Here is a 379,555-nt window from a genome sequence, read left to right as displayed (position 1 = left end):
TGGAGGGTGGTCCCCCCGTGTTCAGACAGGATTACACGTGTCCCGCCTTACTCGTGGATACATCATCGCATTACTCGTACGGGGCTATCACCCTCTGAGGCCCAGCTTTCCTGACTGGTTCCGATTGTCTTTGATGTATCACTGGCCTGGTCCGCGTTCGCTCGCCACTACTAACGGAGTCTCGATTGATGTCCTTTCCTCCAGGTACTTAGATGTTTCAGTTCCCTGGGTTTGCTTAAAACCTCCTATTTTATTCGGAAGTCTCATACCTTCTCTTGATAACCGGAAATCCAAAACCTCGCGGTCTGATTTCTTCCATTTCTGGTCGAACCCCAAAACACAAGGTCTTGGAGTTCCGGCTATCGAAGGTGGGTTTCCCCATTCGGAAATCCGTGGATCAAAGCTTCTTCGCAGCTCCCCACGGCTTATCGCAGCGTAGCACGTCCTTCATCGCCTCTCAGCGCCAAGGCATCCACCGAACACCCTTAAGGCACTTGATTGCTCTCATTATCAATGTCCACACACTCGGCAGAATGTTGTCTGCACAACTGCCATTGAAGGCGCGCATCCTCGACGAATGCGATTGCGCAGCCGGACATTGACTAGAAAGACCAGCTTGCTTCGTAAGATCGGCCCGATAGCGAGGCGGTCAAGCTTCGCTACAAAGATCGTTTTACAACTCGCTCATCTCACTCATCTTGCGATGAGCTGCGATGCGCGAGCGCCGAAAACGATCTGGAGATTAGGAATGGTACCCGCGAATTGCTTCGCAGATCCAAACTCGGATCGATCTCCTCTTTACGATGTCAGAAAACACGCACGTCACCGTCCATCCGGACCAATGAGTGCGAAGTGATGTTTCGCGGACGATTTGAACAGAGCTTCCTGCACAAGGTGCATTGTCGAGATTCAATTCCATCTGGTGGAGCCAGACGGGATCGAACCGACGACCTCATGCTTGCAAAGCACGCGCTCTCCCAGCTGAGCTATGGCCCCGTACCAGAAGACGAATGCTCCGCACTCGATCAAAATGGTGGGCCTGGGAAGACTTGAACTTCCGACCTCACGCTTATCAAGCGCGCGCTCTAACCAACTGAGCTACAAGCCCCTAACACGAGGGACATGCCGGCGCGCACCCGACTTATCGTCGGTGCATCGCACAGCGCTCAGTCCTGGCGCGTGTTCGTCCGCGAAGAAAGAGAAACGAAGACGGCGAAATCCCGCCAATGGAGCTCAACAATCCTGAAACTGTTGGCCCCTGAATGTTTCTAAAACGGTTCGATAGTGAGCGTGAGCTCGCTGAAGAACCATCCTTAGAAAGGAGGTGATCCAGCCGCAGGTTCCCCTACGGCTACCTTGTTACGACTTCACCCCAGTCGCTGACCCTACCGTGGCCGGCTGCCTCCCTTGCGGGTTAGCGCACCGTCTTCAGGTAAAACCAACTCCCATGGTGTGACGGGCGGTGTGTACAAGGCCCGGGAACGTATTCACCGTGGCGTGCTGATCCACGATTACTAGCGATTCCAACTTCATGGGCTCGAGTTGCAGAGCCCAATCCGAACTGAGACGGCTTTTTGAGATTTGCGAAGGGTCGCCCCTTAGCATCCCATTGTCACCGCCATTGTAGCACGTGTGTAGCCCAGCCCGTAAGGGCCATGAGGACTTGACGTCATCCCCACCTTCCTCGCGGCTTATCACCGGCAGTCTCCTTAGAGTGCTCAACTAAATGGTAGCAACTAAGGACGGGGGTTGCGCTCGTTGCGGGACTTAACCCAACATCTCACGACACGAGCTGACGACAGCCATGCAGCACCTGTCTCCGGTCCAGCCGAACTGAAGAACTCCGTCTCTGGAGTCCGCGACCGGGATGTCAAGGGCTGGTAAGGTTCTGCGCGTTGCGTCGAATTAAACCACATGCTCCACCGCTTGTGCGGGCCCCCGTCAATTCCTTTGAGTTTTAATCTTGCGACCGTACTCCCCAGGCGGAATGCTTAAAGCGTTAGCTGCGCCACTAGTGAGTAAACCCACTAACGGCTGGCATTCATCGTTTACGGCGTGGACTACCAGGGTATCTAATCCTGTTTGCTCCCCACGCTTTCGTGCCTCAGCGTCAGTATCGGGCCAGTGAGCCGCCTTCGCCACTGGTGTTCTTGCGAATATCTACGAATTTCACCTCTACACTCGCAGTTCCACTCACCTCTCCCGAACTCAAGATCTTCAGTATCAAAGGCAGTTCTGGAGTTGAGCTCCAGGATTTCACCCCTGACTTAAAGACCCGCCTACGCACCCTTTACGCCCAGTGATTCCGAGCAACGCTAGCCCCCTTCGTATTACCGCGGCTGCTGGCACGAAGTTAGCCGGGGCTTATTCTTGCGGTACCGTCATTATCTTCCCGCACAAAAGAGCTTTACAACCCTAGGGCCTTCATCACTCACGCGGCATGGCTGGATCAGGCTTGCGCCCATTGTCCAATATTCCCCACTGCTGCCTCCCGTAGGAGTTTGGGCCGTGTCTCAGTCCCAATGTGGCTGATCATCCTCTCAGACCAGCTACTGATCGTCGCCTTGGTGAGCCATTACCTCACCAACTAGCTAATCAGACGCGGGCCGATCTTTCGGCGATAAATCTTTCCCCGTAAGGGCTTATCCGGTATTAGCACAAGTTTCCCTGTGTTGTTCCGAACCAAAAGGTACGTTCCCACGCGTTACTCACCCGTCTGCCGCTGACATATTGCTATGCCCGCTCGACTTGCATGTGTTAAGCCTGCCGCCAGCGTTCGCTCTGAGCCAGGATCAAACTCTCAAGTTGGACTTGAACTTTGAACCGGCTGATCACAACGTTTTGACGAGGTCCCACCATTCTTCGCCGACCGAAGTCTGCGAGCTGCCTACGATTCACATCGCTGGCAACGATGGTGTAACCTTTAAAACGTGTACCGCCGAAGTCTTTCGTCCACTCTCAGAAAGTCAAAAGCCGAAGCTTTCAAGTATTCCGAGAGACGCAAGGACTCCGCCGTCCACGTTTCTCTTTCTTCATCTTCACTTGTCAAACAGCCCGGGATCCGATGACCCCACACCCTTAGAGGGTGGTTCTACCCTTCAGCGACGAACAGTGAACCTCAACCGATTTATGTCGGCTGCTGTGTCACTCATCGAAGTGAGGAGCATCAGTGGCGCGTTCGCTCGCCTTGGTCAGTGACCCGGCGGCGCCGCGCTCAGTGGTTGGTTTATAGTCCCCACCCCTCGGGATTGTCAACGACCATTGTCAACAAATCGTCGCACGCCCAAATCGTGTGTGCGGTGCAGAAAAGTTCTCGTATTTTCTGTAGCTTAGGTCGGAGGTAAAAATTCGCGACCCAACCCGCGTTGCAAAAAACTTCAAAAAAAGTTTGTCGCCGACGAGCTCGAGAGGCCCTCCGGAACGGGTTCCCCAGCCCCCCCCGGAACGGGGTCCCCGGCGCTCCAGACCGGGCAGCGGCATCGACCTGCTTCAGGAAGCTTTTCCACCTCAAACGCCGCACTTGAGCCACAATCCTGCGACGTTCTGGCTATAAGACATGCATTGAACCGCTCGTAACCTGTGGGGGCACGGGTGGTTTTTCAGGGGGACCAGGCGATTTTCTCCAAGAACCCGTCGCCTCTTCCCTACGCGGCCGAGCAACATCGAGAGATCTGCACACCATTGACGTTCGAGATCGCGGCTAGCTAATGGCCATCGGCTTCTCGATTTCGATGCGTGTGGCTCGCCACACTGCCGAGATTCCTCTTCGGAGGATTGAGGTGGGGACGAGAACGAGCAGAGGTCGATCGCAGTTGCCGGAATTTGGGGGGATATCGGGTTGAGCCAACGGGCGTCACGCGGAAGCGGTAATGGGCGCGAGACCGGGATGATCGATCTCGGTCACGAACCGCCGCTTTCAGTCGACGGCACCGAGGCTGCGGTGATCGATCGCCGCCGTGTCTCCGTACAATGGTTCAGCGGCACCATTCTGACTGGATTATGTGGCGCGGCCCTGATCGGCGGCGCCGTTTTTGCGTCGCTCGATGGCGAGATGACCTTCGCCAAGGTGCCGGAGCGCGTCGAAGGCGCGCTGCGCGGCGCCTTCACCGGCAATGATCGCGTCGTCAGCCTGCACAAAGGCGACCGCTTGCCGCCGCCGAGCGAATCCTCCGCCTCCCGCAGCCTGGTGCGCGTGTCGACCGTGACCCGCGTCGGCAATCGCGACGTGATGCGGGTGCGGCCCTTCATCCGGATTTCCGGCAATCTCTCGATGACCACGAGCGATCTGTCGTCCAAGATTCCGGCATTCAACGCGCAGCGTCTGTTGACCGATGTCGGCTCCGACACGCCGGCTGCGGCCGAGGATCCGAATGCGGCCGACGCCGCCGAGCCCGACGCCGAGGTCTCGTTCGTCACCAAGGATCTCGGATCCGTGCTGCCGAAAGCCAAGCTCGCCGCGGTTGTCGCGCTCGACGACGTGTTGATGCGGGTGCGCGACGCCGCCAACTGGCGCGGCTCCGGCGGCTCGGTGCGCTACGCTTCACTTGCCAATGCCGCAGCCGATGCCACCGGCGCCGGCCCCGACATGCGGATGGCCTACGCCACCGAGGGCAACACCTCCGATCCCTATGCAGGCTTCGAGACCCGCGTGGTGCCGGAGAACGTCACCCTGCTGCCGAAGACCAAAGAGCAGGTCACCGGCGGCAATCCGGTCGGTGAACGGGTTCACCTCGTCAAGAAGGGCGACAGCATCACCTCGATCCTGCGCGATCAGGGCGCAACGCCCGACGAGGCGAAGGCGATTGCCGCAACGCTCGGCCCGCGCGGCCGCGACGGCGGGCTGAAGGAAGGCCAGAAGGTGCGAATCCTGATGGCGCCGGCAGCGCCAGGCGCCCGGCTGCAGCCCTATCGCGTCATCGTCGCCAACGAATCCATCGTGGAAGCTGTCGCCGCCCTGTCCGATCTCGGCAAATACGTCGCCGTCGACGTGCAGAGCATGAACACCACGACCGACACCGCCGACAATTCCAGCGACGATGACGAGGATGATGGCAGCGGCGTGCGGCTCTATCAGAGCATTTATGAGACCGCGCTGCGCAACAAGGTGCCGCCGACCGTCATCGAAGACATGGTCAAGATCTACTCCTACGACGTCGATTTCCAGCGCAAGGTCCAGCCCGGCGACTCGTTCGACGTGTTCTTTGCCGGCGAGGACGAGGGCGTCACCAGCACCGAGAAGACCGAAGTGCTCTACGCCGCGCTGACCGTGGGCGGCGAAACCAAGAAATACTACCGATTCCAGAGCTCGGACGATGGCCTCGTCGACTACTATGACGAGACCGGCAAGAGCGCGAAGAAGTTCCTGGTGCGCAAGCCGGTCAACAACGCGATCATGCGTTCGGGCTTCGGCGGCCGTCGCCACCCGATCCTCGGCTATGTGAAGATGCACACCGGCGTCGACTGGGCCACCGCCTACGGCACGCCGATCTTCGCTTCCGGCAATGGCGTGCTCGAGAAGGTCGGATACGAGGGCGGATACGGCAAATATATCCGCATGAAGCATTCGAACGGCTATGAGACGGCCTACGGCCACATGTCGGCCTTCGCCAAGGGCATGGAGATCGGCAAGAAGGTGCGGCAAGGCCAGGTGATCGGCTTCGTCGGTTCGACCGGCCAGTCGACCGGCCCGCACGTCCACTACGAAATCCTGGTCAACGGCCGATTCGTCGACCCGATGCGCGTGAAACTGCCGCGCGGCCGCTCACTCGAAGGCCCGATGCTGGCCAATTTCGAGAAGGCGCGCGACGGGATCGAAGCCCAGATGTCCAGCCGCGGCAGCTCGCGCATCGTCTCGGATGCAACGAGCTCCACGTCGCAGACGCGCTCCACCACCAACCGCTAGAGCGTTTTCGAGCGAAGTGGATACCGGTTCGCGTGAAGAAAACGCATCAAAACTAGAATCCAGAGCGCCGTTCCGATTCATTCGGAACGGCGCTCTAGTTCAAAAACGGAACGATTCGCGCCGATCAGGCTTTGTCCCGTCGGGCAAACCTTGCACAGGAGGCGCGCATGACCAGCCTCACCCGCGAAGACGTGCTGAAGGCTGTCGGCCATGCCGACGACGTCACGATCGCCAGGATCATCGCATCCGGCGCCACGATCACCGAACTTGCCGAAGCCCAGGCCTGGCTTGCCAATGACGAGCCGCTGATGAACGCCGGCAGGCCGCTGGCCACAGGCCGCGCCCGCGAGCTGGTCGATATCCTGTCCGAGCTCGAACCCGCCGACGACGACGAGCCCGGTCAGCTCAGTCCACCGATCGTCCCGCAGGAATAGCCTGGACGACAAGGCCCTCCCCGCGACCGCGGGGAGGGCTTTTGCACGCGTATCAGTTCAGCTTGCGCTTCGAGACCGGTGCATCGAATTGCACGATCTCGGCGGTGTTGGGCACCTGACCGTTGAAGGTCAGCACGTTGCCCTTCTCCGAAATCAGCACGCGATCGCCGTCCTTGACCTCGCCGGCGAGGATCATCTCGGCCAGCGGGTCCTGCACGCTGCGCTGGATCACCCGCTTCAGCGGACGAGCGCCGTAAGCCGGATCCCAGCCCTTCTCCGCGAGCCAATTCCGGGCCTTCGCATCGAGCGTGAGCTCGATCTTGCGATCCTCGAGCAGCTTGGTCAGCCGCGCGAACTGGATCTCGACGATGCGGCCCATCTCGTTCCGCTGCAGCCGGTGGAACAGGATGATCTCGTCGATGCGGTTCAGGAATTCCGGCCTGAAATGCGCCCGCACGACGCCCATCACCTGATCGCGAACCGCCGCGGTGTCCTCGCCTTCCGGCTGATTCACCAGGAATTCCGAACCCAGGTTCGAGGTCATGATGATCAGCGTGTTGCGGAAGTCGACGGTGCGGCCCTGACCATCGGTCAGGCGGCCGTCATCGAGCACTTGCAACAGCACGTTGAAGACGTCGGGATGCGCCTTCTCGATCTCGTCGAACAGCACGACCTGGTAGGGCCTGCGCCGCACGGCTTCGGTCAGTGCACCGCCCTCGTCGTAGCCGACATAGCCGGGAGGCGCGCCGATCAGCCGCGAGACCGAGTGCTTCTCCATGTATTCGGACATGTCGAGGCGGACCATCGCGGTCTCGTCGTTGAACAGGTCAGCGGCGAGCGCCTTGGTCAGCTCGGTCTTGCCGACGCCGGTGGGCCCCAGGAACATGAACGAGCCGGTCGGCCGGTTCGGGTCCTGCAGACCTGCGCGGGCACGGCGCACGGCGGTTGCCACCGCGCGCACCGCTTCGGCCTGGCCGACGACGCGCTTGGCGAGTGCGTCCTCCATTTTCAGGAGCTTGTCCTTTTCGCCTTCGAGCATCTTGTCAACCGGCACGCCGGTCCAGCGCGAGACGACCTGCGCGATGTGGTTGGCGGTGACCGCCTCCTCCATCATCTCGCCGCCGTTCGGCTTGCTGTTCTCTTGCGCCTCGATGTCGGCGAGCTTCCTTTCCAGCTCGGGGATCCGGCCATAGGCCAGTTCGCCCGCCCTCTGGAATTCGCCGCGACGCTGCGCATTGGCGAGCTCGACGCGGAGCGCATCGAGTTCGCTCTTCAGCTTCTGGGCGTTGGAGAGCTTGTTCTTCTCCGCGCTCCAGCGCGCCGTCAGCGCCGCCGACCTCTCCTCGAGCCCGGCGAGCTCCTTCTCCAGGGTCTGCAAGCGGCTCTTCGAGCCGGCATCGCTCTCCTTCTTCAGCGCCTCCTGCTCGATCTTCAGCCGGATGATGTCGCGATCCAGCGAATCGAGCTCTTCCGGCTTCGAATCGACCTGCATCTTCAGCCGCGCCGCCGCCTCGTCCATCAGATCGATGGCCTTGTCGGGCAGGAAGCGGTCGGTGATGTAGCGGTTCGACAGCGTTGTCGCGGCCACCAACGCGGAGTCGGTGATGCGCACGCCGTGATGCTGCTCGTACTTGTCCTTCAGGCCGCGCAGGATCGAGATGGTGTCCTCGACCGTCGGCTCGCTGACATAGATCGGCTGGAACCGGCGGGCCAGCGCGGCATCCTTCTCGACATGCTTGCGGTACTCGTCGAGCGTGGTCGCACCGATACAGTGCAGTTCACCGCGCGCGAGCGCAGGCTTCAGCAGGTTGGACGCGTCCATCGCGCCGTCGGCCTTGCCGGCGCCGATCAGGGTGTGCATCTCGTCGATGAACAGGATGATGCCGCCCTCGGCGGACGAGACCTCCTGCAGGACAGACTTCAGTCGCTCCTCGAACTCGCCGCGATATTTCGCGCCGGCGATCAAGGCGCCCATGTCGAGCGACAGTAGCTTCTTGTCCTTCAGGCTCTCCGGCACGTCGCCGTTGAGGATGCGCAGCGCCAGGCCCTCGACGATCGCGGTCTTGCCGACGCCGGGTTCGCCGATCAGGACGGGATTGTTCTTGGTTCGCCGCGACAGCACCTGGATGGTGCGGCGGATCTCCTCGTCACGGCCGATCACCGGGTCGAGCTTGCCGTCGCGCGCAGCCTGGGTCAGATCGCGGGCATATTTCTTCAGTGCGTCGTAGGCGTTCTCGGCGGTCGCGCTGTCAGCGGTGCGGCCCTTGCGCAGCGCTTCGATCGCCGCATTCAGGTTCTGCGCCGTGACGCCGCCCTTGCTCAGGATGGCGGCTGCCTCGTTGCCCTTCTCGAGCGTGAGCCCGAGCAGCAGCCGCTCGACGGTGACATAGCTGTCGCCGGTCTTGTCGGCGGCCTTTTCCGCCGCGTCGAAGGCGCGCGCCAGCTCCGGCGACAGGTAAACCTGTCCGGCACCATTGCCCGAAACCTTCGGCAGCTTGTTCAGCGCCTCTTCGGTCGCTTTCAGGATCGCTCTGGAATTGCCGCCCGCACGGTCGATCAGACCGCCGGCGAGCCCCTCATTGTCGTCCAGCAGCACCTTCAACAGATGCAAGGGCGAAAACTGCTGGTGACCGTCGCGCATTGCGAGCGACTGGGCAGACTGGATGAATCCGCGCGAGCGCTCGGTGTACTTCTCAATGTTCATTCGTTTTCCCTCGGCCTGCCATCGTCACCCATTCAGGCATGACAACGGCATCTTCATTGGGTTTTCCGCGGGCCGCGTTGACGTTCCTCAACCAGCCTCTGGTCGTCGCCATCATTTTTCAGGCTTGCCGCAGATGTGGGCACTTGGTTCCGAAACGGAAGAGCCACAGTCTGCGATTTCGCCCGATGGAGCTCAGCGCCGCACGATGGCGACAAGGTAGCGGCAGGGCTGAGCAGTTTCGTTACGGAAGACGATGTCCGACGGTGGCCCGAGCTCGACGCGGTCACCCGCAGCCAGCTCATGGCGCTCCGCCCCCTCCATCAAGGTGAGGCGGCCGCTGATCACCCACACTACCTGGCGGACCAGGTGATACGCGCTGGCGGGGAAACCGGCTTCCTGCCTGGCAGGCAGCTCGACTTCCACCAGCTCCAGCGGATTGGCCGGATGCAGGAACACCTGCCGCCGCAGATAGGCCGCCTTGGGATCGCGCCAGACCGGCTGATCCTTGGCCCGCTGCAGGCGGGAACTGTGTGAAGCAATCTCGAACAGCGCCGCCATGGTCAGGCCATACGCCGTGGCAATCCGCGACAGCGTCGCCGCCGTCGGGCTGGCTTCCGCCCGCTCGATCTTGCTCAGCATGGCCTTGGACACGCCGGCCCGCCCGGCGAGTTCCGCCAGCGACCAGCCGCGGCCCTCCCGCTCGGCGCGAACCCGCCGCCCGAGAGCCTCATCAGCACTGTCTTCTATAATTGACATGATGTCTTATATAGTGGACGGTAGGGAGCATTCAAGAGGCCCGTCGAGGAACGACCATGATTATCCGCCCCGCCACCGAGCAGGACATTCCCGCGATCACCGCGATCTTCAATGAGGCGGTCGTCAACTCGAACGCGATCTGGACCGAGAAGCAGGATTCCGACGCTGAACGGCTGGCCTGGATGAAGGCGCGGCTGGCGCTGGGCTATCCGGTGCTGGTCGCCGCCGAAGGGTCTGTGGTGCTCGGGTACGGCACGTTCGGTGATTTCCGGGCCTTCCCGGGTTACCGCTACAGCGTCGAACACAGCGTCTACATCCACGCCGATCATCGCGGCCGCGGCCTCGGTCGCGTGATCGTCGACGAGCTGATCGCTGCGGCCATCGCGCTCGGCAAGCACGTCATGATCGCCGGCATCGACGGCGGCAATCCGGCTTCGCTCCGGCTGCACGCGCAGGCCGGCTTTGTCGAGGTCGCGCGGATGCCGGAGGTCGGGCGCAAGTTCGGTCGCTGGCTCGAACTCGTGTTCATGCAGCGCGTGTTGGACGCCCCGGGCGCAGCGCGGCCCGACTAGCTGCCTTGGCATTGGCGGCGGTTCTCCTCGCGCGACAAACAGGCTAGAGCGGGCGGATGGACAGCACGTACACCTCCGCCGCCCGGATCACCGACATCTATCGCTATCCCGTCAAGGGTCTGACGCCCGAGCCGCTGCCCCGCGCCGAGCTCAAGATCGGCGAGACGCTGCGCTCGGATCGCCGCTACGCGATCGAGAACGGCCCGAGCGGTTTCGATCCGTCGGCGCCGAAATGGCTGGCGAAGCCGCATTTCCTGATGCTGCAACGGGACGAGTGGCTGGCGCCGCTGCGCGCCCATTTCGACGATGACAGCCATGTGCTGACGTTGCGCCGGGACGGCGCGATGGTGGCCCAGGGCGATCTCGAGACCGAAGCAGGACGCGCGGCGATCGAGCGCTATTTCACTGACCGTCATGCCGGCCAGATCAAGGGGCCGCTCAAGGTGCTGGTCAGCCCCGGGCACAGTTTCTCCGACGTGCCGCGCAAGGTGGTCTCGATCATCAATCTGGCGAGCCTGCGGGCGATCGAGGACATGGTGCACGCGCCGGTGCATCCGTTGCGCTTCCGCGCCAACCTCTATGTCGAGGGTTGGCCGGCCTGGCATGAAGCCAGCCTGCTCGACCAGACCATTGCGATCGGCAGCGCGCGGGCAAAAGTTGTGAAGCGCATCACGCGCTGCGCCGCGGTCAATGTCGATCCCGATACCGGCGCGCGCGACCTCTCGGTCCCGAACACGCTGATGCAGCGCTTCGGCAACAACGAATGCGGCATCTACGCCGAGATCATCAGCGATGGTGGTGCGGCTGTGGGCGACACGATTGCCGCCGAATAGCCTGTGGCGTCGCAGGCTGGGCAAGGCGCGCGTGCGCCCCTGCCCAGCCTTCGACGGCTCAGTTCGACGGCATCACATAGGCGTAGATCCGGCCGCGCGAGACCGGCGTCTCGCGGACGCGGTGGCTGCTGTTGCCCGAGATCATGATCGGATTGCCCTTGGCATCGACGCCGGTGATGATCCCGACATGACCGCCGCCACGGCGGCCCATTACGGCGATGGCGCCGACCTGCGGCCCCGAAACGCGCGTACCGTATTTGGCGAACGAGCTCGCCATGTCGGAGCCGGTGCCGCGATGGCCGGTCTGTTGAAGCACCATGTTCATGAAGCGTGCGCACCACAGGCTGGAGCGGCCGGTCGGATTGCCGCCGAGATAGCGGCGCGCCGTGTCGACGATGCCGGATGAGCCGAAGCCGCCGGTCGCATTCATATCGGTGTTGGACGCGGTCTCAGCGCCGGGCAATACGGCCGCATTGGCCTCGCCGAAGCCGCCCGCCTGCATCCGGGCGTGACGCTTGGCGCGCGACAGCCGCGCTGCATGCCTGTGGTGATGATGGGAATAGTGCCGCGCGTGATGGCCGGCATGGGCCGAATGCGCGTGACGCGAATGGTGCGGACGGGCGGACGCCGGAGCCGCGGAGATCACGGCGAGCGTGAGCGAACACAGAGCCAGCGCCAAAACTCGAAGCGACCGGCGATACGCAAGCAACTGAACCATACTTCACGAGATCCTCTGTAACGCCCCCCGATTCCCAGTCGCGTTCCCAAGGGGAATGCGGCGGTGGTTTTGAAAATCGGGATGTGGCGCGAGGAAGATTTCATGCGGCGCTCAGGAAACGATTTCTGGGTCATTCCGCGCAAATTCCATGACGAAAATAGCCAGAACTGCCGCATTGCAGCCGCGGAAATTAATTGCAAATCTGGGAGCGGCCAACGAGAGGAGAATTTCAATGCCCCATGCCGTCACGAAAGATCATGTCCGCCTCCACTTCGAAGAGGCAGGACACGGGACCCCGATCATCTTCCTGCACGAGTTCGCCGCTGATCATACCAATTGGGAACCGCAGATGCGCTACTTCTCGCGCGGACACCGCTGCATCGCCTATTCCGCGCGCGGCTACACCCCGTCGGATGTGCCTGCGAACGCCGAAGTCTACACCTACACACACTTCTACACCGACGCGCTCGCGGTGCTCGACCACCTCGGCATCGCCAAGGCCCATTTCATCGGGCTCTCGATGGGCTCCTATTCGTCGCTGCAGGTTGCGCTCAACGCGCCGGAGCGCGCGCTGTCGATGACGCTGGCCGCCGTCGGCTCCGGCTCCAGCCTCGAAAATCTCGATGCCTTCCGCGCGCAGTGCCGCGCCAATGCCGAGCAGTACGAGGCGATCGGCTCGATCGAGGTCGCCAAGGTGACACGCGAGGCGCCGAGCCGGATTCCGTTCCTGGTCAAGGACCCGCGCGGCCACGCCGACTTCTACGCCGCGCTCGCCCGCCACGACGCGAAGGGTTCGGCCAACACGATGCGCAGCTTCCAGGGCGGCAGGCCCTCGATCTACACCATGACCGACACCATCCAGCGCGCGGCGACGCCGGCGCTGATTCTGTGCGGCGACGAGGACGACAATTGCATCGCGCCGAGCATGTTCCTGAAGCAGCATCTGCCGGCCGCTGGCCTCGCCTTCTTTCCGAAGTCGGGCCATGTGCTCAACCTCGAGGAGCCGGCGCTGTTCAACGAGATGGTCGAGCGCTTCATCACACTGGTCGAGGCCGGCCGCTGGCCGGTGCGCGATCCGCGGTCGCTGGTGGCGGCGCCGGTCTAACCAGTCATTCCGGGGCTCGCGAAGCGAGAACCCAGAATTCATTGGGCCGCAGATTTCGTGGATGAATGGATTCCGGGTTCGATGCTGCGCATCGCCCCGGAATGACGAGCGTGCGCAGCTACCTACTTCCCCTTCTCGCCCCGACTGAGCAGGAACACGCCCTGCTCGCCGAACATGTTCCACACCCACCAGGGCAGGTTGAGCGGCACCGGACGGCCGTAGAGATCGAGCGCCACCGCGCGCTCCATCTTGACATTGATCTGCTCGCAGAGCTCCACGAAGTCCTTGATGGTGCAGAAATGGATGTTCGAGGTGTCGTACCAGCTCGCCGGCAGATTTTCGGTGCGCGGCATGTGGCCGCCGATCAGCAGCTGCAGGCGCATCTTCCAGAACCCGAAATTCGGGAACGAGACGATGGCGCGCTGGCCGATCCGCAGCAGGTTCTCCAGCACCACCTTGGGCTGCCGCGTCGCCTGCAGGGTCTGCGACAGGATGACATAGTCGAACGCGTCATCGGGATAGTTGACGAGGTCGGTGTCGGCATCGCCCTGCACCACCGCGAGGCCCTTGGCGACGCAGCCATTGACGCCCTCGCGGGACAGCTCGATGCCGCGGCCGTCGATGCCGCGGCTCTCCAAGAGCTGCAACAGCTCGCCATCGCCGCAGCCGACGTCGAGCACGCGCGAGCCCGGCCGTACCATCTCGGCGACCAGGAGATGATCCCTGCGATAGCCGCCAGTCCGCTCCGGCGCAACGCCCGGCAAGGGCAGTGTCTGCTGCATGCTCATGACTGGCCGCCGTCTTTCAGTCCGCGCGCCTTGCCTGCGGCCTGCAGGAAAGCGCGGGAGATCTCCAGGAACTCCGGCACGTCGAGCAGGAACGCGTCATGGCCGCGATCGGTTTCGATCTCGGCGAACGACACCCGCGCGCTCGACGCGTTCAGCGCATGCACCAGCGCGCGCGATTCCGAGGTCGGAAACAGCCAGTCGCTGGTGAACGACACCACGCAGAACCGCGTCTTGATGCCGGCGAACGCATTCGCCAGCGCGCCGTTGTGATCGGCGGCGATGTCGAAATAATCCATCGCGCGCGTGAGATACAGATAGCTGTTGGCGTCGAAGCGCTCGACAAAGGACGAACCCTGGTAGCGCAGATAGCTCTCGACCTGGAAATCCGCATCGAACGAGAAGGTCGGCAGCTCGCGGTCCTGCATCCGCCGTCCGAACTTGCGATGCAGCGCGGCGTCCGAAAGATAAGTGATGTGCGCGGCCATCCGCGCCACCGCCAGTCCGCGATGCGGATGGGTGTCCTCGTCGACATAGCGGCCGCCGCGCCAGTCCGGATCGGCCATCACGGCTTGGCGGCCGAGCTCGTGGAACGCGATGTTCTGCGCCGAGTGGCGCGTCGAGCAGGCGATCGCGAGCGTCGAGAACACGCGCTCGGGATAGGCCGCGGTCCATTGCAGCACCTGCATGCCGCCCATCGAGCCGCCGATCACACAGAACAGCGTCGTGATGCCAAGGCGATCGATCAGCATCGCCTGCGCGCGCACCATGTCGGGGATCGTGATGATCGGGAAATCGAGCCCCCACACCTTGCCGGTCGCGGGGTTCAGCGACGCGGGCCCGGTCGAACCCATGCAGCCGCCGATCACGTTGGAGCAGATGATGAAGTATTGTTCGGGATCGATCGGCTTGCCGGCGCCGACCATGGTGTCCCACCAGCCGGGCTTACCGGTGACGGGATGGGTGTTGTTGACGTGCTGATCGCCGGTCAGCGCGTGGCAGATCAGGATCGCGTTGGATCTGTCGGCATTAAGCTCGCCATAGGTCTGATAGGCGATCTGGAAAGGCGCGAGATCGATGCCGCAATCCAGCTTCAGCGGCTGATCCATGCCGAACTTCGCCACCAATGACGACGGGTGATCGGTCTCATGGGCGCGATCATCGCTCTGGGTTTGCGGTATCGGACGCACGTTGCTCATCTAGGCGACCCTGCCCTCGCGCGGGAGGGCTCGAACAGAAATCAGGCCATAAAAAACCCGGCCTGAACAAGGTTCGGCCGGGAGCTGATCTGTCCCCGGCCTGTTTAGCGAGTTGTTTAACGTGGCTGCAAGCCGGCCGGCTCAAATGACCACGGAGTGCAGCGAACCTAGTCCTCAGGCCCCCCGTCGTCAAGGCGGCCAGCGAACGTCCCCTTGCCGGAGGCCATAGTTAACCGTTTGCGCAAGGCTGGACCGCGAGGTTTCTCTTTGCTTTCGCCGGCCGTCTTTCCTAATCAGGGACCCTGTCCGGCGCGGCATCGGGCCGCCCGGACGACAAGGTTTGAGAGCATGTCCAACCCACCCCCGTCGCCGCCCTCGCTGCAGGAGCTGCGCAAGGAGATCGATGCGATCGACGAGCAGGTTCACCGCCTGCTGATGGCGCGCGGCGACATCATCGACCGCCTGATCCAGGTCAAGAAGACCCAGGAGGTCGGCTCGGCGTTCCGTCCGGCGCGCGAGGCCAGCATGATGCGCGAGCTGGTGCGGCGCCATCGCGGCATCCTGCCGCTCGACACCATCGAGGGCATCTGGCGCGTCATCATCTCGACCTTCACCTACGTGCAGGCGCCGTTCGCCGTGCATGCCGATGTGTCCGTCGGCGAGTCGGCGATGCGCGACTCGGCGCGGTTTCATTTCGGCTTCGTGGTGCCTTACGTCTCGCATTTCAGCGCGCAGGCAGCGGTCGAGGCCGTGACGAAATCGAAGGGCGACCTCGCGCTGGTCTCCGCGATCGCCGGCCGCACACCGTGGTGGAATGCGCTCGAGGCCGACGGCGCGCCGAAGATCATCGCGCGGCTGCCGTTCCTCGAACGCGCCGACCATCCCGCCGCGCTGCCGGTGTTCCTAATCTCGCGGGTCGCCGACGACGCCATGGTGACCGAAGTGCAGATCTGGAGCGTGCGCGTCTCAGGCTGGAACGCCGATGTTGCCCGAGCGCTCGCCCCGCTCGCCGAGATCGTCGCGGTCCCGGACACCGCGTTCGACGGCGCGGCCTTGCTGGTCTCGGTCACCGGCCACGATTTCGAGAAGATCAAGCTCGCCCTGATCGAGGCCGGCGCCTCGGTGCGCTCTTCGGCCCTCGTCGGCAGCCACGCAACGCGCTATACGGTGCCCTCTAACGGGTCGGCCAGAAGCTAGCCGCCTGTATATCCGGAGTTGATGATGTCCCGCCCCGTGCCGAATCCCGGCATCCTCGATATTGCGCCCTACACGCCCGGCAAGAGCCCGGTGCCGGAACCGGGCCGCAAGGTGTTCAAGCTGTCTGCCAACGAGACGCCGTTCGGCCCGTCTCCGAAGGCCATCGCGGCCTACAAGGGCGCGGCTGACCATCTCGAGGACTATCCGGAGGGCACCTCGCGCGTGCTGCGCGAGGCGATCGGCCGCGCTTATGGGCTCGATCCGGACCGCATCATCTGCGGCGCGGGCTCCGACGAGATCCTCAATTTGCTGGCGCACACCTACCTCGCGCCCGGCGACGAAGCGATCTCGACCACCCACGGCTTCCTGGTCTACCCGATCGCCACGATGGCGAACGGCGCGAAGAACGTGATCGCGGCCGAGACCAATTTCACGGCTGACGTCGACGCCATCCTCAAGGTGGTGACGCCGAAGACCAAGTTGGTCTGGCTCGCCAACCCGAACAATCCGACTGGCACCTATATCCCGTTCGACGAGGTCAAGCTGCTGCGCGCCGAACTCCCGTCGCATGTGCTGCTGGTGCTCGACGCCGCCTATGCCGACTACGTCTCGCGCAACGACTACGAGCTCGGCATCGAGCTGGTCGCGACCACCGACAACACCGTGGTGACGCACACCTTCTCGAAGATCCACGGCCTCGCCGCGCTGCGGATCGGCTGGATGTTCGGCCCGGCGCATATCGTCGATGCCTGCAACCGCATCCGCGGCCCGTTCAACGTCACGACGCCGGCGATGCTGGCGGCGGTAGCGGCGATCGAAGACACTGCGCATGTGCAGATGTCGCGGACGCACACCGAACAGTGGCGCAACTGGCTGACCGAGGAGATCGGCAAGCTCGGACTCAAGGTGACGCCGAGCGTCGCCAATTTCGTGCTGATCCACTTCCCGGCCGACACGGGCAAGACCGCGGCGGAAGCCGATGCCTATCTCACGCGGCGTGGCCTCGTGCTGCGCGCGCTCAACAATTACAAGCTGCCGCATGCGCTGCGCATGACCATTGGCACCGAGGAAGCCAACCGCCTCGTGGTCGAGGGCCTGCGCGACTTCCTGGCCGGAAAGTGAACACCGACGTGACCACGGCTCCGATCTTCAATCGCATCGCCCTGATCGGCTTCGGCCTGATCGGCGGCTCGATCGCGCGCGGCGCGCGCGCGCAAGGCCTGGTCGGCGAGATCGTGACCACCGCGCGCTCGGAGAAGACGCGCGCCCGCGTCGCCGAGCTCGGCATCGTCGATCGTGTCGTCGAGACCAATATCGAGGCGGTGAAGGATGCCGATCTCGTCATCCTCTGCATCCCGGTCGGCGCCTGCGGTCCGGTCGCGGCCGAGATTGCCGCCCATCTCAAGCCCGGCGCCATCATCTCCGACGTCGGCTCGGTGAAGGGCGCCGTCGTCAAGGACATGGCGCCGCATCTGCCCGACGGCGTGCACTTCGTCCCGGCGCATCCGGTGGCAGGCACCGAGCATTCGGGCCCGGATTCGGGCTTCGCCGAGCTCTTCATCAACCGCTGGTGCATCCTGACGCCGCCCGAAGGCACCGATCCCGCGGCGACCGACCGGCTGCGCGCGTTCTGGGCCGCGCTCGGCGCCAAGGTCGAGATCATGACGCCGGATCATCATGACCTCGTGCTCGCGATCACCAGCCATCTGCCGCATCTGATCGCCTACACCATCGTCGGCACCGCCGACGAGTTGGCGCAGGTGACGGAATCCGAAGTCATCAAGTTCTCCGCCGGCGGCTTCCGCGACTTCACCCGCATCGCAGCGTCGGACCCGACGATGTGGCGCGACGTGTTCCTCGCCAACAAGGACGCCGTGCTCGAGATGCTCGGCACCTTCACCGAGGATCTGTCGAAGCTCACCCGCGCGATCCGGCGCGGCGACGGCGACGCGCTGTTCGATCACTTCACCCGCACCCGCGCCATCCGCCGCGGCATCGTCGAGATCGGCCAGGATTCGGCCGCGCCCGACTTCGGCCGGCCGCATGCGAATTTGAAGAAGTAGGGTCAGGCCCGCGATTTCTCCACTTGGTCGTCCTGGCGAAAGCCAGGACCCATTGCCACCGCATTGGGTTGTAAACGGGAACGTGGCCTCAGTGTCGTCCGGCAATTTACATTCGGGGTAATGGGTCCTGGCTTTCGCCAGGACGACGGTGAGGATGGTTCTCGCGCGATACGACGCACCGTCATTGCGTACCTGATCTCGGTGTCATCGCCCGGCTCGACCGGGCGATGACAGTGTGGATGGGGTGCAGCTTCGCATTCTCGCGACACGATCTGCCCGAGTCGAAGGGTTGACAGGTTTTGCTGCGCTACCCGTCCGGTTGATTTGTCGCACGCGGCTGGCGCCGAACAGCTTCAGCGCCGCTTCTTCGCTTCTGCTCAAGGCAACGACCGAAGCAGCACTCCATCGATCTTTCCGTCGGATGCCAAAATGATCCGCCATTCCATGTCGACATTGGCGAAGTTGACGTCATAGACATCCCAACCGTCTCGTCCGACGCCCTTGAAGCGAATCGTTTGCATGCCCCCGGCCAGATCCAGCGCGGCGATGATCGCCGGTGCCTGCTCGCGGGCCACCGCCGCCATGATGTCGCTCATGCCGGCGTAGTCGACGGCACCTTGGTGGTGCTGGATGATCAGGTGGCGGATCGCCTCCTCGGTTCCCGGCGACGGCGTCTTGCCATCTATCTTCTTTGCCAGCGCGGTCGCCGCATCTCGGGCCTGCCGGTCGTCGATCCGGGTCGCGTCGTGCGTCAACCCGCCTTGATGAAGCGTCAGGGCGTTCGCGATTCCGTCCGGCTCGACGGCGAAGGCAATTTGCGCCGCCGCGGTCTTGAGAAAAAACGTGTGCTCGCTTTCGGGATATATTTCCGAGGCGAACTGTCCGAGAGGCTTCGCGAACAGATGACCACCATCGCGTGTGATCGTCACCACCTGGCCGCCGGTCCGAAACCGAAAATGACCGATGTAGCGCTCCATCACGCCGGGATCGATTTGAATCGCAGCGCGGGGCCGGGCCTGTTCGTAGCGCCGTTGAGCGACGGCATCGAAGGATGCTTCGGCCATATTGGTCTCTTTGGCCAGCGCAATGAGGTCGGCGATCGAGAGCGATCCGCCGGCGGAAAGCTTCAAGCGCGCCACATTCACCAGTGCAAGGCCCTCGTCGGCGCGGTTGCGCAGTTGAAGGATCGACGATTGTTGCATGGCCAGGATCCGGTCGAGATCGATCGCGCGGCCTTCGAGAAGCTTGGCGATTTGCGCCAGGCTGAGCCCCATTCGCTTTAGCGCGAGGATCTCGTGCAGCCGGCTGATCTCCGCAGCCCCATAGAGCCGCCAACGCTTCGCCGTGCGGCGCGGCGAAATCAGGCCGCGGCTCTCATAGAGCCGAAGTCCGCGTACCGTAAGACCGATGCGAGCGGCGCACTCTGCCGCGGTCAGCAAGACGTCCTTGTCGGCTTTGTCTCTCGGCTCGTTCATCGACGGAGGCCCTTTCGCCAGTACCCTACGGTGTGACCATAGGTCCGGCTCAAGGCCTTTTTCGGCGCGGCAGGCGATAAACCGCTTGAGCCGACCCCAAGGTCATAGGTCAGAAGCGGGCCAGGAAGACCCTTCGATGCACAAGCAGCCACGCGGCACGCGCGCATGGACGACGGTCCTCCCACCTCGCCACTCAACCATAACAACGGGAAACTAATCTCATGAAAAAGCTTTTGCTCGGTGCGGTCGCTGGTATCGCCTGCGCGGCTCCTGCGGTCGCGGCCGATCTTCCGGCGCGAACCTATCCGAAGGCGCCGGCCTATACGGCGCCGGAGGCGGTCTTTAACTGGACCGGCTTCTATATCGGCGGCCACGTGGGCGGAGCCTTCGCGGGCAACAACAGCCTGGGTGGGGACAAGGGCCGCTTCCTGGGCGGCGTGCAGGGTGGCTTCGACTACCAATTCGCATCGAGCTGGGTGATCGGTGCCGAGGTTCAGTTCAGCGGGCTTACCGGCAACGCTGGCAAAGGCTCGGCTCTTCCGGCAGGCACCCAGGTAACAGGCAATCAGCTTGGCTCGATTACCGGCCGGCTCGGCTACGCCTGGGGCCCGGCGCTCCTCTACGCCAAGGGCGGATACGCCGTCCGCGACAACCTCAATATCGGCGCCGGCTCCGGCGGAATTCCGGTGGTCGTTGCGACCAATGGCAGTCAGCGGAGCGGCTTTACCCTCGGCGGCGGTCTCGAATACATGTTCGCGCGGAACTGGTCCGCGAAGGCCGAATATCAGTATTACAACTTCGGCAACACCACCTTCGCCGGCGGCCTCGCCACGATCGTCGGCGTCCGGTTCAGGGACGACGAGCATACCGTCAAGGTGGGCTTCAACTACCGCTTCGGCTGGGGTGGCTAGCACATAGGATGGGTAGAGCGCAGCGAAACCCATCCTGCAATTCCTGATCAGGGCCACATGGAAAGGGCCATCTGGCTCGTCACTTCCCCGACGCGCAAACCGTTCTTTGGATAAGGCTCCCCGACGGCCTCGATTTGCCGCCCGCATAGGCTCGCAGGATGGGCAGATCGACTCTTCCGGGGCGCCAGCCGGTCTACCAGTCGACGGAGCGAACTGGTAGCCTCGAGCGAGAGAGGCCGTTGCCGGCAGTCCACCCGGCGGAGGCCGACTGGCGCGGCTTCGGTGACAGGAGCGACAAGATGATACTCAGTCCGGATCATGTGACGATCGCAGTGGCCGACGCCGGCCCGGCGATCGCATTCTTCGCACTCCTTGGATTCAGAAAGACTCACGTCGCAACCATCGACGGTGGCATTCCTGCCCAGTACATGGGCATGCCGGCCATGAAAGCGCAGCACATCACCCTCGCGCTTGAAGGAGCGGACTTCGAAATCCAACTGCTCGAGTTTGACTCGCCCCCAGGCACCGATCCGGGGGTGCACCCGACCAACCTGCGAAAGCTCGGCTTCAATCACCTCGCGTTCCGCGTCGACGACATTGAGGCGGCCACCACGCACCTGATCGCCAACGGTGTAACCATGCTGAGCGACGAGATGGACTACATCAGCCGAAAGCTCCGGCTGTTCGAGGGGCCCGAGGGCATCACCTTCGAGTTGGTCCAGCGGGACGAATGAAACTCCGCTGACATTCCATCCTCGTCATTCCGGGGCAGCCCGCAGGGCTGAGCCCGGAATCCATTCATCCACAATCGCTGTGGCTCAATGGATTCCGGGCTTCGCACGCCCTCAGGTGCGCGTTTGCGCACCGGGGAATGACGAGGAGAGATGCCTACGCCGGCGGCAGGCCGAGCGACTGGGCGGCTTCCATCCAGACCGGCAATTCGCGCTGATACAGCGCATTGCTCTCCTTGAAGCCGATCGCGGGCTCCAGCACGAAGGTCGCGAGCACCTCCTTCACCTTGGGATCGCTGTTGGCGGCGACGCAGAGCTCGGATAAGCGATCCACGATCGGCTGCGGCGTCGCTTTCGGCAGCGCCCAGCCCGAGAAGCCGCTCACGGTGAAGAATTTCGATGTCGCGCCCTGTTCGGGCAGCGTCTTGATCTCAGGGATCGCATCGACCTTCTTCGCGTGCACCCCAAAGACGACACCGCGGCTGCTTTGCAGGACGGTTTGCGCAGCGGTGTAGCTGCCCATCGCGACATCGAGCGTGCCTTCCGCCAGGCCCGTCCACATCGGCGCTTCGCCGCGATAGTGGATCGGCTCGATATTGAGGCCGTATTGCTTGTTGAGCTCGTTGATCGTCATGTGCGGGGCCGAGCCCGCGCTGTAGGTGCCGAAATTCACCTTGCCGCTGCTCCGCGCATGGGCGACGAATTGCGCCAGCGTCTTGACGCCGAGCTTGGGGCTCGCGACCAGCAACAGCCCGGCGCCCGGAATGACGCTTACCAGCGCCAAATCCTTGTCCATGTCGTAGCCGGGGTTCTTCATCATCGCCCGGTTCATCACGTAAGTGGTCGAGATCGAGCACAGGATGGTGTGTCCGTCGGGCGCGGCGCGCGCCACCTCGGCGGCGCCGATCGAGCCCGAGGCACCCGCCTTGTTCTCGATGACGACGGTTTGTCCCACCTGCCTTGCGATGAATTCGCCGAAGGCGCGCGCCAACAGATCGGTCTGCCCGCCGGCCGGGTAGCTGCAGATCATGCGGATCTGCCGCGACGGCCACGCCGCCTGCGCCGAGGCGCCGCGCGACAGCAAGGGCATCGCGAGCGAAGCAGCTCCGGCAGCGATGACGTGACGGCGGCTGAATTCTGCTGGCATGTGAGTCCCTCCCCGATTTTCAGCGAGGGTACCGCATCGGTCGATCTCAGCTACGGGACAGATTGGCGCAGCGGCTAGTCAGCGACGGCGCTCACCGTCGCATTCGTTGATCCCGGATCGGCCCCGCCGCCGATATCGGCGCAACTTTCTGGGTCAGCCGCTGGCGGCCGACGAAGCCGGCGGTTGCCAGCATGACGTCGCCGCCGAACCACCACGAGCCGATCACGAACTCCCAGGCACGCGGCGGAATCTCATCGAACACGATGCCATAGACCGACACCAGCGCAGCCAGCGCGGCGAGGAAGATCCCGCCCGCGCTCATAAGCTCGACGGCATCGATGCGCCCCGTGGCGCGCAAGGCGGGCCTTGGAATATCGATGCCAAGATAGAAGCCGACGGCGCCGATCACGATCGCTGTCACGATGAAGACAAGTGTACCGAAGAAGGCGACGTGCCCCTTCGCGAGCTGGGCGGCGACGAAGGTACCGGCCATGGCGCCGGCCATCGCCAGACCGGTTCGCTGCAGCACATGCGCGGCGCGGCTGACCATCATCAGTTCGCGGGCGAGCACGGCCCTCTCCTTTCGGCTCACGATCCTCATATGCAGTGTCCTTTACCAGCGGTACGCTCCCTCTCCCCGTTCTTACGGGGAGAGGGCTGGGGTGAGGGGCCGTCTCGGCAATAACGTCGACGAACGGGCTCGCGAAAACTCCCCCTCACCCGGATCGCATCTTCGATGCGACGTAGCCGAAGCTCTGCCTCGGCGTTCTCAAGGACGGCCGCCGGAGGCGGCCTACGCCTCTCCCCGCACGCGGGGCGAGGTAACCGAAGCCCTAGAACGGGTAGTAGCGGATCTGGGTCATGACGATGTGGTCGTCAGTCCTCGGCGCGCCGCCGACACCTTGGAAGGCGAAGCGCTGGTTATAGGAATACTGCACGCCGGCCTTGATCGCCCCGTAATCGCCCTTGAAGATCGTGTCGTAGAAACCGACCGTGTATTGCCTGACCTCCGAAGTGTTGCCGTTGCAGGTCGCCGCCGGCGAGTTCTCGATGTTGCAGCCGAGATTGTTGTAGAGCGGATTGCCGTAGCCGAACGGCACCGTGCCGACATTGGAGAACGTCGCCTTGGTCTTCTCGAGGCCGGCATAGGCATAGAGATCGAGCGACGGCGTCGTGTGCCAGACCGTGCCGAGCAGGAACGCCGTGATCGGCAGCGGCTGGATCGAGCCGTCCTGGCGCACCGTCGCATCCGGGAACGGCGTCGCCGTGAAGCGGCCGAGCGCGCCGTGCGACGCCGAGCCCTGCAGCTCCAAGAGCTGCGGCACGATCTCCGCCGAGAAATGCCCGCCGAAGCTCACCGTGTTGACGTCGTGATTGGCGAAGTTGAAGCGATCGTAGAAGTCGCGATACATCGCCCAGCCCTCGACATGCAGCTTGTAGGGTCCGAGCCGCGGATCCCACGCACCCTTCACGGTGAAATCAGGCACGTGATTGAGGCTGACATTGTTGGCGTTGTTGAAGAAGCTGCCGCCCGGCCCGGTGAGGTTGACCAGGAGGTTCGGGTTGAGCACGCCCTGCGGGCCGGCCGCGGGCGTACCGACCAGCGGCGTGTTGCCGCCGAAGAACGAGGTCTGCGGATTTTCCGCCGAGACCGCGAGCTTGAATTCGGGCCCGATGTCCTGCCAGACGCGAATGCCGGGCTGCCGCGCCGCAAGGAAGCCGGGCACCGATTCGAAATCGATCACGCCGGGCGCATCGACCCCGCGCGGATCGATGCCGGACTTGCTCGGCGCATTCAGCGACCAGCTCTGACCGGCAAGCACATGCAGGCCGAGATCGGTGCGGCTGACCTCGACGCTGGCCTGACGCAGCCGCGGGTTGAACGAGTTGGTGGCGACCGAGTTCGCGGTCTGCGCCGCGCCTTCGAAATCCATTTCGCCGTAGCCAGCGACGCGGGTGTTGGCGAAGATTTCGGCTTCCGCGAGCACCGAGAAGCGGGTCTGCCGCGCCGAGAAGCGCGACTCGCCGGTGTTGAAGTTCTTGCTCTGCGGGAACGGAATGAAGGCGTAGACCGAGCCGGTGTCGGAAGCGAGATTGCGGGTGCGATAGATGCCGGTGAGATCGACCCAGCCGCCGAAGGTGAAGGTGACGCCCTTGTAGCAGAGCTTGCCCGATGCGCAGGGATCAAACGGCACCGGCGCCTTGGCCGCCATCCGCGTGTTCTGCATTGCGCTCTGTCTTGCCGCCAGCGCCTCCTCCTTGCGCGCCTGCACTTCCATTTTCTGTTCGAGCTGCTTGAGCCGCGTCTTCAGCGCCTTCAGCTCGGACGCATCGTCTTCCGCAAACGCAGAACCAGTCGACAGCAGCATGCTGCCGAGCAGAATTCCCCCGAGAATTCGCATCGCTTCTCTCCCACGCGAGGTTGTTTCCTCAGGCCAGAGAGAGCGGTATTCGAGGACTGATATTCGCGGCGGCCCGCAATATTCCGGTCACGTTTTTCTCATAGCGGCCGCGGGAATGTTTTGCCGCGACAGACGATATCGCGCGCGAGGGGTTAAGGTGTCGATGCACTGCGGAGGGTGGATTTTGCGCAGCACAATCCGCCTCTCAGCCTGCGGAGAGCGACGGCGGACATGTAACAACACCGGTCGCGAGATCGAATTGTCGTTCGGCGCCTGCTTCAGGCTGCCATGGACATTCGAAGGACGAAGGACAGCAACATGATCGGTGAAGTCATTGTGGTCGGTGACCTGAAGTTGCGGGATGACGCCTCGCTCGACGAATACAGCCGGCTGGGCGAACGCATGTACGACATCGTCAGCCGCCTTCCGGGATTCCTCTCGGTGAAATCGTTCAAGGCGGCGGATGGCGAGGAGCTCACCCTGTTTCGCTTTGCCTCGGAAGAAGCGCTCGAGACTTGGCGCCAACATCCGGACCATGTCGAAACCATGCAGCGCGGACATGCCGAATTCTACGCCAGCGGCTTCCTGCAGATCTGCAAGGTGATCCGCGAAGTCGGCCCGTTTGAGCATTCCTGACGATGCGCAGGGCGGATCAGCGTAGCGTAATCCGCCGCACAGCGGGGCGGTGAACAACGGCGGGTTACGGGTTCGCCTAACCCGCCCTACGAAACACCGCTCAGAACAGCGCCGGAATCTGCGCGACTTTCAGCGGACCCAAAAACACCGCGCCATCGGCGAAGCGCAGCGGGAAGCTGCGCGCCTTCTTGCCTTCGAGCGTCGCCTCGGTGCCGAGCGAATTGATGCCGGCGGAGATGCCGGCATTGGCGTTCTGCTTGATCACCTTGCCGAGGCCGGGGATCGCGCGGTCCAGCGCGCCGAACAGATTGCTGAGGTCCTGGCTTTTCACGCCAGGTGCGACGCGATCGAGCGTCGCCTGCGGCACGCCGTCCTCGAGCATCTTGTCGATGCCGAGCGCGGGGATGACGCGCTCGAGGCCGGCGACGGTCATCTGCAGTTCGCCCTCGATGCGGCCTTGCGCGTTGAGGCGGAGCGTGCCGGCCGCGACCGACAGCACATCGCCCTGCTCGATCCGCGACTGCTGGATCTCGACGCTGCCGCCGGCCGACTGAATCTCGCGGAAGCGATCCGGCCACGGCTTCGGCGAAAAATCCTTCAGGCCGTTCAGCCGCGCATGGATGTCGGCGTTGAACGGCTGGGTGAGCAGCGGATGCACGTCCTGCAGGGTGCCGCCGGCGATCTGCAGCACGGTCTCGATCGCCGGGTTGCTCGGGGCCGAGCCGTCGACCTGCCGGCCGTGCAGCTCGATATGATTGACGCGCATCAGCGGCGTCGGCGCGGGACCGCCGGTGCGATCGATGGCGAGATTGTCGAACACCAGCGAGGCGCGCTGCGGCACTGCCGGCAGGCCGACCACGCTGGAGCGTCCCAGGCTCCAGTTGACCTGTAGCGTCGGCTGCGCGTTGCGCTCGGCGATCGTGGCCGGGCCCTTGAACTCGGCGATCACGAGCTTGGGATCGTAGACCTGTGCCACGACCAGGATTTCGGCCAGCCGCGCCACGAACGCCATCTGCGGCGAGGCGGTCTGCGACACCAGCATCACGCTCGGATCGGTGCAACGGACCTCGAATCGAAACGGGTAACCCGCCACCGAACGGTTGCCGCAATCATAGACCCGGCCGGCCGTCGCCTCTTGCGCGCGCCAGGCATCGGCCTGCACGCCGACCTGCGAGGCGGCGAAGAACCAGAAGCCGCTCCACGCGACCGCGGCGATCAGGACCACGACAGGGACGGCATAAAGGCCGAAGCGCGAGCGACGGCGGGGGGCTGAGTTCAAATCGGACATGCGGCGTCCTTTGGCGGGCGAATTTGTCAAAATCGAAGCGGCAGCAGGCCGCGGGCAACCTTTACGCCACCGCTTGCGCAACCTTCGCGCAACCTTTGCGTAACCCTTACGTAACCCTTGGAAACATCACGGAATCTGCTTCGCTTCGACGGCGTGTTCTGCTAGCCCATCTGCGCGATGTCAGCAAATCCTCCCCATTCCGAAACCGACGGCGACCTCTGGGTGTTCGGCTACGGCTCGCTGATGTGGAAGCCGGGCTTCGAGTTCCTGGAGCAAGTGCCGGCGCGGCTGATCGGCGAGCATCGCGCGCTCTGCGTCTATTCGTTCGACCACCGCGGCACGCCGGAGAAGCCGGGCCTGGTGCTCGGGCTCGACCGCGGCGGCGCCTGCCGCGGCATCGCGTTCCGCGTCGCCGCCCGGCTGCGCCACGACACTATCGCTTATTTGCGGGCGCGCGAGCAGACCACCAACGTCTACCGCGAGGTGATGCGCTCGGTGTGGCTGGAGAATGCGGCGCGCGATCGCGTCTCCGCTCTAGCCTATGTGGTCGATCGCGGCCATGTGCAATATGCCGGACGGCTGTCGCTCTCCGAGCAGCTGCGCCTGGTGCAACAGGGCCACGGCCGCTCCGGCAACAACCGCGACTATGTGCTCTCGACCGTCGCCGCGATCGAGAAGCAGGGCTTTCGCGATGCGCCGCTGCATCAGCTGGCGGTGATGCTGCATGATTCGGGCACGACGCTGCATCGAGATGCGCGTGCGGCTGATGGGCGCGACCAGGCTTGAGTGCGAACGCGCCGTCGGCGTCGATCGCGTGCGTTGAGGAACCCCGTTCGCGGAATTTTGCCACGGCGCGAACAACATTGTGGTCTCAATTTCCGGTCGTTGGAATGGAATGACCGGAATGCGCCCCTCTTTGCCCAAGCTCGCCGCGCTCGGCCTGCTGTTGCTGCTGAACTCACCATCTCATGCCGGTCTGCGAGAGGATGGCGCGGCGTGCGACGCCAAGGATCCGCATCCGGAACTCGCGATCCCCGCCTGCACCCGCCTGATCGCCGCCAATCCGAGGGGGCGCGACCTTTCGATCACCTATTACAACCGGGCGCTGGCCTGGCATAACAAGGGCGATCTGGCAAAAGCCAAGGCGGACTACGATCAGTCGATCGCGATCAATCCGTCGTTTGCGCCCTCCTATGGCCAGCGGGCCAAGGTCTATCTGCAAAACCAGGACTATGACCGTGCGCAGAGCGACTTCGATCAGGCGATCCGGCTCAAGCCTGCCGGTCCGTTCAGCGCCGGCTGGTTCAACAATCGCGCCGAGCTGTTCGTCGCCACCGGCGACTATGATCGCGCGCTGGCCGATTACGGCAAGTCGATCGAGCTCGATCCCAACTCGTGGTACTCCTACGTCAATCGCGCGCTGGTCTACGATTTCAGCGGCAAGGATCGGCTCGCGGCGCTGCATTGCCAGGATGCGATCAAGCTCGCGCCGCGCGCAGCCGGCCCGTATTATTGCCGGGCCGTGGTCGAAATCAGCGCCGGCGATCTCGACAACGCCACGCGCGATATCGAACGCGCGATCGGCATCCAGGATGGGCAAGCCGAATTCTACTCGCTGCGAGGCCTGACGCTGGCCAGCAAGGGTGAGCTCGACCAGGCCATGCGCGACTACGACCACGCCACGCAACTCAATGCACAGGGCGCGCTGAACTATGCACGGCGGGGCCTCGCCGACGAGAAGAAGGGCGATATCGAAGCTGCGCGCGCCGACTTCCGCCACGCGCTCGACGTCATCGGGCTCGATCAGCTCGACCGCACGCAGGGCCAGCGCGTCGCCAGGGACGGCCTGCAACGGCTGGATCAGGTCGCCACCACGGAGAAGAGCGTCGTCGCCGATCACGGCGCGACCAAACCTGACACGGTCAAGCCCGCCCCCGCGCTCGCTGCGGCCGTTCCGCTCGCGCCGATCGGCGCGGGCCCGAAGGCAACGACGGCCGAACGGCGCGTCGCCCTCGTCGTGGGCAACTCGAAATACCGCTCCGTCCCGGTGCTGCCGAACCCCGGCCAGGACGCCGCGGCGATTGCCTACACGCTGCGCGCGGTGGGCTTTCAGGATGTCCGCCTCGTCACCGACGCCACGCGGGACAGCCTGGTCGAGGCCCTCAAGTCATTCGCCAGCGCGGCTGACGGCGCCGACTGGGCGGTGATCTACTATGCCGGCCACGGCATGGAGATGGCGGGTGAGAACTATCTGGTGCCGGTCGACGCCAAACTCGCCACCGACCGCGACGTGTCGTTCGAGGCAGTCGCGCTGACCCAGGTGATGGGCGCCACCGAAGGGGCGCGCAAGCTGCATCTCGTCATTCTCGATGCCTGCCGCGACAATCCGTTCGCCAACCAGATCAAGCGCACTGTCGCATCACGCTCGATCGGCAGGGGATTGGCCCAGGTCGAACCCGACAGCGGCACGCTGGTCGTCTACGCCGCCAAGCACGGCCAGGTCGCGCTCGACGGCGACGGCGGCCACAGCCCGTTCGTGACGGCCCTGATCAGGCGCATGCAGACCCCGCGGATCGAGATCCGCAAGCTGTTCGACCTCGTGCGCGACGACGTCATGGCGGCGACGGATCGGCGCCAGCAGCCCTTCAGCTATGGTTCGGTCCCGGGAGCTGAGGATTTCTACTTCGTCGGCACCAGCCAGAATGCGGCGAAGTAGTTTGCATCCGCCTGGCCGAGAACGATGCGATCGGGAATATGGTCGCCATCTGGCGCTTTGTTGCGGCCGGACAAATCGCGGCGGCTGTATGGCGGCGGCCTGTGACATTTAGGCTTTTGCATCGCGGCACGGACAGATAGAAGCTCATCCGCGAACATCGACACTGATACAATGAACCTCTCCGCCCCCTTCATCCGACGGCCGGTCGGCACCACGCTGCTGTCTCTTGGACTGGTGGTGGCGGGCATCATTGCGTTCTTCAAGCTGCCGGTGTCGCCGCTGCCCGACGTCGACATCCCGACCATCATGGTGCAGGCGACCTTGCCCGGCGCCAGCCCAGCCGACGTCGCTTCCACCGTGGCGAGCCCGCTGGAGCGCCACCTCGGCCAGATCGCCAGCGTCACCGAAATGACGTCGACGTCTTCGCTCGGCTCCGCCCGCATCACGCTGCAGTTTGACATCGACCGTGACATCAATGGCGCCGCGCGCGACGTGCAGGCGGCGATCAACGCGGCGCGCGCCGACCTGCCGACCAACCTCCGCGCCAACCCCACCTACCGCAAGTTCAACCCGGCCTCGGCGCCGATCCTGATCTACACCCTGACCTCGGACACGCTGACGCCGGCCGAGCTTTATGATGCCGCCTCGACCGTGCTGGCCCAGAAGCTGTCGCAGGTCGAAGGCGTCGGCGAAGTCTCGGTCGGCGGTGGCTCTCTGCCCGCGGTGCGCGTCGAGCTGATCCCGCCGGCGCTGTACAAATACGGCATCGGGCTCGAGGACGTCCGCGCCGCGCTGAGTAGCGCCAACGCGCACAGTCCGAAGGGTGGCATCGACGTCGGCGACCAGCGCTACCAGATCTATGCCAACGACCAGGCCCGGAAGGCCGCCGACTACAAGCCGCTGGTCGTCGCCTACCGCAACGGCGCGGCGGTGCGCCTGACCGACGTCGGCGACGTCATCGATTCCGTGGAGAATGTGCGCACGCTCGGCCTTTCCAACGGCAAGCCGGCCGTCGTGATGATCGTGTACCGGCAGTCGGGCGCCAACATCATCAAGATGGTCGACAGCGTGAAGGGGCTGATGCCGCAGCTCAAGGCCTCGGTCTCGCCCGCGATCGACATCACGCTGGCGATGGACCGCTCGAAGACGATCCGGGCCTCGCTGCACGACGTCGAGATCACGCTGCTGATCGCCGTCGCCCTGGTGATCCTGGTCGTGTTCGCGTTCCTGCGCAACGCCCGGGCGACGCTGGTGCCTGTGGTGGCGGTCGGCGTGTCGCTGATCGCGACCTTCGCCGTGATGTATCTGCTCGGCTACACGCTCGACATCTTCTCGCTGATGGCGCTGACGGTTGCGACCGGCTTCGTGGTCGACGACGCCATCGTGGTGCTGGAAAACATCACCCGCCACATGGATGCCGGGCTATCGCGGCTGGAGGCGACGCTGGTCGGCACCCGCGAGGTCGGCTTCACCGTGCTGTCGATGAGCGTGTCGCTGATCGCGGTGTTCGTGCCGATCCTGCTGATGGGCGGCCTGGTCGGCCGCCTGTTTCGCGAATTCGCCATGACGATCACAATCGCGATCGTGATCTCACTGGTGGTCTCGCTGACGACGACGCCGATGATGTGCGCGGTGGTACTGCGCAAGGAGGAAGGCCAGTCGCACGGCTGGATCTACCGGATCAACGAGCGCGTCTTCGAGCTGATGCTGAGCGGCTACCGTGCCACGCTCGGCCTCGCGCTGCGGCATCCGCTGCTGGTGATGCTGATCCTGGGCTGCACGCTCTATCTGAACGTCCATCTCTACACGGTGGTGCCCAAGGGCTTCGTTCCGCAACAGGATACCGGGCTGTTGATCGGCTCGATCCAGGCCGACCAGAGCACCTCGTTCCAGCTGATGCAGCAGAAGCTGACGCAGTTCATCGACATCGTGAAATCAGATCCGGCGGTCGATACTGCCGTCGGCTTCACCGGCGGCGGCGGCGTGGGTCCGGGCGGCACCAACACCGGCACCGTGTTCGCCTCGCTGAAGCCGATGGACGAACGCAAGCTCCGCGCCGACAAGGTGATCGAGCGGCTGCGCGATCCCTTGGCAAAGGTGGCGGGCGCCACCCTGTTCCTGCAATCGATCGGCGATCTCGGCGCCGGCGGGCGCTCGGGCAATGCGGCCTATCAATACACGCTGAAGGGCTCGACCTTCGAGCAACTGAACGAGTGGACGCCGAAGCTCGTCGCCGCCTTGCAGAAGGAACCGACCCTCGCCGACGTCAACACCGACCAGCAGAACAAGGCGCTGCAAGCCAATCTGGTGATCGATCGCGACGCCGCCTCGCGGCTCGGGATCACGGTCAGCCAGCTCGACAACACGCTCTATGACGCGTTCGGGCAGCGCCAGGTCTCGACCATCTTCGTCGCGCGCAACCAGTATCACGTGATCATGGAGGTCGCGCCGCGCTTCTCGCAGGACCCGCAGACCCTGAAGGAGGTCTACATCTCGACGTCGGGCGGATCGGCGAGCGGCACCCAGAGCACCAATGCGGTGGCCGGAACGGTGGCCTCGTCCTCGCAGAAGAGCTCGATCAGCTCGATCGCCGCCAGTGTGGTGCGCAATCAGGCGACCAACTCGATCGGCGCCACCGGCAAGGGCGTAGCCTCGACCGGGACCGCGGTCTCGACCAGCGCGGAGACGATGATCCCGCTGTCGAGCGTCGCCCGCTTCGAGCATGGCGAGACGCCGCTTGCGGTCAACCACCAGGATTTGCTGGTCGCCAGCACCATCTCGTTCAATTTGCCGCCGGGCGTCTCGCTCAGCACTGCGACCACCACGATCGAGAACGCGATGCACACGCTCGGCATGCCGGCGGGGATTTCCGGCGGGTTCGCGGGCTCCGCGAAGATCTTCCAGCAGGCGCTGGCGAACGAGCTGTTTTTGATTCTCGCAGCACTCGCGACGATCTACATCTCGCTCGGCATGCTCTACGAGAGTTACATCCACCCGCTGACGATCCTCTCCACTTTGCCCTCGGCCGGCGTCGGCGCGGTGGCGGCGCTGATGCTGTCGCATACCGACTTCGACATCATCGGCATGATCGGGGTGATTCTGCTGGTCGGCATCGTGAAGAAGAACGCCATCATGATGATCGACTTCGCGCTCGATGCCGAGCGCCAGCGCGGATTGTCGTCGCGCGATGCGATCTACCAGGCCTGCATCATGCGCTTCCGCCCGATCATGATGACGACGCTCGCCGCGCTATTCGGCGCCGTGCCGCTGATGATCGGCCTCGGCGAAGGCAGCGAGCTGCGCCAGCCGCTCGGCATCGCGATCTTCGGCGGCCTGATCCTGAGCCAGATCCTGACGCTTTACACCACGCCGGTGGTCTATCTCTATCTCGACCGCGCCCGCCTGTGGACCCAGCGCCGTCGCGCCGCACGGCGCGCACGCCGGGCCGCGGCAAGCACGTCCTGACCAGGCCGTGTGCTCGCAATTCCGGAACACGTGTGCGGAGTAGCGAGACCCGCGTTACCCCTACAAGAAAAATTGACACCAAGGGCTATTTCGGTGCGGACAGTCTATCAACTTCCTGTTGGAATTTCTGCATGTCATAGCCCGAGCCTTGCAGCATCGTGCTGTTGAAACGGACGAGCGCGGCGGTTGCAATGGCCTCCTTGATCTGAGCATCGGTCGCACCAGCGGCTTTTGCCAATTTGGTGTGACCGTAAACGCAATAGACACAGGGAATCTGTGCTGCCACGCCGAGGGCAATGAGTTGCTTGGTCTTCGCGTCCAAAGCTCCCTTGGGATTCATCAAGGCCAGCTGTAGGTCCCAATGCTGCTTCAGTGCCTGGTCAGGAAGTGTCTGTTTGAAATAATCAGGGGCCTCCTGAGCGCTGACGCTTGGTCCCGTTGCCAAGGCCAACAACAGCGCTAAACCAGCATTCGCCAGTAAGGTTCTCATGACTGATCTCCCTTAAGGGACGCCGACAAAAAATCGGCGCGCAACCATGGTCTCCTGCAATGAAAGTGGCTGCATCGCCTCGCTGTGGCTCGGCTTGCAGCTACCCTAATTACAGCAGGGAAATGCGACTGGCGAAATATGCTCGATGGTCTATTTTGCGCAGCAGCAATTGGGTGTCGCCAATGTCTCTTGCGGGTCACAAGAGGACATCTCGGCGGCCGCCTGTCCGCTTCACCGCTCAAGGCGGACGTCCCGGATTTATGAGACCAGGTTGAAGCGTCATCGCGCGTTAGCCTCTTGTCCGAGCGTGTTCTCGGCGCAAACGCGTTCCGCGTTTGTCGCGAGGGACGACTGCTTCGCACTTTGCCGGATCATGCTTTGGGTCGTTGACAGACCTTGTCCCGCCTTGCCAATTTGCCGAAAGGCAGCGCAAGGAACTGAGATCGTGACTCCAGCACCCGAAATCGCCGCGTCGCGCTGGTTCAACACCGGCGAGCCCCTGACCCTGGCCGGGCTGCGCGGCCGACCGGTTCTGCTGCACGCATTCCAGATGCTGTGTCCCGGCTGCGTCTCGCACGGCACGCCGCAGACCCAACGCGCGTTCGAGCTGTTCAAGCATTCCGACCTGCAAGTGATCGGGCTGCACACCGTGTTCGAGCACCACGCGGCGATGACGCCCGTGTCGCTGGAAGCCTTCATCCACGAATACCGCCTGACCTTCCCGATCGGCGTCGACGAAGCCGGCGACGGCACGCCGATCCCCGTCACCATGCAGCGCTACGGCATGCAGGGAACCCCGACCAGCATCCTGATCGGCCGCGACGGCAACATCGTGCATCACGGTTTCGGGCAGCAGAGCGACATGGCGCTCGGCGCGATCATCGCAGCCGAGCTTGCCGCGCCGCACGGCTGATACCGGCCCACACTGCCTGCAACCCATTCCCGCGGCTGCGTTATGACGGCGTCGCGCAATGCGTGATACGGTTTCGCCAAGCAGAACCGTCGCCTTGCGGGAGGATGTCATGAAGACCTATCAGCTCTACATCAACGGCCAGTATGTCGACCCCGCCAATGGCGAGTGGTTCGAGACGGTCGATCCCTATCGCGGCGAGGCCTGGGCCAAAATCCCGCGCGGCTCGGCCGCCGATGCCGACAAGGCGGTGAAGGCCGCCAACGAGGCGATGTGGCGCGGCCCGTGGGCGAAGATGACGGCCTCCGCGCGCGGCAAGGTGATGCGCAAGCTCGGCGACCTGGTCGCAGCCAATGCGGAGCGCCTCGCCGAGATCGAGGTGCGCGACAACGGCAAGCTGATGGCCGAGATGCTGGGCCAGCTCCGCTACCATCCGGAGTGGTGGTGGTATTTCGGCGGCCTCGTCGACAAGCTCGAGGGCGGCCTGGTGCCGATCGACAAGGCGGACACGTTCGCCTACACGACGCATGAGCCGGTTGGCGTCGTCGCAGCGCTGACCGCGTGGAATTCGCCCCTGCTGTTCGTCGCCTGGAAATGCGCCGCCGCGATCGCAGCCGGCTGCGCCGTGGTCGTCAAGCCCTCGGAATTCACCTCGGCCAGCACGTTGGAATTCGCGGCACTGACGAAAGAGGCCGGGATTCCGGACGGCATCTTCAACGTGGTGACCGGCTTCGGGCCCGAGGCGGGCGCCGCGCTGATCTCGCATCCCGGCGTTGCCAAGATCACCTTCACCGGATCGGACACGACAGGCGCAAAGGTCTACGAGACCGCGGCCAAGGGCCTCAAACGCGTCTCGCTCGAGCTCGGCGGCAAGTCGCCGAACATCGTGTTCGAGGATGCGGACCTCACGGCGGCCGCGGCCGGCGCGATCTCCGGCATCTTCGCCGCCACCGGCCAGACCTGCATCGCCGGATCGCGCCTTCTGGTGCAGAGCTCGATCAAGGAGAAGTTCGTCGCGCGCGTGCTGGAGCTGGCGAAATCCGCCAAGATCGGCGATCCGATGCAGGCCGACACCAACGTCGGCCCGATCACGACACCGGCGCAGTACAAGAAAGTGCTCGACTACATCGATATCGCCAAGGCCGAAGGCGCGCGCTGCCTGCTCGGCGGCAAGCCGGCCACCGGCGACGGCATCAAGGGCGGCCAGTTCGTCGAGCCGACCATCTTCACCGATGTCGACAACACGATGCGGATCGCGCGCGAGGAGGTGTTCGGCCCGGTGCTGTCGATCATCTCCTTCGACACCGAGGAGGACGCCATCCGGATCGCCAACGACACAATCTACGGCCTTGCCGCCGGCATCTGGACCAAGGATCTCGCCCGCGCCATCCGCGTGCCGAAGCAGCTCCGCGCCGGCACAGTGTGGGTGAACACTTACCGCGCCATCAGCTACATGATGCCATTCGGCGGCATGAAGTTCTCCGGCGTCGGCCGCGAGAGCGGCATCGACGCGGTGCGCGAATATCAGGAGACCAAGAGCGTCTGGATCTCGACCGCAACGGACGTGCCGGCCAATCCGTTCGTGATGCGGTGATAGGCCTCTGATCTTTGGTTCACCTTTCCCTGATGGCGGAAAGGTGAACCGGGCTCACGCGCCGCTGCCGCTAATGCATCGCCATCGGATTGCCGCCGTCCACGACAATCGTCTGCCCCGTCACGCTGTCCATTCGGCAATAGGCCACCACAAGCTGGGCGATGTCATCGGCGCTTCCGGTTCGTCCAAGGACTGACTGGGCGCGCGCCGCTTGCCGCATGGCTTCGGGCACGCGCTCCGCCATGCGCGTTCCTTCAACCAGGCCGGGGGCAACACAATTGACGGTCACTTCGGGCGACAGCGTGACTGCCAGGCAATGGGTGAGGTGGATCAATGCCGCCTTGCCGACCGCGTAGGCGATACTGCTGCCGCCCGGTGCAACCCCGGCGATTGAGGCAATGTTGACGACGCGACCGGCCTTGTACCGCCGAAGCTCGGAGGCAAAGCCGCGTGCCAGCAGAAATGGTCCGCGAAGATTCGTTTCAAGGATCCGATCCCAGATCTCGGGCGTCAAGGCGTCGAGTTCCTTGAACGGGATGCCGACGTTCCAGGCAGCGTTGTTGATCAGGATATCCAACCGACCAAAGTGGCCGGTCACGGCTTTGACACACGCATCGATCGATTGAGGATCGCGCTGATCAAGCTGTACTGCGTGACTGCGCCGGCCAGCTTTCCGAAGCGCGTCGACCAGTTCACCCGCGCGCGCCGTTTCCGCCACGTAGGAAACGGCAACGTCCGCGCCGGCGGCGGCGAGAGCCTTGGCTATCGCCTCTCCGATTCCACCGGAGCCGCCGGTGACCAATGCAACTTTTCCGTTGAGCTCCATGGCTGGCTTCCCCTTCGTCCACACGAACGGCAACGCTCGAGGCGAAGGATACACGTTTCAGCGCATCCGGCAAAAATTGCGGTAAATCCATGCGCGTCCGTGTCCGGGCGAATACGCTGTCTTCATCTCCCGCCTTGATCGGACCAATGACTATCGGCTTTCGACGCTCGATCGGCGATGATCTGGTTCGCTGATGCATGCCCCCGCGATTCTGTGCAACGGGAGGCCGAGCGTGAACGAGATCGGCCCTACCCCTTTGCCTCGCCCGGCACCCCGCCGAACAATTGCGCCTGCTCGGCGCGGCCGGCGTCAACGATGCGGGTGGTGGCGGTTTCGATCGCCTCGCGCAGGCGGGTCATGAACTCGTCGCGCGGCAGGCCCGGCGGCAGCGGATCGAGGAATTCGACCACCAGCGTGCCGGGATAGCGCATGAAGGTGCGGCGCGGCCAGAACAGACCCGAATTGAGCGCGATCGGCAGGCACGGCACGCCACTCTCGGCATAGATCTGGGCGACGCCGGCCTTGTAGTTCGGCGCAGCGCCGGGTGCGGTGCGGGTGCCTTCCGGGAAGATCACGAGCTGGCGGCCGAGCTTCACCTCGGCTGCCGCGCGCTTGAGCGTCTTGATCAGCGAGCGCGGGCCGCCGCCACGCTCGACCGAGATCATGCCGACCTTATTGAGGTACCAGCCGAACACCGGGATCATCATCAGCTCGCGCTTGAGGATGAACAGCGGATGCTCGAAGAAGCGCACCAGCGCGAACGTCTCCCAGAACGACTGGTGCTTGGAAGCGACGATCAGCGGGCCTTGCGGAATCTTCTCGATGCCGCGGAACTCGATCCTGATGTTGCAGATCACGCGCATCAGGAACAGGCTGGTGTTGGCCCACGCGGCCTCGATCGCCATCATCGCGCCACGCGGCAACAGCAGCGCCGGCAGCGCGACGATGCAGAGCAGCACCAGCACCAGATAGAACAGCACGTTGAAGATCAGCGAGCGCAGGAAAATCATTTCAGTCCTTGTTCGCCTGCGCCGTTGCCGGGCGGCGCGGCGTAGCTGCCGGCTGCTCGGCGAGATCGGAGGTCAGGTCGAGGCCGATATCGGCCAGCCGCACCCGCATCTCCGCAGCGACATATTTGGCGTATTCCGATAGCAAGAGACGGAACGTTCCGCCACTCGTCCACCACGGCTCGTCGCGCCATTTGTCGCCGACGACCGCGAACGGGATCAGCGTGATATCCGGCATCGCATGTGACAGTTCCACGATCGCCCGCGGCATGTGGTAGTTCGAGGTCACCACGATCAGCGACTTGAAGCCGCGTTCGTGCGCCCAGCGCCGCGTCTCCGCCGCATTGCTGCGGGTGTTGACCGCCGAGCGGTCGAGATCGACGCAGCACCGCATCAGCCCCTGGCTGTCCGGCACCGAGCGGGAAATGTCGTTGGCGTCGTTGGTCGGATGCACGCCGGAGATCAGCAGGCGCTTGCCGTAGCCTGCGGCCAACAGCTCCATCGCGTCGGACACCCGCGACGAGCCGCCGGTCAGCACCACGATGCCGTCGGCATTGTGCGGCGGATCGGTCTCGACGCCGCGCAATTGCGACAGGAAGCCGATGAAGCCGACCGCGGCGGCAACGAAGGCAAGCGCCAGCGGCACGACGATGACGACGCGCAGCCAGCCGCGCGGCTGCGCGGCATGGCCTTTCGGCGACGTATCGTCGGGCTCCAAACTCATGTGATGCTGTTATCCTTCCCCCCGGGGATTTTAGAGCATGATGCGCAAAAGTGGAAACCGGTTTTACCCGGCCAAGGCCTTGCGGATGCGCGCGAAATCACACTCCGGCGACGCCCCGCGATCACGAAACCGGCCCCATGATTGCGACGCCACGAGCCGTCAGTCGATGTCGTCGAGCGTGGCGAACAGGGTGCGCCGCGACGCCCATGCTGTGATCGCCGCGATCAGCACCGCCTGCAACGCCAGGACGAGGTAGCCCGACGGACGCAGCGAGAACGTGCCGAGCAGGGCCGCGAACTGGTCGCCCACCGGCGTGCCGGAGAACCAGTTGGCGATCGACTCGGAGAAGCCGAACGCAAGCATCGCCGCGCCGCCGCCGATCAGCCCGCCTTCGAGACCGAGCCGGAGGAAATGCCGCAGGAAGCGGTTGGCGATGAAGCTGTCGCCGGCGCCGACGAAATGCAGCACCTCGACGATCGGACGGTTGGACGCCATCGCGCCGCGGGTCGCGAAGGACACCGAGATGATGGTGGCGATGATCACGAGGATCAGGATGCCGACGCCGGCAAACACCGTGGCGCCGGTCATCGAGCGCATGCGCTCGATCCAGGCGCGGTGATCGTCGACGCTGGCGGTCGGCGCCACCTGCGTCACCCGCGCGCGTAAGCCGGCGAGATCGAGCGTGGTGCCGGGCTGCACCCGCGCCACGATCACGCGCGGCACCGGCAGTTCGTCGATCGAGAGGCCGCTGCCGAGCCACGGCTCCAGCAGCTTGGCGGATTCCTCCTTGCTGAACGGACGGACCTCGAGAATGCCGGACTGCGCCCGCATCGCCTCTAGCGCGGCCTGCGCGTCGCGGTCGAGGTCGCGGCCCGGCGAGGGCCGCACCTGGATGGTGATCTCGCTCGACACTTCCGACTGCCATTCGGCCGCCGACGCACTGACCAGCAGCACGGTGCCTGTGGTCAGCGAGGCGAGGAAGGTCATGATCGCGACCACCGCGACCAGCGCGCGGCCGGAGATCGAGGCGCGCGGCACGATCGGCGACATGTTGCGCGCGGTGGCCGGGACCTGCGGGCGCTCGCGCCCGAGATCGACCAACGACACTTTCTCGTCGCCGCTCCTACTCATAGATGTGCAGCCGTCCCTGATGCAGCACCAGCCGCCGCGCCTCGTATTGATCCATCAATGTAATGTCGTGGGTCGCGATGATAACCGCGGTACCGGATTTGTTGAGCTCGATGAACAACCGCAACAGGCGGCGTCCGAGCGTCGGATCGACGCTGCCGGTCGGCTCGTCCGCCAGCAGCAATTGCGGCCGCGAGATCACCGCGCGCGCGATCGCCGCGCGCTGCTTCTCGCCGCCCGACAGGATCGGCGGCAGCGCATCCATGCGCTCGCCGAGGCCGACCCATTTCAGGAGGTCGATCACCTCGCGGCGATAGGTCGATTCCTCGCGGCCCATCACCCGGAACGGCAGCGCGACGTTCTCATAGGTCGTCATGTGGTCGAGCAGGCGGAAATCCTGCAGCACGATGCCGATGCGCTTGCGCAGGTCGGCGACCTGGTCCTTGCTCAGCAGGGAGACGTCCTTGCCGAACAGATTGACCAGCCCGCGGGTCGGCCGCAGCGACAGGAACAGCAGCCGCAGCAGCGAGGTCTTGCCCGCGCCGGACGGCCCGGTGAGGAACTGGAACGAATGCGCCGGGATCATGAAGGAGAGGTCGCGCAAAATCTCCGGGCCGAGCCCGTAGCGCAGACCGACATTTTCGAACCGAACCAATGCGCTAGCTCCGTTCGAGAGGGCCTGTGGCCCAATACCCAATACTGGCGGCCCGCCGAGCGGCCGCGAACCGCACAGAAAGCTTGTGCGTCGGTTATGGTTTCCGATTCGTTAACGGTCGCTCAGTAGCATCCGGGCATACCACACGGTGGAGATTCGGCTCCATATGCATATCGTTTGCCCGCATTGTACAACATCCTACGCCATCAATCCGGCCACCCTGGGCGAGGCCGGACGCACGGTCCGTTGTTCCCGCTGCCGCGAGGTCTGGCTGGCCCGGCCGGAAGACGCGATCGGGGCGACCGCGCCCACTTTGGCCTACGAGGCCGCCGGCTCCAATCTCGCCGCCGAATGGGACGCGATGGGCCGCGAGGAGGCTGACACGACCCCGATGGTCGAGAGCCCCTCGATTTCGGCCGATTTGCCCGCCGACGGGGACGCCGCCACGGAATGGCCGGCGGTGGCTGAGGCGGATGCCGCCGCCCATGCCGGCACCCAGGACGTCGCTGGGAAGCGCCGCTTCCGCCTGCCGCGGCTGCCCCGCCTGTTCCGCCTGCCTTCGCTGCCCCGGATACCCTTCATGCCGGTGATCGGCGCCCTGCCGACCACCTGCGCCGCGATGGGCGCGCTGATCATTGCGCTGTTCGTCTGGCGCAACGACGTGGTGCGGCTGCTGCCGCAGACCGCACTGTTCTACAAGATGGTCGGGCTCGACGTGAATTTGCGCGGGCTTGCCTTCAAGGACCTCAAGATCACCAACGAGACCGTGGACGGCAAGCCGGTGCTGGTGATCGAGGGCATGATCGTCGGCCAGACCAGGAAGCCGGTCGAATTGCCGCGGCTGCGCTTCTCGGTCCGCGACGCCCAGGGCGCCGAAATCTATGCCTGGAATGCGGTGCTGGAGCAGCCGGTGCTCAATCCCGGCGAACGCGCCTTCTTCAAGTCGCGCCTCGCCTCGCCGCCGCCCGAAGGCCGCAATATCGACGTACGCTTCTTCAACAAGCATGATCTCACCGGCGGCCGCGCCTGAGGCTGACGGCCACCACTTTCGGAAACCGACCATCACCATGACGCGTGTTCTGATCGCCGACGACGAAGACTCGATGCGCTCGCTGGTGGCCCGCGCCATCGCCATGGACGGCCACGAGACCGTGACCGCGCAGGACGGCGCCGAGGCGCTGGAGATGCTGACGCGCGACGAGGGCGCGTTCGACCTCCTGCTCACCGACATCCAGATGCCTGTGATGGACGGCATCGCGCTGGCGCTGACCGCGGCGCGCGATTTCCCGGAGCTGAAGATCCTGCTGATGACCGGCTTCGCCCACCAGCGCGAGCGCGCCTCCGGCCTCGAGGCGATCGTGCACGACGTGGTGACCAAGCCGTTCTCGGTGGCGGATATCCGCACTGCCGTGGCGGATGCGCTGGCGGCAAGGAAGGCGAGCTAGCCGTCATTGCGGGGCGGAGCAGCTCGCCTCACATTCCGTGTCATGCCCCGCGAAAGCGGGGCATCCAGCACGCCGCGGCCTCTCGATTCAATCACTGACGTCTCTGGAATACTGGATCGCCCGGTCGAGCCGGGCGATGACAGCGGAGGGGAATGGCGGGCTCAGTAATCCTTCAGCAGCCGCTCGATGTAGTCGAGCTCGAGCTGCGGGCGTGACGGATCGGCGAGGCGGCGGCGCAGCTCTTCGAGGATGCGGCGGACGCGCTGGACGTCGATCTCGCCGGGGATCTTCACCGTGTAGTCGTCGCCGAATTCGCGGCCATGCAGCGGCCGGCCGAGCGGATCGGTCTGGTTGCCGCCGCTCTGCTGGCGGCCGGCGCGGTTGCCCGGGCCGTCGCCAGGCTGATCGCCGTCGCCCTGCTGCATCGCGTCGGCGAGGCTCTGGGCGCCCTTGCGCAGCGCATCCAGCGCGCGGCCTTGCGAATCCACCGCACCGTCGGCATTGCCCTCGCCGAGCCGCCCGGAGGCATCGCCCATCGCGGAATCGGCCTGGTCGAGCCCGTCGCCGTCATCACCCTGATCGCCGCCCTGGTCGCCCTGCTGGGCCTGGTCGCCCTTTTGGCCTTGCCCCTTCTGGCCCTTCTGGCCGCGCTGCTCCGGACCCATGCCGCGCTTGGCGAGTTCTTCCTGCAGCTTCTTCAGACGATCGCGCAGCGCCTGCTGATCCTGCTGCAGGTCGCCCATCGACTGGTCGCCCTGCTTGCCGCGCATCCGGTCGCGGCGGGAATCCTGGCCCTGCTTGAAGGTCTTGTCGCGCAACTGCTGCTGCTTGCGGATCATGTCGCCGAGCTCGTTGAGCGACTGCTGCATGTCGTCGTCGCCCTGATTGGGCTGCGCCATCTGCAGGTTTTCCAGCATCTGCTGCATCTGCTCGAGTAGCTGCCGCGCCGCGTCCTTGTCGCCGGAGCGCGACAGCCGCTCCATGCGATCGAGCATGTTCTTGAGATCCTGCTGGCTCAGCACCTTGGCATTGGGATCGAGCGGGCGGGCGAGCTGCTGCGGATTGTTGCGGAACTGCTCGACCATCTGGCGCAGGAAATTGTCCAGCGCCGCGCGCAGATTGTCGGTGAGCTTCTTGATCTCCTCGTCGCTCGCGCCGCGCTCCAGCGCCTGCTTGAGCGCGTCCTGCGCCGCGCGCAGCGCCTTGTCGACGTCACTGATGTTGCCGTCCTCGATGGTGACGGCGAGCGCCCACAGGCTGGCGACGACCTCGCGCAGCTGGTCGTCGGTGCGCGCCGCCTCGAGCTGGCGGCTCACGGTGTGGAGGCCGAGGTAATAGCCGGTTTCCGGCATGAACATTTCCGGCGCGATCATCAGCGCGTCGAGCGCGACGTAGACCTGGCCGTTCTGGTTGGCATCGAGCGCCAGGATACGGCGCTGCTCGATCAGCGCCCGCGCCAGGGGCTTGGTGAACAGCCGCTCGGGCAGCCGCATGTTGAACGGCTCGCTCTTGCCCTCATTGCCGGCCTCGTCCTTGGCGGTCAGCGTCAGCGTTACGTCGGCGCCGGCGTAAGGATCCTCGCTGAGATCCTTGACGGTCTGGCCGACGCCATTGCGGGTGCGCGCATTCGGCAGCACCAGCGGAAATTGCGGCGGCTCGAACAGCGGACGCGGCTGCGCGGCCTTGCCGTCGGCATCCTTTGACGCTTCCTTGGGCGCATCAGCCGGCCGCGCTGCGAACTGCGCGCGGGCTTCGGTGACGCCGTAATCGTCCTCGAGCTTGTAGGACATCTGCAGGGCGCCGCGCGCCTGCCGCTCCGGATCCTTGGCGAGCGCAATCGACGGCGGGCGGTCCGGCGTCGCGGTGAACTTCCACTGCGGCTGGCCGGCCGGAGCGCGGACATGCGCGGTGCCGTCGCCGGTGATCTTGAAATGCCGCTCATTGGTGCCCTTGGGCGCCTGCCCCTCCGGCGCAACCTCGGCGACGCCGCCGCCGACCACGACGTCGATGGTGCCGCCGCTGGAGCGCACCAGCAGCGTGCTGCCGGCCGGAACCGCAAGCGGGGTGGCGTCGGCCGCGTTGGCATCCTTGTTGGCGTTGGACAGGATGATTGGCGGCTTGCCGGTGTAGTTCGGCGGCGTCACCCAGGCGTCGACCCGGACATTGGCCGGCGCCATGATGCCGTTCCAGTCGAACGCGGAGGCGACCCGCAAACCGCGCTCGTCGCCGGCGGCGACATAGGTCGCGACCAGCATCACGATGACCAGCGCGCGCAGCGCCCAGGGGTCGTGCAGCGAGACCCGCGGCCGCGGCAGGCCGGCGCGGATGCGCTTGATCGAGGCCAGCGTGCGCTCGCGCTGCGCCTGCCATAGCGCCAGCGCGAACGGATCCTTGTTGGTGAGCGTGTCGGAAAGCGTGGTCGCGGGGCGATGGCGGACGCCGGCGCCGCGGTCGAGCCGGCTCAGGCCCTCCTCGCGGCTCGGCCAGCGGAAGCGCAGCAGCGGCGCCAGCACCGCGAGCCCGGCAATGCCGAACAGGGCGGCGCCGGCCACGCGTGCGGCAAACGGCAGCACCAGCCACAGCCCGGCCCAGGACGCGACCAGGAACAGGCCGGCGACCGTCAGGAACCGCGCCAGATGCGGCCACGCCCGTTCCCACGCAATCGCGAATATTGCCCGCTGCAGAGCCTCGGTCAGCTTCAATTGCGTCAGCTTCAGCCGCGCGTCGGCGTCGCTGTCGTTGACGGCGCGTGACGGGTTCTCAGACGGGTCGATGTTGGCTCCGCTCAATAAAATCTCCGGGGCAGCCGGCAGGTCACCCTAGCACAGCGGCGGCTTTGAGGCACCCGTTCCGCGACGTAACCCACACCGGGAAATACGCATAACACGAAGGCGTGACTGCGGCGGTTCGACCCCGTAACGTCCCGGCCGAACCAACGCCTAAACGCATGAGGAAACGACATGGACCAGAAGACGCACGACAAGGGGCTCGAAATCCGCAAGGCGGTGCTCGGCGAGGCCTATGTCAACAATGCGCTGAAGAATTCGGACAGCTTCAACAAGCCGTTCCAGGAACTGGTCACGGAATATTGCTGGGGCGCGGTCTGGGGGCGCGAGGAATTGCCGCGCAAGACGCGCAGCATGCTCAACCTCGCCATGATCTCGATCCTGAACCGGCCGCACGAACTGAAGGCGCACATCAAGGGCGCGCTGACCAACGGCGTGTCGCGCGACGAGATCCGCGAGATCTTCATGCAGGTCTCGATCTACGCCGGCATCCCGGCTGGCGTCGACAGCTTCCGCATCGCGCGCGAGGTGTTCGCCGAACTCGACAACAAGGCGTGAGGCGCGGCTGCTCCGCATCGTCGTCCCGGCGAAAGCCCGGACGACATCGAATGTGGGGCCCGCGGCTCGGCACATAAGGACGCAGAGGAAACGACATATGGAAATCGGATTCATCGGCCTCGGGAAGATGGGCTTCCCGATGGCGCGCCGGCTGATCGAGGCCGGCCACAAGCTCACGGTGTTCGACACGAGCAAGGACGCGCGCGACAGGCTGGTTGCGCTCGGCGCCGCGGCCGCGACGTCGCCGAAGGACATCGCCGACCGCGTCGAGACCGTGATGGCGAGCCTGCCCTCGCTGCAGGCCTCGCTCGAGGTCGCGACCGGCGCCGGCGGCGTGATCGAGGGCACGCGCGTCAAGCGCTTCATCGATCTCTCCACGGTCGGATCGCAGATGGCGGTGAAGATCCACGATCTCCTTGCCAAGAAGAACATCGTGCAGATCGACAGCCCGGTCTCCGGCGGCGTCTCCGGCGCCGAGAAGGGTACGCTGGCGGTGATGGTGTCGGGCCCGCGCGCCGATTTCGAGCTGGTGAAGGCCGCGCTCGACGTCATCGGCAAGGTGTTCTTCATCGGCATCAAGCCGGGCTCCGGCCAGACCATGAAGCTCGCCAACAACTTCCTGTCGGCGACCGCGATGGTCGCAACCTCGGAAGCGGTGGTGATGGGCGTGAAGTCCGGGCTCGATCCGGCCGTGATGATTGACGTGATCAACGCAGGCTCGGGGATGAACACCGCGAGCCGCGACAAGTTTCCGCGTTCGGTGCTGCCGCGCAGCTTCGACTTCGGCTTCGCCACCGGCCTGATGGTGAAGGACGTGCGGCTTGCTGTCGAGGAAATGCGCTCGCTCGGGCTGTCGATGGAAGTCGCCGAAGCGGTCGGCCGGCTCTGGGAAGTCATCATCCGCGACGAGGGACCGGACTCGGATTTCACCGCGGCGATCAAGCCGATCGAGAAGGCCGCGGGCGTGATCGTCGGCGGCAGCAAGGGCGGCAGTCACGCCGCGAAGTAACGCTGTCGAAAATAGCGCTGTCGTCCCGGGCAAGCGAAGCGCGACCTGGGACCCATAACCACAGGGTTTCGTGGCTTGGCCGAGCTGGAGCCTCAGCTCAATACGACAATCAAGAACGGTGGTTATGGGTCCCTGCTTTCGCAGGGACGACACCGTTAGTGAGGCGCGATGCCGGCCATCACAGCCACGGCGCGGGCTTGTCCATCGCGATCAGCGCTTCGACGTCGATGCGCGGGCGGACGACGGCGTACTGGTCGTCCTTGACCAGCACTTCCGGCACCAGTGCCCGCGTATTGTAGGTGCCGGCCTGCACCGCGCCATAGGCGCCGGCGGTCATGATCGCCAGGAGATCGCCGGCCTTCGGCTGCGGCAGCGAACGGTCGAGCGCGAGATAGTCGCCGGTCTCGCAGACCGGGCCGACCACGTCGGCGACCATGGTCGGTGTGCCCTGCGCAGGCTGGCGCACCGGCAGGATGTCGTGATGCGCCTCATACAGCGTCGGCCGGATCAGGTCGTTCATCGCGGCGTCGATGATCACGAAGTTTTTGGCATCGCCCGGCTTCACATGGATCACGCGGGTGACGAGGATTCCGGCATTGCCGACAATCAGCCGGCCCGGCTCGAACATCAGCGTGCAGCCGAGATTATGCGTAACGCGCTTGACCATAGCGGCATAGGCCGCCGGCGCCGGCGGGGCAGCGCGATCCATGTAGTAGGGAATGCCGAGGCCGCCGCCGAAATCGACATGCGAGATGTCGTGGCCGTCGGCGCGCAGCGTCTGCACGAATTCGGCGAGCAGCCGGAACGCCGCTTCCAGCGGGCCGAGATCGGTGATCTGGCTGCCGATATGCACGTCGGTGCCTGTCACCTTGATGCCCGGCAGCTTCGCCGCGCGGGCATAGACTTCGCGGGCGCGCGCGATCGGAATGCCGAACTTGTTCTCCGACTTGCCGGTTGAGATCTTGGCGTGGGTGCCGGCATCGACGTCGGGATTGACCCGCACCGAGATGCGCGCGGTCGTCTTCATCTCGACCGCAAGGCGCGACAGCATCTCGAGCTCGGGCTCGGACTCGATATTGATGCAGAGGATGTCGGCGGCGAGCGCGGCGCGCAGCTCGCCCTCGGTCTTGCCGACGCCGGAGAACAGGATCTTCGACGGCGGAATGCCGGCCGCGAGCGCCCGCTTCAACTCTCCGCCGGACACCACGTCGGCGCCGGCGCCGAGCTTGGCCAGCGTGCGCAGCACCGACTGGTTGGAGTTGGCCTTCATCGCGTAGCAGACCAGCGCCTTCTCACCGGCAAAGGCCTCGGTGAAGACGCGGTAGTGCCGCTCCAGCGTCGCGGTCGAATAGCAATAGAACGGCGTGCCGACGGCCTCCGCCAGTCCAATGAGATTGACCGCCTCGGCATGCAGCACGCCGTTGCGATAGTCGAAATGGTTCATGACACGCTTTTAGATATTAGTTGCCGAGCAAGGGATCGAGAACGAAAGACCGTTTATTGCCTTTCGAGGCGGCCGGCGCTGCATCCGAGCCATAGGTCGGATTGAACACGCTGGGCTGAGCCGCCCGCTCGCTCTCGGTGTCGCCCGGTGCGGCGGTCGGCGCGGCGTTCGCGGTCGGCGGCAGGTCGAGCGGTCCCTTGCGGCCGCAGCCGCCGAGCGCAAGCGTTGCAGCGCTCAGCACAATGATGGCCCATCCCGAGGGGGTCAGGCGGTTCTTGCTAATCACGACGAATTCCCCAATTTGGGCGGCACCATACAAACATTGGCGTGCTCTGGCGAGAGGCGGAGCGCCATGAAATCACGACCAAATTTTCCGGATCAGCCCAATTTTCGCTCTTTTTCCAGCCGCTTGGCCCAGGCTTTGGCCTGGGCCATCACATTCTTCGGCGCCGTGCCGCCGAACGAGGTCCGGCTCTTGACCGAGGATTCGGCGCTGAGCACCTTCAGCGCCTCTGCCGTAATCTTCGGCTCGACCTCCTGCATGGCTTTGAGCGGCAGCTCGTGCAGCGCCACACCCTGTGCCGAGGCCAGGCCGACGATGCGCCCGGTCACGTGGTGGGCGTCGCGGAACGGCATTTTCAGGGTACGCACCAGCCAGTCGGCGAGGTCAGTCGCGGTGGCATAGCCCTCGCCGGCCGCGGCCTTCATCTTCGCCTCGTCCGGCACCAGATCCTCGACCATGCCGGTCATGGCGCGGATCGCGAGCGACAGCGCCTCGAACGCCTCCATGGCCCCCTGCTTGTCCTCCTGCATGTCCTTTTGATAGGCGAGCGGCAGGCCCTTCATCACGATCAGGAGCGCAGTGAGCGCACCGATCACGCGGCCGGTCTTGGCGCGCACGAGTTCGGCGGCGTCCGGGTTGCGCTTCTGCGGCATGATCGAGGAGCCGGTCGTGAACTTGTCGCTGAGCTTGACGAGACCGACCAGCGGCGAGGTCCAGATCACGATCTCCTCGGCGAAGCGCGACATGTGCACCGCGCAGATCGCGGCCGCCGACAGCGTTTCCAGCACGAAATCGCGGTCGGACACCGCGTCGAGCGAATTGGCCATCGGCCGGTCGAAACCGAGCGCCCTGGCGGTCGCAGTGCGGTCGATCGGAAACGAGGTGCCGGCGAGCGCCGCCGCACCGAGCGGCGATTCGTTCAGCCGCTTGCGCGCGTCGGCAAAGCGGCCGCGGTCGCGGCCGGCCATCTCGACATAGGCCAGGAGATGATGACCGAAGGTCACAGGCTGCGCAGTCTGCAGATGGGTGAAGCCCGGCATCACGGTTCCGGCATGCTCCAGCGCGCGGGCGACCAGCGCCTGCTGGAACGCGGCCAGCGCCGCATTTGTCTCGTCGATGGTGTCGCGGACGTAGAGCCGGAAATCGGTCGCGACCTGGTCGTTGCGCGAGCGCGCGGTGTGCAGCCGGCCCGCCGCGGGCCCGATCAATTCGGACAGCCGCGACTCGACATTCATATGGATGTCCTCGAGCGCGCGCTTGAAATCGAAATCGCCCTTGCCGATCTCTGACAAAATCGTGTCTAGACCTTTGCCGATATTTTTCGCATCAGCTGAGGTGATGATGCCCTGCGCAGCGAGCATCGCGGCGTGGGCCTTGGACGCGGCAATGTCCTGGGCGTAAAGGTGACGGTCGACGTCGATGGAGACGTTGATTTCCTCCATGATGGCGTCGGGACGCTCCGAGAACCGGCCGCCCCACATCTTGTTGCTCATGACATCTCGCTCACGAATTTGTATTTCAGGCCGTGCTGTTTCTTTGGCCGTAGTGGCGAAACAGCATGGCGGTTCCGGACGTATTCCCGGCACTGCATAGCCATATCTGACCCAGGATGACAAACGATATGCCCGAGACGACCCCATCCGAACCGACCGCCAAGCCGACGGCCAAATGGCGCATCCCGCTGGTGATCGGCGCCGTGCTGGCCGGGGCCGTGATCGGCTATATCGGGGTCTCCGGCCTCAGGCATCCCGCCGGCGGCGATATCGCCTGCAACAGCGCGGTGGATCTGGCCAAGAAGATCGCCCCGCTCGCCCATGGCGAGGTCGCGGCGCTGACCATGGCGACCACGCCCTTGAGGCTGCCCGACCTGACCTTCGAGGACGCCAACGGCCAGCCCAAGAAACTCTCGGACTGGCGCGGCAAGACCGTGCTGGTCAATCTGTGGGCGACCTGGTGCGTGCCGTGCCGCAAGGAAATGCCGGCGCTCGACAGCCTGCAGACCAAGCTCGGCGGCAAGGATTTCGAGGTGGTCGCGATCAACATCGACACCCGCGACCCGGACAAGCCGAAGAACTTCCTGAAGGAAGCCAATCTGACCAATCTCGGTTATTTCAGCGACCAGAAAGCCAAGGTCTTTCAGGATCTTAAGAACATAGGCAAGGCGCTGGGCATGCCGACCTCGGTGCTGGTCGACGGCAAGGGCTGCGAAATCGCCAATATCGCCGGTCCCGCCGAATGGGCGAGCGACGATGCGATCAAGCTGGTGAAGGCGGCGCTAGCCCCGGCCGCGGCAGGATTCTGATCAGGCGACGGCGTTGAGGTTACCGCCGACGCCGGGACCCAGATTGGCGGTCGACGGCGTGCCGAGCAGGGTCTGAACCGCGAACTTTTCCGCATCGAGGTTCTGCTTGGTCACGCGGGTCGCGATCTGACCCTGCAAATTGCCCTGCTGCATCGACAGGATGCTCGACACCATGCTCATCATGTCCATACGCGGCACTCCCAAACTTGCCTTTGCGTAGCGCGCGAAAGTTAATGCTTGGGTAACGCATGGCCGCGTCAGGCTGACGCATCGTCGCCCTCATGGCGCAACAGATCGCCGGGCTGGCACTTCAGATAGGTGCAGATCCGTTCCAGCGTATCGAACCTGACGCCCTTCACCTTGCCCTGCTTGAGCAGGGACAGATTGGCCTCAGTGATCCCGACAAATTCGGCGAGCTCCTTCGATTTCACGTTGCGCTCGGCGAGCATCACGTTGAGCCGGACCCGGATCGGCATCGCAACGCCTCAGACGAACTGCGCGTGTTCGTCAGCGATCGCATTGGCTTCGGCCATCACCCAGGCCGTCACCGCAACCAGACCCGCGAACAGCAGCGCCAGCAGCGTGTCGGAACCGAGCGCGATGACGACGGACTTGCCCTGCGCGTAGGTTTGCCAGCTCAGCAGGATTGAAAGCAGCGCGCCGATCACCGGCTTCAGCAAGGTCGAGAGCAGCATCGCGATCGCGAGGTCACGCAACCCCGCGACGTTTGCCGCCGTGAAGAAGCGGCCCTGCGCGAACGAGGTGAAAGCGCAGCGCACACGCGACAAGCCCCAGATCAGACAGGCGAGCGGCAACGCCGAGATCAACAGACCCATCAGGCGAACGAGCCAGCCGATCGGGTGGAACGCGATGCCGGTCAGGCCTGCATCACGCAGGATCGCCTCATCCGGGCTCGCCAGCCAGTAGGCCAGCAATCCGACCGCGAGCACGAACGAGATGCCGGTGCAGGCATAAGCGAGCACGCGGCTAAGCGCGCGGATACGTTCGAGGCGGGCCGGCCGCGCGGATGGGGAAAGGTCTGACGAGAGGGACGCGGACATGGCTCAACCTCGGGATTGCTGATCTAATATTATTGTTTTACGATAATTAATATCTGCAAGTCAACCTGCCTCAGGAGATGAGATTATGCTCGTTCGTCCCGCTCACGCGATCTGCGCCGTTCTTCTCCTGACGACAGCGGCGCATGCGCAGCCCTCGACGCCGCGCGGACAGATCTCGGTCGCACAGGTCAGGGCCATGCTGGACCAGGCCGCGACCAATCCGACCGTGCGCCAGACACTGACGGCCTATCTGGCCGGCACCGGCGAAACCGCCGGCTGGCTGCTCGATGCCGCGCGCGGCCAGCCGCCCTGCGCCCGGCGGCTGACACTCGACGCGCAGCAGGCGCGTGACGCGATCGCAAGCGCGGCGGCCACGGCAGCGACCGAGACGCCGGCCACGCCGCTGATCATCCGTGACATGCTCAAGCGCGCGGGATGTCGCCTGACAGATTGAGGAGCGGCGAATGTTTGCGCGGTCAGGCCGCGTTCGCGGCGAAGGCCGCGCCGAGGGTGCGCAGCGCCTGCCGTGTCCGCGCATCCGACAGCTTGGAGTGAAGCATGACGTCGCGGGACGGCAATGGCGGCAGGCCAAGTCGCGGCCCGAGGTCGACGGTGTCCGCCGGCGCCACCCGGCGCGCCAGCGCGGCGACGGCGAGGCCTGCGGATATCGCAGCGCCGATGGTCGAAAGCCCGCCACCGACGAACGCCTCGGTCCAGGCGATGCCGGCAGCGTCGAGCGTTTCAACCGCCATGGCGCGCACGCTGCAAGGCTCGGCTTGCGTCGCCAGGCGCAGCGGCTCGCCGGGCCGATGGTGAAAATCCGGCGCGGCCATCCAGCCGAAGGGTTCTTCGAACAGCACGTCGCCGTCGCGGCGCTTGGCATCGTGGCGCAGCACGATCGCAGCGTCGAGCCTGCCGTCGTCGAATGCGCTGAGCACTGAGCGCGACGTATCGACATGCAGCTGAATCACCAGTCCGGGATCGGTGGTGTTCATCCGCTTCAACAGTGAGGCCAGTTCCGATCCGACTATGTGGTGGCTGATGCCGACGACAAGCCGGCGGTGCTCGACCGCAAACGACCCGAGCGCCGATTGATGCGCGGCTACCAGATTGCGCGCCGCGCCGAGGAAGGCAGTGCCCTCCGCCGACAGCCGAACCAGCCGCGGCGTCCGCTCCAGCAGCCGGCGGCCGAGCCCATCTTCCAGCCGCCTGATCTTCAGGCTGACCGCGGACTGCGTGGTCTCCATGACCTGCGCCGCGCGCGTGAAGCTGCTGAGGTCGGCCACCAGGACAAAGGCCTGCACCGCCTCGACGTCGAGCGCTTTCATGATCATCCATTTAAAAATGAAATCATTGAAATACATTACCTTACCATTTTTCAATGATCAACGAACTCCTAGGATCAGCGCAGTCAACGATTGCCACCAGGAAACAACATCATGCCGCCTGACCCGCGTCTCACTGCGACGGGGCAAGCCCGCCGCCTACCGCAAGGCCATTCTCGAGAGCCTCTATCGCGCGATGCGCGAGACCTTCGATGTGCCGGAAGGCGATCGCTTCATGACGATCTCCGAGCACGATGACGACGATTTCGTCTATGGCGCGGCCTATCTCGGCATCAGGCGCAGCGACGATCTGGTCATCATCCAGATCACGGTCAGCAACACCCGCCCGGTGACGCAGAAACAGAAGCTCTATCGACGGATCGCCGAACGGCTGACGGAGAGTCCCGGCCTGCGCACTGAAGACATCTTCATCAATCTGGTCGAAGTGCTTCCGGAGAACTGGTCGTTCGGCAACGGCGAGGCGCAGTACGTCCGATGACCGCGACACCGATCCTCTCGCCGCGCATGAGCGGCATCAAGGCCTCACCCGCATCAGTGCTGCGGCGCCGCGCCCGTGAACTGCGCGCCGTCGGGCGCGACATCATCGAGCTGTCGTCGGGCAATCTGGACTTCCCGACACCCGACCATGTGATCGCGGCGGCGCATGAAGCGGCCTTGCGCGGCGAAACCCGTTACACCGATGTCGACGGCACGCCTGAGCTGAAGCGGGCGGTGCAGGCCGCGCTGCTGCGCGACCATCATCTCGACTATCGACCGGACGAGATCGTCATCACCAACGGCTCGACGCAAGCGCTATTCAACGCGCTGCTGGCGACGCTGGCGCCTGAAGACGAGGTGATCATCCCCGCGCCGTATTGGGCGCCGTATCTCGATCAGGTGCGGCTGGCGGGCGCAACGCCAGTGGTCGTGCCGTGCGCGCAGAACAACGGCTTCAAGCTGCGCGCCGAGGATCTGCGGGCGGCGATATCGGCGCGGACACGCTGGATCGTGATCAACAATCCAGTCAATCCTTCGGGTGCAGTCTATTCGACGGAGGATCTGGCTGGGATCGCGGCGATCCTCTTGCAGCATCCGGACATCTGGGTACTTGCCGATGGGCTCTACGAGCACATCGTGTTCGATGGTCGACCTGCGCCGACGCTTGCGGAGATCGAACCGCGCCTGAAGCCGCGGACGCTGACCGTCAGCGGCCTCGCGAAGAGCTACGCCATGACGGGCTGGCGCATCGGCTATGCCGCCGGACCATCGGCGCTGATCCGCGCGATGATCGCGATCCAGTCGCAGACCACGTCGGGCGCGTCGTCGATCAGCCAGGCCGCCGCGGTGGCCGCCCTCGAGGGCGCGCAGGATGTGCTGGCCGAGCGCGCCGCCATCCTTCGCACGAGACGTGATCGCTTTGCCGAACTCGTGAACGGATGCGCCGGGCTCTCCTGCACGCCGCCCGAAGGCACGTTCTATCTGCTGGTCAATTGCGCCGGCGTGATCGGCAAGCGCGCGCCCGACGGCAAGCTGATTGCGACCGACCGCGATTTTGCGACTTACCTGCTTGAACACGCCGATCTGGTGGTGTTTCCCGGCGAGGATCTCGGGCTGTCACCCTATATCCGCCTCAGCTTCGCCAACCCGTCATCGATCATCGAGGAGGCCGGCAGGCGGCTGAAGCGCGCCTGCGAGGCGCTGCAATGACGGCGCACAAACAAAGCCAGCGCCTGGCGCTAACCGCGCATCTGCTCGGACTTGGAGTTGGTGTGACGATGATTGCAGGTCTCGTGCCCGCGACGCTTGCGCTGTTGCGGGCGCTGATCTGACGAGAGGGCGCGAATTACCGCGTCGGGACCGGCTTGTCGCCGCGGTAGTCATAGAAGCCGCGCTGGGACTTGCGTCCGAGCCAGCCGGCTTCGACATACTTCACCAGCAGCGGGCACGGCCGATACTTGGAGTCGGCGAGCCCCTCATGCAGCACCTGCATGATCGACAGGCAGGTGTCGAGGCCGATGAAATCGGCGAGCTCGAGCGGCCCCATCGGATGGTGCGCGCCGAGCTTCATCGCGGCATCGATCGCCTCGACGTTGCCGACGCCCTCATACAGCGTGTAGATCGCCTCGTTGATCATCGGCAGCAGAATGCGGTTGACGATGAAGGCCGGGAAATCCTCCGACACCGCGACCTGCTTGCCGAGCTTGGCGACGAACGCCTTGGCAGTGTCGAAGGTCACATCGTCGGTGGCGATGCCGCGGATCAGCTCGACCAGCTCCATCGCCGGCACCGGATTCATGAAATGAATGCCGATGAATTTCTCCGGGCGGTCGGTCGAGGCAGCGAGCCTTGTGATCGAGATCGAGGACGAGTTGGTCGCGACGATCGCTTCCGGCTTCAGCACCGCACAGACGTCGTGGAAGATCTTGCGCTTGGTCTCTTCCTTCTCGACCGCGGTCTCGATCACCAGATCGCAATCGGCGAGCGCATCGATGGTCTCGGCGGAGGCGATGCGGTCGAGCGCCTGCTTGCGCTCGCCTTCGCTGATCCCCTTCTTGGCGACCTGGCGGGTCAGATTGCCGTTGATGGTCGCCAGCGCCGACTTCAGCCGGTCGGCGGAGACGTCATTGAGCACCACGTCGAAACCGGCCAGCGCCGCCACATGGGCAATACCATTGCCCATCTGGCCCGAACCGATCACGCCGACCTTCTTGATTGCCACCGTCATCTTGTCATCCACCGGAACGGCGCGCATGTCGCGCCTGCCCAATTCCAACGATACCCGAAGTGAAGCCTTCCGGGTTGCCCAATCCGCCGGAAAACGTTTCCCGGGACCATGATGTGATTGCAGGCAATCACACCCCGATCCCATTTCCCCTGTCGGGCATGATCCTTCCGGAAAACCGTTTCCGGATCATTGCCTCGAAAATAACAACACCGGCCGGAGCTTAGCCACCCGGCCGGTGTCTTGTCGCTTACTTTCCGAGCTTGCCGAGTGCTTCGGTCAGCTCCGGAACCGCCTGGTAGAGGTCGGCGACCAGGCCGTAATCGGCGACCTGGAAGATCGGTGCGTCCTCATCCTTGTTGATGGCGACGATCACCTTGGAGTCCTTCATGCCGGCCAGATGCTGGATCGCGCCGGAAATGCCGACCGCGACATAGAGTTCCGGGGCCACCACCTTGCCGGTCTGGCCGACCTGCCAGTCGTTCGGCGCATAGCCGGCATCGACCGCGGCGCGCGAGGCGCCGACGCCGGCGCCGAGCTTGTCGGCGAGCGGCTCGATGTATTTGGCGAAGTTCTCGCGGCTCTGCATGGCGCGGCCACCCGAGACGATGATCTTGGCCGAGGTCAGTTCCGGACGGTCGCTCTTGGCGACTTCCTCGCCGACGAACGTCGACAGACCCGGATCGGCGGCGGATGCGGCGTTCTCGATCGCGGCGCCGCCGCCTTCACCGGCTGCGGCGAAGGTCGAGGTGCGGACCGTGATGACCTTCTTGGCGTCCTTCGACTTCACGGTCTGGATCGCGTTGCCGGCATAGATCGGCCGCTCATACGTGTCGGGCGCGACGACCTTGATGATCTCGGAAACCTGCATGACGTCGAGCAGCGCTGCGACGCGCGGCATCACGTTCTTGAAGCGCGAGGTCGCGGGCGCGACGAAGGCGTCATAGCCAGGCGCCAGCGCGACGATCAGCGCAGCCAGCGGCTCGGCAAGGTCGTGCTCATAGGCCGGACCTTCGGCCACCAGCACCTTGCTGACCCCGGCAAGCTTGGCGGCCGCTTCCGCCGCCGCCTTGGTGCCCTGGCCGCCACCGGCAACCAGCACATGGACCTCGCCGCCGAGCTGGCTCGCCGCGGTCAACGCCTTGTTGGTCGAGTCCTTCAGGGTCTCGTGGTCGTGTTCGGCAATCAACAGCGTCGTCATCAGAGAACCCCGGCTTCGGTCTTGAGCTTGTTCACGAGTTCGGCGACGTCCTTGACCTTGACGCCCGCCTTGCGGCCTGCCGGTTCCGCGGTCTTCAGCACTTCGAGACGCGGCGTCACATCGACGCCGTAGTCAGCGACGCTCTTGTCGTCGATGGGCTTCTTCTTCGCCTTCATGATGTTGGGCAGCGACGCGTAGCGCGGCTCGTTGAGGCGCAGGTCGGTGGTGACGATCGCCGGGCCCTTGAGCTTGATGGTCTGCAGGCCACCGTCGACTTCGCGCGTGACCTTGAAGTCAGAACCATCGACCTCGAGCTTCGAGGCAAAGGTCGCCTGCGACCAACCGAGCAGCGCGGCCAGCATCTGGCCGGTCTGATTGCTATCGTCGTCGATCGCCTGCTTGCCGAGGATGACGAGGCCAGGCTGCTCCGCCTCGACCACCGCCTTGAGGATCTTGGCGACCGCGAGCGGTTCGACATTGCCTTCGGCCTTGACGAGGATGCCGCGGTCGGCGCCCATCGCAAGCCCGGTGCGAATGGTCTCGGAAGCCTGCGCCGGTCCGATCGACACCACCACCACCTCGGTCGCCTTGCCGGCTTCCTTCAGCCGCAGCGCTTCCTCGACGGCGATTTCGTCGAACGGGTTCATCGACATCTTGACGTTGGCGAGCTCAACGCCCGATCCATCGCTCTTGACGCGGACCTTGACGTTGTAGTCGACGACCCGCTTTACCGGCACAAGAACCTTCATCGATCCTCTTTCGCTTTGATTTTATGGGTTTCGGTTGGCTGGCGCGGAACCTAAAGGTCCCGTACCCCCCGGTCAACGCGGCAAAGCCAAAAAACCGTCCCCCGGTTTTGAACCAGTTTAGCGGTTCTGGCCCGGCACCCACAACACGTCACCCGCCCCTTTATTGTTCTGGAAGCGGCTGGCGACGAACAGGAAATCCGACAGTCGGTTCATATACTGGATGCCAGCGGAATTGACCGTCTCGTCCGGCCGGGCAGCGAGTTCCACCATGATCCGTTCCGCGCGGCGACATATCGTCCGGGCGAGATGCAGATATGCAGAAGCCGGCGTGCCGCCGGGCAGCACGAACGAGGTCAGGGGCGCAAGCTGGTCGTTCAGGCTGTCGATGTCGCGCTCCAGCCGCTCGACCTGGCTCGCCAGCATCCGCAGACGCTCAGCCTTGCCCTCGCGCTCGGGCACTGCAAGGTCGGCGCCGAGATCGAACAGATCGTTCTGGATCCGGCCGAGCATCGCATCGACCTCGGGACTGTCGGCCAGATGCAGCCGCACCACGCCGATCGCGGCGTTGGCCTCGTCGACAGTGCCATAGGCGGCAACCCGCAGATCGCATTTCGGCCGCCGCTCGCCGGTGCCGAGCGCAGTGGTGCCGTCATCGCCGGTGCGCGTATAGATCCGATTGAGAACGACCATGGCCGTGATCTCCTAAGGTTTGCGCATCGCGCACGTCGCTCGAAACCGCCCTACCGCCCCATCGCCCAGACCGCGAGCATCGCGATGACGATGGCGACGAACTGCAGCAGCACGCGCAGCCGCATCAGCTTCTGCGATGTGTTCGGCGAGCCGCCCTTCATCATGTTGACGAGGCCGAGCAGGAGCACCAGCGCGACGGCGCCGACGGCGATGGGGAGAATGATCGTGCTGAGGACAGATGTCATCTGCGGTACATAACACCGCAGGACGCGGACTTCCACACAGGCGGCGCATGCAACCAACTGGCTTTTCACCGCGTAATATCAGATGCTGGGCCCGTCCTCGGACCGAGCGGTTATCGACAATGCCGGGTGGAATGTGAAGCAGCTTCGTTACGTCTACGACGTCGTGATGGATGCCTTTTACACGTTCCTCGCCGATGACGGCTGGGCGATCGCGAGCCACATCGCGCTGTCGACCCTGATGGCATTGTTTCCGTTCCTGATCGTGCTGACGTCGGTGGCCGGCTTCTTCGGCTCCAAGGAGCTTGCCGACCAGGCCGTCGGTTTACTGCTCCAGGTCTGGCCGCAGCAGGTCGCCGAGGCGCTGTCCGGCCAGATCCACGACGTGCTGACCAACACCCGCGGCGACATCCTGACCATCGGCGCGGTGCTCGCGGTCTACTTCGCCTCCAACGGCGTCGAGGCGCTGCGGGTGGCGCTGAACCGCGCCTATGCCGTGATCGAGCCGCGGCGCTGGTACTGGCTGCGGCTGGAATCGATCGGCTACACGCTGGTCGCGGCGTTCACCTCGCTTGCGATGGCGTTCCTGATCGTGCTCGGCCCGCTGATCATCGAGGCGGCGCGGCGCTATATCCCGTTCTTCGTCGAATCCAACGAGAGCCTGCTCAACACCGCCCGTTACGGCATCACGGTGCTGGCCCTGGTCGTCGCGCTCTTCATCCTGCACGCCTGGCTGCCGGCGGGCCGCCGCGGCTTCACGCAGATCCTGCCCGGCATCATCTTCACCATAGTGGCCTCGCTGATCTCGGGCATCGGCTTCGGCATGTATCTGGCGCGCTTCGCCAACAACTACGTCACGATGTATGCGGGGCTCGCCTCGGTGGTGATCGCGCTGGTGTTCCTGTATTTCATCGCCGCGATCTTCGTGTTCGGCGGCGAGCTGAACGCGGCGATCATCAAGTCCCGTCTGCCGCGCGGCGTGCCGCTTCAAGCAGCGCAGTCGCGAGTGCCCGCGGAGAAACAGGCTTGACCAGGAAGGCGTCGGCGCCGGCGGCGCGCGCCGCGGCCTCGTCCTCGGCGCGACCGGAGATTCCGACGATCACGATGCGGCCGTGCGGCGGCGGCAGCGCGCGGATGCGCTTGATCGCCTCGACACCGCCGATGCCGGGCAGCACCATGTCCATCAGCACCGCGTCGAAGGCACCCTGCGCGACGCGATCGGGCGCGCCCTCGCCCTGACCGATGAATTCGGCATGGTGACCGAGCTCGGTCAGGATCGTGTTGAGCACGACGCGACCGAACGGATTGTCCTCGACGCTGAGCAGCCGCAGCCCCTGCGATGACGGCGTCGCCGCGCCTTCGCTCGAGGATGCGCCGACCGGTCCTGCGGCTGAAGCCAGCACCACGTTGAGCGTGAAGACGGCGCCGCCGCCCTTGCGCTGGGCCACGACGATGTCGCCCCCCATGGCGCGCGCGAGTTGCTCGACCGAGGAAAGGCCGAGCCCGGCGCCGCCGAACCGCGCGGCGATCGAGACATTGGCCTGCGAGAACGGCCGGAACAGGCGCTTGACCTCCGATAGCGTGAGACCGATGCCGCTGTCGGAGATCGCAAAGGCAACGCCGATCCTGCCGTCCGCCTTGCCCTTGACCAATCCCTTGGCCGATCCCTTGACCGCGCGCGCCGGCGCGACGTGCAGCTCGATGCTGCCCTGCTCGGTAAACTTGACGGCGTTGTCGATCAGGTTCTCCAGCGCCGCCCGCAGCCGGACGGGATCGCCGACCGCAAATGCCGGCAACTTGGCGGAGATCTCGACCGAGGCCCGCAATCCCTTGGCTGCGGCGCGGCCGGCCAGCGAATCGCCGGCATGGCGCGCCAGCGTGCGAAGGTCGAAGAAGTCCTGCCGGATCTCGAGCCCCGGCCCCTCGCTCCGGGCAGCATCGACGAACAGGGTCGCAAGGTTAGCCAGATGCTCGGCGCCGGCCTTGATGGTGTCGACCCAGCGCCGCTCGCGCTCGTCGAGATCCGACGTCGCGAGCAGGTTGCTGATTGCGAGGATTCCGGTCAGCGGGGTCCGGACCTCATGGGCAAAGGCGGCAAGCGCAGTCTCGACCATGCCGGGACCGGCCTTCGGCGCAGTTCGCTTACGGCCCGGCTTCGCGACCGTCTTGGTGACCGTCTTGGCGATGCGGGTCTTCGACGGCTCGCCCTTGGCTCGCCGCTTGCTGCGCCCTCCGCGCGATACTTTCGCCATGATCTCCGTGACCCCGCCCCGCGGGCAGCATGGCATGCCAGGAGCGGCAGAGTCACGGCGCCCTTTGGGTGAAGCCAAGGCAAGTCACGATGATGGTAACCAGTCCATCCACCCGCGGTACCTCACCCGCTTGCGGGCAGGGCTGTCGCACATGGCACTTGGCCGACAGCCATACGCGATAGCCTGCCGTCGCAGGGACGCGCCACCAAAATATCGAAAACAACCCCATGCAAAGTAGCCGGCGGCTACCGGCATTCGACTCGGCAACTTGACTCGTCGGGCAAATCAGCGGCATACTTCCATTATTCCGAAATCATGTGCAGCACGCTAGAGCAGGCCGACCATGCGGCGGATATCGCCCGGGCTGGCGCCCTCTGCCCGCAGCTCGCGCAGCCCGGTCGCCCGGGTCGATTTCGACAGCTTTTGGCCGGCAGCGTCCCGGATCAGCGTGTGGTGCCGGTAGGCCGGCACGGGCAGTCCAAGCAGCTCCTGCAACAGCCGATGCACGCTAGTCGACCAGAACAGGTCAACGCCCCTGACCACATCGGTGACGCCTTGCAGGGCGTCGTCGATCACGACCGAGAGATGGTAACTGGTTGGGGTCTCCTTGCGCGCCAGGATCACGTCGCCCCAGGCCTCCGGCCGGGCCGCCACGTTCCCGGTCTCGGCGGCCGGACCCTCGCCGGCCTCCTGCCAGCGCAGGCCACCGGTGCGCGCGCGTGCTGCCGCCATGTCGAGCCGCAGCGCGAACGGCCCGCCCTGCCCGATCAGCCGGTCGCGCTGCTCGGCCGGGAGCGATTTCGCGGTTCCCGGATAGAGCGGCGCGCCATCCGGATCGCGCGGCCACGCGCAGGCGGACTCGCGGTCCGCGACCAGCCGCGCGATCTCGGCGCGGCTTTCGAAGCTCGGATAGACCAGCCGCTCGGCCGACAAGCGCTCGATCGCCGCGCGATAGGCGGCAAAATGCTCCGACTGCCGCCGCACCGGGGTCTCCCAGGCGATGCCGAGCCAGGCCAGATCTTCATAGATCGCCTGCTCGAACTCGACCCGGCAGCGCGTCGCGTCGATGTCCTCGATCCGCAGCAGGAAGCGTCCGCCCGAATCGCGCGCCAGGTCGTAGTTGAGCAGCGCCGAATAGGCATGGCCGAGATGCAGGTAGCCGTTCGGACTCGGGGCAAAACGGAAAACGGGTGGCATGGTGTTCGATCGCACGTCATTGCCGGGCCGGACCCGGCGATCCTTGGTGGGCATGATCTTCGCGCAAACGCCTGGCGTTTGTCGCGAAGCAAAACCGGTTTCCACTTTTCCGGACCATGCGGCTGGACAAGACTCTGTTACGATAGGAGATGGATGCGCGGGTCAAGCCCGCGCATGACAAGCCGAATGCAGATCCCGCAATGCTGATCCATCTCGAAACCCAGGCCGACCTCGATGAGGCCATCCAGAAGCTGGTCGACCAGGATCGACGGCTGCGCCCGATCCTCGAACTGACCGGCATGCCGGCCATCCGGCAGCGCGAGCCGGGGTTTGCGGGACTTGCCGCGATCGTCTGCGGCCAGCAGTTGTCGACCGCGAGTGCTGCTGCGATCTGGGGCCGTGTCAGCCAGGCGTTCGACCCGTTCCACCATGATACGATTCGCAAGGCGCGCGCCGACCGGCTCGGCCGGCTCGGGCTCTCGGCGGCCAAGATCAAGACGCTGAAGCACATCGCGCGCGAGCTCGCCGAGGAGCGGCTGAACCTCGACGTGCTCGCCAACGAAGAGGCCGATGCCGCGCACAACACGCTGACCGCGCTGCCCGGGATCGGCCCGTGGACCGCCGACGTCTATCTCTTGTTCTGCCTCGGCCATGGCGATGCCTGGCCGGCGGGAGACCTCGCCGTGCAGGAAGCGGTCAAGGTCGGACTCGGGCTGAAGGAGCGGCCGACGCCGAAGCAGATGGCACCGCTCGCCGAGCCGTGGCGTCCGTTGCGCGGCGCCGCCGCGCATCTGTGGTGGGCCTATTATCGCGTGCTCAGGAATCGCGAAGGCGTGATCGCCGGCGCGAAGTAGGTCGTGGAGAAAACATTCCAACTGCGTGAACGCGTGATATAGCATCCGTAGACGAATACTTATTCACTTTGCCGGCCTCGCCCATTTTGCCCAGCACATCCTTCCAGCAAGGAGGACAGACCTGGTATCGCTTCGCATCCCACTGACGCTTCTCCTGATAACCCTCGGGGCTATCGCCGCGGCGTGGTGGTGGCTGGGCATCCCGGTCAGCCTGGTGCGCGCTCCGATCGATCCGAGCGATAAAGTCCAGTGCATCTCCTACGCTCCGTTCCGCAACAATCAGACATCACTTGCTCCCGCGACGCAGGTCACGCCGGAACAGATAGCAGAAGACCTCGCGCAACTCGCGAAGATATCCGACTGCATCCGCACCTATGCGACCGATCTCGGTCTCGACCAGATCCCCGGGCTCGCAGCCAAGGCCGGGCTGAAGGTCATTCAGGGCATTTTCATCGATCGAGACCGAAAGAAGAATGCAACGCAGGTCGAAACGGCGATCCGCCTCGCCAAGCAATATCCCGACACGATCATCGCGCTCGTGGTCGGCAACGAAGTTCTGCTGCGCAAGGAAATGGCGGCGTCCGACCTCGCTGCCATGATCCGCTCGATCAAGGCGCAGGTCAGCGTTCCCGTCACCTATGCCGACGTCTGGGAGTTCTGGCTGAGCAATCGCGAACTTGCTGACGTCGTCGACTTCATCACGATTCACATCCTGCCATACTGGGAGAATATCCCAATCCCCGCGGAACGTGCCGCCGCTCACGCTGACGAGATGCGCCGGCAGATCGCGGCGGTTTTTCCGGGCAAGGAAATCTTTATCGGAGAAGTAGGTTGGCCGAGCGAGGGGCGCATGCGCGAGTCCGCGCTGCCGTCGCGCGTCAATCAGGCACGCGTGGTCTCGGAGGTGCTCGACCTTGCCCGGCGCGAGCATTTCCGCGTCAATTTGTTCGAAGCGTACGATGAGGGATGGAAGCGCGAGATCGAAGGTACGGTCGGTGGCTCCTGGGGCCTGTTCGATTCTGAAGAACGCACGCTGAAATATCCGGCTGGAGTGCCGATCAGTAATTTTCCGTTCTGGAAACTGCAAATGTGCAGCGGAATGGCGCTGGCGATCCTGGTGTTCGGCGCGGCATGGCTGACCTTGCGCAAGCCGAGGGAGCCAAAGGAAGCAAGGCTCGTGTCATGGCTTGCGGTCACTCTCTCTGCGACCACAGCCGGAATCCTGTTCGGGGTCGCCGCGCAACGACTGGTCTATGAGAGCTACGGCACCGGAGGCTGGCTTGTGTGGGGCTCGCTTCTTGTGGCGGCAACGGCCTCGCCGGTGTTCGGCGCCAACGCCCTGATGTCGGGTCGCGCGCCGCCCAGCTTTGCCGAATTGCTGGGTCCGAAGGGCTACCACACTGAATCGATACTGGTGACGATGCACGGATTGGCCTTGATGGTCACCGCCGTGATCGGCACAGCGACCGCACTCGGCCTTATCTTCGACCCGCGCTTCATCGATTTTCCGTTCGCCCCCCTCACGATGGCGGCAGTGCCTTTTGCAACCTTGACGCTGCTCAATCCTCCCGGGAAGGGAAACCGCCCTCTCGCGGAATCGATGTTTGCCGGCATTTTCGTTGCAGCGGCAATCTACACTGGGCTCAACGAAGGGCCAGAGAACTGGCAGGCGCTGTGGACTTGCGCTGCCTTCATGTTGCTCGCGGCAACGTTATGGCGGGCCCGCGCCTGAAAATACGTACTAGAGCCATCTTCCGTTCCGATGGAATCGGAGCGGGCTCCAGATTTTCGTCTTGACGCGTTTTCTTGACGCGAACCGGTATCCACTTCGCTCGAGAACGCACTAACCGCGCAGCCTGATGCGGTCCTCGCGCGCGCAATCGGTGACGAAGCCGATGACGGCGCGCACCGAGGGAAGCTCGACCAGGTCGGGATGGGCGAGCAGCCAGAGATCGGAGAGGCTCGACAGCTTCTGCGGCGCGACCCGAACCAGATCGGGATAGTCGGCCCCGACCAGGCAGGACAGCGCGCAAATCCCGAGCCCGGCCCGCGCCGCCGCAAGCATGTCGCCCTGCGAGGAGCAGCGCATCACCAGCGTGCCCTGCCGCGTGATGACGTCGCTCCACCGCGCCAGCCGCGCATTCGAGGCCTGGTCGGCGAACCCGATCACGCTGTGCCCTCGCCACTCGTCCGGCCGCTCCGGCAGCTTGCGCCCGGCCGCATATCCGCGTGACGCATAGAAGCCGGCGCCGAGCCGTCCGATCTTGCGCCCGATCAGGTTCTCGTCTCCGGCATCGACCGGCCGCAGCACCACGTCGGCCTCGCGGCGCCGCACGCTCGCCGGAAACGGGTGGGTGATGATCTCGAGCTGGATGTTGGCGTGATCGCGCAGGAACGGCCCGAGGCGCGGCATCAGCCAATGCGCTGCCAGCGTCGCGCCGATCGACAGCTTCACGACGCCGCGGGCCTGCTCCCCGGTGGCGGACGCGGCCGCCTCCGCGCGCAGCGCCGCAGCCGCCATCACCTCGGTGTGCTCGCGGAACTTGCGGCCATGCGATGTCAGCGACAGGCCGTCATTCGAACGGGCGAACAGGCGAGTTCCGAGTTGCTTCTCCAGTGCCGCGACGTTGCGCCCGACGGTGGGGTGGCTGATGCGCAGCCGCCGCGCCGCGCCGGCGAAGCTGCGCGTCTCGGCCACCGCGACGAACGTCTTGCAAAGCTCCCAGTCCATGTTGCCGCCCGCGCCGTTGTTCATTTCTGGCCAATCAGCTGTTCAATATTGAACGTCATGACGCGGCCGTCCAGCCTTATATTGCCGCGCCAAGGGAGCCGCCGCTCCGGCCATCACAACAAATCGCGATCCGCCCCGGCACCGGCCGGGCGGCGCATGGAGGATCCGAACAATGTCGCTGCCCGCCTCGCTCGCCAACAGGCTCGAACTGCCGGTCGTCGGCTCGCCGCTGTTCATCGTCTCGGGGCCCGAGCTCGTGATCGCGCAGTGCAAGGCCGGCATCGTCGGCTCATTCCCGGCGCTCAACGCCCGCCCGGTCGAGAAGCTCGACGAATGGCTGACGCGGATCGAGAACGAGCTCGGCGAGTATCAGGCGCTGCATCCGGAGAAGAAGGTCGCTCCCTACGCGGTCAACCAGATCTGCCACGCCTCCAACGACCGGCTGATGCACGACATGGAAACCTGCGTGAAGCACAAGGTGCCCATCATCATCACCTCGCTGCGGCCGCCGTCCGAGATCGTCGAGGCCGCGCACTCCTACGGCGGCGTGGTGTTCCACGACGTCATCAACGTGAAGCACGCCCGCAAGGCGGCCGAGCAGGGCGTCGACGGATTGATCCTGGTCTGCGCCGGCGCGGGCGGCCATGCCGGCACGCTGTCGCCGTTCGCGCTGGTGCGCGAGGTCAAGCAATGGTTCAAGGGCACCATCCTGCTGTCGGGCGCGATCTCCGACGGCTGGAGCATCGCGTCCGCACTCGCGCTCGGCGCCGACCTCGCCTACGTCGGCACCCGCTTCATCGCAACCGAGGAAGCCAACGCCGACCTCAGGTACAAGCAGGCGCTGACCGAATATGCCGCGCACGACATCGTCTATTCGAATCTGTTCACCGGCGTGCACGGCAACTACCTCGGACCGTCGATCGCAGCCGCGGGCCTCGATCCCACCAACCTGCCGGTCGCCGACAAGACCAAGATGAATTTCGGCTCCGGCGGCAACACCAAAGCCAAGGCCTGGCGCGACATCTGGGGTTCGGGCCAGGGCATCGGCCAGATCACCGACGCCCCGCCGGTTGCCGAACTGGTGGCGCGGATGAAGGCCGAGCTTGCGCAGGCACGCGACAGCTTCACGACGCGGCTCAGCGCCTGATCGGCAATCCCTGATATCTCGCAGGAGAGCAGGATGAAGCGTCCGCTGTCATTGATCCTTCTCGCCCTGCTCACGACGATGTCCGGCATGGCACGGGCCGGCGACGGCCCGTGGGGCACGTTCGAGAAGAACACGCTCAATCCGGGCGAGGTGTCGCAGGCGACGCCGGCGGATGTCGGCCTGGCCTTCGAGCGCGTCGCAATACCGAGCCACGATCGCCGGCTCGACGGCTTCCTGGTGCATGCGGCCGCATCCTGCCAGGCGGCACCGGCGCTGCTGATCTTTCACGGCCGGGGCGAAACCGTCGCCGATTGGATCGCGGTGCAGAAATTCCTGCACGACAAATGTGTGTCCTCGCTGGTGTTCGACTATTCAGGGCACGGCCGGAGCAGCCCTCCCGGGACGATCGACAACATCAACGATGACAGCGTCGCGGCGCTCGACGCCTTCTTGAAGCTGTTTCCCGCCGACGGACGGCGCTGCCTGCTCAGCCACTCCCTCGGCGGCGGTCCATTGCTTTACGCGGCAACGCATAGTGACGCCAAACCGGACTGCATCATCGTAGCAAGCCCGTTCTCGTCGCTGCGCGATATCGCCATTCGAGGTGGCGCGCCCGAGCAGGCCATGCTCAAGCTGCCGGACGTCTGGAACAATGTCGACGCGGCGAGCCATGTGTCGATCCCCCTGCTTTGGGTTCACAGCCGATCGGACAAAACGATCCCTGTCGATCTCGGACAACGGGTCTATGATGCCAAGTCGGGGACGAAGACCTCCAGCGTGATCGATGGATTTGATCACAACGCGATCTACAAGGAGATGCCTGACGCGATCTGGTCACCGATCATCGCGTTTGCGAAGACCAAATGAGCGGCGCGGGCCGGAAACTAAGACCGAACACCGGCCGGGCGATCGCGAGGAAACGGAACGGAATATGATCATCAGCGGCGACAGACAGATCAGCTATAGCGACATTCACGCCCGCATCGCGCGGGCGGCGACCGGCTTCCGCGCGCTCGGCGTTCAGGGCGGCAAGCCGGTCGGCATGATGCTGCGCAACGATTTCGCGCTGTTCGAGGTGGTCGCAGCGTCAGCCGCACTCGGCAGTCCGGTGGTGCCGATCAACTGGCATCTGAAGGCCGACGAGGTCGCCTACATCCTGTCCGACAGCGGCGCCGACACGCTGGTCTGCCACGCCGACCTGCTGCCGCAGATCCGCGACGGGTTGCCGCCGGGGATCAAGCTATTGGTCGTGACGACGCCGCCGGAGATCGCCGCAGCCTATGGCGTGGCGCCGGAACTCACGCACGCGCCAGATGGCGTCGCCGACTGGGACCAATGGCGCGACACCCATGCGCCGCTGACCGACGCTCCGCTCGGCGCCGCGCCGATGTTCTATACCTCGGGCACGACCGGATTGCCGAAGGGCGTGCGGCGCAAGCCGATGCGTCCCGAGCAGCTGCCGGCGGCGGCCCGTATCGGTGCGCTCACCTACGGCGTCAAGCCTGACGAAGATCAGGTGATCCTGATGAATGGCCCGATGTACCATTCGGCGCCGCACTCCTATGGCATGCTCGCGTTCCGCAACGGCTGCGTGATCGTGCTCGAACCGCGCTTCGATCCCGAGGATCTGCTGCAACTGATCGAGCGTCACCGCGTCACCCATATGCATATGGTGCCGACCATGTTCGTGCGGCTGCTGCGCCTGCCGGAGGAGACGCGGCGCCGCTACGACCTGTCGTCGCTGCGCTTCATCGTGCACGGCGCGGCGCCCTGCCCGGTCGACGTCAAGCGCGCGATGATCGAGTGGTGGGGACCTGTCATCAATGAATATCTCGGCTCGACCGAGACCGGCATCCCGGTCTGGCATTCGTCGGCCGAGGCGCTGGCCAAGCCCGGCACTGTCGGCCGCGCCATCGAGGGCGGCATCGTCAAGATCTTCCGGCCCGACGGGACGCAATGCGACGTCGACGAGCCCGGCGAGATCTTCATGCGTCAGACGTTGATCTCGGACTTCGACTATCATGGTAAGGCCACGGCGCGTGCCGAGGCCGACCGCGAGGGCCTGATCAGCGTCGGCGATGTCGGCTATCTCGACGCCGACGGCTATCTGTTCCTGTGCGACCGCAAGCGCGACATGGTGATCTCGGGCGGCGTCAACATCTACCCCGCCGAGATCGAGAATACCCTGATCGGCATGGCGGGCGTCCGCGACTGCGCGGTGTTCGGCGTGCCCGACGACGAATATGGCGAGCGGCTGTTCGCCTGCGTCGAGCCGGAAGCGGGCAGCACGCTGTCGGTCGCGGCGATCCAGGATTTCCTGCGCGGGAAGCTCGCCAATTTCAAGGTGCCGAGGGACATCCGCTTCATGGACGCGCTGCCGCGCGAGGCCACCGGCAAGATCTTCAAGCGCAAGCTGCGCGACCTCTACCGCGAAGGACAGCTTCGTTGACCACGGCACAGTGAGGCGAACGGCGTTTGAAACTTAGTTGCTGTTGCAAAACGCCGGCGATCGACGCAACGATGCCGGCGCATCTGAAGCCGGGATCATCGCCATGAACGCCACTGATTTCATCGTCATCCGCAACGACCTGCAGCAATGCAAGGTGATCGAGACGCGATTGCCCGATGCCGCGGCGCTGCCGGCCGATGCGCTGCTGGTGAAAGTGACCCGCTTCGCCTTCACCGCCAACAACATCACCTACGCCGTGATCGGCGAGCAGCTGAAGTACTGGCACCTGTTCCCGGCGCCCGAGGGTTACGGCATCATCCCGGTGTGGGGCTTTGGCGAAGTGCTGGCCTCAAAACATCTGATGATCGCAGCCGGCGAAACGCTGTTCGGCTATTTCCCGATGGCGACCCATCTGGTGATCGAGGCGGCCGATGTCAGCAAGCGCGGACTGCGTGACGGCGCCGCGCACCGGCAGGAGGTCTCGCCGGTCTACAATGCCTATGCCCGCGTCTCCAACGATCCGAGCTATGCCGGCCAGCAGGGCGATTTCCGCGCGCTGCTGCTGCCCTTGTTCATGCTGTCGTTCCTGGTCGACGACGCCCTCGCCGAGAATGCGTTCTACGGCGCACGCCGCGTCATCTTGTCGTCGGCCTCGAGCAAGACCGCGTTCGGGCTCGCCCATCTGCTGCACAAACGAGGCATCCGGGTGATCGGGCTGACCTCGAAGGGCAATGTCGATTTCGTCACCTCGCTCGGCTGCTATGACGAGGTCGTCGCCTATGATCAGGTCACCGCGATCCCGGCGGCCGAGCCTGTCGCCTATGTCGACATGGCTGGCAACAGCGCGCTGCGCGAGGCCCTGCACCGGCACTTCGGTGCGCAGATGGTCTATTCCGGCCAGGTCGGGCTCACCCATCGCGCGAGCGAGCCGGATGAGCCGACGCTGCCCGGCGCCAAGCCGGTGTGGTTCTTCGCGCCCGACCAGATCCGCAAGCGCGCCAAGGAATGGGGTCCCGGCCGCATCGACCAACGTTTCGGCGCGGCATGGACTGAGCTCGTGCCGCACCTGCCCAACTGGCTCGATGTCGTCGAGCGGCGCGGCCCGGCCGCGGTGCGCGAGGCCTATCTCGATACCCTGCAGGGCCGCGTTCCGCCGGATCAAGGCCTGATCCTGTCGCTGGCCGAATAGGCGATATCCCGTCGCGCCCTTTCTGCGGCCTCGCCAATGGGTATAGGCTTGCGGGCAAGGGAACGCCGCCAAGAAGAACGTCACCAAGGGCGGCCGATGACGAGAAACGCTCAATGCTCGACAAGACGGACGATATTTCGGTCGCCGCCGACAATTGGCTTGTGCAGTTCGAGGATGCGCTGGCGGGCCCCGACGATGTGCTGCTGAAGCCGCTGTTCCATCCCGAGAGCTATTGGCGTGACGTGCTGGCGCTGAGCTGGAACATCCAGACCGTCAACCGCGCCTTTGCCATCATCGAGGAACTGCCGGCGCATGCCCTCCGCAGCGCGCCGCATGATTTCCGCATCGATGCCGAGCGCGCGCCGCCCCGCCGGGTGATGCGCGCCGGCACCAACGCGATCGAGGCGATCTTCAAGTTCGAGACGGCAGTCGGCCGCGGCCACGGCATCGTGCGGCTGATCCCCGACGCCGCCGATAGCGATCGGCTGAAGGCCTGGACGTTCCTGACGGCGCTGGAGGAGCTCAAGGGATTCGAGGAGCAGCAGGGACACACAAGGCCGCGTGGACAAGCCTATTCCCGCGACTTCCGTGGACCCAACTGGCTCGATCTGCGCAGGGCGTCCGCGGAATATGCCGGCCGCGATCCGGATGTGCTGGTGGTCGGCGGCGGACAGGCCGGGCTCGCGATCGCCGCGCGGCTGCAACAGCTCAAGATCGACGCGCTGATCGTCGACCGCGAGGCGCGCGTCGGCGACAATTGGCGCAAGCGCTACCACGCGCTGACGCTGCACAACCAGGTGCAGGTCAATCATTTGCCCTACATGCCATTTCCGCCGAACTGGCCGACCTACATCCCGAAGGACAAGCTCGCCAACTGGTTCGAATCCTATGTCGATGCCATGGAGCTGAACTTCTGGACCGGCACGGAATTCGTCGGCGGCAGCTACGACGAGACAAGGGGACGCTGGACCGTCGAACTGCGCCGCGCCGATGGCACGACGCGGAAGATACAGCCGCGCCACGTCGTGATGGCGACCGGCGTCAGCGGTATCCCCAGCGTGCCTGATATCCCGTCGCTGAAGAACTTCTCCGGCAAGGTGCTGCATTCCAGCGGTTACGAGGACGGCGAGCATTGGGCCGGCAAGCGCGCGCTTGTCATCGGCACCGGTAACAGCGGCCATGACATCGCGCAGGACCTGCATTCCTCCGGCGCCCAGGTGACGCTGGTGCAGCGCTCCTCGACGCTCGTCACCAATATCGAGCCGTCGGCGCAGCTGGCCTATGCCGCCTACAATGAAGGCTCGCTCGAGGATAACGATCTGATCGCGACCTCGATGCCGCTGGCGCTCGCCAAGCGCAGCCATGTGCTGCTGACCGAGCAGTCGAAAGAGCTCGACAGACCGCTGCTCGACGGTCTCGCACGGAAGGGCTTCAAGCTCGATTTCGGCGACGGCGGCACCGGTTGGCAGTTCAAATACCTGACCCGCGGTGGCGGCTATTACTTCAACGTCGGCTGCTCCGATCTCGTCGCGAGTGGCGCGATCGCCTTGAAGCAATTTGCCGATATCGAGGCTTTCGTGAGCGAAGGCGCGCGGCTGAAGACCGGCGAGACGGTGACCGCCGACCTCATCGTGCTGGCGACCGGCTACCGGCCGCAGGAAGAGCTGGTGAAGAGGCTGTTCGGCGCGGCAATGGCCGCGCGCGTCGGCCCGATCTGGGGCTTCGGCGACGGCCAGGAGCTGCGCAACATGTACACCCGCACGCCGCAGCCCGGCCTGTGGTTCATCGCCGGCAGCCTCGCGCAATGCCGCATCAACTCGCGCTATCTCGCGCTGCAGATCAAGGCGATCGAGGAAGGGCTGTTGCCGCGCGACGTCGGGCCTGTGGCGAGGTTGACATAACCGTCATCGTCATTCCGGGATGCGCGCAGCGCAGGCCCGGAATCCATAACCACGATCGGGAGTATGGATTCCGGGCTCGCGCTACGCGCGCCCCGGAATGACGAAAAGAGAGAGGGGACGAACAATGCCAACCATCCTCGGCACCGGCGAGCATCGCTACCGCGTGGTGGAGAACTTCGCAAAACTCCCCGACGGCTGGAGCCTGACGGATGTCGCCTCCGTCGCGGTCGACAGCAAGGACCGCGTCTATGTCTTCAACCGCGGCGAACACCCGATGGTGGTGCTCGACCGCGAGGGGAATTTCATCCGGAGCTGGGGCGAAGGCGTGTTCGCACGCGCGCACGGCCTGCATATCGACGCCGACGACAATCTCTACTGCACCGACGACGGCGACCACACCGTGCGCAAATGTTCAGCTGACGGCAAGGTGCTGCTGACGATCGGCATCCCGAACAAGCCGGCGCCGTTCATGAGCGGCGAACCGTTCCATCGCTGCACCCATACCGCGCTGTCGCCGAACGGCGAGATCTACGTCTCCGACGGCTACGGCAATGCCTGCGTGCACAAATACACGCCGGACGGCAGGCTGATCAAAACTTGGGGCGAGCCCGGCACCGATCCCGGCCAGTTCAACATCGTGCACAACATCGTGACCGACGCCGACGGCTGGGTCTATGTCGCCGACCGCGAGAACCATCGCGTCCAGGTGTTCGACGGCAACGGTAAATACGAGACGCAGTGGAACAATCTGCACCGGCCCTGCGCGCTGTGCTGCTGCGGCGGCGGCAAGCGGCCGAACTTCGTGATCGGCGAGCTCGGCCCGGGAATGGCCGTCAACCGCAAGGTCCCTAATCTCGGCCCACGGCTGTCGATCGTGGATGGCACCGGCAAGCGCATCGCCCGGCTCGGCGGCGAGCACGGCCCCGGCGTCGAGACCGGCAGATTCCTGGCGCCGCACGGCATCGCGCTGGACTCGCGCGGCGACATCTACGTCGGCGAAGTCGGCGTCACCGACTGGAAGACCAGCTTTCCGGACACCGAGATGCCGGCCGCGGTGCGGATGACGCGCTGCCTGCAGAAACTGGAGCGGGTGACGGTGTAGTTTTGTAAAGGCCGCCCTTTGTCTTACCCCGTCACCCTGAGGAGCGCGCAGCGCGTCTCGAAGGGTCGACGGCCACCAGCCGGGCCGTGCATCATTCGAGACGCGCGTTCCGCGCTCCTCAGCGACTGTGTTCTTCGTCAAGCGGGTTGCCATGGTTTTTGGTCCCTGAGCATGGCGTTGAGGGTGGTGAGAACTTTGCGCGCAACGGCGATGAGGGCGACCATCTTGGGCTTTCCAGCGGTCACCAGGCGCCGATAGAAGACCTTGAGCTGCGGATGGTACCGGCTGGCCGACAGAGCGGCCATGTAGAGCCCGGCGCGCAGCTTGGCTCTTCCGCCGCCGATCATGCTCTTGCCCTTCCAGCGGCCCGACTGGCGGGTGAACGGGGCAAGACCGGCGAGGCTCGCGATCTGGCGCCGATTGAGTGCGCCGAGCTCCGGCACCTCGGCAAGGAAGGTCCGCGCGAGGGTGTTGCTCACGCCAGGAAAGCTGACCAGCAGTTCCTCCTTGGCGCGCCAGACTGGCGAGCCGCGCACCAGCGTGTCGATGTCGTTGTCGATCTCCGGCAGCTCCTTCTCGAGGACCTTGATATGGCGGGCAAGGCTCTTGCGGACACGGACGTTCTCGGCCCGCTTCTCGCGCTGACGCTCGGCAACGATCATCTCGATGATCTGCCGTCGGCGACTGACCAGTTCAGCCAGCAGCCGAGCTTCCTGATCCGGCATGGCACGTGGCTCCGGCTTTACGGCCTCGACAAACCGCGCGATGACTGCCGCATCGATCGGGTCCGTCTTGGCACGCTGACCAACCGCCTGCGCGAAGTGCCGGATCTGGGCCGGATTGACCACCACCAGCGGCAGCTGAGCGCCCGCCAGCGCAGCAGCGACGATGGTCTCGAAGCCGCCGGTTGCCTCCACCGCAATCAGCGCCGGCGAGATCACCTGCAAGCGCGCAACGAGCTCCTCCAAGCCTTTGCCGTCACGTGCCACGGCAAAGGCTTCTCCGCTTGGACGCACATGCACGTCCAGCCGGTCCTTCGACACATCAATGCCAACGTAGATCGCGTCCATCTGCACCCATCCTTGCGCAACCGGGCTCGCCAGGCGGCCCTCGCGACTGTTCGGGTTCAATGGAACAACGGACGGGGCGCCGCGCTGAGGCACGGGCTTCAAAGCCCTTGGATGAAGCGGTCTCCCGTCCGCTACCGCACCGGACACTCTATCCGATCCGGCGATTCGAGACTTACAAGGATGACGGGGCTGATAGCTTGCGACGGGCCCAACAGAGCGCCCGCCGCAATCAAATCTCGCCGATCACCTCGCGACGGCGCTGCTCGGATTCTTCCGCATAGCGCCGCATCGCGTGCGCTTCGGTGAGCAGGCCGATCGGCCGCCGGTCGCCGTCGTCCTCGACCACGGCAAGCGATTCCGCTTCGGCGGCGTCGAACACCGCGATCGCCTCCTGCACGTTCATGCCGGGATGCAGCACCACGTCGGCGTAGCGCAGGATGCCGGCAAGTCCCTTGTCGGCCTCGAGATCGGGCGCGTGCGCTTCGGCAACCAGCGCGAGCCCGGCATAACGTCCCTCGCCGTCGACCGCGACGACCTGCGTCTTCGAGCCGGGCGGGAATTCCTCGCGGAACGCCTCGATCGGCATCGCGGCGTTCACCGTCGTCATGTCCTGCCGCATCATCTTGCCGACCGTGAGATCGCGGATCCAGCCGATATCGGCGGCGCTGCGGATGGTCTCGCCGCGCAGATGCAGCCGCCAGGTCGCGAACGAATAGCCGAACAGCTCGCGCGTGATCGTGGTCGAGATGATGACCGCGACCAGCACTGCGGTGGTGAGCCAGAGATTGCCGGTGGATTCCAGCGCGATGAACGACATCGTCAATGGACCGCCGATCACCGAGGCCGACAGCGCGCTCATCCCGATTACGGCATAGGCGTTGGGATCGAGATTGAGCCCCGGCCACACGATGTCGACGCCGGCGGCAAACAGCCGGCCGCCGAGCGCGCCCATGAACAGCGTGGCGAAGAACAATCCGCCGCGGAAACCCGAGCCGAGCGACACGATCGAGGCAACCGCCTTCAGCGCGAACACGCCGGCGATGAAGGTGAGCGGCATCGCCACGATGCCGGCGAAGCGCAGCGCGCCATGGCCCGACGACATCACCTGCGGCGTCAGCAGCGCCATGGCGCCGACCGCTAGCCCGCCGAGCGCCGGCCGCAGCGGCGGCCAGAGCCGGGTCTTGGCGAGCAGCGTCTCGCACAGCGCCACCCCGCGCATGATCGCAATGCCGGTCAGGGCCGCGACCACGCCGAGCAGCGCGGCGATCGCAAGATCCCGCCCGAGCACGTCGCCGACGGTTCCGACGCCGACGCCGAGCGGCAGCGGCTCGAAGGCATGGGCGACGAAATAGCCGGTCACCGCCGCCACGCCGACCGGGGTCAGACTCGCCGGCGTATAACCGCCGATCACAAGTTCGAAAGCATAGAACGCGCCGGCCAGCGGCGCGCTGAAGGCCCCGGCGATCGCCGCCGCCGCGCCGCAGCCGACCATGATTCGCTGGTCGTTGCGGCGGAGATGAAAGCCGCGGCCGAGCGAGGCGGCCAGACCGCTGGACAACTGGGTATAGCCGGCCTCGAGCCCGACCGAGCCGCCGACGCCACTCGACCAAATCGTCTGCAGCGCCACGATCACGCTGCCGCGGAACGACATCCGGCCGCCATACAGCGCGTTGGCCTCGATCGGGTCGATTTCCCGGGCCGGCCGGACCCGAAGCAGCAGCAGGAACGCTACACCAAGCACCAGTCCGCCGACCGTCGGAACCACGAGCGCCCGCACGGGATCGATGCTGAGCTGGCTCGACAGCCGTTCGCCCAGCGGCAGATTGAACAGCACCGAATGCAATACCGTGACCAGGCTGCTCATGACCGCGACCACGAGGCCGCCGATGGCGCCGATCAGCACCGCCAGCACCACGAGGCTCGTCTCGTGCGCACGCACGAATGCGCGCAACCTGCGCGGCGCCTCGAGATAGCTTGTGGTCGTGGTCATCGGCAGGGTCCGTCACTGGCCGACAGGGCCTTGCGGCTCCCTTTACGGGCCTCGCGGGCGGGAGGCAATCGGGGCAGGAACATGGCAGGGCATGGCGGATAAGCCGCTCATTGCTCTTCACAATCCCGTCACGCTGCCTGTAGTATGTGAGTGCATGCTGCTTCGCAGCTAATGGGAGATCAGGAGCGTTATTTGAACGCACATGTCTCGCAAGGCGGTTGGCCGGTGCTGGTCTTGAATGCGGACTTCCGGCCGCTGAGTTATTACCCGCTGTCGCTGTGGTCCTGGCAGGACGCGATCAAGGCGGTGTTCCTCGATCGTGTCAACATTGTCGAATATTACGACCGGGCGGTACGAAGTCCTTCCTTCGAAATCCAACTGCCGAGCGTCGTCTCCCTCAAATCCTTCGTCAAGCCGACCACCCACCCCGCCTTCACCCGGTTCAACGTTTTCCTTCGCGACCGATTCAGCTGCCAATATTGCCTGTCGGGCGACGACCTCACCTTCGATCACATCATTCCGCGCAGCAAGGGTGGCCAGACCACCTGGGAGAACGTCGTCGCCGCCTGCTCGCCCTGCAATCTGCGCAAGGGCAATCTGACCCCGCAGCAGGCCAAGATGTTTCCGAAGCAGACGCCCTACGCGCCGACGGTGCATCAACTCCACCGCAACGGCCGGCTGTTCCCGCCGAACTATCTGCACGAGAGCTGGCTCGATTATCTCTACTGGGATACTGAGCTCGATCCGTAGGGCGCGCTGGCGGCGCGGAGGATATGTGCCGGGACTCGTCGGAGCGGCACTCGCTCAGGGATGAACGACGATCAGACCAAACGTTGGTTGCGACTGCAGCGCCGCCTCGTGTTCCGGCACCGCGCCTTCGCCATGGCGTTGACGCGCGTCGCCGAAGTGAACGACGCCGTTATGCGCGGTGAATCTATGTCGGCGGCCTCGCCGGCGAGGACTGTTGAGAGCGGGCAGCGCGCTGCGTCGAGCGGTTATCACGCGGTCGCTCGTCTTTGGCCATCGCGGGACCTTATTCGACTGTTGGCGCGCGTCGTCAACGCAGCATCTGCCCGTTGCTTTCCGGCTGGTCCAGCTCCGGCCCTGGCTGTCCCGGCGGGAGCAGTTGCCCGGCCATGACCACGCCGAGCATTGCGATCGCCGCCATCACCAGCGTCCAGCTGACGTAGAGCTGGTGACCGATCAACGCGCCGCTCAGCAGCGGAGCGCAGATGTTGGCGCCCGACATCAGCGACTGGTTGACGCCCATGATCATGCCCTGCCGGTTGATCGCGGTGCTGCGCGACAGTTCGGCGGTCAGCGTGCTGCGGGCGAACATCATGCCGACGATGATCAGCGTCAGGAATACCGCAAGCAGGCTGATCCGGTCGGCGAACGCAAGTCCGACCAGTCCGGCTGCCATGCAGGCGAACGCCGCCACGACAATGATGCGGTCGGAAGCGAAGATATTCGCGCGCGTGATCAGGGCACATTGCACGACCATGTTGATGAAGCCGGCATAGGCGAATACGGCGCCGAGCTCGCGGGCGCCGAAGGCATGCCCGTTCCAGCTGAACCGCGCCGACAGGAACAGGCCGATCTGCGACAGGAACATCGAATTGACGAAGAAGAACACGATGAGCAGACCGAGCACGCGCCACGCATAACGCAACCCGAGGATCGTGTGCGCGGGCGTCGGCTCGGGCACCCGCTGCTGATAGAGCGGCTCTGCGGCCGGATGATCCGGCGACAGCAGAGCGATCGTGGCGACGATGCTGATCAGCGACAACGCTGCGGCAGCCCATACCGGCGCGGTGTCGCCGTAGTGGACGAGGAGGCCCGACAGCGCGGGGCCGACCAATAGGCCGGTCCCGATCGCGCCGCTGGTCATGCCGAGCGCCTGCTTGCGGGCCTGCGGCGCGCTGTGCTCGGCCGCATAGGCGTGTGCCACCGAGATGTTGCCTGACGTCAGCCCGTCGACGATCCGGGCCAGGAACACCAGCGTCAGGTTGCCCGCGACGGCAAGCAGCACGAATCCGATGCAGGTGCCGATCTGGCTGACGAGAAGCACCTTGCGGCGACCGTAGCGGTCGGACAGTGCGCCGACGATCGGGCCGGCGATCAGCTGGCAAAGCGCATAGACCGAGATCAGCGCACCGATCACGAATGGTGTCGCCCCAAGCCGCTGCGAGTAGAACGGCAGCAACGGCAGAATGATCCCCAATCCCGTCGCATCCACGGCCACGACGATGAAGGTCGGCACCAGCTCCAGCGTGCTGTCGCCCCGGAATTCTTCGCCCGCTCCTGCCGTGGAGCTCGTGCCCATTGCCGCTTGCTCGATCGCTTTTGCGTGATCACCAGGAATGTTCCGGACTATATAGTTGCAGCCTAATAGTTTGTATCCTATCTAATTTGCATGCCTCCTTCGCAATCCCATATCCACGCCGAGATCGGCCGCCTGATCACCAGGCTCGCGCGGATCTGGCGTCGCGAGTCGGATCAGGCGCTGTCCGATCACGGCCTGTCCTACGCGACGGCGATTCCGCTGCTGGTGCTGTCGCGGCAGGGGGAGAATGTCCGTCAGGGTGTGCTCGCCGATGAACTTGGGATCGAGGGGCCTTCGCTGGTGCGGCTGATCGATCTGCTGCAGACCGAAGGCCTGGTCGAGCGTCGCGAGGACCCGACCGACCGGCGCGCCAAGACGCTGCATCTCACCGCGGCCGGCGACGCCAAGGTCGAGGAGACCAACCGGGTGCTGCGCCGCGTGCGGGCCAGCGTGCTGAAGGATATCGGCAGCGAGGAACTTGCGGTAACCTTCGAGACGCTGCAGCGCATCGACGAGCGAGCGAGCCGCCTGCACGATGCCAAGAGCGCTGCAGCCAAGACCGCTTCAGATAAGACCGCTCCAGGGGCGAAATAGTCATGCGCGCGGAAGAGCCGTTCCTGGTCCGCCACGCGGATCTCATCTTCGCGTTGAAGACGTTCGCCGCGTCGATGCTGGCGCTTGTCATCGCATTGGCGATCGATCTACCGCGGCCCTATTGGGCGATGGCGACGGTCTACATCACGTCACAGCCGCTGGCCGGCGCGACCAGCTCGAAAGCGTTCTTCCGCGTGATCGGCACTCTGGTCGGCGCGAGCATGACGGTCGCCCTGGTGCCGAACCTGGTCAACGCGCCGGAGCTGCTGTGCCTCGCGATCGCGCTCTGGGTCGGACTGTGCCTTTATCTGTCGCTGCTCGACGGCACGCCGCGCAGCTATGTCTTCATGCTGGGCGGATACACCGTCGCACTGATCGGCTTTCCGTCGGTCGCTGACCCGGGCAGCATCTTCGATGTCGCGCTGGCGCGGGTCGAAGAGATCTCGCTCGGCATCATCTGTGCCAGCCTCGTCTCGACTGTGGTGTTTCCGCGCAGCGTCGCGCCGGCGGTCGGCGGCCGTGTCAGGAGCTGGCTGTCGGATGCGCGCCGCCTCTCCCGCGACGTGCTGCTTGATCACGGGACCAGCGAGACGCGCCGGGCCCAACGCCTTCGCCTCGCGACCGACATCGTCGAGACCGATACGCTAATGACCCATGTCGCCTATGACCGGCTGGCCGACGTCGGCACCGTGCGCGGCCTCGGCGAGGTCCGGCTGCGCATGCTGATGCTGCTGCCGATCATCACGTCGATCGAAGACCGGCTTGCCGGGCTCGGCGAAGCGGCGGTGCAAAGGCAGCCGGAGCTGCGGCACCTGATCGACGATCTCGCCGCATGGATCGTGGACGACGATCGCCAGCGGCAATCCGGCGACGCGATCCGCGCTGCGATCGCCGAGCGGCAATCTGCCCTCGACGGCCTGGTGCCGCGCGAACGCATCATCACGATCAGCCTGCTGCTCCGGCTCCGCGAGCTTGTCGACATCTCGGCCGACTGCCGCGCAATCGGCGATGCGATTGCCGCGGGGAAGGATATTTCCGCCGTCCCGCTGGCGTTCCACCCGGAGTCGGGGGCCGCACCGGTCCGTCACCGCGACCACGGCATGGCGCTGTGGTCGGCCGCAGGGGCGGCGGTCGCCATCCTGATCTGCTGCGGGTTGTGGATTGCGACCGGATGGCCGGATGGCGCCTCGGCGCCGATGATGGCGGCGGTCGCTTGCTCCTTCTTCGCCGCGCAGGACGAGCCGGCGCGCAGCATCCGGGCCTTCGGCCTGTTCTCGCTGGTCGCGATCGTCGTCGTCGCGATCTATCAGTTCGCGCTGGTGCCGGGCATCTCCCATGTCGAGGTTCTGATCGCCGCGCTGGCGCCGACCTTCCTGCTGTACGGATTCCTGATCGCGCGGCCCAAGACCGCGCCGATCGGCATGGCGCTCGCCGCCAACACCGCGACGCTGCTGGCCCTGCAATCGACCTACAGCGCGGATTTTGCCAGTTTTGCCAACACATCGGTCGCCTTCTTCCTCGGTGTCGTCATCGCCGAGATCGTGACGCGGGTCGCGCGCGGCGTCGGCGCCGAATGGATCGCCAAGCGGCTGATGACGTCGGGCTGGCAGACGCTGGCGGTCGCGGCCGAGCGGCGCGGCCACGGCGATCGCGCGCAGTTTGCCGGCCTGATGCTGCATCGGCTCGGCCTCCTGGTGCAGCGCATCGCCTTCATCTCCGAGAGCGACCGCCGCGATGCCGACAGCCTGGTCCAGCTGCGCATCGGGCTCAACATCATCGACCTCAGGCGGGCCCGTTACGGCCTCGCCGCATCGACCGTGCGTGCCATCGACGACATGCTGGACGACCTCGCGGCGTCGTTTCGCGCCCATGCCGACGAGGCAATGCCGGCCGAGCTGCTGTCATGCGTCGATGCGGCGCTCGCCGCGGTCGTCAAGGATCCCAATGAGCGCGCGCGGGACGATGCATTGCTCGGCCTCGTCGGCATCCGCCGCGGCCTGTTTCCGGATGCACCTGCGTATCGATCGCAGCCCGAGGAGAGTTTTGCTGCATGAGATATGAGCTCGACATCTACGGTGTCCTGGTTCCGGCGCTGCTGCTGTGGCTGATCGTGGCCTATGCGCTGAGCGCGGTGGCGACCCGGATCATGCGGCGCTTCGGGCTCTACCGGCTGGTCTGGCATCGCGCGCTGTTCAATTTCGCCCTGTACGTATGCCTGCTGGGTGTCGTCGTCTATCTTTCGGAGTTTCTGCCATGAAAGGGAATTTCGCCTGGCTCGGCCGGGTTGCGCTGACCGCGATCGCGCTCGTCGCTGCGCTCGCCGTCGGCCGCGCGCTCTGGGTCTACTACATGGAGTCGCCATGGACTCGCGACGGCAGGGTCCGCGCCGACGTGGTGCAGGTAGCTCCCGACGTCTCCGGATTCGTCACCGACGTGCTGGTCAAGGACAATCAGCAAGTGCATCGCGGCGATATCCTGTTCCGGATCGATCGCGCCCGCTTTGCCCTGGCATTGCAGCAGGCCGACGCTGCGGTCGCCGGCCATCGCGCGACACTGGATCAAGCCGACGCCGACCTCAAGCGCTACAGTGCGCTGACCACCGATGCGGTTTCGCAGCAGAAGCAGGAGCAGGTCCTGGCTACGCAGCTCCAGGCCAAGGCCGCCTACGACCAGTCGGTCGCCGATCGCGCGGTGGCGCAGCTCAACCTCGATCGCAGCGAAGTGCATGCATCTGTCAACGGCACCATCACCAATATGGACCTGCGGCCCGGCGCCTACGTCACCGCGGGCAAGGGCGTGATGGCGCTGGTCGACACCGACACGCTGCATGTCGAGGGCTATTTCGAGGAAACCAAGCTCGCGCGCATTCGCGTCGGCGACAAGGCGCAGATCCGGCTGATGGGTGAGCCGGTCCGGCTCACCGGACATGTCGAGAGCATTGCCGCCGGCATCGCGGACCGTGACCGTACGGACGGCGCGAACCTGCTCGCTAACGTCAATCCAACCTTCAGCTGGGTCCGGCTCGCACAACGCGTTCCGGTGCGCATCGCGCTCGATCACCTGCCGGATCGCATCGCACTGGTCGCCGGCCGTTCGGCAACGGTCGAGATCATGGACTAGAGCAATTTTCGTCCTGATTGAATCAGGACCGAAGCTCTAGACTCTTGTTTTGACGCGTTTTCTTCACGCGAACCGGCGTCCACTTCGCTCGAAAACGCTCTAGCCGACCATGCTCGCTATTGCACGCCGTAGCGCGTGAAGTCGTCGCCGATGCTGTCCTGGATCACCTTGGCCGCGGAGATGTCGACATTGCCGCCGGCCTTGTCGCCCTGCTTCAGCTTCGCCAGCCCGCGTCCATAGAGTGCGCTTGCGAGCTTCGGATCGATGCGTAGTGCTGCGCTATAGTCGTCGATGGCTGCGCCAAGCTGGCCGGTCTTCAGATAGATCAGGCCGCGCGAGTCGTAGGTGGCGGCATTGGCCGATCCCGATTGCAGCGCCTTGTTGCAGTCTTGCAGCGCCTCCTGCAACGCGCCGAGAATGGCCCGGCTCCAGCAGCGTCCGTTCCACACGCCGTCGAGGTTCGGCTCGAGGCGAATAGCCTGATCGTAATCCTGCACGGCGTGGGCATAATCTTGTTTCTTCAGATAGGCACCGGCGCGATTGGCAAAGGCTTCGCCGTAATTCGGGTTGAGCTTGATGGCCTGATCGAACGCGTCGGTCGCGCGATCGTATTCGCGCTTCCTGAAGTAGGCCACGCCGCGGTTGTTGAACGGCTTGGTGTAGGTTGGATTGAGCTCGGTGGAACGATCAAAATCCCCGATGGCGCGGTCATAGTCTTCCTTGGCGGCGTAGGCGTTGCCGCGGTTGTTGTAGGCGATCGCAAGGCCGGCCGGCGTCATGTCCTGCCCCGCATCGATCAGCGCCGTGCAGGCGCCGATGCGCGCGTCGGCCAGCGCGTGATCGACGCCGCTGCACAGCTCGATGTTGCGCAGATAGTTGCTCTTTTGCTTCGGGTTCTGCGCGCCCGCCGGCGATGCAAGCAACAGCAGGATGAACAGCGCCGTCAGGCCGCCACTCCCGCAGGAACCTGCACGAGGCTTCATGTCGGGCTCCGGTTTTGACGACGCCGCGTCACTGGTTTCCATGAATGGCCGCTCAAACCCGACGCCCTGCTCGCCTAGCACCCTCGACAAATATTCGGATTGAACCTGTGGTAGGTGTTCTGCTCGGGCTGCGGCGCCGCGCGTGTCGCGGGCTTCCTGAGAAGCTTGCTCTTGCCCTCTTCCACGAGCGTCGCGAACCTGACCGTTCCATCGTCGGATATTTCGATGCGCGGCGTGGTGCCTCGAATTCCCATCGTCGCGGCGGGTGTGTCGATCTTCATGTCACCGGTCTTCGCAATATTGCCGGCAACGAAGGTGAACGTTCCATTGGCCAGCTTGAACAAGGTCGAATTCGACTTGCCGTTCGGATCGTAGACGAACTCGGTCAGGGTCATCTTGGCGTTGCTCGACAGATTGAACGAGGTGCCATCGGTGAAGTTGATCCCGACGCGTCCATCGACTCCGGTCTTCACCACGTCGCCCATATAGACGGGATCGCCAACCTTCGCTGGGGGCAATTGATCAGACAGCGCGGCCTGAACGACGACCGCACTGGGATGTTCGATCGTGACTGAACCCGTGACCGTCACGACCTTCCCGATGAACTTCGCTGAGGAATCCTGAACAGCGGGCTGGGCCGGTTCGGTTTGCGCCAGCACCGGAACGGACGTCAGTGCGGCGACGAGCGTGAAAACGGTGCCGGCGAGCAATTGAACAACAATATGAATGCGCACGATCCCCTCCCTCGAGAAGATCTTGTCGTGTCGCGGCTCGATGGTGATGTGGACCGCCGGGCCGAGACCGCAGGACCTTGAGTGCCAAGTTGCAGCGGACAGGCCTAAACGCCTGTACCAGTTCGACTAAAAATTAATAGGTGGACAATAATCTTGGTGAATATACACTAAATCTAGTGGGGCTCCACTCGCTATAAAGGACAGCAGTTCTGTCATTTTTGCGATAGCTCCCCGCCGTACTGGAATCCTATTTCGACGACCGAATTTAATTTCAATCAGGACGTTTCTGCGGGCAAGCCTAAGGCTGCCGGTGCGGGGTCATTTCACCTCGTTGCGGGCGCAAGCCAGACCAAGAAACATACGGCGCCGCGTTCCGCCTGAGCTGTTTAGCAGGCGAAAAGCCAATGTTAGTCGCGTCCGGCGTAGCGTTCGGGGACGCGTGTCTGGCCATGTTCGGCCAGTTGCCCCGAATGGTTGGCGTTGTTCAAACGGCCGCCGGCTGCGGCACGATCACGCGTGCACGCGGCGTTGCCATTCAAATCGTGCCCGGCGATCCCGTTTGCCAGGGTGACGTCATCGAGATCGCAGCCGGCGGCCGGGTCGCAATCCGCATGGTCGATGGCACGGTGCTCGACCTGCCGGCTGACACTCGACTGGAATTGGGCGACTTGGAAGACCGAGGTCGCACCCTCCGCCCGGGGAGGTTCGCCAAGGCCAGAAGCATCTTGCGCATGATCAGCAGCCGGCTGGCAGGTTCAACCGTCCTGGCGGCGGACACGCCTGTTGGCACCATTCGGGCCAGCGGCCTTGGCATGCTGTCGTTCGCGGCGCTGACACTCTCACTCCTGGAGGACGCGCGGGCTGCGGAGCCGAACGTCACGATCCTCGACGACGACAAGATCAACTACAAGGACCTCCACCACGGTGTGTTCGAGCTGGTGACCAAGGAGGCGATCCCCAGACACATCGTCGTCGACGATCCCGGAGTGACGATCATCTTGAGCCCCAAAGGGTCGTCGGTCGGGGTGAACCAGGTCACGAATAGCCCGACCCACATGGAGGAATTGCGCGACGCCCAGCAGGAGGCGCTTGCCAATTTCCAGAAGGGAACGGGATCAAAAGGGTCCGGCATGCCGGCTCCCGAAGGGTCGCCGCTGCTGCAACCCATCAATTTTATTCAGCCTGCCTCGCCGTCGCCGACGCAAGATCCGCTCGGGCCGCTGCCGGTCGTGACCTTGGCGCATATCGAGTTCTTCAAGCCGCCGCCGGCGCCGCCCGTGCCGCCGAGCCTGAACCTTGGCGCAGGACCGACGGAAGTCGATACGTCGGCATTCGATGACTTCAAAACCACGAGTGGGACCTTTTCCGCGAGCAGCCAAAGCGGCGCGCTGACCTTCGGTATCAGCGGTGGAACTGTGGGCAGCGTGGTAGTGGGTCAGTCGACATACAACGTATCGAGCGTTGGTCAGTTCGGCACGCTTTACGTCAACAGCATCTCCGGAAACTATACCTTCGTTCCGAACAATGACGCGATCAACGCGTTGAAGGTCAACGCGATCCAAAACTTCGTCATCACCGTGGGGGACGGCACGCTCTCGACGAGTGAGAGCTTCAACATTACCATCGTTGGTGTCGACGACGCCTCCATCATCTCCGGCGCCAAGGCTGGCGCGGTTGTGGGGGCAGTCGGCGTCAGCGGAGCCTCGCCCGGCCTGCTCATCGCGAGCGGCACGCTCACCGACACCGATGTCGACGACCCCGCCAACACCTTCACCGCGGTGAACGTGCCGACGACAAGCGCGGGCGGCCATGGCACATTCACGCTAACGACGGGCGGCGTGTGGACCTATACGCTCAACAACGCCGACAGCTCCGTGCAAGCCCTCCACGTCGGCGACACGCTGACCGACAGCTTCACGGTGACCACGATTGGCGGAACCCCGCAGGTGGTGACGATCACCATCCACGGCCCGCTGATCGAGGCCAGACCGGCGCCGTCGCTGACGCTGAGCGAGACCCATCTCACGGCGACGGCGCTGGACGACAACATCGCCGGCTCGGCACCGAACGCCGCGTTGACGACGACCTCTGGCGAGTTCTCGGCGGCATTCGTTACCGAAGCGGGTCTGGCGGTCAGCTACGGGCTGACGATCACCGGCGGCAACGGTGCAGCGTCGGGGCTGATCGACTCGCACACCGGCCTCTCCGACGTGCTGGTTCTGAACGGTAACACCATCGAAGGCCATGTCGGCACAGCAAGCGGCACGCTCGCGTTCACCATCACGGTCGATCCGGGCACCGGACGCGTAACCTTCGTCGAACACCGAGCGGTGGAACAACCGCTTGGCACCAGCCCGGACAGCGGCGAAGCGATCGCGCTGGGGACAGGCATTGTAAACCTGATCGCGACAGTGACGAACGGCGACGGCCAGTACCAGGATGTAAGCATCGATCTCGGCAAGCAGCTGACGATCACCGACGATGGCCCGAGCATCAAGGCGAACGCAACCGCCCCGTCACTGACGCTGAGCGAAACGCATCTGACGGCGACGGCGCTGGACGACCACATCGCGGGCTCGGCGCCGTGCGCGGCGCTGACGACGATTTCGGCCGATTTCTCGACGGCATTCACTGCGGTTCAAGGCGCCGATGGCGCGACGACCCACTATGCGCTGGCGATCAACGGCGGTAACGGCACAGCGTCGGGCCTGATCGACTCGCACACGGGCTGCGCCGACGTGCTGGTCCAGCACGGCAACACCATTGAAGGCCATGTCGGCACGGCAAGCGGGGAACTGGCATTCACCATCGCGCTCGATCCGGCCACGGGAAGCGTGACTTTCACCGAGTATCGCGCGGTGACGCATCCGCCTTGCACCAGCGCCGACGAAGCCGCGTCGCTGACCGCCGGCATCGTGAACCTGGTTGCCACCATCACGGACAAGGATGGCGATAGCCAGAGCGCGAGCATCGACCTCGGCAAGCAATTGACGATCACGGACGATCACCCGACCATTTGCGGCTTCCCGGAGACCTTCGTCGCCGCTCAGGACAATCAGACCGCAAACGGCACTTACCATGTCGATTTCGGCGCGGATGGCGACGCCGCGATGCGCGTTGCCGTCCACGATGGCGCAGTCGGCTGCACGGGATACGATCTGGCCACGTCATCCCTGGGTGACGGCATCACCTCGGTGCACGTCACCGGACATGGCGATGACTACAGCTTCTACTATACGACCCATGAGGTGGGCGGCGGTGTCGAACTCGATGCGTATCTCGGCGATTGCGGTGGCACGCTGACCGATCCGTACTTCAAGTTGCTGATCGATCCGGATGGAACCTATTGCTTTGATCTTGAGCACGCCGGACTGTCGAAGAACGTCACCGTTAGCGGATCCGATTTCGACGCCCCGGCCTGCGGCACGCCGTCATTGACCGCTCCGGACGGACAATTGGTGATTACCGGGTCCGACTGCACCGGCCATCCGCTCGACGTCAAAGCGTCGGAGTGCGGTATCGCGGTCGGTGACAGCGGACTGCAGATGGATCCCACTGAGCAGTTGAATCTCGCGTTCTCCGGGAAGCAGTCGCAGGTCAGCTTCGATCTCACGCAATGGCAGGGTTATGGCACCGCCGGCGTGATCCTCAAGGTTCTTGACGGCAGCGCCGACGTTCACGACTTCTGCATCGATGTTCCCAAACCGCTTTGCGGCAGTGCCAGCTTCGTGGTCCACGAGACATCGGACGCTTCGTTGATCGACACCTACACTTTTGATGCCGCGACGACGACGTACACGCTGTACGTTGACAAGGCATTCAATCAAGTCCAGGTCGACTACGATCGGCCGGAGGCCGGGCACCCCACCTTCGCGGTCAACAACATCAACTATATTGAAAAGACGAGTATCAACGCGGATCTCCTGTTCGATGTAACTGCGGTCGACGGAGATGGCGACTCGGCTACGACCAATCTTCAGGTCGATATTCAGTGCCATACGGCGGGAATGGACGCCTTCACATTCGCGCCCAGCCCGGACAGTGCTGCTGCACCACCGGTCGGCGGCAGCACCAGCGCTCCAGCGCCCGTCAGCGCTGCATCAACGAGCGGCCACGAAGACGCAGCATGGTCGCAGGCCATGGTGCCCTTCGTAGGGGACGGAACGTCCGGAACCGAGCAGTCCTTTCATTTCGCGGAGCAGCTTCCGAGCCTTGAACAGCAGGGAGCTTCGGCCCCTCTACAATTCGATCAAGCCGCCGCGTGGTTCGGTCACAGCCAGGATTTCGCCGGCTTTCGCCTGGCACAAGGGGCTGCAGATGGAACGCCACCAACTGGCCCGGCGATCGCGGAGCACCAGCCAGTTTATTCCTCAATCAACATGGACGCCGTCGTGACCCATACGCCTCACGATCTGATCGTCTAGCTATCCCCCGCGCTCAGGGCCAGCATCTGGCCCGCGTCGGATCTTGACGCGGGCCAGGATGATTTCTCGTATCAGTGCCAGCCTTCGCCGGCCTTCAGCGCCGCCGAGAGGCTGCGCACCGGACGCGTCACCAGCGGATCGAGATCGAAGCGCTTCTCGAGCAGGCGGAGGATCGACGTGGTGTCGAAGTCCTCATGCGCGACGCCCGATTTGTTGAAGCGCTTGGCGATCAGCAGCGCCGGAATGCGGGTGCCCGGGCCCCACTGGTCCGCAGCACGGGCCTCGGCACCACGGCGGCTGTGCGGCGGGGGCGGAACGTGGTCCCACTGTCCACCGAACTCGTCATAGGTAATGACGATCAGCGTGTCCCTGCCGTCCGGCCCTTCGACGATCGCCTTGACGAGATCGACGAGATGCTGGCTGCCTTCGGATTCGCTGGTGTAGCCCGGATGCTCGTTCTCCTCGCCGATCGGCTTGATGAAGCTGACCTGCTTCAGCCGGCCGTTCTTGGCCGCCTGGATGAACTCAGCCTCGTCCTTCAGGTGATCCCTGCGGGCCTGCGTTCCCGGCGCGTAGCTGGCGAAGTAGTTGAGCGCCTGATGGTGGAATTGGAAGTCCACATCGGGGCAGTTCGGGAACACCGCCGTGGCGAGATGGTTCGGATCGGTGCAGGTCGTGCCGTTGCCGTTGGTCCAGCCGGACGCGCCGACATCGCCATTGGCGTTCGACCAGCCGCCCGAATACCAGGCCCAGTCGACATGCTTGCCCGACAGCCGATCGCCGATATTCGGCGTGTGCAGCGGCGGCAAGCGCTTGATGTCCGGGGTGCCCGGCGAATAGGGCTGGTAGGTCGGCTGCGTGGTGTTGACCGCGTAGTCGCCGCAGGCGAGGCCAGCCGGCAGGCCGGGCTGGTTGCATTTCGCCGTCAGCTGCGCATCCTTCACGGTCGAGACCGGCGTGTAGAGCGGCGTGCTGGTCGGCATGCCGTTGGCGTCGACGATCGCGTGGAAGTCATTGGCGCTGCCGTCGTTCAAGGCACCGACGAATTGCGGCGCCGCAGCCGCGACCAGGAACTGGTGGTTGAGGAACGAACCGCCGAAGGCGCCCTGGAAGAAGCTGTCGGCGATCACGTAATTCGGCGCACCGTGGCCGTGCAGATAGGTGTAGATGGGCAGCTTCTTGGTATCGTAATAACCCATCACCAGACCCGCGGCGTCGCTGCCGGTCATGTAGCGGTTCTGCCGGCCGCCGTTGAGCTGGTACTGCTCGCTGTAGAAGCGATGCACGATATCCTCGGTGCAGCCGCCGGGCGAGCCGGTGCCGTTGAGGAAGCCGTGCGCCGCGAAGGCGCCGAGCGGCTTCGGACAGGTGGTCGCCGAGGTCGGGATGAAGTCGTTGATCTCGAACGGCTTGTTCTTGAACGCGCTGAGGATCGCGACCGAGCCCGTGTTATCGGTGCAGGTCGTCGGCTGCGGCGACGGTGAGGTCAGGTTGACGTCATTCTGCAACAGGCAGCCATAGACGGTCTGGTTGTCCTGCCGGACCTGCAGCGTATGGGCCTGATCGGCGTCGGAGGTGCCATTGATCCGGTCACGGCCGACATCGCCCCAGTGCCCATAGAGGTTATCGAAGCTGTGGTTCTCCTGGTAGATGACGACGATGTGCTTGTACTGATGCACACCTTCATGGCCGCGGTCGCGCAGGTCACGCAGCTCGTCCCTGACCTCGTGCTTGAACTCATCAATGATCTTTTCGACCAAATTCTCGGCCTTTGCCATCGGTGAGATGGCAACGGCGCCAGCAACAACTGCGAGCGCCGGAATGGCTCCCCAAAGCCGCATAGTGCTCTCCTGATTTCAGAAAGAAATAGAAATGGAGTTACACGCTATGCAAAACACATTTCGCCGGGATGACCGTTTTTCGACGCGCGCACAAACACGTGAAAAGATGCACGGGCCGATGAATTCGTCGCTCTGTCAAATGCAGATCGGCTTGCGTCCCGTTCATCGATCGTCATCAAACCGCAATCAACGATCGTCTATCCAAACAGATGGTCATTGATCCTGCCGACAGGAAACTGTCACCTCTCTGACATCTTCCGACCTACGGCAGCGCAAATGCATTGTGACAGGGGCGTTTTCTCGCAATGGCTTGGGATATTCTGACGTCCGGCTCCGGAAAATGTCGTGTGGCACCGGCCGATCGTGGCATCAGAACGGCACGGGTCACGTTGCTGGCGCTCGTCGTTGCGCTCCTCCCGTTGCGGGCGATGGCATTCCCGCTCGGCGGCGACCAGACCGTGCTGCCGGCCGGCACTGAGTTTTCGGAGGAAGCGCTGGCGCGGCCGCGCGAAATCTTTCATTCCGAAGCGATGGGCGGGCGAAAGTCCTATCTGGTCAATCTCGGCGATCTCGCGTTCAATTCGCCTTCCATCCTCGGCGGCAAGGCCCGCCAGGCCGAGATGAGCTGCGGCACCTGTCACGTCAACGGCGCATCGAACCCGAAATTGTTCGTTCCGGGCGTATCCTCCCGCCCCGGCACCTTCGACACCACCAGCCTCGTCTTCAACGCCAAGACGTTCAACAGCATCCTCGATCCGGTCAGGATTCCGAGCCTGCGGGGCGCCCGCTTCCTCGCGCCCTACGGACATGACGGGCGCATGACCTCGCTGCGCGACTTCGTATATAATGTCATCGTCAATGAGTTTTCCGGCCCGCGGCCGAGCGATGCGGTTCTCGACGGCCTCGTCGCCTATATCAACGATATCGATTTCCTCCCCAATCCGAAGATTGCGCCCGGCGGCCGGCTTGCCGCGCAGGCCAGTGTTGAGGAACGGCGCGGCGAGGCGCTGTTCTTCAAGCCATTCCCGAAGCAGGCCGAGCTGAGCTGTGCCGGCTGTCATCTTCCGGCCGGAACCTTCAACGATCAGCTGCGCCACGACGTCGGGTCCGGCGGACTGGTCAAGACTCCCACGTTGCTCAACGCCAATTTCAACGCGCCGTATTTCCACGACGGCCGCTATGACAGCTACGAACAGGTCGTCGGTCATTTCGATCGCGTGTTCGACCTCGAATTGTCGACCCAGGACACGCAGGACCTCGCGGCCTATCTGAATGCGGTCGGGGACGGCGAACGCCCCTTCGACAAGGACGGCGTCGTGCTCCGGATGAAGGAAGTGCTGGAGCTTTCGAGCGTGCTCGAGGTCGCGATCCCAGCCGCCGACACCGCGGTGGTGTCGCTGGCCGTCACCGGGGTCGGCGCCGAACTGCGCGAATTGACCGAGCACATTCCCGACATCAGGAACACCTCGGTCGGCGGCAAGGACGAACGGCTCGCGGCGCGCGCAATCCTGAAGGACCTCGTTCTGACCTTGCGCCGTATCGACCTCGAAGTCGGGGCCGGCCGGATCGACGAAGCGATGGCGGAATACCGGAAATTTGCCCAGCTGGTGAATTTCGACGTTCCGGTCGCCCTGAAGAAGGCCGAGCCCTGGTCCCTCTTCAACAGCAACGTGCATCAGTCGCACTACACGGCGCTCGGCCGGATACTGCCGGTGACGAGCCGGCAGCCGCAGTAGTGCCCGCACTCACTGCGAAGCCGGCGGCGCGACCCATACATCGCTCTGCTGGATCCGGCGGATCAGCGCTTGCGGGTCGAACTTGCGCAGACCTGCGGGAATTTCGAAGGTTTGCGCCGGCTGCGGTTCGTCGCGGATGTGATCAGCGACGATCACCGTCCCGTCCGCGGTCTTGATCTGCACCGGAAACCCGCGCGCGCGGTCGACCCAGCCGGTAAAGCTCAAACCGGACGGCGCCGCTACGCGATAGACATCGGTGTTGCGCTCCGCGATTGCCTCTTCTCCATCGCGCCGGCATTGCCATGTCGCGACATCGACCGGCGCGGAGAGCTGCGCCATTGCCAGCCATTGCCGGCAGGGATCGCTTGGGTCGACCGGGACGAACAGCTGGGTGAGCGGGCTCGATTGCATGGCCTTCATGAAGACGTGCGCGGCCGGGCGGACGAAATAGGCAGCGGGCTTTGCGGTATCGAGCAGAAAGAAGCCATCGGGCAGCGCGGTTGGATCGATCCTCGCCTTTCGCTCCGAGACCCGCAACGTTCCCATCGCCGTTACCGTATTGTCCTTCCGCGCGACGAGGTCGGCGGAAAACTGCTGCGCCGCGGCCGGCATCGGTGCGTTGGCCAGGATGGCCATTGCGAACAGGCAGGCGGTAGCGCGCCTGCTGTCCTTCCACATCTTCTTGCATGTCTTCTTGCACGTCGTCTCGTCGCGCTTCATCGCATAATCCCCGGTCGGTCAGCGGGCGGGCAGGCAGAACATGACAGCGCCGACCGAACCAATGGTTCGATCGGCGCCGATCTCAGTTCAAATCAAGACCTCGTCCTGGACGAGAGCTCGATCACTCGGTGTAGGACAACGCGACCGGCTTGCTGAAGTCGAACGCGTCGAACAGGTCAGACAGTGCCGGGCTGTTGGTCGGGACGTACTCGTTGTTCCTCGAGTAGGTCGGGTTCGGCAGGTTGTCGCGGCTGCGGTGCGTGAGCGGCTCGAGAGCCCAGTTGCGCTCAATGAACTTCAGCAGCGAAACGTGGTCGGCGTAGTTGTGGTTGACCTTGCCGCCCGTCGAATAGGGCGAGAGGATCAGGGTCGGAATACGCGGTCCGTCGCCGAAGAAGTCGATCGACTGCGTATAACCGGAGTCCCAGTAGCCGCCGGCTTCGTCCCAGGTGATGAAGACCGCGGTATCGGCCTTCAGCTCCGGATTGTTGTCCAGCGCGTTGAGCACGTTCAGGACATAGGCCTCGAACAGATCAACCTTCGAGCTCTGCGGATGACCGTCGAGCAGACCGTCCGGCTTGCCGAACGACACCGCGGGCAGCGTGTTGTGCTGGATCGCCGTGATCAGATCCGCCGTGTCCTTCATGTGAGCCTGACGCACGGCCGCGTTGGCCATGATCGAGGTCGCATACTGGAACGGGTTGCAGATCTGGCAGTAGGCAACACCGAGCGCGTGCGCCGGATCGGCGACTGCAGCGGCGCCGAGGTTGGGGTTCGAGGGGTTGGCGGCAACCGCAGCGTTGGAAAGCGCCACGGCGTCGTTGAACGCACCACCATAGAACGCCCAGGTGATGTTCTTCTCGATCAGAGCGTCACCGATCGTGCGAACCGACGACGGCGGGACGTTGTTGCCGCCCGACAGCGCGCCGTTCGGCAGATAGCCCGGATTGACGTTGTTGAGCATGTAGTAGTGGTTCGGCTTGCAGTTCGGCTCCGCCGCGTACGGCAGATTGTTGAGGTAGGTGACGATCGGCTTCACGCCGGGCTGGAACACGTCGGAGCAGTTGCTCCAATTGCCGTCGACACTATAGCGGTTGACCGAGCCCGCAACCGGATTCGGGTTGGCGATCAGGGTGGCCGGCGGCGTCACCGGATTGCCCTTGCCGTCGCTCCAGAAGGCCGCATCGCCGGTGCCGAGCATGAAGTGGTTCGCGCCGGTGCCACCGTGGAACGACTGGTGGAAGTTGTCGCTCAGCGTGAAGCGATCGGCGAGCATCTTCAGGATCGGAGCCTGACCCTGCTGGGCATTGTAGAAGCCCATCGAGTTGGCCATGCTCTTGTTGGATGCCGAATAGGTCGCCATCACGAACGGGAACAGATCGTTCAGGCAGCCCGAATTGTTCTTCTTGGTGGCGTTGGCGGCGCTACAATCTTCCTGCTGCCAATCCTGATAGAAGCGATGGGTCGAGTCGCCGGTGTAATCGTCGTCGCTGATCTGCTCGCCCTGCAGCTGGAACGGTCCATTCAGACCGCCGGCCCCGGGAATGCGGGTATCCAGCACGCCGGTCGGCAGGCCGCTGAAGCCGGTGGTCAGGATGTCGAGATCGGCCGGGTCCATGTCCTTCTCGACGCTGGCCTCAGTGATCGTCTTGAACGGGGCACCAGTGTCGCTCTGCGCGGTCGGCGTACCGTTGGTGTTCGGCTGCGGCATCAAATTGGTCGCGTTGTAGGGCGACTTCGCAATCGCCGGCGCGCCGATGTAGAAGGACGGCTGGCCCGCAACCGAGTACTGCTGCGCTTGCGCGAAGTTCGGTCCCGGCGTTCCATCCTCGTTGACGATGCCCTTCGACAACAGGTTGGAGATGGTCTGGCCCTTGCCCTTCGGCTTGTAGATACCGAACGTGTGATCGAGGCCGCGGTTCTCACCGATCAGGATGATGACGTGCTTGATCGGCGAAGCGGTCTTGCCCTTGCCGCCGTGATCCTTGTCGTCATGATCGTGATCATGCTTGACGCGATCAGATTCCTGATGCGCCTGGTGATTGTGATGCGGACGCTTGTCCCAATCACTGTGTCCGCCCGGATAGTGAGCGGCATATGCGGCTGTTGCGACGAGCACCGTTGACGCGATGCAGAGCGCGGTGCTGGTTCGCCAGTGCTTTTTGTAGTTCAAACTCATTGTCGACCTCAGGGTGTTTGCGGTTAGCAACACACACTGCTTAGTGCGACAGTATGACGCATGGTTTTCGCTTACGTGAAAGCGCGCGAGAAATTTCGAAACGTTCAAATATTTTCTGTGGAGACATCTGTTGCTTCAGCTGCATCTCCACGATTCTATTCTTCAACTGAAGATCGAAGGCAGATGCAGCGCTCCACGCAACGACGCGGATCGCAACTGCTCTATGATTCAGTTCAATCAATGCGAGATGTGCCGGGAGCGCATCACCTCGCGCAGCGCAGCGTAATGCTGATCATGCACATCCTGATTGAACAACGACCACGGCTCGGCGCTCGCCAGTAATGCAGGCACCGCAGCAGCCATCAGATTGCGATAATTCCTGAACTCGGTTGCAGCATCGGCGTTACGCCCCGCGGCAACGGCCATCTCGATTCGCCGCAGCGTGAGCACGAGCTCCTTCAGCCCGTTGCGGGCAAGCACGCGCTGCTGCTCGCCGCCCGACACGCTGGTGTTCTTGCGATCGGGATATCGCTCGGTCAACTCGCGCAGCTCGCGGCCGATTGTATCGACTGCAAGCGCGACGATGTCCTTGTCGCCGGCAGGAATCGCGGTCGCGAGCACTGTCGAGAAATCGTTGATCTCCTTCAGCGTTGCACCGGCACCGTCGCGTTCATAGGGCTGCACGCCGTCGCCGACGGCCGTGAGATAGGCGACGAGGTCACCCTTGTCCTGCGCCGAGAGATCAAGCTGAAAGGTCCGGTCAAAATAATCAACGACCTGGTTGAAATTGTCGAAGCGGCCATCGTGGAAGTACGGCGCGTTGAAGTCGGCATTGCGCAGGGTCGGCGTCTTGAACAGTCCGCCCGAACCGACGTCATGCTGCTGGTGATCGACAAAACCGGACGACGGAACGTGGCACCCCGCGCAGCTCAGCGCCGGATCGTGCGGGAACGGCTTGGCGAACAACGCTTCGCCGCGGCGCTCCGCGTCGGTGATCTTGCCGGCCAGCCGCCCGGCGGGACCAAGGCTCGGATTGGGCAGGAAATCGATGTCGTGAAGATAGGCCACGATCGCATCGAGCGTGGCCGGTGACGGCTCGGGTCCGGCGAACTCGCTGGTGATGACGTTGTGGACGAAGTCGCGCAGCGAGGCGAACCGGCCATCGGCGCCGTAGGGCCCAAGATAGCGGGCGCCGCGCAGGCTCGGGATCCTCACCGGATCGAACGAAAGGTTATTGGCCTTCGGATTGAACAGCGCCCCGGTGGTGTCGAACGTGCCGGGTCGGCTCGACATCTTCGGCATAAAGAACTTGGCGTTGTTTGCACCATTGATGTGGCAGGTCCCGCAGCTCACGCCGGCCTGCCGCGCCACCTCGCCGAGCAGCCCCGGCGAATTGAAGGCGAGATCGCCGAGATTCACCAGATACGACTTGGCTCCGGTCCGCTCGGACTGAAACACCTCGCGCGGCTTGTCGAGCGCATCCTCGTTCAGCTCGGTCGCAACAGGCAGCACGGTCTTATCGCCATCGACCGGAAACGCCGCCACGCGCCCGAGCAGCGCGAGGGCGATGACCGCGCAGAGCAACGCAGCCGGATGCAGATGAAGCGATCTCATCGCGCCTGCGCCTCCAGCGTCGGGCGCTGCAGCCCGAGCTTTGCCGAGGCGCTCTGCAACGCGACGACCAGCTCCTCGCTGGTCTGGCGCAGATCGGCGATATTGACATGCGGCAGGTCCGGCGTCGCGACGATCGCCTCGAGCTGCTCGATCCGGTTCGTCACCATCTCGTCGAGCTTGCCGTCGACCGTATTGAGCGCGGCAGAGAAGATCGTGTGGTAGGCGAAGTCGATGCCGGCGATATTGTTGCGCATGTCGTCCAGCGAGGTGCCGCTGATGCGCGACTCGCCGCCATCGGCTTTGCTTTCACCGACTTCGTAAGCGAGCCGCACGGTGCCATCCAGGAGACCCTGCGGCGTCAGCTTGATATCCTTGAGCTTGCCGTGAAGATCATTCAGATGCTCGACCAGGCCCGTGGCATCGGTGGCGACCTCGGTGCTACCGGCTCCGAACAGCTTCGCTTCGATGGCGTGAAACCCGCTATCGGCATTGGGCCAGGCGTCGATCTGCGCATCGAGCTCAGGCACGAAGCCTGCGGTGAACACTTCCGAGCGCTCCCAGCCGGCGCGCGCCGACAGCCAGGCCTTCTTGGCGCCGGGCAAATCCGCCGCAGCGGCGCGCTCGCGCAATGCACGCGCGCCCGCCAGCGCACTGGCAACGCCCTCGATCAGATACGGCCGATAGCGCTCGGCGCCGTCCTCGAGCGCGCCCGCATTCGCGGCGCGCACGCCTGCCGACGCTGCCAGCAGAGCAAGGCACGCCGCCACTCGCATCTTGTGCATAGTCAACCCACTCGTCTGCCGCGAAGGGCTCGCGGCACGTAATCGGGCGAACTATTGTCGGTATCCTATGCGGATTTGTGACAGCGCAGACTTTTTGTCGCATCTTTTCTGCTTCGCGATCGTTGTTGACGATCACAATCCCGCAAACTCATTGCTCGATTGAAAATGCACTGTTCAACGCGCGCGAGTTGTTGCAACACAGCGTGTTCACGCATCACACTTGTCCCGCCACCATGCCAATCGATCGCGAAGCTCTCTATTTCATTGCATCTTACGGCGCGCTTTGCGTGCTGTGCTGCACCGTCGCGCTGATCGATCTGCGCCACGGCATCATTCCCGATTGGCTGAATCTCGCGATCGCGGCATTGGGGCTTGCACATGTCGTCATCACCGAGAATATCACAGCCGCGTTCAGTGCGATGGCGATCGCCGCCCTCGTCGGCGCCCTGTTCTTTCTACTGCAGAGACTCTACTTCGTCTTGCGGCATGTGGACGGCTTGGGACTGGGCGACGTCAAGTTCCTAGCCGCCGCGACGATCTGGGTCGGCGCTTTTGGGATTCCGACCCTGCTGCTGATCGCGGCACTCGCGGCACTTGCTGTTGCCGGCACCCTGCAACTCGCGGGGCACGAGATGAAGCGCCAGACGTCGATCCCGTTCGGTCCTTTTCTTGCGCTAGGACTTCTCCTGACGCTGGCCCTGCAGGGCTGGCTGGGATTGAACTAGCGCGGGAGCGAGTGCTCAATCACCGCTGGATCCGCGCCGCCAGCGGCCTCCTGTCGGCACTGACGGGAACAAGGCGGACATCGCCGCTCTCCTCGGTGCCCGGCTGAGGTAATGTGAGCACGGCGTCGTGCTCGTCTTTCTGCATCGTGACTTCGCGTCCGCTGATCGTTCGCAGCTTCCAGCCCTGGAAATCGTCGCCGAGCTTCAGCCGCAATGCGGTCTTGTTCGCTTGGTCGAGAAAGATCCCGAAGCTTTCATCGTCTCCCGCGATCGTGCCGACCAGCGACAGCGGCGGCGGCTCGAGCGCGACCTTGCGCGGCGGCGTCGGCAACGGCTTGCTGACTTCCGGTTCCGCGACGACGGCAGGCGGCGGCCGCCGCGACGGCGAGAACACCGGGCGGTCGCGGGTGTTGGACAGCGTCTTGAGCGGAATGCCCCACAGCGGATTTGCGCTGAGCGGCCGGGGCGTCGGAGCCGGCGAAGGCGTCACCCGGACCGAGGTCACTGGTTCGGACGGCGGCGGTGAACTCAACACCGGCCCGCCCAGGCGGGTATCATCGAGCGTCCCGGCGTCCAGTGCATCGCCGGATGGGTCAGGCACCGCAGCCGGCGCCGAATAGGCCGACACCGCCAACAGCACGATTGTTGCAGCGAAGCGTCGCATCACTTGGCTCCTCGCCATTGTCCGGATACGCCGAGCAGCACGCGCAGTCTGCCGGGATCGGCGCCCTTGGCCGCTTCGTCGGCGACGGGTTGCACGACCAGTTGGTCGATGAACAGGAACGGCATGCCGGCTTCGAGATCGTAGAGCACCTGCTGCAATTGCGCCTGCTCGATCTCGCTGCTCGCGACCATGCTGATGAAGCCGGCCTTGGCCGGCGCGTTGGGAACGTCGAGCTGCGTCGACAGCACATTGCCGCCGGCCTTGATCACGGCGCCCGATACGCGTTGCAGCAGGGTGGCGCCGGCAACCGTGACGGTCGCCCCCTCGAGATAGGCGGAGCCGGTCGGCATCGGGGACTGGCCGGGCGCGGTATTCGCCTTGGATCGTCCCTCGAGTTGCTCCAGCATTCCGGCCGACGCCGCAACATCGCTGCGCAGGCCAATGATGTCCGAGAGCGACGAGATGACGACGAACAGCAGCAGCACGAAGAGGCCGAGATAGCTCGCGGTCGCGACCAGTGGCGAAGTGCTGACGGCCGTCAGCGATCGGGATGCTGCGCTCATGAGCCGGACCCAAAAGAAGCGGATATGTTGGCCTCGACGTGGAACCGCTCCGCCGATTCATTCGCGGCACGGGTCGTCGGCGCGAAGAACGTCGCGCGGGTGAATTGCGGCGACTGCTCCAGCAGGCGGATCAGGGATGGCGCATCCTGGGTCAATCCGACCACCTGCACCTTGTTGCCCTCGATGCGGAGCTCCGTCACATAAGTCGTGTCGGGCAGAACGCGCGAGACCGCCTCCAGAACCATGACGCTCGACGGCGTCGTCTGTTTGCGCTTGGCGAGCAGGCCGACGCCGGACGAGTCGCCATTGGCATCGAGACGCAGCGCGGCGCGGCGCTGCGAGATGCGGTGTTGCAGGTCCGCCTGCTCGGATTGCAGCCATCCGCCGAGATAGATGTTCAGCAGCAGGGAGACCGCCGCCGCGGCTGCCGTCGAAACCAGGCCAATGCGCAACAGGCGCGGTACCGCAGGTCCGGCAAGGCCGCGTAGCGATCTGTCGAGCAGCGTCACCTGCTGCGGGGCGCCGTCGCCGCCAACCGCCGGCGCCGAGACCGCAACGGAGCCGGCGCCGAGCATCCTGGCCATCCGGACCAGCGGATCGACCTTGGTCGCCGCGGTCGCACTGAACGCGACTTCGATCCGGTCATTGGCGATCGGCTGCGGCGAACCCCAGCCAAACACCGCATCGGCGGCGGTCCATGGCGTCAACCGGTCGACCTGCGCGCGGATCATGCCATCGAGGAAGTCGCCCGCCTGGCTCGGGAAATCGAGCACGCGGCTGACGATTTGATCAGACCGCAATCGCACTTCGATGCGGCTGCCGTCGAACGCGGCCTTCCACTCTGCCGACAACGGAGGCTGCGGCGCGTCGTGATCGAGCCGGAACGAGACCGGCCCCGACGGCGAACCATCTCTCGCCACGGCGGCGCGGGCCGTGTACGTGCCGTCGGCATTCTCGTCGAGCTCGATGCTGCGCCGGCGCATGAACCTGCCGGCAACGCCGTCGACGGCCGTCGCGACCGCGCCGATCCATTGCTCGAACCATTGCCGTGCCTCGGCGAGCATAGCCATCAACCTCTCCTCTGCGGCAGAACCGTACTGCGCGGCTCGACATCGTTCTGCCAGGACAACACACGATAGGGCTCGACCTTGTCGCCGAGCGCGATCACCGCTTCAGACGTGGTGCGGTGACCGTTGCGGAACCGGATCGAGATTGCGATCCGGTAGCAAGGGCTCTGCGCCGTCGATGCCGCAGTTTGCGGGTTCGGCACCTGCGATCCAGCGGTGGGGCCGCCGTTCGGCGCGGAAGCCGGCGAGCCGAAGCTGTCCTGCTCTTTCCCCGCTGCTTTATTCACGGCAAGAGCGACTTCCGGCGCAGCGATCGCCGGATCGACATCCGGACTGCCGTTGAACACCGTCACGAACGGCAATACACGATCGACGAAGGCTTCGGGGATGCCGGCGACCAGCGCCAGCTCATTGACATGGGTGAACAGCCCCTGCCGCGGCGAATAGCCGAGCGCGTTGTAGCGCGCGGCCTCCACGTTCTCGCTGCCCGGCTCCGGCCGGGTTCGCCAGCCGACGATCCGGTCTGCGTACTCGCTGGCCGCGTCCTTTCGGGCGCCGAGCACCACGAAGAGGCCGATCAGCATCTCCTTCGATGCGTAGTTCAGGTCAACGCGGCCGGCCTCCGACGCGAAGGTGACAGCGACGCTGGCGTCGTCCAGCCCGAAATGAAACGCCCCGTGCTGCGGCCTCGTCTTCTCATCCGTCAGCGTCAGTTGATAGGCGGTGAGCTCGAGCCCGGCCGACACCAGCGCCTCGGTCTGCAACGACAGGTCGCTGGCCGCCAACGCGCGCGCCGACGCGGCGAGATAGGCCGAGAAGATGATCGCCAGCGACGACAGCGCAAGCAGGATCCAGAGCACCGCAACGATGACGAAGCCGCGGTTGGACGGCGATCGGCCGATATTGCCGGAGGCGCCCATCAGGTCTTCCCCTGATCGGCAGCACCGTCGGCACTTTGCTTGTCGCCGCAATTGCCGTCCGGCTTGGTGCAGTCGCTCGGAAGCTGGACGTGGACCGGCGCGATGGTCGACACCGACAGGACGCGCTGGCTCGCCGCGTCACGTACGGTCAACCGGATCATCGTCGGCAGCTTGTTGGCATCCTTCCACACGCTCTTCCAGGCCCGGTCAGGACCGGCATAGGCGAACGACAGGCGATAGGGTGCGCGCAGCAGCACGACGGGGCTGCCGAGATGCACCTGTTCCGACAGCGACACCCCGTCGGTCAGCGGCGTGAAGCGCGCCTGCGAACGAACCGTGACGAACTCGCCGCGATCCCGGGTTTCGCCAAGGCGCACCAGATCGAGCCCCGGCCCCGCATTCGGCCCCACCGACGTGCGCACGAACATCACGGACAGTTCCGATCCGTCGAACAGCGGCTTGTGGGTATCGCGGTTGGCGGCAACGAATTCCGCCGCGGCAAGATCGGCGCCGATCCGTTCCAGCGCGATGCCGATCAATTCGCTGCGCTGGATCCGGTCGAGCCCCCGGTTCCAGCTCGGCAGCCATTGCGCCGTGATGCTGGCGAGCGCCGACAGCAACAGCCCCATCAGTGCCAGTGCAACGATGGTCTCGATCAGCGTGAAGCCGCGTTCATGCGTTCGCTGTGCTGCGCCTGCCGGGGTCATTCCGATGACCTCGGTATCAGGCGCACGGTGCGAATGTCGGACAACGCGCCGCCCGGAGATTTGACGCGAATTCGCACCAGCTCCGGCGCCCAGGGCATGTTGCCCTCGGGCACCGTCCAGTCGCCACCGAGCGGACTGACCTCGATGGTCCAGCGGTAGCCTTCCGCCTGTCCCGTCGACGTGCCCGACTGCAATTCGGCGCGCGGCGGAATGCCGACCGTCATCAAGGTGCGCACCGCCTGCATCAGCGCAACGTGCTGCTCCATGGCCCGGACGCCGCGCGTCTTGACGCCCATCACCGCGCCGATCGCAACGATCGAGACAGCCACCAGCGCCAGCGCCACCAGCACCTCGATGATGGTGAACCCTGCATCAGGGCGGTTAGTTGGCGGCAACGTCGCGAGCAACGATTTCAACCCTTCCGGTGAGCCAGTTGACGCGGACCTCATATCCCGCATCGAGCCGCGTCAGCGCGATGGAGCCGCCGCAGGAACCGCCATTGGCGAAGAAGCGGATCGTCGACAGTGCGGCGCGGCGCTGACAGCTCTGCGGCAGCACCGCATCGAACCGCACGTCATCGGGGATTCGCACCGTCATGCGCGACGCGCCGGAGTGAATCACCCGGCTCGCCGCGTCGACCAGGGTCGCAACGCTGCTGCTGCGCTCGATGGCGGCATTGCGATCGGCCTTCAGCAGCGTTGCCGTCTGCAATGCATAGGCCTGCAAGCGCGATCGCGAGGTCTGGTGCGGAATGAACGGAAGCAGCACGGCCGCCAGCAGCGCGATGATGGCAAGGACGCACACCATCTCGAGCAGGGTGAAACCGCGCTGCGATGCCTCATTCATGCTCGCCATGCATCCTTATTGTTGGTCGTTGTTGGCGGCTGTGGTCTTTTCAAGCGAGATGTCGGCTGAGGTGCCGCTGCCGCCCTCCTGACCATCGGAGCCATAGGAGACGATGTCGTAGGGCCCGTGTTCGCCGGGCGAGCGATAGAGATAGGCATGGTTCCACGGATCGTTCGGAACGTTGCCGCCCTTCAGATACGGACCATTCCAGGCGGCGACCCCCGGCGTGCGCCGGACCAGCGCGGCAAGTCCCTCCGCCGTGGACGGGAAGCGCCCGGCGTCGAGGTAGAACAGGTCGAGCGCGCTGGAGAAGCTCTGCAACTGAATGCGCGCGGTCTTGACCTTGGATTCGCTGAGATAGTTGAGCACGCGCGGCCCGATCAGCCCCATGATGAGGCCGATGATCGCGATCACCACCAGCATCTCGACGAGGGTAAAGCCCGCCTGCCCTGAACGTCGAGGCGGTTGTGCGCGCGTCGGATCGCGTCCCGCTCGCATGGAGAATGTTTCGATGATCGTGTTGCGCGATATCATGACCGATGACCCCTGCTCTAACCGACTAGCTGCGTGACCGAGAGCAGCGCTGTCATGACCGACACGATCAGTCCGCCGACGACGGTGCTGATCGTGATGATCGCCAGTGGACCGACGATGCCGACGACACGGTCCAGGCTGCGCTGCAATTTTGCTTCGTAGAATTCCGCGACCCGCCCGGCCAGCACCGGAAGCTGCCCGGTCTCTTCACCGAGCCGCAGCATGCGGACCGCCATCGGCGGCAGGCTGTCCGCCACGGCGAGCGCGTCCGACAGTTTTCCGCCATGGCGGACGCGATCGGCGGCGGCGGTCCAGTTCGCCTCGCTGCCGGTCACCGCCATGATGTCGACGAGGATGCGCAACGCAGCCGTGAGGTTGACGCCGCTGCCAAGCAGGACGCCGAGATTGCGGCAGAACAGGCTCGCGCGATAGAACTGGAAGGCGCTGCTGATACCCGGCACCCGCGAGATCCCGCCGACCAGCGCGGCGCGCACGCGCGCCTGCCGCAACAGCCACCATGCGAGGGCAATCGTCGCCGCACTGATCAGGCTTGCCGCCGTGGCATTGGCGCGCAGGAAATCCGACACCGCGATGAAGCTGGCGAGTGCCGTGTCCGACTTGCCGCCGAAATCGCCAAGCACCGTGGAGAATTGCGGCAGCACGAACAGCAGGAAGAACAGCATCACGCCGGACGCGGCGACCAGCACGAAGGCCGGATACTGCATCGCGTCGGTCAGCTTGCGCCGCATCTGCTCGGAACGCGCGCGCTCGGTCCCCAGCATCTCGAGCACCGAATCGAGCGTGCCGGAGATTTCCCCGACCCGGACCAGGGCGATGTACATCGGCTGAAACAGGGTCGGATGATCCGCAACAGAATCGGCAAAGCTCTCGCCGGTGAGCAGGGCCGCGCGGATCTTCGCCACCACCGGACGCATGCGGCCGACATCGGCATCGCCGGACAGCAGCTCCAGGGCATCGTCGAGACGTGCGCCGGCCTTGAGCAGCAGCGCGAGATCGCGCGTGAACGTGGTGACCTCGACAGCACTCGGCCCGCCGAACAGGCTGCGGCCACCGGTGGCGCCGGATGCGCGCTTGTCCTCGGTGGTTTCGATCGGGAGCAGCTTGAGATATTCGATCCGCCGCGCCACCTCGGACGCGGTCGGCGCCGAGATCGTGCCGTTCACGATCTCGCCGGCCTGGGTCAAAGCGCGATAGCGATAATTGGGCACGGCGTCACCGCACCGTCGCAACGCGGAGGATCTCGGCGGGCGAGGTCAATCCGGCGCGGCATTTGGCAACCCCGTCATCGAGCATCGTGGTCATGCCCGCCTTGATTGCCATGGAATCGATCTTCATTCCGTCGGTTCGCTCCCCGATCAGTTCGCGCAGTTCATTGGACAGTTCGAGCAGCTCGAACACGCCGAGACGGCCGCGATAGCCGGTCCCGCCGCAACGTTCGCAGCCGCATGGATCGTGAATGATCTCGCTTTCCCGGAACCCGAGCGCGGCGAGCCGGGGATCCTCGGTGAAATCGGCGGTTGCCAGCGGCCGCGCGGTCTTGCAGCGCTCGCACAATTGCCGGACCAGCCGCTGCGCGATCACGCCGCGCAACACCGATCGCAGCAGATAGCCTTCGACCCCGAGGTCGAGCAGGCGCGGCACCGCGGCAGCCGCCGTCTCGGTATGCAGCGTCGTCAACACCAGATGCCCGGTCAGCGCCGCATGCACCGCGACATGCGCGGTCTCGGAGTCGCGGATTTCACCGACCATGATGACATCAGGGTCCTGGCGAACGAAGGAGCGCAGCGCGGTGGCGAAGGTCAAGCCGATCGCCGGCTTGACCTGGGACTGGTTGACGCCGGGGATCTCGTATTCGACCGGGTCCTCGATGGTCAGAATCTTGCGGCTGGGCTGATTGAGGATCGAGAGGATCGTCGCCAGCGTCGTGGTCTTGCCGCTGCCGGTCGGTCCCGTGATCACGACCATGCCGTATGGCAGCTTCAGCAGCCGCCGCAGCTTGGCTTCGTCGGGCTCCGAGAATCCCAGCTTCTCGACGACCAGCAGGCCGCGATCCTTGGGCAGGATGCGAATGACGGCGGATTCGCCGTGTTGCATCGGCATGATCGCAACGCGGATATCGATGTCGGTGCGCCCGGCCCGCAGCCGCGCCGCACCGTCCTGCGGCAGGCGACGCTCGGCGATGTTCAGATTGGCGATGATCTTGATGCGGGAGACCACCGCCTGCGGCAGCACTCCCGAGAGCGCCGCGACCGGCCGCAGCAGGCCGTCAATGCGCAAGCGCACCATGAGGCCGGAGGAAAACGGCTCGATATGGATATCGCTGGCGCGCAGCTCGACGGCCTTCTCGATCAGATCATTGACCGCGCGCACCACCGGCGCGCCGCTGGCGAGATCGCGCAGGCTCTCGATGTCGTCTTCCCGGGGCAGCGCTGCCGCCATATCGGCGGTCTCGGCCTCCTCGGCGCTGGAAGAGTTGTTCAGGGCGATGGCAACGTCTTCCGACGAAGCCACCTTCACAGTGATGCCGGCGCCGAGCACGATCTGCGCCGCCCGCAGCGTCGCCTGGTCGGTCGGGTCGACGACCGCGAGGACAGTGCTCCCATCGCCAGTTCGGCACGGATAGACCATGGTCTCACGCAGGAAGCGCGGCGAGAACGCCGCGACCAGCGGTTCGGCCGATGTCATGTCCTGGAGTGTCAGGCGGCCGAGCGCGAAGAAGCGCGCGGCCTCATCGGCGAATTCGGTCGGTGAGAGGCTGGTGACCTCCCACAGCTTCAATTGCCTGACGTCGGCGCCCTGCCCGGTCCGCTCAGGCGATCCGTCGTTCGGCGCCAAATGATTGTTCTGACGCAGATAATCCACGAACCGAACGGACAGGTCGTTGGCCATTCTCGATATCCCGCCACACTATCCCGGATCAGTCCGTGCCATCCGCCGCAGCGTTCGGCTCTCGGCAATTCTGCGGTTATCGATCCGAAGTGTGACAGCTGTGCGAAGTCACATCGTTCGCCTCGCTCAAGAAACCTTGACGTGGCATCGCGGACACGGCTGCGCCCAGTTGCACGTTTGGGGCGCGATGCGATGGGCAGGTCGCGAACGACAATCATGTAACCAATTTATTTCTGTCATGTTCGATCGATAAGAGTCCCTCCGGGGTAGGACCGATCGTCGCACGCCGTCGAAATTTCAGTTAGTCAGAGCGAAGGGCCTTCATGCAACGCGTAGGCACAGTGGGCCGCTGCCCGACGATCCGTGGCGGCCTGGCAGCCATTTTTGCCTTGACGTCACTGGGGTTGCTGGCGTCCTGCAATTCCGCGACGGTCGGCGAGAGCGTGGACGCGTCCCAGGTCGACGTCACCGACAAGGTGCGATCGCTCGATCTCTTGCCGCGCCAGCCGCAACCGGTGAGCGGGCTGGCGGCAGCGGGCGGCAGCCAGAGCGGCAGCGTCCGCGCCGCGATGTATGAGGGAAGCGACGTGACTGGGGTCGCCGACGCGCGGCCGCAGCCGGCGTCGAGCGGCAATGGCTTCGATCTGAATTTCGAGAGCACGCCGGTTGCGACCGTCGCCAAGGTCGTGCTCGGCGACATCCTGCATGTCGGATACACCATCGACCCGCGGGTGCAGGGCACGGTGAGCCTGGTGTCGGTCCGCCCGGTGCCGAAATCCGACATGGTCTTCGTGCTCGAAAACGCGCTTCGCCTGAGCGGCGTGGTGCTGTTGAAGGATACCGCGGGCTATCGCCTGACGCCGCTCGGCGACGCCGTCGGCGGCGGCCGCGTCGATGCTGCGGCGGCCAATCCCGAACCCGGATTCGGCATCTCGGTGGTCCCCCTGCAATATGTGTCGGCGCAGACCCTGCTGAAGCTGACCGACAGCTTCGCCACCAGGGCGGGCTCGATCCGCGCCGACACGACGCGCAATCTGCTTCTGATCCAGGGCACCGGTGCCGAGCGCCGCACCGCAGTCGATACCGTGCTCAGCTTCGACGTCGACTGGATGCGCGGCCAATCGGTCGGCATCTTCCCGATCTCGAGCGGCTCGCCCGCGCCCGTCATCGCCGAGCTGGAGAAGATCGTCGATTCCGGCGAGAACGGCCTCAGCCAGAACGTCATCAAGTTCATGCCGATCGCACGCCTCAACGCGGTGCTGGTGGTGACCAAGAAGCCGGACATGCTGCACACGGCAGCGACCTGGATCAAGCGCCTCGACCGCAACGACACCGCGCGCACCTCGGTCCATGTCTACCGCGTTAAATACGGCGACGCGCGCCAGATCGCGCGGGTTCTGACCGACATGTTCCTCGGCGGATCATCCGGCAATCTGCTCGACAGCGCCGACAGCCAGCTCGCGCCCGGCTCCGGCACCTCGTCGACGTCAAGCGTCGCCGACCGTCTGTCGGCGAACGGCAACTCGGGCTCGAACTCGGGCAGCTTTGCCTCGCGCGGCACGTCAGGGACAGGCGCAGCCGGCCAGGGCCTCGGCCAGGGATTTGGCGCCGGCGGGCAAGCGAACAATCAAAATCAGGGCCAGGGCAACAATGCCGCGCTGGATGCCGGACGCGGCGCTGGCTCGGGCTCGGGCAACGGCCAGCCCGTCATGCAGGACGTGCGGATCACCCCCGACGTCGTGAACAACAATCTGCTGATCTATGCCGACCAGGCCAACTACCGCATCATCGAGTCGACGCTGCAGCAGATCGACGAGCCGCAGCTTCAGGTCGCGATCGATGCGACGATCGCCGAGGTCACGCTCAACAACACTTTGTCCTATGGTGTGCAAACCTATCTCACCAGCAGGAACCTCGGCCTGAAGCCGAACGTGGGCTCGTTCACTGGCACCCAGGCCACCACGGCGCCCGCGACCACCACGGACGCGACCACCGGGGTCGCCTCCGTCGCAGGCTCGGTCACCAATGCCTTCATCAACCGCGCCTTCCCGGGTTTCAACTTCCTGATCGGATCCGAGACGCAGCCGAGCTTGATCCTGGATGCGCTGCATGCCGTCACCAGCGTCAAGGTGCTCTCCAATCCGTCGCTGGTCGTGATCAACAACCAGGTCGCGACCCTGCAGGTCGGTGACGTCGTCCCGGTGTCGACCGGCAGCGCGACGGTGCTGACCGGAAGCAACACGGTGGTCAACACCATCGACTATCGCAACACCGGCATCATCCTGCGGGTCTCGCCGCGGGTCAGTGTGAACGGCACCGTGCGGCTCGATGTCGAACAGGAAATCAGCAACGTTCCGCAGACCAGCGCGAACAGCCTGACCCCGACGGTGTCGGAGCGGAGGGTCAAGAGCCAGATCGCGGTCGCCAACGGCCAGACCGTCCTGCTGGCGGGCCTGATCAGCGAACAGCAGAGCGGCAACCGCAATGCCCTTCCGGTGCTTGACCAGATTCCCGGCCTCGGCGACGCCTTCGGGCATCAGAGCAACGCGACCCAACGCACCGAGCTGATCATCTTCATTCGCCCGCAGATCATCCGCAACGGTTCCGACGCCCAGATTGTGGCCGAGGAGCTTCGTTCGAAACTGCGCGGAAGCATCGCCACGACGACGACCAATGCGCCGATCACCACCAGCTTCCATTGAGCAGGGCGACACGATGCTCCTCACGCGCGTGCTTCGGACAAACCTTTGCGCTTCGCTTGCGGTCGTGGCCTGGGCGATGACCGCATCGGTCGCGAGCGCCGACAGCCTTGCGCGCGGAACGGCCGCCTTCCATCGCGGCGACTATGTCAGGGCATTTCACGAGCTCTCGCCGGCCGCCGATCGCGGCAACGCAAGAGCCCTCGGCATGCTCGGCTTCATGTATGAGCACGGCTTCGGCGTACCGCAGGCCTACGCGGCCGCCGCCAACCTCTACTATCGCGGCGCCATGCAGGGCGACCCGTTCGCACAAGCCATGCTGGGCTTGAGCTACGACAAGGGCCACGGCGTTCCGACCGATTTCTTGCTGGCCTACAAATGGCTCAATCTGGCGGCGGCCCGCACCGGCGGGCGACAGCGCGATGCCTATCTCCGCTTCCGCGATGCGGTCGCATCCAAGCTCTCAACCTATGAGATCATCGCCGGCCAGCGGTTTGCATTGGAATGGGTCCCCGACCGGCAGGCACCGGACGTGCATCTGACGGTCAAGTAGCTTCCCGCGCCGGCTTCAAGCTGGGAGGCGCGTGTCCCCTCTGCACCTTCCGCCGCCGGAGCCGGCGCCAGCCGATCACGATACCGCTGATCGAGACGATCGTGCCGACCGCCGACAGCAGCCAGACCACGACGTCGCGCGCCGGCGAGATGCGCAGCAGCAGCGGGAAGTCCAGGCTGTGCAGCGCGTTGAACAGCCAGCGGTAGGACCGGCGGCTGTCGTCGCTGCGGTCGAGTATCTCGGCGCTGACCGGAGAGATGTGCAGCCAGGTGTGGGCGGGATCGTCGAAGACGATGCGCAGCACCGGAAGCTCGCGCGCCTGGTGCAGCGTGTACCAGTAGGCGTCCGGTTCATCGAGCTGCCGCGCCGATATCACCGCGGCTCCCGGCATCGCGCGCCGGGCGGCAGCGATGATCGCATCGCGCGAGAGTGTCACGGGCGCGCCGGTCACGGGATCGGCAAGGCTTCGACGGCCATTGCTGTCGTCGAGCATCACCAGGGGGCGGCCGCCGATCCAGACGTAGCGCGCTTCCACGGCCTGCGCGGATGGCGCTGCCCGGAAGCCGGCAACGATATCGGGTGTGTCGTGACCGCTGTATCCGGCTGCGATCTCGCGCATAACGCCACGGCCGGAGAACGCGCCGCCGGGATTGAGCGACAGCCAGCCGCTGAACATCCAGGTGAAGATGAAGATGCCGCCGATCAGGCCGGCGATGTGATGCCAGGCCATCCAGCCGCGATAGGGCGAGACGGCGCCATCAGCATAGCGGCGCGTCAGGCGCAGGCGGAGAATACCGATCCAGAAGCCGGTGACCGCGACGACCAGACACACACCCGAGATCCACAGCACCACGTCCCGCCAAAGCGGGCCGTCCTTGCGCAACACGGTCGGATAGATCCAGTGCGGGATCGAGCCGAGCCAGTTCCAGATACGTTCCTGCCGCGTGGTGTCGAGCGCGATCTCGCCGCTGCGCGAGGAGACGTAGAGCTCGGTGTCGTCAGCGTCGCCGAGACCGATCAAATAGAGCGGCCGCAACGGATCGAAGCGTGCGGTGACCGACCATTGATCGCGCGTCACCGTATCGAGCAGTTGCGGCTGCACGGCGCGCGGATGGTGCTGGGCAATGGCAAGCGCCTGGTCAGGCGTGACCTGGTCGATCACGCTGCCGTCGATCGCCGAGATGGTGACCGCGCCGCCCTTCCATCCGGTCACGCGATAGACCGGAACGTCGTCCATCATCGAGAGCCGGAGATCGCGCGGATAATGCTCCGCGCCCGCGATCGCCAGCGCGCGATCGGGAGCGACCTGCACCTTGTTCCAGAGAATGACGGGGAGCGCGGACAGGCGCTCGCTGTCAGTGAGGCGCGGAAAGGCCACGTACATCATGACGAGACCGGAGATGAACCACATCGCGAAGAACAGACACGTCGCAATGCCGATCCAGCGATGGACGACATAGAGCCATCGCCGCGCTCGCCGGATCAGAGCTTTGCGCATGGTCAGAACTTCACGTTGACGGACAGTTCGGCGGTGCGCGGCATGCCCAGCAGCCACTGCCCCGTGCCGTTCGAAGTCACCGCGTAGACCTTGTCGAACAAATTGTAGACCCGGAACGCGACCGTGGTGCGGTCATCCGGCTTCCACCTGATGCCGCCATTGACCACATTGTAGCCCGGCCGCAACTGGGTGTTGGCAAGGTCTGAGTACATCGCGCCGACCATTTGCACGCCGCCATAGACCGACCAATTCGGCGCGAAGTCCCAAGTCAGCCAGACGTTGGCGACCTTTTGCGGCACGTTGATTGGGACATTGCCGGCATAGCTGACGAGCTTGCCGCTCACCAACTGGCTGTTGTTGTCGTATTTGGCCTGCAGCAGCGCGACATTGGTGTCAATGCGCCAGCCATCATTCAGCGCCAGCCCGACGGATGCCTCGACCCCGCGGGATGATTGCTGACCGACCTGCAGCGCCGGACCGGTGGGTGCGTTGGGATCGGCAATAAGCAGATTGTTCTTGACGATCTGATAGCCCGCCAGCGTCCACTCGCCCCGCCCGCCCAGGAATGACTGCTTAACGCCGAACTCGGTCTGCTTGCCGGTGGAAAGCTGGAAGGTCTTTTGCGAGGCCGCCAGCGAGATGATGTTGCCGACCGGATCGACGCCGACCGCATACTGGCCATAGAACGCGAGGTTCTTGATCGGCTCATACACGATGCCGGTGCGCCAGCTCGTGCCCGACAGCGTGGTTTCGAAGCTGTTCGTCGGTGTCTTGTAGTCAGTACGGTCGACCTCAGGGCGATCGTATCTGACGCCAGTGACGAGCGACAACTGATCGGTCAGCGATAGCCGATCTTCGGCGAACAGCGCGTATTGATTGACGTTTGCATTGAAGCCCGGCGTGGTCGGAGACTTGGTCACAAAGAACGACCCGGGATCAAACACATAGGGAGCGACCGAGGAGTTCGTGGGAATGGACGGAACGCTTGAGTTGTTGGTATGGAAGAACTCGATGTGATTGACGTCGAAACCGGTCACGAACCGGTTCTCGAGGCCGAAGATGTGGCCGCTGAAGGTCGCATCCATGCGGTTGCCGACCTGCTTCTGATCGTGGAATATCTCAAGATAGCTCGTGCGATCGATCAGCTGAGTCTTGGGGTTGAAAGTGTAGTTTTCGATATCGCGCCAGTGCCGCTCGCTGGTCAGATAATACATCGTGTTGTTGACCTTGATGCCGTCGGCAACGTCCCACTCGGTCTTGAACTGGGTCCAGCTGTCCTGGTAGCGGATCGCACTGTCGGCTGCGTTGTAGTTCTTGAAGCGCAGCGCATCCTGGATCTGGCCGTTGATCAGCGGCGTGCCGAAATAGCGCGACGGGCTGCGGTCGCCATAGTCTTCGGAGAGCGTAAAGGCGAGATTTTCCGATGCCTGCACGCGCACCGCGGCAGAGACCACCGCATTCGAGGTCTTGTCGCGATCGACCCAGCCGTCCGACATGTTGCCGGTGGCGTTGATGCGGTACGACACATTGGGATTGATCGGCCCGGTACTGTCCACCGACAGCCGTCGCGTCATGTTGCTGTCGAGCGAGACCTCGGCCTCGTTGTAGGGCGTGCCCTGCGGTTTTTTCGGAACGACGTTGATGACGCCGCCGATCGCGCCCTCACCGTACAGCACGGAGGCCGGGCCACGCAGCACCTCGATGCGTTGCGTCGACCAGGTGTCGTAGGGGAACGTCAGGGTGCCGGAGCCGATATAGAAGCGCGTCCCGTCGTACAGCGTCATCACTGAGTTGCTGCCGGCAAAGCCACGGGTGCTGAACGACAGGCCGCCATTGCCGGGCGCCGGCGTTGCGATGAACCCGGCCGCATTCTGGGTGACGGCGTCGAGCACATTATGCTGGCCGCGTTCGGCGATGGTCTGCGCCGTGATGATCTCGACGCTGGCCGGCGTCTGCAGGGGCGTCAGATTGAGACGGCTGCCGGCGCCGCCCTGCGTGGTGGCGTTAAGCGTCGGCGACGCCGATCCCGAAGCGCCCGATGCTGCAGCACGCGGCGCGCCAGCGGCTGCCGCCGCCGTCGCAGGTCTGGCACGTGACCGCGATGCAGCGGCGATATTGCTGCTTCGTGCCGCGGGCTTGGGCCTTGAGGATGTCGAGGGTGCGACCTCGATCGGATCGAGCGTCGTGGGTGGAGGCGTTTGTGCCGAACCCTCGGCGGGCAGCAGCAGCGATGACAGGGAGCAAACGAGGCCGAGGCGCCAACGGCGCGCGGCGGGAGAGGACGGAGACATGAAAAGACTCGCGGTAACGTGGCACGTCACCGCGAACGCGGACTGGTGCATTGCCCGAAAGGCAATGCTCCGATCCCACCAGGACGCCCCCGCCCGATGTGCTCGCGTGTGACCACGACTGACGGCAGGTCTCCTGGCTCACGGGTCATCGCCTGTCGACGCCTTCCCGGGCCTGATAGCCCAGTGGCAAATTGACGAAAGGCTCGCCGTTTACAGTTGCGGGGACAGCTGCGGCATTGGGGTTACCCTCGCACCGCATTCCCTTTTGATCCCCGAAGGGAACCGTCGAGAGAAACGATAGGTGGTGCGGGATGGGCTGTCAATTCGACGCGATTGTCGCACGCATGCTTTGCGCGGCGGTGCTGCGGCGATGACACAGCGGCATCTGCGGCTGACGCGGAGCGGTAACCCGTCATCCCCGCGCAAAGGCTTTGCCTTTGTCGCTGGAGGAGCGCGGCACGCGCGTCTCGAAGGATGCACGGCCCGGCTGGTGGCCGTCGATCCTTCGACACGCCGCTTCGCGGCTCCTCAGGATGACGGAGAACCTTCGCATCACCCTGCTTCGACGCATCCCCGCATCACCTCATCGATCTCGGCCCGCGACAGCGCGCCCATTTCGGCGATGAACACGATTCGCGTGCGCGGCACGCCGGGTGCCGGCACGCCGCCGGCAGCCAGTGTCGCGCGTCCACCGGCGAGTTGAAATACCGTCAGCCGTCCGGGCTGCTCCACCGTCTCGAACAATCCCTTCGCCCGCGCCAGCTTCGGCGCCAGTTTGCCGATCGCCTGCTGCAAGCGCGGCAACCGCACCGGCCATTCAGAGGTCCAGCTCAGCGTCTCGAACCGGTCGGATACCGGCCGTCGCGGCGCGGTCTCTCGCGGCGCCGGCACATGATCGAGGTCGGCCGGAAACAGCAACGCGGCCGGCACCTCGCCATGCAGCGCATCGACCACCACGGCCGCCGGACGCACCGCCCGCACCGCATCACGGATCGCCGCGCACGCGGCTGCATCGGCGAGATCGACCTTGCTCAGCGCCACCACATCGGCCGCCCGCAACTGCGAGCGCAGCAGCGCATCGTTCAGCATCGCCGCAGGCTGCGTCGCGTCGACCACGCACAGCACGGTCTCCAGCGGTGCCTCCTTCCAGATCACGGGATCCATCAGGTTGCGCACGATGTCGGCGGGGTCTGCGATCCCGCTGGTCTCGATCACGATGAATTCGGGACGCGGATCACGCCGCAGCAGGGTTGCGAGCGTGCGCAGCAGATCGCCTTCCAGCGTGCAGCAGATGCAGCCATTGCTGAGGCTGACCACGCCATCGCTGGCGCCGGCGATCAACTCCGCGTCGATATTGATCGCGCCGAAATCATTGACCACCGCCGCGATGCGCCGCCCTTGCGCATGCGCCAGCAGATGGTTGACGACCGTGGTCTTGCCCGCCCCGAGAAAACCCGCGACCAGCAGGATCGGGACCGGCATCTCAGCCCCCAGTGACCGGCCGACGCACCGGCCGGCCCGGCCGTGCCGCGACGTCAAGCACGCCATCATTGATCAGCGGCTGGCCACTGACCACGAGATGCCGCACGCCTTCCGCCGGGCGGTTCATCGCGGAGAAGGTCGCGCGATCGCTGAGCGTCTCGAAGTCGAACACCACGACGTCGGCGTCGGCGCCCGCCTGCAGCCTGCCCTTGGCGCGCATCGCCGGCGTGCTCGCGGACAGGATTTCCGCCGGAATCAGCGCGCATTTGCGGATGCCCTCGAGCAGCGACACCTTCCGACGCTCGCGCACCCATTCGCGGATGAAGCGGGTGAAGCAGCCGGCCGAACGCGGATGCGAGGTCGCATCGTCAGGCAGCGGCCAGGCGTCGCCGGTGTAGGGGCGGCCATCCGACAGCGTCCACGGCATCGCGTCGGACGCGATCGCACCGCCCGGATACAACACCGCCATGTCGAGCAGGTCGCGATGGTGCTGATTGTTCTCGATGTCGAGCACGTGCCACAGCACCAGCGTCGAGGGTTCCGCGGCCTGCGCGGCCAGCAGCTCCTCGCGGCTGCCGAAGCGGTGACCGTCGGTCACGCGCTGCACCGAATCATAGCCGAGGCCGTTGCGCTCCTCGAACTTGGGATCGCTGAAGAAGGTCGCCGCCAGCACGGTCGAGCCGGTGCCGTAGGGATAGGCCTCCACCGTGATCGGCAGGCCCTGCGCCTGCGCCTTGGCGATCAGCGCCACACAGCGCTCGATATCCGTCTTGCTCGACGAGTTGAAGTGACAGATGTGCATGTGCGCGCCGGTCGCGCCGGCATAGCCGATCAGGCGGATATAGGCCTCGGCCGCGCTCTCGGGATCGATGCGGGACATGTAGGCGACATGGGTAAAGGTCGGCACCGCATGATCGGCCGCGAGCTGGCACACCGCAGTCAATTCCTGCACGCCGGCGCCAGGCGCGTAGGCGTTGAGAATACCGATGCCGATGCCACCCTCATTCAGGGCGCTGGCAAGGCGCGCGAGGATGCCGCCGACTTCGCTCTCGGTTGCCACGTTCTCGATCCAGCGGCGATCGCGCATCGCTGCGCCGAACGATTCCAGCGAGCTTTCCGAATTCGAGCCGGTCATCGCTCCGATCCGCGCGAACGCCCAGTTGGCCGCGGCGCCGTAGTTCAGCACCCGCCCCTTCTCGGCCTGGCGCTTGTACCAGGATGCCACCGGCAAGACGCCGGCCTCGAGGTCGAGCGATGTCGTCACCCCGTCGAACGCCTGCATGCGATCGGCTGGAATGGTCTGGCCATGCGCGTGCAGGTCGATGAAGCCCGGCGCGACCACGAGTCCGGTGGCATCGATCTGCCGCTCGGCGCCGCCGAGCCCGGTGCCGACCGCGGCGATCTTGCCGTCGACAACCGCGACGTCGCCGATCGCGTCCATCCCGCTGGCCGGATCCACCACCCGGCCGCCGCTGATCACCAAACCACCCATCTCGCCACTCCCCGCATTGTCCGACACTGCGGTCCCGGCCGGCCGCTTTTGCTAAGGCTTACGACCGGACCTCAGCGAGGCCAAGAGACAAAAATGCATCGCATCCATCGCAACGCCCGATCGAGATCGTTACAGCATGGTGTAGTGCAATCGTCCCTCGCGCGATGCGAGAAGGCGGCGTCGATCGGGATGATTGTAGCTAGGTCTCTACCTTGCGGTGGCGCGTCGCGGCGCCAGCCCCCTCCAGAGATCGCGACCCGGCCTGGTTCGGCTGGAGACGATCGTCGGCGGGGTCCGGTCCTTCGCGATGGCCGCCTCGAACGCGCGACGCAGTCGGGGATTTTCAATTTGCGCCTCGAAACGTCGGACAATGGCCTCGGCATCCGCATCGTTGCCGGTGATGGCAACGCACAGGTCCGAGGTCGTCCGGCGGAAGAAGTGGAACGTGCCATCGGCCGCGCCGCCCGACCGATCGAGCTCTCCAGCCATTGCGAGCACTTGCATCCGGTCGGTGTTATCGCGCGTCACCGCGAAGCGCAGCACGGCGAGTTGCCAGGCGCAGAGCAGCCTGCCCTGCGGTTCGGTCGCTCCGTCGCTGCGCATCGATCGAATACCCCGCGCGCCGATCCATGGCGCGGCGCGACTATCGTTGCGCGGGAATAGGTTTTCGAGGGGAGCGCGCGCGCGATCGCATAGGAATCGCATAGGCGGAGCGCACGGAGTCCGAATTCGCTCAAATCCCCTCGAATTGCAGCCGCGCCAGCCGCGCGTAGAGGCCGTTGGCCGCCACCAGCTCGGCGTGGGTGCCCTGCTCGACGATCCGGCCCTGGTCCATCACAAGGATGCGGTCGCAGGACAGCACGGTGGCCAGGCGATGCGCGATCACGAGTGTGGTGCGATGACGCATCAATTCCTCCAGCGCGGTCTGCACCAGCGTCTCGCTCTCGGCATCGAGCGCCGAGGTGGCCTCGTCGAGCAGCAGCAACGGCGCATCGCGCAGGATCGCGCGCGCGATCGCGATGCGCTGGCGCTGACCGCCGGACAGCGTCACGCCGCGCTCGCCGAGCTGGGCGTCGAAGCCTTCAGGCAGCCGGCGCAGGAATTCGGTGGCATGCGCCAGATCGGCGGCGCGCTCGACCTCGGCGTCGGTGGCATCGGGCCGGCCGAACCGGATGTTGTCGCGGGCGCTCGCGGCGAACACCACGGAATCCTGCGGCACCAGCGCGATCCGCGCGCGCACGTCGGCCGGATCGGCCTGCCGGATCGGCACGCCGTCGAGCGAGATGATGCCCGATTTCGGATCGTAGAAGCGCAACAGCAGGTGGAACAGCGTGCTCTTGCCGGCGCCGGACGGACCGACGATCGCGACCTTCTCGCCCGAGCCGACCTTCAGCGACACGCCGTCGACCGCCAGCGCATTGGGCCGGGTCGGATAGGCGAAGCTGACATTGTCGAAACCGACATCGCCGCGCGCCGGCTGCGGCAGTGCGCGCGGCGAAGCCGGAGCTGCAATCTGCGGCCTGACGCGCAAGATCTCGAACAGCCGTTCGGCGGCGCCCGATGCGGCCGAAACCTCGCCCCAGACCTCGCTGAGCTGGCCGAGGCCGCTCGCGGCGAAGGCCGTGTAGAGAATGAACTGGCCGAGCCGGCCCGGGCTGATGGCGCCGATCAGCACGTCGTGCGAGCCGACCCACAAAATTACGACGACGCTGGCGAACACGATGAAGATGACGATCAGCGTCAGCACCGCACGCGCCTTGGTCGAGCTGCGCGCGGCCTCATAGGCCTGCTCGACCTCGCTGGCAAAGCGCGTCCGGGCGAGCCGCTCACCGGTATAGGCCTGCACGGTGCGGATCGCATTGACCAGTTCGCTCGCATAGGCGCTGGCATCGGCCAGCGTGTCCTGGGCGTTGCGCGACAGCCGCCGCACCCAGCGACCGAACGCGACCAGCGGAATCACGATCATCGGAATCGCGAGCAGCACGAAGCCGGACAGCCGCGGGCTCGTGATCACCATCATCGTGGCAGCACCGAAGAACAGCATCAGATTGCGCAGCGCGATCGACACCGAGGCACCGACCGCGGACTTGATCTGCGTGGTGTCGGCGGTGAGCCGCGACACCAGTTCGCCAGACCGTGCGGAATCGAAGAACGAAGGAGACAGCGAAATCAGATGCGCGAACACGTCGCGCCGGAGATCGGCGACGATGCGCTCACCGATCGTCATCACGAGGTAGTAGCGCGAGGCGCTGGCACAGGCGAGCACGGCAACGACCGCGATCATCACGCTGAAATAGCTGTTGATCATCGCGATGCCTTCGGGCGTGAAGCCGAGGTCGATCATCCGCCGCACCGCGACCGGCACGATCAGCGTCGTGATCGCCGCGATCGTCAGCGAGATCAGCGCGAGGATCGCGCGTCCCTTGTAGCGCGCCACATAGGGCGCGAGCGCAAGCAAAGGCCGCAAGCGGGCACGGCTCTTCACCGGCTCCATGATCTGGCTCTCGATGAAGGCCTCCTCATCGAGCAACGCGTCGCGCGGCGGCTCGGGGGTGCCGCGAGGGGTCTCAAGCTGTTCGGCTACACTCATTATCTAGACCGGTTCTATCGCCCCCCACATAGGCCCCCGGACCCCCGGCTGGCAAATCCGGTAAAGTCCCAATCCGGTGATGGGCTTAAGCCCTTTCTTGGCTTGTTTTGGCGGGCACCATGGGTTATAGAGCCGCCCAAATCCCGTATCCAATACATCTTGAGACGGGCGCTGGCGCGCCGAAGGAACTGTCATGAAAGCCGATATTCATCCGAATTATCATACGATTAAGGTCGTCATGACCGACGGCACCGAGTACCTGACCCGCTCGACCTGGGGCAAGGAAGGCGACACGCTGAACCTCGACATCGACCCCAAGTCGCACCCGGCCTGGACCGGCGGCAGCCAGCAGCTGATGGACCGCGGCGGCCGTGTCTCGCGCTTCCAGAAGAAGTTTTCGGGCTTCCTCAAGAAGGACTAAAGTCCGCTTCCGGATTACCCTTGCGTTCACACGCAAAACGCCTCCGTTTCGGGGGCGTTTTTGTTTCGTGGGCTGCTCCGGATTGATTGGCTGCACGAGCGCGCGGCTCTCTCCATGCGTCGTCCTGGCGAAGGCCAGGACCCATAACCGCCGCATTCAGTGATGGAGCGGATCGTGGCCGCAGCGTCGCACAACAATTGAGATTCGGGGTAATGGGTCCTGGCTTTCGCCAGGACGACACCGGGTGTGGCGCACGGCCTGCATCCACAATCGTCGTCCCTGCGAAAGCAGGGACCCATAACCACAGGGTCGTGTTGTTGAAGACCGCTGTGACCCCCGCGGCGCCGCGACCTTAGCGATCCCCAAAGGCAAGCCGCGCGCCGAACGCGACCAGGATGCTGCCGCCGATCCGCTGCATGATCCGCTGCGACCTGCGGGAGCGCTGCAGCTTCGCCATCACGGCGCTGGCGAAGAACACGCAGACGATATCAACCGCCGAGAACATCAAATTGACAGTCGTGCCGAGCAGAAACAGCTGGGCCCAGACCGCCAGGCTCGCCGACGCATCGACGAACTGCGGCAGGAACGCCAGGAAGAAGATCGCGGTCTTCGGATTGAGCACCTCGACGACGATGCTTTGCGCGAACGCGCGCTCCGCGGAGAGCGGCGCCAACACGGGACGCTTGGCGGTGCCGCGATCGCGAAACAGCGACAGCCCGAGCCAGACCAGATAGGCCGCACCGGCAAGCTTCATCGCCATGAATAGCGGTGGCACCGCATGAAACAGCAGCGCAAGGCCGGCGGCCGCAGCGACGACATGGACATAGCCGCCGAGATGCAGGCCGAGCGAGGCCATCAGCCCGGCACGCCGACCGCCCGCCAGGGTGCGGGCTGCGGCGTACAGCATGGCCGGACCTGGGATCAAAGCGAAGGTCGCGGTTGTGATGGCGAAGGCGAGGTACAGTTCCATGTGTGGGCGTCAATCTCTGAAGGGGCTAAGCGAGCGCAACTTCCTCCGCCGTCGTTGCGAGCAAAGCGAAGCAATCCATCTACCCGCACATGCCCATGAATGGATTGCTTCGTCGCTGTCGCTCCTCGCAATGACTGGCTTGGAGCACGTCAGTTCGCCGGAATCATCGCAGCAACTTCGTGATCGACCGGATTGTCGCTGGCGCCAAGGCCCGCGATGACACCGGTGCGATCCTCGAGCTTGCGGTTCTGGCTCATCTTCTTCTTGGCGTCGATCCGGGTGATCGGCATCCGGAAGCCGACGATGCCGCGCAGCTGCGCCTTGATGAAATCGTCAGGCGCATCGCTGACCTGCCAGATTTCCTTGCGCGTACTCTCGTGCAACCGGGTCAGTCGCGTCACGACATCAAGCAGCCGGTCCGCATCCTCGAAGAACTCGGCCGACCCATACGCGTGCACGGCGAGGTAGTTCCAGGTCGGCACCACCTTGCCGTGCTCGGCCTTGGTCACATACCAGGACGGCGTCACATAGGCGTCAGGTCCCATGAAGATCGCCATCGCCTCGCCGACCGCGGGCAGCTTCCACTGCGGATTGGGCCGCGCGACGTGACCGTACAGCGTGCCGTAATCGCCTTCGCTTTCACTGAGGATCAACGGCAGTGGCGTTCCGATCAGCCCGTCCGCGGTTGCGGTGACCAGTGTCGCGAGCTTCGAGGCCCGCATCGCGGCGTGGATCGGGCCGAGTTCATCCATCTTGAAATGCGGCGGCAGGTACATTGCAGACCTCATCAATTGTTGCTCACACAATAGCGCTGAAGTGGCCTATGATAAGAGCCACTTTCGATCACAATGACTGGTCCACTATGCCCCGCCTGCGCGCCACCACCAGCATCCCCTCGCTGCGGACGGTCGATCGCACCGCCGGGCAGGTCGGACGGCAGATCGCGCGGGCCCTGCGCGCGGCCATCGCCAATGGCGAGCTAAAGGCCGGCGAATGTCTGCCGTCGACACGCGCGCTGTCGGCCTCGCTCGGCGTTGCGCGCGGCACGGTGACAGAAGCCTTCGAACAGTTGCAGGCCGAGGGCTATCTGGAATCGCAGGTCGGCGCCGGCACCCGCGTGGCGCCGACGCTTGCGGAGCAAGCACGGCCACCCCACCCGCCAGCCGGCCGCAGCCCGAACAAGCCTGCGCCGATCGCGTTGCCGCCGCGCGCGGTGCGGCTTGCCAAGGTGGTGACGGCCTTCACGCCGATGCCCGAAATCCCGTTCGCGATTGCGGTCCCCGGAGGCGCCGTCGCACCCGATGACAATTGGCGACGCCTCGGCAACCGCGTGCGCGCATCGCGCGCGGCGGCGCCTTCGAGCTACGGCGATCCGCGCGGCCTGACGGAGCTGCGGCAGGCGATCGCCGACTACGTGCGCAAATCCCGCGCGGTGCATTGCGAGCCCGAGCAGGTCGTGATCACGGCCGGCACGCAGCAGGGCCTCTACCTCGCCGGCCGCGTGCTGCTGTCGGCGGGCGATCGGGTGTGGACTGAGGATCCGGCCTATCCCGGCATGACGGCCGTGCTCGACGATCTCGATCTCGTCACCACGCGCGTACCGGTCGATGCACAAGGCATCGACGTCGATGCTGCGGTTGCCGCGTGTCCGGATGCGCGCGCAGCTTTCGTGACGCCCTCGCATCAATATCCGCTCGGCATGCCCTTGAGCATGGCCCGCCGCAACGCGCTGGTGGCGTGGGCGCAGCGAAGCAATGCGTGGATCGTCGAGGACGATTATGACAGCGAGCTGCGCTATGCGGGTCATCCGTTCCCGTCGATGCAAGGCCTCGCGCCGTCGCGCGTGATTTATCTGGGCACGCTGAGCAAGGTGCTGTTTCCCTCGCTGCGGCTCGGCTACGTCGTGGCGCCGCTGCCGCTGATCGACGCCTTCGCCGGTGCGCGGGCGCTGCTCGATCGGCATTCACCGACCGCCGACCAGCATGTGCTGGCGGCCTATATGCGCGAGGGGCTGTTCGAAGCGCACATCAGGCGCATTCGCGGCGTCTACGCCGCGCGCCGCGCGACACTGATCGCGGCGCTTGCGCGACACATGCCTGATGATTTCACGCTGCAGCCAAGCGACCAGGGCATGCATCTGTTGCTGTGGATGCCGCACGGCTTCGATGATGTGCAACTGGCGAAGACCGCGCTCGCCGACGGCATCGTGGTGCGGCCGATTTCACCGATGTACGAAGCAGCGGCGCGGCTCGGCCTCATGCTCGGCTTCGGCGGCTTCGAACCGGAGGAGCTGGAAGCAGCCGCGATACGGCTGCGACGCGTGATCGATCAGCACACGTCACAGCGGCGGGCCAAGCCACGCCGCACTGAGGCTTCACACTGAGCTGACTGTTCGTATCTTACTGCTCGAACGCGGCCTTGAGCCGGTTGAGCTGCGGCACCAGCGGGTTGCCGATCGACGAGCGATCCGGCGCCGGCGCGTGGATCGTGGTATCGAGGCGGCGGACGCGCGCCTGCAGATCCATCGAGCGGGCGATCAGCTGCTGCAATTGCTCCGGCAGCTTGGTCACCATGTCGACCGGGCCGGGATCGGCGGCCGACAGCTTCACCTTGGTCTTCTCGCGATTGGCCTGGGTCAGCGTCATCTCGCCTTCCTTGACCGCGCGATGCAGCAGCAGCCACGACGCAAGCTGCATCAACCGCGTGGTCAGGCGCATGCTCTCGGTGGCATAGGTCAGGCTGACGGAGCGTTCCAGCGCCTTGGCCTCGGCACGGCCCTCGCCGTCGAGATAGGCGGCGGTCTGCTCGACCAGGTCCATGCCTTCCCGGAACAGCACGCCAAATGCCGCAGAATTGGTCAGCCGTTCACTGAACAGCACAAGCCCGGCTTCGTTCTGGGAACGATCCGCCATGGTTAACGCCCTCACACCATCGTAACGCCCACTGGCATCTGACGCGCCAGCTTATGATGAACAAATCATTGCGCGGGCGCGCGGCAGAGTCCAGCCGCAACCGAATTTATGGTTTCCAACGGATAGGACGCACAAAAAAGAGCCGCCGTTTCCGGCGGCTTTTGAAGTTGATAACAGGGAGGCGTCAAACAGAGTGGACAGGAGCCACTCGGTGTCCAAACGAGGACAATGCAGTCATAATCGAGAAAGCTTAACCGATCGTAAATGAACGGATTTCTTCAGGCTTTGTTTGCCATGTCGGCCATTGACCTAGTTTGGGACAGGTCCAAGTTGATTCCCATGAGTCGTCCCGGCCTAGTGCGCAATTGCGCACGGGGGCCGGGACCCATAACCACCAATGCCCGCGTTGCGCGCAGCTGTGGCCCCAGCCGTACGCGACGATGAACAGCGGTGGTTATGGGTCCGGATCGCGCTCGCTTTGCTCGCTTGTCCGGGACGACGTGATGGCTACGACTTGAAGAACGCGTTCGCGGCGTCCTTTGACGCGCGCTTCTTCGTCATCGCCTCTTTCAGACGATCGACTTCGGTCGTGAGCAGCGCGATGCGCTCGGTCAATTCCTCGACCGACAGCAGCGAGAGATCCTGTCCGATCTCGTGGGTGATCTTCTTCCGCGGCCGGTCCTCATCCTCAATCGGCATGTGTCCTCCCCGCGATCATGATCTGGCGCCTGGCGTCCAGAGCTGGTAAATGTCGTTGTGCAGGAGAATTTTGCAGTGACTTTCGTGTGCGCGCAACATCTGACGCGAATGCCCCGGCCCGACCGCAAGGAGTCTGACCGGACGGGATAGTGCGCCTGCGCGCCAGGCATGAGCCGACCCCAAGCCCTTCCGATCACGCGGGAGGGCTTTTGATTTTTCCGATCTGGGGTCGGCATCACCGAACGCGAAAGACCCTAACCCATGACCAAAATTCTCATCACCAGCGCCCTTCCTTACGTGAACGGCGTCAAGCATCTCGGCAATCTGATCGGCTCGCTGCTGCCGGCCGACGTCCATGCCCGCTTCCGGCGGCAGACCGGTGACGACGTGCTCTTCATCTGCGCGACCGACGAGCACGGCACGCCGGCCGAGCTCGGCGCGATCGAGGCCGGGCAGGACGTCCGGGCGTTCTGCGACGCGCAGCACGCCGTCCAGGCCGACATCTACCGGCGCTTTGGCCTGTCGTTCGATCATTTCGGCCGCACCAGCTCGCCGCACAATCATGCGCTGACGCAACACTTCTATCGACGGCTCGACGCAGCCGGGCTGATCGAGGCGTGCACCGCGCGGCAGGTGTGGTCGCCGGCCGACCGGCGCTTCCTGCCCGACCGCTACGTGCTCGGCACCTGCCCGCATTGCGGCGATCCCAGCGCGCGCGGCGATCAATGCGACCATTGCGGCGCGCTGCTTGACCCGCCGGACCTGATTGACCCGCGCTCGGCGCTATCAGGCGACCGCGCGCTTGAGATCCGCGACAGCCGTCATCTGTTCCTGCGCCAGTCGCAACTGGTCGACCGCATCGGCGCATGGATCGACAGCCGCACCGGGTGGCCGCCCTTCGTGGTGTCGACCGCGAAGGGCTGGCTCAATGCCGAGCTGCGCGACCGCTGCATCACGCGCGATCTCGCCTGGGGCATTGCAGTCCCGCGCGAAGGTTTCGACGGCAAGGTGTTCTACGTCTGGTTCGATGCGCCGATCGGCTACATCGCAGCCACCCAGGAATGGGCCGCCGCCGCGCCCGGCCGCGACTGGCAGGATTGGTGGTGGCAGGCCGACGACGTCAGCTACATCCAGTTTCTCGGCAAGGACAACATCCCGTTCCACACCGTGAGCTTTCCGGCGACGCTGCTCGGCTCCGGCGAGCCGTGGAAGACCGCCGATGTGGTCAAGGGATTCCACTGGCTGAATTACGAGGGCGGCAAGTTCTCAACCAGCAGGAAGCGCGGCATCTTCACCGACGCGGCGCTTGAGGAGTTGCCGGCCGATCTTTGGCGCTGGTGGCTGATCGCCAACGCGCCCGAAAGCGCCGACACCGATTTCAGCGTCGCGAGATTCGTTGCCGATGTGAACAAGGATCTCGCCGATATCTTCGGCAATCTCGCCAACCGCATCATCAGCTTTGCGCACCGCGCCTTCGACGGCCGAACCCCGGATGGTGGTGTACCCGGTGAGGCCGAGCGGCAACTCGCGCTCGATCTGGAGCAGCGCATCGCAGCGCTGCACCGCCATCACACCGCGCTGGAGTTTCGCGCCGCTGCGGCAACAACTCGCGCGATCTGGGACACCGCGAACGCCTACCTGCAACACACCGCGCCATGGACGGCGATCAAGTCCGATCCGGCACGCGCCGCGATCATCACCCGCACGGGCCTGAATCTCGTCGCGCTCTGCGCTACGCTGGCGTGGAGCATCGCGCCTGATCTCGCGGCGCGCCTGCTTGGCGCGCTCGGTCGCGACGATGTGATCCCGTCCTGGCCCAATGGCCCACTCATCCCGCTACTGGATCAAGGCGCCGGTACGCCGGTCGCAAGGCTCGGCCCGCTGGTCGAGAAAATCAGCCCCGAAAAAGCCGACCATCTGACCAGGCGGTTCGGGACTTAATGGCGTTTCGCTTCGTTGCAAAAGGCGGTATGCCACAAGCCAATCCTCTTCACTGACCAGGGACGAACCATGCCAAACCTGCCCGCGCAAATGACCGTTGTTGCCATCAGCAAGCCAGGTGGCCCGGAGGTGCTGGTGCCGGAGACCCGCGCGCTGCCGGTGCCTGGTCCCGGCGAAATCCTGGTCAAGGTCGCGGCCGCCGGCGTCAATCGCCCTGATGTCGCGCAGCGCTCCGGCTCCTATCCGCCGCCGCCCGGCGCGAGCGACCTGCCTGGCCTCGAGATCGCAGGCGAAGTGGTCGCACTCGGCGATGGCGCCAAGCACAAGATCGGCGACAAGGTGATGTCGCTCGTCGCCGGCGGCGGCTACGCGCAATATTGCATCGCGCAGGACGCGCAGGCGATGACGGTGCCGCCGCAGCTCACGATGCAGGAAGCCGGCGCTATTCCGGAAACGCTGATGACCGTCTGGCACAACGTGTTCGAGCGCGGCGCGCTCAAAGCCGGCGAGACGCTGCTGATTCACGGCGGCTCGTCGGGCATCGGCACGATGGCGATCCAGCTTGCCAAGGCGTTCGGCGCCAAGGTGATCGTCACCGTCGGCTCGCAGGACAAGGCCGACGCCTGCCTCAAGCTCGGTGCCGATCGCGCGGTCAACTACAAGACCGAGGATTTCGTCGAGGCGGTGAAGCAGGCGACCGGCAGCAACGGCGCCGATGTCATCCTCGACATGGTGGGCGGCGACTATATCGACCGGAACTATGACGCCGCCGCGGTCGAGGGCCGCATCGTCCAGATCGCGTTCCTGTCGGGAACACCGAAGGCCACAGCCAATTTCGCCAAGCTGATGGTCAAGCGGCTGCACCACACCGGCTCGACCCTGCGCCCCCGTAGTAATGCGGACAAGGCGGCGATGGTCGCGGCGATCGAGGCGAAGGTGCTGCCGCTACTGCGCGAAGGTCGCGTCAAACCGCTGATGGACAGCACATTCCCGCTGGAAAAGGCCGCCGATGCGCACCGCCGCATGGAGACCAGCGAACATATTGGCAAAATTGTGTTGGTGGTTTAACTCTCGCAACGGAAGCAGGGGCGGAAACCCTTTGATTCCCTTCGCTTTCGTGTCATTTATCGCGCCACCTCCGGGCCGGTCGCCGGGCCCGGGCAGTTTGTCGATCGCGGAGTACTGACATTGCGTCTGATCAGGTGCCTTGCGCTGCTGGCGCTGGGCCTCATGATGTTTGCCGCTGCGCCTGACGCGTATGCGATCGACGCGGTCAGCGTGCGCAGCGATGCGCCGGCGATCGACCTCACCGCGGTTCTCGACCACCAACGCAGCGAAGCCGACCGCATCCAGGTTTCCACCGCACCTGGAACCGACGGCATCGTGCGCCGCATCGAAGTTCGCGCCCGCGAAGGCGGCCAGAACTGGGTGGTGTTCGCGCTCGCCAACAACACCGACGACCAGCTCGACCGCCTGATCGTCGCGCCGCACTATCGCATCGTGTCATCAGGCCTGTTGTGGCCCGACCTCGGCCTGTCGCGTATCGCGACCATCACGCCGTCGGTCGGCGATCGTCCCGAGCGGCAGGAGAGCCCGACCGCCGACGTGTTCCGCATCACCCTCGATCCCGGCGCCGTCGTCACCTATGTCGCGGAACTGCGCACCGACAAGCTGCCACAGCTCTATCTGTGGGAACCCGACGCCTACAAGGACAAGGTCAACTCGTTCACGCTGTACCAGGGCATCGTGATCGGCATCTCGGGCCTGCTCGCGCTCGTGCTCACGATCTTGTTTGTGGTCAAGGGCAGCATCATGTTCCCCGCCGCCGCGGCACTGGCCTGGGCGGTGCTGGTCTATATCGGCGTCGACTTCGGCTTCTGGGGCAAAGTGCTCGACATGTCGAACAACGCCGAGCGCGTCTGGCGCGCGGCGGGCGAAGCGATCCTCGCGGCGACGCTGCTCGTATTCCTGTTCGCCTACCTCAATCTCAGTCGTTGGCATGTGCGCTACTCGCACATCACGATCGGCTGGCTCGTCTTCCTCGGCTCGCTGGTGGCGCTGGCGTTGTTCGACCCCGCGGTCGCCTCCGGCATCGCGCGGATGTCGCTGGTGATGATCGCCTTCGCCGGCTTCGCACTGATCGTCTATCTCTCGACCCACGGCTTCGACCGCGCGGTGCTGTTGATCCCGACCTGGTTCCTGCTGGTGGTCTGGGTGGTCGCGGCCGGCATGACGGTCGCCGGTTCCGTCACCAACGACATCGTCGGCCCGGCGCTGCTCGGCGGCCTGGTGCTGATCGTGATGCTGATCGGATTTACGGTGATGCAGCACGCTTTCGCCGGCGGCGGCGCCACCACCGGTGTCGTCTCCGACGTCGAGCGCCGCGCGCTGGCGCTGACCGGCTCCGGCGATCTGATCTGGGACTGGGACGTGTCTGCCGACAAGGTGTTCACCAGCCCGGAGACCGAGGCCCTGCTCGGCCTCAAGCGCGGCACGCTGGAGGGTCCGGCGGCGAAATGGCTCGAAGTGCTGCACCCGCTCGACCAGGACCGCTTCCGCGCCGCGCTCGACAGTGTGCTCGACCAACGCCGCGGCCGCCTGGTGCAGGATTTCCGGCTGCGTACGCCCGACGGCCACTTCATGTGGTTCGCGCTGAAGGCGCGGCCCGTGGTCGGCTCCGACGGCGAGGTCTCGCGCGTGGTCGGCACCCTGACCGACGTCACCGAGTTCAAGAACTCCGAAGAGCGGATGCTGCATGACTCGGTGCACGACAATCTGACCGGCCTGCCGAACCGCCGGCTGTTCATGGATCGCCTCGGTGCGGTTGCTAACCTCGCCAAGACCATGCCGAACCTGCGGCCGACCTTGATGGTGATCGATCTCGACCGCTTCAAGCAGGTCAACGATTCCGTCGGCATCGCCGTCGGCGATTCCATCCTGCTGACGCTGGCGCGGCGGCTGACCCGCATCCTCAAGCCGCAGGACACGCTGGCGCGCATGGCCGGCGATCAGTTCGGTCTGATCCTGCTGTCGGAGCAGGACCCGGCGCGGATCACCAATTTCGCCGAGACCATCCGCAAGACCATCCGTGCGCCGATCGCGTTCAACGACCGCGAGATCTTCCTGACCGCCTCGATCGGCCTTGCGCTGTCCGATCCGGCGGCGCCGCTCACCGACGAGATCATCAAGGACGCCGAGCTTGCGATGTATCATTCGAAGCGGATCGGCGGCGACCGCATCGACGTCTACAAGCCGGCGATGCGGGCGCGGAAGACCGACCGCCTGACGCTCGAGAGCGACCTGCGCCGCGCCATCGAGCGCCAGGAGCTCACCATCCTGTACCAGCCGATCGTGCGGCTGGAAGATCGGGCCATCGCGGGCTTCGAGGCGCTGGTGCGCTGGGACCATCCCAAGCTCGGCCGGATGTCGCCGTCGGAATTCATCAACGTCGCCGAGGAAACCGGTCTGATCGTCGATCTCGGCATGTTCGTGATGGACCAGACCGCGCGCCAGCTCGCGGTGTGGCAGCGCGCGATGCGCGCCCGCGAGCCGATCTTCGCGTCGGTCAACGTGTCGTCGCGGCAATTGCTGCGCCACGATTTGATCCACGATATCCGCACCGTGCTGTCGCGCTCCTCGGTGGCGCGCGGCACGCTGAAGCTGGAGCTGACGGAATCGCTGGTCATGGAGAATCCCGAGCACGCCGCCCAGATGCTGGCGCGGATCCGCGAGCTCGGCACCGGGCTGTCGCTCGACGATTTCGGCACCGGACATTCCTCGCTGTCCTATCTGCAGCGCTTCCCGTTCGACACCATCAAGATCGACCAGTCGTTCGTCCGCACCACCAGCCGCGGCACCCGCCCGGTGATCCTGAAATCGATCATCGCGCTGGCGCACGATCTCGGTATGGAAGTGGTGGCGGAAGGCGCCGAGACGGATTCGGACGCCGTCGAACTCTACCAGCTCGGCTGCGAATACGCGCAGGGCTTCGCCTTCGGCGAGCCGATGGATGCGGATGCCGCGACGCGCCTGCTCACCGAGGAACGGCTGGAAGCCGCGAGCTAAAGCGCGACGAGAGCGCTTTAGCCGTTTGTTTTGCGCATGATCTATTCGGAAAACCGCTTCGCACTTTTCCGGACCATGCGCTAGCGCGGCTTCGGCATGCGCTTGAACTTGACGCTCTTGCCGTCGGCCTGGCGCGTGGCGATATAGCCGGCGTCGAGGCAGGCTTCGCGCTGCGGCATCTTCTCCTGCGGGCTGCGCAGGGTTTCCCACCACGACGCCCGGTGCGCGGCGCGCGGCAACGCCGCATCGATGATCGCCTCGATCTCGTCGAAGGTCAGCACGAATTCGGGCAAATGCTGCTTCTTCAGATAGTCCCGCAGCGCGTCGTAGTCGTTCACAACATCCTCGATGACAAAAAATCAGGTCCCGGCAACCACCCGTTAACCCATTCGGCGGCCGCTGTCGCCATTTAAGGCGACAACAAGATTTCCCGTTGCATGACGGCGCTTTGGAGCGGGACATGCCATTTCGACGGGGAAACGACGCAAGGCGGCGCTGGCGGCTATCGGCTAAGCTGCTGATCGCTGCATCCGTTGCGACCGTCGTCGGCTTCTCCGCGGTCTGCGCCGGCGTGATGTTCGACATGCGCCGCGGCGAGGAACAGCTGGCCCGCCGCACCCTGGAGAATCTGGCGTCAGGCATCGAGGCCGACATCAGCCGCAACATCGAGCTCTACGACCTGTCGCTGCGCGCGGTCGCCAGCAATCTGGAAATGCCGGAGATCCGCGGCGTCAGCAAGGAACTGCGCCAGCTGATCCTGTTCGATCACGCCGCGACCGCAAAGCATTTCGGCGCGATCCAGGTGTTCGACACCAAGGGCAATCTGACCATCGACGCGGCGAGCCTCGATCCGCAGCCGGAGAACCGCAGCGACGAGGAGTATTTCGCCATCCAGCGCGATCATCCCGACACCGGGCTGTATGTCAGCCGGCCGATGCTGCATCGCGGCGCCTACGCCATCGTGCTGAGCCGGCGTATCACCGGTGAGGACGGCCGCTTTCTCGGCGTCGTGGTCGGCTCGATCCGCTTCAGCTACTTCCACGATCTGTTCGGGCGGCTGAACCTCACCCCGGGCGACACCATCACGGTGCTGCGCAACGACCGCACCATCATCATGCGGACGCCGTTCGATCTCGACGTGATCGGCAAGAACCTCGCCGAGCAGCTGGACTGGAGATCCGAGAACCTGAAGGTGGGCGGCGCATTCTCCGGCAAGGGCCCGGTCGACGACACGCCGCGGCTCTATGTCAGGCGCAGCAGCAGCGGGCCGCTTTACGTCGTGGTCGGCAAGCCGCTCGAAGCCGTCTTCAATCTATGGCGCACCGAGGCGATCAGGATCGGCGCGATCATGGCCTTTCTGGTGCTGTTCGTGCTCAGCGCGACGCTGGTGCTGGCCCGCGAGATCGTCCGCCGCGCCGACGCCGAGGACAAGCTCGAGGAACTGGCGACCACCGACGCCCTCACCGGCCTGAAGAACCGGCGCAAGTTCGATGCCGAGATCGACCGCGAATGGCGCCGTGCCGGCCGCTACGGCCAGCCGGTCGCGCTGCTGATGATCGATGCCGATCACTTCAAGGCCTACAACGACACCTACGGACACCAGGCCGGCGACCAGGTGCTGGTCGGGATCGCGATCTGCATTTCGGATGCGGTGCGCCGTGCCGGCGATTGTCCGGCGCGCTTCGGCGGCGAGGAGTTCGCCGTGCTGCTGCCCAACATGACTGCACTCGAGGCCTTCAATCTGGCCGAGACGATCCGCGGCAAGGTCCAGCAGTGGTGCGAGGGCGAGCTGATCACGACGGTGAGCGTCGGCGTCGCCAGCATGCGGCCGCTCGCAGGCCAGCAATGGTCCGACCTGATCGAAGCCGCCGACAAGGCGCTCTACGCCGCCAAGGCCAACGGCCGCAACCAGTCGGTGCTCGCCACCGTGCCGAAGATGGCGCTGGTGGCGTGAGTTCGGCTTCGTACGTCAAATAGCATATTCGGTGTCATCACCCGCGCATGCGGGTGATCCAGAATTCCAGAGGCGCCAGTGCTTGAGCCCAGAAGCCGCGGCGTACTGGATCGCCCGGTCGAGCCGGGCGATGACAGGTGTTGGTTGGGACGCAGTTTTGCATTCTCGCGACATGGCTCGTCGCGGAATGCTGACCGAAACGCCGCGCCGCGCTGACGCCAACTCAGCCGCGGTGCTTCTTCTTTGGCTTCTTGCCGAACTTCGGTTTCGCGGGCGATACGTCTGGCCAGTGTCCGGCCTGGCCCGGCTTGTTCCGATTCTTCTTTTTCTTGCCGAACCCTGGCTCGCTGTCGAATTTCGGCTTCGCGCCCTTTCCGTCCCGATTGGATCGGAACGGGGCTCCGGATTCTTGCCTTGGCGCGTAGTCTTCACGCGAACGGCCCGCACCTTCGCTCGCAAACGCTCGCGCCTCGCGGTCCGGCTTGCCGCGTCGCTTGGCAGCCACCTCGTCACGCGGCTCATCGCGGCGCGGTGCGCTGTGGCCGCCGTCATCCTTGTCGCGCCAAGGCTCGTGCCTGGGCTTGCGCGCCGGCTTGTCTGAGGGGGCCTGGCGCTGCGGAGCGTCCGCCAACGGCTCGATGCGGATGGTGTCTTCCTTGTCCGGACGCTTGATCTTGACCGCGAAGGAATCCGCGACCCGCGCGGCGATCTCGAACTCGGTGGTCGTATCCGAGATCTTGATGGCGCCGATGTCGTGCTTGTCGATGCCGCCGCGGCGGCAGATCATCGGCAACAGCCAGCGGGCTTCGGCATTCTTCCTGCGTCCGATCGAGGCGCGGAACCAGACGGTAGCCTCCTCCATGCCGTGACGCGGGGAAGCCTTGCCGGCCTTCGATCGCGGCCCGGCCGGACGATCCTCGCGGCGCGAGGTGCGCTCGCCACGGCGATCGTCGCGTTCGCGGCCGCGTCCCTCGCCGGGATCGAGAATGTCTTCAGGCGCAGGCAGCCGCGCGCGATAGAACCGGGCCAGCGCCGCGGCGATCGCCTCGGGCGACCGTTCGGCAAGCAAGGCTTGCGCGAGCGCCAGGTCGTCGGAGGTCGTCTCCTCGGAGAACACCGCATCCTGCATCAGGCGGTCATGGTCGAGCTTGCGGATCTCGTCCGCCTGCGGCGCAGAACCCCAGACCACATCGATGCCGGCCAGATTCAGCAGCAATTCGGCGCGGCGCCGCCGTGCCGGCGGGACCAGCAGGATGCTGACACCCTTGCGGCCGGCGCGGCCGGTGCGGCCCGAGCGATGCTGCATGACCTCCGGGTCTTTCGGCAGATCGGCATGAATGACGAGATCGAGGCTCGGCAGGTCGATGCCGCGCGCCGCCACGTCGGTCGCGACACAGACCCTGGACCGTCCGTCGCGCAACGCCTGCAGCGCCTGGGTGCGCTCGTTCTGGGTCATTTCGCCTGACAGCGAGGCCACCGAGAACCCGCGCTCGAGCAGCGCCGCCTGCAAATGCCTGACGGCTTCTCGCGTGTTGCAAAACACCAGCGCGCTCGGCGCCTCATGGAAGCGCAGCACGTTGACGACCGCGTGCTCGACATCGTCGGCGGCCACCCGGATGGCGCGGTACTCGATATCGGCGTGGCCGCCCTCGTCGCCCGCGACCTCGATCCGGAACGCCTGCTGCTGATACTGCTTGGCCAGCGCGACGATGCCGCGCGGAAACGTCGCCGAGAACAGCAAGGTGCGGCGGGTGTCCGGCGTGGTCTCGAGAATGAACTCCATGTCCTCGCGGAAGCCGAGATTGAGCATCTCATCGGCCTCGTCGAGAACGACGACCCGCAAGCCCGAAATATCGAGACGGCCGCGCCGCAAATGGTCGCACAACCGGCCGGGCGTGCCGACCACGATGTGGGCGCCTGCGGCAAGCTCGCGCTGCTCGCGGCGCGGGTCCATGCCGCCGACGCAGGAGACGACGCGACCATCGGCATGTTCATAGAGCCATGCGAGCTCGCGCTGAACCTGCAAGGCGAGCTCGCGGGTCGGCGCGACGATCAGCGCCAGCGGCGCGGCCGCCGGCTCGAACCGCTCGGCGCCGTCGAGCAGGTCCTTTGCCATGGCCAATCCGTAGGCAACGGTCTTGCCTGAGCCGGTTTGGGCCGAAACGAGCAGATCACGGTCAACGGCGTCGTCCGCGAGCACGGCAAGCTGGACGGGGGTCGGCTGTTCGTAGTTGCGCTCAGCCAAGGCGCGGGCGAGCGGCGAACTTGTGGTCGGAAAGGGCACGGAATGGGAAACCTTGATTGGTCCGGGTGCAGAACGTCGAGCGGGACGACCTGAGGCTGCGTACCCGGCAGGCGGCACAGCCGCATGACGATTTGGGCTGCTTTACGCCAAGAACAACCAAACCGCCATGCCCCCGCAGCGGAAAAAAGCCGCGGATCAGGCCGGTTGCCCGATCGGGGGCCGGCTGCCGGCGATCCGGTCCATCAATCCGGACAGCCGCGACGGCGGCGGGCTGGCCGCGCCAATCAGGCCGCCCGCCCCGCGCAGCGCCCCCGGCATCAGCTCGCAGGCCAGCAGCCGATCGCGCTGATATGGGCCGGGCATGCGGAGCGCGCCGGTTTTCGCCGCCGAGAAGCCGAAGCGGTCATAATAGGCGGCGTCGCCGACCAGGATGACGGCGCGGTGGCCGAGCCGCTGCGCCCGCTGCAAGGCCTGCCGCATCAGCGCGGCGCCGATGCCGAGGCATCGCGCCTCCTCCGCCACCGCGAGCGGGCCGAGCAGCAGGCATGCGTGACCGGTGCAGGTCACGATCGGCCACAGCCGCAATGTGCCGACCAGGTGGCTGCCACGGCGCGCGACAAACGCGAGGCCGCACGCAGGCTTGCGGCCCCCGCGCAGCCGCTCCGAGGTCTTGGCCAAGCGGCCAGGACCGAATGCAGCGTCGAGCAGACCCTCTCGCGCCGCCACGTCCGAACGGCGTTCCTGACGGATCGCAACCGGCTTGTCGTTCGGAGAACCAAAAGAGGACATCACGCAACCCTCGCCAGATAGATGAAGACCTCGTCGAGGTCCCGGCACTTGAAGCGCTCGGCGAGCTCGCCCGGACGTCCCATCGCGACGACGCGGCCGTGGCTCATGATGACGACGAAGTCGCAGAGCTGCTCGACCTCGGTCATGTTGTGCGAGGACAGCAGGATGGTGGCGCCGCGGCGCTTCTGATAGGCGCGCAGCCGGCCGCGCACCCACTCGGCACGGTCAGGGTCGAGCGATGCCGTCGGCTCGTCGAGCAGCAGCACGTCCGGGTCGTTGATCAGTGCCTTCGCGACGGCGACACGGGTCTTCTGCCCGGCCGAGAGCCGCCCGGTGACGCGGTCGAGCACGTCGCCGAGCTCGAAATCCTCGATCAGTTCCTCGATCCGCGCCTTGAGATTGGCGACACCATAGAGCCGTCCGAACACCATCAGGTTCTGCCGCACGGTGAGTCGCCCCGGCAATGCGACATAGGGGCTTTCGAAATTCATCCGGCTGAGCACCTTGTGACGCTCGGTCGCCATGTCGTGGCCGAGCACCATGGCGCGGCCGAAGCTTGGCACCACCAGGCCCATGATCATGGCGATGGTGGTGGTCTTGCCGGCGCCGTTGCCGCCGAGCAGGCCGACGGTCCAGCCCTTGGGCACGTTGAAGTTTACGTCGTCGACCGCCCAATGGGTGCGGTACTTCTTGCAGAGATCCTCGACCGCGATGGCCGGCGCCTCATCGATACCGAGGCTCACGGGCGCATTGTCCTGCGCGGGCGTGGTGGTTGGCGACACCGGTGTCAGATGTCTGCGGGGCAAAAAGCGTTCGATGCGGCTCATGGATGTTCTCCCTTACTCGCCCATGGTGAGCAGGCCGCCCTTGTGGCGGGCGCTCTGCAACAGGGCAACGAATGTGGCGAAGCCCATGCCGAGATAGACGGCGTTGAGCGCGAGGCATTCCATCATCAGGTCGGTGCGGAAGGTGCCGTCGAGCAGCACGGCGCGCATGCCCTCGAACACATAGGTCGGCGTCAGCGACCAGGCGACCGGGTGCAGCCAGACCGGCAGCGCCTCGACCGGGTAGTAGACGCAGCACAGCGGCAGCAGCACGATCATGATCGAGTAGGCGAGACTTTCGGCACCGAGGCCCTGGCGGATCACGAGGCCTGCGACGACGAGCCCGATCGCCCAGCTGGTCAGCACGAGGTTGAGGAAGAACAAGATCAACCCCGGCCCCATCGCAAAGACATTGAAGCCGAACAGCAGCAGCGTCAGCAATGTCACCGGCAACGTGCCAATCACCAGCCGGATCAGGCTCATCAGCATCAGCGAGGCCGCAAGCTCGGCCGGCTGCAACGGGCTCATCATCAGATTGGCGAGGTTTCGCGACCAGATCTCCTCCAGGAAGGTGAAAGTGAAGCCGAGCTGGCCGCGAAACAGCACGTCCCAGAGCAGGACGGCGCCGAGCAGCAGGCCGGCAGTGGAGGCCATCGCCGACTTGCTTTGATAGAGGTAGGTATAGAGGAAACCCCACACCATCATCTGCATCGCCGGCCAGTAGACGATCTCGAGCAGCCGCAGCCATGACGAGCGCAGGATGTAGTAATAGCGCGCCGTCATGGCGGCGATGCGGTTCAGTGACTGAGTCATGGCACGCACTCCTCTCGCCGAGATCAATCGAACTCGCGGCGGATCGGGCGGCGCTTGCCGACCTTGGGCGGAAACGCGAGCAGCGCGTTGGCCTGCACCCGGACCTGATGCTCGAGGCAGGCCGCGAGCAGATCCTCCAGATGTGCGACCGAGCCGTGCAGCCGCGACATCGGCGTATCCTGGCCGAGCACGACGCGCGCCTCGACGAGGTCGACGCCGCGCTGCACGATCTCGAACTGCGCCAGATGCAGGTTGCAGTCGAACATCCAGCGATAGGTTGCATCGAGAATGCTGCCGGCCGGGACCTTGCGGCCGTCGCGGTTGACGAAGGCATCGTTGAGCCGGCCGTCGATGCTCGCGATCTGCGACCAGTTGATGTCTGATGGCGCCGGATTGGCCGGCCGCGTGATGTAATCGCCCTGCACGTAGCGGATGAACGGCATCGCCTCGTTGAGCAGGTTGGTGATCACCGCGATGCCGGACTGGCCGTCGGCCTGCGGCGCCATCGTGACGGGATCGAGCACGTCGAGATGCACAGTGTCCTCGCAGACGTGGTACTGGCCGTCGGGCATCTCGAGCGCGATCCGCGTCGCCTCCTCGGAGGAATATTCGTCGAGCACGGGCACGCCGAGCTGGCGCGACCATTCCTGACGGGCAGTACGCGAGGAATATTCCGAATGCGTCACCGCAAGATTGAGCGAGGAACGGAACTCGTCGACATGCGGCATCAGCGCATCGAGGCTCGACGGGTAGAGCGAGAGGATCTTCGGTCCGAGATAACGCAGATGCTGGGCTACGCGCGCCGGCGGGATCAGGTTCGAGATGAACGCGGTCGGATAATCGCCGCCGATCGAATCGAACCACCACGGCACGGTGTAGACATGGGCGAGCAGATCCTCAGTGCGGTAATTGCCGGCGCTCTGCATCGCGAACTGGCGGACACCCTGGATGGTGTCGGTGATGACGGCGTCATAGTCGACGCGGATCAGCAACGTCTGGCCGGACGAGCCCGACGAGCGCGTCGGAAACAGGTTTTCCGGCTTGTACTTCTTGTTGACGCACTGGTCCGGGAAGGCCGCGACCAGCTCGGGCTTGGTGATGACAGGGATCTTCTGGATGTCGTCATAGTCGCGCAGATGTTCCGGCTTGAAGCCGGCCGCATCATACTTGGCGCGGTAGACCGGAATGTCGCGGTAGGCGAGCTCGACCAGCTCCTTGATCCGGGCGAACTGCCGCGCGCGGATTTCCGACACCGGCAGATAGGGGTGTCGCATGCATTCGCCGAGATAATTCGCGGTGGCCGCGACCAGCTCGGGCGCGGCCTCGTTGGAGGGCTGGAAGTCCGGCCGGGTGTGCTCGGTCTCCCAGAACTGGCGCTGCGGCGCGCTGGTCGCATCGGCGGGAACGAGGGACGCGGCGGCTTGATCATGCTCCGGCACCAGAGCAACGCCGTCATCGGAAACACTGATAGCAAGGGAGGACGTCATCTTCAGCTCCATGATTGACGGGAGACCGCCCGTTCATGGCGCTATCAATGGCTCGCGGCGCCGGCTCCCGCCGTGACGCGCGTCACACGCGGTCGCACCCCGCGCGCAGGCCGAGACGTATAGGGCGGGTTAGGAGAAGCCGTAACCCGCCATGCTCAATCGCATCGCGTTGCGGCGGGTTATGCTGACGCTAACCCGCCCGACAAGGCTGATTGCTTCAGGTGGCTACTTGCCCCATGTCGCCTTTTTGACCCGCCCCTTGCCGCCGCATTTCTTGCAGGGCTCGGGATAGATCTTCCGTCCCGGCTCGCCCGGCTGCTTCACCTCCGGAAAGCCTGTCCCGTTACACGCGTCACACTTCTCTTCATTGGAAATAAGGTGCTTCACCATCAACCGTCCCGGATTGAAGAATCAGAAGCCCGCGGGCGCGGACTTCTGCCACCTATCGAATACGAACGGCGGCGGGTTGTGGTTTCAGGTGCATGGCTGCCCTGCGCAGCGACGCAGCAGACAGATCGGGGGAACGACAACGGCACCATCGCCGTTGTCGGCTTCTTATTGACGCCACGTCACTTCGCCTTGAGCGCCTTGTCGTGGCTCTCGAGTGCGGATGCCATCAGCTTCGGCAGTTGCGCGGCATAGATCTCGATGAAGGTGGCATCGCCGCAGGCCTCCGGATCGCGCGCGGCCTGCTCGGCGACGCGCGCGGCCTTGGCTTCGCATTTCGCGAACATGTGCCAGAACCAGTCCGGGCTCTTGCCGAGCGCCGGCCTGTGCTTCTTGATGACGGCGGCGCCGACCGCGCTCATCGCGTTGACGACGCCGGCGCCCAGCGTGCTGATGGCCCGCGCGTTCAGGATATCCTCGCGCGATTGCGCGGTAGCGTTGCTTGCAGTCGCTCGTCCTTTGGCCGGCATGCTCAAGCTCCTTGTCGATCCCTGGTCCGTCCTGTGCGTCGGACAAAAGCATCGGCCGGGGAGGTTGAGGAAGGCTCAAGGGGCATGGTTGAAAACCGCTATGGATTTCATTCCGGTTTTAGGCGCTTCCGAGCGATCGGGCCTGGAGGGGATTTTTGACCTCCCCTCCGCCGCGGAATCTGTCAGCGACCGTTACCCTTTGGCACCATAGCGCCGGATCAGCTGGTCGGCGACGTCGTCGAGATTATCTCCGACCACCTGCGGCTGCGGACCGACGCCAAGTACATCGTTGCCCGGCCGCTTGATCAGCGCGGCCTCCCAGCCGGCGGCGACTGCGCCGAGCGTATCCCAGGTGTGGCAGGCGATCAGGCAGAACTCCGACGGCTTGGCGCCGAGCTGCTGCTCGACATAGCCGTAGGCCTGGCGCGACGGCTTGTGATGCTTGACGCCGTCGGCGGAAAAGCGCCGCTCGAACAGATCGACGATGCCGCCATTCGTCAGCTGCCGGGTCTGCACTTCCAGCAGATTGTCGGTCAGCGTGAACAGACGAAAACCCGCCGCGCGCAGCTTGCGCAGCGCCGCCGGTACTTCCGCATGCGGCGGCATGGTGGAGAATTTCTCGGTCAGCTCCCTCTTGTCTGAATCATCGATCCTGATGCCGCGGGTGTCGGCCAGCATCTTCATCACGGCCGCGCCGATGTCGGTGAAGGGCACGTAGCACCCCGCCACCGTGAGCGAGGCCGAGTACATGATGAAGTTCGCGAACCACAGCCGCATCGCGCTCTTGTCGCCAAAGATGCGCGCGAACACCGGCTCCATGGTCTCGAGGTCGAGCAGGGTCTCGTTGACGTCGAATACGATCAGAGGAAACGCCATTCTGGTCTCCATTTGCTTGGGTTTGGTCTCGCCTTTCCTTGGAGCATGATCTCTTCGGAAAACCGCTACGCACTTTTCCGGATCATGCTTCCCTGTCCTTGATCCGGCTGCGATGCGCGGCCTGCTTGGCGCGGTTGCCGCAGACCGCCATGCTGCACCATCGGCGCGCACGCGCCCGCGTGTGATCGGCAAACATCAGCGTGCAGGCCGGGCCCTCGCACGCCTTGATGTCGGAAAAGCTTTCCTCGCAGACGACCTTGGCCATCGCCTCGCCGATCGGCAGCAGCAATGTTTCCGCCGAGCGCCAGCGCCGCGTCCGCTCCAGCGCGAAACCGTCATGATCGTCGTGACGATGCGCCACGATCCTGCTGAACGCCTGATCGCTTTCGAGCAGCCGGTTCAACGGCTCCAACTCCTTAAGCGCCCGCGGCGTCAGCGACCGGCCCATATGCTTGCGGACGAAGCCGCGGAACCATTCGCGCAGATCGCGCGCCTGACCGGCGACGCTGTCGAACTCGCCCGGCGCCGCGCGCGCCTTCAACTCGTCGAGCACATCTGACGGCACGAGGTTCGCCTGTGCGAGCCAGCGCACCAGGCCGTCACCATCGGCGATCCAGTCAACCGGCGTATCGACCGGGGTCGCGATCGAATTGATGAAATCGAGGCCCAGGCTATCGGCGATGAACATCGCGGGCGGGTGGGGTTGCACGGCGGAACTCTCCTGGACGGTTTCTCTGAACTCGGCTCGAAATAACCTGCTTAATGGCCGTTGACAAGTTACGAACACTGAGCCATAAGCGACGTAACCTGTCAATTGATATTTTACTGGTTACTGCTGAAACAAGGGAGCTCAAGATGTCGAACAAGGATGTCAGCGTGGTGCTTTCCCATGGCGCGTGGACGGACGGGTCGAGCTGGGCGCGGGTGATCACGGCGCTCGACGCCGAGGGCATCACCGCCGTGGCGGCACCGCTGCCGCTGACGTCGCTCGCCGACGATGTCGCCGCGCTGAACCGCACGCTGGACCGCGTCGAGGGACCGGTCGTGCTGGCGGGCCATGCTTACGCCGGCGCTGTGATCGCCGAGACCCGCTCGCCGCGCGTCAAGGCGCTGGTCTATGTCGCGGCGCTGGCGCCGGACGAGGGCGAGACGGTGGCTGACGTGTTCTATCGCGCACCGCCGCATCCGTTCGCGCCAAAACTCGCGCCCGATGCCAACGGCCTGATCTGGTTGCCTGAGTCCGCTTTCGCATCGGCCTTCGCGCAGGGCGCGCGGGCCGATGATCTCGCGGTGCTCGCCGCCGTGCAGCGGCCGATCTCGCCCGCTTGCATCACGGTGCCGGTCGGCCGTCCCAGGTGGAAGGACGTCCCGAGCTGGTTCCTGGTCGCGGAGGACGACCGGATGATCGCGCCCGAGACCCAGCGCAGCATGGCCGCGCGGATGAAGGCTGCCGTGCGTTCACATGCCGTCGATCACACCCCGATCGTGACGGCGCCAAAGCTCGTCGCCGACATCATCCGGGAAGCCATCCACGGCGTTACAGAGCACTGACGTCTTTGATCAAAGGACAGGAGCGCTGCCATGCAGGAGAAACATTTATCGGCCGACCGGCTCGGCGCGTTTTCCGATGCGGTGATCGCCGTCATCATCACGGTGATGGTGCTGGAGCTGAGAGCGCCGGACGGCTCGCGGTTCGCCGACTTGCTGCCGCTGTGGCCGACCGCGATCAGCTACGCGGCGAGCTACCTGTTCATCGCCGTGATCTGGGTCAATCATCACCATCTGCTGCATCTGGTGCGGCAACCGACGCCGCGGTTGATCTGGCTGAACTTCGTCCATTTGTTCGCGGTCTCGCTGCTGCCGTTCGCGACCGCCTGGGTCGCACGCTCGCACATGGCCGCGGCACCGGTGGTGGTCTATGCGGTGATCTTCCTCCTCATTGACCTCGCCTATCTCGCCTTCGAACGCGCGGTGCTGGCACAGGCGGATCAGAGCATGATGTCCCAGCAGGTGCGGACATGGACCCAGCGCCGCACGCTGCTCGCGCTGCTGGTGTTCGCGGCCGGCGCCGCCATCGCGCCCTTCGTGCCGCTGCTCGGCTTCGCCACCGTGTGCTGCGCGCTGCTGCTCTACCTCAGACCCGAGGCGATCAGCGGGTTTGCGAAGCAGACCAAATCCTAACCCGCCAACCACACCACCACATCGCGACCACAAGGAGTGACAGATGTCCGAGATCAAATACCGCACGGCCGATGTAGACGGCTTCAAGGTGTTCTATCGCGAGGCCGGTTCGCCGGGCGCGCCAAAACTGCTGCTACTGCACGGTTTCCCGAGCGCGGGACACATGTTCCGCGATCTGATCCCGCAGCTCGCGGACAAGTTCCACATCGTGGCGCCGGATCTGCCCGGCTTCGGCCAGTCCGACATGCCGCCGCGCGAGACGTTCAGCTACACCTTCGACAACATCGCCGGCGTGATCGACCGCTTCACCGAGGTGATCGGCTTCGATCGCTTCGCGGTCTATGTGTTCGACTATGGCGCACCGACCGGCTTCCGCCTCGCGCTCAAGCATCCGGAGCGGATCACCGCGATCATCTCGCAGAACGGCAACGCCTATGAGGAAGGCCTCAGCGACGGCTGGACCCCGATCAAGGCCTATTGGCAGGATCCCTCGCCGGCGAACCGCGACGCGCTGCGCGTCTTCCTGACGCCGGACACCACGCGCTGGCAGTACACGCACGGCACACCGGATCCGCAAGCCGTGTCGCCGGACGGCCAGAACCTCGACAATTACTACATGACGCGGCCTGGCGCGCATGACGTGCAGCTCGATCTGTTCGGCGACTACAAGAGCAACGTCGCGCTCTACCCGGCCTTCCAGACCTACTTCCGTACCCATCAGCCGCCGTTCCTCGCGGTGTGGGGCAAGAACGATCCGTTCTTCCTGCCGCCGGGCGCCGAGGCGTTCAAGCGCGACAATCCGAAGGCGGTGGTCAAATTCCTCGACACCGGCCACTTCGCGCTGGAAACCCATGCCGCCGAGATCGCACAAGCCATCCGCGAGTTCCTGAGCCGCTGACGTCGCGCGCCGATCACTCCAGGGGAATGCACATGACCCAATCCGTCGCCATCGTGACCGGCGCAAGCTCCGGCATCGGACGTGCCACCGCGCTGCGGCTCGCGCGGGATTTTTCTGCCATCGTCCTCGTCGCGCGCAGTGGTGAGAAGCTGCGCGAGGTCGCTCAGGAGATCGAATCCAGCGGCAGCACGCCGCTGGTGCTCGATCTCGACCTCGCCTCACCGGCGGCCGCCGACGACGCCGTCAAGGCCACGCTGGACCGCTTCGGCCGCATCGACGCGCTGGTCAATGTCGCAGGCTCGGTGCCCGGGCTCGATCTGTTCGAGATGACCGATGCGCAATGGGATGCGGGCCTCGCGCTCAAGTTCCATGGCGCCAGGCGGCTGACGATGCACGCCTGGGACGCGCTTAAGGCATCGCAAGGCGCCGTGGTCTTCACGTCAGGCAATGCCGCCGCGTTGCCGCGCGCCGGCGCGGCTGCGGTGGGTGCGATCAACGCTGCGATCGAGGCGCTGGCAAAGGCGTTCGCCGAGGGCGGCATCGACGACGGCGTGCAGGTGAACTGCGTGTCGCCGGGCGCCATCATGACCGGACGCCGCCTTGCGATGCTGGAGAAATCAGCGACAGCCAGGCAGGTCGACATCGACACCGCCAAGGCAGGCTTCCTCAAGCAGGCCGGCATCAAGCGCTTCGGCTCGCCGGAAGAAATCGCCGACCTCGTCGCGTTCGCCGTGTCGCCGCCGGCGCGCTGGATGACCGGTACCGTGCTGCGCATGGATGGCGGCGAGATCAGGACCGTGTGAGACAGCACTCGACGTGTGAGAGCAAATGCGTGATCCTCGCAGCCTCGACTGACATCCAAGCGAGGTCACGCCAATGCCAACCTATACCTGCACCAGTGCGCAAGGCCGCCTCAGCGCGGAACAGAAGGGCCGGATCGCGGGCGAGATCACCCGGATCCACGCCGAGGTAACGGGCGCGCCGAGCTATTTCGCACAGGTGATCTTCAGCGAGGTCACGCCCGGCAACTGGTTCATGGGTGGCGTCCCGGTCGCGCATGACCACATCTTCGTCTACGGCCATATCCGCGCCGGCCGCGCCGCCGTCGACAAGACGCGCATGATCAAACTGATGGCGGACGCGGTCGGAGCCGCCGCCAGCGTCGACAGTAAGCGCGCGGTGTGGGTCTATCTCAACGAGTTGCAGCCGCGGCAGATGATCGAGTTCGGCCATGTGCTGCCCGAGCCCGGCGACGAGCCGGCGTGGACCGAGGCACTGCCGGAAGCGGATCGCGAGTTCATGCAGTCGATCACCGGGCGGCGTTGAACTACGCCCCCGTGACCCGCCAGATCACGTTGCCGACATCGTCGGCCACCAGCAGGGAGCCGTCGGGGCCGAGCGCGACGCCGACCGGGCGGCCATACGACACCTTCTCGTCGGGCGCGAGGAAGCCCGACAGGATGTCGCGCGCCGGCCCCGAGGGACGGCCGTTCGTAAACGGCACGAACACCACCTTGTAGCCCGACAGCGTCGAGCGATTCCACGAGCCGTGCTGGCCGATCGCCATGCCGTCGGGGAAACCCGGCAGCGTGCCCGCAGGCATCCAGCACAGGCCGAGCGAGGCGGTGTGACCGCCGAGCGCATAGTCCGGCCGGATCGCCTTGGCGACCATCGCCGGATCCTGCGGCACGCGATCGTCCACCGTCTTGCCCCAGTAGCAATAGGGCCAGCCATAGAAGCCGCCGTCGCGCACCGAAGTGAGATAGTCCGGCGGCGTCTCGTCGCCGATGCCGTCGCGCTCATTGACGACGGTCCACAGCACATTTGTGGTCGGCTCCCAGGCGAGCCCGACCGGGTTGCGCAGGCCGCCGGCGAAGATGCGGCTGGTGCCGGCTGCGAGATCGAGCTCATAGATCGCGGCCCGGCCCTCCTCGACCTTCATGCCGTTCTCGGCGATGTTGCTGAGCGAGCCGACGCCGGCATAGAGCTTCTTGCCGTCGGCGCTCGGCAGCAGGCTGCGCGTCCAATGCCCGTCGGGCTTGAAGCTGACGAGCTTGCGTCCCTCCGCCGTGATGCGATCTGCACCCGCGGTGTAAGGAAACGCGACCACGCCGTCGGTGTTGCCGACATAGAAGGTGTCGCCGATCAGCGCCATGCCGAACGGCTGACGCAACCCTTCCATGAAGGCACCGCGGCTTTCCGCGACGCCGTCGCCATCGCGGTCGCGCAGCAGCGTGATGCGGTTGGCGCTGACGCCGAGTGCCGCAGCGCGGCGCATCGTCGCCTGCATCGCATAGTGGAAGACGCTGCGCGGCGTGCCTGCGATCTGCGTCGCCTCCGCGATCAGGACATCGCCGTTCGGCAGCACGTTGATCCAGCGCGGATGGTCGAGCTCGGCGGCAAAGGCGTTAACCTTGAGCCCTGCTGCTGCGGTCGGAAGCTGGCCCTTGTCCCAGCCGCGCGCCGTCGGCATCTTCAGCGTCGGGATCGCGCCCTGCGACTTCGCCGCCGGAATCTGCGGCGCGCTGCCCCAGGCCGGTGCGGGCTCGGCGCCCTGCATCCGCCGCCACGCCACGGCGCCGGCCCCGATCGCCGCGACGACGCGGGCAAAAACTCCAGACGTGCTCATGAACTTCCCCTGTACTTGCACCGTGTTGCTAAACATTGCCGGCAGCGGCCCGCACGAGCATTGGCATAATGCCTGCCCCGATGACAGTAATTATACGATCTTCGCAGCCGCCCTCGAATCGGAGAGACTGGCCTTACGCTCCCTTGTCAGAGCGTTTTCCTCCCTGAGACCTTGCCCGCCCCGGTCGGCGGGCTTCCTTTTACGAAGCGCCAAGCTTTTCGAAGCACTGCGGGCGCGGCCGGCTGCGGGGCGTTATAGCCGGAAACGCATAGCGGCCCGGCACCGGATGCATTGGACCGGGCACAGCGACGGCGCAACCGGGCTGGCAACCGGACACATATGACGCCGCAACGATGCGGTTTACTTCACCATCGCCCCATAGACGATGTCCTGCACGTTCTCGCGATAATATTTGCGCAGCTCGCCGGGAGCTGCGGTTCCGACCACCACGACGAGGCGTTCCTTCGGATCGCAGAAGAACTGCGTGCCATAGGCGCCGTTCCAGGTGAACTCGCCGGGATTGCCCGGCACCGACGCCAGCCCTTCGCTGGTCCGCACCGCGACCGCCAGCCCGAAGCCGAAGCCGCCGCGATGCGGCTCGACCGCGGCGACGTTGTTCTTGATCTCGGGCCCGAGATGGTTCGACGTCATGAGGTGCACCGTCTGGGGACTGAGCACGCGCTTGCCGTCGAGCTCGCCGCCATTGAGCAGCATCTGTCCGAAGCGGACATAGTCGCCGACGGTGGCGAACGAGCAGGCGCCGCCGCAGTCGAACTTGGTCGGCACGTCGAGCAGCTTGATGGCTTGCGGCTTGCCGGTGAGCGGATCGTTGGGAAACGGATGCGCGAGCCGCGCGCGCTGGGCATCGGTCGGGTGGAACGTCGCCTCCTTCATGCCGAGCGGCTTCCAGACATTGGCCGAGAGATAGTCGCCGAGCCGCTGGCCGGAAACCTTCTCGACGACGGCGCCGAGCACGTCGATCGAGAAGCCGTATTCGAACTCGGTGCCGGGCTGATGCACCAGAGGCAGCTTGGTGATGCGGTCGATGAAGGCCTGAGTGTCGCCTTCGACCGCCGGCGCCGCGCCGTCCGGATAGAGCCGCGCCAGCGCGCTCGAGCTGTCGGGCCGGCCGCCATACATCAGGCCCGAGGTGTGGCGATAGAGATCGTGGATGAAGATCGGCCGCGCCTGCGGCTCCATCGTCAGCGAGCCGTCGGCCTGCTGCACGCCCACCTTCATGTCGGCAAACGCCGGATAGTACTCGGCGACCTTCGCCTGCAGCGGCAGGCGGCCCTGCTCCATCAGCGTCAACCCCGCGACCGCCGCCATCGGCTTGGTCATCGAGGCTAGCGCGAACACCGCATCGATCGGCATCGGCGTGCCCTTGACCGGGTCGAGCTGGCCGTAGGCCTTGTAGTGCACGAGCTTGCCGTCGCGCGCGATCGCCACCACAGCGCCGGGCACGCGCTTGGCCGCAATCTCACGCGCGAAGAAGTCATCGAGCCGCGCCAGTCCCTGCTCCGAGAAACCGGCCTGATGCGCCGAAGCTTCCGGCAGCGGCGGCGCGGCATGGGCGATGTTGTTGAAGGCAAGACAGGTGGCGGCGGCAGCCGCGGCAACGGCGATTTTTCTCATTGTTTCCTCACCAGGGACCGCGGGCGGTTGTTATGTAGTTCGCGGCCCGCGCGGGCAGGATTAGATCACGCCGGCAAGGGCGACAAGGCGTCGCGGCGCGCGGCGGTGTCGCCGGGGCGCATGTCTGCGCCAGCGAAGAACGGCGCGACCTCGTGCTCGAACGTCTTCAGCGCGGCGCCGATTGCCTGGTGCATGTCGAGATATTTGTAGGAGCCGAGCCGGCCGCCGAAAATGACGTTCGGATGCTGCGCCGTCATGGCGTGATAGGACGCGAGCATGGCGCGGTCGGCGGCCGTATTGATCGGGTAATATGGCTCGTCGGCGCGGCCGGCGAAGCGGGAATATTCGCGGTAGATCGTGGTCCGCGGCCCGGCATGCGCGCGCTCCGGATGCAGGTGCCTGAACTCGTGGATGCGGGTGAACGGCACCTCGGCGTCGGCATAGTTGATGACGGCGGCGCCCTGGAAATCGGCGACGTCATGGACCTCACGCGCGAAGTCGACGGTGCGCCAACCGAGATGGCCGCAGGCATAGCCGAAGAAGCGGTCGATCGGTCCGGTATAGATCACGAGCTGGCGCGGGTTGATGCGGTCGGCGACGTCGAAATAGTCGACACCGAGTTGCACCGCGATCCTGGGATGATCGAGCATCCGGCGGAAGATCGCGGTGTAGCCATCGAGCGGCATGCCCTCGTAGCGGTCAGCGAAGTAGCGGTCATCGAAGGTGAAACGGACCGGCAGGCGGCCGATGATGTCGGCCGAGAGCTCGCGCGGATCGGTCTGCCACTGCTTCTGCGTATAGCCGCGGATCAGGAGATCGTAGAGCGTGCGGCCGACCGAGGCGATCGCCTTGTCCTCGAGATTGCTGATCCCGGAGGCACCATGCCTCCCGGAAGCACCATGCGCTGCTGCCTCAGCCGCGATCACGGCGCGCGCCTGGTCCGGCGACATGATGCGACCGAACGCGGCGCACACCGTCGCAAGGTTGATCGGCATCGAATAGACGCGGCCGTTCGCCACCGTGAAGACGCGGTGGCGGTAGTCAGTGAACTCGGTGAAGCGGTGCAGATAGCGCCAGACGGTCTCGGAATTGGTGTGGAAAATATGCGTGCCGTAGCGGTGCACCTCGACGCCGCTGTCGGAATCGACCTCCGAATAGGCGTTGCCGCCGATATGCGGCCGGCGGTCGAGCACGCAGACGGAGCGGCCGAGCCTGCTCGCCACCTGCTCGGCGATCACGGCCCCGAAAAAGCCGGCGCCCACCACGACGACGTCGAAGCTCTCAAGCTGCATGTGGCCCCCGCTCCCCGCGCGGGCCCGGGCTGTAGCCCGCCGCGACATCCCGACGGAGCTTCAACGGCGCTGCGGCCGACTTCCGGCGAAGATTTTGGTTAAGGCCGCGATAATTTCGTGCCCGGAACAGCGGGCTCGGCCGTTCAACTGACAGCATGCGAGGCGTTGGGTTTATCCGCGCGCGCAGCAACAGCATCATGCGCGGGGGCCCGATGTCCGTAATCTGCGTCCTGTATTCCAGCAATACGACCTATGATTCGCTGCGCGGCATTCTCGCGATGGCCGCCGCCGAGCTCGACCGGCTCGGCCATGAGGTCAAGATGCTCGACCTGCTGGCGCCGGATTTCTCGGCCAGGCTCAATGCGCTGTTGCCACGAAAGACCGAGACGATGGCACTCGGCTTCTCCGGCATCGGGCTCGATATCCACACCAAGGACGGCAAGCTGTTCTGGGACGTCGCCCAGATCCCCGTCTTCACCTGGTTCTGCGATCATCCCTGCTACTTCGCCAAGCGGCACGGGCTCGAGAGCCGCTACACCGCGCATGGCTACGTGTTTCCCGACCACGCCGCGTTCAACCGCGATCATCTGGGCGCCAACGGCGCCGTGTTCGCGACCCATATGGGCATCCCCGATCCCGGCTTCTTCGGCGGCCTGCCGCCCGAGAAGCGCAACGGCCGGCTGATCTTCGCCAAGTCCGGCTGGAATCCGCTGGCGCTTGAGCGCGGCTGGCGCAAGACGATGCCGCCAAAGCTGTTCGCGCTGCTGTTCGATGCGATCGCCGAGGCGCGCGGCAAGACCTGCGGCGCGTTTCCAAAGATCATCGTCGACGTCGCCGAGCGGCATCTCGTCTATCTGAAGCCTGGCGGCGACCTGTTCAACGTGATCCTGACCCGGCTCGACAACTACACAAGAGGCGTGCGCACCCGCGAGGTGGGCGCGGTGCTCGCCGACTATCCGGTCGATTTCATCGGCGGCGGCTGGAGCGATCTCGACGTCAGCGGACGCCCGGCCCGCGTGCTCGGCGCGATGACCTTCGATGCGATGCGCGAAGGCCTCGGCAGCTATCTCGCCGCGGTCTCGCTCAATCCCAATATCGACCTGTCGGTGCATGACCGGGTGTTCTTCGCGCTCGGCGCCGGCACCGTGCCGGTGTTCGACGCCAACCGCTTCTCGACCGCGGAGATGCCGCATCTCGCCCGCTACAGCTTCGGCCAGGACACGACAAGCGTCGCTGCCGCCGTCGAGGCCCTGCTGGCCGATCCCGCCGCTGCCCAGGCGGCGACCGCCACCACGATGAGCGAGCTCTATCCGCGCTTCTCGATGCAGCGGTCGGTGCAGGACATCCACGAGATCACGATGTCGATCGCGGGTGCCGCCGGCGCCAATCTGTTGCCGGCCGAGCCGGTGCCGGCAGGCGTCTGGACACCGAAGCAGGCGGCCTGATCGCACCGCCATTTCCGTGGCCGCCTCGCGCCGGCTGCGCTACCCTGTGCCCGTCACCTTCGATCGGGTCCAGCATGAACCGCCGTGCGTTTGTCTCGGGACTGGCCATCGCCGCGGCGCTCGCGGGCCTTGCCACGGTGCCGGCCGCTGCTGACGGCAAGCGGGTGGCGCTGGTGATCGGCAACGGCGCCTATAGAAGCGTGCCGGCGCTGTCCAATCCGCCGAACGATGCCGGCGATATCGCCGCCGCGCTGAGGCGCCTCGGCTTCGCGGTCACCCTGATCACCAACGGAAGCTTCGACGAGATGCGACGCGGCCTGATCGCGTTCGGGCGCAATGCCGCCGGGGCCGACATGGCCGCGGCGTATTTCGCCGGCCACGGCATGGAGATCAACGGCGACAACTGGCTGATCCCTGTCGATGCCGAGCTGAAGCGCGATACCGATGCCGCCAATGAAGCGATCAGCCTGCAGAGCGTGATGCTGCAGGTGTCCAGCACCGGAAGTCTCGGCCTCGTCATTCTCGATGCCTGCCGCAATAATCCGTTCGCGGCGAAGATGAGCCGCTCGCTCGCGACCCGCGCCGCCGCCACCAATAACGGGCTCGGCCGCATCGAGCCGGTCGGCAACGTGCTGGTCGCCTACGCCGCGCGCGACGGCACCACCGCGCTCGACGGCGACGGCCGCAACAGCCCGTTCGCCGCGGCGCTGTTGCGCAACATCGAGGCGCCGGGCGTCGAGGTCACCTTCATGTTCCGCAACGTCCGCGACGACGTGATGGAGGCGACGCGCAACGAGCAGCAGCCCTTCGTCTACGGCTCGCTGTCGCGCAAGGCGATCTATCTGGCAGCGCCGCCGGCCGACGCAACGGCGCCGAAACAGGCGAACGCGACACCGGCGGCCGCGGCTCCCGCCCTGTCGGGACCACCAGCGACGCCAGCCGGCCGCATCGATCCCGCGCTGGTCGGCACCTGGGAAATCATGGTGGCCGGCAGCCGCGGCCAGTCGCGCTGGATCTGGCAGATCATGGCCGACGGCACCTACAAATTCCACGCCGAGCCCTTCCGCTCGGCGCAATCACATGAAGGCACCGTCACCTTCGCCAACGGCCGCTGGACGCTGCACGCACTGAAGGGACTACGCAATTATAGTGATGCCGGCTCCTACGAAATCCACGACAGCACCGCGGTGATCACCGGCAAGCTCGGCACCGGCTATTGGAAGCGGAGCGTGGAGTGAGGGGCAAAGCGCGATGATGCGCCGCAAGCTTCGCCACTCGTTCATAAATCCAGTTGCCCCGTCGCCGGATAGACCACCGTGCCATCGCTCTGCACGACGGCGCCTTCGGTGAGGCGGGCGGGTTCGAGGCGGCCTTCCCCCATGATGTGGACGACGGTCTCGCCCGACGCCATGAGATAGTCGGCGACGATGCGGCGGTGGCAGCGCCACCACACGGCTTCCGAGCACATGATTGCGCAGCGCAGCCGGTGGCCCTCGTCGCGCAGATGCTGCAGGCTCGCGTGAAATTGCGGCGACAGCGCATAATCCGCGTAGTTGTGGAAGCTCTCGTTGCTCCAGAACCCATTGGCTGAAGGCGGCACGCCTCGCGCCTTGCCGCGCAGCCCGCCGAGATCGGCCAGATGCTCATACGAGATGCCCGCGGCCGCCAGCGGATCGGGGAGCGTGTCCCTGTTGAACTGCGGATTGGTCCGCGACCTCGGCACCGTTCTGATGTCGACGACACGGTCGATCTTGGCCGCGGTGAGGAGGACGATGAAGTCCTCGAGACTGCGGTTGGAATGGCCGACCGTGAAGAACGGAAGCGCCGCGCCTTTGCTAGGCATGATGGAGCGCGCTGCCCTTGTGCGCCGCGACGTGATCGGTCTTGTCGCTCTTGATCTCGTATTGCGGATCGGCTTCCGAGGCGCGGTGCATGTGCCCCTTGTAGTCGAAATCGCTGGTGTGAACCGCGATGACGGTGCCCGAGACGTGGCCTGCCTCGGAATTCCATCTGACGTGATCGCCAACCTTGTATCGTCTCGCCATCTCACAACCTCCGGCTTGGTCGAGCACCGCAGGTTCTGGCGATTTGGCACGGCCAACGCCAGCAACCTGACCGGCACAGCATAACCGGAGGAAGGCGTCCGCGCCTTGCTGACCCCGAGACGCAGCTGCGGGAATTCTGCGACAAGACCTATTCGCCCGAGATCGGCGCGCGCGGCCTGCCGGGCCGCATCAAGCGCATCGAGGCCATGATCGTCGAGAAGACGATGGCGGACGGCGCCTTCGGCGGCACGCTCGACATCGGCTTCGATGCCACGAGCCGCAACTTCACGTCGAGCTGGATCCCCCATGACAGAAAAGCCGCATAACGACGCCGATGCGTTGCTGGACGGCATCGACAAGACGCTGTCCGACTTCAAGACCAAGGCCTATGAGGCCAAGAAGTCCTATGACCAGTCGGATCTCGGACGCGCCCACCGGGAGCTGAGCATGCTCGGCCGGTTCTGGTCGCAGTTCGTGCGTTCGTGCGGGTGGATCTACCTGACATTGATCGCGCCGGTCACCTGGCGGCTCTATCGCTTCGTGCGATGGGCGTTCGCCCGCTACCGCGCGCTTTGGGCGCGCTGCGTCTACACCAAAGACGCCTATGGCGATCCACAGTTCAGCAAGGCCCGCGGCGGAATCATGATCCTCGCGACGATCGTCGCCTGCTACCTCGTCTACGGCGCAGCAACGGTCGCGGCGACCTTGCCGTGGTACCTTGCCACGGTGCGGCACGACGAGCAGCTGTACCTCTCCAACTCGCAGAACCTCTCAAGCTCGCAAACCGACGGCCTGGAGACCCACGAGGTCTACGGCTGCGAGACGCTGCCCTGCACCGATCAGAACACGGTGACGTTCCGGGTGCGTTCGACCTGGTTCAACGAGATCTGGAGCGTGCTCCATCATGGTGCACTGTTCTATCCCGGCTATGTCGCCGCCGCGGTCAGCCCGGTGCTGAATCGCTGTATCATCACCTCCTACGGTATCCGCAGGAAATTCCTGGTGCGAACCTGGGAGCTCTATCCCGACCTCGTGCAGGTCGAATGCATGCCGACCGACGCCGCCGGCGGCAAGGACGGCAAGGACGGCAAGGACGGCAAGGACGGCAAGGTGATCGACAACAAGGACTATCGCTAGGGCCACATCAATGGACAGGCAAGTTTTGGCCCGCCACTGACCTTGAAGAACTCCCGTTCGAAGGTGAGCACTGCCAAATATCGCAAAACAACCCCATGCAAAGTAGCAGGCGGCCGCTGTCGCTCGAACCGCCGCTTGACGCGTCGGGCAACTCAGTGGCATTATTCCATTATTCCGAAATCGTGTAACCGTGCGTCGTTACGACTTGGTCGGACTGCGGGCTTGCGATTGCGGCCGAGAAATATTCACAATTGAAACTGCGCCGGTTCGCCGCGGCGAACGATCGCCCGTGCGTGGCGTGCCTCGCCAGGGAATGTCGACATGAGCACCGCTCCGGATCCCTATTCCGTCATTGCGGTGACAGTGCCGCAATGACCACGGTCACAGCGTGTTCGCCGCCACGGCTACTGTGATTATTTTGTGCACTGTCATCGCAACACCGTTGCTGCCTCGCCGGGGCGTTACCATTGATACCTCGCTACACCCTTGCCGGCGTAGCTGCGCGTTATGCTCGAGAACTCGCCTTCGAACGTCGCGGCAACGGACCAGCCGTTGCGCCACGTCATCTCCGCCGATGCGGTGGTGAGCGCGGCATCGTGCGCCTGCGCAGCGCCGTTGACCACGAAGCTTGCACCGGGCAGCGCCTGGAAGGTCGCCGCAACATTGCGATCGGCGTTGAAGTCGTGCGCCCAGGCGGCGCGGCCGCGCAGCGTGAGGATCGCGTCATTGAGCGCGAACGACCTGTCGGCGCGCAAACCGAGTTCGCTGCGCGTGGCGGTGACGCTTTTCGCGGCGTAGCTCAGCGCGAAAGTATTGGTGCCGACGATCGCCTGCTCCGCATAGGCCGGTAGATCGAAAGTGGTGAATTGGCCGGCTGCGTACGGCGTGAGGCCGACATTGCCTGTCCACGGCGCCACGAAACGATAGCCGCCTTCGAGCCTGCCGGAGTAGGCATTGGCATTGAAGCGGGCCTGAAGATGATCGGCCCCCGCAATGGTGACGGTGCGGTCAGTGGTGACGTCCTGCCAGCCATAGGCCAGCGCGCCGGTCACATAGGCCGGGCCCGAATTGTGCCGGACGAATGCGCCAGCCTGGAACAGATCGGAGCGGCCGGTGCCGCCGTTCGCGACGCTGAAGCTGGTGCCGCCGCCGGCCAGCGCAAAGCCCGCAACGGTGGAGGGTGAGAACCAATAATCGGCGCCGGCCGTTCCACCGGCGATGCGGCTGGTGGCGGCGTTGGAGCCGAGCGCTCCGTTGCCGTCGGTGGTCTGCGAGCCGCCGAAGCCCGCGGCCCACACACTCCAGCGCGGTGCATCGGCTTGCGCGGGCGGCGCCTTGCGATAGACGGCGGCATAGGCATCGCGCTCGGCACCCGAGCGCTGGCGGGCACCGGCGTAAGCGAGCGTATCGCTGTCGTCGGCCGCATAGCCCGTCGCAGCACCGCTTGGCGAAGCGACGGGATCGCCGCGCCCGGCCACGAACGGGTCGGTCAGCACGCCCATGAACAGGTTCATCGCGTCGAACGTGGTCTGCTGCGTGCCGGTCGCGGTCTCGCCCGAGGCCTGCGTCAGCGCATTGAGCAGAGGGGCACCCGACAGCGCGAACAGGGCGTTGAAGCCGGCCGGCATGGTGCCGCCGCCGGTCAGCGCGTTGTCGATTCCTGCCGCGACGTTCCTCTGATTGATATTGGCGTTGCCCGGCAGCGACGGCGACAGCAGACCGGGGTCGAGCGTCAGCAGCACGTCGTTGCCGACATAACTGAGCCGTGCGTTGCGCGCGAAATTGCCGGCGGTGAGAAAGTCCACGCTGGAGAACCGGCCGCTCACGCTGCCCGTCGTCACGATCGTGTAGGTCGTCGTCGCCGCAAGGCGCGCCAGCGGATCCACCACCACCTTGCCGGCGAGTGCCGCCGCGCCGGTGACGACGGTCTTGTCGGCGATGCTGCCCGACACCTGCACCAGATAGGTCGAAGCCGCGGTCAAAGTCAGACTCCCGCTCACGGTGAGCGTGCCGATCGAATTGCCCGGCGAAAGGGTACCGTCATTGATCAGCGTCGAGCCGACCGTTCCGGTGCCGCCGAGCGTGCCGCCGCTGTTCACAGTCAGGCTCGCCGCTGAGGCGAGATTGCCGTTCACCGACAGCGTGCCGCCATTGACCGTCACCGGCCCTGCGTAAGTCGACGTGCCCGTGAGTGTCCAGTTGGACGATCCGGTCTTGTCGAGCAGTGTCCAGCCCGCGCCGATCTGGCTCACGTCGAAGCTGTTGCTGCCCGCGCCGGCGAACTGGAACGTATCCGTGCCGCTGCCGACCGCCTGGCCGGTCAGCGTGGCCGCCGGTCCGCTCATGATGAAGAGATTGTTGGCGCCGCCGAGGGTCACGGCGGTGCCACCGGTGCCGGTGATGCTGCCCGCATTCGTCACCGTGAAGCGGCCAGTTCTCGTCTCGAGACCGGTCGCGCCGCTGATCGCGCCGTTGTTCGTGACCGTGTTGGCGCCGCCGCTACCGCCGGCTAGCAATAGGCCGGCTTCGGTCGTGCCCTGCACGGTGGCACCGGCGCCGACCGAGATATGCGCGTTGCCGGTTCCGAGCGTACCGGCAGAAACGCCATCTATATTGGAAACGATGTTGCCGTTCACCACGACCGTGAGGTCGCTGGCATTTGTCCGGTTGAGGATCGACGCATCGATGCCGACCGTCGCCGCGAAGATCGTGCCACCGGTCTGCGACACGCTCACGCTTCCGATTCCGGCAGCTCCTCCGTTCGCGAAAATACCATAATTGAACGCGGCGCCGGCGGTACCGATATTGGCGTTCGACGTGACGTTGATGCCACTGCCAAAAGCGACGATGGCGAACGCGTTACCGGCGGCGCCGGGGACGCCGCTGGCATTCGCGATTGTCGTGTTACCGGTCAGCGTGGCGGAGACGTTGCCGCTGGAATTCAGCAGCAAGCCGGTCCCGTTGCCGTCTGTCGTCGTGAGGCTGCCGCCATTCAGGAAGACCTCGATCGCGCTGGTACCCGATTGTGTCCGCAGGGCGGTCACGCCGGAAAAGCTTGCCGTGACGGGCGCGCCGCTCGTGCCGACCGCGATGGCGCCGCTACCACCAGCGATTGTTGTGTCAATGGAGAGGCCGAAGCCCGAGGTTGAGCTGGCACTGCCGTTGCCCGAATAAGCGATGTCTCCACCGCTGGAATTGAGAGTGAGCCCGTTTCCGGCCCCCGTCACCGCGCCGTTGTTGGTGAAGGTGATGGGAGCTCCGGACTGGGTCGTGGTGATCCAGAGCCCGTTGCCGCTGATCGTCTGGCCGGCATTGACCGTGCCCACTGCGCCGCGCAAATTGAACAGCTGCGTATAGGCGTTCGACGTCGTCGATGCCCCGTCGACGTTTGTCGTGAGGATCGTCGCCGTGGTATCGCAGGTGACGGAATTTGGTAACGCTGTAACAGTGCAAGCGGCAAGTGCGCCACCTGGATCGCCGGCAATCACGGCGGCGAAGGTCCCCGAGAAGGCCGTCCCGGCGAGCAACGCGCGCCTGAGCGTCGCCCGCGATTGTTGAAACTGTTGCTGCATTGCCCCATCTGCAATTTGGTGCCCACGTTCCCGGGCCGTGATCTTGGATTCGTCAAGCGCGCACCACTGATGGGCGTCGATCGCACCTGTTGGATGGAAAGTATCCGTCAGGCATCCTCATTCAGCGGCGTCAGCGCGGCTGCGGCACGATGCGAATGTAGGGCTTCGGCGCCTTCCAGCCTTCGGGGTAAGTCTTCCTGGCGTCCTCGTCGGACACCGACCCCGCGATGATCACGTCATCGCCCTGCTTCCAGTTCACGGGCGTCGCGACCTTGTGCTTCGCGGTCATTTGCAGGCTGTCGATGACGCGCAGCACCTCGTCGAAGTTGCGGCCGGTGGTCATCGGATAGACCAGGATCAGCTTGACCTTCTTGTCGGGCCCGATCACGAACACGTTGCGCACCGTCTGATTGTCGGCCGGCGTGCGCTTCAAGGGATCACCGGAGACGGCCGCCGGCAGCATGCCGTAGAGCTTCGAAACGCTGTAGTCGGTGTCACCGATCATCGGATAGTTCGGCGCGTGACCTTGCGTCTCCTTGATGTCCGCGGCCCAGCCGGCATGGCGGTCCACCGCATCGACCGAGAGGCCGATGATCTTGACGCCACGCTTGTCGAACTCCGGCTTGATCTTGGCCATGTAGCCGAGCTCGGTGGTGCAAACCGGCGTGAAGTCCTTCGGATGCGAGAACAGCACCGCCCAGGAATCGCCAATCCAGGCGTGGAAGCCGATCTTGCCCTCGGTCGTTTGGGCCTCGAAATCCGGCGCGATATCGTTGAGCGCGAGTGTCATCGCGGTGTCTCCATGCCTCTTGTGGACCGCCACGACCCGCGGGGCCGGGAATTGCTGCCTGACTTCCACGTTCGGGTCGCCGAAGCTTGCGCCCTGGACCGGCCGGAAGTCATTGCGTAACCCTGAAAAAGTTCTTAAGCGTTTTTGAAATGGGGCGTTTATCCGGGTAATGGCTGCGACTTGCATCATTGGTCCCTTCCGTCTTGATACGCAGGCCGGGATCCTGTTTCGCGGGACCGAACCCGTTGCGCTTGGCCAGCGCGCCGTGGCCGTGTTGCGCGTGCTCGTCGAGCAGGCGGGAATCCCGGTCTCCAAGGATGCGCTGATCGAGGCCGCGTGGGTCGGCCTGACGGTCGAGGAAGGCAACCTCCCGGTCCAGATCGCAGCCCTCCGCCGGGTCTTTGCCAACGAGCCGGACGGCGAGCGTTGGATTGAGACCCTGCCCAGGCGCGGCTATCGGTTCGTCGGCCCGGTGAGCCTCACCACGCAGGCTTCCGCCGCTGGGGCGCCACCGGCCGCGGATTCTCCCGCTGCGACCGAAACGCTTTCGCTTCTGGTCCAGCCGGCCGTCGCTGTGCTGCCGTTCCAGAACATGAGCGGCGACCCGCAACAGGAATATTTCGCTGACGGCGTCGTCGAGGAGATCATCACGACGCTGTCGCGCTTTCGCTCCCTGTTGGTCATCGCGCGCAATTCCAGCTTTACCTACAAGGGCCGCTCCGTCGACGTGAAGCAGATCGGCCGCGAGTTAGGGGTTAGCTTCGTCCTCGAGGGCAGCGTGCGCAAATCGGCCGACCGCGTGCGCATCACCGCACAGCTCATCGATGCGTCAACCGGCGCGCATCGATGGGCAGACCGGTTCGATGGCGCGCTCGAGGATGTGTTCGATTTGCAGGACAGGATCGCCCGGCAGGTCGTGGGGCTCCTGGTGCCCAAGCTGGAGCACTCCGCGATCGAGCGGGCCAAGCGCAAGCCGACCGAAAGCCTCGGCGCCTACGAATATTATCTGCGCGGCACCGCCGCCATCTACCGGTTCACCATCCGCGAGGCCAATGTCGAGGCCTTGCAGCTGTTCAAGCGGGCAATCGAGCTCGATCCGGAATTTGCATCCGCCTACGGCATGGCCGCCTATTGCTACGTCAAGGACAGAACGAACCGATGGCCGACGGATGATCTCGCGCGGGACATCGCCGAGACCGATCGGCTGGCCCGTCATGCGATCCGCCTCGGCCGCGATGACGCACTGGCACTGGCGACTGGTGCAGGTGCGCTGGCCTATGTCGTCCGCGATCTCGACACCGGCGCCGCGTGCATCGATCACGCCCTTCAGGTCAATCCGAACCTAATGTGGGCGTCCTATTTCGCCGGTTTCATCAAGAGCTGGATGGGCGAGCCGGATGCCGCCGTCACGCATCTCGCTTACGCGATGCGCCTCAGCCCGGTCGATCCGCTGATGCCGCTGATGCAGGCCGCGATGGCGCACGCTCATTTCTTCGCCGGCCGCTACGAGGAGGCGTCGTCCTGGGCCACCACGGCGCTGCAGGGTACGCCGAACCTGCTGCCGGCTTTGCGCATCGGCGCATCGGCGGATGCCTTTGCCGGACAATTGGAGCCGGCGCAAAGGACCGTGGCCCGGCTGCTGCAGATCAATCCCAACGAGCGCGTGTCCAACCTGGAGGCCATCTACGGACCCTACCGGCGTCCGGACGATGCCTGGCGATACGGCGAAGGACTGCGGCGAGCCGGATTGCCGGAATGAGTGCCGCAAGATTATCCGACTGCGGATGGTTTGTTGGCTATGACAGCGCTTAGCTGCTGGATGGTGCCCAGGGGCGGGATCGAACCACCGACACTGCGATTTTCAGTCGCATGCTCTACCAACTGAGCTACCTGGGCAAACCCGCGGGGCCGAAAAGGCCGAAGCGAGCGGGCGGTTTATAGAGAGGTCGGGGCGCTGTGTCCACCCGGCTTCGCGAAACGCTTCGCCGGACGCCGCCCACTTGGCGTTATTTCCCCAACTTGTTGGAAAATCTTGGCTATTCCGGGTCCTCCGCGTCGTCCTCGCGGCCGGGAACGACATAGCGGCCGCTGAGCCAGCGGTTGAGGTCGACGTCGCGGCAGCGCGACGAGCAGAACGGGAGAAAGGCCTGCTTGGCGGGCTTGCTGCAGATCGGGCAGGTGCGCGCGGTGGCCGGGGGTGTTCGGGCTTGGTCAGTCATGGCTGGGACGGAGTTTACACCAGTTGGCGATTTGAGGAGGCGGCCGCATGTTCCACTCCGCTCCCTCTCCCGCTTGCGGGGGAGGGTTGGGGTGGGGGTATCACAACAAGTCATGTCGCGGAGGGAGCCCCCACCCGCCGCGCGTAGCGCGTCGACCTAAGAGCGAGCTTCGCTCGTCTCGACCCCGCAAGCGGGAGAGGTGCGCTGCCGATGCCGCAAGAGATTTGAATTACCTCACACCGCGACGGCGTTGAGCCAGCCGTGGCGGATCGGAAAGCCTTCGCCGCCGAGCAAGGTCACGGTCTCGTAGAGCGGCAGCCCGACCACGTTGGTGTAGGAGCCGACCATCTTGACCACGAAGGATCCGGCGATGCCCTGCACCGCATAGCCGCCGGCTTTGCCGCGCCATTCGCCGGAGCCGATATAGGCCTGGATGTCGTCGTCGCTGAGCCGCTTGAAGCGCACGCGCGTCTCGACCAGGCGCTGGCGGAACGCCTCGCGCGGCGTCACCACGCAGATCGCGGTGTAGACGCGGTGGTTGCGGCCCGACAGCAGCCGCAGGCACTGCGCGGCCTCGTCGACCAGATTGGCCTTCGGCAAGATGCGGCGGCCGACCGCGACGACGGTATCGGCGGAGATGATGAAGGAGCCCCGCAGATCGTCGTCGAGTTGCACCGACTTCAGCGCCGCGTCCGCTTTCGCACGCGCCAGGCGGTTGGCGCAGGCGCGCGGCAGCTCGCCCCGCCGCGGGGTCTCGTCGACATCGGCCGGACGCAGCGCGTCGGGCTCGATGCCGGCCTGGTTGAGCAGGGCCAGCCGCCGCGGCGAACCGGAAGCAAGAACGAATTTGGGACGGCCTAGCATGCGGGCTTTTGGGCTGAATCGGGGGGACGGACGCGGGCGGAACCTATCGGATGGGGCATGGATGCACAACCTTGGAACCGGCCGCGAATCGCGCTTCCCCGTGGGCGACAAGGCCCCATAAGCACAGCTGTTTGTCAGTCTGGCGACAAGGGGCCGACCCTGCGAATCGGAACATGCAGGTCCCAGCGATGAGCCCTACAGGTTCGCTACACCGGCCTTGGTGAATCGGCGGCGGATGCGCAGCAACAGGCCGTCGCAGACCTCGCGATAGGCGGCGAGTTTCTGCTCGCGATTGCCGCTGGTGCCGGTCGGATCAGGGGTCGGCCAGTATTCGACAGCGGCGGCGAGCGTCCGGGTCAGATCCAGCGCCTTGTGGTGCGCCTCGGGCGACAGCGTGATGATGAGGTCGAAGTTCAGCCCCTCCCAGTCCTCGAGCTCCTCGAAGGTCTGCGGCTTGTGGCCGGAGATGTCCTGGCCGAACTCGGCCATCACGGCGACCGCGAACGGATCGAGCTCGCCCTTCTTCACGCCGGCGGAGCGGACATAGACGCCTTGCGGGAACATCTGCTGCAGCAGGCTTTCGGCCATCGGCGAGCGCACGGCGTTGTGCCCGCATGCGAACAGCACGGCCTGCGGGGAGCGCGCGCGTGGCGCTTCCATGCGATCAGGCTTTTTTCGACCGGGGTACGCCCCCGTCGTCTGGCGAAGTAACCATGGCCGGGATCATGCGCCTTCACCCTTCCAGTGCAGCACAGTGATCAGCGTGAACAGCCGCCGCGCGGTCTCGAAATCGACGCGCACCTTGCCCTTGAGCCGCTCCTGCAGCGTGCGCGAGCCCTCGTCATGGATGCCGCGCCGGCCCATGTCGATGGCCTCGATCTTGTCCGGTGTCGCGGTACGGATCGCCTGATAGTAACTGTCGCAGATCATGAAGTAGTCCTTCACGACACGGCGGAACGGCGTCAGCGACAACAGATGCGCCACCACCGGCGCGCCATCCTCTTTCCTGATATCGAACATCAGCCGGTTGCCGGTGATCGCGATATGCAGGGTATAGGGCCCCGGCCCGGCTGCGCCTTCGGGCGCGAACAGGTTCTGCTCGACCAAATCGTAGATGGCGATCGCCCGCTCATGCTCGATGTCGGGGCCGGAACGGCCGATCGATTCCTCGTCGAGCGTCACCGCGACGATGCGATTGTTGGAATCCTCGTCGTCTGGTGGCTTGTTCATGAGAGGTTGAGGCGCAATCCGACGGAACGTGAATGGGCATCGAGACCCTCGGCCTGGCCGAGCGTCATCGCGGCGGGCCCGAGCGCACGAAGCTGATCCGGCCCGCACCGCAGGATCGAGGTTCGCTTCATGAAGTCAAGCACCCCGAGGCCCGAGGAGAACCGCGCCGAGCGCGCGGTCGGCAGCACGTGGTTGGAGCCGCCGACATAGTCGCCGATCGCCTCGGGCGTATGGGGCCCGAGGAAGATCGCGCCGGCGTTTCGGACCTGTTTCGACAGGCCCTCGGCGTCAGCAGTCATGATCTCCAGATGCTCGGCCGCGATCGCATTGGCGAGTTCGACCGCGTCGTCGAGCTTTGCGACCATGATGATCGCGCCGAAGTCGTCCCACGAGGCGCGCGCAATCGCCGCACGCGGCAGCGTCGCAAGCTGCGCCTCGACCGCACGCTCGACATCGGCGGCGAGCCGTGGGCTGTCGGTGATCAGGATCGACTGCGCGCTGACGTCATGCTCGGCCTGCGCCAGCAGATCGGCCGCGATCCAGTCGGCATTGCCGGTGTCGTCGGCGATGACGAGCACCTCGGACGGGCCGGCGATCATGTCGATGCCGACCTTGCCGAACACCAGCCGCTTGGCGGCGGCGACATAGGCGTTGCCGGGGCCGACGATCTTGGCGACCGGCGCGATCGTCGCGGTGCCGTAGGCCAGCGCCGCCACCGCCTGGGCGCCGCCGACCCGGTAGATTTCCGAGACGCCGCCGAGACCCGCTGCTGCGAGCACCAGCGGGTTGAGCTTGCCGTCCGGCGCCGGCACCACCATGACGACCCGCGGCACGCCGGCAACCCGGGCCGGCACCGCATTCATCAGCACCGAGGACGGATAGGCCGCGGTACCGCCGGGCACGTAAAGCCCGACCGCATCAACCGCGCTCCAGCGCCAGCCGAGCTCGACGCCGGCGGCATCGGTGAAGCGCTCGTCCTTGGGCAGCTGGCGGCGGTGAAAGGTCTCGATCCGGTCGCGCGCGAATGTCAGCGCCTCGACGGTCTTGGGGTCGCAGGCCGCAACCGCAGCGTCGATCTCGGCGGCGGTGATGCGCAGGCCGGCGGCGGCGATGTCGAGCCGATCGAACTTCTTGGTCGCCTCGAGCAGCGCCGCATCGCCGCGGGCCGCCACGTCATCGACAATGGCGCGGGTGGCGCGCTCGACGTCGGCCGATACCTCGCGCTTCGCCGCCAGAAATTCGCGGAAACGCTGGTCGAAATCGGCGCTCTGTCGGTCCAGGCGAACGGGCATGGCGGCTTTCTGAAGAGGAATTCGGGTCCCTGCTCAATGGCGCGGCGGATAATGGCCGTCAACCCTTGGGGCTGCGTCATTCCGGGGCGATGCGAAAGCATCGAACCCGGAATCTCGAGATTCCGGGTTCGGTCCTGCGGACCGCCCCGGAATGACGAGCTCAATTACCCCGCCCCCACCCCGAGGTCGTCTTCCCCGAGATCGGTCAATTCGCACTCCAGGCACTCCACATCGAGCCGCAGTGCTCCGCCCTGGCCGAACATCAGCAGCGCGCTGCCGCCCGGCGGGTCGGAGGCATGGAATTCGATCCCGAGCAGTTCCAGGCTGGCCTCCGGGGCCTCCAGGTCGATATTGCGCGACTTGCATGCCAGCACCCGGTCGAACCTGAGCGCGGCGATCAGCCGGCGCGAGCAGGTGCCACCGGCCAGGGTCTGCTCCCAGTCCAACCGGTTCAGGCCGACCACGAGGCGTTTCTCGTCCTGGCGCCAGACGATGTCGGCGGGCTGGACGCGTGCGTCCTGGACATGGGCGGAGATCACCGCGAGGTCATCGGCATCGAGGGCGATCAGTTTCAGCGGTGCGGGTGGAGACATGACGGTGGTTATAACGCCTTCGGCCGCCGGAGGTACCACCTCGCCGAAGGAAATCCGGCGCAAGGGAACCGGCCCCTGCCACCGCCCCGTCAGAGGCTGTTGATGTCCTCGCTCTCCAGCACCGGCTTCGGGTAGCCGTCGCGGGCGACTTTCAGCATGGCGCAGCCGAGCTGTTCCGAGGTCGTCATGTAGCTCGGGGCAACCCGCACCAGGAACGAGAGCAGCGGCGAGGTCGCGACATAGATCGCCTGCACCCAGGGGGTCTTGGAGCGGACCCCGTGCAGCGGCTGGATACCGGCGGGCCGGAACATGTAGGCGGCCTTGAACGGCAGCTTGAGCAGGTCGTTCTCGGTCTTGCCTTTCACGCGCGCCCACATCAACGGGCCCAGCTCGGTGGAATCGGTGCCGCGCCCGGTGACATAGGTGAACACCATGCCGGGATTGAGCCGCGCCAGCGTTGTCGCCGCTGCCAGGGTGATGTCGTAGGTCAGATGTCGGTAGCGCGCCTCGTCCATGCCGATCGAGGAGACGCCGAGGCAGAAGAAGCACGCGTCATAACCCGTGAGCTGCGGCTCGATCGCGCTGTAGTCTGCGAAATTGTCGCAGGCTAGCTCGACGAGCTTTGGATCGCGCTGCCCGGCCGGGCTACGCCCGACCGCGAGCACGCGCTCGACGCCGGGATCGAGCAGGCACTCGCGCAGCACGCCCTGCCCGACCATGCCGGTCGCGCCGAACAGGATGACTTTCATATCGCGTCCTCTTCCCCGGCCTTACCGGATGCGCTCACGCGCAGCCGCCCGTCACCCCTTGATGAACGCCAGCAGATCCTTGTTGATCGTCTCGGCTTCCGTGGTCGGCATGCCGTGCGGAAAACCTTTGTAGGTCTTCAGCGTGCCGTTCTTCAAAAGCTTGGCCGAAAGCGGGGCGGAATCGGCGTAGGGCACGATCTGGTCGTCGTCGCCATGCATCACCAGCACCGGCACGTTGATCTTCTTCAGATCCTCGGTGAAGTCGGTCTGCGAGAACGCGACGATGCCGTCGTAATGCGCCTTGGCGCCGCCCATCATGCCCTGCCGCCACCAGTTCTGGATCACGGCTTCCGACGGTTTTGCGCCGGGCCGGTTGTAGCCATAGAACGGCCCGGCCGGAATATCGCGATAGAACTGCGAGCGGTTGGCCGCGAGCTGGGCCTGCAGGTCGTCGAACACCGACTTCGGCAGCCCGCCGGGATTGGCCGCGGTCTGCACCATCAAGGGCGGCACCGCGCTCAGGATCGCGGCCTTCGCGACCCGGCTCTCGCCGTGGCGGGCGATGTAATGCACCACCTCGCCGCCACCGGTGGAATGGCCGACATGGACGGCATTCTTCAGGTCGAGATGCGCGGTGACGGAAGCGAGGTCGTCGGCATAGTGGTCCATGTCATGGCCGTCGGCGACCTGGGCGGAACGGCCGTGGCCGCGGCGATCGTGGGCGACCACGCGAAAGCCGTGACCCACGAAGAACAGCATCTGCGCGTCCCAATCGTCCGACGACAGCGGCCAGCCATGACTGAACACGATCGGCTGACCCGAACCCCAATCCTTGTAGAAGATGTCGACGCCGTCTTTGGTGGTGATGGTGGGCATCTGATTGCTCCTCTTGTTGCGTTACGTCATTCCGGGGCGACGCGCAGCGTCGAACCCGGAATGACGTGGCATGAACAGATGTGTCGGATCAGGCGAACGTGACCGGCCTGAACCGGCGCCAGGCACCGATGATCACCACGGCGAAGAACACCAGCACGATGCCCTGCACCACCGCGAACGCCGGACCGGACGGCGGGTTCGGCGGCACCGCCGGCGCCAGCGCCTGTAGCGCAGGCACCTTGAGGAAGCTCTGGATCACGAGCACGAAGACGTTGAGATAGAGCGAGACCATCGCGGTCACGATATAGATCGGACGCCAGGCGCCCTTGAGCTGCATCGCATACAGCGCGATGCAGGCGATCGCGAGCAGCACCAGCGAGAGGCCGCCGATGATGTGCGAGGGCAGCAGCTTGTCGGTCACCAGAGGCGGGATCACGAAGCCGGTGGCGTTGGTCAGAATCGTGAGGATGAGGAAGATCGCGGTCAGCCCGGGCATCGCCCGCGAGCCGAGCAGGCCGAACATCACGATCACACCGGCGACGATAGCGATCAAACTGATAATGACGTGCACAAGCACTAACGTCGTCATGTGGCGCACTCCCCGCTGAGACCCGCGCACGAGGTTACGATGCGTGCCGGAAAATTGCTACATGGTTCGATAGCAGGACGGCTGACATCTCATGAAAATTCGTCGGCGCCGACACTTGCCGAAAATTGTCGCACGCGTGTCGTACGCACGTGCGCCTCGTGAGACATTGAATCAATAATAGCGCGGGATCGGCCCGTTATGCGGGGTCTTGCGCTTCGACAGGTCGAACAGCACCTCGTCGACATAGCACCAGCCCCAGCCTTCGGGCGGATCGTAGCCCTCGATCACGGGATGCCCGGTGGCGTGGAAATGCGCCGTCGCATGCCGGTTCGGCGAGTCGTCGCAGCAGCCGACATGACCGCAGGTCCGGCAGATCCGCAAATGCAGCCAGCGGCTGCCGCTCTTCAGGCATTCCTCACAGCCGAGCGCGCTCGGCGTGACGTCCTGGATGCCGGCGATATGGGTGCAGCCTTTTGTCATTTGCGACCTCTTACTTTGTGCGCCTCTTCAACCCGTCATCCTTGTAAGTCTCGAATCGCCGGATCGGATAGAGTGTCCGGTGCGGTGGCGGACGGGAGACCGCTTCATCCAAGGGCTTTGAAGCCCGTGCCTCAGCGCGGCGCCCCGTCCGTTGTTCCATTGAACCCGAACAGTCGCGAGGGCCGCCTGGCGAGCCCGGTTGCGCAAGGAGGGGTGCAGATGGACGCGATCTACGTTGGCATTGATGTGTCGAAGGACCGGCTGGACGTGCATGTGCGTCCGAGCGGGGAAGCCTTTGCCGTGGCGCGTGACGGCAAAGGCTTGGAAGAGCTCGTTGCGCGCTTGCAGGTGATCTCGCCAGCGCTGATTGCGGTGGAGGCAACCGGCGGCTTCGAGACCATCGTCGCTGCTGCGCTGGCGGGCGCTCAGCTGCCGCTGGTGGTGGTCAATCCGGCCCAGATCCGGCACTTCGCGCAGGCGGTTGGTCAGCGTGCCAAGACGGACCCGATCGATGCGGCAGTCATCGCGCGGTTTGTCGAGGCCGTAAAGCCGGAGCCACGTGCGATGCCGGATCAGGAAGCTCGGCTGCTGGCTGAACTGGTCAGTCGCCGACGGCAGATCATCGAGATGATCGTTGCCGAGCGTCAGCGCGAGAAGCGGGCCGAGAATGTCCGCGTCCGCAAGAGCCTTGCCCGCCATATCAAGGTCCTCGAGAAGGAGCTGCCGGAGATCGACAACGACATCGACACGCTGGTGCGCGGCTCGCCAGTCTGGCGCGCCAAGGAGGAACTGCTGGTCAGCTTTCCTGGCGTGAGCAACACCCTCGCGCGGACCTTCCTTGCCGAGGTGCCGGAACTCGGCGCACTCAATCGGCGCCAGATCGCGAGCCTCGCCGGTCTTGCCCCGTTCACCCGCCAGTCGGGCCGCTGGAAGGGCAAGAGCATGATCGGCGGCGGAAGAGCCAAGCTGCGCGCCGGGCTCTACATGGCCGCTCTGTCGGCCAGCCGATACCATCCGCAGCTCAAGGTCTTCTACCGGCGCCTGGTGACCGCTGGAAAGCCCAAGATGGTCGCCCTCATCGCCGTTGCGCGCAAAGTTCTCACCACCCTCAACGCCATGCTCAGGGACCAAAAACCATGGCAACCCGCTTGACGAAGAACACAGTCGCTGAGGCGCGAGCGGAGCGAGCCTCGAAGGATGAACGGCCCAGCTGGTGGCCGATTCATCCTTCGAGGGCCGCTGAAGAAGCGGCCACCTCAGGATGACGGGGATAGTGCCGTACCGACATTGCTACAACGTCGGGCTCCCGTCATCGGCAAGATACCCGTGCAGCGCGGCAACGACCTGAGCGCCCTCGCCGATCGCGCCGCCGACGCGCTTGACTGATCCGGAGCGGACGTCGCCGACCGCGAACACGCCGGGCACCGAGGTCTCGAGCAGCGGCACCGCGGGCGCGCCCTCGCCGTTCTGCACGCCGGTCATCACGAAGCCGCCGCGGTCGACCTGCACGCCGCAGCCCTCGAGCCAGCCGGTCGCCGGATCGGCGCCGACGAACAGGAAGAGATTGCGGATATCCATGGTGAACTGGTCGGGCGCGAGCCGGCTGCGCCAGCGCACGCGCTCCAGCGTCTCCGTGCCTTCGAGCCCGGTCACCTCGGTGTTGAACATCAACTCGATGTTCGGCGTCGCCTCGATGCGCTCGATCAGATAGCGCGACATGCTGGCGCCGAGGCCGCCGCCGCGGATCATCATGTTGACCCGGCGCGCATGCGCCGAGAGGTACACCGCGGCCTGGCCTGCGGAGTTGCCGCCGCCGACCAGCACGACATCCTGGTTGGCGCAGAGCCGCGCCTCGATCGGCGAGGCCCAGTACCAGACGCCGCGGCCCTCATAATTCTCGAGATGGTCGATCGCCGGCCGGCGATAGCGCGCGCCGCTCGCGACCACCACCGACTTGGCGCGCAGCGTGTGCCCGCATCCGGTGGCGAGCGCGAACGCGCCCGACGCCTTCGAGCAGTCTAGCGATTTGATCGAGACCGGGATCAGCATCTCGGCGCCGAACTTCTGCGCCTGGTTGAAGGCGCGCCCGGCCAGCGCCTGGCCGGTGATGCCGGTCGGGAATCCCAGATAGTTCTCGATCCGCATGCTGGCGCCGGCCTGGCCGCCGAAGGCGCGGGAATCGAACACCGCGACCGACAGCCCCTCGGAGGCCGCGTAGACCGCGGTGGAAAGCCCGGCCGGGCCACTGCCGACCACCGCGACGTCGTAGATCTTGTCCTGCGCACTGTTGCCGATCATGCCGAGCGCCATCGCAAGCGCGGTCTCGGACGGATTGCGCAGCACCGTGCCGTTCGGACAAACCACCAGCGGCAGTTCGGCGCGCGTCGGCGAATAGCGCGCGACGAGGTCGGCGGCATCCTTGTCGGTCTCGGGATCGAGCACGTGATGCGGCTGGCCATTGCGCGCCAGGAAATTCTGCAGCGGCGCCATGTTGCCGACCGACGCCGAGCCGATCAGCACCGGCCCGCCGGCGCCGCCCTGGATCAGGCTGACGCGGCGCAGGATCAGCGCGCGCATGATGCGCTCGCCGAGATCGGCCTCGGCGACCAGCAGCGCGCGCAGCCGCTCGGGCGGCAGCAGCAGCGTCTCGACGGGACCCTCGGCATGGCCGTCGACCAGTGCGGCGCGTCCGGAGAGCTGGCCGATCTCGGCAAGGAATTGCCCCGGCCCCTGGTCGATGATCGGCGTGACACGGCCGAGGCCATCGCGCTGCGAGATCGACACGCAGCCCGACAGCACCACGAACATGCCGGGCCCCGGCTTGCCGGTCTCGAACAGCGCCTCGCCATCCCCATACGACCGCGGCTCGCCGAAGCGGCGCATCCGCTCGATCTCGTGCCCAGTCAGGGTCGGAAAGGTCTGCTCGTGGCGCGGAAAGGCGGTGGCGCGCGCGTTGAGGGGAGTGATCATCGTGTCGTCTACAGCCATCGACCTGCTTCCTCGCAGCCAAGTTGCGAACCGGCTAACGCTCCGGTCCGTTTTCGTCCGCGACATCTAGGTGAGTGGCGGGCAATTCGGAAGACGCGGCCTCGTCGCGACCGCGCGCCTGCGATTTCCGCCGCTTCAGGTTTTCGCGCAGCGCCAGCTTGAGACGATCCTGTCGTGAATCCTTCACGCGGGCTCCGGCCTGCCCGCCGCCTCTGTCCCGCTCGCCTGTCATTGCAAAAACTCTCGAACCGCCGTCGCGCCTTCCGCGAGGCCGACCATAGCCAATGGCGGATGCCTACGCACCCTGCCCGGTCGGCCAGTTGCAAGACGCGGCACGATTCGCGGCAAAAGGGCGATCGGGAACCAAATCAGGCCGCTATCGGCCTGATCCGGAGCGATCAACGCCGCCGAGCGTGAATTCCGCGGATTTCACGGCCACCCTTTTGCTTGCGCCTGAGGGGGCCTTGTGGCAAGAACCGCCCCGCTTGGACGGGCCTTGAGGGGCCGATTCTAATTCCCGGGCATGCTGCCGTAGCTCAGTGGTAGAGCACTCCATTGGTAATGGAGAGGTCGACAGTTCAATCCTGTCTGGCAGCACCATCTCTTTCCGCTGATACATCAGCCACTTACCGACTAATTTGAGCTCGTCTTCGCAGCTCAGGCTGCGAGCTGCCGGGTGATCGCATCGATGGCGACCCGTGTACGCAGCGGCAGGAACTGCGCGTCCGGCCAGATCAGGAAATAGCTCAGGCGCAACGCCGCGTGCTCGGTCAGGACCTGCACCAGCCGGCCTGTCTCTAGCCGATCCTCGACGAGCCACCGCGGCAGCCAGGCGAAACCCATCCCTGCCTCGGTCGCATCGGCGATGCTCTGGAGGTCGTCGAGCAGCAGCCGCTTGCGCGGCATGACATCGAGCTCGGTCCCGCCCGCGCGAGGGAAGCGCCAGGGTCGCGGCCGGCCCGAACGGCTGTAGAAGATGCCATCATGGTCGGCGAGCTGCGCCGGTTCCTGCAACGGCCGTGCGGCGGCGTAAGCAGGCGCGGCGCAGACGACCATCGGATACTCCGCCAGCTTGCGGCTGATCAGACCGCCACCGTCGGCAGGAAGACCGCTTCGCACACTGAGGTCGTAACCCTCGCGAAGCAGATCGCTCGGCCGATCGCTGAACGCCAGCACGAGATCGAGCGCGGGATGTTCGGTCGCGAGCTGGACCAGCAGCGGCGCGATCAGCATTCGCCCGTAGATCACGGGAAGCGTGACGCGCAGCATGCCCCGCACGGCGCCGACATGATCCTTGACCATGGCATCGGCCGCATGCGCTTCCGACAGCACCGCCTTGCAGCGGTCGAAATAGGCGCGCCCGAGATCGCTGAGCGCCATCTTGCGGGTCGTCCGATGCTCGAGGGTCGTGCCGAGATGCGCCTCGAGGGAACGGATGTGCTTGCCGGCCATCGGCGCCGAGATGCCGTAAGCACTGGCGGCGGCCGCGAACGAGCCGAGCTCGACGGCCTTGACGAACACTCCCATGCTGAGAAAGCGGTCCATTGCAAACCCCTGGTTCATTCTGATGTGCCTGGCGGCGCGTTCTCTTCTCGAAGAAGCGGGCTCATGAATGAGGGCAACCGAGTGCGTTGCGCCAGCGGACCAGCTCCGTCGCGGCGTCCGGTGCGGCAGAGCCGCCGTGATCGCCCCTGAACAGGAGACCGCATGTCCCAGCGTCCAACGTCACAGGCCCCGGGCCTCAATCGCCGCCGCGTCGGCGACACCGTCGTCACCGTGTTGAATGACGGCTATCTCGATCTCAGCTTCGAGCTGCTTGCCGACATTACCGTGGCGGAGGTCGAGTCGATGCTGGCCACCGCGCATCGTCCGCCCGACCCGCGCTTCAGTGTCAGCGCCTTCCTCTTGCAGGACGGGACCCGCACCGTTCTGATCGACAGCGGCGGCGGCGGCTTCAACGGCTGGGGCGGCAAGCTGCCGGGCGCACTTGCCGCCGCAGGGGTTGCTGCCGGCGAGATCGACGCGGTGCTTCTGACCCATGCACATCCCGACCACATCGGAGGTCTCGTCGGCGCAGACGGCACGCCCGTATTCGCCAATGCAGAGCTGATCCTGTCGGACGTCGAGCTGACTTTCTGGGCCGATGCCGCTCGCGCTGACGCCGCGCCGGAGGCCATGCAACCGATGTTCGCGCTCGCTCGCGCAGCCTTCGCGACTTACGGCAAGGCCCTGCGACCGGTCAAAAGCGGCGAAGTCGTGCCCGGCATCGAATTCGTTGCGCTTCCCGGCCACACGCCGGGCCATGGCGGCTACAGGGTGTCGTCCGGAAGCGATACGTTGCTGGTCTGGGGCGACGTCACGCACGTGCCCGATGTGCAGATCAAGCGGCCGGACGTCACCATCGCCTTCGACGCGGATCCCGATCAGGCCCGCACGACGCGCCTGAAGACGCTCGATATGGCGGCAGCAGAGCGCACCTTGATCGCGGGGCCACATCTCAACTTCCCCGGCCTGATCCACGTCGTCCGGTCAGGTACCGGTTTCGACTATTATGAAGAGCCATGGTGCCCCGCGCTGATCTAGAGAGCCTTCGTGCGCTCGGTGCGTGACCTCAGACGGTCACTACCGTCAGACGGTCACCACCACCTTGCCGACCTGCGCATTCGCCTCGAGGAAGCGATGCGCTTCGACGATGCGCTCGAACGGGAAGGTCCGCGCGATCCTCGGACTGAAATGCCCGGAGGCGAGACCCTGAAGCACGAACTCCTTCGCCTGCTCGAGCTTGTCATCCTGCGACGTGACTTCGAACAGCTCATAGCCGCGGATGGTCAGGTGACGTCCCAGCACCGCCATCAATGGCAGCGGCGTCGTATCCGGGCTCAGTGCGCCGTAGATGAAGATGATGCCGCCGACGGCGGTTGCTTGCGCCAGCTTCTCGAACGCCGGGCCGCCGACCGGATCGAACACGACGCGCGCGCCCTTACCGTCGGTGATGCGCAACAATTCGGCCGTCACATCCTGTTCGGCGGTGGCGATGACATGCGCGGCGCCGGCGGCCTTCAATTCGTCCGCCTTCGACGACGTTCGAGACAGCGCGACGGGCAATGCACCGACGTAACGAGCCACCTGAACGGCCGCCAGGCCGACGCTGCTCGATGCGGCCGGGATCACGACGACGTCGCCTTTGGTGACCTTCGCGATGTCGATCAGCGCACCCCAGACGGTGACGAACGGCATCCAGATCGCCGCGGCCATCTCCCAGCTCAGCGAGCGCGGATGCTTCACGACCGCTCTCGCCGGCGCGATCACATCCTCGCCGTACATACCGTATTCGGCGAAGCTGAACGCCGGGATCACGTTGACGGCGTCGCCGACCTCGAAGCCGTCGACGCCATCGCCCACGGCGTCGATGATGCCCGCGGCTTCATAGCCGAGTTGCGCGGGAAACACCGGCGCGGACACATAGGCACCCGACCGGTACATCGCCTCTGCCCGGTTCAGCCCAATGGCCCGGGTCTTGATGCGGACCTCGCCCGCGCCCGGTACCGGGATCGGGATGGTTTCGATCTTCAGCACCTCCGGGCCACCGACCTGATGGAACCTCACGCTCTTCGACACGCCGTCGTCTCCTGATGTTCATGGCCGCCCGACGCAGGTCAGCGGCACGATCCATCTGGAGGGCAGTACCCGGGTGCGCTATACTGTAAAAATTGGCCGGTACTATCCTAAAGCGTAGTGTCCCACGATATGCAGAAGCAGAGACGATACGATCTGGTTCCCGGCTGCTCGATGGAAGCAGCGGTCAACTTGATCAACGGCAAGTGGAAGTCGGTGATCCTCTATCACCTTCTCGACGGCACCCAGCGGTTCAACGAACTGCACCGCCATCTGACCGGTTGCACGCCGCGCCTCCTGACCAGGCAGCTGCGCGAGCTGGAGGAGGACGGACTGATCCAGCGGACCGCCTATCCGGTGATTCCTCCGAAGGTGGAATACAGCCTGACCGAGGAGGGACGATCGCTTGGTCCACTGTTGCTGCAGCTCCGCGATTGGGGCCAGGGCTGGCTGAACCGGCGCGGCCGCAAGACGCTCGCCGATCGGGTGCTCGACCAATCCGGGGCGCCTCACTAGCGGACGAACGAATCCAACCGGTCGCCATGCCCATGCTGCATCATCAATGCGCGAGCAGCAGCCCCGCCCCGCCGATCATCAACACGACGTAGAACGCGAACACACTGCCGACCCATTTCCAATCGATCTGTCCGTGTTCGGGGCTGAGGCTTTCGATGATGCCGTGCATGATGGTTTCCTTGAGAAGTCGCATGCGCGGCGTATAGACGGCTCCCCGAGCACATCATGTGACTCACTTCACACTTTACTGTCGCGGAGCGGACCCTAAGCGTGACCGGCCCAGAACTCAGAAAATTACGCAAACATCTCGGCGAGGCGCTCGGCCGGGAGCTGACGGCGGCGGATATGGCGAAGCTGTGCGGGCTGCCGGCGGCCGGCGGCGCCGAAAAGCTCCGCAAATGGGAAGTCACCGGCCCGACCCCGAAGGTCGCAGGCCTGCTGCGCGTGCTGGCGATGGCGAGCGAGCACTATCCGATCCTGGAGAAGTTCGACGTGTTCGATCGCCATGACGTTCCGGTCAGGGATCGCGCCGCACGCCGCCAGGCGTTCCGCGAACAGATGCGCGACGACGTGCGCAAGCGATTGGACTAGCCGACGGCCTGGTTAACGGAACAAGCGCGTCGCGCACGGCGCGTTAAGCCTTCCGTCATTCCGGCTTAAGCGTTCGTTAGGCACAACAAAACGTTTCACCGCGAAGGGTGCGACTTAACGCGCCAAGTCGTCTTCCGGTGACAGCATTTTATTCAAATGCGGTCTAACGCATCGCCATGGATGGCGCCATTCACGCTGCGCCTCATGACTTGTCCGGAGACTGCCCCCATGAAGAAGTTCCTGCTCGCAACCGCAGCCGCAGCTGTTGCCGTCGCTGCCGTTGGCGCGACCGCCCAGGCCGCCGATCTCGGCTCCCGTGGCTATTACCAGAAGGCGCCCGCGCCTGTTTACGCCGCGCCGCTCTACAACTGGACCGGCTTCTATCTCGGCGGCCATCTCGGCGGCGTGTTCTCCCAGAACAACACGTTCAACGGCCTCGCGCTGTCGGACTCCAGCGCCCGCTTCATGGGCGGCGTCCAGGGCGGCTACGACTGGCAGCTGTCGCCGATGTGGGTGATCGGTCTCGAAGGCCAGTATTCCTGGGTCGGCAGCCACCAGCTCAACGCGATCTTCCCGGGCGGTTACGTCTACAACAACAATCAGCGCGGCATCGCCTCGATCACCGGCCGCGTCGGCTACACCTGGGGCCCGGGCCTGATCTATGTGAAGGGCGGTTACGCCTATTCCGACAACAGCGAAACGGTGACGCTCGGCGGCGCACCGATCGGCTTCGCGCTCAGCGACAACCACAGCAACGGCTGGACCATCGGCGGCGGCGCCGAATACATGTTCGCGCCGAACTGGTCGGCCAAGGTCGAGTACCAGTACTACGACTTCGGCGACAGCCGCTTCACCGCACCGGGCGCGCTGGTGCCGGTCGGCAGCTTCCACAATGACGAGCACACCGTGAAGGCCGGCCTCAACTACCGCTTCAACCTCGGCAACCTCGGTGGCCCCGCTTACGGCCGGTACTGAGATTATCGATCACCACAACCAAGAGTGGAAAGGCCGGCTCGCGCCGGCCTTTTTGCATCCGAACGCGCGCATCTGTTCCGCACAGCGAACCAACACCGCGTTGGCGCGCGGCAGCCGCGAAAAATCCCGCAGATCGTCGCAATTTTCCCGATTTTGTTAACCCGCCGCACCGATACTCCCGCGCCGGGGAAACATCCAAGAGTAGTGGCCAGGAGTACGGCCAGGGGGCACGGGGCAATGGCGTTTCGTTTCAAGCTCGGCAAACCAAATCTCAAGCGTATCCGCCTGCCGCAGATGGGCGTCAGGGGCAGCCTGTTCGCGGCGTTCGCCGTGATCGCAGGCATGGCGCTGGTGATCAGCGCAGGCGCCGGCATCGTGCTGCATCAGCTCGGCGGCACCATGAGCGATCTCTCCGGCCGCGACATTCCGCGGCTCGCCGCGAGCCTGCAGCTTTCCGCGCAGAGCGCGTCGCTCGCAGCCCAGGGGCCCGGCCTGCTCGCCGTGCAGAGCGAGGATGCGCTGAACGATCGCACCAAGAAGGTGCAGGAGGTCGCGCAGCAAACCAATGCCAAGCTTGGCGAGATCATCGAACTCGGCGCCGACAAATCGGTCGTCAGCGCGCTGCAGGAGAACGTCAAGAACACCGACGAGGCGACCAAGAGCCTGATCTCGGCGGCGCATGAACGGCTCGACGTCGGCGCGCTTCGCGACAAGCAGTACAACGCGCTGCGCAAGGCGCAGGGCGCCTTCGTCTCCGCCGCCGGTCCGGCGATGCTCGACGCGCAGACCCGGCTCAACGCCATCCTCGGCGCGGCCGATGTCTCCGCCGACGCTGCCACCGAAGCGGCCCGCACCGTCGGCCAGATCGGCAACGTGCTCGCGGCCGGCAATCTGATGGCCGCCGACATGACCGCGGCGCTGTCGGCCAATTCCAGCGAGACGCTCGATGCCATCGAGACGGAATTCAAGAAGGGCCGCGACCGCGTCAAGTCCAACCTCGAGGACCTGCCGAACAATCCGGCGATCGTTGCCGTGCGCGACACCGCGCAGAAGCTGCTCGCGCTCGGCGAAGGCAAGACCGGCGTGTTCAAGATCCGCCAGAAGGAACTCGACGCGATCGATTACGGCCAGACCATCCTGGAAGAGACCCGCAAGCTCAATGTCGGGCTCGGCATCAGCGTCCAGCAGCTGGTCGACGCCGTGCAGAAGGAGACCGACTCCGCGACCTTCCAGGCGCGGCAGCAGATCTCGCTCGCGACCACGGTGATGATCGGGCTCGGCGCGCTGACGCTGGTCGGCTCGTTCCTGTTCGTCTGGCTCTATGTCGGGCGCAACATCCTGCACCGCATCCGCGGCCTGCAGCGCTCGATGCAGCTGTTGTCCGACGGCGACCTCGACACCGAGATCCCGCAGAGCCGCCAGCGCGACGAGATCGCCGTCATGGCCGACTCGTTGCGGGTGTTCCGCGAGAGCATGATCGAGAGCCGCGAGCTCACCGAGAATCAGAACAAGGACCGCTCCGCCAAGGCCGAGCGCGCCTCGCGCATGGAGACGCAGATCGTCGCGTTCGAGTCCAATGTGCGCGGCGCGCTGGGCAGCCTGCAGACCGCGGCGAACTCGATGCAGTCGACCGCGCAGAGCATGTCGGCGACCGCCGACCAGTCGAGCGCATTGGTCAACGCGGTGGCCTCGGCCGCCGAGGAGACCTCGGTCAACGTGCAGACGGTGTCGGCCGGCACCGAGGAGCTGTCGTCGTCGATCTCCGAGATCGGCCGCCAGGTCGTCACCTCGGCCGAGATCGCCCGCAAGGCGGTCGAGGAAGCCAGCGCCACCGACACCACCATGCAGGGCCTTGCCGACAATGCCGCGCGGATCAGCGTCGTGGTCGACCTGATCCAGACCATCGCCTCGCAGACCAATCTTCTGGCGCTCAACGCCACCATCGAGGCGGCGCGCGCCGGCGAGGCCGGCCGCGGCTTTGCCGTGGTCGCCTCCGAGGTGAAGAACCTTGCGAGCCAGACCGCCAAGGCGACCGAGGAGATCCGCCAGCAGATCGTCAGCATGCAGGAGGTGACGACGACGGCCGTCACCGCGATCCGCAACATCTCGAGCACGATCGGCGAGATCAACGACGTCACCACCGCGATCGCCGCCGCGGTCGAGGAGCAGGGCGCGGCGACCCGCGAGATCGCCCGCAACATCCAGCATGCCGCGGGCGGCACCAGCGAGGTGTCGAGCAACATCGTCGGCGTCTCGACCGCCTCGGCCGAGGCCGGCGCCGCCGCCGGCGAGGTGCTCAGCGCCTCCGACGCGCTGCGCCGCGAGGCCGACGTGCTGCGCTCCGAAATCGACGGCTTCCTGTCGAACATCCGCGCGGCGTAACGAGCTACGTCGTTCCGGGGCTATGCGACAGCATCGAACCCGGAATCTCGAGATTCCGGGTTCGCCTCTTCGAGGCGCCCCGGAATGACGGCGCAAACTCACGCACCCCGCTTCGCTTGATCCGGGCTACGGAATTCTTGGATTTCCCACCCCATTCTCCGGACGACTATCTGATTTTTCGGCTGGCGCGGCGGCCCGGGTCCCGCTAAGTCGGTAGCATGCATACGAAGACCGACAGCCTTCCCTCCTCGGCGGAGGCATTGCGATACCCCTGGGAGAACCATCCCGGCCACGACCAGGTCGTGGAGGTGGCCCCCGGCGTGCTGTGGGCGCGGCTGAAGCTGCCGTTCCGCCTCAACCATGTGAACATCTACCTGCTCGCCGACGGCGACGGCTGGACCATGGTGGATGCCGGCTTCGGCAATGAGGAATCGATCGCGGCCTGGACCACGCTGTTCGAGGGACCGCTGAAGCACGTCAAGGTCAAGCGGCTGATCGTGACGCATTCGCACCCCGACCATGTCGGCCTCGCCGGCTGGATCACCGAGCGCTTCGACTGCCCGCTGTACATGTCGCAGGTGGAATATCTGCAATCGGTCTATCACCAGAACCGCGGCACCGAGGAGCGGCGCAACGCGCAGCGGCTGTTCTTCCGCCGTCACGGCATGGACGAGGACCTGACCGAGAAGCTGCTCGGCCGCGGCCAGGATTACCTGAAGCGCGTGTCGGTGCTGCCGCCGTCCTATCACCGCCTCACCCATGGCGACGAGGTCGTGATCGGCACGCGGCGCTTCAAGGTGATCACCGGCGGCGGACACGCGCTCGACCAGGTGATGCTGTATTGCGCGGCCGACAAGCTGTTCCTGTCCGCCGACCAGGTGCTGAGCAAGATCTCGCCCAATGTCAGCGTCTGGGCGGTCGAGCCCGAGCAGAACTCGCTCGGCGAATATCTGGCCTCGCTGGCCAGCCTGACCACCACCCTGCCCTACGACGTGATGGTGCTGCCCGGCCATGGCGTGCCGTTCTATGGGCTGAAGACCCGGATCAAGCAGCTCGCCGATCACCATGAGGAGCGCTGCCGCCTGATCGCCGAGGCCTGCCGCGAGGTGCCGCAGACCTCCAAGGAACTGGTGCCCGTGGTGTTCCACAAGCACGTGCTGGACGAGCATCAGATGGGCTTCGCCGCCGGCGAACTGGTCGCCCACGTCAATTACATGCTGGTCGAGGGCCGTCTGACAGCCGAGATGCACGCCGACGGCATGCTGCGCTTCAAAACGACTTGAGCGCCGGGCCGGGCGGCAAGGCATCGCCCGGCCGATTTGACCGAAGTCAAGCCGAACAGTCCCCAGCTAGGGCAATTTGCCCAACCGCGACGCATGCCCAGATGTGGGCCAGTGCATAGACATTAGAGCTGGAAAAGCTCTAAGAAGAGGCAGCTTTTCCGGTCAGGTTCCGCTTTCTGGGTTCGCCGATGAATTACAGCCAGTTTTTCCAAACCGCCCTCAACCGCCTGCATGACGAGCGGCGCTACCGGGTGTTCGCCGACCTCGAACGGATCGCGGGACGCTTCCCGCACGCGACCTGGCACTCGCCGAAGGGCAGCCGCAACGTCGTGATCTGGTGCTCCAACGACTATCTCGGCATGGGCCAGCACCCGAAGGTGGTCGGCGCCATGGTCGAGACCGCGACCCGGGTCGGCACCGGCGCCGGCGGCACCCGCAACATCGCGGGCACCCATCATCCGCTGGTGCAGCTCGAGGCCGAGCTCGCCGACCTCCACGGCAAGGAAGCCTCGCTGCTGTTCACCTCGGGCTATGTCTCGAACCAGACCGGCATCTCGACGCTCGCCAAGCTCGTTCCGAACTGCCTGATCCTGTCGGACGCGCTGAACCACAATTCGATGATCGAAGGCGTGCGCCAGGCCGGCTGCGAGCGCCAGATATTCCGCCACAACGATGTCGCGCATCTCGAAGAACTGCTGATCGCCGCCGGTCCCGACCGGCCGAAGCTGATCGTCTGCGAGAGCCTTTATTCGATGGACGGCGACGTCGCGCCGCTCGCCAAGATCTGCGATCTTGCCGAGAAATACGGCGCCATGACCTATGTCGACGAGGTTCATGCGGTCGGCATGTACGGCCCGCGCGGCGGCGGCATTGCCGAGCGCGACGGCGTGATGCACCGGATCGACGTGCTCGAGGGCACGCTGGCGAAGGCGTTCGGCTGCCTCGGCGGCTATATCGCTGGTCGGGCCGAGATCATCGACGCGGTGCGCTCCTATGCGCCGGGCTTCATCTTCACCACCGCGCTGCCGCCGGCGATCTGCTCCGCCGCAACCGCTGCGATCCGCCATCTGAAGACCTCGAACTGGGAGCGCGAGCGCCACCAGGACCGCGCCGCCCGCACCAAGGCGATCCTGACCGCCGCCGGCCTGCCTGTGATGTCGAGCGACACCCATATCGTGCCGCTGTTCGTCGGCGACCCCGAGAAGTGCAAGCGCGCCTCCGACCTGCTGCTCGAGGACCACGGCATCTACATCCAGCCGATCAACTATCCGACCGTCGCCAAGGGCACCGAACGGCTGCGCATCACGCCCTCGCCCTACCATGACGACGGCCTGATCGACGCGCTGGCCGAGGCCCTGCTCCAGGTCTGGGACCGGCTCGGCCTGCCGCTGCGCCAGAAGTCGCTGGCCGCCGAGTAACCCTATCCGCGTCCACCCCCGAATTTGGGCCGGCCGTGCATCGCACCGCCGGCCCTTTGCGTTATAATCCTGGCACCCGGCCCTCCCAGCGGCCGGGACAGGAGATGAGCAGCGATGCTGCACGACTGGGGCGTCATCGCCACGGCGTTCGCCTACATTGGACTGTTGTTCTTCATTGCCAGCCGCGGCGACCGGAGGTCGGCGGGGGCGCGCGGCCGTGCCAGCCAGTGGATCTATCCGCTGTCGCTCGCGATCTATTGCACCTCCTGGACCTTCTTCGGCTCGGTCGGCTTCGCCACCCGCACCAGCGTCGACTTCCTGGCGATCTATGTCGGCCCGATCGTGATGATCGGGCTGTGCACCCCGCTGCTCCGCCGCGTCATCGCGCTCGCCAAGTCGCAGAACATCACCTCGATCGCCGACTTCATCGCCGCGCGCTACGGCAAGAGCCAGGCGGTCGCGGCCACCGTGGCGCTGATCGCGATCATCGGCTCGGTGCCCTACATCGCGCTGCAGCTCAAGGCGATGGCCTCATCGCTGGAAACCATCCTGAGCGAGGACCAGGCGTTCTCGAAAATCCCGATCATCGGCGACATCGCGCTGATGGTGACGCTGGCGATGGCGGTGTTCGCGGTGCTGTTCGGCACCCGCCACACCGACGCGACCGAGCACCAGCACGGACTGATCCTGGCGATCGCCGCCGAATCCATCGTCAAGCTGGTTGCCTTCATCGCCGCCGGCGCCTTCGTCACCTTCTGGATGTTCTCACCGGTCGAGCTCTACGAACGCGCCCTGAAGACGCCGGAGGCGGTACGCGCGATCGAATATGTGCCGTCGCTCGGTAACTTCCTGATCATGACACTGCTGTCGTTCTGCGCGGTCATGCTGCTGCCGCGCCAGTTCCACGTCAGCGTGGTCGAGAATTCGGCGCCCGGCGAAGTCACCCGGGCGCGCTGGCTGTTCCCGCTCTACCTCATCGTCATCAATATCTTCGTGATTCCGATCGCGATCGCAGGCCTCGTCATCTTCCCGTTCGGCGCCGTCGATGCCGACATGTTCGTGCTGGCGCTGCCGATCGAGGGCAATGCGCAATTGCTCAGCCTCGCGGTGTTCGTCGGTGGACTCTCGGCGGCGACCGCGATGGTGATCGTCGAATGCGTGGCGCTGTCGATCATGGTCTCCAACGACATCGTGCTGCCGCTGGTTCTGCCGCGCAGCGACGATGCCCGCGCCGGCCAGAAGGACTTTGGCGACTTCCTCCTGAAGGCGCGCCGCTTCTCGATCTTCGCCATCATGGTGCTGGCGTATTTCTACTATCGCGCGCTCGGCAACACCCAGCTGGTTGCGATCGGCTTGCTGTCCTTTGCCGCGATCACCCAGCTCGCGCCGGCGTTCTTCGGCGGGCTGTTCTGGCGCCGCGCCACCGCACGCGGTGCCATGGCCGGCATGCTGGTCGGCTTCGCGATGTGGCTCTACACGCTGTTCATCCCGAGCTTCCTGGAAAACTCGACCACCGGCCTGATGCTGCTGCAGCATGGGCCGTTCGGGATCGAGGCGCTGCGGCCGCAGGCGCTATTCGGCGCCGATTTGCCGCCGCTGCTGCACGGCGTGCTTTGGAGCCTTGCGCTCAACATCGTCACTTACGTCTTGTTCTCCCTGGCGCGCGCGCCGTCCTCGATCGAGCTGTTGCAGGCCGACGTGTTCGTGCCCAACGCACTGGCCCCGATCGCGCCGAGCTTCCGGCGCTGGCGCACCACGGTGACGGTGCAGGACATCGAGAGCACGGTGACGCAATATCTCGGCCCCGACCGCACCCGCGAGGCGTTCGCCGCGTTCGCCGTCGACCGCAACCTCATGCTGCTGGCATCGGCGCCGGCCGATTTCGAGCTGCTGCAGCACGCCGAGCGGCTGATCGCCTCCTCGATCGGAGCGGCGTCCTCGCGCCTCGTGATGTCGCTGCTGCTGCAGCGGCGGACGGTGTCGGCCAAGGCCGCGCTGAAGCTGCTCGACGATTCGCACGCCGCGCTGCATTTCAACCGCGAGATCCTGCAGACCGCGCTCAATCACGTGCGCCAGGGCATCGCCGTGTTCGACGCCGATCTGCAGCTGATCTGCTCCAACCGCCAGTTCTCCGAACTGCTCGCGCTACCGCCGCATCTGGTGCAACTCGGCATCCCCTTGCCCGAGATCCTCGAATTCATGGGCGCGATCAGTCCGCCGCCGGCCGGTGACAGCAACAACCTGCTGCAACTGCGGCTGCGCGCCTACACTACCGAGGGCGAGCCCTATCTGGAACGCTTCACCGACCGCCATCTGGTGATCGAGGTCCGCGCCAACCGCATGCCGGGTGGCGGCCTCGTCATCACCTTCTCCGACGTCACGCCGAGCTTCGAGGCCGCCGAGGCACTGGAGCGCGCCAATGCGACGCTGGAAAAGCGGGTACGCGATCGCACCGAGGAGCTGACGCGGCTGAACTCCGAGCTCGCGCTCGCCAAGGGCATCGCGGAGGACGCCAACGCCTCCAAGACCCGCTTCCTGGCGGCGGCCAGCCACGACATCCTGCAACCGCTCAATGCGGCGCGGCTCTATGTCACGAGCCTCGTCGAGCGCCAGAACGGCGGCGAGGATTCGCGCTTGGTCGAGAACATCGACGACTCGCTCGAGGCGATCGAGGACATCCTGGGCGCGCTACTCGATATCTCGAGGCTCGATGCCGGCGCCATGACGCCGGCGATCACGAGCTTCCGGATGGCCGATTTGATGCGCTCGCTCGAGATCGAGTTCATGCCGATCGCCCGCGACAAGGGCCTCGATCTGCGCTTCATCGCCTGCTCGCTGCCGGTCGAATCCGACCGCTCGCTGCTGCGCCGGCTGTTGCAGAACTTCATCTCCAACGCGATCAAATATACCCCGCGCGGCCGCGTGCTGATCGGCTGCCGCCGCCGCGGCGACACACTCCAGATCAGCATCTTCGATACCGGCGTCGGCATTCCCGTGCAGAAGCGCGGCGAGATCTTCAAGGAATTCCACCGCCTCGAACAGGGCGCCCGGATCGCCCGCGGCCTCGGTCTCGGCTTGTCGATCGTCGAGCGGCTGGCGCGCGTGCTCAACCATCGCATCGCGATCTCGGCCAATGTCAGCGGCGGCTCGGCATTCTCGGTCACCGTGCCGGTCGCCACCGCCGTGAACCATACCGCGGCCGTCACCACCGCCACGCCGCTGTCGAAGACGCCGATGAGCGGCTCGCTGATCGTCTGCATCGAGAACGATCCCGCCATCCTCGACGGCATGAAGACGCTGCTGACGGCGTGGGACGCCGAAGTGATCGCGGTGCTCGATGCCGACGGCGCGATCATCGCGATCGAGGCCGCCGGCGGCCGCGTCACCGGCGTGCTGGTCGACTATCACCTCGACCGCGGCAACGGCGTCGCCGCGATCCGCGAGATCCGCCGCCGCTTCGGCGACGGCATTCCGGCGATCCTGATCACCGCCGACCGCAGCCCCGCGGTGCGTCTGGCCGCGCGCGAGGAAAATATCGCGGTGCTGAACAAGCCCGTGAAGCCGGCCTCGCTGCGCGCGCTGCTCGGACAATGGCGCACCCAGCAGATGGTGGCGGCGGAGTAGCCTTAAGACCGGCCGGCTTACGGCCTGCGCAGCGCCCGCAGGCGGAGCCCGGCGGCGAGGGCGAGCATGGCCGGCACCACGAAGCTCGCCGGCACCCAGAAGGCGGCGCGTGCCATCGTCGCGTCGGCAATCGCACCCGACAGGCCGCTGGCATTCGCGATCAGGCCAGCGATCGCCGCGCCGAACGCAAAGCCCATCTGCTGGATGGTCGGCACCGACGAGGCCGCGACCACCTCGTCGCCTGCCTTGGCACTGTCCATGATGCGATGTGCGACGAGCGGCCAGCACTGGCCGATACCGGCTCCCAGCAGCGCGATCGCCACGACCAGCAGGATGATGGACGCCGCGCCGTTTGGACCGAGCCAGCCGATCGCGACAAGACTAGCTGCCATGATCACAGGACCGGTCAGCATCAAGCGGTCCGCGCGGCGGGCCGAGACGCCGGCCGTCAGCAGCGAGGCGGCGCTCCAGCCCAGCGACGCGCAGGCGACCGTGAAGCCGGCCGAGAGCGGATCGAAGCCGTGCAGCTGCTGCAGGAACATCGGCACGTAGATCTGCAACGGACTGAAAGTAATGCAAAGCAGCAGCGCGAGCCAAAGCCCGACGCCGGTGCCGGTGCGCCAGGAGAACGCGTCACTAGGCAGCAGCCGGGGTGACGCCAGACGATCGAGCCGGATCATCGTGACAAACGAGACGATCGCCGTGACGATCAGGCCGAGCTTCAGCAAGGACGATCCGGCAGCAGAGGTGGCCGACGTCGCGGCGATGGCAAGGCAGATCAGCGCGACACGGCCGAGCGGCAAGCGCGCCGGCGACGCGCGCTGCGCCGCCGTGACCGGCGGCAGCACGAAGAAGGCAGCGATCGCCAGCACGGCGGCCGTTGCGGCGCTGGCGACAAAGGCGCCGCGCCAGCTCGCGAAATGCGCGAACAACCCACCGACCAGCGGGCCGATCAGCACCGACATGCTCCAGCTCGTCGACATCAGCGCGATGGTTCGCGACCACATCTGCTCGGGAAACGTGCCGCGCACCAGCACATAGGCGACGGCAGCCTCGAGGCCGCCGCCGAATCCCTGGATTAGCCGGCCGGCCACGATCCAGCCCATCGCGGGGGCCAGCGAACACAGCACGGCGCCGACGCCGAAGATCGCAACGCCGACGCAGTAGACCTGCCGGGCGCCGAGCGCGGTGGAGAGCACACCAACGCAGCTCGCCGCGACGATGGAGGACGCCAGATAGGCCGTGGTCGGCCAGCTCAGCATGCTGACACCACCGAGTTCGCCAACGATCGACGGCAGCACCGTCGTCAACATCAGCACGTTCATGGATTGCAGCAGCACACCGCCGAGCAGGACGGCCAGTGTCGGGATCCATTCGCGCTTGAGGAGCGATCGCCACCCCGCGCGGACTTGTTGTTGCTCCATGTCGGAGTTCTCCTTCCGGACTGGCGCCAAGGCAGTTGCACGCGGCGGCGATTTCCGGTTATTTTAGATAGTATCTTGTTTCTAAAATAGGCCGATGAGTCAAGACGACATAAACAGCCAGGATCGCATCCAGTTCGAACTGAAGACGCGCGGCCCGCAGACCGCCGCCGGCATCGGCGCGCGCCTCGACATGACGCCTGCCGGTGCGCGCCAGCATCTGCTTAAGCTCGAAGCGGCGGGCCTCGTGGAAAGCGGCGATGAACGCGAAGGACGCGGGCGGCCGCGCAAATATTGGCGTCTGACGGCGGGCGGCCACGCGCGCTTCCCCGACCGCCACTCCGACCTCACGCTGGATCTGCTGCGGTCGATGCACGCGGTGTTTGGCGAGCGCGGCCTGGAGACGCTGATCGCGCATCGCGAACGCGCCGGCATTGCCGACTACCGGAAGGCGGTCGGAACCGAAGGCTCACTCCGACAGCGGCTCACGGCGCTCGCCCGGATCCGCAGCCGCGAAGGCTATATGGCGAGCGTGGTCAAGGACGCCGGCGGATTCCTGCTGATCGAGAACCACTGCCCGATCTGCGCAGCGGCGGCTGCCTGTCAGGGCCTCTGCCGCTCCGAACTTGCTGTGTTTCGCGCGGTGTTGGGCAGCGACGTCGTGATCGAGCGCGTCGATCACATCCTGGCCGGTGCGCGACGCTGCGCGTACCGGGTGATGCCGGCTGCGTAACTCAGCTCGACGGCGTGCCCTGGCGCCACTGGCCACCGGCGATCTTGGCGGCGGCGATTACGGCCTGGGTGCGGCTTTCGACGCCGAGCTTCTGCAGGATGGCCGAGACATGGGCCTTGATGGTCGCTTCGGAGACGCCGAGCTCGTAGGCGATCTGCTTGTTGAGCAGCCCCTCGGACAGCATCATCAGCACCCGCACCTGCTGCGGGGTCAGCGTCACCAGACGGTCGCGCAGCCGCGTCATGTCGGGATCGCCGGCCGCCGACAGATCGGTGTCCGGCGGAACCCAGACGTCGCCCTCCATCACCTTCATGATGGCGTCACGCAGCGTCTCGACGCCGAAGCGCTTGGGGATGAAACCGGAGGCGCCGAAATCGAGCGAGCGCCGAATGGTTCCGACATCGTCGCTGGCGGAAACGATGACCACAGGAATCGCCGGATACTGCGCCCGCAGATAGATCAGGCCGGAGAAGCCGCTGATCCCCGGCATGCTCAAGTCGAGCAGAATCAGGTCGACCTCGGAGTCCCGTTCCAACAGCGCGGTCAGGTCCTCGAACGATCCGGCCTCGCTGATGGTGGCCGAACTCACGACGCTGGACACCGCCTGACGCAACGCATCGCGGAACAGCGGATGGTCGTCGGCGATGACAAGATGAGTATTGGCAGCAGCAGTCATCTCAGTCCCACAAGCGGGCTTTGGGAAGCCCGCGCCGTTCGGTTGTCGCCCGCGTGGCAGTATCACGCAAGCCCTTGATAATACCAGATGCCAACTCAGTTAACCCGCCAAGCTTGTGCGCCGCAACAGACGCACGCGGGGACGTTCCATCCAGCTCACGCCTGCAAAGATAAGTTCAAGCGTGTAAAAGCCAAAAGTCTTATTGGGACGGGTTTCACTGCGATGTTACCCTCGACTTAAGCCTAAGGTCCATTCGGACCTAACCCGCCAGCCGGGGGCGAGCATGGCAGCAATAATTCGGGGGGAGCAATCCAAATGTCCACTATGACTGCAACTTCGGCGCGGCCCGCCGGCATGACGAAGGATGAGCGTTTCGTCATCCTGGCGTCGTCGCTCGGCACCGTGTTCGAATGGTACGACTTCTATCTCTACGGTTCACTGGCCGGCATCATCGGCGCGCAGTTCTTCTCCGACTATCCGCCGGCGACGCGCGACATCTTCGCGTTGCTGGCCTTTGCCGCGGGCTTCCTGGTGCGTCCGTTCGGCGCCATCGTGTTCGGCCGGGTCGGCGACATCGTCGGCCGCAAATACACCTTCCTGGTCACCATCCTGATCATGGGCCTGTCGACCTTCATCGTCGGCCTGTTGCCCAGCGCCAAGACCATCGGCATCGCGGCGCCGATCATCCTGATCTCGCTGCGCCTGTTGCAGGGCCTCGCGCTCGGCGGTGAGTACGGCGGTGCGGCGACCTACGTCGCCGAGCACGCGCCACAGGGCAAGCGCGGCTACTACACCTCGTTCATCCAGACCACGGCAACGCTCGGACTGTTCCTGTCGCTGCTGGTGATCCTGTTCACGCGAACCTTCACCGGCGAGAAGGACTTCGCCGATTGGGGCTGGCGCATTCCGTTCCTTGTGTCCGTGCTGCTGCTCGGCATCTCGGTCTGGATCCGTCTGCGGCTGAACGAATCGCCGGTGTTCCAGCGGATGAAGGACGAAGGCAAGACCTCCAAGGCGCCGCTGACCGAAGCCTTCGGGACCTGGAGCAACGCCAAGATCGTGATCCTCGCCCTGCTCGGCCTGACCATGGGCCAGGCGGTGATCTGGTACACGGGCCAGTTCTACGCGCTGTTCTTCCTGCAATCGATCCTGAAGGTCGACGGTTACACCGCCAACCTCCTGATCGCCTGGTCGCTGTTGCTCGGCACCGGCTTCTTCCTGGTGTTCGGCGCGCTGTCGGACAAGATCGGCCGCAAGCCGATCATCCTGGCCGGCTGCCTGATCGGCGCACTTACCCTGTTCCCGATCTTCAAGATGATCACGACCAACGCCAACCCGGCGCTGGAAAAGGCTTATGAGACGGTCAAGGTGCAGGTGGTTGCGGATCCCGCGGGCTGCGGCGATCTGTTCAACCCGGTCGGCACCCGCGTCTTCACGGCACCCTGCGACACCGCCCGCGCCTTCCTCGCCCAGTCGTCGGTGAAGTACTCCACCGTACCGGGCCCGGCCGGCTCGCCGGTGAAGGTCACCGTCAACGACAAGGAAGTGCCGTACACGGACGCCAAGACGTCGAACCCCGCAATCCTCGCGGCGGTGCAGGCGGCGGGCTATCCGAAGGTGGGTGACGCCGGAATCGTGAAGATGTCGAACCCGTTCGACGTCTTCCGTCCGCAGGTGGCCTCGGTCATCGGGCTGCTGTTCATCCTGGTGCTCTACGTCACCATGGTCTATGGCCCGATCGCCGCCATGCTGGTCGAATTGTTCCCGACCCGCATCCGCTACACCTCGATGTCGCTGCCCTATCATATCGGCAACGGCTGGTTCGGCGGCCTGCTCCCGGCGACTGCGTTCGCGATCACAGCCTCGACCGGCGATATCTACTCCGGTCTCTGGTATCCGGTCATCTTCGCGGCAATCACGGTCGTGGTCGGCGCGCTGTTCATTCCGGAAACCAAGGACGTCGACATCACCAAGACCTGACGGTCGACACCGTAATCAAAATGCATTGGCCGCGGAGCGATCCGCGGCCGATGTCGTTTTGGAAGCCAGAGCCTGAAAGCCAAGCCTTGGAAGCGAGGTACAACCCGTCAGCGCGTGGCGCCGATGAATTGCAGCACGATCTCGCGCCGGTGCGCCCTGGCGCGATGCTCGATCAGATAGATGCCCTGCCAGGTGCCGAGCGCCATCTCGCCGTCGAGCACCGGGACCTGCAGCGAGGTCGCCGTCAGCATGGTCTTGATATGCGCCGGCATGTCATCTGGACCTTCGGTGTTGTGACGCCAGCCGCCGTCTTCGGGCGCCGCGCGATCGAGCGCCGTCATCAGATCGACCAGCACGGTTGGATCGGCATTCTCCTGGATCGTGAGCGAGGCCGAGGTGTGACGGATGAACAGCGTCACCGCACCCTCGCCGGCACGCACCTCGCGCAGGAATTTTGCGACCTCGCGCGTGATGTCGGTGAAGCCGGCGCCGGGCGTTTCGACCGCCAGGCGCGACGACACAATGCTGGTCGCCGCGACCGAGGATGGCGCCGAGCGCGACATTGTTCTCGCTGAATTCATCTGCAGTCTCTCAACTCGTCGTCCCGGCCTAGTGCGCAATTGCGCACTAGGCCGGGACGACAACATGGACGTTGCAAACGCCGTATCAAATCTTGCCGCCGTTGACATCGCGCTGCACGCGGTTGGCCATCTCGATCAGCCGCCGCCAGGCCCGCTCGACGAACGACATCATGCGATCCATGTCGCGGTCGCTCGGCAGCGGAATCTCGATCTTGCGCTCGCCCTCGGCGACCTTCGGCTCGGGCTTCTTCAGTTGATCCGATTTCGGCAACGCCTCGTCGGTCTTGGCCGATGGCGCGCGCGCGGCGAGCTCGCCCTTCAGTCTGTCATTGTCGGCCTGCAGCCGCCCGATCTCGGCATCCAGCGCCGCGCGCTCGTCCGGCACCATGTAACAGGCCCAGCCGGCGCTGGAATTGGTGCAGGTCGACACCGCGCCGGTGCGGGTGTCGAGCCGCAGGAAGCCATCGCCGGCCGGCGACAACGCGTAGCGGCCGTTCTCGGTGTCGGGCGCGGTTTGCGCGAGCGCCGCGCCGTTTGAGATCAGGATGGCAACGATTGCGATGGACAATTTCGAGGACGACATCGCGATGGGCATGGCTTGCTCCGCCTCAACCTGATTCCTGCCCCTAGACCACAGAGCTATAGGGCTTGCGGCCTGACTTCAACGCGTCCTCGAGCAATTCGATCCGGTCCTGCCCCCAGAACACCTCGCCATCGAGCACATAGCCGGGCGAGCCGAACACGCCGGCGTCCAATGCAGTCTGGCGATTCTGCTCATAGGCCGCGCTGATCGCATCCGAGCCCGAGCGCTCCACCAACTGCCGGCCGGGCAAGCCTGCATCGTCGGCGAGCTTCACCAGCGTCGCAGCATTGGCAAGGTTGAGCTCGAGCTCCCACACCGCGGGATAGGCGCGTTGCAAAAACGGCTCGGGATCGAGCCCGGCCTCGAGCATCGCGATCACGACGCCATCGGCAAGCCGCCCATTGAACGGCCAGTTGGCCGGCTGGAGGTGAAAATTCAGCCCGCGCTTGTCGCGCCAGCGCTGCAACTCGATCATCCGGTAGCGCTGGCGCACCGGATGGCGCTGGGCGAGCGGCAACCCGCCGGTCTCCGAGAACAAATCGACCAGCAGCACGGGCCGGTAATTTACCTTGAGATTGTAAGCGCTTACGAGCCGCACGAAGGGCTTGTGACCGATATAGGCCCAGGGGGATTGCAGCGAGAAGTAGTAATCGATCTGGCGTGACATGCGGAACCTTGACTGCGCAAGAGGATGAGGACTTTCAGCGATCCCAGCAGAGCGGGAAATGCCGCGCAACATCGCTTCACAGCATACAAGCTGTTGCACTGCGAACACTGCGTCACTCTGACCTTGAATATCTTCAAATAAATCCAGCAGAATCAAAGCAATAACTGGTTACGACGCAATCTTGACTTGATTAGACGCGGTAAGTATGGTCCGCGCGGCTTTTGACGGGGACGGGCGCAATTTCCATCATCCGCGGCTTCGGTTAGTGTTTGCAGCATGGCTGAGAACACCAACGACGGCGCAGGTGGAAGTCGCGATCATTCGCCTCCTGACGAAGCTGCGCTTTCCGCAAGGCTCGGAAGTCTCGATCATCGGTTGTCAGAAATTCGCGACAGCCGCAGGAGCAAGACTGATCAATCCGGTACTGAAAGCGGGGACAGTGCCGCCAGAGCTTCGGCGATGGCGCTCGGTTTTCGTCTTTCCTCGGAGTTGATCGCGGGCGTTGCCGTCGGAGCGGCGATTGGCTGGGGATTCGACCGTTTGCTGTCGACGTCGCCATTCGGCTTCATCGTGTTAACGCTGCTCGGCTTCGTCGCCGGCGTTGTCAACGTGGTGAGGTCCGCGGGCGTGGCCTCGGGCAAGCGCTGAGCGCTGGCGGGAAGTCACGACATTTGAAATTCGATTACCGGCACGATGGCCGGTGGACCAAGAGCCGCGCGGATGAAAATCGACCCGATCCACCAGTTCAATATCGAGCCCCTCTTCACGCTCGGCCACATCGGCAATCACACGATCGCCTTCACCAATTCGTCGCTCTTCATGCTCATCGCGGTGCTGCTGATCGCGCTCCTGATGCTGGCGAGCGGCCGGGAACTGGTTCCGGGACGGCTGCAGTCGGTCGCCGAAATCTCCTACGAGTTCGTCGCGTCGACGATTCGCAGCACGGCCGGCTCGGAAGGCATGAAGTTCTTCCCGCTGATCTTCTCGCTCTTCATGTTCCTGTGCGTCTCGAACCTGGTCGGCGTGATCCCCTACACCTTCACGATCTCGAGCCACCTGATCGTCACCGCAGCCCTTGCGCTCCTGGTGTTCTTCACCGTCCTGATCTACGGCCTCTACAAGAACGGCCTGAAATTCTTCAAGATCTTCGTCCCCTCCGGCGTTCCGATCTACATCCTGCCGCTGGTCATGTTCATCGAGATCCTGTCGTTCTTCCTGCGGCCGGTCTCGCACAGCGTTCGTCTGTTCGCCAACATGCTGGCCGGCCACATCGCGCTCAAGGTGTTCGCGGGCTTCGTCGCGATGCTCGGCTTCTCGCTCGGCGCGCTCGGCTGGTTCGGCGGCGTGCTGCCGCTGGCGCTCACGGTCGCGCTGTACGCGCTCGAACTGCTGGTCGCATTCCTGCAGGCCTACGTGTTCGCGATCCTGACCTGCATCTACCTCAACGACGCCATTCATCCGGGACACTAAGCGGTCCGGGGAATCTCCACCCACCAGTCTGTCTATCTTTCTCAAGGAGCTACAAATGGAACCGGCAGCAGCAAAACTTATCGGCGCGGGCATCGCGTGCATCGGCATGGGCGGTGCGGGCGTCGGCGTGGGCATCATCTTCGGCAACTACCTCGCCGCTGCGGTGCGTAACCCCTCGGCCGCTCAGGGCCAGTTCGGCAACCTGATCTTCGGCTTCGCCGTGACCGAAGCGCTCGGCATCTTCTCGCTGCTGATCGCGCTGCTTCTGCTGTTCGTTCCGCTCTGAGCGGCACCCCGGTTCCGCTTTAGCGGCAACCCGGTTCCGCTCTCGCGGTAACCCCTTCGCGCCGCCCAAAGGTCGTCCCAAAGGGCGGCGCGCATGACAGCAACAGGAGAACACCGTGGCTGAGAGTCATGGCGAGGCAAAAGGCCAGAATGCCGGCGCCCACACCGAGGCCGATGGCGGACATCACGGCGGAGCCTTTCCGCCGTTCGATTCCTCCAATTACGCTTCGCAGCTGGTGTCGCTGGCGATTGCATTTGTCGCGCTCTATCTGATCGTGTCGCGTTTCGCACTGCCGCGCGTCGGCGGGACGATCGATGCACGCCAAAACAAGATCGAGGGCGATCTGGCCGAGGCGCAGAAGCTGAAGGACGAGTCCGACGCGGCGCTGAAGGCCTATGAAACCGAGCTGGCGAATGCGCGCTCCAACGCGCAGGCGATCGGCAACGAGACCCGCGAGAAGCTGAACGCGGCCTCGGAAGTCGAGCGCAAGGCGCTGGAAGAGAAACTGGCGGTCAAGCTCGCCGACGCCGAGAAGCAGATCGCAACGACCCGGACCAACGCCATGAGCAACGTCCGCGGCATCGCGGCGGATGCGGCCGGCGCCATCGTCCAGCAACTCGCCGGCGTGACGCCGGACGCGAATGCGGTCAACAGCGCCGTCGACGCGTCGCTGAAGGGATAGACGATGTTTTACGAACCGGAAACCTGGGTTGCGATCGCCTTCGTCATTCTGCTGGTCGTGTTCGGCTATCTCGGCGTCCATCGCACCCTGCTGACGGCGCTCGATCATCGTGCCGAGCGCATCAAGGCCGAGCTCGAGGACGCCCGCCGTCTGAAGGACGAGGCCAACAAGCTACTCGGCGAATACAAGGCGCGCCGCGCCAGCGCGGAGCGCGAAGCCGCCGACATCATCGCCAACGCCAAGGCCGAAGCCGAGCGGATCGCGGCTGAAGCCAAGACCAAGATGGAAGATTTTGTCGCCCGGCGGACCAAGACCGCCGAAGGCAAGATCGCCCAGGCCGAGGCACAGGCGGTGGCCGATGTACGCGCCGCCGCGGCCAACGCCGCCGTGACCGCCGCCTCGACCATCCTGTCGCAGTCGGTCAAGGGCTCGGTTGCCGACGACCTCGTCGGCAAGGGCATCGCCGAAGTCCGTTCCAAGCTGAACTGACGCGATCACACTTCCTTCCGAAAAAGGCCGGCGCGAGATCATCGCGCCGGCCTTTTTCTTTGTTCCTGCTGCTTCTTATGCCAGCGGCCGCGTCACGGCCGGCGCTAGTGCTTCTTCTTTGGCGCCCGGGCCTTGGGCTCCGGCTTCAGCGCCTGCGGATCGAAGCCGATATAGAAGATGTAATCGTCGTTCTCCGCGGCCGACGGCGCCGGATAGACGACATCCTCGGCGACCAGGCTGAACGGCACGCTGCCGCTGTCGTCCATCTGCACCGTGGTGGTGTAGGCCTTGGTGGCGATGGTCTTCTCGCCGACGCCGCCCTTCACGACGGCGACGCGCAGCGGCACCTGGATGGTCGGCGGCGCGCCCTGGGGGCCAACGATGATCCGCCCCTGGATACCGATCTTGGCCGTGATCTGGCCGCTGTTGAGATTGCATTCGCGCGCCGTGCGCGTGATCGAGGCCAGGAATTTGACGTCGTTACCGACCGCTTCCTTGCCGTCCACGGCCACCGAATAGGTCGAGGCCCCGGAGCGGATCTGCACCGGCGGGCAGGTCAGCCCGGCGTCGGCATCGTTGAGCGGCTGCGACGCAGCCGGCGTCGCCGGCTTCGAATCGGACGAACCGCCGCCGAACAGGCTCTTGAAGCGGTCGCTCAGCGACTGCGCCGAGCTGGCCTCCGGCAGCAGGGTGGCACTGAGACCGATCGATACCGCCGCCGCGAGCGCGAACCTGATCACCCTGTCACCCATGCGATGTCCCTAAAGCCCCCAAACCAGAGTTCCCCGTTTCGCGGGCGTTATAGCAAGCCAATGGCGGCGAACCCAAGGCATGTCGAGATGGCATGTTGCAAAGGCATGTTGCAAGGGCACGCTGAAAGCATCCTGAAACGGTTCGGATGCGCCCGCCATCAGCCATTGGCCCAAGATTCAACCGCGGAAATCCTCGTGCAGCAGGCCGAACAGCAGGTGGTCCTGCCAGATGCCGTTGATGCAGAGATAGCGCCGCGCCAGGCCCTCGCGGGTGAAGCCGCACTTCTCCAGCACGCGGATCGACGACGCATTGGAGGGAATGCAGGCCGCCTCGATGCGATGCAGGTTGAGCTCGCCGAACAGCGAGGGCAGCAGGACCCGCAGCGCCGTCGTCATGTAGCCGCGATGGGCGTGCGGCAGGCCGACCCAATAGCCGATCGTGCCAGCCTGCACGATGCCGCGGCGGACATTGGCGAGCGTGATACCGCCGATCATCACCCCGTCCGATTCGCGGAAGATGATGAACGGATAGGAGCGGTCGGCGGCGATATCCTCGCTGTAGCGGCGCAACCTGCGGCGGAAGCCGGCGCGGGTCAGGTCGTCGGAGGGCCAGATCGGCTCCCATGGCGTCAGATAGGCGCGGCTGAACTCGCGCAATTGCGCCCATTGCGGGAAATCCGACATCTGCGGCGCACGCAGCAAAAGCCCGTGCCCCCGCGGCATCAGTGCAGCCGGTCCACCGGACGGCAAACGAAACAGGGCCATGGCCCAACACTCCCCGACCTCACCCTCGTCCCGCGTTTGCGGGGTCGAGACGAGCAAAGCTCGCTCTTAGAGGGTCGGGGTGAGGAGCCCTTTCCGCAGCCTCGATCTGCGGCTCGATCCCTCACCCGAAGCCTTCGACTTCGACCCCTCCCCGCAAGCGCGGAGCCAGGTGAACCCAAAACCTAATGCAGCAGCGTCTTTGCCTTCGACTTCGTCAATCCTTCCGCAAAAGACACCGCCGTGTCCAGACCCCTGCCGCTACCGAGTGCAACGACGGCGGGCCGGCTGCGCGACAGCAGCGCGCGGGCGGCGTTGCGGCTCGATTCGACCGAAACCGCGTCGATCCGCGCCACCAGCTCTTCCACCGTCTGCGGCCGGCCATAGGCTAGCACATGGCGTGCCAGTTGCTCGGCCCGGGATGAACAGCTTTCCAGCGCCATCAACAGGCCGGCCTTCATCTGCGCCTTGGCACGTGCGACCTCGGCCTCGGTCAGGGTTTCCACCGCATCATTGATGACGTCGACGATGACTTCCATCATTTCCGGCGCGTCGGCGGGATCGGTCCCGGTATAGAGGCCGAAAAAGCCGGTGTCGGTGTAGGGCGCGTGGAAAGTGTAGATCGAGTAGCACAGCCCGCGCTTCTCGCGCACCTCCTGGAACAGCCGCGACGACATCCCGCCGCCGAGCGTGTTGGTGAAGACCTGCAACGAGAACAGCGACAGGTCGGTCTGCGGCACGCCTTCGAGCGCCAGCGTCAGATGCGCCTGCTCGAGTTCGCGATGCACCACCCGCGAACCGCCCTTGCCGAACATCGCAGGCTGCGGCGCCGGCGCCGGCGTGGCGTCGAAGCTCGCAAATTTCTCGGCGACGTCCTCGACGACGCGCTTGTGATCGACGGCGCCGGCGGCGGCGACCACCATGTCCGGGGCACGGTAGTGCGTCGACAGATAGCCGCGCAGCGTGTCGCGGTTGAAGGCCTTCAGCGTCTTGGCGGTGCCGAGCAGCGAGCGCCCCATCGGCTGGTCCGGATAGCAGAGCTCGTTGAGGTGCTCGAACACGACGTCGTCGGGCGTATCCTGCGCCGCGCCGATCTCCTGCACGATGACGCTCTTCTCGCGCTCCAGCTCGTCCGGCACGAACGACGGATTGGCGAGGATATCGGAGAGCACGTCGAGCGCCAGCGGCACGTCGGCCTTCATCACCCGCGCGTAATAGGCCGTGGTCTCGGTCGAGGTTCCGGCATTGAGGTCACCGCCGACCGCCTCGATCTCCTCGACGATCTCGCGCGAGGAGCGCCGCGCCGTGCCCTTGAACGCCATGTGTTCCAGGAGATGCGAGATGCCGTGCTCGTTCGGCTTCTCGTCGCGCCCGCCGACCCCGGCCCAGACCCCAAGCGCCGCAGTCTCCAGATGCGGCATGGTGTCGGTGACGACGGTTAGGCCACTCGGCAGCTTGGTGATTTCAACACTCATCAGGCAACTCCCTGCTTGGCGGCACGGCTGACCGACAGCACGAAGCGCTCGACCTCGGCGGAATCATTCTTCATGACCGTCATGTGTTCGGATTTCGTCATCAGGCTTCCGAGCCAGGCCGGCAATTGCGGGCGCACCCCGCAGGCCGCCTCGACCGCATCGGGGAATTTGGCCGCATGCGCGGTCGACAGCACGATGTTCGGGATCTTCGAATCCGAGGTATCGCGGTCGGCAACCGCGAGCGCGACCGCGGTGTGCGGATCGACGAGATCACCGGCCTCGCGCCAGGCGGCGCGGATCGCGGCCGCCGTCTCGGTCTCGTCGGCGCGGCCGGCATCGAAATCGCGGCGTACCGCGGCCAGCGTCGCATCCGGCAGCACGAAGCGGCCGGACTGCTTCAGCGAGGCCATCAGGCGGCGCACCTGATCGGCGTCGCGGCCACTGGCCTCGAACAATAGCCGCTCGAAATTCGAGGACACCTGGATGTCCATCGACGGCGACGCCGTCGCGTGCACCTCGCGCACCTCGTAGTTTCCGGTCTTCAGCGTGCGCGGCAGGATATCGTTGACGTTGGCGGCAATCCGCAGCCAGCGGATCGGCAGCCCCATGCGCTTGGCGACATAGCCCGCGAAGATGTCGCCGAAATTGCCGGTCGGCACCGTGAAATCCACAGTCCGCTGCGGCGCGCCGAGCGCAACCGCCGAGGTGAAATAATACACCACCTGCGCCACGATGCGCGCCCAGTTGATCGAGTTGACGCCCGACAGCGCCACCTGGTCGCGGAAGCGATGGTTGTTGAACATCTCCTTCACCAGCGCCTGGCAATCGTCGAACGTGCCTTCGATCGCCAGCGCGTGGACGTTGGAAGCACCGGTCGTCGTCATCATGCGGCGCTGCACCTCGGAGATACGCCCGTTGGGGAACAGCACCACCAGGTCGACATTGTCGAGATTGGCAAAGGCCTCGACCGCGGCGCCGCCGGTATCGCCCGAGGTTGCGACCACGATGGTGGTGCGCTGCGCGCGCTTGGCCAGCACGTGATCCATCAGCCGCGAGATCAGCTGCATCGCGACGTCCTTGAACGCCAGCGTCGGCCCATGGAACAGCTCGAGCAGGAACTGGTTCGGCCCGACCTGGTCGAGCGGCACCACGGCGGGATGGCGAAAGGTGGCATAGGCCTCGTTCGCCATGCGGCCGAGCTCGGCGTCGGAAATCTCGCCGGCGACAAACGGTCGGATGATCTCGACCGCGACCTCCCAATAGGGACGCCCGAAGAAAGCGGCGATGGTCTCGGGCGACAATTGCGGCCAGGTCTCGGGCACGTAAAGCCCGCCGTCACGGGCAAGCCCGGTCAGCATCACATCGCAGAAGCCAAGCACCGGGGCCTCACCCCGGGTCGAAATATACCGCGTCAAACCGCCCTCCAAAGGCTTCGATTAGAGCCTTAAGCCTTTGATATCGTGGATTTATCGAGTTCGCCGCATGCGACCCGATATGGTTCACCATAGAAGATCGGACCAACAATGGGTAGCCCGAAGCGCGCGCCTCGGGGGCGTGCGGAGTGGTGAGTGGCGTCGCCCGCGACCCACCGCCAGCGCCGCATTCACAACCGTCGTCCTGGCGAAAGCCAGGGCCCATAACCACCGCAAGCGGTGATGAACGCGATGGTGGCCCCAACGTCGCGCAGCAACAAGCAGTCGGGGTAATGGGTCCTGGCTTGCGCCAGGACGACGTTGAGTGTGTTGCACGATCCTGAGCAAGCGCGGTGTCATCACCCGCGTGCGCTTTCGCGGGTGATCCAGTATTCGTCCTTAGCCGCTCGGCGGCGCCAGCGGCTGCACGATCTCCTGAAACGGCGGCAGCGCCTCGCAGCGCGCGGCGTGGGCCTGCAGCGCCGGATAGCGCGCATCGAACAGATGCGGATGTGCCTCGCCGGTGAAGCGCAACGCGCAAGCCACCGCGATATCGGCATGACCGATGCGATCGCCCAGCCAGTACGGCGACGGCACCGCCGCGCGCTCCTTTTCCAGCACCGCGAGCACGCCCGCAATCTGCGCCTCGCAGCGCTCGACCCACAGCTTCAACTGCTCCTTGCGCAGCACGCGCTCATAGACAAGGCTCACCGCCTTGTCGGCAAGCCCGGTCGCCAGCGCCGTGATGCCCAGATGCCTGCGCCGCTCGGGCCCCGAGCGTGCAATCATCGCCTGCTCCGGCCCGACCAGCTCGTCGAGATAATCCAGGATCGCACCGCTCTCGATCAGCGCCTCGCCATCATCGAGCACCAGCGTCGGCACCCGCCGCACCGGATTGTAGGCCGCAACCTTCTCCGCATCGCCGAAGGTCGACCACGGCTTGTGCTCGAACGGCAATCCATAGAGCCGCAGCGCGATCGCCGTGCGGCGGACAAAGGGCGAGTCGTACTGGCCGATCAAAAACATCCGTCATCTCGTCGGTCATGCCGCGGCAGGCCATAGCCCGCGAAAGCAGGGCTTTCGAAGGTCGGGCGGCCAAGCCGGGTCAGAGGTTGCGCTTTGCACCATCCTAGATGGCCGGCGCTGCGTTGCAACCGGATCATGATCCGGTCTGACTATCCAATCACCGGCACATGCCGCGCCGCATCGCGCGGCAGTTTGCCGTCGAGCCTGGGATCGTCGGCCACCTCGATCTGCCGCTTGAACGCACGGAAGCCGGAGCGCTGGTAGAACGCGATCGCGGAGGGATGATCGAAGGTGCAGGTGTGCACCCAGACGCGACTGACGTCGCGCGACCAGGCGATCTCGAGCGCGCGGTTCATCAGGAAGCGCGCGGCGCCGGTGCCGATGAACTTTGCGGTGACGCCGAAATAGAGCAGCTCGCATTCGCCTGATACGCCGAAGTCGAGTTCGAGCAGGCCTTCATCTCCGCCGTCGACGACCAGCCCGTAGAGCTCGACGCCGGGCGCATGAATCCGCCCGCCGAGATCGGCGTCATCGAGCCCCGTGCGGGTGAACCACAGCCATTGCTCGCCGACGCGGCGGTAGAGATCGCGGTACCAGTCGAGCGCCGGCGGCTCGACCTTGCGCAGGCGCCACGCGCCCGGCGGATCGTCGCGCCGCGGCGGACGCTCGGTCATTTCCAGATGCGTGACGACAGCGGCGATCTTGCCGTGGGGGATGTCGGAGTAGCCGTCAGGCAGCAGCATCGCGCGACCTTTGTTTCCATTCGATCGGCGGGAAATATCCGCATGTCGCGGCAGATGCAATGCAACGCGGCGTAACAATGTTACCGATTTGTCAGTCGGTGCTTTGGCGAATCAGGCGCTCCATGTCGCAAGGCCACCCGAGCAACGACCGTGTCGCGCCATCACACGCTGCCGCCGATCATCTATACGCCGCCGCCACCGAAGCCGAAGCCCACGCGGCGCCGGCGCGGCATCGGCTACGCTTATGGCGCGAGCGCTGCTGATGAGGCCGCGGACATCGAGGACGGCGCAGCGGTGCGCAGCGCTCCGGTGCTTCCGCAGCATGCGCGTCCGGTCGAGACGGTCGAGCGACGCACGCCGTCACCGAACGGCAAGCTCAGCGACGACACGCTGCGCGCGATGCTGGAAGTGCAGGAGAAGGATGCGAAGTAGAGCGAGGCGACGGCCACATGTTCGCCGGGACGACAGCGGAGTTTGTGGCTCTGCCAGTGAGACGTATTCGCCCCTTCACCTTGGCGTCAGCGTGATCGCCTCTGCGGTTGCGGCTTCCGGCTGCTTCCGATCCCGACAAGAGCAGCACGCACCAAAGAAAGGCAGCTATCAACCAATGATTATACGACTCCGTTAAGCCAGAAGCCGTTAGTCTCAAGAGCGAATGGCAATCTGCGGACGGAGGCGCGCTTGTCGAAAGTTGAATCGGATCGAAGCCTCGCCCGATCCTCCCCACGCCAACACTCTTTCGGCAAGGTAGCCGCGGTATTTCTCGTCCTTGGTCCGCCGATATCGACGCCATTGTTCTTCCTGGCAACGGCTCTCGGCAACCAAGACCCGTGGCATGAAAAGATCGACGCGTCTCTGGGAATGGTTTTCAGCGTCTATGGATTGCTGACTTGCTACGCCATCGGAATTGTCCCGGCGCTTATCGCCGCCCTTGTCTATTTGAAGAGTTACGACGACCGGAGATCCGTCGGCCTCCGATTTCTCGTCGCGACGCTGCTGGGAGCGCTGGTCTATTTCCTTGCATACTTGCTGGTCTTGTTCTTTCTCGACGGTGGTCAAGTCCAGCTTTTTGCGTTGCAGTTCTCCCTCTACGGCGCAGGCGCAGGTGCAGTGTCGACGTTCATTTGCGCCTTGATCGTGGAGACCTGCATCAAGCCGATGCAGATCCGCTGACGACGGCGGAGTTTGGGCGCGGCCTCACGTAGGCGTCAGCATGATCGCCTCGGCGTCGCCACTTTCACGGCGCCGCCAAACATTCGGTGTCGTCCCCGCCTAGTGCGCAATTGCGCACGGGAGCAGGGACCCATAACCACAAGGTTGCGTTGCTGAAGCGCGCTGTGGCCCCAGCACGGCAAAGCAATCTGCGTTCGTGGCTATGGGTCCCGGGTCGCGCTTCGCTTGCCCGGGACGACAGTGGAGTTTGTGGCACGCCTCCCCCTCACCGTGGCGTCAGCGAGATCGCCTCGGCGGTTGCGGCTTCCACGGCCGGGCGGCTGTAGAGCAGCGGGACATATTGGCCGGTGGCCCAGAGCGGGGCGAGGTCGCGGTAGTGGCCGCTGAAGGGATCGCCGGATTGGCCGGGCGTGTTGATGGTGCGGCTCGCATCCCAGTTGCCGACGTCGAGCACCATGCGGAACGAAGCACCCGCGGTGAGATGATAGTCGGAGCGGCGATAGGTGGCGGCGCGCGGCACGTTGGCGGCGCCGCCATAGGCGAGCGGGCCGACCGACATCTGCGCCGCGGTCGCCTTGTCGGCGAGCGGCATCAGCGCGTGATCGAACTTGGCGACATGCAGGCGGCCCCAGCGCCAGGTCGACGCATCGCCCCCGAGCTTGCCGGCGACGTCGGCAACCGCCTCGCCGAGGCTGTCGCGCAGCACGCGGTCACGTCCGCCGGTGGGATTGCTGCCGAGCGCGGCGTCGGGCTTTTCGAGATAATCGACGATGGCGGAGATGCTGGAGGCTTCGGGCGCGATCAGTTCGGCCGCCTTCGGCGCCGTGGTCTTGAGCAGCACCGGGCCGAGATGGTTTGCGATCCAGACCTCGTAGACGGCGGCTGCCGCACTGTCCTCAGTGTCGCGCGCGTCCCACGCCTTCAACAGATCGAGACCCTTCTTCACATTTGCATCGTCTGATGACAGCGGCTTCAGCAGCGCGACGAGGCGCCGCGCGAGCATGCCGGTGTCGTCGTTCTGCAACGCCATCGCATCCGCCAGCGTCACCTTGCTGTTGGCCTGCAGTACCTCGACAATGCGCTGCCAGCGCGCGCTGTCGGACCATTCGAAGCCAACCCGGCGTTCGTTGACCGGATAATCCGCCGGCAGGTTCATCTGGTTGGCGGTGGCGATGAAGCCCTGCTTCGGCTGGTACTGCTTCGGCAGCTCGTCGAGCGACAGAAAACCCTGCCACTCGTAGCGGCCATCGCCGGGCACCGGCATCAGGCCGTCGAAGGTGGTGCGGCGTGGCGTCCTGCCGGCGGCAACCCAGCCGATATTGCCGCTAGTGTCGGCATAGACCTGGTTCTCCGACGGCGCGCCCCAGCGCCGCATCGCGCCGAGGAAGCCGGTCCAGCTCTTCGCGGTCATGTAGTCGGACGAGCCGAAATAGGCCGAGGTGCCCGGCTCGAACCAGATCGAGCGCACGGCGAACGCGTGCTTCTTGTCGGTGTCGACGAAGATCACCGGGCCGTGGCGGGTGAACTTCAGCTCGAGGTCGCGGTCGGCTTCGCCCTTCACCGCCTCCTTCTCGTGCACGATGCGCATATCCTCCCAGCCGGTGCCGTAGCGGTACTGGTTCGGATTGTCAGGGTTGAGCTCGTAGACGTAGAGGTCTTCCTGGTCGACGTTGAAGATGGTGAGGCCAAACGCGATGGTGTCGTTGTGGCCGATCGAGATGCCCGGCAATGCCGGCTCGCCGGCGCCGATCACGGAGATGCCCGGCGCATTGAGGCCGACGATGTAGCGCAGCGACGGCACCGAGTGCTCGCGATGCGGATCGTTGGCGAGGATCGGCCGTCCCGTCGCGGTGCGCGATGCCGCGATCACCCAATTGTTGGAGCCGATGGTGTCGCGCTGCTGGTCGGCCTCGGCCAAGTATGTGTCGGGATCATGCGCCAGCGCGGCCTTTTGGTCCTTCGGCGCGGCGAACTTCACCGGGCGCGTGGCGAGGTCGTAGGCCGCGAGCACGCCCTTCGGCACGCTGCACGGGTCGAGCCCATCGGGGATCTTGGTGGCCCAGGTGGGTTCGAGCTTGACGCGGAAGCGATCGGCATCGAGGCCGGCGGCGCAGGCGACCAGCGCCCGCTTCACTTCGGAGGCGACGTTGCGCGTGAGGCCATGGCTGCGGACCCGCACCACATCCTCCGCCGACCACAGGTCCGGCATCGTGCCCGCGATCCTGAACTCGATCGGCAGCGGCCGCTTGCCCGCTTTGACATCCGCGACATAGGCGTTGACGCCTGCGACGAAAGCCTCCGCATAGGTTTTCGCTTTCGGACCATAGGCGGCCCATTCCGCATTCATGTCGCCGCGATAGAGGAACTGACGCAGCGCCTTGTCCTGCTCGACATAGGCGGGGCCGAAATCCTTCGCCAAGAGACCGAGCCCGCGCTTGCGCCAGAGATCGATCTGCCAGAGCCGGTCGCGCGCGGCGTTGAAGCCCTGCAGGAAGAACAGGTCGTGCTCGTTGCCGGCATAGATGTGCGGGATGCCCCAGACGTCGACCAGGATCTGGCCCGGCGACGTCAGCCCGGCGACGTCGGTCTTGACCTCGCGCGCCGCCACAAGCGGGCTCGCTTTCTCGCGCGCGGTGGCAGGCGCGGCGAGCCAAGCGGTGCAGATCGCGGCGGTGACTAGTTTCGCGACGCGGTTGAAATCCGTGTTCATGTTGTTTCTCCTGATGGTTGTTATTGGTTATGAGACGTCTTCAGCCGCAGCAGCACTGCGCCCCCTCTCCCGCTTGCGGGGGAGGGTTGGGGTGGGGGTGTCGCCGCGATAGGACTAGCCATTGCGTGGAGAGAGGCCCCACCCGCATTGCATCTGCGATGCAATGCGACCTCCCCCGCAAGCGGGAGAGGTGCAGCGAGGCTGCCGCGCGAATTCACTACTCCCCCTCGTCGCTCGCCAGCACGCCCTTCACCGCGCGGGCCCAGCCGGCGAGCTTGCGGTCGCGCGTGGCTTCGCTCATCGCCGGCCTGAAGCGGTGTTCGAGCCGCCAATTGTCAGCGAATTTCGCAGGCTCCGGATAAACGCCGGCCTCGAGGCCGGCGAGATAGGCCGCCCCTAACGCCGTGGTCTCCTGGATCATCGGGCGATCGACCGGCGCGTTGAGCAGATCGGCGAGCCGCTGCATGGTCCAGTCGGATGCGGTCATGCCACCGTCGACGCGCAGCACGGTGTTGGCGGCATTAGCCTCCGGCCAGTCGGTGCGCATCGCGGCCCACAGATCGAAGGTCTGGTAGCAGACGCTCTCCAGGGTCGCATGCGCGATCTCGGCCGGGCCGGTGTTGCGGGTCAGCCCGATCAGCGCGCCGCGGACCCGTGGATTCCAATACGGCGCGCCCATGCCGACAAAGGCCGGCACGAGGTAAACGCTCTGCATCGAGTCGGATTTGTCGGCAAGCGGCCCGGTCTCGGCGGCGTGCTTGATGATGCCGAGCCCGTCGCGCAGCCACTGCACCGCGCTGCCGGCGACGAAGATCGAGCCCTCGAGCGCGTAGGTGCGCTGGCCATTGAGCTGATAGGCGATCGTGGTGAGCAGCTTGTTCTTCGAGGCGACCGGCGTGGTGCCGGTGTTGAGTAGTGCGAAGCAGCCGGTGCCGTAGGTCGACTTCATCATGCCGGGCTCGAAGCAGGCCTGGCCGATGGTCGCGGCTTGCTGGTCGCCGGCGATGCCGGAGATCGCGATCGGGCCGCCGAACAGATCCGCGGTGCTCTCGCCGAACCGGGCGGAGGAATCCTTCACCTCGGGGAGCATCGAGCGCGGCACGCGCAAGAGATCGATGAGGTCGTCGTCCCACGCGCCGGTGTGGATGTTGAACAGCAGCGTGCGCGAGGCGTTGGTGGCGTCGGTGGCGTGCACCCGGCCACCGGTGAGCCGCCACAGCAGATAGCAGTCGACGGTGCCGAACAGCAGCTCGCCGCGCTCGGCGCGTTCGCGCGCGCCCGGCACGTGATCGAGGATCCAGGCGACTTTGGTCCCCGAGAAATAGGGGTCAATGATCAATCCCGTTTTGGCCGAGATCGCCGGCTCATGGCCCTCTGCCTTGAGTTTGGCGCAGATGTCGGCGGTGCGGCGGTCCTGCCAGACGATCGCGCGATGCACGGCCTGGCCGGTGGCACGGTCCCACACCACGGTGGTCTCGCGCTGGTTGGTGATGCCGATCGCAGCGATGTCCTTGGCTTTGAGGCCGGCCTTCTCCAGCGCCTCGCGGCACACCATCACGGTCGAGGTCCAGATGTCTTCCGGCTCGTGCTCGACCCAGCCGGAGGCCGGGAAATGTTGCGGAAACTCCTGCTGCGCGACCGCGGCGATGGAGATGTCGCTGCGAAACACCATGGCGCGCGACGATGTGGTGCCCTGATCGATGGCCAGCACGAAAGACATGAGCGTTTCCCTTTAGGCGTCGTAACAGGCGCCAAGGGAGCGGATTACCGCGGCGAGGTCAAGATTGCTGGTGCGTGTGGCGGGATGGTCGAGGCAAAAGCCCGCGACGGAATCAGACCCGTCATCCCCGCGCAAAGGCTTCGCCTTTGTCGCTGGAGGAGCGCGAAGCGCGTCTCGAAGGATGCACGGCCTCAGTTGGGCCGTCGCCCCTTCGAGACGGCCGCTACGCGGCCTCCTCAGGGTGACGGAGACAGATTAGACCCGATCACATCGGCCGGTAGGTCCTGACGTCGCCGGGGACGTTGACGCCGATCTTGATCGCGCCGACCGAGCGGATGATGTCGTCGCCGAGCAACTGGGCGAAGCAGGCGTAGCCCCAGTCGTTCATGTGCAGGCCGTCGGCGATGACGAAATCGTCGATCGGAATCGCCTGTTTCTCGTGCCAGTCGCGCATCACCTCGAAGCGCGGGAAGATGCCGACATGGCGCAGCGCAGCGATGCGGCCGAGCAGCTTCACCATGCCGCGCGCGCTCTCGGGGCGCTCGGTGACGCGCGGCGAATATTGCGGATCGACCAGCACGACATCCGCGCCGGACGCCTGCAGCCGCGCCACGCCGTCCTCGACCTGCTTGGCGGTCTCGGTCGGATCGAGGTTGCGCAGCACCGCGTTGGTGCCGACCTGCCAGATCACCATGTCGGGACGCACGTCGAGCACTTCGGTCTGCAGCCGCTTCATCATCTCGGGTGCATCCTCGCCGCCCTTGCCGCGATTGAGCACGCTGATGTCGGCGGACGGATACTGCCGGCGCAGCTGCGCGGCGAGCCGGCTCGGATAGGTGAATTCCGGCGCCGACGAACCATAGCCCTGGGTCGACGACGAGCCGAACGCGATGATGACGACCGGCTTGCCGGCGGCGAGCTTGGCCGCGACATGCGGCAGCGAGCCGGTCGAGTTCGGCACGCCGGTGGGCTGGTGACAAGGCACGCGGTGGAAGATGTCGCTGGCGGATTTCGCGACCTGCTTCACCTTGTCGAACGCCTTCGCGGCGACGCCCGGTTGCGGATTGGCCGCATCGGCTTCGATCGCGGCGGGCTTCACAGCATCGCCCCTGGCGGCTTCAGTCTTTGCTCCCGGCGACAGCGCCGCATGCTGGTCAGCCTGGCCGGTCTGCGCGCACAACGGCACGATTGAGAGCGGTGCGAGCAGCACGAGCGCCGCAACGGCGCACAGACTCCGCCCTGAGATAGGGCGAAAAGGGAAGGCAAAACGCATCAACTCGGCTTCCTCTAATTCTGCTGCACCGGGCCCAGATGGGCCGCATCGATCACGAATTTCGCCAGTGCGCGGCCGAGACAGGCATGAACCTTCTTGGCCAGATCGACACCGTGCGAGGTGCTGAACAGGTCAAAATATCCGGCGTCGCTCCACTGCTTCATAATCGCGAACCGGTCGAACAGCGGAACGTCGTGCTGCTGCGCCACCACCTTGATATTGTCGAGATATGGCGGCGCAGAGATCATCGTTTCCGTACGCGGGCTGTATTGCAGATTGACCAGCACCACGTCGGTCCCGGCGCCCCGCAACGCAACAACGCCGTCGTTGATGGCGGTGCGGAAATCGTCAGGATCGACTGCTCGCATAGCATCGACCGTCCCGGTCTGCCAGATAACCAAAGTAGGCTTTTTTGCTTCGACAAGCTTAACAAGGGTTCCCGCGGTCTCCTCGGCGGTGCTCTTTGCCTGTAATTCTACGGATAAATCGATGGTCGCTGCCGGAAATGCCTCCTTCAGCGCCGCCTGCAGCGTGGCCGGATAGGCGCTCGCCTCGTTGCCGGGGATGGTCGAGGAGCGGCTGCCCACCACCAGCACGTTGAGCGGCTTGTTGGCCTTCACCGCGTCGGTGACCTTCGGCAGCGAACTCTCGCTTGCCAGCAGATAGGCCGGCACATCGCACGGCGGAGCCGGCTCGGCGGCGTCGCCGGCGCGCGCGGGCCCGGCCGCCAAACAGGCGGCCAGCAACATCAGGCCCAGCATCGTCCGCGCGGACTTCATGCTCCCCCTCCCGCCAGATCGGCGTTGCCGGCGGCGCCTTTTTTCGAGGCGCCTTTGTCGGCGGAGTGCTTGTACCACGAAATAATCCACGCCATGCCGCACATGATGAGGATGCCGAAGACGCTGATCAAGGCGTGCAGTGCGGCACCACCAGACACTTCGGCAAGCACGAAGTGACCGGCGAAGGCGAGGAAGACCCCGAGGCAGAATATCTCAAGCGAATGCTGGCCACACAGGATCAAAGGTCGCAGCCAGGGCGATTTCAGGCCAGGCCAGTCCCGCGGCAGGAAGCGCACGGTGAGGGCTGCGAGCGCCAGGAAATGCGCGAACCGCAACACGTCCAGGTCGGTCTTGTTGATCGGATACATCCATTGCTCGATCACCTTCGGCATGATGTGGCCGAGCTGCGGCACGTACCAGGTCAGCGTCACGAAGAACGCGGCGACGAGATAGGCGATGCAGATCCACATCGTGATGTTCGACGACAGGATGCGCGACATCCGCCGCGCGCCGCCGAGCGCGCACCAGGCGCCGAACACGAACAGCAATTGCCAGGCGAACGGGTTGAACGCCCAGAAGCCGTTCGGATAGGCCGACAGATAAAGATCGAACTGCCAGGTCAGCGCGTAGAGCAGGACCGACAGGCCGAGCGTGACATCGGGCTTCCACTTCATCAGCCACAGGATCAGCGGCAGGAACAGCATCAGCACGATATAGAGCGGCAGCACGTCCATGTTCACGGGGCGGAAGCGCAGCAGCAGCGCCTGCACGATGGTGACGTCGGGCTGCTTGAGGAAGTCCATGATCCCCATTTCTTCGGTGTAGAGCGGGTTCTCGAACGAGGTGGCGACATAGGAGATCTCGGCGAGGAAGATCGTGAACAGGAAGACATGCGCGACATAGATCTGCCAGACCCGGCGCAGGATGCGCGCGGTCGCGATCACGAAGCCGCCCTCCAGCATCGCGCGGCCATAGACGAAGGCCGCGGTGTAGCCGGAGATGAAGATGAAGATCTCGGTGGCGTCGGAGAAGCCGTAGTTGCGGATCGTGAGCCAGGTCAGAAGATTGGTCGGCAGGTGATCGATGAAGATCAGCCACAGCGCGAGCCCGCGGAACAGATCGAGCCTGAGCTCGCGCTCGCCGGTCACCGGCAGCGTGATCGCGGGGGCCGCAGCTTTCGCCTTCACCTCGGCATCAGCCTTTGCCTCGGCTTTGGCGTCGGCCGCCGGCGAACCGGCTATGGGATCGGCAATCGAGCTCATCAAGCACCGTGTCGGCCGCGGACGCCCCGCATGCCCAGCTGAAAAGATAATATCGGTCCACAACTTGCCGACAAAGCACAGAGTGCGGCGACATGCGGCCGCGCTTTAGAGCGGAACTATGTTGAAACCACGATGAACAGGCGGCCTCCGGGACCGGCTTTTCACGGCCTGCCCGGCGATTGGTTCCGGCTGACCAATTGGCTATGATGGGCGCCTGTTTGCGCGTGATCCGTCCGAAAGCGGATTTTGCGCCGAGATCATCGGATTGAGCCGTATGTACCGTGCCGTTACCCGCCAGATCGAAGTCACCGTCGAGCCGAACTTCATGCCCGAGCGCTCGTCGATCGACCGGCGCGAATATTTCTGGTCGTACAAGATCGTGATCGTCAATTCGGGCCCGGAAACGGTGCAGCTGCGGACGCGGCACTGGATCATCACCGACGCCACCGGCCGCCGCCAGGAGGTGCGTGGCGAGGGCGTGGTCGGCGAGCAGCCGGTGCTCGCGCCCGGCGAGCGCTTCGAATACACCTCCGGCGTGCCGCTGCCGACCGCCTCCGGCTTCATGACCGGCAGCTACCAGATGGTCACCGAAGCCGGCGAGCGCTTCGACATCGACGTGCCGACCTTCTCGCTGGACAGCCCGAGCCCGGACGGGAAGAGGGTGCTGAATTAGCCGTGCCGTCGGTGCCGCCGCGCAGTCGTACCGGCTGAATGCAGGGCACGAAACTTCTGAGAAATGGAAGCAATTCCATGATTTCCGATCGGCCTGACCGGCGAACCCGGCACGATTGTACTCAAATCGAAGCCGCCGATTTCAGAAATTCGCGGCGACCAGATCGTAAGACCCCCTGCTTCCGCGGACATAGACCCTGGCCGCAGCGGCACATATCCGATCGCGGTTGGCATCGAAGGCGTGCAGAAGGCCTGGCTCGTCGAGGTAGGCATCCGATTGAAGTCGCTTCAATGCGCCTTCGGTGACGAAGAACGATGCCTCAATAGCACTGTCATATCCCCAAAACCGAACGGCGCGCCGCGTTTGGTCGTATGAACGACTGTGGTTTGGAAATTCAATCATGGGTAAGGCCTATCAGGTTGTTGCCACAGCTTGTCGTGATCCGTGACGCGCACATTGAAGCGACGTGACGTTCGGTCGATCGGCTACAAGATTTGGCAGCTAAGGCTTCGCGCTTCCGCAAAGGGGATGCTGTAACAATACAGTTGCGCTGCTGATCAGGTGGCTACTCCGCGATCGGATGACAAGCCCACTCGGCACGTATCGGGGCAATCGTTCGCGTTTTTCGCGCTGGATACGACCAGATTCGCCCGATTGCGCGGAAAACATTCGCCGAAGAGCCAGCTTATGATGATACGGTCGATGATGTCCCCAGCCGACCTCCGCACAGACCCGCATGCTGCAAGCAGCTTGGCACCGCAGCAAGACGTCCTGGTGGAAGAGAATGTCAGCCTTCGGCTTCTGCTCGCGCAGGCCGCGATCGATGCGAAGAGCTTGCTGACCGCGGCCGGCATAGACGCCAGGGAGCGCGAAGCGGCCGACAAGCTGCAGAGGGTGATCCTCGAGGAGCTGCACCACCGCATCAAGAACACGATCGCAACCGTCGGTGCCATTGTCTCCCAGAGCCTGAGCAACCTGGAAGGGGTCGAACATGCCCAGCACGCCATCGCGGGCCGGTTGCTGGCGCTCGGGCGGGCGCACGATCTCCTTTTGCAGGCAAGATGGAGCAGCGCGGATCTCGGCACGGTCGTCCGCGGCGCCACCGAAGCCTTCAACAATCCGGATGAGCCGAAATTCTCGATTTCAGGACCGGGAATTCGCATGACGTCGGGCGCCGTCGTCGCCATCGCAATGACGCTCAACGAGCTCTGCACGAACACCACGAAGTTCGGCGCCCTGTCCGTCCCACAGGCGCGGATCGACATCAGTTGGACGCTGGATCAACCAACACAGTGCTTGCATCTGATATGGAGCGAGAAGAACGGTCCGGCAGTCCACCCTCCGGAACGGCGCAGTTTCGGAACACGGTTGATCGAAACGCTCGGCAGGCAGCTGCGCGGCGACGTGCGGCTAAGCTATGAGCCGACCGGTTTCGTGTACATATTCGACGTACCATTGGCTTCTCTTACTTCGTGAAGCGCACAGCCGACGTCCCGAACTCGCGCCAATGTCGGATATCGCCCTCGATTGCGAATTGAGTCGACTACCGGACGTAAGGGGTATCTACTGCGGTTACCACTGCTCCGCCTCTGGCCAACACCAGTGATTGAGAGTGCTGCAAGCTCCCGCCAGCGACCAGGAGAGCTATGTGCCGATTGCTCAACACAGCCAGCCTGAACCGCCGCCGCATGATCTTCCGGCGTTGGAGGCCGTGAGGATAGGGGATGCTGCGAAGCCATTCCCGTCCGGCCTTCAGCGCGACGCGATGCTTCGCAAGGCGCGGCTGGTCGAAACCGCCTCGCACATCAATGATTGGCTGACATCTCCCGGCCTGCGAACGCCGAGCTAACTGCCGATCTTGAGGAGAAGCGGCCCCAGTACGGAGCCGACTGAGGCCGCCATTTTTCCGATGCCACTGAGGCATGGCCTCCGGTCGCCTCTCGCCAAGCGATGGCTTCGACATTGCTTTCAACTGCGCTTCAGGAACAGGCGACCGCGGTGAACGTTGTCGCGGTACAGATATTCGCGCGCCATCCGATTTGCTTGTGCCCGGCGATTTGTGGTCTTGGTGCTCGTTATTCGACCCTTTGCCTCCCATATACAAATCAATCCTCGTCAGCCATCGGGATGGGTCGGAATGCGCGGAGACCTCCAAGGAAAGGGCCCGCCATGTTCAAGTCTCAGCAGTACCGCGCCAAGGCAGCCGCATACGGCGAACTGATCAAGCGTTCGAGCAGTCAGGGCGAAAGCCGCAAGTTTCAAGAGCAGCAAGACCGCCTCGCTTCGCTCGCGGATAACGAGCAAGGACTGGCGGACAATTTCGACAACGCAATAAACGTTGCTGAGCAGGACCGCTCTCGCGGCGCCGCCCTTGCCGCCGAAGAGGAGTACGTTCTGCGGTGTCTCGGCGCGGCCATCATCATGCAATGGAACGTCCTGCCGAAGGCGCTGCAGCGGGAAATCTTCGACACCGCTGGATCAGTCGGAAAACTGTTGGAGACGTCGGCGCTCCGCGGGCAGATCGCGCGCTTCCTGCACAAACACAAGGATGATGCCGGTCGCGACAAGGTTCTGCAGGCGCGTCAGGATGCGAGATCGGGCGCCGCGGCTTTGTCCCGATGGGACAATGAAGGAGGTGCAGTCCCCGATGGACTGCCGATGTGAGCCAACTACGACAACAGGAGATTCGCCATGTCACTCACTCAATTTTGCGTCGATGACGGACACCACAGCATGGACGGGCTGCGGCTTCTCGCCCGTGATGGAAATGAACGGGTCGAAGCATTCATCGGCCGCAAGGTGATGGACGTCTGGGCCGAGTCCGTCGAGCACCGCGGCGGACATCAGAGCCTGTTCCGCGATCAATACAACGCGCTCGGCAGGCTGAACCTAGCGGCGATCGAGCGGATCGTCGGTGCGAAATACCAACGCGGTGCGGCGTTCAACCGTCAGCATCCCTATGTCGAGGTACTGTTCTCGGACATCACCGACAGCGGGGAGGCCTTGAATCTGAGCGGGCTCGTGCGCGAGATCCTGCCGCCCGCGTTTCACCGGCTGAGTTGAGATCGATCCAGGAGGAATTCCCATGACGAAGAAATCCCTGCTCTCCATTGACGAACCCGAGTTGAAGAAGCCGCTGCGCGCCGACCGGCCTCCTACCGAAGGTTTCGTGATCATTGTCGACAAGCAGTTCAAGTCGGAGTTCGACAGCGCCGAGGCTGCTGAAACCTCTGGCCGACAACTGAAGGCGGCTTATCCGATGCTTCAGATCGAAATCTATGACGCCGCCAGCCAGACCCGCACCTTGCTGAGCTGACAGGCCTGGTTGCCGGGCCTCGTGGTCGGCTTTCCGCCTACTCGACGCCGGCTTCCTGCGGCGTGAATTCATACACCGACGAGCAGAACTCGCAGGTGACGACGACCTTGCCGTCCTTGACCATCTCGGCGCGATCGTTCGGCGCAAAGCTCTTCAGCATCGACGACACCGCATCGCGCGAGCAGGAGCACTGCGCGCGCAGCGGTTGCGGGTTGAAGACGCGCACGCCGCGCTCGTGGAACAGGCGGTACAACAGCCGCTCGCCGGAGAGATCGGGATCGATCAGTTCGACGTCTTCGACAGTTGAGATCAACGACTGTCCCTCGACCCACGCATCGTCATCCGGCACGCTGTGCGTGGCCGTGCCCTCCGGCGCATCGCCGGGATGCAGATCGGCCTGCTTGGCGCGTTCGGGTGCCTTGGGCAGGAATTGCAGCAGGATGCCGCCGGCGCGCCAGTGCAGCTTGCCGCCTTCGCCGCCGCGCATCTCCTCGCCGACCGCGAGCCGCACCCGCGTCGGAATCTGCTCGGAGCGCAGGAAATATTCGTGGGCCGCCTCTTCCAGGCCGCCACCGTCGAGCGCGACCAGTCCCTGGTAGCGGCTGGTGTTCGAGCCCTGATCGATGGTCATCGCAAGGTGGCCCTTGCCGAGCAGCTCACCCGAGCTCTGCCCGTCCTTGAGGCGCGCCACATCGTAGCGCGCATAGGCACGCAGCCGATCGGGCGCCTGGAAATCGACGATCAGGAGCGAGACCGGACCCTCGGTCCGGGTCTGCAGAATGAAGCGGCCCTCGAACTTGACCGACGAGCCGAGCAGCGTGGTCAGCACGATGGCCTCACCCAGCAGCTTGCCGACCGCGGGCGGATAATCGTGCTTGTGCAGGATCTCGTCGAGCGCGGGGCCGAGCCGGGTTAGCCGGCCGCGCAGGTCCAGCGCACCGACCTCGAAGGCCAGCACGGCATCGTCGACAGGAACCGCCGAGGGCGCGCGAATGGGCGTCTCGGGCTCGATTTTGATGTCAGGGGATTGTGAAACCATGGCGCTCTATCTGGGGTCTCGGACCATGAAATAAAGGGGTTCACTCAACGAGAGATCGTCGTCCCGGCGAAGGCCGGGACCCATAACCACCGGATTTTGTCGCGACACAAGGCGTCTCCCCTTGTGCCTCTTTCACGGGCCGCGGCGTCTGGGTCCCGGCCTTCGCCGGGACGACAACGCCTTAGCGACCTACGCTTATGCGACTTCGTTAAAACACCAGGCCAGAATGCCCTTCTGCGCATGCAGGCGGTTTTCCGCCTCGTCGAACACCACGGATTGCGGCCCGTCGATCACCTCGTCGGTGACCTCCTCGCCGCGATGCGCGGGCAGGCAGTGCATGAACAACGCGTCCGGCTTGGCCAGCGACATCAGCTTGGCATTGACCTGATAGGGCTTCAGCACGTTGTGGCGGTGCTCGCCCTCCTTGTCGCCCATCGACACCCAGGTGTCGGTGACGACGCAGTCGGCGCCGCGCACGGCGGCTTCCGGATCGGTGCCGAGCATGATCGGCGCGCCGGTGGCCTTGATCCAGTCCCGCATCGGCTTCTTCGGCGAAAGCTCGGGCGGCGTCGCGATGTTGAGGTTGAACTTGAAGCGCTCGGCGGCGTGCACCCAGGAGGCCAGCACGTTGTTGTCGTCGCCGGTCCAGGCCACCGTCTTGCCCTCGATCGAGCCGCGATTTTCCTCATAGGTCATGAGGTCGGCCATCACCTGGCAGGGATGCGAACGCCGGGTCAGGCCGTTGATGACGGGCACGGTGGCGTGAGCGGCGAGCTCGAGCAGCGCGTCATGGTTGAGGATACGGATCATGATCGCATCGACATAGCGCGACAGCACGCGCGCGGTGTCGGCGATGGTCTCGCCGCGGCCGAGCTGCATCTCGGCGCCGGTCAGCATGATGGATTCACCGCCGAGCTGGCGCATGCCGACGTCGAACGACACCCTTGTGCGGGTCGACGGACGCTCGAAGATCATCGCCAGCGTCTTGCCTTCGAGCGGCTTCCTGCCCTTCTCATGCGCCTTCAGCTTCGCCTTCATGGCGGCTCCGGCAGTGAGCATGTTGCGCAGCTCGCCGAGCGGCAGCTCGTTGATATCGAGGAAGTGACGGACCGGCTTGCTCATTATCCGGCCGCCTTCTTCGGCTGTGCTGCCGATAGTGTCGCGCAGGCGCGCTCGAGCGAGGCGATCGACTGGTCGATCTCGGCCTCGGTGACGATCAGGGGCGCGAGGAAGCGCACGACATTGTCGCCGGCGCCGACGGTGAGCAGCTTCTCATTGCGCAGCGCGGCGATCAGATCGCCCGACGGCACCACCGCCTTGACGCCGATCAACAGGCCCTCGCCGCGCACCTCCGACAGCACGCCGGGATAGCGGTCGACCGCGGACGCGAGCTTCTGTTTGAGCAGCAGCGACATCTTCTGCACGTGCTCGAAGAAGCCGGGCTTGAGCATGACGTCAAGCACGGCATTGGCGGCGGCGACCGCGAGCGGATTGCCGCCGAAGGTCGAGCCGTGCGAGCCCGGCGCCATGCCGGCCGCAGCCTGCGCGGTCGCCAGCACCGCGCCGATCGGGAAACCGCCGCCGAGCGCCTTGGCCAGCGACATCACGTCCGGCGTGACACCGGTGCGCTTGTAGGCGAACAGCTCGCCGGTGCGGCCCATGCCGGTCTGCACCTCGTCGAAGGCGAGCAGCAGGCCGTGCTCGTCGCACAGCGCGCGCAGCGCCTTGAAGAACGCCTGCGGCGCCGAGCGCACGCCGCCCTCGCCCTGCACCGGCTCGATCAGGATGCCGGCGGTGTGGGGACCGATCGCCTTCTTCACCGCCTCGATGTCGCCGTGCGGCACCTGGTCGAAGCCGTCCATCGGCGGGCCGAAGCCTTCGAGATATTTCGCCGAGCCGGTCGCAGCCAGCGTGCCCAGCGTGCGGCCGTGGAAGGCGCCTTCGAAGGTGATGATGCGGTAGCGCTCGGGATGGCCCTTGGAGAAGTGATAGTGGCGGACCAGCTTGATCACGCCCTCCATCGCTTCCGCGCCGGAATTGCAGAAGAACACCAAGTCGGCAAAGCTCTGCTCGCACAGCCGCGCGGCCAGCACCTCGCCGTCCGGGCTCTTGAACAGGTTCGACATGTGCCAGAGCTTGGTCGCCTGCTCCTGCAGCGCCTTGACCAGATGCGGATGCGCATGTCCGAGCGCGTTCACCGCGACACCCGAGGTGAAATCGAGATAGCGGTCGCCGTTGGTTGCGATCAGCCAGGCGCCCTCGCCGCGCTCGAAGCCGAGATCGACCCGGGCGAAGACGGGGAGCAGATGCGACGAGGCGTTGGTCATGGCGTTCACTGCCGTTTTAAAGCCGTCAATTGCTGCGCGCCTTGACGCCAACGCAGCAACCGCCAGCTTCGGAAAACAAAACGGCCGCCTTTGCGGGCGGCACGTGTGGGTCATTCTATGCGGCGGCCGGTCAGTGTCAATCGCCAGGAGCCGGCCTTTGCCGGCCTTCCTGCAATGCGAAACCAGCGCAATCCGGAGCATTCCGGTGCGGTGGAAAAGCCTCATAGCAATGCTTAACTTTGTGGGAACATGTGGACGCACGGCCGCGGACTCTTGCGCCAGAGTCACGCCATATTGTAGCGTTTGGCCTGTCGGGTACGACATCTCGTGCGGCAGTACTGGACCCTCTAAGTAGCCTTCGTTCTCGCGTAAACGTTCGGGCGCAACACCGTGCCCGGCGAGGGCTAAGGGATTCTGGCCGCAGGGATATTTGTCCAGATTGGCTCGCAGCGCCGCTCCGATGAGTGGCCGGCGCCATGCGAAAGGAAGAATGTGATGACTGTATTGACATGGTCCGACGATCGCGTCGAGCAGCTGAAGAAGCTCTGGGAATCCGGCCTCTCGGCCAGCCAGATCGCGGCGGAACTTGGCAATGTGACGCGAAACGCCGTGATCGGCAAAGTGCATCGGCTCGGACTCTCCGGCCGCGCCAAGGCTCCCTCCACGGCTGCGCCGCGGCAGCGCAAGGCCCGCCCCGCCCAGCACATGATGCGGGTGGCGCGCCCGGTCTCGCGCGGCAACACCGCCCTTGCGCATGCCTTCGAGGTCGAGATGGAGCCGGATCCGATCTCCTTCGACAACGTGGTGCCGATGAGCCAGCGGCTGTCGCTGCTCGAGCTCAACGAGGCCACATGCCATTGGCCGGTCGGCGATCCCTCGAGCCCGGAATTCTTCTTCTGCGGCGGCAAGGCGCTCGGCGGCCTGCCCTATTGCGCGCACCACTCGCGCGTCGCCTATCAGCCGGCCGGCGATCGCCGCCGGCCGTCGGCGAAGCCACAGATCAAGTAAGCACTCGGGAAACTGCCTGGACTGCAAAAACAAATCCCCGCGAAAGCGGGGATTTTTTTGTGGCTCGTAGCCCGGATACATCCACCGCGTCGTCCCGGCGAAAGCCGGGACCCATACGCCGCGGCCGACGCAATCGGCAAGCGACCAGACGGCTTTCTAACAACACCCATCGTGGTTATGGGTCCCGGCTTTCGCCGGGACGACGCCGTGTTGTGGTTTGCGATCGCCTGCCAGCCTACGGCTGCGGCTCGGCCTTCGCGAAGCGATCGTCGAGCGCGTAGCCGGCGCCGCGCACGGTGCGGATCGGATCCTGCTCGCGGCCCGGATTGAGCAGCTTGCGCAGGCGGCCGATATGCACGTCGACGGTACGCTCATCGATATAGATGTCGCGGCCCCAGACGCTGTCGAGCAGCTGCTCGCGGCTGAACACGCGGCCGGGATGTTCGAGGAAGAATTCGAGCAGCCGATACTCGGTCGGACCGAGATCGATCGGACGTCCCGAGCGCGCCACGCGGCGCTTCTCGCGGTCGAGCTCGATGTCGCCATAGGTCAGCACGGTCGCAAGCCGCTCCGGGCTCGCACGACGCAGCAGGCCCTTCACCCGCGCCAGCAGTTCCGGCACCGAGAACGGCTTGACGATGTAGTCGTCGGCGCCGGTGGCAAGCCCGCGCACGCGCTCGCTCTCCTCGCCGCGCGCGGTCAGCATGATGATCGGAAGCTGCTTGGTCTCGGGCCGCGCCCGCAGGCGGCGGCACAGCTCGATGCCGGACAGGCCCGGCAGCATCCAGTCCAGCACCACGAGGTCGGGAACGCGCTCCTTCAGGCGGGTATCGGCATCGTCGCCGCGCCCCACCGTTTCGACATCGTAGCCTTCCGCATCGAGGTTGTAGCGCAACAATGTCGTCAGCGCTTCCTCGTCTTCGACTACCAGAATGCGTGCGCTCATCGGTTTAAGTTCTCTCTCTGTGATGATCCGTTGCCCAGACGCAAACCGAAACGCTTACTTTCCTGAGCACAACCCCCGCGGAAACGACTTGTCGTGAAGACAATCCGGCTCCGCGCCTGCGGATCATGTCCTAGGTACCCGGCACCGTGGTGGCAAAGTTGGTCATGTCGCCCTTCGGGCGCTTGTCGGTGATCTGCTGGCCCTCGATCATGTAGAACACCGTCTCGGCGATGTTGGTGGCGTGATCGCCGATCCGCTCGATGTTCTTGGCGCAGAACATCAGATGGATACAGAACGAGATGTTGCGCGGATCCTCCATCATGTAGGTCAAGAGCTCGCGGAACAGCGAGGTGCAGATCGCATCGACCTCCTCGTCACCCTTCCAGACGTTCATCGCCGCCGGCAGATCGTGCGCGGCATAGGCGTCGAGCACCGACTTGACCTGCGACAGCACGAGGTCGGTCATGTGCTCCAGGCCGCGGATCAGCTTCAGCGGCTGGAAATCGCTCTCCAGCGCCGCGACGCGCTTGCCCATGTTCTTGGCGAGGTCGCCGATCCGCTCGAGGTCGGTGGCGACGCGCATCGCGCTGACGATTTCGCGCAGGTCGATCGCCATCGGCTGGCGGCGGGCGATCGTCAGCACCGCGCGCTCTTCGATGACGCGCTGCAGATTGTCGATCTCGATGTCGGCGGCGACCACGCGCTTGCCGAGCGCGACGTCGCGACGGATCAGCGCGTCGACCGACTCGGTGATCATCCGCTCGACGAGGCCGCCCATCTCGGCGACCAGGCGAGTCAACTCCTGCAGGTCGCTGTCGAATGCCTTGGCGGTATGTTCAGAAGCCATCTTGTATCTCCTCAGCCGAACCGGCCGGTGATGTAATCCTGAGTCCGTCGATCGCTCGGCGAGGTGAATATCTTGTTGGTGTCGTCGAACTCGATCAGCTCGCCGAGATACATGAAGGCGGTCTTGTCGGAGACGCGCGCCGCCTGCTGCATGTTGTGGGTAACGATCGCGATCGTGTAGTCCTCTGAGAGTTCCTGGATCAGCTCCTCGACCTTGGCGGTCGAGATCGGATCGAGCGCCGAGCACGGCTCGTCGAACAGGATCACCTCGGGCCGCACCGCCACGGTGCGCGCGATGCACAGGCGCTGCTGCTGGCCGCCGGAGAGCGACAGGCCGGAGGCGTTCAGCTTGTCCTTGACCTCGTTCCACAGCGCGCCGCCGCGCAGCGCCTTCTCGACCCGATCGTCCATCTCGGACTTCGAGATCTTCTCGTAGAGGCGGATGCCGAAGGCGATGTTCTCGTAGATCGTCATCGGGAACGGCGTCGGCTTCTGGAACACCATACCGACCCGCGCGCGCAGCAAATTGAGGTCGAGCTTGGGATCGAGAATGTTGGTCTGGTCCAGCATCAGCTGGCCGACCGCGCGCTGGCCCGGATAAAGGTCGTACATCCGGTTGAAGATCCGCAGCAGGGTCGACTTGCCGCAGCCCGACGGGCCGATGAACGCCGTGACGCGGTTGGTGCCGAGCGTCAGGTTGATGTTCTTCAGCGCGTGGTGCTCGCCGTAATAGAAGTTGAGGTTGCGCACCGTGACTTTCGGCGGCGCTTCCGGCAGCGGAACCTGGGGAACGTGGCTCGCGACGGTCGTGGAGACGGAAAGCTCGGTCATTTTGTGGCCCTTTCGGCACCAAGGATACGCGCGCCGATATTCAGCGCGAGCACAGTGAAGGTGATGAGCAGCGCACCGCTCCACGCCAGCTCTTTCCAGTAGGCGTAGGGGCTCTGCACGAAGTTGTTGATGGTCACCGGCAGGTTGGCCATCGTCTTGGTCAAATCCCAGCTGAAGAACTGGTTCGACAGCGCGGTGAACAGCAGCGGCGCGGTTTCACCGGCGACACGGGCGGTCGCCAGCAGCACGCCGGTGATCAAGCCGCTACGCGCAGCACGATAAGCGATCCGCTTGATCACCAGCGAACGCGGCAGGCCGAGCGCGGAGGCTGCCTCGCGCAGCGGATTGGGCACCAGCAGCAGCATGTCTTCGGTGGTGCGCACCACGACCGGGATCACGATCACGGCGAGCGCGAGCGCACCCGCAATCGCCGAGAAGCCGCGCATCGGCACCACCACCGCACCATAGATAAACAAGCCGATGATGATCGAGGGCGCGCTGAGCAGGATGTCGTTGATGAAGCGGATCACCGAGGTGAGCTTGTCGTGCTTCCCGTATTCGGCGAGGTAGGTGCCGGCGAACAGGCCGAGCGGCGCGCCGATGCCAACGCCGATCACGGTCATGATGACCGAGCCGACAATGGCGTTGAGCAGGCCGCCGTCGGTCGAACCGGGCGGCGGCGTGTTCTGGGTGAACAGCTGCACGCTGAGGCCGGCAAGGCCGTTATAGAGCAGCGTGAACAGGATCAGCGCCAGCCAGGTGACGCCGAACAGCGCCGCACCGACACAGAGTGCGCGAATGACGATGTCGCTGCGACGGCGGGATTTGTAGATCGGGTTCATGGCGCTATTTCCCCGCCTTCTTTTCAAGCCGCATCAGCATCAGCCGGGCGCCGGCGAGCACGAAGAAGGTCAGCACGAACAGCAGGAGGCCGAGCAGGATCAGGCCGGACTGGTGCAAGCCGTCGCTCTCGGCGAATTCGCTGGCGATCGCCGCCGAGATCGTGGTGCCCGGCGCGAAGATCGACGACGAGATGCGGAACGAGTTGCCGATGATGAAGGTCACCGCCATGGTCTCGCCGAGTGCGCGGCCGAGCGCCAGCATGATGCCGCCGATCACCCCGACGCGGGTGTACGGGATCACGACGTTGCGGACGACTTCCCAGGTGGTGCAGCCCATGCCGTAGGCGGCTTCCTTCAGGACCGGCGGCACGGTCTTGAACACGTCGACCGAGATCGCGGTGATGAAGGGCAGCACCATGATCGCGAGGATCAGCGCGGCGTTGAACAGGCTGAGATAGGACGGCGGCCCTGCGAACACCGCACCCAGCACCGGGACGCCCTCGAAGATCCTGATCATGAAGGGCTGGAACGTGTTGGCCAGGAACGGGCCCAGCACGAAGAAGCCCCACATGCCGTAGATGATCGAGGGGATGCCGGCGAGCAGCTCGATGGCGATGCCGATCGGACGGCGCAGTATTTGCGGGCAGAGTTCGGTGAGGAACACGGCGATGCCGATGCCGACCGGAATGGCGATCATCATCGCGATGACGGACGTGATCAGCGTGCCGTAGATCGGGCCGAGCGCGCCGAGCACCGGCGGATCGGCCGAGGGCGCCCAGCGCTGCGTCCAGAGGAAGGCGAAGCCGTATTCCTTCATCGCCGGCCAGGCGCCGGCGATCAGCGACAGGATGATGCCGCCGAGGATCAACAGAACCGAAATCGCCGAGATCCGGGTGATCCAATAGAACGTGAGATCACCGAGCTTGAAGGCGCTGAGGGCCTTGGCGCGATCGTAAGGTCCCGCGGCTTCCATCACATCGCTCTGAACAGCCATGTCTGCCACGCCAATCCCCTCATTACTATGTGAAAGCTACGCAAACCGCTACGCCCCGAAGCGATCTTCAATGACGCATTTGACCGGGCGTCGTTCCGGCTTGCGCCACCCGGGGCGCGACCCCCGGCCCCACCCCGCGTTTCTTGCCGCGGTGATGGAGCCCGGGTCTCAATCGGTCGACCTGTGCCGCCCTTGGGAGGCGGCACAGGCCGTTTTCGAAACGTCTGACTTAGCTCTTGATGTCCGAGGACCAGGTCTTCTCGATCAGCTTGACGACCGATTCCGGCATCGGGATGTAGTCGAGCTCTTCGGCCGCCTTGCCACCCTTCTCGAAGGCGTACTTGAAGAACTTGATCGCTTCCTGCGAGGCCGCCTTGTCGGTCGAGTCCTTGTGCATCAGGATGAAGGTCGCCGCGGTGATCGGCCAGGAGGCTTCGCCCGGCTGGTCGGTCAGGATCACGTAGTAGCCGGGAGCCTTGGCCCAGTCGGCATTCGACGCAGCAGCCTGGAAGGCGGCGATGGTCGGCTGCACGGTCTTGCCGGCCTTGTTGACCAGCGCGGTGTAGGTCAGCTTGTTCTGCTTGGCATAGGCGTATTCGACATAGCCGATCGCGTTCTTGGTCTGGCTGATGTTGCCGGCAACGCCTTCGTTACCCTTGGCGCCGACGCCGACCGGCCACTCGACCGCGGTGCCGGAACCGACCTTGGACTTCCAGTCGGCGTTCGACTTGGAGAGGTAGTCGGTGAAGTTGAAGGTGGTGCCCGAACCGTCCGAACGGCGCACGACGGTGATCGCGTCGGCCGGCAGGGTCAGCTTCGGATTGAGCTTGGCGATCGCCGCGTCATTCCACTTGGTGATCTTGCCGAGATAGATGTCGCCGAGCACTTCGCCGGAGAGCACGAGATCGCCCGACTTGATGCCTTCGACGTTCACGACCGGAACGATCGCGCCCATCACCATCGGCCACTGGACGAGGCCGTCCTTCTCGAGCTGCTCGGCCTTGAGCGGCGCGTCGGTGGCGCCGAAGGTCACGGTCTTGGCCTGGATCTGCTTGATGCCGGCGCCGGAACCGATCGACTGATAGTTCAGGCCATTGCCGGTGTCCTTTTTGTAGGCATCAGCCCACTTCGAATAGATCGGGAACGGAAACGTCGCGCCCGCGCCGGTAATATCGGCAGCGAAGGCCGACGTCGAAGCGGCGATCATGCCGGCAGCGACGATTGCTTTGATGAAATTCATGGGGTCGTCTCCATTTGTGAGCGAAGCGCCGCATGCGCCCGATAGCGCTCACGCCGGTCCATCTAGGAGCGGTCGGTGCTGCTTTTACGAAGGTTGGATGACAGTTCGATGACAGCGCCAAGCGGCTGAAAACGCTTAGCTTTGGGTCGGTAACGGGGTCTTCGGCCGGGGAAAACAGGCGGTAAAAGTCGCGCCATTCTTCGGCACGCTCTCGATCACGAGACGCCCGCGATGACGGTTAAGAATATGTTTCACCAGCGATAATCCGAGGCCGGTTCCACCCTGGTTACGGCTGTCGCCGACGTCCACCCGGTAGAACCGCTCGGTCAGCCGCGGCAGGTGCTCCGGGGCGATGCCGGGACCGAAATCCCGTACCATGACACGGATTTCGGGGCTCCCCTCGCCCGATGCGCCCGAAACGGCCTGATTGAGCGACACTATGACGCGGCCGCCCGAGGCGCCGTATTTGAGCGCGTTCTCGATCAGGTTCTCGAACAGGCGGAGCAGTTCCTCGCGGTCGCCGGCGATCGTGACCGGGGTCGGTGGCAGGTCGACGTCGATCTCGACCTGGCGCTCGCTGGCCAGCGCCTCGAGCCCGTCGGCCACCTGGCGGATGATCGGCACGATATCAATCGACGCCTCGGGCCGCACATGGGCCGACAGCTCGACCCGCGACAGCGACAGCAGGTCGTCGATCAGCCGAGCCATGCGGGTCGCCTGGGTGTGCATGATGCCGAGGAAGCGCTCGCGCGCCCGCGCGTCCTCGCGCGCCGGCCCCTGCAAGGTGTCGATGAAGCCGGACAACGCGGCGAGCGGCGTGCGCAGCTCGTGGCTGGCGTTGGCGACGAAGTCGGCGCGCATCTCCTCGACCCGGCGCAGCGGCGTCAGATCGTGGAAGGTCATCAGCATGCATTTCTCGGTGCCGCCGAACTGGGTCGGCACCGGCACCGGCGTGATCACCAGTTCCATCCAGCGATCGACCGGAACGTGGTCGGAGTAGGTGGCGCGGCGCGGCTCGGTGGTCGCGATCGCCTCGCGCAATGCGGTGATAATCTCCGGCGAACGCAGGGCAAATTGCGCCAGCTCGTTCTTGCGCAGCGCCGGCGCCAGCTGGGCCGCGGCGGTGTTGAGATGGATGACGCGACCCGCGCGATCGAGCAGCACGGCCGGGTCCGGCATGCCGGCGACGACCGCGCTGACGGCGGTCGCCTCGACCGGATTGCCGTGGCGGACATCCTCGCGCGAGGTGCCGGCATCATGCAGCCGCCAGGGCACCAGCGCCGCGGCCGCGATGCAGACGAACACCGCGCAGGCGCGCACCAGCGACAACTCGCCGAGCGCGACCACGACGCTCAGCGCCAGCGCTGCGGCAAGCAGGATCAGCGCGGAATGGCGCAAGCGGTCGGGCCAGGGCGAGAAAATCGAATGCGGCGTATCGTCAATGGCCATCGCGGCGGCTTTCTTCCCGTCGGTTCATGTCTCGCCCAGGCGCGGTCATATCGACCTTCCCTCGGGAGGCATCGGGCCGCGTCATCAGACCCCGGAATCACCGCGCTTGCGGACCAGAACCGCCTCGTGGTGCGGCTCAGCGCGGGGACCCGAATCAGTCTGCGGCAGCCGTTTGAGTCGGGCGCCGACAATAACCTCCCGAAACGTCAGCAAGATTACAGATATGACGAACGGCGCAATATAGTAGAGCAGGCGGAACAACAGCATACCGCCGAGCAGGTCCTCGCGGTCCATCTGCCAGAGGCCGACCAGCATGGCGGCGTCGAACACCCCGAGCCCGCCGGGGGAGTGGCTGGCGAAGCCGAGCAGGGTCGCCGACACGAAGATGACCGCGACCACGACGAAGCCGAGATTGGGCTCGTCCGGCACCAGCACGTACATCGCCAGCGCGCAGAAGCCGAGGTCGACGATGCCGATCGCGATCTGCAGCAGCGTCAGCGGGCCGCCCGGCAAGGTCACCGTCCAGGGACCGCGGCCGACCACCCGGGGCTGGGTCCAGACCCAGACCACATAAGCGACCAGCGCGATGATGATGCCGCACGCCAGGGTGCGGTTGAGCCAGGGCGGCAGCTGGTCGATGTTGGCGGCGGCTTCCGGATGATAGGCGATGCCGAGCCCGAGCACCGCGGCATTGCCGAGCCAAAAGGTCAGTCCGGCGAGAAAGCAGATCTTGGCGACGTCGATCGCGTTCAATCCCCAGGCCGAATAGATCCGGTAGCGCACCGCGCCGCCGGTGAAGACGCTGGCGCCGACATTGTGGCCGATCGAATACGAGGTGAATGCCGCGAGCGCATTGATGCGATAGGGCACGTGGGCGTGACCGATCGCGCGCACCGCGAACAGGTCGTAGAAGGTCAGCGTGAAGTAGCCGGCTGCGACGAACAGTCCCGCCAGCGCGATTTGTCGCGGCTCGGTGCTCTTGATGGCCTCGAGCACCTCGTTGGTGTCGATGCCGCGCAGCATGTGATAGAGGACGTAGCAGGCGATGCCGATGACGGCGATGCTGATGACAACACCCAGCCGATGCAGGATTTGCTTCTGGCGCAGAAACGCCATCGCCCTGCGTATTGCTTCCAGCATCTAGACCTCGAATTGCGATCCCGCGACGACGGCTCCCGGGCGAACTCCGCCGGCGCTTCGCTGTGCCCCGACCCCTGTAGCGCGTTTTAAGCCGGAGTGGAATTCGTCAAACGACAATAAAACGCGCATCTTCAAGATATTAGGGATGATTCATGACAGCGGGTGCACAAATATGCGCGTTTCTCGCCACGTTCGACAAGACTTGACATCGACGTGCGGCAGTTAGCCCGCCGAACGCTGCGCAAGGCCATCCGGGAAACTACGGGGGCGAGAGCGACGCACGGCGTCCGCGCAGCGAAAATCGCCGCCGCAATGGTCATGCGACGACGATCAGGCAAGCCTGCGTGGACTTTTATGCCCGTGCCGCAGCCACTGCGGTGACGATTTCGGCGGCATCGGGGAAATGCCCCTTCACGCGCTTGGCGATCACTTTGCCGTCAACCTTGACCTCGAAGACGCCGCCCTTGCCGGGCACCAGCTCTGCATCGAGCGCAAGCCGTTCGCGCAGCAGCGCGGCGGCCTCCCTGGCGCGCTTCTCGTAACCGCACGGACGGCAATAGATGATCGAGAGATCGGTCATGGCGTGCTCTCCCATCCACTCATGCTGCGAGATGTTGCGCGTTGACGGCTTCGATCCCGGCGATCCACCCTGCAACCGAGCGGCCGATCGCCTCCGGATGGTCTTCCTGTAGATAATGCGCGCCAGCGCCGAGCTGGATGACCGCGCAATGCTGCAGCCTCGCCGCAAAATCGGCGGCGAAGGCCGGCGACACCAGTGCCCCGGGAGATCCCGCAAACAGCAGCTTCGGATAGGTCGATGCCGCGAGCGCCGCATGCGCTGTGGCGAGCGCCTGATCGACGTCGGCAGGTTCGCCCGCGATCGGCAGCTCGCGCGGCAGCATCAAGGTCGGCTTGCGGCTCTCGCGCGTCGCAAACGGCGCACGATAAGCGGCCATCTCTTCCTCACTCAGCTTGCGCAGCATCCCGTTCGGAAGAACACGCTCGATGAAGGCATTGCCTTCCAGAATCATCGCCTCGCCCACACCTTCGGTCCTGAACTTGCGAAAGGTTTCTTCGCGCACGCCGTGATCGGGATCGAAATCGCTCCATGTCGACATCGGCCGGATAAATTCCATGAAGGCGAGCCCGCGCACGAGTTGCGGGCGGCGCGCCGCGAGATGGAACGCGAGCGCGGTGCCCCAATCCTGGGCGACGAGATACGCCGAGCTGATGCCGAGCTCGTCGATCAGCGCATCGAGATAATCCGCATGGTCGAAGAAGCGGTAGGCGATGTCGGGCTTGCCGGACTGGCCGTAGCCGATCAGGTCGGGCGCGATGCAGTGCCCGACCGGCGCCACCAGCGGCATGATGTTGCGCCAGATATAGGATGAAGTCGGATTGCCGTGCAGGAACAGCACGTGCGGCGCATCGCTGCGTCCGGTTTCGCGATAGGCCATCGTGGTCCCGAGCACCGGGCGATGATGCAGACTGATATCGGCAGACATGGTCATGGCAACTCCTTGAACACGGTTTGGAAGGCGATCGTCGTGAAACGCTCGAGCGCGGCCGCGCTGCGCTCGACCTTCATGCGCAGCATCGCGCCCTGCCAGGATGCGAGCAGGAAATCGGCGAGCGCATCGGGATCAAAGTCGGACGCGATCTCGCGCCTGGCCTGGGCCTCAGCGATGCAGGCCGCAAACGGCGCACGCCATTCCCGGAAGATCTCGTCGAGCTGCTCGCGCAGCATCTCGCTCGAGCCCGACGCCTCGAGGCTGAAATCGCCGATCAGGCAGCCGCGGGTGAAGCCGTCATGCGCCAGCTTGCCGGTGATGAGATCGAGATAGCGCCGGAGCCGGTCGCGCGGCGGCAGTGCCGTGTCGCCGAGGGCTTCGGCGACGAGGCCGCGCACATAGAGGAAGTAGCGATCGAGCACTTCCGACGCGAACAGCTCCTTGGAGCGGAAATGGTTGGTGAACGAGCCCTGCGGCGCGCCGGCCGCGGCGGTGACGTCGCGCACGCTCGTGCCGTGATAGCCAGTCCGGAACATTTCCTTCAGGCCGGCGTCGAGGATCGCATCGCGGAGAGAGGGTTTTGGCATGGGCGCCATCTAATACGTACGTACGTATTAATGTCAAGCGGTAAAATGCATGCGGCTCGCCCTGCACTCGGCGACGCCGCTCGGACCTGTTGGATCAGGGGTTTTGGATCAGCTCGCGGGCCTGCTGCGCGAGACCACCCAGTCACGCAGCCAGGAGCCGATCGCACAGCCGACGAGATAGAGCGCGAACATGACAAGGAACAGGTCTAGCCAGTAGCCGAAGCGGCCGGGCACGACCCGCGCAAACGATGCCGCGACCAGCGCGACGGCGAGCAGCGCCAGCCAGCGGATCCACACCTTCGAGACGCCCTGCGCCCGATGCACCACCGCGATCCAGCCCATGCCGAAGCCGAGCAGCGCGGCGCCGAGCAGCCAACCCCAGAAGAATGTTGCGAGCACGGTCATCGCTACTTCACCACGAATTCGATGCGGCGGTTTTGCGCCTTGCCGTCTTCACTCTCGTTGCCGGCGAGCGGCTGCGTGCTGCCATAGCCGATCGACGTGAAACGGTTGGCAGGCAGTCCGGTGCGCACGAGGTAATCGACCACGGCCTGCGCGCGGCGCTCCGACAAGGCCTGGTTGGCCGCCTCCTCGCCGTCGCTGTCGGTGTGGCCGGCGACTTCGATCGTCGCGTTGGGACAGCGCATCGCGGTCTCGATCAGGCGGTCAAGCAGACCGGCAGAGTCAGGGACGATGTCGGCCTTGCCGGACTCGAAGCGGATCTTGCCCTTGGAGAGGATCTCGGAAAACAGCTGCTGGCACACCGTCGGATCGACCGGCGCCGCCGCCGGCTTGACCGTGACCTCGGCCTTGTACTGCCAGCCCTGCGGAAAATCCTTGCCGAGCCCGTCGCGGATCTGGCCGGCCGCGGCATCATAGAGCGCATCGCCCGACAGCTTCACCTCGCGGTCCGACACCACGAGCGTCCCGGTCGACAGCCGCGACAGTGCGCCGAGCGCAGGCACCACCGCCGCAGCAAACCCTGAGGGCGCGCCGATGCTGGCCTTGAGATTGTCGACGACCTTCTCGCTGAAGAACTTGCGGCCGGCGGCGGCGACCAGCGCGGCATGCACGTTGTTGTCGGGCACGTAGCCGGTCAGCGTCAGCGTCACCGCGACCGGATCCTTGTAGGCCTGAAACACGTAAGGCGGCGCCTTGATGTCGTTGGCGGCGATCGAATAACCTTCCGGCAGATTCTTCAGCGCCGCCGCCACCGCTTCGCGTCCGCCGAGCTCGCGCGCCATGCCGGCGAGAGCAACCTTGTTGTCGGTCAGCGTGATCTTGCCTTCCTTCAGCTTGCCGATCTGGTCGAGCAACAACAGCGCCGCCGGGTCGAACCGCGACGGTGCGCCGCGCGCGAGCGCCATCTGATCCACCACCTCGACGCCGCCGAGACTGGCCTTCGCGGCCTCGGTCAACTTGCTCTTGCTCGACGGCAGCGGCGCGTTGCCGCCGAGCGTGACCCGCACCACGTCGCGTTCGGCGGACCACACAAAGGGCTTGGCTTCGGCAACGAGGCGGGTCTCGTCGTTGACCAGCCGCACGCCCGGCACCGCCTCGACCGACGCCACCGCGCTGAGACGGCCGTCCTCGGAGAAGGCATTGGCCGCAAAGGTCACGTCGCGGCCGTCGACACTGATGCGGCGCTTGTCGAGCACCGTATCCTTGAGTGCGGCATTAGAGCGCGCAGCCAAGTCCGCTTCGACCGTTCCCGTTGAGGTCCAGGCCGCGATGCCCCACAGGACGACCAGTGGAATCACCCCCGGCCACCACTTGCTACTCCACTTGAAAAGTCCGTGCATTCAGCGTCCTGCGGGTCTGGAACTAGAGAGAAAACAAACCCTTGGCTGACTGTCAAACCCCAAATCAAAGGCCGAATCAAAGACCATGGCGGGGGTGCCATATTGGATCGGGATAACAGTTTCTTCAGTGGTGTTTCGCTAAGTTTCCGACGGAATGCAAATCGGCCAGCCCGTGCCCCTCATGAAACAACTCCGCAACACCGTGATCCGTGCCGGGATGGAGGCGTTGTATTTCTCGGGTGCGCATATCCTGCTGCGGCCGATCTTTGCCGGCGTCGGCGCCATCTTCATGCTGCACCACGTCCGCCCGCGCCGCGCCGACGCGTTCCAACCCAACCATCATCTCGAGGTCACGCCGGACTTCCTGCGCGCGATGCTGACGCATCTGCGCGCGCTCGACGTCGATGTCGTCAGCATGGACGAGGCGCATCGCCGCCTCACCGAACGGAATTTCGCGCGGCGCTTCGCCTGCTTCACCTGCGACGACGGCTACCGCGACAACCGCGATTTCGCGCTGCCTGTCATGCGCGAGTTCGGCGCACCGTTCACGGTGTTTGTCGCGAGCGATTTCGCCGAGGGCTGCGGCAAATTGTGGTGGATCGCGCTCGAGCGGATCATCGCCGCAGCATCGGCGATCGAGGTGCCGATCGCCGGCGTGATGACGCGGATCGACACCGCGACGCCGCAAGCCAAGCGAGTTGCGTTCGGCCGCATGCACGACTGGCTGCGCTCGCTGCCGGGCGAGAAGGAGATGCAGGCCGAGATATCCGCGCTGTGCGTCCGCCTCGGTGTCGACGAGGCCGGCATCGCGCGCGAGCTCTGCATGTCCTGGGACGAATTGCGCGGCTTTGCCGACGATCCGCTGGTCACCATCGGCGCCCACACCATCACCCATTGCAATCTCGCCAAGCAGAGCGAGACCGTCGCATCGTTCGAACTCGCTACCAGCCGGGCACGGATCGAGGATGCGCTGCAGCGGCAGGTCGCGCATCTCGCCTATCCCTATGGCGACCGGATCGCCGCCGGGCAGCGCGAATTCGCGCTCGCCCGGTCGATCGGCTTTCGGACAGCGGTGACGACGCGGCCGGGCATGCTGTTTCCCGAAAGCGCCGAGCATCTGACCGCATTGCAGCGGGTCTCGCTGAACGGCAATTACCAGGACGCGCGGCTCTTGCCGGTGCTGACATCAGGCGCCGCCACCGCGGTGTGGAACGGTTTTCGCCGCATCGACGCGGCGTAATCAAGCAACGTCCTAAACCACCAGCAGCAGTCCCGACACCAGCAACAGGCCGAGGATCACCCGCCTGAAGTTGGCCTCGTCGATGTTGCGAAAGGCAAAGATGCCGAGCCACGAACCGGCAAGCAGCGCCGGAGCGCCAAGCACGACGTCATAGGCGACCTTCATCGAGAGGTCGCGATGCAGCAGCATCATCACGAGCGCCGAAATCTGCATCGCGGCGATGAAGGGTTGCACGAGGCCGCGCTGTTGCTGCTTCGGCACGCCATGCATATCGCACCAGATGGTCGGCAGCGCGCCCGGCATCGCCGTCAGCCCGCCGATCAGGCCGCCGCCAAATCCGACAAGCGCGTTGCGCCCCTCCGGCAACCGGCCGTAGCCGATCGCAGGCCTGAACAGCATGTAGCCGGCATAGAACGCGACCAAGATTCCGAAGCCTTCACGAAAGGTCCGGCTGTCTGTGTTGTGCAACAGCCAAAGCGCGAGCGGCACGCCGAGCAGCCCACCGGCGATCAGGGACAGGCTCTGCTTCCACTGGATGTTGTGCCGAAGCGCCCACAGATTGGCTGCCTGCACACCGACGCTGCATGCCATCATCAGCGGCACCGCCTCGGTCGGCGACATCGCATGCAGCAGGATGGCGCCGGCGATTGCGGAAAAGGCAAAGCCAGCGAGACCGGACACGAAGGCGCCGCAAAACACCGCAGCGCTGAGCACAAGAAATGACGTGACGTCGGCCACAGCGTGGACCTCCGTTGATGACGGCGATGATGGATGGATCGGGAAGGCGCTAGTCGGTGTGAACCGCCCTCGCCTCTTGCGGCGCGGCCGCATCTGCCGTGGCCGCTGGCATCAGCAACGTCGCAGTGAGGAAGTGCAGCACAAGAAATCCGATTGCGATGGCAACAAGCAGCGTGATCTCGCTGACCTCCGGAAGCCGGATGACCGATTTGCGCGTCGACGACCGTTCAGTAACGGACATTGCGGCCGCCCTCCAAATTGGTGCAATGCCGGTCGGCGCGGTCGATCAGATGCTGATATTGCTTGAGAACGCGTCGCGCCTGAATCCGCCGCGAATAGTGAATTGCGCCGACGATCGCTGCGAACAGTCCTTTCCGCCTTCGGCGAAATTGAACGGGGGTGACAGGCATCACACCGGCCACCGGCAATGAAATGTGCTTCATTATTGGAACTCCTTGATCTGGAATTCCACCCCGCGCGCATGATGCGGCAAAACCGGCTGACCAGTTTGTGCACTGCATCACATCTCAAGAAAGCTTGATCGATTCGACGCCCGCCCTTCGCGGGTAAACTGATCAGAACATCGCCAGAGATCGAGCAGGCTGCGCGTTCGCCGGCGGCGGCGGTTCCTTGACTAGCTCCATCAACCCGGCCAGAACGCTAGGCATAGCTAAGGAGGCAACATGTTCAAGGATCTGTTCTCACTGAAGGGCCGCGTCGCACTGGTGACCGGGGGATCGCGCGGCATCGGCAAGATGATCGCGGCCGGCTTCCTCGCGCAGGGTGCCGCGAAGGTCTACATCACCGCGCGCAAGGCCGGTCCCTGCGAGGCCACCGCCCAGGAGCTCACCGCCGCCTATGACGGCGAATGCATCGCGCTGCCGATCGACATCTCGACCGTCGAGGGCTGCGAGAAGCTCGCGGGCGAGATCATCAAGCGCGAGCCGAAGCTCGATATCCTAGTCAACAATGCCGGCGCGGCATGGGGCGCGGACTTCGACGAATTCCCGGAGAGCGGCTGGGACAAGGTGATGAACCTCAACGTCAAGTCGATCTTCTTCCTGACCAAGGCGCTAGCCAAGCCGCTGCGCGCCGCGGCGACGCAGGGCAAACCGGGCAAGGTGATCAACATCGCCTCGATCGACGGCATCTTCGTCAACCCGATGGAGACCTATTCCTATGCCGCCAGCAAGGCCGCGGTGATCCATCTGACGCGACGGATGGCGACGCGCCTGGTCAAGGACAACATCAACGTCACCGCGATTGCGCCCGGCGCGTTCAAGTCGGACATGAACCGGGCCGCGCGCGACCACGCCGACGAGGTTGCACAGCGCGTTCCGTCGCGGCGCGTGGGCAGCGACGAGGACATGGCGGGCACCGCGATCTATCTGGCCTCGCGCGCCGGCGACTATGTCGTGGGCAACACCATCGCGGTCGATGGCGGCGTGGTCTACGCGACCGCGGGGCTGGAGATCGCGGGGTAGCACGGTATCGCGACGATCGGCCGTGGGCGCCATTCTACCGCTGTCATGCCCCGGCTAGACCGGGGCGTCCAGTACGCGGCGGCCTCTCAATCCTGCTCTGCTGCCTCTGGAATACTGGATCACCCGCTTTCGCGGGTGATGACACGTCAGCTCAGAGACTCGACGCGAACGCGTCGACGAGTCGATCGAACGCGTCGGCTCGTTCCCACTGCGTGGCGTGGCCGGCGCCTTCGATCACCTGAACCTGGCCGCGCCATAGCGTCGGCGCGGGCAGCCGTTGCAGATAACCGAGATCGACCATCTGCTCCTCGCTGCCATGCACGATCGCCAGCGGAATCCTGAGGCCGCGCACGATCTCGACCTCGTCGGCGAAGCGGCCGGCCTGCACGCTGGCGCCGAGGAAGCCGCGCGCATTGCCATCGGTGCGGCGGAAATCGGCGTCGACGAACGAGGGCAACGGCGCATAATCCGGCGCGAAGACCGTTTTCAGCCAGGCCGCGATCTCGGCATCGCTGGGCGCCGGCGTGAACGTTGTGGCCGACAGCCCCTTGAACCCGGAGAACCCGTCCGGCGTCTTGGCGATCGGCGGCGTGCCGAAAATCATGAGCCCGGCTGCCATCGGCAAAGACGGGGCTGCGTTGAGCACGGCGTGTCCACCGAGGCTCCAGCCCAACACCACCGCGTCCTTCAGGCCAAGCTCTTTTGCGGCCGCCGCGATGCAGCCGGCATAGCCTGCACCCGAATAACCGTGCTCCGGATCTGGCGCAGGCGACGAGCCGCCGTGACCGGGAAGGTCGATCGAGACCAGGCGGTACTTGGCGCCAAGCGGCCCCTGGAGTTGCTTCTGCCAAATCTGCGACGACGACGAATTGCCGTGGACGAGCAGGATGTCGCGGCCAGTGCCCGCACTCTCGAAGCCCGCGATCGTTTGCTCACCGAACTGGAGCTTGAGCGGACGCAGGGTCGGCCCCGGAAAAATCTCTTCACTCATGATGGCCCCGCTGTAATCCTGATCCGCGACAACCGGCTGAAGCGGTCATTGCAGTTCATGTTGAAGCTGCGTGATTTCCGCGCGAAGGCGTCGCGCTTGTCAAGCCGGGAAGCCCCAAGGCTTCATCGCGCGCGAACGCACGTCTCCAAAAGAAAAGGGGCAAGCCAGGACCTTCTCGGCTTACCCCTTTTCGGCCCCTCCGGGAGGAGAGGAACTACCAGCTGAAACTCAGCTCTCGATTCTCACATATTCGAAGTCGCCAGGCTTGTTGTCGATGCCGACCTTGGGCGCCGAGATCCAGGAGGCGAACTCGCCGGGTTCGGTCACCGGCTTCATCAGCGAGGCGATGAAGTCGCCATCCGCGGTCGACGGCAGCCAGTCGTTCTTGCGCTTGGCCCAGGTGGCGTCGTCGATCAAGAGGCCATCGGGCGTCGCATGGATGTCCTTGAACTCGCCGATCTGGCGGTGGAAGGCGGTGTTCGGCACCGCGAGCTTGTAGTCGATGCCGGCGGTGGAGATCACCTTGTTCCAGCGCAGCATGCCCTTGACGCAATCCTGCGTGTAGTCGTCGCGCAGCCGCATGTTGAGCGCGGTCAGCGCCGGCTCGTCGACCATCTTGATCTGGCCGTCCACCATCTTCATGACCGGATAGGTCGAGCTCTTGAGCTGGTGATCGTCCTCGATCGTGGTTTCCTTGTAGCGGCCCTTGATGCCGGCATTGAAGGCGTTGGCCGCATTGGTCGACACTTCGGAACCGAACAAATCGAGCGACAGCGAATAATGGAGGTTCAGCTTCTTCTGGATGGTCGGAAGATCGATGACGCCGAGCGCGCGGATTTTTGCGATGTCGTTCGGATCGGTGATGCCGGCTTCCATCATCGCATCGCAGGTGCGCTGCACGACGCGGGTGATGCCGGTCTCGCCGACGAACATGTGATGGGCTTCCTCAGTCAGCATGAAGCGGCAGGTGCGCGACAGCGGATCGAAGCCCGACTGCGCCAGCGAGTGCAGCTGCATCTTGCCGTCGCGGTCGGTGAAGTAGGTGAACATGAAGAACGACAGCCAGTCCGGCGTCGCCTCGTTGAAGGCGCCGAGCATGCGTGGGCTATCCGCATCGCCCGAGCGGCGGCGCAGCAAATCGTCGGCCTCCTCGCGGCCGTCGCGGCCGAAATACTTCTGCAAGAGGTAGACCATCGCCCAGAGATGGCGGCCTTCCTCGACATTGACCTGGAACAGATTGCGCATGTCGTAGAGCGAGGGCGCGGTCTTGCCGAGATGGCGCTGCTGCTCGACCGAGGCGGGCTCGGTGTCGCCCTGGATCACGATCAGGCGGCGCAGCATCGCGCGATGCTCGCCGGGGACTTCCTGCCAGGCCGGCTTGCCGTAGTCTTCGCCGAACGGAATGACCCGGTTCTCTTCCTGCGGTGCAAGCAAAATGCCCCAGCGATATTCGGGCATCCGCACGTAGTCGAACTTGGCCCAGCCGCGCGGATCGACCGAGTAGGCGGTGCGCAGATAGACCAGCGACTCCTGGAAGCCGTCTGGCCCCATGTCCTTCCACCAGTCCATGTAGCCGGGGTGCCAGCCTTCCAGCGCCTTGAGCACCTGGCGGTCTTCGGCGAGATTCACGTTGTTCGGAATCTTGGTCGAGTAATCGACGTTCATGATGTTCATGGCCGTGCTCCCTTAAACTCGTGTCATGTCGAATTGCGCCTTCTGGCCGGTGCCGTAGCGGCGCAGCGCGCCGTCCTCACCGACCGCGTTCGGCCGCTGGAAGATCCAGTTCTGCCACGCCGTGAGGCGCGAGAAGATCTTCGATTCCATGGTCTCCGGACCGACGAAACGCAAATTGGCTTCCATGCCGGTGAGACCGTCGGGCGAGAACGAGGTGCGTTCCTCGAAGAACACGCGGACCTCGTCGTCCCAGTCGATGTCGTCGAGCGCGAAGGTGACGAGGCCGAGCTCCTCGGCCTCCTCCGCGTCGAGCGCCTTGCCGATCGAGCCTTGTGCGCGCTCGATATCCATTGGGTCGGCCTGGAAGCGCGATTGCAGCCGGGTCAGGCCATGGCTCATCGGATACGGCCCGAAATTCATCGCCGTCAGTTCGATCGCCGGCGGCGGGCGGTTGTCGCCCTGCTTCTGGCCGATCAGCATGTAGGAGCGGTCGGCGGCGAACACGAGCTCGGCCAAGGTGCCGACGAAGCAGGAGCCGGGCTCGACCAGCGTCACCAGCGTGCGCGAGGTGACGTCGATGCGCTTGAGCACGCGCTTCCAATAATGCCTGACCTCGTTGACCAGCCAGTGCGCCTTGTTGGCCTCCAGGAACGCGTCGTAGGACACGACATTGGCGCGGTCGCCATGGCTCTTGAACACCAACATCGCGGTCTCGAGCTCGTTGATGCGCAGATGCAGGATCGCATCGTCGAGCTCGCGGGCGACCTGCAACGGCCAGAACGAAGCGCCCTGTCCGACCATGCCGTCGATGTCGGCAGGCGCCGCAGCTTCCGGCGCCTTGATCGTAATGGTGGCGATGCGCGCGGCGCGATCGATGTCGACGCTGACAAAGCCATAGCGGATAGCGCTGTCGTCGATGGTCCGCGTCAGCGGCGCCAGCGCGATGCCACGCCCTTCGCCGTTGCGCTTCGACTTCGCGGCGAATTCCTTGACGCGCTCGGCAAGCTTGCCCTCGAGCTTGGAGTTCGGCGCGATCTCGTCGACCAGCCGCCACTGCACCGCGCGCTTGCCCTTGATGCCTTCCTCGATGGTGCAGAAGAAGTCGGCGTGGTCGCGGCGCACCTTGCGCTTGTCGACCACACGCGTGAGGCCGCCGGTGCCCGGCAGCACCGCGAGCAGCGGCACTTCCGGCAGCGCGACGGCGGCGGCGCCGTCATCGGCCATCATGATGTGGTCGGTCGCGAGCGCCAGCTCATAGCCGCCGCCGGCCGCGGTACCGTTGACGACGGTGATGAAGCTCTGGCCGGAATTCTCGCTGGAATCCTCCAGCCCGTTGCGGGTCTCGTTGGTGAATTTGCAGAAGTTGACCTTGTGGGCGTGCGTCGAGCCCGCCAGCATCCGGATGTTGGCGCCGGCGCAGAACACGCGGTTCTTGCCCGAGCGCATCACCACGACCTTCACCTCGGGATGCTCGAAGCGCAGCCGCTGCACGGCGTCCGCGAGTTCGATGTCGACGCCGAGGTCGTACGAATTAAGCTTGAGCTGATAGCCCTCGAACAGGCCGGCGTTCTCGTCGACGTCCATCGTCAGCGTCGCGACGTCGCCTGCAATGTCGAGCTTCCAGTGCCGGTAGCGCGACGGGTTGGTCTGGAAGTCGATGTACTTCGCCCCGCCTGCAAGGACGCGATCGTCACCAGCCATGGGCCACCCTTATCTGTTGTTCGTTGGAAGGTTCGTCGTCGAGGTCTTCATGCACAATAATGCATGTTTTTGGTCTCGTCTAGTTCAAAACTCAAAAACATGCATTTTGTTTCATGTTTGGGAAATTCGCCCGCTAGGCCAATGGCCTGGCACCGGCACCAAAAGTCAGGCCGCCAGTGCCGGGTCGTCGCGCAGCGCCGCTTTGGCGAATTCGGTGACCGCGTCCAGCGTCACCGCGGGTGCCTCGCGGTGCGGCGAGTGGCCGGCGCCGCCGATCGCGGCGACGTCGACCGGGCAGTAGCATTCGTCCTGGGCGATCTCGACCTGGCGCATCGTGCCGTATTGATCATCCGCGCCCTGCACGATCAGCACCGGCACGCGGATATAGGCGAGATATTCGGAGATATCCCAGTCGCGGAATGCCGGATCGAGCCAGGCGTCGTTCCAGCCGCGGAAGGTGTTGTCGACATCCTTGTGCCAGCGCGCCAGCTTCTCTTTCAGATTGGTGGTCTCGTACGCCGTCTTGATCTCGGCGATCGACTTCACCGAAATGTCCTCGACGACGAAGTGCGGCGCGAGCAACGCGAGGCCGTGCAGGCGATGATCCTGATGCGCGCCGGCATAGATCGCCGCGATCGACGCGCCGTCGGAATGGCCGACCAAGAGGCCGCGGCGGAAGCCGATCCGATCGAGCAGCTTCGGCAGCACGTCCAGCGCTTCGCGATGCATATAGTCGACCGGACGCGGCAGCTTCGCCGGCGACGACGCGCCATAGCCCGCGCGCGAATAGGCAAACACGCCGGCGCCGGTGGCCGCCTGCAGCTTGTCGGGGAAGTCGCCCCACAGCCCGACGCTGCCGAGACCTTCGTGGAGCATCACGAGGGTCGGCGCCGTCTCGGGTGACGGACCGATCATCCGGTACTCGAGTTCGGCGCCGTCGATGCTGAGGAAGCCTGCGGGGTTCAAGTTCGTCATGGTGGGCCTTCCTCACTCGTCGTCCCGGCGAAGGCCGGGACCCATAACCACAGGGGTCAGTTGTTGCGCAAAAGCCGTTGAACAGCGTCTTTCAAAAACGAAGGCCGCGGCGTATGGGTCCCGGCGTTCGCCGGGACGACGCAAGTGGAAATGCTAGTGCGCGCCGTCGTCGTGCCGCAACTTGAACCGCTGGATCTTGCCGGTCGCCGTCTTCGGCAGATTGTCGACCACATCGATCCAGCGCGGATATTTCCACGGCCCGATCTTCTGCTTGACGTGTTCCTTCAGCGCCTCATGCAAACCGTCGGCCGAACTCTCGGGCCGCAGCACCACATAGGCCTTCGGCTTCAGCAAGCCTTCCGGATCGGCCTCCGGCACGACGGCCGCTTCCAGCACCGCGGGATGGGTGATCAGCGCGCTCTCGACCTCGAACGGCGAGACCCAGATACCGGACACCTTGAACATATCATCGGCGCGGCCGCAGAAGGTGTAACGACCGTCGGCATCGCGCGTGTACTTGTCGCCGGTGCGGGTCCACGCGCCCTCGAAAGTGGCGCGGCTCTTGGCGCGCTGGTTCCAGTAGCTCTCGCCGGCCGAGGGTGCATCGACCAAGAGCTCGCCGACCTCACCGTCGGCGACGTCGGCCCCGAGCTCGTTGACCAGCCGCACCTTGTAGCCGGGCACCGGACGCCCCGAGGAGCCGTATTTGATGTCGCCGGGCGCATTCGACAGGAAGATGTGCAAGAGCTCGGTCGAGCCGACGCCGTCGAGGATGTCGACGCCGAACCGCGTGCGCCACGCATTGCCGACCGATTCCGGCAACGCCTCGCCGGCCGAGGTGCAGACCCGCAGGCGATTGCCGCCGGACTGCGTCTTTGTCGCCTCGTCGTTCAGCATCGCCGCGAACAGGGTCGGCACGCCGAAGAAGATGCTGGGATGATATTTGTTCATCAGCGCGAACATCACCGCCGGCGTCGGACGCTCCGAATTCAGGATGGTCGTTGCGCCGACCGACATCGGGAAGGTCAGCGCATTGCCGAGCCCATAGGCGAAGAACAGCTTTGCCGCCGACAGGCCGACATCGTCCTCGCGGATGCCAAGCACCTGCCGGGCATAGGTCTCCGCCGTCGACGCGAGATTGGAATGCAGATGGCGCACACCCTTCGGCATGCCGGTCGAGCCCGACGAATAGAGCCAGAACGCCGGCTCGTCGGCATGCGTCGACGCGGTCGCGAACACGTCGCCCTCGCGCGCGATCTCATCCGACAGCTTCTTGTGGCCGTGCGCGTCCTTGCCGGAGACCACGACATGCTCGAGATCGGGCATGCGCGCGATGATGTCCTTCACGACAGGCAGCAGCGCCTCGGACACGAACAGCACGCGCGCGCGGCAATCACTGAGGATGTAGGCGTATTGCTCTGATGTCAGCAGCGTGTTGAGCGGCACCGGCACCACGCCGGCGCGGATCGCGCCGAGGAACACGATCGGGAAATCGACCGTATCGAGCATGATCATGGCGACCCGCTCCTCGCGGCGGACGCCGAGCCGGCGCAGCATGTTGCCGACCCGCCGGGTCTGCTGCTGCAACTCGCCATAGGTGATTTGCGAGACCGTATCGTCGAACACGACCTTGGCGCCGCGGCCCTCATCGACATTGCGGTCGAGCAGCCAGGTGACTGCATTATAGGTCATGGCCCGCTCCTCAGGCACAGGCGCGCCGCGCCTGTCCTCTCCCGTCAAGATTTAAGAATTATAATTCATACAAAGCCACCACATTGGCTTGCTGTCAATCCTCATCGGCATTATGTTTCCTAGACCATTGGACCTGATTCAGTCAGGACCGCGCGTCGCATGGGGATCATGACCGAAGCCAACGATCCGGAAACCGACTTCCTCGAACAGCTCGGGCAGCGGGTGCGCACCATGCGCGCGCTCCGCGGCATGTCGCGCAAGGTGCTCGCCAAGGTCTCCGGCATTTCCGAACGCTACATCGCCCAGCTCGAAAGCGGCAAAGGCAATGTCTCGATCGTGCTGCTGCGCCGTGTCGCAGGCGCGATGGGCGCGCATCTCGAGGACCTGATCCCCTCGAGCGAGCCGATCCCGGACTGGGCCGTGATTCGCGATCTCCTGCGCAAGGCGTCGCCGAACCAGATCGCGCAGGCCAAGGACATGCTCGCCGGCAGCAGCCCGCTGGCGCCGCGCGGCGCCTCGTTCTCAGGCATCGCGCTGATCGGCCTGCGCGGCGCCGGCAAGACCACGCTCGGGCGGATGCTGGCGAAGAAGATCGGCTGGAGCTTCGTCGAGCTCAACAAGGAGATCGAGGCGCAGAACGGCCTTTCGGTTGCCGAGATCATCGCGCTGTACGGCCAGGAAGGCTTTCGCCGCATGGAGCAGGCCGCGCTGACGCAGCTGCTGGCGCGCAAGGAATTGATGGTGCTGGCGACCGGCGGCGGCATCGTCTCCGAGGCGCTGACCTTCGACCTGATCCTGTCGTCGTTCTACACGATCTGGCTGAAGGCCGAGCCGGAAGAGCATATGGCCCGCGTCCGCCGCCAGGGCGATCTGCGGCCGATGGCCGACGACCGCTCCGCGATGGCCGAACTGCGCAACATCCTGGTCAGCCGCGAACCGCTTTATGCTCGCGCATCGGCGGTGGTCGACACTGCCGGGCTCTCGGTCGATGCCGCGGCCGCGCGATTGATCGATTCGGTGCGGCCGGTGCTACAGAACGAGGCGCGGAGCTTCGGCTTGCGCAGCGTGGCGCTTTAACGGCCTTTACAACAACCTGCTCTTCACATCATCAGCGCCGTCGCGCAGCAGCGGCAGGAAGCGCTCGATCAGTTCCTTGGCCGGCACGCGATCGACATGCGCACCCATGTTGATGGCGGCGACGATGGTGCCGTCATAGCGATGCACCGGCACCGAGATCGAACGGAAATGCGGCTCGGCCTCGCGGTCGACCAGCGAGTAGCCCTGCGCGCGATCGGCGATGATGGTGGCGAGCAGTTTCTTCGGATCGGTCGTGGTCTGCGGCGTCACGGGATCGCGGCGCATTGCCTTCAGACGTGCCGCGAGCTCGGCATCGCCGAGTCGGCCGAGCATCGCGCGGCCCACTGACGTGCAGAACGCCGGCAGCCGGTAGCCGATATCGAGACCTGCAGAGAACACCCGCGTCGGGCTCGAGCGCGCGACGAACACGACGTCGTCGCCATCGAGCAGCGCGAGCGAGGCGATCTCCTGCGCTGCGGTCGCGATGCGATCGAGCACCGGTTGCAGCACCGTCACCACCTGGTTGGATTGCAGGAAGGAGCCCGCGAGCGTCAGCACATGCGGCGTCAGCGTGAACAGCTTGCCGTCGGTTGCGACGAAGCCGCCATGCGCGAGCGTGAACAGGATGCGGCGCGCGGTGGCGCGCGGCAGGTCGGCGGCGCGGGCGAGGTCACTCAGCGTGGCCGGACCACTGACAGTGCCGAACACCTGCAAAAGGCGCAGGCCGCGATCGAGCGCCTCGACGAAGTCGGTGGCGCGCTCGTCCTGATCGGTCCGCTTCAGCTTGGGCATGGGGGCTCGCGGATTTGAACGGTTCAAAAATTGCGCTTGCGGTTGGAATGAGACATGGCATAATTCGCACATTCGTTCAATAGGCGAACAAATCCAAATTCGGGAGACGCCGCCATGATGAGCCAGGAAGCGAACGATCTGATCACCCACACGGGAGCTAAGGACCCTTGCGGAAAGCTGATGCGGATGTACTGGCAGCCGGCGGCGCTGGTCGACGAGTTGGAAGGGCCGCGTCCGGTTCGGCCGGTGCGGCTGCTCGGCGAAAACCTGGTGCTTTTCCGCGGTGAGGACGGCAGCTACGGGCTGATCGATCGCCACTGCGCGCATCGCGGCGCCGACCTCGCCTTCGGCCGGCTCGAGAATGGCGGGCTGCGCTGCGCCTTCCACGGCTGGCTGTTCGACACATCAGGCCAGTGCATCGAGACGCCGGCCGAGCCTGCAGGATCGCAACTCTGCAAGGGCATCAAGCAGCGCTCCTATCCCGTGGTGGAGAAGAGCGGCATCCTGTGGGCCTATCTCGGCGAAGGCACCCCGCCGGCATTTCCGGAGCTCGACTGCTTCGTTGCGCCCGCCAGCCATACGTTCGCGTTCAAGGGCCACATGAACTGCAACTGGCTGCAGGCGCTCGAGGTCGGCATCGATCCGGCGCACGCCTCCTTCCTGCATCGCTTCTTCGAGGACGAGGACACCTCGGCGGCCTACGGCAAGCAATTCCGCGGCGCCTCCGCCGGCAGCGACATGCCGATGACCAAGATCCTGCGCGAATATGATCGGCCGATCATCAATGTCGAGCACACCGAATACGGCCTGCGCCTGATCGCGCTGCGCGAGCTCGACGAGGAGCGCACCCATGTGCGCGTCACCAATCAATTATTCCCGCACGGCTTCGTCATCCCGATGTCGACCGAGATGACGATCACGCAGTGGCACGTTCCGGTCGATGACGAGAACTGCTACTGGTATGCGATCTTCACCAGCTACGCGGCGCCGGTCGACAAGCAGAAGATGCGCGACCAGCGGCTCGAGCTCTATACGCTGCCGGACTACAAATCGCGCAAGAACCGCAGCAACGATTACGGCTTCGATCCGCACGAGCAGGCGACCGAGACCTATACCGGCATGGGAACCGACATCAACGTCCACGACCAGTGGGCGGTGGAATCGATGGGGGCGATCCAGGATCGCACCAACGAGCATCTCGGCCAGAGCGACAAAGCGATCGTGCAATATCGCCGCCTGCTGCGGCAGGAGATCGAAAAGGTTTCCGGCGGCGAGAAACCGATGCTGTTCCTCGACGACGCCTCGGCGCGCAGCATCCAGGGCCCGGCGACGATGGACGGTATCGGACCGACGCTGGGCTGGGAGCTCTACTGGATGGAAGTCGACGTCAAGCGCCGCCGCGGCGCGCCGTGGGCCGCCCCCGTGCCGCGCGAGATCGCCGGCAAGGTGCATCACCTGACGGCGGCGGAGTGATGTGTGTGAAGCTGTCATTCCGGGGCGATGCGGCAGCATCGAACCCGGAATCTCGAGGTTCCCCGATGCGCAGTGCGCATCTGGGGTCTGGTCCTTCGGACCATCCCGGAACGACAGCAACAAAGGAGTGACGCGGTGAGCTTCGTTGAGCGTCACGGCCTGTGGTCGGATGAGCAGAAGGAGGCCGCGAACCGCCTCCGCCGCATCGTCGAGGAGAAGAACCTCGAAGTCATCCGCCTCTCATTCCCGGACCAGCACGGCATCCTGCGCGGCAAGACCCTGATCGCAAGCGAAGCGGTGCGCACGCTAGAGGGCGGCTGCTCGATCACCACGACGATGCTCGCCAAGGACACCTCGCACAAGACGGTGTTTCCGGTGTTCACCGCAGGCGGCGGCTTCGGCATGAAGGAGATGGAGGGCGCGGCCGACGTGGTGATGGTCGCTGACCCCACCACGTTCCGCGTGCTGCCCTGGGCGGAGAACACCGGCTGGCTGCTCTGCGACCTCTATTTCAGCGACGGACGGCCGGTGCCGTTCGCGACCCGCAACCTGTATCGCAAGGTGCTCGATCAGCTCGGCAGCCGCGGCTACGATTTCGTCGCCGGCCTCGAGGTCGAATTCCATCTGTTCAAGCTCGACGACGCCCACATGGCGCCGGAGGATGCCGGCCAGCCCGGACGGCCGCCGTCGGTCAGCCTGCTGTCGCACGGCTATCAGTATCTCACCGAGCAGCGCTACGATCAGATGGAGCCGGCGCTCGAGATCATCCGCCGCGACATCCTCGCGCTCGATTTGCCGTTGCGCACGGTCGAGGTCGAGTTCGGCCCGAGCCAGTGCGAATTCACCTTCGCGCCGACCGTGGGGCTTGCACCCGCCGACATCATGGTGCTGTTCCGCTCCGCGGTGAAGCAGATCGCGCGCCGCCACGGCTACCACGCCACCTTCATGTGCCGGCCCAAGCTGCCGAACGTGTTCGCGAGCGGCTGGCACCTGCACCAGTCGCTGGTGTCACGCGCGGGTGGCGAGAACGTCTTCATGGCCAAGGAAGGAGCCGAACCGCTGAGCCCGCTCGGCCGCGCCTGGCTGGCCGGCCTGATCGAGCACGCGCGGGCTTCGACCGTGTTCACGACGCCGACCATCAACGGCTACAAGCGCTACCGCTCCTATTCGCTGGCGCCCGATCGCGCGATCTGGGGCCGCGACAACCGCGGCGTCATGATCCGCGTGCTCGGCGGCCCGAATGATCCGGCAACGCGGCTGGAGAACCGGATCGGCGAACCGGCGGCGAATCCCTATCTCTACATGGCCTCGCAAATTCTTTCCGGCCTCGACGGCGTCGACCGCAAGCTCGATCCCGGCCCATCCGCCGACACGCCCTATGAGACCAAGGCTGCACTCTTGCCGAAGTCACTGCGCGAAGCCGTGTTCGCGCTGAACGACGATCCGTTCTTCCGTCAGGCGCTGGGACCTGAGTTCGTCGACTATTACGTCTTCATCAAGAACGCGGAGATCGAGCGTTTCCAGGCCGAGGTGTCGGACTGGGAGCAGCGCGAATATTTCGAGATGTTTTGAAGTCGCGATCCGTCATCCTGAGATAATGTGAATGTATTCAGCGTCGTCCTGGCGAAAGCCAGGACCCATTACCCCAACCGCTTGTTGTTGCGCGACGCTGGGGCCACTATCGCACTCTTAATCGAATTCGGTGGTTATGGGTCCTGGCTTTCGCCAGGACGACGGCGTGGGGAGGCCGCTCGCTACAATTCTCGCACCGTCACCCTGAGGAGCGCGAAGCGCGTCTCGAAGGGTCGACGGCCACCAGCCGGGCCGTGCATCCTTCGAGACGCGCGAAGACGCGCTCCTCAGGATGACGGGGATGGAGTGAGCGCACCTGCTCCGCCTCAAATCCCCAGATACTTGTGCTGCAGATCGGGCTCCGCGATCAGCTGCTCGCTCGTCCCGCTCCACACTGTCTTGCCGCGCTCGATGATGTAGTGGCGGTCGGCGATGCGGGTGAGGTTGCCGACGTTCTTGTCGATCACCAGCACCGACTGCCCGCGTCCCTTCAGCATCGACAAGCAGCTCCAGATCTCGTCGCGGATCAATGGCGCGAGGCCTTCGGTCGCCTCGTCGAGGATCAGGAGTTTTGGGTTGGTCATCAGCGCGCGACCGATTGCCAGCATCTGCTGCTCGCCGCCGGACAGCGTGACGCCCAAATTGCCGGCGCGTTCGGCGAGCCGCGGGAACAGCGCATGAATCTTGTCGATCGTCCACGGATCGGGGGAGCCCAGCCGATTTCCCGATGCGGCGACGAGGTTTTCGCGCACCGTCAGATTCGGAAATATCTGGCGTCCTTCCGGCACGAGGCCGATGCCGAGCTTGGCGATCCTGTAGGACGGCAGGCCGCGCACCGCCTCGCCGGCGAAGCGGATCGTGCCCGACCGCGCCGGCGTCAGGCCCATGATCGAGCGGATGGTCGTGGTCTTGCCCATGCCGTTGCGGCCCATCAGCGCGACCATCTCGCCCGACTTGATCTTGAGCGACAGGCCGAACAGCACCTGGCTCAACCCGTAGCAGGTCTCGATTGCGTCAACTTCGAGTAAGGTATCGGCGGTGTTTGCTTCAGCCATGATGCGTCACCGCATGCTGCTCGCCGAGATAGGCGCGCTTGACCTCTTCGTCCTTGCGGATCGCATCCGGCACGCCGCAGGCGATGACGCGGCCATAGACCAAGACCGTGATGCGGTCGGCGAGCGCGAACACCGCTTCCATGTCGTGCTCGACCAGCACGATGGTGACTTCCTTACGCAGCTCCTTCAGCAACGCGACCATCCGCGCCGACTCCGTGACGCCGAGCCCGGCCATCGGCTCGTCGAGCAGCAGAAGCTGCGGCTTGGTGGCGAGCGCGACCGCGAGCTCGAGCTCGCGCTGCTCGCCATGGCTCAATTGCGAGACCACGATATCGGCGCGTTTGCCGAGGCCGACGCGCTCCAGCGCCGCGCGGGCGGTGTCGCGCAGCTGCCGCTCCTTGCGCGCATTACCCCAGAAGCGAAACGAGTGGCCGTCATGCGCCTGCGCGGCGAGCGCGACATTGTCGATCGCGGAAAAATCCTTGAGCAGCGAGGTGATCTGGAACGAGCGCGCGAGCCCGAGCCTGGAGCGTTTATAGGACGGCAGGCTCGTGACGTCGCGGCCGGCGAAGTAGATGGTGCCGGAATTCGGCATCACCTGCCCGGTGAGCTGGCTGATCAGCGTGGTCTTGCCGGCGCCGTTGGGGCCGATGATGGCGTGCAGCTCGCCCGGAATGACCTCCATCGAGAGGTTGTCGGTCGCGGTGATGCCGCCATAGCGGCGCACAAGATTGTCGACGCGGAGCAAGGGATTTGGCAAGGGATCAACCACGACTCATCCTCCCGAGCAGGCCCATGATGCCGCCGCGCGCGAACAGCACGATCAACAGCAGCACCGGGCCCAGGATCAGTCCCGAATATTCGGTGAACTGCGACAGCAGCTCCTCGAGCAGGAGATAGACGATCGCGCCGACGACAGGGCCGAACAGCGAGCCCATGCCGCCGAGGATCACCATCACCATCAGGTCGCCGGACCGGGTCCAGTACATCACGGCGGGGCTGACGAAGTCGGTGTTGTTGGCAAGCAGCGCACCGGCGAGGCCACAGATCGTGCCTGCGATGACGAAACAGACCAGGCGATAGCGGTTGGCGTGGAAGCCGATCGCCTGCATGCGCTGCTCGTTGGAGCGGACGCCCTGCACCACGAGGCCGAAGCGCGAATTGACGATGCGCCAGATCAGATAGAGGCCGCCGAACAGGCAGCCGAGGCAGAGATAATAGAACTGCGTACGGTCGGACAGATTGATCAGGCCGGCGAAATCGCTGCGCTTGTAGACGGTGAGCCCGTCGTCGCCGCCGTAGCGCGACAAAGCGGAGGCGACGTAATAGGCCATCTGCGCAAAGGCCAGCGTGATCATGATGAAATAGACGCCACGGGTGCGCAGTGAGAGCGCGCCGATCAACAGCGCGAACAGTGCCGAGACCGCAAGCGCCACCGGCCACTGGATGAAGCCGGAACCGATGCCCTCGGCAGCGAGAATGCCGACGGCATAGCCGCCGATGCCGAGATAGGCGGCATGGCCAAAACTCATCATGCCGCCATAGCCCATGATCAGGTTGAGGCTCGCGGCCGCCAGCGCATAGATCGCGATGCGGGTGAACAGCGTCAGGATGAAGATATTGCCCATGACCGCCGAATAGACCGGCAGCAGGACCAAGGCGGCGCACAGCAGCGCCGCGACCGCATTGGAGGCGTTGGGCTTGGGCGTCATCGTTTGGCCGCCGGGAACAGCCCCTCGGGCCGCAGCACAAGGATGATCGCCATCAGGAGATAGATCAGCATCGAGGACAGCGCCGGCGCCGCGGTCGAGGCCGCCGCCCCGCTCAGCACCTTGCGCAGCAGGTCGGGCAGGAAGGCGCGGCCCATCGTGTCGATGATGCCGACAAAGACCGCCGCCATGAAGGCGCCGCGGATCGAGCCGATGCCGCCGATCACGATGATGACGAAGGCCAGGATCAGGATGTTCTCGCCCATCCCGATCTGCACGGTGAGGATCGGCGCCTGCATCAGCCCGGCGAGCCCGGCGAGCGCGGCCCCCAGGCCGAACACCAGCGTGAACAGCAGCTTGATGTTGATGCCGAGCGCCCCGATCATCTCGCGGTTGGAGGCGCCGGCGCGGATCAGCATGCCGACGCGGGTGCGCATCACGACGAGATAGAGCATCGCGGCAACCGCCAGCGCGACCAGGATGATCATCAGGCGGTAAGCCGGATAATACACGCCGGGAATGATCTGCACCGGCACGGTGAGCCAGGCCGGCAGCGGCAGCGCGAGGCCGGCCGGGCCCCAGATCAGCCGGACGGCGTCGTTGAAGAACAGGATCAGGCCGAACGTCGCCAGCACCTGGTCGAGATGGTCGCGGCCGTAGAGATGCCGGAGCGCGACATATTCGAGCACGATGCCGAGCAAGAGCGTCGCGCCCAGCGCCAGCAGCGCACCGAGCACGAAGCTTCCGGTCCAAGCCACGAAGGTCGCCGCGAAATAGGCGCCCATCATGTAGAGCGAGCCGTGCGCCAGATTGACGAAATCCATGATGCCGAACACCAGCGTCAGTCCGGCCGCCAGGAGAAACAGCAGCAGGCCGAATTGCAGGCCGTTCAGCAGTTGTTCGACGACGAGATACATGGATCCTTCACAACGGGCTGAAACAAAACAGCGGCAGCGCATATGCGCCGCCGCCACGCGAACTCCCTCGCCCCGCTCTTCGCGGGAGAGGGTTGGGGTGAGGGGCAGCTCCGCAGACCAGGTTCGTGGAGAGTCCCCCTCACCCGGCGCTACGCGCCGACCTCTCCCCGCACGCGGGGCGAGGTGAACAGAAAGCAAGCCGCGCGCCAAATGGCGCCCGCCGCTCACTTCATCGAACACTTGTCGTGAAACTTATCCTGGTCGTCCTTGACGATGGTCGCGACCGTCTTCAGCGAGAGCTGGCCGTCGGCGTCCTTGACGACGTCCTGAAGATAGAAGTTCTGGATCGGAATGTGGTTGTTGCCATACTTGAACGGACCGCGCAGCGACTTGAAGTTGGCCTTCTCCATCTCCGCCTTCATCGCGTCCTTCTTGGTGAGGTCGCCCTTCACCGCGACGACGGCGCTGTTGATCAGCTGGGCGGCGTCATAGGCCTGGGCGCCGTAATAGGTCGGGCGCAGGCCGGGATACTTCTTGCGATAGTCCTCGACAAACTTCTTGTTCTCGGCGTTCGGCAGGTCGTTGACCCATTCCTGCGCGCCGGGAATGCCGATCGCGTTGTCCTTCTGCAGCGGCAACGACAATTCGTCGACGGTGAAGGCGGTATAGAGCGGGATCTGCGCCTTGATGCCGGCCTGGGCGTACTGGTTCAGGAACTGGACGCCGGCGGCGCCGGGATAGAACACGAAGATCGACTCGGCCTTGGAGTTGCGCGCCTTGGTCAATTCGGCGGAGAAGTCGAGCTGGCTCGGCCACACCGTGTATTCCTCGCCGACCACCTCGCCCTTGAAGGTGCTCTTCACGCCCGCGAGCATGTCCTTGCCGGCGGCGTAGTTCGGGCCGATCAGGAACACCGACTTGACGCCCTTCTGGTTCATGTAGAGGCCCATCGCAGCGGGCGTCTGGTCGTTCTGCCAGGAGGTCGAGAACACGTAAGGCGAGCACAGTTCGCCGGCGAGCTGCGACGGACCGGCATTGGCCGAGATCAGGAAGGTTTTCGAATCCACGGCGGTCTTCAGCGACGCCAGCAGCACGTTCGACCAGATGTAGCCGACGATGAAGTCGACCTTGTCGGATTGCACCAGCTTCTCGGTCTTCTGCTTGCCCACATCGGGCTTCTGCTGGTCGTCCTCGTAGATCACCTCGACCGGCTTGCCGTCGATCTTGCGGCCGAGATGGTCGAGCGCGAGCTCGAACGAATTGCGCATGTCGTTGCCGATCACGGCGGTCGGACCGCTGAAGGTCGAGACAAAGCCGATCTTGACGCTGTCAGCCGCCGTCGCGGGCTGCGCGAGCGCCAAAGCCATGGCGCCTGCCAGCCAGAATGCCTTTTTCATATTCACTCCCCTCCTCAACCAAAGATCCCGCCAGGCTTGATCACGTGGGCCCGGGGGTCACGCTTTGCGCGCGCCGTTCTGTGACGTGTTTTGTGCGCGATATCGCAAGTGTGCAGCAAGCATGAACCGACGGCACCCAATTAGAACCTTCGGCGCATACCCCAGCACCTTGCATCATAATTCGTCCAAATCGACCATTGCAAGAAATATAATGCCGGTTGCGTAGGCAACGATTGTCGCAGGCCCGGCGCAATGCCAGCGACCGGCGCCCGCCCACAGCCGCAGGCTTTAACGATCCGGTAAAGCACCCGGAAACCACGGGCCGGCAAGCGCTCGCGGGCTTCATGGTCTTGAAAGCATCACCGGGCGAGGCTGGGCCCAAAGGGGTGCGTCACATGCTGAATTACATCTTCGGCTTCAATGCCCGGATGGGCCGGTTGGCCTTTTTCTTCTGCACCCTCGTCGTGGGCCTTGGCTTTGTGATGCTGGTCTACGGGATCACGGGCAATGTGCCGCGCGGCAGGACGGACGTGCTGCTGGCGCAGGCGTCGAACAGCCCCGCGCTGATCTTTTCCTTCTACGGCATGCTCGTCGTCTGCTTCATGCTGCAGTCGATGCGGGTGCGTGACATCGGATGGGATCCGGTCTGCGTGATGGCGGCATGGATCGCCCTCATGATGCTCGACAGGGCCATTGCCGGACGATTTCCCGAATACGCACTGACCTATCAGCACACCGCAACGGTGGTCGGCACGGCCGTCAATGGCGTGATGAACCTGGTCCTGACGTTCTGGCCGGGCAACGGTCATGTCGATGAAGCGTCGCCCCTGCCGCGCGAGAGCGGCGGCGATGGCATGTTTGAAAGAAGCGGCGCACCGGCCGCGGCCGGCAGCCGCGTCGCGCGTATCGCCAAGGGCGAGTTCGGCGGCAAGACGCGGTAGCGGCCTCTCTCCACCGTCGTCCCGGCGCAGGCCGGGACCCATAACCACAGGCTTGAGTTGTCGAAGCAGGCTGTGGCCCCAGCATCGCAAACCAATGACCATTCATGGTTATGGGTCCCGGATCGCGCTTCGCTTGTCCGGGACGACACGGAGTTTTTGGCGCGATCACGGCTCCACAAGCCGTCGGCGACCACTACCCCCTATCCACCGCCCACTCGGCGCCGTCGATGGCATAGGGCGCGTGGCGGAAATCCCGGATCGTCGCGACCTTGTCGGCCGACCAGTCGAGCAGCATGAACGATCGCGGCGGCCCACCCTGTGTGTTCGGATCGAACACCAGGATCGCGGGACGGCCCTCGACCTGTCCGGTCACCAGGTGCCAGTCGTCGATCTTCGCATAATTGCCGAAGTAGCGTGACACCTCGGCCTTGCCGTTCAGCCGCGTCTTGTTGACGAGTTCGAGCCTGATGTCATCGGCGATCATGGCGCGGATGGCATCGAAGTCGTGAGCGTTGAAGCGGCCGACATAGGCGTTCAGCCGGCTGCGATCAGCCGGCGACAGGCCGGGCCGCGGCGCATCGTCCGGCTCGCGGGCGAACGCGCGCAGTTGCGTACGTCCGCGGTACAGCGCGGCCTTCACCGCGGGCAGGCTGAAATCCATGATGCCGCAGACTTCCTGCAACGAGCAGCCGAGCACGTCCATCAGGATCACGCTGGAGCGCTGCGCCACCGGCAACCGCATGAAGGTGCGCAGGCTGCTTGCAGCGATCTCGCGGCGGCTGACGTCGTCAAGCTCTCCGGCCATCATGTCCACCTCCTCCGGCGCGTGCAGCGCGTCCTGTCGGTTGCGCCGCCTGAGGAAATCGAGCGCGGTGTTGTGCGCGATCCGGAACAGCCAGGCTTCCGGATGCTGGATCGGGGCCGCGGACGCGAAGGCTTCCATCGCCTTGATCAGCGCGTCCTGCAGCACATCCTCGCCGTCGATGACCGATCCGACCATGCGGGCGCAGTAGCGATGCAGCCTTGGCCGCATCGCTGCCAGCAGCGCGTCGACCGCGGCGGGCGCCTGGGGTGATGACGTCATGATGCTCCGCCAACTCGGTTCACGGCGCATCCAGCATACGATAGTTTCCGACAATCACAGCACTGCGAACCAGCGGCGGCTCGGCGCAACGATCGCGGATGCCGTCCTGGAAGGCATGGAACGCCGCCAGCTTCGGGATCGGGCTAGAACCGTCATCGGCCGCGGTCTCGACCATGTGGATGAAGGTGTCGTCCTCCAGCCGCAGGGTCAAATAGCGCACGCCATCCGGGTTTGCCGCCTTCAGCTCGGCGAACACCGCCGCAACCAGCGCGGCATTCTTCTCCGCCATTTCCGGCTTGGCCTTGTACCTGATCAGGGTCCGTCTCATCGCAGCCTCCTTCGCCTCGGTTTTCGGCCTGAACCGGCCGCGTCAGCCCTAAGGACGATTGCGGACGGCCAAAGGATGCGGTCCGGCAAAAATAATTCTTCGGCCGCATCCTTTGCCCGCTCCGGTTCGTCCTGGCTTGCGAAGCGCGCCGCAACCTTGCGGCGCGCCAATGGAGAACCACCATGCAAACCTCACAGCAGCGCGCCGAGCAGCGCTGGGTGCTCGGCCTCACAGCGCTGGCATCCTTCATGATGGCGCTGGACGCCATGATCATGACCACGGCCTTCGCCACCATCCGCGCCGATTTCGGCAGCGCCGTCGAGACGCTGCAATGGACCGTCAACGCCTTCAACCTGACCTTCGCGGTGCTGCTCCTGACCGGCGCTGCGCTCGGCGACCGTTTCGGGCGGCGTCGGATGTTCGCGGCCGGGATCGGCCTGTTCGTCGTGGCCTCCGCGGCCTGCGCGCTGGCCGGCGACGCCACGGCATTGATCGCCGCGCGCGCCCTGCAGGGCGCCGGTGCGGCGCTGGTGATGCCGCTGGCAATGGCGATCCTGAGCGGCGCCTTCGGCCGCGAGGAGCGCGCCCGCGCGCTCGGCATTTTCAGCGGCATCACCGGATGCGCGCTGATCATCGGCCCTGCGATCGGCGGCTTCATCACCGAGCATCTCGGCTGGCGCTGGATCTTCTGGATCAACCTGCCGATCGGCCTGGTCGCGATTGTCCTCGTGATTGCGCGCCTGCGCGAGAGTTTTGGGCCGACGGCGCCGCTCGATATCGCCGGATTGTCGCTGGTCGCGCTCGCGGCGCTGGCGCTGGTCTGGGGCCTGTTGCGCGGCAACAGCGCCGGATGGGCGAGCGCGGAGGTGAGCGGTGCGCTGATCGCCGGCATCGCGCTGGCGGTGATGTTCGTGCTGTGGGAGCTGCGTGCGGCCAGCCCGATGGTGCCGATGCGGCTGTTCGCGGCCAGACCGTTCGCGGCCGGCATCGCCGCAAGCGTGCTGTTCTATGCCGCGATGTATGGCGTGCTGTTCCTGCTGCCGCAGTTCCTGCAGATCGCGCTCGGCTTCGACGCCTTCGGCGCCGGGCTGCGCCTGCTGCCGTGGACGGCGACACTGTTCGTCACGGCGCCGATCGCCGGCGCTGTGGTCAACCGGTTCGGCGAACGCACGCTCGTGGTCACCGGTCTCCTGATGCAGGCGATCGGGCTCGGCTGGATCGGCGAGATCGTGAGCCCCACGGTGCCCTACTCCGCACTCATCGCGCCGCTGATGCTCGCCGGCATCGGCGTCTCGATGGCGATGCCGGCCGCACAGAACGCGGTGTTGAGCGCGGTCGCCGTCAGCGAGATGGGCAAGGCGTCTGGTATCTTCAACATGGGCCGCTTCCTCGGCGGCATGTTCGGCATCGCGGCGCTGGTGGCGAGCTTCACTGCCAATGGCACGGCCGATTCGTCCGGACATTTCACGAGCGGATTCGCTGCGGCGATGAGCCTTGCGGCAACGCTGTCGTTCGCCGGCGCGGTCGCGGGATTGTTCCTGCCGATGCGGCGGCGGGTCGTCGCCACGACTGCGTCGCAGGACGCGTGAGGCGCGCAGTGATTGGGTTTCGCTATCGGGCGATCGGGCATTTCGTGTTGGAATGAGGCCGCGAATGACTACATAATCAAATGACGAAGCCGTTCGAAGCCGAGGGCGACATCAGATGACGCAAGCGCCGACCAAACCTCATCGCGTGGTGATCGTCGGCGCCGGCTTCGGCGGGCTGGAAGCCGCCTTCGGTCTCGCAGGCGCGCCGGTCGAGATCACGCTGATCGACCGCCGCAACCACCATCTGTTCCAGCCGCTGCTCTATCAGGTGGCGACCGCGTCGCTTGCGACAAGCGAGATCGCCTGGCCGATCCGCTATCTCCTGCGCGACCGGCCCGAGGTGACGACGCTGTTCGCCAATGTCTGCGGCGTCGACGCGGCGCCGAAGCAAGTGCAGCTCGACGACGGCGGCAGCATTCCCTACGACACGCTGATCCTCGCCACCGGCGCACGCCACGCCTATTTCGGCCATGACGAATGGGAGCCGTTCGCACCCGGCCTGAAGACGTTGGAGGACGCCACCACGCTGCGGCGGCGTATCCTGGTCGCCTTCGAGCGCGCCGAGCGCGAGACCGATCCGGACAAGCGCGCGGCGCTACTGACCTTCGTCATCATCGGCGCCGGGCCGACCGGCGTCGAGATGGCCGGCACGATCGCCGACCTCGCCAAGGACACGCTGCCGCAGGACTTCCGTCACATCGACACGCGCAGGGCGCGTGTGGTGCTGATCGAGGCCGGCCCGCGCGTGCTGGCCGGCTTCCCGGACGATCTCTCGGCCTACGCGCAGGCGTCGCTGGAAAAACTCGGCGTCGAGGTGATGCTGGGCGAGCCGGTCACCGAATGCTCGGCCGACGGCGTCGTGTTCGGCGGCAAGCGGCTGGAGGCGCGCACCATCGTGTGGGCCGCCGGCGTGCGCGCCTCGCGCGCCGCCGAATGGCTGAACGCGCCGGCCGATCGCGCCCATCGGCTGCAGGTCGAGCCCGATCTGACGGTGCCCGGTCATCCCGACATCTTCGCGGTCGGCGACACCGTCACGATCAAGGGCCCCGACGGCAATCCAGTGCCCGGCATCGCGCCGGCTGCCAAGCAGGAGGGGCGCTACGTCGCCGCACTGATCAAGGCCCGGCTCGACGGCAAGACGCTGCCGCCGTTCCGCTACAAGCATGCCGGCAGCCTCGCGCAGATCGGCAAGAAGAAGGCGGTGATCGATTTCGGTTGGCTCAAGCTGCGCGGCTCACTGGCATGGTGGATTTGGGGCCTCGCCCACATCTACTTCCTGATCGGCGTACGTCATCGGATTGCGGTGGCGATGAACTGGCTCTGGATCCACACCCGCGACCAGCGCGCCGCACGGCTGATCACGCAAGGCAGCAGCAAGGTCGCGCAGTAGGCGCTGCTCGGCGCGGCCCCCATCTCAGACAGTCTAAACCGTCACCCTGAGGTGGCCGCCCCTTCGGCAGCCCTCGAAGGGTCGACGGCCCGGCTGGTGGCCGATTCATCCTTCGAGGCTCGCTCCGCTCGCACCTCCAGCGACAAAGGCGAAGCCTTTGCGCGGGGATGACGGAACTACGTTCAAACCATTGTGCGGCAAGATAGCGCGTGAAATACTTGCCATAGCAACAATATTTAAATGGGGAGGAAACAATGCGGATCAATGCGTGCACATGGGCGCTCGCGACTTCGCTTGTCACGTTGATGTCGTGCGCTTCGACCGCATTTGCGGCCGGAATGACCGGCGATCCAGCGGCGACCTGCAGCAGCCTTGCCGGTCCCGCCGACGGCGCCGTCAAGATCGACAGTGCCACGCTCCAGGCACCATCGCCGCTCTCGGTCTCCGAGAAGGCGCCGACGCCGGCCGGCCGCATCATCCCGGCCAATCCCGCGTTCTGCAAGGTGCTCGCCCATATCGATCCCGCCGATCCCACGGCGCCGCCGATCAAGTTCGAGGTCAACTTGCCCGTCGAGTGGAACGGCCGCTCATTGCAATATGGCGGCGGCGGCTTTAACGGCGTGCTGATATCAGGCCTTGGCCTGCCGCCGGCCTATCCCTTCGACAAGGCCTCGCCGCTGGCGCTCGGCTTCGCGACCTATGGCACCGACTCCGGCCACGAGCAGAAGCCCGGCGAGCCGCCGCAACTGTTCGCGCTCAACGACGAGGCGTTCGCGAATTTTTCGCACAAAGCCTACAAGAAGGTGCGCGACGCCGCGCGGGCACTGATCACCCACGCCTACGGCAAGCCGCCGGCGAAGATGTATTTCATGGGATCGTCCGAGGGCGGCCGCGAGGCGCTGACCATGGCGCAGCGCTATCCCGACGATTTCGACGGCATTTTCGCGCGCGTGCCTGTGATCAACTGGGTCGGGTTGCAGCATGCCGGCACCCGCTCCGGCCTCGTCACCATGGGCGACGGCTGGATCAGGCCGGCGCAGGTCAAGCTCGTCGCCGACGCCGTGCTCAGGGCTTGCGACACGCAGGACGGCTCCGACGACGCACTGGTGCAGGACCCCGTCGGCTGCAAGTCCGCGTTCAAGCCGGCGACGCTGGCATGCGCCGCGGGCCACAGCGGCGACGACTGCCTGACCGACAAGCAGATTGCCGCGATCGAGACGTTGCATGCGCCGTATAAATTCTCGTTCCCGCTCGCCAACGGCCTCGACGACTATCCCGGCTGGGGCGTGTCGGGCGAGAATACGCCGGCGTTCGGCCCGACCGGCGGCTGGAAGGCCTGGTGGCTCGGCAGCGCGGCGCCGGCACAGCCGCCGGCTCCGACCAACGGCATCGCCTGGATCTACGGCGCCGGCGGCATTCAGTACGTTTTCGCCCGCGATCCGAGACTCGACGTCACGACCTACAAGCCCGAGGACCACAAGGCGCGCGTGCTGGAGGTCTCCGCGCTGATGGATTCCACCGATCCGGACCTCACGCGCTTCCACGCCCGCGGCGGCAAGCTCGTGATCCTCGAACACATGTCCGACTACGCGCAAAGCCCCTATGCCGGCATCCGCTACTTCGAGAACGTCGAGAAGACGCTCGGCAAGGACAAGGTCGCGGAGTTCGCTCGGCTCTACACTGCGCCTGGCGTCGACCATGTCGGCTCCGGCGCACCCGCCAATGTCGACATGCTGGCCGTGCTGGTCGATTGGGTCGAGAACGGCAAGGCGCCCGGCGATCTCGAAGTCCGCGAGCAGAAGACCGAGGCGCCGGCCTTCGACACAATCCGCGCGCTGCCATTGTGCCGCTGGCCGGCATGGCCGCATTACAAGACGGGACCGGTCACGGCGTCGGCGAGTTTCGCCTGCACGCGGTGAGATGAGTCTCATCACAGCTTCGGATCGCTTCTCTCCTTTGTGTGGAGCGAGCGCGGCAGCGCCTGCGGTGATCGCGGAGCCCCGTGGTTGCGCCGGCGGGGCTACCCCCTCTTAGCCAGCGGCACTGCCGTATCGCGGCGAGCCGGCAGCTCGCATCGATCGCTGATGTGCTACACCATGGCGGTCCCGGCTGGCCGAGACAAATACTCAACAACGGTTTTAAGGAGGGAATGCAATGCGAATGTCTTCCGCCTTATATCTGTTCATTGCGCTGCTCACGATGCCTGCGGTCGCGACCGCTGGCGATGAAAATCTGAAGCAACAGTTCGCGAAGATGGCAGCGGTCTACGCCGACAACTTCAACAAGCAGGATGGTGCCGGAATCGCCGCGCTCTATGCACCTGGCGGCATGGTCGTCAATGCGACCGGATCGCACACAGATATTGCCGGCACCTACGAGGGCATCTTCAAGGCCGGGTTCAACCACAATGAAATCACGGTCGACGAGGCCATGCCGCTGGGAACGGATACAGCTCTCGCGACCGGCGAATATCACATCACCGGCAAGAAGCAGAGTGGCGAGCCGCTTGATGTGACTGGGCGCTGGACCGCGGCGTATGTCGGCCAAGGCGGAAATTGGAAGATCAGGATGCTGTCGGCTTTCCCGAAGGCACCTCCACCGAAATAGTCCCTTCAGTGATGCATGCAGCAGCTGTGCTGCCGAACTCGACCCGCCTCTCGCCTGGTGCGCGAGGCGGGCCGCATGAAGCGAAGCGGAGTGCGAGCTGGTCGAGAGATTGCGATCACTCCGTGCCGCCGCGCGGCCGCACCGGCAGAAGCAGCGTTACCCCATCACCTGATGCGGCGAGCGGCCGAACGCGGCCTTGAAGGCGCGGCTGAAATGCGAGACGTCGCTGAAGCCGAAGCTCAACGCCGCATCGGTGACATGGCTGAAGCGCCGTTCGGCTAGCGCCTGGTAGGCGCCGGCGAGGCGCTGCTGCCACAGCCAGCGGATCGGCGTCGTGCCCTCGCGCGCGAACAGGCGATTGAGCGTGCGCGGCGCCATGTTCTGCGCGGTGGCGATTGTATCGAGATCGAGCTTGGGATCGTCGAGATGGGCCAGGATGTAGGCCTTGACCCGCGCCAGCCGTTCGTCGCCGTGCTGCGGCACATCGTCCGTCAGTACGGTCTGGAGCGTGGTTGCGAAGATATCGAGCACTGAGGCGCCAAGCCGGTTCGCCGCGGGCCCCGCCTCGTCACCGAGGCGCGTCAGCCGGCGGATCAGCGATCCCGCCAGCGCTCCCACTTTTGACGCGTTGCCGACCCGCCGTGCCGTCAACCGCTGCGCATCCGGCAGGCGCGCGAGCAGCAGCGGCCGCGGGATCGACACCATGATCGAACGCGCGCTCGGAGCGAATTCGAGCGTGAACGGCTGCGCCTGGTCATGCAGCATGAGGTCGCCGCGGCGCATCCGCACCTCGCGGCCGCCTTGCGCGAAGCTGACCTCGCCGCGCAAGGTGAGCCACAGCATGAAATAGTCGCGCGGGTCCCTTCGGACATCGCTCGCGCTGCGCATCACCCGGATGCGGTCGGCGGCCGGCGTCGACGACCAGATGTCGTTGATCGCGAGCGGTCCGAAATGGCGGATCGAGATCGCTGCCTGAAACGCCTCGTCGGCGACGCGGCGGCACTCGGTCAGCGAGAATTCGCGGCAGGTGACGTGATGCCAGCGGTCGAAGCTGTCACCCGGCGCGACAAGCGTCTGCGCGACGACTGCGTGATCTGGGGTCTGCATTGGCCTTGCTCCCGCCCAACCCGGCAGCGGGATATTCGGCGTCTACCGCCTGTCTGGCAAGCAGAGTCCAGCGATTGGCCCGCACAGCCAAGAACGGCCGCGGGAACCGGCGTAGAAATGTCTCCCACCAGGAGAGGAGACATCAAATGGGCTACCAATGCGACATCATCGATCCCGACCGCACCGTCATGATCGTTGTCGACATGCAGAACGATTTCGTGGCCGAGGGCGCCAAGCTGCGGTCGGCACAGGCCGCCGCCATGGTGCCGCGGCTGGCCCAGACGCTGAAGGCCTGCCGCGACAAGGGCATCCGCGTCATCTACACCGCCCATGTGCATCGCCGCGACGGCAGCGACATGGGGCTCTATGACGATCTCTATTCGCCGATCGCCGACCGCTCGTCGCTGGTCGACGGCACCGAAGGCATCGAGATCTTCAACGATCTTGCACCCGCGCCGGGCGAGCACGTCATCAAGAAGCACCGCTACAGCGCCTTCTTCGCCACCGACCTCGATCTCATCCTGCGCGAATGGGGCATCACGACGGTCATCATTTCAGGAACGACCACCGAGAACTGCTGCCACGCCACCGCGCGCGACGCCATGTTCCACAATTACAAGGTGGTCTTCCTGTCGGATGCCACGGGCACATTCGACTATCCCGATGTCGGCCAGGGCGCCCTGTCGGCCGAAGAGGTGCACCGCGCCACGCTGACGATCCTCGCGTTCTCAACCGCGCATGTGATGACGGCGGCCGAGATGCTGGGGCGGGTGAAGGCTGTCGACGGGGCGGCGAAGGCTGCGTAGTTTGTCGCGAACAGCGCGCCGCACGTTCTGTCGGCCTCTACCTCGTGGGAGAGGCCGGAACGCATGAAGCGAAGCGAAATGCGATCCGGGTGAAGGGTTGCGGTCCCTCCACCCGGTACGCCGTGTGTAGAGCACCTCACCCTCCCCTGGAGGGGGAGGGTCGGATCGCAACGAGCGAAGCGACGTGCGATCCGGGGTGGGGTGATCTCTCAACACGGGCACTGTTCGACTGGGGGAGACCTTCACCCCACCTCGGTTCGCATTCTCATGCGAACCGATCCTCCCCCTCTAGGGGAGGATGCGCGCGCGGCCAGCGGCTCACTTCACCAGCGAGCACCCGCCATCGGCCAGCGGCCGGAATGCCTGCTCGGCCGGAATGGTCGCGATCAGCTTGTAATAGTCGTAGGGATACTTCGACTCCTCCGGCTTCTTCACCTCGAACAGGTACATCGGGTGGATGACGCGGCCGTCCTGGCGGATCGTGGTGTCGCCGAACAGTTTGTCCTTGCCCTTGAAGGTCTTCATCTGCGGCACCACGACCTTGGCGTCGTCGCTGCCGGTGGCGGCAACCGCGTTGAGATAGGCGAGCGTCGAGGCATAGACGCCGGCCTGATTGCCGCTCGGCATCTTGCCGTTCATGCCGGGACGCGCGGCGAAGCGCTTTGCGAACGCGCGGGTGTCGTCGTTCATGTCCCAGTAGAAGGCCTCGAGCAGCTGCAGGCCCTGCGCGACCTTCAGGCCCATGCCGTGGACGTCGTTCACGAACAGCAGGAACGCGACCATGGTCTGGCCGCCTTCCTGGATGCCGAACTCGGCCGCCTGCTTCACCGCGTTGATGGTGTCGCCGCCGGCATTGGCGAGACCGATCACCTTTGCTTTCGAATTCTGCGCCTGCAGCAGGAAGGACGCGAAGTCCGACGTGCCGAGCGGATGCTTGCTCGATCCCAGCACCTTGCCGCCGTGCTTCTCGATGTAGTTGGTCGCCTCGGCTTCGATGCCTTTGCCGAGCGCATAGTCGACGGTCACGAAATACCAGTCCTTGCCGCCACGCTGCATCATCGCGGCCGCCGTGGTGTTGCCGGTGGCCCAGGCGTCGTTGACCCATTGAATGGTGTTCGGCGAGCAGGCCTTGCCGGTGAGGTCGGAGCTCGCGGTCGACGACGCCAGGAACGTCATCCTCGAGTCGCGCAGCACGGTGTTGATCGCGAGGCCGACCGCCGAGTTCGGCACATCGACGATGGCGTCGACGCCTTCGACATCGAGCCATTTGCGCGCGATCGCGGAGCCGACGTCGGCCTTGTTCTGGTGATCGGCATAGACGATCTCGACCTTGATGCCCTTGCCGCCGCCGTTGAAATCCTCTGCCGCCATCCGCGCGGCTTCCACCGAACCCATGCCGTTGGTGTCCTGGAAGATGCCGGAGATATCGTTGAGCACGCCGACGCGCACGACATTGTCGGATATCTCCGCACGCGCGCTGCCGGCGGCGCAGGCCAATGCCAGCGCAAGTCCGATCCCAAATCGCCCAACCCCAAAGCTCGTCATCGTATCCCCTCCCATGCTTCCTTAAACCAACCGTTTGCCGGTATTGAGCTTCTCGTCAGGCCGGCGTGATCTCGACCGGCAGGCTGCTGAGCCCGCGTAGCGTGTTGTTGAACAGCCGCTTCGGCTCGCCAGTGATTTCGATCCTGGCGACACGGCGCGCCAGCGCCGCCATCATCACCTCGCCTTCGAGGCGGGCGACCAGTTGGCCGACACACATGTGGATGCCCGAACCGTAGCCGACATGGCCCGAGGTACGACGCGTGATGTCGTAGCTATCGGGCGCTTCCCAGCGCCGCGGATCACGATTGGCCGCGGCCAGGAACATCAGCACCTTCTCGCCTTCGGGAATGGTGGCCCCTCCGAGCTCCACGTCGCGGGTCGTGGTGCGGAAGAAGGTCTGGACCGGACTTTCGAACCGCACGGCTTCCTCGAAGGCGTTGCGCGCCAGTGTCGGATCGCTACGCAGTTTCTGGAACTGGTCGGGGAAGCGGGCGAGACAGTAGACGGCGGCCCCGATGCCGTTGACGGTCGTGTCGAGACCGGCCGACAGCAGCGAGCGCACCAGCAGCGGCGCTTCGGTCGCGGTAATGGCGCCGCTATCGACATGGGCGTGGATGCAGGCGCCAATACCATCCGGGGTGAGATTGTCGCGCTGACACTGTTCGGAAATATAGACCTGGTGCGGCGCAGAGCGTTCGATCGCCTGCTTGCGCAGTTCGTTCGGCGGCCCGAAGGCGTTGAACACCAGGCTTGCGTAAGGCAGCAGATTCTCGCGGCCCTCCGGCCGCAGGCCCAGCGCATCCGGGAAGATCGACAACGGATAGGCTTCCGCGAGGTCCTCGATCGCATCGAAACGGCGCTTCTCCAGCAGCGCATCGATGCAGGCCTCCGCCGCGGCGGCAAATCGCCCGCGAAGCTGCTTCATCACGGTCGCCGACAGCACGCTGCTCAGCACCGCGCGGGTGCGGGTATGCGCCGGCGGGTCGGCCTCCAGGATCAGGCTCGGCGGCCGCCAGGGCTTTTCCCTGGAGAAGTCGCTGAGGCCCACGCCGCGGCTGGAGCAGAACGTCGCCGGATCGTTCAGCACGGCATGGACCTCGGCATAGCGCGCCACGCCGTAGACATTCCACTTGTCGAGATAGACCACGGGTGCGGCCTCGCGCAGCCGTTCATGGGTCGGGAACGGGTCGGCGAAGAACTCGAGCGCGAACGGATCGACGTCGAGATGCGGGATGGACGCAGCTACTGTTGCAGTCATCGGGACCTCCCGAGGTTTGATCTTGTCAATACGGGCCGCATGTCTATTGCTCCCGAACAGTTTCGCAGCGATGATTTGGGAAATGAGCAGCCAGCCCCTCCCCCGAAAGCCCCGCCGGCCCAAACCGGCCGATCCCGCAGATGCCACCGATGGCCCGCTGCTGGACCTCAATCGCTATGTGCCGGCGTTCATCACCTTCATCGGCAACAAGCTGTCGAACAGCGCCACCGCGTTTTACCAGAAGAATTTCGGCGTCAACGTCACCGAGTGGCGAATCATCTCGCAACTGGCGATCGAGCCGGGGATTCCTGCCTCCCGGATCTGCCAGGTGATCGGCTTCGACAAGGGCCCGGTCAGCCGCAACCTCGCGGCGCTGCAGAAGCGCGGCCTGCTGACGATTCGTACCGCGCCCGACGACGGCCGCACCCATTCGATCACCCTGACCGCGCGCGGCCGCGCCATCCACGACAAGGTCATCGTCGCGGCGCTGGAACGCGAGCGGCGGCTGCTGTCGTGCCTGAAAAAGGACGAGCGCGAGGTGCTGATCGACCTGCTGCGCCGGCTGCACGAGAATCTCGGCGCCGTGACCGGGCAAAGCTCGACCTGACCGCACGGCGGGACCGCGGGCGGCGCCCTGCGCCACCGCGATATTCGCCCGGACTTCCATGCGTGCCGTTCGCGCGCTGCTGCGCAACATTGTCCTCCCAAAAGCGTGGCCGTTGACCGGCCCTGTCCCTATGGGTGCGGAAACTCGCACAGCTTAGTTGCCATGGCAACTAAAAACGCGCGTGTGCGGCGCGAGGCTCCAGGGAACCGGTGCCGACGGCTCAAGTGGGGTCCACCAGACGTGCCACAAATTCGGTGTCGTCCCGGCCTCCGAACGACGACCTTTGGACACCACTTCGGCCGCGGAGTATGGGTCCCAGCTTTCGCAGGGACGACGGCGGTGGCGTCCTCCCAGCATTCTACCGGTACAAATCAAGTCACGAGCCCGCGCAGCGGATCGCCTCACCCGACGCGTCGTCCTCCAGCACCGCCACCGCTGCGGCGCGGCGGGTCAGCACGGCGCGCTGGTTGATGTAACCCTTGTCTGTGATCTCCCCGCCGTCGACCGAAGCGGGCTCGGCGAGCAGCAGCGCCCGGGTGGCATGGCCGGAGGAATGGCCGCCCTGCGCCTTCAATCGTGCCAGCCCCTGCCCGATCGCGGAACGGACCGCCGGATGGCTGATCACCTCCCTCGCGTCGGCGCCCTCGGGCAGTCCCGCCAGCGAACGGCAGGCGGCGAGGTTCGGGAACACCAGGAAGCGGACCTCGTCGCGGCCGTGGCCGGTGACGACGATATCCTGCGCGAGCGGCGCCAGCGCCGCGATGCCGGCGACGCGCAGGGTGCCGACGCTGACCCAGGTGCCGGAATTGAGCTTGAAGTCCTCCGCCACCCGGCCGTCGAAGAACAGGCCGAGATCGGGCCGTGCGGGATCGGCGAAGGTGACGGCGTCGCCGATCTTGTAAAAGCCCTCGTCGTCGAAGGCCTCTCGGGTGAGTTCAGGCGCCTTCCAATAGCCCGGCGTAACATTGGGCCCGCGCACGCGGACCTCGAGCTTGTCGCCCGACGGCACGAGTTTCAGCTCGGTGCCGGGAATCGGCACGCCGATATTGCCGGAGCGCTCTGCCAGGAAATGACAATCGGTCGCCAGCGGCGAGGTCTCGGTCGAGCCCCAGGCCGACACCATCGGCAGGCGTCGTCCCACGGTTTGCAGCGACAATTCCTCCAGCGCGTCCCACAGATTCTGCGGCAGCGCCGCGCCGGCATAGAAGGCGAATTTGGTGCCTTCGAAGAACTTGCGGCGCAGTTCCTCGTCGGTGCGGAGCGCCGCGATCAGCATGTCGAAGCCGCGCGGCACATTGAAATAGACCGTCGGCACCACGCTGCGCAGATTGGCCAGCGAGGCCGCGAACAGGCCGGGCGCCGGCTTGCCGCCGTCGATATAGAGCGTGCCGCCGTTGCGCAGCACCAGATTGAAATTGTGGTTGGCGCCGAAGGTGTGGCTCCAGGGCAGCCAGTCGAGGATCACCAACGCCTCGCCGGTCTGCTCCAGGAACGTCCAGGTCTGCGCCTTGGCCTGCTGGCTCGATGTCAGCATGCGCTGGGTGTTGATCACGGCTTTCGGTGTACCGGTCGAGCCCGAGGTGAACAGGAATTTTGCAATCGTGTGCGGCGTCACCGCAGCGAAGGCGATGGCGACATCAGGCGACTCAGGCGTCGCCGCGACAGTGCGGAACGGCAACGCATCGGCATCATCCGGATTGCCGCTGACGATGGGCGCCCGATGCAGCGGCGCGATCGCGGCAAGCGCCGCCGCGAACGGTCTTGTGCCCACAACATAGATCGCGCCGGGATCGAGCAGGCTGATCATGCTCTTCAGCTTGTCGAAATCTCGGGACATCAGGGAATAGGCCGGCGAGATCGCGGCCGAGGGCACGCCGACATGCTGGGCGGCGAGCGCGAACAGCGCGTGATCGATGCCGTTATCGGCGAGAATGACAAGCGGCCGCTCGCTGCTCAGCCCTTGCAGCAGGATCCACGACGCGGCCCGCCGCACGATTCCGAGCGCATCGCGATAGCTGACGGTGCTCCAGGGCGCTTCGGCGCTGGCGCGCTCACCGAGGAAGATACGATCCGGCGCCTGCCGCGCCCAATGCTCGAGCCAGTCGCCGACGCAGCGGGCGCTCGGCTTCAACGGCGTCGTGGAGCGGACCAGGATGCTGCCGTCCCCGCGGCTGACGGCAACGATCGCGGGCGTCGCGAACGGGCGGTGCGGATCGTCTCCGCCAGCGGTGGCCATCGTCATGGTTTCCTCCTCGCCCGTGTCTTATCAGGATCGCGCTGCAACAAGGTGCGGCGGCGCAGTCCCGGCCGGGCTCTTTGGTCATAATGTTGCGGACATCAATTGTTGTCGTCAACAACAATCTTTCCCTCGCGACGCCGTCGCGCTAGCCTTGAGGCATGGCGAGCAAGCAACAGACGTCGCGCAAGGCGGCAGGAACCGGAGCGGCAATCCGCCGCCCCCAGACACGCGCGGCGAATGGCCGGACGCTCGGCGATGCCGGCGACGACATCGGCCTCGACGCGTTGGTCGGCCACGCCGGCTATGTGGTGCGGCGCTTTCAGCTCTGGATCTTCCAGGACTTCGTCAAGACGCTGGCGACCGTCGATATCCGTCCGACGCAGTATTCGGTCATGACCGTGATCGGGGCCAATCCGGGCCTCAGCCAGATGGCGGTCGCGAAACGGCTCGGGATCGAGCGCGCGCGGCTGGTGCATCTGCTCGACAGCCTGGAAGAACGCGCCTTCGTCAGCCGGATCCCTTCTGCAACCGACCGCCGCTCCCACGCGCTGCATCTGACCGGGCGCGGCAAGACCGCGCTGGCGCAATTCAAGCGGCTCGCCGCCGAGCACGAGCGGCACGTCGCCGACAAGATCGGCAAGGAAAACCGCGAACAACTGCTGCGGATCCTCGCCTGCTTTACCTGATCGATCGGGCGGATTTCGGCTTGATGCTACTTGCCTGAAAATTGAGCAGACGCGCTCTCAGGCGAGCTTGCCTCAGCTCCCGGCGACCATTTCAAGCAACTGATATTGTGCAATAATCCGCCGCGCCACGGGCGCAAGCGCATTGTACACAATGGCACATTGCTTGCTTCGATCAGGCTGCAATTCCTTCGCGGCGGGCATCCGATCCCTCACCGCGCCAGAGACGAGGCCAACCACGTGACTGAAACTGTCGCCGCGATCGTCGCCGCACACCGCGCCGGAACCATGACGCCGGCACAAACCGTGGCACGCAGCTACCAGCGCATCCGCGAGCACAACGACCCCGCTATCTTCATCAGCCTGCGCGACGAGCAGGACGCGCTCGCCGAGGCCGCGCGGCTTGCTGATCCGACGCTACCGCTCTACGGCGTGCCGGTCGCGGTGAAGGACAACATCGACGTCAAGGGCCTGCCGACCACCGCCGCCTGCCCGGCGTTCTCCTATTTGCCGGCGCAGGATTCGACGGCGGTGGCAAAACTGCGCGCGGCCGGCGCCATCATCATCGGCAAGACCAATCTCGACCAGTTCGCCACCGGCCTGGTCGGCGTGCGCTCACCCTACGGCATTCCCAAAAATCCGGTGCGCGGTGATCTCGTGCCGGGCGGATCGAGTTCGGGCTCCGCGGTCGCGGTGTCAGCGGGTCTCGTACCGCTATCGCTCGGAACCGACACTGCGGGCAGCGGCCGCGTGCCGGCGATGCTCAACAACATCGTGGGGCTCAAGCCGAGCCTCGGGTTGATCTCTAACGCGGGGCTGGTGCCGGCCTGCCGCACACTCGACTGCATCTCGGTGTTCTCGCTCACCGTCGACGACGCACTGGCCGCGCTCGCGGTGATGGCCGGGCCCGATGACGCCGATCCGTTCTCGCGCGACCGGCCGCTGACCCCGCTCGCGGCGTTTCCGGCGAAGCTGAAGCTCGGCATTCCCAAGAGCGGCCAATTGATCTTCTTCGGCGACCGCGAGGCCGAGAAAGCCTATGGCGAAGCCTGCAAGCGTTGGCAGGCGCTCGGCGCCGAACTCGTCGAATTCGATCTCGAGCCGTTCTACGAAACGGCGCGGCTGCTCTATGAAGGCCCGTGGGTTGCCGAGCGCTATCTCGTGATCCGCGACCTGCTGGCGTCGTCGCCGGACGCGATCCACCCGGTGACACGCGAGATCACGATCGGTGGCGCGCGGCTCACCGCGGCCGATACGTTCTCCGCGCTCTATCGCCTCCAGGCGCTGCGCCGCGTTGCCGCGCGCACCTTCGCGCAGTGCGATGCGATCGTGCTGCCGACCGCGCCGACGGTCTATTCCACGACTGACGTGCTCGCCAACCCGATCGAACTCAACTCGCGGCTCGGCACCTACACCAATTTCGTCAACCTGCTCGATCTCTGCGGCCTGGCGCTGCCGGCGGCGATGCGGCCCGACGGCGCACCGTTCGGCATCACGCTGCTGGCGCCCGCCGGCCGAGACGCTGCGCTTGCCGGCATCGGCCGCGTCTTCCACGCCGACACCGGGCTCGCTGTCGGCGCCAAGGCGGTGCAGCAGCCGCCGCTTGCCGCGGTCCCGGCGCAGGCCGGCGCCGATGAGATCACGATCGCGGTGGTCGGCGCGCATCTCTCCGGCATGGCGCTGAATCATGAACTGACCACGCTCGACGCGCGCCTGCTGGAAGAGACCGCCACCGCAGCGGACTACAGACTCTACGCGCTCGACACCACGCCACCGAAGCCCGGCATGCTGCGCATCGAGCCGGGAGCGGGTCATGCGATCAAGCTCGAGCTGTGGGCGATGTCGCCGGCCGCATTCGGAAAATTCGTCGCCGCGATCCCGCCGCCGATGGCGATCGGCACGCTCCGGCTCGCCGACGGACGGCAAGCCAAGGGCTTCATCGTGGAGCCCGCCGCGATCGCCGGCGCGAAGGATATTTCGGCCTATGGCGGCTGGCGGGCGTTCATGGCGGAGAAGGCGAAGGGATAACCGACTTTCCTGCCGTCATTCCGGGGCGCGCGACCTACACCGACACCGCGTAGGTCTCGTACTCCCCGCGCACCTGCTCGATATGGGCGCGCATCGCAGCCGCAGCACCTGGCTTGTCGCCGCGCATGATAGCTTCGACGACGCGGTCGTGCTCGGCGTGGGATTTCGCCAGCCGCCCGAGGTTGCGGAACTGGGCGCGGCGGAACGGCTGCACGCGCACCCGCGTCGCGAGCGTGATCTCGGCAATATAGGCGTTCTGCGAGCCGGCATAGATCGCGTTGTGAAAGCGCTCGTTGACCTCGTGGAAGCGGTCGGGATTGCCGGTGTAGCTCAACACCCGCAGTTCCTCATGGACCGCCTCGAGCGCGTGGCGCTCCGCCGCAGACATCCGCTCGGCGGCAAGGCCGGCGCACATCGCCTCGAGCTCGGCCATCGCCTCGAACATGCCGGTGAGCCGCTCGAGCGAGGGCCGCGCCACCACGGCACCACGATGCGCGCGCGCGTCGATCAGGCCGCTGGCGGCGAGCTGCCGCAGCGCCTCGCGCACCGGCGTGCGCGACACCTTGAAGCGGCGCGCCAGATCGGTTTCATCGAGCCCCGCGCCCGGCGGCAGCGTGCCGCGCACGATCTCGTCCGCGAGCTGCAGCCGGAGTTCCTCCGCGCGGGTGGTCTTATCGACCAGAGACGACGCGCGATCGACACGCGGCACCAGCTCGGCGCCCTGCGCTGGCGGCACGCGGGTCGGAAGATCGTCCAGGCTCATGGCCGCAACGCCCTTTCAATCACCCTGGTTCAAGCCCCCTTAAGTTCATCGATGACGCTGACATGGGCGGCGACGATTCTCCAGCCCTCAGGGAAGCGAATCCATGTCTGCATCTGCCGCCCCACCCGGCCCGGTGTGCTGTCCCGATAGAACAGCGTCGAGGCGATTGCGGTGTCGCGGCCATAGGTCGTGATCACGGTGCGGTCGATCCTGCGCATCAGCCCGGCCGCCGGCCGCCCCGCGCGAAACGCCGCGATCTCGGCGTAGCCGTAAAGGTTCTCGCCGATGCCATAGCGCAGCGTCCGGCTGTCGCCCCGGAACAGCTCGTCGAGCACGGCGACATCGTTCGAGACCAGCGCCTTCTCGTAGCGCTCGAACTGCGCGGTGACCTCGGCGAGCACGTCGGGAAGATCGATTTCCATTTTAGAGTCCTCTTGGCGCGGGAGCCGCCACGACACCCATCTGTTCCAGCGCGTAGGCGACCCGCAGCGCGATGTCCTCACGCCAGGGCGCGGCAATGATCTGCACGCCGATCGGCATCGCTTCAAGCGGCACCGGCACGGCGGCCACCGGCAGGCCGATAAAGGAGATCGGCTGAGTGTGGATCCCGATATTGGGGCGGACCGGAAGCTCGACCCCGTCGAGCGTGAAAGTGGCCTGACCGATCTTCGGCGCGGTGCACGGCGTTGCCGGCGCCAGGATCACGTCGACCGACTGGAACAGCTCCAGCACCTTGGCGCGGTACCAGCGGCGGAATTTCTGCGCCTTGTCGACATAGACTGCCGGGATCATCGCGCCCGCAAACAAGCGGTCGCGCACCGGCGGATCAAAGTCGTTTGGACGCTTGCGCAGCCGATCGAGATGCAGCGCGGCGCCCTCGGTGGTCGTCATGATGAAGGCGGCCGCGCGGGCGCGCGCCGCTTCCGGCAGCTCCACTGTCCGCGTCGCACCGAGCGCTTTCGCGACGCGCGCGACCGCTTCGACGGCCTCCGGCAGCAGATTCTGCTGGAAATAGCCCCCAGCAATCGCAACGCGCAACCGGCTGACATCATTGGCAAGCAGCGGCACGGTCGGCTCGACCGACTGTACACTGCAGGCGGGATCATCGGCATCAGGCCCCTGCATGGCGTCATAGGCGAGTGCGAGATCCTTCACGCTGCGCGCAAACGGACCGAGGTGATCGAGGCTTGCGACGAACGGAAAGGAGCGCGCGCGCGATAGCCGGCCATAGGTCGGCTTCAGGCCGAACGTGCCGCAGAATGACGACGGCACCCGGATCGAGCCGTTGGTATCGGAGCCGAGCGCGATCGGCACCAGCGCGCCGCCGACGGCGCTGCCGGAGCCGCCCGAGGAGCCGCCGGCCATCCGCGTCGGATCATGCGGATTGCGTGACGGACCGTCATGCGCGTTCTCGCCGGTGAAGTCGTAGGCGTATTCGCCCATGTTGAGCGCGCCGACCAGCACGGCGCCGGCTGCTTCCATCCGCTCGACCAGCGTGGCATCGCGCGGCGACGGTGGCAGGTCGCGATTGATCTTCGAGCCGGCGCGGGTCGAGAGGCCCTGCACGTCGAACAGGTTCTTCACCGCGAACGGCACGCCGGCAAGCGGACCGGCCGGTTGGCCCGCATCGATCGCGGCATCGACCGCTTTGGCCCGGGTGCGCGCGCGATCTGCGGTCACGTCGGTGAAGGCGTTGAGGACCTTGTCGTGCACAGCGATCCGCGCGAGCGCCGCTTCGGTCGCGGCAAGGGCCGTCATCTTGCGGCTCGATACGGCCTGCGCGATTTCGGCGGCGGACATAGCAGCGGGAGTTTCGGACATCGCGATCTCAGGTCGAATAGACGGCGGCCGACGCGACGTCGTCAGGCAGCGGGAAGTCATCGACCAGCCGCGCCAGCCGCAGCGCGACCTCGAGATTTGCGCGCACTGCCGGACGCCAGGCGTCTTCCAGCGGCAACGCCATCGTCCGGGCGACGGCGGTCATGTAATCGTCGAGATGATCGTCCATTTCGCTCCCAGTACGTTTTTTCAGGCCACCGGCAACGGCGGATGCGGGATCGCCGTCAGCAGCTCCCTTGTATAGGCATCCTGCGGATTGCCCAAGACGTCATCGGATGCGCCCTGCTCGACGATGCGGCCGCTGCGCATCACGATGACGCGATCACACAGCAGGCGCACCACGTTGAGATCGTGCGACACGAACAGATAGCTCATGCCCATCGACTGCTTGAGGTCCTGCAGCAGATTGAGCACCACCGCCTGCACCGAGACGTCGAGTGCCGCGGTCGGCTCGTCGAGGATGACGAGCTTCGGGTGCAGCGCGATCGCGCGCGCGATACCAACACGGGCCTTCTGGCCGCCGGAGAGCTGGTGCGGAAAGCGGTCCAGCAGATTGACCGGCAGGCCGACCAGCCGCGCCAGCTCCTCGCAGCGGTCGCGGAGCGCGTCGCGCCCCCTGATGTCGCCGAGCTGCATGATCGGGTCTACGATGGCGCGCGCCGCGGTGAAGCGCGGGTTGAGGCTGTCGGTCGGATCCTGGAACACCATCTGGATCTGGCTGCGCCGCGGCAACCGCGCGAAGGATTGCGGCATGATGCCGCCGATGTCTTCGCCGTCGAACATGATGCGGCCGGAGGTCTGGTCCAGCAGCCGCATCACCATCATCGACGTCGTCGACTTGCCGCAGCCGGATTCGCCGACCAGCCCGACACTCTCGCCATGGTCAATCGAGAAGCTGATGCCGTCGACGGCACGGAAGATGTCCTCCTCGACCGGCGGCTTGCGGCCGAACAATTTTGTGAGCACCGAGCCCGCGCCCTGCCGGGGATATTCCTTGACGAGCTTTTCGACTGACAGGAGGGGCTCTCTCTTCTCGTCACCCCCGGGCTTGACCCGGGGGTCCATCGAGGAAGGAGCATCCTGCGAAGATTGATGGATGGCCGGGTCAAGCCCGGCCATGACGGGCGGAGATGTTGGCGCCTCCTCCGGCAACAAGTCCCTGAGCGACACCCCGATCCGCGGCGTCGCGCGCATCAGCTTCTTCGTATAGTCGTGCTGGGGCGCGGCGAAGATGTCGGCCGACTTTGCGGTTTCGACCACGCGGCCCTTCTCCATCACGATGACGCGGTCGCAATAGGCGGCGGCGAGGCCGAGATCGTGCGTGATCAGGATCGTCGACATCGATCGGCGCCGGGTCAGCTCGACGATCAGGTCCATCACCGCCTTTTGGGTCGTGACGTCGAGGCCGGTGGTCGGCTCATCCGCGATCAGGAGCTGCGGGTTGCAGGCCAGCGCCAGCGCGATGACGACGCGCTGGCACATGCCGCCGGACAGCTCGAACGGATAGGCATGATAGCGCTCGCGCGGACGCGCGATCTTGACCTGCTCCAGCGCCTCGATCGCCTTCTCGCCGCGATCGGTGACCTGCGCCTGCTGCACATGCTGGCGCAGCACGTCCTCGATCTGGTGCCCGACCTTGCGGATCGGATTGAGCGCGGCGCGCGGATTCTGGAAGATCATCGAGACTTCGCGGCCGCGCAGATCGCGCATCTGGCTCTCGGTCGCCGCCTTCACATCAATGCCGGAGAACATCACCGAGCCGTCGGCGATCCGTCCGGCGCGGTCGAGGATGCGCATTACGGCATATGACGTCACCGACTTGCCGGAGCCGGACTCGCCGACGATGCCGACGGTCTCGCCCTTGCCGACGGAGATGCTGACGTGCTGTACCGCCTTGACGATGCCGCGACGCGTCGTGAACTCGACGGTGAGGTCGCTGACGTCGAGCAGGGGCTGGGGGGTCATGCGCGGCTCCCCTCATGCGAGGCGTCATCCAAAAATCTGCAAAACAACCCCATGCAAAGTAGCGAAACGGTAGCGCAACACCGCGTTGAGACAGTCATCACGTCCTCCGCTGCGGGTCGACGATGTCGCGCAGGCCGTCGCCGAGCAGGTTGAAGCAGAACACCGCGATCATCAGCGCAAGGCCCGGGAATAGCGCGATCCACCATTCGCCTGAGACCATGAAGCCCGCGCCCTCGGCAACCATGATGCCCCACTCCGCGGTCGGCGGCCGGACGCCGAGGCCGATGAAGGAGAGTCCCGCGGCATTGAGGATCGCGTAGCCCATGGTCAACGACATCTGCACGATCATGATCGGCATGATGTTGGGCAGGATGTGCCCGAGCAGGATGCGGTATTCTCCATTGCCGGACAGCCGCGCCGCCTGGACGAAGCCGGCGTTGCGGCGGACGTTGGCTTCTGCGCGTGCGACGCGGGCATAGAGCGGAAAGTTCACGATCGCGGTGGCGATGATGATGTTCTGCACGGTATTGCCGAGCGCCGCGACGATACCCATCGCCAGCACGAACAGCGGGAACGCCATGATGGTGTCGGCGATGCGGCCGACGATGCGATCGGTCCAGCCGCCGAAATAACCGGCGGCGATGCCGGCGAGGCCACCCATCAGGAATACCAGCACCACGGAGGCGACCGCGATGAAGGTATCGAGCCGGGTTGCCACGATGACGCGGCTGAAGATGTCGCGGCCGAGCTGATCGGTGCCGAACCAGTGCGCGGCGGACGGTGGCTTCAATGCAGCCGCGGTGTTCGAGGCAAGCGGGTCATACGGCACCAGGTAGGGCCCGAACAGCGCGGCGAACATGATCAGGATCAGCAGCGCGAAGGCAAAGCCGGTGACCTTGTTCTCGCTCAGCACATAGCGGGTCTGCTCGATGATTGCGGCGAGCCCGGATGTCCGCGTAGGACCGACAGGCTCAACAGTGGGGGCAACGCTGCTCATCTGTCCTCCCTAGCCTTCCAGCCGCACGCGCGGATCGATCACGCCATAGAGGATGTCGATCAGGAGATTGAGCAGCACGTACATGACCGCCATGGTCAGCACGAAGCCCTGTACGGGTGCGAAGTCCGACGCGATCAGCGCCTCGACCGCGTAGGAGCCGATGCCGGGCCAGGCGAACACCTTCTCCACCAGCACATTGGCCCCGAGCAGGAAGGAGAACACCATGCTGAGCGTGGTGATGACCGGCAGCATCGCGTTGCGGAAGGCGTAGGTCACGATCACCTTGCCGGGCGACAGGCCGCTGGCGCGCGCGGTGCGGACGAAATCGGACGCCAGCACCGCCAGCATCGAGGCGCGCGTCATGCGCGCGATCGGCGCCAGCGAAAAGATCGCGAGCGTCACCGCCGGCAGGATCAATTGGCTGAACGCCGAACGGAACGCCTCGAAGTCGCGCGCGATGAGTGTGTCGATGAGATAGAAGCCGGTGACGGTCGGCGGCGTACTGTAGAACACGTCGAGCCGGCCGAGCGGCGCCGGCGACCAGCCGAGCCGGAAGTAGAACACGTAAACCAGCACCAGCCCGGTGAAGAACACCGGCAGCGACACGCCGGCCGTCGTGGTGACGCGGCAGAGATGATCTATCCAGGAGCCCGGCCGCGTCGCCGCCAGCACGCCGAGCGGGATCGCGATCACGATCGAGACAACGAGGCCGAGCAGCGTGAGTTCGGCCGATGCCGGCAGGCGGTTGCGCAGCTCGGCGGCCACCGGCTGCCCCGTGGTGAGCGACGTGCCGAGATCGCCATGGGCGAGATCGTTGGTGTAGCGGACGAACTGCTCGATCAGCGGCTTGTCGAAGCCGAGCTTCTTCCTGATCTGGTCGACCGCTTCCTTGGTTGCCGCTGGCCCAGCGAAATACGCCGCCGGATCGCCCGGCAGCGCGCGGGTCAGCAGGAACGTCACAATCACCACCCCGATCAGCGACGGGATCGCAAACAGCAGCCGCTTGCCGATGAGGGTCAGCATGGCGTGCTCCTGATGGCATCAGGCAAAGCCACAACGGGACTGTCAGGGCTCCCTCCCCCCTTGTGGGGGAGGGTTGGGGAGAGGGGTGCCGCTTGCTCCGATGCCAGACAGAACGCCCCGCTGATCCACGCGTGATGCTGAGGATGGTTGGGCACGATCTCGCCTGGCGTCATCCTTGCGCGTTTGCGGCGCACCCCTCTCCCCACCCTCCCCCACAAGGGGGGAGGGAGCCTGAGAGGCGCGCTCACCTCACTTGAGTAAGCGGCCCACGCCGACGTGTCGCGGACGATCAGCATGCGCACCTCACCCCTTGGCCATCGCGCGGTAGTCGAGGCGGCGGTGGAACCAGTATTGGTAGCCCGAGATGTTCTTCTGCATCGCGACGTTGACGAACGGCTGATACAGCGGGATGCGCGGGATGTCAGTGTAGGCCAGATCGACGAAACCCTTGACGTCGGCGTCGTAGGCCGCGGTGTCGCCGTTGGCGGCAGCGATGCGGGCGCCGTCGATGAGCTTGTCCATCTCCGGCGACTTGTAGCTCATCGTGTTGAAGATCGAATTGTTGCCGTGATAGCACCAGTAGAAGAAGTACTCGGGGTAATCGAGCCAGCCCGAGAACACGTTGGTGAACAGCGGCATTTCCTTCTTGGTGAGCTCGGTGCGCCAATTGGCGCCTGGCACCTTGTTGATGGTGGTCTTGATGCCGAGCTGCGCGAGGCTCTCCTGCACCAGCACGCAGAGCGGCTCGTTGACCCCTGCGAAATTCAGGTCGAACGAGATCGTTGTCTCGAAGCCGTTGGCGTAGCCGGCCTCCGCGAGCAGCGCCTTGGCCTTCTCCATGTCGGTGAAATATTTGGTCGGCTGCGGCCAGGCGACCTCGGTCGGCTTGTCCTTTGCCGCGCCGAACATCGGGTTGGCGAGGCCGAACAGCACCGCATCCATGATCTTCTGATACGGCATCGCGTAAGCCATCGCCTGCCGCACCTTCGGATTGTCGAACGGTGGCTTGGTCACGTTCATGCCGATGTACTGGATGCCGTTGGAGAACGGCAGCGAGACCACGTTGAGCTTGCCGTTCGTCTTCATCTCCTGGAAGTCCTTGAACGGCAGTTCGTAGGAGATATCGGCATCGCCGCGTTCGAGCAGCGCGCGGCGGTTGCCGGCCTGCGGCACCATGCGCCAGATCACGCGCTTGATCTTCGGCATCGGACCGCAGACCCAGTCGTCGTTGCGCTCCATGACCACTTCGGTGCCCGCGGTCCATTTGGTCACCTTGTAGGCGCCGGAGCCCGCGGTCTGCTGCTTGGTGAATTCGAGGCCCCAGGGATCCTTCTCGCTGGCGTTCTTCTTCACCAGCTCGGAGTTGACGACACAGGGCACGATGACAGCGAGGTCGGGGATCGTGAGCTTGTCCTTCTTGAGGAAGTCGACGCGCACGGTGTGGTCATCGACGACAACGAACTGCTCGGGCTTGGTCAGCGAGCCCGCGCTCATCTGGAAGGTCGGGAAGCCGCCGACGCTGACGGCACGGTCGAGCGACCATTTGACGTCCTTCGCCGTCACCGGCGTGCCGTCGTGGAATTTGGCGTTCTTGCGCAGCTTGAAGGTGACCGACATGTCGCCGATGTTGAAATCCTCGGCGAGCTCGGGCTTGAACTTGTCGCGGTCGTAATAGGGCACGCCGCCCGGACCGCTCTTCATCTCGTGGCTGATCAGCCGGTCGTAGCAATTCCACGACACCTCGTAGCCGGGCACGTTGGTGCCGACACCGTGGATGTCGAGATTGTTGGGACCGCCCTCGGAGACGATCAGCAGCGTCTCGGAGCGCGCGTCGGCCTTGGCCGGCGACCAGATCGCGGGCGCGGTCGGCGCCAGCGCCCCCGCGGCCAGCCCAGACACCGATTTGAGGAAATCGCGACGCTTCATGTGATGCTCCAACGCCCTTGAGAACGGCCTTGGAACTCAGATCGCAAGGATTGTGCCAACCCTTAACGAAACCTTATGAGGCGCTAACACGCTGGAGATATAGGAAAAATCGTCGAAGGTATCTTGTTCTGACGTCAATCTGCCCGGCATGCATTGCATACAAAGAAGGGCTATCTGCTCAATAGATAAGCAGACTTTAGGTGCTGCTCGCTTTCTGGCCGGCGACCGATGTCAGTCAGGCCAGATCAGCTCCTGCAACTGTACGAAATCATCGACCCGATCCGGCCAACCCGCGATGCAGATGTGCCGGAGCGGATCGCTGGCCGAGTGGAGCATCATAAGCGCCATCAGCCGCCGCTTCAGCGCGAAATTCACCTCGCTGCGCGGGATACCGTAACCGTCGAACAGGCTGCGCACCCGGCGCGGATGACCGGCAGCCATGAAGGCGCTGGGGCCGAGCAGATCATACTCGCCCCATCCGGTCCGGACGTCGCCGAAGTCGAACAGGCCGGCGACGTGCCAGCCGTCGGCCCGGCGGCCGAGCAGAAAATTCTCCGGGATGTACTCGCCGGTCAGGATCATCGGCGGCGCGTGCATCGGGATCAACTCAGTGGCGTCACGCAGGAGATCATCGAGCGAGGTGAGGAATTTCGCAGGCAGGCCGAGCCACTCATGCCGCGCCCGGCACTGCGCCATCTGTCCGCGCATGAAGGCCTCCCAGCACGGCTCGATCGCAAGCAGGCTGCCGGGCGGCACGCGCTGCACCTCGGCAATCACGGCGCCGATCTCGCCGAGCACGCGCTCGCGCTCAGCTTCCGACAGCGATGGCCACACCTCCGAGCCGACGGTGCCAGCGAGGTGCGTGATGACGAGATAGGGCCAGCCGTCGCGCTCGCCCTCCGCGACAAGATCGGGGATCGGAATGCCGAGCCGTCCGCCCAGCTCGGCAAGCGCGCCGCGCTCGGACGCGAATTGCGGGCGCAGAAACGGCGGAAACAGTTTCAGGATCAGCTCACCGTCGAGCCCGACGACGAGGTTGGTGCCGGTCGAGAACACATGCGGCGTGCCAAAGGATAGCCCGTGGCTGTCGGCGATATCGCGCGCGACCGGTAGCCAGCGCGACGTGTCACCGCGCCAAGCGCGGTAGGTGTCGTAGTCGGTGATGGGCGGAAGGGATATCATTTCAAGGAATCTCGTAGCCCATTCCATCCCCGTCATCCTGAGGTGCGAGCGGAGCGAGCCTCGAAGGATGAATCGGCCCGACTGGTGGCCGTCGATCCTTCGAGACGCCGCTTCGCGGCTCCTCAGGATGACGGAGAAACAGTTGAGCAGCTTGGATGCCCCTCATCGGTCCGGATTGGCGCGCTCGAACTGGCGCAGCAGGCGGTTGCCGCGCTCGACGGCGTTGTCCATCGCGGCCTGCGCCGAACGCTTGCCGGCGAACACCTGCTCGAGCTCCTCCTCGATCACGTCGCGGATCAGGACGAACGAGCCGAGCCGAATGCCCTTGGAATTGTCGGTCGGCGGCTTCAGCGTGACCTCCTCGATCGAGATCGAGGCACCTGGATTGCGCTCGTAGAATCCCTGCGTACGACTGAGATCGAATGCGGCGCGGGTGATCGGCAAATAGCCGGTGTTCTGGTGCCAGGCGGCCTGCACCTCCGGCCGCGACAGATAGGCGAAGAATTTTGCCACCCCCGCATATTCGGCGCGCGGCCGGTCGCGCAGCACCCACAGCGTCGCACCGCCGATGATCGAATTCTGCGGCGCGCCCTGCACGTCAGGCTCATACGGCATCATGCCGTAGCCGACCTCGAATTTCGAATTGGCCTGGATGTCGGCGCGCGTTCCTGACGAGCCGATGAAGATCCCGCATTCGCCCTTTTGAAAACGCGGCTCGGCCGCCTGCCCGCGGCCGCTGTAATCGAAGGTCTTGTCGGCCTGCCATTGCGCCAGCTGCGCGATGTGGCGCAGCACGATCGGGTTGTTGAAGACCAGCTGCGCGTCGAGCCCGGCAAAGCCGTTGGACCTGGTCGCGATCGGCAAATTGTGAAAGGCGGAGAAGTTCTCGACATTGATCCAGGACGGCCATGACGTGGTCACGCCGCACATCGCACCCGCGGCACGCAGTCGTTTGGCGGCGACGCCGAGCTCGGGCCAGGTCTTCGGAGGCACGCTCGGATCGAGCCCGGCGGAGCGGAACATATCCTTGTTGTAATACAGGATCGGCGTCGAGGCGTTGAACGGGAACGACAGCATGTTGCCGTCGACATCGGCATAGTAGCCGGCCACCGCAGGCAGATAGGCCGACGGCGCGAACGCCGCCGACTGATCGCGCATCAGCTCGAACACCGGATAGATCGCGCCGCGCGCCGCCATCATGGTTGCGGTGGCAATCTCGTTGACCTGAACGATCGCCGGCTGGCTGCGCGAGCGGAACGCGAAGATCGCCGCGGTGACGGTCTCGGTGTAGTTGCCCTTGTAGGCCGGCACGATCCGGTAGTCGGATTGCGCGGCGTTGAAGTCGGCGGCGAGTTTTTCGAGCTGCTTGCCGAGCTCACCCGACATCGCGTGCCACCACATGATCTCGGTCGCCGCTTGCGCTGGTGCCACAAGCAGAAGGGTCGCGACGGCGAGATACAACAGCTTCAAGGCGAACTTCACAACGAGTCGTTCCCGGATGCCAACACGCGGTCATACGGTGCTACAACCGTAAATTCAATCGACACCGCAGGTTGCAGCGCCGTTCTAGCGTTTGGCCGATGGGCGAACCACTGCCATTCTGCTAAAAGCGTTGAACCTTTTGCTCCCGCCCTGGACACAAATCACAAGGGGAATTGTAACCAGTGTACCGCCGCGCCGGCCTTTCGCGGACAATAACGCTTGCCGTCGCGCTGTTATTCACAGCGGTCTCGACGAGCGCTTTTGCGCGCGAATTCCGCACCGCCGATACCCAGAATGAGGACTATCCGACGGTCCAGGCGCTGAATTACATGGACCGGCTGATCGCCGAACGCACCGGCGGCCGGCACCACATCGTGGTCTTCCATTCCCGCCAACTCGGCGAGGAAAAGGAGACGCTGGAGCAGACCCGGGCCGGCGCCATCGATCTGAACCGGACCAATGTCGCGCTGATCGGAACCATGGTGCCTTCCGTGAACGTGCTGGCGATGCCGTTCCTGTTTCGATCCCTTGAGCACCTGCAGCATGTGCTGGATGGACCGATCGGCAACGACATCCTGAACAGCCTCGAGGCCCACGGCTTCGTCGGGCTGACCTTCTACGATTCCGGCGCCCGCTCGATCTACAACACAGTCCACCCGGTGCGTTCGCTCGACGATCTCAAGGGGCTGCGGCTGCGGGTGCAGCAATCCGAGCAGATGTCGGACATGATCCACGCGCTTGGTGCCCAGCCGATCCAGATGGCCTACGGCCAGGTGCTGACCGGGCTCGCCAACCGGCTGATCGACGGCGCGGAGAACAACTGGCCGTCCTTCGTCACCACCGGCCACTACAAATACGCCGGCTACTACACCCTGACCCAGCACACCGTGAGCCCCGAAGTGCTGGTGATGTCGCGCAAGGCCTGGGCCAGCCTCACGCCGGATGAACAGATCATCTTCCGCGAAGCCGCGCAGCGCTCCAGCCTCTACATGCGCGAGAAGTGGCGGGAGCTCGAGGAGCGCTCGCGCAAGCAGGCGGAGCTGGCGGGCGTCAAGGTCGTGACCGATTTCGACCGCAAGCCGTTCGAGGCAGCGGTGGCCGGCATCTATGCCAAGGCGGAGCGCGATCCGGCGATATCAGCGCTGATCGAACGCATCCGCAATATGGAGTGACCGGATCTTGGACGCGCCCAAACAGGACGGGACGAAGCGACGGCGGGCGGCCTTTGGGCCGCAGGGCCGCTTCCGCATCGTCCAGCTCCTGCGTGCGGTGCCGATCCGCTGGCGCATTCTTTCGATCGCGCTGCTCAATTCCGCGGTCGTGATCGTGCTCGCGGTGCTGATCTGGAACGGCGCGAAGGTGCTCGGCTCGGCCTGGGACGATGTCCGCCAGGTCCGTGAATCCGACAAGATCCTGGCCAAGCTCGAAAGCGAGACCAGCCGTCTGCAGAACCTGATCCATCGCTACATCAACCAGCCGAGCCCGGACCTGTTCGCGGAAATCCTGCTGCTGCGCGAAGCCGTGCTCGGCACGCTGACCAACCGGGCCTCGACCGACCCGATGCTGTCGGGCTCGGTCGAGCAGCTGGAGCGCGTCACCAGCCGTTTCCTCGACGGTTTCGGTGAATTGCGCACCGTGCAGACCAAGATCTCCAAGACCTATGACGAAGAGGTGCTGACGCCGACCAGGGACATGGCCGGGCTCTATTCGATCATCGAGGGCGCCACCGGCCATCGCGACGCACTGATCTGGCCCGCGCTCGGCAAGTCGCGCGAAGCCTTCACGTCGCTTTTGGTCGCCGCCAACGCCTACTATCTCTCGCTGGCCTCCTCGTCGGCCGAGGAAGCCCGCCGCAACATCGATACGATCGAGAAGACGATCCCCGTCATGACCGATATGGCGGAGAACGATCTGCAGCGCATGGCGTTGGCGCGGCTCAAGGTCAAGACCGCCGAGCTGCGCGACGGGCTCGGCAAGCTCAGCGAACAGCTCACCAACCGCACCGATCTGTTGCGCAACTCGATCGACGCCAGCCAGGCCGATGCGATCGGCGCGATCGACGATCTCTCGGTGAAGATGCGCCAGCGCGAGCAGAAGGCGCAGGAGACATTCGACAGGACGCTGACGTCGATCTCGCGCCGGGTGCTGTCGATCGCCGTGATCTTCCTCGGCGTCATCATGTCGGCCGGCGTCATGATCGCATTGTCGATCCGGCTGCCGCTGGCGCAGATCATGGCTGCGATGCGCACCATCACCTCGGGCGATCTCGACCGGCCGGTGCAGGGCACCTCGGCCAAGGACGAGGTCGGCGCCATGGCGCGTGCGGTCGAGGTGTTCCGCGAAAACGCGATCGCCAAGCGCAAGACCGAGGACGAGCTGCGCAACGCCAAGGAGAAGGCCGAGAGCGCGCTGCTCGAGCTCAACGCCGCGCAGCAGAACCTGATCGATGCCGAGCGCCTCGCCGCGCTCGGCGGCCTCGTCGCGGGCGTCGCCCACGAGGTCAACAACCCGATCGGCATCAGCCTGACGGTCGCCTCGAGCTTTGCCCGCCGCAGCGAGATGTTCGAGAACGATCTGAAGACCGAGCCGCTGCGCCGCTCCAAGCTCGACGAATTCGTGCGCGCCTCGCGTGACGCATCGCAGCAACTGGTCTCGAATCTGCAGCGCGCCGGCGAACTGATCCAGTCGTTCAAGCAGGTCGCGGTCGATCGTTCGCATGCCGAACGCCGCCAGTTTGCCTTGAGCGAAGCGACCGATCAGATCGTGGCGAGCCTGCGGCCGGTGCTTAAGAAGGCCGCGATCGCGCTGTCCGTCGATGTGCCCGACGGGCTCCTGATCGACGGCTATCCCGGCGCCTATGGGCAGATCTTAACCAATCTTTTCCTCAACGCTGTCAATCATGCCTTCGCCAACGGCCGCTCCGGCAACATCACGATCTCGGCGCGCGGTCGCGGCGCTGATGACGTCGAGATCATCTTCGCGGACGACGGGGCTGGCATGACGCCGGACGTGCAGCGACAGGCGTTCGACCCGTTCTTTACGACGCGCCGCAACGAAGGTGGTACGGGCCTCGGCCTCCATATCGTCTATAACCTCGTCACCCAGCAACTCGGCGGACGCATGATGCTGGAGTCAAGGGTAGGACAAGGCACCACTTTTCGCATTATCATGCCCAGGATCGCCAAGGGTGAGCCCACGATCACTGACGCAGCAGCCGACGGAACCAGTCAATGGCCGAACAGGACGATGTCCTCCAACTGATCGACGACACCGAGAGCCCCCCGGAGGACTCGCCGGTACGGAAATGGAAGATCGCCGTGATCGACGACGATCACGCTGTCCACGAAGGCACCCGTTTTGCGCTCAGCGACTACAATCTGAACGGCGCGACGCTGGAGATCCTGTCGGCCTACTCTGCGGCTGAAGGCCGCACGGTGATGCGGGACAACCCCGACATCGCAGCCGTGCTGCTCGACGTCATCATGGAGACCGACGTCGCCGGCCTCGAGCTCGTCGAATACATCCGCAACGAGATCAAGAACGAGACTGTCCGCATCATCCTGCGCACCGGCCAGCCCGGCCAGGCCCCGGAGCGGCGTGTCATCGTGCAATACGACATCAACGACTACAAGGCGAAGACCGAGCTCACTGCCGACAAGCTGTTCACCTCGCTGACCGCGGCGCTGCGCAGCTACCAGCAGCTCGAGCGCATGGTGCAGACCAGGCGTGGCCTCGAGATCATCATCGACGCGGCCTCGACGCTGTACGACTTCAAGTCGATGCAGCGGCTGGCCGAGGGCGTGCTGACGCAACTCGCCTCGCTGCTCAATGTCGATTGCGCAGGGATCCTGGTGCTGCGCGACGACGGCAATTCGGCGGCCGCCGATTTCTCGGTGCTGGCCTGCTCGGGCTGCTATAGCCGCTTCATCGGCACCACGTCGTCGAAGGCGCTCGATCCCGACCTGCGGCACATGGTGGAGGAAGCCTTCCAGCGCCGCAAGAACGAGTTCGCCGACCACCGCAGCGTGCTCTATTCGCGCACCGGCAGCGGCCGCGAGGTCGTGGTGCTGCTGCAGGCCGAGCGCCAGCTCTCCGACACCGACCGCGCGCTGGTCGAGATCTTCTCGAGCCGGCTGTCGATCGCGTTCGACAACGTGATCCTCTACCAGCAGCTGCACGAGGCCAACAGCCAGCTCGAGGACCGCGTCGCGCAGCGCACCCGCGCGCTGATGCAGGCCAACCGGCGGCTGTCGGCGCAATGGCTGCGGCTGCAGCGCGCCAACGGCTTCAAGAACGAAATCCTCGGCACTGTCGCCCACGATTTGAAGAACCCGCTCGGCGTGATCCTCGGCCGCACCGAGATGCTGACCGAATTGATCGGCGCCGGCTCGCCGAAGGAAAGCGTCACCTCCCAGGTCGAGCACATCAGGGACGCCACCAAGCGGCTGACCTCGATGGTCGACCATTTGATCTCGGATGCGATGGCCGACGCCTTCGACATCACCATCCGCCGCGAGCCGGTCGACATCGCGGCCCTCGTCAACGAGGTCACCGAGGCCAATTTGCCCTCGGCCGTCAACAAGCAGCAGAGCATCTCGGTCACGGGACCGCAGCACTTCGTCACGATGTGCGACTCCGACCGGATCCGCGAGGCGATCGACAATTTGGTCAGCAACGCCATCAAGTACTCGCCGATCGGCGGCAAGATCACGGTCGCGGTCAGCCACGAGGGCGAAGACACCGTGATCCGGATCTCCGACCAGGGCCCCGGCCTCAGCCCCGAGGATCTCGGCCGGCTGTTCGGCCGGTTCCAGCGGCTGTCGGCCAAGCCGACCGCGGGCGAAAGCTCGACCGGGCTCGGCCTTTCGATCGTCAAGCGCATCATCGACATGCATGGCGGCCATGTGACCGCACAGAGCCCGGGCCCCGGACAGGGGTCGACCTTTACGGTTACACTGCCGGCGACAGAGACATCATGAACCAGAACCCGCATATCTTCATCGTCGACGATGAGGCGCCGGCCCGCGAGATGGTCGGCGATTACCTCAAGATGCACGGTTTCGGCGTGACGCTGTGCGATGGCGGCAAGAGCCTGCGCAAGGAGATCGAGAGCAGCACGCCCGATCTCGTGGTGCTGGACCTCAACATGCCCGAGGAAGACGGCCTGTCGATCATTCGCGACCTCAAGAGCAAGATCAACGTCCCCGTCATCATGCTGACAGCTACTGCCAGCCCGATCGACCGTGTCGTCGGGCTGGAGCTCGGCGCCGACGATTACGTGGCAAAGCCCTGCGAACTGCGCGAGCTGATGGCGCGCATCCGTTCGGTGCTGCGGCGGAGCGGGCCCGCGAAATCAGCCGCGCCGGAACCGGCGAGCGCCAAGGCCGAAAAGGAGCAGTTGGTGCGGTTCGGCACCAAATGGCTCGATCTCGAGGCCCAGGCGCTGCGCGACGACGAGGGCAATGAGCACCCGCTGACGGCCTCCGAATTCGGCCTGCTCAAGGTGTTCGCCGCCAACCCGAAGCGCGTGCTGTCCCGCGAACGGCTGCTGGAACTCGCCAATGCGCGCGACGCGGAAGCCTTCGACCGCGCCGTCGACCTGCGCATCATGCGCATCCGCCGCAAGATCGAATTCGACCCGACCAAGCCATCGGTGATCCGGACCATCCGCGGCGGCGGCTACCTGTTCTCGCCGACCGGCGATAAGGCGTAGTCCGTTCCGCAGCTACCCCGTCACCCTGAGGAGCCGCGAAGCGGCGTCTCGAAGGATGCACGGCCCGGCTGGTGGCCGTCGATCCTTCGAGGCTCGCTCCGCTCGCACCTCAGGATGACGGGACTATGCTCTGCATATCATCCTCGAATTTATCGATTTGGCTGTGCGGCACACCCGGAATCCACACATGTAAGGCTGTCAATCCGCGCAAAAATCCCTAAGTTTCGGCCATGCCGAAAACAGCCTCCCAAGACCCCGCCAAATCAGCCCCGAAGACCGCAGCCAAGCCCGTCGCCGCCAAGCCTGCGGCGAAGGGCGACCACGTCTTCCTGGTCGATGGTTCGGGCTACATCTTCCGCGCCTATCACGCGCTGCCGCCGCTGAACCGCAAGTCCGACGGGCTGCAGGTCAATGCCGTGCTCGGCTTCTGCAACATGCTGTGGAAGCTGCTGCGCGACATGCCGGAGGACCACCGGCCGACCCATCTTGCGATCATCTTCGACAAGTCGGAGATCACGTTTCGCAACAAGCTCTATCCCGATTACAAGGCGCACCGGCCGCCGGCGCCCGACGATCTGATCCCGCAATTCGCGCTGATCCGCGAGGCGGTGCGCGCCTTCGAGCTGCCCTGCCTCGAGCAGGCCGGCTTCGAGGCCGACGATCTGATCGCGACCTATGCGCGGCTTGCCACTGAGCGCGGCGCGACCACGACGATCGTGTCATCGGACAAGGATCTGATGCAGCTCGTCAACGACAAGGTCGTGATGTACGACACGATGAAGGATCGCCGCATCGGCCGCGACGAGGTGATCGAGAAATTCGGCGTGCCGCCGGAGAAGGTGGTCGAGGTGCAGGCCTTGGCCGGCGATTCCACCGACAACGTGCCCGGCGTGCCCGGCATCGGCATCAAGACCGCAGCCCAGCTGATCATCGAGTATGGCGATCTCGATCAGCTCTTGTTCCGCGCCGGCGAGATCAAGCAGCCGAAGCGGCGCGAGGCGCTGCTCGAGAACGCCGAGAAGGCGCGCATCTCGCGCCAGCTCGTGCTGCTCGACGACAAGGTCGATCTCGAGGTGCCGCTCGATGACCTCGCCGTGCACGAGCCCGACTCGCGCCGGCTGGTCGCCTTCCTTAAGGCGATGGAGTTCTCCACCCTCACCCGCCGCGTCGCCGACTATGCGCAGATCGATCCCGCCAATGTCGATGCCGATCCCGGCAACAAGAGCGGCGCCAGCGTGTTCTCGCCGCTGCCGCCGTCGGATGTGACGCCCGCGCCGGGAGACGCGCCGACATCGGCTGCAGCACCGCTTCTGAAGGCCAAGCCGACCGGTGCACGCGACGACAAGAACTCCAGCCTGAAGGGCACGCCGGCAACGCTGGCCGAGGCCCGCGGCGAGGCGATCCGCAAGACCGGCTTCGATCGCAAGGCCTATCAGGCGATCGGCAGCCTCGAGCAGCTCAACGCCTTTGTCGCGCGCGCGCACGACACCGGCTACATCGCGATCGAGGCGATGTCGGAATCGATCGATCCGATGCAGGCCGAGCTGTCTGGACTGGCGCTCGCCGTGGCGCCCAACGATGCCTGCTACATCCCGCTCAGCCACAGAGAGCCTGGCGGCGGCGCCGGGCTGTTCGATGCCGGCCTCGCGCCCGGCCAGATCAAGACCACTGATGCACTGAAGGCCTTGAGGCCGCTGCTGGAGTCCGCCGGAATCCAGAAGGTCGGCTTCAACGTCAAGTTCACCTCGGTGACCTTGGCGCAACACGGCGTCACGCTGCGCAACATCGATGATGCCCAGCTGATGTCCTACGCGCTCGATGCGGGGCGCGGCTCGCACGCGCTGGAGGCGCTCGCCGAGCGCTGGTTCGGGCATGCCGTCGTCAGCTACGGCGGCCTCGTTGGCAGCGGCAAGGGCAAGCTGACCTTCGATCAGGTCACGATCGACAAGGCCACCGAATATGCGGCCGAAAGCGCCGATGTCATTTTGCGGCTATGGCGGGTGCTGAAGCCCCGCCTCGTCGCCGAGCGGATGACGACGGTGTATGAGACGCTGGAGCGGCCGCTGGTCTCGGTGCTGGCGCGGATGGAGCGGCGCGGCATCTCGATCGATCGGCAGGTGCTGTCGCGGCTGTCGGGCGATTTCGCCCAGACCGCCGCGCGGGTCGAGGCCGAGATCCAGGAGATCGCCGGCGAGCCGGTCAATGTCGGCAGTCCGAAGCAGATCGGCGACATCATCTTCGGCAAGATGGGATTGCCCGGCGGCACCAAGACCAAGACCGGCGCCTGGTCGACCACAGCGCAGGTGCTCGACGATCTCGCCGAGCAGGGCCACGACTTCCCGAAGAAGATCCTGGAATGGCGCCAGGTCTCGAAGCTGAAATCGACCTACACCGACGCGCTGCCGAACTATGTCAATCCGCAGACCCATCGCGTGCACACGACCTACGCGCTGGCCGCGACCACAACAGGCCGGTTGTCGTCGAACGAGCCGAACCTGCAGAACATCCCGGTGCGAACCGAGGACGGCCGCAAGATTCGTCGCGCCTTCATCGCGACACCCGGCCACAAGCTGGTGTCGGCCGACTACTCCCAGATCGAGCTGCGGCTGCTCGCCGAGATCGCCGACGTGCCGGTGCTGCGCCAGGCATTCCGTGACGGGCTCGACATTCACGCCATGACCGCCTCCGAAATGTTCGGCGTGCCGATCAAGGACATGCCGAGCGAGGTGCGGCGCCGCGCCAAGGCGATCAATTTCGGCATCATCTACGGCATCTCGGCGTTCGGCCTCGCCAACCAACTCGGCATCGCGCGCGAGGAAGCCTCGGCCTACATCAAGAAGTATTTCGAGCGCTTCCCGGGCATCCGCGCCTACATGGACGAGACCAAGGACTTCTGCCGCCGCAATGGCTATGTCACGACGCTGTTCGGCCGCAAGATGTACTACCCGGATATCAAGGCGTCCAACGCCTCGGTGCGCGCCTTCAACGAACGCGCCTCGATCAACGCGCGCTTGCAGGGCACCGCGGCCGACATCATCCGCCGCGCCATGATCCGCGTCGAGGACGCGCTCGCCGAGAAGAAGCTCTCGGCGCAGATGCTGCTGCAGGTGCATGACGAGCTGATCTTCGAGGTGCCCGACAACGAGGTCGCGGCGACGCTGCCCGTGGTGCAGAAGGTGATGCAGGACGCGCCGTTCCCTGCGGTGATCCTGTCACTGCCGCTGCAGGTCGACGCCCGTGCCGCGAACAACTGGGACGAGGCGCATTGAGCGAAGTCGAAAGCTTCAGCTGCCCGCTGGGTTGGAGGGAGGTCGTTGGCCGACCTCCATCCCTTGCTTGCCTTCGCGCTGACCGCTCTCGTCATCGAGATCACGCCCGGCCCCAACATGACCTACCTCGCCGCACTGTCGCTCTCGAACGGCATGCGGACCGGGTTCGCCGCAGTCGCCGGCATCGCACTTGGCCTGATGACTTACGGCGTGATCGCGTCCTTCGGCCTCGCAGCCGTGATAGACAATTCGCCGCTGCTCTATGGCGTCTTGCGTTGGGGTGGTGTGCTCTATCTGCTGTGGTTGGCGTGGGAGGCCTGGTCGGGCCAAGGCGGCTCGGAAGCGGCCGACCTTAACGAGCGGCCATGGCCAGCCTTCCGTCGCGGCCTGATCACCAATCTGCTCAATCCCAAGGCCGCAGTTTTCTATGTTGCCATATTGCCCGAGTTCGTTCGTCCGGAGGCCGGATCCGTCACATCGCAAACGCTTTTGCTGAGCCTCATCTATGTCGCGATCGCAACGCTGATCCATGCTGTGATCGTCACCCTGGCCGGGTCGATGCAGTCGATGATCGACGTCGCCAGCAACCGCCGGATCATCCGCGGCGGATTCGCGCTCGCGCTTGTCGGCATCGCTATCTGGTTCGCGGTCGCGACCGGCTAACCGCTAGATTGCTCCGAGAGCAATTCCAACATGGCCGGACGGCGGATGGCACGCTAGAAGTGCGTGTATCCCCTTGCGAGACCCATCATGCCCCACACATCCGCGTTGCTCGGCTTTGCGCTCGTCTGCCTCGGCATGGTGCTGACACCAGGGCCGAACATGATGTATCTGATCTCGCGCTCGATCACGCAGGGTCCGGCGGCCGGCATCGTCTCGCTCGGCGGCGTGGCGCTCGGCTTCGTGTTCTACATGCTGTGCGCGGCGTTCGGCATCACCGCGCTGCTGTTCGCAATTCCCTACGCCTATGACGCGCTGCGTTTCGCCGGCGCCGCCTATCTGCTCTGGCTGGCGTGGCAGGCGCTGAAGCCGGGCGGCCGCTCGCCGTTCCAGGTGAAGGCGCTGAAGGTCGACGGCCCGCGCAAATTGTTCGCGATGGGCTTCATCACCAACCTGCTCAACCCGAAGATCGCGATGCTGTATCTCGCGCTGCTGCCGCAGTTCATCGATCCCGCGGGCGGCAGCGTGCTGACGCAGTCGCTCGCGCTCGGCTCGATCCAGATCGTGATCAGCGTCAGCGTCAATGCGATGATCGCGCTCGCCGCCAGCTCGATCGCCGTGTTCCTCGGCACCCGCCCGACCTGGCTACTGGTGCAGCGCTGGCTGATGGGCACGGTGCTCGCGGGGCTCGCGATGAAGATGGCGCTCGAGGCGCGGCGGGCGTGAGCCCAACTCGTCATGCGCGGGCTTGACCCGCGCATCCATCGCCTGCTCAAGCGGGCGGCAACTAAAGGTTTTTGCGAAGAGGATGGATTGCCGGGTCAAGCCCGGCAATGACACACCCAATCAATCCAGCTTCGCGTCCATGCCCCGCTTCGTCGCGGGGCGGGCCATCAGCGCATCGTACCAGCGCTTGACGTTGGGGAAGTCTGATAGCTCGACCTTGTGGCGCGGATGGCGCCAGGCCCAGCCGAGGATGGCGAAATCGGCCACCGAGAGATCGCCGGCGACGAAATCGCGGCCATCCAGCCGGCGGTCCAGCACGCCATAGAGCCGCCGCGTCTCGGCCATGTAGCGCTTAAGGCCATAGGCGCGGTCCTGCTCGTTCTCCAGCGCGATGAAATGGTGCACCTGGCCCGGCATCGGGCCGAAACCGCCCATCTGCCACATCAGCCACTCATAGACCGGGATCCGCTCCGCCAGCGGTTTCGGCAGGAACTTGCCGGTCTTCTCGCCGAGGTAGAGCAGGATCGCGCCGGACTCGAAGATGCTGACCGGTTTGCCGCCGGGGCCATCCGGATCGACGATCGCCGGGATCTTGTTGTTCGGGCTGATCGCGAGGAAGGCGGGCGCCATCTGCTCGCCCTTGCCGATATTCACCGGGATCACCTTGTAGGGCAGCCCCATTTCCTCCAGCGCCACCGAGATCTTGCGGCCATTCGGCGTGTTCCAGGTGTGCAGCTCGATGGTCATTTCCGCTTCCCTCGCAAGTGTTTGGCGCTTGCTTTAGGGGGAAGCCGGGGGCCGCACAACCCGCGCTTTCCGCACACGGCTGCGCTGAAATGGCGGCGCGGGCACTGTTGACGGCGGGATTTCCCCGCTGGAATGTGCGCCAGAGCGCCGATAGATTGCCGGCCGCCTGAAAGCCCCAAAGAACCCCCAAGGGAAAAAGCCTTTGTCCAAATCAGCCTCCCGCGCCCGCCTCGCCGAGATCATCCGCAAGCGCTCGTTCGGCCGCGGCGAGATCACCTTGGCGTCGGGCCGCAAGAGCGATTTCTATTTCAACCTGAAGCCGACGATGCTCGATCCCGAAGGCGCGGCGCTGCTCGCCGAGCTCACCTATGAGGCGCTGAAGGACGACCGGCTCGATTTCGTCGGCGGGCTCGAGATGGGCGCCGTGCCGCTCGCCGGTGCCATCGCGCAGCTGTCATGGCTGAAGGGTCACCCGATCGCCGCCTTCTTCGTGCGCAAGAAGCCGAAGGAGCACGGCGCGCGGCTCGCCGTCGAAGGGCTCGCCAAGGGCGAGAGCCTGGCGGGCAAGCGCATCGTGATCGTCGAGGACGTCACCACGACAGGCGGCTCGGCGCTGAAGGCGGTGGAAGCCGTGCGTGAGGCCGGCGGCGAGATCGCGCTGGTCTTCACCATGGTCGACCGCGAGGAAGGCGCCACCGAGACGTTTGCCGAAGCCGGCTTGCCGTTCCGCGCGCTCTACAAGGCCGGCGAGTTCCTGAAGGACTGACGGTCTCTCTCCTTCTTGTGACGCAGTCACGCGCAATCAATCGCTCGTTTACCATCCCGCCTTAAGGTGAATCCGCCGGGGCACCTTGTCGCCGCGGCGAGGCGCGTCGGGTGGAGTTGGCGTTGCGTACAGAGTTGAGTGATCGGCGCATGCGGCGCCGCGTGATGCTTGCCGCCGCTGCCTTTGCGGGTTCCGTCCTGGTCGTGCCCGCTCCCGTCTCGGCCGAAGGGCTGTTCGACTTCTTCTTCGGCGGTTCCCAGAAGCAGCAGGGCCGGCAGGCCCCGCCGCAAGCCAATTTCTTCGCCGATCCGTTCGGCCTCAACCAGCAGCCGGAACGGCAAACGTCCGCACCAGTCTCGGGGACGCGCGTGGCCGGTTCCGGGCCGGCGTATTGCGTGCGCAGCTGCGACGGCAAGTATTTTCCGCTGACGATGCGCGGCAACGCGACGCCGTCGCAGCTCTGCCAGGCGTTCTGCCCGGCGAGCGCGACCAAGGTCTATTACGGCGGCCATATCGACAGCTCCGCCTCGGCCACGGGTGAGCGCTACGCCGACAGCGAGAACGCCTTCGCCTATCGCAAGGCGCTGCGCGCCGACTGCACCTGCAACGGCCGCGACCCGGCCGGGCTCGCGCCGGTCGACCTCGCGCTCGATGCCTCGCTGAAGGCCGGCGACGTGATCGCAACCACCGACGGCCTCGTCGCTTACACCGGCGTCCGCGTCGGCAACGAGCAGTCGTTCGACTTCACGCCGATCGCCTCCTATCCCGGGTTGACCGCGGCGGTCCGTGCGCGGCTCGGCGAAATGAGGGTCGCTCCCGTCAGCGCCGAGATCGCCAGCGACGCGCCGCTGCCGGAAACCAGAAGCGATGTCGCGCCCTCGACACCGACGTCTGTTGTGCCGAAGGGCCATGCCGCAAAGCCCGCCAAGCGGGCCGAGGCGAACTGACGGGCGTAAGCCCGTCATTCCGGGGCGCCTCCAAGGGGCGAGGCCGGAACGACGTCACGACGACACTCAGCGCGCCACGATCACGCCGATCACATTGGGCGCGGCCATGTATTTCTCCTCGATCGCAGCCCGCGCCGCAGCGCGGTTCTCCGGATTGAGGAGACCGCGCTTCTCGGCGAGGATCATCCAGCAATAGCCCCACCAGTCGGTCAGCATGCCGTGATCGTCGACCAGGTCGTAACCCTGCTCGCCGGCGAATATCCGCGCATGCGCCTCATCGAGCGAGTCCAGCCAGGCGTGATCCTCGTTGGAGAACAGCTCGTCGCTGAAATCATCCGTGGTGTAGCCCCAGATCGACATGCAGACCGCATTGAACTCGCGGTCGAGCTGGTCATCGTCGATCGGCTGGCGCCGCGAGGCCTGGTGCAGCCGCGACAGCGACCGCGCGAAATCGGCAATCCGGGTCAGAGCGAATTGATCAAAGGCGATGGTGGACATGTAGTCCTCGCGGAGACTTGGAGACCATAGATATTGTGTCGGCGCAGGCGCCGAATCACAATGATATATCAAAGACTTGCTAAAGTGTTCTTAATTCGTTCTGATGGGTTAATGGGCGTCGCCCCGGCGAAGGCCGGGGCCCATAACCACCGCTATCGGACATCTCACGTGACCGGTGCCCGGAAATGAATGCCGCAGTCTATTACGTTTACATTCTCGCCAGCCGCCGCCACGGAACGCTCTACATTGGCGTCAGTAACGATCTTTCCAATCGGCTTACGCTTCATCGCTCTGGACGCGGCTCACAATTCGTCAAAAAGTACGGCGTCACGCGACTGGTTTACATGGAGGTCTACGCTTCACCACAAGAGGCGATCGCACGGGAAAAAGCGCTGAAGGAATGGCGCCGCGACTGGAAGGTTCGCCTGATCGAGCAAGACAATCCGGAGTGGAGCGACCTGTCCCATCTTCTCTGACGGCTGTGGTTATGGGCCCCGGCCTTCGCCGGGGCGACGAGTTGCGGTGACTGCCATTACCCCATGAGAAATGCGGTCGCCGTGCTCGCAGATGCCTGCCCGCAAAGCAATTCGGGCCGCTGAAAATGTCAGCGGCCCGTTGAAAAATTGCTTCGGAATGAAATGCGTCGGAGCTGAAAATGTGCCCGCCCCATGCGCGACAGGTGTGTTTGTAAAGAACTCGTTAAGCCTTGGAAATCCGTATCACTCCGGTGTTCGCGATCGCGCGTGAAAGCGCGTTGTGCGGCCACCTAATTCGCGGCGGACAGCAATTTGTCGCCGCAGGCATTCGCGTAGAACTTGCCGCCGCATTGCCCCTTGATGGCGGCGCAGCGCGCGGCCGGCGATGCGTTCTGCGTCACGCTGAAGCTACAAGTCAGACCGTCGGCGCTGCGGCCCGGTTTGCCCGCTGCGTAGGCCGCGCTGGTCGCCGTGATACACACCATGAGCAACGCCGCGGCTGCGATCTCGATCAGGAGTCTCATCACGCATCCTCCGCCAGATTGCCGCAAGATCCCGGCTTTCACGGCCGATCGTAGCACCGGCAATGACGGTTCCGAAGGCCCCCAAATCGGCCCGGTCCTTGCATAAAATATCGGCAGCGCCATGCACGGCAACGTTCCCCGCGGTTTCGGTCGCCATGCAACGCGCGTATCATCGACTTGGGGCATGATCCGGACACTATGATCGCATCATGATCCGGAAATCTGAACGGCAGGATTGGGCGCTTTGCACGAACAAACAAACTACCCGGCATTGAACCAGCCGATCGACGAGCTGGCGCTGACCGAGATCAAGGGCGCGATCCTCGCCAAGCTCCGGCTCGCGATCGGCAAGGACGCCGGCATGGCGACCAGGCGCGACTGGTACAAGGCGGCGGCGCTGGCGCTGCGCGACCGCATCGTGCACCACTGGCTGACGGCCGAGAAGCAGACCTACGATGCCGGCTCCAAGCGCGTCTATTATCTCTCGCTCGAATTCCTGATCGGCCGCCTGTTCACCGACGCGCTGAACAATATGGGATTGCTGCCGCTGTTCGAGGCGGCGCTCGGCGACCTCGGCGTCGATCTCTCGGACCTGCGCAAATGCGAGCCGGACGCCGCGCTCGGCAATGGCGGTCTCGGCCGGCTCGCTGCCTGCTTCATGGAGAGCATGGCGACGCTGGCGATCCCCGCCACCGGCTACGGCATCCGCTACGATTTCGGCCTGTTCCGCCAGATCATGAACCAGGGCTGGCAGCAGGAATATCCCGATGAATGGCTCGCCTTCGGCAACCCCTGGGAATTCCAGCGCCCGGAGGTGGTCTACAACGTCCACTTCGGCGGCCATGTCGAGCATGTCGACGAGCGCGGCCGCGACCGCGCGACCTGGCACCCCGCGGAAACCGTCGAAGCGATGGCCTACGACACGCCGATCGTCGGCTGGCGCGGCCAGCACGTCAACGCGCTTCGGCTGTGGTCGGCGCACGCGCCCGATCCGCTCAAGCTCGACGTCTTCAACACCGGCGACTACGTCTCGGCCAGCGCCGAGCAGGCGCGCGCGGAAGCGATCTGCAAATTCCTCTATCCCAACGACGAGAGCGCGGCGGGCCGCGAGCTGCGGCTGCGCCAGGAATATTTCTTCGTCTCGGCCTCGTTGCAGGATCTCGTGAACCGGCACCTCGCCTCCGACGGCGGCCTGCGCAACCTCGCGCAGAAGGCGGCCGTGCAGCTCAACGACACCCATCCGAGCCTTGCGGTCACCGAACTGATGCGCATCCTGGTCGACCTGCACAGTTTCCGCTGGGACGAGGCCTGGAAGATCACCGTCGCGACGCTGTCCTACACCAATCACACCCTGCTGCCGGAAGCGCTCGAGACCTGGCCGGTCGAATTGTTCGAGCGGCTGCTGCCGCGGCATCTCGAGATCATCTACCGCATCAACGTCGCCCATCTCGCGCTCGCCGAGGAGCGCTTCCCCGGCGACATCGAATACCGCGCATCCGTCTCGCTGATCGACGAGCGCAGCGGACGCCGGGTGCGGATGGGCCAGCTCGCCTTCGTCGGCTCGCACCGCATCAACGGCGTCTCCGCGATGCATTCCGACCTGATGAAGGAGACCGTGTTCCACGACCTGCATCATCTCTATCCCTCGCGTATCACCAACAAGACCAACGGCATCACCTTCCGCCGCTGGCTGATGCTGGCCAACCCGCGGCTGACCGCGCTGCTGCGCGAGACCTGCGGCGAGGCCGTGCTCGACGACTTCTCGCTGCTCGAACGGCTCGAGACCCACTCCAGCGATCTGGAATTCCAGAAGCGCTTCCGCGACGTCAAGCATCACAACAAGCTGGCGCTGGCGCGGCTGATCGGCGAGCGCAATCACATCAAGGTCGATCCGTCGGCGCTGTTCGACGTGCAGATCAAGCGCATCCACGAGTACAAGCGGCAGCTGCTCAACATCCTGGAGACGATCGCGCTGTACCACGCGATGAAGGACGATCCGGGTGCGAACTGGGTGCCGCGCGTAAAGATCTTCGCGGGCAAGGCGGCGGCGAGCTACCGCTACGCCAAGCTGATCATCAAGCTGATCAGCGACGTCGCCGAGGTCGTCAACAATGACGCTTCGCTCGGCGGCAGGCTGAAGGTCGCCTTCCTCGCCGACTACAATGTCAGCCTTGCCGAGGTGATCATCCCCGCCGCCGATCTCTCCGAGCAGATCTCGACTGCCGGCATGGAGGCCTCGGGCACCGGCAACATGAAGCTCGCGCTGAACGGCGCGCTGACCATCGGCACGCTCGACGGCGCCAATATCGAGATCCGCGACAATGTCGGCGAGGAGAACATCGCGATCTTCGGCCTCGAAGCCGGCGACGTCATGGTCCGCCGCAAGCAGGGGCTCGATGCCAGCGACATCATCCGCAAATCGCCGCGGCTCGAGCGCGCGATCCGCGCCATCGAGAGCGGCGAGTTCTCGCCGGGCGATGCCGCGCGCTTCGCCTCGATCGGGCACGCGCTGCGCTATCTCGACCATTACATGGTCTCGGCCGATTTCGACTCCTACTACGACGCGCAACGCGGCATCGACGCGCGCTGGCAGGTGGTGCCGGCCTGGACCCGCGCCTCGATCCTCAACGTGGCGCGCATGGCATGGTTCTCCTCCGACCGCACCATCCGCGAATATGCCGAGGACATCTGGCACGTGCCGGTACATCCGAGCGCCTCGCCGCAACTCGGCAACCAGCGCGAGGCGAAGGGGTAATCCCGGGACGCGGAAATCGATTACGTCCGACATCATTGAATTCGTCATGCTTGCCGGGCTATTGCATGTCGAGCGTCATTGCTCCCAGCGATGACGGAAGTGCTAGCCAATATTGAAAGATCTGCATGCTCACCAAGGCTCCGCACCTTTTCGATGAAGCCACCACAGTGACTGCCGGCGACAGCCGCTGGCAGGGACGGACCAGCCCGGATTACTGGGCGTTCGTCGGCCCGTTCGGCGGCTGCACCGCCGCGACGATCCTGCGCGCGCTGATGCAGCACCCGCAGCGCGCCGGCGATCCGCTGGCGCTGACGGTCAACTACTGCGCGCCGGTCGCCGAGGGCGTGTTCGATCTCGATGTCCGCCTGGTGAGAAGCAACCGCTCGAGCCAGCACTGGTCGGTCGAGATGACGCAAGGTGGCGGCGAGGTCGCGACGCTGGCGACGGCCGTGTTTGCCGAGCGCCGCCCGTCCTGGTCGCACCAGCCCGCCGAGTTTCCCGGCGCGACCCCGTTCGAAGAGCTGCGGCCCTATCCGAAGCTCGCGATGACCTGGGCCAACCAGTATGATTTCCGCTTCGTCGAGGGCGAACCGAAGTTCGGCGGCGGCGCCGCGAAGCAGCCGTCGAGCCCTTACTCCAAGCTGTGGATCGCCGACCGCGTGCCGCGCAAGCTCGATGCGCTGTCGCTGATGTCGATGTCGGACGCGTTCTTCGGCCGCGTGTTCCACGCGCGGCACGAGCTGGTGCCGTTCGGCACCGTGTCGCTGACCACCTATTTCCACGTCGACGCTGCCGACATGGATGCGGAGGATACCACCCGCGTGCTCGCCACCGCCGACGCCAAGACCTTCCACAAGAGCTATGGCGACCAGCACGGCGAATTGTGGTCGCCCTCCGGCCGCCTGCTCGCCACCACGACGCAGATCGCTTATTTCAAGGCCTAGCGCGTTTTCGAGCGAAGCCTGTCTCGCACTTGATCCGGGATGGGCACCGGTTCGCGGTGAAGAAACGCGTCAAATCTGGACGCACAGCTCAACTATCCACATGGCCGGATTGGACCGGGTTGCCTATTTCAAGGGTTGAGGGAACAGTGGCGCGTCGCTTCTGTTCCACGCCTTTGGGAGCCCCGCCGCATGTCCGAAGCCGACGATTCCGAACCCTCGCGCATCGCCCTGCTCGGCGTTCCCATCGAGATCGGCGCGTCGCAGCCCGGCCCGCTGATGGGCCCGGACGCGCTGCGCACCGCCGGCATCGCGCGGCTGCTCGAGCAGCTCGACTTCCACGTCGACGATCACGGCAACCTTGCGATCCCGGCTGTGGTCGCCGACGGTCCGGTGCCGGCGAACACCAAATTCTACGACGAGGTGAAGACCTGGACCCGCGCCCTCTCGGAGCGCGCCTACTGGCTGGCGCATTCCGGCGCGATCCCGATCTTCATGGGCGGCGATCACTCGCTGTCGATGGGATCGATCAACGGCGTCGCGCGCTACTGGCAGGAAAAGGGCCGGCCGCTGTTCGCGCTGTGGGTCGACGCCCATGCCGACTACAACACGCCGGCCACCACCATCACCGGCAACATGCACGGCATGTCGGCGGCCTTCCTGTGCGGCGAGCCCGGCCTCGACGATTTGCTCGGCGGGCTGCCGCGCGCCTCGATCCCGCCGGATCAGCTCGACCTGATCGGCACCCGCTCGGTCGATCCGCTGGAGCGCAAGCTGCTGCGGCAACGCAACGTCTCGATATCAGACATGCGCCAGATCGACGAGTTCGGCGTCGCCGTGCTCATCCGCCGCATCATCGAGCGCGTCAGGGCGAAGAACGGCGTGCTGCATGTCTCGTTCGATGTCGACTTCCTCGATCCGGAAGTCGCGCCCGGCGTCGGCACCACCGTGCCGGGCGGCGCGACGTATCGGGAAGCCCATCTGATCATGGAGCTGCTGCACGATTCCGGACTGGTGCGCTCGCTCGATATCGTCGAGCTCAATCCGTTCCTCGACGAACGCGGCCGCACCGCGCGCGTTGCCGTCGAATTGATCGGCAGCCTGTTCGGCCTGCAGATCACGGACAGGCAGACGCCGAGCAATGCGGTGTTGCCGGAGATAGGGGAGTAGCGGACACCTTTCGGTCCCGTCATCCTTGTAAGTCTCGAATCGCCGGATCGGATAGAATGTCCGGTGCGGTAGCGGACGGGAGACCGCTTCATCCAAGGGCTTTGAAGCCCGTGCCTCAGCGCGGCGCCCCGTCCGTTGTTCCATTGAACCCGAACAGTCGCGAGGGCCGCCTGGCGAGCCCGGTTGCGCAAGGAGGGGTGCAGATGGACGCGATCTACGTTGGCATTGATGTGTCGAAGGACCGGCTGGACGTGCATGTGCGTCCGAGCGGGGAAGTCTTTGCCGTGGCGCGTGACGGCAAAGGCTTGGAAGAGCTCGTTGCGCGCTTGCAGGTGATCTCGCCGGCGCTGATTGCGGTGGAGGCAACCGGCGGCTTCGAGACCATCGTCGCTGCTGCGCTGGCGGGCGCCCAGCTGCCGCTGGTGGTGGTCAATCCGGCCCAGATCCGGCACTTCGCGCAGGCGGTTGGTCAGCGTGCCAAGACGGACCCGATCGATGCGGCAGTCATCGCGCGGTTTGTCGAGGCCGTAAAGCCGGAGCCACGTGCCATGCCGGATCAGGAAGCTCGGCTGCTGGCTGAACTGGTCAGTCGCCGACGGCAGATCATCGAGATGATCGTTGCCGAGCGTCAGCGCGAGAAGCGGGCCGAGAACGTCCGCGTCCGCAAGAGCCTTGCCCGCCATATCAAGGTCCTCGAGAAGGAGCTGCCGGAGATCGACAACGACATCGACACGCTGGTGCGCGGCTCGCCAGTCTGGCGCGCCAAGGAGGAACTGCTGGTCAGCTTTCCTGGCGTGAGCAACACCCTCGCGCGGACCTTCCTTGCCGAGGTGCCGGAGCTCGGCGCACTCAATCGGCGCCAGATCGCGAGCCTCGCCGGTCTTGCCCCGTTCACCCGCCAGTCGGGCCGCTGGAAGGGCAAGAGCATGATCGGCGGCGGAAGAGCCAAGCTGCGCGCCGGGCTCTACATGGCCGCTCTGTCGGCCAGCCGGTACCATCCGCAGCTCAAGGTCTTCTATCGGCGCCTGGTGACCGCTGGAAAGCCCAAGATGGTCGCCCTCATCGCCGTTGCGCGCAAAGTTCTCACCACCCTCAACGCCATGCTCAGGGACCAAAAACCATGGCAACCCGCTTGACGAAGAACACAGTCGCTGAGGAGCGCCGCAGGCGCGTCTCGAAGGATACACGACCCCCGGCTGGTGGCCGTCGACCCTTCGAGACGCGCTTCGCGCTCCTCAGGGTGACGGATTGAGGAAGTGTCGCGCGGCGGTAGAGCGATCGGAACAAAAAAGGCGGCCACGCGGGCCGCCTTTTCAAATCGCGAGATCAGCGCGAGCGGTCTACTCCGCCGCGAGCTTCACTTCCGGCGCGGCGGCGCGGACTTCGGCGTCGACCTGCGCTTCGAACTTGGCGAAGTTCTTCTGGAACATGCCGACCAGCGCACGCGCGGTCTTGTCGAAGTCGACCTTGTCGGCCCAGGTCTTGATCGGGTCGAGGATGTGCGGCTCGACGCCCGGCAGCGAGGTCGGCACCGCGAAGCCGAAATACTTGTCGGTGCGGAAGTCGGCATTGCGGAGCGAGCCGTTCAGCGCCGCGGTGAGCAGTGCGCGGGTCACCTTGATCGGCATGCGACGGCCGGTGCCGTACTTGCCACCGGTCCAGCCGGTGTTGACCAGCCAGCAATCGACATTGTGCTTGGCGATCAATTCGCGCAGCAGATTGCCGTAGACCGACGGATCGCGCGGCAGGAACGGCGAACCGAAGCAGGTCGAGAATTCCGGCTGCGGCTCGTTGCCGAGACCACGCTCGGTGCCGGCAACCTTCGCGGTGTAGCCGGACAGGAAGTGATACATCGCCTGCGCCGGCGTCAGCTTGGCGATCGGCGGCATCACGCCGAAAGCGTCGGCGGCGAGCATCACCACATTCTTCGGATGCGGCGCGCGGCCGGTGCGCGAGGCGTTCGGAATGAAATCGAGCGGATAGGCCGAGCGGGTGTTCTCGGTCTTCGAGCCGTCGTCGAAATCCGGCACGCGATCGTTCGCACCGAGCACGACGTTTTCCAGCACCGCGCCGAAACGCTTGCTGGCGGCATAGATTTCCGGCTCGGCTTCGCCTGACAGCTTGATGCACTTGGCGTAGCAGCCGCCTTCGAAGTTGAAGACGCCGTCATCGCTCCAGCCATGCTCGTCGTCGCCGATCAGCGTGCGCTTGGGATCGGCCGAGAGCGTGGTCTTGCCGGTGCCGGACAGGCCGAAGAAGATCGCGGTGTCGCCGTCGGGGCCGACATTGGCCGAGCAATGCATCGGCATCACGCCCTTCTCAGGCAGATAGAAGTTCAGCGTGGTGAACACGCTCTTCTTCATTTCGCCGGCATAATAAGACCCGCCGATCAGGACGATCTTGCGGGCGAAATCGATCGCGACGACGTTCTCCGATTTGCAGCCGTGACGTTTCGGATCGGCGCGGAAGCTCGGCAGATCGATGATCGTGAGTTCGGGCACGAAGCTCGCGAGCTCCGACGTCTCCGGGCGGATGAGTAGCGTGCGGATGAACAGCGAGTGCCAGGCGAGCTCGGTGAAGACGCGCGTCTTGATCCGATGCGTCGGGTCGGCGCCGCCGTAGAGATCCTGCGCGAACAGCGTCATGCCTTCGGCATGCTTGAGGAAGTCGGCATGCAGCGTCGCGAACTGCTCCGAGGTGATCGACTGGTTGCCAGCCCACCACATGCTCTTGTCGGTCAGCCCGTCGCGGACCGTGAACTTGTCCTTCGGGCTGCGGCCGGTGAACTCACCGGTATCCGCGCAAAGCGCGCCATCGGCCGAGAGCACCGCTTCGCCATTGCGCAACGAGTGCTCGTAGAGCTGCGGCGCACCATAGTTCCAATGCACGCCTTTGAGACTTTTTAAGCCGAATTTGTCGGCACCGAAGGCACCGTTATGCACGCCCGTCTCTTGCACGAAGAACCTCCTCGAACCCGCGTATCCTTGTTCGCGCGAATGTCGCTAGTCGCGCCCCGTCGCGGTGATGACCGTCAACAGAATATAGCCTCTCGGCCCCGGTCCGGCGACCTAATAGTGGGGATCGCCGGGCTTGCCAAGCCAGTCGAATGGCTTTTGGTTTATTCCAAGGCCTGCACATCATTGGGTGCAAATACCGCAGCGCGAAACCCTTTCGCTTTGCTTTCGCTTTCCCATTGTTTTCGCGGCGATCGGACGAGGTTTCGTCGCCTTTCCCGCCGCCAGCAAGGCGTTGCGATGCACAAAGAGTGCCAGCGATTGGCGTATGTCCGCGCCGCGCAACGCAGCAGGCACGGCGAATGCCCGGTATGCGTTTCGCGCTGAGGATGTGTCGTTGAGATCAACCGCCGCGAGTTGACGCTGCGCTGCCGTGCCAGGCATGTCGTCCACCATCGTGTTGCACGCGGATGGCACCACTGGGTCGGCATTGAGCTGCATGCGATTGAGCTCAACGCTCCGTCGTCCAAGCTGGATCATTTCAATCCCCGGCGACGACGAATGTTCCGCAACGCGCACTGCGTTCGGCGGCAACAAGATCACTGACCGCAACGATCGATGGTAACGCAATCACCGCGTTGGACGTGCATTCAGCGCGGTTGAACTTCGCAATCCGAACGATTTTCCAGCGCAGCAGCACCGGAAATTCTCGTAACCCGGATCGCGCCCTCCGGCGATCATGTCAGCGCCGCTACGAAAATGATCGCGCTGTCAGAAACGCTGCACCCGGCTTCGGCAACCGCGCGCGGAGCCGCACCGTGCGACACCATGCCTCGTCGCGCCAGCGCCGCCGCTCGGAGCGAGCCGGTCGTGCCCCGCCATCCCTTGCCTATCCCTTGACGCGCGCTTCGCCGGCGAGCCGCACCAGCATCTTGCGCAGCTCGGTGCCGTTGCTGACCCGCTCGGGGAAATCAAGCCGCAGCGTGTTGCGGCCGGCCTGCATGTCCATGCCCTCGGGGTCGCAGCCGGTGCACAGCCACTCGGCACTCTCCGCAGCCTGCAGCCGCGTGGCGTAAAGGTTCATGGCCTCGCGGTGATCCTCGTTCATATGCGCCACCGCGCCCGCCTCGGCCTCCAGCAGCGCTTCGGCGCCACCGAGGTCGGTCAGAAGCTGCGCAGGCTTGAGGTCGACGATCCGGCCGAACCCGGCGACCAGATGGGCGGCGCTCGGCCGGATCACGAAAAACGAGAAATCCTTAAATTCTACAAAGGCTTCCGCCGATGGATGAGCACCAAGGTAGCGCCGGCGAACGAGCTCCTGCTCGGCCTCCGCGACCTCCTCCGCCCGGCCGGCCAGCATGATCCGGGCGCCCTCCAGCGGATCGCCCTCGGCACGCTCGTCCAGCATCAGCGACACCCTGCTGTCGGCCAGGATGTTCTTCGTATGCAGCGCCAGCCGGGAAATCAGCAGGATCGGCGAGCCGTCGGGGTGGCTGGCCAGATTGACCAGCGAGCAATAGGGATCGCCGGTACCGGCCATCAGCGTGGCGAGCGCGCCCTGGCGGCTGCGGCGGAGCAGCGAGCGGGCAAGGTGGGCGGGGTCGAAGTCGGCGGTCGGTTGCATGGGCCTATCGGGTCATTTTGAGGGCGAATCGAGCCGGTTCCCGTTGAAAAAATAGCCTTTTCTCACGGTCTCAGGGTGCTATATGGGGGTCCAACGCGTGGGTCGCAGAGCGTTTTGCGGAACTCGGTCACACTTCAGCCCAGCTTGCATTGCTCGTTGACCGCGTTCGAAGCCCATTTTCTACGGCGAGTCGCCAGAGTGCCCGCCGTCTAAACCACTCTCATTGTGAAAGCAGCTCATGCCCACAATCGCCTTGGTCGACGACGACCGCAACATTCTCACGTCGGTCTCGATCGCGCTCGAAGCCGAAGGCTATCGCATCATGACCTACACGGACGGTGCGTCGGCGCTGGATGGGTTTCGCACGTCGCCGCCCGATCTCGCGATCCTGGATATCAAGATGCCGCGCATGGACGGCATGGAAACGCTGCGCCGGCTGCGCCAGAAATCCGACCTGCCGGTGATCTTCCTCACCTCGAAGGATGAAGAGATCGACGAATTGTTCGGCCTGAAGATGGGCGCCGACGATTTTATCCGCAAGCCGTTCTCCCAGCGCCTCTTGGTCGAACGCGTCAAGGCGGTGCTGCGCCGCGGCCAGCCGAAGGATCCGACCGCGGCGCCGAAGGAGCCGGACGCCCGCGCGCTCGACCGCGGCCTGCTGCGGATGGATCCGGAGCGCCACACCTGCACCTGGAAGAACGAGCCGGTGACGCTCACCGTGACCGAATTCCTGATCCTGCAGGCGCTCGCCACCCGCCCCGGCGTCGTGAAGAGCCGCAACGCGCTGATGGACGCGGCCTATGACGACCAGGTCTATGTCGACGACCGCACCATCGACAGCCACATCAAGCGGCTGCGCAAGAAGTTCAAGGTGGTCGACGACGATTTCGAGATGATCGAGACGCTGTACGGCGTCGGCTATCGCTTCAAGGAAGCCTGATCTGCGCTTCAGGAGCGGCTTGTTAACTGACAGGCTCCGCACGGCTGGGGTAAGCTCGGGCGAGGACCTGCTTCGCGGGACGACATCCATACCAACCGGCAGCTTTGCCTGTGCTTGATCGAACGCAGCTCGAGCAGGGACTGAACCCCGAGGACGCGTCACAGCTCCTCGATCAAGAGGCCGTGGCCGACGATCTGGCGCGGGACAAAGGCTGGCGCCGGCCGCTCGGCTGGGTGCGCCGCGCCGGTCAATTCTTCTTCGCGCTGTCATTCTCGAGCCTGACGCGCCGCATCGTCTCGCTCAACCTCGCCGGCCTCGTCGCGCTGGTCGCCAGCATCCTCTATCTCTCGCAATTCCGCGCCGGCCTGATCGAAGCGCGTACGCAGAGCCTCCTGGTCTATGCCGAGATCATTTCGGAGGCGATCGCGGCGTCTGCGACCGTCGAAGGCAATACCGTCACCATCGATCCCGACCGGCTGCTCGACCTCAAGCCCGGCGAGAGCTTTGGCCAGCCGGATGAATCGGCGGATTTTCCGATCAATCCCGAACGCGTCGCGCCAACCCTGCGCCGCCTGATCGCGCCGACCAAGACGCGGGCCCGCATCTTCGACCGCGACGGCGGCCTGATCCTCGACAGCCGCAACCTGTTCGCGCGCGGCGACGTGCTGCGCATGGAGCTGCCGCCGCCGTCGGAGAAGCCGTCGCTGTATGAGAAGACCAAGGCCACGATCAAGACCTGGCTCAACCGCGGCGACCTGCCGATCTACCGCGAGCTCGGCCCCGAAGGCGGCAAGGGCTATTCCGAAGTCGCGCAATCGCTCGAGGGCATGAAGGGCAGCGCGGTGCGCGTCACCGATCGCGGCGCGATCATCGTCTCGGTTGCCGTTCCGGTGCAGCATTTCCGCGCCGTGCGCGGCGCATTGATGCTGACCACCCAGGGCGACGACATCGACCAGCTGGTGATGTCGGAGCGCCTCGCCATCCTCAAGATCGGCGGGGTCGCATCCACCGTCATGATCATGCTGTCGCTGCTGCTGGCGAGCACGATCGCGGGCCCGGTGCGGCGGCTCGCCGAAAGCGCCGAGCGCGTCCGCAACCGCATCCAGACCCGCGTCGAGATTCCCGACTTCACCGGACGCCGCGACGAGATCGGGCATCTCTCGGGCGCGCTGCGCGACATGACCAACGCGCTCTATAGCCGCATCGAGGCGATCGAGATGTTCGCCGCCGATGTCGCCCATGAGCTGAAGAACCCGCTGACCTCGCTGCGCTCGGCGGTCGAGACGCTGCCTTTGGCGCGCAACGAGAACAGCCGCGCGCGGCTGCTCGCCGTGATCGAGCATGACGTCAGGCGGCTCGACCGCCTGATCTCCGACATTTCAGACGCCAGCCGGCTCGACGCCGAATTGCAGCGCCAGGATATGGCGCCCGTCGATCTACGCCGGCTGCTGACCACGCTGACCAGCGTCGCCAACGAGACCCGGCTCGGCCACGACGTCGCCGTCGAAGCCCGCTTCGAGGGCCGTGGACCGACCGACACGCTCTCGGTGCCCGGCCATGATTCCCGGCTCGGCCAGGTGATCTCGAACCTGCTCTCGAACGCGCAATCGTTCTCCAAGCCGGGCGACAAGGTGCGCATCGTCTGCCGCCGCACCCGCGGCGAGATCGAGATCGTGGTCGACGATGACGGGCCCGGCATCGGCGAGGACGCGCTGGAGCGAATCTTCGAGCGCTTCTACACTGACCGGCCGCACCAGGGTTTTGGCCAGAACTCCGGCCTTGGGCTGTCGATCTCCAAGCAGATCATCGAAGCGCATGGCGGACGCATCTGGGCCGAGAACCGCACGGGCCCTGTGGACGAAGACGGCAAGCCCACCGTGGCCGGCGCTCGTTTCGTGGTCAGGCTGCCGACACTATGAGCGACAATTCAAGCGTGCACGCATCCGCCGTTCTGGTCGGCGAGCGCGCTGTGCTGATCCGCGGTCCGTCGGGTGCCGGCAAGTCGCGCCTGGCCTTCGATATGATTCTCGCCGGACGCACCGGAGCGCTTCCGCCGGCCATTTTGGTGGGGGATGACCGTGTCCATCTCGACACAGCCGGCGAACAATTGTGGGTTCGCCCGGCACAGAAATTGGCCGGTCTGATCGAGATCCGAGGCCTCGGAATCCGCCATTGTCCGTTCGCAGGCGAGGCCGTGGTCGGCTTGATCGTCGACCTCGCCGCCGACGATGCTGAGCGGCTGCCGCCGCCCGAGGCGCTCAAGATCAGCCTTAATGGTGTTTCAATACCGCGAATTCCGGTACCGGCCGGCTTCCAACCCCTGCCGCTGGTTGTCGCTGCGCTGACGACAACCTGAAAGTTCATCCTCCCGTAATCTTGCGGCCAATTGTGAGAAGGGAATTGGTAACCATATCACATCCACTATCGCGTCGGATTTTGCCGGCGCAGCCTCCCCTCTCTACCGCCAGGAACCGGGAGACTAGCCAAGATGCCCTCTTGCGCAGGGCCTCTGGATGGTCAAAGTGGCGCGTTCGTGCGGTGCACCAAAGGGCGCCCGCGAGGAGTTTCCGATGATTGGTCTAGTGCTGGTGACCCATGGGCGCCTTGCCGACGAGTTCCGAGCCGCGCTCGAACACGTCATGGGTCCGCAGAAACAAATTGAAGCAATTACGATCGGGGCCGAGGACGATTCCGATCTCTGTCGAAGCGACATCATCGAAGCGGTGAACCGCGTCGATAGCGGCGACGGCGTTGCGATCCTCACCGACATGTTCGGCGGCACGCCGTCGAACCTTGCGATCTCCTGCATGAGCCGCCCGAAGGTGGAAGTGCTCGCGGGCATCAATCTTCCAATGCTGGTCAAGCTCGCCAAGGTTCGCGAAGAGCGCTCGCTGCCCGACGCGATCGCGATGGCGCAGGAAGCCGGCCGCAAATACGTCACCATCGCCAGCCGCGTTCTCGCAGGCAAATGAGCGGCGCGGCCCCGGGCGAAAATCATGTCGGCCCGGGCGTGCCGGCGGGCGCGATTTCGCGCGAACTCCTGATCGTCAACAAGCGCGGCCTGCATGCACGGGCATCGGCCAAATTCGTCCAGCTGGTCGAGCGCTTCAACGCCGAGATCTGGGTGACGCGCGGCGGCGAGACCGTCGGCGGCACCTCGATCATGGGCCTGATGATGCTGGCCGCGGGGCCCGGCACCACGGTCGTTGTCTCCGCCAAGGGCGACGAGGCGCAGCAGGCGCTCGACGCCATCGCCGAGCTCGTCGCCAGCAAGTTCAACGAAGAAGGCACGTAGGGCGGCTCGTCCGCTACGCCAAGTCATCACCGTCACCCTGAGGAGCGCGCATCGCGCGCGTCTCGAAGGGTCGACGGCCCGACTGTGGCCGTGCATCCTTCGAGGCTCGCACCTCAGGATGACGGAAAACGTCACTGACGCCGGGAAATAACTACTTCGCCGGCGGCACCAGATAGACCTTCCACATCGTCGACGGACCGGGATGGCCGTTGAAGAAGCGCATGGTGTTCATCACCATCGGCTCGGCATTCTTGGCATGCTCCGCCATCCACGCCTCACATGGCTGCAGGAACACCGGATCGGTGGTGTCGCAGACGCCGATGAAGCCGAGACGCTTGGCTTCGTCGAGCGACGTCAGCCCCGACGACCACGCTTCGCCCGGCACCAGCGAGGCCGGATGATCCGGACTGTAGAACGTCATCGGCTCGCCGATGTCGGAGCGTGCGACGACCACCGCCCAGCGTGAATGGAATCTGTCCTGCCAGGTCTGGGTCAGCTCGCGCGCCAATTCAGAGCGCGCGGCGTAGGTCGAGCCGCCGATACGGTTGGACGCGATCTCCTGCGTCGCGATGCTGGGCGCGGCGATCAGCGTCGCGATGGTGGCCACCAACCACACCGCCGTGATCGAGAACAGCGCCATGCGGGGGAAACGCAGCGAGGGGATCGCAACCAGTGCAAGCGGCACCAGGAAGAACAGCGGGATGCCCCAATCGGTCTTGATGTAGACGGTGAACGCCAGCGCGCCGAGCGGCGGCCCGATCGCGACGATCGACTGGATGATCCAGACGTTGAGCGCCTGCGGAAGGTTGACGCCCGGATTGGGTCCGCGCGACCAGATCCGCGCCAGCACATCCGACGGCCGCCACGGCACCGACCCCAGCAGCAGCGCCACCAGGCCCAGCACGGTCGGAATCGCAAGCAGCCCGAGATTGTGCACGATGTAGCCGATCACGAGCTGGACGTTGAGCTCGCGGCTCGACAGCGCGTAGACGTCGCCGGCATAGGTGAACGGCACGAAGTTCACCTCCTCCAGCCACACCAGATGCGGGATCATCGTCACGATCATCGTGCCGATCGCAACCCATGGCGCCGGCGAGCGCAGGAATTGCATGCGCTGCGGATGGATCAGCGCGGCAAGCCCGACGGCGCCGATCATCGTCACCACCCAGTACTTGGTCATCAGCGCCAGCATGCCGGCAAAGCCGAGCCAGAGCCCCGATTTGAAGCTGCGCTTCTCGAACGCGTTCAGATAGGCCAGCACCAGCAGCGGCAACGGCAGCAGCTGCGCGAGGTCGGCGTTGTATTTGAAGCCCTTGAAATTGAAGATCGGGTAGAGCGCGAGCATCACCACCATGAAGAACGCGCGGCGGCGATCGACGACGCGCAGCGCGATCAGCCAGCACACCACCAGCGCGACGCTGACCGTTGCCATCGCGAGCGCATAGGTCGACCAGTTGGTGACGGGGAAAATCCTGAACCAGACCCCCGCGATCCAGCCCGACAGCGGCGGATGCTTGCCATAGCCGAGCAGGAAGCGCTGGCCCCAGGCATAGGCCTCTGCGACATCCATATGGACGTCCTGCGCAGCCTTGAGCTTGACCAGGATCATCGTCCACAGCACCGCGTGAACCAATGCGAAGCCGATCACGAACCACAGGCTGGTCCTGGGATCGACGGCGCGCGAGGCAATCCAGGCGGCAATCCGCCGGATCGTCAGTCTGCGGGTGGTGCGCCTTGCGGCAGGGAGAGCGGTGGCGGTCGACATGGCCTGTGCCTGAGGCATGACCCGGAAACGTGGAAAGCGGTTTCCCGGAAGGATCATGCCGAATGGAAGCGGAAGGAGCGATGAGTGATTGCTCACCAGCATTTCATGGCGCTTTAGCGCGTTTTTGTGGCCAGTGTAATCAGCTTGGCGTGAGAATGCCTCAAGCCGGCCTGTTCACTTTGCGAGAAGCTCCGGCCGGTACTCGAAATGCATGGTGTCGTAGTGGTACCACTTGCCGCCCCAGATGAAGCCGTGGCGCTCGAAGATGTCGACGATCTCGCGCGGCATCCGGTTTTTATAGGGGATGGTCCCGCTGCCCTTGCCCGCCCACAGCCAGTAATCCGAGACCTTCAGGTTGAGGTCGATCGCGGCCGCATAGCCATGCATGCTCATCCGCCCGGTATCGGCGACGGCGCGACAAGATAGCACACCCGCGATCGGGAAGGCCGCGGCGCGCAGCGCCGGATCGAGCGCGTCGATCTCGGCGGAGACCTGCTTCAGGCGCTCGGCGACGCCGTTGACCCGCGTGACCTGAACCGGCTTGCCCCAGGACCGCGGCAGCCAGGTGATCGTCACCAGGTTCCGCCTGACCTCGGCCGTGTTGCAGTCGCCATACATCTTCTTGAAGAAGGCCTCGTTGCGGAAGCGGCCGGGATCGACATTCGCGGCCGGTGGCGCCGCCGGCCCGGACGGATAGGGCTGCCGCATCTGGTCGAGGATCGAGGCATTGCGCAGCAACTGATCGAACGGCTTGCCGGAGACGCCGTCGTCGACCGGCATCACCGTGCCGTCGCGCCAAGTGATCGTGGTGTCGTCATGGGCGGACAGCGCGTCGGGATAGGCGCGCACCAGGCGGTCGAGCAGTTCGCGTCTGTCTTGGGCATGCGCAGGTGGCGGCATCAGTGCGAGCAAGAGCGTCAGTGCGAGCAAGACATCGGCGCACGCCACCCAGCGCACAGCCGTTCGGCGTTTCCCGGCCTGATCGAACCGCGCAACATTGGCCTCTTCGATCGCGTTCATCCTCGGATTCCAGCTGTTCGGCGCATGCCAGGAGAAGCGAGGGTTTTGGGCCGAAACACCTAGCAGAAACATGCCCGAAAATCGATCACGGCAGATCTGACTGAAACACGGCCGTGATTCGCCGTCACATCCCTGCAAAATACCGCAATATGGTTGCCCGTGCGGGGGTGCGGATGCTATCCCGCGCCCCATGACAACTGCCCCGATTTCGAACATCCGTAACTTCTCCATCGTCGCCCATATCGACCATGGCAAATCGACCCTTGCCGACCGCCTGATCCAGATGACGGGCGGCCTGACGGATCGCGAAATGGCGGGCAAGGAGCAGGTGCTCGATTCGATGGATATCGAGCGCGAGCGCGGCATCACCATCAAGGCGCAGACCGTCCGGCTGAACTACCGCGCCAAGGACGGCAAGGATTACATCTTCAATTTGATGGACACGCCCGGCCACGTCGACTTCGCCTACGAGGTCTCGCGGTCGCTGGCGGCCTGCGAGGGTTCCCTGCTCGTGGTCGACGCCAGCCAGGGCGTCGAGGCGCAGACGCTCGCCAACGTCTACCATGCGCTCGACGCCGGTCACGAGATCGTGCCGGTCCTGAACAAGGTCGACCTGCCCGCGGCCGAGCCCGAGAAGGTCAAGCAGCAGATCGAGGACGTGATCGGCATCGACGCCTCCGACGCCGTGATGATCTCGGCCAAGACTGGCCTCGGCGTGCCCGATGTGCTGGAGGCCGTCGTCACCCGCCTGCCGCCGCCGAAGGGCGACCGCGACGCGACCTTGAAGGCGCTGCTCGTCGACAGCTGGTACGACGTCTATCTCGGGGTGGTCGTGCTGATCCGCGTCGTCGACGGCGTGATGAAGAAGGGCAGCCGCATTCGCATGATGGGCACCGGCGCGGCCTACGACATCGAGCGCGTCGGCTTCTTCACGCCGAAGATGCAGCAGGTCGAGGAGCTCGGCCCCGGCGAGATCGGCTTCATCACCGCGGCGATCAAGGAAGTCGCCGACACGCGCGTCGGCGACACCATCACCGACGACAAGAAGCCGGTCACGGAGATGCTGCCGGGCTTCAAGCCGGCGATCCCGGTCGTGTTCTGCGGCCTTTTCCCGGTCGACGCCGACGATTTCGAGACGCTGCGCGCGGCGATGGGCAAGCTGCGCTTGAACGACGCCAGCTTCTCCTTCGAAATGGAAACCTCCGCCGCGCTCGGCTTCGGCTTCCGCTGCGGCTTCCTCGGGCTGTTGCACCTGGAGATCATCCAGGAGCGGCTGTCGCGCGAGTTCGATCTCAATCTGATCGCGACCGCGCCGAGCGTCATCTACAAGATGAAGCTGACCGACGGCACCGAGCTCGAGATCCACAACCCGGTCGACATGCCCGACGTGGTCAAGATCGCCGAGATCGAGGAGCCGTGGATCGAGGCCACCATCCTCACCCCGGACGAATATCTCGGCAGCGTGCTGAAGCTGTGCCAGGATCGCCGCGGCGCGCAGAAGGAGCTCACTTACGTCGGCTCCCGCGCGATGGTGAAATACGATCTGCCGCTCAACGAGGTGGTGTTCGATTTCTACGATCGCCTGAAGTCGGTCTCCAAGGGCTATGCCTCGTTCGACTATCATCTGACCGACTACAAGCCGGCCGACCTGGTCAAGATGCAGATCCTGGTCAATGCCGAGCCAGTCGACGCACTGTCGATGCTGGTGCATCGGACCCGCGCCGAGGGCCGCGGCCGCGCCATGGTCGAGAAGATGAAGGAGCTGATCCCGCCGCACATGTTCCAGATCCCGATCCAGGCGGCGATCGGCGGCAAGGTGATCGCGCGCGAAACCGTGCGCGCGCTGCGCAAGGACGTCACCGCGAAGTGCTACGGCGGCGACATCACGCGCAAGCGCAAGCTCCTGGAGAAGCAGAAGGAAGGCAAGAAGAAGATGCGGCAGTTCGGCAAGGTCGACATCCCGCAGGAAGCCTTCATCGCCGCGCTCAAGGTGGACAGCTGAGGCGCCGACACGGATTGTCGCCGGCTTGACGACTGGCGCACCGCTCCCGCTCTGGGTGAAAATCTCGAAAACAACCCCATGCAAAGTAGCCGGAGGCAGATAGCTGACGCGCTGCCAGCCGCACGCCTGTTGCCGATTCTTGTCCTAGCAACAAAACGCACCATGATTTGAATCGCCACGGCGCGGCGGCCCGACTAAGCTCCGGCCATGTTGCGCATCCTGTCTCTCTCGATCGTCATCCTCGCATTGCTGCAGCCTGACCTGAGCGCAGCCGCCTCCTCGAAGAAGCGGCACGGCACGACCCGCTGGCATGGCTACGGCTTCCTGCCCGGCTACCGCCAGCCGCCCAACGAGACCATTCCGGTGCTCGGCCCGCGCGGCGCCGCCCGCGGCTATCCGGATTTTTCGCCGGAATATTACTATGGCGGCGATTGGCACTATTTCGGCCGACCCGGCTTCCATGGCGGCGGACGCTATAATGGCGGCAGCTACGGCCCGTGCTGGAGCTGGACGCCGATCGGGCGGGCCTGGAACTGCGGCTAGCCGCGTCGCTGCGACATCCTGCGCATGCAACGCACAATCCGCTGATCCCGGAATGAGAGGCATGTTACCCGTCATATTGCCCCCGGACCTCGGATAGGCCACCATCCTCCCTGCGCGCACGACAACAAACAACAGCGCCGGGGAAACGCATGAGCAAGGCCGCTCGGTTCGACTATGGGTGGGTCGTCGTCGGCGCGGGCGCGCTGATGACCTGCGTCGGCTTCGGCACCATGCTGTCGCTCGCGGTGTTCCTGCAGCCGATCTCGGATGCGATGGGCTGGTCGCGCGCCGGCGTCTCGGCGGCCGCGACGCTGGATTTCCTCTGCATGGGTTTTGCGGCGTTCGCCTGGGGCGCGCTGTCCGACCGCTTCGGCACCCGCATCGTGGTGCTGGCGGGCAGCCTGCTGCTCGGGCTTGGCCTCGTGACGGCAAGCCAGGCGCAGACCCTATGGCAGTTCCAGCTCTGCTTCGGCGTGCTGATCGGGATCGCCGCCGGCAGCTTCTATGCACCGATGATGGCGCTTGCGAGCGCCTGGATCGACAAGCATCGCAGCCTCGCCGTCGCACTGGTGTCGGCCGGCATGGGCGTATCACCGGTGACGGTCGCACCATCCGCGAGCTGGCTGATCACGGCCTATGACTGGCGCTTCGCGATGCTCGTGATCGGCATCGCCGCATGGGCGCTGCTGATCCCCGCATCGTTCCTGGTGCGCCCGGCGCCGCAGGGAACGAACGTCGCGATCCCAACGGCGGGCACTGCGCCGCAAGCGGAATGGACCGTGGCGCAGGCGCTGCGCACGCCGCAATTCATCACGCTGGCACTGGCGCATTTCGCCTGCTGCGCCGCGCATTCCGGCCCGATCTTCCACATGGTGTCCTACGCCATGGTATGCGGCATCGCGCCACTCACCGCGGTCACGGTCTACAGTCTCGCCGGCTTCTCCGGGCTCGGCGGACGGCTGCTGCTCGGCGTGCTGGCCGACCGGCTCGGCGCCAAGCCGGTTTTGGTCGGCGGCCTGCTGGTGCAGGCGCTGTCGATCGCGACTTATCTTGCAGTGGCGCAGCTCGGCGAGTTCTACGCGCTGTCTGTCGTGTTCGGCCTCGCCTATGGCGGCGTGATGCCGCTCTATGCCGTGCTGGTGCGCGAGTTCTTCGGCGCGCGCATCATGGGCACGGTGTTCGGCGCGGTGTCGGCCTTCGCGAGCCTCGGCATGGCGCTCGGGCCGTGGGCCGGCGGTTACGTGTTCGACACGTTCCACGGCTACACGTGGCTGCACGCCGGTTCCTTCGCGATCGGCCTTGCCGCGGTCGCCGTGGCGCTGAGTTTCTCCACCAAGCGCCAGCCCTCGCTCGATCTCGGCCGCGCCGCCGCCTGAGCGCGGATGCATGCATCGATCGCGCGGCCGCGATGGATGGCTGATCTGCGCCGGCGCCGCCCCGCCTTGCCCTCGTTTGCCGGATGGGCCACCATCGCCTGCCCCGCCCAACAACAACGTCAGAAGGGGCGCCGAGGACACGCATGAACAAGCCGCAGGGAGTAGACCTTGTCGAGCGGGCGCGCGCGCTGGCGCCGCTGATCATGAGCGAAGCCGACGAAATTGAACGGACGCGGCGGCTGACGCCTGCCGTCACCGCGGCCCTCGTCGAGAACGGGCTCTATCGCGCGCTGCTGCCGAAGCGTTTCGGCGGCGCCGAGGCAACGCTGGACGCCTTCATGCAGATGCAGGAGGAGATCGCCAAGGCCGACGCATCGACCGCCTGGTGCCTCGGCCAATGCAGCGTCTGCGCCATGACCGCGGCCTATCTCGAGCCCGACGCAGCAAACGAAATCTTCAACACCGCGCCCGGCATTCTGGCCTGGGGCGCGATCGCCCATGAGGTGCGCGCCGAGCCCGGCGGCTACCGCGCCACTGCGCGCTGGGACTTCGCCTCGGGCTCGCGGCAGGCGAGCTGGCTCGGCGCCCATGTCCGTGTCGTCGAGGCCGACGGCTCGCCACGCAAGAAGGCCGACGGCCCGCCGGAGATCCGCACCATCCTGTTTCCGGTGTCGCAGGCTGTGATGTACGACGTCTGGGACGTGATCGGCCTGAAGGGCACCGGTACCGATTCCTATTCGGTCGACAATCTCTTCATCCCGGACAAATTCGCCGCGCTGCGCGACGACCCCAGCGCGTGCCGCGAACCGGGGCCGCTGTACAAACTCTCTACCAACATGGTGTTCAGCATGGGCTTTGCCGCCACCGCGCTCGGCGTCGCGCGCGCCATGCTGGATGCGGCGACCGAGCTTGCCCGCGGCAAGACCCCGCAGGGCATCAAGGCGATGCGCGACAACAACGCCGTGCAGGGCCAGATCGGCCGCACCGAGGCCAGCCTGCGCGCCGCGCGCGCCTATCTGTATGCGACGGCGAACGAGGTCTGGAGCGATCTCGCCCGCGGCGCCCCGATCAGCGAGGCGCATCGCATCGCGATCCGCATCGCCTCGACCTGGACCATCCACCAGTCGGCCGCCGTGGTCGACATCGCCTATCACATGTCGGGGGCAACGGCGGTGTTCGCGAAGAATCCGTTCGAGCGACGGTTTCGCGACATGCATGCGATCGCGCAGCAGATCCAGGCGCGCGACACCCAGTATGAGGACGCCGGCAAGGCGATCCTGTCGGGCAATCTCGGCGCTCCGCCGACGACGCGCTAATCGCGATGAAGTCAGATTGAACTCGGGCGCGTACTCATCAATCCGCCATGTCGGCTCTATGAGGGTCTATCTCCAGATCGCTCGGCCTTTGCCGAAGCCAGGATGGCGCGCTTCATATTCCTCCATAAAGGACAAGCGGGCTTGGTCGAGGATGCCGCGCGCATCTTTTGAGTAACCGTACTTTTCGGCCAGAGCCCAAAGGTCGTAGATCTGAAGCATGAAATCTTGATATCGCTCGGCGGGATCAATCAGGTCTCCGTGCATGTCGAGTTCGCCGGACATCGTACTCTCCCAAGCTGGTTCAGCGATTTGCCTTAAGAGCCATCATTTCGCGCAAACGATACGCGGTCCGCTTCGGGTCAAAAGCCGTCGATCACGACCGAACCCAGAGGCTTCCGGACTGTGTGAGAAGAAGCACCGGGCGGTTCGCGCGCCGCCGTGCTCGTTCGAAATTCGAGGTTTCTGCAGCTCTACTGCAGTTGTGTTTGTGCACAGCGCGCCAGGTTGGCCCTGACCACGAGGTGATGAAAAGGCCTGATCGCGTTGAGATAGGTGAAGCCCAGGGCATTGTGGGTATGCACAACGGTTGTCGCGATGAGCAACGTGCCTGTTGGAGAATGGCGTCGGAGCAGAGATAGCCGAAAGTCCAGGTGTCGGTCATCCGTACCGAGCACAATTTCGTCCTTGCCCTCCCAGTGCACCGGGAAGAAGTCCACCCGTTCATGGCTGTCCGGGGCCGTCCTGACCGTATCGGAGGTTTTGATGCCGAAGGGCGTCACCATGGCGTCGCGCAGCGCGATCAACGCCTTTTGCCACGCGGGTGGATTGACGAGCGTCCGCGTCGCCAGCTCGCGCATGCTCGACTGCTCCGATGCACCCAAGTCGATGCTGTAGCTGTCGAGCAAACTGGCGCTCTCGTACCAGCTCGCAACGACACTTTCCGACGGCGGCGTCGTCCGGCGTACCTGCGGCTTGTGGTCTAAACCCATGCTCATGACGATGTCACCTGTTCAACGGGCCGATCGGAAGAGCCATTCTCAGTTTCAGACGCGAGTAGTTTCCCGACGCTGAGCTCGCAACTTGTCGCTGATCTGCAGGTCTTCAACTTTACGGCGATTGGCGCGGGGTCTCAAGCGGGGAGAGCCGGGTTTGGGGGTATCGCCGCGATTCCCATCGTGGAGAGCCCCCACCCGCCGCATCGGGAGAGGGGAAGCGAGTCTGCGGCCCGACTGATTCAGCTCACCTCATCTCGATTTGGCCGCATGGTACGAAAGTAGGCACCGGCGACAATAGTCACGGTACGAATTTTCGGCGGTGCAACACCCGGTTGTTAAGCTTTTTCTGAGACTTTCCGGCTGGCGCTAATGCCTGGAGTTCCGCTGGTACCATGTTCAAGCTTCGATCGATTGCCGCCCGCCTGATCCTGGCGATTTCGCTGACCGTTGCAATCGCCTGCGCCATCCTCGGCAGCTTCTGCATCAGCCAGCAGCGCACGCTGACGCGGCTCGCGCTCGATCAGCAGCTCAAGCTGCAATATGACAGCGTGATTGCAGCGATCGAATACGAAGGCCGCGCCGCGCTGGCGGTCTCGGCCGTGATCGCCGCCCTGCCGCCGGTCGAAGACGCGATCGCCAAAGGCGACCGCGACGGCCTCGGCAAGCTGCTCAATGCCCCTTGGGCCGCGATGAAGGCGCAAGGCATCCCGCTGATCTCGTTCTGGCAGGCGCCGGCGACGAGCTTCTACCGGGTCCACGCGCCAAAACTGTTCGGCGACGACGCCTCCACGCGGCGGACGACGGTGGTGGAATCGATCAGGGCCGGCAAGCCGATCGTCGGCGTCGAGCCCGGCCGCGAAGCGCTTTCGATCTTCGGCATGACCCCGGTCATGCATGACGGCAAGGCGTTGGCCAATGTCGATGTCGGCGCCGCCTTCGGCAAGGAATTCGTCGACCGCGCCAAGAAGCGCTTCGGCATCGACCTCGCCGTGCATTCGTTCGACGGCCAGAGCTTCAAGCGGCTGTCCTCGACCTTCGGCGACAATGTGGTCGCGACCCAGGACGAGCTCAAGGGCGTGATGAACGGCGCAGCCCTGCTGCGCGACGCCAAGCTCGATGGCCATGCGGTGGAGCTCTATCTCGGGCAGATCAAGAACTATGCCGGCGAGCCGGTCGCCGTGCTCGAGATCATCAAGGACACCAGCGATTATGAGGCCGCCGCGGCGAGCGCGCAGCGCAATCTGATCCTCGGCACGGTCGCGATCCTGGCCGCGGCCGTGTTGCTCGCGTTCCTGCTCGGCCGCGGCCTGTCACGGCCGCTCACCGCGATCACCGCGGTCATGAACCGCCTGTCCAGCGGCGACACCAGCGTCACCATCCCCGGCAGCGAGCGACGCGACGAACTCGGCACGATGGCCAAGGCCGTCGACGTGTTCCGCCGCGGCATGCTCGAAACCTCTTCGCTGCGCGATGCGCAGGAGGCCGACAAGGTGAAGGCTGCGGCCGACAAGCAGGCGCTGCAGCGGCAGATGGCCGACCGCTTCGAATCCGACGTCAAGGGCATGGTCGCCGCCGTCGCGCAATCGTCGAGCGCCATGCAGCGCGTCGCGGGCGAGATCACCACCAGCGTCAACGGCACCTCCGAACGGACCGCGGCGGCCGCCGCCGCGTCCGAGGAGGCGTCGGCCAGCGTCAATGCGGTCGCAGCCGCCACCGAAGAGCTGGCGTCCTCGATCACCGAGATCGGCCGCCAGGTCACCCATTCCAGCCGCGTCGCCGACAATGCCGTGGCCAAGGCGATGGAGACCACCGAGATGGTGACGAGCCTCGCCGCATCCGCCGAGAAGATCGGCGACGTGCTGCGCCTGATCAGCGCGATCGCCAGCCAGACCAATCTGCTGGCGCTCAACGCCACCATCGAGGCGGCGCGCGCCGGCGAGGCCGGCCGCGGCTTTGCCGTGGTCGCCGCCGAGGTGAAGGGGCTGGCAAGCCAGACCGCGAAGGCGACCGAGGAGATCGCCGGCCAGGTCGGCGCGATCCAGTCCGCCACCGGCAATTGCGTCAGCGCGATCGGCGACATCAGCGGCACCATCCGCGAGATCTCGGGTATCGCGACCGCGATCGCGGCCGCCGTCGAGCAGCAGGACTCGGCGACGCGCGAGATCGCCCGCAGCGTGCAGCAGGCGTCCTCCGGGACGGTCGAGGTCTCCGCCAATATCGCGGGCGCGAGCGAGGCCGCCGGCCAGTCCCGGGCCCTCACCGGCAATGTGCTGGATACGTCCGGCCAGCTCGGCGATCACGCCTCCGCGCTGTCGCACAGCGTCGACACCTTCCTCTCCGGCCTGCGCAACGCGGCCTGAGCGGCGGGCTATGTGACGTTCAAGGCGCTATGGTAGACAGAAGCGACACGTTCTCCTCGCGGAGCCCACCATGCGCAAGCCGGCAAGAGCGACCAGCAAGGCGACACGACCGTCTGCAAAATCGACCGACGCGCTGTTCGACGCATATCCTGCTCCCGTCAAGGCCAAGCTGCTGGCGCTGCGGCGCCTGATCTTTGAGACCGCGAAGGCAACCAGGGGCGTCGGCTCGCTGGAAGAGACGCTGAAATGGGGGCAGCCGAGCTATCTCACGCCGGAGACCGGCAGCGGCAGCACGGTCCGGATCGATCAGGTGAAGCCCGCCACCGACCAGGTCGCGGTCTACTTCCACTGCCAGACCAATCTGGTCGAGACCTTCCGCGAGCTCTATCCCGAGCTCAGCTACAGCGGCAACCGCGCGATCCTGCTCGATGTCGCGGCCAAGCTTCCGGAGCCCGCGCTGCGCCACTGCGTGGCGCTGGCGCTGACCTATCATTTGAAGAAACAGACGACAGATAGCAGGGCCTAGCTCCACGTCATTGCGGGCAGCGAGCGACGAAGCAATCCATCTCACCGCGCGTGAGGCTAGGGCGCGTATTCATCATTCCGGGATGTCCGCTTTCGAGGGGTAAGCGGACATGCGGTCCAGACCGCGGGGTGTCGCCTTGTGACCCGTTGCGGACCTCAGCCAACGATCGCCGCTCTGAAGTAGCCGCCACCGAGCAGTGTTCGGGGGGACGAAACAAAATCTTCCGGGATGAAACCATTTTCCGGCCTTCACGAAGGCATGCTGAAACAGTCGGACGTTTAAAAATAGCGTTGGAAGCGATGAGCAAAGTGGAACTGCATAAAGAACAACGATCGCCGTGGGGCGGGGAGCGGGGCCATGTCACAGATTCGCAAAGCTTTTTTAGGCGCTCTCGCGACCGCATTGACGATCGGCGCCGTGCAATTCGCTTCAGGTCACGACCTCGGAGACCGCTGGCAGGCGGCCTCTGAACAGCCAAGGCACATCGTCAATCGCGTCGGCAAGGCAGATCATCTTGCTGCCCCCAAGCCGTTCGCAGTCCAGACGAAAACGGTTTCTCTGCGCTTGGACGATCAAGCCGATACCTCGGTCCTAATCCGTATTCCATTTGCGCAAGTCCGCATCACCAAGACGCCGCTGTGGAATCAGAGCCGTAAGCCAACAGTCGCCTGCGAGCCCATGGTCAGCGCGCTCACGGAAGTCGCAAGGCTCCTGCAGCCCGGCCGTTGCGTGACCTGATCAACTCAATCCGCTTTCCGGGGTGAGGCGGATAGGTCTGTGAAGCGCTTTGATGTCGTGCTTTGACCCGAACCGGAATTCGGTCGATTTCAATGCGCCGCAAGCTCCGGGGGACCACGGCTCCGACGGCGTCCCATAACGGCCGAAATGTGGCGCTTGCCATGCTCACTCGCCTATTTCTTTCCCCTCCTTCGCCCAGCTTAGAGCGCGTTTCGTATCCACGATTGCCACGAGCACACTTAGTGCAGAGAGTTCGTTGCGTCCGGTGGAGCAAGCGATGCGTACCGAACTGTCCTTTCAGCGCAAGCTGCGCCGCATGTTTGTTGCTGGCGCCATCGTTGGCCCCGTGGCGCTGGCGCCGGAAATGAGTGCCGCTGAAGGCTTGCTTGATTTCTTTTTCGGTGGCGGCCAGAAGCAACAGCAGCAGACCTCGTCTTTCAACAACAATCCGCAATCACCACCGCCGCGGCCGGTCGTCGTAAGCGCGGGACCTGCCTTCTGCGTGCGCAGTTGCGACGGCAAATATTTTCCGCTGATGCGCGGCGCGGCCTCGCCGGCGCAGATGTGCCAAGCCTTCTGCCCGGCAAGCCCGACCAAAGTTTTCTTTGGCTCCAGCATCGACAGAGCCTATGCCGCAACCGGCGAACGATACGCCGATAGCGAAAACGCCTTTGCCTATCGGAAGGCGCTGCGCGCCGATTGCACCTGCAACGGCCACAATCCCGCCGGTCTTGCGTCAATCGATCTCGCGATGGACGGGTCGTTACGCTCGGGCGACGCGGTCGCTACCGCTGACGGGCTCGTTGCCTATTCCGGCATACGGGTCGGCAACGACCAGAACCCGGATTTCACGCCGTTAGCGTCTTCCGAGTTGACTCGCACGCCGCTTCCGGCAGCGACCATCACGCCGAAGCCGGTGCCCGCACGCGACTAGCGCGTAGATGCGGATTGATGTTGCAGTCACTGTCCGACGATCACATCTTGCGAAGCTTCTTCCGGTGTTGGCCCAAGGCCGAAGTTTTACCCGTCCGTCAGCACGTCAGCTAATTTGGGCAGAGCGGATGCCGCCCGGCTTGATCGCCATGGGCCGCCTTTGACCCCAAGCGGACTTCTGTTGACCTAGATCAACATGAGCGGGCACGAGACTCCACTTCCTTGCGTCCATGTGGCCGCAGCCCTCTCCACGATCCCGGGTATATCAGCATCAAGGACGACCCCGATGAGATGTAGATTGACCAGTCTGACGTTTGCTGTCTCGATAGTTCCAATCGTTGCGAATGCGCAGGTAACCATTGATATGGGCAAGATCATATGTAGCCAATATCTCGCTATGCCGCAGTCACAGTCGGATAAATTTTCTGCCTGGATGAGCGGCTGGTTTAGTTATCAGAACAGCAGGACTTTTGTGGATCTTGCTTTGCATCAACAAAATATCGCCAACGTAAAGGCATGGTGCCAATACCATCCGGCGGAAAGCGTCATGTATGGCTTGCAACAATCGGTAGGCAAAAATTGACGGCCCGGGAGTTTGGAGGATCGTTATGAGATGCAGGACTCTTGTCGCTTCTGCGATTCTGATAGGCGCGGCCTCAGCGCCGACCTCGGCTCAGATCAAGCTGGACATGAACAAGATCACTTGTGGAAATTGGCTAGGATACGGTTCAGCAGACCGGGATTTCGTAAGGTATTTCATGAGCGGCTACTATAGCGCGGCCGCAAAGAATAATGTCTTGGACTACGACCGCTTGCAAAACAATTCGGAAAAAGTTGCCGCCTATTGCAAAAAGCACAAATCCGACACGCTGCCGACCGCCATTCAAAAAAGCGCCAGCTAGATTTTGGACCCCGACGGATGCCGCCGCCGGAGCCTTAGCTGGCAACATTGCCACGCCTCGACCGAGAGTTGAACGGACCACCGGAAACTGCGCAACCGCCTCCTTATCGTTGCGCGCATAACCGTGCGTCGGTTCAGTAAGTCTCCTTTTGGCCCTTTGCGACATTCACTCGCGCATCGTCGATGTCTGCTTTTGAGGCAACCAGGACCTCGCCATTCCCGCGCACGCGCGTACCGGCTTTTATGAGTAGACGCCCTGGACGGATTGCGTCGCGGAGCCTGTCATCCGGCAGCGCTTCGCGCCGACCGGGTGGCTCGCAATGACGCGGTGAAGGCGGCTTCGCTACGCCGCCGTGGCGACGCGCTGCGCCTTCAGCAGGCTGACGACTTCGGCGTTCGGCCGCGCGCGGCTGAACAGAAAGCCCTGGCCTTCGTGGCAGCCCTCGGCGCGCAGGCAGCTCAGCTCCGCCTCGGTCTCGACACCCTCCGCGGTGATGGTGACGCCGAGCCCCACGCCGAGACTGACGATCGAACGCACGATCGCCTGCGCGTCCGGGTTCGCGCCGAGGTCGCGCACGAACGACTGGTCGATCTTGATCTTGTCGAACGGAAAGCTGCGCAGATAGCTCAGGCTCGAATAGCCGGTGCCGAAATCGTCCATCGACATCCGCACCCCGAGCGCGCGCAGCGCATGCAGCGTCGCGAGCACCTGGCTGCTCTTCTCGAGCAGCAGCGTCTCGGTGATCTCGAGCTCGAGCCGTCGCGCCGGCAGGCCGGATTGCCGCAAGGCGTCGGTGATCAACGCCAGCAGGTTGCCGGTGCGGAATTGCAGCGGCGACAGATTGACCGCGACGCGGACGTCGTCGGGCCATTGCGCCGCGTCCATGCAGGCGCGATGCAGCATCAGGGAGCCGAGCGGATTGATCAGGCCGGTCTCCTCGGCCACCGGGATGAACTCGCCGGGCGAGATCATGCCGCGCTCCGGATGCGGCCAGCGCACCAAGGCCTCGAAGCCCGTGATGCGTCCGCTGGTGAGATCGACCAGCGGCTGGTAGTAGGGCCGCAGGCCCTCATTCTGGATTGCATCGCGCAGATCGATCTCGATCTTGCGGCGGCTCTGCGCCCGCGCATCCATCTCGGCTTCGAAGAAGGAAAAGGTGCCGCGGAATTCGCTCTTGGCGCGCGACAATGCCATGTCGGCGCTCTTCAAGAGCTTTTCGGAATCCTCGCCGTCGCCGGGCGACATCGCGATCCCGATGCTGGCGCCGACCACCACCGAATGGCCATCGAGCAGATAGGGCTCGCCGATCGCATCCAGGATCCGCCGCGCCAGCAGCACCGCATCCTCGGGCCGCATCACGCCGCCCTGCACGATGGTGAATTCGTCGGAGTTGAGCCGGGCCAGCGCGTCTTCCTCGCGCAGCGTCGAGCGCAGGCGCTTGGCGACCCCGCGCAACAGCTTGTCGCCGATGCCGTGGCCGAGCGTGTCATTGACCGCCTTGAAATTGTCGAGCCCGAGCATCAGCACTGCGACCTTGTCGGTCGAGCGGCGGGTGTGCTGCAGCATGTCTTCCATCTGCTGGCGCAGCAGATTGCGGTTCGGCAGGCCGGTCAGGCTGTCGTGCTGGGCCATGAAGGCCAGCCGCGCCTCGGCGCGCTTGCGCTCGGTGATGTCCATCAGCGCGAGCAGCATCGCCGGCTGGTCGCCATGCATCAGCTGGCGCGAATAGATCGCAAGGTCGATCAGCGTGCCGTCAGCGCGCACATGTTTCCAGGTCCGCGCCGCCTGCTCGTCGCTGCTGCGGCCGGCGGCCCAGGGCAGCTCGGCATCGAACGCCTGCAGGCTCTTGATCGTCATCCTCTCGAATTCGGCGCGGACATAGCCGTAATGCGCGATCGCCGCGTCGTTGACCGCGAGAATTTTCTCGCCGTCGAGCGCGCACAGGATCATCGGCACCGGGTTGCCGTCGAACAGCAGGCGGAACGACGCCTCGCGCTGCTTCAGTTCGGTGATGTCGACACGCAGGCCGACGATGCCGCCATCCGAGGTCAGCCGCTCCTCGATCAGCACCACGCGGCCATCGGCCAGCACCTGCTCGTGCCGCTCGCCCGGCTGATACATCCTCTCGAGCCGCTCGGCGATCCACTCTTCCTCGCGCCCGGCGGCCTCGGGATAATCGCCGCGCGCGACGCCGATGCGGATGGTGTCTTCCAGGCGCGCGCCGTGCTCGAATAGGTCGGAACTGCGCTTGTAGATTTCCGAGTATTTCTTGTTCCAGAGGGTGTAGCGGCCCTCGGGGTCCAGGAACACGATGCCTTGCGGCAGGATGTCGATCGCCTCGCGCAGCCGCGCATTGGACCTGCGGGCCTCGACGATCGCGGCATCGGCCTGCGCGCGCTGGCGCACCAGTTCGCCGATCTCGACGGCGGTGCGGCGCGAACTGCCGGACACCTTCGGCATCGGCCTCACCCGGCGGCCCCCTGGACCTGACAGTTTGGCCTGCTTCGGCTTCTTGATCTTCTTCGGCCGCATCATCGCTATTGCACGCCCCACGCGCATTCCAGTTCGGTGACATTTCTGCGATAAGTGTCTGAAAAATTGGTATCTCTCGGCGAATAGCTGCGCTGCCTGAGAAAGCCGTAGCTGCCCGCTTTGCAGGCGAGCTCACGCCGGATGCGATTAGCTTGCGGTGCGCACGCGGCGAACAGCGCAGATTTGCGGCGTGGACCCGCCGGAGCGTGGTGAAGAAAGCGTAAATCGGCGCACCACTGCACAATGAACGCGCCGGATGCGGCTCAAGCGCGCGAATGTTTGTCAGCGCGTGACAGGGTTATCGCAGGGTTAAGGCAGCACGTGCAATGACGGGAGGACTTCCGATTGCGGGTTATAGCGGCTTGACCATGCGGATCGTCTCCGAACGAAAACCACCGCGCTCATAAAAATCAACCGCGCGTCGATTGTCGGCGAACACATCGAGACTGAGAAACGGATACTGCATTTCGCGTGCCCAATCCTCGCCATGGCTCATCAGCAATTTGGCGATGCCCTGCCCCTCGGCCTGTTCGGTAAGGGCCAGGATCGCGACATAGCCACATACCTCGTCGGTTACGCCATCCTTTCCGGGCCGCATATGGATGTAGCCCAACCGCACATCATCGTCCGACACGGCGATGAGTGTCCGAGAGTGTTCGACGGCCTGATTCACGGTGGCGGCCATGTACCGGTCTTGAAACTGTTCCATCGCTTCCAAGCCATGCCACGCGGGACCGGGGACGCCTGAGAGACGAGGAGACAATGCGAGAAGAAAGTCGCGGTCCGATTGGGTTGCCTCTCGCACTCGAACCGAACCTGTGCCAATCGGCATTACATTCTCCCACTATGGCGCTAGCGAAAGCCAGAGGAGTTACAACAGATCGGTCCGTCTGGCCACCGATACGCATTGCTGCAAGGCGCGCGTCTTGCAAGGTCGATCCGCCTTGTGGGCGATCAAGCAAATGGGATGAAAGCGCGGTTCGCCTGCGTCGAATCCATGTTAGCCTTGCGCAGACAGAGTGATCCGAATGACACCCCGCCTGCGTCTGATCCCGCTCCTGATCTCCACCCTCCTCGCCTGCACCATCTCCGCGCGTGCGCAGGACAAGGGTTCGCTCAATCCGCAGCCATTGCCGCCGCTCGCCAACCCTAACGATCCAACGATCGGGGCGAAGCAGCTGTTCGCGCGCAAGGTGCTGCCGGCGGCGCTGCCGACCCAATCGATCGGCGGCTATACCAAGGGTTGTCTCGCCGGCGCCGCGCAGATGCCGCTGAACGGCGACACCTGGCAGGTGATGCGCCTGTCGCGCAACCGCTATTGGGGCCACCCCGACATGATCGCGCTGCTGAAGCGGCTTGCGGCCGGCGCGCACGAGGACGCCGGCTGGCCCGGCATCCTGGTCGGCGACATCGGCCAGCCGCGCGGCGGCCCCGCGCTCTCCGGTCACGCCAGCCACCAGATCGGGCTCGACGCCGACGTCTGGCTGACGCCGATGCCGGATCGCAAATTGTCGCGGGAGGATCGCGAGGAGATGTCGGCGGTGATGATGGTGCGGGACGACCGGCTCGATATCGATCCGCGCGTGTTCACGCCCAGTCATGTGCTGGTCATCCGCGACGCCGCGCGCGAGCCTGCCGTGCAGCGCATCTTCGTCAATCCTGCGATCAAGAAAGCGCTATGCCGCCAGGCCAAGGGCGACCGCAGCTGGCTGTCGAAGATCCGGCCGTGGTGGGGCCACGACTACCACTTCCACATCCGCATGCGGTGTCCGTCCGGCAGCCCCGCATGCGAGGGGCAGAAGCCGCAATCGGAGGGCGAAGGCTGCAAGCCGTCCGATCTTGCCTATTGGTTCAAGGACTCGGTGCTGCATCCGAAGCCTCCGCCGAAGCCGCCGAAACCGCGCCCGCCGATGACGCTGGCGCAGATGCCGGCAGAGTGCAAAACGGTGCTGAACGCAGCCGACGCCAAGCAATAAGCATGATCCGGAAAAGTGCGAAGCGGCTTTCCGAAAAGATCATGCGAAAGCAAGAGGCCAAGGCAATAACATCTTTGTCAGGCGGCTTTTCCAGCCGGCTCGAACTGCGTTATGATCCCGCGTCGTCGCGCCGTAAGCGCGTTCGAGCGATGGATCGGGGCCGCTGATCTCTTTTATCCGTCACAATTGCATTGGACCAGTCATGCGCAAATCCCTCCTCGCCGCATCGCTCCTGCTTGTCTCAGTTCCCGCCTTCGCGGCGGAAGAGCCGAGTGGCTGCGACAAGTTCAAATGGTCGATCGACCGCGCACGCGCCGCGCTCACCGCGCCCGATCGCGCCAAGCTGGCCTCGGGCAGTGAGCAGACGGCAGTACCGTCGACCGCCATCACACTGGCGCTGGTGGCCCCCGCCGACGCCAAACTGCCGAGCCCGCCGGAGCGCGCACCGAAAGACGGCACCTTTGCCGGCTTCACCAGCTTCAAGGCCACACCGAAGGCCGGGCTCTATACCGTCAGCCTGTCGGCCGGCGCCTGGGTCGACCTGGTGCAGGACGGGCACTTCCTGAAGCCGAAGGCCTTCAGCGGCGCCACCGATTGCGACGGTATCCGCAAGACCATGAAATATGACCTCGCTGCCAGCCCCTTCGTGCTGCAGGTCAGCGGCTCCAAAGAGAACTCGCTGTCGGTCGCGATCCAGCCGTCGGATGAATAGCACGCGCCGTTAGACAAACGGTCGCCTTTACCGTAAGTCCCAGCCTGCTATGTTTGCAGTGCGATATCCCCGAGGACCGTAAGTCCTTCGGGGACCAGCGGAACAGCGCTTCCGTCCGTCGCGCCCAGAACCCACCCAACGCCTGGTTTGCGCGCGCCTGTTCGTGCGCGAGCTCGCACGGAGCGCTTTCCATGTCACGACTTTCGATTTCAAGGCTTGCCGGACTTTTCACTGCCTTCGTCATCCTGCTCGGCGCGATCCATTCGCCCGCGCGCGCCGAAGACAAGACGCTCACCGTCTTTGCCGCCGCCTCGATGAAGAACGCGCTCGACGAGATCGATGCGGCCTATACCGCCAAGACCGGCGTCAAGATCAGCGCCAGCTACGCCGCGAGCTCGGCATTGGCAAAACAGATCGAGCAGGGCGCGCCGGCCGACGTGTTCGTCTCGGCCGACACCGACTGGATGGACTACGCGATCAAGCAGAAGAACATCAATGAGCCGACGCGGGTGAACCTGCTCGGCAATTCGATCGTGCTGATCGCGCCGAAGGATTCCATGATCAGCAATGTCAACATCGGTCCCGGCTTCGATCTCGCCAAGCTCGCCGGTGACGGCAAGATCGCCACCGGCGACGTCAAGGCAGTGCCGGTCGGCAAATACGCCAAGGCCGCGCTCGAGAAGCTCGGCGCCTGGCAGGCGGCGGAGCCGAAATTCGCGATGGCCGAGAGCGTGCGCGCGGCATTGACGCTGGTGGCGCGCGGCGAAGCCGTGCTCGGCATCGTCTATTCGACCGACGCCAAAGTCGAGCCGGGTGTCAAGATCGTCGGCACCTTCCCGGCCGACACCCACCCCGCGATCATCTATCCGGTTGCGGCGACCACGACCGCCAAGCCCGAGACCGCTGACTATCTCGCCTTCCTGCGCTCGTCGGCGGCGAAGACGATCCTCGAGAAATACGGCTTCAAGTTCCTGATCAGCCCGACGACCTGAGCGTGTTTGATATCTCGCCGACCGAATGGACGGCGATCCTGCTGTCGCTGCGGGTCGCCGTCATTGCAACGCTGGTGGCGACCCCGTTCGGGATCGCGCTCGCCTGGCTGCTGGCGCGACGCGATTTCTGGGGCAAGTCGCTGCTCGATGCCGCCGTGCATCTGCCGCTGGTGCTGCCGCCGGTCGTCACCGGCTATCTGCTGCTGCTGACCTTCGGCAAGCGCGGCCTGGTCGGCGGCTGGCTGGCCGATCACCTCGGCATCGTGTTCGCATTCCGCTGGACCGGCGCGGCACTCGCCTGCGGCGTGATGTCGTTTCCGCTGCTCGTGCGCCCGATCCGGCTTTCGATCGAGGCGGTCGACCGCCGCCTCGAACAGGCCGCCGAGACGCTCGGCGCCGCGCCCTGGCGGGTGTTCGCAACCGTGACGCTGCCGCTCGCGCTGCCGGGCGTGTTGGCCGGCATGGTACTCGGCTTTGCCAAGGCGATCGGCGAGTTCGGCGCGACCATCACCTTCGTCTCCAATATCCCCGGCGAGACCCAGACCATTTCATCGGCGATCTACTCGCTTATCCAGACGCCCGACGGCGACACTGCCGCGGCGCGGCTCGTGATCATCTCGGTCGTGCTCGCGGTCGGTGCGCTGATCGCCGCCGAAGTGTTCGCGCGCCGCGCCACCGCGCGCCTGCACGGACAATAGCGATGCTGCGCGTCGACATCACCAAGCAGCTCGGAGAGTTCTCACTCACGGCCGCGTTCACCAGCGAGGGCCGCGTCACCGGCTTGTTCGGCGCGTCCGGCTCCGGCAAGACGTCGCTGATCAACACCATCGCCGGGCTGGTGCGTCCCGATCGCGGCACCATCGTGATCGACGGCGAGACGGTCGACGACACCGCGGCCGGCATTCACATCCCGACATATCGCCGCCGCATCGGCTACGTGTTCCAGGATGCGCGGCTGTTTCCGCATCTCGATATCAGGCAGAACCTCGATTACGGCCGCCGCATGAACGGCCTCACGGAAGATCCTGCGCAAGACAAACGCGTCGTCGATCTGCTCGACATCGGCGCCCTACTCGACCGCCGCCCCGGAAAGCTCTCCGGCGGCGAGCGGCAGCGCGTCGCGCTCGGCCGGGCGCTGCTGTCCAAGCCGCGGCTGTTGCTGCTGGATGAGCCGCTGGGCGCGCTCGACGAGAGCCGCAAGCTCGAGATCCTGCCCTATCTGGTGCGGCTGCGCGACGAGGCCGGCGTCCCGATGGTCTATGTCAGCCACGACGCGGCCGAGCTTCGCCAGCTTGCCACCCAGATCGTGATGCTGCGCCGCGGCCAGGTCACCGCATTCGGCGGTGTTAAGGTGTTGACGGGCGGTGCGTAGCTGGCCGTTTTTCCGAAAGTCGGCATAAGATAGCCCATCTTGTCTGCTAGCCCGGATCGGGACATCCGATGGGGCATGGGGAAAGGTGCACTTTGCGACTGACTGGCTGGGTATTGCTGCTGATCGGCGGGCTGCTGTGCGCCACGATTTCGTGGGCCGCCCTAGGCTTCCTGCTGATGGGCGTCGGCCTGATCTCGCTGCAGGTCGCCGAGCGCCGCCGACGCCCCGGTGATGACGCCGTGCCGGCCGGGGCTGGAGGATTTACCCCGCCGCGTCTCAGTGCCGGGCTACAGCCGCCGACCCTCGACCCCGTCACTGGCCAGGACACCGGACCGCAGCGCCAGCCGCGCCGGGTGGCGTGGCCCGACAAGAACGGTGACGCGCCCTATGACCGGCAGTATGACCGGCAGGCTTGGCGCCGGCTGGTCGAGAGCGATCCCGACCTCGCCCAGCTTGCCAAGGTGCTGGCCGATTACGGTCCGCAATATGTCGATGAGCTCGCGGCTAGCTATCTCGCCGCCCCCGACAAGAGCCGCTTGGGCGCGATCGTCGACGGCATCATCGCGCGCGCCCGCGACGGCCAGCCGGCCCCGCCACTCGCGACGGTCGAAGCATCGCAGCCACCGCCGCTGCCGTTCCGGCCGGAGCCAAGGCAGGTGGCCGGCCCTGCCGGCAGGCCGGCGACTGCGCCGAGCAATCCCGCCGATGCGCTGGGAGCGTCCCTGCTCGCCACGGTCGAGGAGGCTTCCGCCAGGGTCGCCGCCGAACGCGCGGGTCTCTTCAAGCCTGCCAAGGGGCCGGGCAAGGAGCCTGGCAAGGCCACCGACAGCCGGCCGTCGACAGCGAGCCAGCGGGAGCCGCTGTTCGGCCGCGCCCCCCGGGACGCGAAGCCCGCCGCGCCGCCGCCGTTGCCGGCAGAGACGCCCGCTGACCTCGAAGCATCGTTGATTACCGCCATCAGCGAGGCCGCCGCCAGACGGGCGGACGCATCCATGCCAGTGCCAGAGCCGCCGCCAAAGCGCGAGCCGGATATCCGCGCCGTCACCCCACCCGACGCGCCGCCAGCAAAGACACCGCCTGCAAAGACACCGGCCGATAATCTCGACGAGACGCTGCTTGCGGCGCTGGCCGAGATATCCGGCCAGAAGTTCAAGGACGAGCCCACGCCGGACGCTGCGTCCAAGGGCCCGCCGGCCGATGACGGCCTGTCGGACATGATCAAGAAGTTCGCCCCGGATTCGAGCTTCCTGCGCAAGCAGTGACGGCGCGGCTCAGAATGACGGAGCGCATGGTCCTATCCTCGTCATTGCGAGCGAAGCGAAGCAATCCATAGCTCCGCAAAACGGAAGGATGGATTGCTTCGTCGCTATCGCTCCTCGCAATGACGGCGCTGAAAGCTTCACTGCCTCTCAGACGCCGGCGACCGACGCCCAGATATCGGCGAGCTTGCGCCGGACGGTCTGCATCCGCGTCTGCGGTGCGACCTCCTCCTCTTCCTCCGGCAGGCGCAGTCCGACGACATTGACGCGGCCGCCGCTGATGCTGCGCGCCACCAGCACGATCTCGTCGAGCGCGAGCTCGGCACCTTCCTTCGGCGCGCGGTCGAGATTGACGTCGAAAAAATCCGCCAGCGTCAGCTTGGCCTGGTGCTCGTCGACCTTGACGCCGTAGATCTCGGCGAGCTCGCCGAGCGTATGCTCGCCCGACACCATGAAGTCGCCGAGCAGATGCGGATCGGGCGCTGACGACGGCGCCATGTCGACGAAGAAGCGGTCGAGCGCCTCGGCGCGCTCCGGCGGCGCAAGCAGATAGATGTAGTCGCCGGGCGCGACCGGATCGGCCTCGACCGGCGTCAGGATCCGCTCGTCACGGATCACCAGCGTCGGCTTCGACCACGACGGGATCAGGCCACGGCGGAAATACAGGCTCTTCGGCCGCACCGGATACCCGACCAGCTGCTGCTCGAGCTGGCCGGGTAGATCCAGTTCGACGCGGCGCGGGCCGCGTTCGGCGCGCGGCAGTGCGACGTGCAGCCGCCGCGCCGCCGGCCCCAGCGTCCAGCCCTGCAACAGCAGCGAGATGATGACGACGACGAAGGCGACGTCGAAATAGAGATAGGCCTTCGACAGGCCGACCAGCATCGGGATCGAGGCGAGGAAAATCGCCACCGCGCCGCGCAAGCCGGTCCAGGCGATGAAGACCTTCTCGCGCCAGTTGAACTTGAACGGCGCAAGACAGATCAATACCGCCAGCGGCCGCGCCACCAGCATCAGCGCGAACGCCACCAGCACCGCGCCGCCGGCGCTGGAGAGCAGGCGATGCGGCGACACCAGCAGGCCGAGCAGCACGAACATCACGATCTGGGCCAGCCAAGTCGCAGCGTCGAGGAAGGTCACTACCGAATTATGCGCGCGGGTCGGCCGGTTGCCGATGATGATACCGGCGAGATAGACCGCAAGGAATCCCGAGGCATGCACGATCTGCGAGCCGCCGAAGATCACCAGCGCTGCGGTCGTGACGAACGGCGCATGCAGGCCCTGTGGCAGCGCGACGCGATTCAGCGCGATCACCACCAGCCGGCCGCCGATCACCCCGATGATGGCGCCGAGCACGGCTTCCTGGATGAACTCCATCGCGATGTGCGCGGCCGAGCTCTGGCCGATCGAGATGAACTCGACCAGCATCAAGGTGAGGAAGATCGCGAACGGGTCGTTGGTGCCGGACTCCGCCTCCAGCGTCGCGCCGACGCGCGGGCGCAGGCGCAGGCCCTGGGTGTGCACCAGCAGGAACACCGCCGCGGCGTCGGTCGAGGCCACGACGGCGCCCACTAAAAGCGACTCGGTCCAATTGAGGTCGAGCACATAGCGGGCGACCGGCGCCGTGATCAGCGCGGTCAGCAGCACGCCCGCGGTCGCCAGCATCATCGAGGGTGCCAGCACCGTGCGGATGCTGGCAAAGCGCGTCTTCAATCCACCGTCGAACAGGATCAGCGCCAGCGCCACCGAGCCGACCAGATAGGTGGTGCGGACGTCGTCGAACTGCAGCCGGCCGGGGCCGGAATCGCCCGCCAGCATGCCGACCAGCAAGAACACCAGCAGCAAGGGGGCGCCGAACCGCAGCGCCAGCAGGCTGGACAGGATGCCGGCCATCACCAGCACCGCACCGAGCAGGATCGCTATACTGACGGAGTCGAGGGATGCCATGCGCCTTTGGAGGTCTCAAGGACTTGGGAGGTCTCAAATACTTGCAATTGCATCCTTATCGTCGCGACACTGGGACGCCAACCAATTTCTGTCCTGAGCGGCAATGTGCCCGGTCTACTCACCCCTAGGTCGCCTCCACACTGTGGTGTATCGATGGTCGCGTGCGCGCCTTTGTGGGATTCTGGCTGCACCTTCGAATCACATTCGCCTGACCCGCGCTTCGAGTTGAGATTTTGCCGATGGACATGAGCTGGAAGGACGTCCTGGAATCGATCCAGATGGCAGCGCGCTCGGTCGGCGCCGAGATCGCCTCGCCCTGGTTCTATCTGCAGTTCGGCATCATCCTCGCCGCCGCGGGCCTCGCCTACGCCGCCGATACCGCCATTCATGCGCGGGTCAACATGTCGTCGCTGGCGAGCCGTTGGCCGCTGCCGCTCCGGCACTTTGCCCGCGTGATGGTATCGAGCGCCTCGACCGCGGTGTTCGCGGTGTTGATGGTGATCTCGCGCATCGTGATGTGGCACGCGACCTGGCCGAGCCGCAGCTATTTGATCGCGGTCTCCGCCAAGCTGGCGCTGGCCTGGCTCGTGATCCGCCTCGTGACCTCGGTGATCGACAACGCCTTCATCGTCAAACTGGTCTCGATCGCGGCCTGGGTGGTCGCGGCGCTGAGCATCATCGGCCAGCTCGACTGGGCGGCCGATACGCTGGATTCGTTCGCGGTCATCGTGGGCGGTCTGCGGCTGAGCCCGCTGCTGCTGATCAAGGCCGGCGCGGTGCTGATCCTGGCGCTGTGGCTGAGCAATATCGCCAGCAATTTCATCGACGGCCAGATCACCCGCTCGACCGACCTGACCCCGTCGATCCAGGTGTTGCTGGTCAAGATCATTCGGATCGGCCTGATGGTGATCGCGGTCGCCATTGCCTTGAGCGCCGTCGGGATCAACCTGTCGGCGCTTGCGGTGCTGTCCGGCGCAGTCGGCGTCGGCATCGGTTTCGGCCTGCAGAAGATCGTCGCCAACTTCATCTCGGGCATCATCCTGCTGGTCGACAAGTCGGTGAAGCCGGGCGACCTCGTCACCATCGGCGACAGCCAGGGCCGCATCAGCGCGATGAAGACCCGCTACATCTCGGTCGCCGCCGGCGACGGCCGCGAGTTCCTGATCCCGAACGAGGACCTGGTGACGCAGAAGGTCACCAATTGGACCTACACCGACAAGAATACGCTGGTGAAGATCGCCTTCGCCGCCAATTACGACGCCGATCCGAGGCTGGTCTGCAAGCTCGCGATCAATACCGCGACGGCCCACGCTCGCGCACTTAAGGGCAAGCCGCCGAACTGCATCCTGACCGAATTCGCCGAGCTCGGCATGAAGTTCTCGCTGACCTTCTGGATCGCCGATCCCGACGGCATGGACGGCGTGAAGAGCGACGTCATGCTGTCGCTGTGGGACGCCTTCAAGCAGGACGGCATCAAGGTGCCTTACCCGGTGCGGGAACTCCGCATCCGCGGCGGCGTGCTGCCGGTCGAGAGCGTGGTCGAGGTATCCAGCTAGCGCCTCCGCACGGCTTTTTCGGGCGAGCGGCCGCCGCTGTTCCGGATTTGGCCGGAAAATCAAGCCGTTTGAGCATTGTCCCCATGCCCAAGCTTGGCTTGCGCCGGGCGCGCCGATCATTAAATTAGGGCCTGAAATCAGCCCCTTGCCCGCAGAAACATCCCGCCCATGAGCTATATCGACGCTACCGACACCTCCCTTCGCAAGACCGGCCAGATCAAGCTGCACGGACCGAGCGGCTTTGCCGGCATGCGCAAGGCAGGCGCCCTGGTGTCGAAATGCCTCGATGCGCTCACCGACATCGTCAAGCCGGGCGTCCCGACCTCGGTCATCGACGACTTCGTCCGCAAGTTCGCCTTCGACCACGGCGCCTATCCGGCGACGCTGATGTATCGCGGCTACCGCTACTCGACCTGCACCTCGATCAATCACGTGGTCTGCCACGGCATGCCGGGCGACCGCCCGCTGAAGGAGGGCGACATCGTCAATGTCGACGTCACCTTCATCGTCGACGGCTGGTACGGCGATTCCAGCCGCATGTATGCGATCGGCGCCATCGCGCGAAAGGCCGAGCGGCTGATCGAGGTGACGTATGAGGCGATGATGCGCGGCATTGCCGCCGTCAAGCCCGGCGCCACCACCGGCGATATCGGCCACGCCATCCAGAGCTTCGTCGAACCGCAGGGCATGAGCGTGGTGCGCGACTTCTGCGGCCACGGCCTCGGCCGCCTGTTTCACGACGAGCCGAACATCATCCATATCGGCCGCCCCGGCGAAGGCGCGCCGCTGAAGCCCGGCATGTTCTTCACCATCGAGCCGATGATCAATCTCGGCAAGCCGCATGTGAAGATCCTGTCCGATGGCTGGACCGCGGTGACCCGCGACCGCTCGCTGTCGGCACAGTTCGAGCACTCGGTCGGCGTCACCGCCGACGGCGTCGAGATCTTCACGCTGTCCGAGCGCCACGGCGAGAAGCCGTGGGTTCAGGTGTAAGCGCCCTCGACAAGGTCAATAGTCGCTCCGCGTGCGCTCGACGATCTCCTCGGGCGTGTGGTTCTCGCCGATCGACATCGCGCAGATCCGCGACAGATGCAGATAGGACAGCCCGGTCTCCTCTGCCCAGGCGTTGAACTGCGCCTGCACCTTGGCGAGATCGCGCTTCGACTTGACCTCCTCGGCTATGTCGAGCCCGGCATCACGCAGGCAGGCGACGACGTCGCGCGAGGTGACGAAACCGTCCCAGCCGAGAAAGCGCAGCAGCATCTGCCCGGTGTTGCCGCCGAGCCGGCTGCCGCGTTTGACCAGGAGGTCCAGGAGACCGATCTCGTCCACTGACGGCCAGGCTGCGAGGAATTTGCCGAAGCTGCCGTGCTCGCGCGCGATCTCCTGGACGAAGCGGCCATTGTCGCGCACCGACATGATCTTGGCGCCGTTGCGCACGATCCTGGTGTCGCTGGTCAGCTTCTCCCAATATTCGTCGGGCTTGAAGGCGAGCTTGGCGGGCTGAAAGCCGAGGAAGGCGTCCTCGAAGCCCTCCCATTTCGCGTCGATCACGCTCCAGGCAAAGCCCGCGCAGAACACGCGCCTGGTCATCTCGGCCAGTACGCGGTCGTCGCCGAGCTTTGCCAGCGCCTTGGCGCCTGCCGGCGACGGCAGCAGTTTCTCGAGCGCCTTCGGCCCGCCCTTGCGTTTCTCGGCGCGCGAGCGGATCACCTTGAATGACGTCACGCCGCCCTCCCCTTTTCGATCTCGTTGCAGGCAACGGTAATTCGCCCGTCGCGTCGTGGCAAACCGGGACGTTGCATCGCCCCTTGCAAAACGCGGCAGGCACGGCATGGTTGTGGCCGATGCCCGCCAGACCCGACGCCAGCAACGACGACACCGACGAGACGCCGCATTATCACGGCCATCGCGAACGGCTACGCGAGCGCTTCTACGCCGCCGGGCCGGACGCGCTGACCGACTATGAGCTCCTCGAGATGGCGCTGTTCGCCGCGATCCCGCGCCGCGACACCAAGCCGTTGGCGAAGGCGCTGTTGAAGAAGTTCGGTTCGTTGGCCGAGGTCGTGCACGCGTCGCCGGCGCGGCTGCGCGAGGTCGAAGGCGTCAAGGACGCCTCGATCAACCAGCTCAAGCTGCTCGCCGCGGCCGCGGACCGGATCGCCAAGGGCGAGATCAAGCGTAGCATCGCGCTGTCGTCCTGGAACGACGTCATCGACTATTGCCGCAGCGGCATGGCGTTCGCCGACAAGGAGCAATTCCGCCTGCTGTTCCTCGACAAGCGCAACCAGCTGATCGCCGACGAGGTGCAGCAGACCGGCACCGTCGATCACACCCCGGTCTATCCCCGCGAGGTGATCAAGCGCGCGCTGGAATTGTCCGCCACCGCGCTGATCCTCGTGCACAATCATCCGTCCGGCGACCCGACCCCGTCGCAGGCCGACATCCAGATGACGAAAGCCATCGTCGACATCGCAAAGCCGCTCGGGATCGCCGTGCATGATCACATCATCGTCGGCAAGAACGGGCATACCAGCCTGAAAGGCATGAAATTGATGTAGTCTCGCAGCGTTGAGATGCGTCACACCACCTTCGCCGATGCTTGCCCATGCCGAGGCGCCTCCACGGAGATGATCATGTCGAATGGTCCCAGCGCGGTTCTCTCTTTCAGCGAGATCGACACGATTGCACGTGACGCCGTTGCAGAAGGACAGGCGGGCCGCACGCAGGCTGCATCGCAGAAGATCCAACCCTTACGAAAGGCCCAGCGCCACCAGCCTGAGGCGGCGATGGCGTTGTTATGGATTGTCGACGAACGAAGCCTCACGAGGGAGGAGGCGGCCGACATCCTTGTAGAGATCGCCGACGCCCACGATGACGACGTAGCTATCCTCTCGGGGCTCGGCCTGTGCCTCGAAGCCGTCCGCGACATCGATGATCTGAATGCGCCGCCGCCGGAGCACCCGATATTTCAGACGATGGTCGCTAAGCTGGACCGCTTGTCCAAAGTCAATGAAGGGCGGCCTGAGCAGGAGCAGATCATTCGCGGGCTCGCTACCGCGGCGCGAATGACGGCGCGCCAGCACGATGCGATCGCCGAGGCCAGTCTTCGGAGACTGATCGACATCGATCCGCAAAGGAGCACACATCATTACAATCTGGGCCTCTTCTACAAGACGCGCGGCAGGTTCGCGGAAGGCGTGGCGGCGAACCGGGCCGCTGCAAGCCTGTCAGAAGAGGCTGTCGACAGCACCGAATGGAATCTCGGCATCTGCGCTACGGGCGCTCGGGATGCCGAGACCGCGTTGGGCGTGTGGAAGCGCATGGAGCAGAAAATCGAGCATGGACGCTTTGGGTTGCCGGAGGGTGGATATCCGGGTTGCAAGGTGAGGCTTGCCGCGCGTCCGCTCGCTGAGCGGACGGCAGATCGTGATGACCCAGGCGAGGAGGAAACGGTCTGGATCGAACGGTTGTCTCCGTGCCATGGCATTATCCGCAGCGTGCTGTACGGCGATCTCGGCGTCGACTATGGCGATGTCATCCTCATGGACGGCGCCCCGATTACGCATCACACCTATGGCGAGCAGCAGATACCGGTCTTCCCGCATCTGGCAACGCTGCTGCGCCGGAATTACCAGTTCTTCGCTTTCGCGGGCACGCAGGAGACGGCGCGGCAATTGGCCGGCATCAGCGAAGAGCTGGACGGGGACGCCGTGATCTATTCGCACTCGGACAGCCTCAAGATCATGTGCGCGAATTGCTGGCGCAACCCCGATCTCGATCACGCTGAGCACGAGACAATGGAAAAGCACGTCGTCGCCGGCCGCATTGCCGCGTCTCCCGACATCGCGCCTGCGCAGCTTCTGGACATGATCGACAAGGCGATCGCAGAACGCGGAAGCTGCCAGCTTTATGCACCCGACCTTTGCGCCGCAGCGGGACAATCGGCGCGCGAGCGGATCGACCGCCGGCGGTTTGCAATGCTGACGGGCAATTAGTGCGATGGTCTTGGCAAGAATGGGCATGCGGGTTTGACGGGGATGCGGTTGCTGTAAGCCGCGCCGTCGTCCTGGCGAAAGCCGGGACCCATTGCCACCGCATTCGGTGACGGAGCAGATCGTGGCCCCGGCGTCGTGCAACAAATGAGATTTGGGGTAATGGGTCCTGGCCTTCGCCAGGACGACACCGAGTGTGTCGAATGGCCTGTGGACCAAACATCGGCATTCTCGCGACATGACGCGCTCGGCCTGCCCGGACGTCATACGAACCACCGGCAACTGCCGCTAAACTAGCCAATGCAACGTTTTCCGCGCGGCGGCGTTTGTTGCTGGTTGATTTGCCAGTTCCAGGCTTGGGGGACACGATGTCCGATTTTGTGATCGAGGAAGGGCTGCCCTATCCGCTCGGTGCCCATTGGAGCGGCCACGGCACCAACTTCGCGGTGTTTTCCGCCAACGCGACCAAGGTCGAGGTCTGCCTGTTCGACGGCGAGCGCGAGACGCACCGCTTCGAGCTGCCCGAATATACCGACCAGGTGTTTCACGGCTTCATCAACGGCGTGCAGCCCGGCACGTTCTACGGCTATCGCGTCTACGGCCCCTACCAGCCCGACGGCGGCCACCGCTTCAATCCGAACAAGCTGCTGCTTGATCCCTATGCCTGCGCCCATGCCGGCAGCCTCACCTGGAATCCGGCGGTGTTCGGCTACAAGATGGAGACCGGCGACGACCTGACCTTCGACGAGCGCGACAGCGCGCCGTTCATGCCGAAATGCGTGGTGGTCGATCCCAATTTCGACTGGGTCCAGGAGGCGCAGCGGCAGGACGTGCACTGGGATGAGACCGTCGTCTATGAGACCCACGTCAAAGGCTTCACCAAGCAGCATCCGGGCATCCCTGAGAACCTGCGCGGCACCTATGCCGGCTTCGGCGCGAACGCGGCGATCGATCATCTCAAGGCGCTCGGTATCACCTCGGTCGAGCTGCTGCCGGTGCATTCCTTCATCAACGACAGCAATCTGCTGGAGAAGCACCTCACCAATTACTGGGGCTACAACACGATCGGCTTCTTCGCGCCGGACCCGCGCTACGCCGCCGATGTGCCGAATAGCCTGCGCGAATTCAAGGAGATGGTGTCGCGGCTGCATGGCGCCGGGCTCGAAGTCATTCTGGACGTCGTCTACAACCACACCGCCGAGGGCAATGAACGCGGCCCGACGCTGTCGTTCAAGGGCATCGACAATGCGAGCTATTACCGGCTGCTGCCCGACAAGAGGCGCTACTACATCAACGATACCGGCACCGGAAACACGGTGAACCTGTCGCACCCGCGGGTGATCCAGCTGGTGATGGACAGCCTGCGCTACTGGGCCGGCCATATGCATGTCGACGGCTTCCGCTTCGATCTCGGCACCATCCTGGCGCGTGAGGTCTATGGCTTCGACGAGCAGTCCGGCTTCCTGAAGGCGATGAACCAGGACCCGTTGCTCGCGACCGTCAAGCTGATCGCCGAGCCCTGGGACTGCGGCCCCGGCGGCTACCAGGTCGGCGGCTTCCCGCCGGGCTGGGCGGAATGGAACGACAAGTACCGCAACACGGTGCGGGATTTCTGGCGCGGTGAGGCGGCGCCAGGCAGCCTGGCGCCGCGGCTGCTCGGCTCGCACGACGTGTTCAACCGCGAGGGACGCCGCACCTGGGCCAGCGTCAACTTCGTCACCGCGCATGACGGTTTCACGCTGAACGACTGGGCGAGCTACAACGCCAAGCACAACGAGGCCAACGGCGAGAACAACAACGACGGCTCGTCCGACAACCACTCCTGGAATAGCGGCACCGAGGGCCCGACCGACAATCCCGAGATCCGCACTTTGCGCGAACGCCAGAAGCGCAACATGCTGGCGACGCTTTTGGCCTCTCAGGGCACGCCGATGCTGCTCGGCGGCGACGAGTTCGGCCGCACCCAGCGCGGCAACAACAACGCCTATTGCCAGGACAACGACATCTCCTGGTTCGACTGGAATTTCTCAGATGACGCCGAGAAGCTGCTCGCCTTCACCAAACGGATGATCAAGCTGCGGCGCGACTATCCGATCCTGCGCCGCAGCCGCTTCCTCTCCGGCGATCGCGATCCGCAACTCGAGATCCGCGACGTGGTCTGGATCAGTACCTCGGGCGTGCAGATGACGGCGGCCGACTGGACCACCGGCTGGATCAAATGCTTCGGCGTCGTGCTCGACGGCCGCGCGCGCAAGACCGCCATCGCCCGCGCGGGTGAGGACGACACCGTGATCGTGATCCTCAACAGCTACGAGGGCGAGGTCGACTTCAAGCTGCCGGCAACGTCCGCCGGGCCACAGTGGTCGCTGCTCCTGGATACCAATGCGCCGGAGGAGCCGGCAGGTGCGCAGTTTGCGTTCGACAGCACGTACAAGACGGCCGGGCGTTCGTTCGTGCTGCTCACGGCCGGTGACGTGAAGTAGTCTCGATAGGGCGGACTAGCGAAGCATATCGACGGGATGTAGTTCCCTCCGTCGTCATTCCGGGGCGTGCGAAGCACGAGCCCGGAATCCATTGGGCCGCACATCCTGCGGATGAATGGATTCCGGGCTCGACGCTATCGCGTCGCCCCGGAATGACGAGGAGAGAGACACGGTGCATCGACCCACTCACACCGTGCAGGCCTGAACGATCTTCGGCAGATAGCCCTGGCAGAAATCCAGATAGGTTCGCACGATGGTCGATTGGTGACGGTGCGGCGGATAGAGCAGGTTGAGCGACCATTCGGGCAACGGATGCTGCGGCAGCAACCGGATCAACCGTTTCTCACGGATCGCCGCCGCTGCCAGGAAGGGCGGCAGCTCCGTGACCACGTCGCCGCGCAGCGCGCAGGCGCACAGATGATGATAGTCATTGGTCGACAGCACGGCATTGGGCTCGACGACATGCCCGCCCAGCTCCCAGCGCACCTGGGTATCGATCCGCGATGCCCATACCCCGCACGGCAGGTGACGTAGCGCGTCCGGATCTTTCGGCGGCCCGAAGCGCTTGATCAACCGCGGGCTGGCGACGAGAACATTGCGGAACGACAGCACCCGGCGCGCCACCATTGCCTCGTGAACGATCGCGCCGACCCGAAGGGCAACATCGATGCCGTCCTCGACCAGGTCGACGCGACGCTCGGTCGAGTAAAGGTGAACCTGGATGTCTGGATAGCGTTGCTGGAAAGCGGCCAGCAGCTCCCACCACGGCTCGAATGTCTGCGGCAGCGACAGGCGCAAACGTCCCTTCAACCGCATCTGGTCGTCGACGACCACCTGCTCGGCTTCCAGCAGCTGCTCGATGCCCTGGACGGCGCGCTCGTGCAGCCGCGCGCCGGCATCCGTCAGCTTCGCGCCGCGCGCCGATCGCTCCAGCAGCTGCACCTTGAGCTGCCGTTCGAGGTCCCGGATCCGGCGGCTCAGTGTCGGCAGCGGAATGTCGAGCCGGACAGCTCCCGCCGAGAGGCTACCGGCCTGAACGACCGCGACGAACATCCTGACCGCGTTGAGATCCATGCGGACAGCCTATCATATCTGGAAGGCTTGTTGCCAATCCCAGGCATTCATTTTCATATTTGGCTGGCCTACCTCTCCGGTCATGAGGGACCTCACCTCCGGAGAGCCTATGAAAACGAGCATCCTGACAGCCATCACATTCGCGCTCGCAAGTTCCGCCGCATCGGCACAAACGGCGGCGTCACCGCCGCAACCCGTCACCGTCGCGAACTACGCGCGGGCGCAAACCGACGTTTATTTCGCCGGCGTGGTCAAAGGCGGCGGCTTTGGAAAATTCCGTCATGGCCGCGAGCTTGCACCACCGGTACAGCAAGGCATCGTCCGCCCCAACCGCGATACGCTGTACTCGTTTGCGATCTTCGATCTCGATGCCGGACCGGTGACGATCACGCTGCCGGACGGCGCCAAGCGCTTCATGGCGATGCAAATCGTCAATGAGGATCAATACACCAGAGGTGTCTATTACGGCGCCGGCAGCCACACCCTGACGCGCGAGACGATCGGCACGCGCTACGCCATTGCGGTGGTCCGCTTCCTGGTCGATTTCTCCGACAGCGAAGAGATCCGGCAGGTTCACGCGCTGCAGGACGCGATCACATCGAACCAGCAGCGCCCCGGCACGTTCGATATTCCGAACTGGGATAAAGCCAGCCTCAACAAGGTGAAGGCAGCCCTGTTGCAGCTCGGCACCACGGTCTCCGATACGCGGCGCATGTTCGGCGCCGACGCGCACCAGGTCGATCCGGTGAAGCATTTGATCGGCAGCGCCATGCTGTGGGGCGGCAATCCCGAGAAGGACGCGCTGTATCTCCCGACCACCCCGGCGCGCAACGACGGCAGCACCGTCCACACGCTGACGGTGAAGAATGTTCCCGTCGACGGCTTCTGGTCGCTCACCGTTTACAACAGTGAGGGCTATTTGCAGCCGAACCCGACCGGCAGCTACGCGGTGAACAGCGTGACCGCCAGGAAGTCCGCCGATGGGGCTATCACCGTCCAGTTCGGCGGCTGCGACGGCAAGGTGGCCAACTGCCTGCCGATCACGCAGGGGTGGAATTACACCGTGCGGCTGTTTCAACCGCGGCCCGACGTTGTCGATGGCAGCTGGACATTTCCCGAGGCGCGGCCTGCAGATTGAGCTATGTCCGAGGTAATGATCCCTCCAAGGTCCCCTCCCCGCGACCCCGGCGGCCAATTGACATTCGGCCATTGGCTGCCAGACTTCGCGGAAAATTCGGGGTGGAGACCTCTGGATGGCCAATCTTTCGGCCTCAAATCACGTCGCCCGTGTTTTATCGGCGGCCAATCAGGTGGCTGGCGTCGACACCGAGGCGCGGATTGCCGCCTCCTGGCGGCGCTGCGTGGTCAATCACAACCTCGATCCGGCCCGGCGCGGGCCGCCGCAGACCCTGACCGAAGCCGAGGTCCGGCACATCGCCGAACCGATGGAGGATTTGATCCAGGTCGCGGTCCCGGAACTCGAGGATCTTGCCCGCGTGCTCCACGACTCCGGCTACTGCGTCAACCTCGCCGATCCCAACGCGACGATGCTGGTGAGCCGGCTGCCTGGGGGCGATTACGCGCGGATGTTCCTGGAGTGGAAGATCTACACCGGCTCGAACTTCGCCGAGACTTTTGAGGGCACCAACGGGCTCGGCACCGCGCTCGCCGAGCAGCGGCCGATCATCGTGCATGGCGACGAGCATTTCCGCGAGCAGTGGCACATGTTCACCTGCGCGGTGTCGCCGCTGTTCGATCATGCCGGGCGGCTCGCCGGCGCCGTCAACATCTCCTCCTGCCGCAGCGATCTCGGCCGCAGTGCGCACGAACTGGCGCTGGCCGTCACCGCGGAGGCGACGCGGCGGATCGAGCAGTCGTTCTTCCGCCGGCGCTACCGTGCCTCATGGATCGCGACATTGCCCGGCGACGGCCACGGCATGCTCGCCTATGACGACGACCGCCGCTTGGTCGGCGCCTGCCGCACCGCGCGCGGCGTATTCGGCCTGACGGATGCGATGATCGACGACGGCATCGACCTGTCGCGCCTGATTCAACTGGACGATCGCGCGGCGCGTTCCGCGGACGAGCCGGTCGCGCTGCGCCGGGCCGACGGCACGCCATGGGGCCGTGGCCGCGTGGCGCCGCCGGTGCGCGCGCGTGTCTCCCGTCCGCTGCCGGCACCGTCGCGCGAGGCGCCCGCCGGACAGTTTTCCGGCCTGCACCGGCTCGCGGGCCGCGATCCCGTGCTGATCAAGGGCGTGAAGCGGCTGATGACGGTCGGCAATCTCGATCTGCCGATCCTGCTGCGTGGCGAGACCGGCGCCGGCAAGGACGTGTTCGCGCGCGCCATTCACGCGGCCAGCAATCGCGCCGGCCGCAACTACGTCGCGCTGAACTGCGCCGCGATGCCGGAGAGCCTGATCGACGCCGAGCTGTTCGGCTACGAGGCCGGCGCCTTCACCGGCGCCCGGCGCGAGGGATCGAAGGGGCTTATCGTGCAGGCCTCTGGCGGCACCCTGTTCCTCGACGAGATCGGCGACATGCCGCTGTCGCTGCAGACGCGGCTGTTGCGTGTGCTGGAAAATCGCGAAGTGTGGCCGCTCGGCGCACTGAAGCCGGTACCCGTCGACATCCGCCTGATCAGCGCCACCCATCGCGACCTCGCAGCGATGGCCGAGGACGGCAGCTTCCGCTCCGATCTGTATTACCGGCTGCGCGGCATGGAGATCCGGTTGCCCGCGTTGCGCGAACGCGCCGACCGCAGGGACATCATCACGCAGATCGCCGACGAGGAAGCGCCGCACTGCCGCATCTCGGCAGACGCCTGGGCGCAACTGATGGCCTATCCCTTCCCCGGCAACATGCGCCAGCTTCGCCACGTGCTGCGGCTCGCGGGCGCCACCGCAGAGGGCGGCATCATCACCGAGGCCGATCTCGATTTGCCGCCGTTCGGCGCGCGCCATGTGGAGGCCGATCATGCGGCGGCCGAGCGCGCAGCGATCGTCGAAGCCTTACGAGTCAATGACGGAAGAGTGACGGACGCCGCCAAGGCGCTCGGGCTCAGCCGCGCGACGTTGTACCGGAAGATCAAGGCGTTAGGGATCGAGCTGGACAGCTAGACCGGAAGCGCACCTGTTGTTCCGGCCGCGCGGGAACGGTGCTATCCTACGTCCTTCGTTCAACGCCACGGAGCGGGTCCCATGACACGGTTTCCCCTCGCTGTGGTCGTTGGCCTCATTGCCGCGACCATTTCGCAACCTGCCGCCTCGGATTCTACTGAACAACGATTGGGTAAAGTGCATTTTGCGACGTCCTGCAAACCGGAGGCGCAGGAACTATTCGATCGCGCCATGCTGTATCAGCATTCGTTCTGGTACAGCGCATCGCGGCGCACCTTCGAGGAAGTGCTGGAGGCCGACCCGCAATGCGCCATCGCCTATTGGGGGATCGCGCTCAGCTATCTCTACAATCCGCACGGGCCGCCACCGCCCGAGAACCTTCCGCTCGGCCTCGAAGCCGCCAGGAAAGGCCAGGCGCTAGGTGCGCAGACCCCGCGCGAGCGCGAGTACATCGATGCCATCGCCGCGATGTATGTCGACTATGACAAGGTCGATCACCGCACCCGCGTGCAGAGATTCCTCGCGGCCGAAGAGCAGGTCGCGACGCACTATGCCGACGATGACGAGGCGCAGATCGCCTATGCGATCACGCTGAACGTCGCAGCGTCCCCGAGCGACAAGACCTACGCCAACCAGCTGAAAGGCGCGGCGCTGCTCGAGCCGATCTTCAAGCGGCAGCCCGAGCATCCGGGCATCGCCCACTATCTGATCCATCTCTACGATTACCCGGCGCTCGCGGAGAAGGGCCTCCCCGCCGCGATGCGCTATGCCAAGATCGCCGAACGCGCGCCGCACGCCCAGCACATGCCGTCGCACATCTTCACGCGCGTCGGCTACTGGAAGGAATCGATCGCCTCGAACAAGGAATCCGCGCGCATCGCCAAGGAAGATGGCGAACAGCAGGATCAGGCGCACGCGATGGACTACCTGGTCTATGCCTATCTCCAACTGGGCCAGGACAAGGAGGCGCGCGCGGTGGTCGACGAGCTCGGCAAGCTCGCGTTCAAACAGGATCGGTTCACCGGCCCTTACGCGGTGGCGGCAAGCCAGGCCCGCTATGTCTTCGAGCGCGGCGACTGGAAAGGCGCCGCCGCGCTTGACGTGCATCCGACCAAATACGCCGCTGCGGACGCCATCACCTATTTCGCGCAGGCGGTCGGCGCCGCGCGCTCCGGTGATCCGGCGGCCGCCAAGGCCGATATCGCCAAGCTCGTCGAGCTGCGCGACAGACTGAAAGACGCCAAGGATGCCTACTGGTCCAACATCGTCGACATCCAGCAGCAGATCGCGAGCGCCTGGGTGCTGTACGCCGAAGGCAAACATGACGAGGCGCTCAGCGCGATGAATGCCGCCGCGGAGGCGGAAGACAAGACCGAGAAGCATCCCGTCACCCCGGGCCCGCTCGCGCCGGCGCGCGAGCTCTACGCGGCAATGCTGCTCGATCGCGGCAAGGCCGCCGACGCGCTCGCCGCCTACGAGGCCGTGCTCAAGAAGGAGCCCAACCGGCTGGCGGCCTATCTCGGGATGATCAAGAGCGCCAAGGCGTCCGGCGATCAGGCCAAGATCCGGGAATGCGCTGATCAGATCGCCCGGCTCACCGCGGATGCGGATCTGTCGAGGCCGGAGTTGATCGAATTGCGCCAGACAACCGGAAGCAAGCTGTGATGCCGCTGACGACATGGCGCAACGGTGCGGCGCTGCTCGGCGCCGTTGCGCTGTCTCTTTGCCACGTGCCGCCGCTTGGCGCGATGGAGATCCTCGGTCAGGCCGGCGTGCTCGGCGAATGGGAACTGACCGGGCATCTCACCGAAAGCGCGCCGGACACTCCCAGGCAATTCTCCGGACCGCTGAAGATGAAGCACGTCGGAATCTGCACGCAGGACGGACCGGAGGAACGCGTCGGCGAGATCCGGCTGCAACTCACGGGTCCGGATTCGCAGGTGACGGCCGAACTGGTGCTGGACGGCGCGCCCTGCACCTACAGCGCCCGCAAGACGCACAATTACGAGGGCACGCTGTCCTGCGAGGGCCGCGCGTCCGTTCCGCTGCTGGTGTGGCTCAAATAGAGGCTGCCGGCAGGCCTTCCAGTCAGGCTGCGGACCGCGAGCGGCGCAGCCATTCGTTCAGGTCGATGCGACCGAGGCGCGCCTCACCCAACGGTACCAACGAGCGCTCCTCGACCCGGCCGCCCCAGTAGAGCGCGTCAGGGTCCTTCACCACTTCGCGCAGGTCGCCTTTTGCCTTCAGGTAGCGGGCCACGAATTCGTTGAACGGCGCACGGTCGGGACCGGCGATCTCGACGATGCCGTTGCGCGGCGGCTCCAGCGCCACATCGGCAACGAGCGCAGACACGTCCTCTGCCGCGATCGGCTGGAACAGGCCGGGCGAGAGCCTGATGGTGTTTCCAGCTGCACCCGCATCGGCGATGGCTCCGACGAATTCCATGAACTGCGTCGCGCGGACAATGGTGTAGGGGATGCCGGACGCCTCGATGAGTTTCTCCTGAGCGACCTTGGCGCGGAAGTACCCGTTCGCGGGCGTGCGGTCCGTTCCGACGATCGAGAGCGCGACATGGTGCTTGACGCCGGCCGGCTTCTCTGCCGCCAGAAGGTTGCGTCCGGAAGTCTCGAAGAACGCCATCACCGCCTTGTCCTCGAATGACGGCGAATTGGCCAGGTCGACCACGACAGCCGCACCGGACAGTGCCTCCTTGAGTCCCTCGCCGGTGATGGTGTTGACGCCGCTCTTCGGCGAGGCGGCGACAACGTCGTGGCCGCGTTGACGCAGAATGGCAGCGGTCCTGGAGCCGATCAGTCCGGTGCCGCCGATCACAACGATCTTCATGATTTGGTCTCCCTTGTCGATGACTAGAGATTTGGCGATCTCGGGACGCGCTTGTGCTTCAAGCTTGCTGTCGGCAAGCGCGATGGGCGCAGCGATTGATCGACATATCGACGAACGTTGCGTACTCGCAACGCGAGATCACGCGGACGTCTTGCCGACGCGGCGAGTCGAAGAACTCGCACCGCCGTATCGATCGCTCCTGCATGCGCGACGGCACTTATATCATGCGGCTCGCGATGACGGCGCGCTCGTCAAAATTGATCAGGATTGGTCAGCAGTGCTGATTGACTCGGGGAGCCGTGCCGCCCCTCGCGGCTTCAGGAAAACTCGTTCCAGCTGACGCGCCGCGCGTCGATGTCGCCGAGCACGACCGGATCATGGATGTTGCGCACGCTCTGGAAGCCGCTGCGCAAATAGATCAAGGGATCGACCGTGGTCACGGCGCGGACATGCTGGACTTCGCCGATGAAGACCGAATGGGTCTTGGTCTCGAGCTCCTGGCTCAGCACGCAGTCGAACGCCGCGACGGCATCCTCCAGCACCGGGGCGCCGGTCGCGCCGGTGGTCCAGCGGCCGAAGCCAAAGCGGTCGTCGCCGTTGACGCCCTTCTGGCCAGAGAAGGTCAGCGCCAGCAGCGCATGGTCCTCGTTCAGGAAGTTGATGACGAAATGGCGCTCGGCACGGATGCGCTCATGCGCGCTGGCATTACGGTTGACGCAGACCAGCACCGAGGGCGGATTGTCGGAGAGCGAGCAGGCGGAGGTCACCGTCAGGCCGGTGCGCTGTCCCGGCTCGCGGCCGACCGTCACCAGCGCCACCGCGCCTGCGCAATGCCGCATTGCCTGCTTGAAACTCTGTGCGTCGACCGTCATGCCCTGACCCTGAACCGGAATAGTTCCCTCAAACATATGCGAGGCAGGGTGCGAGGCAAGCCCCGCACCCTGCCTATCTGTCATGCAGCCTTCTCGAACTCGGCGCCGAGGTGCTTGAGCCGCGGCATCACCTCGTTCTTGAGCAGGTCCAGCGAGTGCCGCCAGGCTTCCGGCTTGTGCTTGTAGTCGAAGCCGAACACGCAGAGCACGCCGAAGCCGCCGACCTCCCGGTAGATCTTCTCGATCTTCTCGGTGACGGTCGCGGGCGAACCGACGATCCAATTCCGGCGCGCGCAATATTCGACGGTGACGTCGCTATCGGGCACGTCGGGGGCGTGCTTCAGATAGTCCTTGAAGCCGAAATGGCCGAGCAGCGGCAGGAAGTACTCGCCCATCATCCGGCCCATCATGTCGCCGGTCGACAGCCTCCACGCCTCCTCATCGGTATCAGCCACGAACACCTCGCGCACCAGCCGCCAATCCTTGCGGCTCGGCTTGCGGCCGGTCTTGGCGGCGCCGGCTTCGACCGAGTCCCAGTGGCTGCCGACATAGGCCGGGTTGAGGTTCAGGCTCATCGGGATGAAGCCGCGCTCGCCGGCGAGCTTGAGCGTGTCGGAATTCTTCGACAGGCCGGCGACGCCGATCGGCGGATGCGGACCCTGCAACGGCTTGATGTGCGGCTTGAGGAAGTCGAACATCGTGTCCGGCTTCGACACCGTCCAGTACTTGCCTTTGTGGGTCCAGGGTCCGGGCTCGGACCACATCTTCAGGATGATCTCGAGCGCCTCGCGGGTCATGTCGCGGTTCTGGCCCGACATGCCGTCGACGTTGAACATCGCCCAGTCGCTCGGCAGGCCGGAGGCCGCGACGCCGAAATTCAAGCGCCCGTTCGAGAGATGGTCGAGCATCGCGACGCGGTTGGCGAGCTCCGCCGGGTGATGATACGGCAGCAGGAAGCCGCCGGGCCCGATGCGGATGTTCTTGGTCTGCAACAGCGCCTGCGCGACCAGCAGATCGGGTGACGGGTGCGGCTCCCACGGTGCGGTGTGATGCTCGCCGATCCAGGCTTCCTGATAGCCGAGCTCGTCGAGCCAGCGCAGCGTCTGCAGGTCCCAGTCGTGCCCCTCTTTCAATCCGCACTCCGGCGGGTGCGAGGGCATGGTGAAGTAGCCAAGCTCCATGTGCGTTTCCTTCCTTCGCTTTGGGTTCAGTCATGCAATGCGTCTTGCCGCGCATTCGAAGATACGTTGAGCAAGCGCTGTGCCAGCTGAGGAAATCGCAGGAGAAGAGGAGAAAGGCGGCGTTTTCGGCCAAGTGCAAGCCATGCCTCGGGCCCAGCAAGGCCCTTGCCGTCTCATCGTCGCGAGACGCTGTCGCAACGATGAGACGCGCAACATGCCCAGCAGTTACGGCAAGCTGAGATCAAGCTGGAGCGGCCGCCGCCAAGGGGCTGCGCTCCCTCTCCCGCTTGCGGGGGAGGGTTGGGGTGGGAGTATCTCAGCGAGTCACATCGTGGAAAGAGCCCCCACCCGGATCGCATCTGCGATGCGATCCGACCTCCCCCGCAAGCGGGAGAGGTGGAGCAAGACAGAGAGATCAGCCCGCAGCGCGGCGCGGCAGCTTGTTGGCATCCGGCTCCGACGGCGGGGGAAGCTGCATCAGAATGGTCTGGCCCATCGAGGCGATCTCGATGCCCTCCTCCTGGAAGCGCCGCTTCATGCGGCGATTGAACTCGCGCTGCACCGACCAGCGGCCGCCGTCGGTGCAGCGGATCTGGCCGACGATGGTCACGACCGAGCCGTCGACCTTGTCGACGCCCCACAATTCGAGATCGCCGCGGATCAGCGCGCGATACGCCGTCTCCTGACGCATCCCGGCGACGATGTCCTTCAGCACCTCGCCGGCGCGGTCGGTGTCCTCCTTGTAGGACACATTGACGCTGACCGCGGCGTTGCCGGCGCCGCGGCTGGCGTTGGTGATCGTCGTCACTGCGCTGAACGGCACGATATGCACCGAGCCGTCGCCGGCGCGCAGCCGCATGGTGCGGATCGAGACGTTCTCGACCACGCCCGACAGGCCCGACACCGTGACGGCGTCGCCGACCTGCACGGTGTTCTCGAGCAGCAGGAACAGCCCGGTGATCAGGTCCTGCACCAGCTTCTGCGAACCGAAGCCGATCGCGATGCCGACGATGCCGGCACCTGCGAGCAGCGGCGCGACATTGACGCCGATCTCGCTGAGCGCGGTGAGCCCGACCACCGCGACGATCATGCATAACAAAGCGGTGCGCAGCATCGGCTGGAAGGTGCGCAGGCGCGCGGCGCGGGCGAAATGTCCATCGCGCGACAGCGTGTCGATCTGCCGGTCCATCAGCGCATTGGCGACCTCCCAGATCACCGCCGCAGCGAGCGCGGCAATGCCGATCGTCACCAGCGCCGAGATCAGGCGAGAGCCGATCTGGCCACCATAGAACCAGACGATGGCATCGACGCCCCACATCTCGAGCAACGCGACGAAGCCGATCACGGCGATCACCGCCGTGACCACCTTGCGCAGCAGTGGCAGATAGCGATTGGCGCGGGTCTCGAGCCCCGGGAAGCGCTGCATCAGGTCCGGGCTGATACGGAAGCCGCGATCGATCAGGCTCAGCACCACCATGGTGACAAGCCGGGTGACCAGCAGCACCGCGACGGTGCCGACGAAATATTGCAGCAGCAGCGAATAGCCGTTGCGGATGTTGAGCGCCCACACCGCCCACAGCGCGAGATCGAGCGCGATCGCCAGCACATGCCACAGCGACGCGAGACGGTTGCGCGTCCGCGCCGCAAGCCCGGTGCGATCGGCCGGCGCGCGGATGACGTCGGCGACCTGGCGGCGGCACTGCAGGATGATGACGACGACGAAGAGGTGCACCACCAGCATCACGAGCCGGAGCAGCGCGGCATAACCGGCGCGATGCAGCCCGAGCAGCAGCGCGACATTGGCAAAGGCGATACCGGAGACGCCGACCGCGACGATGCGCCGCGCCCAGATCTCGATATAGGCCGCGGTCTCGGCCCGGACGCGGAACAGGCCGAACGGCCCTGCCAGCGCGCGCACCGCGCAGATCAGCACGCGCGAGAACACATAGGCGTTGACGACGGCGAGGATCACGAGCCGCGTGGTCGACTGATCACCGATCTCGGTGCCGAGCAGCGCAGTGGCGATGCCGCCGAACACCACCACCGGCAGCAATTCGAGCAGCAGGCGGCCGAGCACGAAAGGCAGCCGGACCAGCGACTGCCAGGCCCGCGCCAGACTGAGCCGACGGCGATGCAGATCGCCCTCCGGCGTGACGTCGGCAACCGACGACGGCGGATCGGCGCTGGCGAGCGCCTGCACCGGCACGCGCGCGGTCTGCGGCAGCCGCGCTTCGAGGAACGCGACCGGCCGCTTGATCAGGCGGAACACCACCCATTCGGCCGCCAACGCGCAGCCGAACACCAGCGCCAGCTTCCAGGCGATGTCGATCAGCAGGCCATAGGCGGCAGGATCGTTGGCAGTGCGCACGAACCAGTAATAGAACGCCGGAAAGTGCGTCAGCGTGCGCGCGACGTCGGCGACCTCGCGCGACATCTCGCCGACCTGCTCCGAGACCATCAGCAGAAGCTGCGCACCGAGGCTATCCGCGTTGAGCGGGATCGGTGACTGCGACGCGGGTGCAGGCGGCTCGGCCGCTGGCGCAGGTTGCGCGGCCTGCGGCGAGGCGTTGGCGATGGCGCGCAGCGTGTTGATGATCTCGCCGCGCTTCTTGTCGTCCTGCAGCGTCTCGAGCGCGCGCTTCGCCTGCTCGGGCGTCAGCGCGTCGCCGGTAGCGGGTTGCGGCGGCGCCGGCTTGGCAGCGGGCTGCGCCAGCGCGGGCGAGACGAACAGGGTGAGGACGAGAAGGATCGCAAAGCGAAGTTTGTGCGACACGAGGGCCTCTTATTAAAATAATTGCGCGACCGCAGATCCCCGGGAGGAAACTGCTCTCGCGCTCGCGCCATGTCGGATCGCCCCTTTTCGCCTTGATGATGTGTCGGAAGTTTGCTGCTGCGACGACCATCTCTTGGCATTTGCCGCAACACAATCGTCACAGGTGTTGAGCGGCGTTTACGCATGGCGGGCGCGGTAGGCTGAGCCGGCCGAGCCGCGCGCCACACGCCAGGGCTGAAGCCGGACAATCTTTCGCTTGACGCACAGCCGTCGCCATGATGTTCTTATTTTGTTCTTTCTGTTTCCAGTTGCGTTTCGAGGTGACCATGCACGACGTCTTTGCCGATGACGGTCCGGTCCAGCTCTTCATTCACGACGACGGTGAGACGCCGCTGGAGTTGGTGCAGGACCTGCTGCGCACGGTATTCGGGAAATCCCAGCAGGAAGCCGTCGCGACCGCTGCCTTGATCGAGGCAAGGGGCGCTGTTCCATGCGGCCCCTATCCGGGCGCCGTCGCGCGGGCAATGTTCAACAGCGCCAAGTGGCTAATCCGCTCCAACGGCCACCCGTTGATGATCACGAGCGAGTCCGCCGACGCCAGCCGCCCCTGCGATCTTTGCGAAGCCCCGAAAGCCGTGACGGAGATTATTCTCTCCGGTACGACGGCCTCACTGTGCAGGGACTGCCTGCTCGCCGCGCGTCGCAGCTCGGAAGAATTGCCGAGCCACGAGTTTCGATACGCCTTTGTTGCGCTCGACTGGCATTTCGCCGGCGTGCCGCGCAACCTGATCGTGACGCGGGCACGCCAGTTTCCAGGCCACATGCGTGCCGACGTTCAGGTCGCGATCGACAAGCTGCTCACGGACCCGATCCACTTCTTCGGAATCCATGAGGAATATCGCTACGAGACGATTGGATTTGCGTCCCTAATGAAAGACAGCCGCAATGCGCCGGCGATCGCACCTCCCCAATACCAGGACGTCGATATCGGCGAGCCCGAGCCGGTGAAATGTCTCGTCAACGGTTTGTGGCTGTGCCGGTCCGGCACGTTACGCTACGCCGTGCTGCTGAGCTATCATCGTGAATATGACCGCGAACCCGCTGTTCGGATCGAGATCGCATTGCCGGCAGGCACGGCCGGCGATGCCTTCGTACAGCCGACCTTTGCCGCGCTGGAAGCCGCTGTCCACGCCGCGCGATCCTACCGCGGCAAGATACTCTCGCTCGAGGGTGGTTCGGACTATCGCGGCCGTTCGCGCGGCGTGACCGTGCATCGGCTGCCGACGGTTGCTCGCGATGACGTGATCCTGCCGGAGCGGACACTGGGGCTGCTCGACCGCAACGTGCTCGGCTTTGTCCAAAGCCGCGATCTGCTGCGCAAGCTCGGCCAGTCGACCCGCAAGGGCATCCTGCTCTATGGCCCGCCCGGCACCGGCAAGACCCACACCATTCGCTATCTCGCCACCAACCTGCCGGATCACACCACGCTGATTATCACTGCAGAGCAAGTCGGCCTGCTCGGCGCCTACATGAACCTCGCCCGCCTGCTGCAGCCGGCCATGGTCGTGATCGAGGATGTCGACCTGATCGCGCGCGACCGCGAGGATATGGGCGGACCGTGCGAGGAATCCCTGCTCAACAAGCTGCTCAACGAGATGGACGGCCTGAAGGAGGATTGCGACATCCTGTTCCTGCTGACCACCAACCGCCCCGAAGAGCTCGAGGGCGCGCTGGCCGGCCGGCCGGGCCGCATCGACCAGGCGATCGAGGTGCCGCTGCCCGACGAGACCGGACGCGGCAAACTGATCCGGCTCTATGGCAAGGGCCTACCGCTCGAACAGCCCGTCATCGACGAGGCCGTCCGACGTACCGATGGCGTCAGCGCCGCCTTCATCAAGGAGCTGATGCGCCGTCTCGCCCAGGCCAGCATCATCCGCGACGGCGGCGGAGAGGTCACAACCTCCGACCTCGACGGCGCGGTCGGTGAAATGCTGTTCGACGGCGGCCGGCTCAACGCCAAGCTGCTCGGCGGCGCGCAGGGAATGAGCGCAACGTGACTGACCGGAAGCCTCGGCTGGTCGTCAGCCGCGGGACGCCTGTGGCAGCAGCAGGTCCCGCTCCCCTCGCGCGACGCGCGCCAGCGCGTCGGACATCCGGGTCAGCACGCCCTCCCAGGCCTGCGGTCTGTCCTGGCGGAACAGCCGCATGGTCGGATACCAGGGCGTGTCGGCGCGATCGCGCAGCCACCGCCAGTCGAGCGCATAGGGGCACAGCATCCAGACCGGGCGGCCCAGCGCGCCGGCGAGATGCGCCACCGAGGTGTCGACGGCGATGACGAGATCGAGCGCGCAGACGGCCGCGGCGGTGTCGGCGAAATCGCCGAGCGTCGGTGCGAGATCGACGACGTCGGCACCGAGACGCCGCAGCACCGGGGCATCGTCCGGCCGCGGCTCCTTCTGTAGGCTGTAGAGCTGGACGCCAGGTGTGACCAGCCGCGGCAGCACGGCGTCCGCCGGCAGCGAACGCTGGCGGTCGCCCTTGTGCCTGGCATTGCCGGCCCAGACCACGCCGACCTTCAGCGCGGACACGTCGGCGAGCACCTCGCGCCAGCGCGCGAGCTTGATGACGTCGGCCTGCAGATAGGACACGGCGGCAGGGATGGTGTCGACGGTGGTGCGGAAAATCCGCGGCAGGCTCAGCAGCGGCAGTTGCAGGTCGAACGGCGGCAACGGCTCGCCGCGCGCGAACACCGCGACATCGGGCAGCATCGGCCGCAGCAGCGAGACCAGCGCCGGCTGCACCTGCAGAATGATCCGGCCGCCGCTGCCCGCCAGCATCGGTACGTAGCGGACGAAATTGATGGCGTCGCCGAGCCCGTATTCGGCAAACAGCAGCAGCGTGCGTCCCGCCAGCGGCTCACCCTGCCATTCCGGCTCGTCGAACACGGGATCGCCTTCGCTGAGCATCTTGGTCTTGCGGCGCCACTGATACTCCTCAAAACCTTCCTCGAACTCGCCGTTCATCAAGAGGAAATGCGCGTGGTTGTAATGCGCCAGCGGCTGTTCGGGATCGAGCGCGATGGCGCGGCGCGAGGCCACCAGCGCCGCATCGATCTCGCCGGCATTGCGCAGCGCGACCGCAAGATTGGCGTGGCCCTTGGCGTAATTGGGTTCGAGCTCGATGGCCCGCCGATGCGCGGCGACCGCCGCCTCGACCAGATTCTGTGCCTCGAAGATGATTCCAAGATTGGTGTGCGCGGCGGCATAGTCCGGCTTGAGCGCCAGCGCCAGTTCGGCGCAGGCGATGGCGTCGTCGACCTGTCCGAGCTCGAACAGGCAGGCGCCGAGATTGTTGAGGATGACGTGATCGGACGGATCGCGGGCCGAGACCTGCCGATAGATGCGGACCGCCTCCTCGCGCTCGCCCAGCTCGTGCAGCACCATGGCCAGCAGGCGCCGCGGCGCGAAATTGTCGGGCTCGAGCGCGATCGCGCGGCGATAGTGCAGGACTGAGTCCTCCAGCCGGCCCAGGCGGTAGAGGGCCGCTCCGAGGCCGCTATGCAGGCCGGGATGATCGGGATCCGCGCCGAGCCCGCGGCGATAGGCGGTGGCGGCGGCGTCGTGCTTCTTCTGATCAGTCAACGCATTGCCGAGGTTGAGCCAGACCCCGCGATAGGCCGGATCGCGCGCGATCACCTCGCGATAGGCCTGCTCGGCCTCGACCGGCCGCTGCTGTCCGGCCAGCGCAACGGCGAGGTTGAACCGCGCCCGCGTCAGGCCGCCATCGAGGGCGATCGCGCGGCGAAACGCCGCCTCGGCCTCGTCGAAGCGCGACAGCTCACACAGCGCGACGCCGAGCTTGATGTGCAGGCCGGCATCCTTCGGCCGCAGTGTGACGCCGCGCTGGAACGCCGCCACCGCACCCTCGTGCTCGCCCTTCACGGCGAGCGCATCGCCGAGCGTGGCGAACGCCGGTCCGTGATGCGGATCGAGGCTGAACACCCGGTTCAGCAGCACCGCGCCCTCGGCGGCGCGGTCGGTCACAAAGGCGATGACGGCGGAAAGATGCAGCGCCGGAATATGATCGGGATCGGCGGTCAGGATGTCGCCACACAACGTGCCGGCCTCCATCGCGCGGCCCGCGCCATAATGCGCCACCGCATCCAGCAACATCCGATCAACAGCCACACTGCCCACGATACCGCCCCCGCCTCTCAAGACCCCAATGGGGATTAAACGGGCGGCGCCGCCAAATCCGGCACGCGAAGTTCAGCGTCCGCTATCTCCTCTTGACGCTCGGCTCATCATGTAACATATGAAGTTACATGATACGCGATAGCCGTCTATCTGGTGTCCTGCACGGCCTGCTCCACATGATCGGAGCGGGCGAACCGGTCACGTCGGAGCAACTTGCACAGGCGATGGCCACCAACCCGGTGGTCGTCCGCCGCGTGATGGCGGGCCTGCGCGAGCAGGGCCTGGTCCGCTCCGAGAAGGGCCATGGCGGCGGCTGGACGCTTGCGCGCGATCCCGCCGACATCACGCTCGCCGATATCTATCGCGCGGTCGGCGCGCCCACGATCGTCGCGATGGGCCATCGCTCGGAAAATCCCGGCTGCCTGGTCGAACAGGCCGTCAACGATGCGCTGTCAGGTACGTTTCGCGAGGTCGAGGCGATCTTCCTGAAGCGCCTCGGCGCGGTGACGCTCGACGCGCTCGCGAAGGATTTCAAGCGCCGCCTCGCCAAACACAAGCAAAGTCTCGAGGACCAGATTCATGCAGCCAAGTGACCAGGCGAAGCCGCTTCCGTTCAACGATCCCGCGCATTGGGACAAGATGGTCGCGACCTACGAGGCGCAGTCGCAGCCGTTCACGACACACTTCGCCGAGGCCGCGGTCGCGATGCTCCCGATCGGCCCGTCGTCGAAGGTGCTCGACGTCGCCACCGGTACGGGTGCCGCGGCGCTTGCCGCCGCGCGCAGGGGCGCCGACGTCACCGCGATCGACTTCTCGGCCGGCATGGTGGCACGGGTCCGCGCGCATGATGTGGCGAATATCGAGGCGCAGCAGATGGACGGCCAGGCGCTCGATCTGCCGGATGCCGCCTTCGATGCGGCGGTGTCTGTATTCGGCGTGATGCTGTTTCCCGACTGGCGCGCCGGACTGCGCGAGATGGCGCGGGTGACGCGGTCAGGCGGATCGGCGGCGATTGCAGTCTGGAAAAGCGCCGACGGCGCCGCCGTGTATCTCTTGCTCTCACAGATCATCCGGCGGCTCTATCCCGACAACGTCAGGCCGATGCCGTGCACCGGCCTCGCGGAGCTCGCCGATCCCGGCCGCCTCAGCGCTGCGGTCATCGCGGCTGGCTTCTCCGATCCTGTCGTCGCCGAGATCACCCACGACTTCCAGCTCAATGTCGCCAATCCTGCTGATGTCGACAAACTGTTCGCGTTCATGCCGCATTGGAGCGGGCTCGATGCGGACCAGAGCGCAGCAGTCGCACGCGCCTTCCGCGCCGAGATCGAGCGCGGGCGGGTCGGCGATGTCTTCGCGATTCCCTCGACCGCACTGATCGCTACGGCCCCGCGGCCCTGACCATCATCTGCTTTGCGCGCGCTGAATGAGAAGAGCCCGCCGCGCGATCGCCCAGATCGCAACCATGGCGCGCGCCAACGCCTTCTCAGATTGTACAATGACGTAGCGGCCCGGCAACGGCGCATCACAAAAGCAGATGCACGCGGAGATTCCGCGACGCGCCTGCCGAGCCGCGTACTACAACAATCCCGTATTTTTTAGATGTGCGCCGCCTGCTGCGGACCGGCGCGACGGGGGTTACCTTTGTTACCGATTGCAAACCTTGCGCGGACTCGCTTCCGCTTGGCCGCCCCGCGTCTTGCGTCCGAGCTTCACAACAGACTGCCGTCGATGGCGATCGCGCGACGCGCCGGATGGCGTCTCGTCCTGATCGCCGCCGCGCTGTTCGGCTCGGTCGCCGCGGCCAGCGCGCAGGCACCGGTGATAGCCTCGATCTCCCCGACATCAGGTCCCGCCGCGGGCGGCACCAGCGTCACCATCGCGGGCGGCAGCTTCAGCACGGCCACCGCGGTGCGCTTCGGCGCCGTCAACGCAACGAGCTTCGTCATCAATTCGAGCGAGCGGATCACCGCGGTCGCACCGGCCGGGACCGGCACAGTCGATATCACGGTGACCAACCCGTCCGGGACGTCATTCGCGTCTCCCGTGGATCGGTACACCTACGTGGGGTCCGCGCCGACGGTGACGTCGATTTCGCCGACCACGGGCCCGACCAGCGGTGGAACGACGGTCATCATAACAGGCACAGGCTTGACCGCTGCGACGGCCGTGACGTTCGGCGCAACCCCTGCAACCGGCTTCACCGTCAATTCCAGCACCCAGATCGCAGCGACCTCGCCGGCGGGAACGGGAACGGTGGATATCACGGTGACGACGGCAGTCGGGACATCAGCGACATCAGCGGCGGACCGCTTCACCTTCGCAACCACGACGACGACCCAGACCGCGCTGACCTCGTCGCAGAATCCGAGCAGTCTTGGCCAATCGGTGACCTTCACGGCGAACGTCACCGCCTTAGCAGGAACGCCGACCGGCACAGTGACCTTCAGCGACAATGGATCGCCGATCGGCACCGCGACGCTCGCGGCAGGCGCGGCGAGCTTCTCGATCGCGACGCTCAAGATCGGCAGCCACACCATCACGGCGAGCTATGCCGGCAGCAGCGCATTCAATGCCAGCACCTCGCCGGCGCTGGCGCAGAGCGTGAATGTCCCGACCGACAGCGTAAAGCTGCGGGCATTGCAGATCGATATCACCAAGCTGGTGGCGCAGAACTCCGGTCAGGCAATCTCGGGCGCGATCGACAACGCGATCTCGGAAGGGTTCAGCGAAGGCGGCAGCTTCATGACGCCAGGCGGCGCCGGCATGCGCTTCAACTTCGCGGCCGATCCGGAGAACGGCGTGACGCAGACGGACACCGGGAATCGTGGTGCCTACGCCTCGGATCGCACTTCCAGCGCGCCCGGACGTAGCGGCAACAGTTCGCGAATCGACAATGCGTTTGCGGCGATCGACCAGCAGATGCCGATCAAGGCGGCGCCCAAAACCCAGACGACGATCAATCGTGAACCGCGCGATTGGCTGTTCTGGATCGACGTCAGGGGCAGCGGCATCGACCGCTGGTCGTCGCCGACCGCGCCTAGTGTCGGCACAACGGGTTCATCGATCTACGGCAGCCAGCTCAATGCCCTGATGGGATTGACCTACCGGGCGATGCCGAACCTCCTGGTCGGTGCCGTCGCCGGCTATGAGACGTTCAACTACACGGCACAAGACATCAACGGAAAGCTCACCGGCGACGGCTGGACCACGGGAACCTATCTCGGCTGGATGATCACGCCGGCGCTGCGCTACGACGCCGCCGTGACCTTCTCGCAGATCGGCTACAACGGCGTCGCCGGAACGGCGCAGGGCAATTTCAACGGCGACCGCTGGATGTTCGCGACCGGGCTGACCGGCAGTTACAAGATGAGCAACCTGCTGATCGAGCCCTCCGCCCGCCTCTACACGCTGTGGGAACATGAGAACGCCTATGTCGACACGCTCGGCACGCTGCAGACCGCGCGTGACTTCGTCACCGGCCGCGCATCCGGCGGTGTCAAGCTGAGCTATCCGCTGGCAACGATCGACGCCGCCGTGGTCTCGCCCTATCTCGGCGTCTATGGCGACTACTATTTCAGCAAGGACGATGCCGCGGCACTTTCCGTGAGCGGCATCCCGATCAACCCGACGCTGGTGCTGGAGGGTTGGTCGGCCCGCGTCACCGGCGGGCTGAACGCCAGGCTCGCGGGCGGCATGATGCTCGGCCTCGGCGCGGAGTATGGCGGGCTCGGCGGCACGGCACGGCTCTGGACGTTCTCGGCCAGGGCGCGCGTGCCGTTCAACTGATTGAAGACGGCGCCCCTGAGCCCGCATCCTCGGCGATGCGGATCCATCGGCGGCACGCTTACTGGCGCTGGTCGTCGCCCGGCTTCTCTCCGTCACTCGGCGGTTGCAGGCCGGGGCTGTTGGCCCAGCTATCGAGATCCTCGATGACCCGCCGGTGACTCGGCCGCAGCGACGGCGGACCACCGGGCTCCTGAGACAACTTTCGGGGCAGCTTGACCTGTTCTGGCATGGCGAGGCTCCAGAGCTGGGCGGTGTGCGGGCCGTTCGCAGCGAGCGTTACGCAACGGAGCCGCGAAGACTATTTGTGATCTGCCGGATTCGCCGGTGCTGCGACCGGCTGCATGGGAGCGGCCTGCTCCCACGGCGCCGGCAGGATGACCCGCGCCGGCGGCAGGTTCTGCGCTGCGCGCTGCACACCGGCATCCGCGTTCGCCGGCCGCGACTCCTCGCTGGCGCTATCGGCGCGGGCGACGGCAATGGTGATGCCCATCGCCACTACCGCGAGGCCGAGTCCCGCGCCGATCGAAGCGGCAACGACGCCGGCCCGCGGCCTGTTCAGGATGGCAAGATGAGATGGGGTCATCACAACTGCTCCTCACGCAATACACGTGGTTCGGAGCCGTGCGCGACGCTAAAGCAGCGCACGGCTCGAGGCGGTGATCAGGTCTTGATGTCGGCCGGCAGCTTGCCGCCATTGGCGGCGAGCTTGGCCATCACCTGCTGATGCAGCCAGACGTTCATGGTGGCGGTGTTGTTGGTATCGCCGGTGTAGTGCAGCTCCTTGGCGAGCTCCTTGCGCGCAGCAAGGCTGCTGTCGAGCCCGAGCGCCTTCATCAGGTCGACGATCGAGGTGCGCCAGTCGAGCTTCTCGCCGGTGGCAGCCGCCGCCTTGTCGACGATCGCCGCGACGTCGACCGTTTGCGCGGCGGGCGTGCCAGGCGCGGTGGATGCGGCAGTTGACGTCGTTGCCGGCGATGCTCCCGGCGCAGCCGTCGTGGTCTCAGGTGTTTTGGCCTGGGCACCGTGCCCGAAGATTGCACCCATGATGCTTCCAAAAATGCTCATGTTCTCTCACTCCGTGCGCCCGGGACACCGTTGGTCCCGTGACTGGTTCCAGTGACGAGTGGACGATAGGCAGGCCATTGGCCGAGTGGAAGATGACCATCGTCACTATCGGAGTGTGGGACGGCGTGGTGCAGTTGGAGAGAGAATCGTGCGGTCCTGCACCGCACGTCGCGCGCGTTTCATCGTACGCCCCACGTGCGATGAAGTCAGCCGTCCCGGCCCGATTCGCCAGCCCCGAGAAGTCGGGACGGCTGACACAAACCTGCGCGGAGTTATGTGAGCTAGAGCTGACGGCGGCGAATGGTCTGGGCGAGTTCGACAAAGCATTCGGCAATGCCGACGCCGGTCTTGGCGCTGACCGGCTTGACGCTCGACTTGGCGAGTTCGGCAATCGCGCCGGCGCTGCCGGCAGCCTCCGGCAGGTCGATCTTGTTGAGCAGCGCCCGGTAGGGCCGGCCCGGGAATCGCTCCTCGAAACCGCGGACCAGCTCGACCATGCGGGTCACGGTCTGCGGCCGCGTGACATCGGACACGATGATGGCGGCGGATGCGCCGGTGACATAAACCGTGTCGAAGATCTGCGTGCCGAAATCGCCGTCGGTGTCCCACAGCACGAGGCGCATCGGGTCGCTGCCATCCGCCGGCGCTACGTCATGGCTCAGGATCTCGACGCCCAGCGTGGATTTGTACTGGCCCTCGAACCGATTGTAGATCAGCCGATAGAGGATCGACGTCTTGCCGACACCCATGTCGCCGAGCAGCATGACTTTTGCGGTAAGCATCAGCGGGCCACTTCGCCTCGGTAGACCGTCTCGAACGCCACGCGGCGGTTGCCGCCGACGGTGGCGTCGAGCCGGTCGGTGATCGGCATCGTCGCCGCGCGCGAAACCAAAATCAGTCGCGACGGGTCGACCCCGAGCGCGGTCAGCTTGCGCTGCACCTGCTCCGCCCGCTTGCGCCCCAGCGTCTTGTTGGTGCCTTCGGTGCCGCTCTGATCGGCATAGCCGACGATGCGCAGCCTGAGATCATTGTTCGTCAGCAGCCCGGCGAGTTCACGTAGCTGCTGATCGGCCTGGTCGTTGTCGAGGATCTCGTCCGAATTATTGATGAAGAAGATCGCGGTCGAGGCGATGAAGCGATCGAGCCGCGCCGCCGGACCGTCGGCGACGGACTGCAGCTTCGTGACTTGCTCGCCCAATTTCGCAGACTGCTCGCCGAGCTTGTCATCTTGCGCGGCGAGAGCGGCATATTTCTCGTCGCCCGACTTCGCCTGCGCACCCATCGCCTCGCGCATCTGGTCGAGGCTCGCCTGGAGCCGCGTCAGGCTCTGCTGCAGGCCCGCAATGCCGGCCTGCGATGCCGCCGCCTGCTCCGGTGTGGACACCAGTCCGATGCGGTCGACTACCTTGTACGGCGCCGCGGCTACAGCGAGCGCGTCGATCACCGGCGCGGTTTCCAACTGGCTCGGCTCGAGGCCCGAGACGGCCACGCTTCGGCTGCCGTGATCGAAGTCGAGCCGCAGCGGGAAGGTCGCCAGCAAGGGCTGCTTCGCGGCGAACTGCTCCAGCGCGGCATGGGTCCGCCGCTCCAGCAGCGCGCGCGTCACCGAGGTCACGGCAAAATAAAGCAACAGCGCGGCCACAGCGGCGAGCACGGCGAACAGGATCACCTTGCCGCGCCGGCTCGCGATCCGCCGCGGTGTGTCGTCGGTCTCGATCGCCGTTGCGAGTGAGGCGAGCATCGGCCCGTCGCAATCCGCGCCGCGGTCGATGCGCTCGATCGCATCGAAGAACAGTGAGTTGATCCTGGCGTTGTCGGCGGGGCGCAGCGGCCCCAGGCACTCCGCCGCCAGGATGAAGCGCGGCGAGGCGCGCAGCGCGAGCTGCCGTCCGCCGAAATCGAGCGTCTGCAGATTGCCTTCGCCGGCCAGCGCCTGCACGGAGAATTCGAGGATTGCCGCAACCATGGCGCTGAGCAGGTCGGCGCGCTCATCGACGGTCGCCTCGCGCTTCCAGTCGGCGACAAGGCGGCCATTTCCGCGTTCGATGATCAGGAGCCGGTTGATCTGCGGCGGACTGTCGGCGAGCACGAACTCGCTGATCGGGCGTCCCGTCACCAGCGACTTGACCCGCCCGACCCACAATTGCGCCGAGGTCAGCGCATTGATGCGCTGCTCGAGTGAGGCAACCAGTTCCCGGAACGCATTCGCGACCGCGGCACTGACCAGCCGGCCGACGATCGGATAGAGCGCCTCGATCATCTGCTCGCGCGAATTCTTGATCTCGCTGCGGATCGCGGAGACCACGACCGGCGCGATCGCGGTGGCGAGCTCGCGCGGCCGGTTGACCTCGGCGCGCTCCAGCGCCTCAACCAGAATGCCAGCGGTGGCCGTCTCCAGGCGATCGGCGTTGCCGACATAGCGCTGCAACGAGTCGAGGTCAGCCTCCAGCGACGTCAGACGCGTCGCCTCGGGCTGAAACAGCAATGTCCTGAGCTGCTCGATCTCGCGGTTCTGGCCGGCAGCAGCTGCCATGCTATTTGCCCGTGCGGCCGGATCCCAATCCGCTGATGGCAGCGCCGAGCTGGGTGATCGCCGCACCGACATCCTTCAGCGAGTCGAGGCGCTTCTGCTCGGTATCGCGTTCGAGGTCGGAGAGCCGCGCCTGCAGCGCGGTGAGCTCGTTGTTGAAGTCCGCCTGCATCTGCTTCAGCGATGCCTGCATCTCCTCGCGCAGACCCGACAGATTGGTCTCAATCGAGCGTTGCGCGCCGCCGAACAGGAGATCGCGGACCTGATCGATCGCCGCCATGCTGGGCGCCGCCGAATCCGCGCCGTTGCCGGCCGCCGCGTTTGCCAGTCCATCGCTATCCTTGGTCTGGCGCTCGATACCCTTCATGGTCATTCCCTGTTTAGTCAAAGCCGCGCAATCCGGACCTGCCATGTCAAAAAGCAAATCCGAAACAAACCTATAGCCAATTTTGTCGGCGCGGCACAGAGAAAGGCGAGCAATCTCAGCCAGATCAACCGCGTGGTGTGCGGTTGGGGGCAGTTATTTCTAGTAAGTTATTGCCTTTATTGCCAGTTCCGTACGGTTCTTGACCTGGCATTTCTCCAGGATGGTGCTGACATAGTTCTTCACCGTGCCCTCGGCCAAATGCAGCCGTTCACCGATCTCGGTATTGCTCTTGCCCTCGACGATCAGTGTGAGAATTTCATTCTCCCGCGCCGTCAGCCCGTCGCGAACCGGCAGTTTCGCCGAGACGCGCGGGCCGCGCAGCCGCTTGAACTCGTCGAGGATACGCGCGGCGACGCTGGGCGACAGCCCGGACTGGCCGTTGATCACCGCGCGGATGGTCGATGCGATCTCCTCCATCCTGGCGTCCTTCAGGAGATACGCCTTGGCGCCGGCGCTGACCGCCTCGAAGATCAGATCGTTGGTCTCGAACGTCGTCAGCACCACGATATGGGTCTGCGGCAACTCGCGCAGAATCCGTTGGGTTGCCGCGATGCCGTCGACACGCGGCATCTGCAGGTCCATCAGGATGACGTCCGGCCGATAGCGCCGTGCGAATTCGATGGCCTGCTCGCCGTCGGACGCACCGGGAAGGATCTCGAAATCGTCGTTCTGCTGGGCAAGCAGTGTGGCGATACCTTCCCTGATCAGGGTCTGATCCTCGGCGATCAGCACCCGCACCTTCTCAATTATGCTCACGGGCTTCAGTCATCCTCTCGAAGGTCCCGAGCATGATCCGCTTGAACCGGATCATGCTCTTGTCCTCTGTTGGTCGCGTTTTCTTAACGCGAACCGGCATCCACTTCGCTCGAAAACGCGCTGAATAGGCGGCAACGACATCAATCGGCCAGCAGGCCGGCAGACGCTGCCGGCGGCACCGCCACGGGGAGCGATATCCGGACCAGCGTACCCTGTCCGGGCGCGCTCTCCACCGCGCAGCTTCCGCCGACGAGTTCAGCAAATTCGGCCATCCCGATCAATCCGAAATGTCCGGGAGTAGGCACCGCGAGATCGAAGCCGCGGCCGTCGTCGCGGATCTCGACGACGAGCTTTCGGCCGACTGCGGCCGGCGCTTCGAAGGCGTGAAACGAGACACGGCGTGCCTTCGCATGGGCCTGAACATTGCGCAATGCCTCGCTGAGGATGCGCTGAACCGTCAAGCCGCAATCGCGCAAGCCGGGACGCGCCTCCTCGTCGATCTGGATCGACACCCTGACGCCGCTGCGCGCGGCGAAGTCGCTGAGCAGTCCCTCGACATCGGGATCGAGCTTCAAATCGTCGGGCGTGCGCAGGCGATCGATGGCCTCGCGGGCGCGCGAGAGGCCGCTCGCTGCGGCGTCTTCGGCTGTTGCAAGGCTGTCCGCTACGCGCGCGGGGTCGGCCGAAAGGTAATGCCTGATCAGCCGGATCTGGGTCAGTAGCGCCACGATCGAATGCACCAGCGTATCGTGCAGGTCGCGCGCCAGCCGCAGCCGCGTCCGCGCCAGCGAGGCAAAACGCACTTCGGCGCTCGCCGCCTCGAGCTGCTGCTCCATCAGCCGGCGGGCCCGGCGCTCGCTGCCGAGCAGCGTTTCGACCTGACGTCCCGCGAAGTCCGGCATGGCGATGACGAAGTAATGCGACTGCGCACCATTCCACAGCACCACCGCCGTCATCGGCTGCGCGATGCCGGGCGAGGCACCGCGGACACCGGCCAGTGCGATCATGTCCCGCTGGCCGCGAGCCAGCGCCGCCAGCTCGGCTTCCATGCCGACCAGCAGCATGCACTCGCAACAATCGACGCCGATTGCGGGAAGCCATTCGACCAGCCGCCCGATCTTCCGCTGCATGCTTCGGTCGGCACCGATGACGGCGAGACCGATGACGTCGGCTCCTGCGGCCGCAAGCAAATCCGCGCTCAGATCGATCATGCGTTGCCCATCAACTCAGCGAGCAGCCCACTCTGGCGTAAGCCCGCAGCGGCCGCAAACGAATATGACTTTCGTCACAACTGGTCCTGACTTTCGTCAGATGCCGCTGCCGCTCGAAATGCGGTTCTGTCTTACGCATGAGTAACAGCGCAAGCCATGATGTGCCACATGCCGGCGTCCATGGCGATGCCGGCCGGTCGCCGGGCCTCGCGGAAGGTCGCGCCTGTCGGCCGAAATGTGAGCTGACAATGAAGGCCGCGCCACGGAAATCGTTGGGTATCGAGCTCATGTTGGCGGAAGCGGAAAAGCCTGCGCGGCGCCGGCGCCTGAGCGCGACTCAGAAGCTGGCGTTGCAGGAAGCGCTCGCGGGCCGCCTGCAGCTCTACCCGCGCGGATATGCCGCGAGCAAGACCGGGCCGTTCCACTCGCGCCGCGCCATTCTCGGACTGGTGCGCGCCGGCCTGATGAGCCTCAGCGCGACCGCGCGCTACGCGGCCGTGACCCGGCGCGCACGGGACATGTACGCGGCGCAGGCGACCAGCGAGAGCGAATAGCGCGCGTCATCGGGATACTGCGCATCTCCGGCCGACGCCTAGTCCGGCAGGGGCGCGCCCCAGCTTGCCGTCACGTTGCCGCCGAGCCTCGGATTATTCAAAGGCCTTCTCGAGCTGAGAATTGGCGGCAAGCGCGGATCGTGAAACCGGGCGTAATACGGCTCCATCCAGGCAAGGTCTCCCTGGAACGTCCAGGGGAAGAGCTGCTGCGGAACGTTGGTGAGAGCGGCGAAGCTGCGCTCGTCCTGCACCGCGCGAACGATCAGGTCGGCGAGCCGACGGATCGCTCCCTTGTTCTCCGCATAAAGGTCGATCTTCCGGCGGCTTGCGAGTTCGGCGCAGAACACCAGCGGGGTCAGCGCAAAGTTGTGGTAGTGCAGCGCGCGCTCGCCGCGCTTCAACTCGCGCTCCAATTCGCCGTGCGCCCCGATGTCCCTGATGCCCTGGCGCGCCCGGGATATGCCGGCGTCGACCAGATCGCCCCGATCCGTCAGGGTGCCGATCGACATCAGATCGAGCCCGGCCCAATAGACCAGATTGTTGCCGAGGTGGTTGATGCGATCGGCATCGCGCGTTTCCTCGGCGATGCGGATCAGCCACGGCTTGATTTGCGGGAATCGATGGTCGGCTTTGATGGACGCGTTGGGGAAACGCAGCAACGCCAGCGCGAAATCGGTCCCGGCCCAGGAGCGCTCGAAATCGCCCTGATAGTTCGCCCCGATCGTCAGCAGCGCACTTCCGCTCGCCCAGTCTGCGAGCAAGTCCATCACGCAATCGAGGTCGCGTTCATCGGCGGCCTTGTTGACCTGCGCAATGAACGCATGCAGCGGCTTGATGGCGTCCGCGTAACCGCTTGCGTTCTGGTAGAAGCCGGGAGGATCGACCGATGTCAGCGCCGGTGGCGCCTCACAGGTCCGGGCCGCTGCCGGCTGCGCCAGGCAAGCGAGGACGATCGACACGCCGATCGCCGTGAAACGAACATCAAACTTCATTCCAAACAACTCCGCGAGCCACCGCGGGGACGATACGCCACGTTGTGAGCGCAAGCGCAGTCATCGACAACCGCGCGCACGAAGACAACAAAATCTAATGTGATTCACTCCGGAGCCGGGTTCAGGCGCGGTTCAGATTTTGCAGCATCGTCAGACCACAGCACTGACGATCACGGGAATATGAAGGTAATCTGCGAAGCTAATCTTTACAGTTTACCTTCATATATGCCACTATGACCGACATGAACAATGCAGCGGCCCGTACCGGCTCGGCGCGCACATCCGCGCTCGCCGAAGACCTTCGCCTGTTGATCGGAACGCTGAAGCGCCGGCTGCGCGAGCAGGGCCAGCGTGAGGATCTTCCGCCGTCCCAGGTCGCGGTGCTGCTGCGCCTCGAAAAGGACGGCCCCGCGACCGTGTCCAGCCTGGCGCGGTCGGAAGGCATGCGTCCGCAGTCGATGAGCTCGGCAATATCGGCGCTCGAAGTCGCGGGCCTGGTCCGCGGCGCGCCCGATCCGGACGACGGCCGCCAGACCATCATGTCGCTCACCGACAGCTGCCGCGAGCGGCTGCGCACCGGCCGCGCCGCGCGGCAGGACTGGCTGTCGCGCACCATCGCCGCGCGGCTGTCGGCGCGGGAACAGGATGAACTCGCCGCCGCCGTCGGCTTGCTGAAGCGGTTGGTCGCGGATTGATGCCGGCCGCGCCGCGCCAATTGCGAGAACAGGAGACGATGATGGCTCTGACGACGCTCGATCCGATCACCGCCCTCATTGTCGTCGATCTGCAATCGGGGCTCGTCGGCGCGCCGTTCGTGCATCCGTTCGCAGACGTCGTGGCCCGCGCCTGCACCCTCATCGATGCGTTTCGGCGGCGTGGACTGCCGATCGTGCTGGTCAATGTCGACGGCACGGCGCCGGGACGAACCGAGCGGCCGCGCCACAATGGACAATTTCCCGACGGCTGGACCGACCTGATTCCGGAGCTCGACCGGCAGCCGGGCGACATCGTCGTGACCAAGCGAACATGGGGCGCGTTCGCCAGCACCGATCTCGAGAAGCAGCTGCGCGCCCGCGGCGTCACACATGTCGTGGTCGCCGGCGTTGCGACCGGCACCGGCGTCGAATCGACGGCGCGGCAGGCCTATGAGGCCGGCTTCAACGTCACGCTCGCGGTCGACGCCATGACCGATGCACGGCCGAACGCGCATGACTACAGCATCGAACAGGTGTTCCCGCGGCTCGGCGAAACCGGCTCGACGCAGGCGATCATCGATCTGCTTGAAAGGACCAACGCGCATGAATTGGCTTGACCTCGTCGCCTATTTCTTCGGCGGCGCCTTCCTCACCAACGCGATTCCGCACGTCGTCGCCGGCATGATGGGCGAACCGTTCCAGAGCCCGTTCGCAAAGCCGCCGGGCGAAGGCCTGTCGTCATCGACCGTCAACATCGTGTGGGGCTTCTTCAACCTCGCGGTCGGATATCTACTGGTTTGCCGCGTCGGCGACTTCGGCTTGAGAACGACAAGCGACGTTGCAGCGCTTGGCCTCGGCGGCCTCTTGATCGGCCTGATGCTGGCGCGGCGGTTCGGACGGTTTCACGGCGGGAATGATCCTCAGCGAACATGAGACGCGTCTTTCGATCACTCGCGAGCTTCAACTACCGGGTCTGGGCGGCCGGCGCGCTGGTGTCCAACATCGGCACCTGGATGCAGCGCGCCGCCCAGGACTGGCTCGTTCTCACCCAGCTCACACAACATAGCGCATCCGCCGTCGGCATCGTGATGGCGCTGCAATTCGGCCCGCAGTTGCTGTTGATGCCGTGGAGCGGCTTTGCGGCCGATCATTTCAACCAGCGCAAGCTGCTGATTGCGACCCAGGCGACGATGGGCGCACTCGCGCTGGCACTTGGAATTCTCACCGTCACCGGACTGGTGCAACTGTGGCACGTCTATGTATTCGCCTTCCTGTTCGGCTGCGCGGCAGCGCTCGACGCGCCGGTGCGCCAGACCTTCGTCGCCGAGCTGGTCAGCGACACCAACCTGTCGAATGCGATCGCGCTGAATTCGACCTCGTTCAATGCCGCGCGCATGATCGGCCCCGCCGTCGCCGGCCTGATCATCGCCTCCGTCGGCACCGGCTGGGCGTTCCTGTTCAACGGCGCCTCGTTCCTCGCGGTGCTGACCTCGCTGACCCTGCTGCGCAGCTCCGAGCTGCGCCCGAACGCGCGGGCGCATCCCACCAAGGGCAGCGTCATGCAGGGGTTCCATTATGTGTGGTCCCGCCCAGACCTTCGGGCGACCTTGATCATGCTGTTCCTGATCGGGACCTTCGGACTGAACTTTCCGATCTTCATTTCCACCATGGCGGTCGGCGTGTTCCACACCGATGCGCGTGGCTTCGGCCTGCTGTCGTCGGTGATGGCGCTCGGCACGATGTCGGGCGCGCTGCTCGCCGCGAGCCGCGAGCAGCCGCGGTCCTCTTCCCTGATGCTGGGATCAGCGATCTTCGGCCTCGGCTGCACGCTCGCCGCGTTGGCGCCGAACTATTGGCTGTTTGCTGCCGCGCTGGTCGTGATCGGCGTCGCCGCGCTGACCGTCGCCAACACCTCGAACGCGCTGATGCAGCTCGCGACCGAGCCTGCGATGCGCGGGCGCGTGATGGCGCTGCGGCTCGGCGTGGCGCTGGGCGGCACGCCGATCGGCGCCCCGATCGTCGGCTGGGTCGCCGATCACCTCGGCCCGCGCTGGGCACTCGGCGTCGGCGCTGCCGCCGGCTGTGCCGCCGCGATCGTCGCCCTCGGCATGCTGCCGCGGACAACCGCCGGAGCCGGCCATGGTAGCCTGCCGCCGGCGGAATGACAGCGGCAGCGCAACTGCGCCGCGGCTCAGACGAAGGCGCTCAATCCCGTGATCGACTTGCCGACGATCAGGGTGTTCATCTCACGGGTGCCCTCGTAGGAATAGATTGCCTCGGCATCAGCGACGAAGCGGCCGATATGGTTCTCGAGCAGGATGCCGTTGCCGCCAAGCAGCTCGCGCGCATAGCCGACCGTCTCGCGGCATTTGACGGTGCAGAACGCTTTCGCCAGCGAGGCGTGCTCGTCCAGCATCACGCCCTCGTCCTGCATCTGTCCGAGCCGCAGCATCATCGCCTGGGTCGCGGTGACGTTGCCGAGCATCCGGACTAGCAGATCCTGCACCAGCTGGAAGCCGCCGATCGGCCTGCCGAACTGCTGCCGCTCGGTCGCATAACGCAGCGCGTGCTCATAGGCGCCCATCGCGCAGCCGACGGCGAACCACGCCACCCCGGTGCGGGTCATGCGCAGCACCTTGGCGGTGTCCTTGAAGGAGTTGGCGTTCTGCAGCCGGTCCGCCTCGGGGACGCGGCAGTCCTTCAAGGTGATCAGGCCGTTCTGCACCACGCGCAGCGCCATCTTGGTCTTGATCTTCTCGACCGAGAAACCGGGATTGTCCTTACCTACGACAAAGCCCTTGACCTGGTTGGAGCCCTCCTCGCGCGCCCAGATCACGTTGATATCGGCGAAGGTGGCGTTGCCGATCCACTTCTTCTGGCCGTTGAGGATCCAGACGTCACCCTCGCGCCGGCAGATGGTCAGCATCCCGCCCGACGTCGCCGAGCCGACCAATGGCTCCGTCAGGCCAAACGAGCCGATCTTCTCGAAGCGCATCATCGCCGGCAGCCAGCGCTGCTTCTGGTCTTCATCGCCGCACAGATAGATAGAGCCCGCCGAGAGCCCGGTGTGCACGCCCCAGAAGGTCGCGACCGAGGAATCGACCCGCGCCAGCTCCATCGCGACAAAGCCGTTCAGCAGCCAGCTGCCGCCGGCTGCGCCGTAACCCTGGTAGCCGACACCGCCGATGCCGATTTCGGCCATGTCAGGAATGATCGCGAACGGAAATTCGTCGCGGCTCCAGAACTCCTCGATCACGGGCGCGACGACGCGCTCGGTGAATGCGCGCACGCGCTGCACCAGCGCGCGCTCCTTGTCGTCGAGGACGCTGGCAATGCCGTAGAAGTCGCCGTTGATCGGCGGCGGCGCGTAATCCGGCTTGGCCGGCCGTGTCGCGTGTGCGTTAGCCATGATGTCCTCCCTGATGCACGGCGATGCCTCACCTTTATCCCGCGCTCCCGGCAGAACCGACGCCCTGCCGGGATTCGTCTCGCCGTGACGTCAGGTTGACTTGTTCGGGCGGACGCTCGCGCGGAACTCCTCAAAATTCTCCTTCATCCGGTCCTGGATGATCTTCACCGCGTCCGTGGTCGACTGCCGCGCCGTCGACGCGCTGTCCTGCGCGCCCTTGACCGCGATATCGAACACCTTGCGCGCAAATTCGGTTTGCAGAGCGAGGTTCTCATGAATCTTGCCGAGCGGCTTGTACTCGCGCGCCAAGGTCGAGGCCTCGCGCAAGCCCGCCTCGATCACCTCGCGCTGCTTCTGCGCCACCGATTGCGCGCCCTGGGCCGCAACCTTCGCGCTCTGGCCGAGCGCCTCGAGGTTCTTCTTCTGCGCCTGCAGCAATTCGTCCACGTTCAGCTTCGGCAGACCGAGATCACTGCCGAACTTGCGCAGCATGTCGATGTAAGAGGTATTGTCGGTCACGATATCCTCCCTGGTTGCTGTGTTTAAGGCTTCTGCCGTCCGCCTCCGGACGTTGGAACGAGATCCCTGAAGTAACTCGTCGTTCGCGCGAGCACCGATGACGACGCGGCCTGACGGCTCTCGTCAGCCAGAAACGCCTCGATCAGGCCGGCGGTTTCCTTTGGCCGCGTCACCATGAACAGGTGTCCGTCGTCGATCAGGCGCAGCTCGGCGTTCGGGATCAGGCTCGCCATGATCTGACCGTTGACCGGAGGGACCAGCGGATCGTCGCTGCCCATCAGGATCAACGTCGGCTGCGGCAGCGACCACAGCCAGGGCAGGCTGGTCCAGCCGGTCATTGCGAGCAGCTGATAGAAGTAACCCATGCTGCGCGCGCCGTGCATCGCGGCCGCGTGCCGGCCGATCAATGACGGATCGTCGCGAAACGCCCCGCCGTAGATGTCGGCGGCAATCGTCTTCATGTAGCCCTTGTCAGTATAGCGGCGCGGCGTCGCCATCTTCCACAGCACCGACGGACTCGCCGGCACCATGGTGAAACCGGGCGCGGTCGCGGCAAGCACCAGGCGGCGGCAGCGCTTCGGAAACTGATGCGCGAATTGCTGCGCGATGCCACCGCCCCAGGACACGCCGGCGACATCGACCTCGGCATAGCCCAGCTCCGCAACGAGCCCAGCGGCAAGCCGCGCCAAGGTCGACGGACGATAGGGCCACGCCGGCCTCGGCGATCCGCCGACGCCGGGCACGTCGAAGATAATGGCGGACGTGCCGGTGAGCGCATCGAGGAACGGCCTCGCCAGCTCCCAATTGGCTCCGATCCCGTTGAACAGCAAGAGCGGCGGCCCGCTGCCGTCGCCGTGCCGGATCGCGACCTGAAGCGACTGGCCGTCGACCGTGATCTGCCGCGTCTCGATCGCGCCGCGCTGCGCAACCGCCGCCGGCCGAGCCTCGTCAGCGCTGGTGAGATCGTCAGTCAAAGACGTAGGTCCCGGGTGCCGCGCCAAGGGATGGATAGCGTGCGCTGCCGAGCGAGGCAGGCGCCGCCACCTCGTCGCCTGAGCGCGCCTGCAGCCAGTCGCGCCAGTCGAGCCACCAGCTGCCCTTGCGCTTCTCGGCCGAGGCCATGAACGCGTCGGGCTTGTCCTTGGAGATCGGCCCGATCATGAACGACGCCTTCGGATTGCTCGGCGGATTGAGCAGGCTCTGCAGGTGCCCGCTGTTCGACAGCACGAAGGTGGTGCCCTCGCCCATGATCTGCGCGGTCTTGTAGACGCCCTTCCACGGCGTGATGTGGTCGGTCACCCCGGCGACGACGTAGCTGTCGGCCTTGACCTTGCTCATGTCGATGGTCTTGTCGTTGAGCGTCAGCTTGCCGGCGTTGACGAACGGGTTGGAGAAATAGAGATCGAGATAATCGCCGTGCAGCGCCGCCGGCAGGCGCGTCGTATCGGCGTTCCAGTACAGAATGTCGAACGCCGGCGGCTGGTTGCCGAGCAGATAGTTGTTGACCCAGTAGTTCCAGATCAGGTCGTTGGGTCGCATCCAGGCGAACATCCGCGCCAAATCGTGGCCATCGACGATGCCGCGCAGCTGCGAGGACGCCTTGGCCGCGCGCATGGTCTCCGGCGTCATCAGGCAGCCGAATGTGCTCTCCTCGGCCGAGTTGGGATCGAGCAGGCAGACCGCCAGCACCAGGTTCTTAATCTTCTTCTCGATTGCGCTGCCGAGCGTCGCGAAATAGGCGATCGAGGTAATGCCGCCGGAGCAGGATCCCATCATCGAGATATCTGCGCTGCCGGAAATCTCGCGCGCCGCGTCGACCGCCTCGTCGAGCGCCGCGACATAGGTATCCAGTCCCCATTCGCGATGCGCCGCGGTCGGGTTGCGCCAGCTCACGGCAAAGACCTGGAAGCCGCTTTCGAGCAGGAAGCGCACCATGCTCTTGTCCGGCGACAGATCGAGCGCGTAGTACTTGTTGATCTGCGGCGGCGTGATCAGAAGCGGCCGCTTCCTGACTTTCGGCGTCGTCGGGGTGTACTGGATCAACTCGATCAGCTCGTTGCGGAAGATCACCGCGCCCGGCGTGGTCGCAAGATTCTCGCCGACCTTGAACGCGTTCATGTCCACCATCGACGGCATGCCGCGGTTCTGCGTCAGATCGCCGATGTAGTTCTTCAGGCCGCTCCACAGGCTTTGCCCGCCTGTGTCGATGAACTTGCGGACTGCTGCCGGGTTGGTGAGCATGGTGTTGGTCGGCGCGACCGCATCGATCAGGATATCCGTGATCAGATGCGCGCGCTGCTTGTCGATGTCGCTGAGGCTGGTCTTGTCGACCAGGCCGTTGACCGCCTCGCCCCACGCCAGATAGGCCTTGAGCAGGCCGGAGTGCAGCGAGCTCTCCTTCCAGGTCGGATCGGCAAACCGCTTGTCGGCGGCCTTCGGCGCGCGCTCGGACTTGCCGGCTGCGATCGAGCCGAGCTCGCCGACGAACGACAACCACTGCTCGGTCGCGACTTTCGGCTCGTTGATGACGGCCTTGAACAGGATGCCGGCGCCCTCGACGAGGTCCTGCCCCTGGATGCCGACCAGTGGATTGAGCGCCAACGTGTTCCTGGACGCCGCCTCGGACATGTCGGACGCCAGGGAATCCGAGCTGCGATTTTCCGTGCTCATTGCTTGGCTCCCGCTGCGGGAATCAGAAGCGCCAGCGTTTCGGCGATCAGCGCGGGCTTCTCCGATCCTTCAACCTCCAGCGTGTTCAGGGTTTTCATGATCACCTGGCCACCGTCCCTCGGCTCGATGCCGGACAGCACCACCCGCAGCCGCACCCGCGCGCCTGATGGCACCGGCGCCAGGAAGCGCACCTTGTCGACCCCGTAGTTCAACCCGGCGGCGGCGTCGCGCGGGATGATGCCGACCTGCATCGCCAGCGGCGCCACCATCGCGAGCGTCAGATAGCCATGTGCGATCGGACCGCGGAACGGACTCTCCCGTCTCGCGCGTTCGACATCGACGTGGATCCATTGATGGTCGCCGGTGCAGGACGCAAAATTGTCGATACGCTGCTGATCGATCGCGACCCAATCGGAAAGTCCGAGCTCTTTGCCGACGTGCTCGCCGAGGCCAGCCAAAGTGAGGTTGCTCATGATGTCGTCCTCCTCGATCCGTTCCCGGCTGTATTGAGCCGTCACATGTCGCCGTACAGCTCGCGCAGCTCCTTCTTGTTGATCTTGCCGACGCTGGTCTTGGGGATGCTGTCGATGAACAGGATCTTGCCGGGGATGCCGTATTTCGAGATGACGCCCTTGTCGGCGAACACCTTGAGATGGTCCTTGATGGCGTCGTCGCTGAGGCCGTCGGCACCGGACGGCTTCTTGACCACCAGCGCGAGCGGCCGCTCGCCCCATTTCTCGTCCTTGACGCCGATCACCGCGGCCTCGGCCACACCGGCACATTGCGAGATCAGATCCTCGATCTGCAGCGAGGAGACCCATTCGCCGCCGGTCTTGATCACATCCTTGATCCGGTCGGTGATCTGGACGTAGCCGCCCGGGCTGACCACGGCGATATCGCTGGTGTGCAGATAGCCGCCCTCCCAGAGCTGCTCCGAACCTTCGGGATTGTTGAAGTAGCCCTGAGTGAGCCACGGCGCCCGCAGCACGATCTCGCCGGCGGACTTGCCGTCAAGCGGCACGTCCTTCATGTCGGGATCGACGATGCGCAGATCGACCAGCGGGCCGGCCATGCCGGCACGGGTGCGGAATTCGACCTCGCCGTCAGGATCGCCGCTGAGATCCCTGGATTGGACATGGGACACCGCGGCAAGCGGGCCGGTTTCCGACATGCCGTACCCCGCGAAGATGTCGATGCCGGCCTCCATCGCCTGCTTGGCCAGCGCCTTCGGCAGCGCGGAGCCGCCGATCACCATCTTGAGGCCGTGGAGATCGACCTTGGCCGCAGCGGTGGCGTTGAGCAGCATCTGCAGGATGGTGGGCACGCCGTGCGTGAAGGTGACGCCTTCGCTCTTGATCAGCTTGACCAGCATCGCCGGCTCGTAGCGGCCGGGATAGACCTGCTTGGTACCGGCCAGCGTCGCCGACCACGGAAAGCCCCAGGCGTGAACGTGGAACATCGGCGTGATCGGCATGTAGACGTCGTCGCGCGAGAAGCGGCCCTGCGAGCCGGCCATGCCGAACAGCGCAAGCCCTGCGATCGTGTGCAGCACCAGCTGGCGGTGGCTGTAATAGACGCCCTTGGGCAGACCGGTGGTGCCGGTCGTGTAGAAGGTGGTGGCCTGGGTGTTCTCGTCGAAATCGGGAAAGTCGTAGTCCGGCGAGGCTGCGGCAAGCAGGCTCTCATACTCGCCGATGAAGGACAGATTGCCGGTCTGCGGCGACGGCTTGTCCGACATCACGATCATCCGCTTGACCTTCGGCAACTGCGCCTTGATGCCTTCAAGCAATCCGATGAACTCTTCATTGACCAGCAGCGTCGACGCGCCGGCGTGATCGATCGTGTAGGCGATCTGCTCCGGCGACAGGCGGACGTTCACCGTCTGCAGCACGGCCCCCATCATCGGGATCGCGAAGAAGGCTTCGAGGAAGCGATGGCTGTCCCATTCGAGCACGCCGACGGTGTCGCCGGGCTCGACGCCGGCCTTGCTGAGCGCCGAGGCGAGGCGGCCGATCCGTTCCCTGGTCTGTCGATAGCTCTGACGCTTGAGATCGCGATAGACGATCTCCTGGTCCGGCGCCTGCACGCTCGGCGTATGCCATAGCTGCTTGAAGATGAGCGGATAGTGATAGGCGGATTGGGCAGTCTGAATCAGCCTTCCGACCATGGAAGCCTCCCTCGACCTGGCATGTCCTCCGACCGTTGCGTCCGCAGTTCTAAGCGAGCGGATCGTGTGGTCTGCCGTGCAGCATCACGACGGTCTGACCGTGTGACATTAGGACGAAGCGTCGCGTGGCGCCCGAGATTTGTGAAGGTCCGAAACGGACAGGAGCGGGGTCTGAACCGGACAGAGTGCCGTCGTCGACGGCAACCGGTGTTCTGCCGCCCTCGTCGCAGTCTGCGTTTCCGCACTCGCTTTGTTGCTTCGCAACAAGGGAGACCCATTGACGAGTCTTGGGTTTTGGCGCGAACCGGCTATGTTCCAAGGGCTCGTGAACGGAAATCTACTCGGGCTAGGTTTGCGGCGCACGGCTTCCGGACTGAAGGAAAGGCTGGTTCACTTTGCAACCAACCACGCGACTGAAGAGGCCTGTGGGCTCCCGCAACGACATCCTGAGCGTCGGCACCGGCGACAAGGTCTACGAGACCACCAAGCTTGGCGCTGTCTTCGACATGCTGGCGGGCGCCGGCGTCCCGGCCGACGCCATCCTGCGCGACACCCGCATTCCGCTGGCAGATGTCCACTCGCCGCAGGCGCGGATCTCGCTGACGCAGCTGATGACGGTCTGTCAAAACGCGCTGCGCCTGTCGACCGACCGTCACCTGCCCTATCGCATCGGCGCATCGATCCACATCTCGACTTACGGAATGTACGGCTATGCGCTGCTGTGCTGCCCGGACTTTCGCAAGGCCATGGAATTCGCGATGCGCTACCACGCGCTCGCCGCGCCGCTGGCGACGATCGAATTCACCGAGGACAAGGCCCATGCGCGATGGACCATCGAGCCCAATCTGCACGCACATGCCGATTACGCTCTTTACCGGTTCGTCGCCGAGATGCAGATCGGCATCCACATTTCGTTGATGCGCGATATCATGGGACCAAGCTTCGCTCCCTCCGAAGTCACGCTCGCCTATCCGCAGGCAAAGGACTTCGAGCTTCCGCTCGATCATGTCGGGTGCCCGGTGCGCTTTGATCAACCGGCCAACCAGATCGTCTTCAAGGCGCAGTTGCTGGACCGGAGCGCGGATCTCGGCAACAGGACGACCTATCCGACCATCGTCGCCCTCTGCGACAACTTACTTGGTGATTTGAGATTGCGGACCGGCGTCGCCGGAAAAATCCGCGCCATCCTGCTTCGCGATATCGCCAATCCCCCGACCTTCGAAGCGATCGCCAAGCAGCTCGGCATGAACGACCGGTCGCTGCGGCGCCAGCTTCGTCAGCAGGGCTTTTCCTTCCGAGGGCTGCACGACGAGCTGCGGACCCAGATTGCGCTGAAATATCTCCGCAACACGACGCTGGCCAATGACGATATCGCATTGGCGCTCGGCTTCAGCGATGCGGCAAACTTCCGGCGCGCGTTTCACCGCTGGACCAACAGGGCCCCGAGCGACATCCGCGGCGAATGATTGCATGCCATGACCGCTCGCCGCCTCGGTTGCGCGGACGCGCGCGCTAGTAAGCGTAGGATGTCTTGCCCGACTGCACGGTCAGCCGAAAGGCGACATCGGTCGAACCGTCCATCAGCTCGATCAGTTGGTCACACACCAGGCATCGAAACTCGCCGGGGATGCCGCCCCTCGACGTCAATTCGATCCGGCGATAGCCGGCCTGGCAATGGGGGCACGTCACGTCAGATTTTCGCATGGAATCAGCAAACCGTTACGATGCTCAGTTTCTCACACACCCGCCGTCGGAAATGTGACGGCCGTCCAACTGGCATGTCGGTCGACCAGAGCATCGCGAATTTGTGCTGACCTTTCAGCGCGAAAGTTCCCGAACCGCGCCGGAGCGGCGCGGGGCTCAAGGCAAGCGACACGGTGCGCGCCAAAAAACGAGCGAGCGCTCTCTCAGAAAAATTGATCATCCCCCTTTTCCGAACGGCAGTTCGTGGGCTAGGAATTGAGCAAGGGCGTAAAGCCCGGCCCGGACCGGCAATCAAATGAAATGGTCCGGGGACATAGCCAGGGAGGCAACGTGGGTCTCGCGCGTCAGCGGCCGGGGACGAATGCGTTCGCGATGGACGTGCTTTGCGCACGCATCCTCGAACGTCATCGGGATTCCATCCGGGTCCAGAAGCCGCATCTCGCCGTTCCAAACCTCACGCGCATCATCGGCGCCACGCTCACGCTTTCCAACAAGCACGGCTTTCACGCCACCACGCTGCGCCAGCTCGCGGAGGCCTCTGGTCTCAGCATGGGCGGCCTCTATACTTACTTCGACAGCAAGCCGACGCTGCTGTCGATGATCCTCGGCGAAGTCGCCGAAACGGCGGCGGAAGTCCTCACCGCGCCGCCCGCCAGCGTGAAGCAGGATGCGCGCAAGCACCTGCACTGGATCATCGCCACCCACGTTCGCATGAGCGAGGCGATGCAGCCCTGGTTCGTGTTCTCCTTCATGGAAGCGAAATCGTTTCCGCCCGCAGAGCGCCAGCGCGCCATCGAGATGGAGGTGATGACCGAGAAGATCATCGCCGACGTCCTCAAACAAGGCGTCGCCAGCGGGGCGTTCGCCATCGACCAGGTCACGCTGGCGGCCTCGCTGATCAAGCCGCTGCTGCAGGACTGGTACGTCAAGCGCGCGAAGTACCGCCGACGCGGCACCTCGATTGAGGCCTACATCAGCGCCGTCGGCGCCTTTGTCGACGCCGCGGTCGCCGGCAGGACGCGGCCCGGCCGCGTCGCGACCGGCTCCCGCACGAGATCCAGGCAGACGGCGCACCCATAGCCGAAAGGAAGGACGAGGCAATGAAGCGATTTCGATTCAATCAACAGGAGATCGTCTTCG

The 379,555-nt window shown here is 65.0% G+C and carries 347 protein-coding genes, 4 tRNA genes, 2 rRNA genes and 2 riboswitches (2 of these 355 running past the window's edge); of the genes, 155 read left to right on the top strand and 198 right to left on the bottom strand.

All coding sequences use genetic code 11. From position 1 onward, the window contains the following. The 4 genes from ACE103_RS04635 to ACE103_RS04620 form a co-directional block, all read right to left on the bottom strand. A 23S ribosomal RNA gene (locus ACE103_RS04635) occupies positions 1-500 on the bottom strand (it extends 2,346 nt beyond the left edge of the window). A 420-nt stretch (positions 501-920) separates the two neighbouring features. Further along, positions 921-996 (bottom strand) — tRNA-Ala (locus tag ACE103_RS04630). A gap of 35 nt (positions 997-1,031) precedes the next feature. Next, positions 1,032-1,108 (bottom strand) — tRNA-Ile (locus ACE103_RS04625). Between the two features lie 209 nt (positions 1,109-1,317). Continuing rightward, positions 1,318-2,808, bottom strand: a 16S ribosomal RNA gene (locus tag ACE103_RS04620). The 16S and 23S rRNA genes sit together here with 2 tRNA genes alongside, the layout of an rRNA operon. A gap of 1,030 nt (positions 2,809-3,838) precedes the next feature. Here ACE103_RS04620 and ACE103_RS04615 point away from each other — a divergent pair. Beyond that, positions 3,839-5,902, top strand: a complete 2,064-nt coding sequence (locus ACE103_RS04615) for a M23 family metallopeptidase (RefSeq protein ID WP_375778497.1) — start codon at positions 3,839-3,841, stop codon at positions 5,900-5,902. 167 nt (positions 5,903-6,069) lie between these two features. Next, on the top strand, positions 6,070-6,336 hold the full coding sequence (locus ACE103_RS04610; RefSeq protein WP_223974171.1) for a hypothetical protein: 267 nt from the start codon (positions 6,070-6,072) through the stop codon (positions 6,334-6,336). A 52-nt stretch (positions 6,337-6,388) separates the two neighbouring features. On the opposite strand, the gene clpB is transcribed toward ACE103_RS04610, so the two are convergent. Both clpB and ACE103_RS04600 read right to left on the bottom strand, forming a co-directional pair. Further along, positions 6,389-9,040: an ATP-dependent chaperone ClpB gene (clpB, locus tag ACE103_RS04605; RefSeq protein ID WP_375778496.1), complete on the bottom strand. Its 2,652-nt coding sequence runs from the start codon at positions 9,038-9,040 to the stop codon at positions 6,389-6,391. 192 nt (positions 9,041-9,232) lie between these two features. Continuing rightward, positions 9,233-9,796 carry an XRE family transcriptional regulator gene (locus ACE103_RS04600; RefSeq protein WP_223974175.1) on the bottom strand — a complete coding sequence of 188 codons (564 nt, stop codon included), beginning with the start codon at positions 9,794-9,796 and terminating at the stop codon, positions 9,233-9,235. 56 nt (positions 9,797-9,852) lie between these two features. On the opposite strand from ACE103_RS04600, the gene ACE103_RS04595 reads away from it, so the two are divergent. Together ACE103_RS04595 and ACE103_RS04590 are read left to right on the top strand one after the other, a co-directional pair. Continuing rightward, positions 9,853-10,368: a GNAT family N-acetyltransferase gene (locus ACE103_RS04595; protein ID WP_223974177.1), complete on the top strand. Its 516-nt coding sequence runs from the start codon at positions 9,853-9,855 to the stop codon at positions 10,366-10,368. A gap of 56 nt (positions 10,369-10,424) precedes the next feature. Continuing rightward, complete coding sequence (locus ACE103_RS04590) at positions 10,425-11,201, top strand: MOSC domain-containing protein (RefSeq protein ID WP_375778495.1); 777 nt, start codon at positions 10,425-10,427, stop codon at positions 11,199-11,201. Between the two features lie 58 nt (positions 11,202-11,259). On the opposite strand, the gene ACE103_RS04585 is transcribed toward ACE103_RS04590, so the two are convergent. Next, positions 11,260-11,919 (bottom strand): TIGR02594 family protein, encoded by a 660-nt coding sequence (locus ACE103_RS04585; RefSeq protein WP_375778494.1) that lies wholly within the window; start codon positions 11,917-11,919, stop codon positions 11,260-11,262. A gap of 232 nt (positions 11,920-12,151) precedes the next feature. Here ACE103_RS04585 and ACE103_RS04580 point away from each other — a divergent pair, with 232 nt between their 5' ends. Continuing rightward, positions 12,152-13,024 (top strand): alpha/beta fold hydrolase, encoded by an 873-nt coding sequence (locus ACE103_RS04580; protein ID WP_375778493.1) that lies wholly within the window; start codon positions 12,152-12,154, stop codon positions 13,022-13,024. A gap of 122 nt (positions 13,025-13,146) precedes the next feature. Here ACE103_RS04580 and metW read toward each other — a convergent pair whose 3' ends face one another. Both metW and ACE103_RS04570 read right to left on the bottom strand, forming a co-directional pair. Further along, positions 13,147-13,812, bottom strand: a complete 666-nt coding sequence (gene metW, locus ACE103_RS04575) for a methionine biosynthesis protein MetW (RefSeq protein WP_375778492.1) — start codon at positions 13,810-13,812, stop codon at positions 13,147-13,149. Continuing rightward, positions 13,809-15,008, bottom strand: a complete 1,200-nt coding sequence (locus ACE103_RS04570; RefSeq protein WP_375778491.1) for a homoserine O-acetyltransferase — start codon at positions 15,006-15,008, stop codon at positions 13,809-13,811. Before ACE103_RS04570 ends, metW begins: the two co-directional genes overlap by 4 nt. Positions 15,009-15,091: 83 nt before the next feature. Beyond that, positions 15,092-15,171: riboswitch (SAM riboswitch) on the bottom strand. A gap of 185 nt (positions 15,172-15,356) precedes the next feature. Between ACE103_RS04570 and ACE103_RS04565 the strand changes: the two genes are divergently transcribed. Genes ACE103_RS04565 through ACE103_RS04555 form a run of 3 tightly spaced genes read left to right on the top strand, consistent with a single transcriptional unit; the run spans position 15,357 to position 18,268 of the window. Beyond that, positions 15,357-16,205, top strand: a complete 849-nt coding sequence (locus tag ACE103_RS04565; protein WP_375778490.1) for a chorismate mutase — start codon at positions 15,357-15,359, stop codon at positions 16,203-16,205. Between the two features lie 24 nt (positions 16,206-16,229). Further along, positions 16,230-17,327, top strand: coding sequence for a histidinol-phosphate transaminase (hisC, locus tag ACE103_RS04560; RefSeq protein ID WP_375778489.1), 1,098 nt, complete (start codon positions 16,230-16,232; stop codon positions 17,325-17,327). An 8-nt stretch (positions 17,328-17,335) separates the two neighbouring features. Further along, positions 17,336-18,268 (top strand): prephenate/arogenate dehydrogenase family protein, encoded by a 933-nt coding sequence (locus ACE103_RS04555; RefSeq protein ID WP_375778488.1) that lies wholly within the window; start codon positions 17,336-17,338, stop codon positions 18,266-18,268. 377 nt (positions 18,269-18,645) lie between these two features. On the opposite strand, the gene ACE103_RS04550 is transcribed toward ACE103_RS04555, so the two are convergent. Beyond that, positions 18,646-19,743 (bottom strand): MerR family transcriptional regulator, encoded by a 1,098-nt coding sequence (locus ACE103_RS04550; protein WP_375778487.1) that lies wholly within the window; start codon positions 19,741-19,743, stop codon positions 18,646-18,648. Between the two features lie 221 nt (positions 19,744-19,964). Between ACE103_RS04550 and ACE103_RS04545 the strand changes: the two genes are divergently transcribed. Both ACE103_RS04545 and ACE103_RS04540 read left to right on the top strand, forming a co-directional pair. Then, complete coding sequence (locus ACE103_RS04545; protein WP_375778486.1) at positions 19,965-20,654, top strand: outer membrane protein; 690 nt, start codon at positions 19,965-19,967, stop codon at positions 20,652-20,654. Positions 20,655-20,893: 239 nt separating this feature from the next. Continuing rightward, positions 20,894-21,388, top strand: a complete 495-nt coding sequence (locus ACE103_RS04540) for a VOC family protein (protein ID WP_375778485.1) — start codon at positions 20,894-20,896, stop codon at positions 21,386-21,388. Between the two features lie 154 nt (positions 21,389-21,542). Here the strand turns inward: ACE103_RS04540 and ACE103_RS04535 are convergent, their stop codons facing one another. The 3 genes from ACE103_RS04535 to ACE103_RS04525 all read right to left on the bottom strand — a co-directional run bounded on the left by ACE103_RS04535 (position 21,543) and on the right by ACE103_RS04525 (position 24,934). Continuing rightward, complete coding sequence (locus tag ACE103_RS04535; protein WP_375778484.1) at positions 21,543-22,532, bottom strand: Bug family tripartite tricarboxylate transporter substrate binding protein; 990 nt, start codon at positions 22,530-22,532, stop codon at positions 21,543-21,545. Positions 22,533-22,623: 91 nt separating this feature from the next. Then, entirely contained in the window at positions 22,624-23,103 is a 480-nt protein-coding gene (locus tag ACE103_RS04530) for a hypothetical protein (RefSeq protein ID WP_375778483.1), read from the bottom strand. A 262-nt stretch (positions 23,104-23,365) separates the two neighbouring features. After that, the gene (locus ACE103_RS04525; RefSeq protein ID WP_375778482.1) at positions 23,366-24,934 is read right to left on the bottom strand and encodes a hypothetical protein; all 1,569 of its coding nucleotides are present in this window, start codon (positions 24,932-24,934) and stop codon (positions 23,366-23,368) included. A gap of 318 nt (positions 24,935-25,252) precedes the next feature. Here ACE103_RS04525 and ACE103_RS04520 point away from each other — a divergent pair, with 318 nt between their 5' ends. After that, positions 25,253-25,570 carry an antibiotic biosynthesis monooxygenase family protein gene (locus tag ACE103_RS04520; protein WP_375778481.1) on the top strand — a complete coding sequence of 106 codons (318 nt, stop codon included), beginning with the start codon at positions 25,253-25,255 and terminating at the stop codon, positions 25,568-25,570. Between the two features lie 100 nt (positions 25,571-25,670). Here ACE103_RS04520 and ACE103_RS04515 read toward each other — a convergent pair whose 3' ends face one another. Further along, positions 25,671-26,858 (bottom strand): DUF2125 domain-containing protein, encoded by a 1,188-nt coding sequence (locus tag ACE103_RS04515; protein WP_375778480.1) that lies wholly within the window; start codon positions 26,856-26,858, stop codon positions 25,671-25,673. A 177-nt stretch (positions 26,859-27,035) separates the two neighbouring features. Here ACE103_RS04515 and ACE103_RS04510 point away from each other — a divergent pair, with 177 nt between their 5' ends. The 3 genes from ACE103_RS04510 to ACE103_RS04500 all read left to right on the top strand — a co-directional run bounded on the left by ACE103_RS04510 (position 27,036) and on the right by ACE103_RS04500 (position 33,039). Continuing rightward, positions 27,036-27,644 (top strand): gamma-glutamylcyclotransferase, encoded by a 609-nt coding sequence (locus ACE103_RS04510; RefSeq protein ID WP_375778479.1) that lies wholly within the window; start codon positions 27,036-27,038, stop codon positions 27,642-27,644. Positions 27,645-27,762: 118 nt separating this feature from the next. Then, entirely contained in the window at positions 27,763-29,574 is a 1,812-nt protein-coding gene (locus ACE103_RS04505) for a caspase family protein (protein WP_375778478.1), read from the top strand. A 171-nt stretch (positions 29,575-29,745) separates the two neighbouring features. Next, on the top strand, positions 29,746-33,039 hold the full coding sequence (locus ACE103_RS04500) for an efflux RND transporter permease subunit (RefSeq protein WP_375778477.1): 3,294 nt from the start codon (positions 29,746-29,748) through the stop codon (positions 33,037-33,039). 85 nt (positions 33,040-33,124) lie between these two features. Here the strand turns inward: ACE103_RS04500 and ACE103_RS04495 are convergent, their stop codons facing one another. Further along, the gene (locus ACE103_RS04495) at positions 33,125-33,529 is read right to left on the bottom strand and encodes a carboxymuconolactone decarboxylase family protein (protein ID WP_375778476.1); all 405 of its coding nucleotides are present in this window, start codon (positions 33,527-33,529) and stop codon (positions 33,125-33,127) included. A gap of 445 nt (positions 33,530-33,974) precedes the next feature. On the opposite strand from ACE103_RS04495, the gene ACE103_RS04490 reads away from it, so the two are divergent. Beyond that, positions 33,975-34,442, top strand: a complete 468-nt coding sequence (locus tag ACE103_RS04490) for a peroxiredoxin family protein (protein ID WP_375778475.1) — start codon at positions 33,975-33,977, stop codon at positions 34,440-34,442. 109 nt (positions 34,443-34,551) lie between these two features. Next, a complete protein-coding gene (locus ACE103_RS04485) occupies positions 34,552-36,033 on the top strand; it encodes an aldehyde dehydrogenase (RefSeq protein ID WP_375778474.1) in 1,482 nt (493 codons plus the stop codon). Positions 36,034-36,103: 70 nt separating this feature from the next. On the opposite strand, the gene ACE103_RS04480 is transcribed toward ACE103_RS04485, so the two are convergent. From ACE103_RS04480 to ftsE, 5 genes are all read right to left on the bottom strand, one after another. Further along, positions 36,104-36,859, bottom strand: a complete 756-nt coding sequence (locus ACE103_RS04480; protein WP_223974211.1) for an SDR family NAD(P)-dependent oxidoreductase — start codon at positions 36,857-36,859, stop codon at positions 36,104-36,106. Between the two features lie 248 nt (positions 36,860-37,107). After that, positions 37,108-37,869, bottom strand: coding sequence for a lysophospholipid acyltransferase family protein (locus ACE103_RS04475; protein WP_375778473.1), 762 nt, complete (start codon positions 37,867-37,869; stop codon positions 37,108-37,110). Between the two features lies 1 nt (position 37,870). Further along, the gene (locus tag ACE103_RS04470; protein WP_375778472.1) at positions 37,871-38,590 is read right to left on the bottom strand and encodes a YdcF family protein; all 720 of its coding nucleotides are present in this window, start codon (positions 38,588-38,590) and stop codon (positions 37,871-37,873) included. A gap of 159 nt (positions 38,591-38,749) precedes the next feature. Continuing rightward, on the bottom strand, positions 38,750-39,721 hold the full coding sequence (locus ACE103_RS04465; RefSeq protein ID WP_375778471.1) for a cell division protein FtsX: 972 nt from the start codon (positions 39,719-39,721) through the stop codon (positions 38,750-38,752). After that, a complete protein-coding gene (gene ftsE / locus ACE103_RS04460) occupies positions 39,714-40,373 on the bottom strand; it encodes a cell division ATP-binding protein FtsE (RefSeq protein ID WP_021079468.1) in 660 nt (219 codons plus the stop codon). The genes ACE103_RS04465 and ftsE overlap by 8 nt, the downstream gene beginning before the upstream one ends. Before the next feature lie 166 nt (positions 40,374-40,539). On the opposite strand from ftsE, the gene ACE103_RS04455 reads away from it, so the two are divergent. Continuing rightward, positions 40,540-41,403 carry an MJ0042-type zinc finger domain-containing protein gene (locus ACE103_RS04455; protein ID WP_375778470.1) on the top strand — a complete coding sequence of 288 codons (864 nt, stop codon included), beginning with the start codon at positions 40,540-40,542 and terminating at the stop codon, positions 41,401-41,403. 37 nt (positions 41,404-41,440) lie between these two features. Continuing rightward, complete coding sequence (locus ACE103_RS04450) at positions 41,441-41,818, top strand: response regulator (protein ID WP_029079732.1); 378 nt, start codon at positions 41,441-41,443, stop codon at positions 41,816-41,818. A 161-nt stretch (positions 41,819-41,979) separates the two neighbouring features. Here ACE103_RS04450 and ACE103_RS04445 read toward each other — a convergent pair whose 3' ends face one another. Continuing rightward, positions 41,980-44,607: a TIGR02302 family protein gene (locus tag ACE103_RS04445; protein ID WP_375778469.1), complete on the bottom strand. Its 2,628-nt coding sequence runs from the start codon at positions 44,605-44,607 to the stop codon at positions 41,980-41,982. Between the two features lie 171 nt (positions 44,608-44,778). On the opposite strand from ACE103_RS04445, the gene ACE103_RS04440 reads away from it, so the two are divergent. Together ACE103_RS04440 and ACE103_RS04435 are read left to right on the top strand one after the other, a co-directional pair. Next, entirely contained in the window at positions 44,779-45,162 is a 384-nt protein-coding gene (locus tag ACE103_RS04440; protein ID WP_018268955.1) for a carboxymuconolactone decarboxylase family protein, read from the top strand. A 97-nt stretch (positions 45,163-45,259) separates the two neighbouring features. Beyond that, positions 45,260-46,171 carry an NAD(P)-dependent oxidoreductase gene (locus ACE103_RS04435; protein WP_375778468.1) on the top strand — a complete coding sequence of 304 codons (912 nt, stop codon included), beginning with the start codon at positions 45,260-45,262 and terminating at the stop codon, positions 46,169-46,171. Between the two features lie 178 nt (positions 46,172-46,349). On the opposite strand, the gene lysA is transcribed toward ACE103_RS04435, so the two are convergent. From lysA to argH, 3 genes are all read right to left on the bottom strand, one after another. Beyond that, entirely contained in the window at positions 46,350-47,615 is a 1,266-nt protein-coding gene (gene lysA, locus ACE103_RS04430; RefSeq protein WP_223974220.1) for a diaminopimelate decarboxylase, read from the bottom strand. A gap of 16 nt (positions 47,616-47,631) precedes the next feature. After that, positions 47,632-47,901, bottom strand: a complete 270-nt coding sequence (locus ACE103_RS04425) for a lipoprotein (RefSeq protein WP_176533793.1) — start codon at positions 47,899-47,901, stop codon at positions 47,632-47,634. Positions 47,902-47,993: 92 nt separating this feature from the next. Further along, a complete protein-coding gene (gene argH / locus ACE103_RS04420; RefSeq protein WP_375778467.1) occupies positions 47,994-49,391 on the bottom strand; it encodes an argininosuccinate lyase in 1,398 nt (465 codons plus the stop codon). A gap of 128 nt (positions 49,392-49,519) precedes the next feature. On the opposite strand from argH, the gene ACE103_RS04415 reads away from it, so the two are divergent. Then, positions 49,520-50,200 (top strand): TlpA disulfide reductase family protein, encoded by a 681-nt coding sequence (locus ACE103_RS04415; protein WP_375778466.1) that lies wholly within the window; start codon positions 49,520-49,522, stop codon positions 50,198-50,200. Here the strand turns inward: ACE103_RS04415 and ACE103_RS04410 are convergent, their stop codons facing one another. The 3 genes from ACE103_RS04410 to ACE103_RS04400 all read right to left on the bottom strand — a co-directional run bounded on the left by ACE103_RS04410 (position 50,201) and on the right by ACE103_RS04400 (position 51,261). Then, on the bottom strand, positions 50,201-50,389 hold the full coding sequence (locus ACE103_RS04410; RefSeq protein ID WP_092123268.1) for a putative motility protein: 189 nt from the start codon (positions 50,387-50,389) through the stop codon (positions 50,201-50,203). A gap of 68 nt (positions 50,390-50,457) precedes the next feature. Further along, positions 50,458-50,676: a helix-turn-helix transcriptional regulator gene (locus tag ACE103_RS04405; RefSeq protein ID WP_223974227.1), complete on the bottom strand. Its 219-nt coding sequence runs from the start codon at positions 50,674-50,676 to the stop codon at positions 50,458-50,460. A 9-nt stretch (positions 50,677-50,685) separates the two neighbouring features. Then, positions 50,686-51,261, bottom strand: a complete 576-nt coding sequence (locus ACE103_RS04400) for a DUF2975 domain-containing protein (protein WP_375778465.1) — start codon at positions 51,259-51,261, stop codon at positions 50,686-50,688. Positions 51,262-51,346: 85 nt separating this feature from the next. On the opposite strand from ACE103_RS04400, the gene ACE103_RS04395 reads away from it, so the two are divergent. Beyond that, positions 51,347-51,715 (top strand): chlorophyllide reductase, encoded by a 369-nt coding sequence (locus tag ACE103_RS04395; protein WP_375778464.1) that lies wholly within the window; start codon positions 51,347-51,349, stop codon positions 51,713-51,715. 22 nt (positions 51,716-51,737) lie between these two features. Here the strand turns inward: ACE103_RS04395 and ACE103_RS04390 are convergent, their stop codons facing one another. Further along, on the bottom strand, positions 51,738-52,595 hold the full coding sequence (locus tag ACE103_RS04390) for a LysR substrate-binding domain-containing protein (protein ID WP_223974430.1): 858 nt from the start codon (positions 52,593-52,595) through the stop codon (positions 51,738-51,740). A 187-nt stretch (positions 52,596-52,782) separates the two neighbouring features. On the opposite strand from ACE103_RS04390, the gene ACE103_RS04385 reads away from it, so the two are divergent. Genes ACE103_RS04385 through ACE103_RS04375 form a run of 3 tightly spaced genes read left to right on the top strand, consistent with a single transcriptional unit; the run spans position 52,783 to position 54,415 of the window. Beyond that, the gene (locus tag ACE103_RS04385; protein WP_375778463.1) at positions 52,783-53,085 is read left to right on the top strand and encodes a tautomerase family protein; all 303 of its coding nucleotides are present in this window, start codon (positions 52,783-52,785) and stop codon (positions 53,083-53,085) included. After that, the gene (locus ACE103_RS04380; RefSeq protein ID WP_375778462.1) at positions 53,082-54,293 is read left to right on the top strand and encodes a pyridoxal phosphate-dependent aminotransferase; all 1,212 of its coding nucleotides are present in this window, start codon (positions 53,082-53,084) and stop codon (positions 54,291-54,293) included. Before ACE103_RS04385 ends, ACE103_RS04380 begins: the two co-directional genes overlap by 4 nt. Next, entirely contained in the window at positions 54,290-54,415 is a 126-nt protein-coding gene (locus ACE103_RS04375; protein WP_375778461.1) for a hypothetical protein, read from the top strand. The genes ACE103_RS04380 and ACE103_RS04375 overlap by 4 nt, the downstream gene beginning before the upstream one ends. A gap of 14 nt (positions 54,416-54,429) precedes the next feature. Here the strand turns inward: ACE103_RS04375 and ACE103_RS04370 are convergent, their stop codons facing one another. The 5 genes from ACE103_RS04370 to ACE103_RS04350 form a co-directional block, all read right to left on the bottom strand. After that, positions 54,430-55,311 carry a 3-hydroxybutyryl-CoA dehydrogenase gene (locus ACE103_RS04370; protein WP_223974232.1) on the bottom strand — a complete coding sequence of 294 codons (882 nt, stop codon included), beginning with the start codon at positions 55,309-55,311 and terminating at the stop codon, positions 54,430-54,432. A 247-nt stretch (positions 55,312-55,558) separates the two neighbouring features. After that, positions 55,559-56,509: an electron transfer flavoprotein subunit alpha/FixB family protein gene (locus tag ACE103_RS04365; RefSeq protein WP_375778460.1), complete on the bottom strand. Its 951-nt coding sequence runs from the start codon at positions 56,507-56,509 to the stop codon at positions 55,559-55,561. After that, positions 56,509-57,258, bottom strand: a complete 750-nt coding sequence (locus ACE103_RS04360; RefSeq protein ID WP_342726232.1) for an electron transfer flavoprotein subunit beta/FixA family protein — start codon at positions 57,256-57,258, stop codon at positions 56,509-56,511. Before ACE103_RS04360 ends, ACE103_RS04365 begins: the two co-directional genes overlap by 1 nt. Positions 57,259-57,375: 117 nt before the next feature. Beyond that, the gene (locus ACE103_RS04355; protein ID WP_375778459.1) at positions 57,376-57,948 is read right to left on the bottom strand and encodes a cob(I)yrinic acid a,c-diamide adenosyltransferase; all 573 of its coding nucleotides are present in this window, start codon (positions 57,946-57,948) and stop codon (positions 57,376-57,378) included. A 50-nt stretch (positions 57,949-57,998) separates the two neighbouring features. Continuing rightward, complete coding sequence (locus tag ACE103_RS04350) at positions 57,999-58,193, bottom strand: twin transmembrane helix small protein (protein ID WP_097673957.1); 195 nt, start codon at positions 58,191-58,193, stop codon at positions 57,999-58,001. Positions 58,194-58,359: 166 nt separating this feature from the next. On the opposite strand from ACE103_RS04350, the gene ACE103_RS04345 reads away from it, so the two are divergent. Next, positions 58,360-59,220: a YihY/virulence factor BrkB family protein gene (locus ACE103_RS04345; protein ID WP_375781007.1), complete on the top strand. Its 861-nt coding sequence runs from the start codon at positions 58,360-58,362 to the stop codon at positions 59,218-59,220. Here ACE103_RS04345 and ACE103_RS04340 read toward each other — a convergent pair. Both ACE103_RS04340 and gluQRS read right to left on the bottom strand, forming a co-directional pair. Next, positions 59,147-60,442: an ATP-binding protein gene (locus ACE103_RS04340; RefSeq protein WP_375778458.1), complete on the bottom strand. Its 1,296-nt coding sequence runs from the start codon at positions 60,440-60,442 to the stop codon at positions 59,147-59,149. The two genes, ACE103_RS04345 and ACE103_RS04340, sit on opposite strands and share 74 nt — an antisense overlap. A 327-nt stretch (positions 60,443-60,769) precedes the next feature. Further along, positions 60,770-61,639: a tRNA glutamyl-Q(34) synthetase GluQRS gene (gluQRS, locus tag ACE103_RS04335; RefSeq protein ID WP_375781006.1), complete on the bottom strand. Its 870-nt coding sequence runs from the start codon at positions 61,637-61,639 to the stop codon at positions 60,770-60,772. Between the two features lie 200 nt (positions 61,640-61,839). Here gluQRS and ACE103_RS04330 point away from each other — a divergent pair, with 200 nt between their 5' ends. Together ACE103_RS04330 and ACE103_RS04325 are read left to right on the top strand one after the other, a co-directional pair. Further along, on the top strand, positions 61,840-62,493 hold the full coding sequence (locus ACE103_RS04330; RefSeq protein WP_223974432.1) for a DNA-3-methyladenine glycosylase: 654 nt from the start codon (positions 61,840-61,842) through the stop codon (positions 62,491-62,493). Between the two features lie 142 nt (positions 62,494-62,635). Beyond that, positions 62,636-64,225, top strand: coding sequence for a glycosyl hydrolase family 17 protein (locus tag ACE103_RS04325; RefSeq protein WP_375781005.1), 1,590 nt, complete (start codon positions 62,636-62,638; stop codon positions 64,223-64,225). 111 nt (positions 64,226-64,336) lie between these two features. Here ACE103_RS04325 and ACE103_RS04320 read toward each other — a convergent pair whose 3' ends face one another. Then, positions 64,337-65,224, bottom strand: a complete 888-nt coding sequence (locus tag ACE103_RS04320) for a LysR family transcriptional regulator (RefSeq protein ID WP_375781004.1) — start codon at positions 65,222-65,224, stop codon at positions 64,337-64,339. Between the two features lie 172 nt (positions 65,225-65,396). Between ACE103_RS04320 and ACE103_RS04315 the strand changes: the two genes are divergently transcribed. The 6 genes from ACE103_RS04315 to ACE103_RS04290 all read left to right on the top strand — a co-directional run bounded on the left by ACE103_RS04315 (position 65,397) and on the right by ACE103_RS04290 (position 73,012). Next, on the top strand, positions 65,397-66,371 hold the full coding sequence (locus ACE103_RS04315) for a nitronate monooxygenase family protein (protein WP_223974243.1): 975 nt from the start codon (positions 65,397-65,399) through the stop codon (positions 66,369-66,371). 33 nt (positions 66,372-66,404) lie between these two features. After that, positions 66,405-67,238 carry an alpha/beta hydrolase gene (locus ACE103_RS04310; RefSeq protein WP_375778457.1) on the top strand — a complete coding sequence of 278 codons (834 nt, stop codon included), beginning with the start codon at positions 66,405-66,407 and terminating at the stop codon, positions 67,236-67,238. 64 nt (positions 67,239-67,302) lie between these two features. Continuing rightward, positions 67,303-68,820 (top strand): acyl-CoA synthetase, encoded by a 1,518-nt coding sequence (locus ACE103_RS04305; RefSeq protein WP_375778456.1) that lies wholly within the window; start codon positions 67,303-67,305, stop codon positions 68,818-68,820. A gap of 103 nt (positions 68,821-68,923) precedes the next feature. Continuing rightward, positions 68,924-70,009 (top strand): DUF2855 family protein, encoded by a 1,086-nt coding sequence (locus tag ACE103_RS04300; protein WP_375778455.1) that lies wholly within the window; start codon positions 68,924-68,926, stop codon positions 70,007-70,009. 113 nt (positions 70,010-70,122) lie between these two features. Next, complete coding sequence (locus ACE103_RS04295; protein ID WP_375778454.1) at positions 70,123-71,910, top strand: flavin-containing monooxygenase; 1,788 nt, start codon at positions 70,123-70,125, stop codon at positions 71,908-71,910. 124 nt (positions 71,911-72,034) lie between these two features. Next, positions 72,035-73,012 carry a peptidyl-alpha-hydroxyglycine alpha-amidating lyase family protein gene (locus ACE103_RS04290; RefSeq protein ID WP_375778453.1) on the top strand — a complete coding sequence of 326 codons (978 nt, stop codon included), beginning with the start codon at positions 72,035-72,037 and terminating at the stop codon, positions 73,010-73,012. A 137-nt stretch (positions 73,013-73,149) separates the two neighbouring features. On the opposite strand, the gene ACE103_RS04285 is transcribed toward ACE103_RS04290, so the two are convergent. Beyond that, positions 73,150-74,082, bottom strand: coding sequence for an IS110 family transposase (locus ACE103_RS04285; RefSeq protein WP_375777642.1), 933 nt, complete (start codon positions 74,080-74,082; stop codon positions 73,150-73,152). A 229-nt stretch (positions 74,083-74,311) separates the two neighbouring features. Continuing rightward, positions 74,312-76,072 carry a chloride channel protein gene (locus ACE103_RS04280; RefSeq protein WP_375778452.1) on the bottom strand — a complete coding sequence of 587 codons (1,761 nt, stop codon included), beginning with the start codon at positions 76,070-76,072 and terminating at the stop codon, positions 74,312-74,314. Between the two features lie 192 nt (positions 76,073-76,264). On the opposite strand from ACE103_RS04280, the gene ACE103_RS04275 reads away from it, so the two are divergent. Next, entirely contained in the window at positions 76,265-76,822 is a 558-nt protein-coding gene (locus ACE103_RS04275; RefSeq protein ID WP_016845270.1) for an HNH endonuclease, read from the top strand. A gap of 307 nt (positions 76,823-77,129) precedes the next feature. Here ACE103_RS04275 and ACE103_RS04270 read toward each other — a convergent pair whose 3' ends face one another. Further along, positions 77,130-78,398 carry an MFS transporter gene (locus ACE103_RS04270; RefSeq protein ID WP_375778451.1) on the bottom strand — a complete coding sequence of 423 codons (1,269 nt, stop codon included), beginning with the start codon at positions 78,396-78,398 and terminating at the stop codon, positions 77,130-77,132. A 90-nt stretch (positions 78,399-78,488) separates the two neighbouring features. Here ACE103_RS04270 and ACE103_RS04265 point away from each other — a divergent pair, with 90 nt between their 5' ends. The 4 genes from ACE103_RS04265 to ACE103_RS04250 are packed head-to-tail and all read left to right on the top strand — an operon-like array spanning position 78,489 to position 82,112. Continuing rightward, entirely contained in the window at positions 78,489-78,992 is a 504-nt protein-coding gene (locus ACE103_RS04265) for a MarR family winged helix-turn-helix transcriptional regulator (protein WP_223974256.1), read from the top strand. 2 nt (positions 78,993-78,994) lie between these two features. Beyond that, positions 78,995-81,046, top strand: a complete 2,052-nt coding sequence (locus ACE103_RS04260) for an FUSC family protein (RefSeq protein ID WP_375778450.1) — start codon at positions 78,995-78,997, stop codon at positions 81,044-81,046. Continuing rightward, the gene (locus tag ACE103_RS04255; RefSeq protein ID WP_223974259.1) at positions 81,043-81,249 is read left to right on the top strand and encodes a DUF1656 domain-containing protein; all 207 of its coding nucleotides are present in this window, start codon (positions 81,043-81,045) and stop codon (positions 81,247-81,249) included. Before ACE103_RS04260 ends, ACE103_RS04255 begins: the two co-directional genes overlap by 4 nt. Continuing rightward, on the top strand, positions 81,246-82,112 hold the full coding sequence (locus ACE103_RS04250) for an efflux RND transporter periplasmic adaptor subunit (protein WP_375778449.1): 867 nt from the start codon (positions 81,246-81,248) through the stop codon (positions 82,110-82,112). Before ACE103_RS04255 ends, ACE103_RS04250 begins: the two co-directional genes overlap by 4 nt. Before the next feature lie 116 nt (positions 82,113-82,228). Here ACE103_RS04250 and ACE103_RS04245 read toward each other — a convergent pair whose 3' ends face one another. Together ACE103_RS04245 and ACE103_RS04240 are read right to left on the bottom strand one after the other, a co-directional pair. Continuing rightward, positions 82,229-83,095 carry a tetratricopeptide repeat protein gene (locus tag ACE103_RS04245; protein ID WP_375778448.1) on the bottom strand — a complete coding sequence of 289 codons (867 nt, stop codon included), beginning with the start codon at positions 83,093-83,095 and terminating at the stop codon, positions 82,229-82,231. Positions 83,096-83,169: 74 nt separating this feature from the next. Further along, positions 83,170-83,805: a FecR domain-containing protein gene (locus ACE103_RS04240; RefSeq protein ID WP_223974265.1), complete on the bottom strand. Its 636-nt coding sequence runs from the start codon at positions 83,803-83,805 to the stop codon at positions 83,170-83,172. A gap of 473 nt (positions 83,806-84,278) precedes the next feature. Here ACE103_RS04240 and ACE103_RS04235 point away from each other — a divergent pair, with 473 nt between their 5' ends. Then, positions 84,279-88,253 carry a DUF5801 repeats-in-toxin domain-containing protein gene (locus ACE103_RS04235; protein ID WP_375778447.1) on the top strand — a complete coding sequence of 1,325 codons (3,975 nt, stop codon included), beginning with the start codon at positions 84,279-84,281 and terminating at the stop codon, positions 88,251-88,253. A gap of 71 nt (positions 88,254-88,324) precedes the next feature. On the opposite strand, the gene ACE103_RS04230 is transcribed toward ACE103_RS04235, so the two are convergent. Continuing rightward, positions 88,325-90,094, bottom strand: coding sequence for an alkaline phosphatase family protein (locus ACE103_RS04230; RefSeq protein ID WP_375778446.1), 1,770 nt, complete (start codon positions 90,092-90,094; stop codon positions 88,325-88,327). Positions 90,095-90,441: 347 nt separating this feature from the next. Here ACE103_RS04230 and ACE103_RS04225 point away from each other — a divergent pair, with 347 nt between their 5' ends. Beyond that, positions 90,442-91,830: a cytochrome c peroxidase gene (locus tag ACE103_RS04225; RefSeq protein WP_375778445.1), complete on the top strand. Its 1,389-nt coding sequence runs from the start codon at positions 90,442-90,444 to the stop codon at positions 91,828-91,830. A 9-nt stretch (positions 91,831-91,839) separates the two neighbouring features. On the opposite strand, the gene ACE103_RS04220 is transcribed toward ACE103_RS04225, so the two are convergent. From ACE103_RS04220 to ACE103_RS04205, 4 genes are all read right to left on the bottom strand, one after another. Continuing rightward, positions 91,840-92,550 (bottom strand): hypothetical protein, encoded by a 711-nt coding sequence (locus ACE103_RS04220; RefSeq protein WP_375778444.1) that lies wholly within the window; start codon positions 92,548-92,550, stop codon positions 91,840-91,842. Positions 92,551-92,671: 121 nt separating this feature from the next. Then, positions 92,672-94,729: an alkaline phosphatase family protein gene (locus ACE103_RS04215; protein ID WP_375778443.1), complete on the bottom strand. Its 2,058-nt coding sequence runs from the start codon at positions 94,727-94,729 to the stop codon at positions 92,672-92,674. 237 nt (positions 94,730-94,966) lie between these two features. Then, positions 94,967-96,343, bottom strand: coding sequence for a cytochrome c peroxidase (locus ACE103_RS04210; RefSeq protein WP_375778442.1), 1,377 nt, complete (start codon positions 96,341-96,343; stop codon positions 94,967-94,969). Next, the gene (locus ACE103_RS04205) at positions 96,340-97,125 is read right to left on the bottom strand and encodes an EfeM/EfeO family lipoprotein (RefSeq protein WP_375778441.1); all 786 of its coding nucleotides are present in this window, start codon (positions 97,123-97,125) and stop codon (positions 96,340-96,342) included. Before ACE103_RS04205 ends, ACE103_RS04210 begins: the two co-directional genes overlap by 4 nt. A 125-nt stretch (positions 97,126-97,250) precedes the next feature. Between ACE103_RS04205 and ACE103_RS04200 the strand changes: the two genes are divergently transcribed. After that, positions 97,251-97,850 (top strand): prepilin peptidase, encoded by a 600-nt coding sequence (locus ACE103_RS04200; RefSeq protein ID WP_375778440.1) that lies wholly within the window; start codon positions 97,251-97,253, stop codon positions 97,848-97,850. Positions 97,851-97,869: 19 nt separating this feature from the next. On the opposite strand, the gene ACE103_RS04195 is transcribed toward ACE103_RS04200, so the two are convergent. The 10 genes from ACE103_RS04195 to ACE103_RS04150 are packed head-to-tail and all read right to left on the bottom strand — an operon-like array spanning position 97,870 to position 106,061. Continuing rightward, on the bottom strand, positions 97,870-98,514 hold the full coding sequence (locus ACE103_RS04195; RefSeq protein ID WP_375778439.1) for a hypothetical protein: 645 nt from the start codon (positions 98,512-98,514) through the stop codon (positions 97,870-97,872). Beyond that, the gene (gene gspM, locus ACE103_RS04190) at positions 98,514-99,077 is read right to left on the bottom strand and encodes a type II secretion system protein GspM (protein ID WP_375778438.1); all 564 of its coding nucleotides are present in this window, start codon (positions 99,075-99,077) and stop codon (positions 98,514-98,516) included. Before gspM ends, ACE103_RS04195 begins: the two co-directional genes overlap by 1 nt. Continuing rightward, positions 99,074-100,147, bottom strand: coding sequence for a PilN domain-containing protein (locus ACE103_RS04185; RefSeq protein WP_375778437.1), 1,074 nt, complete (start codon positions 100,145-100,147; stop codon positions 99,074-99,076). Before ACE103_RS04185 ends, gspM begins: the two co-directional genes overlap by 4 nt. After that, positions 100,147-101,064 carry a general secretion pathway protein GspK gene (locus tag ACE103_RS04180; RefSeq protein WP_375778436.1) on the bottom strand — a complete coding sequence of 306 codons (918 nt, stop codon included), beginning with the start codon at positions 101,062-101,064 and terminating at the stop codon, positions 100,147-100,149. The genes ACE103_RS04185 and ACE103_RS04180 overlap by 1 nt, the downstream gene beginning before the upstream one ends. After that, on the bottom strand, positions 101,064-101,771 hold the full coding sequence (locus ACE103_RS04175; RefSeq protein WP_375778435.1) for a type II secretion system protein J: 708 nt from the start codon (positions 101,769-101,771) through the stop codon (positions 101,064-101,066). Before ACE103_RS04175 ends, ACE103_RS04180 begins: the two co-directional genes overlap by 1 nt. Beyond that, on the bottom strand, positions 101,768-102,220 hold the full coding sequence (locus ACE103_RS04170) for a prepilin-type N-terminal cleavage/methylation domain-containing protein (RefSeq protein ID WP_375778434.1): 453 nt from the start codon (positions 102,218-102,220) through the stop codon (positions 101,768-101,770). Before ACE103_RS04170 ends, ACE103_RS04175 begins: the two co-directional genes overlap by 4 nt. Then, entirely contained in the window at positions 102,153-102,617 is a 465-nt protein-coding gene (locus ACE103_RS04165) for a Tfp pilus assembly protein FimT/FimU (RefSeq protein ID WP_375778433.1), read from the bottom strand. The genes ACE103_RS04170 and ACE103_RS04165 overlap by 68 nt, the downstream gene beginning before the upstream one ends. A 15-nt stretch (positions 102,618-102,632) precedes the next feature. After that, on the bottom strand, positions 102,633-103,115 hold the full coding sequence (gspG, locus tag ACE103_RS04160; protein WP_223974284.1) for a type II secretion system major pseudopilin GspG: 483 nt from the start codon (positions 103,113-103,115) through the stop codon (positions 102,633-102,635). Between the two features lie 53 nt (positions 103,116-103,168). Then, on the bottom strand, positions 103,169-104,380 hold the full coding sequence (locus ACE103_RS04155; RefSeq protein ID WP_375778432.1) for a type II secretion system F family protein: 1,212 nt from the start codon (positions 104,378-104,380) through the stop codon (positions 103,169-103,171). A gap of 4 nt (positions 104,381-104,384) precedes the next feature. Then, on the bottom strand, positions 104,385-106,061 hold the full coding sequence (locus tag ACE103_RS04150) for a GspE/PulE family protein (RefSeq protein ID WP_375778431.1): 1,677 nt from the start codon (positions 106,059-106,061) through the stop codon (positions 104,385-104,387). Between the two features lie 323 nt (positions 106,062-106,384). Here ACE103_RS04150 and gspD point away from each other — a divergent pair, with 323 nt between their 5' ends. Beyond that, complete coding sequence (gene gspD / locus ACE103_RS04145; protein WP_375778430.1) at positions 106,385-108,763, top strand: type II secretion system secretin GspD; 2,379 nt, start codon at positions 106,385-106,387, stop codon at positions 108,761-108,763. Between the two features lie 76 nt (positions 108,764-108,839). Then, on the top strand, positions 108,840-109,313 hold the full coding sequence (locus ACE103_RS04140; RefSeq protein WP_375778429.1) for a tetratricopeptide repeat protein: 474 nt from the start codon (positions 108,840-108,842) through the stop codon (positions 109,311-109,313). Here the strand turns inward: ACE103_RS04140 and ACE103_RS04135 are convergent. The 6 genes from ACE103_RS04135 to ACE103_RS04110 form a co-directional block, all read right to left on the bottom strand. After that, complete coding sequence (locus ACE103_RS04135; protein ID WP_375778428.1) at positions 109,306-110,811, bottom strand: PepSY domain-containing protein; 1,506 nt, start codon at positions 110,809-110,811, stop codon at positions 109,306-109,308. The genes ACE103_RS04140 and ACE103_RS04135 overlap by 8 nt on opposite strands. Positions 110,812-110,813: 2 nt before the next feature. Next, positions 110,814-113,102, bottom strand: a complete 2,289-nt coding sequence (locus tag ACE103_RS04130) for a TonB-dependent receptor (RefSeq protein WP_375778427.1) — start codon at positions 113,100-113,102, stop codon at positions 110,814-110,816. Between the two features lie 105 nt (positions 113,103-113,207). Beyond that, a riboswitch (cobalamin riboswitch) is annotated at positions 113,208-113,404 on the bottom strand. Between the two features lie 250 nt (positions 113,405-113,654). After that, a complete protein-coding gene (locus tag ACE103_RS04125; RefSeq protein WP_375778426.1) occupies positions 113,655-114,584 on the bottom strand; it encodes a CobW family GTP-binding protein in 930 nt (309 codons plus the stop codon). A 1-nt stretch (position 114,585) separates the two neighbouring features. Beyond that, positions 114,586-116,076: an amidohydrolase family protein gene (locus tag ACE103_RS04120; RefSeq protein WP_375778425.1), complete on the bottom strand. Its 1,491-nt coding sequence runs from the start codon at positions 116,074-116,076 to the stop codon at positions 114,586-114,588. 207 nt (positions 116,077-116,283) lie between these two features. Then, complete coding sequence (locus tag ACE103_RS04115) at positions 116,284-116,679, bottom strand: hypothetical protein (RefSeq protein WP_375778424.1); 396 nt, start codon at positions 116,677-116,679, stop codon at positions 116,284-116,286. 130 nt (positions 116,680-116,809) lie between these two features. Then, entirely contained in the window at positions 116,810-118,666 is a 1,857-nt protein-coding gene (locus tag ACE103_RS04110) for an ABC transporter ATP-binding protein/permease (RefSeq protein ID WP_375778423.1), read from the bottom strand. Between the two features lie 193 nt (positions 118,667-118,859). On the opposite strand from ACE103_RS04110, the gene rpmE reads away from it, so the two are divergent. Next, positions 118,860-119,087: a 50S ribosomal protein L31 gene (gene rpmE / locus ACE103_RS04105; protein WP_223974299.1), complete on the top strand. Its 228-nt coding sequence runs from the start codon at positions 118,860-118,862 to the stop codon at positions 119,085-119,087. A gap of 352 nt (positions 119,088-119,439) precedes the next feature. Here the strand turns inward: rpmE and ACE103_RS04100 are convergent, their stop codons facing one another. After that, positions 119,440-120,057: a LysE family translocator gene (locus ACE103_RS04100; protein ID WP_375778422.1), complete on the bottom strand. Its 618-nt coding sequence runs from the start codon at positions 120,055-120,057 to the stop codon at positions 119,440-119,442. Positions 120,058-120,206: 149 nt separating this feature from the next. Then, a complete protein-coding gene (locus tag ACE103_RS04095) occupies positions 120,207-120,833 on the bottom strand; it encodes an FMN-binding negative transcriptional regulator (protein ID WP_375781003.1) in 627 nt (208 codons plus the stop codon). An 86-nt stretch (positions 120,834-120,919) separates the two neighbouring features. Here ACE103_RS04095 and ACE103_RS04090 point away from each other — a divergent pair, with 86 nt between their 5' ends. Next, complete coding sequence (locus ACE103_RS04090) at positions 120,920-122,440, top strand: PLP-dependent aminotransferase family protein (RefSeq protein WP_375781002.1); 1,521 nt, start codon at positions 120,920-120,922, stop codon at positions 122,438-122,440. A gap of 16 nt (positions 122,441-122,456) precedes the next feature. Here the strand turns inward: ACE103_RS04090 and ACE103_RS04085 are convergent, their stop codons facing one another. Then, complete coding sequence (locus ACE103_RS04085) at positions 122,457-122,969, bottom strand: DUF1465 family protein (protein ID WP_375778421.1); 513 nt, start codon at positions 122,967-122,969, stop codon at positions 122,457-122,459. A 507-nt stretch (positions 122,970-123,476) separates the two neighbouring features. Continuing rightward, complete coding sequence (locus ACE103_RS04080; protein WP_223974305.1) at positions 123,477-123,668, bottom strand: DUF1192 domain-containing protein; 192 nt, start codon at positions 123,666-123,668, stop codon at positions 123,477-123,479. 261 nt (positions 123,669-123,929) lie between these two features. On the opposite strand from ACE103_RS04080, the gene metG reads away from it, so the two are divergent. From metG to ACE103_RS04065, 3 genes are all read left to right on the top strand, one after another. Then, on the top strand, positions 123,930-125,609 hold the full coding sequence (gene metG, locus ACE103_RS04075) for a methionine--tRNA ligase (protein ID WP_375778420.1): 1,680 nt from the start codon (positions 123,930-123,932) through the stop codon (positions 125,607-125,609). A gap of 69 nt (positions 125,610-125,678) precedes the next feature. Further along, on the top strand, positions 125,679-126,677 hold the full coding sequence (locus tag ACE103_RS04070; RefSeq protein ID WP_375778419.1) for an NAD(P)H-quinone oxidoreductase: 999 nt from the start codon (positions 125,679-125,681) through the stop codon (positions 126,675-126,677). Between the two features lie 120 nt (positions 126,678-126,797). Then, complete coding sequence (locus ACE103_RS04065; RefSeq protein WP_375778418.1) at positions 126,798-129,674, top strand: EAL domain-containing protein; 2,877 nt, start codon at positions 126,798-126,800, stop codon at positions 129,672-129,674. An 80-nt stretch (positions 129,675-129,754) separates the two neighbouring features. Here ACE103_RS04065 and ACE103_RS04060 read toward each other — a convergent pair whose 3' ends face one another. Next, positions 129,755-130,012 (bottom strand): hypothetical protein, encoded by a 258-nt coding sequence (locus ACE103_RS04060; protein WP_375778417.1) that lies wholly within the window; start codon positions 130,010-130,012, stop codon positions 129,755-129,757. A 122-nt stretch (positions 130,013-130,134) separates the two neighbouring features. Here ACE103_RS04060 and ACE103_RS04055 point away from each other — a divergent pair, with 122 nt between their 5' ends. Continuing rightward, positions 130,135-131,628, top strand: a complete 1,494-nt coding sequence (locus tag ACE103_RS04055; protein WP_375778416.1) for a diguanylate cyclase — start codon at positions 130,135-130,137, stop codon at positions 131,626-131,628. Positions 131,629-131,851: 223 nt separating this feature from the next. Here the strand turns inward: ACE103_RS04055 and ACE103_RS04050 are convergent, their stop codons facing one another. The 9 genes from ACE103_RS04050 to ACE103_RS04010 form a co-directional block, all read right to left on the bottom strand. Beyond that, positions 131,852-133,912 carry a DEAD/DEAH box helicase gene (locus ACE103_RS04050; protein ID WP_375778415.1) on the bottom strand — a complete coding sequence of 687 codons (2,061 nt, stop codon included), beginning with the start codon at positions 133,910-133,912 and terminating at the stop codon, positions 131,852-131,854. A 156-nt stretch (positions 133,913-134,068) separates the two neighbouring features. Further along, positions 134,069-134,662, bottom strand: coding sequence for a GNAT family N-acetyltransferase (locus tag ACE103_RS04045; protein ID WP_375778414.1), 594 nt, complete (start codon positions 134,660-134,662; stop codon positions 134,069-134,071). Then, positions 134,662-135,489 (bottom strand): ABC transporter ATP-binding protein, encoded by an 828-nt coding sequence (locus ACE103_RS04040; protein ID WP_375778413.1) that lies wholly within the window; start codon positions 135,487-135,489, stop codon positions 134,662-134,664. The genes ACE103_RS04045 and ACE103_RS04040 overlap by 1 nt, the downstream gene beginning before the upstream one ends. Positions 135,490-135,501: 12 nt before the next feature. After that, positions 135,502-136,299 (bottom strand): ABC transporter permease, encoded by a 798-nt coding sequence (locus ACE103_RS04035; protein ID WP_223974323.1) that lies wholly within the window; start codon positions 136,297-136,299, stop codon positions 135,502-135,504. A gap of 23 nt (positions 136,300-136,322) precedes the next feature. Continuing rightward, entirely contained in the window at positions 136,323-137,786 is a 1,464-nt protein-coding gene (locus ACE103_RS04030; protein ID WP_375778412.1) for a phenylacetate--CoA ligase family protein, read from the bottom strand. Between the two features lie 225 nt (positions 137,787-138,011). Further along, positions 138,012-138,176: a hypothetical protein gene (locus ACE103_RS04025; RefSeq protein WP_375778411.1), complete on the bottom strand. Its 165-nt coding sequence runs from the start codon at positions 138,174-138,176 to the stop codon at positions 138,012-138,014. Positions 138,177-138,355: 179 nt separating this feature from the next. After that, positions 138,356-138,703 carry a hypothetical protein gene (locus ACE103_RS04020; RefSeq protein WP_375778410.1) on the bottom strand — a complete coding sequence of 116 codons (348 nt, stop codon included), beginning with the start codon at positions 138,701-138,703 and terminating at the stop codon, positions 138,356-138,358. A gap of 192 nt (positions 138,704-138,895) precedes the next feature. Next, a complete protein-coding gene (locus ACE103_RS04015) occupies positions 138,896-139,579 on the bottom strand; it encodes a haloacid dehalogenase type II (protein ID WP_375778409.1) in 684 nt (227 codons plus the stop codon). A gap of 82 nt (positions 139,580-139,661) precedes the next feature. Next, positions 139,662-140,267: a CGNR zinc finger domain-containing protein gene (locus ACE103_RS04010; RefSeq protein WP_375781001.1), complete on the bottom strand. Its 606-nt coding sequence runs from the start codon at positions 140,265-140,267 to the stop codon at positions 139,662-139,664. 167 nt (positions 140,268-140,434) lie between these two features. Here ACE103_RS04010 and ACE103_RS04005 point away from each other — a divergent pair, with 167 nt between their 5' ends. The 5 genes from ACE103_RS04005 (at position 140,435) to ACE103_RS03985 (ending at position 143,984) form a co-directional block, all read left to right on the top strand. Beyond that, positions 140,435-141,130 (top strand): alpha/beta fold hydrolase, encoded by a 696-nt coding sequence (locus tag ACE103_RS04005; protein ID WP_375778408.1) that lies wholly within the window; start codon positions 140,435-140,437, stop codon positions 141,128-141,130. A 30-nt stretch (positions 141,131-141,160) separates the two neighbouring features. Continuing rightward, positions 141,161-141,760: a TMEM175 family protein gene (locus ACE103_RS04000; RefSeq protein ID WP_375778407.1), complete on the top strand. Its 600-nt coding sequence runs from the start codon at positions 141,161-141,163 to the stop codon at positions 141,758-141,760. Positions 141,761-141,803: 43 nt separating this feature from the next. Beyond that, a complete protein-coding gene (locus ACE103_RS03995; protein ID WP_375778406.1) occupies positions 141,804-142,658 on the top strand; it encodes an alpha/beta fold hydrolase in 855 nt (284 codons plus the stop codon). A gap of 32 nt (positions 142,659-142,690) precedes the next feature. Next, the gene (locus ACE103_RS03990) at positions 142,691-143,461 is read left to right on the top strand and encodes an SDR family oxidoreductase (RefSeq protein WP_375778405.1); all 771 of its coding nucleotides are present in this window, start codon (positions 142,691-142,693) and stop codon (positions 143,459-143,461) included. 73 nt (positions 143,462-143,534) lie between these two features. Then, a complete protein-coding gene (locus tag ACE103_RS03985; RefSeq protein ID WP_375778404.1) occupies positions 143,535-143,984 on the top strand; it encodes a tautomerase family protein in 450 nt (149 codons plus the stop codon). A 1-nt stretch (position 143,985) separates the two neighbouring features. On the opposite strand, the gene ACE103_RS03980 is transcribed toward ACE103_RS03985, so the two are convergent. The 3 genes from ACE103_RS03980 to glf form a co-directional block, all read right to left on the bottom strand. Next, on the bottom strand, positions 143,986-145,287 hold the full coding sequence (locus ACE103_RS03980; RefSeq protein ID WP_375778403.1) for a PQQ-dependent sugar dehydrogenase: 1,302 nt from the start codon (positions 145,285-145,287) through the stop codon (positions 143,986-143,988). A 360-nt stretch (positions 145,288-145,647) separates the two neighbouring features. After that, complete coding sequence (locus ACE103_RS03975) at positions 145,648-146,922, bottom strand: serine hydrolase domain-containing protein (protein ID WP_375778402.1); 1,275 nt, start codon at positions 146,920-146,922, stop codon at positions 145,648-145,650. A 65-nt stretch (positions 146,923-146,987) separates the two neighbouring features. Beyond that, the gene (glf, locus tag ACE103_RS03970) at positions 146,988-148,214 is read right to left on the bottom strand and encodes a UDP-galactopyranose mutase (RefSeq protein ID WP_375778401.1); all 1,227 of its coding nucleotides are present in this window, start codon (positions 148,212-148,214) and stop codon (positions 146,988-146,990) included. Between the two features lie 212 nt (positions 148,215-148,426). Here glf and ACE103_RS03965 point away from each other — a divergent pair, with 212 nt between their 5' ends. Together ACE103_RS03965 and ACE103_RS03960 are read left to right on the top strand one after the other, a co-directional pair. Then, positions 148,427-149,659, top strand: a complete 1,233-nt coding sequence (locus tag ACE103_RS03965; protein WP_375778400.1) for a hypothetical protein — start codon at positions 148,427-148,429, stop codon at positions 149,657-149,659. Between the two features lie 74 nt (positions 149,660-149,733). Next, the gene (locus ACE103_RS03960) at positions 149,734-150,897 is read left to right on the top strand and encodes a caspase domain-containing protein (protein WP_375778399.1); all 1,164 of its coding nucleotides are present in this window, start codon (positions 149,734-149,736) and stop codon (positions 150,895-150,897) included. A 41-nt stretch (positions 150,898-150,938) separates the two neighbouring features. On the opposite strand, the gene ACE103_RS03955 is transcribed toward ACE103_RS03960, so the two are convergent. Continuing rightward, complete coding sequence (locus ACE103_RS03955) at positions 150,939-151,502, bottom strand: DUF488 family protein (RefSeq protein ID WP_375778398.1); 564 nt, start codon at positions 151,500-151,502, stop codon at positions 150,939-150,941. Continuing rightward, positions 151,495-151,704, bottom strand: coding sequence for a DUF2945 domain-containing protein (locus ACE103_RS03950; protein ID WP_375778397.1), 210 nt, complete (start codon positions 151,702-151,704; stop codon positions 151,495-151,497). Before ACE103_RS03950 ends, ACE103_RS03955 begins: the two co-directional genes overlap by 8 nt. A gap of 306 nt (positions 151,705-152,010) precedes the next feature. Between ACE103_RS03950 and ACE103_RS03945 the strand changes: the two genes are divergently transcribed. Then, the gene (locus ACE103_RS03945) at positions 152,011-152,841 is read left to right on the top strand and encodes a hypothetical protein (RefSeq protein ID WP_375778396.1); all 831 of its coding nucleotides are present in this window, start codon (positions 152,011-152,013) and stop codon (positions 152,839-152,841) included. A 461-nt stretch (positions 152,842-153,302) separates the two neighbouring features. Here the strand turns inward: ACE103_RS03945 and ACE103_RS03940 are convergent, their stop codons facing one another. Together ACE103_RS03940 and ACE103_RS03935 are read right to left on the bottom strand one after the other, a co-directional pair. Next, a complete protein-coding gene (locus ACE103_RS03940; RefSeq protein ID WP_375778395.1) occupies positions 153,303-156,413 on the bottom strand; it encodes an autotransporter domain-containing protein in 3,111 nt (1,036 codons plus the stop codon). Between the two features lie 130 nt (positions 156,414-156,543). After that, entirely contained in the window at positions 156,544-157,203 is a 660-nt protein-coding gene (locus ACE103_RS03935; protein WP_223974358.1) for a peroxiredoxin, read from the bottom strand. Between the two features lie 169 nt (positions 157,204-157,372). On the opposite strand from ACE103_RS03935, the gene ACE103_RS03930 reads away from it, so the two are divergent. Continuing rightward, complete coding sequence (locus tag ACE103_RS03930) at positions 157,373-158,962, top strand: winged helix-turn-helix domain-containing tetratricopeptide repeat protein (protein ID WP_375778394.1); 1,590 nt, start codon at positions 157,373-157,375, stop codon at positions 158,960-158,962. Between the two features lie 61 nt (positions 158,963-159,023). On the opposite strand, the gene ACE103_RS03925 is transcribed toward ACE103_RS03930, so the two are convergent. The 11 genes from ACE103_RS03925 to ACE103_RS03875 all read right to left on the bottom strand — a co-directional run bounded on the left by ACE103_RS03925 (position 159,024) and on the right by ACE103_RS03875 (position 166,095). Then, positions 159,024-159,099: transfer RNA gene (locus tag ACE103_RS03925), tRNA-Phe, on the bottom strand. 140 nt (positions 159,100-159,239) lie between these two features. Next, a complete protein-coding gene (gene yacG / locus ACE103_RS03920; protein ID WP_375778393.1) occupies positions 159,240-159,422 on the bottom strand; it encodes a DNA gyrase inhibitor YacG in 183 nt (60 codons plus the stop codon). A gap of 234 nt (positions 159,423-159,656) precedes the next feature. Further along, a complete protein-coding gene (locus ACE103_RS03915) occupies positions 159,657-160,286 on the bottom strand; it encodes a Maf-like protein (RefSeq protein WP_092123132.1) in 630 nt (209 codons plus the stop codon). Between the two features lie 195 nt (positions 160,287-160,481). Beyond that, positions 160,482-160,946: a low molecular weight phosphatase family protein gene (locus tag ACE103_RS03910; protein WP_092123130.1), complete on the bottom strand. Its 465-nt coding sequence runs from the start codon at positions 160,944-160,946 to the stop codon at positions 160,482-160,484. Between the two features lie 63 nt (positions 160,947-161,009). Beyond that, positions 161,010-161,516 (bottom strand): UPF0262 family protein, encoded by a 507-nt coding sequence (locus tag ACE103_RS03905; RefSeq protein WP_092123128.1) that lies wholly within the window; start codon positions 161,514-161,516, stop codon positions 161,010-161,012. After that, entirely contained in the window at positions 161,513-162,808 is a 1,296-nt protein-coding gene (hisD, locus tag ACE103_RS03900) for a histidinol dehydrogenase (protein ID WP_375778392.1), read from the bottom strand. Before hisD ends, ACE103_RS03905 begins: the two co-directional genes overlap by 4 nt. A 164-nt stretch (positions 162,809-162,972) precedes the next feature. Then, positions 162,973-163,401: a DUF2948 family protein gene (locus ACE103_RS03895; protein ID WP_375781000.1), complete on the bottom strand. Its 429-nt coding sequence runs from the start codon at positions 163,399-163,401 to the stop codon at positions 162,973-162,975. A gap of 89 nt (positions 163,402-163,490) precedes the next feature. Further along, positions 163,491-164,150: an epimerase gene (locus ACE103_RS03890; protein ID WP_375778391.1), complete on the bottom strand. Its 660-nt coding sequence runs from the start codon at positions 164,148-164,150 to the stop codon at positions 163,491-163,493. 51 nt (positions 164,151-164,201) lie between these two features. Next, positions 164,202-165,026: an alpha/beta fold hydrolase gene (locus ACE103_RS03885; RefSeq protein ID WP_375778390.1), complete on the bottom strand. Its 825-nt coding sequence runs from the start codon at positions 165,024-165,026 to the stop codon at positions 164,202-164,204. 88 nt (positions 165,027-165,114) lie between these two features. Then, positions 165,115-165,615 carry a hypothetical protein gene (locus ACE103_RS03880; RefSeq protein ID WP_375778389.1) on the bottom strand — a complete coding sequence of 167 codons (501 nt, stop codon included), beginning with the start codon at positions 165,613-165,615 and terminating at the stop codon, positions 165,115-165,117. 171 nt (positions 165,616-165,786) lie between these two features. Further along, on the bottom strand, positions 165,787-166,095 hold the full coding sequence (locus tag ACE103_RS03875; protein ID WP_057018148.1) for a UBP-type zinc finger domain-containing protein: 309 nt from the start codon (positions 166,093-166,095) through the stop codon (positions 165,787-165,789). A gap of 219 nt (positions 166,096-166,314) precedes the next feature. Here ACE103_RS03875 and ACE103_RS03870 point away from each other — a divergent pair, with 219 nt between their 5' ends. After that, the gene (locus ACE103_RS03870) at positions 166,315-167,247 is read left to right on the top strand and encodes an IS110 family transposase (protein ID WP_375777642.1); all 933 of its coding nucleotides are present in this window, start codon (positions 166,315-166,317) and stop codon (positions 167,245-167,247) included. Between the two features lie 138 nt (positions 167,248-167,385). On the opposite strand, the gene ACE103_RS03865 is transcribed toward ACE103_RS03870, so the two are convergent. After that, positions 167,386-169,083, bottom strand: a complete 1,698-nt coding sequence (locus tag ACE103_RS03865; RefSeq protein ID WP_375778388.1) for an FAD-dependent oxidoreductase — start codon at positions 169,081-169,083, stop codon at positions 167,386-167,388. A 34-nt stretch (positions 169,084-169,117) separates the two neighbouring features. Beyond that, positions 169,118-169,315, bottom strand: a complete 198-nt coding sequence (locus ACE103_RS03860; protein WP_375778387.1) for a hypothetical protein — start codon at positions 169,313-169,315, stop codon at positions 169,118-169,120. Between the two features lie 293 nt (positions 169,316-169,608). Between ACE103_RS03860 and ACE103_RS03855 the strand changes: the two genes are divergently transcribed. After that, positions 169,609-169,683: transfer RNA gene (locus ACE103_RS03855), tRNA-Thr, on the top strand. Positions 169,684-169,740: 57 nt separating this feature from the next. Here ACE103_RS03855 and ACE103_RS03850 read toward each other — a convergent pair. Continuing rightward, complete coding sequence (locus ACE103_RS03850) at positions 169,741-170,628, bottom strand: LysR family transcriptional regulator (RefSeq protein ID WP_375778386.1); 888 nt, start codon at positions 170,626-170,628, stop codon at positions 169,741-169,743. 162 nt (positions 170,629-170,790) lie between these two features. On the opposite strand from ACE103_RS03850, the gene ACE103_RS03845 reads away from it, so the two are divergent. After that, positions 170,791-171,666 (top strand): MBL fold metallo-hydrolase, encoded by an 876-nt coding sequence (locus tag ACE103_RS03845; protein WP_375778385.1) that lies wholly within the window; start codon positions 170,791-170,793, stop codon positions 171,664-171,666. 45 nt (positions 171,667-171,711) lie between these two features. On the opposite strand, the gene ACE103_RS03840 is transcribed toward ACE103_RS03845, so the two are convergent. Continuing rightward, positions 171,712-172,701, bottom strand: coding sequence for a zinc-dependent alcohol dehydrogenase family protein (locus ACE103_RS03840; protein WP_375778384.1), 990 nt, complete (start codon positions 172,699-172,701; stop codon positions 171,712-171,714). Positions 172,702-172,830: 129 nt separating this feature from the next. Here ACE103_RS03840 and ACE103_RS03835 point away from each other — a divergent pair, with 129 nt between their 5' ends. Then, complete coding sequence (locus ACE103_RS03835; protein WP_298368648.1) at positions 172,831-173,214, top strand: helix-turn-helix domain-containing protein; 384 nt, start codon at positions 172,831-172,833, stop codon at positions 173,212-173,214. 43 nt (positions 173,215-173,257) lie between these two features. Here ACE103_RS03835 and ACE103_RS03830 read toward each other — a convergent pair whose 3' ends face one another. Continuing rightward, positions 173,258-173,383 carry a hypothetical protein gene (locus tag ACE103_RS03830; RefSeq protein WP_275948971.1) on the bottom strand — a complete coding sequence of 42 codons (126 nt, stop codon included), beginning with the start codon at positions 173,381-173,383 and terminating at the stop codon, positions 173,258-173,260. 101 nt (positions 173,384-173,484) lie between these two features. On the opposite strand from ACE103_RS03830, the gene ACE103_RS03825 reads away from it, so the two are divergent. From ACE103_RS03825 to ACE103_RS03800, 6 genes are all read left to right on the top strand, one after another. Then, positions 173,485-173,805 (top strand): hypothetical protein, encoded by a 321-nt coding sequence (locus ACE103_RS03825; protein WP_223974373.1) that lies wholly within the window; start codon positions 173,485-173,487, stop codon positions 173,803-173,805. A 228-nt stretch (positions 173,806-174,033) separates the two neighbouring features. Next, on the top strand, positions 174,034-174,780 hold the full coding sequence (locus tag ACE103_RS03820; RefSeq protein WP_375778383.1) for an outer membrane protein: 747 nt from the start codon (positions 174,034-174,036) through the stop codon (positions 174,778-174,780). Between the two features lie 237 nt (positions 174,781-175,017). Continuing rightward, the gene (locus ACE103_RS03815) at positions 175,018-177,162 is read left to right on the top strand and encodes a methyl-accepting chemotaxis protein (protein ID WP_375778382.1); all 2,145 of its coding nucleotides are present in this window, start codon (positions 175,018-175,020) and stop codon (positions 177,160-177,162) included. A gap of 218 nt (positions 177,163-177,380) precedes the next feature. After that, a complete protein-coding gene (locus tag ACE103_RS03810) occupies positions 177,381-178,445 on the top strand; it encodes an MBL fold metallo-hydrolase (RefSeq protein ID WP_223974376.1) in 1,065 nt (354 codons plus the stop codon). A gap of 188 nt (positions 178,446-178,633) precedes the next feature. Beyond that, complete coding sequence (hemA, locus tag ACE103_RS03805; RefSeq protein WP_223974377.1) at positions 178,634-179,863, top strand: 5-aminolevulinate synthase; 1,230 nt, start codon at positions 178,634-178,636, stop codon at positions 179,861-179,863. Between the two features lie 114 nt (positions 179,864-179,977). Further along, positions 179,978-183,487 (top strand): NahK/ErcS family hybrid sensor histidine kinase/response regulator, encoded by a 3,510-nt coding sequence (locus tag ACE103_RS03800; protein WP_375778381.1) that lies wholly within the window; start codon positions 179,978-179,980, stop codon positions 183,485-183,487. Positions 183,488-183,504: 17 nt separating this feature from the next. Here the strand turns inward: ACE103_RS03800 and ACE103_RS03795 are convergent, their stop codons facing one another. Continuing rightward, positions 183,505-184,911, bottom strand: coding sequence for an MFS transporter (locus ACE103_RS03795; protein ID WP_375778380.1), 1,407 nt, complete (start codon positions 184,909-184,911; stop codon positions 183,505-183,507). A gap of 94 nt (positions 184,912-185,005) precedes the next feature. Here ACE103_RS03795 and ACE103_RS03790 point away from each other — a divergent pair, with 94 nt between their 5' ends. Beyond that, the gene (locus ACE103_RS03790; protein WP_375778379.1) at positions 185,006-185,641 is read left to right on the top strand and encodes a helix-turn-helix transcriptional regulator; all 636 of its coding nucleotides are present in this window, start codon (positions 185,006-185,008) and stop codon (positions 185,639-185,641) included. A gap of 1 nt (position 185,642) precedes the next feature. On the opposite strand, the gene ACE103_RS03785 is transcribed toward ACE103_RS03790, so the two are convergent. Next, positions 185,643-186,317, bottom strand: coding sequence for a response regulator transcription factor (locus tag ACE103_RS03785; RefSeq protein WP_223974381.1), 675 nt, complete (start codon positions 186,315-186,317; stop codon positions 185,643-185,645). 354 nt (positions 186,318-186,671) lie between these two features. Here ACE103_RS03785 and ACE103_RS03780 point away from each other — a divergent pair, with 354 nt between their 5' ends. Further along, positions 186,672-188,297 (top strand): MFS transporter, encoded by a 1,626-nt coding sequence (locus tag ACE103_RS03780; RefSeq protein WP_374708056.1) that lies wholly within the window; start codon positions 186,672-186,674, stop codon positions 188,295-188,297. A 107-nt stretch (positions 188,298-188,404) separates the two neighbouring features. On the opposite strand, the gene ACE103_RS03775 is transcribed toward ACE103_RS03780, so the two are convergent. From ACE103_RS03775 to ACE103_RS03765, 3 genes are all read right to left on the bottom strand, one after another. After that, a complete protein-coding gene (locus tag ACE103_RS03775; RefSeq protein WP_375778378.1) occupies positions 188,405-188,878 on the bottom strand; it encodes a secondary thiamine-phosphate synthase enzyme YjbQ in 474 nt (157 codons plus the stop codon). Between the two features lie 85 nt (positions 188,879-188,963). After that, on the bottom strand, positions 188,964-189,473 hold the full coding sequence (locus tag ACE103_RS03770) for a hypothetical protein (RefSeq protein WP_375778377.1): 510 nt from the start codon (positions 189,471-189,473) through the stop codon (positions 188,964-188,966). Between the two features lie 31 nt (positions 189,474-189,504). Next, a complete protein-coding gene (locus ACE103_RS03765; RefSeq protein WP_375778376.1) occupies positions 189,505-190,128 on the bottom strand; it encodes a 2-hydroxychromene-2-carboxylate isomerase in 624 nt (207 codons plus the stop codon). Positions 190,129-190,404: 276 nt separating this feature from the next. On the opposite strand from ACE103_RS03765, the gene ACE103_RS03760 reads away from it, so the two are divergent. The 5 genes from ACE103_RS03760 (at position 190,405) to ACE103_RS03740 (ending at position 193,055) form a co-directional block, all read left to right on the top strand. Beyond that, the gene (locus ACE103_RS03760) at positions 190,405-190,776 is read left to right on the top strand and encodes an AtpZ/AtpI family protein (RefSeq protein ID WP_223974388.1); all 372 of its coding nucleotides are present in this window, start codon (positions 190,405-190,407) and stop codon (positions 190,774-190,776) included. Positions 190,777-190,848: 72 nt separating this feature from the next. Beyond that, positions 190,849-191,598, top strand: coding sequence for a F0F1 ATP synthase subunit A (locus tag ACE103_RS03755; RefSeq protein WP_223974389.1), 750 nt, complete (start codon positions 190,849-190,851; stop codon positions 191,596-191,598). Positions 191,599-191,653: 55 nt separating this feature from the next. Beyond that, positions 191,654-191,884, top strand: coding sequence for a F0F1 ATP synthase subunit C (locus ACE103_RS03750; RefSeq protein WP_016847054.1), 231 nt, complete (start codon positions 191,654-191,656; stop codon positions 191,882-191,884). A 115-nt stretch (positions 191,885-191,999) separates the two neighbouring features. Next, a complete protein-coding gene (locus ACE103_RS03745; protein ID WP_223974390.1) occupies positions 192,000-192,566 on the top strand; it encodes a F0F1 ATP synthase subunit B in 567 nt (188 codons plus the stop codon). A gap of 3 nt (positions 192,567-192,569) precedes the next feature. Beyond that, positions 192,570-193,055: an ATP F0F1 synthase subunit B gene (locus ACE103_RS03740; RefSeq protein ID WP_223974391.1), complete on the top strand. Its 486-nt coding sequence runs from the start codon at positions 192,570-192,572 to the stop codon at positions 193,053-193,055. Between the two features lie 104 nt (positions 193,056-193,159). Here the strand turns inward: ACE103_RS03740 and ACE103_RS03735 are convergent, their stop codons facing one another. The 6 genes from ACE103_RS03735 to ACE103_RS03710 all read right to left on the bottom strand — a co-directional run bounded on the left by ACE103_RS03735 (position 193,160) and on the right by ACE103_RS03710 (position 199,225). After that, positions 193,160-193,807, bottom strand: a complete 648-nt coding sequence (locus tag ACE103_RS03735) for a hypothetical protein (protein ID WP_375778375.1) — start codon at positions 193,805-193,807, stop codon at positions 193,160-193,162. 177 nt (positions 193,808-193,984) lie between these two features. Next, positions 193,985-194,572, bottom strand: a complete 588-nt coding sequence (locus ACE103_RS03730) for a GNAT family N-acetyltransferase (protein WP_021076543.1) — start codon at positions 194,570-194,572, stop codon at positions 193,985-193,987. A gap of 182 nt (positions 194,573-194,754) precedes the next feature. Beyond that, a complete protein-coding gene (locus tag ACE103_RS03725) occupies positions 194,755-196,044 on the bottom strand; it encodes a pitrilysin family protein (RefSeq protein ID WP_223974394.1) in 1,290 nt (429 codons plus the stop codon). After that, positions 196,044-197,459 (bottom strand): threonine synthase, encoded by a 1,416-nt coding sequence (thrC, locus tag ACE103_RS03720; protein WP_375778374.1) that lies wholly within the window; start codon positions 197,457-197,459, stop codon positions 196,044-196,046. Before thrC ends, ACE103_RS03725 begins: the two co-directional genes overlap by 1 nt. A gap of 396 nt (positions 197,460-197,855) precedes the next feature. After that, complete coding sequence (locus ACE103_RS03715; RefSeq protein WP_375778373.1) at positions 197,856-198,482, bottom strand: glutathione S-transferase family protein; 627 nt, start codon at positions 198,480-198,482, stop codon at positions 197,856-197,858. Between the two features lie 149 nt (positions 198,483-198,631). Beyond that, positions 198,632-199,225, bottom strand: a complete 594-nt coding sequence (locus ACE103_RS03710; protein ID WP_375778372.1) for a GNAT family N-acetyltransferase — start codon at positions 199,223-199,225, stop codon at positions 198,632-198,634. A 150-nt stretch (positions 199,226-199,375) separates the two neighbouring features. Here ACE103_RS03710 and ACE103_RS03705 point away from each other — a divergent pair, with 150 nt between their 5' ends. Together ACE103_RS03705 and ACE103_RS03700 are read left to right on the top strand one after the other, a co-directional pair. Beyond that, entirely contained in the window at positions 199,376-199,657 is a 282-nt protein-coding gene (locus tag ACE103_RS03705) for a hypothetical protein (protein WP_375778371.1), read from the top strand. A gap of 249 nt (positions 199,658-199,906) precedes the next feature. Beyond that, entirely contained in the window at positions 199,907-200,398 is a 492-nt protein-coding gene (locus ACE103_RS03700; protein ID WP_375778370.1) for a hypothetical protein, read from the top strand. A gap of 265 nt (positions 200,399-200,663) precedes the next feature. Here the strand turns inward: ACE103_RS03700 and ACE103_RS03695 are convergent, their stop codons facing one another. The 5 genes from ACE103_RS03695 to ACE103_RS03675 all read right to left on the bottom strand — a co-directional run bounded on the left by ACE103_RS03695 (position 200,664) and on the right by ACE103_RS03675 (position 208,142). Then, the gene (locus ACE103_RS03695) at positions 200,664-203,108 is read right to left on the bottom strand and encodes a penicillin acylase family protein (RefSeq protein WP_375778369.1); all 2,445 of its coding nucleotides are present in this window, start codon (positions 203,106-203,108) and stop codon (positions 200,664-200,666) included. 217 nt (positions 203,109-203,325) lie between these two features. Continuing rightward, on the bottom strand, positions 203,326-204,828 hold the full coding sequence (gene glpK, locus ACE103_RS03690; RefSeq protein ID WP_223974405.1) for a glycerol kinase GlpK: 1,503 nt from the start codon (positions 204,826-204,828) through the stop codon (positions 203,326-203,328). 265 nt (positions 204,829-205,093) lie between these two features. Next, entirely contained in the window at positions 205,094-206,101 is a 1,008-nt protein-coding gene (locus tag ACE103_RS03685) for an SGNH/GDSL hydrolase family protein (RefSeq protein WP_375778368.1), read from the bottom strand. A gap of 14 nt (positions 206,102-206,115) precedes the next feature. Further along, complete coding sequence (locus tag ACE103_RS03680) at positions 206,116-206,880, bottom strand: SGNH/GDSL hydrolase family protein (RefSeq protein WP_375778367.1); 765 nt, start codon at positions 206,878-206,880, stop codon at positions 206,116-206,118. Next, the gene (locus tag ACE103_RS03675; RefSeq protein WP_223974411.1) at positions 206,877-208,142 is read right to left on the bottom strand and encodes an OpgC domain-containing protein; all 1,266 of its coding nucleotides are present in this window, start codon (positions 208,140-208,142) and stop codon (positions 206,877-206,879) included. Before ACE103_RS03675 ends, ACE103_RS03680 begins: the two co-directional genes overlap by 4 nt. A 274-nt stretch (positions 208,143-208,416) precedes the next feature. Between ACE103_RS03675 and apaG the strand changes: the two genes are divergently transcribed. Beyond that, a complete protein-coding gene (gene apaG / locus ACE103_RS03670; RefSeq protein WP_092123063.1) occupies positions 208,417-208,815 on the top strand; it encodes a Co2+/Mg2+ efflux protein ApaG in 399 nt (132 codons plus the stop codon). A gap of 141 nt (positions 208,816-208,956) precedes the next feature. Here apaG and ACE103_RS03665 read toward each other — a convergent pair whose 3' ends face one another. Next, positions 208,957-209,217, bottom strand: a complete 261-nt coding sequence (locus ACE103_RS03665; RefSeq protein ID WP_092123059.1) for a DUF1488 domain-containing protein — start codon at positions 209,215-209,217, stop codon at positions 208,957-208,959. 303 nt (positions 209,218-209,520) lie between these two features. Here ACE103_RS03665 and ACE103_RS03660 point away from each other — a divergent pair, with 303 nt between their 5' ends. From ACE103_RS03660 to ACE103_RS03645, 4 genes are all read left to right on the top strand, one after another. Beyond that, a complete protein-coding gene (locus ACE103_RS03660) occupies positions 209,521-210,291 on the top strand; it encodes a sensor histidine kinase (RefSeq protein ID WP_375780999.1) in 771 nt (256 codons plus the stop codon). Positions 210,292-210,984: 693 nt separating this feature from the next. Then, positions 210,985-211,479, top strand: a complete 495-nt coding sequence (locus ACE103_RS03655; RefSeq protein WP_223974415.1) for a hypothetical protein — start codon at positions 210,985-210,987, stop codon at positions 211,477-211,479. A 27-nt stretch (positions 211,480-211,506) separates the two neighbouring features. After that, a complete protein-coding gene (locus ACE103_RS03650; RefSeq protein WP_375778366.1) occupies positions 211,507-211,878 on the top strand; it encodes a signal transduction histidine kinase in 372 nt (123 codons plus the stop codon). A gap of 22 nt (positions 211,879-211,900) precedes the next feature. Then, on the top strand, positions 211,901-212,131 hold the full coding sequence (locus tag ACE103_RS03645) for a hypothetical protein (RefSeq protein WP_223974419.1): 231 nt from the start codon (positions 211,901-211,903) through the stop codon (positions 212,129-212,131). 37 nt (positions 212,132-212,168) lie between these two features. Here ACE103_RS03645 and ACE103_RS03640 read toward each other — a convergent pair whose 3' ends face one another. The 3 genes from ACE103_RS03640 to ACE103_RS03630 all read right to left on the bottom strand — a co-directional run bounded on the left by ACE103_RS03640 (position 212,169) and on the right by ACE103_RS03630 (position 215,497). Continuing rightward, complete coding sequence (locus tag ACE103_RS03640; RefSeq protein ID WP_375778365.1) at positions 212,169-213,170, bottom strand: Hsp33 family molecular chaperone; 1,002 nt, start codon at positions 213,168-213,170, stop codon at positions 212,169-212,171. 195 nt (positions 213,171-213,365) lie between these two features. Further along, positions 213,366-214,292 (bottom strand): ornithine carbamoyltransferase, encoded by a 927-nt coding sequence (argF, locus tag ACE103_RS03635; RefSeq protein ID WP_375778364.1) that lies wholly within the window; start codon positions 214,290-214,292, stop codon positions 213,366-213,368. Then, positions 214,292-215,497 carry an aspartate aminotransferase family protein gene (locus ACE103_RS03630; protein WP_223974425.1) on the bottom strand — a complete coding sequence of 402 codons (1,206 nt, stop codon included), beginning with the start codon at positions 215,495-215,497 and terminating at the stop codon, positions 214,292-214,294. The genes argF and ACE103_RS03630 overlap by 1 nt, the downstream gene beginning before the upstream one ends. A gap of 495 nt (positions 215,498-215,992) precedes the next feature. On the opposite strand from ACE103_RS03630, the gene ACE103_RS03625 reads away from it, so the two are divergent. Further along, positions 215,993-216,505 (top strand): GcrA family cell cycle regulator, encoded by a 513-nt coding sequence (locus tag ACE103_RS03625; RefSeq protein WP_223974427.1) that lies wholly within the window; start codon positions 215,993-215,995, stop codon positions 216,503-216,505. A gap of 235 nt (positions 216,506-216,740) precedes the next feature. On the opposite strand, the gene phoB is transcribed toward ACE103_RS03625, so the two are convergent. From phoB to ACE103_RS03560, 13 genes are all read right to left on the bottom strand, one after another. Further along, a complete protein-coding gene (phoB, locus tag ACE103_RS03620; RefSeq protein ID WP_016844067.1) occupies positions 216,741-217,451 on the bottom strand; it encodes a phosphate regulon transcriptional regulator PhoB in 711 nt (236 codons plus the stop codon). Between the two features lie 130 nt (positions 217,452-217,581). Beyond that, positions 217,582-218,298 carry a phosphate signaling complex protein PhoU gene (gene phoU, locus ACE103_RS03615; protein ID WP_050403109.1) on the bottom strand — a complete coding sequence of 239 codons (717 nt, stop codon included), beginning with the start codon at positions 218,296-218,298 and terminating at the stop codon, positions 217,582-217,584. 11 nt (positions 218,299-218,309) lie between these two features. After that, positions 218,310-219,128: a phosphate ABC transporter ATP-binding protein PstB gene (pstB, locus tag ACE103_RS03610; protein ID WP_029079896.1), complete on the bottom strand. Its 819-nt coding sequence runs from the start codon at positions 219,126-219,128 to the stop codon at positions 218,310-218,312. Continuing rightward, positions 219,125-219,970, bottom strand: coding sequence for a phosphate ABC transporter permease PstA (pstA, locus tag ACE103_RS03605; protein WP_375778363.1), 846 nt, complete (start codon positions 219,968-219,970; stop codon positions 219,125-219,127). Before pstA ends, pstB begins: the two co-directional genes overlap by 4 nt. A gap of 4 nt (positions 219,971-219,974) precedes the next feature. Next, positions 219,975-220,964 carry a phosphate ABC transporter permease subunit PstC gene (gene pstC / locus ACE103_RS03600; RefSeq protein WP_375778362.1) on the bottom strand — a complete coding sequence of 330 codons (990 nt, stop codon included), beginning with the start codon at positions 220,962-220,964 and terminating at the stop codon, positions 219,975-219,977. A gap of 229 nt (positions 220,965-221,193) precedes the next feature. Beyond that, complete coding sequence (pstS, locus tag ACE103_RS03595; protein ID WP_223974957.1) at positions 221,194-222,204, bottom strand: phosphate ABC transporter substrate-binding protein PstS; 1,011 nt, start codon at positions 222,202-222,204, stop codon at positions 221,194-221,196. A 135-nt stretch (positions 222,205-222,339) separates the two neighbouring features. Next, on the bottom strand, positions 222,340-223,653 hold the full coding sequence (locus tag ACE103_RS03590) for an ATP-binding protein (RefSeq protein ID WP_375778361.1): 1,314 nt from the start codon (positions 223,651-223,653) through the stop codon (positions 222,340-222,342). Positions 223,654-223,737: 84 nt separating this feature from the next. Further along, on the bottom strand, positions 223,738-224,793 hold the full coding sequence (locus tag ACE103_RS03585; RefSeq protein WP_245452840.1) for a lysylphosphatidylglycerol synthase domain-containing protein: 1,056 nt from the start codon (positions 224,791-224,793) through the stop codon (positions 223,738-223,740). A 352-nt stretch (positions 224,794-225,145) separates the two neighbouring features. Continuing rightward, positions 225,146-225,373, bottom strand: a complete 228-nt coding sequence (locus tag ACE103_RS03580; protein ID WP_223974954.1) for a SelT/SelW/SelH family protein — start codon at positions 225,371-225,373, stop codon at positions 225,146-225,148. Positions 225,374-225,392: 19 nt separating this feature from the next. Beyond that, positions 225,393-226,304 (bottom strand): haloalkane dehalogenase, encoded by a 912-nt coding sequence (locus tag ACE103_RS03575; protein ID WP_375778360.1) that lies wholly within the window; start codon positions 226,302-226,304, stop codon positions 225,393-225,395. Continuing rightward, on the bottom strand, positions 226,301-226,891 hold the full coding sequence (locus ACE103_RS03570; protein WP_375778359.1) for a TetR family transcriptional regulator C-terminal domain-containing protein: 591 nt from the start codon (positions 226,889-226,891) through the stop codon (positions 226,301-226,303). The genes ACE103_RS03575 and ACE103_RS03570 overlap by 4 nt, the downstream gene beginning before the upstream one ends. 108 nt (positions 226,892-226,999) lie before the next feature. After that, positions 227,000-227,296, bottom strand: coding sequence for a hypothetical protein (locus tag ACE103_RS03565; protein ID WP_223974949.1), 297 nt, complete (start codon positions 227,294-227,296; stop codon positions 227,000-227,002). A gap of 2 nt (positions 227,297-227,298) precedes the next feature. Continuing rightward, positions 227,299-228,693 carry an OmpA family protein gene (locus ACE103_RS03560; RefSeq protein WP_375778358.1) on the bottom strand — a complete coding sequence of 465 codons (1,395 nt, stop codon included), beginning with the start codon at positions 228,691-228,693 and terminating at the stop codon, positions 227,299-227,301. A gap of 181 nt (positions 228,694-228,874) precedes the next feature. Between ACE103_RS03560 and ACE103_RS03555 the strand changes: the two genes are divergently transcribed. Next, on the top strand, positions 228,875-229,933 hold the full coding sequence (locus ACE103_RS03555) for a polysaccharide deacetylase family protein (RefSeq protein ID WP_375778357.1): 1,059 nt from the start codon (positions 228,875-228,877) through the stop codon (positions 229,931-229,933). A gap of 12 nt (positions 229,934-229,945) precedes the next feature. Here the strand turns inward: ACE103_RS03555 and ACE103_RS03550 are convergent, their stop codons facing one another. After that, positions 229,946-230,671 carry a sulfite exporter TauE/SafE family protein gene (locus ACE103_RS03550; protein WP_375778356.1) on the bottom strand — a complete coding sequence of 242 codons (726 nt, stop codon included), beginning with the start codon at positions 230,669-230,671 and terminating at the stop codon, positions 229,946-229,948. A gap of 158 nt (positions 230,672-230,829) precedes the next feature. Here ACE103_RS03550 and ACE103_RS03545 point away from each other — a divergent pair, with 158 nt between their 5' ends. Continuing rightward, positions 230,830-231,102, top strand: a complete 273-nt coding sequence (locus tag ACE103_RS03545; protein WP_375778355.1) for a hypothetical protein — start codon at positions 230,830-230,832, stop codon at positions 231,100-231,102. A gap of 252 nt (positions 231,103-231,354) precedes the next feature. Further along, a complete protein-coding gene (locus ACE103_RS03540) occupies positions 231,355-232,155 on the top strand; it encodes an SDR family NAD(P)-dependent oxidoreductase (RefSeq protein WP_375778354.1) in 801 nt (266 codons plus the stop codon). A 151-nt stretch (positions 232,156-232,306) separates the two neighbouring features. Here ACE103_RS03540 and ACE103_RS03535 read toward each other — a convergent pair whose 3' ends face one another. The 5 genes from ACE103_RS03535 to ACE103_RS03515 all read right to left on the bottom strand — a co-directional run bounded on the left by ACE103_RS03535 (position 232,307) and on the right by ACE103_RS03515 (position 239,188). Next, positions 232,307-233,146 carry an alpha/beta fold hydrolase gene (locus ACE103_RS03535; RefSeq protein ID WP_375778353.1) on the bottom strand — a complete coding sequence of 280 codons (840 nt, stop codon included), beginning with the start codon at positions 233,144-233,146 and terminating at the stop codon, positions 232,307-232,309. A gap of 228 nt (positions 233,147-233,374) precedes the next feature. Beyond that, the gene (gene boxB, locus ACE103_RS03530; RefSeq protein ID WP_375780998.1) at positions 233,375-234,811 is read right to left on the bottom strand and encodes a benzoyl-CoA 2,3-epoxidase subunit BoxB; all 1,437 of its coding nucleotides are present in this window, start codon (positions 234,809-234,811) and stop codon (positions 233,375-233,377) included. Between the two features lie 21 nt (positions 234,812-234,832). Continuing rightward, positions 234,833-236,521, bottom strand: coding sequence for a 2,3-epoxybenzoyl-CoA dihydrolase (gene boxC / locus ACE103_RS03525; protein ID WP_375778352.1), 1,689 nt, complete (start codon positions 236,519-236,521; stop codon positions 234,833-234,835). A 165-nt stretch (positions 236,522-236,686) separates the two neighbouring features. Further along, positions 236,687-237,496, bottom strand: a complete 810-nt coding sequence (locus ACE103_RS03520; RefSeq protein WP_375778351.1) for an alpha/beta fold hydrolase — start codon at positions 237,494-237,496, stop codon at positions 236,687-236,689. A 153-nt stretch (positions 237,497-237,649) separates the two neighbouring features. Next, positions 237,650-239,188, bottom strand: coding sequence for a benzoate-CoA ligase family protein (locus ACE103_RS03515; RefSeq protein WP_375778350.1), 1,539 nt, complete (start codon positions 239,186-239,188; stop codon positions 237,650-237,652). Between the two features lie 168 nt (positions 239,189-239,356). Here ACE103_RS03515 and ACE103_RS03510 point away from each other — a divergent pair, with 168 nt between their 5' ends. Beyond that, positions 239,357-240,265: a helix-turn-helix transcriptional regulator gene (locus tag ACE103_RS03510; protein ID WP_212317125.1), complete on the top strand. Its 909-nt coding sequence runs from the start codon at positions 239,357-239,359 to the stop codon at positions 240,263-240,265. A gap of 6 nt (positions 240,266-240,271) precedes the next feature. Here ACE103_RS03510 and ACE103_RS03505 read toward each other — a convergent pair whose 3' ends face one another. Continuing rightward, positions 240,272-241,057 (bottom strand): IclR family transcriptional regulator C-terminal domain-containing protein, encoded by a 786-nt coding sequence (locus ACE103_RS03505; RefSeq protein ID WP_375778349.1) that lies wholly within the window; start codon positions 241,055-241,057, stop codon positions 240,272-240,274. Between the two features lie 114 nt (positions 241,058-241,171). Here ACE103_RS03505 and ACE103_RS03500 point away from each other — a divergent pair, with 114 nt between their 5' ends. Together ACE103_RS03500 and ACE103_RS03495 are read left to right on the top strand one after the other, a co-directional pair. Beyond that, positions 241,172-242,530: a Rieske 2Fe-2S domain-containing protein gene (locus tag ACE103_RS03500; protein WP_375778348.1), complete on the top strand. Its 1,359-nt coding sequence runs from the start codon at positions 241,172-241,174 to the stop codon at positions 242,528-242,530. Between the two features lie 135 nt (positions 242,531-242,665). Further along, on the top strand, positions 242,666-244,102 hold the full coding sequence (locus tag ACE103_RS03495) for a glutamine synthetase family protein (protein WP_375778347.1): 1,437 nt from the start codon (positions 242,666-242,668) through the stop codon (positions 244,100-244,102). Positions 244,103-244,428: 326 nt separating this feature from the next. Here the strand turns inward: ACE103_RS03495 and ACE103_RS03490 are convergent, their stop codons facing one another. The 5 genes from ACE103_RS03490 to ACE103_RS03470 all read right to left on the bottom strand — a co-directional run bounded on the left by ACE103_RS03490 (position 244,429) and on the right by ACE103_RS03470 (position 249,180). Then, a complete protein-coding gene (locus ACE103_RS03490; protein WP_375778346.1) occupies positions 244,429-245,157 on the bottom strand; it encodes an ABC transporter ATP-binding protein in 729 nt (242 codons plus the stop codon). Beyond that, positions 245,150-245,917 carry an ABC transporter ATP-binding protein gene (locus ACE103_RS03485; RefSeq protein ID WP_223974997.1) on the bottom strand — a complete coding sequence of 256 codons (768 nt, stop codon included), beginning with the start codon at positions 245,915-245,917 and terminating at the stop codon, positions 245,150-245,152. The genes ACE103_RS03490 and ACE103_RS03485 overlap by 8 nt, the downstream gene beginning before the upstream one ends. 4 nt (positions 245,918-245,921) lie before the next feature. Beyond that, positions 245,922-246,869: a branched-chain amino acid ABC transporter permease gene (locus ACE103_RS03480; protein WP_375778345.1), complete on the bottom strand. Its 948-nt coding sequence runs from the start codon at positions 246,867-246,869 to the stop codon at positions 245,922-245,924. Then, positions 246,866-247,783 carry a branched-chain amino acid ABC transporter permease gene (locus ACE103_RS03475; protein WP_223974928.1) on the bottom strand — a complete coding sequence of 306 codons (918 nt, stop codon included), beginning with the start codon at positions 247,781-247,783 and terminating at the stop codon, positions 246,866-246,868. The genes ACE103_RS03480 and ACE103_RS03475 overlap by 4 nt, the downstream gene beginning before the upstream one ends. A gap of 224 nt (positions 247,784-248,007) precedes the next feature. Continuing rightward, a complete protein-coding gene (locus ACE103_RS03470) occupies positions 248,008-249,180 on the bottom strand; it encodes an ABC transporter substrate-binding protein (protein WP_050426229.1) in 1,173 nt (390 codons plus the stop codon). A 395-nt stretch (positions 249,181-249,575) separates the two neighbouring features. Between ACE103_RS03470 and ACE103_RS03465 the strand changes: the two genes are divergently transcribed. Beyond that, positions 249,576-250,121 (top strand): hypothetical protein, encoded by a 546-nt coding sequence (locus tag ACE103_RS03465; protein ID WP_375778344.1) that lies wholly within the window; start codon positions 249,576-249,578, stop codon positions 250,119-250,121. A 193-nt stretch (positions 250,122-250,314) separates the two neighbouring features. On the opposite strand, the gene ACE103_RS03460 is transcribed toward ACE103_RS03465, so the two are convergent. Next, a complete protein-coding gene (locus ACE103_RS03460; protein WP_375778343.1) occupies positions 250,315-251,205 on the bottom strand; it encodes a sigma-70 family RNA polymerase sigma factor in 891 nt (296 codons plus the stop codon). Positions 251,206-251,224: 19 nt separating this feature from the next. Continuing rightward, positions 251,225-251,533: a hypothetical protein gene (locus tag ACE103_RS03455; protein WP_375778342.1), complete on the bottom strand. Its 309-nt coding sequence runs from the start codon at positions 251,531-251,533 to the stop codon at positions 251,225-251,227. 182 nt (positions 251,534-251,715) lie between these two features. On the opposite strand from ACE103_RS03455, the gene ACE103_RS03450 reads away from it, so the two are divergent. The 4 genes from ACE103_RS03450 to ACE103_RS03435 all read left to right on the top strand — a co-directional run bounded on the left by ACE103_RS03450 (position 251,716) and on the right by ACE103_RS03435 (position 257,119). After that, entirely contained in the window at positions 251,716-253,122 is a 1,407-nt protein-coding gene (locus tag ACE103_RS03450; protein ID WP_375778341.1) for an MFS transporter, read from the top strand. Between the two features lie 115 nt (positions 253,123-253,237). Continuing rightward, entirely contained in the window at positions 253,238-254,512 is a 1,275-nt protein-coding gene (locus ACE103_RS03445; RefSeq protein ID WP_375778340.1) for an NAD(P)/FAD-dependent oxidoreductase, read from the top strand. 338 nt (positions 254,513-254,850) lie between these two features. Next, positions 254,851-256,431 (top strand): tannase/feruloyl esterase family alpha/beta hydrolase, encoded by a 1,581-nt coding sequence (locus ACE103_RS03440; protein WP_375778339.1) that lies wholly within the window; start codon positions 254,851-254,853, stop codon positions 256,429-256,431. Between the two features lie 235 nt (positions 256,432-256,666). Continuing rightward, positions 256,667-257,119, top strand: coding sequence for a nuclear transport factor 2 family protein (locus ACE103_RS03435; RefSeq protein ID WP_375778338.1), 453 nt, complete (start codon positions 256,667-256,669; stop codon positions 257,117-257,119). Positions 257,120-257,275: 156 nt separating this feature from the next. Here ACE103_RS03435 and ACE103_RS03430 read toward each other — a convergent pair whose 3' ends face one another. Further along, positions 257,276-258,226, bottom strand: a complete 951-nt coding sequence (locus tag ACE103_RS03430; RefSeq protein ID WP_375778337.1) for a helix-turn-helix domain-containing protein — start codon at positions 258,224-258,226, stop codon at positions 257,276-257,278. Positions 258,227-258,372: 146 nt separating this feature from the next. On the opposite strand from ACE103_RS03430, the gene ACE103_RS03425 reads away from it, so the two are divergent. Next, the gene (locus ACE103_RS03425) at positions 258,373-259,032 is read left to right on the top strand and encodes an isochorismatase family protein (protein ID WP_375778336.1); all 660 of its coding nucleotides are present in this window, start codon (positions 258,373-258,375) and stop codon (positions 259,030-259,032) included. Positions 259,033-259,350: 318 nt separating this feature from the next. Here ACE103_RS03425 and ACE103_RS03420 read toward each other — a convergent pair whose 3' ends face one another. Beyond that, complete coding sequence (locus ACE103_RS03420; RefSeq protein WP_375778335.1) at positions 259,351-260,577, bottom strand: ABC transporter substrate-binding protein; 1,227 nt, start codon at positions 260,575-260,577, stop codon at positions 259,351-259,353. 55 nt (positions 260,578-260,632) lie between these two features. Continuing rightward, positions 260,633-261,835 (bottom strand): cytochrome P450, encoded by a 1,203-nt coding sequence (locus ACE103_RS03415; protein ID WP_375778334.1) that lies wholly within the window; start codon positions 261,833-261,835, stop codon positions 260,633-260,635. 82 nt (positions 261,836-261,917) lie between these two features. On the opposite strand from ACE103_RS03415, the gene ACE103_RS03410 reads away from it, so the two are divergent. Next, positions 261,918-262,442: a MarR family winged helix-turn-helix transcriptional regulator gene (locus ACE103_RS03410; protein ID WP_375778333.1), complete on the top strand. Its 525-nt coding sequence runs from the start codon at positions 261,918-261,920 to the stop codon at positions 262,440-262,442. A gap of 376 nt (positions 262,443-262,818) precedes the next feature. On the opposite strand, the gene ACE103_RS03405 is transcribed toward ACE103_RS03410, so the two are convergent. Next, the gene (locus ACE103_RS03405; protein WP_375780997.1) at positions 262,819-264,678 is read right to left on the bottom strand and encodes a feruloyl-CoA synthase; all 1,860 of its coding nucleotides are present in this window, start codon (positions 264,676-264,678) and stop codon (positions 262,819-262,821) included. Positions 264,679-264,839: 161 nt separating this feature from the next. Between ACE103_RS03405 and ACE103_RS03400 the strand changes: the two genes are divergently transcribed. Further along, positions 264,840-265,367, top strand: coding sequence for a MarR family winged helix-turn-helix transcriptional regulator (locus tag ACE103_RS03400; protein WP_375778332.1), 528 nt, complete (start codon positions 264,840-264,842; stop codon positions 265,365-265,367). Positions 265,368-265,439: 72 nt separating this feature from the next. Here ACE103_RS03400 and ACE103_RS03395 read toward each other — a convergent pair whose 3' ends face one another. Then, positions 265,440-265,568 carry a hypothetical protein gene (locus ACE103_RS03395; RefSeq protein ID WP_375778331.1) on the bottom strand — a complete coding sequence of 43 codons (129 nt, stop codon included), beginning with the start codon at positions 265,566-265,568 and terminating at the stop codon, positions 265,440-265,442. Positions 265,569-265,604: 36 nt separating this feature from the next. Here ACE103_RS03395 and atzF point away from each other — a divergent pair, with 36 nt between their 5' ends. Then, complete coding sequence (atzF, locus tag ACE103_RS03390) at positions 265,605-267,392, top strand: allophanate hydrolase (RefSeq protein WP_375778330.1); 1,788 nt, start codon at positions 265,605-265,607, stop codon at positions 267,390-267,392. Positions 267,393-267,426: 34 nt separating this feature from the next. Here atzF and ACE103_RS03385 read toward each other — a convergent pair whose 3' ends face one another. The 10 genes from ACE103_RS03385 to ugpB form a co-directional block, all read right to left on the bottom strand. Beyond that, complete coding sequence (locus ACE103_RS03385) at positions 267,427-268,155, bottom strand: GntR family transcriptional regulator (protein ID WP_375778329.1); 729 nt, start codon at positions 268,153-268,155, stop codon at positions 267,427-267,429. Positions 268,156-268,184: 29 nt separating this feature from the next. Next, positions 268,185-268,577, bottom strand: a complete 393-nt coding sequence (gene hpxZ / locus ACE103_RS03380; protein ID WP_375778328.1) for an oxalurate catabolism protein HpxZ — start codon at positions 268,575-268,577, stop codon at positions 268,185-268,187. 1 nt (position 268,578) lies between these two features. Further along, positions 268,579-269,976 (bottom strand): AtzE family amidohydrolase, encoded by a 1,398-nt coding sequence (locus ACE103_RS03375; RefSeq protein ID WP_375778327.1) that lies wholly within the window; start codon positions 269,974-269,976, stop codon positions 268,579-268,581. Between the two features lie 7 nt (positions 269,977-269,983). Beyond that, positions 269,984-270,163, bottom strand: a complete 180-nt coding sequence (locus ACE103_RS03370; RefSeq protein ID WP_223974904.1) for a DUF4089 domain-containing protein — start codon at positions 270,161-270,163, stop codon at positions 269,984-269,986. 20 nt (positions 270,164-270,183) lie between these two features. Next, positions 270,184-271,959: a dipeptide ABC transporter ATP-binding protein gene (locus tag ACE103_RS03365; RefSeq protein ID WP_375778326.1), complete on the bottom strand. Its 1,776-nt coding sequence runs from the start codon at positions 271,957-271,959 to the stop codon at positions 270,184-270,186. Between the two features lie 97 nt (positions 271,960-272,056). Beyond that, on the bottom strand, positions 272,057-272,956 hold the full coding sequence (locus tag ACE103_RS03360) for an ABC transporter permease (RefSeq protein ID WP_375778325.1): 900 nt from the start codon (positions 272,954-272,956) through the stop codon (positions 272,057-272,059). Between the two features lie 9 nt (positions 272,957-272,965). Then, positions 272,966-273,979, bottom strand: coding sequence for an ABC transporter permease (locus ACE103_RS03355; RefSeq protein ID WP_223974901.1), 1,014 nt, complete (start codon positions 273,977-273,979; stop codon positions 272,966-272,968). Positions 273,980-274,282: 303 nt separating this feature from the next. After that, positions 274,283-275,905: an ABC transporter substrate-binding protein gene (locus ACE103_RS03350; protein ID WP_375778324.1), complete on the bottom strand. Its 1,623-nt coding sequence runs from the start codon at positions 275,903-275,905 to the stop codon at positions 274,283-274,285. A gap of 231 nt (positions 275,906-276,136) precedes the next feature. After that, complete coding sequence (locus ACE103_RS03345; protein ID WP_375778323.1) at positions 276,137-277,087, bottom strand: aminoglycoside phosphotransferase family protein; 951 nt, start codon at positions 277,085-277,087, stop codon at positions 276,137-276,139. 162 nt (positions 277,088-277,249) lie between these two features. After that, a complete protein-coding gene (ugpB, locus tag ACE103_RS03340; RefSeq protein WP_249788372.1) occupies positions 277,250-278,488 on the bottom strand; it encodes a sn-glycerol-3-phosphate ABC transporter substrate-binding protein UgpB in 1,239 nt (412 codons plus the stop codon). 263 nt (positions 278,489-278,751) lie between these two features. On the opposite strand from ugpB, the gene ACE103_RS03335 reads away from it, so the two are divergent. The 7 genes from ACE103_RS03335 (at position 278,752) to ACE103_RS03305 (ending at position 288,937) form a co-directional block, all read left to right on the top strand. Further along, a complete protein-coding gene (locus tag ACE103_RS03335) occupies positions 278,752-279,741 on the top strand; it encodes a TRAP transporter substrate-binding protein (RefSeq protein WP_375778322.1) in 990 nt (329 codons plus the stop codon). 97 nt (positions 279,742-279,838) lie between these two features. Further along, positions 279,839-281,830 (top strand): ATP-binding protein, encoded by a 1,992-nt coding sequence (locus ACE103_RS03330; protein WP_375780996.1) that lies wholly within the window; start codon positions 279,839-279,841, stop codon positions 281,828-281,830. Then, positions 281,800-283,548, top strand: coding sequence for a DUF3369 domain-containing protein (locus tag ACE103_RS03325; RefSeq protein WP_375778321.1), 1,749 nt, complete (start codon positions 281,800-281,802; stop codon positions 283,546-283,548). The genes ACE103_RS03330 and ACE103_RS03325 overlap by 31 nt, the downstream gene beginning before the upstream one ends. Then, complete coding sequence (locus ACE103_RS03320) at positions 283,545-284,282, top strand: response regulator (protein ID WP_050425909.1); 738 nt, start codon at positions 283,545-283,547, stop codon at positions 284,280-284,282. The genes ACE103_RS03325 and ACE103_RS03320 overlap by 4 nt, the downstream gene beginning before the upstream one ends. A 230-nt stretch (positions 284,283-284,512) precedes the next feature. Beyond that, a complete protein-coding gene (polA, locus tag ACE103_RS03315; RefSeq protein ID WP_375778320.1) occupies positions 284,513-287,551 on the top strand; it encodes a DNA polymerase I in 3,039 nt (1,012 codons plus the stop codon). A gap of 45 nt (positions 287,552-287,596) precedes the next feature. After that, on the top strand, positions 287,597-288,214 hold the full coding sequence (locus ACE103_RS03310; RefSeq protein WP_375778319.1) for a LysE family translocator: 618 nt from the start codon (positions 287,597-287,599) through the stop codon (positions 288,212-288,214). A gap of 87 nt (positions 288,215-288,301) precedes the next feature. Then, the gene (locus ACE103_RS03305; RefSeq protein ID WP_375778318.1) at positions 288,302-288,937 is read left to right on the top strand and encodes a LysE family translocator; all 636 of its coding nucleotides are present in this window, start codon (positions 288,302-288,304) and stop codon (positions 288,935-288,937) included. Positions 288,938-289,057: 120 nt separating this feature from the next. Here ACE103_RS03305 and ACE103_RS03300 read toward each other — a convergent pair whose 3' ends face one another. After that, the gene (locus tag ACE103_RS03300; protein ID WP_223974892.1) at positions 289,058-289,684 is read right to left on the bottom strand and encodes a glutathione S-transferase family protein; all 627 of its coding nucleotides are present in this window, start codon (positions 289,682-289,684) and stop codon (positions 289,058-289,060) included. Between the two features lie 202 nt (positions 289,685-289,886). Between ACE103_RS03300 and pyrE the strand changes: the two genes are divergently transcribed. Further along, positions 289,887-290,450: an orotate phosphoribosyltransferase gene (gene pyrE / locus ACE103_RS03295; protein WP_092122894.1), complete on the top strand. Its 564-nt coding sequence runs from the start codon at positions 289,887-289,889 to the stop codon at positions 290,448-290,450. Between the two features lie 149 nt (positions 290,451-290,599). Beyond that, on the top strand, positions 290,600-291,397 hold the full coding sequence (locus ACE103_RS03290) for a DUF2865 domain-containing protein (protein WP_375778317.1): 798 nt from the start codon (positions 290,600-290,602) through the stop codon (positions 291,395-291,397). 66 nt (positions 291,398-291,463) lie between these two features. On the opposite strand, the gene ACE103_RS03285 is transcribed toward ACE103_RS03290, so the two are convergent. Next, positions 291,464-291,895, bottom strand: coding sequence for a hypothetical protein (locus ACE103_RS03285; RefSeq protein ID WP_212317066.1), 432 nt, complete (start codon positions 291,893-291,895; stop codon positions 291,464-291,466). A 185-nt stretch (positions 291,896-292,080) separates the two neighbouring features. Here ACE103_RS03285 and ACE103_RS03280 point away from each other — a divergent pair, with 185 nt between their 5' ends. Further along, positions 292,081-292,371 (top strand): GIY-YIG nuclease family protein, encoded by a 291-nt coding sequence (locus ACE103_RS03280; RefSeq protein ID WP_342726059.1) that lies wholly within the window; start codon positions 292,081-292,083, stop codon positions 292,369-292,371. A gap of 290 nt (positions 292,372-292,661) precedes the next feature. Here the strand turns inward: ACE103_RS03280 and ACE103_RS03275 are convergent, their stop codons facing one another. Then, the gene (locus ACE103_RS03275; protein ID WP_375778316.1) at positions 292,662-292,895 is read right to left on the bottom strand and encodes a hypothetical protein; all 234 of its coding nucleotides are present in this window, start codon (positions 292,893-292,895) and stop codon (positions 292,662-292,664) included. A 244-nt stretch (positions 292,896-293,139) separates the two neighbouring features. Between ACE103_RS03275 and ACE103_RS03270 the strand changes: the two genes are divergently transcribed. From ACE103_RS03270 to ACE103_RS03255, 4 genes are all read left to right on the top strand, one after another. Further along, positions 293,140-295,650, top strand: coding sequence for a glycogen/starch/alpha-glucan phosphorylase (locus ACE103_RS03270; protein ID WP_375778315.1), 2,511 nt, complete (start codon positions 293,140-293,142; stop codon positions 295,648-295,650). A 125-nt stretch (positions 295,651-295,775) separates the two neighbouring features. Next, positions 295,776-296,594 (top strand): acyl-CoA thioesterase, encoded by an 819-nt coding sequence (locus ACE103_RS03265; protein WP_375778314.1) that lies wholly within the window; start codon positions 295,776-295,778, stop codon positions 296,592-296,594. A 189-nt stretch (positions 296,595-296,783) separates the two neighbouring features. Further along, a complete protein-coding gene (gene rocF / locus ACE103_RS03260) occupies positions 296,784-297,761 on the top strand; it encodes an arginase (RefSeq protein ID WP_375778313.1) in 978 nt (325 codons plus the stop codon). A 203-nt stretch (positions 297,762-297,964) separates the two neighbouring features. Further along, positions 297,965-298,897 carry an IS110 family transposase gene (locus ACE103_RS03255; RefSeq protein WP_375778312.1) on the top strand — a complete coding sequence of 311 codons (933 nt, stop codon included), beginning with the start codon at positions 297,965-297,967 and terminating at the stop codon, positions 298,895-298,897. Positions 298,898-299,101: 204 nt separating this feature from the next. Here ACE103_RS03255 and ACE103_RS03250 read toward each other — a convergent pair whose 3' ends face one another. The 4 genes from ACE103_RS03250 to ACE103_RS03235 all read right to left on the bottom strand — a co-directional run bounded on the left by ACE103_RS03250 (position 299,102) and on the right by ACE103_RS03235 (position 302,339). Beyond that, positions 299,102-300,718, bottom strand: a complete 1,617-nt coding sequence (locus ACE103_RS03250; protein WP_375778311.1) for a phosphoenolpyruvate carboxykinase — start codon at positions 300,716-300,718, stop codon at positions 299,102-299,104. 180 nt (positions 300,719-300,898) lie between these two features. Beyond that, positions 300,899-301,255 (bottom strand): hypothetical protein, encoded by a 357-nt coding sequence (locus tag ACE103_RS03245; RefSeq protein ID WP_375778310.1) that lies wholly within the window; start codon positions 301,253-301,255, stop codon positions 300,899-300,901. Position 301,256: 1 nt separating this feature from the next. Continuing rightward, on the bottom strand, positions 301,257-301,415 hold the full coding sequence (locus ACE103_RS03240; protein ID WP_223974875.1) for a hypothetical protein: 159 nt from the start codon (positions 301,413-301,415) through the stop codon (positions 301,257-301,259). Positions 301,416-301,604: 189 nt separating this feature from the next. Continuing rightward, positions 301,605-302,339: a HugZ family protein gene (locus ACE103_RS03235; RefSeq protein ID WP_375778309.1), complete on the bottom strand. Its 735-nt coding sequence runs from the start codon at positions 302,337-302,339 to the stop codon at positions 301,605-301,607. 238 nt (positions 302,340-302,577) lie between these two features. Between ACE103_RS03235 and ACE103_RS03230 the strand changes: the two genes are divergently transcribed. The 5 genes from ACE103_RS03230 (at position 302,578) to ACE103_RS03210 (ending at position 306,574) form a co-directional block, all read left to right on the top strand. Beyond that, complete coding sequence (locus tag ACE103_RS03230) at positions 302,578-303,279, top strand: response regulator transcription factor (protein WP_016843287.1); 702 nt, start codon at positions 302,578-302,580, stop codon at positions 303,277-303,279. Between the two features lie 110 nt (positions 303,280-303,389). Continuing rightward, positions 303,390-305,198 (top strand): stimulus-sensing domain-containing protein, encoded by a 1,809-nt coding sequence (locus ACE103_RS03225; protein WP_375778308.1) that lies wholly within the window; start codon positions 303,390-303,392, stop codon positions 305,196-305,198. Continuing rightward, on the top strand, positions 305,195-305,635 hold the full coding sequence (locus tag ACE103_RS03220) for an HPr kinase/phosphorylase (protein ID WP_375778307.1): 441 nt from the start codon (positions 305,195-305,197) through the stop codon (positions 305,633-305,635). Before ACE103_RS03225 ends, ACE103_RS03220 begins: the two co-directional genes overlap by 4 nt. 214 nt (positions 305,636-305,849) lie before the next feature. Further along, a complete protein-coding gene (locus ACE103_RS03215; RefSeq protein WP_021076632.1) occupies positions 305,850-306,251 on the top strand; it encodes a PTS sugar transporter subunit IIA in 402 nt (133 codons plus the stop codon). Then, positions 306,248-306,574, top strand: coding sequence for an HPr family phosphocarrier protein (locus ACE103_RS03210; protein ID WP_097676893.1), 327 nt, complete (start codon positions 306,248-306,250; stop codon positions 306,572-306,574). Before ACE103_RS03215 ends, ACE103_RS03210 begins: the two co-directional genes overlap by 4 nt. A gap of 151 nt (positions 306,575-306,725) precedes the next feature. On the opposite strand, the gene ACE103_RS03205 is transcribed toward ACE103_RS03210, so the two are convergent. Together ACE103_RS03205 and ACE103_RS03200 are read right to left on the bottom strand one after the other, a co-directional pair. Then, on the bottom strand, positions 306,726-308,339 hold the full coding sequence (locus ACE103_RS03205) for a glycosyltransferase family 39 protein (protein WP_375778306.1): 1,614 nt from the start codon (positions 308,337-308,339) through the stop codon (positions 306,726-306,728). A 174-nt stretch (positions 308,340-308,513) separates the two neighbouring features. Further along, positions 308,514-309,359 carry a M15 family metallopeptidase gene (locus tag ACE103_RS03200; protein ID WP_375778305.1) on the bottom strand — a complete coding sequence of 282 codons (846 nt, stop codon included), beginning with the start codon at positions 309,357-309,359 and terminating at the stop codon, positions 308,514-308,516. Between the two features lie 190 nt (positions 309,360-309,549). Here ACE103_RS03200 and lepA point away from each other — a divergent pair, with 190 nt between their 5' ends. The 4 genes from lepA (at position 309,550) to ACE103_RS03180 (ending at position 314,596) form a co-directional block, all read left to right on the top strand. Beyond that, positions 309,550-311,361: a translation elongation factor 4 gene (gene lepA, locus ACE103_RS03195; protein ID WP_375778304.1), complete on the top strand. Its 1,812-nt coding sequence runs from the start codon at positions 309,550-309,552 to the stop codon at positions 311,359-311,361. A gap of 207 nt (positions 311,362-311,568) precedes the next feature. Beyond that, positions 311,569-311,904 (top strand): hypothetical protein, encoded by a 336-nt coding sequence (locus tag ACE103_RS03190; protein WP_375778303.1) that lies wholly within the window; start codon positions 311,569-311,571, stop codon positions 311,902-311,904. A 149-nt stretch (positions 311,905-312,053) separates the two neighbouring features. Beyond that, entirely contained in the window at positions 312,054-313,280 is a 1,227-nt protein-coding gene (locus ACE103_RS03185; protein ID WP_375778302.1) for an MFS transporter, read from the top strand. A 143-nt stretch (positions 313,281-313,423) separates the two neighbouring features. Further along, positions 313,424-314,596, top strand: coding sequence for an acyl-CoA dehydrogenase family protein (locus ACE103_RS03180; protein ID WP_375778301.1), 1,173 nt, complete (start codon positions 313,424-313,426; stop codon positions 314,594-314,596). Between the two features lie 66 nt (positions 314,597-314,662). Here ACE103_RS03180 and ACE103_RS03175 read toward each other — a convergent pair whose 3' ends face one another. Together ACE103_RS03175 and ACE103_RS03170 are read right to left on the bottom strand one after the other, a co-directional pair. After that, complete coding sequence (locus ACE103_RS03175; protein WP_375778300.1) at positions 314,663-314,878, bottom strand: hypothetical protein; 216 nt, start codon at positions 314,876-314,878, stop codon at positions 314,663-314,665. Between the two features lie 188 nt (positions 314,879-315,066). Then, positions 315,067-315,591: a DUF2867 domain-containing protein gene (locus ACE103_RS03170; RefSeq protein ID WP_375778299.1), complete on the bottom strand. Its 525-nt coding sequence runs from the start codon at positions 315,589-315,591 to the stop codon at positions 315,067-315,069. Positions 315,592-315,983: 392 nt separating this feature from the next. Between ACE103_RS03170 and ACE103_RS03165 the strand changes: the two genes are divergently transcribed. From ACE103_RS03165 to ACE103_RS03140, 6 genes are all read left to right on the top strand, one after another. After that, positions 315,984-317,951 (top strand): methyl-accepting chemotaxis protein, encoded by a 1,968-nt coding sequence (locus tag ACE103_RS03165; protein ID WP_375778298.1) that lies wholly within the window; start codon positions 315,984-315,986, stop codon positions 317,949-317,951. A gap of 70 nt (positions 317,952-318,021) precedes the next feature. Next, complete coding sequence (locus tag ACE103_RS03160; RefSeq protein ID WP_375778297.1) at positions 318,022-318,477, top strand: DUF1801 domain-containing protein; 456 nt, start codon at positions 318,022-318,024, stop codon at positions 318,475-318,477. A gap of 357 nt (positions 318,478-318,834) precedes the next feature. Further along, complete coding sequence (locus ACE103_RS03155) at positions 318,835-319,215, top strand: hypothetical protein (RefSeq protein ID WP_223974851.1); 381 nt, start codon at positions 318,835-318,837, stop codon at positions 319,213-319,215. A gap of 277 nt (positions 319,216-319,492) precedes the next feature. Beyond that, positions 319,493-320,149 carry a DUF2865 domain-containing protein gene (locus ACE103_RS03150; protein ID WP_375780995.1) on the top strand — a complete coding sequence of 219 codons (657 nt, stop codon included), beginning with the start codon at positions 319,493-319,495 and terminating at the stop codon, positions 320,147-320,149. Positions 320,150-320,446: 297 nt separating this feature from the next. After that, positions 320,447-320,731, top strand: coding sequence for an HdeA/HdeB family chaperone (locus tag ACE103_RS03145; RefSeq protein WP_375778296.1), 285 nt, complete (start codon positions 320,447-320,449; stop codon positions 320,729-320,731). Between the two features lie 25 nt (positions 320,732-320,756). Next, positions 320,757-321,050, top strand: a complete 294-nt coding sequence (locus tag ACE103_RS03140; protein ID WP_375778295.1) for an HdeA/HdeB family chaperone — start codon at positions 320,757-320,759, stop codon at positions 321,048-321,050. 342 nt (positions 321,051-321,392) lie between these two features. Here ACE103_RS03140 and ACE103_RS03135 read toward each other — a convergent pair whose 3' ends face one another. Together ACE103_RS03135 and ACE103_RS03130 are read right to left on the bottom strand one after the other, a co-directional pair. Continuing rightward, entirely contained in the window at positions 321,393-323,582 is a 2,190-nt protein-coding gene (locus ACE103_RS03135; RefSeq protein ID WP_375780994.1) for a putative bifunctional diguanylate cyclase/phosphodiesterase, read from the bottom strand. Between the two features lie 352 nt (positions 323,583-323,934). Beyond that, positions 323,935-324,267, bottom strand: coding sequence for a GNAT family N-acetyltransferase (locus tag ACE103_RS03130; protein WP_375778294.1), 333 nt, complete (start codon positions 324,265-324,267; stop codon positions 323,935-323,937). A gap of 343 nt (positions 324,268-324,610) precedes the next feature. Here ACE103_RS03130 and mepA point away from each other — a divergent pair, with 343 nt between their 5' ends. The 6 genes from mepA (at position 324,611) to ACE103_RS03100 (ending at position 329,896) form a co-directional block, all read left to right on the top strand. Next, positions 324,611-325,558: a penicillin-insensitive murein endopeptidase gene (mepA, locus tag ACE103_RS03125; protein ID WP_375778293.1), complete on the top strand. Its 948-nt coding sequence runs from the start codon at positions 324,611-324,613 to the stop codon at positions 325,556-325,558. Between the two features lie 202 nt (positions 325,559-325,760). Next, positions 325,761-326,270 carry a hypothetical protein gene (locus tag ACE103_RS03120; RefSeq protein ID WP_375778292.1) on the top strand — a complete coding sequence of 170 codons (510 nt, stop codon included), beginning with the start codon at positions 325,761-325,763 and terminating at the stop codon, positions 326,268-326,270. A 206-nt stretch (positions 326,271-326,476) separates the two neighbouring features. Continuing rightward, the gene (modA, locus tag ACE103_RS03115; protein WP_375780993.1) at positions 326,477-327,262 is read left to right on the top strand and encodes a molybdate ABC transporter substrate-binding protein; all 786 of its coding nucleotides are present in this window, start codon (positions 326,477-326,479) and stop codon (positions 327,260-327,262) included. A 2-nt stretch (positions 327,263-327,264) separates the two neighbouring features. After that, the gene (gene modB / locus ACE103_RS03110) at positions 327,265-327,960 is read left to right on the top strand and encodes a molybdate ABC transporter permease subunit (protein WP_375778291.1); all 696 of its coding nucleotides are present in this window, start codon (positions 327,265-327,267) and stop codon (positions 327,958-327,960) included. Between the two features lie 2 nt (positions 327,961-327,962). Next, positions 327,963-328,634 (top strand): molybdenum ABC transporter ATP-binding protein, encoded by a 672-nt coding sequence (modC, locus tag ACE103_RS03105; RefSeq protein WP_375778290.1) that lies wholly within the window; start codon positions 327,963-327,965, stop codon positions 328,632-328,634. A gap of 92 nt (positions 328,635-328,726) precedes the next feature. After that, complete coding sequence (locus tag ACE103_RS03100; protein ID WP_375778289.1) at positions 328,727-329,896, top strand: hypothetical protein; 1,170 nt, start codon at positions 328,727-328,729, stop codon at positions 329,894-329,896. Positions 329,897-330,043: 147 nt separating this feature from the next. Here ACE103_RS03100 and ACE103_RS03095 read toward each other — a convergent pair whose 3' ends face one another. Then, entirely contained in the window at positions 330,044-331,837 is a 1,794-nt protein-coding gene (locus ACE103_RS03095; RefSeq protein ID WP_223974838.1) for a potassium/proton antiporter, read from the bottom strand. A 239-nt stretch (positions 331,838-332,076) separates the two neighbouring features. Here ACE103_RS03095 and ACE103_RS03090 point away from each other — a divergent pair, with 239 nt between their 5' ends. Both ACE103_RS03090 and map read left to right on the top strand, forming a co-directional pair. Then, positions 332,077-333,393, top strand: coding sequence for a mechanosensitive ion channel family protein (locus ACE103_RS03090; protein WP_375778288.1), 1,317 nt, complete (start codon positions 332,077-332,079; stop codon positions 333,391-333,393). A gap of 168 nt (positions 333,394-333,561) precedes the next feature. Beyond that, positions 333,562-334,386 (top strand): type I methionyl aminopeptidase, encoded by an 825-nt coding sequence (gene map, locus ACE103_RS03085; protein ID WP_092122802.1) that lies wholly within the window; start codon positions 333,562-333,564, stop codon positions 334,384-334,386. Positions 334,387-334,401: 15 nt separating this feature from the next. Here map and ACE103_RS03080 read toward each other — a convergent pair whose 3' ends face one another. Continuing rightward, entirely contained in the window at positions 334,402-335,121 is a 720-nt protein-coding gene (locus ACE103_RS03080) for a DNA-3-methyladenine glycosylase I (RefSeq protein ID WP_375778287.1), read from the bottom strand. 119 nt (positions 335,122-335,240) lie between these two features. Between ACE103_RS03080 and radC the strand changes: the two genes are divergently transcribed. The 3 genes from radC (at position 335,241) to glgX (ending at position 339,871) form a co-directional block, all read left to right on the top strand. Next, positions 335,241-335,954 carry a DNA repair protein RadC gene (gene radC / locus ACE103_RS03075; protein WP_375778286.1) on the top strand — a complete coding sequence of 238 codons (714 nt, stop codon included), beginning with the start codon at positions 335,241-335,243 and terminating at the stop codon, positions 335,952-335,954. A 75-nt stretch (positions 335,955-336,029) separates the two neighbouring features. Then, entirely contained in the window at positions 336,030-337,391 is a 1,362-nt protein-coding gene (locus ACE103_RS03070; protein WP_375778285.1) for a prenyltransferase, read from the top strand. Positions 337,392-337,756: 365 nt separating this feature from the next. Further along, positions 337,757-339,871: a glycogen debranching protein GlgX gene (glgX, locus tag ACE103_RS03065; RefSeq protein ID WP_375778284.1), complete on the top strand. Its 2,115-nt coding sequence runs from the start codon at positions 337,757-337,759 to the stop codon at positions 339,869-339,871. A 186-nt stretch (positions 339,872-340,057) separates the two neighbouring features. On the opposite strand, the gene ACE103_RS03060 is transcribed toward glgX, so the two are convergent. Further along, a complete protein-coding gene (locus tag ACE103_RS03060) occupies positions 340,058-340,945 on the bottom strand; it encodes a LysR family transcriptional regulator (RefSeq protein WP_375778283.1) in 888 nt (295 codons plus the stop codon). Between the two features lie 109 nt (positions 340,946-341,054). Between ACE103_RS03060 and ACE103_RS03055 the strand changes: the two genes are divergently transcribed. From ACE103_RS03055 to ACE103_RS03040, 4 genes are all read left to right on the top strand, one after another. Then, positions 341,055-342,083 carry a DUF1254 domain-containing protein gene (locus ACE103_RS03055; RefSeq protein ID WP_375778282.1) on the top strand — a complete coding sequence of 343 codons (1,029 nt, stop codon included), beginning with the start codon at positions 341,055-341,057 and terminating at the stop codon, positions 342,081-342,083. A gap of 115 nt (positions 342,084-342,198) precedes the next feature. Further along, positions 342,199-344,064, top strand: a complete 1,866-nt coding sequence (locus tag ACE103_RS03050) for a sigma-54-dependent Fis family transcriptional regulator (RefSeq protein ID WP_375778281.1) — start codon at positions 342,199-342,201, stop codon at positions 344,062-344,064. Between the two features lie 81 nt (positions 344,065-344,145). Continuing rightward, positions 344,146-345,729 carry a hypothetical protein gene (locus ACE103_RS03045; protein WP_375778280.1) on the top strand — a complete coding sequence of 528 codons (1,584 nt, stop codon included), beginning with the start codon at positions 344,146-344,148 and terminating at the stop codon, positions 345,727-345,729. Next, positions 345,729-346,130 carry a hypothetical protein gene (locus ACE103_RS03040; protein WP_375778279.1) on the top strand — a complete coding sequence of 134 codons (402 nt, stop codon included), beginning with the start codon at positions 345,729-345,731 and terminating at the stop codon, positions 346,128-346,130. Before ACE103_RS03045 ends, ACE103_RS03040 begins: the two co-directional genes overlap by 1 nt. 22 nt (positions 346,131-346,152) lie before the next feature. Here ACE103_RS03040 and ACE103_RS03035 read toward each other — a convergent pair whose 3' ends face one another. The 4 genes from ACE103_RS03035 to ACE103_RS03020 all read right to left on the bottom strand — a co-directional run bounded on the left by ACE103_RS03035 (position 346,153) and on the right by ACE103_RS03020 (position 351,734). Further along, positions 346,153-346,908, bottom strand: a complete 756-nt coding sequence (locus tag ACE103_RS03035) for an SDR family oxidoreductase (RefSeq protein ID WP_375778278.1) — start codon at positions 346,906-346,908, stop codon at positions 346,153-346,155. Between the two features lie 317 nt (positions 346,909-347,225). After that, positions 347,226-347,780, bottom strand: coding sequence for a flavin reductase family protein (locus ACE103_RS03030; protein ID WP_223974825.1), 555 nt, complete (start codon positions 347,778-347,780; stop codon positions 347,226-347,228). Between the two features lie 80 nt (positions 347,781-347,860). After that, positions 347,861-348,961, bottom strand: a complete 1,101-nt coding sequence (locus tag ACE103_RS03025) for an LLM class flavin-dependent oxidoreductase (RefSeq protein WP_342726015.1) — start codon at positions 348,959-348,961, stop codon at positions 347,861-347,863. 415 nt (positions 348,962-349,376) lie between these two features. Continuing rightward, a complete protein-coding gene (locus tag ACE103_RS03020; RefSeq protein WP_375778277.1) occupies positions 349,377-351,734 on the bottom strand; it encodes a mechanosensitive ion channel family protein in 2,358 nt (785 codons plus the stop codon). A 275-nt stretch (positions 351,735-352,009) separates the two neighbouring features. Between ACE103_RS03020 and ACE103_RS03015 the strand changes: the two genes are divergently transcribed. Next, positions 352,010-353,791: an ATP-dependent Clp protease adaptor ClpS gene (locus ACE103_RS03015; protein ID WP_375778276.1), complete on the top strand. Its 1,782-nt coding sequence runs from the start codon at positions 352,010-352,012 to the stop codon at positions 353,789-353,791. Between the two features lie 24 nt (positions 353,792-353,815). Here the strand turns inward: ACE103_RS03015 and ACE103_RS03010 are convergent, their stop codons facing one another. Next, complete coding sequence (locus ACE103_RS03010) at positions 353,816-355,906, bottom strand: tetratricopeptide repeat protein (RefSeq protein ID WP_375780992.1); 2,091 nt, start codon at positions 355,904-355,906, stop codon at positions 353,816-353,818. A 152-nt stretch (positions 355,907-356,058) separates the two neighbouring features. On the opposite strand from ACE103_RS03010, the gene ACE103_RS03005 reads away from it, so the two are divergent. The 3 genes from ACE103_RS03005 to ACE103_RS02995 all read left to right on the top strand — a co-directional run bounded on the left by ACE103_RS03005 (position 356,059) and on the right by ACE103_RS02995 (position 359,716). Then, positions 356,059-356,523, top strand: coding sequence for an Rrf2 family transcriptional regulator (locus tag ACE103_RS03005; RefSeq protein ID WP_097674443.1), 465 nt, complete (start codon positions 356,059-356,061; stop codon positions 356,521-356,523). Continuing rightward, positions 356,510-357,328, top strand: a complete 819-nt coding sequence (locus ACE103_RS03000) for a class I SAM-dependent methyltransferase (protein ID WP_375778275.1) — start codon at positions 356,510-356,512, stop codon at positions 357,326-357,328. The genes ACE103_RS03005 and ACE103_RS03000 overlap by 14 nt, the downstream gene beginning before the upstream one ends. Positions 357,329-357,658: 330 nt before the next feature. Next, complete coding sequence (locus tag ACE103_RS02995) at positions 357,659-359,716, top strand: IPT/TIG domain-containing protein (protein ID WP_375778274.1); 2,058 nt, start codon at positions 357,659-357,661, stop codon at positions 359,714-359,716. 58 nt (positions 359,717-359,774) lie between these two features. Here ACE103_RS02995 and ACE103_RS02990 read toward each other — a convergent pair whose 3' ends face one another. The 8 genes from ACE103_RS02990 to ACE103_RS02955 form a co-directional block, all read right to left on the bottom strand. Then, the gene (locus ACE103_RS02990; protein WP_375778273.1) at positions 359,775-359,945 is read right to left on the bottom strand and encodes a hypothetical protein; all 171 of its coding nucleotides are present in this window, start codon (positions 359,943-359,945) and stop codon (positions 359,775-359,777) included. Positions 359,946-360,014: 69 nt separating this feature from the next. Continuing rightward, entirely contained in the window at positions 360,015-360,299 is a 285-nt protein-coding gene (locus ACE103_RS02985) for a hypothetical protein (RefSeq protein ID WP_375778272.1), read from the bottom strand. Between the two features lie 77 nt (positions 360,300-360,376). Continuing rightward, positions 360,377-360,781: a DUF3597 domain-containing protein gene (locus ACE103_RS02980; RefSeq protein ID WP_223974816.1), complete on the bottom strand. Its 405-nt coding sequence runs from the start codon at positions 360,779-360,781 to the stop codon at positions 360,377-360,379. Between the two features lie 281 nt (positions 360,782-361,062). Next, entirely contained in the window at positions 361,063-361,563 is a 501-nt protein-coding gene (locus ACE103_RS02975; RefSeq protein ID WP_176534054.1) for a Rab family GTPase, read from the bottom strand. After that, entirely contained in the window at positions 361,563-363,314 is a 1,752-nt protein-coding gene (locus tag ACE103_RS02970) for an OmpA family protein (protein WP_375778271.1), read from the bottom strand. Before ACE103_RS02970 ends, ACE103_RS02975 begins: the two co-directional genes overlap by 1 nt. Position 363,315: 1 nt before the next feature. After that, positions 363,316-363,678, bottom strand: a complete 363-nt coding sequence (locus ACE103_RS02965) for a hypothetical protein (RefSeq protein WP_375778270.1) — start codon at positions 363,676-363,678, stop codon at positions 363,316-363,318. A 159-nt stretch (positions 363,679-363,837) separates the two neighbouring features. Further along, the gene (locus ACE103_RS02960; protein ID WP_176534057.1) at positions 363,838-364,494 is read right to left on the bottom strand and encodes a response regulator transcription factor; all 657 of its coding nucleotides are present in this window, start codon (positions 364,492-364,494) and stop codon (positions 363,838-363,840) included. A gap of 140 nt (positions 364,495-364,634) precedes the next feature. Beyond that, positions 364,635-365,705, bottom strand: coding sequence for a sensor histidine kinase (locus ACE103_RS02955; protein WP_375778269.1), 1,071 nt, complete (start codon positions 365,703-365,705; stop codon positions 364,635-364,637). A gap of 248 nt (positions 365,706-365,953) precedes the next feature. Between ACE103_RS02955 and ACE103_RS02950 the strand changes: the two genes are divergently transcribed. Then, entirely contained in the window at positions 365,954-366,259 is a 306-nt protein-coding gene (locus ACE103_RS02950) for a hypothetical protein (RefSeq protein WP_375778268.1), read from the top strand. A 38-nt stretch (positions 366,260-366,297) separates the two neighbouring features. Here the strand turns inward: ACE103_RS02950 and ACE103_RS02945 are convergent, their stop codons facing one another. After that, positions 366,298-367,251 (bottom strand): alginate lyase family protein, encoded by a 954-nt coding sequence (locus ACE103_RS02945; protein ID WP_223974805.1) that lies wholly within the window; start codon positions 367,249-367,251, stop codon positions 366,298-366,300. A gap of 242 nt (positions 367,252-367,493) precedes the next feature. On the opposite strand from ACE103_RS02945, the gene ACE103_RS02940 reads away from it, so the two are divergent. From ACE103_RS02940 to ACE103_RS02925, 4 genes are read left to right on the top strand one after another with little or no spacing between them, the layout of a single operon-like run. Next, a complete protein-coding gene (locus ACE103_RS02940; protein ID WP_375778267.1) occupies positions 367,494-367,946 on the top strand; it encodes a MarR family winged helix-turn-helix transcriptional regulator in 453 nt (150 codons plus the stop codon). Positions 367,947-367,987: 41 nt separating this feature from the next. Next, on the top strand, positions 367,988-368,563 hold the full coding sequence (locus ACE103_RS02935) for an isochorismatase family protein (protein WP_375778266.1): 576 nt from the start codon (positions 367,988-367,990) through the stop codon (positions 368,561-368,563). Beyond that, a complete protein-coding gene (locus tag ACE103_RS02930) occupies positions 368,550-368,879 on the top strand; it encodes a hypothetical protein (RefSeq protein WP_223974799.1) in 330 nt (109 codons plus the stop codon). Before ACE103_RS02935 ends, ACE103_RS02930 begins: the two co-directional genes overlap by 14 nt. Further along, positions 368,876-370,111, top strand: a complete 1,236-nt coding sequence (locus tag ACE103_RS02925) for an MFS transporter (protein WP_375778265.1) — start codon at positions 368,876-368,878, stop codon at positions 370,109-370,111. The genes ACE103_RS02930 and ACE103_RS02925 overlap by 4 nt, the downstream gene beginning before the upstream one ends. A gap of 26 nt (positions 370,112-370,137) precedes the next feature. On the opposite strand, the gene ACE103_RS02920 is transcribed toward ACE103_RS02925, so the two are convergent. The 6 genes from ACE103_RS02920 to ACE103_RS02895 all read right to left on the bottom strand — a co-directional run bounded on the left by ACE103_RS02920 (position 370,138) and on the right by ACE103_RS02895 (position 376,711). Beyond that, on the bottom strand, positions 370,138-371,355 hold the full coding sequence (locus tag ACE103_RS02920; RefSeq protein ID WP_375778264.1) for an acyl-CoA dehydrogenase family protein: 1,218 nt from the start codon (positions 371,353-371,355) through the stop codon (positions 370,138-370,140). Positions 371,356-371,445: 90 nt separating this feature from the next. Beyond that, positions 371,446-371,874: a phasin family protein gene (locus ACE103_RS02915; protein WP_223974793.1), complete on the bottom strand. Its 429-nt coding sequence runs from the start codon at positions 371,872-371,874 to the stop codon at positions 371,446-371,448. Between the two features lie 23 nt (positions 371,875-371,897). Then, positions 371,898-372,848, bottom strand: a complete 951-nt coding sequence (gene phaZ / locus ACE103_RS02910) for a poly(3-hydroxyalkanoate) depolymerase (protein ID WP_375778263.1) — start codon at positions 372,846-372,848, stop codon at positions 371,898-371,900. Continuing rightward, a complete protein-coding gene (locus ACE103_RS02905; RefSeq protein ID WP_375778262.1) occupies positions 372,841-374,544 on the bottom strand; it encodes an alpha/beta fold hydrolase in 1,704 nt (567 codons plus the stop codon). The genes phaZ and ACE103_RS02905 overlap by 8 nt, the downstream gene beginning before the upstream one ends. Continuing rightward, on the bottom strand, positions 374,541-375,017 hold the full coding sequence (locus ACE103_RS02900; RefSeq protein WP_375778261.1) for a MaoC family dehydratase: 477 nt from the start codon (positions 375,015-375,017) through the stop codon (positions 374,541-374,543). Before ACE103_RS02900 ends, ACE103_RS02905 begins: the two co-directional genes overlap by 4 nt. Positions 375,018-375,058: 41 nt before the next feature. Further along, on the bottom strand, positions 375,059-376,711 hold the full coding sequence (locus ACE103_RS02895; protein ID WP_375778260.1) for a fatty acid--CoA ligase: 1,653 nt from the start codon (positions 376,709-376,711) through the stop codon (positions 375,059-375,061). Between the two features lie 425 nt (positions 376,712-377,136). Here ACE103_RS02895 and ACE103_RS02890 point away from each other — a divergent pair, with 425 nt between their 5' ends. Then, positions 377,137-378,177 carry an AraC family transcriptional regulator gene (locus ACE103_RS02890; RefSeq protein WP_375778259.1) on the top strand — a complete coding sequence of 347 codons (1,041 nt, stop codon included), beginning with the start codon at positions 377,137-377,139 and terminating at the stop codon, positions 378,175-378,177. A gap of 46 nt (positions 378,178-378,223) precedes the next feature. Here ACE103_RS02890 and ACE103_RS02885 read toward each other — a convergent pair whose 3' ends face one another. Next, the gene (locus tag ACE103_RS02885) at positions 378,224-378,400 is read right to left on the bottom strand and encodes a hypothetical protein (protein ID WP_375778258.1); all 177 of its coding nucleotides are present in this window, start codon (positions 378,398-378,400) and stop codon (positions 378,224-378,226) included. Between the two features lie 387 nt (positions 378,401-378,787). On the opposite strand from ACE103_RS02885, the gene ACE103_RS02880 reads away from it, so the two are divergent. Both ACE103_RS02880 and ACE103_RS02875 read left to right on the top strand, forming a co-directional pair. Next, complete coding sequence (locus ACE103_RS02880; protein WP_375780991.1) at positions 378,788-379,495, top strand: TetR/AcrR family transcriptional regulator; 708 nt, start codon at positions 378,788-378,790, stop codon at positions 379,493-379,495. A 20-nt stretch (positions 379,496-379,515) separates the two neighbouring features. Continuing rightward, positions 379,516-379,555 carry the start of an ABC transporter permease gene (locus tag ACE103_RS02875; RefSeq protein WP_375778257.1) on the top strand. It continues 932 nt past the right edge of the window, so 40 of the gene's 972 nt are visible here — the first part of the coding sequence; the start codon lies at positions 379,516-379,518; the stop codon falls past the right edge of the window.

It is taken from the genome of Bradyrhizobium sp. ma5 (genome assembly GCF_042258955.1).
Lineage (GTDB): Bacteria > Pseudomonadota > Alphaproteobacteria > Rhizobiales > Xanthobacteraceae > Bradyrhizobium.
The sequence above is the reverse complement of the archived record's forward strand: the minus strand, read 5'-3'. Positions and strand labels throughout refer to the sequence as shown.

Excerpts from the sequence above, each read along its gene's own strand:
- ACE103_RS04610 (WP_223974171.1), top strand. The coding sequence starts at position 6,070 with ATGACCAGCCTCACCCGCGAAGACGTGCTGAAGGCTGTCGGCCATGCC.
- clpB (WP_375778496.1), bottom strand. The coding sequence starts at position 9,040 with ATGAACATTGAGAAGTACACCGAGCGCTCGCGCGGATTCATCCAGTCT.
- ACE103_RS04600 (WP_223974175.1), bottom strand. The coding sequence starts at position 9,796 with ATGTCAATTATAGAAGACAGTGCTGATGAGGCTCTCGGGCGGCGGGTT.
- ACE103_RS04595 (WP_223974177.1), top strand. The coding sequence starts at position 9,853 with ATGATTATCCGCCCCGCCACCGAGCAGGACATTCCCGCGATCACCGCG.
- ACE103_RS04590 (WP_375778495.1), top strand. The coding sequence starts at position 10,425 with ATGGACAGCACGTACACCTCCGCCGCCCGGATCACCGACATCTATCGC.
- ACE103_RS04585 (WP_375778494.1), bottom strand. The coding sequence starts at position 11,919 with ATGGTTCAGTTGCTTGCGTATCGCCGGTCGCTTCGAGTTTTGGCGCTG.
- ACE103_RS04580 (WP_375778493.1), top strand. The coding sequence starts at position 12,152 with ATGCCCCATGCCGTCACGAAAGATCATGTCCGCCTCCACTTCGAAGAG.
- metW (WP_375778492.1), bottom strand. The coding sequence starts at position 13,812 with ATGAGCATGCAGCAGACACTGCCCTTGCCGGGCGTTGCGCCGGAGCGG.
- ACE103_RS04570 (WP_375778491.1), bottom strand. The coding sequence starts at position 15,008 with ATGAGCAACGTGCGTCCGATACCGCAAACCCAGAGCGATGATCGCGCC.
- ACE103_RS04565 (WP_375778490.1), top strand. The coding sequence starts at position 15,357 with ATGTCCAACCCACCCCCGTCGCCGCCCTCGCTGCAGGAGCTGCGCAAG.
- hisC (WP_375778489.1), top strand. The coding sequence starts at position 16,230 with ATGTCCCGCCCCGTGCCGAATCCCGGCATCCTCGATATTGCGCCCTAC.
- ACE103_RS04550 (WP_375778487.1), bottom strand. The coding sequence starts at position 19,743 with ATGAACGAGCCGAGAGACAAAGCCGACAAGGACGTCTTGCTGACCGCG.
- ACE103_RS04545 (WP_375778486.1), top strand. The coding sequence starts at position 19,965 with ATGAAAAAGCTTTTGCTCGGTGCGGTCGCTGGTATCGCCTGCGCGGCT.
- ACE103_RS04535 (WP_375778484.1), bottom strand. The coding sequence starts at position 22,532 with ATGCCAGCAGAATTCAGCCGCCGTCACGTCATCGCTGCCGGAGCTGCT.
- ACE103_RS04525 (WP_375778482.1), bottom strand. The coding sequence starts at position 24,934 with ATGCGAATTCTCGGGGGAATTCTGCTCGGCAGCATGCTGCTGTCGACT.
- ACE103_RS04520 (WP_375778481.1), top strand. The coding sequence starts at position 25,253 with ATGATCGGTGAAGTCATTGTGGTCGGTGACCTGAAGTTGCGGGATGAC.
- ACE103_RS04515 (WP_375778480.1), bottom strand. The coding sequence starts at position 26,858 with ATGTCCGATTTGAACTCAGCCCCCCGCCGTCGCTCGCGCTTCGGCCTT.
- ACE103_RS04510 (WP_375778479.1), top strand. The coding sequence starts at position 27,036 with ATGTCAGCAAATCCTCCCCATTCCGAAACCGACGGCGACCTCTGGGTG.
- ACE103_RS04505 (WP_375778478.1), top strand. The coding sequence starts at position 27,763 with ATGCGCCCCTCTTTGCCCAAGCTCGCCGCGCTCGGCCTGCTGTTGCTG.
- ACE103_RS04500 (WP_375778477.1), top strand. The coding sequence starts at position 29,746 with ATGAACCTCTCCGCCCCCTTCATCCGACGGCCGGTCGGCACCACGCTG.
- ACE103_RS04495 (WP_375778476.1), bottom strand. The coding sequence starts at position 33,529 with ATGAGAACCTTACTGGCGAATGCTGGTTTAGCGCTGTTGTTGGCCTTG.
- ACE103_RS04485 (WP_375778474.1), top strand. The coding sequence starts at position 34,552 with ATGAAGACCTATCAGCTCTACATCAACGGCCAGTATGTCGACCCCGCC.
- ACE103_RS04480 (WP_223974211.1), bottom strand. The coding sequence starts at position 36,859 with ATGGAGCTCAACGGAAAAGTTGCATTGGTCACCGGCGGCTCCGGTGGA.
- ACE103_RS04475 (WP_375778473.1), bottom strand. The coding sequence starts at position 37,869 with ATGATTTTCCTGCGCTCGCTGATCTTCAACGTGCTGTTCTATCTGGTG.
- ACE103_RS04470 (WP_375778472.1), bottom strand. The coding sequence starts at position 38,590 with ATGAGTTTGGAGCCCGACGATACGTCGCCGAAAGGCCATGCCGCGCAG.
- ACE103_RS04465 (WP_375778471.1), bottom strand. The coding sequence starts at position 39,721 with ATGAGTAGGAGCGGCGACGAGAAAGTGTCGTTGGTCGATCTCGGGCGC.
- ACE103_RS04455 (WP_375778470.1), top strand. The coding sequence starts at position 40,540 with ATGCATATCGTTTGCCCGCATTGTACAACATCCTACGCCATCAATCCG.
- ACE103_RS04450 (WP_029079732.1), top strand. The coding sequence starts at position 41,441 with ATGACGCGTGTTCTGATCGCCGACGACGAAGACTCGATGCGCTCGCTG.
- ACE103_RS04440 (WP_018268955.1), top strand. The coding sequence starts at position 44,779 with ATGGACCAGAAGACGCACGACAAGGGGCTCGAAATCCGCAAGGCGGTG.
- ACE103_RS04435 (WP_375778468.1), top strand. The coding sequence starts at position 45,260 with ATGGAAATCGGATTCATCGGCCTCGGGAAGATGGGCTTCCCGATGGCG.
- lysA (WP_223974220.1), bottom strand. The coding sequence starts at position 47,615 with ATGAACCATTTCGACTATCGCAACGGCGTGCTGCATGCCGAGGCGGTC.
- argH (WP_375778467.1), bottom strand. The coding sequence starts at position 49,391 with ATGAGCAACAAGATGTGGGGCGGCCGGTTCTCGGAGCGTCCCGACGCC.
- ACE103_RS04415 (WP_375778466.1), top strand. The coding sequence starts at position 49,520 with ATGCCCGAGACGACCCCATCCGAACCGACCGCCAAGCCGACGGCCAAA.
- ACE103_RS04410 (WP_092123268.1), bottom strand. The coding sequence starts at position 50,389 with ATGGACATGATGAGCATGGTGTCGAGCATCCTGTCGATGCAGCAGGGC.
- ACE103_RS04405 (WP_223974227.1), bottom strand. The coding sequence starts at position 50,676 with ATGCCGATCCGGGTCCGGCTCAACGTGATGCTCGCCGAGCGCAACGTG.
- ACE103_RS04400 (WP_375778465.1), bottom strand. The coding sequence starts at position 51,261 with ATGTCCGCGTCCCTCTCGTCAGACCTTTCCCCATCCGCGCGGCCGGCC.
- ACE103_RS04395 (WP_375778464.1), top strand. The coding sequence starts at position 51,347 with ATGCTCGTTCGTCCCGCTCACGCGATCTGCGCCGTTCTTCTCCTGACG.
- ACE103_RS04390 (WP_223974430.1), bottom strand. The coding sequence starts at position 52,595 with ATGATCATGAAAGCGCTCGACGTCGAGGCGGTGCAGGCCTTTGTCCTG.
- ACE103_RS04385 (WP_375778463.1), top strand. The coding sequence starts at position 52,783 with ATGCGCGAGACCTTCGATGTGCCGGAAGGCGATCGCTTCATGACGATC.
- ACE103_RS04380 (WP_375778462.1), top strand. The coding sequence starts at position 53,082 with ATGACCGCGACACCGATCCTCTCGCCGCGCATGAGCGGCATCAAGGCC.
- ACE103_RS04375 (WP_375778461.1), top strand. The coding sequence starts at position 54,290 with ATGACGGCGCACAAACAAAGCCAGCGCCTGGCGCTAACCGCGCATCTG.
- ACE103_RS04370 (WP_223974232.1), bottom strand. The coding sequence starts at position 55,311 with ATGACGGTGGCAATCAAGAAGGTCGGCGTGATCGGTTCGGGCCAGATG.
- ACE103_RS04365 (WP_375778460.1), bottom strand. The coding sequence starts at position 56,509 with ATGACGACGCTGTTGATTGCCGAACACGACCACGAGACCCTGAAGGAC.
- ACE103_RS04360 (WP_342726232.1), bottom strand. The coding sequence starts at position 57,258 with ATGAAGGTTCTTGTGCCGGTAAAGCGGGTCGTCGACTACAACGTCAAG.
- ACE103_RS04355 (WP_375778459.1), bottom strand. The coding sequence starts at position 57,948 with ATGGTCGTTCTCAATCGGATCTATACGCGCACCGGCGATGACGGCACC.
- ACE103_RS04350 (WP_097673957.1), bottom strand. The coding sequence starts at position 58,193 with ATGACATCTGTCCTCAGCACGATCATTCTCCCCATCGCCGTCGGCGCC.
- ACE103_RS04345 (WP_375781007.1), top strand. The coding sequence starts at position 58,360 with ATGGATGCCTTTTACACGTTCCTCGCCGATGACGGCTGGGCGATCGCG.
- ACE103_RS04340 (WP_375778458.1), bottom strand. The coding sequence starts at position 60,442 with ATGGCGAAAGTATCGCGCGGAGGGCGCAGCAAGCGGCGAGCCAAGGGC.
- gluQRS (WP_375781006.1), bottom strand. The coding sequence starts at position 61,639 with ATGCCACCCGTTTTCCGTTTTGCCCCGAGTCCGAACGGCTACCTGCAT.
- ACE103_RS04330 (WP_223974432.1), top strand. The coding sequence starts at position 61,840 with ATGCTGATCCATCTCGAAACCCAGGCCGACCTCGATGAGGCCATCCAG.
- ACE103_RS04320 (WP_375781004.1), bottom strand. The coding sequence starts at position 65,224 with ATGGACTGGGAGCTTTGCAAGACGTTCGTCGCGGTGGCCGAGACGCGC.
- ACE103_RS04315 (WP_223974243.1), top strand. The coding sequence starts at position 65,397 with ATGTCGCTGCCCGCCTCGCTCGCCAACAGGCTCGAACTGCCGGTCGTC.
- ACE103_RS04310 (WP_375778457.1), top strand. The coding sequence starts at position 66,405 with ATGAAGCGTCCGCTGTCATTGATCCTTCTCGCCCTGCTCACGACGATG.
- ACE103_RS04305 (WP_375778456.1), top strand. The coding sequence starts at position 67,303 with ATGATCATCAGCGGCGACAGACAGATCAGCTATAGCGACATTCACGCC.
- ACE103_RS04300 (WP_375778455.1), top strand. The coding sequence starts at position 68,924 with ATGAACGCCACTGATTTCATCGTCATCCGCAACGACCTGCAGCAATGC.
- ACE103_RS04295 (WP_375778454.1), top strand. The coding sequence starts at position 70,123 with ATGCTCGACAAGACGGACGATATTTCGGTCGCCGCCGACAATTGGCTT.
- ACE103_RS04290 (WP_375778453.1), top strand. The coding sequence starts at position 72,035 with ATGCCAACCATCCTCGGCACCGGCGAGCATCGCTACCGCGTGGTGGAG.
- ACE103_RS04285 (WP_375777642.1), bottom strand. The coding sequence starts at position 74,082 with ATGGACGCGATCTACGTTGGCATTGATGTGTCGAAGGACCGGCTGGAC.
- ACE103_RS04280 (WP_375778452.1), bottom strand. The coding sequence starts at position 76,072 with ATGACCACGACCACAAGCTATCTCGAGGCGCCGCGCAGGTTGCGCGCA.
- ACE103_RS04270 (WP_375778451.1), bottom strand. The coding sequence starts at position 78,398 with ATGGGCACGAGCTCCACGGCAGGAGCGGGCGAAGAATTCCGGGGCGAC.
- ACE103_RS04265 (WP_223974256.1), top strand. The coding sequence starts at position 78,489 with ATGCCTCCTTCGCAATCCCATATCCACGCCGAGATCGGCCGCCTGATC.
- ACE103_RS04260 (WP_375778450.1), top strand. The coding sequence starts at position 78,995 with ATGCGCGCGGAAGAGCCGTTCCTGGTCCGCCACGCGGATCTCATCTTC.
- ACE103_RS04255 (WP_223974259.1), top strand. The coding sequence starts at position 81,043 with ATGAGATATGAGCTCGACATCTACGGTGTCCTGGTTCCGGCGCTGCTG.
- ACE103_RS04250 (WP_375778449.1), top strand. The coding sequence starts at position 81,246 with ATGAAAGGGAATTTCGCCTGGCTCGGCCGGGTTGCGCTGACCGCGATC.
- ACE103_RS04245 (WP_375778448.1), bottom strand. The coding sequence starts at position 83,095 with ATGAAGCCTCGTGCAGGTTCCTGCGGGAGTGGCGGCCTGACGGCGCTG.
- ACE103_RS04235 (WP_375778447.1), top strand. The coding sequence starts at position 84,279 with ATGTTCGGCCAGTTGCCCCGAATGGTTGGCGTTGTTCAAACGGCCGCC.
- ACE103_RS04230 (WP_375778446.1), bottom strand. The coding sequence starts at position 90,094 with ATGCGGCTTTGGGGAGCCATTCCGGCGCTCGCAGTTGTTGCTGGCGCC.
- ACE103_RS04220 (WP_375778444.1), bottom strand. The coding sequence starts at position 92,550 with ATGAAGCGCGACGAGACGACGTGCAAGAAGACATGCAAGAAGATGTGG.
- ACE103_RS04215 (WP_375778443.1), bottom strand. The coding sequence starts at position 94,729 with ATGAGTTTGAACTACAAAAAGCACTGGCGAACCAGCACCGCGCTCTGC.
- ACE103_RS04210 (WP_375778442.1), bottom strand. The coding sequence starts at position 96,343 with ATGAGATCGCTTCATCTGCATCCGGCTGCGTTGCTCTGCGCGGTCATC.
- ACE103_RS04205 (WP_375778441.1), bottom strand. The coding sequence starts at position 97,125 with ATGCACAAGATGCGAGTGGCGGCGTGCCTTGCTCTGCTGGCAGCGTCG.
- ACE103_RS04195 (WP_375778439.1), bottom strand. The coding sequence starts at position 98,514 with ATGCGACGCTTCGCTGCAACAATCGTGCTGTTGGCGGTGTCGGCCTAT.
- gspM (WP_375778438.1), bottom strand. The coding sequence starts at position 99,077 with ATGAGCGCAGCATCCCGATCGCTGACGGCCGTCAGCACTTCGCCACTG.
- ACE103_RS04185 (WP_375778437.1), bottom strand. The coding sequence starts at position 100,147 with ATGGCTATGCTCGCCGAGGCACGGCAATGGTTCGAGCAATGGATCGGC.
- ACE103_RS04180 (WP_375778436.1), bottom strand. The coding sequence starts at position 101,064 with ATGGGCGCCTCCGGCAATATCGGCCGATCGCCGTCCAACCGCGGCTTC.
- ACE103_RS04175 (WP_375778435.1), bottom strand. The coding sequence starts at position 101,771 with ATGACCCCGGCAGGCGCAGCACAGCGAACGCATGAACGCGGCTTCACG.
- ACE103_RS04170 (WP_375778434.1), bottom strand. The coding sequence starts at position 102,220 with ATGAGGTCCGCGTCAACTGGCTCACCGGAAGGGTTGAAATCGTTGCTC.
- ACE103_RS04165 (WP_375778433.1), bottom strand. The coding sequence starts at position 102,617 with ATGAATGAGGCATCGCAGCGCGGTTTCACCCTGCTCGAGATGGTGTGC.
- gspG (WP_223974284.1), bottom strand. The coding sequence starts at position 103,115 with ATGCGAGCGGGACGCGATCCGACGCGCGCACAACCGCCTCGACGTTCA.
- ACE103_RS04150 (WP_375778431.1), bottom strand. The coding sequence starts at position 106,061 with ATGGCCAACGACCTGTCCGTTCGGTTCGTGGATTATCTGCGTCAGAAC.
- gspD (WP_375778430.1), top strand. The coding sequence starts at position 106,385 with ATGCAACGCGTAGGCACAGTGGGCCGCTGCCCGACGATCCGTGGCGGC.
- ACE103_RS04140 (WP_375778429.1), top strand. The coding sequence starts at position 108,840 with ATGACCGCATCGGTCGCGAGCGCCGACAGCCTTGCGCGCGGAACGGCC.
- ACE103_RS04135 (WP_375778428.1), bottom strand. The coding sequence starts at position 110,811 with ATGCGCAAAGCTCTGATCCGGCGAGCGCGGCGATGGCTCTATGTCGTC.
- ACE103_RS04130 (WP_375778427.1), bottom strand. The coding sequence starts at position 113,102 with ATGTCTCCGTCCTCTCCCGCCGCGCGCCGTTGGCGCCTCGGCCTCGTT.
- ACE103_RS04125 (WP_375778426.1), bottom strand. The coding sequence starts at position 114,584 with ATGCCGGTCCCGATCCTGCTGGTCGCGGGTTTTCTCGGGGCGGGCAAG.
- ACE103_RS04120 (WP_375778425.1), bottom strand. The coding sequence starts at position 116,076 with ATGGGTGGTTTGGTGATCAGCGGCGGCCGGGTGGTGGATCCGGCCAGC.
- ACE103_RS04115 (WP_375778424.1), bottom strand. The coding sequence starts at position 116,679 with ATGCGCAGCGACGGAGCGACCGAACCGCAGGGCAGGCTGCTCTGCGCC.
- ACE103_RS04110 (WP_375778423.1), bottom strand. The coding sequence starts at position 118,666 with ATGAGTGTAGCCGAACAGCTTGAGACCCCTCGCGGCACCCCCGAGCCG.
- rpmE (WP_223974299.1), top strand. The coding sequence starts at position 118,860 with ATGAAAGCCGATATTCATCCGAATTATCATACGATTAAGGTCGTCATG.
- ACE103_RS04100 (WP_375778422.1), bottom strand. The coding sequence starts at position 120,057 with ATGGAACTGTACCTCGCCTTCGCCATCACAACCGCGACCTTCGCTTTG.
- ACE103_RS04095 (WP_375781003.1), bottom strand. The coding sequence starts at position 120,833 with ATGTACCTGCCGCCGCATTTCAAGATGGATGAACTCGGCCCGATCCAC.
- ACE103_RS04090 (WP_375781002.1), top strand. The coding sequence starts at position 120,920 with ATGCCCCGCCTGCGCGCCACCACCAGCATCCCCTCGCTGCGGACGGTC.
- ACE103_RS04085 (WP_375778421.1), bottom strand. The coding sequence starts at position 122,969 with ATGGCGGATCGTTCCCAGAACGAAGCCGGGCTTGTGCTGTTCAGTGAA.
- ACE103_RS04080 (WP_223974305.1), bottom strand. The coding sequence starts at position 123,668 with ATGCCGATTGAGGATGAGGACCGGCCGCGGAAGAAGATCACCCACGAG.
- metG (WP_375778420.1), top strand. The coding sequence starts at position 123,930 with ATGACCAAAATTCTCATCACCAGCGCCCTTCCTTACGTGAACGGCGTC.
- ACE103_RS04070 (WP_375778419.1), top strand. The coding sequence starts at position 125,679 with ATGCCAAACCTGCCCGCGCAAATGACCGTTGTTGCCATCAGCAAGCCA.
- ACE103_RS04055 (WP_375778416.1), top strand. The coding sequence starts at position 130,135 with ATGCCATTTCGACGGGGAAACGACGCAAGGCGGCGCTGGCGGCTATCG.
- ACE103_RS04045 (WP_375778414.1), bottom strand. The coding sequence starts at position 134,662 with ATGTCCTCTTTTGGTTCTCCGAACGACAAGCCGGTTGCGATCCGTCAG.
- ACE103_RS04040 (WP_375778413.1), bottom strand. The coding sequence starts at position 135,489 with ATGAGCCGCATCGAACGCTTTTTGCCCCGCAGACATCTGACACCGGTG.
- ACE103_RS04035 (WP_223974323.1), bottom strand. The coding sequence starts at position 136,299 with ATGACTCAGTCACTGAACCGCATCGCCGCCATGACGGCGCGCTATTAC.
- ACE103_RS04030 (WP_375778412.1), bottom strand. The coding sequence starts at position 137,786 with ATGACGTCCTCCCTTGCTATCAGTGTTTCCGATGACGGCGTTGCTCTG.
- ACE103_RS04025 (WP_375778411.1), bottom strand. The coding sequence starts at position 138,176 with ATGGTGAAGCACCTTATTTCCAATGAAGAGAAGTGTGACGCGTGTAAC.
- ACE103_RS04020 (WP_375778410.1), bottom strand. The coding sequence starts at position 138,703 with ATGCCGGCCAAAGGACGAGCGACTGCAAGCAACGCTACCGCGCAATCG.
- ACE103_RS04015 (WP_375778409.1), bottom strand. The coding sequence starts at position 139,579 with ATGGCGTTTCCTCTGATCGTATTCGACGTCAACGAGACCCTGCTCGAC.
- ACE103_RS04010 (WP_375781001.1), bottom strand. The coding sequence starts at position 140,267 with ATGTTCATCGCCGATAGCCTGGGCCTCGATTTCATCAATTCGATCGCG.
- ACE103_RS04005 (WP_375778408.1), top strand. The coding sequence starts at position 140,435 with ATGTCGAACAAGGATGTCAGCGTGGTGCTTTCCCATGGCGCGTGGACG.
- ACE103_RS04000 (WP_375778407.1), top strand. The coding sequence starts at position 141,161 with ATGCAGGAGAAACATTTATCGGCCGACCGGCTCGGCGCGTTTTCCGAT.
- ACE103_RS03995 (WP_375778406.1), top strand. The coding sequence starts at position 141,804 with ATGTCCGAGATCAAATACCGCACGGCCGATGTAGACGGCTTCAAGGTG.
- ACE103_RS03990 (WP_375778405.1), top strand. The coding sequence starts at position 142,691 with ATGACCCAATCCGTCGCCATCGTGACCGGCGCAAGCTCCGGCATCGGA.
- ACE103_RS03985 (WP_375778404.1), top strand. The coding sequence starts at position 143,535 with ATGCCAACCTATACCTGCACCAGTGCGCAAGGCCGCCTCAGCGCGGAA.
- ACE103_RS03980 (WP_375778403.1), bottom strand. The coding sequence starts at position 145,287 with ATGAGCACGTCTGGAGTTTTTGCCCGCGTCGTCGCGGCGATCGGGGCC.
- ACE103_RS03975 (WP_375778402.1), bottom strand. The coding sequence starts at position 146,922 with ATGAGAAAAATCGCCGTTGCCGCGGCTGCCGCCGCCACCTGTCTTGCC.
- glf (WP_375778401.1), bottom strand. The coding sequence starts at position 148,214 with ATGCAGCTTGAGAGCTTCGACGTCGTCGTGGTGGGCGCCGGCTTTTTC.
- ACE103_RS03965 (WP_375778400.1), top strand. The coding sequence starts at position 148,427 with ATGTCCGTAATCTGCGTCCTGTATTCCAGCAATACGACCTATGATTCG.
- ACE103_RS03960 (WP_375778399.1), top strand. The coding sequence starts at position 149,734 with ATGAACCGCCGTGCGTTTGTCTCGGGACTGGCCATCGCCGCGGCGCTC.
- ACE103_RS03955 (WP_375778398.1), bottom strand. The coding sequence starts at position 151,502 with ATGCCTAGCAAAGGCGCGGCGCTTCCGTTCTTCACGGTCGGCCATTCC.
- ACE103_RS03950 (WP_375778397.1), bottom strand. The coding sequence starts at position 151,704 with ATGGCGAGACGATACAAGGTTGGCGATCACGTCAGATGGAATTCCGAG.
- ACE103_RS03945 (WP_375778396.1), top strand. The coding sequence starts at position 152,011 with ATGACAGAAAAGCCGCATAACGACGCCGATGCGTTGCTGGACGGCATC.
- ACE103_RS03940 (WP_375778395.1), bottom strand. The coding sequence starts at position 156,413 with ATGCAGCAACAGTTTCAACAATCGCGGGCGACGCTCAGGCGCGCGTTG.
- ACE103_RS03935 (WP_223974358.1), bottom strand. The coding sequence starts at position 157,203 with ATGACACTCGCGCTCAACGATATCGCGCCGGATTTCGAGGCCCAAACG.
- ACE103_RS03930 (WP_375778394.1), top strand. The coding sequence starts at position 157,373 with ATGGCTGCGACTTGCATCATTGGTCCCTTCCGTCTTGATACGCAGGCC.
- yacG (WP_375778393.1), bottom strand. The coding sequence starts at position 159,422 with ATGACTGACCAAGCCCGAACACCCCCGGCCACCGCGCGCACCTGCCCG.
- ACE103_RS03915 (WP_092123132.1), bottom strand. The coding sequence starts at position 160,286 with ATGCTAGGCCGTCCCAAATTCGTTCTTGCTTCCGGTTCGCCGCGGCGG.
- ACE103_RS03910 (WP_092123130.1), bottom strand. The coding sequence starts at position 160,946 with ATGGAAGCGCCACGCGCGCGCTCCCCGCAGGCCGTGCTGTTCGCATGC.
- ACE103_RS03905 (WP_092123128.1), bottom strand. The coding sequence starts at position 161,516 with ATGAACAAGCCACCAGACGACGAGGATTCCAACAATCGCATCGTCGCG.
- hisD (WP_375778392.1), bottom strand. The coding sequence starts at position 162,808 with ATGCCCGTTCGCCTGGACCGACAGAGCGCCGATTTCGACCAGCGTTTC.
- ACE103_RS03895 (WP_375781000.1), bottom strand. The coding sequence starts at position 163,401 with ATGTCTCCACCCGCACCGCTGAAACTGATCGCCCTCGATGCCGATGAC.
- ACE103_RS03890 (WP_375778391.1), bottom strand. The coding sequence starts at position 164,150 with ATGAAAGTCATCCTGTTCGGCGCGACCGGCATGGTCGGGCAGGGCGTG.
- ACE103_RS03885 (WP_375778390.1), bottom strand. The coding sequence starts at position 165,026 with ATGCCCACCATCACCACCAAAGACGGCGTCGACATCTTCTACAAGGAT.
- ACE103_RS03880 (WP_375778389.1), bottom strand. The coding sequence starts at position 165,615 with ATGACGACGTTAGTGCTTGTGCACGTCATTATCAGTTTGATCGCTATC.
- ACE103_RS03875 (WP_057018148.1), bottom strand. The coding sequence starts at position 166,095 with ATGACAAAAGGCTGCACCCATATCGCCGGCATCCAGGACGTCACGCCG.
- ACE103_RS03870 (WP_375777642.1), top strand. The coding sequence starts at position 166,315 with ATGGACGCGATCTACGTTGGCATTGATGTGTCGAAGGACCGGCTGGAC.
- ACE103_RS03865 (WP_375778388.1), bottom strand. The coding sequence starts at position 169,083 with ATGGCTGTAGACGACACGATGATCACTCCCCTCAACGCGCGCGCCACC.
- ACE103_RS03860 (WP_375778387.1), bottom strand. The coding sequence starts at position 169,315 with ATGACAGGCGAGCGGGACAGAGGCGGCGGGCAGGCCGGAGCCCGCGTG.
- ACE103_RS03850 (WP_375778386.1), bottom strand. The coding sequence starts at position 170,628 with ATGGACCGCTTTCTCAGCATGGGAGTGTTCGTCAAGGCCGTCGAGCTC.
- ACE103_RS03845 (WP_375778385.1), top strand. The coding sequence starts at position 170,791 with ATGTCCCAGCGTCCAACGTCACAGGCCCCGGGCCTCAATCGCCGCCGC.
- ACE103_RS03835 (WP_298368648.1), top strand. The coding sequence starts at position 172,831 with ATGCAGAAGCAGAGACGATACGATCTGGTTCCCGGCTGCTCGATGGAA.
- ACE103_RS03830 (WP_275948971.1), bottom strand. The coding sequence starts at position 173,383 with ATGCACGGCATCATCGAAAGCCTCAGCCCCGAACACGGACAGATCGAT.
- ACE103_RS03820 (WP_375778383.1), top strand. The coding sequence starts at position 174,034 with ATGAAGAAGTTCCTGCTCGCAACCGCAGCCGCAGCTGTTGCCGTCGCT.
- ACE103_RS03815 (WP_375778382.1), top strand. The coding sequence starts at position 175,018 with ATGGCGTTTCGTTTCAAGCTCGGCAAACCAAATCTCAAGCGTATCCGC.
- ACE103_RS03810 (WP_223974376.1), top strand. The coding sequence starts at position 177,381 with ATGCATACGAAGACCGACAGCCTTCCCTCCTCGGCGGAGGCATTGCGA.
- hemA (WP_223974377.1), top strand. The coding sequence starts at position 178,634 with ATGAATTACAGCCAGTTTTTCCAAACCGCCCTCAACCGCCTGCATGAC.
- ACE103_RS03800 (WP_375778381.1), top strand. The coding sequence starts at position 179,978 with ATGCTGCACGACTGGGGCGTCATCGCCACGGCGTTCGCCTACATTGGA.
- ACE103_RS03795 (WP_375778380.1), bottom strand. The coding sequence starts at position 184,911 with ATGGAGCAACAACAAGTCCGCGCGGGGTGGCGATCGCTCCTCAAGCGC.
- ACE103_RS03790 (WP_375778379.1), top strand. The coding sequence starts at position 185,006 with ATGAGTCAAGACGACATAAACAGCCAGGATCGCATCCAGTTCGAACTG.
- ACE103_RS03785 (WP_223974381.1), bottom strand. The coding sequence starts at position 186,317 with ATGACTGCTGCTGCCAATACTCATCTTGTCATCGCCGACGACCATCCG.
- ACE103_RS03780 (WP_374708056.1), top strand. The coding sequence starts at position 186,672 with ATGACGAAGGATGAGCGTTTCGTCATCCTGGCGTCGTCGCTCGGCACC.
- ACE103_RS03775 (WP_375778378.1), bottom strand. The coding sequence starts at position 188,878 with ATGAATTCAGCGAGAACAATGTCGCGCTCGGCGCCATCCTCGGTCGCG.
- ACE103_RS03770 (WP_375778377.1), bottom strand. The coding sequence starts at position 189,473 with ATGCCCATCGCGATGTCGTCCTCGAAATTGTCCATCGCAATCGTTGCC.
- ACE103_RS03765 (WP_375778376.1), bottom strand. The coding sequence starts at position 190,128 with ATGTCACGCCAGATCGATTACTACTTCTCGCTGCAATCCCCCTGGGCC.
- ACE103_RS03760 (WP_223974388.1), top strand. The coding sequence starts at position 190,405 with ATGGCTGAGAACACCAACGACGGCGCAGGTGGAAGTCGCGATCATTCG.
- ACE103_RS03755 (WP_223974389.1), top strand. The coding sequence starts at position 190,849 with ATGAAAATCGACCCGATCCACCAGTTCAATATCGAGCCCCTCTTCACG.
- ACE103_RS03750 (WP_016847054.1), top strand. The coding sequence starts at position 191,654 with ATGGAACCGGCAGCAGCAAAACTTATCGGCGCGGGCATCGCGTGCATC.
- ACE103_RS03740 (WP_223974391.1), top strand. The coding sequence starts at position 192,570 with ATGTTTTACGAACCGGAAACCTGGGTTGCGATCGCCTTCGTCATTCTG.
- ACE103_RS03735 (WP_375778375.1), bottom strand. The coding sequence starts at position 193,807 with ATGGGTGACAGGGTGATCAGGTTCGCGCTCGCGGCGGCGGTATCGATC.
- ACE103_RS03730 (WP_021076543.1), bottom strand. The coding sequence starts at position 194,572 with ATGGCCCTGTTTCGTTTGCCGTCCGGTGGACCGGCTGCACTGATGCCG.
- ACE103_RS03725 (WP_223974394.1), bottom strand. The coding sequence starts at position 196,044 with ATGAGTGTTGAAATCACCAAGCTGCCGAGTGGCCTAACCGTCGTCACC.
- ACE103_RS03715 (WP_375778373.1), bottom strand. The coding sequence starts at position 198,482 with ATGTTTTTGATCGGCCAGTACGACTCGCCCTTTGTCCGCCGCACGGCG.
- ACE103_RS03710 (WP_375778372.1), bottom strand. The coding sequence starts at position 199,225 with ATGCTGCTGCCTGACGGCTACTCCGACATCCCCCACGGCAAGATCGCC.
- ACE103_RS03695 (WP_375778369.1), bottom strand. The coding sequence starts at position 203,108 with ATGAACACGGATTTCAACCGCGTCGCGAAACTAGTCACCGCCGCGATC.
- glpK (WP_223974405.1), bottom strand. The coding sequence starts at position 204,828 with ATGTCTTTCGTGCTGGCCATCGATCAGGGCACCACATCGTCGCGCGCC.
- ACE103_RS03685 (WP_375778368.1), bottom strand. The coding sequence starts at position 206,101 with ATGCGTTTTGCCTTCCCTTTTCGCCCTATCTCAGGGCGGAGTCTGTGC.
- ACE103_RS03680 (WP_375778367.1), bottom strand. The coding sequence starts at position 206,880 with ATGAAGTCCGCGCGGACGATGCTGGGCCTGATGTTGCTGGCCGCCTGT.
- ACE103_RS03675 (WP_223974411.1), bottom strand. The coding sequence starts at position 208,142 with ATGAGCTCGATTGCCGATCCCATAGCCGGTTCGCCGGCGGCCGACGCC.
- apaG (WP_092123063.1), top strand. The coding sequence starts at position 208,417 with ATGTACCGTGCCGTTACCCGCCAGATCGAAGTCACCGTCGAGCCGAAC.
- ACE103_RS03665 (WP_092123059.1), bottom strand. The coding sequence starts at position 209,217 with ATGATTGAATTTCCAAACCACAGTCGTTCATACGACCAAACGCGGCGC.
- ACE103_RS03660 (WP_375780999.1), top strand. The coding sequence starts at position 209,521 with ATGTCCCCAGCCGACCTCCGCACAGACCCGCATGCTGCAAGCAGCTTG.
- ACE103_RS03655 (WP_223974415.1), top strand. The coding sequence starts at position 210,985 with ATGTTCAAGTCTCAGCAGTACCGCGCCAAGGCAGCCGCATACGGCGAA.
- ACE103_RS03650 (WP_375778366.1), top strand. The coding sequence starts at position 211,507 with ATGTCACTCACTCAATTTTGCGTCGATGACGGACACCACAGCATGGAC.
- ACE103_RS03645 (WP_223974419.1), top strand. The coding sequence starts at position 211,901 with ATGACGAAGAAATCCCTGCTCTCCATTGACGAACCCGAGTTGAAGAAG.
- ACE103_RS03640 (WP_375778365.1), bottom strand. The coding sequence starts at position 213,170 with ATGGTTTCACAATCCCCTGACATCAAAATCGAGCCCGAGACGCCCATT.
- argF (WP_375778364.1), bottom strand. The coding sequence starts at position 214,292 with ATGAGCAAGCCGGTCCGTCACTTCCTCGATATCAACGAGCTGCCGCTC.
- ACE103_RS03630 (WP_223974425.1), bottom strand. The coding sequence starts at position 215,497 with ATGACCAACGCCTCGTCGCATCTGCTCCCCGTCTTCGCCCGGGTCGAT.
- ACE103_RS03625 (WP_223974427.1), top strand. The coding sequence starts at position 215,993 with ATGACTGTATTGACATGGTCCGACGATCGCGTCGAGCAGCTGAAGAAG.
- phoB (WP_016844067.1), bottom strand. The coding sequence starts at position 217,451 with ATGAGCGCACGCATTCTGGTAGTCGAAGACGAGGAAGCGCTGACGACA.
- phoU (WP_050403109.1), bottom strand. The coding sequence starts at position 218,298 with ATGGCTTCTGAACATACCGCCAAGGCATTCGACAGCGACCTGCAGGAG.
- pstB (WP_029079896.1), bottom strand. The coding sequence starts at position 219,128 with ATGACCGAGCTTTCCGTCTCCACGACCGTCGCGAGCCACGTTCCCCAG.
- pstA (WP_375778363.1), bottom strand. The coding sequence starts at position 219,970 with ATGAACCCGATCTACAAATCCCGCCGTCGCAGCGACATCGTCATTCGC.
- pstC (WP_375778362.1), bottom strand. The coding sequence starts at position 220,964 with ATGGCTGTTCAGAGCGATGTGATGGAAGCCGCGGGACCTTACGATCGC.
- pstS (WP_223974957.1), bottom strand. The coding sequence starts at position 222,204 with ATGAATTTCATCAAAGCAATCGTCGCTGCCGGCATGATCGCCGCTTCG.
- ACE103_RS03590 (WP_375778361.1), bottom strand. The coding sequence starts at position 223,653 with ATGGCCATTGACGATACGCCGCATTCGATTTTCTCGCCCTGGCCCGAC.
- ACE103_RS03585 (WP_245452840.1), bottom strand. The coding sequence starts at position 224,793 with ATGCTGGAAGCAATACGCAGGGCGATGGCGTTTCTGCGCCAGAAGCAA.
- ACE103_RS03580 (WP_223974954.1), bottom strand. The coding sequence starts at position 225,373 with ATGACCGATCTCTCGATCATCTATTGCCGTCCGTGCGGTTACGAGAAG.
- ACE103_RS03575 (WP_375778360.1), bottom strand. The coding sequence starts at position 226,304 with ATGACCATGTCTGCCGATATCAGTCTGCATCATCGCCCGGTGCTCGGG.
- ACE103_RS03570 (WP_375778359.1), bottom strand. The coding sequence starts at position 226,891 with ATGCCAAAACCCTCTCTCCGCGATGCGATCCTCGACGCCGGCCTGAAG.
- ACE103_RS03565 (WP_223974949.1), bottom strand. The coding sequence starts at position 227,296 with ATGACCGTGCTCGCAACATTCTTCTGGGGTTGGCTGCTCGGCGCCGCG.
- ACE103_RS03560 (WP_375778358.1), bottom strand. The coding sequence starts at position 228,693 with ATGCACGGACTTTTCAAGTGGAGTAGCAAGTGGTGGCCGGGGGTGATT.
- ACE103_RS03555 (WP_375778357.1), top strand. The coding sequence starts at position 228,875 with ATGAAACAACTCCGCAACACCGTGATCCGTGCCGGGATGGAGGCGTTG.
- ACE103_RS03545 (WP_375778355.1), top strand. The coding sequence starts at position 230,830 with ATGGCAACAAGCAGCGTGATCTCGCTGACCTCCGGAAGCCGGATGACC.
- ACE103_RS03540 (WP_375778354.1), top strand. The coding sequence starts at position 231,355 with ATGTTCAAGGATCTGTTCTCACTGAAGGGCCGCGTCGCACTGGTGACC.
- ACE103_RS03535 (WP_375778353.1), bottom strand. The coding sequence starts at position 233,146 with ATGAGTGAAGAGATTTTTCCGGGGCCGACCCTGCGTCCGCTCAAGCTC.
- boxB (WP_375780998.1), bottom strand. The coding sequence starts at position 234,811 with ATGAACGTCGATTACTCGACCAAGATTCCGAACAACGTGAATCTCGCC.
- boxC (WP_375778352.1), bottom strand. The coding sequence starts at position 236,521 with ATGGCTGGTGACGATCGCGTCCTTGCAGGCGGGGCGAAGTACATCGAC.
- ACE103_RS03520 (WP_375778351.1), bottom strand. The coding sequence starts at position 237,496 with ATGACGAACTTGAACCCCGCAGGCTTCCTCAGCATCGACGGCGCCGAA.
- ACE103_RS03515 (WP_375778350.1), bottom strand. The coding sequence starts at position 239,188 with ATGACCTATAATGCAGTCACCTGGCTGCTCGACCGCAATGTCGATGAG.
- ACE103_RS03510 (WP_212317125.1), top strand. The coding sequence starts at position 239,357 with ATGACCGAAGCCAACGATCCGGAAACCGACTTCCTCGAACAGCTCGGG.
- ACE103_RS03505 (WP_375778349.1), bottom strand. The coding sequence starts at position 241,057 with ATGCCCAAGCTGAAGCGGACCGATCAGGACGAGCGCGCCACCGACTTC.
- ACE103_RS03500 (WP_375778348.1), top strand. The coding sequence starts at position 241,172 with ATGATGAGCCAGGAAGCGAACGATCTGATCACCCACACGGGAGCTAAG.
- ACE103_RS03490 (WP_375778346.1), bottom strand. The coding sequence starts at position 245,157 with ATGGCTGAAGCAAACACCGCCGATACCTTACTCGAAGTTGACGCAATC.
- ACE103_RS03480 (WP_375778345.1), bottom strand. The coding sequence starts at position 246,869 with ATGACGCCCAAGCCCAACGCCTCCAATGCGGTCGCGGCGCTGCTGTGC.
- ACE103_RS03475 (WP_223974928.1), bottom strand. The coding sequence starts at position 247,783 with ATGTATCTCGTCGTCGAACAACTGCTGAACGGCCTGCAATTCGGCCTG.
- ACE103_RS03470 (WP_050426229.1), bottom strand. The coding sequence starts at position 249,180 with ATGAAAAAGGCATTCTGGCTGGCAGGCGCCATGGCTTTGGCGCTCGCG.
- ACE103_RS03465 (WP_375778344.1), top strand. The coding sequence starts at position 249,576 with ATGCTGAATTACATCTTCGGCTTCAATGCCCGGATGGGCCGGTTGGCC.
- ACE103_RS03460 (WP_375778343.1), bottom strand. The coding sequence starts at position 251,205 with ATGACGTCATCACCCCAGGCGCCCGCCGCGGTCGACGCGCTGCTGGCA.
- ACE103_RS03455 (WP_375778342.1), bottom strand. The coding sequence starts at position 251,533 with ATGAGACGGACCCTGATCAGGTACAAGGCCAAGCCGGAAATGGCGGAG.
- ACE103_RS03450 (WP_375778341.1), top strand. The coding sequence starts at position 251,716 with ATGCAAACCTCACAGCAGCGCGCCGAGCAGCGCTGGGTGCTCGGCCTC.
- ACE103_RS03445 (WP_375778340.1), top strand. The coding sequence starts at position 253,238 with ATGACGCAAGCGCCGACCAAACCTCATCGCGTGGTGATCGTCGGCGCC.
- ACE103_RS03440 (WP_375778339.1), top strand. The coding sequence starts at position 254,851 with ATGACCGGCGATCCAGCGGCGACCTGCAGCAGCCTTGCCGGTCCCGCC.
- ACE103_RS03435 (WP_375778338.1), top strand. The coding sequence starts at position 256,667 with ATGCGAATGTCTTCCGCCTTATATCTGTTCATTGCGCTGCTCACGATG.
- ACE103_RS03430 (WP_375778337.1), bottom strand. The coding sequence starts at position 258,226 with ATGCAGACCCCAGATCACGCAGTCGTCGCGCAGACGCTTGTCGCGCCG.
- ACE103_RS03425 (WP_375778336.1), top strand. The coding sequence starts at position 258,373 with ATGGGCTACCAATGCGACATCATCGATCCCGACCGCACCGTCATGATC.
- ACE103_RS03420 (WP_375778335.1), bottom strand. The coding sequence starts at position 260,577 with ATGACGAGCTTTGGGGTTGGGCGATTTGGGATCGGACTTGCGCTGGCA.
- ACE103_RS03415 (WP_375778334.1), bottom strand. The coding sequence starts at position 261,835 with ATGACTGCAACAGTAGCTGCGTCCATCCCGCATCTCGACGTCGATCCG.
- ACE103_RS03410 (WP_375778333.1), top strand. The coding sequence starts at position 261,918 with ATGAGCAGCCAGCCCCTCCCCCGAAAGCCCCGCCGGCCCAAACCGGCC.
- ACE103_RS03405 (WP_375780997.1), bottom strand. The coding sequence starts at position 264,678 with ATGGCCACCGCTGGCGGAGACGATCCGCACCGCCCGTTCGCGACGCCC.
- ACE103_RS03400 (WP_375778332.1), top strand. The coding sequence starts at position 264,840 with ATGGCGAGCAAGCAACAGACGTCGCGCAAGGCGGCAGGAACCGGAGCG.
- ACE103_RS03395 (WP_375778331.1), bottom strand. The coding sequence starts at position 265,568 with ATGCCCGCCGCGAAGGAATTGCAGCCTGATCGAAGCAAGCAATGTGCC.
- ACE103_RS03385 (WP_375778329.1), bottom strand. The coding sequence starts at position 268,155 with ATGAGCCTGGACGATCTTCCGACCCGCGTGCCGCCAGCGCAGGGCGCC.
- hpxZ (WP_375778328.1), bottom strand. The coding sequence starts at position 268,577 with ATGGAAATCGATCTTCCCGACGTGCTCGCCGAGGTCACCGCGCAGTTC.
- ACE103_RS03375 (WP_375778327.1), bottom strand. The coding sequence starts at position 269,976 with ATGTCCGAAACTCCCGCTGCTATGTCCGCCGCCGAAATCGCGCAGGCC.
- ACE103_RS03370 (WP_223974904.1), bottom strand. The coding sequence starts at position 270,163 with ATGGACGATCATCTCGACGATTACATGACCGCCGTCGCCCGGACGATG.
- ACE103_RS03365 (WP_375778326.1), bottom strand. The coding sequence starts at position 271,959 with ATGACCCCCCAGCCCCTGCTCGACGTCAGCGACCTCACCGTCGAGTTC.
- ACE103_RS03360 (WP_375778325.1), bottom strand. The coding sequence starts at position 272,956 with ATGAGCAGCGTTGCCCCCACTGTTGAGCCTGTCGGTCCTACGCGGACA.
- ACE103_RS03355 (WP_223974901.1), bottom strand. The coding sequence starts at position 273,979 with ATGCTGACCCTCATCGGCAAGCGGCTGCTGTTTGCGATCCCGTCGCTG.
- ACE103_RS03350 (WP_375778324.1), bottom strand. The coding sequence starts at position 275,905 with ATGAAGCGTCGCGATTTCCTCAAATCGGTGTCTGGGCTGGCCGCGGGG.
- ACE103_RS03345 (WP_375778323.1), bottom strand. The coding sequence starts at position 277,087 with ATGATATCCCTTCCGCCCATCACCGACTACGACACCTACCGCGCTTGG.
- ugpB (WP_249788372.1), bottom strand. The coding sequence starts at position 278,488 with ATGTGGTGGCACGCGATGTCGGGTGAGCTCGGCAAGCAGCTCGAAAAA.
- ACE103_RS03325 (WP_375778321.1), top strand. The coding sequence starts at position 281,800 with ATGGCCGAACAGGACGATGTCCTCCAACTGATCGACGACACCGAGAGC.
- ACE103_RS03320 (WP_050425909.1), top strand. The coding sequence starts at position 283,545 with ATGAACCAGAACCCGCATATCTTCATCGTCGACGATGAGGCGCCGGCC.
- polA (WP_375778320.1), top strand. The coding sequence starts at position 284,513 with ATGCCGAAAACAGCCTCCCAAGACCCCGCCAAATCAGCCCCGAAGACC.
- ACE103_RS03305 (WP_375778318.1), top strand. The coding sequence starts at position 288,302 with ATGCCCCACACATCCGCGTTGCTCGGCTTTGCGCTCGTCTGCCTCGGC.
- ACE103_RS03300 (WP_223974892.1), bottom strand. The coding sequence starts at position 289,684 with ATGACCATCGAGCTGCACACCTGGAACACGCCGAATGGCCGCAAGATC.
- ACE103_RS03290 (WP_375778317.1), top strand. The coding sequence starts at position 290,600 with ATGCGGCGCCGCGTGATGCTTGCCGCCGCTGCCTTTGCGGGTTCCGTC.
- ACE103_RS03285 (WP_212317066.1), bottom strand. The coding sequence starts at position 291,895 with ATGTCCACCATCGCCTTTGATCAATTCGCTCTGACCCGGATTGCCGAT.
- ACE103_RS03280 (WP_342726059.1), top strand. The coding sequence starts at position 292,081 with ATGAATGCCGCAGTCTATTACGTTTACATTCTCGCCAGCCGCCGCCAC.
- ACE103_RS03275 (WP_375778316.1), bottom strand. The coding sequence starts at position 292,895 with ATGAGACTCCTGATCGAGATCGCAGCCGCGGCGTTGCTCATGGTGTGT.
- ACE103_RS03265 (WP_375778314.1), top strand. The coding sequence starts at position 295,776 with ATGCTCACCAAGGCTCCGCACCTTTTCGATGAAGCCACCACAGTGACT.
- rocF (WP_375778313.1), top strand. The coding sequence starts at position 296,784 with ATGTCCGAAGCCGACGATTCCGAACCCTCGCGCATCGCCCTGCTCGGC.
- ACE103_RS03255 (WP_375778312.1), top strand. The coding sequence starts at position 297,965 with ATGGACGCGATCTACGTTGGCATTGATGTGTCGAAGGACCGGCTGGAC.
- ACE103_RS03245 (WP_375778310.1), bottom strand. The coding sequence starts at position 301,255 with ATGATCCAGCTTGGACGACGGAGCGTTGAGCTCAATCGCATGCAGCTC.
- ACE103_RS03235 (WP_375778309.1), bottom strand. The coding sequence starts at position 302,339 with ATGCAACCGACCGCCGACTTCGACCCCGCCCACCTTGCCCGCTCGCTG.
- ACE103_RS03230 (WP_016843287.1), top strand. The coding sequence starts at position 302,578 with ATGCCCACAATCGCCTTGGTCGACGACGACCGCAACATTCTCACGTCG.
- ACE103_RS03220 (WP_375778307.1), top strand. The coding sequence starts at position 305,195 with ATGAGCGACAATTCAAGCGTGCACGCATCCGCCGTTCTGGTCGGCGAG.
- ACE103_RS03215 (WP_021076632.1), top strand. The coding sequence starts at position 305,850 with ATGATTGGTCTAGTGCTGGTGACCCATGGGCGCCTTGCCGACGAGTTC.
- ACE103_RS03210 (WP_097676893.1), top strand. The coding sequence starts at position 306,248 with ATGAGCGGCGCGGCCCCGGGCGAAAATCATGTCGGCCCGGGCGTGCCG.
- ACE103_RS03205 (WP_375778306.1), bottom strand. The coding sequence starts at position 308,339 with ATGTCGACCGCCACCGCTCTCCCTGCCGCAAGGCGCACCACCCGCAGA.
- ACE103_RS03200 (WP_375778305.1), bottom strand. The coding sequence starts at position 309,359 with ATGAACGCGATCGAAGAGGCCAATGTTGCGCGGTTCGATCAGGCCGGG.
- lepA (WP_375778304.1), top strand. The coding sequence starts at position 309,550 with ATGACAACTGCCCCGATTTCGAACATCCGTAACTTCTCCATCGTCGCC.
- ACE103_RS03190 (WP_375778303.1), top strand. The coding sequence starts at position 311,569 with ATGTTGCGCATCCTGTCTCTCTCGATCGTCATCCTCGCATTGCTGCAG.
- ACE103_RS03185 (WP_375778302.1), top strand. The coding sequence starts at position 312,054 with ATGAGCAAGGCCGCTCGGTTCGACTATGGGTGGGTCGTCGTCGGCGCG.
- ACE103_RS03180 (WP_375778301.1), top strand. The coding sequence starts at position 313,424 with ATGAACAAGCCGCAGGGAGTAGACCTTGTCGAGCGGGCGCGCGCGCTG.
- ACE103_RS03175 (WP_375778300.1), bottom strand. The coding sequence starts at position 314,878 with ATGTCCGGCGAACTCGACATGCACGGAGACCTGATTGATCCCGCCGAG.
- ACE103_RS03170 (WP_375778299.1), bottom strand. The coding sequence starts at position 315,591 with ATGAGCATGGGTTTAGACCACAAGCCGCAGGTACGCCGGACGACGCCG.
- ACE103_RS03165 (WP_375778298.1), top strand. The coding sequence starts at position 315,984 with ATGTTCAAGCTTCGATCGATTGCCGCCCGCCTGATCCTGGCGATTTCG.
- ACE103_RS03160 (WP_375778297.1), top strand. The coding sequence starts at position 318,022 with ATGCGCAAGCCGGCAAGAGCGACCAGCAAGGCGACACGACCGTCTGCA.
- ACE103_RS03155 (WP_223974851.1), top strand. The coding sequence starts at position 318,835 with ATGTCACAGATTCGCAAAGCTTTTTTAGGCGCTCTCGCGACCGCATTG.
- ACE103_RS03150 (WP_375780995.1), top strand. The coding sequence starts at position 319,493 with ATGCGTACCGAACTGTCCTTTCAGCGCAAGCTGCGCCGCATGTTTGTT.
- ACE103_RS03140 (WP_375778295.1), top strand. The coding sequence starts at position 320,757 with ATGAGATGCAGGACTCTTGTCGCTTCTGCGATTCTGATAGGCGCGGCC.
- ACE103_RS03135 (WP_375780994.1), bottom strand. The coding sequence starts at position 323,582 with ATGCGGCCGAAGAAGATCAAGAAGCCGAAGCAGGCCAAACTGTCAGGT.
- ACE103_RS03130 (WP_375778294.1), bottom strand. The coding sequence starts at position 324,267 with ATGGCCGCCACCGTGAATCAGGCCGTCGAACACTCTCGGACACTCATC.
- mepA (WP_375778293.1), top strand. The coding sequence starts at position 324,611 with ATGACACCCCGCCTGCGTCTGATCCCGCTCCTGATCTCCACCCTCCTC.
- ACE103_RS03120 (WP_375778292.1), top strand. The coding sequence starts at position 325,761 with ATGCGCAAATCCCTCCTCGCCGCATCGCTCCTGCTTGTCTCAGTTCCC.
- modC (WP_375778290.1), top strand. The coding sequence starts at position 327,963 with ATGCTGCGCGTCGACATCACCAAGCAGCTCGGAGAGTTCTCACTCACG.
- ACE103_RS03095 (WP_223974838.1), bottom strand. The coding sequence starts at position 331,837 with ATGGCATCCCTCGACTCCGTCAGTATAGCGATCCTGCTCGGTGCGGTG.
- ACE103_RS03090 (WP_375778288.1), top strand. The coding sequence starts at position 332,077 with ATGGACATGAGCTGGAAGGACGTCCTGGAATCGATCCAGATGGCAGCG.
- map (WP_092122802.1), top strand. The coding sequence starts at position 333,562 with ATGAGCTATATCGACGCTACCGACACCTCCCTTCGCAAGACCGGCCAG.
- radC (WP_375778286.1), top strand. The coding sequence starts at position 335,241 with ATGCCCGCCAGACCCGACGCCAGCAACGACGACACCGACGAGACGCCG.
- ACE103_RS03070 (WP_375778285.1), top strand. The coding sequence starts at position 336,030 with ATGTCGAATGGTCCCAGCGCGGTTCTCTCTTTCAGCGAGATCGACACG.
- glgX (WP_375778284.1), top strand. The coding sequence starts at position 337,757 with ATGTCCGATTTTGTGATCGAGGAAGGGCTGCCCTATCCGCTCGGTGCC.
- ACE103_RS03060 (WP_375778283.1), bottom strand. The coding sequence starts at position 340,945 with ATGGATCTCAACGCGGTCAGGATGTTCGTCGCGGTCGTTCAGGCCGGT.
- ACE103_RS03055 (WP_375778282.1), top strand. The coding sequence starts at position 341,055 with ATGAAAACGAGCATCCTGACAGCCATCACATTCGCGCTCGCAAGTTCC.
- ACE103_RS03050 (WP_375778281.1), top strand. The coding sequence starts at position 342,199 with ATGGCCAATCTTTCGGCCTCAAATCACGTCGCCCGTGTTTTATCGGCG.
- ACE103_RS03045 (WP_375778280.1), top strand. The coding sequence starts at position 344,146 with ATGACACGGTTTCCCCTCGCTGTGGTCGTTGGCCTCATTGCCGCGACC.
- ACE103_RS03040 (WP_375778279.1), top strand. The coding sequence starts at position 345,729 with ATGCCGCTGACGACATGGCGCAACGGTGCGGCGCTGCTCGGCGCCGTT.
- ACE103_RS03035 (WP_375778278.1), bottom strand. The coding sequence starts at position 346,908 with ATGAAGATCGTTGTGATCGGCGGCACCGGACTGATCGGCTCCAGGACC.
- ACE103_RS03030 (WP_223974825.1), bottom strand. The coding sequence starts at position 347,780 with ATGACGGTCGACGCACAGAGTTTCAAGCAGGCAATGCGGCATTGCGCA.
- ACE103_RS03025 (WP_342726015.1), bottom strand. The coding sequence starts at position 348,961 with ATGGAGCTTGGCTACTTCACCATGCCCTCGCACCCGCCGGAGTGCGGA.
- ACE103_RS03015 (WP_375778276.1), top strand. The coding sequence starts at position 352,010 with ATGATGTTCTTATTTTGTTCTTTCTGTTTCCAGTTGCGTTTCGAGGTG.
- ACE103_RS03010 (WP_375780992.1), bottom strand. The coding sequence starts at position 355,906 with ATGTTGCTGGATGCGGTGGCGCATTATGGCGCGGGCCGCGCGATGGAG.
- ACE103_RS03005 (WP_097674443.1), top strand. The coding sequence starts at position 356,059 with ATGATACGCGATAGCCGTCTATCTGGTGTCCTGCACGGCCTGCTCCAC.
- ACE103_RS03000 (WP_375778275.1), top strand. The coding sequence starts at position 356,510 with ATGCAGCCAAGTGACCAGGCGAAGCCGCTTCCGTTCAACGATCCCGCG.
- ACE103_RS02995 (WP_375778274.1), top strand. The coding sequence starts at position 357,659 with ATGGCGATCGCGCGACGCGCCGGATGGCGTCTCGTCCTGATCGCCGCC.
- ACE103_RS02990 (WP_375778273.1), bottom strand. The coding sequence starts at position 359,945 with ATGCCAGAACAGGTCAAGCTGCCCCGAAAGTTGTCTCAGGAGCCCGGT.
- ACE103_RS02985 (WP_375778272.1), bottom strand. The coding sequence starts at position 360,299 with ATGACCCCATCTCATCTTGCCATCCTGAACAGGCCGCGGGCCGGCGTC.
- ACE103_RS02980 (WP_223974816.1), bottom strand. The coding sequence starts at position 360,781 with ATGAGCATTTTTGGAAGCATCATGGGTGCAATCTTCGGGCACGGTGCC.
- ACE103_RS02975 (WP_176534054.1), bottom strand. The coding sequence starts at position 361,563 with ATGCTTACCGCAAAAGTCATGCTGCTCGGCGACATGGGTGTCGGCAAG.
- ACE103_RS02970 (WP_375778271.1), bottom strand. The coding sequence starts at position 363,314 with ATGGCAGCTGCTGCCGGCCAGAACCGCGAGATCGAGCAGCTCAGGACA.
- ACE103_RS02965 (WP_375778270.1), bottom strand. The coding sequence starts at position 363,678 with ATGAAGGGTATCGAGCGCCAGACCAAGGATAGCGATGGACTGGCAAAC.
- ACE103_RS02955 (WP_375778269.1), bottom strand. The coding sequence starts at position 365,705 with ATGATCGATCTGAGCGCGGATTTGCTTGCGGCCGCAGGAGCCGACGTC.
- ACE103_RS02950 (WP_375778268.1), top strand. The coding sequence starts at position 365,954 with ATGAAGGCCGCGCCACGGAAATCGTTGGGTATCGAGCTCATGTTGGCG.
- ACE103_RS02945 (WP_223974805.1), bottom strand. The coding sequence starts at position 367,251 with ATGAAGTTTGATGTTCGTTTCACGGCGATCGGCGTGTCGATCGTCCTC.
- ACE103_RS02940 (WP_375778267.1), top strand. The coding sequence starts at position 367,494 with ATGAACAATGCAGCGGCCCGTACCGGCTCGGCGCGCACATCCGCGCTC.
- ACE103_RS02935 (WP_375778266.1), top strand. The coding sequence starts at position 367,988 with ATGGCTCTGACGACGCTCGATCCGATCACCGCCCTCATTGTCGTCGAT.
- ACE103_RS02930 (WP_223974799.1), top strand. The coding sequence starts at position 368,550 with ATGAATTGGCTTGACCTCGTCGCCTATTTCTTCGGCGGCGCCTTCCTC.
- ACE103_RS02925 (WP_375778265.1), top strand. The coding sequence starts at position 368,876 with ATGAGACGCGTCTTTCGATCACTCGCGAGCTTCAACTACCGGGTCTGG.
- ACE103_RS02920 (WP_375778264.1), bottom strand. The coding sequence starts at position 371,355 with ATGGCTAACGCACACGCGACACGGCCGGCCAAGCCGGATTACGCGCCG.
- ACE103_RS02905 (WP_375778262.1), bottom strand. The coding sequence starts at position 374,544 with ATGAGCACGGAAAATCGCAGCTCGGATTCCCTGGCGTCCGACATGTCC.
- ACE103_RS02900 (WP_375778261.1), bottom strand. The coding sequence starts at position 375,017 with ATGAGCAACCTCACTTTGGCTGGCCTCGGCGAGCACGTCGGCAAAGAG.
- ACE103_RS02895 (WP_375778260.1), bottom strand. The coding sequence starts at position 376,711 with ATGGTCGGAAGGCTGATTCAGACTGCCCAATCCGCCTATCACTATCCG.
- ACE103_RS02880 (WP_375780991.1), top strand. The coding sequence starts at position 378,788 with ATGGACGTGCTTTGCGCACGCATCCTCGAACGTCATCGGGATTCCATC.